400 protein-coding genes, 5 tRNA genes, 19 pseudogenes and 2 riboswitches (2 of these 426 only partly in view) are annotated in these 455,708 nt (G+C 63.0%); of the genes and pseudogenes, 232 read left to right on the forward strand and 192 right to left on the reverse strand.

Annotated elements, in window-relative coordinates; translation table 11 throughout:
• The 3 genes from ACVWZ4_RS17330 to ACVWZ4_RS17340 all read right to left on the reverse strand — a co-directional run.
• A protein-coding gene (locus ACVWZ4_RS17330; protein WP_456699603.1) for a hypothetical protein crosses the window boundary here: on the reverse strand, positions 1-48 show its 5' end (the start). Its footprint begins 183 nt before the window's first position; only the first 48 of its 231 coding nucleotides appear in the window; the start codon lies at positions 46-48; the stop codon falls past the left edge of the window.
• Between the two features lie 42 nt (positions 49-90).
• Positions 91-330, reverse strand: a complete 240-nt coding sequence (locus ACVWZ4_RS17335) for a hypothetical protein (RefSeq protein WP_456740814.1) — start codon at positions 328-330, stop codon at positions 91-93.
• 99 nt (positions 331-429) lie between these two features.
• Positions 430-1,347 (reverse strand): LysR substrate-binding domain-containing protein, encoded by a 918-nt coding sequence (locus tag ACVWZ4_RS17340; RefSeq protein ID WP_456740815.1) that lies wholly within the window; start codon positions 1,345-1,347, stop codon positions 430-432.
• Positions 1,348-1,539: 192 nt separating this feature from the next.
• Between ACVWZ4_RS17340 and ACVWZ4_RS17345 the strand changes: the two genes are divergently transcribed.
• The 3 genes from ACVWZ4_RS17345 (at position 1,540) to ACVWZ4_RS17355 (ending at position 3,376) form a co-directional block, all read left to right on the forward strand.
• Positions 1,540-2,319, forward strand: coding sequence for a TSUP family transporter (locus ACVWZ4_RS17345; protein WP_456699600.1), 780 nt, complete (start codon positions 1,540-1,542; stop codon positions 2,317-2,319).
• Positions 2,316-2,546, forward strand: coding sequence for a hypothetical protein (locus tag ACVWZ4_RS17350; RefSeq protein WP_456699599.1), 231 nt, complete (start codon positions 2,316-2,318; stop codon positions 2,544-2,546). The genes ACVWZ4_RS17345 and ACVWZ4_RS17350 overlap by 4 nt, the downstream gene beginning before the upstream one ends.
• A gap of 131 nt (positions 2,547-2,677) precedes the next feature.
• Entirely contained in the window at positions 2,678-3,376 is a 699-nt protein-coding gene (locus tag ACVWZ4_RS17355; RefSeq protein WP_456740816.1) for a glutathione S-transferase family protein, read from the forward strand.
• 77 nt (positions 3,377-3,453) lie between these two features.
• On the opposite strand, the gene ACVWZ4_RS17360 is transcribed toward ACVWZ4_RS17355, so the two are convergent.
• Positions 3,454-3,657: a cysteine-rich CWC family protein gene (locus ACVWZ4_RS17360; protein WP_456740817.1), complete on the reverse strand. Its 204-nt coding sequence runs from the start codon at positions 3,655-3,657 to the stop codon at positions 3,454-3,456.
• 114 nt (positions 3,658-3,771) lie between these two features.
• Between ACVWZ4_RS17360 and ACVWZ4_RS17365 the strand changes: the two genes are divergently transcribed.
• The 3 genes from ACVWZ4_RS17365 to ACVWZ4_RS17375 all read left to right on the forward strand — a co-directional run bounded on the left by ACVWZ4_RS17365 (position 3,772) and on the right by ACVWZ4_RS17375 (position 6,954).
• Positions 3,772-5,331: a DUF1800 domain-containing protein gene (locus tag ACVWZ4_RS17365; RefSeq protein ID WP_456740818.1), complete on the forward strand. Its 1,560-nt coding sequence runs from the start codon at positions 3,772-3,774 to the stop codon at positions 5,329-5,331.
• 2 nt (positions 5,332-5,333) lie between these two features.
• Complete coding sequence (locus tag ACVWZ4_RS17370; protein ID WP_456738283.1) at positions 5,334-6,551, forward strand: DUF1501 domain-containing protein; 1,218 nt, start codon at positions 5,334-5,336, stop codon at positions 6,549-6,551.
• A gap of 79 nt (positions 6,552-6,630) precedes the next feature.
• On the forward strand, positions 6,631-6,954 hold the full coding sequence (locus ACVWZ4_RS17375) for an antibiotic biosynthesis monooxygenase family protein (protein ID WP_456699594.1): 324 nt from the start codon (positions 6,631-6,633) through the stop codon (positions 6,952-6,954).
• A gap of 16 nt (positions 6,955-6,970) precedes the next feature.
• Here ACVWZ4_RS17375 and ACVWZ4_RS17380 read toward each other — a convergent pair whose 3' ends face one another.
• The 6 genes from ACVWZ4_RS17380 to ACVWZ4_RS17405 all read right to left on the reverse strand — a co-directional run bounded on the left by ACVWZ4_RS17380 (position 6,971) and on the right by ACVWZ4_RS17405 (position 10,842).
• The gene (locus ACVWZ4_RS17380) at positions 6,971-7,912 is read right to left on the reverse strand and encodes an aldo/keto reductase (RefSeq protein WP_456699593.1); all 942 of its coding nucleotides are present in this window, start codon (positions 7,910-7,912) and stop codon (positions 6,971-6,973) included.
• A gap of 258 nt (positions 7,913-8,170) precedes the next feature.
• Complete coding sequence (locus ACVWZ4_RS17385; protein WP_456740819.1) at positions 8,171-8,626, reverse strand: N-acetyltransferase family protein; 456 nt, start codon at positions 8,624-8,626, stop codon at positions 8,171-8,173.
• A gap of 69 nt (positions 8,627-8,695) precedes the next feature.
• Positions 8,696-9,502 (reverse strand): PAS-domain containing protein, encoded by an 807-nt coding sequence (locus ACVWZ4_RS17390; protein ID WP_456699591.1) that lies wholly within the window; start codon positions 9,500-9,502, stop codon positions 8,696-8,698.
• A 126-nt stretch (positions 9,503-9,628) separates the two neighbouring features.
• On the reverse strand, positions 9,629-9,787 hold the full coding sequence (locus tag ACVWZ4_RS17395) for a hypothetical protein (RefSeq protein ID WP_456699590.1): 159 nt from the start codon (positions 9,785-9,787) through the stop codon (positions 9,629-9,631).
• A gap of 72 nt (positions 9,788-9,859) precedes the next feature.
• Positions 9,860-10,036 carry a hypothetical protein gene (locus tag ACVWZ4_RS17400; RefSeq protein ID WP_456699589.1) on the reverse strand — a complete coding sequence of 59 codons (177 nt, stop codon included), beginning with the start codon at positions 10,034-10,036 and terminating at the stop codon, positions 9,860-9,862.
• A gap of 155 nt (positions 10,037-10,191) precedes the next feature.
• Positions 10,192-10,842, reverse strand: coding sequence for a glutathione S-transferase family protein (locus tag ACVWZ4_RS17405; RefSeq protein ID WP_456699588.1), 651 nt, complete (start codon positions 10,840-10,842; stop codon positions 10,192-10,194).
• Positions 10,843-11,446: 604 nt separating this feature from the next.
• On the opposite strand from ACVWZ4_RS17405, the gene ACVWZ4_RS17410 reads away from it, so the two are divergent.
• The 7 genes from ACVWZ4_RS17410 to ACVWZ4_RS17440 all read left to right on the forward strand — a co-directional run bounded on the left by ACVWZ4_RS17410 (position 11,447) and on the right by ACVWZ4_RS17440 (position 19,481).
• Complete coding sequence (locus ACVWZ4_RS17410) at positions 11,447-12,649, forward strand: pyridoxal phosphate-dependent aminotransferase (RefSeq protein WP_456699587.1); 1,203 nt, start codon at positions 11,447-11,449, stop codon at positions 12,647-12,649.
• 163 nt (positions 12,650-12,812) lie between these two features.
• Entirely contained in the window at positions 12,813-13,292 is a 480-nt protein-coding gene (locus tag ACVWZ4_RS17415; protein ID WP_456699586.1) for a DUF992 domain-containing protein, read from the forward strand.
• Between the two features lie 189 nt (positions 13,293-13,481).
• On the forward strand, positions 13,482-15,530 hold the full coding sequence (locus tag ACVWZ4_RS17420) for an elongation factor G (protein ID WP_456699585.1): 2,049 nt from the start codon (positions 13,482-13,484) through the stop codon (positions 15,528-15,530).
• A 243-nt stretch (positions 15,531-15,773) separates the two neighbouring features.
• Positions 15,774-16,046: a helix-turn-helix domain-containing protein gene (locus ACVWZ4_RS17425; RefSeq protein ID WP_018647504.1), complete on the forward strand. Its 273-nt coding sequence runs from the start codon at positions 15,774-15,776 to the stop codon at positions 16,044-16,046.
• A gap of 100 nt (positions 16,047-16,146) precedes the next feature.
• On the forward strand, positions 16,147-17,889 hold the full coding sequence (locus ACVWZ4_RS17430) for a SulP family inorganic anion transporter (RefSeq protein ID WP_456740820.1): 1,743 nt from the start codon (positions 16,147-16,149) through the stop codon (positions 17,887-17,889).
• Positions 17,890-17,957: 68 nt separating this feature from the next.
• Entirely contained in the window at positions 17,958-18,797 is an 840-nt protein-coding gene (locus ACVWZ4_RS17435) for a shikimate dehydrogenase (RefSeq protein ID WP_456740821.1), read from the forward strand.
• A gap of 57 nt (positions 18,798-18,854) precedes the next feature.
• Entirely contained in the window at positions 18,855-19,481 is a 627-nt protein-coding gene (locus ACVWZ4_RS17440; RefSeq protein ID WP_456740822.1) for a hypothetical protein, read from the forward strand.
• A 107-nt stretch (positions 19,482-19,588) separates the two neighbouring features.
• Here the strand turns inward: ACVWZ4_RS17440 and ACVWZ4_RS17445 are convergent, their stop codons facing one another.
• Positions 19,589-20,731: an alpha-hydroxy acid oxidase gene (locus tag ACVWZ4_RS17445; RefSeq protein WP_456705087.1), complete on the reverse strand. Its 1,143-nt coding sequence runs from the start codon at positions 20,729-20,731 to the stop codon at positions 19,589-19,591.
• 103 nt (positions 20,732-20,834) lie between these two features.
• On the opposite strand from ACVWZ4_RS17445, the gene ACVWZ4_RS17450 reads away from it, so the two are divergent.
• From ACVWZ4_RS17450 to ACVWZ4_RS17510, 13 genes are all read left to right on the forward strand, one after another.
• Positions 20,835-21,002, forward strand: coding sequence for a hypothetical protein (locus tag ACVWZ4_RS17450; RefSeq protein WP_456699581.1), 168 nt, complete (start codon positions 20,835-20,837; stop codon positions 21,000-21,002).
• A 222-nt stretch (positions 21,003-21,224) separates the two neighbouring features.
• The gene (gene glmM, locus ACVWZ4_RS17455) at positions 21,225-22,568 is read left to right on the forward strand and encodes a phosphoglucosamine mutase (RefSeq protein WP_456699580.1); all 1,344 of its coding nucleotides are present in this window, start codon (positions 21,225-21,227) and stop codon (positions 22,566-22,568) included.
• Between the two features lie 165 nt (positions 22,569-22,733).
• Positions 22,734-23,984, forward strand: a complete 1,251-nt coding sequence (locus ACVWZ4_RS17460; protein WP_456740823.1) for an MFS transporter — start codon at positions 22,734-22,736, stop codon at positions 23,982-23,984.
• A 228-nt stretch (positions 23,985-24,212) separates the two neighbouring features.
• Positions 24,213-25,085, forward strand: coding sequence for an outer membrane protein (locus tag ACVWZ4_RS17465; RefSeq protein ID WP_456737306.1), 873 nt, complete (start codon positions 24,213-24,215; stop codon positions 25,083-25,085).
• Between the two features lie 169 nt (positions 25,086-25,254).
• Positions 25,255-26,076 carry an outer membrane protein gene (locus ACVWZ4_RS17470; protein ID WP_456737307.1) on the forward strand — a complete coding sequence of 274 codons (822 nt, stop codon included), beginning with the start codon at positions 25,255-25,257 and terminating at the stop codon, positions 26,074-26,076.
• A gap of 74 nt (positions 26,077-26,150) precedes the next feature.
• Positions 26,151-26,741, forward strand: coding sequence for a glutathione S-transferase family protein (locus ACVWZ4_RS17475; RefSeq protein WP_456740824.1), 591 nt, complete (start codon positions 26,151-26,153; stop codon positions 26,739-26,741).
• A 30-nt stretch (positions 26,742-26,771) separates the two neighbouring features.
• Positions 26,772-27,236, forward strand: coding sequence for an N-acetyltransferase family protein (locus ACVWZ4_RS17480; protein ID WP_456699575.1), 465 nt, complete (start codon positions 26,772-26,774; stop codon positions 27,234-27,236).
• A gap of 159 nt (positions 27,237-27,395) precedes the next feature.
• Complete coding sequence (locus ACVWZ4_RS17485) at positions 27,396-27,602, forward strand: hypothetical protein (protein ID WP_456737309.1); 207 nt, start codon at positions 27,396-27,398, stop codon at positions 27,600-27,602.
• Positions 27,603-27,681: 79 nt separating this feature from the next.
• Positions 27,682-28,854, forward strand: a complete 1,173-nt coding sequence (locus ACVWZ4_RS17490) for a phosphoserine transaminase (RefSeq protein ID WP_456740825.1) — start codon at positions 27,682-27,684, stop codon at positions 28,852-28,854.
• A 168-nt stretch (positions 28,855-29,022) separates the two neighbouring features.
• Positions 29,023-30,612 (forward strand): phosphoglycerate dehydrogenase, encoded by a 1,590-nt coding sequence (gene serA / locus ACVWZ4_RS17495; protein WP_092239881.1) that lies wholly within the window; start codon positions 29,023-29,025, stop codon positions 30,610-30,612.
• A 254-nt stretch (positions 30,613-30,866) separates the two neighbouring features.
• Positions 30,867-32,039, forward strand: a complete 1,173-nt coding sequence (locus tag ACVWZ4_RS17500) for a thiolase family protein (protein ID WP_456699572.1) — start codon at positions 30,867-30,869, stop codon at positions 32,037-32,039.
• 70 nt (positions 32,040-32,109) lie between these two features.
• Positions 32,110-32,352, forward strand: coding sequence for an aromatic-ring hydroxylase C-terminal domain-containing protein (locus tag ACVWZ4_RS17505; RefSeq protein WP_456705086.1), 243 nt, complete (start codon positions 32,110-32,112; stop codon positions 32,350-32,352).
• 155 nt (positions 32,353-32,507) lie between these two features.
• Positions 32,508-34,481: a methyl-accepting chemotaxis protein gene (locus tag ACVWZ4_RS17510; protein WP_456740826.1), complete on the forward strand. Its 1,974-nt coding sequence runs from the start codon at positions 32,508-32,510 to the stop codon at positions 34,479-34,481.
• A gap of 115 nt (positions 34,482-34,596) precedes the next feature.
• Here the strand turns inward: ACVWZ4_RS17510 and ACVWZ4_RS17515 are convergent, their stop codons facing one another.
• Entirely contained in the window at positions 34,597-38,088 is a 3,492-nt protein-coding gene (locus ACVWZ4_RS17515) for a PAS domain-containing protein (RefSeq protein ID WP_456790274.1), read from the reverse strand.
• A 480-nt stretch (positions 38,089-38,568) separates the two neighbouring features.
• On the opposite strand from ACVWZ4_RS17515, the gene ACVWZ4_RS17520 reads away from it, so the two are divergent.
• From ACVWZ4_RS17520 to ACVWZ4_RS17530, 3 genes are all read left to right on the forward strand, one after another.
• Positions 38,569-39,003 carry a phasin gene (locus ACVWZ4_RS17520; protein ID WP_456699569.1) on the forward strand — a complete coding sequence of 145 codons (435 nt, stop codon included), beginning with the start codon at positions 38,569-38,571 and terminating at the stop codon, positions 39,001-39,003.
• A 321-nt stretch (positions 39,004-39,324) separates the two neighbouring features.
• Positions 39,325-39,401, forward strand: a tRNA-His gene (locus tag ACVWZ4_RS17525).
• Positions 39,402-39,588: 187 nt separating this feature from the next.
• Positions 39,589-40,863 carry a hypothetical protein gene (locus ACVWZ4_RS17530; RefSeq protein ID WP_456740828.1) on the forward strand — a complete coding sequence of 425 codons (1,275 nt, stop codon included), beginning with the start codon at positions 39,589-39,591 and terminating at the stop codon, positions 40,861-40,863.
• Positions 40,864-40,921: 58 nt separating this feature from the next.
• Here the strand turns inward: ACVWZ4_RS17530 and ACVWZ4_RS17535 are convergent, their stop codons facing one another.
• From ACVWZ4_RS17535 to ACVWZ4_RS17555, 5 genes are all read right to left on the reverse strand, one after another.
• A complete protein-coding gene (locus ACVWZ4_RS17535; RefSeq protein ID WP_456740829.1) occupies positions 40,922-41,662 on the reverse strand; it encodes a hypothetical protein in 741 nt (246 codons plus the stop codon).
• Positions 41,663-41,909: 247 nt separating this feature from the next.
• A complete protein-coding gene (locus tag ACVWZ4_RS17540; protein WP_456740830.1) occupies positions 41,910-44,021 on the reverse strand; it encodes a methyl-accepting chemotaxis protein in 2,112 nt (703 codons plus the stop codon).
• A 314-nt stretch (positions 44,022-44,335) separates the two neighbouring features.
• On the reverse strand, positions 44,336-45,007 hold the full coding sequence (locus ACVWZ4_RS17545; RefSeq protein WP_456740831.1) for a hypothetical protein: 672 nt from the start codon (positions 45,005-45,007) through the stop codon (positions 44,336-44,338).
• 484 nt (positions 45,008-45,491) lie between these two features.
• The gene (locus tag ACVWZ4_RS17550; RefSeq protein ID WP_456740832.1) at positions 45,492-45,875 is read right to left on the reverse strand and encodes a hypothetical protein; all 384 of its coding nucleotides are present in this window, start codon (positions 45,873-45,875) and stop codon (positions 45,492-45,494) included.
• Between the two features lie 87 nt (positions 45,876-45,962).
• Positions 45,963-46,901: an AEC family transporter gene (locus ACVWZ4_RS17555; protein WP_456740833.1), complete on the reverse strand. Its 939-nt coding sequence runs from the start codon at positions 46,899-46,901 to the stop codon at positions 45,963-45,965.
• A gap of 311 nt (positions 46,902-47,212) precedes the next feature.
• Between ACVWZ4_RS17555 and ACVWZ4_RS17560 the strand changes: the two genes are divergently transcribed.
• Positions 47,213-47,563, forward strand: coding sequence for a hypothetical protein (locus ACVWZ4_RS17560; protein ID WP_456740834.1), 351 nt, complete (start codon positions 47,213-47,215; stop codon positions 47,561-47,563).
• 374 nt (positions 47,564-47,937) lie between these two features.
• On the forward strand, positions 47,938-48,615 hold the full coding sequence (locus ACVWZ4_RS17565; RefSeq protein ID WP_456699554.1) for an AAA family ATPase: 678 nt from the start codon (positions 47,938-47,940) through the stop codon (positions 48,613-48,615).
• 73 nt (positions 48,616-48,688) lie between these two features.
• On the opposite strand, the gene ACVWZ4_RS17570 is transcribed toward ACVWZ4_RS17565, so the two are convergent.
• The 5 genes from ACVWZ4_RS17570 to trxB all read right to left on the reverse strand — a co-directional run bounded on the left by ACVWZ4_RS17570 (position 48,689) and on the right by trxB (position 52,572).
• A complete protein-coding gene (locus tag ACVWZ4_RS17570; protein ID WP_456699553.1) occupies positions 48,689-48,889 on the reverse strand; it encodes a hypothetical protein in 201 nt (66 codons plus the stop codon).
• A gap of 96 nt (positions 48,890-48,985) precedes the next feature.
• Complete coding sequence (locus tag ACVWZ4_RS17575; RefSeq protein ID WP_456699552.1) at positions 48,986-49,135, reverse strand: hypothetical protein; 150 nt, start codon at positions 49,133-49,135, stop codon at positions 48,986-48,988.
• 171 nt (positions 49,136-49,306) lie between these two features.
• Positions 49,307-50,215 (reverse strand): 4-hydroxy-tetrahydrodipicolinate synthase family protein, encoded by a 909-nt coding sequence (locus tag ACVWZ4_RS17580; protein WP_456740835.1) that lies wholly within the window; start codon positions 50,213-50,215, stop codon positions 49,307-49,309.
• Positions 50,216-50,677: 462 nt separating this feature from the next.
• Positions 50,678-51,601, reverse strand: coding sequence for a LysR family transcriptional regulator (locus ACVWZ4_RS17585; RefSeq protein ID WP_027534296.1), 924 nt, complete (start codon positions 51,599-51,601; stop codon positions 50,678-50,680).
• A gap of 5 nt (positions 51,602-51,606) precedes the next feature.
• A complete protein-coding gene (gene trxB, locus ACVWZ4_RS17590) occupies positions 51,607-52,572 on the reverse strand; it encodes a thioredoxin-disulfide reductase (protein WP_456699550.1) in 966 nt (321 codons plus the stop codon).
• Between the two features lie 267 nt (positions 52,573-52,839).
• On the opposite strand from trxB, the gene ACVWZ4_RS17595 reads away from it, so the two are divergent.
• Complete coding sequence (locus ACVWZ4_RS17595; protein ID WP_027551801.1) at positions 52,840-53,319, forward strand: Lrp/AsnC family transcriptional regulator; 480 nt, start codon at positions 52,840-52,842, stop codon at positions 53,317-53,319.
• Between the two features lie 10 nt (positions 53,320-53,329).
• On the opposite strand, the gene ACVWZ4_RS17600 is transcribed toward ACVWZ4_RS17595, so the two are convergent.
• The 4 genes from ACVWZ4_RS17600 to ACVWZ4_RS17615 form a co-directional block, all read right to left on the reverse strand.
• Positions 53,330-53,725 (reverse strand): DoxX family protein, encoded by a 396-nt coding sequence (locus ACVWZ4_RS17600; RefSeq protein ID WP_456737318.1) that lies wholly within the window; start codon positions 53,723-53,725, stop codon positions 53,330-53,332.
• A gap of 132 nt (positions 53,726-53,857) precedes the next feature.
• Positions 53,858-54,331 carry a transcription elongation factor GreA gene (greA, locus tag ACVWZ4_RS17605; protein ID WP_018318257.1) on the reverse strand — a complete coding sequence of 158 codons (474 nt, stop codon included), beginning with the start codon at positions 54,329-54,331 and terminating at the stop codon, positions 53,858-53,860.
• Between the two features lie 209 nt (positions 54,332-54,540).
• Complete coding sequence (gene carB / locus ACVWZ4_RS17610) at positions 54,541-58,005, reverse strand: carbamoyl-phosphate synthase large subunit (RefSeq protein WP_456699549.1); 3,465 nt, start codon at positions 58,003-58,005, stop codon at positions 54,541-54,543.
• A gap of 142 nt (positions 58,006-58,147) precedes the next feature.
• Positions 58,148-59,317, reverse strand: coding sequence for an MFS transporter (locus ACVWZ4_RS17615; RefSeq protein ID WP_456740836.1), 1,170 nt, complete (start codon positions 59,315-59,317; stop codon positions 58,148-58,150).
• Positions 59,318-59,430: 113 nt separating this feature from the next.
• Between ACVWZ4_RS17615 and ACVWZ4_RS17620 the strand changes: the two genes are divergently transcribed.
• Positions 59,431-59,802: an ArsR/SmtB family transcription factor gene (locus ACVWZ4_RS17620; RefSeq protein WP_456737320.1), complete on the forward strand. Its 372-nt coding sequence runs from the start codon at positions 59,431-59,433 to the stop codon at positions 59,800-59,802.
• Between the two features lie 113 nt (positions 59,803-59,915).
• Here the strand turns inward: ACVWZ4_RS17620 and ACVWZ4_RS17625 are convergent.
• Both ACVWZ4_RS17625 and ACVWZ4_RS17630 read right to left on the reverse strand, forming a co-directional pair.
• A tRNA-Ala gene (locus tag ACVWZ4_RS17625) sits at positions 59,916-59,991 on the reverse strand.
• A gap of 54 nt (positions 59,992-60,045) precedes the next feature.
• Complete coding sequence (locus ACVWZ4_RS17630) at positions 60,046-60,747, reverse strand: class I SAM-dependent methyltransferase (protein ID WP_456699546.1); 702 nt, start codon at positions 60,745-60,747, stop codon at positions 60,046-60,048.
• A gap of 105 nt (positions 60,748-60,852) precedes the next feature.
• On the opposite strand from ACVWZ4_RS17630, the gene ACVWZ4_RS17635 reads away from it, so the two are divergent.
• Positions 60,853-61,377 carry a Dps family protein gene (locus ACVWZ4_RS17635; protein WP_456699545.1) on the forward strand — a complete coding sequence of 175 codons (525 nt, stop codon included), beginning with the start codon at positions 60,853-60,855 and terminating at the stop codon, positions 61,375-61,377.
• Between the two features lie 142 nt (positions 61,378-61,519).
• On the opposite strand, the gene ACVWZ4_RS17640 is transcribed toward ACVWZ4_RS17635, so the two are convergent.
• Positions 61,520-62,041: a cupin domain-containing protein gene (locus tag ACVWZ4_RS17640; RefSeq protein ID WP_456699544.1), complete on the reverse strand. Its 522-nt coding sequence runs from the start codon at positions 62,039-62,041 to the stop codon at positions 61,520-61,522.
• A gap of 118 nt (positions 62,042-62,159) precedes the next feature.
• The gene (gene carA / locus ACVWZ4_RS17645; RefSeq protein WP_456740837.1) at positions 62,160-63,350 is read right to left on the reverse strand and encodes a glutamine-hydrolyzing carbamoyl-phosphate synthase small subunit; all 1,191 of its coding nucleotides are present in this window, start codon (positions 63,348-63,350) and stop codon (positions 62,160-62,162) included.
• 231 nt (positions 63,351-63,581) lie between these two features.
• Here carA and ACVWZ4_RS17650 point away from each other — a divergent pair, with 231 nt between their 5' ends.
• Both ACVWZ4_RS17650 and ACVWZ4_RS17655 read left to right on the forward strand, forming a co-directional pair.
• Positions 63,582-64,037, forward strand: coding sequence for a GatB/YqeY domain-containing protein (locus tag ACVWZ4_RS17650; RefSeq protein WP_456740838.1), 456 nt, complete (start codon positions 63,582-63,584; stop codon positions 64,035-64,037).
• 254 nt (positions 64,038-64,291) lie between these two features.
• On the forward strand, positions 64,292-65,290 hold the full coding sequence (locus ACVWZ4_RS17655; RefSeq protein ID WP_456740839.1) for an epoxide hydrolase family protein: 999 nt from the start codon (positions 64,292-64,294) through the stop codon (positions 65,288-65,290).
• 18 nt (positions 65,291-65,308) lie between these two features.
• Here the strand turns inward: ACVWZ4_RS17655 and ACVWZ4_RS17660 are convergent, their stop codons facing one another.
• Positions 65,309-65,821 (reverse strand): SRPBCC family protein, encoded by a 513-nt coding sequence (locus ACVWZ4_RS17660; RefSeq protein ID WP_456737322.1) that lies wholly within the window; start codon positions 65,819-65,821, stop codon positions 65,309-65,311.
• Positions 65,822-65,908: 87 nt separating this feature from the next.
• Positions 65,909-66,223, reverse strand: a complete 315-nt coding sequence (locus ACVWZ4_RS17665) for an ArsR/SmtB family transcription factor (RefSeq protein ID WP_456705084.1) — start codon at positions 66,221-66,223, stop codon at positions 65,909-65,911.
• Positions 66,224-66,340: 117 nt separating this feature from the next.
• On the opposite strand from ACVWZ4_RS17665, the gene ACVWZ4_RS17670 reads away from it, so the two are divergent.
• From ACVWZ4_RS17670 to ACVWZ4_RS17680, 3 genes are read left to right on the forward strand one after another with little or no spacing between them, the layout of a single operon-like run.
• Positions 66,341-67,786, forward strand: coding sequence for an LVIVD repeat-containing protein (locus ACVWZ4_RS17670; RefSeq protein ID WP_456740840.1), 1,446 nt, complete (start codon positions 66,341-66,343; stop codon positions 67,784-67,786).
• Between the two features lie 2 nt (positions 67,787-67,788).
• On the forward strand, positions 67,789-68,334 hold the full coding sequence (locus ACVWZ4_RS17675; RefSeq protein ID WP_456740841.1) for a hypothetical protein: 546 nt from the start codon (positions 67,789-67,791) through the stop codon (positions 68,332-68,334).
• Positions 68,335-68,383: 49 nt separating this feature from the next.
• Positions 68,384-69,001: a LysE family translocator gene (locus ACVWZ4_RS17680; protein ID WP_456705083.1), complete on the forward strand. Its 618-nt coding sequence runs from the start codon at positions 68,384-68,386 to the stop codon at positions 68,999-69,001.
• Between the two features lie 43 nt (positions 69,002-69,044).
• On the opposite strand, the gene ACVWZ4_RS17685 is transcribed toward ACVWZ4_RS17680, so the two are convergent.
• On the reverse strand, positions 69,045-69,851 hold the full coding sequence (locus ACVWZ4_RS17685) for an N-formylglutamate amidohydrolase (RefSeq protein WP_456740842.1): 807 nt from the start codon (positions 69,849-69,851) through the stop codon (positions 69,045-69,047).
• Positions 69,852-69,941: 90 nt separating this feature from the next.
• Here ACVWZ4_RS17685 and ACVWZ4_RS17690 point away from each other — a divergent pair, with 90 nt between their 5' ends.
• A complete protein-coding gene (locus ACVWZ4_RS17690; protein ID WP_456740843.1) occupies positions 69,942-70,850 on the forward strand; it encodes a transglutaminase family protein in 909 nt (302 codons plus the stop codon).
• A 46-nt stretch (positions 70,851-70,896) separates the two neighbouring features.
• Positions 70,897-71,295, forward strand: a complete 399-nt coding sequence (locus ACVWZ4_RS17695) for a gamma-glutamylcyclotransferase family protein (RefSeq protein ID WP_456699535.1) — start codon at positions 70,897-70,899, stop codon at positions 71,293-71,295.
• A 70-nt stretch (positions 71,296-71,365) separates the two neighbouring features.
• On the opposite strand, the gene ACVWZ4_RS17700 is transcribed toward ACVWZ4_RS17695, so the two are convergent.
• On the reverse strand, positions 71,366-71,929 hold the full coding sequence (locus ACVWZ4_RS17700) for a chlorite dismutase family protein (RefSeq protein WP_456740844.1): 564 nt from the start codon (positions 71,927-71,929) through the stop codon (positions 71,366-71,368).
• Between the two features lie 162 nt (positions 71,930-72,091).
• On the opposite strand from ACVWZ4_RS17700, the gene dnaG reads away from it, so the two are divergent.
• On the forward strand, positions 72,092-74,104 hold the full coding sequence (gene dnaG / locus ACVWZ4_RS17705; protein ID WP_456742228.1) for a DNA primase: 2,013 nt from the start codon (positions 72,092-72,094) through the stop codon (positions 74,102-74,104).
• Positions 74,105-74,477: 373 nt separating this feature from the next.
• On the forward strand, positions 74,478-76,628 hold the full coding sequence (gene rpoD / locus ACVWZ4_RS17710) for an RNA polymerase sigma factor RpoD (protein ID WP_456737328.1): 2,151 nt from the start codon (positions 74,478-74,480) through the stop codon (positions 76,626-76,628).
• A 597-nt stretch (positions 76,629-77,225) separates the two neighbouring features.
• Here rpoD and ACVWZ4_RS17715 read toward each other — a convergent pair.
• Positions 77,226-77,414: pseudogene (locus ACVWZ4_RS17715) on the reverse strand (hypothetical protein); the annotation flags it as partial.
• A 58-nt stretch (positions 77,415-77,472) separates the two neighbouring features.
• Here ACVWZ4_RS17715 and ACVWZ4_RS17720 point away from each other — a divergent pair.
• Together ACVWZ4_RS17720 and ACVWZ4_RS17725 are read left to right on the forward strand one after the other, a co-directional pair.
• A complete protein-coding gene (locus tag ACVWZ4_RS17720; RefSeq protein WP_456740845.1) occupies positions 77,473-77,850 on the forward strand; it encodes a thiol-disulfide oxidoreductase DCC family protein in 378 nt (125 codons plus the stop codon).
• Positions 77,851-78,265: 415 nt separating this feature from the next.
• Positions 78,266-79,951, forward strand: coding sequence for a methyl-accepting chemotaxis protein (locus ACVWZ4_RS17725; protein WP_456699531.1), 1,686 nt, complete (start codon positions 78,266-78,268; stop codon positions 79,949-79,951).
• Between the two features lie 192 nt (positions 79,952-80,143).
• Here the strand turns inward: ACVWZ4_RS17725 and ACVWZ4_RS17730 are convergent, their stop codons facing one another.
• Together ACVWZ4_RS17730 and ACVWZ4_RS17735 are read right to left on the reverse strand one after the other, a co-directional pair.
• The gene (locus ACVWZ4_RS17730) at positions 80,144-80,380 is read right to left on the reverse strand and encodes a hypothetical protein (RefSeq protein ID WP_456740846.1); all 237 of its coding nucleotides are present in this window, start codon (positions 80,378-80,380) and stop codon (positions 80,144-80,146) included.
• Between the two features lie 30 nt (positions 80,381-80,410).
• Complete coding sequence (locus ACVWZ4_RS17735; RefSeq protein ID WP_456740847.1) at positions 80,411-80,704, reverse strand: hypothetical protein; 294 nt, start codon at positions 80,702-80,704, stop codon at positions 80,411-80,413.
• Between the two features lie 443 nt (positions 80,705-81,147).
• On the opposite strand from ACVWZ4_RS17735, the gene ACVWZ4_RS17740 reads away from it, so the two are divergent.
• From ACVWZ4_RS17740 to ACVWZ4_RS17760, 5 genes are all read left to right on the forward strand, one after another.
• Complete coding sequence (locus ACVWZ4_RS17740; RefSeq protein WP_456740848.1) at positions 81,148-81,954, forward strand: lytic murein transglycosylase; 807 nt, start codon at positions 81,148-81,150, stop codon at positions 81,952-81,954.
• A 164-nt stretch (positions 81,955-82,118) separates the two neighbouring features.
• Positions 82,119-82,493, forward strand: coding sequence for a response regulator (locus ACVWZ4_RS17745; RefSeq protein ID WP_456699528.1), 375 nt, complete (start codon positions 82,119-82,121; stop codon positions 82,491-82,493).
• Between the two features lie 68 nt (positions 82,494-82,561).
• Positions 82,562-83,173 carry a LysE family translocator gene (locus ACVWZ4_RS17750; RefSeq protein WP_456699527.1) on the forward strand — a complete coding sequence of 204 codons (612 nt, stop codon included), beginning with the start codon at positions 82,562-82,564 and terminating at the stop codon, positions 83,171-83,173.
• A gap of 589 nt (positions 83,174-83,762) precedes the next feature.
• Positions 83,763-84,974 carry a GGDEF domain-containing protein gene (locus tag ACVWZ4_RS17755; protein ID WP_456705081.1) on the forward strand — a complete coding sequence of 404 codons (1,212 nt, stop codon included), beginning with the start codon at positions 83,763-83,765 and terminating at the stop codon, positions 84,972-84,974.
• A 37-nt stretch (positions 84,975-85,011) separates the two neighbouring features.
• On the forward strand, positions 85,012-85,635 hold the full coding sequence (locus ACVWZ4_RS17760) for a peptidoglycan recognition protein family protein (protein ID WP_456740849.1): 624 nt from the start codon (positions 85,012-85,014) through the stop codon (positions 85,633-85,635).
• Positions 85,636-85,645: 10 nt separating this feature from the next.
• Here ACVWZ4_RS17760 and ACVWZ4_RS17765 read toward each other — a convergent pair whose 3' ends face one another.
• The 3 genes from ACVWZ4_RS17765 to ACVWZ4_RS17775 form a co-directional block, all read right to left on the reverse strand.
• Complete coding sequence (locus tag ACVWZ4_RS17765) at positions 85,646-85,987, reverse strand: hypothetical protein (protein ID WP_456740850.1); 342 nt, start codon at positions 85,985-85,987, stop codon at positions 85,646-85,648.
• A gap of 182 nt (positions 85,988-86,169) precedes the next feature.
• Entirely contained in the window at positions 86,170-87,069 is a 900-nt protein-coding gene (gene rpoH, locus ACVWZ4_RS17770) for an RNA polymerase sigma factor RpoH (RefSeq protein WP_456699525.1), read from the reverse strand.
• 217 nt (positions 87,070-87,286) lie between these two features.
• Positions 87,287-88,294 (reverse strand): RluA family pseudouridine synthase, encoded by a 1,008-nt coding sequence (locus ACVWZ4_RS17775; protein WP_456740851.1) that lies wholly within the window; start codon positions 88,292-88,294, stop codon positions 87,287-87,289.
• On the opposite strand from ACVWZ4_RS17775, the gene ACVWZ4_RS17780 reads away from it, so the two are divergent.
• The 9 genes and pseudogenes from ACVWZ4_RS17780 (at position 88,293) to ACVWZ4_RS17820 (ending at position 100,072) form a co-directional block, all read left to right on the forward strand.
• Entirely contained in the window at positions 88,293-88,637 is a 345-nt protein-coding gene (locus ACVWZ4_RS17780; RefSeq protein WP_456740852.1) for a hypothetical protein, read from the forward strand. The genes ACVWZ4_RS17775 and ACVWZ4_RS17780 overlap by 2 nt on opposite strands.
• 56 nt (positions 88,638-88,693) lie before the next feature.
• Positions 88,694-88,768: transfer RNA gene (locus tag ACVWZ4_RS17785), tRNA-Glu, on the forward strand.
• Between the two features lie 192 nt (positions 88,769-88,960).
• The gene (locus ACVWZ4_RS17790; protein WP_456763364.1) at positions 88,961-89,470 is read left to right on the forward strand and encodes a hypothetical protein; all 510 of its coding nucleotides are present in this window, start codon (positions 88,961-88,963) and stop codon (positions 89,468-89,470) included.
• 18 nt (positions 89,471-89,488) lie between these two features.
• A pseudogene (locus ACVWZ4_RS17795) lies at positions 89,489-90,977 on the forward strand (amidohydrolase family protein).
• 3 nt (positions 90,978-90,980) lie between these two features.
• Positions 90,981-91,907 (forward strand): CobW family GTP-binding protein, encoded by a 927-nt coding sequence (locus ACVWZ4_RS17800; RefSeq protein ID WP_456740854.1) that lies wholly within the window; start codon positions 90,981-90,983, stop codon positions 91,905-91,907.
• A 74-nt stretch (positions 91,908-91,981) separates the two neighbouring features.
• On the forward strand, positions 91,982-92,854 hold the full coding sequence (locus tag ACVWZ4_RS17805; protein WP_456740855.1) for an urea carboxylase-associated family protein: 873 nt from the start codon (positions 91,982-91,984) through the stop codon (positions 92,852-92,854).
• 236 nt (positions 92,855-93,090) lie between these two features.
• A complete protein-coding gene (locus tag ACVWZ4_RS17810; protein ID WP_456740856.1) occupies positions 93,091-94,812 on the forward strand; it encodes an AMP-binding protein in 1,722 nt (573 codons plus the stop codon).
• Between the two features lie 11 nt (positions 94,813-94,823).
• Positions 94,824-98,129 (forward strand): carboxyl transferase domain-containing protein, encoded by a 3,306-nt coding sequence (locus ACVWZ4_RS17815; protein WP_456740857.1) that lies wholly within the window; start codon positions 94,824-94,826, stop codon positions 98,127-98,129.
• A 95-nt stretch (positions 98,130-98,224) separates the two neighbouring features.
• Positions 98,225-100,072: a sigma-54-dependent Fis family transcriptional regulator gene (locus ACVWZ4_RS17820; protein ID WP_456740858.1), complete on the forward strand. Its 1,848-nt coding sequence runs from the start codon at positions 98,225-98,227 to the stop codon at positions 100,070-100,072.
• Between the two features lie 7 nt (positions 100,073-100,079).
• Here ACVWZ4_RS17820 and ACVWZ4_RS17825 read toward each other — a convergent pair whose 3' ends face one another.
• Together ACVWZ4_RS17825 and ACVWZ4_RS17830 are read right to left on the reverse strand one after the other, a co-directional pair.
• Complete coding sequence (locus ACVWZ4_RS17825; RefSeq protein WP_456740859.1) at positions 100,080-100,634, reverse strand: flavin reductase family protein; 555 nt, start codon at positions 100,632-100,634, stop codon at positions 100,080-100,082.
• Between the two features lie 57 nt (positions 100,635-100,691).
• Positions 100,692-101,789: an LLM class flavin-dependent oxidoreductase gene (locus ACVWZ4_RS17830; RefSeq protein ID WP_456742229.1), complete on the reverse strand. Its 1,098-nt coding sequence runs from the start codon at positions 101,787-101,789 to the stop codon at positions 100,692-100,694.
• 216 nt (positions 101,790-102,005) lie between these two features.
• Here ACVWZ4_RS17830 and ACVWZ4_RS17835 point away from each other — a divergent pair, with 216 nt between their 5' ends.
• Both ACVWZ4_RS17835 and ACVWZ4_RS17840 read left to right on the forward strand, forming a co-directional pair.
• Positions 102,006-102,920: a 2-dehydro-3-deoxygalactonokinase gene (locus ACVWZ4_RS17835; protein WP_456740860.1), complete on the forward strand. Its 915-nt coding sequence runs from the start codon at positions 102,006-102,008 to the stop codon at positions 102,918-102,920.
• A gap of 13 nt (positions 102,921-102,933) precedes the next feature.
• Positions 102,934-103,566: a 2-dehydro-3-deoxy-6-phosphogalactonate aldolase gene (locus ACVWZ4_RS17840; protein ID WP_456740861.1), complete on the forward strand. Its 633-nt coding sequence runs from the start codon at positions 102,934-102,936 to the stop codon at positions 103,564-103,566.
• 90 nt (positions 103,567-103,656) lie between these two features.
• On the opposite strand, the gene ACVWZ4_RS17845 is transcribed toward ACVWZ4_RS17840, so the two are convergent.
• Positions 103,657-104,022, reverse strand: a complete 366-nt coding sequence (locus ACVWZ4_RS17845) for a hypothetical protein (RefSeq protein WP_456699514.1) — start codon at positions 104,020-104,022, stop codon at positions 103,657-103,659.
• 109 nt (positions 104,023-104,131) lie between these two features.
• The gene (locus ACVWZ4_RS17850) at positions 104,132-105,040 is read right to left on the reverse strand and encodes a PaaI family thioesterase (protein ID WP_456740862.1); all 909 of its coding nucleotides are present in this window, start codon (positions 105,038-105,040) and stop codon (positions 104,132-104,134) included.
• Positions 105,041-105,169: 129 nt separating this feature from the next.
• Between ACVWZ4_RS17850 and ACVWZ4_RS17855 the strand changes: the two genes are divergently transcribed.
• The gene (locus ACVWZ4_RS17855) at positions 105,170-105,484 is read left to right on the forward strand and encodes a hypothetical protein (protein ID WP_456699512.1); all 315 of its coding nucleotides are present in this window, start codon (positions 105,170-105,172) and stop codon (positions 105,482-105,484) included.
• Between the two features lie 38 nt (positions 105,485-105,522).
• On the opposite strand, the gene ACVWZ4_RS17860 is transcribed toward ACVWZ4_RS17855, so the two are convergent.
• Together ACVWZ4_RS17860 and atzD are read right to left on the reverse strand one after the other, a co-directional pair.
• Positions 105,523-106,992: an amidase gene (locus ACVWZ4_RS17860; RefSeq protein ID WP_456737349.1), complete on the reverse strand. Its 1,470-nt coding sequence runs from the start codon at positions 106,990-106,992 to the stop codon at positions 105,523-105,525.
• Between the two features lie 110 nt (positions 106,993-107,102).
• Entirely contained in the window at positions 107,103-108,206 is a 1,104-nt protein-coding gene (gene atzD / locus ACVWZ4_RS17865) for a cyanuric acid amidohydrolase (protein ID WP_456740863.1), read from the reverse strand.
• Positions 108,207-109,235: 1,029 nt separating this feature from the next.
• Between atzD and ACVWZ4_RS17870 the strand changes: the two genes are divergently transcribed.
• The 4 genes from ACVWZ4_RS17870 to ACVWZ4_RS17885 all read left to right on the forward strand — a co-directional run bounded on the left by ACVWZ4_RS17870 (position 109,236) and on the right by ACVWZ4_RS17885 (position 114,227).
• On the forward strand, positions 109,236-111,575 hold the full coding sequence (locus ACVWZ4_RS17870; protein ID WP_456737351.1) for a Tex family protein: 2,340 nt from the start codon (positions 109,236-109,238) through the stop codon (positions 111,573-111,575).
• Between the two features lie 283 nt (positions 111,576-111,858).
• Positions 111,859-112,380: a hypothetical protein gene (locus ACVWZ4_RS17875; RefSeq protein ID WP_456699507.1), complete on the forward strand. Its 522-nt coding sequence runs from the start codon at positions 111,859-111,861 to the stop codon at positions 112,378-112,380.
• Between the two features lie 97 nt (positions 112,381-112,477).
• Complete coding sequence (locus ACVWZ4_RS17880; RefSeq protein ID WP_456699506.1) at positions 112,478-113,170, forward strand: response regulator transcription factor; 693 nt, start codon at positions 112,478-112,480, stop codon at positions 113,168-113,170.
• Positions 113,157-114,227: a sensor histidine kinase gene (locus tag ACVWZ4_RS17885; protein WP_456740864.1), complete on the forward strand. Its 1,071-nt coding sequence runs from the start codon at positions 113,157-113,159 to the stop codon at positions 114,225-114,227. Before ACVWZ4_RS17880 ends, ACVWZ4_RS17885 begins: the two co-directional genes overlap by 14 nt.
• Here ACVWZ4_RS17885 and ACVWZ4_RS17890 read toward each other — a convergent pair.
• Together ACVWZ4_RS17890 and ACVWZ4_RS17895 are read right to left on the reverse strand one after the other, a co-directional pair.
• A complete protein-coding gene (locus ACVWZ4_RS17890; RefSeq protein WP_456740865.1) occupies positions 114,222-114,593 on the reverse strand; it encodes a response regulator transcription factor in 372 nt (123 codons plus the stop codon). The two genes, ACVWZ4_RS17885 and ACVWZ4_RS17890, sit on opposite strands and share 6 nt — an antisense overlap.
• A complete protein-coding gene (locus tag ACVWZ4_RS17895; RefSeq protein WP_456740866.1) occupies positions 114,590-115,456 on the reverse strand; it encodes a S1C family serine protease in 867 nt (288 codons plus the stop codon). The genes ACVWZ4_RS17890 and ACVWZ4_RS17895 overlap by 4 nt, the downstream gene beginning before the upstream one ends.
• A 346-nt stretch (positions 115,457-115,802) precedes the next feature.
• Here ACVWZ4_RS17895 and ACVWZ4_RS17900 point away from each other — a divergent pair, with 346 nt between their 5' ends.
• Entirely contained in the window at positions 115,803-116,678 is an 876-nt protein-coding gene (locus tag ACVWZ4_RS17900) for a dihydrodipicolinate synthase family protein (protein ID WP_456699502.1), read from the forward strand.
• 115 nt (positions 116,679-116,793) lie between these two features.
• A complete protein-coding gene (locus ACVWZ4_RS17905; RefSeq protein WP_456740867.1) occupies positions 116,794-119,118 on the forward strand; it encodes a xanthine dehydrogenase family protein molybdopterin-binding subunit in 2,325 nt (774 codons plus the stop codon).
• Between the two features lie 24 nt (positions 119,119-119,142).
• On the opposite strand, the gene ACVWZ4_RS17910 is transcribed toward ACVWZ4_RS17905, so the two are convergent.
• From ACVWZ4_RS17910 to ACVWZ4_RS17920, 3 genes and pseudogenes are all read right to left on the reverse strand, one after another.
• Positions 119,143-120,339, reverse strand: a complete 1,197-nt coding sequence (locus ACVWZ4_RS17910; RefSeq protein WP_456740868.1) for an acyl-CoA dehydrogenase family protein — start codon at positions 120,337-120,339, stop codon at positions 119,143-119,145.
• Positions 120,340-120,353: 14 nt separating this feature from the next.
• A pseudogene (locus ACVWZ4_RS17915) lies at positions 120,354-121,503 on the reverse strand (acyl-CoA dehydrogenase family protein).
• 4 nt (positions 121,504-121,507) lie between these two features.
• On the reverse strand, positions 121,508-122,359 hold the full coding sequence (locus ACVWZ4_RS17920; RefSeq protein ID WP_456699498.1) for an enoyl-CoA hydratase: 852 nt from the start codon (positions 122,357-122,359) through the stop codon (positions 121,508-121,510).
• A gap of 169 nt (positions 122,360-122,528) precedes the next feature.
• Between ACVWZ4_RS17920 and ACVWZ4_RS17925 the strand changes: the two genes are divergently transcribed.
• From ACVWZ4_RS17925 to ACVWZ4_RS17935, 3 genes are all read left to right on the forward strand, one after another.
• Complete coding sequence (locus tag ACVWZ4_RS17925; RefSeq protein ID WP_456790275.1) at positions 122,529-123,137, forward strand: LemA family protein; 609 nt, start codon at positions 122,529-122,531, stop codon at positions 123,135-123,137.
• 132 nt (positions 123,138-123,269) lie between these two features.
• Positions 123,270-124,157 (forward strand): TPM domain-containing protein, encoded by an 888-nt coding sequence (locus ACVWZ4_RS17930; RefSeq protein WP_456740871.1) that lies wholly within the window; start codon positions 123,270-123,272, stop codon positions 124,155-124,157.
• A 2-nt stretch (positions 124,158-124,159) separates the two neighbouring features.
• Complete coding sequence (locus ACVWZ4_RS17935) at positions 124,160-124,657, forward strand: TPM domain-containing protein (protein WP_456699495.1); 498 nt, start codon at positions 124,160-124,162, stop codon at positions 124,655-124,657.
• A 63-nt stretch (positions 124,658-124,720) separates the two neighbouring features.
• On the opposite strand, the gene ACVWZ4_RS17940 is transcribed toward ACVWZ4_RS17935, so the two are convergent.
• Together ACVWZ4_RS17940 and ACVWZ4_RS17945 are read right to left on the reverse strand one after the other, a co-directional pair.
• Positions 124,721-125,533 carry an MBL fold metallo-hydrolase gene (locus tag ACVWZ4_RS17940; RefSeq protein ID WP_456699494.1) on the reverse strand — a complete coding sequence of 271 codons (813 nt, stop codon included), beginning with the start codon at positions 125,531-125,533 and terminating at the stop codon, positions 124,721-124,723.
• Entirely contained in the window at positions 125,530-125,901 is a 372-nt protein-coding gene (locus tag ACVWZ4_RS17945) for a cyclic nucleotide-binding domain-containing protein (protein WP_456699493.1), read from the reverse strand. Before ACVWZ4_RS17945 ends, ACVWZ4_RS17940 begins: the two co-directional genes overlap by 4 nt.
• 280 nt (positions 125,902-126,181) lie before the next feature.
• Between ACVWZ4_RS17945 and ACVWZ4_RS17950 the strand changes: the two genes are divergently transcribed.
• The 3 genes from ACVWZ4_RS17950 (at position 126,182) to ACVWZ4_RS17960 (ending at position 129,020) form a co-directional block, all read left to right on the forward strand.
• The gene (locus tag ACVWZ4_RS17950; RefSeq protein WP_456742230.1) at positions 126,182-127,186 is read left to right on the forward strand and encodes a hypothetical protein; all 1,005 of its coding nucleotides are present in this window, start codon (positions 126,182-126,184) and stop codon (positions 127,184-127,186) included.
• Positions 127,187-127,279: 93 nt separating this feature from the next.
• Complete coding sequence (locus ACVWZ4_RS17955; RefSeq protein WP_456740872.1) at positions 127,280-128,827, forward strand: hypothetical protein; 1,548 nt, start codon at positions 127,280-127,282, stop codon at positions 128,825-128,827.
• Between the two features lie 28 nt (positions 128,828-128,855).
• A complete protein-coding gene (locus tag ACVWZ4_RS17960) occupies positions 128,856-129,020 on the forward strand; it encodes a hypothetical protein (protein ID WP_456699491.1) in 165 nt (54 codons plus the stop codon).
• A gap of 9 nt (positions 129,021-129,029) precedes the next feature.
• On the opposite strand, the gene ACVWZ4_RS17965 is transcribed toward ACVWZ4_RS17960, so the two are convergent.
• The 3 genes from ACVWZ4_RS17965 to putA all read right to left on the reverse strand — a co-directional run bounded on the left by ACVWZ4_RS17965 (position 129,030) and on the right by putA (position 134,150).
• On the reverse strand, positions 129,030-129,677 hold the full coding sequence (locus ACVWZ4_RS17965; protein ID WP_456740873.1) for a glutathione S-transferase family protein: 648 nt from the start codon (positions 129,675-129,677) through the stop codon (positions 129,030-129,032).
• A 154-nt stretch (positions 129,678-129,831) separates the two neighbouring features.
• Entirely contained in the window at positions 129,832-131,037 is a 1,206-nt protein-coding gene (locus tag ACVWZ4_RS17970) for a CaiB/BaiF CoA transferase family protein (protein WP_456740874.1), read from the reverse strand.
• Between the two features lie 113 nt (positions 131,038-131,150).
• Positions 131,151-134,150 carry a bifunctional proline dehydrogenase/L-glutamate gamma-semialdehyde dehydrogenase PutA gene (putA, locus tag ACVWZ4_RS17975; RefSeq protein WP_456790276.1) on the reverse strand — a complete coding sequence of 1,000 codons (3,000 nt, stop codon included), beginning with the start codon at positions 134,148-134,150 and terminating at the stop codon, positions 131,151-131,153.
• A gap of 114 nt (positions 134,151-134,264) precedes the next feature.
• Between putA and ACVWZ4_RS17980 the strand changes: the two genes are divergently transcribed.
• Complete coding sequence (locus ACVWZ4_RS17980) at positions 134,265-134,726, forward strand: Lrp/AsnC ligand binding domain-containing protein (protein ID WP_018643717.1); 462 nt, start codon at positions 134,265-134,267, stop codon at positions 134,724-134,726.
• A gap of 168 nt (positions 134,727-134,894) precedes the next feature.
• On the opposite strand, the gene ACVWZ4_RS17985 is transcribed toward ACVWZ4_RS17980, so the two are convergent.
• From ACVWZ4_RS17985 to ACVWZ4_RS18000, 4 genes are all read right to left on the reverse strand, one after another.
• Positions 134,895-135,095 carry a cold-shock protein gene (locus tag ACVWZ4_RS17985; protein ID WP_008134691.1) on the reverse strand — a complete coding sequence of 67 codons (201 nt, stop codon included), beginning with the start codon at positions 135,093-135,095 and terminating at the stop codon, positions 134,895-134,897.
• A gap of 196 nt (positions 135,096-135,291) precedes the next feature.
• The gene (sorB, locus tag ACVWZ4_RS17990) at positions 135,292-135,600 is read right to left on the reverse strand and encodes a SorB family sulfite dehydrogenase c-type cytochrome subunit (protein WP_456737368.1); all 309 of its coding nucleotides are present in this window, start codon (positions 135,598-135,600) and stop codon (positions 135,292-135,294) included.
• Between the two features lie 11 nt (positions 135,601-135,611).
• A complete protein-coding gene (sorA, locus tag ACVWZ4_RS17995; RefSeq protein WP_456740876.1) occupies positions 135,612-136,811 on the reverse strand; it encodes a SorA family sulfite dehydrogenase catalytic subunit in 1,200 nt (399 codons plus the stop codon).
• Positions 136,812-136,947: 136 nt separating this feature from the next.
• Positions 136,948-138,684: an adenylate/guanylate cyclase domain-containing protein gene (locus ACVWZ4_RS18000; RefSeq protein ID WP_456740877.1), complete on the reverse strand. Its 1,737-nt coding sequence runs from the start codon at positions 138,682-138,684 to the stop codon at positions 136,948-136,950.
• Between the two features lie 226 nt (positions 138,685-138,910).
• Between ACVWZ4_RS18000 and ACVWZ4_RS18005 the strand changes: the two genes are divergently transcribed.
• On the forward strand, positions 138,911-140,476 hold the full coding sequence (locus ACVWZ4_RS18005) for a glycosyltransferase family 39 protein (protein WP_456742231.1): 1,566 nt from the start codon (positions 138,911-138,913) through the stop codon (positions 140,474-140,476).
• A gap of 103 nt (positions 140,477-140,579) precedes the next feature.
• On the opposite strand, the gene ACVWZ4_RS18010 is transcribed toward ACVWZ4_RS18005, so the two are convergent.
• Both ACVWZ4_RS18010 and ACVWZ4_RS18015 read right to left on the reverse strand, forming a co-directional pair.
• Positions 140,580-141,608 (reverse strand): YcjF family protein, encoded by a 1,029-nt coding sequence (locus ACVWZ4_RS18010; protein WP_456699484.1) that lies wholly within the window; start codon positions 141,606-141,608, stop codon positions 140,580-140,582.
• A complete protein-coding gene (locus tag ACVWZ4_RS18015) occupies positions 141,605-143,074 on the reverse strand; it encodes a YcjX family protein (protein WP_456740878.1) in 1,470 nt (489 codons plus the stop codon). Before ACVWZ4_RS18015 ends, ACVWZ4_RS18010 begins: the two co-directional genes overlap by 4 nt.
• Before the next feature lie 181 nt (positions 143,075-143,255).
• Between ACVWZ4_RS18015 and trhA the strand changes: the two genes are divergently transcribed.
• Together trhA and ACVWZ4_RS18025 are read left to right on the forward strand one after the other, a co-directional pair.
• Positions 143,256-143,951, forward strand: coding sequence for a PAQR family membrane homeostasis protein TrhA (trhA, locus tag ACVWZ4_RS18020; protein WP_456740879.1), 696 nt, complete (start codon positions 143,256-143,258; stop codon positions 143,949-143,951).
• Between the two features lie 51 nt (positions 143,952-144,002).
• Positions 144,003-144,797 (forward strand): SDR family oxidoreductase, encoded by a 795-nt coding sequence (locus ACVWZ4_RS18025; RefSeq protein WP_456763362.1) that lies wholly within the window; start codon positions 144,003-144,005, stop codon positions 144,795-144,797.
• 81 nt (positions 144,798-144,878) lie between these two features.
• On the opposite strand, the gene mdlC is transcribed toward ACVWZ4_RS18025, so the two are convergent.
• The 4 genes from mdlC to ACVWZ4_RS18045 all read right to left on the reverse strand — a co-directional run bounded on the left by mdlC (position 144,879) and on the right by ACVWZ4_RS18045 (position 149,782).
• Positions 144,879-146,501: a benzoylformate decarboxylase gene (gene mdlC / locus ACVWZ4_RS18030; protein WP_456740880.1), complete on the reverse strand. Its 1,623-nt coding sequence runs from the start codon at positions 146,499-146,501 to the stop codon at positions 144,879-144,881.
• A 132-nt stretch (positions 146,502-146,633) separates the two neighbouring features.
• Positions 146,634-147,479 (reverse strand): FAS1-like dehydratase domain-containing protein, encoded by an 846-nt coding sequence (locus ACVWZ4_RS18035; protein WP_456737375.1) that lies wholly within the window; start codon positions 147,477-147,479, stop codon positions 146,634-146,636.
• Between the two features lie 15 nt (positions 147,480-147,494).
• On the reverse strand, positions 147,495-148,592 hold the full coding sequence (locus tag ACVWZ4_RS18040) for a CaiB/BaiF CoA transferase family protein (protein ID WP_456699479.1): 1,098 nt from the start codon (positions 148,590-148,592) through the stop codon (positions 147,495-147,497).
• A gap of 8 nt (positions 148,593-148,600) precedes the next feature.
• A complete protein-coding gene (locus ACVWZ4_RS18045) occupies positions 148,601-149,782 on the reverse strand; it encodes an acyl-CoA dehydrogenase family protein (protein ID WP_456699478.1) in 1,182 nt (393 codons plus the stop codon).
• A gap of 125 nt (positions 149,783-149,907) precedes the next feature.
• Here ACVWZ4_RS18045 and ACVWZ4_RS18050 point away from each other — a divergent pair, with 125 nt between their 5' ends.
• On the forward strand, positions 149,908-150,828 hold the full coding sequence (locus ACVWZ4_RS18050; RefSeq protein ID WP_456699477.1) for a LysR substrate-binding domain-containing protein: 921 nt from the start codon (positions 149,908-149,910) through the stop codon (positions 150,826-150,828).
• Positions 150,829-150,998: 170 nt separating this feature from the next.
• Here ACVWZ4_RS18050 and ACVWZ4_RS18055 read toward each other — a convergent pair whose 3' ends face one another.
• Together ACVWZ4_RS18055 and ACVWZ4_RS18060 are read right to left on the reverse strand one after the other, a co-directional pair.
• Positions 150,999-152,273: a cytochrome P450 gene (locus ACVWZ4_RS18055; protein WP_456740881.1), complete on the reverse strand. Its 1,275-nt coding sequence runs from the start codon at positions 152,271-152,273 to the stop codon at positions 150,999-151,001.
• A 94-nt stretch (positions 152,274-152,367) separates the two neighbouring features.
• Entirely contained in the window at positions 152,368-153,633 is a 1,266-nt protein-coding gene (locus ACVWZ4_RS18060; RefSeq protein WP_456737378.1) for a cytochrome P450, read from the reverse strand.
• Between the two features lie 289 nt (positions 153,634-153,922).
• Here ACVWZ4_RS18060 and ACVWZ4_RS18065 point away from each other — a divergent pair.
• A pseudogene (locus ACVWZ4_RS18065) lies at positions 153,923-155,048 on the forward strand (YjgN family protein).
• A pseudogene (locus ACVWZ4_RS18070) lies at positions 155,006-155,698 on the forward strand (M48 family metallopeptidase); the annotation flags it as partial. The pseudogenes ACVWZ4_RS18065 and ACVWZ4_RS18070, both read left to right, overlap by 43 nt.
• Before the next feature lie 123 nt (positions 155,699-155,821).
• Here ACVWZ4_RS18070 and upp read toward each other — a convergent pair.
• The 3 genes from upp to ACVWZ4_RS18085 all read right to left on the reverse strand — a co-directional run bounded on the left by upp (position 155,822) and on the right by ACVWZ4_RS18085 (position 159,122).
• Positions 155,822-156,451 (reverse strand): uracil phosphoribosyltransferase, encoded by a 630-nt coding sequence (gene upp / locus ACVWZ4_RS18075; RefSeq protein WP_027533710.1) that lies wholly within the window; start codon positions 156,449-156,451, stop codon positions 155,822-155,824.
• 168 nt (positions 156,452-156,619) lie between these two features.
• A complete protein-coding gene (locus ACVWZ4_RS18080) occupies positions 156,620-157,858 on the reverse strand; it encodes a URC4/urg3 family protein (RefSeq protein ID WP_456740882.1) in 1,239 nt (412 codons plus the stop codon).
• A 7-nt stretch (positions 157,859-157,865) separates the two neighbouring features.
• Positions 157,866-159,122 carry a GTP cyclohydrolase II gene (locus ACVWZ4_RS18085; RefSeq protein ID WP_456737380.1) on the reverse strand — a complete coding sequence of 419 codons (1,257 nt, stop codon included), beginning with the start codon at positions 159,120-159,122 and terminating at the stop codon, positions 157,866-157,868.
• A gap of 297 nt (positions 159,123-159,419) precedes the next feature.
• On the opposite strand from ACVWZ4_RS18085, the gene ACVWZ4_RS18090 reads away from it, so the two are divergent.
• On the forward strand, positions 159,420-160,553 hold the full coding sequence (locus ACVWZ4_RS18090) for a threonine synthase (RefSeq protein ID WP_456740883.1): 1,134 nt from the start codon (positions 159,420-159,422) through the stop codon (positions 160,551-160,553).
• 135 nt (positions 160,554-160,688) lie between these two features.
• Here ACVWZ4_RS18090 and ACVWZ4_RS18095 read toward each other — a convergent pair whose 3' ends face one another.
• On the reverse strand, positions 160,689-161,504 hold the full coding sequence (locus ACVWZ4_RS18095) for a DUF2927 domain-containing protein (protein WP_456742232.1): 816 nt from the start codon (positions 161,502-161,504) through the stop codon (positions 160,689-160,691).
• Positions 161,505-161,587: 83 nt separating this feature from the next.
• A complete protein-coding gene (locus tag ACVWZ4_RS18100; RefSeq protein WP_456699470.1) occupies positions 161,588-162,163 on the reverse strand; it encodes a L,D-transpeptidase in 576 nt (191 codons plus the stop codon).
• Positions 162,164-162,508: 345 nt separating this feature from the next.
• Here ACVWZ4_RS18100 and ACVWZ4_RS18105 point away from each other — a divergent pair, with 345 nt between their 5' ends.
• The 5 genes from ACVWZ4_RS18105 to greA (ACVWZ4_RS18125) all read left to right on the forward strand — a co-directional run bounded on the left by ACVWZ4_RS18105 (position 162,509) and on the right by greA (ACVWZ4_RS18125) (position 166,785).
• Positions 162,509-164,056, forward strand: a complete 1,548-nt coding sequence (locus tag ACVWZ4_RS18105; protein ID WP_456699469.1) for an acetolactate synthase large subunit — start codon at positions 162,509-162,511, stop codon at positions 164,054-164,056.
• 39 nt (positions 164,057-164,095) lie between these two features.
• The gene (locus tag ACVWZ4_RS18110) at positions 164,096-164,614 is read left to right on the forward strand and encodes a hypothetical protein (protein ID WP_456699468.1); all 519 of its coding nucleotides are present in this window, start codon (positions 164,096-164,098) and stop codon (positions 164,612-164,614) included.
• Between the two features lie 645 nt (positions 164,615-165,259).
• Positions 165,260-165,592, forward strand: coding sequence for a hypothetical protein (locus ACVWZ4_RS18115; protein WP_456740884.1), 333 nt, complete (start codon positions 165,260-165,262; stop codon positions 165,590-165,592).
• Positions 165,593-165,745: 153 nt separating this feature from the next.
• A complete protein-coding gene (locus ACVWZ4_RS18120; protein ID WP_456699466.1) occupies positions 165,746-166,228 on the forward strand; it encodes a hypothetical protein in 483 nt (160 codons plus the stop codon).
• 74 nt (positions 166,229-166,302) lie between these two features.
• The gene (gene greA / locus ACVWZ4_RS18125; protein WP_456740885.1) at positions 166,303-166,785 is read left to right on the forward strand and encodes a transcription elongation factor GreA; all 483 of its coding nucleotides are present in this window, start codon (positions 166,303-166,305) and stop codon (positions 166,783-166,785) included.
• A 563-nt stretch (positions 166,786-167,348) separates the two neighbouring features.
• Here the strand turns inward: greA (ACVWZ4_RS18125) and ACVWZ4_RS18130 are convergent.
• The 5 genes from ACVWZ4_RS18130 to ACVWZ4_RS18150 all read right to left on the reverse strand — a co-directional run bounded on the left by ACVWZ4_RS18130 (position 167,349) and on the right by ACVWZ4_RS18150 (position 171,305).
• Positions 167,349-168,059, reverse strand: coding sequence for a TetR family transcriptional regulator C-terminal domain-containing protein (locus tag ACVWZ4_RS18130; RefSeq protein ID WP_456740886.1), 711 nt, complete (start codon positions 168,057-168,059; stop codon positions 167,349-167,351).
• A 56-nt stretch (positions 168,060-168,115) separates the two neighbouring features.
• Complete coding sequence (locus tag ACVWZ4_RS18135; protein WP_456740887.1) at positions 168,116-168,985, reverse strand: hypothetical protein; 870 nt, start codon at positions 168,983-168,985, stop codon at positions 168,116-168,118.
• Between the two features lie 58 nt (positions 168,986-169,043).
• Positions 169,044-169,118: transfer RNA gene (locus ACVWZ4_RS18140), tRNA-Val, on the reverse strand.
• 160 nt (positions 169,119-169,278) lie between these two features.
• The gene (locus ACVWZ4_RS18145; protein ID WP_456699462.1) at positions 169,279-170,577 is read right to left on the reverse strand and encodes a hypothetical protein; all 1,299 of its coding nucleotides are present in this window, start codon (positions 170,575-170,577) and stop codon (positions 169,279-169,281) included.
• A 119-nt stretch (positions 170,578-170,696) separates the two neighbouring features.
• Complete coding sequence (locus tag ACVWZ4_RS18150; protein ID WP_092231860.1) at positions 170,697-171,305, reverse strand: DUF1134 domain-containing protein; 609 nt, start codon at positions 171,303-171,305, stop codon at positions 170,697-170,699.
• A gap of 141 nt (positions 171,306-171,446) precedes the next feature.
• On the opposite strand from ACVWZ4_RS18150, the gene ACVWZ4_RS18155 reads away from it, so the two are divergent.
• A complete protein-coding gene (locus ACVWZ4_RS18155; RefSeq protein WP_456699461.1) occupies positions 171,447-171,932 on the forward strand; it encodes a YHS domain-containing (seleno)protein in 486 nt (161 codons plus the stop codon).
• On the opposite strand, the gene ACVWZ4_RS18160 is transcribed toward ACVWZ4_RS18155, so the two are convergent.
• Positions 171,926-172,753: a 3'(2'),5'-bisphosphate nucleotidase CysQ family protein gene (locus tag ACVWZ4_RS18160; protein WP_456740888.1), complete on the reverse strand. Its 828-nt coding sequence runs from the start codon at positions 172,751-172,753 to the stop codon at positions 171,926-171,928. The genes ACVWZ4_RS18155 and ACVWZ4_RS18160 overlap by 7 nt on opposite strands.
• A 174-nt stretch (positions 172,754-172,927) precedes the next feature.
• Here ACVWZ4_RS18160 and chpT point away from each other — a divergent pair, with 174 nt between their 5' ends.
• The 6 genes from chpT to ACVWZ4_RS18190 all read left to right on the forward strand — a co-directional run bounded on the left by chpT (position 172,928) and on the right by ACVWZ4_RS18190 (position 179,763).
• The gene (gene chpT / locus ACVWZ4_RS18165) at positions 172,928-173,581 is read left to right on the forward strand and encodes a histidine phosphotransferase ChpT (protein WP_456699459.1); all 654 of its coding nucleotides are present in this window, start codon (positions 172,928-172,930) and stop codon (positions 173,579-173,581) included.
• Between the two features lie 195 nt (positions 173,582-173,776).
• Positions 173,777-176,623: a hybrid sensor histidine kinase/response regulator gene (locus ACVWZ4_RS18170; protein ID WP_456790279.1), complete on the forward strand. Its 2,847-nt coding sequence runs from the start codon at positions 173,777-173,779 to the stop codon at positions 176,621-176,623.
• A gap of 84 nt (positions 176,624-176,707) precedes the next feature.
• Positions 176,708-177,178: a chemotaxis protein CheW gene (locus ACVWZ4_RS18175; RefSeq protein WP_456740890.1), complete on the forward strand. Its 471-nt coding sequence runs from the start codon at positions 176,708-176,710 to the stop codon at positions 177,176-177,178.
• A gap of 67 nt (positions 177,179-177,245) precedes the next feature.
• Positions 177,246-177,611: a response regulator gene (locus tag ACVWZ4_RS18180; RefSeq protein ID WP_007600538.1), complete on the forward strand. Its 366-nt coding sequence runs from the start codon at positions 177,246-177,248 to the stop codon at positions 177,609-177,611.
• A gap of 74 nt (positions 177,612-177,685) precedes the next feature.
• The gene (locus ACVWZ4_RS18185; RefSeq protein ID WP_456699456.1) at positions 177,686-178,894 is read left to right on the forward strand and encodes a protein-glutamate methylesterase/protein-glutamine glutaminase; all 1,209 of its coding nucleotides are present in this window, start codon (positions 177,686-177,688) and stop codon (positions 178,892-178,894) included.
• Entirely contained in the window at positions 178,891-179,763 is an 873-nt protein-coding gene (locus tag ACVWZ4_RS18190; protein WP_456699455.1) for a CheR family methyltransferase, read from the forward strand. The genes ACVWZ4_RS18185 and ACVWZ4_RS18190 overlap by 4 nt, the downstream gene beginning before the upstream one ends.
• Positions 179,764-179,821: 58 nt before the next feature.
• Here ACVWZ4_RS18190 and ACVWZ4_RS18195 read toward each other — a convergent pair whose 3' ends face one another.
• On the reverse strand, positions 179,822-180,982 hold the full coding sequence (locus ACVWZ4_RS18195; protein WP_456740891.1) for a glutathionylspermidine synthase family protein: 1,161 nt from the start codon (positions 180,980-180,982) through the stop codon (positions 179,822-179,824).
• Positions 180,983-180,985: 3 nt separating this feature from the next.
• A complete protein-coding gene (locus ACVWZ4_RS18200) occupies positions 180,986-181,225 on the reverse strand; it encodes a hypothetical protein (RefSeq protein WP_456740892.1) in 240 nt (79 codons plus the stop codon).
• A gap of 171 nt (positions 181,226-181,396) precedes the next feature.
• On the opposite strand from ACVWZ4_RS18200, the gene ACVWZ4_RS18205 reads away from it, so the two are divergent.
• Entirely contained in the window at positions 181,397-181,570 is a 174-nt protein-coding gene (locus ACVWZ4_RS18205) for a hypothetical protein (protein WP_456763360.1), read from the forward strand.
• A gap of 139 nt (positions 181,571-181,709) precedes the next feature.
• Here ACVWZ4_RS18205 and ACVWZ4_RS18210 read toward each other — a convergent pair whose 3' ends face one another.
• Together ACVWZ4_RS18210 and ctrA are read right to left on the reverse strand one after the other, a co-directional pair.
• The gene (locus ACVWZ4_RS18210) at positions 181,710-182,114 is read right to left on the reverse strand and encodes a DUF350 domain-containing protein (RefSeq protein WP_456699451.1); all 405 of its coding nucleotides are present in this window, start codon (positions 182,112-182,114) and stop codon (positions 181,710-181,712) included.
• Positions 182,115-182,518: 404 nt separating this feature from the next.
• Positions 182,519-183,220 carry a response regulator transcription factor CtrA gene (gene ctrA / locus ACVWZ4_RS18215; RefSeq protein ID WP_008138878.1) on the reverse strand — a complete coding sequence of 234 codons (702 nt, stop codon included), beginning with the start codon at positions 183,218-183,220 and terminating at the stop codon, positions 182,519-182,521.
• A 401-nt stretch (positions 183,221-183,621) separates the two neighbouring features.
• Here ctrA and fliI point away from each other — a divergent pair, with 401 nt between their 5' ends.
• The 6 genes from fliI (at position 183,622) to ACVWZ4_RS18245 (ending at position 190,130) form a co-directional block, all read left to right on the forward strand.
• Positions 183,622-184,947 carry a flagellar protein export ATPase FliI gene (fliI, locus tag ACVWZ4_RS18220; RefSeq protein WP_456699450.1) on the forward strand — a complete coding sequence of 442 codons (1,326 nt, stop codon included), beginning with the start codon at positions 183,622-183,624 and terminating at the stop codon, positions 184,945-184,947.
• A gap of 133 nt (positions 184,948-185,080) precedes the next feature.
• Positions 185,081-185,500, forward strand: a complete 420-nt coding sequence (gene fliJ / locus ACVWZ4_RS18225) for a flagellar export protein FliJ (RefSeq protein WP_092233733.1) — start codon at positions 185,081-185,083, stop codon at positions 185,498-185,500.
• Between the two features lie 356 nt (positions 185,501-185,856).
• Positions 185,857-186,402 (forward strand): sigma-70 family RNA polymerase sigma factor, encoded by a 546-nt coding sequence (locus ACVWZ4_RS18230; protein WP_456699449.1) that lies wholly within the window; start codon positions 185,857-185,859, stop codon positions 186,400-186,402.
• Between the two features lie 206 nt (positions 186,403-186,608).
• Positions 186,609-187,661 (forward strand): anti-sigma factor, encoded by a 1,053-nt coding sequence (locus ACVWZ4_RS18235; RefSeq protein ID WP_456740893.1) that lies wholly within the window; start codon positions 186,609-186,611, stop codon positions 187,659-187,661.
• Between the two features lie 167 nt (positions 187,662-187,828).
• Positions 187,829-188,788 (forward strand): AraC family transcriptional regulator, encoded by a 960-nt coding sequence (locus ACVWZ4_RS18240; protein WP_456740894.1) that lies wholly within the window; start codon positions 187,829-187,831, stop codon positions 188,786-188,788.
• A 115-nt stretch (positions 188,789-188,903) separates the two neighbouring features.
• The gene (locus tag ACVWZ4_RS18245; protein ID WP_456699446.1) at positions 188,904-190,130 is read left to right on the forward strand and encodes an NAD(P)/FAD-dependent oxidoreductase; all 1,227 of its coding nucleotides are present in this window, start codon (positions 188,904-188,906) and stop codon (positions 190,128-190,130) included.
• A gap of 298 nt (positions 190,131-190,428) precedes the next feature.
• Here ACVWZ4_RS18245 and ACVWZ4_RS18250 read toward each other — a convergent pair whose 3' ends face one another.
• From ACVWZ4_RS18250 to ACVWZ4_RS18285, 8 genes are all read right to left on the reverse strand, one after another.
• Positions 190,429-190,629, reverse strand: coding sequence for a hypothetical protein (locus ACVWZ4_RS18250; protein ID WP_092233715.1), 201 nt, complete (start codon positions 190,627-190,629; stop codon positions 190,429-190,431).
• 296 nt (positions 190,630-190,925) lie between these two features.
• Positions 190,926-193,067, reverse strand: a complete 2,142-nt coding sequence (gene flhA, locus ACVWZ4_RS18255) for a flagellar biosynthesis protein FlhA (RefSeq protein WP_456699445.1) — start codon at positions 193,065-193,067, stop codon at positions 190,926-190,928.
• Between the two features lie 288 nt (positions 193,068-193,355).
• A complete protein-coding gene (locus ACVWZ4_RS18260) occupies positions 193,356-193,655 on the reverse strand; it encodes a copper-binding protein (RefSeq protein ID WP_456699444.1) in 300 nt (99 codons plus the stop codon).
• 17 nt (positions 193,656-193,672) lie between these two features.
• Positions 193,673-194,119, reverse strand: coding sequence for a cupredoxin domain-containing protein (locus ACVWZ4_RS18265; RefSeq protein ID WP_456737390.1), 447 nt, complete (start codon positions 194,117-194,119; stop codon positions 193,673-193,675).
• Positions 194,120-194,159: 40 nt separating this feature from the next.
• Complete coding sequence (locus ACVWZ4_RS18270; RefSeq protein WP_456740895.1) at positions 194,160-195,482, reverse strand: copper oxidase; 1,323 nt, start codon at positions 195,480-195,482, stop codon at positions 194,160-194,162.
• 13 nt (positions 195,483-195,495) lie between these two features.
• Positions 195,496-196,917, reverse strand: coding sequence for a TolC family protein (locus ACVWZ4_RS18275; RefSeq protein WP_456742233.1), 1,422 nt, complete (start codon positions 196,915-196,917; stop codon positions 195,496-195,498).
• A 21-nt stretch (positions 196,918-196,938) separates the two neighbouring features.
• Complete coding sequence (locus tag ACVWZ4_RS18280; protein ID WP_456740896.1) at positions 196,939-197,223, reverse strand: hypothetical protein; 285 nt, start codon at positions 197,221-197,223, stop codon at positions 196,939-196,941.
• Positions 197,224-197,304: 81 nt separating this feature from the next.
• Positions 197,305-197,712 (reverse strand): hypothetical protein, encoded by a 408-nt coding sequence (locus ACVWZ4_RS18285; RefSeq protein ID WP_456699440.1) that lies wholly within the window; start codon positions 197,710-197,712, stop codon positions 197,305-197,307.
• Positions 197,713-197,887: 175 nt separating this feature from the next.
• On the opposite strand from ACVWZ4_RS18285, the gene ACVWZ4_RS18290 reads away from it, so the two are divergent.
• A complete protein-coding gene (locus ACVWZ4_RS18290) occupies positions 197,888-199,153 on the forward strand; it encodes an MFS transporter (RefSeq protein WP_456740897.1) in 1,266 nt (421 codons plus the stop codon).
• On the opposite strand, the gene ACVWZ4_RS18295 is transcribed toward ACVWZ4_RS18290, so the two are convergent.
• Positions 199,150-199,557, reverse strand: a complete 408-nt coding sequence (locus tag ACVWZ4_RS18295; RefSeq protein WP_456699438.1) for a DUF4864 domain-containing protein — start codon at positions 199,555-199,557, stop codon at positions 199,150-199,152. The two genes, ACVWZ4_RS18290 and ACVWZ4_RS18295, sit on opposite strands and share 4 nt — an antisense overlap.
• A gap of 52 nt (positions 199,558-199,609) precedes the next feature.
• Positions 199,610-200,248: a TetR/AcrR family transcriptional regulator gene (locus ACVWZ4_RS18300; RefSeq protein WP_456699437.1), complete on the reverse strand. Its 639-nt coding sequence runs from the start codon at positions 200,246-200,248 to the stop codon at positions 199,610-199,612.
• A gap of 252 nt (positions 200,249-200,500) precedes the next feature.
• Between ACVWZ4_RS18300 and ACVWZ4_RS18305 the strand changes: the two genes are divergently transcribed.
• The 3 genes from ACVWZ4_RS18305 to ACVWZ4_RS18315 are packed head-to-tail and all read left to right on the forward strand — an operon-like array spanning position 200,501 to position 204,304.
• Positions 200,501-200,998, forward strand: coding sequence for a (2Fe-2S)-binding protein (locus ACVWZ4_RS18305; protein WP_456699436.1), 498 nt, complete (start codon positions 200,501-200,503; stop codon positions 200,996-200,998).
• Positions 200,995-202,050: an FAD binding domain-containing protein gene (locus tag ACVWZ4_RS18310; RefSeq protein ID WP_456737396.1), complete on the forward strand. Its 1,056-nt coding sequence runs from the start codon at positions 200,995-200,997 to the stop codon at positions 202,048-202,050. The genes ACVWZ4_RS18305 and ACVWZ4_RS18310 overlap by 4 nt, the downstream gene beginning before the upstream one ends.
• Positions 202,043-204,304, forward strand: a complete 2,262-nt coding sequence (locus ACVWZ4_RS18315; protein WP_456740898.1) for a xanthine dehydrogenase family protein molybdopterin-binding subunit — start codon at positions 202,043-202,045, stop codon at positions 204,302-204,304. Before ACVWZ4_RS18310 ends, ACVWZ4_RS18315 begins: the two co-directional genes overlap by 8 nt.
• A 39-nt stretch (positions 204,305-204,343) precedes the next feature.
• Here the strand turns inward: ACVWZ4_RS18315 and ACVWZ4_RS18320 are convergent, their stop codons facing one another.
• Positions 204,344-204,892, reverse strand: a complete 549-nt coding sequence (locus tag ACVWZ4_RS18320; protein ID WP_092233681.1) for a cupin domain-containing protein — start codon at positions 204,890-204,892, stop codon at positions 204,344-204,346.
• Between the two features lie 149 nt (positions 204,893-205,041).
• Here ACVWZ4_RS18320 and ACVWZ4_RS18325 point away from each other — a divergent pair, with 149 nt between their 5' ends.
• A complete protein-coding gene (locus ACVWZ4_RS18325) occupies positions 205,042-206,370 on the forward strand; it encodes an aminotransferase class III-fold pyridoxal phosphate-dependent enzyme (protein ID WP_456699433.1) in 1,329 nt (442 codons plus the stop codon).
• A gap of 70 nt (positions 206,371-206,440) precedes the next feature.
• Entirely contained in the window at positions 206,441-207,706 is a 1,266-nt protein-coding gene (locus ACVWZ4_RS18330) for a D-amino acid dehydrogenase (RefSeq protein WP_456699432.1), read from the forward strand.
• A 169-nt stretch (positions 207,707-207,875) separates the two neighbouring features.
• Here the strand turns inward: ACVWZ4_RS18330 and ACVWZ4_RS18335 are convergent, their stop codons facing one another.
• Positions 207,876-208,523: a helix-turn-helix domain-containing protein gene (locus ACVWZ4_RS18335; protein ID WP_456699431.1), complete on the reverse strand. Its 648-nt coding sequence runs from the start codon at positions 208,521-208,523 to the stop codon at positions 207,876-207,878.
• Here ACVWZ4_RS18335 and ACVWZ4_RS18340 point away from each other — a divergent pair.
• The 5 genes from ACVWZ4_RS18340 to ACVWZ4_RS18360 are packed head-to-tail and all read left to right on the forward strand — an operon-like array spanning position 208,441 to position 212,168.
• Positions 208,441-208,653 (forward strand): hypothetical protein, encoded by a 213-nt coding sequence (locus ACVWZ4_RS18340; RefSeq protein ID WP_456742321.1) that lies wholly within the window; start codon positions 208,441-208,443, stop codon positions 208,651-208,653. The two genes, ACVWZ4_RS18335 and ACVWZ4_RS18340, sit on opposite strands and share 83 nt — an antisense overlap.
• 48 nt (positions 208,654-208,701) lie before the next feature.
• A complete protein-coding gene (locus ACVWZ4_RS18345) occupies positions 208,702-209,460 on the forward strand; it encodes an ABC transporter substrate-binding protein (protein ID WP_456699430.1) in 759 nt (252 codons plus the stop codon).
• Between the two features lie 30 nt (positions 209,461-209,490).
• A complete protein-coding gene (locus ACVWZ4_RS18350) occupies positions 209,491-210,144 on the forward strand; it encodes an amino acid ABC transporter permease (protein WP_456699429.1) in 654 nt (217 codons plus the stop codon).
• Positions 210,141-210,872: an amino acid ABC transporter ATP-binding protein gene (locus tag ACVWZ4_RS18355; RefSeq protein ID WP_456740899.1), complete on the forward strand. Its 732-nt coding sequence runs from the start codon at positions 210,141-210,143 to the stop codon at positions 210,870-210,872. Before ACVWZ4_RS18350 ends, ACVWZ4_RS18355 begins: the two co-directional genes overlap by 4 nt.
• Before the next feature lie 12 nt (positions 210,873-210,884).
• Positions 210,885-212,168: an NAD(P)/FAD-dependent oxidoreductase gene (locus tag ACVWZ4_RS18360; RefSeq protein ID WP_456763359.1), complete on the forward strand. Its 1,284-nt coding sequence runs from the start codon at positions 210,885-210,887 to the stop codon at positions 212,166-212,168.
• Positions 212,169-212,221: 53 nt separating this feature from the next.
• On the opposite strand, the gene ACVWZ4_RS18365 is transcribed toward ACVWZ4_RS18360, so the two are convergent.
• The 4 genes from ACVWZ4_RS18365 to ACVWZ4_RS18380 form a co-directional block, all read right to left on the reverse strand.
• The gene (locus tag ACVWZ4_RS18365) at positions 212,222-212,440 is read right to left on the reverse strand and encodes a hypothetical protein (RefSeq protein WP_456699426.1); all 219 of its coding nucleotides are present in this window, start codon (positions 212,438-212,440) and stop codon (positions 212,222-212,224) included.
• A gap of 88 nt (positions 212,441-212,528) precedes the next feature.
• Positions 212,529-214,118: a gamma-glutamyltransferase family protein gene (locus ACVWZ4_RS18370; RefSeq protein ID WP_456740900.1), complete on the reverse strand. Its 1,590-nt coding sequence runs from the start codon at positions 214,116-214,118 to the stop codon at positions 212,529-212,531.
• A 232-nt stretch (positions 214,119-214,350) separates the two neighbouring features.
• Complete coding sequence (locus tag ACVWZ4_RS18375; RefSeq protein ID WP_456699424.1) at positions 214,351-214,527, reverse strand: hypothetical protein; 177 nt, start codon at positions 214,525-214,527, stop codon at positions 214,351-214,353.
• A 91-nt stretch (positions 214,528-214,618) separates the two neighbouring features.
• On the reverse strand, positions 214,619-214,771 hold the full coding sequence (locus ACVWZ4_RS18380) for a DUF6894 family protein (RefSeq protein ID WP_456790282.1): 153 nt from the start codon (positions 214,769-214,771) through the stop codon (positions 214,619-214,621).
• Positions 214,772-214,978: 207 nt separating this feature from the next.
• Here ACVWZ4_RS18380 and ACVWZ4_RS18385 point away from each other — a divergent pair, with 207 nt between their 5' ends.
• From ACVWZ4_RS18385 to ACVWZ4_RS18395, 3 genes are all read left to right on the forward strand, one after another.
• The gene (locus ACVWZ4_RS18385; protein WP_456738815.1) at positions 214,979-217,054 is read left to right on the forward strand and encodes a PQQ-dependent sugar dehydrogenase; all 2,076 of its coding nucleotides are present in this window, start codon (positions 214,979-214,981) and stop codon (positions 217,052-217,054) included.
• Positions 217,011-217,952: an SMP-30/gluconolactonase/LRE family protein gene (locus ACVWZ4_RS18390; RefSeq protein WP_456740901.1), complete on the forward strand. Its 942-nt coding sequence runs from the start codon at positions 217,011-217,013 to the stop codon at positions 217,950-217,952. Before ACVWZ4_RS18385 ends, ACVWZ4_RS18390 begins: the two co-directional genes overlap by 44 nt.
• A gap of 128 nt (positions 217,953-218,080) precedes the next feature.
• Entirely contained in the window at positions 218,081-219,106 is a 1,026-nt protein-coding gene (locus tag ACVWZ4_RS18395) for a histone deacetylase family protein (RefSeq protein WP_456699420.1), read from the forward strand.
• Positions 219,107-219,225: 119 nt separating this feature from the next.
• Here the strand turns inward: ACVWZ4_RS18395 and ACVWZ4_RS18400 are convergent, their stop codons facing one another.
• The 4 genes from ACVWZ4_RS18400 to ACVWZ4_RS18415 all read right to left on the reverse strand — a co-directional run bounded on the left by ACVWZ4_RS18400 (position 219,226) and on the right by ACVWZ4_RS18415 (position 227,893).
• Positions 219,226-220,206 carry an LLM class flavin-dependent oxidoreductase gene (locus ACVWZ4_RS18400; protein WP_456738290.1) on the reverse strand — a complete coding sequence of 327 codons (981 nt, stop codon included), beginning with the start codon at positions 220,204-220,206 and terminating at the stop codon, positions 219,226-219,228.
• Positions 220,203-220,931, reverse strand: a complete 729-nt coding sequence (locus ACVWZ4_RS18405) for a 4'-phosphopantetheinyl transferase family protein (RefSeq protein WP_456699419.1) — start codon at positions 220,929-220,931, stop codon at positions 220,203-220,205. The genes ACVWZ4_RS18400 and ACVWZ4_RS18405 overlap by 4 nt, the downstream gene beginning before the upstream one ends.
• A gap of 224 nt (positions 220,932-221,155) precedes the next feature.
• Positions 221,156-221,323, reverse strand: a complete 168-nt coding sequence (locus ACVWZ4_RS18410; RefSeq protein WP_456699418.1) for a hypothetical protein — start codon at positions 221,321-221,323, stop codon at positions 221,156-221,158.
• A 135-nt stretch (positions 221,324-221,458) separates the two neighbouring features.
• A complete protein-coding gene (locus ACVWZ4_RS18415; RefSeq protein ID WP_456740902.1) occupies positions 221,459-227,893 on the reverse strand; it encodes an amino acid adenylation domain-containing protein in 6,435 nt (2,144 codons plus the stop codon).
• 136 nt (positions 227,894-228,029) lie between these two features.
• Between ACVWZ4_RS18415 and ACVWZ4_RS18420 the strand changes: the two genes are divergently transcribed.
• Both ACVWZ4_RS18420 and ACVWZ4_RS18425 read left to right on the forward strand, forming a co-directional pair.
• Positions 228,030-231,491 carry an ATP-binding protein gene (locus ACVWZ4_RS18420; protein ID WP_456740903.1) on the forward strand — a complete coding sequence of 1,154 codons (3,462 nt, stop codon included), beginning with the start codon at positions 228,030-228,032 and terminating at the stop codon, positions 231,489-231,491.
• Positions 231,488-232,282 carry a protein-L-isoaspartate O-methyltransferase family protein gene (locus ACVWZ4_RS18425; RefSeq protein WP_456699415.1) on the forward strand — a complete coding sequence of 265 codons (795 nt, stop codon included), beginning with the start codon at positions 231,488-231,490 and terminating at the stop codon, positions 232,280-232,282. The genes ACVWZ4_RS18420 and ACVWZ4_RS18425 overlap by 4 nt, the downstream gene beginning before the upstream one ends.
• On the opposite strand, the gene ACVWZ4_RS18430 is transcribed toward ACVWZ4_RS18425, so the two are convergent.
• Together ACVWZ4_RS18430 and ACVWZ4_RS18435 are read right to left on the reverse strand one after the other, a co-directional pair.
• Entirely contained in the window at positions 232,283-233,347 is a 1,065-nt protein-coding gene (locus tag ACVWZ4_RS18430; RefSeq protein ID WP_456740904.1) for an endo-1,4-beta-xylanase, read from the reverse strand. It abuts the gene before it with no gap.
• A gap of 103 nt (positions 233,348-233,450) precedes the next feature.
• Entirely contained in the window at positions 233,451-234,539 is a 1,089-nt protein-coding gene (locus ACVWZ4_RS18435; RefSeq protein ID WP_456740905.1) for a glycosyltransferase, read from the reverse strand.
• A gap of 254 nt (positions 234,540-234,793) precedes the next feature.
• Here ACVWZ4_RS18435 and ACVWZ4_RS18440 point away from each other — a divergent pair, with 254 nt between their 5' ends.
• The 8 genes from ACVWZ4_RS18440 (at position 234,794) to ACVWZ4_RS18475 (ending at position 244,577) form a co-directional block, all read left to right on the forward strand.
• Positions 234,794-236,230 carry a lipopolysaccharide biosynthesis protein gene (locus ACVWZ4_RS18440; RefSeq protein ID WP_456740906.1) on the forward strand — a complete coding sequence of 479 codons (1,437 nt, stop codon included), beginning with the start codon at positions 234,794-234,796 and terminating at the stop codon, positions 236,228-236,230.
• A gap of 110 nt (positions 236,231-236,340) precedes the next feature.
• Positions 236,341-237,465 (forward strand): mandelate racemase/muconate lactonizing enzyme family protein, encoded by a 1,125-nt coding sequence (locus ACVWZ4_RS18445; protein ID WP_456740907.1) that lies wholly within the window; start codon positions 236,341-236,343, stop codon positions 237,463-237,465.
• 216 nt (positions 237,466-237,681) lie between these two features.
• Positions 237,682-238,914 (forward strand): branched-chain amino acid ABC transporter substrate-binding protein, encoded by a 1,233-nt coding sequence (locus ACVWZ4_RS18450; RefSeq protein ID WP_456737414.1) that lies wholly within the window; start codon positions 237,682-237,684, stop codon positions 238,912-238,914.
• Positions 238,915-239,038: 124 nt separating this feature from the next.
• The gene (locus tag ACVWZ4_RS18455) at positions 239,039-239,986 is read left to right on the forward strand and encodes a branched-chain amino acid ABC transporter permease (RefSeq protein ID WP_456740908.1); all 948 of its coding nucleotides are present in this window, start codon (positions 239,039-239,041) and stop codon (positions 239,984-239,986) included.
• A complete protein-coding gene (locus tag ACVWZ4_RS18460; RefSeq protein WP_456740909.1) occupies positions 239,983-241,272 on the forward strand; it encodes a branched-chain amino acid ABC transporter permease in 1,290 nt (429 codons plus the stop codon). The genes ACVWZ4_RS18455 and ACVWZ4_RS18460 overlap by 4 nt, the downstream gene beginning before the upstream one ends.
• 8 nt (positions 241,273-241,280) lie before the next feature.
• The gene (locus tag ACVWZ4_RS18465) at positions 241,281-242,030 is read left to right on the forward strand and encodes an ABC transporter ATP-binding protein (protein WP_456742234.1); all 750 of its coding nucleotides are present in this window, start codon (positions 241,281-241,283) and stop codon (positions 242,028-242,030) included.
• Positions 242,030-242,725, forward strand: a complete 696-nt coding sequence (locus ACVWZ4_RS18470) for an ABC transporter ATP-binding protein (RefSeq protein ID WP_456699407.1) — start codon at positions 242,030-242,032, stop codon at positions 242,723-242,725. Before ACVWZ4_RS18465 ends, ACVWZ4_RS18470 begins: the two co-directional genes overlap by 1 nt.
• Positions 242,726-243,017: 292 nt before the next feature.
• On the forward strand, positions 243,018-244,577 hold the full coding sequence (locus ACVWZ4_RS18475) for a L,D-transpeptidase family protein (RefSeq protein WP_456740910.1): 1,560 nt from the start codon (positions 243,018-243,020) through the stop codon (positions 244,575-244,577).
• Between the two features lie 27 nt (positions 244,578-244,604).
• On the opposite strand, the gene ACVWZ4_RS18480 is transcribed toward ACVWZ4_RS18475, so the two are convergent.
• Both ACVWZ4_RS18480 and ACVWZ4_RS18485 read right to left on the reverse strand, forming a co-directional pair.
• Positions 244,605-245,417, reverse strand: coding sequence for a class I SAM-dependent methyltransferase (locus ACVWZ4_RS18480; protein ID WP_456737418.1), 813 nt, complete (start codon positions 245,415-245,417; stop codon positions 244,605-244,607).
• A gap of 102 nt (positions 245,418-245,519) precedes the next feature.
• Positions 245,520-246,059, reverse strand: a complete 540-nt coding sequence (locus tag ACVWZ4_RS18485; protein ID WP_456737419.1) for a VOC family protein — start codon at positions 246,057-246,059, stop codon at positions 245,520-245,522.
• Positions 246,060-246,173: 114 nt separating this feature from the next.
• Here ACVWZ4_RS18485 and ACVWZ4_RS18490 point away from each other — a divergent pair, with 114 nt between their 5' ends.
• From ACVWZ4_RS18490 to ACVWZ4_RS18505, 4 genes and pseudogenes are all read left to right on the forward strand, one after another.
• Positions 246,174-246,725 (forward strand): carboxymuconolactone decarboxylase family protein, encoded by a 552-nt coding sequence (locus ACVWZ4_RS18490; protein WP_456699403.1) that lies wholly within the window; start codon positions 246,174-246,176, stop codon positions 246,723-246,725.
• Between the two features lie 41 nt (positions 246,726-246,766).
• Entirely contained in the window at positions 246,767-247,351 is a 585-nt protein-coding gene (locus ACVWZ4_RS18495) for a HutD/Ves family protein (protein WP_456763734.1), read from the forward strand.
• 100 nt (positions 247,352-247,451) lie between these two features.
• Positions 247,452-248,658: pseudogene (locus ACVWZ4_RS18500) on the forward strand (adenylate/guanylate cyclase domain-containing protein).
• A 95-nt stretch (positions 248,659-248,753) separates the two neighbouring features.
• The gene (locus tag ACVWZ4_RS18505) at positions 248,754-249,551 is read left to right on the forward strand and encodes an adenylate/guanylate cyclase domain-containing protein (protein WP_456705072.1); all 798 of its coding nucleotides are present in this window, start codon (positions 248,754-248,756) and stop codon (positions 249,549-249,551) included.
• Between the two features lie 100 nt (positions 249,552-249,651).
• On the opposite strand, the gene ACVWZ4_RS18510 is transcribed toward ACVWZ4_RS18505, so the two are convergent.
• From ACVWZ4_RS18510 to ACVWZ4_RS18520, 3 genes are all read right to left on the reverse strand, one after another.
• Complete coding sequence (locus tag ACVWZ4_RS18510; protein WP_456699401.1) at positions 249,652-249,972, reverse strand: hypothetical protein; 321 nt, start codon at positions 249,970-249,972, stop codon at positions 249,652-249,654.
• Between the two features lie 94 nt (positions 249,973-250,066).
• Positions 250,067-251,083, reverse strand: coding sequence for an alpha/beta hydrolase (locus ACVWZ4_RS18515; RefSeq protein ID WP_456740912.1), 1,017 nt, complete (start codon positions 251,081-251,083; stop codon positions 250,067-250,069).
• Between the two features lie 17 nt (positions 251,084-251,100).
• Entirely contained in the window at positions 251,101-252,015 is a 915-nt protein-coding gene (locus tag ACVWZ4_RS18520; RefSeq protein ID WP_456699399.1) for an MBL fold metallo-hydrolase, read from the reverse strand.
• Between the two features lie 250 nt (positions 252,016-252,265).
• On the opposite strand from ACVWZ4_RS18520, the gene ACVWZ4_RS18525 reads away from it, so the two are divergent.
• Complete coding sequence (locus tag ACVWZ4_RS18525; RefSeq protein ID WP_456740913.1) at positions 252,266-253,213, forward strand: LysR family transcriptional regulator; 948 nt, start codon at positions 252,266-252,268, stop codon at positions 253,211-253,213.
• Between the two features lie 35 nt (positions 253,214-253,248).
• On the opposite strand, the gene ACVWZ4_RS18530 is transcribed toward ACVWZ4_RS18525, so the two are convergent.
• Complete coding sequence (locus tag ACVWZ4_RS18530; RefSeq protein WP_456740914.1) at positions 253,249-254,277, reverse strand: glycosyltransferase family 2 protein; 1,029 nt, start codon at positions 254,275-254,277, stop codon at positions 253,249-253,251.
• Positions 254,278-254,538: 261 nt separating this feature from the next.
• On the opposite strand from ACVWZ4_RS18530, the gene ACVWZ4_RS18535 reads away from it, so the two are divergent.
• Positions 254,539-255,858: an O-antigen ligase family protein gene (locus tag ACVWZ4_RS18535; RefSeq protein WP_456740915.1), complete on the forward strand. Its 1,320-nt coding sequence runs from the start codon at positions 254,539-254,541 to the stop codon at positions 255,856-255,858.
• A gap of 277 nt (positions 255,859-256,135) precedes the next feature.
• Here the strand turns inward: ACVWZ4_RS18535 and ACVWZ4_RS18540 are convergent, their stop codons facing one another.
• Positions 256,136-256,984 carry an IclR family transcriptional regulator gene (locus ACVWZ4_RS18540; RefSeq protein ID WP_456740916.1) on the reverse strand — a complete coding sequence of 283 codons (849 nt, stop codon included), beginning with the start codon at positions 256,982-256,984 and terminating at the stop codon, positions 256,136-256,138.
• The gene (locus ACVWZ4_RS18545) at positions 256,981-257,538 is read right to left on the reverse strand and encodes an acyl-CoA thioesterase (protein ID WP_456740917.1); all 558 of its coding nucleotides are present in this window, start codon (positions 257,536-257,538) and stop codon (positions 256,981-256,983) included. The genes ACVWZ4_RS18540 and ACVWZ4_RS18545 overlap by 4 nt, the downstream gene beginning before the upstream one ends.
• Between ACVWZ4_RS18545 and ACVWZ4_RS18550 the strand changes: the two genes are divergently transcribed.
• The 5 genes from ACVWZ4_RS18550 (at position 257,537) to ACVWZ4_RS18570 (ending at position 263,578) form a co-directional block, all read left to right on the forward strand.
• Positions 257,537-258,688: an FAD-dependent monooxygenase gene (locus ACVWZ4_RS18550; protein WP_456790283.1), complete on the forward strand. Its 1,152-nt coding sequence runs from the start codon at positions 257,537-257,539 to the stop codon at positions 258,686-258,688. The genes ACVWZ4_RS18545 and ACVWZ4_RS18550 overlap by 2 nt on opposite strands.
• A 13-nt stretch (positions 258,689-258,701) precedes the next feature.
• Positions 258,702-260,357, forward strand: coding sequence for a benzoate-CoA ligase family protein (locus ACVWZ4_RS18555; protein ID WP_456740919.1), 1,656 nt, complete (start codon positions 258,702-258,704; stop codon positions 260,355-260,357).
• Between the two features lie 71 nt (positions 260,358-260,428).
• Positions 260,429-261,784: an MFS transporter gene (locus ACVWZ4_RS18560; protein WP_456740920.1), complete on the forward strand. Its 1,356-nt coding sequence runs from the start codon at positions 260,429-260,431 to the stop codon at positions 261,782-261,784.
• Between the two features lie 14 nt (positions 261,785-261,798).
• Positions 261,799-262,872 carry a gentisate 1,2-dioxygenase gene (gene gtdA / locus ACVWZ4_RS18565; protein ID WP_456740921.1) on the forward strand — a complete coding sequence of 358 codons (1,074 nt, stop codon included), beginning with the start codon at positions 261,799-261,801 and terminating at the stop codon, positions 262,870-262,872.
• Positions 262,865-263,578, forward strand: coding sequence for a fumarylacetoacetate hydrolase family protein (locus ACVWZ4_RS18570; RefSeq protein WP_456740922.1), 714 nt, complete (start codon positions 262,865-262,867; stop codon positions 263,576-263,578). The genes gtdA and ACVWZ4_RS18570 overlap by 8 nt, the downstream gene beginning before the upstream one ends.
• 191 nt (positions 263,579-263,769) lie before the next feature.
• Here ACVWZ4_RS18570 and ACVWZ4_RS18575 read toward each other — a convergent pair whose 3' ends face one another.
• The 3 genes from ACVWZ4_RS18575 to ACVWZ4_RS18585 all read right to left on the reverse strand — a co-directional run bounded on the left by ACVWZ4_RS18575 (position 263,770) and on the right by ACVWZ4_RS18585 (position 265,706).
• Positions 263,770-264,000, reverse strand: coding sequence for a hypothetical protein (locus ACVWZ4_RS18575; RefSeq protein ID WP_456740923.1), 231 nt, complete (start codon positions 263,998-264,000; stop codon positions 263,770-263,772).
• Between the two features lie 512 nt (positions 264,001-264,512).
• Positions 264,513-264,761, reverse strand: a complete 249-nt coding sequence (locus tag ACVWZ4_RS18580) for a hypothetical protein (protein WP_456699388.1) — start codon at positions 264,759-264,761, stop codon at positions 264,513-264,515.
• Positions 264,762-264,962: 201 nt separating this feature from the next.
• Positions 264,963-265,706: an outer membrane protein gene (locus ACVWZ4_RS18585; protein ID WP_456740924.1), complete on the reverse strand. Its 744-nt coding sequence runs from the start codon at positions 265,704-265,706 to the stop codon at positions 264,963-264,965.
• A gap of 297 nt (positions 265,707-266,003) precedes the next feature.
• Here ACVWZ4_RS18585 and ACVWZ4_RS18590 point away from each other — a divergent pair, with 297 nt between their 5' ends.
• Positions 266,004-266,288 (forward strand): hypothetical protein, encoded by a 285-nt coding sequence (locus ACVWZ4_RS18590; protein WP_456699386.1) that lies wholly within the window; start codon positions 266,004-266,006, stop codon positions 266,286-266,288.
• A gap of 577 nt (positions 266,289-266,865) precedes the next feature.
• On the opposite strand, the gene ACVWZ4_RS18595 is transcribed toward ACVWZ4_RS18590, so the two are convergent.
• The 4 genes from ACVWZ4_RS18595 to ACVWZ4_RS18610 all read right to left on the reverse strand — a co-directional run bounded on the left by ACVWZ4_RS18595 (position 266,866) and on the right by ACVWZ4_RS18610 (position 269,659).
• Positions 266,866-267,099 (reverse strand): hypothetical protein, encoded by a 234-nt coding sequence (locus tag ACVWZ4_RS18595; RefSeq protein ID WP_456740925.1) that lies wholly within the window; start codon positions 267,097-267,099, stop codon positions 266,866-266,868.
• A gap of 473 nt (positions 267,100-267,572) precedes the next feature.
• Entirely contained in the window at positions 267,573-268,652 is a 1,080-nt protein-coding gene (locus ACVWZ4_RS18600) for a tyrosine-type recombinase/integrase (protein WP_456790284.1), read from the reverse strand.
• Between the two features lie 2 nt (positions 268,653-268,654).
• Positions 268,655-269,104, reverse strand: a complete 450-nt coding sequence (locus ACVWZ4_RS18605; protein WP_456790285.1) for a helix-turn-helix transcriptional regulator — start codon at positions 269,102-269,104, stop codon at positions 268,655-268,657.
• A 30-nt stretch (positions 269,105-269,134) separates the two neighbouring features.
• Positions 269,135-269,659 carry a hypothetical protein gene (locus ACVWZ4_RS18610; RefSeq protein WP_456790286.1) on the reverse strand — a complete coding sequence of 175 codons (525 nt, stop codon included), beginning with the start codon at positions 269,657-269,659 and terminating at the stop codon, positions 269,135-269,137.
• Positions 269,660-269,900: 241 nt separating this feature from the next.
• On the opposite strand from ACVWZ4_RS18610, the gene ACVWZ4_RS18615 reads away from it, so the two are divergent.
• The 4 genes from ACVWZ4_RS18615 to ACVWZ4_RS18630 all read left to right on the forward strand — a co-directional run bounded on the left by ACVWZ4_RS18615 (position 269,901) and on the right by ACVWZ4_RS18630 (position 272,588).
• Positions 269,901-270,266, forward strand: a complete 366-nt coding sequence (locus ACVWZ4_RS18615; RefSeq protein ID WP_456790287.1) for a hypothetical protein — start codon at positions 269,901-269,903, stop codon at positions 270,264-270,266.
• A gap of 259 nt (positions 270,267-270,525) precedes the next feature.
• Positions 270,526-271,209: a hypothetical protein gene (locus tag ACVWZ4_RS18620; protein WP_456790288.1), complete on the forward strand. Its 684-nt coding sequence runs from the start codon at positions 270,526-270,528 to the stop codon at positions 271,207-271,209.
• A gap of 370 nt (positions 271,210-271,579) precedes the next feature.
• Positions 271,580-272,101: a hypothetical protein gene (locus ACVWZ4_RS18625; RefSeq protein WP_456790289.1), complete on the forward strand. Its 522-nt coding sequence runs from the start codon at positions 271,580-271,582 to the stop codon at positions 272,099-272,101.
• 100 nt (positions 272,102-272,201) lie between these two features.
• Complete coding sequence (locus tag ACVWZ4_RS18630; protein WP_456790290.1) at positions 272,202-272,588, forward strand: hypothetical protein; 387 nt, start codon at positions 272,202-272,204, stop codon at positions 272,586-272,588.
• A gap of 143 nt (positions 272,589-272,731) precedes the next feature.
• Here ACVWZ4_RS18630 and ACVWZ4_RS18635 read toward each other — a convergent pair whose 3' ends face one another.
• The 5 genes from ACVWZ4_RS18635 to ACVWZ4_RS18655 form a co-directional block, all read right to left on the reverse strand.
• A complete protein-coding gene (locus ACVWZ4_RS18635) occupies positions 272,732-273,049 on the reverse strand; it encodes a hypothetical protein (protein ID WP_456790291.1) in 318 nt (105 codons plus the stop codon).
• Between the two features lie 144 nt (positions 273,050-273,193).
• Positions 273,194-273,913: a hypothetical protein gene (locus tag ACVWZ4_RS18640; protein WP_456790292.1), complete on the reverse strand. Its 720-nt coding sequence runs from the start codon at positions 273,911-273,913 to the stop codon at positions 273,194-273,196.
• The gene (locus ACVWZ4_RS18645; protein ID WP_456790293.1) at positions 273,883-274,608 is read right to left on the reverse strand and encodes a recombinase family protein; all 726 of its coding nucleotides are present in this window, start codon (positions 274,606-274,608) and stop codon (positions 273,883-273,885) included. The genes ACVWZ4_RS18640 and ACVWZ4_RS18645 overlap by 31 nt, the downstream gene beginning before the upstream one ends.
• Before the next feature lie 168 nt (positions 274,609-274,776).
• On the reverse strand, positions 274,777-275,127 hold the full coding sequence (locus ACVWZ4_RS18650; RefSeq protein ID WP_456790294.1) for a hypothetical protein: 351 nt from the start codon (positions 275,125-275,127) through the stop codon (positions 274,777-274,779).
• A gap of 33 nt (positions 275,128-275,160) precedes the next feature.
• On the reverse strand, positions 275,161-275,895 hold the full coding sequence (locus tag ACVWZ4_RS18655) for a hypothetical protein (RefSeq protein WP_456790295.1): 735 nt from the start codon (positions 275,893-275,895) through the stop codon (positions 275,161-275,163).
• A gap of 963 nt (positions 275,896-276,858) precedes the next feature.
• On the opposite strand from ACVWZ4_RS18655, the gene ACVWZ4_RS18660 reads away from it, so the two are divergent.
• Both ACVWZ4_RS18660 and ACVWZ4_RS18665 read left to right on the forward strand, forming a co-directional pair.
• Positions 276,859-277,614, forward strand: a complete 756-nt coding sequence (locus ACVWZ4_RS18660; protein WP_456790296.1) for a DUF2806 domain-containing protein — start codon at positions 276,859-276,861, stop codon at positions 277,612-277,614.
• Positions 277,611-277,931, forward strand: a complete 321-nt coding sequence (locus tag ACVWZ4_RS18665) for a hypothetical protein (protein ID WP_456790297.1) — start codon at positions 277,611-277,613, stop codon at positions 277,929-277,931. The genes ACVWZ4_RS18660 and ACVWZ4_RS18665 overlap by 4 nt, the downstream gene beginning before the upstream one ends.
• A gap of 146 nt (positions 277,932-278,077) precedes the next feature.
• On the opposite strand, the gene ACVWZ4_RS18670 is transcribed toward ACVWZ4_RS18665, so the two are convergent.
• Positions 278,078-278,473, reverse strand: a complete 396-nt coding sequence (locus ACVWZ4_RS18670) for a hypothetical protein (RefSeq protein WP_456790298.1) — start codon at positions 278,471-278,473, stop codon at positions 278,078-278,080.
• Between the two features lie 520 nt (positions 278,474-278,993).
• Here ACVWZ4_RS18670 and ACVWZ4_RS18675 point away from each other — a divergent pair.
• Positions 278,994-280,298 carry an AAA family ATPase gene (locus ACVWZ4_RS18675; RefSeq protein ID WP_456790299.1) on the forward strand — a complete coding sequence of 435 codons (1,305 nt, stop codon included), beginning with the start codon at positions 278,994-278,996 and terminating at the stop codon, positions 280,296-280,298.
• A gap of 215 nt (positions 280,299-280,513) precedes the next feature.
• Here ACVWZ4_RS18675 and ACVWZ4_RS18680 read toward each other — a convergent pair whose 3' ends face one another.
• Positions 280,514-281,866 carry an ApeA N-terminal domain 1-containing protein gene (locus ACVWZ4_RS18680; RefSeq protein WP_456790300.1) on the reverse strand — a complete coding sequence of 451 codons (1,353 nt, stop codon included), beginning with the start codon at positions 281,864-281,866 and terminating at the stop codon, positions 280,514-280,516.
• Positions 281,867-282,140: 274 nt separating this feature from the next.
• Between ACVWZ4_RS18680 and ACVWZ4_RS18685 the strand changes: the two genes are divergently transcribed.
• Together ACVWZ4_RS18685 and ACVWZ4_RS18690 are read left to right on the forward strand one after the other, a co-directional pair.
• Positions 282,141-283,394 (forward strand): hypothetical protein, encoded by a 1,254-nt coding sequence (locus tag ACVWZ4_RS18685; RefSeq protein WP_456737436.1) that lies wholly within the window; start codon positions 282,141-282,143, stop codon positions 283,392-283,394.
• Complete coding sequence (locus ACVWZ4_RS18690) at positions 283,391-283,624, forward strand: hypothetical protein (RefSeq protein ID WP_456699383.1); 234 nt, start codon at positions 283,391-283,393, stop codon at positions 283,622-283,624. The genes ACVWZ4_RS18685 and ACVWZ4_RS18690 overlap by 4 nt, the downstream gene beginning before the upstream one ends.
• A 55-nt stretch (positions 283,625-283,679) precedes the next feature.
• On the opposite strand, the gene ACVWZ4_RS18695 is transcribed toward ACVWZ4_RS18690, so the two are convergent.
• The 9 genes from ACVWZ4_RS18695 to ACVWZ4_RS18735 form a co-directional block, all read right to left on the reverse strand.
• The gene (locus ACVWZ4_RS18695) at positions 283,680-284,873 is read right to left on the reverse strand and encodes a hypothetical protein (RefSeq protein WP_456699382.1); all 1,194 of its coding nucleotides are present in this window, start codon (positions 284,871-284,873) and stop codon (positions 283,680-283,682) included.
• A gap of 53 nt (positions 284,874-284,926) precedes the next feature.
• A complete protein-coding gene (locus ACVWZ4_RS18700) occupies positions 284,927-285,292 on the reverse strand; it encodes a hypothetical protein (RefSeq protein ID WP_456699381.1) in 366 nt (121 codons plus the stop codon).
• Between the two features lie 492 nt (positions 285,293-285,784).
• Complete coding sequence (locus ACVWZ4_RS18705) at positions 285,785-286,780, reverse strand: hypothetical protein (RefSeq protein ID WP_456705357.1); 996 nt, start codon at positions 286,778-286,780, stop codon at positions 285,785-285,787.
• Positions 286,671-287,369 (reverse strand): 7-cyano-7-deazaguanine synthase QueC, encoded by a 699-nt coding sequence (queC, locus tag ACVWZ4_RS18710; protein ID WP_456699380.1) that lies wholly within the window; start codon positions 287,367-287,369, stop codon positions 286,671-286,673. The genes ACVWZ4_RS18705 and queC overlap by 110 nt, the downstream gene beginning before the upstream one ends.
• Positions 287,366-287,815: a nucleoside 2-deoxyribosyltransferase gene (locus ACVWZ4_RS18715; protein WP_456699379.1), complete on the reverse strand. Its 450-nt coding sequence runs from the start codon at positions 287,813-287,815 to the stop codon at positions 287,366-287,368. Before ACVWZ4_RS18715 ends, queC begins: the two co-directional genes overlap by 4 nt.
• Positions 287,812-289,506 carry an SIR2 family protein gene (locus ACVWZ4_RS18720; protein ID WP_456699378.1) on the reverse strand — a complete coding sequence of 565 codons (1,695 nt, stop codon included), beginning with the start codon at positions 289,504-289,506 and terminating at the stop codon, positions 287,812-287,814. The genes ACVWZ4_RS18715 and ACVWZ4_RS18720 overlap by 4 nt, the downstream gene beginning before the upstream one ends.
• 14 nt (positions 289,507-289,520) lie before the next feature.
• Entirely contained in the window at positions 289,521-290,828 is a 1,308-nt protein-coding gene (locus ACVWZ4_RS18725) for a DUF6884 domain-containing protein (protein WP_456737438.1), read from the reverse strand.
• The gene (locus tag ACVWZ4_RS18730; protein ID WP_456699376.1) at positions 290,758-292,818 is read right to left on the reverse strand and encodes an ATP-binding protein; all 2,061 of its coding nucleotides are present in this window, start codon (positions 292,816-292,818) and stop codon (positions 290,758-290,760) included. Before ACVWZ4_RS18730 ends, ACVWZ4_RS18725 begins: the two co-directional genes overlap by 71 nt.
• Positions 292,819-293,039: 221 nt before the next feature.
• The gene (locus tag ACVWZ4_RS18735) at positions 293,040-293,714 is read right to left on the reverse strand and encodes a recombinase family protein (RefSeq protein ID WP_456699375.1); all 675 of its coding nucleotides are present in this window, start codon (positions 293,712-293,714) and stop codon (positions 293,040-293,042) included.
• A 1,233-nt stretch (positions 293,715-294,947) separates the two neighbouring features.
• Between ACVWZ4_RS18735 and ACVWZ4_RS18740 the strand changes: the two genes are divergently transcribed.
• Both ACVWZ4_RS18740 and ACVWZ4_RS18745 read left to right on the forward strand, forming a co-directional pair.
• Complete coding sequence (locus ACVWZ4_RS18740) at positions 294,948-295,808, forward strand: GIY-YIG nuclease family protein (RefSeq protein ID WP_456699374.1); 861 nt, start codon at positions 294,948-294,950, stop codon at positions 295,806-295,808.
• 606 nt (positions 295,809-296,414) lie between these two features.
• Positions 296,415-296,489 (forward strand) — tRNA-Glu (locus ACVWZ4_RS18745).
• Positions 296,490-297,289: 800 nt separating this feature from the next.
• On the opposite strand, the gene ACVWZ4_RS18750 is transcribed toward ACVWZ4_RS18745, so the two are convergent.
• Positions 297,290-298,801 carry an ApeA N-terminal domain 1-containing protein gene (locus tag ACVWZ4_RS18750; protein ID WP_456699373.1) on the reverse strand — a complete coding sequence of 504 codons (1,512 nt, stop codon included), beginning with the start codon at positions 298,799-298,801 and terminating at the stop codon, positions 297,290-297,292.
• Positions 298,802-298,958: 157 nt separating this feature from the next.
• On the opposite strand from ACVWZ4_RS18750, the gene ACVWZ4_RS18755 reads away from it, so the two are divergent.
• The 6 genes from ACVWZ4_RS18755 to ACVWZ4_RS18780 all read left to right on the forward strand — a co-directional run bounded on the left by ACVWZ4_RS18755 (position 298,959) and on the right by ACVWZ4_RS18780 (position 307,514).
• The gene (locus tag ACVWZ4_RS18755; RefSeq protein WP_456699372.1) at positions 298,959-300,149 is read left to right on the forward strand and encodes a hypothetical protein; all 1,191 of its coding nucleotides are present in this window, start codon (positions 298,959-298,961) and stop codon (positions 300,147-300,149) included.
• A gap of 17 nt (positions 300,150-300,166) precedes the next feature.
• Positions 300,167-300,958, forward strand: coding sequence for a Shedu immune nuclease family protein (locus ACVWZ4_RS18760; RefSeq protein WP_456699371.1), 792 nt, complete (start codon positions 300,167-300,169; stop codon positions 300,956-300,958).
• A 297-nt stretch (positions 300,959-301,255) separates the two neighbouring features.
• Positions 301,256-302,029: a Hachiman antiphage defense system protein HamA gene (locus tag ACVWZ4_RS18765; RefSeq protein WP_456699370.1), complete on the forward strand. Its 774-nt coding sequence runs from the start codon at positions 301,256-301,258 to the stop codon at positions 302,027-302,029.
• Entirely contained in the window at positions 302,013-305,144 is a 3,132-nt protein-coding gene (locus tag ACVWZ4_RS18770) for a DEAD/DEAH box helicase (RefSeq protein WP_456790301.1), read from the forward strand. Before ACVWZ4_RS18765 ends, ACVWZ4_RS18770 begins: the two co-directional genes overlap by 17 nt.
• A gap of 397 nt (positions 305,145-305,541) precedes the next feature.
• A complete protein-coding gene (locus ACVWZ4_RS18775; protein WP_456699367.1) occupies positions 305,542-307,116 on the forward strand; it encodes an LA2681 family HEPN domain-containing protein in 1,575 nt (524 codons plus the stop codon).
• Positions 307,104-307,514, forward strand: coding sequence for a GNAT family N-acetyltransferase (locus ACVWZ4_RS18780; RefSeq protein WP_456699366.1), 411 nt, complete (start codon positions 307,104-307,106; stop codon positions 307,512-307,514). The genes ACVWZ4_RS18775 and ACVWZ4_RS18780 overlap by 13 nt, the downstream gene beginning before the upstream one ends.
• Before the next feature lie 61 nt (positions 307,515-307,575).
• Here the strand turns inward: ACVWZ4_RS18780 and ACVWZ4_RS18785 are convergent, their stop codons facing one another.
• On the reverse strand, positions 307,576-308,514 hold the full coding sequence (locus ACVWZ4_RS18785; RefSeq protein WP_456699365.1) for a hypothetical protein: 939 nt from the start codon (positions 308,512-308,514) through the stop codon (positions 307,576-307,578).
• A gap of 187 nt (positions 308,515-308,701) precedes the next feature.
• Between ACVWZ4_RS18785 and ACVWZ4_RS18790 the strand changes: the two genes are divergently transcribed.
• On the forward strand, positions 308,702-309,028 hold the full coding sequence (locus ACVWZ4_RS18790) for a hypothetical protein (RefSeq protein WP_456699364.1): 327 nt from the start codon (positions 308,702-308,704) through the stop codon (positions 309,026-309,028).
• Positions 309,029-309,109: 81 nt separating this feature from the next.
• Here ACVWZ4_RS18790 and ACVWZ4_RS18795 read toward each other — a convergent pair whose 3' ends face one another.
• From ACVWZ4_RS18795 to ACVWZ4_RS18820, 6 genes are all read right to left on the reverse strand, one after another.
• Positions 309,110-310,015, reverse strand: a complete 906-nt coding sequence (locus ACVWZ4_RS18795; protein ID WP_456699363.1) for a DUF4238 domain-containing protein — start codon at positions 310,013-310,015, stop codon at positions 309,110-309,112.
• Positions 310,015-310,833, reverse strand: a complete 819-nt coding sequence (locus tag ACVWZ4_RS18800; protein ID WP_456699362.1) for a hypothetical protein — start codon at positions 310,831-310,833, stop codon at positions 310,015-310,017. The genes ACVWZ4_RS18795 and ACVWZ4_RS18800 overlap by 1 nt, the downstream gene beginning before the upstream one ends.
• Positions 310,834-311,082: 249 nt before the next feature.
• Positions 311,083-312,651 (reverse strand): hypothetical protein, encoded by a 1,569-nt coding sequence (locus ACVWZ4_RS18805; protein ID WP_456790302.1) that lies wholly within the window; start codon positions 312,649-312,651, stop codon positions 311,083-311,085.
• The gene (locus ACVWZ4_RS18810) at positions 312,614-315,931 is read right to left on the reverse strand and encodes a hypothetical protein (RefSeq protein ID WP_456790303.1); all 3,318 of its coding nucleotides are present in this window, start codon (positions 315,929-315,931) and stop codon (positions 312,614-312,616) included. The genes ACVWZ4_RS18805 and ACVWZ4_RS18810 overlap by 38 nt, the downstream gene beginning before the upstream one ends.
• A gap of 73 nt (positions 315,932-316,004) precedes the next feature.
• Positions 316,005-317,117 (reverse strand): ImmA/IrrE family metallo-endopeptidase, encoded by a 1,113-nt coding sequence (locus tag ACVWZ4_RS18815; protein WP_456699360.1) that lies wholly within the window; start codon positions 317,115-317,117, stop codon positions 316,005-316,007.
• 10 nt (positions 317,118-317,127) lie between these two features.
• The gene (locus ACVWZ4_RS18820) at positions 317,128-317,868 is read right to left on the reverse strand and encodes a hypothetical protein (protein ID WP_456740928.1); all 741 of its coding nucleotides are present in this window, start codon (positions 317,866-317,868) and stop codon (positions 317,128-317,130) included.
• 199 nt (positions 317,869-318,067) lie between these two features.
• Here ACVWZ4_RS18820 and ACVWZ4_RS18825 point away from each other — a divergent pair, with 199 nt between their 5' ends.
• Complete coding sequence (locus ACVWZ4_RS18825) at positions 318,068-319,036, forward strand: DUF2971 domain-containing protein (protein ID WP_456699358.1); 969 nt, start codon at positions 318,068-318,070, stop codon at positions 319,034-319,036.
• Positions 319,037-319,082: 46 nt separating this feature from the next.
• Here the strand turns inward: ACVWZ4_RS18825 and dinB are convergent, their stop codons facing one another.
• Genes dinB through ACVWZ4_RS18845 form a run of 4 tightly spaced genes read right to left on the reverse strand, consistent with a single transcriptional unit; the run spans position 319,083 to position 321,803 of the window.
• Complete coding sequence (dinB, locus tag ACVWZ4_RS18830; RefSeq protein WP_456699357.1) at positions 319,083-320,186, reverse strand: DNA polymerase IV; 1,104 nt, start codon at positions 320,184-320,186, stop codon at positions 319,083-319,085.
• The gene (locus ACVWZ4_RS18835) at positions 320,183-320,908 is read right to left on the reverse strand and encodes an SOS response-associated peptidase (protein WP_456699356.1); all 726 of its coding nucleotides are present in this window, start codon (positions 320,906-320,908) and stop codon (positions 320,183-320,185) included. The genes dinB and ACVWZ4_RS18835 overlap by 4 nt, the downstream gene beginning before the upstream one ends.
• A 3-nt stretch (positions 320,909-320,911) precedes the next feature.
• Positions 320,912-321,361: a hypothetical protein gene (locus tag ACVWZ4_RS18840; RefSeq protein WP_442546379.1), complete on the reverse strand. Its 450-nt coding sequence runs from the start codon at positions 321,359-321,361 to the stop codon at positions 320,912-320,914.
• A gap of 46 nt (positions 321,362-321,407) precedes the next feature.
• Entirely contained in the window at positions 321,408-321,803 is a 396-nt protein-coding gene (locus ACVWZ4_RS18845; protein WP_456699355.1) for a hypothetical protein, read from the reverse strand.
• 145 nt (positions 321,804-321,948) lie between these two features.
• On the opposite strand from ACVWZ4_RS18845, the gene ku reads away from it, so the two are divergent.
• Positions 321,949-322,881, forward strand: coding sequence for a non-homologous end joining protein Ku (gene ku, locus ACVWZ4_RS18850; RefSeq protein WP_456699354.1), 933 nt, complete (start codon positions 321,949-321,951; stop codon positions 322,879-322,881).
• Between the two features lie 34 nt (positions 322,882-322,915).
• Here ku and ACVWZ4_RS18855 read toward each other — a convergent pair whose 3' ends face one another.
• The gene (locus ACVWZ4_RS18855; RefSeq protein WP_456699353.1) at positions 322,916-323,194 is read right to left on the reverse strand and encodes a hypothetical protein; all 279 of its coding nucleotides are present in this window, start codon (positions 323,192-323,194) and stop codon (positions 322,916-322,918) included.
• A gap of 292 nt (positions 323,195-323,486) precedes the next feature.
• On the opposite strand from ACVWZ4_RS18855, the gene ACVWZ4_RS18860 reads away from it, so the two are divergent.
• From ACVWZ4_RS18860 to ACVWZ4_RS18900, 9 genes and pseudogenes are all read left to right on the forward strand, one after another.
• Positions 323,487-324,527: an IS110 family RNA-guided transposase gene (locus tag ACVWZ4_RS18860; RefSeq protein WP_456698882.1), complete on the forward strand. Its 1,041-nt coding sequence runs from the start codon at positions 323,487-323,489 to the stop codon at positions 324,525-324,527.
• A 646-nt stretch (positions 324,528-325,173) separates the two neighbouring features.
• Positions 325,174-326,136 carry an ArdC family protein gene (locus ACVWZ4_RS18865; protein ID WP_456699352.1) on the forward strand — a complete coding sequence of 321 codons (963 nt, stop codon included), beginning with the start codon at positions 325,174-325,176 and terminating at the stop codon, positions 326,134-326,136.
• Between the two features lie 103 nt (positions 326,137-326,239).
• Entirely contained in the window at positions 326,240-328,357 is a 2,118-nt protein-coding gene (locus tag ACVWZ4_RS18870) for a ParB/RepB/Spo0J family partition protein (RefSeq protein WP_456699351.1), read from the forward strand.
• Between the two features lie 185 nt (positions 328,358-328,542).
• A pseudogene (locus tag ACVWZ4_RS18875) lies at positions 328,543-329,823 on the forward strand (methylase); the annotation flags it as partial.
• Positions 329,820-330,836, forward strand: a pseudogene (gene trbL, locus ACVWZ4_RS18880) (P-type conjugative transfer protein TrbL); the annotation flags it as partial. The pseudogenes ACVWZ4_RS18875 and trbL, both read left to right, overlap by 4 nt.
• A gap of 100 nt (positions 330,837-330,936) precedes the next feature.
• Positions 330,937-331,620, forward strand: a complete 684-nt coding sequence (gene trbF, locus ACVWZ4_RS18885; RefSeq protein ID WP_456699328.1) for a conjugal transfer protein TrbF — start codon at positions 330,937-330,939, stop codon at positions 331,618-331,620.
• Positions 331,617-332,645 (forward strand): P-type conjugative transfer protein TrbG, encoded by a 1,029-nt coding sequence (gene trbG, locus ACVWZ4_RS18890; RefSeq protein ID WP_456699327.1) that lies wholly within the window; start codon positions 331,617-331,619, stop codon positions 332,643-332,645. Before trbF ends, trbG begins: the two co-directional genes overlap by 4 nt.
• On the forward strand, positions 332,642-333,847 hold the full coding sequence (locus tag ACVWZ4_RS18895) for a TrbI/VirB10 family protein (protein WP_456699326.1): 1,206 nt from the start codon (positions 332,642-332,644) through the stop codon (positions 333,845-333,847). The genes trbG and ACVWZ4_RS18895 overlap by 4 nt, the downstream gene beginning before the upstream one ends.
• Positions 333,848-333,851: 4 nt before the next feature.
• Complete coding sequence (locus ACVWZ4_RS18900; RefSeq protein ID WP_128921289.1) at positions 333,852-334,088, forward strand: DUF2274 domain-containing protein; 237 nt, start codon at positions 333,852-333,854, stop codon at positions 334,086-334,088.
• A gap of 157 nt (positions 334,089-334,245) precedes the next feature.
• On the opposite strand, the gene ACVWZ4_RS18905 is transcribed toward ACVWZ4_RS18900, so the two are convergent.
• Positions 334,246-335,187 (reverse strand): TauD/TfdA dioxygenase family protein, encoded by a 942-nt coding sequence (locus tag ACVWZ4_RS18905; protein ID WP_456699325.1) that lies wholly within the window; start codon positions 335,185-335,187, stop codon positions 334,246-334,248.
• Positions 335,188-336,393: 1,206 nt separating this feature from the next.
• Between ACVWZ4_RS18905 and ACVWZ4_RS18910 the strand changes: the two are divergent.
• The 12 genes and pseudogenes from ACVWZ4_RS18910 to ACVWZ4_RS18965 form a co-directional block, all read left to right on the forward strand.
• Positions 336,394-336,677: pseudogene (locus ACVWZ4_RS18910) on the forward strand (cytochrome P450); the annotation flags it as partial.
• A 5-nt stretch (positions 336,678-336,682) separates the two neighbouring features.
• Positions 336,683-337,963: pseudogene (locus ACVWZ4_RS18915) on the forward strand (cytochrome P450); the annotation flags it as partial.
• Between the two features lie 9 nt (positions 337,964-337,972).
• Positions 337,973-338,281 (forward strand): ferredoxin, encoded by a 309-nt coding sequence (locus ACVWZ4_RS18920; protein ID WP_456705070.1) that lies wholly within the window; start codon positions 337,973-337,975, stop codon positions 338,279-338,281.
• Positions 338,268-339,113 carry an SDR family oxidoreductase gene (locus ACVWZ4_RS18925; RefSeq protein ID WP_456699323.1) on the forward strand — a complete coding sequence of 282 codons (846 nt, stop codon included), beginning with the start codon at positions 338,268-338,270 and terminating at the stop codon, positions 339,111-339,113. The genes ACVWZ4_RS18920 and ACVWZ4_RS18925 overlap by 14 nt, the downstream gene beginning before the upstream one ends.
• Positions 339,113-340,456, forward strand: a complete 1,344-nt coding sequence (locus ACVWZ4_RS18930) for a cytochrome P450 (RefSeq protein ID WP_456699322.1) — start codon at positions 339,113-339,115, stop codon at positions 340,454-340,456. The genes ACVWZ4_RS18925 and ACVWZ4_RS18930 overlap by 1 nt, the downstream gene beginning before the upstream one ends.
• A 132-nt stretch (positions 340,457-340,588) precedes the next feature.
• Entirely contained in the window at positions 340,589-341,587 is a 999-nt protein-coding gene (locus ACVWZ4_RS18935) for a polyprenyl synthetase family protein (RefSeq protein WP_456699321.1), read from the forward strand.
• Complete coding sequence (locus ACVWZ4_RS18940; protein WP_456699320.1) at positions 341,584-343,134, forward strand: hypothetical protein; 1,551 nt, start codon at positions 341,584-341,586, stop codon at positions 343,132-343,134. Before ACVWZ4_RS18935 ends, ACVWZ4_RS18940 begins: the two co-directional genes overlap by 4 nt.
• Positions 343,131-344,033, forward strand: a complete 903-nt coding sequence (locus ACVWZ4_RS18945) for a terpene synthase family protein (RefSeq protein WP_456699319.1) — start codon at positions 343,131-343,133, stop codon at positions 344,031-344,033. Before ACVWZ4_RS18940 ends, ACVWZ4_RS18945 begins: the two co-directional genes overlap by 4 nt.
• A gap of 503 nt (positions 344,034-344,536) precedes the next feature.
• A complete protein-coding gene (locus ACVWZ4_RS18950) occupies positions 344,537-345,118 on the forward strand; it encodes a hypothetical protein (protein ID WP_456699318.1) in 582 nt (193 codons plus the stop codon).
• Complete coding sequence (locus ACVWZ4_RS18955; RefSeq protein ID WP_456699317.1) at positions 345,115-345,402, forward strand: hypothetical protein; 288 nt, start codon at positions 345,115-345,117, stop codon at positions 345,400-345,402. The genes ACVWZ4_RS18950 and ACVWZ4_RS18955 overlap by 4 nt, the downstream gene beginning before the upstream one ends.
• Positions 345,399-345,581: a CbtB domain-containing protein gene (locus ACVWZ4_RS18960; RefSeq protein WP_456699316.1), complete on the forward strand. Its 183-nt coding sequence runs from the start codon at positions 345,399-345,401 to the stop codon at positions 345,579-345,581. Before ACVWZ4_RS18955 ends, ACVWZ4_RS18960 begins: the two co-directional genes overlap by 4 nt.
• Positions 345,582-345,591: 10 nt before the next feature.
• Positions 345,592-346,347, forward strand: coding sequence for a CbtA family protein (locus ACVWZ4_RS18965; protein ID WP_456699315.1), 756 nt, complete (start codon positions 345,592-345,594; stop codon positions 346,345-346,347).
• 91 nt (positions 346,348-346,438) lie between these two features.
• Positions 346,439-346,658: riboswitch (cobalamin riboswitch) on the forward strand.
• Here ACVWZ4_RS18965 and ACVWZ4_RS18970 read toward each other — a convergent pair.
• Positions 346,614-347,345: a DUF3800 domain-containing protein gene (locus tag ACVWZ4_RS18970; RefSeq protein ID WP_456699314.1), complete on the reverse strand. Its 732-nt coding sequence runs from the start codon at positions 347,343-347,345 to the stop codon at positions 346,614-346,616. Its footprint overlaps the riboswitch before it by 45 nt.
• Positions 347,306-348,082, reverse strand: coding sequence for a hypothetical protein (locus ACVWZ4_RS18975; RefSeq protein ID WP_456699313.1), 777 nt, complete (start codon positions 348,080-348,082; stop codon positions 347,306-347,308). Before ACVWZ4_RS18975 ends, ACVWZ4_RS18970 begins: the two co-directional genes overlap by 40 nt.
• Positions 348,083-348,197: 115 nt before the next feature.
• Here ACVWZ4_RS18975 and ACVWZ4_RS18980 point away from each other — a divergent pair, with 115 nt between their 5' ends.
• Together ACVWZ4_RS18980 and ACVWZ4_RS18985 are read left to right on the forward strand one after the other, a co-directional pair.
• A complete protein-coding gene (locus ACVWZ4_RS18980; protein ID WP_456699312.1) occupies positions 348,198-348,629 on the forward strand; it encodes a hypothetical protein in 432 nt (143 codons plus the stop codon).
• A gap of 46 nt (positions 348,630-348,675) precedes the next feature.
• Positions 348,676-349,128 (forward strand): hypothetical protein, encoded by a 453-nt coding sequence (locus ACVWZ4_RS18985; protein WP_456699311.1) that lies wholly within the window; start codon positions 348,676-348,678, stop codon positions 349,126-349,128.
• A gap of 154 nt (positions 349,129-349,282) precedes the next feature.
• Here ACVWZ4_RS18985 and ACVWZ4_RS18990 read toward each other — a convergent pair whose 3' ends face one another.
• The 14 genes and pseudogenes from ACVWZ4_RS18990 to ACVWZ4_RS19055 all read right to left on the reverse strand — a co-directional run bounded on the left by ACVWZ4_RS18990 (position 349,283) and on the right by ACVWZ4_RS19055 (position 368,172).
• Positions 349,283-349,507: a hypothetical protein gene (locus ACVWZ4_RS18990; protein WP_456699310.1), complete on the reverse strand. Its 225-nt coding sequence runs from the start codon at positions 349,505-349,507 to the stop codon at positions 349,283-349,285.
• 285 nt (positions 349,508-349,792) lie between these two features.
• On the reverse strand, positions 349,793-350,002 hold the full coding sequence (locus tag ACVWZ4_RS18995) for a hypothetical protein (RefSeq protein WP_456699309.1): 210 nt from the start codon (positions 350,000-350,002) through the stop codon (positions 349,793-349,795).
• A gap of 149 nt (positions 350,003-350,151) precedes the next feature.
• Positions 350,152-350,514, reverse strand: a pseudogene (locus ACVWZ4_RS19000) (IS110 family transposase); the annotation flags it as partial.
• Between the two features lie 216 nt (positions 350,515-350,730).
• Positions 350,731-351,078, reverse strand: a pseudogene (locus ACVWZ4_RS19005) (IS630 transposase-related protein); the annotation flags it as partial.
• Between the two features lie 342 nt (positions 351,079-351,420).
• A complete protein-coding gene (locus ACVWZ4_RS19010; protein WP_456790304.1) occupies positions 351,421-353,058 on the reverse strand; it encodes an MFS transporter in 1,638 nt (545 codons plus the stop codon).
• A 175-nt stretch (positions 353,059-353,233) separates the two neighbouring features.
• Positions 353,234-354,835, reverse strand: coding sequence for a DUF3300 domain-containing protein (locus tag ACVWZ4_RS19015; protein WP_456742235.1), 1,602 nt, complete (start codon positions 354,833-354,835; stop codon positions 353,234-353,236).
• A gap of 158 nt (positions 354,836-354,993) precedes the next feature.
• On the reverse strand, positions 354,994-355,569 hold the full coding sequence (locus tag ACVWZ4_RS19020; RefSeq protein ID WP_456740930.1) for a Spy/CpxP family protein refolding chaperone: 576 nt from the start codon (positions 355,567-355,569) through the stop codon (positions 354,994-354,996).
• Between the two features lie 175 nt (positions 355,570-355,744).
• Positions 355,745-356,083 carry a hypothetical protein gene (locus ACVWZ4_RS19025; RefSeq protein ID WP_456699305.1) on the reverse strand — a complete coding sequence of 113 codons (339 nt, stop codon included), beginning with the start codon at positions 356,081-356,083 and terminating at the stop codon, positions 355,745-355,747.
• 354 nt (positions 356,084-356,437) lie between these two features.
• Positions 356,438-359,005, reverse strand: a complete 2,568-nt coding sequence (locus ACVWZ4_RS19030; protein WP_456740931.1) for an ATP-binding protein — start codon at positions 359,003-359,005, stop codon at positions 356,438-356,440.
• 244 nt (positions 359,006-359,249) lie between these two features.
• On the reverse strand, positions 359,250-361,781 hold the full coding sequence (locus ACVWZ4_RS19035) for an HWE histidine kinase domain-containing protein (RefSeq protein WP_456699303.1): 2,532 nt from the start codon (positions 361,779-361,781) through the stop codon (positions 359,250-359,252).
• Complete coding sequence (locus ACVWZ4_RS19040) at positions 361,778-362,374, reverse strand: biliverdin-producing heme oxygenase (protein WP_456699302.1); 597 nt, start codon at positions 362,372-362,374, stop codon at positions 361,778-361,780. The genes ACVWZ4_RS19035 and ACVWZ4_RS19040 overlap by 4 nt, the downstream gene beginning before the upstream one ends.
• A 171-nt stretch (positions 362,375-362,545) precedes the next feature.
• Positions 362,546-362,782, reverse strand: a complete 237-nt coding sequence (locus ACVWZ4_RS19045) for a DUF2735 domain-containing protein (RefSeq protein WP_456740933.1) — start codon at positions 362,780-362,782, stop codon at positions 362,546-362,548.
• Between the two features lie 134 nt (positions 362,783-362,916).
• Complete coding sequence (locus tag ACVWZ4_RS19050; protein WP_456740934.1) at positions 362,917-363,927, reverse strand: putative zinc-binding metallopeptidase; 1,011 nt, start codon at positions 363,925-363,927, stop codon at positions 362,917-362,919.
• 87 nt (positions 363,928-364,014) lie between these two features.
• The gene (locus ACVWZ4_RS19055) at positions 364,015-368,172 is read right to left on the reverse strand and encodes an ATP-binding protein (RefSeq protein WP_456790305.1); all 4,158 of its coding nucleotides are present in this window, start codon (positions 368,170-368,172) and stop codon (positions 364,015-364,017) included.
• Between the two features lie 1,222 nt (positions 368,173-369,394).
• Positions 369,395-369,505, forward strand: a riboswitch (guanidine-I (ykkC/yxkD leader).
• Positions 369,506-369,583: 78 nt separating this feature from the next.
• Between ACVWZ4_RS19055 and ACVWZ4_RS19060 the strand changes: the two genes are divergently transcribed.
• From ACVWZ4_RS19060 to uca, 6 genes are read left to right on the forward strand one after another with little or no spacing between them, the layout of a single operon-like run.
• Entirely contained in the window at positions 369,584-370,657 is a 1,074-nt protein-coding gene (locus ACVWZ4_RS19060) for a putative urea ABC transporter substrate-binding protein (protein ID WP_456699300.1), read from the forward strand.
• Positions 370,658-370,689: 32 nt separating this feature from the next.
• Positions 370,690-371,508 carry an ABC transporter permease gene (locus tag ACVWZ4_RS19065; RefSeq protein ID WP_456740935.1) on the forward strand — a complete coding sequence of 273 codons (819 nt, stop codon included), beginning with the start codon at positions 370,690-370,692 and terminating at the stop codon, positions 371,506-371,508.
• A complete protein-coding gene (locus ACVWZ4_RS19070; protein ID WP_456736158.1) occupies positions 371,505-372,338 on the forward strand; it encodes an ABC transporter ATP-binding protein in 834 nt (277 codons plus the stop codon). Before ACVWZ4_RS19065 ends, ACVWZ4_RS19070 begins: the two co-directional genes overlap by 4 nt.
• Positions 372,335-373,180, forward strand: a complete 846-nt coding sequence (locus ACVWZ4_RS19075; protein ID WP_456736157.1) for an urea amidolyase associated protein UAAP1 — start codon at positions 372,335-372,337, stop codon at positions 373,178-373,180. The genes ACVWZ4_RS19070 and ACVWZ4_RS19075 overlap by 4 nt, the downstream gene beginning before the upstream one ends.
• Positions 373,177-373,812, forward strand: coding sequence for an urea amidolyase associated protein UAAP2 (locus tag ACVWZ4_RS19080; protein WP_456699296.1), 636 nt, complete (start codon positions 373,177-373,179; stop codon positions 373,810-373,812). Before ACVWZ4_RS19075 ends, ACVWZ4_RS19080 begins: the two co-directional genes overlap by 4 nt.
• A gap of 3 nt (positions 373,813-373,815) precedes the next feature.
• Positions 373,816-377,358 carry an urea carboxylase gene (gene uca, locus ACVWZ4_RS19085; protein WP_456740936.1) on the forward strand — a complete coding sequence of 1,181 codons (3,543 nt, stop codon included), beginning with the start codon at positions 373,816-373,818 and terminating at the stop codon, positions 377,356-377,358.
• Positions 377,359-377,550: 192 nt separating this feature from the next.
• Here uca and ACVWZ4_RS19090 read toward each other — a convergent pair whose 3' ends face one another.
• From ACVWZ4_RS19090 to ACVWZ4_RS19110, 5 genes and pseudogenes are all read right to left on the reverse strand, one after another.
• Positions 377,551-377,820, reverse strand: coding sequence for a hypothetical protein (locus ACVWZ4_RS19090; RefSeq protein ID WP_456740937.1), 270 nt, complete (start codon positions 377,818-377,820; stop codon positions 377,551-377,553).
• A gap of 124 nt (positions 377,821-377,944) precedes the next feature.
• Positions 377,945-378,667, reverse strand: coding sequence for an SOS response-associated peptidase (locus ACVWZ4_RS19095; protein WP_456740938.1), 723 nt, complete (start codon positions 378,665-378,667; stop codon positions 377,945-377,947).
• A gap of 2 nt (positions 378,668-378,669) precedes the next feature.
• Positions 378,670-378,948, reverse strand: a pseudogene (locus ACVWZ4_RS19100) (hypothetical protein); the annotation flags it as partial.
• Between the two features lie 54 nt (positions 378,949-379,002).
• Positions 379,003-379,734, reverse strand: coding sequence for a DUF3750 domain-containing protein (locus ACVWZ4_RS19105; protein WP_456699292.1), 732 nt, complete (start codon positions 379,732-379,734; stop codon positions 379,003-379,005).
• A gap of 205 nt (positions 379,735-379,939) precedes the next feature.
• Complete coding sequence (locus ACVWZ4_RS19110) at positions 379,940-380,206, reverse strand: DUF2934 domain-containing protein (protein WP_456740939.1); 267 nt, start codon at positions 380,204-380,206, stop codon at positions 379,940-379,942.
• 1,016 nt (positions 380,207-381,222) lie between these two features.
• On the opposite strand from ACVWZ4_RS19110, the gene ACVWZ4_RS19115 reads away from it, so the two are divergent.
• A complete protein-coding gene (locus ACVWZ4_RS19115; RefSeq protein WP_456740940.1) occupies positions 381,223-382,902 on the forward strand; it encodes a PHP domain-containing protein in 1,680 nt (559 codons plus the stop codon).
• A gap of 80 nt (positions 382,903-382,982) precedes the next feature.
• On the opposite strand, the gene ACVWZ4_RS19120 is transcribed toward ACVWZ4_RS19115, so the two are convergent.
• On the reverse strand, positions 382,983-383,108 hold the full coding sequence (locus ACVWZ4_RS19120) for a hypothetical protein (RefSeq protein WP_456699289.1): 126 nt from the start codon (positions 383,106-383,108) through the stop codon (positions 382,983-382,985).
• A gap of 3 nt (positions 383,109-383,111) precedes the next feature.
• On the opposite strand from ACVWZ4_RS19120, the gene ACVWZ4_RS19125 reads away from it, so the two are divergent.
• Together ACVWZ4_RS19125 and ligD are read left to right on the forward strand one after the other, a co-directional pair.
• Positions 383,112-383,465, forward strand: a complete 354-nt coding sequence (locus tag ACVWZ4_RS19125) for an MOSC domain-containing protein (protein WP_456740941.1) — start codon at positions 383,112-383,114, stop codon at positions 383,463-383,465.
• Positions 383,466-383,477: 12 nt separating this feature from the next.
• Positions 383,478-384,426: pseudogene (gene ligD, locus ACVWZ4_RS19130) on the forward strand (non-homologous end-joining DNA ligase).
• Positions 384,427-384,454: 28 nt separating this feature from the next.
• Here the strand turns inward: ligD and ACVWZ4_RS19135 are convergent.
• On the reverse strand, positions 384,455-385,279 hold the full coding sequence (locus ACVWZ4_RS19135; RefSeq protein ID WP_456770230.1) for a ribonuclease HII: 825 nt from the start codon (positions 385,277-385,279) through the stop codon (positions 384,455-384,457).
• Between the two features lie 258 nt (positions 385,280-385,537).
• Here ACVWZ4_RS19135 and ACVWZ4_RS19140 point away from each other — a divergent pair, with 258 nt between their 5' ends.
• Entirely contained in the window at positions 385,538-386,641 is a 1,104-nt protein-coding gene (locus ACVWZ4_RS19140; RefSeq protein ID WP_456763352.1) for a DNA topoisomerase IB, read from the forward strand.
• Between the two features lie 1,078 nt (positions 386,642-387,719).
• A pseudogene (locus ACVWZ4_RS19145) lies at positions 387,720-388,735 on the forward strand (aldo/keto reductase).
• A gap of 230 nt (positions 388,736-388,965) precedes the next feature.
• On the opposite strand, the gene ACVWZ4_RS19150 reads toward ACVWZ4_RS19145, so the two are convergent.
• The 5 genes and pseudogenes from ACVWZ4_RS19150 to glgA form a co-directional block, all read right to left on the reverse strand.
• Positions 388,966-389,313 (reverse strand): response regulator, encoded by a 348-nt coding sequence (locus tag ACVWZ4_RS19150; protein ID WP_456699283.1) that lies wholly within the window; start codon positions 389,311-389,313, stop codon positions 388,966-388,968.
• Positions 389,314-389,622: 309 nt separating this feature from the next.
• Positions 389,623-391,735, reverse strand: a pseudogene (gene glgX, locus ACVWZ4_RS19155) (glycogen debranching protein GlgX).
• A gap of 151 nt (positions 391,736-391,886) precedes the next feature.
• Positions 391,887-392,165 carry a DUF3606 domain-containing protein gene (locus ACVWZ4_RS19160; RefSeq protein ID WP_456699281.1) on the reverse strand — a complete coding sequence of 93 codons (279 nt, stop codon included), beginning with the start codon at positions 392,163-392,165 and terminating at the stop codon, positions 391,887-391,889.
• A 67-nt stretch (positions 392,166-392,232) separates the two neighbouring features.
• Positions 392,233-393,369, reverse strand: coding sequence for a glycosyltransferase family 4 protein (locus tag ACVWZ4_RS19165; RefSeq protein ID WP_456736150.1), 1,137 nt, complete (start codon positions 393,367-393,369; stop codon positions 392,233-392,235).
• Positions 393,370-393,389: 20 nt separating this feature from the next.
• A complete protein-coding gene (gene glgA / locus ACVWZ4_RS19170; protein WP_456736149.1) occupies positions 393,390-394,799 on the reverse strand; it encodes a glycogen synthase GlgA in 1,410 nt (469 codons plus the stop codon).
• 399 nt (positions 394,800-395,198) lie between these two features.
• Here glgA and treZ point away from each other — a divergent pair, with 399 nt between their 5' ends.
• A complete protein-coding gene (gene treZ / locus ACVWZ4_RS19175) occupies positions 395,199-396,974 on the forward strand; it encodes a malto-oligosyltrehalose trehalohydrolase (RefSeq protein ID WP_456738804.1) in 1,776 nt (591 codons plus the stop codon).
• 152 nt (positions 396,975-397,126) lie between these two features.
• Here treZ and ACVWZ4_RS19180 read toward each other — a convergent pair whose 3' ends face one another.
• The 3 genes from ACVWZ4_RS19180 to ACVWZ4_RS19190 form a co-directional block, all read right to left on the reverse strand.
• A complete protein-coding gene (locus ACVWZ4_RS19180; protein ID WP_456738227.1) occupies positions 397,127-397,489 on the reverse strand; it encodes a response regulator in 363 nt (120 codons plus the stop codon).
• A gap of 50 nt (positions 397,490-397,539) precedes the next feature.
• Positions 397,540-399,192 (reverse strand): sensor histidine kinase, encoded by a 1,653-nt coding sequence (locus ACVWZ4_RS19185; protein WP_456699277.1) that lies wholly within the window; start codon positions 399,190-399,192, stop codon positions 397,540-397,542.
• 296 nt (positions 399,193-399,488) lie between these two features.
• Positions 399,489-401,309 (reverse strand): caspase family protein, encoded by a 1,821-nt coding sequence (locus ACVWZ4_RS19190; protein WP_456740944.1) that lies wholly within the window; start codon positions 401,307-401,309, stop codon positions 399,489-399,491.
• A gap of 921 nt (positions 401,310-402,230) precedes the next feature.
• Here ACVWZ4_RS19190 and ACVWZ4_RS19195 point away from each other — a divergent pair.
• Both ACVWZ4_RS19195 and ACVWZ4_RS19200 read left to right on the forward strand, forming a co-directional pair.
• Positions 402,231-402,575, forward strand: coding sequence for a DUF1236 domain-containing protein (locus ACVWZ4_RS19195; RefSeq protein ID WP_456736146.1), 345 nt, complete (start codon positions 402,231-402,233; stop codon positions 402,573-402,575).
• Positions 402,576-402,664: 89 nt separating this feature from the next.
• Complete coding sequence (locus tag ACVWZ4_RS19200; protein ID WP_456740945.1) at positions 402,665-403,087, forward strand: hypothetical protein; 423 nt, start codon at positions 402,665-402,667, stop codon at positions 403,085-403,087.
• Positions 403,088-403,700: 613 nt separating this feature from the next.
• Here the strand turns inward: ACVWZ4_RS19200 and ACVWZ4_RS19205 are convergent.
• Positions 403,701-403,928: a hypothetical protein gene (locus ACVWZ4_RS19205; protein ID WP_456699273.1), complete on the reverse strand. Its 228-nt coding sequence runs from the start codon at positions 403,926-403,928 to the stop codon at positions 403,701-403,703.
• A gap of 333 nt (positions 403,929-404,261) precedes the next feature.
• On the opposite strand from ACVWZ4_RS19205, the gene ACVWZ4_RS19210 reads away from it, so the two are divergent.
• A complete protein-coding gene (locus tag ACVWZ4_RS19210) occupies positions 404,262-407,357 on the forward strand; it encodes an EAL domain-containing protein (RefSeq protein ID WP_456740946.1) in 3,096 nt (1,031 codons plus the stop codon).
• 336 nt (positions 407,358-407,693) lie between these two features.
• Here ACVWZ4_RS19210 and ACVWZ4_RS19215 read toward each other — a convergent pair whose 3' ends face one another.
• Entirely contained in the window at positions 407,694-408,929 is a 1,236-nt protein-coding gene (locus tag ACVWZ4_RS19215; RefSeq protein ID WP_456742236.1) for an MFS transporter, read from the reverse strand.
• A 14-nt stretch (positions 408,930-408,943) separates the two neighbouring features.
• Positions 408,944-410,176 carry a cytochrome P450 gene (locus tag ACVWZ4_RS19220; protein ID WP_456740947.1) on the reverse strand — a complete coding sequence of 411 codons (1,233 nt, stop codon included), beginning with the start codon at positions 410,174-410,176 and terminating at the stop codon, positions 408,944-408,946.
• A 465-nt stretch (positions 410,177-410,641) separates the two neighbouring features.
• Between ACVWZ4_RS19220 and ACVWZ4_RS19225 the strand changes: the two genes are divergently transcribed.
• From ACVWZ4_RS19225 to dhaK, 12 genes are all read left to right on the forward strand, one after another.
• Positions 410,642-411,988 carry an ABC transporter substrate-binding protein gene (locus tag ACVWZ4_RS19225; protein WP_456736142.1) on the forward strand — a complete coding sequence of 449 codons (1,347 nt, stop codon included), beginning with the start codon at positions 410,642-410,644 and terminating at the stop codon, positions 411,986-411,988.
• 101 nt (positions 411,989-412,089) lie between these two features.
• Entirely contained in the window at positions 412,090-413,049 is a 960-nt protein-coding gene (locus ACVWZ4_RS19230; protein WP_456790306.1) for a carbohydrate ABC transporter permease, read from the forward strand.
• Positions 413,046-413,999, forward strand: a complete 954-nt coding sequence (locus ACVWZ4_RS19235) for a carbohydrate ABC transporter permease (protein WP_456740949.1) — start codon at positions 413,046-413,048, stop codon at positions 413,997-413,999. Before ACVWZ4_RS19230 ends, ACVWZ4_RS19235 begins: the two co-directional genes overlap by 4 nt.
• The gene (locus ACVWZ4_RS19240; protein WP_456699266.1) at positions 413,996-414,208 is read left to right on the forward strand and encodes a hypothetical protein; all 213 of its coding nucleotides are present in this window, start codon (positions 413,996-413,998) and stop codon (positions 414,206-414,208) included. The genes ACVWZ4_RS19235 and ACVWZ4_RS19240 overlap by 4 nt, the downstream gene beginning before the upstream one ends.
• Before the next feature lie 6 nt (positions 414,209-414,214).
• Positions 414,215-415,312, forward strand: coding sequence for an ABC transporter ATP-binding protein (locus ACVWZ4_RS19245; protein ID WP_456740950.1), 1,098 nt, complete (start codon positions 414,215-414,217; stop codon positions 415,310-415,312).
• Positions 415,305-416,312, forward strand: a complete 1,008-nt coding sequence (locus ACVWZ4_RS19250; protein WP_456699264.1) for an ABC transporter ATP-binding protein — start codon at positions 415,305-415,307, stop codon at positions 416,310-416,312. Before ACVWZ4_RS19245 ends, ACVWZ4_RS19250 begins: the two co-directional genes overlap by 8 nt.
• The gene (dhaL, locus tag ACVWZ4_RS19255) at positions 416,309-416,923 is read left to right on the forward strand and encodes a dihydroxyacetone kinase subunit DhaL (protein ID WP_456740952.1); all 615 of its coding nucleotides are present in this window, start codon (positions 416,309-416,311) and stop codon (positions 416,921-416,923) included. The genes ACVWZ4_RS19250 and dhaL overlap by 4 nt, the downstream gene beginning before the upstream one ends.
• Positions 416,920-417,306: a dihydroxyacetone kinase phosphoryl donor subunit DhaM gene (gene dhaM / locus ACVWZ4_RS19260; protein WP_456699262.1), complete on the forward strand. Its 387-nt coding sequence runs from the start codon at positions 416,920-416,922 to the stop codon at positions 417,304-417,306. Before dhaL ends, dhaM begins: the two co-directional genes overlap by 4 nt.
• Positions 417,299-417,613, forward strand: coding sequence for an HPr family phosphocarrier protein (locus ACVWZ4_RS19265; protein WP_456699261.1), 315 nt, complete (start codon positions 417,299-417,301; stop codon positions 417,611-417,613). Before dhaM ends, ACVWZ4_RS19265 begins: the two co-directional genes overlap by 8 nt.
• A complete protein-coding gene (gene ptsP / locus ACVWZ4_RS19270; RefSeq protein ID WP_456740953.1) occupies positions 417,591-419,216 on the forward strand; it encodes a phosphoenolpyruvate--protein phosphotransferase in 1,626 nt (541 codons plus the stop codon). Before ACVWZ4_RS19265 ends, ptsP begins: the two co-directional genes overlap by 23 nt.
• A complete protein-coding gene (locus ACVWZ4_RS19275) occupies positions 419,213-419,644 on the forward strand; it encodes a hypothetical protein (RefSeq protein ID WP_456699259.1) in 432 nt (143 codons plus the stop codon). The genes ptsP and ACVWZ4_RS19275 overlap by 4 nt, the downstream gene beginning before the upstream one ends.
• Before the next feature lie 38 nt (positions 419,645-419,682).
• The gene (gene dhaK / locus ACVWZ4_RS19280) at positions 419,683-420,672 is read left to right on the forward strand and encodes a dihydroxyacetone kinase subunit DhaK (RefSeq protein WP_456736139.1); all 990 of its coding nucleotides are present in this window, start codon (positions 419,683-419,685) and stop codon (positions 420,670-420,672) included.
• A gap of 10 nt (positions 420,673-420,682) precedes the next feature.
• On the opposite strand, the gene ACVWZ4_RS19285 is transcribed toward dhaK, so the two are convergent.
• On the reverse strand, positions 420,683-421,474 hold the full coding sequence (locus ACVWZ4_RS19285; RefSeq protein WP_456740954.1) for a carbohydrate ABC transporter permease: 792 nt from the start codon (positions 421,472-421,474) through the stop codon (positions 420,683-420,685).
• Positions 421,471-422,349, reverse strand: a complete 879-nt coding sequence (locus ACVWZ4_RS19290) for a carbohydrate ABC transporter permease (protein WP_456738225.1) — start codon at positions 422,347-422,349, stop codon at positions 421,471-421,473. The genes ACVWZ4_RS19285 and ACVWZ4_RS19290 overlap by 4 nt, the downstream gene beginning before the upstream one ends.
• A gap of 372 nt (positions 422,350-422,721) precedes the next feature.
• Here ACVWZ4_RS19290 and ACVWZ4_RS19295 point away from each other — a divergent pair, with 372 nt between their 5' ends.
• Entirely contained in the window at positions 422,722-422,883 is a 162-nt protein-coding gene (locus ACVWZ4_RS19295; protein WP_092239586.1) for a DUF2934 domain-containing protein, read from the forward strand.
• 860 nt (positions 422,884-423,743) lie between these two features.
• Entirely contained in the window at positions 423,744-426,065 is a 2,322-nt protein-coding gene (locus tag ACVWZ4_RS19300) for a molybdopterin guanine dinucleotide-containing S/N-oxide reductase (protein ID WP_456740955.1), read from the forward strand.
• A gap of 13 nt (positions 426,066-426,078) precedes the next feature.
• On the opposite strand, the gene ACVWZ4_RS19305 is transcribed toward ACVWZ4_RS19300, so the two are convergent.
• Positions 426,079-426,654, reverse strand: coding sequence for a TetR/AcrR family transcriptional regulator (locus ACVWZ4_RS19305; protein ID WP_456740956.1), 576 nt, complete (start codon positions 426,652-426,654; stop codon positions 426,079-426,081).
• 153 nt (positions 426,655-426,807) lie between these two features.
• Between ACVWZ4_RS19305 and ACVWZ4_RS19310 the strand changes: the two genes are divergently transcribed.
• From ACVWZ4_RS19310 to ACVWZ4_RS19365, 12 genes and pseudogenes are all read left to right on the forward strand, one after another.
• Entirely contained in the window at positions 426,808-428,247 is a 1,440-nt protein-coding gene (locus tag ACVWZ4_RS19310) for an MATE family efflux transporter (protein ID WP_456740957.1), read from the forward strand.
• Between the two features lie 161 nt (positions 428,248-428,408).
• The gene (locus ACVWZ4_RS19315) at positions 428,409-429,203 is read left to right on the forward strand and encodes a MetQ/NlpA family ABC transporter substrate-binding protein (protein WP_456740958.1); all 795 of its coding nucleotides are present in this window, start codon (positions 428,409-428,411) and stop codon (positions 429,201-429,203) included.
• 127 nt (positions 429,204-429,330) lie between these two features.
• Positions 429,331-430,365: a putative FMN-dependent luciferase-like monooxygenase gene (locus tag ACVWZ4_RS19320; protein WP_456740959.1), complete on the forward strand. Its 1,035-nt coding sequence runs from the start codon at positions 429,331-429,333 to the stop codon at positions 430,363-430,365.
• A gap of 28 nt (positions 430,366-430,393) precedes the next feature.
• The gene (locus tag ACVWZ4_RS19325; RefSeq protein WP_456740960.1) at positions 430,394-431,002 is read left to right on the forward strand and encodes a CMD domain protein; all 609 of its coding nucleotides are present in this window, start codon (positions 430,394-430,396) and stop codon (positions 431,000-431,002) included.
• 14 nt (positions 431,003-431,016) lie between these two features.
• Positions 431,017-431,595, forward strand: coding sequence for an alkylhydroperoxidase domain protein (locus ACVWZ4_RS19330; protein ID WP_456740961.1), 579 nt, complete (start codon positions 431,017-431,019; stop codon positions 431,593-431,595).
• 33 nt (positions 431,596-431,628) lie between these two features.
• Positions 431,629-432,084: pseudogene (locus tag ACVWZ4_RS19335) on the forward strand (ABC transporter substrate-binding protein); the annotation flags it as partial.
• Positions 432,085-432,151: 67 nt separating this feature from the next.
• Entirely contained in the window at positions 432,152-432,787 is a 636-nt protein-coding gene (locus ACVWZ4_RS19340) for an ABC transporter substrate-binding protein (protein WP_456790307.1), read from the forward strand.
• A gap of 53 nt (positions 432,788-432,840) precedes the next feature.
• Positions 432,841-434,664: an ABC transporter permease gene (locus ACVWZ4_RS19345; RefSeq protein ID WP_456699248.1), complete on the forward strand. Its 1,824-nt coding sequence runs from the start codon at positions 432,841-432,843 to the stop codon at positions 434,662-434,664.
• Positions 434,664-435,512, forward strand: a complete 849-nt coding sequence (locus tag ACVWZ4_RS19350) for an ABC transporter ATP-binding protein (RefSeq protein WP_456699247.1) — start codon at positions 434,664-434,666, stop codon at positions 435,510-435,512. Before ACVWZ4_RS19345 ends, ACVWZ4_RS19350 begins: the two co-directional genes overlap by 1 nt.
• Complete coding sequence (locus tag ACVWZ4_RS19355) at positions 435,509-436,249, forward strand: ABC transporter ATP-binding protein (RefSeq protein WP_456736130.1); 741 nt, start codon at positions 435,509-435,511, stop codon at positions 436,247-436,249. Before ACVWZ4_RS19350 ends, ACVWZ4_RS19355 begins: the two co-directional genes overlap by 4 nt.
• Before the next feature lie 302 nt (positions 436,250-436,551).
• On the forward strand, positions 436,552-437,568 hold the full coding sequence (locus ACVWZ4_RS19360) for a HoxN/HupN/NixA family nickel/cobalt transporter (RefSeq protein ID WP_456742237.1): 1,017 nt from the start codon (positions 436,552-436,554) through the stop codon (positions 437,566-437,568).
• A pseudogene (locus ACVWZ4_RS19365) lies at positions 437,549-438,217 on the forward strand (TonB-dependent receptor plug domain-containing protein); the annotation flags it as partial. The gene ACVWZ4_RS19360 and the pseudogene ACVWZ4_RS19365, both read left to right, overlap by 20 nt.
• A gap of 140 nt (positions 438,218-438,357) precedes the next feature.
• On the opposite strand, the gene ACVWZ4_RS19370 reads toward ACVWZ4_RS19365, so the two are convergent.
• A complete protein-coding gene (locus tag ACVWZ4_RS19370) occupies positions 438,358-439,869 on the reverse strand; it encodes a helicase HerA domain-containing protein (protein ID WP_456740962.1) in 1,512 nt (503 codons plus the stop codon).
• Between the two features lie 357 nt (positions 439,870-440,226).
• Between ACVWZ4_RS19370 and ACVWZ4_RS19375 the strand changes: the two genes are divergently transcribed.
• On the forward strand, positions 440,227-441,291 hold the full coding sequence (locus ACVWZ4_RS19375) for a ketopantoate reductase family protein (RefSeq protein WP_456740963.1): 1,065 nt from the start codon (positions 440,227-440,229) through the stop codon (positions 441,289-441,291).
• Between the two features lie 1,007 nt (positions 441,292-442,298).
• Positions 442,299-442,556 (forward strand): annotated as a pseudogene (locus ACVWZ4_RS19380) (dienelactone hydrolase family protein); the annotation flags it as partial.
• A 41-nt stretch (positions 442,557-442,597) separates the two neighbouring features.
• Here ACVWZ4_RS19380 and ACVWZ4_RS19385 read toward each other — a convergent pair.
• The 3 genes from ACVWZ4_RS19385 to ACVWZ4_RS19395 all read right to left on the reverse strand — a co-directional run bounded on the left by ACVWZ4_RS19385 (position 442,598) and on the right by ACVWZ4_RS19395 (position 445,548).
• The gene (locus ACVWZ4_RS19385) at positions 442,598-443,455 is read right to left on the reverse strand and encodes an SDR family oxidoreductase (RefSeq protein ID WP_456740964.1); all 858 of its coding nucleotides are present in this window, start codon (positions 443,453-443,455) and stop codon (positions 442,598-442,600) included.
• Positions 443,456-443,581: 126 nt separating this feature from the next.
• On the reverse strand, positions 443,582-443,989 hold the full coding sequence (locus ACVWZ4_RS19390) for a nuclear transport factor 2 family protein (RefSeq protein WP_092239955.1): 408 nt from the start codon (positions 443,987-443,989) through the stop codon (positions 443,582-443,584).
• Between the two features lie 89 nt (positions 443,990-444,078).
• Complete coding sequence (locus ACVWZ4_RS19395; protein ID WP_456699243.1) at positions 444,079-445,548, reverse strand: mannitol dehydrogenase family protein; 1,470 nt, start codon at positions 445,546-445,548, stop codon at positions 444,079-444,081.
• Positions 445,549-445,680: 132 nt separating this feature from the next.
• Here ACVWZ4_RS19395 and ACVWZ4_RS19400 point away from each other — a divergent pair, with 132 nt between their 5' ends.
• The 3 genes from ACVWZ4_RS19400 to uxuA all read left to right on the forward strand — a co-directional run bounded on the left by ACVWZ4_RS19400 (position 445,681) and on the right by uxuA (position 448,805).
• A complete protein-coding gene (locus ACVWZ4_RS19400) occupies positions 445,681-446,490 on the forward strand; it encodes a FadR/GntR family transcriptional regulator (protein WP_456740965.1) in 810 nt (269 codons plus the stop codon).
• Positions 446,491-446,551: 61 nt separating this feature from the next.
• On the forward strand, positions 446,552-447,601 hold the full coding sequence (locus ACVWZ4_RS19405; RefSeq protein ID WP_456740966.1) for an L-idonate 5-dehydrogenase: 1,050 nt from the start codon (positions 446,552-446,554) through the stop codon (positions 447,599-447,601).
• A 13-nt stretch (positions 447,602-447,614) separates the two neighbouring features.
• Positions 447,615-448,805 carry a mannonate dehydratase gene (gene uxuA, locus ACVWZ4_RS19410; RefSeq protein ID WP_456740967.1) on the forward strand — a complete coding sequence of 397 codons (1,191 nt, stop codon included), beginning with the start codon at positions 447,615-447,617 and terminating at the stop codon, positions 448,803-448,805.
• A 19-nt stretch (positions 448,806-448,824) separates the two neighbouring features.
• On the opposite strand, the gene ACVWZ4_RS19415 is transcribed toward uxuA, so the two are convergent.
• Positions 448,825-449,763, reverse strand: a complete 939-nt coding sequence (locus ACVWZ4_RS19415) for a LysR family transcriptional regulator (RefSeq protein ID WP_456740968.1) — start codon at positions 449,761-449,763, stop codon at positions 448,825-448,827.
• 211 nt (positions 449,764-449,974) lie between these two features.
• Here ACVWZ4_RS19415 and ACVWZ4_RS19420 point away from each other — a divergent pair, with 211 nt between their 5' ends.
• From ACVWZ4_RS19420 to ACVWZ4_RS19445, 6 genes are all read left to right on the forward strand, one after another.
• Positions 449,975-451,054: an ABC transporter ATP-binding protein gene (locus tag ACVWZ4_RS19420; protein WP_456740969.1), complete on the forward strand. Its 1,080-nt coding sequence runs from the start codon at positions 449,975-449,977 to the stop codon at positions 451,052-451,054.
• 34 nt (positions 451,055-451,088) lie between these two features.
• Positions 451,089-451,808 (forward strand): HAD family hydrolase, encoded by a 720-nt coding sequence (locus tag ACVWZ4_RS19425; RefSeq protein WP_456699237.1) that lies wholly within the window; start codon positions 451,089-451,091, stop codon positions 451,806-451,808.
• A gap of 5 nt (positions 451,809-451,813) precedes the next feature.
• Entirely contained in the window at positions 451,814-453,121 is a 1,308-nt protein-coding gene (locus ACVWZ4_RS19430; RefSeq protein ID WP_456740970.1) for an NAD(P)/FAD-dependent oxidoreductase, read from the forward strand.
• Between the two features lie 21 nt (positions 453,122-453,142).
• Positions 453,143-454,189, forward strand: coding sequence for an ABC transporter substrate-binding protein (locus ACVWZ4_RS19435; protein WP_456736122.1), 1,047 nt, complete (start codon positions 453,143-453,145; stop codon positions 454,187-454,189).
• Between the two features lie 67 nt (positions 454,190-454,256).
• Positions 454,257-455,069 carry an ABC transporter permease gene (locus tag ACVWZ4_RS19440; protein ID WP_456705064.1) on the forward strand — a complete coding sequence of 271 codons (813 nt, stop codon included), beginning with the start codon at positions 454,257-454,259 and terminating at the stop codon, positions 455,067-455,069.
• Positions 455,066-455,708, forward strand: the 5' portion of a protein-coding gene (locus ACVWZ4_RS19445) for an ABC transporter permease (RefSeq protein ID WP_456740971.1). The gene runs 143 nt beyond the window's last position; the window shows 643 of its 786 coding nt (coding positions 1-643); its start codon is at positions 455,066-455,068; its stop codon lies beyond the right edge, outside the window. Before ACVWZ4_RS19440 ends, ACVWZ4_RS19445 begins: the two co-directional genes overlap by 4 nt.

A 455,708-nucleotide genomic window follows, 5' to 3' on the forward strand; every position in this document is an offset into this window, starting at 1 on the left:
CGGATAGATCCTTGACCCTGGATCGTTGTCGTATTCGATGACCGACATGAACCGGTGTCCCCTGTTGCGCTTCAGTCCTGTTGCCGTCGACTATTCGTCGTCGCGGTCGTCGTCGCGGTCGTCGGCGCGGTGGCGGAAGCGGTCGATGTGATGCTTGGCGTCGGCGATCGCGGCGTCGGAATCGGGCCAGGCGAAGCCGACTTCCATGGTCGGAAACAGCACGCCATCGATGGCAACCGGGCTGAAATCGGCGCGCCGGATACGGGCGTGCCACAGCCCCTTGCCAGCTTCGAAGGATTCGATGTCAAAGCCGTCGTAAAGGGTCGTCATTGGTGGTCCCCAAAATGGTCTCGTGCCGGAGGGTTAGAGCACCACGTTTGCGGATTTGGAAATGTGAAGCGGTTCACAAGCGGCCGGCTTTTTTAGGCGTCAGCTCCGCGCCGCGACGCGTCCGGACCGCCGCGGCCTCGCCGCGGGTTCCGCTGCCGCCCGCATGATCCAGCGGCGGAACGCGGCGAAGTCGCGCTGTTCGGTCTGGAAACTGCGGTACAGCAGGTACCAGCGCATGCCCTTGGGCACGGAGAGCTCGAAGAACGGCGCCACCAGGCGTCCGGCGGCGAGATCGTCGTCGATATAGGGCCGGATGCCCATGGCGATGCCGAGCCCGTCGGCCGCGGCTTGCAACGCCTGGCCGTAGAACTGGAACTCGGGCCCGCGTGGATTGATGCGGGTGAGGTTCGCGGCCTTCAGCCAGAGCGGCCAATCCTCCGGCGAATGCTCGACGCGGATCAGGCTCGGGCCTTTGAGGTCGGCCGGCCGCTTCAGGCTGGCGGCGAGGCGGGGCACGCAGACCGGCGTCAGGTCGCCGGCGAACAAGGGCTCGGCGACGAGCCCCGGCCAGTCGCCGGTGCCGAGCTTGATGCCGCAGCTCCAGTCCTCGCCGAACGGCACCGACGCCCCGCCGGTGGTGAAGCGTACCTCGACGTCAGGCTCTTCGTTGCGGAACTCCGACAGCCGCGGAATCAGCCAGCGCATCGCAAACGTATGTCCGACGCCGATGGTGAGCACGCGCACGCTGGACGGCGCCGTCACCTGCGCGGTGAGGCTGGCGAGCGCATCAAAGATCGGCGTCAGCCCGCTCTGATAGGCGCGGCCTGCCTGCGTCAGCACCAGCCTGTTGGCCTTGCGCTCGAACAGCGCGACGCCGAGCCGTTCTTCCAGCAGATGGACCATGCGGCTGACGGCGGCCGCCGACACGCTCAGCTCGATGCCAGCCGCAGCAAAGCTGCCGGTCCGCGCCGCCGCCTCGAATGCCTTGATGCCGTTGAGAAAGAGCAGCCGTCGCAACCGAATCGACCCTCAGGAAAGCTGATGCCAGGCCAAGATAACTCAGTTTGCGAAGGCAGAGCAAGCGAGGCACAAACATCAGCGTAATTCATGCTGATTGTTGAGAGGCGCACGGCCTTTCGCCTCTCCCCGCAAGCGGGGCGAGGCGGAATGGGCAGCCTGCGTCCCGGGCCTGTCGAAAGGAGACCCCACGTGACGCCCATCATGATTGCTGCGCTTGGATTGCTGATGGTCGGCACCGCGTTCCTGTCGGGGCTATTCGGCATGGCGGGCGGGCTGATCCTGATCGGCGTGCTGCTTGCCCTGATGCCGCTGCCGACAGCGATGGTGCTGCATGCGATCACGCAGATGGCCTCGAACGGCTGGCGCGCTTTGCTGTGGCGCAAGCATATCCGCTGGCGGCCGGTCGCAAACTACATGGTCGGCGCTGCCATCGCGCTCGCGGCCTGGTCGCTCACGCGCTACGTGCCCGACAAGCCCATGGCGCTTTTGATGCTGGGTGCCACGCCGTTCATGGCGCGGCTGCTGCCGACCAATATCAAGCCCGACCCTGATCGCCTCTGGCAGGGCACCGTCTATGGCACGATCTGCATGGGCTTGATGCTGATGACCGGCGTCTCCGGCCCATTGCTTGACACCTTTTTCCTCGGCGGCAATTTCGGCCGGCGCGAGAAGGTGGCGACCAAATCGATGTGCCAGATCGTCAGTCATTTCACCAAGCTGATCTATTTCGGCGGTGTCATCGACCAGGCCGCCTCGCTCGATCCCGTGCTGGCCGGCCTTGCGATCGCGGCCTCGATGCTGGGCACCACGCTGGCGCGCCGCCTTCTCGAGGCCATGACCGACCAGCAATTCGTGGCCTGGTCGAACAAGCTGATCACGACCATCGGTTGCTACTACATCGCCTATGGCGGCTGGCTCCTGCTGCGCGTACCGGTGCTTGCCGCGTTGACCAAGGGAGGTTTGCAATGAGCGAGACGGCCGACCCGCTGGTGCTGGATTTCGTCGAATGGATCGCGCGCGAGCCACGCGCCTATGCCGAGGTGATCGCGACCTGGAAGACCTCCTGCCCGCGCCTCACCATCTGGGAGGACGCCGCCGATCGTGGCTTCGTCGCACGCGAAACGCTGCCCGGCCTCGGCCTGGTCATCGCCGTGACGGAAGACGGTGAGAGGCTGCTGCGAAACAACGGGCGGTAGCGTCTCGCCACATCGTCGTTGCGAGCGCAAGCGAAGCAATCCAGAATGCCTCCGCCGCGGTAGACTGACCGTAACATCAGGCGCGGGTCGGCCTTCGGCCGGTGCTAAGCTCGCAATGACGGAACCACACCATGTCGCTCAAACTCTACGAACTCGTCGGCACCGATGCCTCGCGCCCGTTCAGCCCCTATTGCTGGCGCACGCGGATGGCGCTGGCGCATAAGGGGCTGACCGCGGAATCGCTGCCGTGGCGCTTCACCGAGAAAAGCAAGATCGCGCCGCACGGCTCGGACAAAGTCCCGGTGCTGCTGCATCACGACAAGCCGGTGGTCGATTCCTGGGCGATCGCGAACTATCTCGAAGACAATTTTCCGGATCGTCCGTCGCTGTTCGGCGGCGAGGGCGGCCGTGCCATGGCGCGCATGATCAATGCCTGGGGCGATATCGCGATCGTCGGCGGCATCTTTCCGCTCATCATCGCCGACATCCCGAAGAATCTGGCCGAGATCGATGCCGCGTATTTCCGCCAATCGCGCGAGGCGCGGTTCGGCGGCAAGACACTCGAAGAGATCATGGCGAGCCGCGACACCGGCGTCGTCGCGTTCCGCAAGTCGCTGGAACTGATGCGGCAAACCTTCAAGACGCAACCCTATCTCGGCGGCGCTGCGCCGAACTATGCCGACTACATCGTGTTCGGTGGTTTTCAATGGGCACGTGTGGTGAGCCCGTTCAGGCTGATCGAGGCCGATGATCCGATTTACGTTTGGCGCGAAAAGCTGCTCGATGCGTTCGACGGCATGGCGCGGACATCGCCGGGGCATCCAGTGTAGACTTCGCAGGGTCGGCAAAGGCGGATCGCGCCGTGCCCACGCCATGGAAATGGTGGGCACGCTTTCGCTTGCCCATCCTACGGTTCTGCCTCCGCCGCCGCCTTCCGCAAACATTCCCGGCACAAGCAATCCTCGCCCTTGATCGGCATCGGCAGCTTGGCGGTCTCCTCCGCGCACCAGCAATGGCCCGCGAGATCGCAGCCGAACTCGGTGCCGCAGCGGGAACAGGCGAGGCGGCGCGGGACCGGTTGGGTCAGCGTGATTTCTTTCGGATTTGTCATGATTCAGGTCGAAGCTTTGCCGTCATTTTCATGCCGGGTTCATCTGTCGCTGCAGTATATTAGGCGCCGCGTGCAAACCAGGAAAGTGGTTGGCTACGCGCGGAGAACAAATCGATGGCCCGCGATTCGCAAGCCGCTCTCGTCGCGCTGAACCGGTTCGGCTTTGGGCCGCGCGGCGGCGCATCCGGCGATCTCGTCAATGCAGCCTCCGACGCCAGAGGTTTTGTGAAGGCGGAACTGGCGCGTCCCTATGGCGTGCTGCTTGAGGCCCCTGGGCTGCAATCCACGCCGCAACTCGGACAGGCTGCATTCGCGTATCAGGACGAGGTCAAACAGGCGCGCGAAGCCGCGAAGGCGGCCACGCCGGCCGAAGCGCCCGCGCCGCCCGCCGAGCAGAAGGCCGACAACCAATTGCGGCGCAATCTTTCGCTCAACACGGTGACCAGCGAGATCGCGGGCCAGCAGACGGCTGATGCGAAGCAGGCCGGCGCCACGTCGAAGCCCGAAAGCATGCAGCCTGGCGTCTCGGCGCCGGCCGCTGCAAAACCGGCACAGCCGCTCAACGTGATCCAGAAGACCTTTCGCGCCGAGGCGCTGGCGCGGTTGCAGCGCGCGATGCTGGTCGATTGCGGCTTCACCGAGCGCCTGGTCGTGTTCTGGTCGAATCATTTCTGCGTCTCCGCGAGCAAGGGCGAGCTGGCGCGGATGTGGGCCGGCGCCTTCGAGCGCGAGGCGATCCGCCCGCATGTCCTGGGCCGCTTCGCCGACATGCTGAAAGCGGTCGAGCAGCATCCGGCGATGCTGTTCTTCCTCGACAACCAGCAATCGCTCGGACCGGATTCGCGCGCCGGGCAGAACCGCAAGCGCGGGCTGAACGAAAATCTCGCGCGCGAGATCATGGAGCTGCATACGCTCGGCGTCGGCGGCGGCTATACGCAAGCCGACGTCACCTCGCTCGCGCGCATCATCACCGGCTGGACCTTTGCGGGCCGGAAAGGCCAGCTTGGCGCGCCCGGCGCGTTCGTCTTCAACGCCAATGCGCACCAGCCGGGGCCGCAGGTGCTGCTCGGCAAAACCTATGAAGCGAACGGTCTCGCGCAGGGCGAGGCCGCACTTGCCGACATTGCGCGGCATCCGTCGACCGCGAATTTCATCGCGACCAAACTCGTTCGCCACTTCGTCGCCGACGATCCGCCGCCGGCCCTGGTTGCGCGGTTGCGCGACGTCTTCGTCAAGACCGACGGCGATCTCAAGGCACTGGCCACGGCGCTGGTCGATTCCGACGAGGCGTGGAAGGCGCCGCTGACCAAGATGCGCTCGCCCTATGATTTCCTGGTCGCGAGCGGCCGGCTGCTCGCGCGCATGCCGGAGGATCCCGGCTTCTATCTCAATGGTCTGAACCTGCTGGGCCAGCCGTTATGGACCCCGGCCGGGCCGAACGGTTTTCCGGATACCGCCGCGGCCTGGGCCGCGCCCGAGGGCATCAAGCTCAGGCTCGATATCGCTTCGCAGATGGGCGCGCGGCTCGGACCCAACATCGATCCGCTCGACCTCCTGGAATTCGCGGCGGCGGACGCGGCGTCGGTCGAAACCCGCAAAACCATCGAGCGCGCGGAATCGCGCCAGCAGGCGCTGGCGCTGCTGCTGATGTCCCCGGAAATTCAGAGGAGATGATGATGATCGACTGCGTCGAAAACCGGCTCCTCACCTCGCGCCGCGGCCTTCTGCTCGGCGGCGCGTCGTTTGCAGCCTGGGCCTATCTGCCGAAATTCGCGCGCGCAGCCGACGGGCGCGATCCCCGACTGATCGTGGTGATCCTGCGCGGTGCGCTCGATGGGCTCGCGACCGTCGCGCCGATCGGCGACCCCGATTATGCCGGCCTGCACGGCTCGATCGCGCTCACGGCGGATGGCGCGCATCCCGCGCTGATGCTGGACTCCTTCTTCGGGCTGCATCCGTCGATGCCGGAATTCGCGCGCATGTACCGCGCCCAGCATGCCGCGGTGATTCACGCGGTCTCGACGCCTTACCGCGATCGCTCGCATTTCGACGGCCAGGACGTGCTCGAGAGCGGCTACGCCGGCCCCGGTCGCGTGCAGTCGGGCTGGCTCAATCGTGCGCTCGAGGCGCTGCCGCGCGGCGAGCGCGTGTCGAGCGGACTTGCGGTCGGCCCGACCACGCCGCTGGTGCTGCGCGGCAATGCGCCGACCGTCGGCTGGGCGCCGGTCGCGCTGCCGCAGGCCGACGACGACACCGCGATGCGGCTGGTCGATCTCTACCGCCATCGCGATCCGGCGCTGGCCTCGGCGCTGACGCAGGGCCTGCAGTTGGAGAAGGCTGCGAGCGGCGACGACATGAAGCCGAAGCCCGGCAATGCCGTCGCGCAGATGCGCCAGGTCGCACGCGGCGCCGCGAAGCTGATGGCCGCCGATGATGGCCCGCGCATCGCGGCGCTCGCTTTCGACGGCTGGGATACGCATGCCAATGAAGGCGGCCCCGTCGGACGTCTGGCCTTCCTGCTCGGCGGTCTCGACGGCGCGCTCGCCGAATTCGAAAGCGGGCTCGGCGATCGCTGGCGCGACACCGTCGTCGTCGTCGCCACCGAGTTCGGCCGCACCGCGCGCATCAACGGCACTGAGGGCACCGATCATGGCACCGGCACCATCGCGTTGCTCGCCGGTGGGGCCGTGAAGGGCGGTCGCGTCATCTCAGACTGGCCCGGCCTCAAGCCCGGCAATCTCCACGAGGCCCGCGACCTCAAGCCCACCACCGACCTGCGCTCCGTGATCAAGGGCGTGCTGCAAAGCCAGTTCGGCCTGTCGGATCAGGTGCTGGCCCAGACGGTGTTCCCCGACAGCGCAAGCGCAAGGCCGATGAAGGGGCTGGTCGCTTGATTCCATCATTCCGTTGCCTTGCCTTGCGGCGCGTCGCGGAATGACGACATGATCGCCTGAGCATCAGGAGAGGCAAGCCATGTACATCGCCATGAATCGCTTCCGTGTCGTCAAGGGCTCGGAGGCTGCCTTCGAGCAGGTCTGGTTGTCGCGCGACAGCCATCTGGACAAGGTGCCCGGCTTCGTAGAATTCCATCTGCTGCGCGGACCGGAGCTCGAGGACCATACGTTGTATGCGTCGCATACGGTGTGGGCCAATCACGCGGCGTTTGACGCGTGGACCAAGTCGGAAGCCTTTCGTGCTGCCCATCACAGGGCCGGCGACAACAAGCCGCTGTATCTCGGCCACCCCCAGTTCGAAGGTTTCGAGGTGATGCAGACGGTGGCGCGCGGCGCGCAATGACGCCGCGCCGACCCGATCATCCCAGCGTGATCTTGTCGATCTCGGCGCGATCGTCCGCGCTCAGCCGCCAGGCGATCGCCTTGACGTTCTGCTCGACCTGCTCGATGCGGGTGGCGCCTGCGATCACGCTCGAGACCTGCGGACGCGCGGCGAGCCAGGAGAAGGCGAGCTCGAGCATCGAATGGCCGCGCGCCTGCGCAAAGGCCTGCAGCTTCTCGACGATATCCTCGTTGCGCGGCGTGACGTAGCGATCGCGCAGCGCCGGCGCCTTGCCGAAGCGCGTATCGGCGGGCGCTGCCGCGCCGCGCTGATATTTGCCGGTCAACAGACCGCTCGCCAGCGGGAAGAACGGCAGCAGGCCGAGCTTGTATTCCTCGGCGGCGGGCAGCAAATCCTTCTCGATGTCGCGAACGAGGAGACTGTACTCGTCCTGTGCCGAGACGAAACGGCCGACATTCATCGCGCGCGCGGTGAATTCGGCCTCGGCGATGCGCCACGCCGGAAAGTTGGAATGGCCGATGTAGCGGACCTTGCCCTGGCGGACGAGATCGTCGAGCGCGCGCAGCGTCTCCTCCAGCGGCGTCAGCGGATCGAAATCATGCTGCTGGTAGAGATCGATGTAGTCGGTCTTGAGCCGCGTCAGGCTGGCCTCGACAGCGTTCATGATGTAGCGCCGCGAGGCACCCTGCTTGGTGCCGTCGGCCGCCATCGGCTTGGAATATTTCGTGGCGAGTACGATGTCCTTGCGGCGGTCGCCGAGCACGGTGCCGAGCACGGTCTCCGAGCCGCCCTGGCCCGCATAGATATCGGCGGTGTCGAACAGCGTGATGCCAAGATCGATCGCGCGGTGGATCACCTTGCGCGAGGTTTCCAGATCGGTGCGCTGGCCGAAATTGTTGCACCCGAGCCCGACCGCGGACACGCGCAGGCCGGAGCCGCCGAGATTGCGAATTTCCATGACGGGTCCTGTCAAAGGAGAGCCGGCGGCCATTGTGACCGCGCTGCGACGCAGCGGCAAGCACTTGCCTGCGTTGCAGCCATGCCGCCACGGAATTGCAGGCAAAAAAAATGCGGCCCCTGTCAGACGCGGCGACTGACGGGGACCGCCTGAGGCGCTTGATCGGTGACGGGGGGGCCAGATCAGACGCAAATGCAACCTAACCCCGGTGTGTTACGCGCCGGTGACAGCAGGACTTATCCACAGGTGTGGTGAGGATCAGAACAGCTTGCGGTAGACGATGAAGCCGGAGCGTTCCGCGACCTTGTCGTAAAGGCTCTGTGCCGTGGTGTTGGTCTCATGGGTCTGCCAGTAGACGCGCGGCGCGCCCGCGAGCCTGGCGCGCTCGTAGACGCCGTAGATCAGTGCCGAGGCGACGCCCTTGCCGCGCGAAGCCTCGTTCGTGAACAGGTCTTGCAGATAGCACGACGGCTCGATCGCGGTGGTGCTGCGATGGAACAGGTAATGCGTCAGCCCGAGCAGCTTGCCGTCGCTCTCGGCGACCAGCGCATGCACCGGCTCATAGGCATCGAAGAAGCGCTGCCAGGTCATGTGTGTGATTTCGGGCGCCAGCGCGGTCGGGCCGGAGCGGCCGTAGAAGGCATTGTAGCCGTCCCACAGCGGCAGCCATTGATCGTAGTCCTGCCGGGTCACGGAGCGAATGGCGAGCGACATCTGGGAAATCCGTGGATCGATGCTGCGCCTTCATACGTGATGATGGGTCCGCCGATCAATGGCGTCGCATCACTCCGCCGGCCGAAGATAGCGGATCAGCTTGCGCCCCTGGGGATCGCGCAGCGAGCGATAGTAGTCGGCGCGCGCCGGCGCGTCGGTGTGGCGCACGAGGTCGGTGACGGGCGTATAGCTCAGCATGCGGCCGCCGTCGGGCAGCGCGGTGCACACGAAGCGCAGCACCTCGCCATTGCGCAAGGCGATGTTGATCGGCGTGGCATCGCCGATTCGCACCATCTCCATCCGCTGCGCGATGAAGAGACCCAGCTCATCCTCCGGCAGATCGAACGCGTCGGTGTCCCGGCCGTGATACATCAGCGCGATGAAGGGCGGCTTGTCGTCGGCCTTTTCGTCCGGCAGCGCGAAATAGTCACGGAAGGCGCGGTTGATGAATTCGGCGCGGGTCTCGCCGTCGAGCAGCACGATGCCGATATCGACCTGGTCGAGTGCGGCCGACAAGCGTGCCGCACTGGCGTGGTTGTGCCGCTCGGCGGCGAAAGCAGCGAGCAGGCGTTCGCGCATCAGCCCGGTGATTGCGGCGGTGCCGCCGGTCGTGAGCGCGAGCAGCGCGAGCTGAGCGAGATCGGTCGCGGTCATGCCCGGCGTTGAACGATCGCCGAGCGACAGCAACAGCGTGCCGATCACGGCGATGGTGGCGCTGGCAAGCGCCGACGCCAAGCCTGAGAGCGAAGCGGCCAACGCCACGATGCAGACGAACAGCGGTGCGAGCATGAGCGCATGACGATCGAATGGGGTCGCCAGCAGTGCGATCACTACCGTCAGCACGGGACCGCATATGGTACGCCATTCGAACCGCATGGCCTGGCTCGTTCCTCCCTGAACGAGAAGGCGATTACACTGACCCATGGTTGCGCGAGCGCAATCCGGATTCGCTTGTTGCGCTTAACGGGCGCTTGCGAGCGGGCCCAAAGCTTTCGGATGATTTTAGACCAAATGGGCGTGCATGATGCGCTGTTGCGCGGCGGGCGCGTTCCATGTCGACGTTCCCGGGCCCTTGCGGGTGCCGACGAAAATCAACAGCGAGGCCGCGACCAGGATGGCCGCAGTCAGGGTGATTGCAACGATGACCACGGGCGATTTCATCGGTGTCCCATCGGGATGCCATAGGCGGCGGGCCGCGCGGCACCTTGAAGGCGATCCAGAATGAAACCGGGATCAGACCGGCAGGCCCATCGCCATGCTCGCCTTGGTCGACAGCACCGTGAGGGTGACGATCAGGCACAGCGAGAGGGCGGCGACGGCGAGCGATGCCGCGACCGCGCTGGTCAGCCGGGAAGACGCGACGGTATCGGTGTGGCCCTGAAAGCCGACCGTGCCGGACGCCCGCATCATGGGTCCAAATCCTTCAACGTGCGAGCGAATCACCCGCGACGCCTCATAACGTCACAATTTCAACCGGCAATATTGGGGCAGCGATCGCGTCGAAAACGGCAGGATTGGGGCAAAGGTTAACGCAATGCCCGCTATTTCTTAACGCTGCACCGGATTTAAGCCCCCGCCGCGATGCTGGCGGGGTTGTCGATGTCGGCGGGACGCCAGTCCATCGCCACGAAGCCGGGGGCAGCCTCGACGCGCTTCAGCCAGTCCCGGATCGCCGGGAACGGCGCGAGATCGAAGTCGCAACGGTCGGCGAGGTGGGTGTAGCCGTACAGCGCGATGTCGGCGACGGTGAGCTGGCGCGCGGCGAAGTAGGCATTGGCCTTGAGATGGTTCTCCATCACCTGGAGCGCGCCGTAGCCGCGCTCCATCCAGTCCTCCAGAGCGTGGGTCTGGAGGTCGCGCCCACCCTTGACCAGCGACAGCCAGAAATAGGCGGCACCGATATTCGGCTCGAGCGCGTGCTGCTCGAAGAACATCCACTGCAGCGCCTCGGCGCGATCGATGCGGTTCTCCGGTGCGAGCGGCGTGCCGACGGCAACGTACCAGAGGATGGCATTCGACTCGGCAAGGAAGCGGTTGTCGCCGACCTCGAGCAGCGGCACCTGACCGGACGGGTTCTTGGTCAGGAAATCAGGCGTGCGGCTCTCGCCGCGCAGAATGTCCACCTCGACCGCTTCGTAAGGCTGGTTCAACAGCGCCAGCGCAAGGCGGACCTTGTAGCTGTTGCCCGAGCGCTGCATCGAATAGAGCTTGTACATTCTGGGAGTTCGATTCCGGGATCAGGGAGGTGCGGTGCTTGTTGTCCCGCATCGCGGCTAAACAATGATGCCGATGCGAATCCGCCGCAAGGGCCGCTCAATAGAAAAACTGGAAAACCCTACCGCACTGCAACTCCAGGAAAGATCATGTTCGTGCGACGCTGCAAATCAGATCACGCTTGCGTCAACATGCAGGACTCATCGCGTCGCGCGGTCGTGCGTAGAGTACGCTGAAGTCGCCACATCGTCATGGCCGGGCAAAGCCGTCCGAAGGACGGCGTCGCTTCCGCTCGCCTATGGCCCGGCCATCCACGCCTTGCCGCGCGACGCAAAGAACGTGGATGTCCGGGACAAGAGCCCGGGCATGACGGCTCATGGCACACGCACGATTGCTCCGAGGACAAGCCTTGCCGGATATGAGGGGTTTGCCCGGTAAAGTTGCGGAAAATTGCGGGAAATCGAGCTTGAAACGCTGAGGTCCCATAAACTTTTCCGAGATCGGGCCGAAGTTTCTTGCGGTGCTGCGGCACACGTTTTAGGGTGTCTTCATTCCCACAATTGGAGTCGTGAGCAAAGGGTTCACGACGCTTGTCAGGAGATGACGATGTCCTTCCTTGCCGCTGCGCTCGACCGTGTGAAGCCGTCCGCGACCATCGCGGTCACGGATAAAGCACGCGCGCTGAAAGCGGCGGGCCGCAACGTCATCGGCCTCGGTGCCGGCGAGCCCGATTTCGACACGCCGGCCAACATCAAGCTGGCGGCGATCCACGCCATCGAATCAGGCAAGACCAAGTACACCGCGGTGGACGGCATTCCCGAGCTGAAGGACGCGATCATCGCGAAGTTTCAGCGCGAGAACGGTGTCGCCTACAAGCCGAACCAGATCATCGTCGGCACCGGCGGCAAGCAGGTGCTCTACAACGCGCTGATGGCGACCATCAACCCGGGCGACGAGGTGATCATCCCGGCGCCCTATTGGGTCAGCTATCCTGAAATGGTAGCGCTCGCCGGCGGCGAGCCGGTGCCGGTGGTCTGCACCGCCGCTGACGGATTCAAGCTGCAGGCCGCGGCGCTCGATCGCGCGATCACGCCGAAGACCAAATGGGTCATCCTGTGCTCGCCGTCGAACCCGACCGGCGCCGCCTACACCAGGGCCGAGCTGAAGGCGCTCACCGACGTGTTGGTCAAGCATCCGCATGTCTGGGTGATGACCGACGACATGTACGAGCATCTCGTCTACGACGACTTCCAGTTCACCACCGTCGCGCAGGTCGAGCCCAGCCTCTACGACCGCACGCTCACCGTGAACGGCGTGTCGAAGGCCTATTGCATGACCGGCTGGCGTATCGGCTACGCCGGTGGTCCTGCGCATCTGATCAAGGCGATGTCGACCATCCAGTCGCAATCGACCTCGAACCCGTCCTCGATCTCGCAGTGGGCGTCGGTGGAAGCGCTGAACGGTCCGCAGGACTTCATCGCGGCCAACAACAAGGTGTTCAAGGAGCGTCGCGATCTCGTCGTCTCCATGCTCAACCAGGCCAACGGCATCGAGTGCCCGCGTCCCGAAGGTGCGTTCTACGTCTACCCGTCCTGCGCCGGCACGATCGGCAAGAAGGCGCCGTCGGGGAACGTGATCTCGAACGATGAGCAGTTCGTCACCGAGCTCCTGGAAACCGAAGGCGTCGCCGTCGTGCAGGGTTCGGCCTTCGGCCTCGGCCCGGCCTTCCGCATCTCCTACGCGACCAAGACCTCCGACCTCGAAGACGCCTGCAAGCGTATCCAGCGCTTCTGCGGCAATCTGCGCTGAGCCTTGAAGTAACGATCCGATACGGGAGGGCCCGCCTGATGCGGGCCCTTTTTCCTTCACATTCGAGCGATCTGGCACGCTCACGCCACTTGTGGCATAGAACGCCGGTGCGGCCGCCTGCCGTGCCTCTTTGCCTGCATCACATTCATCGCCGGAGACATTCATGCGCCGCTCATTCCTCCTCGCCGGGCTCGCTGCCGCGAGCCTCGTTGCCTCCATCGCGAGCGCCAGCGCTCAGTCGCGCTTGGTGCAGGTCGGGGTGCTCGAATGCCGCGGCGGTGCCAGCATCGGCTTCGTGGTGGGATCGGTGACCAATCTCGGCTGCGTGCTGCGCGCCGACGGCCTGCCTGAAGACCGCTATGTCGCGACGATCCGCAAAGTGGGCCTCGACATCGGCATCACCCAGGAAACCACGCTGGCCTGGGGCGTGTTCGCGCCGGTCAACCGGCTCGGCCCCGGCGATCTCTCCGGCAATTACGCGGGCGCGCAGGGCAGCGCCTCGGTCGGGGTCGGCCTCGGTGGAAACGTGTTGGTCGGCGGCTCCAACAATTCGATCGCGCTCCAGCCGCTCAGCGTGCAGGGCCAGGTCGGCCTCAACGTCGCGGCCGGACTCGAAAGCCTGGAACTGCGTCCGGGTCGCTGAGACGCGTCAAGGGCGGTGCCGCTTTCACGTCTCCCAACTGGGGAAAGGGGGAACGCCAACAGTCAGGACCTAATCGAACTGACGACGCACCGCAGCGACGTTTGATGCTTGCCAAATCTCGGGGAGGGGCAGAGCATCTGCGCTTGCCGACCCAATCATGGGCCGAGCTCCACACCAAGGAGGCGGCGAATGGGACAAGACGTCAGAAGTCCCCGAGGTCCACGGTGCATTGCGCTGGTGGGCCCTTTCCAAGCAGGTAAAACCACACTTCTCGAAGCGATCCTGGCGCGTACGGGCGCAATCCCCCGCGCCGGCAGTGTCGATGCCGGAACGTCCGTCGGCGACGCCACGCCCGAGGCGCGTCAGCACAAGATGACCGTCGGGCTCACTGCCGCCAGCACGAGCTTCATGGGCGACAGCTACACTTTCCTGGATTGTCCCGGGTCCGTTGAGTTCGCCCACGACATGCGCGCCGCTTTGCCCGCGGTCGACGCCGCCATCGTGGTCTGCGAGGCCGACGAGAAGAAGCTGCCGCAGCTGCAGATCATCCTGCGCGAGCTGGAGGAGCTGAAGATTCCGCGTTTCCTGTTCCTGAACAAGATCGACCGCGCCAACGAGCGCATCCGTGAGACGCTCGCGATGCTCCAGCCCGCTTCGCGCGTGCCGCTGGTGCTGCGCCAGATCCCGATCTGGAAAAACGAGCTGATCGAAGGCTTTGTCGATCTCGCACTGGAACGTGCGTTCATTTATCGCGAGCACAGGGCCTCCGAAGTGGTCGCGCTCGACGGAGGCAATCTCGATCGGGAGAAGGAAGCGCGCTTCTCGATGCTGGAGAAGCTCGCCGATCACGACGATGCGCTGATGGAGCAACTGCTCGAGGACATCCAGCCGCCGCGTGATGCGGTGTTCGACGATCTTGCCCGCGAATTGCGCGAAGGGCTGATCTGTCCCGTGCTGCTCGGTGCCGCCGCGCGCGAAAACGGCGTTCTGCGCCTGATGAAGGCGCTGCGCCACGAGGCGCCGGGAATCGCGGAGACCGCAAAACGTCTCGGCGCGCCCGAGACCAAGGACGCGCTCGGCTTCGTGTTCAAGACGCTGCACTCGCAGCACGGAGGAAAGCTGTCGCTGACGCGGCTGCTCTCCGGCCATCTCGACGACGGTGCCACGCTGCAATCCTCCTCCGGAGCAACGAGCCGTATCTCCGGCATCCTCGCGGTGAGCGGCGCTTACGACAGCAAGCGGACCTCGGCCGAAGCCGGTGACACCGTGGCGCTCGCCAAGCTCGATCCCGTCAAGACGGGCGACACCGTGTCGAGCGGCAAGACCGCGCCGGCTGCACTCACGGCGTCGGAGCCGACGCCACCGGTGCTCGCCATGTCGGTTGCGGCCACCGACCGCAAGGACGACGTCAAGCTCGGTCAGTCGTTGATGCGGCTGCACGAAGAGGATCCCTCGCTCATCGTCGTTCAGAATGCCCAGACTCACGACACCGTGCTGTGGGGGCAGGGCGAGATGCACTTGCGCGTCGCCAGCGAGCGGTTGCGCGATCGCTTCGGCGTCAAGATCTCCTCGCATCCGCCCGCGATCGGGTACCAGGAGACCATCCGCAAGTCGATCACCCAGCGCGGCCGCCACAAGAAGCAGTCCGGCGGTCATGGTCAGTTCGGCGACGTCGTGCTCGAGATCAAGCCGCTGCCGCGCGGCGAGGGCTTCAAGTTCGCCGAGACGGTCGTCGGCGGCGCGGTGCCACGCAATTATATCGGTGCGGTGGAAGAGGGTGTGGTCGACGGGCTCGCGCGCGGCCCGCTCGGTTTCCCCGTGACCGATGTGCAGGTGACGCTGACCGACGGCTCCTATCACAGCGTCGATTCCTCCGATCTCGCCTTCCGCACGGCGGCGCGGATCGGGCTCAACGAAGGCCTGCCGCAATGCCAGTCGGTATTGCTGGAGCCGATCCACGTCGTCGAGATCGTCTGTCCGACCGATGCCACCGCCAAGATCAACGCGATCCTGTCGGCGCGACGCGGCCAGATCCTCGGTTTCGACACCCGCGACGGCTGGAGTGGCTGGGATAGCGTCCGTGCCATGATGCCGGAAGCCGAGATCGGCGAGCTCATCGTCGAGCTGCGTTCGGCCACGGCAGGCGCCGGCAGCTTCACCCGTCAGTTCGACCACATGGCCGAGGTGACCGGCCGTGCCGCCGACCAGATCATCGCCGCGCATCAGCACGCGGCGTGATTGGTCAGGAGCCCGTCTCTCTCTCTCTCTCTCTGTTTCACGGGAGAGGGAGAGCGGGGAGCGATGATCTGACCACCCGTCATTGCCAGTGAAGCGAAGCAATCCAGGGTCTTTCCGCGGAGGGATTCCTGGATTGCTTCGCTGGCAATGACGAGAGGCTTGCATTCGCCTTCAACATGATGTATTTTACATCATTGTATACGCTTAAAATATCACTTATAGTAGCTGGTACGTGAGGCTAAGGTGATCACGTCATTCCAGATGCGGGCGGCCCGTGCGCTGCTCGGCATTGATCAGAAAACCCTGGCCGAGCTTGCCGGCGTGTCGTTGCCGACAATCCAGCGGATGGAGGCCTCGACCGGCAATGTGCGCGGCGTGGTCGAGACCCTGATGAGGGTCGTCGAGGCGTTCGACCGGGCCGGCGTCGAGTTGATCGGCGAACAGGCCCGCAGCGACAGCGGCGGACGCGGCGTTCGCCTGAAGGAGCCGGGGCCGCCGCGTCGCGTGGGGGCATGATCGCGATGATCGTGCCCGCGATCAAAATGGACTAACGCATCGTCGCGCGCGCTGCACGATGCGCCGAAGCATTGTGGGGCCAGCGGAGCACTTTGCCGACATGAGCATCACGAGCGATCACGCAGGCGAACTGCGTCAGTTGCGTCGGCCGACTTTCGCCGAACTCTATCTGCCGAAACTCGTCACCGTCTGGCGCGAAGGCTATGGCTTCGCGGATTTCCGCGCCGACGTGTTCGCAGGGCTGACCGTCGCCATCGTCGCGCTGCCGCTGTCGATGGCCATCGCGATCGCATCGGGCGTGACGCCGGATCGCGGCCTTTATACGGCCGTTGTCGGCGGCTTCATCGTGTCGCTGCTCGGCGGCAGCCGGTTTCAGATCGGCGGGCCCGCGGGCGCCTTCATCGTGCTGGTCGCGGTGACAGCGGAGCGCCACGGCGTCGACGGCGTCATCCTCGCCACCCTGATGGCCGGCATGGTCCTGATCGCCGCGGGCCTGTTGCGCATCGGGACCTACATCAAGTTCATTCCCTATCCGGTGACCATCGGCTTCACGGCCGGCATCGCCATCATCATCTTTGCGAGCCAGCTGCGCGATCTCGCTGGCATCACGCTCGCCGGAAAAGAACCCAGCGAGTTCGTGCCAAAGCTCGTCGCGCTCGCGGGTGGTCTGCACACCGTCAATCCATCTGCGCTCGGCGTCGCTGTCGTCAGCATCGCTGTCATCGCCGGCCTGCGGCGCTGGCGGCCGTCCTGGCCCGGAATCCTGATCGCGGTCGTGCTCGCGGCGGTCGCGTCGGCTGTGCTGTCGCTGCCGATCGAAACCATCGGTAGCCGCTTCGGCGGCATTCCCCGCGAATTGCCGTCACCGGCGCTGCCGGCGTTCTCACTCGCGAAGGCGGCGGCGGTGCTGCCGGATGCGATCTCGTTCGCGCTGCTCGCGGCCATCGAATCGCTGTTGTCGGCCGTGGTGGCCGACGGCATGACGGGCCGCCGCCATCGCTCCAATTGCGAGCTGGTGGCGCAAGGTGCCGCCAATATCGGCGCCGCGCTGTTCGGCGGCATCTGCGTCACCGGGCTGATCGCGCGCACCGCGACCAATATCCGCGCCGGCGCTCGCGGCCCGCTCGCGGGCATGCTGCACTCGCTCTTTCTGCTGCTGTTCATGCTGATCGCAGCACCGCTTGCGAGCTATATCCCGCTGGCCGCGCTCGCCGCCGTTCTCGTCGTGGTGTCCTGGACCATGGCGGAGAAGCACGAATTCGCGACGCTGCTGCGTTCCTCCCGGGGCGATGCAATCGTGCTGCTCGCAACCTTCCTGCTGACCATCTTCCGCGACCTGACCGAAGGCATTCTGGTCGGCTTCGCGCTGGGTGCGGTGCTGTTCATCCATCGCATGGCAGAGATGACCGGCATCGAGCAGCGGTCGCCGCTGGTGGTGGCCGACCGCCCCGACGATGGCAATGGTGAGCGCGTGCCTTACGATTCCGCACTCGCGGTCGACCCCGACGTGCTGGTCTACCGCATCACCGGCGCGTTCTTCTTCGGCGCGGCTTCGGCCATCGGAGGCGTGCTCGAGGGCGTCGCGGACAGGCGCAAGGCGCTCGTCGTCGATTTCGCGGCGGTGCCGTTCCTGGACTCCACCGCGGCGAATGTGTTGGGGCGCGTCGCAGCCAAGGCCCAGCGCCAGGGCATCCGGCTGTTCATCACGGGGGCTTCGCCCACGGTCCGCCGCGCATTGCTGACGCACGGAGTGAGCCCGCGACGCGCGCGTTATCGTCAGACCATCGAGCGCGCGGTCGCGGATATCAAGGCAGCCTCGGGCGCGACCGAAGCCACGGCATAGCCCCGCCTGCTTGACAGGGCCGGCCGGACGCGAAATGGATCGCGCTCGAACATGACCCGAGGCAAAGGATGAACGTGACCAAGGCTCCAGCGGCCTGCTTGATCGGATGGCCGGCCGCGCATTCGCGCTCGCCGCTGATCCATCGTTACTGGCTGCGTACGCTCGGCATCGAAGGCGGCTACGTCATCGAGGCTGTTCCGCCCGAGGACCTCAGGGATTTCGTCCTGCGGCTGTCGTTGCGCGGCTTCGTCGGCGCCAATGTCACCATCCCGCACAAGGAAGGCGTGATGGCGCTGTCGAGCCCGGACGGGCGTGCCAGGGCCGTGGGCGCGGCCAACACATTGTGGTTTGCCGATGGTGAGCTGCATTCCACGAACACTGACGTCGAGGGCTTTCTCGGCAATCTCGACGCCAGCGCGCGCCTTTGGGACGAGGCCGACGAGGCACTGGTGCTGGGAGCCGGCGGCGCCTCGCGCGCGGTCGTGTTCGGCTTGCTCGAACGTGGCTTCACGCGCGTTCATCTCGCCAACCGCACGCCGGCGCGGGCCGAGGCGCTGGCCGCGCAGTTCGGGCCGAAGGTGCTTCCGCTGTCGTGGGACGGGATCAACGAGGTCCTGGCGCGCGCAAAACTTCTCGTGAACACGACCTCGCTTGGCATGCACGGCCAGGGCGCGCTCGAGGTCGATGTGGCCCGCCTGCCGTCTGACGCCGTGGTCGCCGACCTCGTCTACGTCCCCCTGGTGACGCCGCTGCTCGCGGCCGCCGGCGCCCGCGGGTTGAGGACCGCCGACGGGCTCGGCATGCTCCTGCACCAGGCCGTGCGCGGCTTCGAACTGTGGTTCGGCCAGCGGCCACTGGTGACAGCCGAGTTGCGCGCGCTGGTCGAGGCCGATCTCACAAAGACTTGAGCGAATAGTGCGCCGTCTCCGGCGTTCTACCTCCGTGGGGACTATCCGGAGACATCAATGACGATCCAACGTGCCAGTTTCACACGCCCGCTCATCGCTGTTGCGATGGTGGCTGCTTCCACCCTTGCCGCCGTCGCGCAAAAGGCGCCGGTGCCGACCCGCGTGCGCGGCACGATCGAGAGCGTCGATGGCGACACGATCCAGGTCAAGTCGCGCTCCGGCGAGGACGTCAAGCTGCGTATCGCTTCCGACGCGCGCATCGCCGGCGTCGCCAAGATTTCGCTCGCCGACATCAAGGTCGGCTCTTTCGTCGGCGCCACCACCGTGCCGGGGCCTGGCGGCAGCAACAACGCCCTCGAGGTTCACGTGTTTCCGGAGAGCATGCGCGGCACCGGCGAGGGCTCGCGGCCCTACGATCTCAAGCCGAACTCGAGCATGACCAATGCCACGGTGTCGGAGAGCGTGGTCGGCAATGACGGCCATACGCTGCTGGTGAAGTACAAGGACGGCGAGAAGAAGGTGTTCGTTTCCGATATGACGCCGGTCGTGACCTTCGTGCCTGGCGACAAGTCCGAGCTGAAGGCCGGCGCCAAGATCATCGCCTTCATGAAGCAGTTGCCCGATGGCTCGTTCGAGACCAACCGCGTCAGCGTCGGCCGTGACGGCCTGACCCCGCCGATGTGATCGACGTACCCTGGACTAGCGGCGGTCGGGCGGGGTTGCCGCGTCTGATCGCCGCAAGTCCCGAGGGGGCGGTGGGCGCGCTGACGCCTTGCGCACCCTCCGACACGTTACGGTGCCTCCGCGATGATGTGCTCGTCGATCTCGTCGATCCTGTTGACGCCGCACAGGCCCATCGTGGTCAGCAGCTCTTTCTGGATGATGTCGATCGCCTTCGCCACGCCGGCCTGGCCGCCGGCACCCAGGCCATAGGCATAGGCGCGGCCGATCATGCAGGACTTTGCGCCGAGCGCGAGCGCGCGCATCACGTCCTGGCCGGAACGGATGCCGCCGTCGAACATGATCTCCATCTTCTCGCCGACGGTGTCGACAATCTCCGGCAGCACCTCGATCGAGGACGGCGCACCGTCGAGCTGGCGGCCGCCATGGTTCGAGACCACCAGCGCCTGGGCGCCGGTCTTGGCCGCTTCCTCGGCGTCCTCGACGTCCAAAATGCCCTTGATGATGAGCTTGCCCGGCCAGATGCTCCGGATCCACTCGACGTCCTTCCAGTTCAAGGAGGTGTCGAACTGAGAGGCGGTCCATTCGGCGAGCCGGTTGAGGTCCTCGGTGTTCTTCACGTGGCCCGCGATATTGCCGAAGGTGCGGCGCTTGCCCTGCAGCACACCGGAGACCCAGGCCGGTTTGGTCGCGAAATCGAAGAACTTCGACAGCGACCATTCCGGGGGAATGGTCATGCCGTTCTTGATGTCGGCGTGGCGCTGGCCGATCACCTGCAAGTCGACCGTCAGCACCAGTGCGCTGCACTTCGCCGCGATCGCGCGCTGGACCAGATCCTTGATGAAGCCGCGGTCCTTCATCACGTAGAGCTGGAACCAGAACGGCTTGTCGACGGCGGCGGCGATATCCTCGATCGAGCAGATCGACATCGTCGATTGGGTGAACGGGATGCCGGCGGCCTGCGCCGCGCGGCAGGCGTGAATCTCGCCATCGCCATGCTGCATGCCGAGCAGGCCGACCGGCGCCAGGATCAGCGGCATCGTCGAAGGCTCGCCGAGGATCGTGGTCGAGGTGTCGCGCTTGGAGACGTCGACCAGGATGCGCTGGCGGAACTTGATCGCCTGCAGGTCCTCGCGGTTGGCGCGCAGCGTTTCCTCGGAATAGGAGCCGCGGTCGCAATAGTCGAAGAACGCCTTCGGCACGCGGCGTTTATGCAGCGCGCGAAGATCGTCGATACAGGTGATGTGCTTCATGAACGTTCCCCAGCCCGTCTTGTCCCAGGCGTCTTGCATCGGAAGATCGAGGGGTCATCTAGCATGGTTGGATGCACAGCCAAATCGTTTGCGAGAGGGCGTCATGACCAAGCCGCACGCCGGACCTTCACCGGAAGAGATCAAGGAAAAGCAGGACCTCGAGGATGCGCTGGAGGAGGGTCTGGAAGAGACCTTTCCGGGCTCCGATCCCGTCAACGTGACCCAGCCGGCGCCGAGCCGCGCGGATGGTCATGTAAAGCGGACGGACTAGGGGCGGTTCCCTCTCGTTCCAGCGTTCCAGCCATGATACATAGTGTTAACAATGGGTTGCAGGGGCGATGGCGGCTCCTGGCCCCGTAATGATTAATCACATTTTTTGAAACCAAATTAGCCCCGATGGCTCTATAACACGCCCAGCAAATCAGGGATGCGGGGCCCGCCAGGGCAGTCGCAGCTTGTCTTGGGGATCCCTGGTTGTTGCGTGGGGGACGATATGAGCCGCAAATATTTCGGGACGGACGGTATCAGGGGCCGCGCCAACGGACTGATCACGCCGGAGCTCGCGCTCAAGGTCGGCCAGGCCGCGGGCCTTGCGTTTCAGCGCGGTGATCACCGCCACCGGGTCGTGATCGGCAAGGACACCCGTTTGTCCGGTTACATGATCGAATACGCGATGGTCGCGGGCTTCACCTCGGTCGGCATGGACGTGCTGCTGGTCGGCCCGATGCCGACGCCGGCGGTGGCGATGCTGACCAAGTCGATGCGCGCCGATCTCGGCGTCATGATCTCGGCCTCGCACAATCTGTTCGAGGATAACGGCATCAAGCTGTTCGGCCCCCAGGGCTTCAAGCTCTCGGACGATGTCGAGAAGCAGATCGAGCAGCTGCTCGACGAGCCGATCGAGAAGCGGCTCGCGCAAAGTGCGAGCCTGGGCCGCGCCCGCCGTATCGACGGCGTGCATGATCGTTACATCGAATTCGCCAAGCGCACGCTGCCGCGCGATCTCTCGCTCGACGGCCTGCGCGTCGTGGTCGATTGCGCGAACGGCGCTGCCTACAGGGTGGTGCCGGAAGCCCTGTGGGAATTGGGCGCCGACGTCGTGCCGATCGGCGTCGAGCCCGACGGCTTCAACATCAACAAGGATTGCGGCTCGACCTCGCCGGAAGCGCTGTCGAAGAAGGTGCGCGAGATGCGCGCCGACATCGGCATCGCGCTCGACGGTGACGCCGACCGCGTCATCCTGGTCGACGAGCGCGGCCATGTCGTCGACGGCGACCAGCTGCTGGCCGTGATCGCGCAGAGCTGGAAGGAAGACGGCCGCCTCTCGCGTCCGGGCATCGTAGCCACCGTGATGTCCAATCTCGGCCTCGAGCGCTTCCTGAAAGGGCAGGGTCTCGATCTCGTGCGCACGCCGGTCGGCGACCGCTACGTGCTCGAGCAGATGCTGAACGGCGGCTACAATCTCGGCGGCGAGCAGTCCGGCCACATCATCCTGTCCGACTACGCCACGACAGGCGACGGCTTCGTTGCCGCGCTTCAGGTGCTCGCGGTCGTGCAGAAGCTGCGCCGGCCGGTGTCGGAGGTCTGCCATCGCTTCGATCCGCTGCCGCAGATCCTCAAGAACGTCCGCCACAAGGGCGGCAAGCCGCTCGATGATTCCGATGTCAAGTCGGCGATCTCGGACGGCGAGAAGCGGCTCAACGGCCATGGCCGTCTGTTGATCCGCTCGTCGGGCACCGAGCCCGTGATCCGCGTCATGGGCGAGGGCGAGGACCGCATCCTGGTCGAGGACGTCGTCGACACCATCGTCTCCGCGCTGGGGCAGGCTGCGGCTTGAGGCGCACCGGTTTCCGCGTACGCGGTTGTTCACCTCTCTCCAGCGGGGAGAGGTGAACGCCGGAGCTCCATCGCGCATCCCAGCCATTTCCGATTGGCGGTGGATCGGCTGCCGCCAGCATCGTACCTGTGAGGTCGCGGCAATCTGCCGCGCCGGGATGCTGCATTGAACAAGCCTGTCGTCGTCTCAGAGGAAACGCTCACCGAGCCCGTCGTCGTCAGCGACGTCGCGCCTGCCGCCAAGGCGGCCGCGGGGCCGGCCTATGTCGTGCTCGCCGGCATCAGCTTCTCGCACTTCCTCAACGATACCATGCAGTCGCTGATCGCCTCGGTGTATCCGATCCTGAAGGACACCTACGCGCTCGACTTCGCGCAGATCGGCATGATCACGCTGGCGTTCCAGTTCACGGCGTCGCTGCTGCAGCCGGTGGTCGGCCACTACACCGACAAGAAGGCGCAGCCTTACTCGCTGTCGATCGGGATGGCCTCGACCTTCTTCGGCCTGCTGCTGCTCAGCGCCGCGCACCAATATCTCATCATCCTGATCGCGGCTGCGCTGGTCGGTCTCGGCTCCGCGGTGTTCCATCCCGAATCCGCCCGTATCGCACGGCTTGCCTCCGGGGGGCGTTACGGCTTCGCGCAATCGGTGTTCCAGCTCGGCGGCAGTTTCGGTACCTCGATGGGGCCGGTGCTCGCAGCCCTCATCGTCGTGCCGTTCGGTCAAGGCAGCATCGCCTGGTTCTCTTCGATCGCGGGCCTTGCCATCATCATCCTCTGGCGCATCGGCCGCTGGTACGAACCGCAGATCAAGGCCAGGAAGACGGCGGCGGTTCAGGCCCATCCCGATGCCCCGAGCTCGCGCCGCGTCGCTGTTGCGCTTCTCGTGCTGGTGGCGCTGCTGTTCTCGAAACAGCTCTACGTCTCGAGCCTGTCGAGCTACTACATCTTCTATCTGATCGACCGCTTCGGCGTGTCGACGCAGGCGGCGCAGATCTACCTCTTCATTTTCCTGGCGGCCAACGCGGTCGGCGCGTTCCTGGGCGGACCGCTCGGCGATCGCTTCGGCCGCAAGATCGTGATCTGGATCTCGATTCTCGGCGCGCTGCCGTTCACGCTGGCGCTGCCCCATGCCGGGCTCTATGCAAGCGCAGTGCTGTCGGTGATCATCCGCCTCATCATCTCCTCGACGACGTCGTCGATCATCGTGTTCGCGCAGGAACTGGTGCCGCATCGCTTCGGCATGATCTCCGGCGTGTTCTTCGGCGTCGCGTTCGGCATCGGCGGCCTGGGGGCGGCCGTGCTCGGCAAGGTCGCCGACCATACGTCGATCGAGTTCGTCTATCAGGTCTGCGCCTACCTGCCGGCGATCGGCCTGCTTGCCGTGTTCCTGCCAAAACTGCCACGGCACGCGCGTTAACAGTTCCTCCCTTGCCGCCACGCGGCTTCACCAATCGTTAGCAATTGCGGCGTGCAAGCGCCGCATTTTTGCAACGCTTGCGCGTCATCCGCGTGCAGGTAGAGAAAAAATCAACCTTAAAAATTAGGGTTAAGTGGCGCTTAAGAGTTTGGTGCCATCGTCCGGCCCGTGAGTTTCCAGAACGTGAGGCGCTCGTATTGAGCCTCACCGGCCATAAGGACGAAGCCAATGCGTAGCGTTAAGTCTCTCCTTGCCGCGGGTGCGGCATCACTGATCTCGTCGATGGCATTCGCCGCCGATATGCCGATCGCGGCTCCGCCCCCCATGTACGCGCCGCCCCCGCCCGCCGACTTCGGCGGCTGGTATCTGCGTGGCGACATCGGCTTCAGCAATCAGAGCGTGAAGAACATCAGGAAGTCCGATCCCGCAGCTTACTCCCAGGTCAGTTCGCTCAACGAGACGACAGGTTTCGACGCGGCGGGAATCTACGGCCTCGGCGTCGGCTATCGGGTCAACAGCTGGTTCCGCACGGATTTTACCGGTCAATACCGCGGCAATTCCAACTTCAAAGGCTCGGATGTCTTCCAGGCTTCCGCCTACGGCGTAGGTTACTCCGGAATCGATAACTACAGCGCCAGCAAATCGGAATTGCTTTTCCTGGCCAACGCCTATGTCGACCTGGGCACGTGGTGGTGTATCACCCCGTTCATCGGTGCTGGCGTCGGCGCAGCGCGCGTCAATATTTCAAACTTCACCGACACCGGTGCCGTTTCGCCGTTTGTCGCAGCGGGCCCGACCGTTACCAACGGAGCATTTCCGAGCTACGCGACCGCAGCGAGCGGGTCCAAGTGGAATTTCGCCTGGGCAGCCCACGCCGGTCTGGCCTACAAGGTTAGCCAGAGCATGACCCTCGAATTGGCCTACAGCTACGTTGATCTCGGAAGCGGCACCACTGGCGCCATTTCAGACTTCACGGGCTTCACCCGGGGCAACACGTTCAAATTCAACGACATCACCTCGCACGATGTGAAGCTCGGCGTGCGCTGGGATCTCAACAGCCCGCCGGTCTACGCGCCGCCGCCGCTCGTCACCAAGGGCTGATCGCAAGCCTCATCGGTTAATCTGTCTTAACGGCGCGGGATCATCCCGCGCCGTTTTGCTTTGCGCATTTTTCATGGCCTGGCGGCGACGAAAGCCCCAGGCGCAACCATTGGTTAAGGTTAACGGGCCATGATCACGGGCAAGAGTTCGAGTTCAATGGAGCGTTGCAATGCGTAGGCTTTTGTTGGCAGCGGCGATTTTGGGATCGGTATCCGTCGCACACGCGGCCGATATGCCGGATCTCCCCGTCCTGCGCGGCGCGCTGACCGACGGACTGAGCAACTCCAACGTCATCTGGCAGGGCTTCTATGCCGGCGCCCAGGGCGGCTATGGAGCCTCGGACGAAAGCTTCAGTGGCACGAACGCCAACATGCTTGCCGCCTTGCTCGACCATAACGTGATCGAGCAGATGCAGGTCTCGCAATGGAATCTCGGACTCGGCAAGCAATCGAGCCGCGCCAGCGGCTATGGTGCCTTCTTCGGGTATAACGAGCAGTGGGAAGACGTCGTCTACGGTCTCGAAATGAGTTATCTGCACGGCTCTTTTGGCGGCTCATCCAATGCGTTCAAGGAGCTCGTCAGCGGAAGCAAGCTTTCCGACGGCTCCTTTCACGACGTTGCGGTAACGTCCTCGGCCGCGATCGCGATCTCGGACATGGCGACGTTCCGTGGACGCGCGGCTTATTCCTGGGGCTGTTTCCTGCCCTACGTATTCGGCGGGCTCGCCCTCGGCAAGGCCGACATCTCGCGGTCGGTTCACGTCACCGATGCGGTCAGCACCGACGGAGTTTTTTTTACGCCGCTGCAGCCGCTGTCGGCGAACGATACCCAGCATAACCACCTGATCTACGGCTACACGGCCGGTCTCGGCATGGACGTCAACCTGGTTGGCGGTCTCTTCATGCGGGCGGAGTGGGAATACATTCGCTTCACCTCCCAGGTCGACACCAGCATCAACACCGTTCGTGCCGGCCTCGGCTACAAGTTCTAGGCGCGGCTTCCCCGCGTCGCGGTTGACAGGCCGGTTACGTCCTGATGCTCTGTCGCCCGGCATGGGGCGGCGCGATGCGGATTTACGGCGACAGCAATTCGGGCAATTGCCTGAAGGTGAAGTGGGTGTGCGATCATCTCGCATTGCCCTATCGCTGGATCGAGATCGACACCCGCAAGGGCGAGACGCGCACGCCGCAGTTCCTGAAGATGAACGGCGCCGGCCAGGTGCCGACCGTGGCTTTCGACGACGGCCGCACGCTGGCGCAGTCCAACGCCATCATCCGCTATCTCGCCCGCGACAGCGCGCTTGTTCCGCGCGACGCCTTTGTCGCTGCCAAAATGGACGAGTGGCTGTTCTGGGAGCAGTACAGCCACGAACCCTATATCGCGGTGTGCCGCTTCCAACTGGTGTATCTCGGCAAGGATGCTTCCGAGCTCGACCCTGACAAGGTCAAGCGCGGTCATGCGGCGCTCGAGCGCATGGAGCAGCATCTCGGAACGAGTCGCTTCTTCATCGGTGATGCGGTTTCGCTCGCCGACGTCTCGCTGCTCGCTTATACGCGCCTGGCGCATGAAGGTGGCTTCGATCTCGGCCGTTACGCCGCCATCCTGCGCTGGATTGCAGAAGCCGAGGCCTGTCTTGGCCTGCCGCCGGCGCGTTGAGCCCCTTGCGTTTAGCCCGGAGTTTTCCGCATGAGCGACAAGTCCGTGTTCATTCGTCCCGCGCGCCGCGAGGATGTTCCGGCGATCGTGGCTATGCTCGCCGACGATCATCTCGGCCGCGCCCGCGAGCGGGTCGAGGATCCCCTGCCTGCCGTCTACTACCAGGCCTTCGAGCGGGTCGAGCGCGATGCCAATCTCACGCTCGTGGTTGCGGAGAGCGAAGGCAGGGTGGTTGGCTGCCTGCAACTCGCGGTGCTCGCAGGCATCAGCTCGCAAGGCGGCATTCGCGGTCTGCTCGAGGATGTCCGCGTTGCCACCGATTGCCGCAGCCGCGGCATCGGCGAGCAATTGGTGCAATGGGCCGTGACGGAAGCGAAAGCACGCGGCTGCAACCTGGTCGAATTGCTGACGCATTCGAGCCGCGTGGATGCGCAGCGCTTCTACAAGCGCCTTGGATTTGCGTTGAGCCACGCCGGCATGACTGTGCGGTTTTGATGCAGCCCGTGGCAGCCGTTGCGCGATCAACGAAATCCGATCGCGCGTTCGTTCATCTTAAGGGCTGATAAACTACCCGTTCGTCGTTCACGTTGATTGGGGAACGAAGGGTGCTACGGCAGCGTCTCACACCGGGCTCGGGTCGGTTCGGGGATTTCGATGACAAGCTATTCCATGATCAAGGTCGGCAACGATTACGTCGTGCAGGCCGATGACAAATGCATTTTGAAAGTCGGCAGCCGCCGCCGCGCCGCGCAATTGATCAGCGAGGCCACGGACTTACTGAACGCGCTCGCGCCCGTCGCGTCCCCCGGTGTCGTGCCGGCGGAGCCATCACGCCAGGGTGAAGCGCCGGAACTTCCTTGACTGCTCTTCCCGATTCCCGTATCAGCCGCGGCGGGACACCTCCCCCCAACGGGAGGCTTACTATCTGGAAGGGTAGACGATGACTGTAGCGAAGCCCGCTTCGCGGCCGAACGTGCCGCATTTCTCCTCCGGCCCCTGCGCCAAGCGCCCCGGCTGGAACGCCCAAAATCTCAAGGACGCAGCGCTCGGCCGTTCGCATCGCGCGAAGGTCGGCAAGACCAAGCTCAAGCTCGCGATCGACCTGACCCGCGAAGTGCTTGAAGTGCCCGCCGATTACCGCATCGGCATCGTGCCGGCGTCCGACACCGGCGCGGTCGAGATGGCGCTGTGGTCGCTGCTCGGTGCGCGGCCCGTCACCACGCTGGCCTGGGAATCCTTCGGCGAAGGCTGGGTCAGCGACATCGTCAAGGAATTGAAGCTCAAGGACGTCACCAAGCTCAACGCTGGATACGGCGAGATCCCTGATCTCTCCAAGGTGGACCCTGCGAGCGACGTCATCTTTACCTGGAACGGTACCACCTCAGGCGTGCGCGTTCCGAACGCCGACTGGATCAGCGCGACCCGCGAAGGTCTCACGATCTGCGACGCGACGTCTGCCGCCTTCGCGCAGCCGCTCGATTTTGCAAAACTCGATGTCGTCACCTTCTCCTGGCAGAAGGCGCTCGGTGGCGAAGCCGCGCACGGCATGCTGATCCTGTCGCCCCGCGCGGTGGAACGCCTCGAGACCTACAAGCCGGCGTGGCCGCTGCCGAAGATCTTCCGCATGACCAAGGGCGGCAAGATCAACGAAGGCATCTTCGTCGGCGAGACCATCAACACGCCCTCGATGCTCTGCGTCGAGGATTATCTCGACGCGCTGAACTGGGCCAAGTCGATCGGTGGCCTCAAGGCGCTGATCGCGCGTGCCGACGCCAACACCAAGGTGCTGGCCGACTGGAAGGCGAAGACGCCCTGGATCGACTTCCTGGCCAAGGATGCCGCGATCCGATCCAACACCTCGGTGTGCCTGAAGTTCACCGACCCCGCGATCACCTCGCTCTCGGACGACGCGCAGGCGGAGTTCTCCAAGAAGCTGGTCGCGCTGGTCGAGAAGGAAGGCGCCGGCTACGACTTCGCATATTATCGCGATGCGCCGGCCGGCCTGCGCATCTGGTGCGGCGCCACCGTCGAGGCCAAGGACGTCGAGCTGCTGACGCAGTGGATCGACTGGGCTTTCGCCGAGACCAAGGCCGCGCTCGCCAAGGCGGCCTAAGTTCTGACCCTCCCCCGGAGGGGGAGGGTCGACGCACCGCCAGGTGCGGCGGGGTGGGGTGATCTCTCCACGCGGCGCACCGGCGATTTTCTTTCCGCGGCTTCACCCCACCCCGGCGCTTCGCGCCGACCCTCCCCCTCCAGGGGAGGGTGTGAAGGACACATCCCCATGACCAAACCCAAAGTTCTCATTTCCGACGCGCTCTCCCCCGCTGCCGTGCAGATATTCAAGGACCGCGGCGTCGAGGTCGATTTCCAGCCCAACCTCGGCAAGGACAAGGACAAGCTCGCCGAGATCATCGGCAATTACGATGGCCTCGCGATCCGCTCGGCGACCAAGGCGACTGCCAAGATCCTGGAGAAGGCGACCAATCTCAAGGTGATCGGCCGCGCCGGCATCGGCGTCGACAACGTCGAGATCCCCGCGGCCACGGCCAAGGGCATCATCGTGATGAACACGCCGTTCGGCAATTCGATCACGACCGCCGAGCACGCCATCACCCTGATGCTGGCGCTCGCCCGCGAGATTCCGCAGGCCGACGCCTCGACCCAGGCCGGCAAGTGGGAAAAGAACCGCTTCATGGGCGTCGAGATCACCGGCAAGGTGCTCGGCGTGGTCGGTTGCGGCAATATCGGCTCGATCGTCGCCGATCGCGCGCTCGGCCTGCGCATGAAGGTGATCGCGTTCGATCCGTTCCTGTCGCCGGAGCGCGCCAAGGATATCGGCGTCGAGAAGGTCGAGCTCGATGACCTCCTGAAGCGCGCCGACTTCATCACGCTGCACACGCCGCTGACCGAGAAGACCAAAAATATCATCGATGCGGCCGCCATCGCCAAGATGAAGAAGGGCGTGCGCCTGATCAACTGCGCCCGCGGCGGTCTCGTCGACGAGCAGGCCGTGGTCGATGCGCTCAATTCCAAGCACATTGCGGGCGCCGCCTTCGACGTGTTCGTCGAGGAGCCCGCGAACACCAACGTGCTGTTCGGCCATCCCAACGTGATCTGCACGCCGCACCTCGGCGCCTCCACCACGGAAGCGCAGGAGAACGTCGCGCTGCAGGTCGCCGAGCAGATGTCGGACTACCTGCTCACGGGCGCGATCTCGAACGCCGTGAACTTCCCCTCGATCACGGCGGAAGAAGCGCCGAAGCTGAAGCCCTTCATCGCGCTCGCCGAGAAGCTCGGCTCGTTCGCCGGCCAGCTGACCGAAAGCGGCATCCTCAAGGTCGAGATCACCTATGAAGGCCACGTCGCCGAAATGAAGATCAAGGCGATCACCTCGGCCGTGCTGTCGGGTCTGCTGCGGCCGATGCTGGGCGAAGTCAACGTGGTGTCCGCGCCTGTTGTCGCCAAGGAGCGCGGCATGGTCGTTGACGAGATCGTGCGCGCCGCCCAGAGCGATTATGAGAGCCTGATCACCGTGACGGTCGCAACCGAACGCCAGGAGCGTTCGGTCTCCGGCACCGTCTATCATGACGGCAAGCCGCGCCTGGTCGACATCAAGGGCATCCGCGTCGACGCCGAGTTCGGCAAGTCGATGATCTACGTCACCAACGAAGACAAGCCCGGGTTCATCGGCAGCTTCGCCGGCCTGCTGGGCGATGCCAGGATCAACATCGCGACCTTCCATCTCGGCCGCGTCGAGCAGGGCGGCGACGCCATCGCACTGGTCGAGGTCGATGGCGCGGTGCCGGCGGACGTGCTCGCCAAGGTGCAGGCGCTGCCGCAGGTCAAGCAGGTCAAGGCGCTGACGTTCTGATCCTGCTCTCGCTGTCGTCATGGCCGGGCTCGTCCCGGCCAATCCACGTCTTGCCGCGCGGCACGAGCAACGTGGATGCCCGGGACAAGCCCGGCATGACGAATGGATGGAGTGACGTACAGATGGATATTCCGACCCGCGGAACAACGTCGCCTCTGTGACCGGAGGCGGCGTTTTTGTTTTCCGCAGGCGGTGATCTCAGTGTACCAATGCCGTCAGAACGCACCAACCAATCGTTCGACAGGGAGAAAACAATGCGTGAAGCCGTCATCGTTTCCTATGCGCGCACCGGCCTCGCCAAGTCAGGCCGCGGCGGGTTCAACATCACGCCGCCGATGTCGCTCGCGGCGCACGCCATCCATCACGCTGTGAGCCGCGCCGGCGTCGAAAAGGACTATGTCGAGGACTGCTATCTCGGCAATTGCGCCCATGGTGCGCCGAACATCGGCCGCCAGGCTGCGCTGCTCGCGGGCCTGCCGAAGTCGACCGGCGGCGTCTCGGTGAACCGCTTCTGCTCCTCGGGCCTGCAGACCATCGCGATGGCCGCCAACTCGATCCGCTCCGACGGCGCCGACTGCATCGTCGCCGGCGGCGTCGAGAGCATCTCGATTCCCGGCGGCGGCACGCCGAAGGAATCGATCGATCCCGATTTGCTCAAGACCGCGCCCGACATCTTCATGGCGATGATCGACACCGCCGACATCGTCGCCGAGCGCTACAAGCTCAGCCGTGAATATCAGGACGAATATTCGCTGGAGTCGCAGCGCCGCATGGCCGCGGCGCAGCAGGCGGGCAAGTTCAAGGACGAGATCGTCCCGATGAAAACCAGGATGAAGGTCGTGGACAAGGCCACCAAGGCCGAGAGCATCGTCGATTACGTCGTCGATCGCGACGAATGCAACCGCCCCGAGACCACGCTTGAGGGCTTGGCAAAGCTCGAGCCGGTGAAGGGCCCGGGCAAGTTCGTCACCGCCGGCAATGCCAGCCAGCTCTCCGACGGCGCCGCTGCCGTGGTGCTGATGGAAGCCAAGGACGCCGAGAAGCGCGGCCTCGAGCCGCTCGGCCGTTTCGTCGCCTGGGCAGCGGCCGGCTGCGAGCCTGACGAGATGGGCATCGGTCCGATCTTCGCCGTGCCGAAGCTGTTGAAGCGCCATGGCCTCAGGATCGACGACATCGATCTCTGGGAGCTCAACGAGGCCTTCGCCAGCCAGTGCCTCTATTCGCGCGACAAGCTCGGCATCGATCCCGCCAAGTACAACGTCAACGGCGGCTCGATCGCGATCGGCCATCCCTTCGGCATGACCGGCGCCCGTCTCACCGGCCATCTGCTGCAGGAAGGCGCCCGCCGCAAGGCCAAGTGGGGCGTCGTCACCATGTGCATCGGCGGTGGCCAGGGCGGCGCCGGCCTGTTCGAGATCTACAGCTGATCTGAACGCAGGACCGTAAAAGGCACGGCGCGCGCGAGCGCCGTGCCTTTTTGTTGCGCATCCCGGCACGCTGATCGGAGAACGTCTCAGAGCCGCGAAAGGCCTGTTGCCGGACTTCGACGCGCGCGCATCCCTTCGAGCGCTCGCAAACCGCGGGGATGATCGCATCATGTATATTGCAGGCGAGCCCAGGGACCGGCTGGGCGTGAGCGCCGTGCTGGTGCGCCCGGACGGATTCGTCGCGTGGGCCGATGACGGCGCAATCGATGAAGAGGAGATCGCCCGAGCCGCAGCGCGATGGTTCGGCGAATGAAGGTCCGGCTGTGCACTCTTGCGTGCATTCTCTATGCACCCTGGCGTGCATTTGGTCACAATGCAAGTAGTCTTACGTGCCCGCAAATTAACGGAAATTTCTACACATAAGCGCTTTCATGAACCGCATCAGTCACAAACGATATTGCGATTACGATGCGGATTTTCCCTCTTCGGCTTACACACAAGATCACGGCCATCGGCGTCATCGGCGTTGTCGGCGTCGTCCTGATCGGCAGCATCCATCTCTATGGCGAGCGGGCGATGGGCGTCTATCGCGACGCGGCCGAGAACGCGCGCACGATTCACGAGCTGAACAGCAGGATCGCCATCGAGCTGCTGGAAGGACGCCGGGCCGAGAAGGATTTCCTGCTGCGCAGCGATGCAAGCAAAGCCCAGCGCCAGATCGAGATCGGCAAAAAGGTTGCCGTCGACATCGAACAGCTTCGCGACAGGATCGCGGCGATCGGCAAGCCCGATCTGGCGCAGGAGATCGAGGCGATGACCGCCTCGCTGAAGACCTATCAGGCGCGTTTCGCCGCGGTCGTCGAGGAGCGGCAACGTCTCGGGCTGGATGAGAATTCCGGCCTCGAAGGCCGCCTGCGCGCCTCCGTCCACGAGATCGAGAGCAAGGTCGATCAGCTCCATGGTTCCGCGCTCAAGGTGATCATGCTGATGATGCGCCGGCACGAGAAGGATTTCATGCTGCGCCGCGACGCCAAATACGGCGACGAGATGAAGAAGCGTACCTCGGAATTTTCGGCCGGCATCGATTCCGCTGCCATTCCCGACGCGGCAAAGACCGAGCTGCGCCAGAAGCTCGCCGACTATCAACGCGACTTCTCCGCCTGGATGGTGTCGGCCCTGAAGCTCGCGACGGAATCGAAGGGCATGTCGGAAGCGTTCGCAGCGGTCGAACCGGTGATCGAGCAGGTCTCGAAATCGGTCGACACCATGCGCGCCGAGGCCGACCGGCTCAACGATGCCGAGCGGAACGCCATCCAGTTCTGGATCGCCATTGCAATCGCGCTGATCGCGTCCGGCGTGCTCGGCCTCGGCATCTTCATCGGGCGCTCGGTCTCGAAACCGCTGTCGGCGATGCGGGTGGCGATGATCGAGCTCGCCAAGGGCAATTTCGCCATCGTGCTGCCCGGGCTCGGCCGCCCCGACGAGATCGGCGAGATCGCGCAAGCGGTCGAGACCTTCAAGATCAATGCCGAACAGAAAGCGCGCGACGAAGCCGAAGAGAAGATCAGGCAGGACAGGCTCGCCGCCGAGCGCCGCCGCGCCGACATGATCCGGATGGCCGACGATTTCGAGGGCGCGATCGGCGAGATCGTCGAGACGGTGTCGTCGGCGGCGACCGAGCTCGAGGCTTCGGCGACGTCGTTGACGACGACCGCGAGCCGCTCGACCGAATTGGCCACGCTGGTCGAGGCCGCCTCGGAAGAGGCCGCGACCAACGTGCAATCGGTGGCGTCCGCGGCCGAACAGTTGGCCGCTTCGGTCAACGAGATCAGCCGCCAGGTGCAGGCGTCCGCACGCATCGCCGGCGAGGCCGTCAGCCAGGCCGGGCAAACCAACGATCGCGTCGGCGAATTGTCGAAGGCAGCCGCGCGCATCGGCGACGTGGTCGAGCTCATCAATGCGATTGCCGGCCAGACCAATCTCTTGGCGCTCAATGCGACCATCGAGGCGGCGCGCGCCGGCGAGGCTGGACGCGGCTTCGCCGTCGTCGCCTCCGAGGTCAAGGCACTGGCCGAGCAAACTGCAAAAGCGACCGGCGAGATCGGTCAGCAGATCGCCAGCATCCAGGGTGCCACCAACGAGTCCGTCGGCGCGATCAGGACCATCGGCGGCACCATCGAGCGCCTGTCCGAGATTTCGTCCACGATCGCGGCCGCGGTCGAAGAGCAGGGCGCCGCGACCGGCGAGATCTCGCGCAATGTGCAGAGTGCGGCGGCCGGCACCTCGCAGGTCAGCGCCAACATCAGCAATGTCAGGCAGGGCGCGGTCGAAACCGGCTCGGCGTCGTCGCAGGTGCTGTCGGCGGCGAGATCGCTGTCGGGCGACAGCAACCGGCTCAAGCTCGAGGTCGGCAGGTTCCTGGATACGGTGCGCGCGGCGTAAACGCCTAGCTCGTCATGACCGGACTTGCCCGGCCATCCACGACCTTTTTTGCGGGACCAAGAACCTAGATGCCCGGGACAAGCCCGGGCATGACGGTGGAGACAGGCTTACGCCCTCACGCCCGCGCCACGACAGGCGCGAAGGTCACTTCGATCAGCGTGCCCGAGCTGCCGGCGCTCTTGATGTTGAACTGGGCGTGGTTGGCTTCGACCAGCGCCTTGGTCAGGGACAGGCTGAGCGCGGACTTGTCGGCGGCATCGCCGGGCGGTGGCGTGCGGAACGGCGCCATGGCGGCGGCGACTTCACTTTCGCTGAGGCCGTGGCCGGTGTCGCGGATGCGCAAGCACACCTCGCCGCGGTCGGACAGCGCGGTCGAGACGATGACCTGGCCGCCGGCGCTCGCAAGCCGGATCGAGTTCGAGATCAGGTTCATCGTGACCTGGCGCAGCGCGCGCGCGTCCGCCGTCACCTGTGGCAGCGCATGCGCGAGCGAGGTGCGGATGATGATGCGCTCGCGATTGGCTTGCGGCTGCATCACGGCGACACAGGCCTCGACGAGATCGTTGAGGTTGAGGTTGGCGAAGGCGAGATCGAGCTTGCCGGTCTCGATCCGCGACAGCTCCAGCAAATCGTCGATGATGGCGATCACACGCTCGCCGGAGGCGCGGATGTCCTTCAGGTATTCGCCATAGCGTTCGTTGCCGAGCGCACCGAAGCGCTCTGATATCATCACCTCGGCAAAGCCGATGATGGCATTGAGCGGCGTGCGGATCTCGTGGCTGATCCGCGCCAGCATGTCGGCTTTGGCGTTGGCGGCGCCCTCGACCAGGCGTCGCGCCTGGGTCAGCTCGCTCTCGCCCTTCTTGCTCTGCGAGAGATCGCGGAACACGGCGAAGAAGTTCGGGCCATCCGGCCGGGTGCGGCCCATGATCATCGCGAGCGGCAGCACGCCGCCGTTCTTCTCGCGGCCCAGCACCTCCCGACCATGGTCGAGCAGGCTCGCGATGTCCTGGCTCTTGAGGCTGTCGAGATAATCGACGACGACCTGCTGGCTCTCGGGCGCGAACAGCGTCACCAGATTTTGCTGCATCAGCGCCTCGCCGTCATAGTCGAACAGCGCCTCGGCGCTGCGGTTGCAGGCGTGGATGTTGCCCTCGGCATCGAACATCACGATGCCCTCGGCCGTGGTGTCGAGGATCGCGGCGAGATCTTCGGCGTCGGCGTCGCCGGCCTCGGGCGCGAGATCGGGCGTGTAGGGGAAGGTTTCCGGGACGATGGTCTCTGTGACGACAGTCGGCGCGACCATGACGGGCGCGGCTTGCGGCGGCGCGCAGATCAGCGCATGCGCGCTGGCGCCGTCCCAGTCGATCGTGTGCAGATGCGCGTCCGTCGTCGCGAGCGGCTGCTCGCCGTTGGCGATGGTGGCGCTGATCGTCACCGGCGTGCCTGATTGCGACCTGCTGCTCGCGGACGAGACGCCCGGCTCGACATAGAGCGCATCGAGCCCGCCGGCATCTTCCAGCGCGGCCAGGCTCGGATAGCCGATGCGGGCGAGGAAGGCGGGGTTGGCGTAGAGCAGGCGATCGAGCCGGTAGATCAGCATGCCCGTCGGCACCAGATCGAGCAATGCACGGTCGCGCGTGCTGTGGCCGTGCGCGGGCGGCGCGGGCTCGGTCAGCCATTCGGCAGCGGCTACGGCCGGCGGTGCTTCTGGCGCGATCGGCGCCTTCGGTTCGGCTGCGGTTTCGTCCGCCGGCGGCTCGACTGCTGCCGATGCAATCTGTTCGCGCTCGCGTTCAAGTCGCTCGGACAATTGCCGCGCAAGCTCGTTGAACGCGCTGTTCTCGACCGGCGTCAGCATCGGCGATCTCGGGTCACCTTGTGACTTCTGGTCACCTTGTGACCTGAGGTCACCCGGTGCGCGGAACGGCACGACGTTCGGAGGCGTTTCCACTGGCGTTTCCGGATCGGTTGGGTGTGAATTCGCTTCGATGAAAAGTGCTGAAGGTTCGGGTTCACTGGCTGTCGGCGGTTCTGGCTCGCCCGGCGGCGATGCCTCGAGCGGCGGCGCCTCCGGTTCCGGATCGGGCTCGACCACATCGGCCGAAACGCCGTGCTGCGCGACCGGCTCGGCCAACAGCTCGTAGCGCCTGAGGGCATCGAGCCGGTTGAGGCCGTCGAGATCGCGGCAAACGCCAAAGCCCTTGAAGCCCGCAAAGTTGCGCGCCTGGTCGTAGACCGGCAGGCCCGCAAGCTCGACCGGCAGGTGCTCGCCGCCATCAGCCGGCCAGTTCACGGTGATGCCGGCCCAGGTATCGTGGCTCGCCAGCGCCTGCGCGACGCGGCCATCGGGATCGAGCGCAAACTCGTCGGCGATCTCGCGCCAGGGCCGGCCGAAGCGGTTCGCGGTGTGCGCGCCGATCAGGCGGGTGAACTCGCTGGCCGCGAGCACAAAGCGTCCCTCCGCATCGATCTGCCAGAGGAAGCGCAGCGGATGCTGGCGCGGTGTCTCCGCATGTTCAGACCGCGGCTGCGCGTGTCCGGACCGCGGCGGCGCGTGTCCGGACCGCGGCTGCGCGTGTCCGGACCGCGGCTGCGCGTGTCCGGATTGCGGCTCGGCCATGTGGCTCGTGATCGACGCGGCTTGCGGCGGCACGATGGCTGCGGGCGGGTTTTCAACCGGGGCCTCCGCTGCATCCGCGATCATGTCCTGGACAGGCTCTGCGGTCGCTTCCTTCACGGCATCGGGGATCGCGACGATCTCTGTCGCCATCTCGCTTGCGGACGGGTCACGCGCGATCATCTCGGCCGGATCAGGCGTTTCGTCCGGCTCCGCGAACGGGTCGAACAACGGGATTCCAGCGTCGGGCTGGTTCGCCGGCGGCATCTCCGTAGCATGCGGCATCCGTTCAGGCACCACCTCCGGCACGGTCTCGCCCGAAGCTGCCGCTTGCGCGCCCGCCGGCTCGATCAGCGCGACGAGACCGACATCGGCCCCGGCGCCGACCCGTTGCAGCACCATCTTGCCGATGCCGACGGGCATCTCGGCGCGGCCTTGCGCCAGCGCATCGCGGCGCGCCTGTTCGAGCCCGGCCTCGCCGAGATCGCGAAAGCCGAGCAGGGCGCGCGCGGCTTCGCTGGCGCCGATGAACAATCCGTCCGGCGCGAACGCTGCCATCGGCACGGCCGCGCCGTCGACGAGACGAAGCAGCCGCTCGACCAGCGGCATGCTGCGCGCGCCTGTCACCATCGCGGTGATGAGCACGCCTTCGCCGCCGTCGGCGAAGGCGAGCCGCGCGCAGGCGCAGGTCATCAGCGAACCGAGCCCGGCACCAAAACCGCGCAGCCGCTCGAGCCTGATCGCGCCGCTCGCCGGCAGCTGGCGGGCGAGCCTGATGACCTGGCGGCGATGGCTGTCGGCCGGTCCGAATCTCTTTTGCGCGAGCGCGGCCGCGTTCGCCGCACCGAAGAATTTGGCGCCGACCGCGTTGGCCCACAGCAGGCGCGAACCGTCTGATGACCAGAGCCACGCCGGCAGCGCTGAGGTCGCATGCACGGACAACCGGGGATCGCCGACGCCTCGCAACTGGAAATCCGAATTCGTCATCCGACCGGCTTGGTTCTCGCTGTCACGCGTCACGTCGGCTTGCCGGAATGGCAGCCTTAAGAAAGGGTTAGTATCGCGCCCGGGCGTGGGCAGGTCCACGGCCGAGCCTAGCCTGAGAGCCCTAATGCCGCGATAACCTTAATGTGGCCGAACCCGCAAGGCGCAGTGCGGCGGCATCCGCAGGATTCGGGCGAAGGGAGTGGAAACGGAAAGAGCGGTGCTCGCCACCGCAACCCTTGGTTCCCAACCCTGGGAACCTCGCCTTCCGGGATTAAATTCTCGCAAGCAGCTCGATGTCGCATTGCGCTGCACAATGTTGACATGTTAGGCAGCGATAGTACTGCCGCTGGAACGATCTATCTCGTTTGTTTTGCGTTTCCAGTCTTCGTTCCCGCCATTCGTAACAAGAAATGGCCCCGGTTGGCCGGCGGGCGCGCCAGAAGGCTCACTCCATTTTTTCATTATCGAGAGGGACCAACCATGACAGGTGCGACTGATCCGTTTTCTGCCTCGATCATTCCGTTCGAGGTTCCCGAGCAGATGCGTGCGTTCGCCGAAAAGGGCGTTTCGCAGGCCCGCGAGAACTACGCCAAGTTCAAGGACGCCGCTGAAACCCACAACGGCACCGTCGAGGCCGTGTTCGCCTCCGCCAGCAAGGGCGCGAGCGAGTACACCGCCAAGCTGATGGAGTTCGCGAAGGCCAACACCACGGCCCATCTCGACTTCACCCAGGAGCTGCTCGGCACCAAGTCGCCGACCGACGCCTTCCAGCTCTGGACCGGCCACGCCCGCCAGCAGCTCGAGACCTTCCAGGCCCAGGCCAAGGAGCTCGTCGAGCTGACCCAGCGCGTCGCCGCCGAGGCCGCCGAGCCGATCAAGGCCAGCGTCGCGAAGTTCTCCCATCCCGCGGCCTGATCAAAACGGCGGATCGAGCAAGTCAGGAAACCCGGGCGCCCAGCGGCCCGGGTTTTTTCTTCACCTCTCCCGCTCGGCTCGCGGGAGAGGCCGGGAGAGGGCTCTCTCCTCCAGGGGAATCTCGCCGCATGCGGTCAAGGTGAGCGCAACACCCTCAGGGGCGCCCCGAAGCCCGATTTGATCGCGCCGAAGGTGCTTTACCCCGGTTTTTCCTCCGTTTGCGGCCTTGCCAAAAACCCCCGTTGCACCTAGTTTCCGCCCCGTCCAGCCCCCCTCGGCACGGCCCTCTCAGGGCGCCCCCAAGGCGCGGCTCGCAAGGATGCAGTTGTAGCTCAGTTGGTTAGAGCGCCTGTCTGTGGAACAGGAGGTCGGTGGTTCGAGCCCACCCAACTGTACCACCGCTGCGGATAAGTCCGTACTCTCAGCAACTTATTGATAGTCCACAGGGATTTGCGTCGCCAAAATACAAAAGGCGATACAAATGGCATTGCGAATGGTTGCGTTGAATACTCGCGGCGCTGAAACCCCGAGGCCCGTTTTGCATGGCTTGCGGGCCCTGTGCCGCAGCGTATCAATGGGTGCGTGATGGTTGAGCGTGAAATCGAAACGCTCGTTGGTGAGCACTTCATAAGCTCAGGCGACTTCAACGGTCTCCTGCTGAAGTACTTGCTCAACAGTTTGCCAGACCTGGATGCGAACGTCACGCGAGAGGCGGTAGTCGAATGCGTCAAACGCAATCGCATTACCTGCGCTTTCGCAAGCGTCTCCATAAACCCGCACATCAAGCGACTGCGTGACCTGCCGGTTGACGATCAAGTCGAACTGCTGGCAAGCGAGCCGCCTGAGGGCGTATGCCTTTATCCCTGCGCAGACTTGGTACGAGAATTAAGGGACGTTGACCAGTTCAGTGATCGGCCATTTACCAAGAAACTGATGCTCGCAGCGGCCCAACTCGATTGGGAAGGGTTCGACCTCGGTGTGTTGGAGCGGTATCAGAACGATCCAAGATACCATTTCAATTTTTACGACCATGCAGGATCGCTTTCCTTAAGTGACAGCGATGGGGCCAATGCCAACATGCCTGAGAGGGACAAGGTCTTCCTGCAATCGTTCGGGGTCGGCTACGCAGAGGACGACACGAGATTGGCTGTGGTGTTTCTACGCTACCTCTCCGACCTCTCACCCGAACATCAGCAGTACTGGAATTCCTTTCGCCATGGCGGCAAGGTCAAGCTTCACCCTGAGTACTATCGCAGTTCTTACCTCGGAGAGTGGCCCGAGTACGTATCGTACATCACTGCAATTCTGACCGAGATGCGACTTCTGAACGAACTCACAACAGGCATCTGGGGTGGAAATCTTTTCCGAGAAGCTTACGAGGGCGAACAAAGTCCCGCCGGCTTCAATCCGTTCTTCAGGCCGACACTCAAGAACTACAACGACTTCATTCTTTCAATGGACAAACTGCTCTCGGAAAATCTCAATCACGAGTTCTTCCGTGGGAAAGTCGAACTGGAAAACGAGCGCGTCCGCGAGGATGGCAAGATAGTGATTGAACGGCGAAGCACTCTTAGCCTGCTCGATGCTTGGTTGCGTCGTGCGGTAAGATGGCACGAGGAAGAGGAGGCAATGGCCGCCATTGTGGGGCCACTGAGGCGCATACGGCGTGAACGCCAGGCACCGGCTCACAAGCTGCAAGAGAATGAGTATTCCAAGGAGTTTGATGAGAAGCAGCACGCCGTTTTCAGAGAGACATACTTGGGCTTGATGAACCTTCGGACAATCTTTGCAAAGCACCCGCGCGCGCCACGGCTTAATGTCCCGAGCTACCTGACTGACGGCAAAATTACCTTCACTTAGGCACCGGGGAGACCGCAAGAAACGCTAGATCACGGTCGAATCACTGGGCGCCGTGTTTCTAAAGAGGCTTTCGCCAATCTGCGCACCCAGAGAGTTCCAAGAACCGTTCTTCCGGAAACATGTGGATTTCGCGAACGTACGCGGCGGACAGCGGCTGAACGATACGGTCTGCGTGATCGTAGGGTTCGTTAGTCTGGTGGCCTCGGTGGATCAGGTAGCGGCGAACGATATTAAAAGCCAAACCCGGGTTCCCCCCGAGGTGTGAAATGGGCACTTCCGCCTCGACAATGCAGGGCGTTCCGATTGCGCCCAGCGCCTTCGAGTTGACCGGGTCGCGCTCGTGGGAATTGTAGAGTGCTTCCCCGCCCCAACACCGAAAGAAACGATTGATGCCTGCCTCTCCCGCTTTGGACGGTGCAAAGAAGCAGAACGAAAGCCTGCCGGCCCGGTATGGTTCGTCTGCTTGATTTTTGGCCTTAAGGCGCGCAGCGACATCAGGGTCCAACTGGCCACTGCTGACAACTCGGTCAATTCGTACGTCCAGCTTTTTGGCGTTGGGGAGCGAGAGCCCGGTCGCGCGAATGATTGCGACTTCTTCGTCGGTTAGACGGGTGCAATGCCACCCAACCAATGAGTGAGGCTGGAGCGCGCTGTTCACGTCTCCAATAGCCCGATCATAAGCGGCACCCGTGGGGCGGTCCTCATCCGCTTCCCACCCGTAGAGAGCATCGTAGTTCGCGCTCAGGCGGGCAAGCAATTCGTGAGGCCAAGCGTCTACCTGCTCGATGTCTATGATCACAGCCTGCGCCCTTGAAGCCGATACAAAACCCCAGTACAAAAGACGACGTGAGCGCGCAAAATACGCTTGATTTATCAACGAGTAAACGATGGTTTGGGGTTCCCACCCAACTGTACCAATCGCGTCAGATCGAGATCATCGTCAGATATTGACACCTCGCCATCGGGCGCGCCGCGCAGATCTGCGCAGACTATCCTTCGCCGAACGCTGATCACAGCGCCGGCGCTCGCCGGCCGACGGAGTGCGGTTACGCCGCGCGCATGTCTTCCAGAAACTTCCCGACCTCGAGCTTGAGACGGCCGGAGTCTGCGGCGAGCAACTGGGCGGTCGCCAACACCTGCGAGGAGGCGGAGCCGGTCTCGCTCGCGCCGTGCCGGACGTCGGTGATGTTTGCGGAGACCTGCTGGGTGCCGTTCGCCGCCTGCTGCACGTTGCGGGCGATTTCCTGCGTGGCCGCGCCTTGCTCTTCGACGGCGGCAGCGATGGTCGAGGAGATCTCCGACAGCTTCTCGATCGTGCCGCTGATCTCCCTGATGGCGCCGACCGATTCCTGTGTCGCGGACTGGACGCTGGTAATCTGTTGACGGATTTCCTCGGTTGCTTTCGCCGTCTGCTGCGCCAGCGCTTTCACCTCGGAGGCGACCACGGCAAAGCCGCGGCCGGTATCGCCGGCGCGCGCCGCCTCGATGGTGGCGTTCAGCGCCAGCAGATTGGTTTGGCTGGCGATCGAGTCGATCAGTTCCACGACGTCACCGATCCGACCCGCGGCCTGCGACAATTCGCTGACGCGTTCATTGGTGCGGCAAGCCTGCTCGACTGCGTCTCCGGCGATGCGTGCGGATTCCTGAACCTGGCGGCTGATCTCGTTGACCGAGGAGGTCAGCTCCTCGGTGGCGGAGGCTACCGACTGCACGTTGGCGGAGGCTTCGTTCGAGGCGTCCGCGACAGCCATCGTCAGCACCTTGGACCGATCGGCCGTGGTGTTCAGTGTGCCGGCGGAAGCCTCGAGTTCGGTCGCTGCGGACGAAACCGTGTCAACGATCTCGCTGACCATGGCCTCGAAATTGCGCGTGATGGTGTCGACGCGGCGACTGCGCGCGATCTGCGCTTCGGCATCACGCGCGGCTGCCTCGTCCGCGAGTTTCTTCGCGATCAACGCATCCTTGAAGATCTGGAGCGCGTTTGCCATGGTCCCGATCTCGTCCCCGCGATGTCCGTCCGGAATTGCAACATCGAGGTCGCGGTCGGCAAGCCGCAGCGTCGCGCCCGTCAGTCGCGTCAGCGGTCGGATGACCTGGCGCATCACCGCGACGACCACTGCGAGCGAGGTGGCGAGCACGACGAAGAGAGCCGCAAGCGCCCAGACGAGCCGCGTCTGCGCCTGCGCGATCGCGGCGTCATTGGCCTTGTGGGCGAAGCTTAAGGCGGCGTCGCGCAGACCCAGCACACTGTTCAGGACGGTCCCCCAGTCGGCCTCGCCGACCGGGGAGGGACGCCCTTCGCGTGCGGCCGCGGCGACGTCACGAAACCGTGGCTCGCCTTCATCCATCAGCGTCGTGCGCACCTGCTTGATGGCGTTCACGAGCTCGGGCGGATCTCCGGCATTGTGCACACCTTGCTCGATCTGCTTCCAGATCAGCGCGACCTGGCCGCTCAGCTCCGTCGCTTCGACGATCTGTGCCGCAGACAGCGGTTGTTTACGGACCAGAAGGCCGAGCACGGCCGCACGGGACCCGTTGATCGCGCGCATGCCTTGCGCTCTTTGCGCGAGTTCTGCCGACGGCAGCAGATTCTCGATGTCGCTTCCGGCGCGCGACAGGCTGATCAAGGCTTCGCTTGTCGCCGCCGTGAGCGCATCGACCGCGCGGGCCAGACCGTCGACGATGGTCGCCTGGCTGTTGGCGGGGCGCTGCGCCTTGGGCTGCATCGCCGCCTGACGCGCGACATTGCGAGTATTCTGCAAGGCTGTTTCGGCGGCTTCGATCGATCCCACCGGCAGCTCAGCCGCGCGAATGGCCTGCTTTGCGGCACCGATCGCGTCATCCGTGGTGGCGACTGCCTTGTCCAGAGCGGACAGGTTCTCGGGCGTGGCAGCGTCGGCCAGACCCATGACCACGAACCAGGCGGAGCGTTCGGCCGGGATCCGGCTGTTGGCCTTCATCACCAGCTCGAATGCGGACAGCGCGCGCGCCGCGGCCTCGCTCTTGCGGAGATCGCCCCATCCGTTCCAGGCGATTGCCGCCGCGAAAGCCACCGCGAGAAGACTCGTGATCAGATTGCCGACCAGCAACCGCCATCGCAGGCTGATGCCCTTCTGTCGACTGACGGATGAGCGTTCCGGAAAGGAAAGATCTGACATCATGGCACCAGGCAAAACCGCGCGATTATCTGCGGTCACGATACTTCGCAATTGCAACCAAACGCTTAAATGTTTGGTAGTAACCTGGCGGATGGCGCGCACTGTTCTGCCGGAGTTTTGTGCAGTCCACCACTGTCACCGCAATTCCGTAATTTCACTGGGATGTTACGGCGTGCTGCCAGCGCAGTTCTAGCTCACCCTCCTTCTCGTCCGCCGAACCAACGACGTTCCTTAATTGAGCTCCCCCTTCAGCCGTCTCGTCGGCAGATCCTCGCCGCTGGCGTCAGCCAATGGCACGCCGCGTTGCTCAACGATCACAACACGCATCCGCAACGGGCCGATTTCGCGTAGGCCAAAAGCCGCGGGTCGGCTCGGGGATGCGCGTCGCAAAAGCGATCGATGATTTGGCCGACCTTCTGATCGTAGTCTCGTTGCCAGTGTCCCAACCCGTGCAGAGCGCTTTCCTGGCACGCAATCGAGTTGAGGCAGAGGGTGCGCTCCATCGTGCGCAGCGCGGTCTCGTGGAGAGTCGGCAGATCGGGTTCGCCGGCAAGCGTCAAGCGCGGAAACGTATCCCACCACATGTAGCAGACACAGTTCAGTGTTCCGGCATCGGCTTCGCTCAGGTGACACAGACTGGGCGTGCAGCGCGGCTCGAACAATTTCGCAAACAGCGTTGCGACGGACTCCACGCAGCGGAGCCGGTCCCTGACCGGCACATCAGTCGAGCAAAGCCATCCGACGTCGCCGCTTGCGCTCGTATTGACGAGGTAGGTCAAGCCCTGCGCAATTTGGCTGTCGGCAAAGCCCGATAACGGCGGCTCGGGATCTTCAAACAGGCGCGTGAGATGGGATACGGCTTCCGCGGGATGCGGGTCCCACCAATCATGTTCGGGATCGAAATACCACGGTGCCTGCTGAAAGCGAACCTCGCGTCCAAATGAGTGCTCCAGCCAGGCATCAAAGCTGAGGTTTTGCACGCGCATCACGATGGCCGCGACCGATCCAGAGCCTCGCGCTCACCCAAACGACAAGCCGCCGCAATGATGCGCATCGCCATCAAAGCCGGCTGGCCCGTGCGGTTCATCTCAGCCTAGTAGAGGCACTGCCGGACCCAGTAGCCACCGCTGACCCGTATCCACTGACATCGGCTTGGAGGCGGCTCTTTGATGATAGGCCACCCGTGAATGTCGATATCGGTGGGCGCTGTAATGCCGCGCCAATAGACCGCCTTCGCTTGCGGGAAGCTGATGAGAAGGGCGGCCGCAAAGCAAATGATGGCAACGCAGACCAGCCGGTAGCGGTGCATTGTGTCATCCTCCGATGAACGCATATCGATGCTACGCCGGGTTCGCCATCAAGCCAAGAGGCGCCATGTTTCGGATCGGACAGGGGGATTGCAGGAGAGCACACCAAACTCTCGATCGCTGCTGAGCGCGTGCCGTCATCCAGCGAGCGCGCGCACCACCGTCAATGATCCCCAACGATCCGCACCAGCTCCAGTTCGAGCTTCAACCCCGGCGCTTGTTTTGCGAAGCCCGTGCAGGGGGTGGATGAGTCGTCTGTCGAGCGGCCCGAGACGACGATGTCGAGCTCATCCAATCCGAAGACACCGGGCGGCCCCGGCTCCACGCGCCGGGCGGAAAGGCTGGCTTCGAAGTGCTCGCCCTGCTGCGACCAGTGCCCCGCATAGGCAAACGTGGAATCGCCGCCGTCGAGCGTCCCGTCAGGGGCGAACTCGACGACGCCGGCGCCTTCGCCGACGGGCGTCTTGAACCAAACGGAATATCTGCCGGGGGTGATCACCGAGGCCACCATATCGACTTTTATCCGGGGTGAGTTGAGCCAGATCAAGATGGCGATCGCGTGGCGGGCGGGTGTTGTTCGGCATGGACAACTTCAGGATGAGGGACATCCGCTGCGCGGTTCTTCCGGCCTGCCTCACCCTGCCACCGCCATCACCACCACCGGCAATGTCACCGCCGCCAGCAGCGTCCCCAGTGCGACCGCGCCGGATACCGGGTTCACCAGCCGCTGATATTGCGCAGCAAAGATATAGGCATTCGCGCCGGTCGGCATCGCCGCGAACAGCACGATGGCGCCGGTGGCCACCGGCGGCAGGTTCAACAGCTTGGCGAGCGCAAAGGCTGTGGCCGGCATCGCCAGCAGCTTGAGCGCGCACATCACGACGACGCTCAGCGTCTCGCCCTTCACCTCGAAGCGAAACAAATTGATGCCGAGCGCGATCAGCGCGGCCGGCGATCCCGCCTGCGCGAGCAGCTCGATCGTCCTGTCGACGACCGGGTTGAGGCCGAGGCCGGTGAAGCGCCAGACCACGCCAAAGCCGATGCCGAGCATCAGCGGATTGCGCGCGAGATCGGCGAGCACGGGCCGGAGCACCGCGAGAAGCGAGCTGCCCTTCTTGCGGCTGACGAACTCCATCTGCAAAATGCCGCAGAGCCACAGCAGCGGCGTGTTGACCGACAGGATCAGCGACATCGGCCCCGCGGCCTCGTTGCCGAGCGCCGAGAGCACCAAGGGGATGCCGAGCATCACGATGTTGCCGTAGACCGAGCCGATCGCGAACACGACGCCGTCCTCCCGGTCCTCGCGACGTTCGCGCAACAGCGCCGAGATCAGAAGCGCCGCGATCCAGGTCAGCGCGAGCGCGCCGTAATAGGCGCCCCACATCCTGTAGGGGCTGACGTCGGGGAAATCAGACACGACGATGGTGCGAAACAGCAGCGCGGGGATCGCGATGCTGAAGGCGAATTCGGAGATGCCCTTGTGCGCGCCCTCGGAGACGAAGCGAAACAGCACCGACGCATAGCCGGCCGCGATCAGCGCAAACACCGGCGCGACGATCAACACGGTGGCCATGCGATCCTCCCCCTCACGGGGAGATCAGGCCCACCACCCCACGCGCTTTCTGGATGATGCCATCATGCCGGTGTTTTGCCCGACGTGTCAAAGGAAATTTCGAAAAATCCGCAAGCGGCGGAGGATCGCGAGGCGGGCCGGCGCCTGGCTACTGTGCATGGGGTTGTTTTCGAGGTTTGGGCCACGCTTGCGGCATACCGGCCCTCCTGTTGCCGAGACCGCACAGCCGCCGACCTTTCGCCTCCGCCCTCGTTGCCAACCAACGCCCGTTCACCCACAATCCCGCCCGACTCGACACTTTGGGGGATCAGATGCCGGCATCTCGCATCACGACATCCATGGTTGCCGCGAGCCTCTCGCTCGTCCTGGCCGTTCTGGTCCGGCCGGGCACCGGCCATGCCTACACGCCCGAGCAGCAGCAGGCCTGCACGCCGGATGCGATGCAGCTGTGCGGCGAGTTCGTGCCTGACGTCGATGCCATCACCGCCTGCATGATCCGGAAGAAGTCGCAGCTGTCGCCGCAATGCGCGGCGTTCTTCCGCCGCGGGCCGGAGTCGGGGGATGCGGCCACGCCGACCAACATCGCGCCCAAGGCAACGTCAAAGGCGAAGAAGACCGGCAAGGCGAAGGCGCCCAGGAAGAAAACGACGGAGGACGGCTAGAGAAGGCCGGGGCCGCTCGCGGTCCGCGTTCCCTCGCTGAAACCTCGTCATGCCTCCCACGTCAAATTTGCGCGAACTCCCCAGGCCGCGACAGCCCGTTCGCGGCACTGGCGCAACCGCTTGCAGCAATCGCCAGCGCGCCCGATGAAAAAGCGCGGTAAGGATTTGCGCGGCCAGGTTGTGATCGGGCTTTTTCCGCGCGAACGGCGGTTCACGACAGTATATTTATCCGTCGTTGCGCAAGGCAGTGTGACTCAAAAGCCAACACGTCTTGTTATTTCGTGGCGCCGAGACGACTGCCGATAAATTTTTCTTTCCCGAATCAGCGTGGTGATTCATTTTCGCGGCCTGGGGTCAATCTGGAGGCCAGAGGTATGAACGTCATTGTTTTTGCATCGCGTAAAGGCGGCTCGGGCAAGAGTACCCTGGCCGCACATCTTGCTGCGCAGATCAAGGCGAGCAAGCAGGTGATGCTCGTGGATGCGGATCCGCAAGGCTCGCTCACGCTGTGGCACAAGCTGCGTGGCACCAACGAGCCGCCGATCAAGCCGGCGGTGAACTCGGTCAGCGGCATCGTCTCCGCTGCCAGGCGCGATGGTTACGAGTGGGTGCTGATCGACACGCCGCCGAACCTGTCGGCCGTCGTCGACGATGCGATCAAGAATGCCACCATGGTGGTCATCCCCGCGCGTCCCGGCGTGTTCGACGTCAACGCGGTGCAGGAAACCATTCAGATGTGCCGCGCGGCGCGCAAGCCCTATGCGGTCGTGCTCAACGGCGCACCGGCCAAGCGCGACGAGGCCGAAAGCCCGATCGTCACCATCGCCCGCGAGGCGCTGGCCAAGTTCCGCGCTCCGGTGTGGGGCGGTCAGATCACCAATCGTTCGGATTTGTTGATGGCACTCAGCCACGGCGAAGGCGCGCGTGAGTATCAGGCCGAGAGCCGTGCGGCCCAGGAAATTGCAAGGTTGTGGGCGGCGATCGAGCGTTCAGTGAAAGCTATTCGCGGCACGGCGTCGGCTTCAGGCGCAATGCACAAGCAGGCGGCTTAATTTCATCATTCATTTCCCCGGACGACAAACGCGCGGACCATCCCGCGCGTTTTGCGTTTGTGGGGACTGACGGTCAGGCGACCATCAGCATGTAGAACACGATGACCGGCGACAACGTCAGGATCACCGACCAGATGCCGACGGCCCAGATGATGTCTGCGGTGGAAAAGCCCTGTTGCTCGGCGTTGTCAAAGCTCTGCGTGGCGTCGTAGCGCGACGCCATATCATTCTGATTGTTCAAGATCGCCCCCGCGATTTCTTCGCTTATGGGCATGAACGATAGGCGAAAGGTTTTAAGATTCCGGCTTGCAGTTCCGCTCGCATTTGAGCGCAATCGCGATGCCCGGGTTAACCATGCACGCCGGCTTGCTCAGCCGGCGAGGCAGACCCGAAACAGCAACACCGGCATCAGGCCGAGCATCACGGCCCAGAAGCCGAACGACGACACCACCAGAATTCCCTGCAAAAAATCGGCAGGCGCGAACATTTCCGCCGCGGTCGGGCGAACGCGATGTCCCATGATCATTCCCCCCTTCTGAAAGACGTTGAAGCCGAACGATAGGCCCCATTGCGTAAACGAGGCGTGGATGCGCTATGCGGCGGTAGCGAAGCCCGTTCGTAACGGGTTAACCACGGCCACGCTCTCTCGCTCCCTCTCCCCGTCGTGACGGGGAGAGGCGAAGGAACGAAGTCATGCCGCGACCATCATCCGTCGTGCAATCTCGCGATCGAGGGTGACTGCGAGCTCGCTGCTCACCTCCACCATCGGCAGGCGCACCTCGGGGCTATCGATCAGGCCGGCTCGCCACAGCCAGTACTTCGCCGGCGCCGGGCTCGGTTCGGTGAACAGCAGCCGGGTCAGCTCCGCGACCTCCAGCCAGCGTGCTGCGGCTGCATCGGCATTGCCGCGCTTCAGCTCGCTATAGACGGCCGCGAAGGTGTCGGTCTCGAGATGCGCGGACAACAGGATTCCGCCATCGGCGCCATCGCTGAGCGCCTCGAAATAATTGGCGTCCTCGCCGGTGAGCACACGAAAATCCTTGGGCCGGTCGCGCAGCAATGCAATGGACTGCTCACGGCTTGCGCCGCAATCCTTCAGGCCGACGACGTTGGGATGTTCGGCCAGCCGCAGCAGTGTCTGGTTGCTGATGCCGACGGCGCAGCGATAGGGAATGTTGTAGAGCGCCAGCGGCCAGGCCGCGTGATCGGCCAGCGCCTCGAAATGCGTTGATATCCCGCGTTGCGACGGCCGCACATAATAGGGGCTCGCGATCAGATAGAAGTCGATCGGCCAGTCCGCGGTCTCATCGAGCCGCTCCTTCAGCCGCGAGGTGTCCGCGCCCGATAGCCCGAGGCCGATCGGAATGGAGCGGCGGCCGGCCGCCATCTCGTCGCGCACGATGGCGACGAGCCGTTCGAGCTCGGCGTCCCGCAGCGTCATGCCTTCGCCCGAGGTCGCTCCCAGGATGAAGCCGTCGATGCTTTGCGCGCCGTAGTGTCGCGTCAGTCGCCGCAGCGACACCTCGTCGAGGCGGCCGTCGCGAAACGGTGTCACCAGCGGCAGCCAGAGCCCGTGCATACGAGTTCGCAAATCGGTCATGTTTTATCTCCTTCTCACAAATGAACCTGAGACGGAGGGCACATGAAAAAACCCCGTCCAGGTGGCGGGGTTTCCGGGATTTGGCAGCGATGACGAAGTTAGCCTAGCGCGCGCAAAAATCCGAGGTCCCCGGATGGGGTCCTTTTTTCGAGGCTGATGCCTTCGACAAGATTGCGCACGACTTCGTGATCATTTGCAAATGATGCGGGGTATGCCCAGCACTGTCAATACACGCGGAGGGCGAAACGACTTTTGGACAGAAAAAAAGCCGGACCCGAAGGGCCCGGCTTAGGTATTGGCCACGTGAGGCCGACACAATCACCTTCCAAGAGGGATTACTGAACTCCCGCGCCACTGGAGGAGGGGGACAAATGCGCAACGCGAAGGCTCAGCGTGCAAACAGTATGGGCTTGGCGAGCGGTATGCAGCAACAGCCGAGGCCGCATGTCAGTCATGCGGAAATCAGGACGGCCAACGCTGCGCCTTGCTCACCACGAAGTCGCGGAACACCTGCACGCGCGCCACGGTCTTCAGTTCTTCCGGATACACGAAATACGTATCGAGCTGGATCGAGTCCGACTCGCCGAACAGTTGTACGAGGCGGCTCTGTTCTTCGATCAGATAATCCGGCAGCGCCGCGATGCCGAGGCCCTGTTGACAGGCGCGCACGAGGCCAAGGATGTTATTGACCCTGAAATAGGCTTCGCGCGGACCCGAGCCGTTGCGGCCGGCTTCGACCAGCCAGTTGCGGTTCTGCAGATGCGGCGCGAAGTTGCCGTCGGAGAGCGTGATGATGCGGTGGGAGTCGAGCTCCTCCAGCGTCCGCGGCGTGCCGAAGCGCTTGATGTAGTCGGGGGAGCAATAGGCGTGAAAGCCCATCGCGAAAAGCTTGCGCTGGATGAGATCCGGCTGCGTCGGCTTGCGGGTGCGGATCGCAACGTCGGCCTCGCGCATCGACAGGTCCAGTTCCTCGTCGGTCACGATGAGCGAGATCCGGATCTCCGGATACAGCGCGGTGAATTCCCCGAGCCGCGGGATCAGCCAGTTGATGCCGACGCCGGGCGTGGTGGTGATCTTGAGATCGCCGCTCGGCCGCTCGCGGCTGTCAGTCAGTTTCGCGCGCGCCGCCTGGAGCTGCATGAACACGTCATGGGCGGTGCGGAACAGGAGGTCGCCTTGTTCAGTGAGGATCAGGCCGCGGGCGTGGCGGTGGAACAGCGAGACCGAGAGCTCCTGCTCCAGCGCCGAGACCTGGCGTGAGACCGCTGATTGCGACAGGCCGAGTTGCTCTCCCGCATGCGTGAAGCTGCCCGCTTCCGCCGCCGCGTGAAACACCTTCAGCTTGTCCCAGTCCATATCCGTAAATCCGTCGCGTGTTCGGGGCATGATCGTTATTCCGCTGCCGCGCGCTCGCTGGCGCGCAGGGCCAAGAAACGTTCGGCCTCGAGCGCTGCCATGCAGCCGAGGCCTGCGGCCGTCACGGCCTGGCGATAGGTTTCGTCGGCGACGTCGCCGGCGGCGAACAGGCCGGGGATGGACGTCGCGGTCGAGTTCGGAGCAACCTCGACATAGCCCGACGGTTTCAGCTTGATCTGGTCTTTCACGAGCTCGGTCGCCGGCGCGTGGCCGATGGCGATGAAGACGCCGTCGGTCTTCAAATCCGTCAGCGTGCCGGTCTTGACGTTCTTCAGCCTGATATGGGTCACCTTGTTCGGGTTCTCGGTGCCGCAGATCTCGTCGACGGCGGAGTCCCACACCACCTTGATCTTCGGGTGCTTGAACAGACGTTCCTGCAGGATGCGCTCGGCGCGGAAATGGTCGCGACGATGCACGATGGTGACCTGCGAGGCATGGTTGGTCAGGTACAGCGCTTCTTCGACCGCGGTATTGCCGCCGCCAACCACCACGACCTCCTTGTTGCGGTAGAAGAAGCCGTCGCAGGTGGCGCAGGCCGACACGCCGCCGCCCTGGAATTTGAGCTCGGACGGCAGCCCGAGCCAGCGCGCTTGCGCGCCGGTGGCCAGGATCACGGTCTCGGCGAGATAGACGTCGCCAGAGTCGCAGGTGAGGCGGAACGGCCGCTGCGAGGTGTCGAGCTTGACCACGAGGTCGGAGACGATCCTGGTGCCGACATGGACCGCCTGCTTCTCCATCTGTTCCATGAGCCAGGGGCCCTGGATCACGTCGGCGAAGCCCGGATAGTTCTCGACGTCGGTGGTGATGGTGAGCTGACCGCCCGCCTGGATGCCCTGGATCAGGATCGGCTCGAGCATCGCGCGCGCGGCGTAGATCGCGGCGGTGTAGCCGGCGGGGCCGGAGCCAATGATGACGACCTTTGCATGAACAGGAGCGGACATTTCGATGGACGCCTTTCACGGGGGATTTGCAGCGCGCGCGCGGAACGGGCCGGGAGGCCTCGCGGAGGCGCTGAAATATCAGGGCTAATCTAAGCCTTCTGGTGAGCTATGCAAGAATTGCATTCCCTGTCGGCGGATTTTTCCAACAAGGAACAAAAGTCGATTGCGCTGCACGCGCAATAAAATTGCTCATTTCTCCTGGACTCGGCTATGAGGATTGCGACAGACCCATTCGATACCGCCGGTAAGGCCAGGAGTTCCAATCACGTGTCGCGGAACCTAGACGAGATCGACCTCAAAATTCTCGCCGAGATTCAGGCCGACGGTCGAATCACCAATGTCGAACTCGCCAAACGGGTCGGTATTTCCCCCCCGCCGTGCTTGCGCCGGGTCCGGGCGCTGGAGGAGGAGGGCTATATCCACGGTTACCGGGGGCTGCTGGATGCGCGAAAGCTCGGTTTCGACGTCACGGTATTTGCCGCAGTGCACCTCTCCAGCCAGGCGGAAGCGGATTTGCGTGCCTTCGAGCAGTTCGTCCGCGCCGAACCCTTGGTGCGCGAATGCTGGATGCTGTCCGGCGAGGTCGATTTCATCCTGAAATGCGTCGCGCCCGACATGGCCACCTTCCAGGACTTCGTGACGCACCTGACCGCCGCGCCCCATGTGCGCAACGTGCGCACGTCGCTGGTGCTGCACAATTCGAAGTATGAAGCGGCCGTGCCGCTGGACGTGAAGGGGCGGCGCTAGAGACGACGAGTCAGCGCCGCAGCGCATCCACGCTGATCGGGCCGCCACCGGCGACGGCGAGGAAGAGACACGCAAAGCACAGCACGATCGCCAGCGCACCGTCGTTGACCACGGGAAAGAAGCTGTGCGGCAGATGTTCGATGAAATAGGCGAAGGCCATCTCACCGGAAAGGATGAAGGCGGCCAGCCGCGTGAAGAGGCCGATCATCAGCAGACCGCCGAGCACGAATTCCAACATGCCGGCAACGCCCCAAAGCGATAACGGCGCGACGTCGGAAAACATCTCCACCGGGGGAAACTTGAACAGCTTGGCGACACCGTAGTGAAAGAACATTAGCCCGGTGACGAAGCGGAAGAGGCTGAGCAGATAAGGCTGACTCTGTGCGGCAATGCGATCGATGTCCATCGTGTCCTCCCATCCCCGGACGGCAGCGGCGAGCATGACGAAGGACGGTGCGGTCCACAATTGCACACCGAGCATATCGCGAAACAGAAAAAGCCGCGCAGAGCGCGGCTTTTCAGGCAGCTTTCGAGTGGATTACCGCCACTCCACCTTGGTGATCTCGTACGCCTTGGCACCGCCGGGCGCGTTGACCTCGACGGTCGAGCCCTTTTTCTTGCCGATCAGCGCGCGCGCCAGCGGCGAGGTGATGGAGATGCGGCCCTTCTTGGCGTCGGCCTCGACCTCGCCGACGATCTGCCACACCGTCTTCTTCTCGGTGTCCTCGTCGACCAGCGTCACGGTGGCGCCGAACTTGATGGTGTCGCCGGAGAGCTTGGAAATGTCGATGATGTCGGCGCGCGCGAGCTTGTCCTCCAGCTCGGCGATGCGGCCCTCATTGTGGGACTGCTCCTCCTTCGCGGCATGGTATTCCGCGTTCTCGGACAGGTCGCCGTGCGAACGCGCCTCCGCAATATGCTCGATGATACGCGGACGGTCCTCGGACTGGCGCTTCTTCAATTCTTCCCCGAGCGCGGCAAAGCCGCTCGCGGTCATCGGAACCTTTTCCATCTCTTCTCTCGTCCTTCGGCTGCGCGCCCGCCCAGCGGAGGGCGCGGCAGCCTTGATTCGTCAGTCTGTCCGGGGGCTGAACACGCCGCCGCCGGAGCGTTATGTGGGTCTGGCGCCGGAACAGAACAACCACATGGCCGGACAGTTCCTCCGGCCATTGTGGCTTCATTGCCAGTCACTTAGCGGAAACTTTGACTTCCCGCTCGCGATCAGGTTTCCGAAAAGTAGCTCTGCAGGGTCCGAACCTCAAGGTCCCCGCCCAGATAGGCGCGGATGCCCTGCGCGGCCGCCACGGCCCCGGAAAGAGTGGTGTAATACGGCACTTTATGCAAGAGGGCCGCACGCCGCAGCGAACGGCTGTCGGCGAGCGCCTGCGGGCCTTCGGTGGTGTTCAGGACGAGCTGGACGTCGCCATTGGTGATGGCGTCGACGATGTGTGGCCGTCCCTCCAGCACCTTGTTCACCTTCTCCGCCGGGATGCCTTGATCGGTCAGGAAGCGCGCGGTCCCCGAGGTCGCCAGCACCTTGAAGCCGAGCGAATGCAGCTGGCGCACGGCTTCGGCGATACGAACCTTGTCGCTCTCGCGCACCGAGACGAATACCGTGCCCTTGCGCGGTACCCGCGTGCCGCCGCCGAGCTGGCTCTTGGCAAAGGCGACGGCGAAGGAGCGGTCGATGCCCATGACTTCGCCGGTCGAGCGCATCTCCGGACCGAGCACCGTGTCGACGCCGGGGAAACGGGCGAACGGAAACACCGATTCCTTCACGCCGACATGCTTGAAGTCGGCCTTCTTCAGCTTGAAGTCGGCGAGCTTCTCGCCGGCCATGATGCGCGCCGCGATCTTGGCGACCGGCGTGCCGATCACCTTGGCGACGAACGGCACCGTGCGCGAGGCGCGCGGATTGACTTCGAGCACGTAGATTTCGGCGTCCTTGATGGCGTATTGCACGTTCATCAGGCCGACGACGTCGAGGCCGAGCGCGAGCTCGCGCGTCTGCCGCTCCAGCTCCGCGATCATCTCGGGCTCGAGCGAGTGCGGCGGCAGCGAGCAGGCGGAGTCGCCGGAATGGATGCCGGCTTCCTCGATGTGCTCCATGATCCCGACGATGAAGGTATCCCTGCCGTCGCAGAGGCAGTCGACGTCGATCTCGGTGGCGTCGGACAAATAGCGGTCGAACAGCAGCGGGTTCTTGCCGAGCACGGTGTTGATCTGCCCGGTCTTGTCGTTCGGATAGCGCGCCTTGACGTCCGCCGGCACCAGCTCCGGCAACGTGCCGAGCAGATAATCGTTGAGCTGGTTCTCCTCGCGGATGATCTGCATCGCGCGGCCGCCGAGCACGTAGGATGGGCGCACCACCAGCGGCAGGCCGAGATCGGCGGAGACGAGGCGAGCCTGCTCGACCGAATAGGCAATGCCGTTCTTCGGCTGCTTCAGGCGGAGCTTGTCGAGCACGCGCTTGAAACGGTCGCGGTCTTCCGCAAGGTCGATCGCATCGGGCGAAGTGCCGAGGATCGGCACTTCGGCGGCTTCCAGGGCGCGCGCGAGCTTGAGCGGGGTCTGGCCGCCGAACTGCACGATGACGCCATGCAGCGCGCCCTTCGTGCGTTCCTTGGCGATGATCTCCAGCACGTCTTCGGCGGTCAGCGGCTCGAAATAGAGCCGGTCGGCGGTGTCGTAGTCGGTCGACACCGTTTCCGGGTTGCAGTTGACCATGATGGATTCGTAGCCGGCGTCATGCAGCGCGAAGCAGGCGTGACAGCAGCAATAGTCGAACTCGATGCCCTGGCCGATACGGTTCGGGCCGCCGCCGAGGATGATGACCTTCTTCTTGTCGGACGGCGTGCTCTCGTCGGCGGCGCTGCCCGCAAACGGCGACTCGTAGGTCGAGTACATATAGGCGGTGGGTGAGGCGAATTCGGCCGCGCAGGTGTCGATGCGCTTGTAGACCGGACGGACGGCGAGGGCGTGACGCTTGGCCGTCACCTCGGCTTCCGTCGTCTGGGCAAGCACGGCGAGCCGCGCATCGGAAAAGCCCATGGCCTTGAGCGTGCGCATGCCGAAGGCATTGCCGGGCAGGCCGTGCTTCCTGACCTTGTCTTCCATGTCGACGATGCCGCGCATCTCGCCGAGGAACCAGGGATCGATCTTGCAGGAGTTGAAGATGTCCTCGTTCGACCAGCCGAGCCGCATGGCTTGCGCGACCTGGAGAATGCGGTTCGGCGTCGGCGTGCCGAGCGCGGCGCGGATCGCGTTCTTGTCGTCGTCGCGGCCCAGGCCCTCGATCTCGATCTCGTCGAGGCCGGTCAGCCCGGTCTCAAGCCCGCGCAGCGCCTTCTGCAGGCTCTCCTGGAAGGTGCGCCCGATCGCCATGACCTCGCCGACCGACTTCATCGAGGTGGTCAGCGTGGAGGAGGCGCCGGGGAATTTCTCGAAGGCGAAGCGCGGGATCTTGGTCACCACGTAGTCGATGGTCGGCTCGAACGAAGCCGGCGTCGCACCGCCGGTGATGTCGTTGGCGATTTCATCGAGCGTGTAGCCGATCGCGAGCTTGGCCGCGACCTTGGCGATCGGGAAGCCGGTGGCCTTCGAGGCCAGCGCGGACGAGCGCGACACGCGCGGATTCATCTCGATCACGACCATGCGGCCGTCTTCTGGATTGACGCCGAACTGCACGTTTGAGCCGCCGGTCTCGACGCCGATCTCGCGCAGCACCGCCAGCGAGGCGTCGCGCATGATCTGGTATTCCTTGTCCGTCAGCGTCAGCGCCGGCGCCACCGTGATGGAGTCGCCGGTGTGCACGCCCATCGGGTCGAAATTCTCGATCGAGCAGACGATGATGCAATTGTCTTTCTTGTCGCGCACCACCTCCATCTCGAACTCTTTCCAGCCGAGAACGGATTCCTCGATCAGGACTTCGTTGGTGGGGGACGCATCAAGACCGCGCTCGATGATGTCGAGGAACTCTTCCTTGTTGTAGGCGATGCCGCCGCCGGTGCCGCCCATGGTGAAGGACGGGCGGATGATCGCCGGCAGGCCGATCTCGGACAGCGCCATCATGGCCTGGCCGAACGCGTATTCCTGGTAGCGCTTGCGGCGATCGCTCTCGCCGAGCGTCCATTGCCGGTCGAGCTCTTCGAGCGCAGCGCCCGACAGCTTCTCGCGTTCGGCGTGGTATTTGTCGCGGAAGGATTTCTTGAGCTCGGAGGCGTTGGCGAGACGCGACTTGGGCGTCTCGAGCCCGATCTTGGTCATGGCCTCGCGGAACAGCTGGCGGTCCTCGGCCTTGTCGATGGCATCGGCCGTCGCGCCGATCATCTCGACGTCGAACTTTTCCAGCGTGCCCTGCCGGCGCAGCGACAGCGCGCAATTCAGCGCGGTCTGGCCGCCCATGGTCGGCAGCAGCGCAAAGCCGCCGGGAACCACGTGACGTTCCTTCTCGATGATCTTGGCGACGATCTCGGGCGTGATCGGCTCGATATAGGTCGCGTCGGCCAATTCCGGGTCCGTCATGATCGTGGCCGGATTGGAGTTGACGAGGACGATGCGATAGCCCTCTTCCTTCAGCGTCTTCACCGCCTGCGTGCCCGAATAGTCGAACTCGCAGGCCTGGCCGATCACGATGGGACCGGCGCCGATGATCAGGATGGTGGTGATGTCAGTACGTTTGGGCATCAACTCTCGCCGAAGTCGGATTTGGGCACAAAAAAAGGGCGCGCTGCTGCGCGTCCCTTTGGCCGAGAGCGCGGTGGTCTCCCTCGCGCGCGGGTGGGTCTTAGACCAGTTTTCGGGGCGGCGAAACCCCGAAAAACGCCCATCAACCGGCAATTTTGACGGGTTTTGGCCGCGCCTGCCAGCCTCGGGCGAGATGCACCAGAAGCGACGCCGCAACGCTTGATCCACCGATCCAGCCGAGGTCGTTTGGCGAGAGGGTCGCCAGCACCGTGCCGCCCAGCGCGCCGCCAATGGCGAAGCCGAGATACATCGCGGAAGCGTTGAGCGAGAGGGCGATCATCGAGGCCTGCGGCTCGATCCGGATCAGGCTCGCGATCTGGGCTGGATAGAACGCCCAGCCCGAAATGCCCCAGAGGAAGATCGCGCCCAGCACCGCATAGTGCGCCTGGGCGGGCATCAGCTTCAGCACCAGCGAGTGCAGGATCAGCGCGCCGGCCATGCCGCAGAGCCCGAGAGCTGCGGTTGCGAGCGTTCCGAGCCGGTCCGCAAGCACACCGCCGAGCATGTTCCCGATCGCGGCCGCGCCGCCGAACACCAGCAGGGCAAGGCTGATTTGCGAGGCATCGAAGCCGAGGCCGCGCAGCGGCACCGCGAAATAGGTGAATACGGTGAAGCCACCGAGCGCCCATAAAATCGTGATGAGCAGAGCGATCAAAACATTGCTGTGACGTGCCAGCGCCAGCCGTTCGCTGAGGGAGGCCGTGTTGCGCGGCAGGCCGCGGGGCAGGCCGAGCAGCAGGCCGGCGAGCGCGGCCGCGCTGATCACGGCGACCATCGCAAAGGTCGCGCGCCAGCCGAACAGGCTGCCAACGAGATTGCCGACGGGGACTCCGACGACGGTAGCGATGGTCAGGCCCGAGGTGACCAGCGCCACCGCCCGGCCACGCCGTTCGGGCGAGGCGACCGCAACCGAGACGGCGAGCGCCGTCGGCATGCACAGTCCGGATCCCAACGCCATCAGCATCCGCGAGGCCAGCAGCAGGGCGTAGTTGGACGCCACCACTGCCGCGACGTTTCCGGCGATGAAGGTCGACAGCGCGAGCGCCAGCACCATTCGGCGGTCGATGTTGTTCAGCGTCACCGCGAGGATCGGCGAGCCCACGGCATAGGTGAGGGCGTATGCGGTGACCAGTTGGCCGGCGGCGGCGACCGAAATCGAGAGATCATTGGCGATCGCCGGCAAAAGCCCAGCAATGACAAAGCCTTCGGTGCCGATCGCAAAGGCCGCGAGGGCCAGCCAGATGACGCTCATCGGAAGCAATCCTTATGTTCAATGATTATTGAACCATCGAACATGGCGATTTAGGAGTCAATTGGTTCAAGAACTATTGAACATCCCGGTGTTATCGCTATGATTCGGAAATCATGAGCCGCACGCTTCCCCACCCCACCCGCGAGCAGATCGAACTGCCGCTGGTTCTGGATTGTCTGAGCGATCCGATCCGATTGGCGATCGTTTATCAGCTCGCCCAGCAGGAACGTGTCAGCAGCGAGCTTCGCTGCGGCGACTTCAATGGGCTCTCCGCCAAGTCGAACCTCACCTATCACTTCGCAAAGCTGCGCGATTGCGGGCTGATGCAGACGCGTGTGGCAGGCACGAACCGCTTCATGCGGCTGCGCCGCGACGATTTGGAGGCGCGCTTTCCGGGCCTGCTCGATGCGGTGCTGAAGTCAGCGGCGAAGGACGCGGAGCGGCTAAAGCTGGTTGCGGAGTGCGATGCGGTTGAGGCGGACTGAGCCGCGGGGAGGGAGTCCGTCTTCGCTTGCGCTGCGCTCCAGCTACGCCGGACACGCTTCGCCCCTTCGGGTCTTGCTGGCTGCGCCACGCGTAGCCCCGAAAGGGCGAAGCGTGGAGACCCGGCCTGGATTTGAACCAGGATGAAGAGCAATGCACTGCTCTCGCGTAGACGCTTCCGCCACCGGGCCGCGGCGATCATGTCCGATCGGGGTGCGACAAGCCACCTCAGGCGGTGGTTATGCTTAACGCACCAGTGGCGGCCTTGCGATGAAGGTCATACGCCAGCGGTTGTGGCCGATATTGGTGTTGGCGCGTTGGCTGGCGAAGCCGGCGGCCTTGAGCTTGGCGGTGATCTCGTCCTCGCTGTAGCGTTGGAGACCGATGCGCGTGCGCAGATGACGGTAGTCTGATAGCGCGGTGCTGACCAACCCGATCAATGCATCCTTCAAAAAGCCGTGACGCAGGCCGAACGAGAGCAGCGCCGTCACGTCCCTGACCATGCCGACCTGGGGCTGGAGGATATCGCCGAGCACGAGCTTGCCCGATGGCTTCAAAATCCGCCTGATATTGAGGAGCGCGGCATCGAGCTCCTCCGCCGTCATGTATTGCGCGACCGAGTTCATCACGACGAGGTCGATGGACTGGTCCTGCATCTTGCGGACGTCGTCGAGCGAGCGGACGCGGATCTTGGTGTTCGGGGCAAAGCGCGCGATCAGCCGGCCGCGCACGCCGGGCGCGGGCTCGGCCAGGATCAGCTGGCCGCAGGCCGACGCCACCTGGCTCGCAGACAGCGCCTCGCCGCAGGCATAGTCCAGCACGGTCGCCTCCGGCGAGGTGATGTAACCGATGATGTCCCGCGCGATGATCTGGAAGTGCAAGTCGCGATGCAGCTTGCTGACATAGATCGTATGCGTCGAGTCGTAGTAGTCGATCCAATCGTCCATAGTGTCCCGCCCAACGGTTCCCCAAGGGGGAACCGCGTTGCCTGCCTTGCGTTAGGGGTGCGACGGCCCGCCGTCAACGTCTGCGTCCTAACAGGAAGGTTTCCCGTGAGCAAAGCCCCCAGCAAGGTCTCGCCCGATCTCGACACCCCCACCGATCTCCCCGCGGCGGCAACCAAGAAGGTTTCGGAAGCGCTCAACGTGCTTCTGGCCGACGCGTTCGCGCTGTATCTGAAGACCAAGAATTTCCACTGGCACATCAGCGGCCGGCATTTCCGCGATTATCACTTGCTGCTCGACGAGCAGTCGGACCAGATCTTCGCCACCACCGACCAGCTGGCCGAGCGCGTCCGCAAGATTGGCGGCACCACGCTGAGGTCGATCGGCCAGGTCGCCAAGCTCCAGACCATCAAGGACAACGACGACGATTACGTCCCGCCGCGCGAAATGCTGCGCGAGTTGATGCAGGACAACAAGCATGTCGCGGCGGCGATGCGCAAGGCGCACGAGGTCTGCGACGACGCCGGCGACGTCGCCAGCGCCAGCATTCTGGAAGTCTTCATTGACGAGACCGAACGCCGGACGTGGTTCTTGTTCGAGGCGACGCGGCAGGAGGGCGGCAACGAGGCATAAGGGCGCGCTGCCGTAGGGTGGGTTTGCCCTGCGATAGCGCAAAGCGCAATCGCAGGGCGTAACCGACCTCTTCTGTTTCCGCGGATAAATACCGTGGTGGGTTACGCCTTCGGCTAACCCACCCTACGGCACCGTCTTTGTCCTATCGCCACAACCGCATCAGCGCGCCATGCTTGCCCGTCACCGGGTCGGCTGGCGGCAGCGCCACCTCTGGAATCGTCTTCAGCGCCTTGGCGTGGTTCTCCGGCGTCGGCCGCGTGATCTCCATCTTGCTGCCCGGCGGATAGGCGCCGATCACGCAGAAATCATCGCTCGCCTTGATGCACTGATGCCCCGTGCCGGCGGGCAGGATCACGACATCACCGGCCTTGATGTCCAGCTCCTGGCCGTGATCGCCGCCGAAGCGAACGCGGGCGTGGCCGCGCGCGACACCGAGCACCTCATGCACCGTCGCGTGATAGTGCAGATAGTCGTAAACGCCATTGCGCCAGGTGCCGCCCCAATCGTTGGTCGCGAACAGGTTTTCGATGGCCTGTTCCGGCTGCTTCGGATCGAGCGCCACCGCGCCCTGGTAGACCAGGAACGGAAGGATGTTGTTCGGCACGCGCCCGTCGTCCTCGAACACGATGGCAAGCGGCTCGGCGTTGTCGCGGACGACGGACATGGCAGGGCTCCCGCGCGAAAGTGACAGGAATTAACGGCGCGGGTGAAACGACGTTCCTTTGACGAAAAAGCCCGGGACATGGCCCGGGCTCGATCTCGTCGTCCTGCTCACGTGCGCCTTACGCGCTCTTCTTCTGCCGCATCAGGTCGGCGAAGCGCTGGAACAAATAGTGCGAGTCGCGCGGACCCGGTGAGGCCTCGGGGTGGTACTGCACGGAGAACACCGGCTTGCCGTCGAGCTGGATGCCGCAATTGGATCCGTCGAACAACGAGATGTGGGTCTGCGTCGCGCCATCAGGCAGCGTCGTCTCGTCCACGGCAAAGCCGTGGTTCATCGAGGTGATCTCCACCTTGCCGGTGGTCTCGTCCTTGACGGGATGATTGGCGCCGTGATGGCCCTGATGCATTTTCTTCGTCTTCGCGCCGACTGCGAGGCCGAGCATCTGGTGGCCGAGACAAATGCCGAAGGTCGGCGTGCCCGACTTGATGACGTCCTTGATCACAGGCACGGCGTACTTGCCTGTGGCGGCCGGATCGCCCGGACCGTTCGACAGGAACACACCATCCGGCTTCATCCCCAGAATGTCTTCGGACGAGGTCGTCGCCGGCACCACCGTCACCTTGCAGCCGACGCCGGCGAGCAGGCGCAGGATGTTGCGCTTGATACCGTAGTCGATCGCGACGACGTTGAACTCGGGCTTCTCCTGGCGGCCAAAGCCCTTGTCCCACAGCCAGGGCGTCTCATCCCAGGTGAAGCGCTGGCCGGAGGTGACCATCGGCACGAGGTCCATGCCCTCGAGGCCCGGCCATTCGCGCGCTTCCTCCTTGAGGCCATGCATGTCGAACTCGCCGTCCTTGGCGTGCGCGATCACGGCGTTGGGCATGCCCTTGGAGCGGATCAGCGCAGTCAGCGCCCGGGTGTCGATGCCGGAGAGGCCGATGATGCCGCGTGCCTTCAGCCACTGGTCGAGATGCTTGGTGGCGCGGTAATTCGAGGGATCGGTGATCGCAGTGCGCAGGATCACGCCGCGCGCACCAGGCGTCGCGGCCATGTTCACGGTCTCGATGTCTTCCTCGTTGGTACCGACATTGCCGACATGCGGGAAGGTGAAGGTGATGAGCTGGCCGGCATAGGAGGGATCGGTGAGGATCTCTTCATAGCCGGTCATCGCGGTGTTGAAGCAGACTTCACCGACCGCGTGGCCTTCGGCGCCGAGACCAAAGCCTTCGAGCACCGTGCCATCGGCAAGCACGAGGAGCGCGGTCGGTTTGTGGTCCGGCCAGGCAGGATCGTTGTCATGTTGTGTCATGAGCCCGCTTCATAAGGCCCCCACGCCCCCCCGTCAAAGCGGGAAACGGCGGATTCACATGCGTTTTTGCATATTTGACGGGCCGCTTCAGGCACTTAGGCTGGCTCGAGAAATTTTGGGCAATTTTGCCCGCCGGCCGGGAAACAATGAACCGCTCGTGCAAGGTTCGGTCTGGCCTCTTTCCGGCGAACGGCCTAGATCAGGCCTCGGATATTCGAAGGGATCACGATCATGCTGCGCGACGACATCAACAATGCGGTCAAGGAGGCCATGAAGGCCAAGGACGAGCGCAAGCTCTCCACGTTGCGCATGGTCAATTCGACCATCAAGAACGCCGACATCGACGCCCGCGGCCAGGGCAAGCCGCCGCTCTCGGACGCCGACCTGCTCGCCGTGCTCCAGAAGATGATCAAGCAGCGCCAGGAGGCGGTCGAGCTCTACGACAAGGGGGGCCGCGCCGAGCTGGCCGCGCAAGAGCGCGAGGAGATCGCAGTGATCTCGGCGTACCTGCCGAAGCAGATGTCGGAGGATGAGGTGCAGAAGGCGATCGCAAACGCCATCACTGAAACCGGGGCCGCCGGCATGAAGGACATGGGCAAGGTGATCGCGGCGTTGCGGGCGAAATACGCCGGACAGATGGATTTCGGCAAGGCATCCGGTCTCGTGAAGGCCGCGCTGTCGGGCTAACCGCTTCCCCTCCCCCGGAGGGGGACGGTCGATCGCGGAAAGCGCGAGCGGGGTGGGGTGATCTCTCCATTCGGGCTCCGCTTCCGGGGAGAGACTCTCACCCCACCTCGGTTCGCATGCCGCTTCGCTCGATGCGAACCGATCCACGAGCGAGCTACGCTCGTCTCGGACCCCTCCAGGGGAGGATGAGTACCTTTGTCGCGGCTCCGATCCGGTCTAGTCTCTTCGACAAGAAGAACAAGAGGAGGCCGCCGATGACCGCCGTCAAACCGTTCCGTATCGCGATCAGCGACGACGTCCTTTCCGACCTCAAGTCACGCCTCGCCCGCACGCGATGGCCCGAGGCCGAGCTGGTCGACGACTGGAGCCAGGGCGTGCCGCTGAAATGGATCCAGGAGATCTGCGCCTATTGGGCCGACGGTTACGACTGGCGGGGGCGCGAGGCAAAACTCAATCGCTTCGATCAGTTCATCAGCGAGATCGACGGGCTCGATATCCACTTCCTGCATGTCCGTTCGAAAGAGGCAAACGCGCTTCCGCTGATCATCACCCATGGCTGGCCCGGCTCGATCGTCGAATTCCAGAAGGTGATTGCGCCGCTGGTCGATCCCGCCGCGCATGGCGGCAATCCCGAAGATGCCTTTCACGTGATCTGTCCCTCGCTGCCGGGCTTTGGCTTCTCCGCAAAACCCAAGAGCACCGGCTGGGGCGTCGACCGCATCGCCGCGACCTGGGCGAAGCTGATGGACCGGCTGGGTTACGCGCGCTACGGCGCCCAAGGTGGCGATTGGGGCTCGGCGGTGACGACCTCGCTCGGCGCACAGGACGCCGAACATTGCGCCGGCATCCACATCACGCTCGCCTTCAACACGGCACCGAAGATCGAGGGTGAGCCGACAGGGGAAGAGAAGCGCGCGCTCGCCGGCCTCAAGCATTATGTCGATCTCGACTCCGGCTATTCCAAGCAGCAAGCGACGCGGCCGCAAACGCTCGGCTATGGCCTGACGGATTCGCCGAGCGGGCAGGCCGCCTGGATCCTGGAGAAATTCTGGGCCTGGACCGACTGTGACGGTCATCCCGAAAACATCTTTGACAAGGACGAGCTGCTCGACAACGTCATGCTCTACTGGACCACGGCGACGGCGACGTCGTCCGCGCGGCTGCTGAAAGGTCCGATGCTCGGGATCTTCGTGATCGACCGAGGCCTGTTCGCGGCCAATCTCGGCGTGGCCCCTCTGCTCGCATTGCGGTGACGGTGGAGATTGCCGCTTCTATGGCGTCTCAATTCCCATCGCCTTGAGCGCATCCAGCATCCGCTGCGGCGGCCCGAGCTTGACGACGAGCGGCTTGCCGGTCTCGAGCAGGCTCTTGAGACTGGACAGGATCGCGGGCCAGCCCGATCGGCCGCCCGACAATATATCGTCGCTGAGCGGACGATCATGGCCTTCGCTCATGGTGAGCCGCACGGCATCGCCCACCTGCTCGATGTCGTAGCTCACGAGGGTTGGCCCCAGTTTCTCGATCAGCTCGGGCCAGTTGACGTTGAAGGTCACTGCGAGCTTGCGCGGCGGATCGTAGGCGAGCACCTCGCCGCTGATATGCAGGGCGCCATCGGGCGTGCGCACGATGAAGGCGCCCCCAGGCCGCGGCTCGACCTCGACGGCGTTGCCGAAGAAGTACTGCTTGCTGAACTCGGCCGAGGTCAGTGCCTCCCACACCTTCTCCGGCGTGGAGGCGATGTAGATGGTGTAGACGGTCAGCGGATTGAACTGATCGAGATTCATTTTGCGTCGAACCCGTCGTTGAGCGCCGTGCGCGGAATGGTGGGCAACTGGCTGTCCTCGATAGAGGTGACATAGACGAATCGCGGCCTACTCATCGCGCTTCTCCAGCTGGCGTTTCAATTCGCCGAGTGCGGCGAGCTTGCCGCGCTCGAATTTCCTGATCCAGCGCTCGCCGATCTGGTGGATCGGCACCGGGTTGAGATAGTGCAGCTTCTCGCGGCCATGCCTGATCGTCGTGACCAGATTGGCCTCTTCGAGGATGACCAGGTGCTTTGCCACCGCCTGGCGCGTCATCTCCAGGCCTTCGCAAAGATCGTTCAACGTCTGGCCGTTCCTGGCGTGAAGCCGGTCCAGCAGCGACCGTCGCGATGCATCGGCGAGCGCTTTGAAGACTTCATCCATGTCAGCCATAAATAAGCAACCAAATGGTTGCATGTCAAGATGATGTCTTTGGCGCGTGCAGATGGCTGTGCTAGCCTCGTATCTCAGCCAACGCAGATTGGTTCCGGGAGGACTTTGATGTTCCGTTGCGTCCTGACTGCTGCCGCCCTCGTCCTTTTCGCCGGCAGCGCCTTGGTCCACGCACAGAAGCAGACGATCGGGGCGCCGCCCGAGGCGTCCAACATGAAACTGGTCGGCACCAACGATCTTCAGGCGCGAAGCGCCTATCAGCCGACCATCCATCATCAGGGCGACCGCTGGATCGCCTATATCGGCCACCACGGCGGCACCGATGACGTGCCTGATCCCGTCAATCCGATGACCGGGCAAGCGGAGCCGAACGGGACCTCGATCGTCGATGTCACCGATCCCGCGCATCCCAGATATCTCAGGCATCTGCCGGGCCAGCCAGGCAAGTACGAATCAGGCGGCGCACAGATGGTGCGGGTGTGCGATGGCAAGGGCTTGCCGAAGGCCGATCCCAACGCGGTCTACATGCTGCGCACCTTCGGCAGCGAGGCGCATGAGATCTGGAATGTCGCCGACCCCGCCAATCCCGTGCTGGTCACGCGCCTCGGTGGCTTGAAGGACACGCACAAGAGCTGGTGGGAATGCGACACCGGCATTGCCTATCTCGTTTCGGGCGCGCCGGACTGGCGCACGAGGCGGATGACGCAGGTCTATGATCTCTCCGATCCCGCCCATCCGCAAAAAATCCGCGACTTCGGCCTGCCCGGCCAGGAGCCCGGCTCGACCGGCGCGGTGCCGACCGAACTGCACGGGCCGATCTCGACCGGGCCCGCAGGCAACCGCGTTTATTTCGGCTACGGCACCGACAAGGCCGGCATCTTGCAGATCGTCGATCGCGAGAAGCTCCTGAATGGGCCGAAGGAGCCGACGCCGGACAATCTGCGCTCTCCCGAGATCTCGCGGCTGCCGATGTCCGCGTTCAACGGCGCGCACACCACGTTTCCGATGCTCGACATGCCCGTCGCCGAATTCGCCGAGGACAAGGACGGCAAGACCCGCGACATCGTCATGATCGTCGACGAGGCGATCTTGAACGAATGCGGCGAAGCGCGGCAGATGGTGTGGTTCGCCGACGTCACCACCGAGATGCGGCCCATGATGATCTCGAGCTACACCGTGCCGGAGGCCAGCGGCCAGTTCTGCCAGCGCGGCGGCCGGTTCGGCTCGCACTCCTCGAACGAGAGCATGGCGCCGGTCTATTACAAGAAGATGGCCTTCATCGCCTTCTTCAATGCCGGCGTGCGGGCGCTCGACATCCGCGATCCCTATCATCCCAGGGAAGTCGGCTATTTCATCCCGGCGATCACGCAGGCGACCGACAAGCGCTGCATTCCGGTCGAGGGCGGCGAACGCTGCAAGGTCGCGATCCAGACCAACAATGTCGAGACCGACGAGCGCGGCTACATCTATATCGTCGATCGCGCCAACACCGGCCTGCACATTCTCGAGCTGACCGGGCCGGCCCGCGCCGTCGCCGGCCTGCCGAAGAACTGACGATGCGGCCCGCGGCGGCATTCGCGCTCGTCCTTGCCGCACTCGGCGCATCGGGCGTCGGCGCCTATCAGCTCGCGTCACCGCAAGCGCAAACCTCGGAGCATTGGCGCGAGCTCGCCTGGCCGTTCCCGCGCGACGGCTGGCCTGCCGGCCGCGCCTTTCGTTGCGGGGGCGGTGCTTGCGACGGTGCCGAGCTCTACGTCCGCGCCAAGCGCGGCTTCTGTAACTGCGAGAGCGGCGTTGCCGATGATGATGAGATCGATCGCGTTGCCGACATCGATCTGATCACGCCGCGCTTTAGCGCCACTGCGCCGGGTGAGGCGGTGCACATGGGCGAGATGCATGGCCGTGCGCGGCACTACGATCTCGCCACCCATGAGGCGGCGAGCCACGCCGCCATCGGCGTCGCGCTCTCACGCCGCTGCGATCTCTTGGTCGTGGCGGTGCAGGGGCGTGGCGAAGCCGGCGCGATGCAGCATGCCGCGCTCGTGTTCCTGCGCACACCGGAGATCAAGGCGTGGGCGACGGCGGCGCTGGACGGAAAGTGAGTGCCATGCATTAATGCAGGCAAATCGCCATCAGCGAGTTCTCCCCATGATGTCCATGCAAGCCTATCTCGCCTTTGTCGCCGCCTGCATTGCGCTCGCGCTGCTGCCGGGGCCGATCGTCACCATCGTCATCGCCAACGGCCTGCGCCACGGCACGCGCGCGGCGCTGACCAACATTCTCGGCGTGCAGATGGGCTTGTTGATCGCGATCGGCGTCCTTGCGGTCGGCCTCACCACGCTGATGGCGACGATGGGCTATTGGTTCAACTGGGTGCGCTTTGCGGGCGCTGCCTACCTGGTCTGGCTCGGCATCAAGCTGATCCGCTCTCCGGTCGAGGGCGTCTCCGTTGATGAGCCGCCGCCGCCGCCTCGAGGTGGCTTTCTCTTGCAGGGCTTTGTCGTGGCGTTGTCGAACCCGAAGCTGCTGGTGTTCTTCGGCGCATTCATTCCGCAGTTCATGGACATGAGCAAGGATCAGCTGTCGCAGGTCCTGGTGCTCGGGATCACCTTCATGGTGCTTGCCGGCATGACGGACGGGATCTATGCGCTGCTCGCCGGTCAAGTCCGCGGCTTTTTCTCGGCCCGCCGTACCCGCATGGTGTCGCGCGTCTCCGGCGGCTTCATGATCGGCGGCGGCATCTGGCTGGCGCTGATCCGGGCCAGATGAGCAAGGGCAAGTAAGCTGTCGCGCCATCAGGACGGCGCGGCGGCTAGCCGGCCAACAGCCCCGGCTTCAGCTCCGTCTCGATCTCCGCAAAAATCCGCGCCAGGCGTTCGGCCCATTGCTGCTGGCCGGATTGATCGGCGATCAGATCCTGGCGGATCTCGATGCCGGTGTTGACGAGACCTCTCGCCTCGCCGTGAACGGGGATCGTGTAGTCGGTGAGATCGCTTGCCGCATAGGGCTCGTTGTCGCCGACGACGAGGTCGCCCTCGCTACGCAGATGTTTCAGCAGGAGTTTGGGCAGCACGGTGTCGCGGTTGTAGAGGGCGCCGATGTGCCAGGGCCGCGCGACGCCGGCATAAACGGGCGTAAAGCTGTGCAGCGACACCAGCATCGTCGGCCGCTTGTCACGCAGGCGGCTGTCGATCACAGCGTCGATGCGCTGATGATAGGGATCGAAGATCTCGCGCCGGCGTGCCGTGCGCTCGCTCTCGGAAATGCCTTCGTTGCGCGGGATCGCCGTCGCCTCCGATATCACGGGAATCGAGCTCGCCACGCCGGGCGGGCGGTTGCAGTCGATCACGAGGCGCGAATAGCGCTGCGCGATCAGATGCGCGTCGAGCATGTTGGCCATCCGTTCGGCGACGCCGGCGATGCCGATGTCCCAGCCGATATGCCGCGATAGCTCGCTTTCCGATATACCGAGATCGCCGAGCGCGCGCGGTAGAATGCGGCCGTAATGGTCCGATGTGAGCAGGAAGGGCGATGTCCCCTCCGCATTCACCTCATGCACTGGCGGAATATCGCCTTCTCCAAGGAGTTGATCCGCAGCCCCGGCTGTGTTGAAAGCCATCCTGATTGCCTATCGATAAAGCAGTCGCCCCGGACATCGGGCATACGATCGACAACTCGGTCTGCCCAACATCACCATGATCTGCCGACGATGCCGCTGCTGACGATTCATCACAAGACCGAATATCGCTACATCAGTCCCGTGGCCTTCGGCGAGCACAGGTTTATGCTGCGTCCAAGCGACGGCCATGATCTGCGCGTGCTCGACTCCAGGCTGAAGATCTCGCCCGAGCCGATGTCGTTGCGCTGGATTCACGACGTATTCGGCAATTCCGTCGCGATCGCCGATTTCGACGCGCGCGCGGATCGTCTGGTTTTCGACTGGCATGTCACCGTCGCGCACAATCCGGTCGAAGACTTCGCGCTGACGCCTGACGATCCCGCCTATTTCTATCCGTTCGTCTATGACGATGCGGAATTGCCCGATCTCGTCCAGTACATCACGCCGCAATACGCCGATCCCGAGGGCAAGATCGCGGCATGGGCGCGTAGCTTCGTCGATGAGGATGTGCCGTCGCCGACGTTCGCGATCCTGAGCCGCATCACCCACGCCATCCGCAAGCAGTTCGAATACCGCAGGCGTCACGAGCCGGGCACGCAAGCCCCGTGCGATACGTTGCGATGGGGCACCGGCACCTGTCGCGATTACGCGCTGTTCATGATCGAGGCGCTGCGCCGGCTCGGCATCGCCGCGCGCTTCGTCTCCGGCTACGTCTTCGTGCCCGATGACATCGCGCAGCGCCATGTCGGCGGCGGCTCGACCCATGCATGGGTGCAGGTCTATTTGCCGAGCGCGGGCTGGATCGAGTTCGATCCGACCAACGGCATCGTCGGCACCCGCGATCTCATCCGCGTCGCGGTGGCGCGCGACCCGCAACAGGCGATCCCGCTGCACGGCGTCTATATCGGCGCCCGGGACGCTTTCGATGTCATGGACGTGAGCGTCCGGGTGGTCTCGGCCGCGGAGCGCAGCGAGGAGCTGGAAGCGGCGGCTCTCTAGATGGAGCTGCTCGCAATGACGGCCTGGAGAGTCTATAGAACCGCCCATGACCTCCGATCGTCTCTTCGTCTACGGCACCCTGATGCGCGGCTTCGATCATCCGATGGCGCGGCTGTTGGCGCAGCATGCGGATTTTCTGGGCGAGGCGAGCTGCCGTGGCCGGCTCGTTCTGGTGAAGCATTATCCGGGACTGCTGCTGTCCGACGCGCCGACCGAGCGCGCGTACGGTGAGCTCTTCCGCCTGCGTGCGGGGGATGAGCTCCTGCGCGAGCTCGACATGTACGAGGCCTGCGGCGAGGGCTTTCCGGAGCCGACGGAATATCTGCGCATGCTGATCGACGTGACCGGCGCCGATGGCGCCACGGAGAAGGCTTGGACCTATGTCTACAACTGGCCGGTGATCGGCCTGCCGCCCATCGCCTCCGGCCGCTTTCTGGAGCACTAACAGCTTCTGTCTTCACCTCGCCCCGCATGCGGGGAGAGGTCGGATTGCATCGAAGATGCAATCTCGATCATCAAGCCGACAACACTTCCTTCACGACGCGCACATCGACCTCGCGTTCGACATAGCTCCATTCCTCGGTCTCCCTGAGCATCCCCACCAGCTCCTCGAACAGCGAGGCGTGCGCGGGCGCGAATTCGAACCAGGTCAGGAAATCGAAGGGCTCGCCGAGATCGCGGCAGTGATAGAGCTGGCGCGCGATGGCGGGCAGGAAGCGAAGGCTGCTCGCGATGTGGTGCGACTTGTCTTCGAATATCTTGCGCCGCTCTTCCTGCGTCAGCCCCCACCACGCCTGCGATTTGCGGATCGGGATCAGTGCCGCGCAGGTCGCCTCCCACCGGCCGAGGCCGGCCTGCACGCTCTCGAGCTGCTGCTGCTCGGGCCGTTCGGTGTAGCGCAAGTTGCTCGGTGCCCCGACCAGGCGCCACGCATTGCGCGAGGGCACCAGCGGCAGCGCGACGGCGTCGCCGTCGATCACCGACAGCGCCGGCATGAAAGGCAGGGGCTCGCCCGCGACAGGCGAGATCGAGGTCACGCGCCAGCCCCCGCTCTGGCCGCCCCGAAAGGTCCTGAACATGACCCATGGAAGCGTGGAACCGGACGGGGTTCAAGCCTTTCCACACCCTGTGCATAGGTCGAATAATCCGGATAACCCGCGCAAACCTGACTTCTGGGCTGGCCGCACCTATATCCCTGATCCCTTCGCCCGACTCACTCTGGATTGCGCTACACCATGGCCGTGCGCTTCACGCCCCAATTCCTCGACGAGCTGCGTGCCCGGCTTTCGGTCTCCGAAGTCGTGGGCAAGCGCGTCAAGCTGAAGAAGGCGGGGCGGGAGTGGAAGGGGCTCTCGCCGTTCCAGCAGGAGAAGACACCGTCCTTCTACGTCAACGACCAGAAGGGTTTTTACCACGACTTCTCCTCCGGCAAGCACGGCGACATCATCAGCTTCGTGATGGAGACCGACGGCCTGCCGTTCGCCGAAGCGGTCGAGCGGCTCGCCGGCATGGCGGGCCTGCCGCTGCCCGCAGGGACGCCGGATGCCGCCCGCCACGAGCAGCGCCGCCGCACCCTGCATGACGTCATGGAGCTCGCCGCCAAGTTCTTTTCGGAGACGCTGGCCTCGCGCGTCGGTGCGAAGGCGCGGGGCTATCTCGCCGATCGCGCCATCTCGCCGGCGACGCAATTGCAGTTTCGTCTCGGCTATGCGCCGCCGCCGCCCGAGCGCTTCGCGCTGAAGGAGCATCTCGGCAAGCTCGGCGTCTCCGTCGAGGACATGGTCGAGACCGGCCTGTTGATCGGCGGCGACGACATTCCCGTGCCCTACGATCGCTTCCGCGATCGCGTGATGTTTCCGATCACGGACATCCGCGGCCGCGTCATCGCCTTCGGCGGACGCGCGCTGGAGAAGGACGTTCCGGCCAAATACCTGAATTCGCCGGAGACGCCGCTCTTCCACAAGGGCGACAATCTCTACAATCACCAGACCGCGCGCAAAGCCACCCATGACGGCAGCGCGCTGATCGTGGTCGAAGGCTATGTCGACGTCATCGCCATGGTCACCGCGGGTTTTCCGGGCGCCGTCGCGCCGCTCGGCACTGCGTTGACGGAAAGCCAGCTCGCGCTGCTCTGGAAGATGGCGGACGAGCCGATCCTCTGCTTCGACGGCGACCGCGCCGGACAGAAGGCGGCCTATCGTGCTGCGGACCTTGCCTTGCCGTTTCTCGCGCCAGGCAAGAGCCTGCGTTTTGCGCTGCTTCCCGAGGGGCAGGACCCCGACGATCTCGCACGCTCCGGCGGTCGCGGCGCGATCGAGGAGGTGATCGCGGCGGCGCGTCCGCTCGCCGACATGCTGTGGTCGCGCGAACTCGAAGGCGGCAATTTCGCAACGCCCGAGCGCCGCGCCGCGCTGGAAGCGCGCATCAGGGACTTGTCCAACGGCATCCGCGACGAGGTTGTCAGGCGCTATTATCGCGACGATTTCGTCGAGCGGCTGCAGCGCACCTTCGCCCCCGATGGCGGCCGCGGCGGCTTTGCCGGCAGGGGCAATTTCCGCCAAAGCGGCGGTCGTCCGTTCCCGCCCCGCGGCGGGGGAGCGAATCGATTCGGCAACCAAGGTTTCGGCGGAGGCCGCCGCGGCGCGCCCGGCCCGATCCCGCTGCCGTCAGGTCCCTACCAGGCGGCAAGCCCCCAGCTCGCGGCCAGCCCGATCATGCGCGGCCAAAGGAGTGCAATCTCCCGCCGGGAGGCCCTGATCCTGCAATCCCTGATCAACCACCCCTGGCTGCTGCACGATCACCTCGAAGAGGTGGCCGCCCTGGAGCTCGCCCATCCCGAGGCCCATAAGCTGCGGGCCGCCATCATCGCCGCTTTTGCCAACGACCATCACCATTCCCCCGACCCCGGCGAGCAGGCCGAGAAAATGCGCGGCGACCTCGAAAGGGGCGGGTTTTCTCAGGTTCTTCAAAGGGTTGAAGGCGGCATCACCACCGCGGCGGTGTGGGGCGCCCGCGAGGGCGCGGCGCGGGATGACGTTCTTGCGACCTGGCACCAGCTGGTTGCCTTGCATCGGCAATACCATTCACTACTTAGGGAGCTGAAGGACGCCGAGCTGGCCTTGGGGGAGGACCCCAGCGAGGCCAATTTGGCGTGGCTGCGTGACGTCAAGGCCCGACTGGCCGAGGTCGACGGTACCGAGGCCCTGATCGAGGGTTTTGGCGAGCTGTCGGGCCGGTTCCAGAAGAGCGTGTGATGAAAGATTCATGCGGACGGCTGGGGTAGGTACCGCTAAAAGACTCGCCAAATCCGAGGTTTGGCGGCAAAAACAGGGTTAATCGAGGCTTAACGGTCTTGTAGCACTTTGGCCACCAGGCGGCCGCAGGCAGAACAGACGCGTCAGGAATGAATCCGCGCAATCGCTGTTGGCACTTCACCTGCATCCGCTGCGACAAAGAGGCTCACGAAGCGTTAGGCAAATCCGGCGAGAGAGAGGTCGGGGTGGCGAGAGATGTGCGCGCCGCCCTTTCCGTGTCGAGATCTGGCGAAGCGAGAGCGTCGAGCAACAGGTTCAAGTGATTTCACGCGGGCGCGCGCACGTCTGCATGAAACGCGTTTAGGAGCAATGGATGGCCATCAAGGCAAAGACGCTGCAGGCGAAGGACAAGGAAAAGGACGACAAGGCAGCGGACGCGCCGGAGAAGGACTCCCAGGACGCGCCCTCGCCCTTGCTCGATCTGTCCGATGCGGCAGTGAAGAAGATGATCAAGCAGGCCAAGAAGCGCGGCTTCGTGACCTTCGATCAGCTCAACGAGGTTTTGCCGTCCGACCAGACCTCGCCCGAGCAGATCGAGGACATCATGTCCATGCTCTCGGACATGGGCATCAACGTCACCGAAGCCGACGATTCTGAAGGCGAGGAAGAGAAGGACGAGGGCGAGGACGAGACCGACAACGAGCTCGTCGAGGTCACGCAGAAGGCCGTCACCGAGGTCAAGAAGAGCGAGCCGGGCGAGCGCACCGACGATCCCGTGCGCATGTATCTGCGCGAGATGGGCACGGTCGAGCTGCTCTCCCGCGAAGGCGAAATCGCCATTGCCAAGCGCATCGAGGCCGGCCGCGAGGCGATGATCGCGGGCCTCTGCGAAAGCCCGCTGACCTTCCAGGCCATCATCATCTGGCGCGACGAATTGAACGAAGGAAAGATCTTCCTTCGCGACATCATCGATCTCGAAGCCACCTATGCCGGTCCCGATGCCAAGGCCGGCATGAACACTGCGATGATCGCGGGTCCGGTCGGTGAGAACGGCGAAGCGCCGGCCGAGGGCGAGGCCGCAGCCGCCGGTGCGCCCGCGCATGTCGCGCCGCCCGCGGCTCCGCCGTCGCCGACCCCGTTCCGCGCCGCGCAGCCCGCCGCCGGCGGTCCCGGCGGCGAGGACAAGGATCCGGGCGAAGCCGCCGCCGAAGCCGACATGGATGAGGACGACGAGTTCGAGAACCAGATGTCGCTCGCGGCGATCGAGGCCGAGCTCAAGCCGAAGGTCGTCGAGATCTTCGACAGGATCGCCGAGAGCTACAAGAAGCTGCGCAAGCTTCAGGAGCAGGACATCCAGAACCAGCTCGAGAGCACCTCGCACGGTCCCTCGCTGTCGCCGCACCAGGAGCGCAAGTACCGCAAGCTCAAGGACGAGATCATCGTCGAGGTGAAGTCGCTGCGCCTCAACCAGGCCCGTATCGACAGCCTCGTCGAGCAGCTCTACGACATCAACAAGCGCCTCGTTTCGCATGAGGGCCGCCTGATGCGCCTCGCCGACAGCCACGGCGTCGCGCGCGAGGACTTCCTGCGCAACTACACCGGCTCGGAGCTCGATCCGCGCTGGCTCAACCGCGTCTCGAAACTCTCGGCCAAGGGCTGGAAGAACTTCGTCCACCACGAGAAGGACCGCATCAAGGATCTCCGTCACGAGGTGCATCAGCTCGCGGCGCTGACGGGCCTCGAGATCGTCGAGTTCCGCAAGATCGTGCACTCCGTGCAGAAGGGCGAGCGCGAGGCACGCCAGGCCAAGAAGGAGATGGTGGAAGCCAACCTCCGTCTCGTGATCTCGATCGCGAAGAAATACACCAACCGCGGCCTGCAATTCCTCGACCTGATCCAGGAAGGCAATATCGGCCTGATGAAGGCGGTCGACAAGTTCGAATACCGCCGCGGCTACAAGTTCTCGACCTACGCCACGTGGTGGATCCGGCAGGCGATCACGCGCTCGATCGCCGACCAGGCCCGTACCATCCGCATCCCCGTGCACATGATCGAGACGATCAACAAGATCGTGCGCACATCCCGCCAGATGCTCAACGAGATCGGCCGCGAGCCGACCCCGGAAGAGCTCGCCGAAAAGCTCGGCATGCCGCTCGAAAAGGTCCGCAAGGTCCTCAAGATCGCCAAGGAGCCGCTCTCGCTCGAAACCCCTGTGGGTGACGAGGAGGATTCACATCTCGGCGACTTCATCGAGGACAAGAACGCGATCCTGCCGATCGACGCCGCGATCCAGTCGAACCTGCGCGAAACCACCACGCGCGTGCTCGCCTCCCTCACCCCGCGCGAAGAGCGCGTGCTCCGCATGCGCTTCGGCATCGGCATGAACACCGACCACACGCTGGAAGAAGTGGGCCAGCAGTTCTCGGTGACGCGCGAACGTATTCGTCAGATCGAAGCGAAGGCGCTGCGGAAGCTGAAGCATCCGTCAAGGTCGCGGAAGCTGCGGAGCTTCTTGGATAATTGATACGAGTTTCAATCAGAACGTAAACGGCGGGCCAACAGCCCGCCGTTTTTCTTTGGCCCGGCTCTCGCTCCGACATTGCGAGGAGCTCGCGACAAAATTGCCAAGCAATTTTGCGCCTCAGGAGCATTGCTTCTGATCGGGCCAGCAAAGCCCCTGCCAAACTGCCAATCATTTTGACCAGCGCGTATGCCGACACACCGTTTGGTCTTGAAAACTGGGCAACGATCCGAGCCATGGCTGATACCCGCGGCACTGCTCTTTGTGATGTCGTGTTGGATTGCTCGATAGAGGAGAACGTGCGCCGGATCGCGTCAACGCAACGTACTGTGCTTCGAAAGCTGGTTGACCCTCAGGCTCTGCCAAGCATGCGAATGGAAGCCAATCTGCTGGACGGTGGCGGAGATTATCGACGTTACGGAACTGTCCGCAGAGAAGAGTGCGATCAGGATCGTGGGATGGCTTGAGCAGAGTGATCTGCTTCGAAGGCAATAGCGGCTTGGGTCAACATGCGAAGAACTTCGGTTGAGAAAATCCGGTCTGCTCTGTCGCGCATCCCGCATTTCTGGATTGCTTCGCTGCGCTCGCAATGACGTGGATCTTCTTCTTCGCCCCAACCCGTTCGATCCGCTCGATCTCCAGCGCCGGCCGCCCGCTCTTCTCCGCGATCTCGCGGTCCTGCTCCCTGATGAAGTTGCGCGCGGGCTCGTCGCCGTCGAGGCCGCCGAACAATTCGGCGGGCCTAGGTCGGGCCGCTCCTTCTTTGTGCCTTCGTATCGACAGCTTCAGCCGAAGACGTTTACCTGGCTTTCTCTCGGACTATACTTCCGACGCGAAAGGCGCATCGATGCCACCCCACCTCACCGTCTGGTACAACACCCGCTGCCCCGTCTGCGACGCCGGCATCGACTGGCAGCGCAACAAGCTGCTGGCGCTGGTGCGCAGCGGGGCCGTCGAGTTCAAGGACATCAACGAGCAGCCCGATGCGCTGGTGCGGTTTGGCGCTTCGCTCGACGACATCAGGCGCCGCCTGCACGCAACCGATGAGGCCGGACGGCTCATCGTCGGCGCGGATGTTGCGATTGCGCTGTGGCGGATGACACCGGGCGAGGGGTGGCTTGCGACGCTGTCAGGCAATCGCGTGGCGCTGCCGGTCACGCGGTTCGTCTACGACCGGTTTGCCGATCTGCTGTTTGCCTGGAACAGATGGTGCGGACGATGGTGAGCGTGCGGCTGGAGCATCGCGGCTTTGGATTGAGTCGATAGGCCGGCCGCGGATCCTGACGCCTCTCCCCAGCGGGGAGAGGTCGATTTGCGCTCGCGATGCGAAGCATCGTCGCGTGCAAATCGGGTGAGGGGGCTAGCCAACGTGAGACCGTAAACTCTCACCCGCCGCGCGGGACGATGCTTCGCATCGCCCGGGACGAGCGGGCAGCCTCGGGGCCAGAACGCGACTTTGATCTCATTGCGGCTCAAGAGGCAGGTGACCAAAGGGGAGCAGGTCGCCTCGCCAGGCGTTCCAACGGTTGCTTAGAAAAACGTCATTTGCTTAAAATTAATGCTAAGATTTACCTGAACTCAAGAAAGAGAGCTTAGGGTGGCTCATAATTGTGCAGATTCAACCCCCGTAGGTCAGTTTCATGCGCCTCTCAGACATTTCGGTCCGAAGCAAGGTTCTCTTGGCATTCTCCATCGTACTGCTCACGGCGCTAGGGCTAGGCGCCTTCGCCATTGATCGACTTGCGTCAGTGAATGATTCCGCTGCCGAAGTTCGCGACAACTGGCTGCCGGCGACGGGATGGCTTGGCTCGCTCTCCAGATCCGCTGAGCAACTGCGGGCCCGCCAGGGGCAGTTGGTCCTCGCGTCAAGTGCAAGCGAGGTGGCTCGCACGGAAGGCCTCATAGGAGAGACGCTCCAGGAATTCGACCAGGTCTGGAAGAAATACGAGCCAACGGTCACGACATCGGCCGAACTGGCTATCGTGGAGCCCCTCAAAAGGGCCTGGGCGACCTATCTGCAAGACAGCAAGCAGCTCGCCGAGCTGGCGAGGAAGAGTCGGGATGAGGCCGCGCAATTCTATCTCGGCAAGCTCAATGAGGATTTCAGGGCCGTCCGCAAGGGATTCTCTGATGATCTCGCCTTCAATGTGGATGCGGGCAAGAAAGAAGCGGACAAGGGCGCCGACGTTTACCGCTCTGCTCGGACGTGGATTTTGGGCGCGTTGGCACTAGCCGCCACGCTTTGCGCTCTGATGGGATACCTGATCATCACCAGCATCTCGAAACCAATCGTGGCGATGACGGACGTCATGAGGCGACTGGCAGGCGGCGACCGGGCCGTTGCAATCGACGGCGCCGACCGCAAGGACGAGATCGGCAAGATGGCCGGTGCGGTTCAGGTTTTCAAGGACAACGCGATTGAGACTGAACGAATGCGGGATGCACAGGCCGAGGCGGAGAAGTCGGCGGCCGAGCAGCGCAAGCGCGACATGCGCAAGTTGGCTGACGCTTTTGAAAGCGCTGTTGGCGAAATCGTCGAGACCGTCTCCACAGCTTCGACCGAGCTTGAAGCTTCCGCCTCAACGTTGACAAGAACTGCCGAGCGATCGCAGAAATTGACGACGATGGTTGCGTCTGCCTCCGAAGAAGCCTCCACAAATGTGCAGTCCGTTGCTTCGGCAAGTGAAGAACTGTCATCCTCAATCAATGAAATAGGCCGACAAGTTCAGGAGTCTGCGCGAGTCGCCAATGAGGCCGTGCAGCAGGCTCGGGCCACCAATGAACGCGTCGGCACGCTGTCGAAAGCCGCATCTCGTATCGGCGACGTCGTGGAATTGATCAACACAATCGCGGGCCAAACGAATCTGCTCGCGCTGAATGCTACCATTGAGGCAGCACGCGCGGGCGATGCCGGACGCGGCTTTGCTGTTGTGGCCTCCGAGGTAAAAGCGCTTGCGGAACAGACTGCAAAGGCGACTGGAGAAATCGGTCAGCAAATTACGTCCATCCAGGGCGCAACTGACGAATCGGTTGCCGCGATCCGGCAAATCAGCGGAACTATCGAGCGGCTTTCCGAAATCTCATCGACTATTGCTGCGGCGGTTGAAGAGCAAGGTGCTGCCACGCAGGAAATTTCGCGGAACGTGCAGCACGCCGCTGAGGGCACGCACAGTGTCTCGACCCACATCACCGACGTGCAGCAAGGGGCGAACGAAACAGGTTCGGCGTCGTCTCAGCTGTTGTCGGCTGCCCAGTCGCTCTCGCATGACAGCAATCGGCTGAAGCTGGAGGTCGGCAGATTCCTAAGTTCAGTTCGGGCGGCTTAGGGACATGAACCCTCGTTACACTCCATAGCGGCCGGCTCCAGAGTCCGGTGTGGGTCAAAAATGCGAAAGAACTCAGGTTGAGCAAATCCGGTCTGCTCGGCCGTCCATCTCTACAAGCGCGTCTATGGATTTCGTTACATCAAGTGCGGATCGGCCTAGCTTAACCCGCAATGACGCGGATAGGGCCGAAGCCTACTTCTTCTTCGCCCCGACCCGCTCGATCCGCTCGATCTCAAGGGCCGGTCGTCCGCTCTTTTCCGCGATCTCGCGGTCCTGCTCCATGATGTAGTTGCGCGCGGGTTCGTCGCCGTCGGGGCCGCCAAGCAGCTCGGAGGGCACGCGGCGGTTGGAGCGTTGGGAGCCGTCTTCGTAGACGACGTTGAAAAAGGCGAACTCGCCCTTCGGATTGGTTCCGGGTTTTTTGGCCATGGCGGCTTGTCGTCGATCAGGGCGCCGCAGTCAAATGACTTCGCGCGGATGTCGGAATCCGCGTTGCGGCAGACGCGCCGGTGGGCTGGCCGTGCAACCGCCTGATTGCGCTTGTTTTTGGGAGCGGCCGAACGTGCCGCGATCGGCCTTCGCCTCGATAAACGGCGGGCCATAAAGCCCGCCGTTTATTTCGGTCGTCGGCGTCGCCCGGGGCTGGCAGGGCAACAACCTGAGATAGAAGAATATCGCTTGCGCTGTGGCATGGCAAGGCAAATCGTTGTGGCCATGATGTCGCAGCGGCGCATCAGATGCGGCAGATGTCATGGTGGGTTCCCGCAATTTCGAAAAGCAGATGTTCGAGATGTCGAAATCGTTTGTTCATCCTGCCGCGCTCTGGAGGCGCAGCGAGAAGGCGCGCGTGGTGGCCGAGTTGCGGGGCCGCGACCTTGCGCAGCGGAATCCCCGTGTCGTCGGCATGATGGTGGATGCACGATGCTGTTCCGGACGCGGCGCGGGCAGGCGCCAACGCCGGAGTCTGCGATGCCAGCACAATACCGCTGTTTTGCCCGACGGGTCAAGCGTGATTCGGAAAAAGCGCAGGCGCTGATCTGTCGTGCTCCTACTGTGCATGGGGTTGTTTTTCGGCTTTGGTTTCGGCGTCGTTGATCGCGGGATCAGATATGATCGGTCCTGTGTCGCTTTGACGCGACTCCCGTTCCCGGGCATGATCACCAGCTGTTCACGCCCGCGCATGAGGAATTTTCGGCATGTTGAGATCGCTTGTCGCCGCCGCCGCCGTCGTTTGTCTCGTCGGCGGGCCGGCCGAGGCCGCACGTTGCGGCGGCGACTTCAACAGCTTCGTCGCCGGCATGGCTGCGGAGGCGCAGGCCGCCGGCGTCTCGGCGGGCGTGACCAGCGCGGCATTCAGCGGCATCACCCAGGATGGCGCCGTGCTCGCCTTCGACCGCCGCCAGCGCTACACCTTCAACAAGAGCTTCGAGCAGTATGTCTCGACCCGCGTCGGCGCCGGCCGCATCAATGGCGGTCGCGCGCTGCTGCAGCGCCATGCCGCGCTGCTCTCGCGCATCGAGCAGCAGTTCGGCGTGCCCCGGCAGATCCTGGTTGCGATCTGGGGGCTGGAGAGCGATTTCGGCAAGGGCGACATGGGCAAGCTGCCGGTGATCCGCACGCTGACGACGCTCGCGCATGATTGCCGCCGCACCGAGCTGTTCCAGGGCGAGCTGCTCGCCGCGCTCAAGATCGTGCAGCGCGGCGACCTGCCGCTGCGCGATCTGATCGGCGCCTATGCCGGCGAGATCGGCCAGACCCAGTTCCTGCCGTCGTCCTACATCAAATACGGCGTCGATTTCGACGGCGACGGCCATGTCGATCTCCGCCACAGCGTCGCCGACGTGCTCGCCTCGACCGCGAACCTGCTGCACACGAACGGCTTCAGGATGGGCCAGCCCTATGGGGAAGGCTCCGCCAATTTCGAAGCGATGCGAGAGTGGAACAGGGCGGTGATCTATCGCAAGACGATCGGGTATTTTGCCGACCGGCTGATGGGGCAGTAACAGATGTCGGCGCACGACCGAGCCGATCATCGTGATTGATGCCTGCCGTCAAGGCCGCGCTGGGAACCAGGATTTACTTTTCTTCGGATTGGAACCGAACCATATCGCACCTTCCGTCCTTAACCCACCACACTTACGAGGATGCGAACATCTGGAGCAGCCCCATGGGACAGGCACAACCATTTCAAGCGACCGCGTTGATCGTTGAGGACGACGCCAAGCAGCGGGAGATGCTGTGTCTCCTCCTCGAGGAAAGCGGGTATCAGGTCATCCAGTGCGAAAGCGCGGAAGCCGCCGAGCTCGTGCTGGACAAGAACGCCGGCGCGCTCTGCCTGATGTTGACCGACGTGCAGCTCGCCGGCCGCATGAGCGGCGTCGAGCTGGCCCACGTCGCCAAGGGGCGCAATCCGAAGCTCGATGTCGTCGTCACCTCGGGCCGTCCTCTGGTCCAGCCATTGCCCGACGGCGCCAAGTTCTGGGCCAAGCCATGGGCGCCGCTCGACGTGCTGCGGGAAGCCGAGATCGCCCAGCTGAACTGAGGCGTGTTCGCGCCTCGCTGACCGCGTCGTGACTTCTCCGTAAGCGCCGTGAATGATAAGGACGAGGCATGTCCTGGTCCTTCCTGCTCACCTCGCTGATCGTCGTCGCATCGCCCGGCACCGGCGTGCTCTACACGCTGGCTGCGGCGTTGACGCGCGGCTCCCGCGCCAGCATGGCCGCAGCGTTCGGCTGCACGCTCGGGATCGTGCCGCACATCTGTGCTGCGATGCTTGGCTTGGCCGCCGTGCTGCACACCAGTGCGCTCGCCTTCGCTGCCCTGAAATGGTGCGGCGTCGCTTATCTGCTCTACATGTCCTGGCAGGCGCTGCGTGAAACCGGTGCGCTTGCGGTCGATGCTGGGATCAAGGAGCGTTCGAGCGGCCGCGTCATCGTCACGGGCTTTCTGATCAACATTCTCAACCCGAAGCTCTCGATCTTCTTCCTCGCCTTCCTGCCGCAGTTCATCGCGGTGGACGAGACGCATGTGCTGGCGCGGATGCTGGAATTGAGCGGCGCCTTCATGGCCATGACCTTCGTGGTGTTCGTCATCTACGGTGTCTGCGCGGCATCCGTGCGCGAGCGCGTCATTTCCCGTCCCGCCGTGATGGCCTGGCTGCGCCGCTCGTTTGCGGCCGGTTTCGCGCTGCTGGGTGCCAAGCTCGCCTTCGCCGAGCGGTAACCAATAAAAAAGCGGGCCTCGCGCCCGCCATGTTCAAATTCTCTCAGCCTTGCCCGACGCCCGGGCGGAGCACGCTCCACCCGGGCAAATAATTGCTGCGCTACTTCTTCTTCGCGGCCTTCTTGGCCTTTTTCTTCGTCGCCTTCTTCGCCTTCTTCGCTTTCTTAGCCATAGTATCCTCTCAAGGGTTCATGGTTAAACGCGACACGAGGAACGCTCGGCGGAGGGCCAGCCTCGCAACATCCTCGATGACAAACTCAGCAGATTCGCGCGGCGCTGCCCCGTGCTGTCACATCTGCGTCATCCGCTTATCCACAGCTCAGATGCATTTTCAGGTGATTTTAGCCGGCGAATCCGCATCGCGAGGCGCGGTGACCCGACCGCGCATCGAGTGATCGGACGTGCCTAACGATCCGATAATCGAGAGGCGGCGTTCATGAATCCAAAACCAAAGGCGCGCTTTCGACGATCGCAGTGAGGTTCCGTTAAGTGCAACCCGCGCATGATCCTCCGCAAGAACACGGGGACGGGTCATGGACGAACTTCTGCCGGTGACGGGGGGCGGGACGATGTGCGCGCCGCGCGCGCCATGCTGAACGTACCAACGCTTTGGATGGTGTTCGTCGTCAACTTCTCGGCGCTCGGCCTGATCTGGGCTTATGTGACGCGCTCCTATCCGAAATTCGAGGCGGCGCGGTACTGGATGGCGTCGGCATTCGTCGGTGCGGCCGGCGCGATGACGGCGCTGATCCGCCTGTTCATCGATTCTCCGCTGCCGCTTCTGTTTGGCGCTGCAGGCATCATCGCGGCGAGTTGCCTCGCCGCCATGGGCATTCAGCGTTTCTATGACCGGCCGGTCCATCTGCGCCTCATGGCCGTGACTGCAATCGCGAGCCTCGCCGGCGTCGCGCTGTTCAAGATCGGCTTCGACCAGCTGCAGCTGCGCATGCTCAGCTACACGGTCGGGCAGGGCTTGCCGCTGGTGCTGTCACTGCGTCTGCTGCTGTCGCCGCCGGAAGGCCGCGCCAGCCCGGGTGCCCGGCTGTCCGGTATCGTCATTCTCACGATCATTGCGATCTTCGTGGCGCGTGCGGTCGGCAATTCGCTAGGCGGCGATTTCTCGGCGGTCGCGGGCAGCCAGGCCCATGCCGTCATGGTGCTGGTGCTGCTGTTCCTGACCATGACGCTCAATTTCGGCTTCCTGCTGATGGCAATGGACCGCTTGCGCAACGAGGTTGCTGACCTCGCTCTGCTCGACGATCTCACCGGCGTCGCCAACCGTCGGCATCTGTTGCAGCGCCTGTCCGAGGAATGCGCCCGTTCGGAGCGCAGCGGCGAGCCGTTTTCGCTGCTGGTGATCGACCTCGACGGCTTCAAGACCATCAACGACACCTATGGCCACGCGGCCGGTGATGCCTGTCTCCAGCATTTCACCCTGATGGCGCAGACGCGCTTGCGGCCCGGCGATATGCTTGCGCGCACCGGTGGCGACGAGTTTTGCGTCGTGCTGCCGTCCTCCTCCTTGCGCGAGGGGGCGCTGATCGCCCGCCGTATCCTCGATGTCTGCCGCCAGGACGCCGCCGGCTGCACCGGCAACGACATCCCGATCGCGATCTCGATCGGCGTTGCGGAATGGGACCGCGGCATCAGCCAATTCCCGGACAGGCTGATCGCTCACGCCGATCATGCGCTCTACGACGCCAAGAAAAACGGCAAGAACGATTTTGCGATCTACGATCCGGCCCCTCCGCTCTCGCCCGAACCGGCCTGTGACGTCGAGGTCTCGCGCAAAATCGCGTAAACCCTGCTAGGTTGGGGTTCGTTGTTGGACCCCTCTGATGATGCCTCGCCTGCTCGCGGCGGTATTCGCCGCCCTCGTTGTGATCGCCCCCGCCGATGCAATTGACGCCGAACTCGCCAGGCTCGCGCGTAGCACCGGCACGCCCGACTTTCCCGGACTGAAGATCGTCTGGCTTTCGCCGTGGGGCGATGTCGCGAGCGCGCATGCCTGGCGCAACATCATCGTTCACCAGACCGAGGGGCCGACGGGCTCGGCGCGTGGCGGCGCCGAGGCGCAGTCGAAGAATCCGACCCGGCGCGGCGTAATGGTCTGGGTCGAGACCGACGGCACGGTCTACTGGTCGGTCGCGGACAATCTGGTGCCGACCCACACCGACGGCGCCAACCGCAACGACAACAAATACATCGACAACAGCGTGACCTATCATCAGGTCGTGCGCGACAATTCGATCGGCGTCGAGTTCGCCGGCAACTATCCGGATGTGACGATCGGCCCGACCGCGGCCCAGGTCGCGGCCTGGAAGATCCTGGTCCAGGTCTTGCGCGCGCGCTACGGCATCCCGCTCGACCACGTCTATGCCCACAACTGGATCGACTACAAGGACGCCCGCTATTGCGAAGGCTGCTGGCTCGCGACGCTGGCGAGGACCTGGGGGGAGTAACGACAGCGCGTCATACCGGCTGCGTCATCCAGCCGAACAAGCGCCGGATCGATCCTGCCTGCCGGGGCAATTCCGGCGGGCCGCCCGAGGCCAGCACGCGATTGAGGAAGTAATCCAGGAACACCATGTCGTTCGGCTCGGTGACGGTGAATTCTTCCTCGCCGAAGGAGACGCAGTAATTAAAGAAGAACGGCTCCATGATGGGAATCGTCGAAGTCGAGGCATGGTCCTTGGAGATCACGAACTCGCCGGGCTCGAGCCCGCGATCGCGCATGGCCTGCTCGAGCAGCGGCAGCTTGCGCATGAACTGGGCGGAAAAGCCGCCGACGGTGGATTGCAGGATGATCGACACGGCGTGTGTCCGTTCTGCGAATATGGCTTGGTCATTGGTCGGCTGCCCCGTCGCTTACGTTCAAGACGCCGGCGTGTCCCGCGAACAAGCCGCAGTTCGTCACACACGACAAAAAAGCCGGCGTTGCCGCCGGCTTTCCTGTCTCGTCGATCCGCCAATATCTGGCGCTCGAAAAGCCACGCTCAATGCGCGGCTTCCAGCGCGGCCTGTTCGGCCTTTGCAATTGTGCCCTTGACTGCGGACTGCACCTTCTCGAAGGCGCGGACCTCGATTTGGCGGACGCGCTCGCGCGACACGCCAAACTCGGCGGCAAGGTCTTCCAGCGTCATCGGCTCATCGGCGAGGCGACGGGCCTCGAAGATGCGGCGTTCGCGCGGGTTGAGCACGCCCATGGCGCCGTTCAGGGCGTCGCGGCGTTCGTCATATTCCTCGTGCTCGGCCAGCATGGCTTCCTGGTTGGGCGAATTGTCGACCAGCCAGTCCTGCCATTCGCCGGCTTCGCCGTCGTCGCGGATCGGTGCGTTGAGCGACGCGTCGCCACCGAGGCGGCGGTTCATGTCGATCACGTCCTGATCCGTGACGCCGAGGCGCTTGGCAATGACCCTCACCTGGTCGGGGCGAAGATCGCCCTCATCCAGCGCGTTGATCTTGCTCTTCGCCTTGCGCAGGTTGAAGAACAGCTTCTTCTGGTTCGCGGTGGTGCCCATTTTTACGAGCGACCAGGAACGCAGGATGTACTCTTGAATCGACGCCTTGATCCACCACATCGCGTAGGTGGCGAGACGAAAGCCCTTCTCGGGCTCGAAACGCTTCACCGCCTGCATCAGGCCGACGTTGCCTTCCGAGACGACCTCGGAGATCGGCAAGCCGTAGCCGCGATAGCCCATGGCGATCTTGGCCACGAGCCGGAGATGGCTGGTGACGAGCTGGTGTGCAGCGTCGCGATCATCGTGTTCACGCCAGCGCTTGGCGAGCATGTATTCCTGCTGGGGTTCCAGCATCGGGAACTTGCGGATTTCGCCGAGGTAGCGAGAAAGGCCGGATTCTCCGTTAAGGACCGGCAAAGCAGCGGTACGGGCCATGTTGAAGCCCTCCAAGGTTCAGGCCCCCGATAGCGGCGGGCCAGGCAGACGACCGCTTGGTTAAAGCCGGTCGTAGCTGCGATGTTCCAGTTGGTCACTTCCAAAGCAGGCGCAATATACTCCATGAGGGGACAAAAAGGGAAGGATTGCTGACGTCACGTCCCCGTGTGGCAGCTATAACTTTTTGTAAGGTAAGGACTTTCTCAAAGTCCCTGCGTCATAGCGCCGCTTTCAGCACGCTTTCCAGGAGAAGCAAATCCTCCGGCAAGCCGGCCTCCCAGTGAAGAAGTTCTCCGGTTCGGGGGTGCTCTAGTACCAGCAAATAAGCATGCAAGGCTTGTCGTCCAAGCGCCGTCAGGGCCCCTTGCGACTCCTGGCCCAGCTGGTTCGCCTTGGTCTTGAAATGCGGGCCATAGACGGCGTCGCCCATCAGGGGATGGCCGATATGGGCGAGGTGGACGCGGATCTGGTGGGTCCTTCCGGTCTCGAGCTCGCATGCGAGCAGCGCCGCGACCGGCTTGCCATCGCGCCCGGTAAAACTCTGCAAAAGCTCCCAATGCGTCACCGCTTCGCGGCCGCCCTGCCGCACCGCCATCTTTTCCCGCGCATGGGGATGGCGGTCGATCGGCGCATCGATGGTGCCGCGATGGCGGCCGGGCAGTCCCCAGGCGAACGCCATATAGCCTCGCCGCATTGGCCCGGTGCGACCATGGTCGGCGAATTGGGCGGTGAGCGAGGCGTGCGCGAGATCGTTCTTGGCGACCACCATCAGCCCGGTCGTGTCTTTGTCGAGCCGGTGCACGATGCCGGGCCGGCGCACACCGCCGATCCCGGACAGCGAGGTACCGCAATGGGCGATCAGCGCGTTCACCAACGTGCCGGTCTCGTGGCCGGCGGCTGGGTGCACCACCAGCCCCTTCGGCTTGTTGATGACGACGATGTCGTCGTCCTCGAACACGATATCGAGGGCGATATCCTCGCCCTTCGGCTCCGGCGGGGCTGCCTCCGGCACGTGGATTATGATCGTATCGCCTGAACTGACGTGATAAGCGGGGTCGCGGACCTCGGCGGCCTTCAGGCTCACGGCGCCCGCCAAAATCAGGGCTTTCAGCCTTGATCGCGACAGGTCGGGAAGGCGCGCCGCCAGCACGCGGTCGAGCCGGGCCGAGCCCTCGTCGCCCTCGACCACGACTTCCAACCTTTGCGCAGAGCCAAAACTTTCCATGACGACGTCTGATACCGCTGTTCCCGAACCGAGCCCCGAGCAGGCCGCGCTGTTTGCGCGGGTGCGGCGGATGATGCTGATCGCGGGGTTGACCTCGGCGCTGGCCATCTGCGCCGTCCTGATCGCGGTGGGCTACCGCCTTTTCAAGTCGGAGGGAAGGGCGCCTGATGCCGGGAGCGACGTCACCGCGACGCTGCCGAAGGGGGCCAAAATCGTCTCCACCGGGATTGCCGGCGATCGCCTGTTGGTCACGCTCGATATCGGCGGCGTCATCGAGATCCGCACCTTCGACGCCCACACCTTGAGGCCGGCCGGAAAGCTGAAATTTGCCAATGAGCCGTAAAACGGCGGTTCGGTCCTTGCAGCGGACAAATTTCGAGGCTATTGGCTAGCCCTCACGCTCCCTTCGTCTAGCGGTTAGGACGCGGCCCTCTCAAGGCTGAAACAGGGGTTCGATTCCCCTAGGGAGCGCCATTTTCGAGAACGCGTCTCGCGCGTGGCTCAGCGGGGCCGACGCCACTGTTCGGCAGTCAGAGCCTCCATCCGGCGAACAAGCCACATTCGGATCCTCGCCGGACATCCTGCCGGGGGTAGCGTCGCCCGCACTGAACTGCTGATCAGTCCTGCATCTGTCCGGAGCACGGAGCCGACCGCGTGAATGGCTTCATGACGATCAATCCCCTCTGCCATCAGTCGCTCCACCGTGCCTCGCACTGGCAACTCGGCATCGGCAATCTGGCTCTCGACGATGGCGTAAAAGTTCGCGTGCGCTTCCGCCCTCGGCAGGCGGATCCCGGCGCGGCGATGGTAATCCATCGCGGCGTCGATGGGTGCCTGCTCGTCCAGCGCAAGCCATTAGTTGGGATCTGGCTTCGGACGCACGAACGTTTCCGGTGGCAGCCTCCGCAGCCACAACGGCAGATCAGCAAGCGCTGTGACTTGCGCGAGCGCGGCACCGTGGACGCGATGGCGTGCGCAGGATCACGCCTGGCTTGCGGAACGGTCAGCGCGAAGAGCAGAGCCGGAGCCCCCGGCCACGACATGCAGCAATCTGCATCGGCTTCAGCGGTGGTGGTGGTCCACCAGAGAATCTGCCTTGATGCGCATCGGACGTGCGCGATGCGCCCGGTCTCCGCCTCCGAAGCTGCTGCCGGGCCTTTGGGGGCATTGGCATGAGCTTGGCGGAGTGACGGTATGAGCGGTTTGGTGATCTCTGGCGGCCGGGTGGTGGATCCCGCGAGCGGAATGGACTCCGTTGGCGATGTGGCGGTGGTGGACGGCAAGATCGCCGCGGTCGGCTCCTCGCTCGGCGGCGCCGAGCGCGTGATCGACGCGACCGGGCTGGTGGTGGCGCCCGGCTTCATCGATTTGCACGCCCATGGCCAGTCGATCCCCGCCGACCGCATGCAGGCGTTCGATGGCGTGACGACGACGCTCGATCTCGAAGCCGGCGTGCTGCCGGTCGGCTCCTGGTACGAGCGCCAGGCGCGGCGAGGCCGGGTACTGAACTACGGCGCCGCCACCAATTGGGCGTTTGCGCGCATCGGCGCGATGACGGGCTCCAACGTGGAAAGTTCGCTCGAGGCATTCGGCAACGCCATGCGCGACCGCCGCTGGATGGACAATATCGCGACGGATGCGGAACTCGCCGGAATCATCGAGCGGCTCGCGCGCGGCCTGAAGGAGGGCGGCATCGGCATCGGCATCTTGAACGCCTATGCGCCGGGCGCCGGTGTGCAGGAGTTGACCGCGGTGTGCCAGCTCGCCGCAAAGCACAACGTGCCGACCTTCACCCACGTCGCCTACATGGCGCGCATCGACCCAGAGAGTGCCGTGGAGGCCTATATCCGCCTGATCGGCTATGCCGGTGCGACCGGCGCGCACATGCACATCTGCCATTTCAATTCGTCGAGCAAGACCGACATCGCGCGCTGCCGCGTGCTGATCGAAAAGGCGCAGGCGCAGGGCCTGCCGATCACGGTGGAGGCCTATCCTTACGGCACCGGCTCGACCGTACTGGGGGCTGCCTTTTTCAGCGATCCCCAATTCGTCGAGCGCAATGGCACGGCTTACGATTCCGTGCAGCGCGTCACCGACGGCCATCGCTTCCACGACCGTGAGGAGCTGCTCAAGGCCCAGGCCGAAGAGCCGTCCTCACTGGTGCTCTGGCACATTCTCGACACCGAGAACAATTCGCACCATCGCGAACTCCTCGACATGTCGGTGCTCTATCCCGGCGGCGCGATCGCATCCGACGCGATGCCGTGGACCCTGTCGGACGGCACCACCTACAAGGGCGACGCCTGGCCGTTGCCCGACGATGCCACCTCGCATCCGCGCTCGGCCGGCTGCTTCACGAAATTCATCCGCGAATGGGTGCGCGAGCGCAAGGCTCTCGCTTTTGGAGGGCCTGCGCAAATGCGCGCTGATCCCGGCGGAGATACTGTCGCAGAGCACGCCCGCGATGCGAGCCAAGGGCCGGCTTGCCAAGGACGCCGATGCCGACATCGTCGTGTTCGACTACGAGAAGCTCTCGGATCGCGCGACCTTCGCCGCGATGAACCGTCCGTCGGAAGGCGTCCGGCATCTCGTCGTCAGCGGCCAGGTGCTGATCGAGGACGGGGTGCTTGATGTCGCGGCGCGGCCGGGCCGGCCGGTGCGCCGTCCTGTCGTCGGAAGCTGATCCATGCCGGTCCCTGTTCTCCTGGTGACGGGCTTTTTGGGGGCGGGCAAGACCACGGTCGTCAATCATCTGCTCGCGAATGCGGACGGGCGGCGGATCGCGGCCATCGTCAACGATTTCGGCGCCATCAACATCGACGCGGAGTTGATCGCAGGCGCGGGTGACGGGGTGGTCAGCCTTGCCAACGGCTGCATCTGCTGCTCGCTCCAGAGCGACCTGTTGCGCACGCTGTCGACGCTGCTGCGGCGTGATCCGAGACCCGAGTACATCGTCATCGAAACCAGCGGGGTTGCCGATCCCGCCGACATCGTCCACAATCTGATGGACCCCGTGATCCTGCGCGAGGCACCGTTGGAAACCGTGCTTTGCGTCATGGACGCGGCGACGCCGCCGGCGGCCCTGGAGGATGCGCTGCAGCGCTCGCAGCTGCGCGTCGCCGATATCGTGGCGTTGAGCAAGCTGGATCTGGCGGACCAAGGCGCAGGCATGCGAATGCGCGAGGTCATCCGCGCGCAGCGCGTCCCGGCCGTGGTTGTCGACGCCAGGCACGGCGAGATCCCATCCGCGCTGCTGTTTCCTGCGAGCGATCGCGCGCCCGTGCCGCGCGAGCCGGGACCGAAGCGCCCGGCGGAAGAACGCTTCGAGACGCTGAGCTGGACCGCGGACCGGCCACTCTCGCTGCGGCGCCTGCAGCAGGCCATCAACGAGCTCGCGCCGAAGCTGGCGCGCGCAAAGGGCCTGTTCGAGGCGATCGAGCAACCCGGGCGTCAGATGGTGTTCCAGTTTGCCGGCGGCCGCGCGACACTGGCGCCGGGTGACGCGCCTGCGGCGGGCGTGCCGCGCGCGCGGATCGTCTTCATCGCCGAGCTCGAGGTGCTCTCGAAGGCCGAGCTGGACGAACTCATGGACGGGTGTGTTGCTTCAGGTTGAAGTGGGGCGATAGAGTCATCGCGCCCAACGTCAGCCGCCGGCTGTCGCGTTGCTGTGTGAATCCGAGGCCAACGATGCCCCTGAATAGCTCACCTGTCCCTGCCGACGCCGCCTTACGCCGCGCTGCCAAGCCGGCCATCGTCTATCCCGCCGGGACAATGCCCGGGCCCGACATGGCCAGGCTCGAATCGGCGCGGCGGACCATGGTCAAGACGCACGAGCTCATCGTGCCGCCACGCGATGCTCGCGCCTTTCGTGTGGCGCGCGGCCGGTTCTTCCGCATCGTCGGCATCGAAGGTCCCCAGGTCGGCGATCTCAATCTCTGGAACGCGGATGATCTCGCCGAGCGCTTCTTCAGCGGCAAGACGCGCGCGCTTCACGGCACCCATGTCGGCCTCGGTGACCGGCTCTGGAGCACGATGCCTTATCTGCGGCCGATCGCGACCATCAGTCACGACACGTTGGGCTGGTACGGTTTCGATGCCGATGGAGCCGGCATTCACGACGTCATCGGTACGCGCTGCGATCCCTACACCAATCTCCTGTTGAATGGCGCGGCCTACGATTTCTGCTGCCACTCCAACCTGTCGCGCGCGCTTGCCGCCGAATTGAACGTCGATCCCGCCGCGGCGGAGCACCATGTCCACGACGTGCTCAACGTCTTCATGTGCACCGGCTTCACTCACGACACGCACCAGTACTTCATGAAGGCCAGTCCGGTCCGGCCCGGCGACTTCATCGAGTTCTTCGCGGAGATCGACCTGCTCGGAGCGTTGTCGGCCTGTCCCGGCGGGGATTGCAGCGCGACCCATTCCAGCGATGTTGCGGCGTGTCATCCGCTCAAGATCGAAATCTTCGAGCCGGATGCAGCGACACTGAAGGGCTGGCCCTGGCCGGCGCCGAGTGCGTATCACCGTCACCACGGCGTGCGCGCGCAGGCGGGATAGCGCCGAACCGGATCGCGGCTGACCCAGAAGCTGCAATCGCTCGAGGTCAGCGCCTTCGTGGCGGGCGTGCGGGCGGCCTGACGCGCAAGCCTGTTCGGCATTTTTCCGCGTCACGGCATCGCCCTCGAGGCGGACGAACTGTTTGTCTTGACATGACGTTCGCCGTGCTCGACGTGTAATGAGGTCGGTCAAAGGCACATCTGTGCCCGAAAAGAAAAGCACGCGGGAAAGACGTCATGAGCGCAGGTCTCGACGAACAGGACTACCTCGCCACCTTGCACGGCTTGTGGGAGAAGGCCTGGCCGAAGGGCCTGCCGCGTTTGCCGAACTATCTGCACGGCGAAGTTCCCTTGACGGAATATCTCCGCGCGTGGGCGAAGCAGAGCCCTGCGCGGCCCGCGGTGATCTTTTACGGGCACGTCACGACTTATGCGGATCTCGATGAGCAGAGCGATCGCTTTGCGGCGCTATTGCAGGCCAAGGGCGTGCGCCAGGGCGATCGCGTCGCCGTCTTCCTGCCGAACTGCCCGCAATTCCACATCGTGTTCTTCGGCATTTTGAAGCTCGGCGCGGTCCATGTTCCCGTCAGCCCGTTGTCTCGCGCATTCGAGCTGTCCTACGAGCTCAACGACACCCAGGCCGAGGTGATCGTGGCGCTTGACCAGCTCATCCCAATCGTCGAGCAGGTCAAGGGCGAGGTGCGGCTGCGCGAGATCATCGTCACAAGCCTTGCCGATGTCATCCCCTCGACGCCCACATTTCCGACGCCGGACTCGATCCGGGCGCCCCGTATCGCGATCTCAGGCGCGACCGATCTGCTGCCTGCGCTCGCAGCACAGCCCGCGCCTGTGCGGCTGCCGCCGCCCGGCCTCGATGAGGTCGCTGCACTCAACTACACCGGCGGCACCACCGGCATGCCGAAGGGATGCGTCCATACCCATCGCGACATGGTCTATACGGCCGCCGCGAATTATGGCGTCTCGATGCAATCAGATGAGAGCAGCGTCTCCCTGTCGTTCTTTCCGGAGTTCTGGATCGCCGGCGAAAACGCCGGCCTGATCTTCCCGCTGTTCGCCGGGGGGACGCTGGTGTTGCTGGCCCGCTGGGACGCCGTCGGCGCGATGGCCGCGATCGACAAGTACAAGGTCACCATCACGGCGATGCCGGTCGATTGCGCTGTGGAGCTGATGGACCATCCTCGCTGGAGCGAGTTCGATCTGTCGTCGCTGAAGCAGGTTCGCGTCGTCTCCTTCGTCAAGAAGCTCAACGCGGACTATCGCAAGCGCTGGAAGGATCTCACCGGCACGATCCTGATGGAAGCGGCCTGGGGAATGACCGAAACCCACACCTCCAACACGTTCACCGCGGGTTTCCAGGACGACGATTTCGATCTCAACAACCAGCCGATCTTCGTCGGCCTGCCGGTCCCCGGCGCCGAGTTCAAGATCACCGATTTCGAGACCGGCGCATTGCTGCCGCTCGGCGCGGAGGGCGAGATCCGGGTGCGCACGCCGTCGCTGCTCAAGAGCTACTGGAACAAGCCGGAGGCAACTGCGGAGTCGCTGATCGATGGCTGGCTGCGCACAGGCGACATCGGCAGCATCGACAAGGACGGTTTCCTGCACTTCCTCGGCCGTCGCAAGGAGATGCTGAAGGTCAAGGGCATGAGCGTATTTCCGCCTGAAATCGAGGCGCTGCTCGGCCAGCATCCGAAGGTGCTCGGCTCCGGTGTGGTCGGGCGTGACGACCCTGATAAAGGGCAGGTGCCTGTGGCCTATATCCAGCTCAAGCCGGAGGCGGTCGGCACGATTACCGCCGAGGACCTGCGCGCCTGGTGTGCCGAGCGCATGGCCGTCTACAAGATTCCGGAGGTGCGCCTCATCGAGGCGCTGCCGTTGACCGCCACCGGCAAGGTGAAGAAGCAGGAGCTCAACCCAAACCAGCCTGCCGCAGTCTGAGCGAGAGAGCGATGTCGTTCAAGAAGCTCCTGATCGCCAATCGCGGCGAGATCGCCATCCGCATCGCCCGCGCCGCGGCCGACGCCGGCATTGCCACGGTTGCGATCCATCCGGCCGATGACGCGCTGTCGTTGCATGTGCGCGTTGCCGACGAGGCGGTCGAAATTCCCGGTCGCGGCGCGCGGGCCTATCTCGATATCGAAGCTGTCGTGCAGGCGGCGAAGAGCGCGGGCTGCGATGCCCTGCATCCCGGCTACGGTTTTCTCAGCGAGAACGCGGCGTTCGCAACAGCCTGTGCGGATGCGGGCGTCGTCTTCGTCGGACCGAAGCCGGCCGCGCTGGAACTGTTCGGCGACAAGGTCGCCGCACGGCAACTGGCAAAGCGTTGCGGTGTGCCGATCATTGCCGGCACCAGCGGGCCGTCGTCGCTCGACGAGATCACGGCGTTCTTCACCTCGCTCGGCAACAGTGCGGCGGTGGTGATCAAGGCGATGGCCGGCGGCGGCGGACGTGGCATGCGCGTGGTCGAGAACGCCGCGGATCTCGCGGAAGCCTATGCGCGCTGCCAATCCGAGGCCAAGGCGGCGTTCGGTTTTGATGGCGTCTATGCCGAGCGGCTGATCCGGCAGGCGCGCCACATCGAGGTGCAGATCATCGGGGATCATCACGGCGCGATCTCTCATCTGTGGGAGCGCGAATGCACCGTCCAGCGCCGGCATCAGAAGCTGATCGAGGTGGCGCCGAGCCCGTCGCTGAGCGACGCCTTGCGCGGCCGTATCATCGAGGCCGCCAAGCAGCTCGCCGCGGCTGCCTCGTATGACAATCTCGGCACGTTCGAGTTCCTGGTCGACGGCACCGCCGAGGACAGCTTTGCTTTCATCGAGGCCAATCCGCGGCTCCAGGTCGAACATACCGTGACGGAAGAGGTGCTCGGCATCGACCTCGTCCGCGCCCAGCTCGCAATTGCCGCGGGCGCATCGCTGGCCTCGCTCGGTCTCGCGCAGGGCGCGATCCCGAAGCCTCGCGGCTATGCCATGCAGCTCCGCGTCAACATGGAGACGCTGGACGCGACGGGTGCGACGCATCCGAGCGGGGGCGTGCTCGCGGTATTCGAGCCACCGTCGGGACCCGGTGTCCGCGTCGACAGTTTTGGCTATGCCGGCTACAAGACCAGCGCGGCGTTTGACTCGCTGCTGGCCAAGGTCATCGTGCATACGCCGGGCGAAGCCTGGCACAACGTGGTCGCCAAAGCTTCGCGAGCCCTGCGCGAATTCCGGATCGATGGCGTCGTCACCAACATCGCCTTCCTTCAGGCCGTGCTGGCGCACCCAGACTTCCGGACCAATCTCATCGCGACCGACTTCATCGATCGCAACATCGCCAGGCTGGTCGAGGCGGCGGATGGCGCGGCCAAGCCGCTGTACTTTGCCGCGGCTGAGCGAGGCGGCGCTCACGGCACGGAGGCCCAAATCGCGCAAGCCGTGCCTGAAGGCGCGGTGATGGTCGCAGCGCCCCTGCAGGGCACCATCGTCACCATTCAGGTCAGGGAAGGCGAGGTCGTGCGCCCGGGCCAGCAACTTGCGGTGATCGAATCCATGAAGATGGAGCATCTGGTCATGGCCGAGCAGGGCGGCCGCGTCATGAAGCTCGCAGCAGGCGACGGCGTCACGCTGCTACATGGCGAACCGATCCTCTATCTGGAGCCGCTCGATGTCGCTGCCGATGCGTCGTCTGTCGAGACCGATATCGATCTCGACCATATCCGCCCCGATCTTGCCGAGTTGATCGCGCGGCAGGCCAACACGCTCGATGCAAACCGTCCGGCCTCTGTCCAGCGCCGGCGCAACACCAACCAGCGTACGGCGCGCGAAAACGTCGCGCAGCTCGTCGATGACGGCTCGTTCATGGAATATGGCAGCCTCGCCATTGCCGCGCAGCGGCGCCGGCGCAAGCTCGACGATCTCATCAAGAATACACCGGCCGACGGCCTCGTCATGGGTGTCGCCACCGTCAACGCCGAAAAATTCGGCGGAGACGCCGCGCGCTGCATCGTGGTGGCCTATGACTACACCGTGCTCGCGGGTACGCAGGGCCATATGAACCACAAGAAGATCGACCGCATGCTCAGGCTGGCGGAAGACTGGCGTTTGCCGCTGGTGTTCTATGCCGAAGGCGGCGGCGGCCGGCCCGGCGACACTGACCGGCTCGGCATGACCGGGCTTGATGGGCCATCCTTCGTGCAGTTCGCAAAGCTCTCCGGCCTCGTGCCTGTCATTGGCGTCGTCTCCGGCTATTGCTTTGCCGGCAATGCCGCGATGCTCGGCTGCTGCGACGTCATCATCGCCACCAAGAATGCTTCGATCGGCATGGGCGGCCCGGCGATGATCGAAGGCGGCGGCCTCGGCGTCTATCATCCGGCAGAAGTCGGCCCCGTCTCGTTCCAGTCGCCGAACGGCGTCATCGATATCCTGGTCGAGGACGAGGAGGAGGCGACATCAGTCGCGCAGAAATACCTGTCCTATTTCCAGGGCGCCGTGAAGGACTGGGAAGCCGCCGATCAGCGCCTGCTCCGGCGCGCCATCCCGGAGAACCGCCTGCGTGTCTACGACATCCGCAACGTGATCGATCTCGTCGCCGACAAGGACAGCGTGCTGGAGCTGCGCCGCGACTATGGTCTCGGCATGATCACCGCGCTGATCCGCATCGAGGGAAAGCCGTTCGGCCTCATCGCCAACAATCCCCGCCATCTTGGCGGCGCCATCGATGCCGACGCCGGCGACAAGGCCGCGCGTTTCCTCCAGCTCTGCGACGCCTACGATCTGCCTGTTGTCTCGCTCTGCGATACGCCCGGTTTCATGGTCGGCCCCGAAGCCGAGAAGACCGCGATCGTGCGCCACGTCTCGCGCATGTTCGTGACGGGCGCGAGCCTTACCGTGCCGCTGTTCGGCATCGTGCTGCGCAAGGGCTACGGGCTCGGGGCGCAGTCGATGATCGGCGGCGGCTTCCACGCCTCGTTCTTCACCGCGGCCTGGCCGACCGGCGAGTTCGGCGGCATGGGCCTCGAAGGCTATGTCCGGCTCGGCTTCCGCAAGGAGATGGAAGCGATCGCCGACGCCGAGGAGCGCGAGGCCTATTATCGCAACAAGGTCGCCGAGCTCTATGCCAACGGCAAGGCGGTCTCGATCGCGTCGGTGTTCGAGATCGACAACGTCATCGACCCCGCGGAGACGCGGCGCTGGATCATGGCGGGCCTGCGATCGGTGCCTAAGCCGGCGCCAAGGACGGACAAGAAGCGGCCGTGCATCGACACGTGGTGAGGGCGGTGCAGCAATAGCTGCGTTCCGGTTCCCGATTGACATCCCCGCCTTTGGTGCCAGACTTTGCACCAGAATACAGGGTGGAGACGTCCGCGATGGCCAGCCTTTCGGCCTCGAACCATGTCGCCCGTGTCTTGTCCGTCGCCAATCATGTGGCCGACGTCGATGCGGAGTCGCGGATCGCGAACTCCTGGCGGCGCTGCCTGATCAGCCACAAGCTCGACCCCGCCCGTCAGGGTCCGCCGCAGACGCTGACTGAGGCCGAGATCCGTCACGTCGCCGAGCCGCTGGAAGAGACCATCCGGTTGCTGACGCCCGAACTCGACGATCTCGCCCGCGTGCTCCGCGACGCCGGCTATTGCGTCAATCTCGCTGACGCGAACGCGACCATGCTGTTCAGCCGCTTGCCCGGCGAGGCCGATACCGAGATCTTCTTGCGCTGGAAGGTCTATACCGGCTCGAATTTTTCGGAAGCTTTTGAAGGCACCAACGGGCTCGGCACGTGCCTTGCGGAACAAAAGCCCATCCTGGTCCATCGCGATGAGCATTTTCGCGAGCAGTGGGGCATCTTCTCCTGCGCGGTGACGCCCCTGTTCGACCAGGCCGGACGTCTCGCCGGCGCGGTCAACATCACGTCCTGCCGCGATGACCTCAGCCGTGCCGCGCATCAGCTGGCGCTTGCGGTGACGACGGAAGCGACGCGGCGGATGGAGCGTGCGATCTTCCGCGATCATTTCCGCAACGCCTGGATCGCGACCGTGCCCGATATCGGCGGCAACGCCCTGCTCGCCTTTGACGAGGACCGCCGCATCGTCGGCGCCTGCCGCTCGGCGCGCGCCTTGCTCGGCCTGACCGACGGATTGATCGCCTCCGGCATCGATCTGTCGCGCTACATCAAGCTCGATCATTCGCGCAACGCAGACGACATCGTCGAGCTGCGCCGCGCCGATGGCCGGCCGCTCGGTCGGAGCCACATTGCCCCGCCGTTGCGCGCGAGATCGTCCACGCTTCGCCGTGATGCTCCGATCGATCGCTTCGACGCGCTGCACCGGCTCGCCGGCCGAGATCCAGGCCTGGTCAAGAGCGTGAAGCGCTTGAGGAGCATCGGCGATCACAATCTGCCGGTGCTGCTGCGTGGCGAGACCGGCGTCGGCAAGGACGCGTTCGCGCGCGCCATCCATGCCGCCAGCAACCGCGCGCGCAACAATTACGTCGCGCTGAACTGCGCGGCGATGCCGGAGAGCCTGATCGATGCCGAGCTGTTCGGCTACGAGGCCGGCGCCTTCACCGGCGCGCGGCGCGACGGGTCGAAAGGCCTGATCGTGCAGGCCGACGGCGGCACGCTGTTCCTCGACGAGATCGGCGACATGCCGATCGCGCTGCAGACGCGGCTGTTGCGCGTGCTGGAGAACCGCGAGGTCTGGCCGCTCGGCGCGCTCAAGCCGGTGCCGGTGGATATCCGCTTGATCAGCGCCACCCATCGCGACCTCGGTCGCATGGCGGAGGAAGGCGCCTTCCGCACCGACCTCTATTTCCGCCTGCGCGGCATGGAGGTGCGGTTGCCTGCGTTACGCGAGCGCGCGGATCGGGATGACATCGTCCGCCAGATCGCGCGCGAGGAAGCGCCGAATTGCCGTATCTCGGGCGAGGCCTGGTCGTTGCTCGCAGCCTATTCTTATCCGGGCAACATGCGGCAGCTCCGCCACGTGCTGCGGCTCGCCGGCTGCACGGCCGAGGATGGCGTGATCATGGAGGCCGATCTCGATCTGCCGCCGTTCGGCGGGAGAGCGACGGAGGCTCTCGAAGCCGCCGAGCGCGCGACGATCGTCGAAGCGCTGCGCAAGCACGGCGGCCGCGTCACCGAAGCTGCGCGGACGCTGAAGCTGAGCCGCGCCACGCTGTATCGCAAGATCAAGCAGCTGAAGATCGAGAGCGCGCAGTAGCTCGCCCTTACGAAAAATCCATCCAGCTCAGATGCCGCGAATCGAGGTCGCCGACTGAAACGGTCTCGCGGATTTCGTGTGGGGTGTGGAAGCTGCTGCGCAAATACACCAGTGGCGCTGCCGCGGCGGAATGCAATACGCCGCGCACCTCGCCGACGAAGATCGAGTGCGTCCTGGTCTCGAATTCCTGCGCCAGCACGCAGTCGAATGCTGCGACCGCGTCGGTCAGCACCGGAGCGCCCGTGACCCCGCGCGTCCATTGCCCGAAGGCAAAACGGTCGTCGCCGTTGACGCCCTTCTGGCCGCTGAAGGTCAGTGCCAGCAGCGCGTGATCCTCGTGCAGGAAGTTGATCGCGAAGGCCGCTTCCTCGCGGATGCGGGTGTGCGCGCTGGCTTTGCGGTTGACGCAGACGATCAGCGAGGGCGGATTGTCCGACAGCGAACAGGCCGACGTCACCGTCAGCCCGGTGCGCTTGCCGTGCTCGGCGCCGACGGTGACCAGCGCGACCGCGCCGGCGCATTGGCGCATCGCCTGCTTGAAATCCTTTGCGTCGACGCTCACGCAGACATCTCCGGAACAGTAGCGGGTGCGGCAGGTTCGCGCCGCACCCGCGAAGCGTCAAGCTGCCTTCTTTGCGGAGCCGAGATGCTTCAGGCGCGGCATCACCTCGTTCATCAGCAGCGAAAGCGAGTGGTGCCAGGCCTCCGGCTTGTGCTTGTAGTCGAAGCCGAACACGCAGAGCACGCCGAAGCCGCCGACCTCGTCATAGATCTTCTCGATCTTCTCGGCGACGGTCGCAGGCGAGCCGACGATCCAGTTCCGCTTGGCGCAATATTCGACGGTGACGTCGCTATCGGGCACATCGGGGGCGTGCTTCAGATAGTCCTTGAAGCCGAAATGGCCGAGCAGCGGCAGGAAGTACTCGCTCATCATCCGGCCCATCATGTCGCCGGTCGAGAGCGTCCACGCCTCTTCGTCGGTGTCGGCGACGAACACCTCGCGCACCAGGCGCCAGTCGGCGCGGTTCGGCTTGCGTCCGGTCTTGGCGGCGCCGATCTCCACCGAGTCCCAATGGCTGCCGACATAGGCCGGGTTGAGGTTGAGGCTCATCGGGATGAAGCCGCGTTCGCCGGCGAGCTTCAGCGTGTCCGAGTTCTTCGACAGTCCGGCCACGCCGATCGGCGGATGTGGCGCCTGCAGCGGCTTGATGTGCGGCTTGAGGAAGTCGAACATCGTGTCGGGCTTGGTCACCGTCCAGAACTTGCCCTTGTACGTGAACGGTGCCGGCTCGCTCCACAGTTTCAGGATGATCTCCAGCGCCTCGCGCGTCATGTCGCGGTTCTGCCCGCTCATGCCGTCGACGTTGAACATCGCCCAGTCGCTCGGCAAGCCTGAGGCCGCGACCCCGAAATTGAGCCGGCCTTCGGAGAGGTGATCCAGCATCGCGACGCGGTTGGCGAGCTCGGCCGGATGATGATAGGGCAGCAGGAAGCCGCCGGGGCCGATGCGCAGGCGCTTGGTCTGCATCAGGGCCTGTGCGATCAGCAGGTCCGGCGTGGGATTGGGTTCCCAGGGCGCGGTGTGATGCTCGCCGATCCAGGCTTCCTGATAGCCGAGTTCGTCGAGCCAGCGCAGGACCTGCAAGTCCCAATCGTGTCCTTCCTTCAGGCCGCACTCCGGCGGATGCGAAGGCATCGTGAAATAGCCGATCTCCATGGGTTTCCTCATCTGATGTTGACGCGTCTTGCTGCGCGTTCCCTTGAACAGAAACAGCTTCAGCAAGCGGTGTGCCAGCGCGCTTTGCGTCTCAGAGCCGTGAGAAAAGGCTGGTTTAGAGCGGTAATAGCCGATATTCCGGGGCAGATTTGCCGAGCGTCCGTCTCATTGTCGCGAGACGGCGTCCCGGCGGTGAGACGAGGGATACGATTCGAAATGACCGAACCCGCATTCGCCGCGGTGGACTGGGGCACCAGCAGCTTTCGCCTCTGGGTTGTCGATCGCACCGGCCAGGTGTTGGCCGAGCGCCGCAGCGATGAGGGCATGCTGGCGGCGGCCAAGGCCGGCTTCCCAGGCGTGCTGCAATCGCACCTGGCGGCCGTCAGCGCGCCGGATCGTCTGCCGGTTTTGATCTGCGGCATGGCGGGGGCCAAGACCGGCTGGGTTGAGGCCGGCTACGTCGACACGCCGGCGCCGTTGTCCGCGGTCCTCGAGCAGGCCGCCCGCGTGCCGGGCGAGGTGCGCGACATCCGCATCCTGCCGGGCATCGCACAGCGCGACGCAGCAGCGCCCGACGTGATGCGCGGCGAGGAGACACAATTGCTCGGCGCGCTCAGTCTCGAGGCTGCGGGCGACGCCCTGGTCTGCATGCCCGGCACCCATTCGAAATGGGTGCGGGTGAAGGATGGCACGGTCACGCATTTCTCGACCTTCATGACCGGCGAGCTCTTCAGCGTCGTCTCGCGCGAGACGATCCTGTCGCTTGCCATCGCCGGCGCTGATGATGCCGAGGACGTCGCGAGCTTCAAGGCCGCCGTGAAAGCCGCGTTCGATGCGCCGGCGTTCACCGCCAATCTCCTGTTTACCGCAAGGTCGCGCCAGTTGCTGTTCGGCGGCACGCCGGCCGCGGCCCGCGAGACGCTGTCGGGCACCTTGATCGGCGCCGAGCTTGCGGCAGGCCTGTCCGGCACGGTGCCGAAAGCCGGCATCACCTTGATTGCGTCGGGTCGGCTGGCGGCGCTGTACCGGCTCGCCTTCGAGGCGCTGACGCTCGACGTGAAGCCGATCGACGCGGATGAAGCGGTTCGCCGAGGCCTCTCGATGGCATCGGCGGCGATCTGGACGAAGTGAGAGGACATTTGTGATGAGCGTTCCCTTTCCACCGATGAAGCGGCCCCTGGTCGCGATCCTGCGCGGCGTCAAGCCGGAGGAGACCGAGGCCATCGTCGGCGTGCTGATCGAGGCCGGCATGACCGCGATCGAGATTCCCCTGAACTCGCCCGATCCGTTCCGCTCGATCGGCATGGCCGCGAAGCTCGTCCCTGCCAACGTGTTGATCGGCGCCGGCACGGTGCTATCAGCGGCGGATGTCGATCGCCTCAACGACGCCGGCGGTAAGCTCATGGTCTCGCCGAACGTCGACACCGAGGTGCTGGCGCGCGCGCATCAGCACGGCATGGTGACGCTGCCCGGCGTGTTCTCGCCGACTGAGGCGCTGCTCGCGGCGCGCTCCGGCGCCTCAGGGTTGAAGTTCTTTCCGGCGAGTGTGTTGGGTGCGTCCGGCATTGCCGCGATCCGCGCGGTGCTGCCCGCAGGCGTCATGATCGCGGCGGTCGGCGGGGTCTCCGACCAGAATTTTGCCGAATACATCAAGGGCGGCGTGACGGCCTTCGGGCTCGGTTCCAGCCTCTACAAATCAGGCATGTCGGCCGCCGACGTCGCTGCGCGCGCGAAAGCGACGATCGAGGCCTATGACCGGGCGATTGCGAAAGACTGACACCCCAACAAACAAGCGTGATGACGTCACGCTCATGCGTTGTCCGAGCACAATCCGACCTCTCCCCGTCGCAGAGAGGTGAACAGGGCGCTAGCCGCGCTTCGTCGACGGCGCGGGCAATTGCTCATGGCGGCGCTGGAAGCGCTGCCAGTGCAGCACGATGCCGATCAGTGCGGCGGGCGCGAAACCGAGCGCGATCAGGAACTGCGGCAGCTCCTTCGGCGACATGAAGGCGATCGCGATGTCGGAGATAAGCCAGAGCGCAGCGAACATCACCGCGAAATCGGTGCGCGGGCAGCGCAGATAGTAGAACACGGCGGTGATGACCACGGCGGGTCCGATCGCGATGGCGATCATGACCGCCGTCAGCTCCTTCGGCGTCACCGCGTCCAGCACCATCGAGGCCAGCAGCCAGATGGCGGCAAACATGGCGATGATGTCGATCGGGTGTCGCAACCGAATACCTTTCGCGAGCTTGCGCTATCGTTGAGTCCCAAGCCTTCGACGTTCAGCGTTCGACATCAAGCCTTCGACGTCAGGGTCCGTTCCGTCAAGTAAAATACGCCTATACCTCGTCGTTTCCGGGCGCCGGACGCAGCATGAAATGGCCGAAGGCGGAGGCGATCGGCTTCCCCGGCTCGTCCTGCCAGGCGCGTGCCTCAAAGGCGACGATACGCCGTCCCTGTTTCACGATCGAGACATTGGCAATGGTATCCAGCGCCCGGCCGGATCGTAGGTAGTTGACGGTCAGCCCAATCGGCTTCGGCAGTGTCGCGATTCCGAGTTCGCGCCGGACGCCGATGATCGCTGTGGTTTCGAGAAAGGCGCCGGTCATGCCACCATGGATGGCGGGCAGGATCGGGTTGCCGATGATCTTTGGCGAGAACGGCATCATCAGCGTGCCGTCCTCATTGACGCGAATGCCGAGGGCGCGCGCGAACGGGCTGTTGGCGAACGGACCGTTGGGATCGTCAGGCGCCTCCAGAGTCGGAATGCTGCGCTCCGCCATCGGGCGGTCCGCGAGCATGTTGGTGCGGTTGGCGCCGATCATGAAGCAGGCGGTGGCGGTCGCCACAGGATCGTCCTCGGACTCCTGGTAGGCCGTGGAGCGGACGAACGCGATCGAGCGCGTGGTGCGATAGCAGACCGAATGCGCCTTGATGGCGAGGCCGGGCGTCGCCGGCTTCTGGTAGTCGATGCGCAGGTCGAGCGTCGCGATCGCGCTGGTGCCGTCGAGCGCGAGCTGCACCGCCATGCCGCAGCTCTCATCCAGCATCGCGGTGACGACGCCGCCATGCAGCACGCCAGTCTCGGTATCGCCGACGAAGACGGGGCGATAGGGCAGGCTCGACCAGGCCTCGCCCGGCGCGAACCGGTCGAGCTGGAGCCCGCTGATATGGCCGTAATCGGAACGGCGGCCCTTGATGGCCTCGGCGAGTTCCTCGAACGGAAGCGTGGGCGATAAGGTAGACATGGTGACGTTCTAGACCAGTGTCGCGCGCCGCGCAAAACCCCGCATGCAGCCTCTGCAAGCCCGGTTTTGCCTCGACAGATCAGGTGGAAGCAACGATGGTGGGCGTACCATTGCCGCGAGGAGTATCCCATGGCTGACCCCGAAACGCCCGCCAACCAGGGACCCGTGATCATTTCCAATTCAAGCTCCGAACGGGCGCCGATCATCTATTTCGACGGCGCATCCTGCTTCGGACACCATAATGGTGCGATCCAGATCGAGCTTGCCGCAAACCTCCTGATGCCTGTTGGTGCCGCCGTCAGGGTGGACGTGGTCCAGACTGCGCATCTGCGCTGCAGCCCGGCCGCGGCGCTCGCCTTGCGCGAAGCAATCGACAAGGCGCTCGCGATGCTCAAGCTCGGACAGCAGGAGCGGGCGGAGACGATCCCGGCGGTGAAGAACTGAGGCTTATCGAATCGGGTCTCGACAAAGTCGTCCAAATCTCAGCCGACATGCACCTTCGGCTTCTTCCCGTCATTCCACTTGCCGTCGAGCGCGCGCTCGATCTGGGCGGCGAGCTGCAGCAGCAGGCCATCATTGGCCTGCTTCGCGATGGCCTGGATGCCGAGCGGCAGGCCGTGGTCCTGGGCTGCCATCGGCATCGAGATTGCGGGCATGCCGCAGAGATTGGCGAGCGGCGTGAAGGCAAAGAAGCGCCAGAGATTGCCGAACCAGTCGAGCACGTCAGGATTGTCGGACGTGGTGAGATATTCTTTGGTGCCGACCTTCGGCGTCGGCAGCGCCGTGATCGGCGTCAGGATCACGTCCCACTGCTCGAAGAAGCTGCCGAAGCCGCGCGAGGTCGTGTTGAACACGGCCTGCATTCTGGCCCGGTCGGCAAAGCTGGTGTGAAGTCCGGCTTCCCAGATCCGGATGTTCATCGGCTCGATCAGATCTTCCGGCGGCCGCTCCAGTCCGCGCGCGGCGAGCATGTTGGAGATCACGACCGAAAAATTCGAGATGTAGCAGGTGGTCTGGGCCGCGAAGGCGGCGCGGAAATCGAGGTTCGGCAGCGCGTAGTCGACGTGATGGCCGAGGCCTTCGAGGAAGCGTCCGGTCTTCTCCAATTCGGCCGCGATCTCCGGTGTCGCGGTGTAGTCGCCCCAGGTGTGGGACAGCGCGATGCGCAGCTTTGAAGGATCGCGCTTGATCATCTCGCAATAAGGCTGTGCCGTGGTCCAGAACGGCATGAACTCGCCGGGTGCGGGCCCGCGCGCATGATCGACGAAAGCCGCGGTGTCGCGCACCGAGCGCGACTGGCATCCTTGGATCGAGACGAGGCCGGTGAGATCGGACATATGCGGCGCCAGCGAGAACACGCCGCGCGAGACTTTCAATCCGATATTGCCGTTGACGCCGGCGGGGATGCGGATCGAGCCGCCGCCGTCCGTCGCGTGCGCGATCGGCACCACGCCAGCCGCGACCATCGCGGCGCTGCCGGCCGACGAGCCGCAGGTGGTGTAGTCGGTATTCCAGGGATTGCGGGTGACATAGACGGCGGGATTGTCGGCCGAAGAGCACACGCCGAATTCCGGCGTCGTCGTGCGCCCGATCAGATTGAGACCTGCCTGGCGGAATTTGCCTGTGAGGAACGTGTCGGCCGCGGCGCGATTGCCGCGCATCAACAGCGAGCCCATCTCCTGGAGCCGGCCTTTCATGGTCGGACCGAGGTCCTTCATCAGGAAGGGAAGGCCGGCGAACGGACCTGAGAGATTGGCGCCGTCCTTGGCGGGATCGGCGATCACGTCGTCGAACAGCTCGACCACGCCCGACAGCGTCGGATCGACCTTGGCGACGGCTGCCGCGGCCTGACGCGCCAATTCCTTCGCCGTCAGCTCGCCCTTGCGGACGCGCGCTGCAAGTCCGACGCCGTCATGCTGCGTCCATTCGTTCCAGCTCATCGGCAAAGTCATGACGTCAGATCCCATTGAGGTGTCGCGTCACCTTTTTCGCAAGGGCCGGCGTGAATCAACTGAGCCGGCGCGAAGGGCAGGGTTGCGCCGGGCGGAGAGGTCGGGGCGCTTTAGAGGAGGCGCGCGATGGCCGCAACCGGGCCGCCGCCGGCGGGCCCTTGATGTTCGGCGCCGCCCGAGACGTAGACCGCGCTGGTGCCGGCAAGGCCCGCGATCAGGCCGCCTACCGCTGCGCGGGCATGGCGTGTCGAGCTGATGTCGGTGTCCTCAAGCATGGTATGGCGAAAGCCGCGCACGCTTCCGTTTGGCGAGGCCTCGGCCTTGGCGAACACGCTGACGAGCTCGCGGCCTGGCTTTGCCTGCGGGCCAAGGCCTACGCTGTTCAGCGCCGACAAGACCGCCGAGGCGTCGATCGCATCGCTCATCACGGCATGCCCGATTTCGAATTCGCTCGCCGACGAATCTGAATTGCCGAGCACGATGACGACGTTGTGCATCAGCTCGATCCCCGATGAGGTCGAGGCCACCTTCGAGAACAGATCATGTCGCCGCAGCACATCGTCGTCGCCGATGTCGATCATGACCTCGCCAAGCGCAACCGCAACGCCGAGCGCAGAGGCGCCGCGTGAATGGGCCATCGAGCTGTAGGCGCTGATCGTCGTCGTCTTGTGGCCGCGCGAGCTTGCTGCTTCGACACGCTCGCTGGTGAGCAGCGGACACTTGATCTGGACGAAATGGACGTCGGCAGCATCGGTGATGTCCGCATCTCCCATCGCGGCCTTCACCGCCTTGGCGGTCTCGGTGATCTGCGCGGAGCGGCCGAGCTCTTCGGGCAGGAAATCGCGGGTCTGCGCCATGCCGATGCTCAGGCGCTTGCCGGAGATGTTTGCGGGCCGCTGTTGAACGTCCTGACGCGTGAACACCGTGATGTGCGGGCTGAGCACGCCTTCGGTGCCGCCGGACATCACGAAGGCAATGCGCTGCTCGACTTCTTCAGGCCTCACGTCGAGCTTCGGCGCCAGCGCCGTGCACAGCGCGGCGACGGCATATTCCCGCGTAAAATCGTTGACGCCGCCATTGCCTTCGGTCTTGCCGAGGATCGCCAGGATGCAAGTCGGATCGATCGCGCGGGAGTCGATCAGGCTCATGAGGCCGGAAACATCGCCGGGACCTTTGGTGGGAATCTTGAAGACGCCAACCGACGTGGTGCGCATGGAGTATCCTCGTGGGAAGTTTGCTGGTCCGGCGGAGGCTAACCAGTCGGGGAAGCGGGGCGGATGTCAAGTGCAAGGTCCGTGGTCCGGATGGAGCGAAGCGCAATCCGGGACGGTGCCTCCGCATTCCGCTCCGTTCCATGCGGGCTGCAGAAGCCACCATCGCTGGCGCAGCCCACTGCGCAAAACACGAGCACTGGGTCAACCAGCCCGCACCTAAATATTCCGCTTTATCGAAATTCGGATTTGTCGTATATGTCGCCGATCCTGATCCGGCGAAAAGGGGCGGTCGTACGTCGTCACGAGCCGCGGATCGGGCTGCGGTGGACGTGGGCGGCGCCGTCGCGGATGTGAGTGGCAGGGCGGGGCAGTGGATTGAGCCGAGCCTCGTGAGCACCTCGCAAGCCGCGTCGGACGAACGGCGCCTGTCCGGCCAAGCCCTTGGGCGAAGCGGGATCTGCCTGCGTACGGCAAAACCGTGTGGTCCTGGCCGTCGTCGCTACGGTCAAGTCTTGCGGATGCGGCATCGGCGCCAACCGGCGCGCTGCCGGTAACTTCCGTAAGGCGAGGGAGGCCAGAAGGAATTCGGCTCCCGGGAGAGCACGGCATAAGCCGTCCGACCACCGCGCAGGGAAGGCCGTGTGTTCGGCCACACCTGTATGCTGCTGTGCGGTCTCCTTGCGCTACGCTTTCGCGCAGCAGACCGTGGGTGCGAGGTCGGCACCCGGCCTTCCCTGCGCCCTTTCTGTCGAGGGCGTGACGAGACGAGCAAAACTCGGGCGGAACGCGCCGCGGGAGCGAGAGCGCATGTCTGGCTTTGGAGCATGTCTGGCGTTGGAGATGATCGAAGCAAGCAAATGCCCCGCGACGCCCTCACGATTGTGGCGAGATCGCATCGGTTCGACAAAAAATCCTCTGTCGACGGCCACCCGCCGCACCTTGATGAATCGACCTTGGTTGGTCCATAAGCGGCGTCCCGCGGCCGGATTTCGGTCTGCGTCGCGTGCTTGGACATAGAGGTATTCTCGCGTGGCAAATATCAACCAGAAAATTGCGCAGGAGCTTGGGGTTCGGGCGGAGCAGGTCGAGGCTGCGGTGACGTTGCTCGACGGCGGCGCTACGGTTCCTTTCATCGCCCGCTACCGCAAGGAAGCGACCGGTGCGCTCGACGACACGCAATTGCGCACCCTTGAGGAGCGCCTGGTCTACCTGCGCGAGCTCGAAGACCGCCGCAAGGCGATCCTCGAATCAGTCCGCGAGCAGGGCAAGCTCGATGCTGCGCTCGAAGCCTCCATTCTCGCCGCCGACAGCAAGGCGCGCCTCGAAGACATCTATCTGCCATTCAAGCCGAAGCGCCGCACCAAGGCCGAGATCGCCAAGGAAGCCGGCCTCGAAGCACTTGCCCTCAAGCTCATCGCGGAGCCCGGCAACGATCCCAAAGTCGTCGCCGAGGGTTTCATCAACGCGGAGAAGGGCGTTGCCGACGCCGCGGCCGCGCTTGACGGCGCCCGCGCCATCCTGGTCGAACGCTTCGACGAAGACGCCGATTTGATCGGCGTGTTGCGCGAGGAGATGTGGACCAATGCGCGCATGGTCTCCAAGGTGCGCGATGGCAAGAAGACCGAGGGCGAAAAATTCGCCGACTATTTTGACTTCTCCGAGCCGCTGACCAAGCTGCCGTCGCACCGCATCCTCGCGATGTTCCGCGGCGAGAAGGAAGAAATCCTCGATCTCCAGATCCAGGCCGAGGCCGAGACGCCGCCCGCCGGCGTGCCCGGTGCCTATGAGCTGAAGATCATGAAGCGGTTCGGCATCGCCGATCTCAAGCGCGCCGGCGACCGCTGGCTGATCGACACCGTGCGCTGGGCCTGGCGCACCAAGATCCAGGTGCATCTCAACATCGATTTGCGCATGCGGCTGTGGAACTCGGCCGAGACCGAGGCCGTGCGCGTGTTCGCTTCGAACCTGCGCGATCTCCTGCTGGCCGCCCCCGCCGGCACCCGCGTCACCATGGGGCTCGATCCCGGCTACCGCACCGGCGTCAAGGTCGCGGTCACTGACGCGACCGGCAAGGTCGTCGATACCGCGGTGATCTATCCGCACGAACCGCAGCGGCAGTGGAATGAGTCACTCGCGATCCTCGGCAAGCTCGCCATCAAGCACCGCGTCGAGTTGATCGCGATCGGCAACGGCACCGCCTCGCGCGAAACCGACAAGCTCGCAGGCGATCTCGTCAAGGGTCTCGCCGAGTTGAAGATGTCCAAGATCGTGGTGTCGGAAGCCGGCGCGTCGGTCTATTCGGCCTCCGCTTTCGCCTCCGAGGAGTTGCCCGACCTCGACGTCACCCTGCGCGGCGCGGTCTCGATCGCCCGCCGTCTTCAGGATCCGCTCGCCGAGCTCGTCAAGATCGAGCCCAAGGCAATCGGCGTCGGCCAGTATCAGCACGACCTCGGTCAGGCCAAGCTCGCCAAATCGCTCGACGCGGTGGTGGAAGACTGTGTGAACGCGGTCGGTGTCGACGTCAACACCGCCTCCGCGCCACTGCTCGCACGCGTATCGGGCGTCGGTTCCGGCCTGGCGCAGAGCATCGTGGCGCATCGGAATGCCAACGGCCCGTTCAAGTCGCGCAGGGCGCTGAAGGAGGTGCCGCGGCTCGGTCCGAAGGCGTTCGAGCAGTGCGCGGGCTTCCTGCGCATCGTCGGCGGCGACGACCCGCTCGATGCCTCCGGCGTGCATCCGGAAGCCTATCCGGTGGTGCGCCGGATTCTCGAGGCCACCAAGAGCGACATCAAGGCGCTGATCGGCAGAAGTGAGATCGTCCGCACGCTGAAGCCGAAGGACTTTGTCGACGAGACCTTTGGCCTGCCGACCGTCACCGACATTCTGCGCGAGCTGGAAAAGCCCGGCCGCGACCCGCGTCCGGCGTTCAAGGCCGCGGTGTTCAAGGAAGGCGTCGAGGAGATCAAGCATCTCCAGAAGGGCATGATCCTCGAGGGCACCGTCACCAACGTCGCCGCCTTCGGCGCCTTCGTCGACATCGGTGTGCACCAGGACGGCCTCGTGCACATCTCCGCGATGTCGAAGACCTTCATCAAGGATCCGCGCGAGGTGGTGAAGCCCGGCGATATCGTCAAGGTGAAGGTGCTCGACTTCGAGGTTGCCCGCAAGCGCATCTCGCTGACCTTGCGCCTCGACGACGAGGTTGGCGCCAAGAAGGACGCGCCCGGCATGCAGCGCGACAACAACTCTCGTAACGCCGCCCGCATGACCTCATCGGCCCCGCGCAAGCAGGAGTCGTCCGGTGGCGGCGGCGCGCTGGCCGAAGCGATGCGCCGGGCCGCGGAGAAGAACAACGGCAAGCGGGCGTGAGGGGTGAGTAGCCGATTTAGGGCGAGCTCTAACCACTCGTCATTGCGAGCGCAGCGAACCAATCCAGTATTCCTCCGCGGAAACAGTCCTGGATTGCTTCGTCGTACCAGTGCAAAATTGCTTCGCAATTTTGTCACGCATCACGGAGGAGAGCGCGGGGCTCCCTCTCCCTAACTTTCGCGTCAGAATCTGGCGCGCTTGTAAGTTGAAGATGCCTGTCCCTTCCTCTCTGATCCCTCCCGGTGCGGCAGCAATATCGCCGCACAGCACGGAGGATGCTTCGATGGACAACAGGCTTCTCAAGGGCCTCACTGCGGTGACGATCGCCGCTGGGGTGGCGCTCGCATCGCCGGTTCTCGCCCGAGGTGGTGGCGGCGGAGGCGGCGGTCACGGCGGCGGCTTTGGTGGCGGCTTTGGTGGCGGCGGGCATTTCAGCGCCGGAGGAATGCATGCCGGCGGCATGGGTGGTGCCATGCACTTTGGCGGCATGGGCGGGGCTCATTTCGGCGGCGCGCGCTTCGCCGGTTCGCCGATGGCCGCGCACGCAGCCTTCGGGCCGCGCTTTGCCGGCGCACCGTTCGCGACCCGCGCGGCCTTCGGCCCGCGATTTGCCGGCACGGGCTGGCACGGCAGGCCTTTCATCGGACGCCATGCCTTCTTCTTCCGCCATCACCGCTTCCACCGGTTCGCCTTCTTCGGCGCACCGTTCTACTACGCCAATTACTACGACGACGGCTGCTGGCGCAGGAGTTGGACGCCCTATGGGTGGCAATGGGTCAATGTGTGCGGGGATGGTTGGTACTAGCATCGCCGGACCGCACCATTGTCGCGATCGCCGCCGGGTGGTTCCGCTCAGCCCCGGAACGGGATAATCTGGTGGCGATCGTCGCGCGGAGTTCGTCATGACCGGAGGCCACCGCCGCATCCTCGTCGTCGAGGACGATCCGGAAACCGCAGGCCAGCTCGTCGAGGAATTGACGGCCTCGGGTTATGACGTCGATCTCGCGGCGACGGGGCGCGAAGCCCTCAGCCATGGCGTGGCGCGCGATTATGCCGTGATCACGATCGACCGCATGCTGCCGGATATCGACGGCATCACCGTGATGCGGCAGATGCGCGATGACGGCGTCGCCTCGCCCGTCCTGATCATCTCCGCGCTCGGCGAGGTCGATGACCGCGTGCGCGGCTTGCGCGCGGGCGGTGACGATTATCTGGTCAAGCCGTTCTCCTTCGTCGAGCTGCTCGCGCGGCTCGAGGCGCTCGGCCGCCGCAGCGAGACCATCGCCAAGGAAACCATCTTGCGCGTCGGCGACCTCGCCGTCGATCTGATCGCGCGCAACGCCAGCCGCCGCGGCCGCAAGATTCCGCTGCTGCCGCGCGAATTCCAGCTGCTCGAATATCTCGTGCGCAACGAGGGACGTGTCGTCTCTCGCGCGATGCTGCTGCAGCACGTCTGGGACCTGCATTTCGATCCCTCCACCAACATTATCGACGTTTATGTCGGGCGCGTCCGCCGCAAGGTCGACGATGCCCAGGCCTATCCATTGATCCACACCATTCGCGGTATCGGATATTGCCTCCGTGCTCCTGGCTAAGACGCTTCGGTCCTCGACCTTCCGCCTGGCGCTGATTGCCATCGCGATCTTCGGCCTGATCGTCGCCGCGATCATGGCTTACGTCTATTTCGGCACGCTGGCTTACGTGCGGAGTCGGGTCGGAGATGAAGGCGATCATTCCGGCTTCGTCGCAATGCTCGAACTCGCGATGATCGCGGTCGCCGTGCTGCTCGTGCTGCTGGCCGGTCTGGCCGCCGTGCTGGTGACGCGGCGCACGGTCGGACGGATCGAGGAGATCAACGCCACCAGCCGCGCTATCATGTTGTCAGGCCTCGACCGGCGCATTCCCTTGCGCGGCAGTCATGACGAATGGGACCGGGCCGCCGAAAACCTCAATCAGATGCTCGATCGCATCGAGACCCTGATGGGTGAGGTCAAGCAGGTCAGCGACAACGTCGCCCACGATCTCCGTACGCCGCTGACGCGGATGCGCGGCCGCCTGGAAAAGGCCTATCACCACGAGCGCAACAGCGAGGCCGATGCCGCACTGATCGGCGACACCATCGCCGATCTCGACGCCGTGCTCGGCATGTTCGCCTCGATCACGCGGATCTCGGAGATCGAAACCCGGGCGCGCCGCAGCGCGTTTCGTGTGCTCAACCTGGCTGAAATTGCCGGCGAGGTCGTCGAGCTCTACGACGCCGCGGCCGAACAGGTCGCGACGCGCCTGAGCCTCGGTGGTGACAGCGAAGTGGCAGTCACAGGCGATCGCGACCTCTTGTTCGATGCCATCGCCAATCTCGTCGACAACGCGATCAAGCACGGCCGTCCGGGCGGAAAGGTCACGGTGACGTGCCGCAATGCCGGCAACAGTGCGACGATCGCCATCGCCGATGATGGTCCGGGCATTGCCGCCGATCAGCATGACCACGTGTTCAAGCGCTTCTATCGGCTCGAGCAGAGCCGCTATACCCCGGGCAACGGCCTGGGCCTGAGCCTGGTCGCGGCGGTGTCGCGCCTGCATGCCGCCGAGATCGCGCTGCACGACAACGCGCCAGGCCTCACGGTGCAGCTCAGCTTCAGGAGCGTGCTATAGCTCGATCACGCCGCGGCGCGCCGCATGCGCCACCGCATCGGTGCGGCCGGTCGCATCCAGCTTGTCGAGCAGCGAGCCGACGTGGAATTTCACGGTGTGCACGGAGATATTGAGCCGGCGCGCGATCATCTTGTTGGAGGCGCCTTCCGCCATCAGCGCGAGCACGTCGAACTCGCGCTGCGTCAGCGCAATATCCTCGGGCATGACGCGCGGATCGCGTGCGACGACGCTCGCATTGGCGGTCTCCCCGGACGCGGCAAGGCGAAGCCCCGCGACACTGCCGAGCAGCGTCGCGAGGCGGTCGGCCAACACGGGATCGTCAATGTCGATCGACAGCACGATGTCGGACGTGGTGTCCTCGCTCACGCCTCGGGCCTCTCGCCAATTGTGACCCTGAAGCTCGCTGGCTCGCCGCCACGCCGGACCGCGACATCGACCACCCGGCCGACACTGGCGGGCCCCAGCGTTCGCAGCAACGCGCGCACGCCGGAAAGCTTCTCGTCGTTGACCGCCACGATCACGTCGCCCTGGCGGATGCCGGCCGTGGCGGCAGGACCGGCCTTGTCGACATTCATCACCATCGCGCCGATGCCATCATCGAGCCGCAGCGGCTGGAGCCCGAGTCCGAGATATCCGCGCGCGATGCGGCCGCGTGTCTCGAGCTGCGCCGCAACCCGCTCGATCGTGGCGGTCGGGATCACCAGCACGCGGCGTGGGCCCAGCACCGCCATGCCGAAGGCCTGGCCCGAGGCATCGAGGGCAAGGCCGCCTTCCTGGCTCGGGCGCAGGCGGACATCGAGCTCGATCCGGGCATCGATCTCGCCGCCACGCAGCGAGCGCCAGCCCTTGCCTGAAGCGGACACCAATCCCAGCGAAGCGCTTGGTGCATCGCGGTTGGTGGAAGCCACGACCGAGAGCGAGCCGAGAGCAGGGATCGTCGCCGCCAGCTTGACCGGGGCGATGGCCGTATCGGCGCGCAGCAGCGCGATATCGGTCGTGTGGTCGCGGCCGACAACTGTCGCGGCAACCGCGCTGCCGTCGGCAACGGAGATCTGGACGTCGCCCTCGTCGGCCAGCGCCTCGTCGGCGGTGACGATCAGGCCGGGCTTCCAGGCGAAGCCGGTCGAGCGGGAACGATGCGAATGCACGGAGACGACGGACGGCGAAATACGCGCCACGAGGTCCGCGAGCGCCGATGACAGCGAGGTGAGAGGGGTAAGGTCGGTCATGGAAGCTCCTGTAAGTTGCCCACAATCTGGGATGTCGCGGCCGATTGCGAAACTGGCCGGGTGGCCAGTCCTCCCCAGGGACACGGCCGACGAACATGTGATTGGGAGCCCCTCGCGCGAACGTGCAGCAATCGCCAGATCAGGCTTGCCGGTGTCGCAATCGATCTCTTGGAGCATGCGGCTGCAGTTGACGCAACGCAACGAAACCCGGCAACGCTGCAGGACAATTCCAAAGACGACAAATCGGCTCGAAGGCCGATCGCTTGCTGGCAATCATACCCCATGGTAGCACGCGATGGATCGCGCGCCCGCCACACTCTCAGCTCCTCCGGATTTTATTCCCGACATGACCGAATTTCGCGGCGTCTTCCCCTACCTCGTCTCTCCCGTCAGTGCCGACGGCACGGTGCGGACCGACGTGCTCGCAAGGCTCTGCGACGATCTGATCGGCGCCGGCGTGCACGGTCTGACGCCGCTCGGCTCGACCGGCGAGTTTGCCTATCTCAACGCCGCGCAGCGCATGGCTGTGGTGCAGACCACGATTGAGGCGGCGAAGGGCCGCGTGCCCGTTGTCGCGGGCGTTGCGTCGGCCTCGACAGCCGATGCAGTGGCGCAGGCGCAGGCCTACCAGAAGCTCGGCGCCGGCGGCATCCTGGCGATCCTCGAGGCCTATTTCCCGCTCTCTGATGCCCAGGTCGAATCCTATTTCCGCGGCATTGCCGACGCCGTGGACATTCCGGTCGTCATCTACACCAATCCGCAATTCCAGCGCTCGGATCTGACCCTCGATGTCATCGCTCGCCTCGCCGAACATCCGCGCATTGGCTACATCAAGGATGCCTCGACCAACACCGGACGGCTGCTCTCGATCATGAACCGCTGCGGCGAAGCCTTGCGCGTGTTTTCGGCCTCCGCCCATATTCCGGCCGCTGTGATGTTGATCGGTGGCGTCGGCTGGATGGCGGGACCGGCCTGCATCATTCCGCGCCAGAGCGTCAGGCTCTACGATCTCAGCCAGGCCGGTCGCTGGGACGAGGCCATGGCGCTCCAGCGCAGGCTGTGGCGCATCAACGAGGCCTTCGCCCGCTTCAATCTCGCCGCCTGCATCAAGGCCGGCCTTTCGGTCCAGGGCTACGACGTCGGCGATCCCGTCCCGCCGCAGGCGGCGCTCAACGCCGATGCGCGCAAGCTCGTGGAAGCCGCGCTCAAAGAGCTGGCTTAAAGTCCCTCCGGTCATGACCAATCCACGGTCCCGCCGCCCAAATCCGCGACTGGTCTGGTCTGCCTCCATCCGCTAAAAGGCGGCCGCACTTTTGAGGCTTAGAGGACCCAGCGGAATGAATATTCTTCCCGGCAATTTGCGTTTCGGAGCGGGCCAGCCCGTCAAGCGTTTGGAAGACCAGCGGCTGCTCACCGGGAAGGGGCAATTCATCGATGACAAGCCGGAGGACGGCGCGCTGTGGTTGCACGTGCTGCGCTCACCGCACGCGCATGCGAAAATCGTCTCGGTCGACACCAGCACTGCGGCATCGATGCCTGGTGTGACCGCGATCTATACCGGCGTCGATCTTGTCAAGGACGACGTCGGCGCCATCCCGACGCTAAGCATCTTCAAGCGCCCTGACGGCAAGCCGATGACGGTGCCGCCGCGCCGCCTGCTCGCCCATGAGGTCGTCCGTTACACCGGCGAGGCCGTTGCGGCGGTGGTCGCCTCGTCGCGTGCGGAGGCACAGAGCGCGGCCGAGGCGATCGTCGTCGAGTATGACGTGCAGCCCGCCGTGGTCGATCCCGTCGAGGCCGTGAAGCCAGGCGCGCCGGTGGTGTGGCCGGACGCTCCCGACAATATTGTCGGCGCGATGAGCTATGGCGATGCCGCCAGGGTCGACGAGGCCTTCGCCAAGGCCGCGCATACGGTCGAGCTCGATCTCGTCAGCCAGCGTCTGGTGCCCTCGGCGATGGAGCCGCGCTCGACTATCGCCGAGATCGACAAGAAGACCGGCCGTCTCCTCCTGCACGTGCAGTCACAGACCCCGGCGTCGACCCGTGACCTCCTCGCGGAATCGATTCTCAAGCGTCCGAAGGACAGCGTGCGCGTGCTGGTCGGCGATATCGGCGGCGGCTTCGGCCAGAAGACCAGCCTTTATCCGGAAGACGGCATCGTCGCCTATGCCGCGACCAAGCTGAACAAGAAGATCCGCTGGCGCGGCGACCGCACCGACGAATTCGTCGGCGGCACTCATGGTCGCGACCTCACTTCGACAGCGTCCTTCGCCTTGGACGAGAAGGGCAAGGTGCTCGCCTATCGGGTCAGGTCGATCGGCTGCACCGGTGCCTACTCCTCCGGCACGGGCAACATCATTCCGCTGGTGCTCGGTCCGTTCGTGCAGACCGGCGTCTACGATCTGCCGCTGGTGCATTTCGAGATCAAGTCAGTGATGACCCACACCGCGCCGGTCGGTGCCTATCGCGGCGCTGGCCGCCCCGAGGCAGTCTTCATCGTCGAGCGCCTGTTCGACGCTGCCGCGCGCAAGATCGGCATGGATCCGCGCGCGATCCGGAAAGCCAATTACATCAAGCCGGCGCAACTGCCTTACACGAATGCAGCAGGCCAAGTGTACGATTCCGGCGCCTTCGCGCACATGCTCGACCGTGCGGTCAAGCTCGCGGACTGGGACGGCTTCGCCGCGCGCAAGAAGGCAGCGAAGAAAAAGGGCCTGCTCTACGGCCGCGGCCTCGCCTCCTACATCGAATGGACCGGCGGCCGCGCGCATACCGAAAAGGTCACGCTGCAAGCTACCTCGCAGGGCCGCGTCGTGCTGCATTCCGGCACCCAGGCGATGGGGCAGGGGCTGCAGACCACCTACACGCAGATGATCTCCGACACGCTCGGCATCGCCATGGACAAGATCGACGTCGTCCAGGGCGATACCGATCTCGCCACGGGCTTTGGCAGCGTCGGCTCGCGCTCGCTGTTCGTCGGCGGCACGGCGGTCGCGGTCTCCTCCAACGATCTGATCCAGAAGGCGCGCGAAAGGGCGGCGAATGTGCTCGAGACCTCGGTCGAGGACATCGAGTATCAGGGCGGCATGCTGACCGTGGTCGGCACCGACCGCCGCATCAGCCTGTTCGACATTGCCGAGAAGGAGGCCGGTGCAAAACTTAGCGTCGATTCCGAGGGCGAGGTTGACGGGCCGAGCTGGCCGAACGGCACGCATATTTGCGAGGTCGAGATCGACCCTGAGACCGGCGTGTCCAAGGTCGTGCGTTATACCACCGTCGACGACGTCGGCGTTGCCGTGAACCCGATGCTGGTCACCGGCCAGATCCATGGTGGGGTCGCGCAGGGCATCGGCCAGGCCCTGTATGAAGGCGTGGCGTATGATGCCGACGGCCAGCTGCTGACCGCGAGCTATCAGGATTACTGTATCCCGCGCGCCGATGATGTGCCGCCGATCGTGGTGACGCTGGATGATTCCGCGCCCTGCCGCACCAATCCGCTCGGCGCCAAGGGCTGCGGCGAATCCGGTGCCATCGGCGGTCCGCCCTGCATCACCAACGGCGTGATGGACGCGCTTGCCGAGTTCGGCATAACCCAGTTGAACACGCCGCTGACGCCGCAGAAGATCTGGCAGGCGATCCGGGATGCGAAGCTGGCGGGCTAGCCCTTTCAAGTGCGGAGGAGAGAGCTAAATCCCCAGCATCATCTTGGCGATGATATCGCGCTGGATCTCCGACGTGCCGCCGAAGATCGTGTAGGCGCGGCCGTTGAGATATTCCGGCACCACCGTCAGCATGTCCTCCGGCAGCGCCGGCTCGTGGTTGAGCTTGTAGAGCGGACGCATCGGCTCGACCGCCAGCGCATCATGGCCGATCACGTCGACGCCGAGCCGCGTCACGGCCTGCCGGATCTCGCTGTTGCGCAGCTTCAGGATCGACGACACCGCGCCGGGATTTTGTCCGGTCTGCAGCGCAGAGAGCACGCGCAGCTCGGTCATTTCAAGCGCATCGATGTCGACCTCGACCTCGGAGATGCGGAACGCGATGTCAGGGCTCTCGATCGCGCGGCCCGTGAGATCGGACTCCGCAAGCTCGGTGATCGCGCGCAGTCCCTCGCGCAGCTTGGCCGATGCAATGCCGGAGCCGCGCTCGAATTCGAGCAGATATTTGCCGTAGGTCCAGCCCTTGCCTTCGTCGCCGACGCGGTTGGCGACGGGTACGCGCACGTCGTCGAAGAACACCTGGTTGACCTCGTGGTCGCCGCCAATGGTGAGGATCGGGCGCGTCGTGATGCCCGGTGCCTTCATGTCGATCAGGATGAAGCTGATGCCGTCCTGCTGCCGCGGTCCCTCGCTGGTGCGCACCAGCGCGAACATGCGGTTGGCATGGTGCGCATGCGTGGTCCAGATCTTGGTGCCGTTGATGATGTAATCCTCGCCGTCGCGCACCGCGCGCGTCTTGAGCGAGGAGAGATCGGAGCCCGAGCCCGGCTCGGAATAGCCCTGGCACCAATAGTCCTCGCCGGAGAGAATCCGCGGCAGGTAGAAATTCTTCTGCTCGGGCGAGCCGAAGCCGATGATGACCGGCCCGACCATCTTCACGCCCATCACATTCACATTCGGCACGCCGGCGCGCGCGCACTCGCTCTCGAAGATCCAGCGCTGCGCCGGCGTCCAGTCCGGGCCGCCATATTCGACCGGCCAGCCCGGCGCACCCCAACCCTGCTTATGCAGCGCACGCTGCCAGGCCATGCCGATGTCCGGATCGGAGAACACCGAGGGCGTCAGCGCGGTGGCACGCTTCATCTCCTCGGAGAGATTTTTGGCGATGAAACTGCGCACCTCGCTCTGGAAGGCGCGCTCCTCGGCATTGAACGACAGGTCCATGATGCGCTCCTGTGTCAGGCGGGTGAAGTCGTGCGGCCGAGCTGGGCATGGCGGGCATAATGGTGCGCGCTGCCGCCGAACAGCGTATCGAAGGCGACGAGCCGCTTGAAATAGGCGCCGACCTCGAGCTCCTCGGTGACGCCCATGCCGCCGTGAAGCTGGATCGACTGCTCGCCGACGAAGCGGGCGCATTTGCCGATCTTCGCCTTCGCAGCCGATGCAGCGCGGGCCCGCTCGACCGGCGCGCTGTCGGCCTTCAGCGCGGCGCGCAGCGCCATCGAGCGCGCCTCGTCGACCTGAATGGCCATGTCGGCGAGGCGATGGCGGATCACCTGGTTGGCGGAGAGCGGCCGGCCGAATTGCTTGCGGATCTTGGTGTAGTCAAGCGTGGTGTCGAGCAGCGTCTGCATGATGCCGACAGCCTCGGCACCAAGCGCAGCCATCGCACGATCGACGGCCCATTCGATCGCCGGCAGTGCGTTTGCGCCACCGCCGAGCAGGGCGTCGTCCGGCAACTGCACGTCGGAGAGTTCGATGTTGCAGGCTCGTCCCCCGCCGAGACGTTGGTAATCGGAAATCGCGAGCCCCGCCGCCGTCGCCGGCACCATAAACAGCCCGATCCGTCCTGATGGTCCCCGATGATCATGCAGATGCGCTGAGACGATGATCTCGTCGGCCGCATGGCCGTCGAGCACGGCGATCTTGCTGCCGGTGAGGTGCCAGCCTTGTGCCGTCTTGGTCGCCGATGTCGCGACCTTGGCAAGATCGAACCGCGCGGCACGCTCGGAATGCGCGAAGGGCGAGCTTCAATGTTCCGTCCGCGATCTTGGGCAGGTTCGCCTGCTTCTGCGCCGTCCCGCCGCATCGCTCGATCAACGCGGCGCCGAGCACGACCGTTGCGATGTACGGCTCGGACACCAGCCCGCGGCCAAACGCGTCCATCAAGATGCCGATCTCGACCGGACCGCCGCCGAGGCCGCCGAACTCTTCCGGGATCGGCAACGCCAGCCAGCCGAGCTCGGCGAACTGCTTCCAGACTTCAGGGCTGAAGCCGAGTGGGTCCTTCGCCGTCTTGCGGCGGTGGTCGGCGTCGTAGCTCGCGGCCACGAAGCGTTCCGCGCTCTCGCGCAGCAGTCGTTGCTCGTCGCTGAGATTGAGATCCATGTCTTTACTCCGCGGCCGCCGGCTTGCGCACGGAGGGATGCAGTCCGGATGGATCGACCACCATGCCGAACTCCTGAAGGTTGTGGGCGTGACAGAGCTGATGCAGAGCGAAGGCCTGATCGATCGCGGCGGGCTGCCCCATCACGTCGACCGAGCGGTTCACCGCCTCCTTGGTCAGCTTCAGCGCAAAGGACGGCTTTGCCGCGATTCGGCGCGCGAGCTCCAGCACGCGCGATGACAGCTCCGCGCGCGGCACGACCTGGTTGACCATGCCGAGCTGGTGAGCCTCCTGCGCACTCCACGAGTCGGCGGTGAACAGAAATTCCTTGGCCTTTCGAGGCCCGAGCTCCCAGGGATGCACGAACCATTCGACGCCGCAGACGCCCATGGTGACGACGGGGTCGCAGAACTGCGCATCGTCGCTGGCGACGATGAGGTCGCAGGCCCAGGCCAGCATCAAGCCACCGGCGATGCACTTGCCGTGCACCTCGGCGATGGTGGGCTTGGCCAGGTTGCGCCAGCGCCGCGTGATCTGGAGATATATCTCCTGTTCGCGCGCGAAGCGGCCGTGGGCGTTGGCTTCCGCAAAGCCGCCCCAATTTCCTACCGGCGGAAAATCTGTGCCTGCGGCATTTCTGGGCCCCGGGCGCAGATCGTGGCCGGAGGAGAAATGCGGCCCGTTGCCAGCCAGGATGATCACCTTGATCGCATCGTCCTGCACCGCCGTGTCGAAGGCGGCGTTGAGGTCGTAGGTCATTTGCAGGTTCTGCGCGTTGCGCGCGTCGGGCCGGTTCATCACGATCCGGGCGATCGCCGGCTCCGGCCGCTCCACGAGGATGGTCTCGAACGAGGACATGGCGCGCTCCCTGCATTTTCGTCTCGTTGGCCGCGAGTTGACTATGTCGCGTGCTGGCAGGCAAGGGGCTTGCGTCAGCCGGCTGCTTTTCGCGCCGCCGGCGCGGGATATCTGGCGTCGGATGCACTCGATCTGGTAGCTTGCGCCCGATTCCACCGGGAGAAATTTGATGAGCAAGATCCTGACCGTGCTGGCGGCGCTGGCCTCGCTCAGCCTCACCAATTGCGGCTACAACGCCATTCAGAGCCAGGACGAGCAGATCAAGGCCAACTGGTCCGAGGTGGTGAACCAGTATCAACGTCGTGCCGATCTCGTGCCCAATCTGGTCAATTCGGTGAAAGGATTTGCGCAGCAGGAAAAGGACGTGCTGCTCGGCGTCACCAACGCCCGCGCCAAGGTCGGCAGTATCCAGGCGACGCCGGAGGTGCTCAACGACCCCGCTGCCTTCCAGAAATTCCAGGCCGCCCAGGGCGAGCTCTCAAGCGCGTTGTCGCGGCTCCTCGTGGTCACGGAGAACTATCCGCAGCTCAAGTCGGACGCGCTGTTCAGGGATTTGATGTCGCAGCTCGAGGGCACCGAAAACCGCATCACGGTCGCGCGTAACCGCTACATCAAGTCGGTCCAGGACTATAACGTCACCATCCGCTCGTTCCCGACCAATCTCACGGCGACGATGTTCAGCTATAAGGAAAAGCCGAACTTCTCGGTTGAGAACGAGAAGGAAATCTCGACCGCGCCGAAGGTCGATTTCAATCCCACGCCTGCGCCCTCGAAGTAAGCGCGTTCGTCCCCGATGCGCGCTTCACCCATTGCTGTCATTCCCCGAGAAAGCGGGGAATCCAGTACGCCGCGGCCTTTCCGGACCGCGCTGGCGTCTCTGGAATACTGGTTCGCCCGGTCAAGGGGGGCGATGACACTGAGTGTGTGGCGCGCAACGATTGTGGCGACGCTTTTCCTTGCCTTCGTCCTCCCCGCCGCGGCCGACGTTGCCATCCCGCAACTGACCGGCCGCGTGGTCGACCGGACCGGCACGTTGTCGAGCGGCGACATCGCCGCATTGTCGCAGAAGCTCAGCGATTTCGAGGCGCGCAAGGGCAGCCAGATCGCCGTGCTGATCGTGCCGACGACGGAGCCGGAGACGATCGAGCAGTTCTCGATCCGTGTCGCTGAAGCCTGGAAGATCGGCCGCAAGAAGGTCGACGACGGCGCGATTCTCGTCGTCGCCAAGAACGACCGGCACTTGCGCATCGAGGTCGGCTACGGCCTCGAAGGGGCGCTCACCGACGTGACCTCGCGGCGGATCATCGATGAGGTCATCACGCCGAAATTCAGGGACGGCGATTTCGCTGGCGGCATCTCGGCCGGCGCGGAGCGGATGATGCGCGTCGTCGACGGCGAGCCATTGCCGGGTCCTTCGCGCAGCGTGAATTTCGCCAATCTGGATGATATCGGGCCGGCTGTTCCGTTTGTCCTGTTTGCCTCGCTCGTCGTCGGCGGATTCTTGCGCGCACTGCTGGGGCGGCTGCTGGGCTCGGTCGCGACGGGCAGCATGATTGGCCTTCTTGCGCTGCTCATCCTCGGATCCGGCGTGCTGGCCTTGCTCGCCGGAATCATCGCCTTCGTGTTGTCCTTCATCGCCGATCTGTTTCCGGCATCGACGGGGTCGTCGCGCGGTGGTTCCTGGTCGAGCGGCTCCTCGTCGGGCGGCTGGAGCAGCGGATCGTCGTCCAGTGACAGCGGCAGCTTCAGCGGGGGCGGCGGCAGCTTTGGTGGCGGCGGCGCCTCGGGGAGCTGGTAGTCATGAGCATCGGACGTATCACCAGGCATCTCCTCCAGCACCACTGGCGTGCGAGGCAAGTGTTTCCGAAAAGTGTGCTCGAGCGCATCGAGCGGGCGATCAAGCAAAGCGAGAGGACGCATTCCGGTCAGGTCCGGTTCGTCGTGGAAGGTGCGCTCGACGGCCGGCCGCTGTTCCGCAATCAGCACGCTCGCGAACGCGCGCTCGATTTGTTCTCGCATCTGCGGATCTGGGACACCGCGCACAACAATGGCGTGCTGATCTATCTGCTGCTCGCCGACCGCGATGTCGAGATCATCGCCGATCGCGGCATCGATGCGAAGGTTGGTGCCGCGGGCTGGGAGGCGATCTGCCGTGCGATGGAGGCCGAGTTCGGCGCGGGCCGATTCGAGCGCGGCGTGGTCTCCGGCATCGAGGCGGTGTCGCGGGAGCTTGCGAAGTACTATCCGCCCGCGGGGCCACATCCGAACGAGCTGCCGGATGCGCCGGTGGTGATGTAATCGCGGCAGTCTGGATTGCTTCGCGGCGCTCGCAATGACGCATTGGCAGATGCGCCTGCGCGTTCAATCATCCAGCTTGTTCAAATCCCGCACCGACTGCATGATCGGCTCGAAGTTCGATCGTGCATCGAGCGCTTCGAACAATTGCGTGGTGTCTTCCAAGAGGCCGTGTGATCGCGCAATCGCGATGCGCACGTCTTCCTGCGGTGTGTCGGACAGCCTTCCGTGCCCGGACAGCAGGATCTTGGTGTTCAGCCCCTTGATGCGCTCCAGCGACTGGATGTAGTCGGAGATGCTGCCGGAGCCGAACACGCCGCCCATCACGCCGCCGGGCATCAAGGTATCAGCGGCAAACAACAAGCCCTTATCCTGCTCGAACAGCGTGATGCAGGCCGAGGTATGGCCCGGCGTGTACATCACATTGAGGCGGAAATTGCCGAGGTCGATCAGGTTGCCCTCCTCGAGCCAGATGTCGATATTGATAGGCACGTTCGGCTCGTTGAACATCTTGCGCAGCATCGAGAAATCGTCGCGCAGCATGATCTTGTTGGCGGCCAGACGATGGGCAGCCACATAGGTGCGGCGCTCGTTGAAGTGCCAGGCCGCGCCGATATGGTCGAGATGCTCGTGGCTCAGCACCACCATGTCGATCTTCTCGGGCGGGCATCCGGCGAAGCTCAGGCACTCGGCCATCGCCGGGTAGTTGGAGGACAGGCCGACATCGATCAGGATGGTGCGCGCCGAGCCGCGCACCAGATAAGCGTTGGCAGCGCGGTTGAAAAAGCGGATCTGGTAGACGTCATCGGCCGCCTGGATCAGCGAGCAGACGTCGTTCTTCATCAGGATCGGGAATGCGGTCGGCTTGCGCTCACTCATGATTGCGCCGCCCGGTAGGTGACGGCGTTGGAAGCGCGCAGGCGTTTCGATAATGCGTCCATCACCATCAGCGCAAACGCCGGCTGCTGGCTGACGAGATAGACGAAGCGCGCGTGGTTGATCCGCATCACCTTCGTATCAGGCGCCGATGCGATCGCGGTCGCCGAGCGGGCCGAGCCGTCGATCACGGCCATCTCGCCGAAGAACTCGCCCTTGCCGAGCTTGATGATGCTGGTTTTGCGGGCGCCGTCGAGTTTGGCGATCTCGACCTCGCCGTCGAGCACGACGAACAATTCGCGGCCGGTCGAGCCCTCCTCGAAGATGACGTCATCGACACCGAACGCGTTGATGCATTTCTCGATTGTCATGGCACCCCCCAAACGCCTTCTGGCTGACGGGACGGCCCATGTTAACCGGGGAACGGTCACGGGCAAACACCGGCCGTTCCGGCCATTGCTCCGCCGTTCATCTTCATCCGGTTACAAATTGTTTCATGCCGGCCACGCGGGTTCCACTTTCCCGACCCAATTCGGCCCCGGACGAGTTCCTAAAATTTCGGTAAGCGGGTCCCGAGGTAAGGAATTCGCAAGCAATGAAAGTTACCAAAAGGTCAACCGAGACTGGAGTATTTGAGCCGTGAGCGAACCCATGCCCGAACTGGCTGGCCAGGACAGCGCCGCAGATGCCGCCGGAGCAGCCGTGCCGCCGGCCGTCGAGGCTGCCGCCGGCATCGATGCCCCTTCGATCGCCCCCGACCATGAGACGCCGCCCAAAGCAGATGCCCCGGCCGTCGAGCCGCCCCGGATCGTGGTCCCGAAGTTCGAGGGTAAGGCCGAACCCAAGGCCGAACTCGAGGCCGAGCCCAAGGGCGCGCCCAAGGCGGAGCCAAAGCCCGGCAAGCTCATCGTCATGGCGCCCCCGGAGCAGTCGTGGGAGCGCGAAGAGTTCGCCCCGCACGTGAAGGCTGACGAGGTGCGGGATACTGCCGGCAAGCGTCGCCTTTCGGCGATGGCCGCGGTCGTCGCGATCGCGGCTTGCGTCGGCGCCGTCAGCGGCGCGCTCGCGACCGCCGGCATGATGCATTTCGCCGGTCCGGCACCGGCGCAGGTCGCCGATACCAGCGCGCTGGATGCGTCCATCTCCCGGATCGACGCCGACATCGTCGCGCTCAAGGCCAATGTCGAGCACAGCTCGAAGAATGGCCTCAGCCAGATCAACCGGGCCAATGATCGTCTCGACAAGCTCGAGAAGGCGCAGGCGGAGCCGATGGCCAGGCTCGCCAAGCTGTCCGAGGCCGTCGACAAGCTCCGTGCCACGCCGCCGTCCGCCCCTGCGCAGGCTGCCGCCGTGGCGCCCGCCAAGGAAACCACCGGCACGATAGCAGCACCGGCCCCGACCCAGGTTGCGACGGCTGCTCCTGCGGCGGCTCCCGTGCCTGCTGCGCCCAAGACCGAAGTCGGCCGCCTGCCGACGATCGAGGGTTGGAGGCTGCGCGACGTCGCCAACGGCGGCGCGCTGATCGAAGGCCGGAGTGGCCTGTACGAGGTCTATGCCGGGGATCCCATCCCCGGAATCGGCCGCGTCGACGCGATCCGCCGTCAGGATGGGCGCTGGGTGGTCGTCACCAGCAAGGGCCTGATCGTCGGCCGCTAAGCGTCCGATATCTCAATTTCGACGAGGCGCTTCACCACCGCGTGAAGCGCCTTTTCACTTGAATAGGCTGTCGTCCGCGGTGTTAGTGGAGGCATGAGCCGCGCGCTGCGAATTCTCCTGGCTGCCGCCATGTTGTCCGGCAGCATCATGTCGCTCTCGGCAGCAGAGAACGCGCCGCTCGCACGCGGCACCGCGATCACTGATCCCGATCTCCTGCGCAGGCTCGACCGGAGCGGTGCGCTGTCGATCTCCCGCCTGTTGCAGCCCGAGCGCAACGCGAATGCTCCGCTGACGAGCGACCTGCTGTTCACATCACTGTCACAGCTCGAGGAGATTCCGCCGGCGATCGATGCGGAGTTCGATCGTTACATCGCCCGGCACAGGCGGGCTTCGCCGAGCGAGACCATCGGCGTCGGCGAGGGTTTCGACGTCCAGCTGTTCGATCGGGCGGCGCTGAGGTCGGCCAATACCCGCTTCGTGCTGGCGGGCATCGTCAACCGCATGGACCGCGCCTATGTGTCGGAAGAGTCCTGCGGCGAGATCCGCCTGATCTATCGTCTGGTGCGGTTCGACACCAAACCGGATGGCGGTAACACCGCGACGCGCCTGCCGATGACGTTCAATCTGGTGATGAAGGCACGCGATGCGCGCCAGCTTGATCAGAGCGGCAAGCCTGTCACCTGTGTCGAAGTCGCGCGGCGCTGGCTCGGCAATGGCGACTGGCAGGGGCTGATCGGCAGCCGCGCCGCGCCTTACGATGCCATGCTCGACCGCGTCGAGACCAACATCCAGATCTCGATCTCACCCAAATCGGCACTGCACGATTTCCGCTCCGACTATCTGCTCAAGGTGTTCAAATACGACGGCGCGACCAAGATCTTCGAGGAATCGACGCTGGAGAACCAGATCGATCGCGACCGCATCCTCGCGGATGACGCGCTCCGGCGCGACTTCAAGGCCTGGCTGCTGTCATCGGCGAATCTTCACGAGTTCGATCGGGGCACCGTGCTGATCCCGGAGAAATATCTCGCCAAAGCTGCCGTGGCACCAACTCCTGGGGGCCTCGACGCCTCCCCGTTGCAGCCGGAGTTCGGCATGATGCAGGGGGAAGAAAAAGGCGAGGGCAACGATCCCATCTTCGCGGACGATGACGTCGTCGGTGCGCTGAAGCAGGCGGCGGCGCGCGGCATCACCATGGAAAACATCCGCTCGGTCGCAGGCTTCCAGCGCCGTCTCAATGACGTTACCTGCTCGGGCTGCCACCAGACCCGCGGCATCGGCGGCTTCCATTTTCCTGGTGTGGACTGGCTGACGGAGGGGGCTTCAAATTCGACCATCGTGCCGGCCTCGCCGCATTTCTTCGGCGACCAGCTCCGCCGCCGCGACATCCTGGCAGCGTTCGCAGCCGGCAAACGCCCTGATTTTTCGCGCGGATTTGCCGGCCGGCCGCAGACCCGCGGCGCCCAGGAACTCGCCGGCACCGAATATTTGGACGGCTGGGGCGCCCATTGTTCCCTGCAAGACGAGGGATCGGGAACGCCGGATCAGAGTTTTACGTCATGGACCTGTGCTAAAGGTCTCACCTGTCAGCCTGCGGCGGCCTCGAGCCGCATTGGCATGTGCTTCATCAAGACGCGTTAGGCCCGCCCCCAACCGGTTCGGATGACCCATGACGGACACCCGCGACGCTAACAAGGAGCGCAATCGCGAGATCGCGCGCAACGAGGAGGCCAAACAGGTCACCGGCAGCATCCGCGTCAGCGCCTGGGCGGTCGCGGTCGTCGTCATCATTGGCGGCATCCTGTTCACGCTCGGCTGGCTGGCGCTGAGGTAAGAGGCGCCTTCACTTCGCATAATTCGTCATCCGCTTCCCCGGAAGCAGCTCATAGGCTGGCTTCCAACCGGGCAGCGCGGCCATGCGGCCGAGCCAGCCGTGGACGGCAGGATGGCTTGCGGCGAAATCAAAGCCGTGCTCGTCGCTCGGGTAGTGCAGATAGGCCATCATCGAGATATCTGCCACAGTTGGCTTGCTGCCGATCGCGAACGCGTTGTTCTGGAGATGTCCGTCGAGAATGCCGAGGAAGTCATCGAGCCGCCGGCGAAAATGCTTCAGCACCTGCGGATCGTTCTTCTGGGTGAAGGCTCGCATGAAGCGGTAAGTCGCCATGTAGCCGGTGAGCTTGTGGTTGTCCCAGAACAGCCAGCGCAGCAGCTCGTATTTTTCGGCTTCCGTCGGGGCGCCGAAGCGGCCATATTGTTCGGCAAGCTTGAGGAGAAGAGGCGCCGTCTGTGTCATCTTCACGCCGTCGACTTCGAGCACGGGAATCTCGCCCATCTCGTTGACGGCCTTGCGCCATTCCGCGGTGCGCGTGACCCCGCCGGCGAAATCGGTCCACACAGGCTCGAACGTCTCGCCGCAAAGCGTCAGCATCAGCGCCAGCTTGTAGCTGTTGCCGGATTCGGGGAAGTAGTGCAGGCGATAGGCGGGCATGGGACCTCACGGAGACGAATTTGCCGTGAGACTATATCGCGATAGTGCGGCATCGTCGTTGCGAGCGCAGCGAAGCAATCCAGCAATGCATTCGCGGTGGGCTTCTGGATTGCTTCGCTGCGCTCGCAACGACGGGGTGAGCGCGATGCGCCCCTTACCCCACAGCTCCCTTCGACCGCAGCTGCTTGATCGCGGCCTCGTCATATCCCGCGCCGCGCAAAATCTCGTCACTGTGCTCGCCGACGCCGGGCGGCTTGCGCGGCTGCACCTTCTTGGTGCCGTCGATCCAGATCGGCGAGTTGATGGTGAGCATGCCGTCGTTCTCGAACGGCACCAGCACCTCGTTGTCGAGCATCTGCTTGTCGTCAGGGATGTCGTCCAAAATGCCCACAATGCCGAACACCAGGCCGTTGCCATCCAGGATCTTGCGCCATTCGGCGAGGTCCTTCGTCGCAAAGGTCTCGTCAAAGATCTTGATCAACTCGATCGAGCGGGCGTGACGGTCGGGCTTGGTGGCGAAACGCGGATCGTTGATCAGGTCCTCCCGCCCCAGGCATGTGGCCAGTGTCGGCCACTGCTTCTCCTCGTTGAGCAGCGACAGTATCAGCCAGCGACCATCCTTGCATTGGTAGTGGTTGGCAACAGCGTTGAGCGCGCGCTCGCGCGGCCGCCGCTCGCTGAACTTGGCGCCGCACAGCTTTGCCTGGGCCAGCACGCTCGCCGCCCACACCCCGTTCGCCATCAGATTGGAGGCGACATGAGAGCCCTTGCCGGTCTTCTCGCGCTGATACAGTGCGGTGACGATCGCGCTGTACAGCGCCATGGCGCAGGGATGGTCGCCCATGCCGGCGATCGAGCGCGCCGGCGTCGTGTCGGTGTCGGCGCGGACGAGGTCCATCAGGCCGGAGCGCGCCCAATAGGCGTTGCTGTCGAAGCCGGGCTTGTTGGCTTCCTCGCCCTTCTCGCCATAGCCGGTGAAGGAGGCGTAGATCAGCCGGTCGTTGAGGTGGGCGAGGTGGTCATAGCTGATGCCGAGCCGGCCGCGTACCGGCGGCGGCATGTTGGTGATGAAGACATCGGCCTCCTCGACCAGTCTGTAGAGCACGGCCTGCGCCTCGGGCTTGGAAAGGTCGAGCGCGAGGCTCTTCTTGTTGCGAGCCTCCAACAGCCACGCATAATTGTGCTCGCCGGTGGGATAGCCGGGCAGGTTGGGCAGATTGCGGTAGGGATCCCCAGTGCCGGGCGGCTCGATCTTGATGACGTCGGCGCCGAAATCGGACAGCACGGTCGCAGCCGCGGGCGCCGCGATGAAGCTCGCGCAGTCGAGAACCCTGAGCCCTGCAAAAATTCCTTTTTCCATCGCGGCGTTGCTCCCTCGCTCTTGTTGTTTCCCGCCGGCTGGAATTTCCGCGGGTCGCTCGTGGAGGCGCATTAGACCGATGTTTCAGCGCGATGCAACGGCCCTCGCGGGCCTCACTCCTCTCCGGCGAGCAGCGCTGCGTTGCCGCCGGCTGCGGCGGTGTTGATGGTCACGGTCTGCTCGGTGGCGAAACGCGGGAGATAGTGCGGGCCGCCGGCCTTGGGGCCGGTTCCGGACAGGCCGTTGCCGCCGAACGGCTGTACGCCCACCACCGCGCCGATCATGTTGCGATTGACGTAGATGTTGCCGACCTGGACGCGGTCGATAATGGCCTCGATCGTGTCGTCGATGCGCGAATGGATTCCGAGCGTGAGTCCGTAGCCGGTATGCTCGATCGACTGCAGCACATGTTCGAGCGTCTCGGCGCGGTAGCGCACCACATGCAGGATCGGGCCAAAGACCTCCTCGGTGAGCTGGCCAGCATCGCGCAGCTCGAAGATATGCGGCGCGACGAAGCAGCCCCCCGGCGCGATGCCGGCAAAGTGCAGCCGCGCCTCCGACTTCATCCGCGCGATATGCGCATCGAGCCGCTGCTTGGCATCAGTGTCGATCACCGGGCCGACATGGGTCGCGACCTCAGAGGGATCGCCGATCTTCAACTCGCGCGCCGCGCCCGCGATCATCTCGATCATGCGGTCGGCGACGTCCTCCTGCACGAACAGCAGCCGCAGCGCCGAGCAGCGCTGGCCGGCGGAACGGAACGCCGAGGTGACGACGTCGTCGGCGACCTGCTCGGGCAGTGCGGTGGCATCCGCGATCATGGCGTTGATGCCGCCGGTCTCCGCGATCAGCGGCACGATCGGTCCGTCCTTGGCGGCGAGCGTCCGATAGATGTGGCGCGCGACCTCGGTCGAGCCGGTGAAGACGATTCCGGCAATATCGGCGTGCGCGGTCAACGCTGCGCCGATGCGGCCGTCGCCGGTGACGAGATGCAGCGCGCTTGCGGGGATGCCGGCCTCGTGCAGCAGGGCGACAGCCTCGCGCGCGATGCGCGGCGTCTGCTCGGCGGGCTTCGCAACGACGCTGTTGCCGGCCATCAAGGCCGCGGTGACCTGGCCGAGGAAAATCGCCAGGGGAAAATTCCATGGCGAGATCGCGACGAACACGCCGCGGCCGCGCATGGCAAGCGCGTTGCTTTCGCCGGTCGGGCCCGGCATCGCGGTCTCGCTGCCGAATAGCTTCCGGCCCTGCGCGGCATAATAGCGGCAGAAATCGGTGGCTTCGCGCAGCTCGGAGAGCGCGTCGTCGAGCGTCTTGCCGCCTTCGGTTTGCAGCAATGCGATGAAATGCGCGCCGCGGCTTTCCAACAGATGTGCGGCCTGCTCCAACGCCGCCGCGCGTACCGCCGCAGGCGTCCGGCTCCATCCAGCAAAGCCCGCACCGGCCGCCGTGATCGCCGCGCTCGCCTGCTCGAGCGTCATATCTGTGACCGGCTTGAGATCGGGCGCCGCGGCCTTGACGTCAGCCAGCAGCCTATCGAGCGCTGCGCGCTCGCCGAACTCGATGCCGGCTGAATTATGCCGCTCCGGCGCGAACAGATCGCCCGGCAGCGGAATCCTGGCGTGGTGCGCGTGATCGGGACGGACGATGAGATCGACCGGACGCTTCAACAGCGCCGGTACCGGCACGCGATAATCGGCCGCCTGCGCCACGAAGGACGAGTTGGCGCCGTTCTCCAGGAGCCGCCGCACCAGGTAGGCGAGCAGGTCGCGATGGCTGCCGACCGGCGCGTAGGTGCGGTAGGCGATCTCAGGATGGTCCTTGGCGAGCTGCTCATAAAGTGCTTCGCCCATGCCGTGCAGGCGCTGGAATTCGAAGCCGGAGCTGTCGCCGGCAAGCTCGAGCACGGTTGCGACGGTGAGCGCGTTGTGGGTCGCAAATTGCGGGAAGATGCGCGGCCGCAGATTCAAAACTTTGGAGGCGCAGGCGACATAGTTCATGTCAGTCATCGCCTTGCGGGTGAATACCGGATAACCGTCGAGCCCACGCTCCTGCGCGCGCTTGATCTCGGTGTCCCAATAGGCACCCTTGACCAGGCGCACCATCAGCTTGCGATCATGGGCGCGCGCGAGTTCGTGGATGTAATCGATCACCGCGCTGGCGCGCTTCTGATAAGCCTGGATCGCAAGCCCGAAGCCGTCCCATCCCCCAAGCGAGGGGTCGGCCAGCGTGGCCGCGATCACGTCGAGCGACAGCTCCAGCCGGTCGGCCTCCTCGGCGTCGACGGTGAAGTTGAGGTCGTGGGCCTTGGCGCGCTGCGCGAGGTCCAGCAGCTGCGGCACGAGCTCGGCCATCACGCGGTCGCGGCTGATCGCCTCGAAGCGCGGATGCAGCGCCGAGAGTTTCACGGAGATGCCCGGCCGGTCGGGCAGGGGATGGTTGCCCGCGGCCTTGCCGATCGTCAGAATCGCGCTCGCATAGGCATCGAAATAGCGCTTGGCATCCGCAGCGGTGCGCGCGCCTTCGCCGAGCATGTCGAAGGAGTAGCGCGGCCTCTCACCGGAGCGCGGCTTGCCTCGCTCCAGCGCCTGCTCGATGGTCTCGCCCAGCACGAAATGATTGCCCATCAGCCGCATCGCCTGGCGTGTGGCGGTGCGCACGGCGGGCGCGCCGAGCCGCTTCACCAGCCGGCCGATGGTGCCGTCAGGTGTCTCGCCGGGCTGGATCACCCGCGCCGAGAGACCGAGCGCCCAGGCCGAGGCGTTGACCAGGAATGCGGTGGACTTGGTCTCGTGATGGATGAAGTCGCCCTCGCCGAGCTTGTCCTCGATGAACTGGTCGGCGGTGCGCGCATCAGGCACGCGCAGCAGCGCCTCCGCCAACACCATCAGCGCGAGGCCTTCCTTGGTGGAGAGCGCAAACTCCCGCAGCATGTCCTCGACCCCTCCGAGCCGGTCGTCGCGCTTGCGGATCGCCTCGATCAGGCGCGTCGCGGTGCGGTCGATCCGCGCTTCCTGCGGGGGGCTGAGATGCGCCGATGGAAACAGCCGTGCAGCGATGTCGGCATCGTCAGGGGCGTACGGAGCGGAGAAGGGCGGCGGGATGGTCGGCATGGCGTGTCCTGTGGCTGAAAACCAGGATAAGGCCCACGTAACCGTAGTTCGATAGACAAAATAGCCATTCTACCTTAGAAAATGAAGGTCAACAGCACATTGGTCGTGTGAAATATGGAACTCGATCGGATCGACCGGAAAATCCTCTCGATTTTGCAGGAAGATGGGCGAATCGCCAATGTCGAACTCGCCGAGCGCATCGGACTGTCGCCGACCTCGATCGGCGAGCGGCTGAAGCGCCTGCAGCGCGAGGGGTTCGTCGAAGGCTATGGCGCGCGGCTCAATCCGCACCGGCTGGGCCTGGGCTTGCTCGTGTTCGTCGAGGTGCTGCTCGACAAGACCACGCCTGACAATTTCGAGCGCTTTGCACGCGCGGTGAAACTCGCGCCGGAAGTGCTGGAGTGTCACATGGTTGCAGGCGGCTTCGACTATCTGGTGAAGGCGCGGCTGGCCGACATGACCGCGTATCGGCGCTTCCTCGGCGAGACCCTGCTGTCGATGCCGGGCGTGCGGGAGACGCGCACCTATGCGGTGATGGAGGAGATCAAGCGCGACGCACCGCTGCCGGTGGGCTGACGAAATGCGGTCGCGATTGTCACTGCTGCGGCGTTGATCTACGATTTCTCCAGGCAAATAGCCTTTCGTGTGCAGTCGCAACGCCTGTCGTCGAATGCACGGATCGTCTTCTGAAATTTTCTTGGCCTCACTCCCGGACTGACCCGGGAGGCAGCAAGAGCTGGCGGCTTATACTTTGAGGTTCTCTGCGGAGGTCTTGCCCCGGTTTGCGATCTCTTCGTATTCCACCGTCTGTCCTTCGTTCAGGGACGACAGACCGGCTTTCTGCACTGCCGAGATATGCACGAACACATCCTTGCCGCCCGACGCAGGCTGGATAAATCCATAACCCTTGGTCGGGTTGAACCACTTGACCGTACCTTTAGCCATAACGACTTCTCCGCGGGTCTTCCTCCGAGATCACGAACCGCCAGTCCCCGCCAACCGGCCGGTTCGGTCCTACAGGATACGCGGAATGAGGCGGGCTTGGTAGATCAAACCACATCAGCATTTCGCCGAAATTCGCTCAACTTCGCAGCGTTTTTGCCTGTTTTGCCCGTTTCGCGGTCAATTGACCCTGACACCGTCAATAAGTCGCGGCCAGATAGTCCACGATCTTGCCGACGTCGGCATCGTCGATCGGTGCGCCATAGACCTTGATCATCTTGGTGACCTCGGCCTGCCAGAAGGCTTTCTTGTCCTTCATCGGCGGCTGCGTCGCGATGTAGTCGGACGAGTGGCAGGCGGTGCAATTGCCTTGAACCACTTCGAGATTGGGCCCAGCCTTGAAGGCCGCGACCTCGTCCGGCGTCTTGTAGTCGATCGGTGCTGCAAGGGCCGAACCCAGCATGGCGGTGACGGCGAGCGTAACGGCGCCGAGAACGGTGCGCTGCATGATCATTCTCCTCAGGCCACGCTGGCGCGGACGGTTTCGACGACATTGCGCAGATAACCCGCCGGGTTCCAGCGCGGCGTGTCGGGCTGCGTCTCACCGGAATTGCTGGTCGCGCGCACCTTGAACTCGACCTGGCCCGCGGCAAGCTTCACCGGCAGCTTCCATTCGCGGAAGGAGTAGTTGCCGAGATCCTTGCCGAGCTTGGCGGAGGCCCACGTCTTGCCGCCATCGGTGGAGACGGACACGTCCTTGATGCCTTTGCCACCATCGAAGGCGATGCCGCGCAACGTCGTGCGGCCGGCCTTCAGCTTGGCGCCATCGGGCACATTGGTGATGAAGGAGCGGATGGTGAAGCGGTTGATCGGGATCGTCGCCTTGGGTGCCGTGCCGGGCGGGACCGAATTGTCCGGCGTATCCGGAATGCGGTAGGCCGACTTCATCCAGAATCCGTCATAGACGGAATCGAGGACGGTGATCTCGTTGAGGTGCTTGACCCAGTAGGTGCCGTAATAGCCCGGCACGATCAGGCGCAGCGGAAAGCCGTTGAGGAACGGCAGGTCCTCGCCATTCATGCCATAGGCCAGCATCACCTCACCGTCGGTGGCGTGATCCAGGTCGAGCGCCTTGGCGAAGTCGGGCGTCTTGTCGCTGACCGGCCCGTCCATGCCGCCGAAGACGACCTGCTTGGCGCCGGTCTGCACGCCCGCCATTTCCAGCACGGTCTTCAGCGGCACGCCGCGCCAGCGCGCATTGCCCATCGCGCCATTGGCGAGCTGGCCGCCGGCGACGCGCGGCTCAAAGAAGCCGCGGCTGTTACCGGAGCACTGGTTGACGGCGACGATCTCGGTCGCCTTCATCTTCCTGATGTCCTTCAGCGACAGCTTCAGCGGCTTGTCGACCTTGCCCTTGACCTCGAGCGTGAACTTGTCAGGGTCGAGATCGTAGGGCAGGCCGGCGAGGTGGTAGCGCACGAAGAACGCGTTATTGGGCGTGATAGGGCCGTCGTTGAACACCGCGAATGGCGTCTCGAGCTGCGGCGGCCGGCTGGTGAGCCCGATCATCGGCCGCTTCTGGGGATATTTCACCAGCGGCCGCTCGCCATTGGCAAACGGCAGGGTGACCGAGTCGAGAGCCAGTGCCCTGGTTGAATTCAGTGTGGCGGTCAGTGCGGCAAGACCCGCTCCTTTGAGCAGGTCGCGTCGGTCGAACATGTCGTCTCCTCCCGGAGCTTTTCGTTGGCCCGCGGTCATCACCGCAACACCCACGTTCATCTGTCTCAACCATCACGTTGAAGTCAATTCGTGCTTTCGCAGCAAGCCCATGCCGCTGCGCCGCAACACACCGGTGCTACGCCGCGACGCGCGCGTCGCCGGCGATGAGGGGGGACAATGTCCTGGTGTCGGCGACGACGCGCACGACCATCGGCTCGTCGCGGCCGCGGATCGCGACCTCCTGCTTCGGCAGTGCCTCCTCGTCAAGGCCGGCGGTGCGGCGGACCTCCTCGGAGACCACAGCCTCGCAGGCGAGCGTCTTGGTCATGTCCTGAAGGCGGGCGGCGACGTTCACGGCATCGCCGAGCGCGGTAAAGACGATGTGGTCGCGATAGCCGATGTCGCCGATAATGACCTCGCCGCCATGGACGCCGATGCCGAAGCGGATCGGCTGGCGCAGGTCGTGGCTCAGCAGCTCGTTGAGCTCGTCGACATGGGTCGCGATGGCGGCCACCGCCTTCAGCGCCTGCCGGCTCGCGGTGTGCGGATCGGTTGTGAGGCCAAACAGCGCCAGCATGCCGTCGCCGACGAACTGGTTCGGCTGGCCCCCGTTCTCGATCACCGCCTGCGACACCGCGCCAAGGAAACGATTGACGATGAAGACGGTGTCGAATGGCAGCCGCTTCTCGGCGAGCTGGGTCGAGCCGCGCATGTCGACGAACAGGCTGACGAGATAGCGCTCCTGACCGATTCGTGCCGGCGAGGACGCTTGCGCGTTACCCGACAGCATCTGTGGCGTGAACAGCTGGAAGAAGGAGAGATCGCAGTTTGGCCGCAGCTGGCAGGCGAGGCGGATCGAGGGATCGGCGGTGCCGACGCGAGCCAGCACGAAGGCCTCGCGCTGCGACGGCTCTGGCAATGTGTCGTGGTCGCCGATGATGCGGATCCGGCAGGTCGAGCAGCGGGCGCGGCCACCGCAGACGCTGGCATGCGGCACGTTGTGGCGCAGGCTCGCTTCCAGCACGGACAGGCCTTTGGGCACGCGCACGGTCTTGCCGTTGCCGTAGGACAGCGCGATCATGCCGCCACGCCGCTCGCGCCAGCCGCGCACGCCGCGCGCGAGCAGCGCCAGCCCGAGCAGCCCGAAGTAACTGATCGTCAGTCCAGCGCTGATGCGGTCGAGCGTGTCGGCCTGTGCGAACGTGCCGACCTCGCGCTGCGTGTAATTCTGCCGGCGCCAGTCGCTCTCCTCGCTGTCGGCGGCGACACTGCGGCCACCCTGGTAGATGCCGAGCAGCGCCAGCGTCGGGATCAGCACGGCGGCCGCCAGCAGATACGGTGCGGCGCGCATGAAGAACGGTTTCAGCCGGAGCCAGAAATAGATGCCGATGCAGCCGTGCACCCAGGCGACGATCAGCAGGATCGTCATCGTCCAGAGCCGGCCGGGCGCCACGACGAAAAACAGATAGAGCTCCTGCGGATAGAGCTTCTCGTGCCCGTACAGCGTCTGGCCGAGCCGGATGCCGATGACATGCGCCATGACCAGCGCCGGAATGCTCAGCCCCAGCACGAGCTGCAGCGGCTCGATCGCCCGCCAGCGGAACTCGCGGCGCTGGTACAGCGCATAGACGCCGAGACCCATATGGGTGAGGGCCGCGCTATAGAACACCATCGCGACGGGCAGGAACTGCCAGAACGCGATGTGGTAGTAGACGCCGACCTGCATGGCGTCGACCGAGATGTTGCCCAGCGCGTGGTTGAGGAAATGGCTGATCACGTATGCAAACAGGATGACGCCGCAGGCCAGCCGCACCTGCCGCGCGCTGGTCGAGCGGACGAGTTCGGGCAATCGTGAAAGCGCGGTGGCGGCCATGATTCGCTTGTACCAGTTCACTGAGGAGAACAGCCAGTAGAGAGTTAAATTCCGCTGATAGACGGCCCTTCCGATCACATGCGCGGCAAGGTTACCTGACGGTAAGCATCGTTCACCCCAACGGTCCTGGCCCGGGACGGCCGACAAGACCGCAACACCCACCACATTGACTCCCCCTCACAAGTCAGGGAAAAGCGCGGCCGTGACGATCGCTACCGATATCACCATGAAGCCCAGCGGCGCGTTGCGCCGGCCTCTGGTCATTGCCGCGTTGGTGATCGCCGCGATGACGGTGCTGCGCATCGTCTATGCCTCCGCGATCGAGCTGCGCACCGACGAGGCCTATTACTGGACCTGGTCGAAGGAGGGAGCGCTCAGCTTCCTCGATCATCCGCCCGGCATCGCCTGGCTGATCCGATTCGGAACCGCGATCTTCGGTGACACCGTGCTCGGCGTTCGCTTCGGCGGCATCGTCGCAATGCTGGTCACGCAGTTGTTGCTCGCCGATATCGTCCGTCGCCTCACCCATGATGTGCGCGCGGTCGTTGTTGTGGTGCTGATGCCCGAGGCCGCGCTCTATTACGGCCTGCTGATGGCCAAGGTTGCGCCCGATGTCGCCATGATCCCGTTCGCGGTGGCAATGATGTGGTCGCTGGTGCGGCTCGCGCAGAGCGGCGACGGGCGGTGGTGGCTCGCAGCCGGCCTGTTCGCGGGCCTGTCGCTGCTGTCGAAATTCACCGCGATCATGTTCGCGCCGGCGGTCGCCGCTTTTCTGCTGGTGCCGGATTGGCGCTGGCGCTGGCTGCGCAGCCCCTATCCCTATCTGGCGCTGCTGATCGCGATCGCTGTGTTCTCGCCGGTGCTGATCTGGAATGCCCAGCACGACTGGGCCTCCTTCCGTTTCCAGGGCGTGCGCGCCACGGCCAATTACGGCATCTCGCTGCGCACCATCGGCGACTACATCGGCCTGCAATTCGGTCTTGTCGGATTCGTCATGTTGCCGGTGGTGCTGTCCGGCCTCGCGATGACGGCATGGCGTGGCTATCGCTCCCGTGAGCCGGTGGCGATCCTGCTGTCGACGGCGGTGCTGGTGCCCTTCGCCTATTTCCTCCTGAAGTCGATGACGCTCAGGGTCGGCGATACCTGGCCGATGTTCATGTGGCCGGTTGGTTTCGCGGCCGCCGCCGTGAACCTCGCGATGCTGTCGAAGGAAGGCCGGTCCGCGCAGACGATCCGGTCGAGCCTGTTCTGGGTCAACACGGCCCTGGTTTCGGGGATCGCCTTCGTCGTGGTCGTGTTCCTCTATTATGTCGCGGCGCCCTGGAATTTCCTCGGCAAGATCGATCCGATCGGTGCCGAAGCCGGCTTCGATCAGGTGGCCGCACGCGCACAGGCCGCGCTGGATGAGACAGGCGCGACCTGGATCGCAACCACCGACTATCGCACCTACGCCATGATGCGCTGGCTGTTCCGCGGCCGGGTCCCCGTGATCGAGATCAACGAGCGTGGCCGCTTCCAGGACTTTCGCGATCCCGGTATGGACCGGATCAGGGGGCATGCGGGACTCTATATCGGTCGCCGGCCCGACGATGACTCGCCGGTGTGGCAGCAGATCCCGGCAAGGCGCGCGCCATTGGCGCAAGTCGAGCGGCGCTGGCGCGGTGTCCTGATCGATACCTACACGCTCGACAAGCTCACCGGCTGGACCCCGGAGCTTTCGCCGCCAAAGGATTCGCCGCTGTTCCGGTGGAGGGTGCTGGCGTGGGAATTCGCGGAGCGCTCGCTCTCCTAAAGCGCGATGAGATTAGGATGAATCGTCATCGCACTTTAGCTTATTGTTTGCGCATGATCTTTTCGGAAAACCGCTGCACACTTTTCCGGATCATGCTCTAGCGCTACGCCTCGTCCTCTTTCCTCCGCAGCAAATCGGTCGCCAGATCCGACAGTTTTGGCGGCGGCAGGGCGGCGAATGGCAGCGGCCTTGTGACGTCTATCGCGGCCAACCCCAGCCGCGCCGTCAGCAATCCGTTGAGCATGCCTTCACCCAGCCGCTGCGACAGTTTTGCCGCGATCCCGTGCCCGAGCATCTGCTGCACCAGGCTGTCGCTCGCGGCGAGGCCGCCGGTGATGGCGAGATGGGCGATCACGTGGCGGAGCAGGCGGATCATGCCGAGCGCGCCGGGTCGGCCGCCATAGAGCCGGGCGAGCTGGCGGATCAGGCGCAGCGAGGCCACGAGCACGAAAAGCACGTCGAACAGCGCGCGCGGCGACACCGCCGTGACGATCGAGACCCGCTGGGCGGCCGACGACACCAGCCGCCGCGCCTCTGTATCCAGCGGCGACATCAATTCGCGTTCGGCGAGCCGGATCATGTCGGCCCCGTCGATGATCTCCCCGGTATGGCTCTCCAGCGTCGCGCGCGCGCGGGCAAGCTGCGGGTTCTGGTGCGCGATGGCGATCAGATCCCGCACGATGGCGCGGCTCTCCTTGCGATCGTCGCTCAAGAGCACTTCGGCGGCACGCCGGTGCAGCTTCTCGATCGTCGCAAGCCGCGCGAGCCCGAGCGCCTCGCGCCCGATCACCACGGCGAGCGCAAGCGTCACGATGAAGGCGAGCGCGAGCCCGACAAAGCCGAGGCTCTCGCTGCGCGCAAACAGGCTCTCGATCAGATTGACGACGCCGAGCCCGGTGCCGAGCAGCGTCAGGCCGGCGAGGCCGGACCAGAACAGCGCGCCCCAGGGAAAGCCGCGCCGCGCCGGCAGCGCGGTTTGGACCGGTACCGGCAGCAATGATGGATCGGGCTCCGGCGTGATCTGGATGCTGGCGCGGCTGAGCCGGCTGATCTCGTCGGCCTCGGTCACGACGACGCCGGGATCGTCAAGCCGGAACGTCGCCGGCCGCCGTGGCTTCGATGGGTCGCTCATGCCAGCTTGTCTCCGATCAGGAACTGCAGGGCACGGTCCAGGCGAATGTGGGCAAGCGCGGGCTCTTCAGTGCCTTCACGTTCGAGCATTGGCGGGCGGAAGCGCAGAAAGCGAAAATCGCTCGTCTCGCCGGCCTGCGTCGACGATCCGCGGAATGCATCCGTGCCATTGAACAGCGGTTCGGGATCCAGTGGGAGGTCGCCCGGAAAAGTCGCAACCTCCGTGTTGCCGTCGAAGAACTCGCCGCCGGCACTTTCGCCCGCCGCCGGCGTGCCCAGGATCGAGGGCAATTTGTCGCGGCCGTTGCTGACCTGAGCTTCGCGGGTGGCGCGGACGGCGGCAAGCGCCACGACATCGATCCGCGCGCCGGTATCTTCCGCGCGCGCCACGGCGCGGGTCACCGCGCGGCGCAGCACGGCTTCGAGCCGGTCGTGGCTGGAATGATGCAGATGATCCGCTTTGGTCGCCGCGAACAGGATGCGGTCGATACGCGGCCTGAACAGGCTGGACAGGAACGTGCTGCGGCCGATGCGGAAGCAATCGAGAATACCTGACAGCGCCGCTTCGAGATCGTGCAGTGCTTCAGGCCCCGCGTTGAATGCGGCGAGCGCATCGGCGAGCACGATCTGTCGATCGAGCCGGGCGAAATGATCCCTGAAGAAGGGCCGCACCACGACGTCCTTGTAGGCCTCGTAGCGGCGCACCATCATCGCCCACAGCGATCCCTCCGGCGCCTGTCCGCCTGTGGGGACGTCGAGCGGAGCGAAGGTCAGCGCGGGCGTGTCCGCAAGATTGCCGGGCATCAGGAAGCGGCCGGGTGGCAACAGGCTCATCGCAAAGCGTTCGTCGCGGCAGGCGCGCAAATAGCTGGTGAAGAGCTTTGCAGCCGCGAGCGTCGCCTGCTCGTCCTCGCGCGCCTCGGGCTTGAGCGTTGAGAGATGCGCGTGCCAGTCCGCGGCCAGATGCGCGCGCGGCGCTTCGCGCGACAACGCCAGGCTTTCGGCGGACCACTGCTCAAAACTTTTCTGCAGCAGCGGCAGGTCGAGCAGCCATTCGCCGGGATAGTCGACGATGTCGAGCGTGAGTGTGCGGTCGGCGCCGTTTGGACGCTGATAGTCAATGACGAGACGCAGCTCGCTGATGTCGACGGTCGAGCTCGGCCAGCGCCGCTCCTCGATCAGCGCACGCAGGTGGTTCTCATAGGAAAAGCGCGGCACGGCGTCATCAGGCTGTGGCGCCAGATGGGCCCGCGCGATCCGGCCGGAGGCATAGGCCTCAAACACCGGAAGCCGGCCGCCGCGGGTCAGGCCGTGGATCAGCGCGGTGATGAATACGGTCTTACCGGCCCGCGACAGGCCCGTGACACCAAGCCGTACCGTGGGATTGAAGAAGTGCTCGCCATAGTCGATCAGCGCCCGGGCCGACAGGCGCGCCTCCTCGACCATATCCTGGAAACTGAATGCCATATGAACGTGATTGGTCTCGGGGCGCGGGCGGAACGGTGAAGCCGTTCACAAAAGTGGCAATTGCGCGGGGAAAATCAAGCTTCATACTTCCACCGCCTTTGTCGGCAAATCAGCCGATCGAACGACGCGCCGGTCCCAAACCACCCACACAAGAGGGCATTGCCCCGCTCAGCGGATTGCCATGACCATCTTCAGATTGAAACAACTTGCATCCACCTCGGTCCACGCAGCAGCCGATGCAATTCGCTGGAACTACGATCGCGCCGAGCTGATCGCAGACGGCGTCATCCATGCGATCGGCGTGCTCGCCGGCATCATCGCGGCGACCGTGCTGGTGGTGTTGGCAGCGGTCTATGCTGACGCGACCAATGTCGTCGGCGTCTCGGTCTATGTCGCCGGCCTGTTGTCGATGCTGGTGCTGTCGGCGACCTATAATCTCTGGCCGGTCTCGCCGGCCAAATGGCTGCTGCGCCGCTTCGATCATTCCGCGATTTATCTCCTGATCGCGGCGACCTATACGCCGTTCATTCTCGAGGTGAGGGACAGCGTGTTCGCTCTGGTGCTGCTCGCCGGCGTCTGGTGCGTGGCCATATCAGGCATCGTGCTGAAACTCTGCTGCCCCGGCCGGTTCGATCGCCTCTCGGTCGGGATCTATCTCGCCATGGGCTGGAGCGGTGTGATGCTCTATGACGCCGTGGTCAGAGCGTTGCCGGCGCTGGCGCTGGGTTTCATCGTGGCCGGCGGACTGCTCTACAGTTTGGGCGTGATCTTCCACGCCTGGCGGCGGCTGCGCTTCCAGAACGCGATCTGGCACGGCTTTGTCTTGGCCGGTGCGGCATGCCATTATACCGCGGTGCTCGACCTCGTGTTGAACTGAGCACGTCCCGCGACGCGGGATGAGACCATCTGAGAAAACAGGAGACGTCGCATGCAGGTGACCGGCAAGGTTGTGGTCGTCACGGGCGGCGCAAACGGCATCGGCAAGGCGCTTTGCGAGGCCTTTCACAAGGCGGGCGCCGCCAAGGTCGTGGTCGCGGATATGGACGCCGCCAATGCGAGGATCGTCGCAGCGACGGTCGATGGCGCGGCTTTCAAATGCGACGTCGCGCAGGAAAAGGATATCTCGCACGTCATCGACGAAACCGAGCGGCAGTTCGGCCCGATCGCATTGTTCTGCTCCAATGCCGGCATCGGCGGCGGCTTCGATCCGATGTCGGTCAACGCCGGCGGCGCCTCGGACGAGCCGTGGCAGCGCAGCTGGGCGATCCACGTCATGGCGCATGTCTATGCGGCGCGACATCTCATTCCCCGCATGAAGGCGCGCGGCGGCGGCTATTTCCTCAACACCATCTCGGCTGCGGGCCTGCTGTCGCAGGTCGGCAGCCCGGCTTACTCGACGACGAAGCACGCCGCGGTGGGCTTTGCCGAGAACCTCGCGATCTCGCACAAGGCCGACAACATCAAGGTCTCGATCCTCTGCCCGCAAGGCGTCGACACCAACATGTTGCGCTCGATCCCCAAGGGCCCGCAATCCGGCGACGGCGACCTCACGCCGGAGCAGGTGGCAAAGGACGTGCTCGCCGGCCTCGAGCAGGAGACCTTCCTGATCCTGCCCCACCCCCAGGTGCTCGGCTACTTGCGCAAGAAGACCGAGAATTACGACCGCTGGATCGGTGGCATGGCCAAGATTCAGGCCAAGATGCGCGAGGAGTTCGGGAAGTAGGGGAGGCCGCTACTCTCTTCCGTCATTGCGGGCGAAGCGAAGCAATCCAGTCTGCCCGCCGCGGTGGATAGACGGCACGCCTCAATGCTTCTGCCCGTACAGCACCGGCACCGCCGAATCCACGATGACCTCCACGAGGCTCGCGCCCTCGAACGCCATTCCGCGCTTGAGCGCGCCGCCGAGCTCTGCCGCCTTGCTCACCCGCACCGCGTGGCAGCCCATGCCCTCGGCGAGCCGGACGAAATCGATCCCCGGCAGCTCCAGCCCTGGCACGTTGCGCACCTGCATCACCTGGCTGAACGAGCGCATCGCGCCGTAGCCGGAATTGTTGATGACGACGATGGTCAGCGGCAGCTTGCGCTGCGCGGCGGTCCATAGCGCCTGGATCGAGTACATCGCGGAGCCGTCGCCGATCAGGCACACCGTGCGGCTGGTGGGCTTGCCGAGTGCCATGCCGACCGCGGCGGGCAGGGAATAGCCGAGGCCGCCGCTCGCCATGGTGTAGAAACTGTCCTGGCCGCGCATCGGCAAGAACGTCTGCATCGCGGGCCGGTGCGAGGGCACTTCCTCGACCAGCGATGCGCCGTCCGGCATCGCTTGCGACAGCGAGTGCAGCAGGAATTCGACCGGCAGCGGATCGGCGGCCTGTGGCGTCGGCGGCAGCGTGCGGCCTTTTGGCATCGCGCGCTTGCTCTCCGGCAACAGCTCGAGCAGCAGGCTCAGCGCCGGCTTCATGGTCGCGATGATGCTGGTGCCCACAGGCGTGACCGCCGCAGCGTCCGGATCGTCTGTGATCTGGAAGATCGCCGCGCCGCCGTCGAAGATCGCGGCATGGCCCTCGACATGGAAGGTGAACACCGGCGCACCGATGACCACAACGAGATCGTGCTCGCGCAGCGCGTCGGACAGCTGCGCAGGTGAAGCATGCAGGAAGCCCGCGAATTGCGGATGCCGCTCGGGGAACGAGCAGCGCGCCGAGAACGGGCTGACCCAGACGCTCGCTTTCGCCTTCTCGGCCACGCGCACCATCAAATCGACCGCGCCGGCGCGGTCCACGCCGGGGCCGACGACGAGAGCAGGGTGCTTTGCGGCATCGAGGGCGGCAACCAGCACTTTCATCGCGTCCGGCTCGGGGCCGATCTCGCGGCTGACCTTGCGTGCTTCGACCGGCGCGCAAGCATGTGCCCAATCGTCGATCGGGATCGAGACGAAGGTCGGTCCGCACGGCGGCTGCATCGCGACGTAATAGGCCCGGGCGATCGCGGCCGGCACGTCTTCGGGCCGGGCCGGCTCGACGCTGTATTTCACATAGGGTCGCGGGAATTCGGACGCGCGCTCCGCATAGAGAAACGCCTGCAATGGCAGGATCGAGCGGGCCTGCTGGCCCGCGGTGATGACGAGCGGCGTCTGGTTGCGATGCGCGGTGTAGATGTTGCCGAGCGCATTGCCGACACCGGCGGCGGAATGCAGATTGACGAAGCCGGCATTGCGCGTCGTCTGCGCGTAGCCATCGGCCATGCCGACGGCGGAGGCCTCCTGCAGCGCCAGCACGTAGTCTAGGTCGTCAGGCCAATCGCTCAGGAACGGCAGCTCGGTCGAACCAGGGTTGCCGAACACCTTGTCGATGCCGAAGGCGCGCAGCAGATCGAGCGTCGCCTGCTTGACGGTGACGGACTTGCTGCCGGTCTTGCCGTTTTTTGTCATCGCTTCCGTCCCTGCTATTCATATCGCGCCATCAGCCCCCGTCATTGCGAGCGCAGCGAACCAATCCTTATCACCGCGGAAGGATTCCGGATTGCTTCGCGGCGCTCGCAATGAGGAAGAGGGAGCTGTGGCCTACCACACCGCCGTGCCCTTCATCGTCGGCTGCCCCTCCGCATTGGCGGTCCACAGCTCCATGCCAGCGTCAGTCTCATTGGCGTTGATCGAAAATTCAGAACCCTCGAACAACGGCTGCAAACCGCGATATGAAAACTTCTTCGGCGCCTTGCCGCCGCGCAGCTTTGCCGCCATCTCCACTATGAGCGCCGCCTGCAGTGGCCCGTGGAAGATCAGGCCCGGATAGCCTTCGACCTCCGTGACATAGTCGCGATCGTAGTGGATGCGGTGGCCGTTGAAGGTCAGCGCGGAGTAGCGAAACAGCAGCACGGGGTCGGAGACATGGGTCTCGCGATGCTTTGCCTTCGGCGGCGGAGACGGGGCTTTGGCGGTCGCGGTGCTCGTCATCTCGCGATAAACGATGTCTTGACGCTCGCGGATGGCAACGCCGCGCGGCGAGGAGATGCTGTGCTCGACCGAGACGAAGCACAGCGTGCCGGTCGAGCCTGGTTTCACCTGCACGTCGGCAATGCGCGAGGTCCGCGTCGATTCATCGCCGACGCGCAAGGGCTGCAGGAATTCGATCTCGCCGCCGGCCCACATCCGGCGCGGCAACGGCACCGGCGGCAGGAAGCCGCCGCGGGTCGGGTGGCCGTCGGGGCCGAGCATCGACATCGGAAACACCGGCTGCGCCAGGCACCAGTGCACCGTGAATGGCGCCGCGTCGCCTGCCTTCGGCTCCCCTACATCCTGGAACAGCGTGGCGCGCAGGCCCTTGACCAGCTGCGCCGTGACGATGTCGGTCGCTTCCTCGCTGCGGCCGATCCATTGCCTGAGATGATCGATGTCGAGCTTCCCGGTCATGACGCCTCGCTCTTCCTACTTCGTCGGTTTCTCGCCGATCGCCGGCACCGCGCCATAGCTGCGGATCTCGCCGACGATGATCGGCGCCGGCGCGGGATAGCTGACGCGGCCATTTGGTGTATCCACCTCGATGCGGCGCAGATGCGGATGGTTGGTGAGGTCGCTCATGGTGTTGACCTCGGCAAAGGCGATGTCGGCATCCGACAGCCGCTTCAACAGCTCGTCGCGTGTCATCTGGCCGAAGATATCCGCGACCGTGGTGTCGGTGAAATCGCGGTTGCGTACGCGCTCCACCATGTTGGCGACGCGGGGATCGGCGGGAAGATCAGGCTGGTCCAGTACCTCGGCGCACAGCGTCTTCCACTCGCGCTCGCTCTGGATCGAGATCAGGATGTCCTTGCCGTCCTTCGAGGTGAACACGCCATAGGGTGCGATCGAGGGATGACGCAGCCCCATGCGCTTCGGCGGATTGCCGGCCTCGGCGTTGAGCAGCGGCACGGTGCACCAGTCCGCCATCACGTCGAACATGGAAATGCGGATGTCGGCACCCTTGCCGGTGCGCCCGCGCGCGATCAGCGCCTCCAAAATCGCCGCATGGGCGGTGGCGCCGGTCGCTACGTCGACGATCGACATCCCGACGCGCGAGGCGCCATCGGGGTTGCCGGTGATCGAGGCGAGGCCGCTCTCGGCCTGGATGAGCAGATCGTAGGCCTTGCGATGCGCGTAGGGGCCGTCGTCGCCATAGCCGGTGATCGTGCAGGAGATCAGCTTTGGGTAATCCTGCAACAGCCGCTCGCGCGAAAAGCCCAGCTTGTCCATCGAGCCGGGCTTGAGGTTCTGCACCAGCACGTCGGCGCTCGCGATCAGCTTCTCCAGTTCGGCGCGCCCGTCCTTGGTGGCGAGATCGACCACGGCGGATTGCTTGCCGCGGTTGAGCCAGACGAAATAGCTGCTCTGCCCCTTGGCAGCCGCGTCATAGCCGCGGGCAAAATCGCCCTCGGGCCGCTCGATCTTGATCACCTCCGCGCCGGCATCTGCCAGACGCGAGGAGCAGAACGGCGCCGCTACCGCCTGCTCGACCGCAATCACCCTGATCCCGTCAAGTGCTCCCATGATTCGCCTCAGTACGAGCGGGGCATGCCGAGCACGTGCTCGGCGACAAAGGACAGCACCAGGTTGGTCGAGATCGGCGCGACCTGATACAGCCGCGTCTCGCGAAATTTGCGTTCGACGTCGTATTCCTCGGCGAAGCCGAAGCCGCCGTGGGTCTGGATGCAAGCATTGGCCGCTTCCCAGGACGCATCGGCCGCCAGCATCTTGGCCATGTTGGCCTCCGCGCCGCAGTCAAGCCCGGCCTCGTATTTGCGCGTGGCTTCCTTCACCATCAACTCAGCCGCGCGCATCGAGGCATAGGCCTTCGCGATCGGGAATTGAATGCCTTGATTTTGGCCGATCGGCCGACCGAAAACGCTGCGCTCCTTGGCGTAGTTCGTCGCCTTCGTGATGAACCACTTCGCATCGCCGACGCATTCCGCCGCGATCAGGATGCGCTCGGCGTTCATGCCGGAGAGGATGTAGCGAAAACCCTTGCCTTCTTCGCCGATCAGGTTCTCCGCCGGCACCTTCATGTCGGTAAAGAACACTTCCGTCGTGGCGTGGTTCATCATGGTGCGGATCGGGCGGATCTCCAGCCCGTTGTTTTTGGCCTCGCGCATATCGACGATGAACACGGAAAGGCCATCGGTGCGCTTTTTCGCCTGCTCCTTCGGCGTGGTGCGCGCCAGCAGCACCATCAGATCCGAATGCTCGGCGCGGCTGGTCCAGATCTTCTGGCCGTTGACGATGTAGCCGGCGTTGCCGTCCTTGCGCGCGAAGGTCTTCAGCGAGGTCGTGTCGGTGCCGCTGGTCGGCTCGGTGACGCCGAACGCCTGCAGCCGCAATTCGCCGCTCGCGATCTTAGGCAGGTACTTTGCCTTCTGCTCGGCGTTGCCGTGCCGCAGCACGGTGCCCATCGTGTACATCTGGGCGTGGCAACCGCCCCCGTTGCAGCCCGCCCGCTGGATCTCTTCGAGGATCGCAGCCGCGGCCGAGAGCTTCAGGCCGGCGCCGCCATATTCCTCGGGGATCAGCACCGAGAGATAGCCGGCCTCAGTCAGCGCGTCGACGAAGGCCTTGGGATAGGCCATCTCGCGGTCGAGCTTGCGCCAGTATTCGCCCGGGAACTGCGCGCAGAGCTTGGCGACGGCATCGCGGATGTCGGCGTAATCTTCGCTTGTGTGTTCGTCCTGCTTGTCTTGGCTCATGGCGTTTTCCGTATCTAGCGGCAGTCAAGATAACGCCGGCCAATCCTCTGGCGTTGTGAAAACATCGCCAGCCCCCTATGCTCATTTGCTATAGCGTATGGAGTAGCCTTCCAGGATTGGCAAGCATGGATTTCCGGCAGCTCAGGACATTCAGTTGCGTCGCGGAGCTCGGCAGCCTCTCCAAGGCGTCCGACACGTTGCGCGTGGCGCAGCCGGCGCTCTCCAGGCAGATCAAGCTCTTGGAGCACGAGCTGCGCACGGAACTGTTCACCCGCAATGGCCGTGGCATGGTGCTGACCGAAGCCGGACGCCTGCTGCTGGCGCGCACCTCCGGCATCGTGCGGCAGATCGACCAGATCCGCGACGACATCCAGTCGGCCAAGGGGCCGCCGTCCGGCCAGGTCGTGCTCGGCCTGGTTCCGACCGTGAGCTGCGTGCTGTCGGCGCGGTTTGCGCGGCGCTGCGTGGAAAAATATCCCGCCATCTCGCTGCGCATCGTCGAGAGCTACAGCGGCCATATCGTCGAATGGCTGCATCGCGGCGAGATGGATCTCGCCATCCTCTACGGCCGTTCGGCTGATCTGCATCTCAATGTGCAGAGCCTGGGGCGCGACAACATCGTCGCGGTCGGTCCGCGCGGCTGTGGCCTGGCGCGCAGAAAGACTGTCGACATCGGTTGGCTGCTGCGGCAGCGGCTGGTGCTGCCCAGTCATTCGCACGGCCTGCGCGCGCTGATCGAGCACGCGGCCGCCCAGCGCAAGCTCAAGCTCAACGTCCAGCTGGAGGCGGATTCATTCCGCGTGTTGACGAGCCTCGTCGAGGAGGGCCTCGGCTTCGCACTGCTGCCGCCCTCGTCGGTCCGCGGCGAGGTGACGGACGGACGGCTGGAAACCGCCGTCGTCTCCAAGCCGATGTCGCGCGAGCTCATTTTCGCCTCTCCGATCGACCGCCCGGCCTCGACGGCCTCGCTGGCCGTCACCGCGCTGCTGCGCGACGAGGTCGCCGCCTGCCGCAGGGACGGCGTGTGGGACATCAAATTGAGTTAGATGCAGCCGTGTCGTAGACCAGCCACGCCCCATCGTGCCTTCGCATCTGGCGCGACCTGTCATGCCGGAATTTTATAGCTGAAGGGACCGCAGCGATCGACGCGTGGCCGCAACACGCATACGTATCCGAGAGCCCGTCGTTGCGAGCTCGCAATGACGGAGCATAGAGCTCAGGCCGGAATCCGCACCGGCAGCGATTCATATCCCTTGATGAAGCTGGAATAGATCCGCCGGGGCTCGCCGACCACCTCGATGCGGTCGAAGCGCTTCAACATTTCCTCCCAGACGATGCGCAGCTGCAATTCCGCGAGCCGCATGCCGACGCAGCGGTGGATGCCGAAGCCGAAGGAGAGATGGGTGCGCGGGCGCGGCCGGTCGATGATGAAGTCGTTTGGCCGCTCGATCATCTCCTCATCGCGGTTGCCGGAGACGTACCACATCACGACGCGGTCGCCCTTCTTGATGTGCTTGCCGCCGATCTCTGTGTCGGCAAGTGCGGTGCGGCGCATATGCGCCAGCGGCGTCTGCCAGCGGATCACTTCGGGCACCATCGTGTCGATCAATGCAGGATTGGCCCGCAGCTTGTCGTACTGGTCGGGATTCTCGTTCAGCGCCAGCACCGAGCCGGTCATGGTGTTGCGGGTGGTGTCGTTGCCGCCGACGATGAGCAGGATGATGTTGCCCATGAGGTTGTCGGGATCCATGAAGCGGGTGGCGTCGTTGTGCGCCATCAGCGACAGCAGATCGTTGCGCGGCGCGGAGTTGACGCGCTCGTTCCACAGCTTGGACATGTAGGCGTAACACTCGTCCATTTCGCGGCGGCGCTCCTCGGCCGAGGCGACAATGCCGCTCTTGGGCAGCGCGGTCGAGACGTCCGACCAGCGCGTCAGCTTGCGCCGCTCCTCCCAGGGAAAGTCGAACAGGGTCGCCAGCATCTGCGTCGTCAGCTCTATCGAGACCCGCTCGACGAAATTGAAGGTCTCGTTGCGGGGCAGATTGTCGAGCACGGTCTGGGAGCGCTGCCGGATCAGCTTGGCGAGCTCGTCCAGATGCGTCGGCGTGAACATCGGCGACACCGTCTTGCGCTGCGACGAGTGCTTGGGCTGGTCCATCGCGATGAAGCTCGGCCAGTCATAGCCGTCAGGCACGTCACGGATCGAAATGCCGCCGAGCGTCGAATCCGAGGAGAAGATGCCATGGTTGGTGTCGACATGCATGATGTCGTTGTATTTCACCACCGACCAGTACGGCTCGATCGGCGCGTTGGTGCAGTAATGCACCGGCTCTTCCTTGCGCAGCCGCTCGAACCACGGCCACAACGTGTCGTCCTGGAACAGCCTGGGGGCACCCGGGTGAAAATTCTTCAGCGGAGTCGCGTAGGCTTCCTCGCGCGCGCGCCGCATGCGTTCGGCCTTGTCGGCCTTGACCGGGGTCTGAATGTTCATGGGCAGTCGCTCCAGGTTCGCGCCTTCTTCGCCTCTTCCCGCCATGTCCAGCCGAAGCCGTGGCAAAGGCGGAAAGTGGGGCGAGGGACTTCACTCATGCCGCAATCTTGACCGGCAAAGTTTCCAAACCCTTCACGAAGCTTGAATAGACCCGCTTGGGTTCGCCGACCACGTCAATATGGTCGAAACGGCTGAGGATCTCCTCCCAAATAATCTTGAGCTGGAGTTCGGCAAGGCGCAATCCGACGCAGCGGTGGATGCCGAAACCGAAGGAGAGATGCGTGCGCGGGCGGGCGCGGTCTATGATGAAGTCGTAGGGCTTCTCGATCGCCTCTTCGTCGCGGTTGCCCGAGACGTACCACATCACGACCTTGTCACCTTTCTTGATCTGCTTGCCGCGGAACTCGAAATCGGCGAGCGCGGTGCGGCGCATATGCGCGAGCGGCGTCTGCCAGCGGATCACCTCCGGCACGAAACTGTCGAGCAGCGCGGGGTTTTCGCGCAGCTTGCGATATTGCTCCGGATGCTGGCTCAGCGCGAGCAGCGAGCCCGACATGGTGTTGCGGGTGGTGTCGTTGCCGCCAACGATCAAAAGAATGAGATTGCCGAGGAAGTTCCTGGCATCCATGTCGCGGGTCGCGGCGCCATGCGCCATCATCGAGAGCAGATCGCTTTTCGGCGGCTGCTCGATGCGCTCCTTCCACAGCCGCGCGAAATATTGCGCGCATTCCGTCAGCTCGACCTGCCGCTCATCCTCGGTCGCGACCAGGCCGTCAGGGCCGGGAATGGTGGTGGCGATATCGGACCAGCGCGTCAGTTTGCGGCGGTCTTCCCAGGGGAAGTCGAACAGCACCGCCAGCATCTGCGTGGTGAGCTCGATCGAAACCTGGTCGACCCAATCGAACACCTCTCCACGCGGCAGACTGTCCAGGCACTCGGCCGAGCGCTTGCGGATGTTGAGCGCGAGATTGTCCAGATGCGTCGGAGTGAACATCGGCGCTACGGTCTTGCGCTGCGCGGCATGCCGCGGCGGGTCCATCGAGATGAAGCTCTCGCGGCGCAGATCGGGATCGATGTCGCGGATGGTGATGCCGCCGAGAGCGGAGGCCGAGGAGAACACCGCATGGTTGGTCTCGATCTCCATGATGTCGTTGTAGCGCGTCACCGACCAATACGGTCCGAACATCGAGTCCTTGCAATAGTGCACGGGATCTTCCCGGCGCAGGCGATCGAAGTACGGCCAGAACGTATCGGTCCTGAACAATTCGGGGTCGCCGGGATCGAATTGCTCCAGCGACAATGACGAAGCGCGCTCGCGCAATGCGTCGAGCTTGGCCGCGCTCTCGATGGTCCCGTGCATGAGCCGCTCTCCCTGGCGTGAACCGCGCGATTTTTGTGAATTCTGCGCTGCGGTATTTGAGGCACAATTACAACGCGTTACGTGCGTCGGAGCAAGCGGCAGTTTTGCCGCACGGGATGTCATCCGGGCTTTGCCACGCGACGAATGTGACCTGCCGCACGCCGTTCGTCCCGAAATCCCGTCGGAAACCGCGCGAAACCGAGGTAAATCGAACCCGCCGATCTTGGGGATCGACCAATCTCTGATCTATAGTTTGATCTGATTAAATCCGCATCCCGGGGTTGCCGCCGTGAACGATAGGCAATGGGCCCCTCTGGGCTCCCCCGAACCGGTCCCGCCGCCGCTGCCCCCCCACTCGGATCGACTTCAGCGGTGATCGCGCCGAGTTCAGGACAATCGTCACCAGAGGGGCCATGCTGGAGCTGGTCACTTTTGGCTTCTACCGGTTCTGGCTCGTCACCGACATCCGCCGTCACCTGTGGTCGAATACGTCGATCGATGGCGATGCCGCCGAATACACCGGACGGGCCAGGGAGCTGCTGATCGGATTCCTCGTCGCGCTAGCGATTCTGGTGCCGATCTACGTGCTCTATTTCCTGATCACGATCGAAGCCGAGCGCTGGAAGGGCTTTGCGTCGACGCCGCTGTTCATCAGCTTCTACGCCTTCGGCCAATTCGCGATTTATCGCGCGCGACGTTACCGCCTGACGCGTACGGTCTGGCGCGGCGTGCGGTTCTGGATGGATGGCTCGGGCTGGGCCTATTCGTTCCGCGCGATGCTGTGGGGCGCTCTGATGTTCCTGACGCTCGGCCTGGCGTTGCCGTGGCGCGAGGCCTCGCTGGAGCGTTACAAGATGCAGCACACGCATTTCGGTGATCTGCAAGGCGATTTCGAGGGTGGCGGCTGGGAGTTCTTCAAGCGCGGCTGGTGGCTGTGGCTTCTCACGCCGGTTGCGCTGCTGTTTTTCCCGGCTGCGCCGTTCCTCTATGCCGAGTTCAAGGCGCGCGAATGGCGCTGGTGGCTCGACGGCATCCGGATCGGCGGCGTCAGCCTGTCCTCGGATCTGCCTCACAACGCCTTCTACGGCCTCTACTGGAAAGTGATCGGCTGGTGGCTGTTGCTGTCGACCATCTACAGCGCCTATCTCGGTGTTGCCATCGCAATCACCACCAAGATGGAGGGCGCGCCGCACGCGCCGGCCGCCGGGCCTGCCGCGAACATCCCGCTGCTGCTGGTGATGGTGATCGGCTATTTGGCCCTCGCGCTCGCTGCCAACGTCATCATGCGCGTCTATCTTCAGCGCGATCTCTGGGCCAAGGTGCTGGAAACCGTCGCAGTGCATGTGCATGACATCGGCGCGGCGGCCGATGTCCGCGCGAGCGGCGGATTGGCGATGCGTCAGAGGTCCAGGTGAAAGCGTTCTTCCGCGGCATCTCCTGCAACGACCCGGCCGGTCAGGCGGCGTTCGGCAAGCTCGTCAACCGCCTGCGCGACGCCGCCGGTCTCGACGACGATTCCATGACATCAGGCGTGCTGCGAACCGCAGTGCCGAATGCGTTCGCGCTGCCCGGCGGCAAGGTCTTCGTGCTCAGCGGCCTGCTCGACAAGGCTGAAAGCCCTGATGAGCTCGCCGGCATCCTTGCTCACGAGCTCGGCCATCTCAAGCATCACGACAACATGCGCGGCCTGATCTACAATGGCGGCACCTCGTTCCTGATCGGCCTGTTGTTCGGCGACGTCACCGGCTCGTCCGCCGTGATCTTCGCCTCGCGCAGCGTGGTCGAGGCGTCCTATTCGCGCGAGGCCGAGACCAATGCCGATACGTTCGCAATCGAGACGATGCATAAGCTCGGCCGCTCGCCGAAGCCGGCAGCCGAGTTGATGTTTCGCATCACCGGCAAGGAGGGCGGCTCGGGCCTGGCAACGATCCTGGCGAGCCATCCGCTCACAGAGGACCGCCTCGCGCGCATGACCAAGGAAGATCGCCCCGTCAGCGGTCCCCCGCTGCTGACGGACAAGGAGTGGCAAGCGCTGAAGGGCATTTGTGGCAGCGGGAAGATTTGAGCGCGATGAGGTGAGACTCGATGAGCGCCTCGACGAAGGTGCGTTCCCTTCCCCGCAAGGGGCGAGGGAGCGGAGAGAGTAGTGCTCTTGGCCCAACTTGATTCAACGACATCCCGCTCTAAACTATCTTGTCCCGTAAGCGCGGTCGCCGGCGTCGCCGAGACCGGGCAGGATAAAGCCGTTCTCGTCGAGACCTTCATCCACCGCAGCGGTCCAGATGTGCACGTCCGGATGCAGGCCGCGCAGGCGCTCCAGTCCTTCCGGCGCGGCGATCAGGCAGGCGAGGCGGATGTCCTTGGCGCCGCGCTCCTTCAGCCGGTCGACTGCGGCCACGGCCGTGTTGGCGGTCGCGACGACCGGCGTCACCACGATCGCCAGGCGCTCGCTGAGATCCGACGGCGATTTGAAGAAGTACTCGACCGCGGCAAAACTCTGGGGCTCGCGGTAGAGGCCGATATGGGCGACGCGGGCGGTCGGCACCAGGTCCATCATGCCATCGACGAAGGTGGTGCCGGCGCGCAGCATCGGCACGAACACCAGCTTCTTGCCGGCGATCTTGGCTGAGTGCATCGTCGCCAGCGGCGTATCGATCACGGTATCGGTGAGCGGCAAATCGCGCGTCACCTCGTAGCACAAGAGCATGCCGATCTCCTTGATCAGTTCGCGGAACGACTTTGTCGAGATTGACTTGTCCCGCACCAGCGTGAGCTTGTGCTGCACCAGCGGATGATCGACGATCGTGACGCCTTCCATGATAGTGCTCTTGCTTCTTCCCTTCTCCCCCTGTGGGAGAAGGTGGCGCGCAGAGCGCGCCGGATGAGGGGTTCTCTCCGCGAACTTCACTGAGAGATATGCCCGCGGAGACATACCCCTCACCCGCCTCGCTTTCGCGAGGCACCCTCTCCCACAAGGGGAGAGGACTCAGAAAACCGTGCCGTCGCTGATCACCTTGAGTGGCGGTGACCCGTCGGGGCGGCGCGCAAACGCGATGACGCGGCCGGCGGCCCAGGTGCCGCCTTCCAGGATGCTGGCGAGCGGCAGCGATTGCGGCGTTCGGCCGAGCTTGGCGCGAACACGTTCGGCAACGCGGTCCAGCAGCGCGACAGTCAGCGCGCGCCACTCGACGACGAGCAGGGAGTCGACCGCATGCGCACGCTCCGCGTCGGCGGCATCGCGCAGACGCAGCACCTCGTGATCGACAAACAGGCCGCCATTGCGATATTCGGCCAGTCCGGTGAGCCCGTCGATATCGGTGACGTCAAATCCGGCGCGCTGGAGCGGCTCGATCAGCGAATAGCTCAACCATTGCGACAGCTTGTGCAGCGGCACGAGGCCGGCGGTCGCATCGTCGGCCCTGATCGCCGGATGACGCCAGCAATCGCCCAGTGGAACGCCCGCGAGCTCAAGCCGTGACGGCCAGATCGGTCCGAGCTGGTTCAGCACCGCCGAAAGTATCGCGGGGGCGGGGATGGCGCGGTCAATAGCCTGCGCGGCGATGTGGTCGAACAGGCCGCCCGGTCGCGGCATGTCCTGCATGCCGAAGACGTCGGCGCGCGCAGCCACCAGTCTGCCCAGACGCTGCAGCAGATCCGTGCGTCCTTCGAGGCCCAGCAGCGGATTGGCCTCGCTCGCCTGGAAGGCCGACGTCAGCGCCGGGAGCGGCAGCTTGGCGAGCACCTCCGCATCGACCCGGAACGGCGCGCGCGCATCGGCGGAAAAGAGGCCGCCGGCAAACATGTCGAGGCTCGCGAGCGCCAGTCCCTCGGAGCGACCAATGCCCTGTCCCGTCACCGCATCGCGATATCGCCAGGTCGCACCCGCGCCGGCATCGAGCAGCACGCTGACGATGGCGAGGTCGAACTCCGCGCGCGCCCGTGCCGCGCGATCGGGCCATGATGCCGTGTCGGCCAATTGCGCCCAACGGTCGACGCCGCCGAACACAAAATGTCGCCACCGCGCGTGGAAGGGAATGTCGAGCGTCGGGTAAGCCCTTCGCGTGACATCAAGCACGGCGTCAGCAACGCCGTCCATGCGATCGAGATCGATGGTGAAATGCGTGAGCCCGCCCTGGAGGCCGATGTCGAGCATTCGTCCGGCGCGCGCGCGAACCGCCTTTGCGGTGAGCAGGGCGCGTGCCTCTCGTTCCAAAACGTCCGCCATCGCCGGATCAGTATTTTTCCAGCGAACGCCCGACCACGCCGTCGACGTCCTTCTCCGGCGCGATGTCGGTCGAGTAATAACCGGCAGCCTTCTTCGCGGCGATCTCGACATAGGCGTCGGCCGGGATCAGCTCCGGCGGAATCGGCACGCGCTCGACGATGTCGATGCCCTGCGAAGTCAGCGCGTCGTACTTCATGTCGCTCATCGACAGGAAACGGTCGATGCGCTTGAGGCCGAGCCAGTGGATGGTGTCAGGCATCAATTGCTGGAAGCGCGCATCCTGCACGCCGGCGACGCATTCGGTGCGCTCGAAATAGGCGGCTGCCGCATCGCCGTCCTCCTGGCGCTTGCGCGCATTGTAGACCAGGAATTTGGTGACCTCGCCGAGCGCGCGGCCTTCCTTGCGGTTGTAGACCACGAGGCCGAGCCCGCCTTCCTGCGCGCCACGGGCGGATTCCTCGATGCCGTGGATCAGATAGGGCCGGCAGGTGCAGATGTCGGAGCCGAACACGTCGGACCCGTTGCATTCGTCATGCACCCGGCAGGTGATCTTGGTGCGATGATCAGGCAGCTTGGTCACATCGCCGAACATGTAGACGGTGGTGCCGCCGATCGGCGGCAGAAACACTTTCAGGTCCGGCCGGGTCACGAGTTCGGGGAACATGCCGGCGGTCTGCTCGAACAGCGTGCGGCGCAGCTCGGTCTCGTTCGTACCGAAGCGCTCGGCAAGGCCCGGCAGATACCAGACCGGATCGATTGCAATCTTCACCACGGAGACGCTGCCATTGGCGTGCACGACCTCGCCGTCGGCGCGCAGGCGCTTGGCCGTCAGCGCCTCGCGGATTTCGGGCAGGTCGAGCCGTGCGCGCGTGATCGCGATGCTCGGGCGGATGTCGACGCCCTCCGCGATGTCCTTGCCGAAATTTTCGGCAACCAGATGACCCCAGGGATCGAGCGCGACGATCTTTGCGGGATCGCGCCATTGCTCGAACGGGCCGATGGTCGCGGCCGGGAAGGTGTTGGTGAGGTCGGGCCTGCGAATCGGATCCAGCGCGCCGGCGGAGACGGCGAGGGCGCGGTACATCGCATAGGAGCCGCCATGGCTGCCGATCACGTTGCGATCCCCGGCGCGGGACACCGTGCCGATGATCGGTCCGCGGGCGCGCGCATCAGCGGCGCCCCAGTGAATCGGAAATGCTGCCTTGCGGCCCGGCTCGGGATGCGAGGTGAGGCGGATATGGTCGGTACGGTTCGCGCGGCTCATGGCCAAACTCCCAAAAAACCAATGGCCCGCCGCTCGGACGGGCCTGGCTTATCAGCGTCGCCGAACCAGAGCCCGGCGACGCAATCCAACATATTGTAGCGGCCAGGCACGACAGACAAGTTAATCGTGGTGTGCCGCCTGCGGGGCCTTCCTCGTCGTCCGGAGCGACGAAGGCTCCTGAAACTTCGCTATATATATATGTAATCGCTCGAGTTTTTGAAGAGGGCGTCAGGCGGCTGGATAAACCCGGCATATTCGGACATATCGACCGGACCGGCTCTGCCTCAGGAGTGCACCATGTCTGCCGCCAGCTACATCGATCCCCGCAATGGAAAGCGCTATCCGCTCAATGAGCCGCGCTGGTGTTCGGATGAGCGCACGCCGCTGCTGGTGACGCCGGGCGCGGGGATCTCGCGCGCAGATATCGACAGCGGCACGCGCTCGCTCTGGCGCTATCGGGCCGCCTTGCCCGTGGAGATCAAGGATCCAATCTCGCTCGGCGCGGGCTGCACGCCGCTGGTGCAGCAGGGCTGGGGCGATTTGCGGCCGTTCTTCAAGCTCGAATGGTTCAATCCGACCGGCAGCTTCAAGGACCGCGGCTCCGTCGTCATGCTGTCCTTCCTGCGCCAAATCGGTGTCGACGCCATCCTCGAGGATTCCTCCGGCAATGGCGGCTCGTCGATGGCAGGCTTGGGCGCCGCCGGCGGCATGCGCGTGAAGATTTTGGCGCCCGCCTCGACCTCGCCGGCCAAGATCGCGCAGGTGCGCGCTTACGGCGCCGAGGTGCAACTCGTCGAAGGCCCGCGCGAGGAGTCGGAGGCTGAGGCCATCAGGCAGTCGAGCCAGACCTTCTATGCCAGCCACAATTGGCAGCCGTTCTTTCTCGAAGGTACAAAATCGTTCGCCTATGAAATCTGGGAAGATCTCGGCTTTCGCGCGCCTGACAACATCATCGTTCCCGTCGGGGCGGGCAGCAGCCTGCTCGGCTGCGCCTTTGGTTTCCGCGAGCTCAAGAAGGCAGGCCAGATCGCGAAACTGCCGCGCCTGTTCGCGGCACAGCCGCTCAACTGCTCCCCGATCGATGCGAGTTTCAAGGCCGGCGTCGATACGCCTGTCGCGCGCGAGGTGAGCAAGACCATCGCCGAGGGCACCGCGATCAAGTCACCGCTGCGGCTGCGCGAAATCATCAGCGCGCTCCGCGAGAGTGGCGGCGCTACCGTTGCGCTCACCGAGGACGAGATCGTCGCTGCGCTGCGTCGTCTGGGGCGGCAGGGCCTGTTCGCCGAGCCCACCAGCGCCAGTGCGGCCGCGGCGCTGGACAAGCTCGCCGCCACCGGCGCCATCAAGGCGAGCGAGACCACGGCAGTAGTCCTCACCGGCACGGGGCTGAAGGCGGCGACCACGGTGGCTGATCTGGTGCAGTCATCGTAGGGTGGGTTAGCCATGCGGATGCGCGAAGCGCAGTCGCATGGCGTAACCCACCAACTCCGTCGACGCGGAAGCCGAAGAGGTGGGTTACGCTGGCGCTGACCCCACCCTACGCGTTCTCGCAATGACGGAGGCGCCTTACTCCTTCAAATCATTCACCCGCCTCACCCACGCTCTGACGTCTGCGAGCACGCCGGGCAGCACCGCTCTGACCTCGAGCACGGTCATGCCGGCCTTGATGCGGGGATCGTAGAGCAGGTTGAGGATGTACTGGTCGTAGACGTCGAAATAGCCCATCGACACATCGTCGTTGAACATGGTCCACGGCACGCTCGCGGTGTCGTTGATGGGCCCGAGCGATTGCAGCACCTCCTCGTAGGCGCAGTCGAGAAAGGTGAAGTCGCCGACGTCGACGGTGAGGATGACGTCGGAATGCTCGATCTCGAAATTGTCGTTCTTGCGGAAGCCGGACAGGCATTGCGGATCGAGCGAGGTTCGGATCTCGCGCGCCTTCTCGGCGCCGTAGAAGCTCGCGATGGTGCGATAGAGGTCGCGGTCGCGCACGAGCTTCACCCGCACATTGGCCGCCTCGGCGGTGTCGGTCATGGCGAGGTCGAGATGCTGCACGCGCTTGCCGATATCGGCGACCACCTTTGCCAGCTGCGCCTTGCGGTCGGCTCGGTCGGTCTCGGCGAACACGCGCACCGGTCCGTCGAACTTGCGGATGCGATCGACGCGGCCGGCGAGGTGGTATTCGGCGCCGAACGCAGTCTTGAAAAAGCCGTCGGCGATTTCCGCGTCGGTAAAGCTCTTCTTCTCGGCGCGCTGGCGCGAGACGATCGCGGGCAGCTCACCGGCGCTCGCCATGCGGGCGGTGTCAGCCACGCATGTGAGCGCCGCAAGCGCCAGCAGCGCGACGCGAAGGGCAGCCGAGGGCGGGTCGAAAGCGCGCATCGTCATGCAACGCTGCCGTATTCGCCGGCAGCGCACAAGTCCGCAATTTCACGCCCGGAGCAGGTTCCTGCCGTTTTCGCCGGTCAGTTGTTCAGCACCACCACGGTGGTGCCGACCCCGACGCGGCCGTAGAGGTCGGTGACGTCGTCATTGGTCATGCGGAAGCAGCCGGAAGACACCGCCTGGCCGATCGTCTCCGGCTCGTTGGAGCCGTGGATGCGGTAGAGCGTCGAGCCCAGATACATCGCGCGCGCGCCGAGCGGGTTCTCGATGCCGCCCTTCATGTGGCGCGGCAAATCGGGCCGGCGGGCGATCATCTGCGCCGGCGGCGTCCACTCCGGCCATTCCTTCTTGGCGGTGATCTTGTGCACCCCGCCCCAGCGGAAGCCGTCGCGGCCGACGCCGATGCCGTAGCGCAGGGCCTGGCCGTTCCCGAGCACGAGGTAGAGCCGGCGCTCGGCGGTGTTCACCACGATCGTGCCGGGGGCATAGTTGCCGTTGTACATGACGGTGGCGCGGGGAATCGGGCTCACGCCGCCACCGAGATAGCTGGAGGTGCTGGTGCCGGTGAAGTCGTACATTCCCGCGGCGGATGCGTCGGCGGCGCCGGCCAGCAGGAGCGCGATTGCGGTAAGGTGCGCGGCAAAAAACCGGATCATTGTTTCCCCCAGCAAAAAATAGTTTCAACGAAAGCCACAGGCCATATTTGCGGGCATTCCGCAAGCCACGGCCCCGTGAGGCAGGCCAACGTTAATGGATGGCGTTGCCTAACCGCACCAATTGGTTGGAAAACATTAGAGCGTATTCAAGCGAAGTGGATACCGGTCGCATTAACAAAACGCGTCAAAACAAGAATCTAATGCGCCGCGGAACGAGGGGCACGGCCAAGCGGGCGCATCGCGGTGCGGGGCAGGGTAGCGATGCCGGCACTTGCTTTGACGGGCCGAGCGAACAATGATTGATCGCAAGACCACTGGAAATGGCCGGTTGCGGGAGCAGACAGAATGAACGGTGCGGAAAGCCTGGTGCGGACGATGGTCAAGGGCGGGGTGGACGTCTGCTTCACCAACCCGGGCACCTCCGAGATGCATTTTGTCGCGGCGCTCGACCGTGTGCCGGGCATGCGCTGCGTGCTCGGCCTGTTCGAAGGCGTGGTCACCGGCGCTGCCGACGGCTATTTCCGCATGAAGGGCACGCCTGCCTCGACCCTGCTGCATCTCGGCCCGGGCCTCGCCAACGGCCTCGCCAACCTGCACAACGCCAAGAAAGCCAATTCCGGTATCGTCAACATCGTCGGCCAGCACGCCGTCTACCACATCGATTACAACGCGCCGCTGACATCCGACATCGAGGGCCTGGCCCGGCCGATGTCGTCCTGGGTCCGCACCTCGCCGAATTCCAGATCGGTCGCCGCTGACGGCGCCGCCGCGATCGCCGCCGCCAAGAGCGCCCCGCCGCAGATCGCGACCCTCATCCTGCCTGCCGACACCGCCTGGAACGAGGCCGACGGCATCGCCGAGGTTCCGGCGGAGCAGCAGCGCGCCAGCTACTCCCCGCAGGCGGTCGAGCAGGCCGCAAAGATCCTGCACGGCGACGGCGAGGGCACGCTGCTGCTGATGACGGGCAGCGCGCTGAGCGAGCAGGGCCTGGCGCTGGCCGAGCGCATCGCCGCCAAGACCGGCTGCACCGTGATGGGCCCGACCTTCCGTCCCCGGATGGCGCGCGGCCGCGGCCGCTTCTCGATCGACCGCATCCATTACGTGATCGAGAACGCGCTGCCGATGCTGGCCAAGTTCCGTCACATCGTGCTGGTCGAGTCCGACGATCCCGTCGCCTTTTTCGCCTATCCGAACAAGCCGAGCATGCTCAAGCCCGAGGGCTGCGATGTCCATCGCATGACCTCCTGGGGCGAGAATTCGGTGGCGGCGCTGGAAGCGCTCGCGGGCGCCGTCAAGGCCAGCGCCAGGGACGTCAAGCCGCAGGCGGTGCAGGAACTCGTCAAGCCGACCGGCGCGCTCACCTTCGCCTCGATCGCGCAGGCGATCGCGTGCGCGATCCCCGAGAACGCGATCATGGTCGATGAATCCCTCACCACCGGCCGCGGCTTCTTCCCGCCGACGGCGGCGGCAGCGCCGCATGACTGGCTCCAGAACATGGGCGGCTCGATCGGCTTCTCCACCCCACTGTCGATCGGCGCCGCGATCGCCTGCCCGGACCGCAAGGTCATCACCATGGTCGGCGACGGCAGCGCGATGTACACGATCCAGTCGCTATGGACCCAGGCGCGCGAGAATCTCAACATCGTCACCATCGTGTTCGCCAACCGCATCTACCAGATCCTGCGCGGCGAGTTCGACAATGTCGGCGCCGGCGAGCCCGGCCAGCGCGCCAACGACATGCTCAGGCTCGATCGCCCGACGCTCGATTTCGTCGCTCTCGCCAAGGGCATGGGCGTGCCGGGCCGCGCCGTCACCAATGCCGACGAGTTCAACAAGGCGCTGGCCGAGGCCGTCGCCGAGCCGGGACCGCGGCTGATCGAAGTGCAGATGTAAGGGGCGCGCGATACGGAGTGCCAAAAGCCCGGAGCCAGAATGCAGACCGAGCTGAACAAGGTGGTCACGGCGCTCCGGGACTTCTATGCCCACGAGGTCTTCCTGTTCGAGAAGGATATCGGCGAACGTGCGATCACGCACCGCTTCGCCGTCTATCTCGAGCGGCAGTTTTCGGGCTGGTCGATCGATTGCAATTACGACCGGCTCGGCGAGCGTACGCTGCATTTGCCGCACGGCACCATCATCTCGACCGACGATCATCTCGGCAAGTCGATCTATCCCGACGTCGTCGTGCACCAGCGCGAGATTCCCAACAATCTGCTCACCGTCGAGATCCGCAAGGCCAGCAATCACACGCCGCTGGAGCACGACCGGCACAAGCTGAAGGCGCTGACAGACCCGCATGTCTGGTTCGCCTATTGGATCGGCGTGCTGCTGGTGCTGGACAAGAACAATGTGACGACGTCGGAGGTCTATGTCAGCGGCACCCTCGATCAACCGGTCTCGCTCTGGTTCGCGGAGCGGCTAAGGGAGAGCGGCCTCGGGGCCGCCCATTAGGGCGTGCACTCACGAGCGTTAGCGCCGGGCGTGGAGCCGGGAGACTGCCTCGGCCTGTTATGGGTTCCCATTGATTCATATCAACGGTGAGACGTAATGTGTCGTGTCACGTCGTGTTTGATCATCGCCTCATAGGGAGAGCAACATGACGGGAAATGCCAGGCTTCTTGGGTTGATTGCGACGGCTGCGGTGCTTGCGGTCGTTCCGTTGTCGCCTCGTTACTCGCCGGTGACGGTGCTATCGGTATCCGTTGACCGTGCCGAAGCGAGAGTTGGGCGACCGCTCACACCGATGAGCGTAGCTGGCGTCAATCGCCGGGTGCATCGGCGAGCTTACTATGGCGCGGCAGCGGCGGGAGCCGCCGCTTATGGAGCATATGGCTATCGCGGGGCCTGTGGCTACTACCCCCATCCGCCCTGCTATTGAGGCACCTTTTCCGTCGGGGTGAGGGATAGCCCGACACCTTGGTCTCATCAGGCTTTGAGCGACAAGGGCCGCCCGCATGGCGCGGACGGCCTCGCATCATCTCTCGTCACCCGCTCGGTGCAGCGGCGCAACCGCCCTCCCGCCTATCCTTGGCGGACGTGCACACGTCGATCCAACTACGCTGCGCCTATTGAGGATCAGACAGTTTGGAGGTCCTGATGCAAAAATCATATTGCCTGGCTGCAGCCGCCGCACTGGCGCTCATCACGCAATCACCGCTCGCGCTGGCGCAGGGTGCGCCGGCCAACGGTGCCACGCTGCCGGCCGCCGCATCCGGCCCGGCGCCTGCTGCGACCACGCCGCCGGCTGCGGCCACCGATGATTCGACCCCACCGGCCAGGTCGAAGAAGAGCGCCGCGAAGAAGCCGGCGAAGAAGATGACGCGGCAGCAGGAGATCGATCATTCGATCGACAACGGCACCGTTCCGGGGCGCTATCGCAGCTCGGTGCCGAAGGAGTACCAGCGATATATTCCGTTCGAGAAGCAGTGACGGATCCTGCCGCGGCGCGAGATCCACCCGCGTTGCGCGGTGGTGGAAACGGTTGGGAGCCATGCAGGAGTGACGGCGTGGTCTGATCGGCAGCCCTTGTGGCGCTCTCCTGTGCCGGTGTTACATTAGGCCAGGGCACCGGGGAACGTTCAGATGAGTGACGATGCGAAGGATGCTGGCCTGGTCGCCATGATCAGCAGCATCCTGGGCGGTAACAAGCGCGCAGAGGCGGCCAGCCCGCCGGCGCTCGCCGAGTTCCTCCCAGTCGCGCCGGTCGCCGACCCGGTCGCTGTGGTGCCTGAGCTCCCGCAAGCCGAGTCACCGAAGCTTCAGGATGCTCCCGATGAAACGTTGGCTGCGGCGAAGCCGGTCGCGCCTCCTAGTCAACCCCTGACCCCGGATGGCAAGCGGCTCCTCCCGGCGGAGGCCATTGCCGATCTCGTGCTCGGCGAGTTGCGCAAGATCGAGAGTTTTCCGGCGTCCGGCGTCTCGGTCACGGTCTACGGTTACAGGCACTGGAATGCGATGATCACCTTCGAGCCGTTCTCGACCAGTTTCCAGAATGCGACCCGGTTCCGCCAGGCGCTGCCCGACCTCGTCTTCAAGCTGCGCCGTTTCGTCGAACTCGAGATATAGTCAGGGATCATCGCCGCAGGCTCGCGGTGTGATGGCCGGCGGTCACTCCGGAACCGTTCGACAGGATCTACGAATTGAGCGTTGCCTTTACCAAGGAAGAAAGCGCGGAGACCGCGTCCGAGACGCTGTTGCCGGATCGGCCGATCTCGCCGCATCCAAACCTCGTGACGGAGACGGGCTTGCAAGCCTTGCAGGCACAGCTCCAGCAAGCGCGCGAGGCCTATGAAGCCGCGCAAACCGTCGATGACGTCAACGAGAAGCGCCGGCAATCCGCGGTACCGTTGCGCGACATGCGCTACTTCGCCGAACGGCTGCGCACGGCGCAACTGGTTCCCAATCCGGCTTCGACCGCGATCGTCGCCTTTGGCAGCACGGTGACGTTCAGTCGCGCCCACGGCCGTGTGCAGACCTACCGCATCGTCGGCGAGGATGAAGCAGACCCGAAGGCCGGCTCGATCTCGTTCGTCTCGCCGGTCGCGAAGTCGCTGATGGGCAAGGCCGCCGGTGACGTCGTCGGTTCCGGTGCGCAGGAGCTCGAGCTCCTCGAGATCGCATAGGGTTCACGGCCTCATCGCCGTCGGTTCGCGACGTCCGCAGTGAAGGGTTCTTCCCTTGCCGTCTCGGTCGTCGCGCTGTTGGCAGGTCCTCGTTCGGCGGAGATCTTGCTCATGACCAGCCGTACGGCATGGACGCGCCTGAAACCGAGTAGATCGGCGTCCAGGGTAGAGCGCCGATGGTCGCTGCTCCAGAATAGATGCGCGGCGAAAGCCAGAGCTCCGAGGATGACGGGGGCGGCGAGATAGGGGAGTAGGCGTCTCATACTCTTCATGTCCTCGTCGACAGCTGCAATGTCTCCCTCCCGGCCCGGCGGGTAGCAACATCTCAGGCTGGCTTAGGTACATAACGATCGTTCAAGAATCTATAACGATCGGTCAAGGGTGAAAAGCGCGGCCGTGAAAAGGGCGAAAGGAGATTGGCGTCGGCGCATGCGTGCGCCGGCGCAGGCACCCGGACGATTGCTCAATTAATAGGCAGGTGACCCGCAAGGCGCCGCTTCGCGATACCCGGACAGGCGCAGATGCTTTGAGACGCCGACAATTGCCGCCGAACGTGGCGGCGATCAGCCGCCCCTGGTGCTCGGCGCCGCCTTGGGATCGGACGTCGAACAACCAAGCCCGCCGAGCACGAGCTGTACGATCGTGGATTTGGCGGCTTCGTAGTCAGCCTGCTCCAGCTGACGCTTGCGCTTCATGATGGTCATCTGGCTGGAAAAATCAGCATAGGCCTGCGTCATTGCCCAGATACAGAAGAACAGATCGGCCGCGCTGATCGGCCGAATGGCTCCGCGCGCGGCCAATGCCTCGATGGCCTTGGTCTTCTCATGCAGCTTCGGCGTCGAGACCTTCTCGATGAAGCTGCCGATGAAAGGTGCACCGCTGATGATCTCGTTCGCGTAGATGCGCGACAGGTGCGGATGTTCGCGGGAGAAATCGACCTTCTTGTGGATGTACCGCACGAGAACGGTCTCGATGTCGGTCGTGGCGTCGAGGGACTCCATGTCTCTCGCCCATTTGTTCATCGCGCGTTCGAGGATCGCGCGATACAGATCCTCCTTGTCCTCGAAATAATAGTAGATGTGGGCCTTCGCCACCGACGCCTTCTTGGCGATCAGCGCGGTCGTTGCTCCGCGGAAGCCGAAATGCCCGAACACGAACTCGGCCGCATCGAGAATCTTCTCCTCGATATCAGGCGCAGCCGCGGCGGCCCTGCGGCCCCCCTTCGCCGCGCGGCGGATGCGAAAGTGCGGTTTGTTGGTTGCTTCCGCTGCCATGCAAGTTCCGGGAATATGGCCGCGTGAGCGGCAGACTGATGCTCACCTCAGGTACATCAGTGATCCACGGCATGCAATTGGCCGCAAGATGGATAGTTGGCGCACAAGGAATCAAACCTTGGACCTTTCCCGCGTGAAGACGAGACCATGTACGTCGATGTCATAGCCGTTGCCACACCAGCCAACCTATCCCGTCGGAAGGGGCTTGGGATTGCGTGCGTTTCGCTCCGCATCGCTGTGGGGGCCCCGAGGGGCAGGGACGGCCCATGAATTTCCAACGCGATTTGCGGCGGCCGTTCGAAGTCCGGCCGCTGTGCCAAGATGGGCTTTTCGACCGCGTGGTACATCAATGCCGCCAACGCGATCAGGATGAGCACGTACGCCGGCAGCGATATCAAAATCGACGCATGTGGAAATGCCGACACCAGCGCATTCAACAAGACCAGGTGGAATATGAGAGGCGGCCCGAGAACAGCCCGAGGGCGGTCAAAGCGCGCGACTTCGCAACCATCGTGTCGAGCCGCAACGCCAGCAATATCGCTGCTGCCCCGACGAATGCTTGATAGAACGGGAATAAATGTGCGGGGAGCGAATACCAGGACGGCGTGATCGCCTCCGTAAGTAGGAAGCCCCCCGCGAATAAGCCAGCGAAAGTCGTGACGAAAGATATCGGCGCGCTGCATCGCTAGATGCAACAAAAACCCGTAGGCGATGGAATCGACAGAACGGGTATCGAAAAAAGTCACCTGACCACACTCGTGAGCCGTGATTGAAACCGCGAGCATGGCGATGACGTAGGCCGGCACGGTGCGCATCCAGCGCCTGACCCAGAATATGGCAATGTTGCGCGTGGACCGCCCTCGACCGATCACCGTGCAAATCTGTGGCGCGAGCACGAAGCCACTCAGCACAAAAAAAGAGCTCAACGCCCAGCACCGATATAGTCTCAAACAGATGCGGACGCTGGACTTACAGGAACATTGATGGTGGGCGCACAAGGGATCGAACCTTGGACCTCTCCCGTGTGAAGGGAACGCTCTCCCGCTGAGCTATGCGCCCGGGACCATCATGCAGACGGCCGGACTGTTCGGCCGGCCGGCGCATCAGAGCCCGCGATTTAGAAGTGGGAGCCCGAGGTGTCAAGTTTTCAGGTGGGTTGAGGCGCTGAAAACCTTGCTTCAATCCATCGAATTCGCGGCGAGGCCTGATTTCGGCCCGCTTACGCGCCCTGCTGGCGGGCGCGGGAGGCGTGGGCTTGGAGGGCGCGGATGCGCTCGGCCAGCGTTCCGCCGCCTTCGGGCAGGGCGGCTGCGGCGGCGCCATTGGTGGCAACGCCGTTGGCCGGCCGCGGGCCCTGCTTCGGCGGCTGGCCGGCTTCGGCCGCCAGCATCGCCTCGATCGGCGAGTTCGGGCCCTCGAGCTGCATCGCGAGCTTTGCCACCTCGGCGGCGATGTCGTTGATGCGCTCGCGCAGCAACGCGTTCTCCATGCGCTCGGTTGCCCAGGAGCTCTCGGCCTGCTGCTGGATCGCGTTGATGTCGCGCTGAAGCTTGGCGCGCTCGTCGCGCGCGGTGCGAAGCTGCTCTTCCAGCGCGGCCTTCTCGGTGCGCAGCGTCTCCATTGCGGCCGACGACTTGCCGCCGCTCAAGGCCGCGATCTCGACGCGCAGCTCCTTGATGATGCGCTCGGAGCCTTCGTTGCTCTGGCGGAGCTGGTTGTTCTCATAGTCGCGCTCGGCGAGCAGCTTGCCTTGCGTGGCAAGACGCCCTTCGAGGTCGGCGACGCGCCCCGAGAGCATCTCGGCTTCCTTGACCTGCACGATCAGCTGGCGATCGAGCTCGGTGACGCGTTGGCTCAGATTCTCGACGCGGCCGCGGGCATCGCCGAGCTCGCGCGAAGCGGTCTCGGATTCGGTGCGCTCCTGCGTCAGGCGGGCCTGCGTCGCGGTGAACTCTTTCTCGGCATCGCCGACGCGATTCTTCAGCTCCTCGATCTGGGCGCGCACCGCGACCAGCTCGACCTGACGGCTCTCCGCCATCATCGAGCGGTCGGACAGTTCGGAATTGATTTTTGCGAGCTCGGCCTGCTTGTCGGCCAGCGCGATCTCGGCGGCGCGCAGCGCTTCTGTCTTGGTGTTGAATTCCTCTTCGGTGGCGCGGAGCTGCTCCTTGACCGCCTTCTCGCGGGCCTCGAGCGCGAAGATCGTGGCGTTCTTCTCGCCGAGCTCGATCTTCATGCGGTTGATGGCGTCGCTCTTCTTGCCGAGCTCGGCAAGCTGGCTCGTGGTCTTGTTCTTGAGCTGGTCGACGCTCATCTCCAGCCGGCGCGCCGACATGGCGAATTCGGCGCGGAGCTGGTCCTTGTCGGCCTGAATCTCCGCCATCGACAGCGGCGTTGCGGCCTCGAGCCGGCGCGTGGTCAGGCGGACCGCGCGGTTATGCACCAGCGGCACGATGGCCAGCCCGCACAGCATCGACAGCAGAAAACCGATCGCCAGGTACATGATCGGTTCGACCATGGGGCAGAACTCCGCGAGCTAAGGAAAAATTTACCAAAGACAATGCATGGCGTGCCGGCAAAAAGCCAGCCCCGCCCTGTTGTTAACGTGAATCCTCAACTGGATCGGAGGAGAGAACCCTAGAACGGGTTCCAGGTCGCGCGCGGCGTGTATTTCAGGTAGCCGATATTGGCGCCGAGGCGTAAGCCGAGGCCGGAGCGGATCGGCACCAGCACGATGTTGTTGGCGGTGAGCGCCGTCATGCCGAAGCCGCCGATGATGTAGGCCGAGCCGTCGATGCCGGCGAAGCGCTGGTAGATCGCGTTGGTGGCGGGCAAATTATAGACCAGCGTCATGGTGCGCGCGCCGTCGCCGCCCCAATCGAAGCCGAGCGATGGACCTTGCCAATAGACGCGCAGATCGCCGGCGTTCTTGGTGTAGAGCGTGCCTTCGCCATAGCGCAGGCCGGCGACGAACGCGCCGGAGCCTTCCTCGCCGAGGATGTAGCCGTTGGGCAGGCCCCATTGGCTGACCGCCTTCTCGATGATCGAGGCAAGCCCGCGGGAGACGTTGCCGAAGAAGTGGTGGCCGGCGGTGACGAGTTCGTCCGGCCCATACGTATTGGGCGACGGGGTCCGCTGTGGCGGCGGCAGATCGGGCGGCGGTGCGGCTGTCTGGGCGGAGGCCGGCACGATCCAGCCGGCCAGCGCGACGAGCGCCACTGCGGCAAGGCGTGATGCGAAAGTCATAAAAGAACCCCTGGTATCGATTCCGGTCCGCTTCCCTTAACCTGATGCCAACAGGCACGGCTCTAGGTTGCGCCGGATGTCCCCTCGACTCGGATGTTATCCGCAGCAACTATGACGGCACAACGGCAGGAAGATAGCCCTTTGCGCCCCGGAATCGCCTTGATCGGCCGTCTGGTCTGCCTGCTGGCGGTCGTTTGGCTGATCTGCGCCGGATCGCCGGCCCACGCGGCCACCACCGAGCGGATTGTCGTCAATCGCTACTCGGGCGTTGCCATCGAAGGCTTCGATCCCGTGGCCTATTTCGTCGATGGCGCGGCCGAGTTGGGAACGGCGGAGTTCGAGGCCAACCTATGGGGCGCTGTCTGGCGCTTCCGGAACGACGGCGACCGGGCGGAATTCCTGGCCCACCCCGAAATCTATGGGCCGCAGTTCGGAGGCTATGATCCGGCCGATATCGCGCGGGGCGTGACCATTGCCGGCAATCCCCGCTTCTTCGTGATTTCGGCGCAGCGGCTCTATCTGTTCAGCCGCGAAGACAACCGCGATGCGTTCGCCAAGGATCCGGAGCGCTTCCTGTATGAAGTCGGCAAGCGCTGGCCGGCGCTCCAGGACAAGCTCAGTCAGTAACGCATGTCCGCGCCGGCATCGCCCCAGGCGATGAACGCCGGGATGATGAAGCCGGTATCGCCGCGCTCGCCGAACCGGAGCGCGCCCCCCTTGCCGTCGGTCACCTTGCCGCCGGCCGCGGTCACGACCGCACAGCCCGCCCCGACGTCCCATTCGCAAGTCGGCCCGAAGCGGGGGTAGATGTCGGCGCTGCCCTCCGCGATCCGGCCGAACTTGACGGCCGAGCCGCAGGTCTTTCTGACGGCGTTGGGCCTGCTATCGATGAACGCTTCGCTGGTGGGGTCGCCGTGCGAGCGGCTCACCGCCGCAACCCAGGGCTCGCCATGCCGGGGCAGCTTGCGGGTCTGGATCGGCTCGGCAGCGCCGATAGTCGTTCCGTCGAACGGCACGCGCTCGGCACCGCGGCCGACGATGCCGCGCCAGAGCAGTCCGAGCGCGGGCGCGCTGACGATGCCGAGCAATGGCGCGCCCTGGGTCACGAGGGCCAGGTTGACGGTGAATTCGTCACGGCCGGCGACAAACTCCTTGGTTCCGTCGAGCGGATCGATCAGGAAGAAGCTGCCGCGAAATGGCGGCGAGGCGAGCTGGCACCGCTCTTCCGACAACGTCGGCACGTCGCCCGCAAGCCTGGCCAGGCCCTCGGCAATGATGCGGTCGGCGGCGAAGTCGGCCTCGGTCACGGGCGAGCCGTCCTGCTTGCCGTCGACCCGCATCGCCGCGCGGTTGACGGCCAGGATCGCCTCGCCGGCCTGGACCACAAGTGCGCTCAGGGGCTCCATGAGCGGGGATGCAGCCTCGCCGTCGATGATCCTCACCGGCATGCCCCATTGATTGGCAAGTCTCGCCTCCCGTCACGTGATTCGTCCGTGCTCCTTACGGCCGCTTCCAGCCTATCGCAAGCTAGCTGGCACGGGCTGGCGAATGATAGAACCCGCAACATCCGTCAAGCATGCGTGATTCGCCGCGTCCGCGCCGTGCAATTCCAGGAACCCTTTATGTCTGACGCTCCGTCTTCAGGTACCGCTTCCACTCCCGATATGCTCGAACTCGCGGCGCTGCTGTGCTCGCGGGTCTGTCATGATCTCATCAGCCCGGTCGGCGCCATCGTCAATGGGCTCGAGGTGCTCGATGACGACCCCAAGCCCGAAGACCGGGAATTCGCGCTCGAGTTGATCCGCAAGAGTGCCAAGACGGCTTCCGCCCGTCTGCAGTTCTGCCGCCTTGCCTTCGGGGCCGCCGGCTCCTCCGGCGCGCAGATCGACCTCGGCGACGCCCAGACCATGGCGCGCGGCCACATCGAGGACGGCAAGTGCACGATCACATGGAATCTGCCGCGGCTGTTGATGCCGAAGAACCGCGTCAAGCTGCTGCTCAATATGCTGGTCGTGTCGCAGCACACGATCCCGCGCGGTGGCATGCTGACGGTCGATCCGATCGGCGAAGGCGAGACGATGAGCTTCCGCATCACCGCAACCGGACACAACGCACGCTTGCCGCAGAACATCTCCGAGCTTCTGAGTGGTGAACGCGGACCGGCGGCGGACGCGCACGCGATCCAGCCTTATTACACGCGGCTGCTGGCGCAGGCCTGCGGACTCACCGTGACGCTCAGGCTGGAGGGCGAAGCCATCATCGTTACCGCTTCGTAAACGCGCGCACCGCTTCCAAGCCTTAATCGAATCTTTACAAGGCGCTTCGGCTTGTCCGGAGCGCCTTATCTCCTTGTTGGTTCCGTTCTTTTGCACATACTCAACCAATATTAAACGCTTTGCGGTGAAGCTGGCCCCATTCTGAATGGCGCATCACGCCTCGTGCGCGCCCTCCCTGTATGAAGGCCTGTTTTCATGGATGATCTGTTGCGGGAGTTTCTGACGGAGACCAGCGAGAGCCTGGACACCGTCGACAATCAGCTGGTGAAGTTCGAGCAGGAGCCGAACAACGCCAAGATCCTGGATAACATCTTCCGCCTGGTCCACACCATCAAGGGTACGTGCGGCTTCTTGGGTCTGCCGCGGCTTGAAGCGCTGGCGCATGCCGGCGAGACCCTGATGAGCAAATTCCGCGACGGCATGCCGGTGACGGGTGCGGCGGTGACGCTGATCCTGTCCTCGATCGACCGCATCAAGGAGATCCTCGCAGGTCTCGAGGCCACCGAAGCCGAGCCCGAAGGCAACGACCGCGATCTCATCGACAAGCTGGAAGCGATGGTCGAGCAGGGCATGGCCGCCATGTCGGCGTCGGCTTCGCCGATCGCGTCAGGCTCGGCGCAGCCGATGCCGGCCGCGGGCGCCGCGGCTTCCGTTGCCGTTGCCGACGCGCCGCCGCTGGTGCCGGAAGCACCAAGCGCTGCGCCGGCCAAGGAGATGACCACGGGCACGCTGATCGAGCAGACGCTGGAGCGCCCCTTGCGTCCGGGCGAAGTCTCGCTCGACGAGCTCGAGCGCGCCTTCCGCGAGACTGCGATCGAAGCGCCTGCGCCGGTTGCCGGGGCTGAAGCGAAGGCCGAGCCCGCTGCTGCAGCCCCGGCTGCCAGGGAAAAGGAAACCAGCAAGGAAATTGCAAAGCCGGTCAGGGAGAAGGCCGCGCCGAAGAAGTCGATGGCCGACGAGGTGGCTTCCGAAGGCGAGCGCATCGCCAACCAGTCGATCCGCGTCAACGTGGATACGCTGGAGCATCTGATGACCATGGTCTCCGAGCTGGTCTTGACCCGCAACCAGCTGCTGGAGATCTCGAGGCGCAACGAGGACACCGAGTTCAAGGTGCCGTTGCAGCGCCTCTCCAACGTCACCGCCGAGCTGCAGGAAGGCGTCATGAAGACGCGCATGCAGCCGATCGGCAATGCCTGGCAGAAGCTGCCCCGCATCGTGCGCGATCTCTCATCCGAACTCGGCAAGCAGATCGAGCTGGAGATGCACGGCGCCGACACCGAGCTCGACCGCCAGGTGCTCGACCTGATCAAGGACCCGCTCACCCACATGGTGCGCAACTCCGCCGATCACGGCCTGGAGACCCCCGCCGAGCGCACCGCGAACGGCAAGGGCGAGCAGGGCACCATCCGCCTCTCCGCCTATCACGAAGGCGGCCACATCATCATCTGCATCGCCGACAACGGCCGCGGCCTCAACACCGAGAAGATCAAGGCCAAGGCGATCTCCTCCGGTCTGGCCACCGAGGCCGAGCTCGAGAAGATGTCGGAAGCCCAGATCCACAAGTTCATCTTCGCGCCCGGCTTCTCCACCGCGGCCGCCATCACCTCGGTATCGGGGCGCGGCGTCGGCATGGACGTGGTCCGCACCAATATCGACCAGATCGGCGGCACCATCGACATCAAGTCGGTCGCCGGCGAGGGCTCGTCCGTCACCATCAAGATCCCGCTGACGCTGGCGATCGTCTCGGCCCTGATCGTGGAGGCCGCCGGTGACCGCTTTGCGATCCCGCAGCTCTCGGTGGTCGAGCTGGTGCGCGCCCGCGCCAACAGCGAGCACCGCATCGAGCGCATCAAGGACACCGCGGTGCTGCGGCTGCGCAACAAGCTGTTGCCGCTGATCCACCTGAAGAAGCTCTTGAAGATCGACGACGGCGCTGCGTCCGATCCCGAGAACGGCTTCATCGTGGTCACCCAGGTCGGCAGCCAGACCTTCGGCATCGTCGTCGACGGCGTGTTCCACACCGAGGAAATCGTGGTCAAGCCGATGTCGACGAAGCTGCGTCACATCGACATGTTCTCGGGCAACACCATCCTGGGCGATGGCGCGGTCATCATGATCATCGACCCCAACGGCATTGCCAAAGCGCTCGGCGCCGCCGGTTCCTCGGCCCACGACATGGGCGATGACAATGGCGCGCACCATATCGGCTCGGGCGAGCAGACCACTTCGCTGCTGGTGTTCCGCGCCGGCTCCAACCAGCCCAAGGCGGTCCCGCTCGGGCTCGTCACCCGCCTCGAAGAGCTCCCCGCCGACAAGATCGAGTTCAGCAACGGCCGCTACATGGTGCAGTACCGCGAGCAGCTGATGCCGCTCGTCTCCATGGACGGCGTCACCATCGCGAGCCAGGGCGCCCAGCCGATCCTGGTGTTCGCCGATGACGGCCGCTCCATGGGCCTCGTCGTCGACGAGATCATCGACATCGTCGAGGAACGCCTCAACATCGAGGTCGGCGGCTCGGCCAGCGGCATCCTCGGCTCGGCCGTGATCAAGGGCCAGGCCACCGAGGTGATCGATGTCGGCCACTTCCTGCCCATGGCGTTCGCCGACTGGTTCACCCGCAAGGAGATGAAGCCGTCGATGCATTCGCAGTCGGTGCTGCTGGTCGACGACAGCGCCTTCTTCCGCAACATGCTGGCGCCGGTGCTCAAGGCCGCCGGCTACCGTGTCCGCACCGCGCCGACCGCGCAGGAGGGCCTGGCCGCCCTGCGTGCGCAGAGCTTCGACGTGGTGCTGACCGACATCGAGATGCCCGACATGAACGGGTTCGAGTTCGCGGAAACGATCCGCTCCGACAGCAATCTGGGTGCGATGCCGATCATCGGCCTGTCCGCCCTGGTGTCGCCGGCGGCGATCGAGCGCGGCCGTCAGGCCGGCTTCCACGACTATGTCGCCAAGTTCGACCGTCCCGGTCTGATCGCGGCGCTGAAGGAGCAGACCGCGGGCGCCGCCGGTGCCTCCGAGCTGAGCCGGGCCGCGGCGTAACAGCATGATCCGGACAAGTGTGAAGCGGTTTTCCGAAATGATCATGCTCAAACCAGAGAGCGGCGAGGGACCAGGGGAGACGGTATGAGCAAGAAGACCCAGATCGGCGAAGGCGCCATGGTCGAATACGTCACCGCGATGATCGGCGGCCAGCTGTTCGGCCTGCCGATCTCGCGCGTCCAGGACGTGTTCATGCCGGAGCGCGTCACCCGCGTTCCCCTGTCCTCGCACGAGATCGCAGGCGTTCTGAACCTGCGCGGCCGCATCGTCACCGTCATCGACATGCGCGCCCGTCTCGGCCTGCCCAGGGACGAGGACGGCAAGACGCCGATGGCGGTCGGTGTCGACCTGCGCGGCGAATCCTATGGCCTCCTGATCGATCAGATCGGCGAGGTGCTGCGCCTGCCCGAGGATGGCAAGGAAGAGAACCCGGTCAACCTCGACCCCCGCATGGCCAAGCTCGCCGGCGGCGTTCACCGGCTCGAGGGACAGCTCATGGTCGTCCTCGACGTCGATCGCGTGCTCGAGCTCGCGCCCGAGATGATGGCGGCCTGATACGGCGGCGTTGCCGCCGACCGCCAAGCAATTGGAAATGCCCCCGCCAAGGGGACAGGAGGTTCACATGCGAACGTGTCTCGTCGTTGATGATTCCAGCGTCATCCGCAAGGTTGCGCGCCGGATCCTGGAAGGCCTCGACTTCCAGATTCTCGAAGCCGAGGATGGTGAGAAGGCGCTGGAGGCCTGCAAGCGCGGGTTGCCCGATGCCGTACTGCTCGACTGGAACATGCCGGTCATGGACGGCTATGAGTTCCTCGGCCATCTGCGTCGGATGCCCGGCGGCGACCAGCCCAAGGTGGTGTTCTGCACCACCGAAAACGACGTCGCGCATATCGCGCGCGCGCTGCATGCGGGTGCCAACGAGTACATCATGAAACCGTTCGACAAGGACATCGTCACGGCGAAGTTCCAGGAAGTCGGCCTTATCTGAGCGAACGCCGGAGGCTGGACGGCTCCTTCGGCGATTGTCTTCAACTGAACCGTTTCAGTCTGAGTTGGTGAGTAATGAGTGTTGCGTTCGCAGGTAATTCGACCACGGGCCCGTCGCGCGAAGCGGGACCGCTGCGGGTGATGGTCGTCGACGACTCCGTCGTCATCCGTGGCCTCATCTCGCGCTGGATCGGCGCCGAGCACGACATGGAGGTCGCGGCCTCGCTGCGCACCGGGCTCGAAGCGGTCAACCAGATCGAACGCATCAATCCTGACGTTGCCGTGCTCGACATCGAAATGCCCGAGCTGGACGGCCTCTCGGCGCTGCCGCAGCTGCTCGCGAAGAAGCGCGATCTCGTCATCATCATGGCCTCGACGCTGACCCGCCGCAACGCGGAGATCAGCTTCAAGGCGCTGTCGCTCGGCGCGGCCGACTATATTCCGAAGCCGGAATCGACCCGCGAGACCTCCGCCGCCGATATCTTCCATCACGACCTGATCCAGAAGATTCGTCACCTCGGCGCACGGCTGCGTCGGAAGCCGGCCGTGGCGAGCCCGCCGCTGGCGCCCGCGAGCTCTGCTGTACCGATTGCACGTCCACCTGCCGTCGCGCGGCCTGCTGCGGCGCCCGCATCGTCTCCGGCCGCCCCGCATGCCCTGTTCTCAGGCACGGTGACAACGCGTCCGTTCTCGACCCAGACGCCGAAGGTGCTGTTGATCGGCTCCTCGACCGGCGGCCCGCAGGCGCTGATGGCGCTAGTCGCCGAGCTCGGCCCGGTGATCGACCGTTACCCGGTGCTGATTACCCAGCACATGCCGCCGACCTTCACCACCATTCTCGCCGAACATCTGGCACGTACGAGCCGTAAGCCTGCAGCCGAGGCTGTTGACGGCGAGCAGGTCAAGCCGGGTCGCATCTATCTCGCGCCTGGTGGCAAGCACATGCGCGTCGTGCGCAGCGGCGCGGACGCCGCGATCGCGCTCGACGACGGTCCCGCCGTCAATTTCTGCAAGCCCGCGGTCGATCCGCTCTTCACGTCCGCCGTCGATGTCTGGCACGGCAACATCCTCTCCGTAATCCTGACGGGCATGGGCTCGGACGGCATGCGCGGCGGCAAGGACATCGTCGCCGCCGGCGGCAACGTGATCGCGCAGGATGAAGCGTCCAGCGTGGTCTGGGGCATGCCGGGTGCGGCTGCCCATGCCGGCATCTGCGCGGCGATCCTGCCGCTCAACCAGATCGGCGCCAAGGTCAACCGCCTGTTCGCGGGAGACCGCTCGTGACGCCCGCTGACTACGATTATCTGCGCAAGTTCCTGAAGGAACGCTCCGGCCTCGATCTCTCGCCCGACAAGCAATATCTGGTCGAGAGCAGGCTGTTGCCGCTGGCCCGCAAGGCGAGCTTGCCCGGAATCTCCGATCTCGTGCTGAAGATCAGGAACGGCGACGGAAGGCTTGCGACCGACGTGGTCGAGGCCATGACCACGAACGAGACGTTCTTCTTCCGTGACAGGATCCCGTTCGATCATCTGCGCGACAGCATCGTGCCTGGCCTGATCAAGGCCCGCGCGGCACGCAAAAGCTTGCGCATCTGGTCGGCGGCGTCGTCGACCGGGCAGGAGCCCTATTCGATCGCGATGTGCCTGAAGGAGATGGGCGCAGCACTCGCCGGCTGGCGCATCGAGATCGTTGCCACCGATTTGTCGCAAGACGTGCTGGAGAAGTGCAAGACTGGCATCTACAGCCAGTTCGAGGTGCAGCGCGGCCTGCCGATCCAGCTCCTGATGAAATACTTCACGCAAAGCAGCGACGTCTGGCAGCTTAATGCCGATGTCCGGTCGATGGTGCAGTTCCGCCAGCTCAATCTGTTGCAGGACTTCTCGCATCTCGGCACGTTCGACGTGATCTTCTGCCGCAACGTGCTGATCTATTTCGATCAGGACACCAAGGCCATGATCTTTGAACGCATGGCGAAGGGCCTGGAAGCCGACGGCACGCTGCTGTTGGGCGCTGCCGAGTCCGTGGTCGGGATCACCGACGCGTTCCGCCCCGCGTCCGACCGCCGTGGTCTCTACCAGCTCAATCCCGCGCGCTCCGGCCGTCCGATGGGTGGGCTGATGCCGCAGCCATTGAAGGTCGCCGCGGCGCGGTAATCATCTCCCCGTCATTCCGGGGCCGCGCCCAAGTGCGAAGCCCGGAATGACGCATCGCTCACAAGATCGCGTGCGGCAGAAAGCGCGAGCCGTTGCCCGTGATCGGGCTCCCGTCTTCGCGGATCGAAAGCCCGCACGGCGCGTGGTTCACGAGCCAGCTTCCGATCACCGGATAGACACCCGAAAAGTTCGGCAGCGGCGACAGCGCCTGGCGCACGAAACCTTCGGCGCCGTAGGGGCCGGCGTGCTCGTCGAGGGACATTCCAGCCGAGACCAGTGTGACGTTGGCGCCCTCGCGCGACAGCAGCGGCTTGCGGACGTAGGAGCTGCCGAGCTCCGCGGCGCGCGGGTCGTCCTCGAAGAAGGACGGCAGCAGATTGGGATGGTTCGGAAACATCTCCCAGAGCAGCGGCAGGATGCCCTTGTTGGAGAGCACCGCCTTCCACGGAGGTTCGATCCAGCGTGTCGGCGCGCCGCTAAGCTTTGCGCCGAAAGCGTCGTGGAACATCCATTCCCAGGGATACAGCTTGAAAACCAGCTTCATGGCGTTGTTATCGAGATCGACGAAGCCGCCGACGTCGTCACGCCAGCCGATCTCTTCGATGTCGAGCAGCGTCGTCGACAGGCCTGCCTGACGCGCGGTGTCTTCGAGGTAAGCAAGCGTGCCGGCGTCTTCCTCGTTGGCGGTGGTGCCGGTGAGGTGCAGATGCGTGGTCGCGGCAACTTCCTTCCACGCAGCGATCAGCCGCTCGTGGATCGAGTTGAACTGGTCGGCGCGCGCAGGGATGATGCGCCGCTCGATCGCCTGCTCGAGCCAGGTCCATTGAAACACCGCGGCCTCGAAGATCGAGGTCGGCGTATCCGCGTTGTATTCGAGCAGCTTTGCCGGAGTTTGACCGTCAAAGCTAAGATCGAGACGGCCATACAGGCTGCGGTCGTCGCGCTCCCAGCTCTTGGAGATGAGATCCCAGAACGCGTCCGGAATCTTCAAGCGCCGCAAGTGCTGCTCGTTGCCGATCACCCGGCCGGCGAGCTCCAGGCACATCGCATCGATCTCGCCGGTCGGGGTTTCGATCGAGCGTTCGATCTCATCGAGCGTGAAGGCGTAATAGGCGCGCTCGTCCCAATAGCGCTCGCCATCGATCGTGTGGAAGGCGAAGCCGCATTGCTCGGCCGTCTGTTGCCAGTCGTCGCGCTCGGGACAAATGATGCGTTGCATGTGTCAGCCGCCACCGTGCCCGCCGTGGCCACCATGACCTTGACCATGATTGCTACCGTGCATGCGGTGCAGCGTGCCGCCGAAGCCGCCATGGCTCCGCCGGCAATACGGCTTGCCGTCGATACCGGGCACGGCTTCGAGCCCGGAGCCGCAGGGACGCTCGCGCCTGGTGAATCCCGTCGACATGGCGCTGACCGCGGCGCTTCCCATCAGCGTGAGCATGACCCTTCGCGAGCGTTTCATGGTGCGTCCTCCCGCGCGTCTTAAACCAGACCGGCGCGCGGTGTTGTTCAAAACCTCGCGTGTCAACTGCCGCCCGAGAAAGCATGCGCGAACGATCCGAAGCCGCCGCGCGTGACGCCGCCGGAACCTCCATCGGACGAGCCGCCGGACGAGGAATGACTCGGGGAGTCGGTGCTGGAGAAGCCGGACCGCGACGACCAGTGCGAGCTTCCCGACGAGCCATGGCCGCTGCTGCTGCAATCGGTCACCGTTGGTGTTGCCGCGGCCGCGCCAGGCGCTGTCACCCCGGGCGGTGTCGTTCCGGCCGGCATGGGATCGCAACTCCGCCGCGGCATCAGCGTGTAGGCGCTGGCGCCGACCGCGATCGTCCCCATCACCAGCAGGGCGACGTGGCCGGAGCGCTTCACCGGCTCCCGCGGTGCCGACGCTAATGCCGCCGGCCTGCGCTTGCCAAAATCCTTGGGAGGAGGCTTCGCGGGCATGGTCAGTAGATCATGCAGGCGGCGTTCAGGAGGCCGGCAGCAAGCGAGGACAGGCCGAGCCAGATGGCGGGCGCGAGCTCACCCGCGGCGATCCGGCCCGACAGGTTCGGCACCGGGATCTTGACGATGTAGAATACGGCGACCTGCACGATCAGGGCGATTGCAGCCCAGACCAGGCAGTCCAGCACGTTGACGGAGTGCGCGATCGCGCTGAACAGCGGCGCCACGAAGCCGAGCAGGCTCAGGCCGAGCGCAATCGCCGCGGCAGGATCGTTGTCGCGGATCAGCTGGAACTCGTTGTGCGGTGTGATCCGCGTGTACACGAACAGATATGCCACTATCGCAATCAGCCCCGTGCAGAAATAGACCAGGAAGGCGGGCAGGCCGGCGAGCGATTGCAGGATCATGGGAGGTCCAAATCTGGCGCCTGCGAATTCTGGCACGATCGCTTGGTCGCTGCACCGGGCCGATAGGTTCGATCCCCAGAAACAACCTGGCTGCCCGGCGCGCGCGGCGCACTGCACAAATTGTCGGGCCACATGAAATGCGTCTCGATATCGTGCGGCGTTTCTGGACGGCGTTTCGTAGTCTCCTTCGTGCTTCCAACCCTCGGTATTCGGATTCATCATCGGCTTTGCGATGATCGGATGACTGCGGGAGGGGCAGCGCGCTGCCCGGTCCGGCCGGCCGCCTCGCCACACCGGTGCTGCCCCGTGCATGACGTGACCAAAAAACAAAACCCCGCCATTTGCGGCGGGGTCCAGGCTGGGAGGAGCGAGCCCGACTGGGGCGCGCGACGTAAACCCGGAGATCAGGCGGGAATGCGCTCTTCGTGCTCGTGCGGCTCGCGCAGCACGTAGCCGCGGCCCCACACGGTCTCGATGAAGTTGCGGCCCTCGGATGCGTTGGCGAGCTTCTTGCGGAGCTTGCAGATGAAGACGTCGATGATCTTCAGCTCGGGCTCGTCCATGCCGCCGTAGAGGTGGTTGAGGAACATTTCCTTCGTGAGGGTGGTGCCCTTGCGGAGCGAAAGCAGCTCCAGCATCTGATATTCCTTGCCGGTCAGATGCACGCGCTGGCCACCGACTTCGACCGTCTTGGTGTCGAGGTTGACCACGAGGTCGCCGGTCTGGATGACCGACTGGGCGTGTCCCTTGGAGCGGCGCACGATCGCGTGGATGCGGGCAACCAGCTCGTCTTTATGGAAGGGCTTCGTCATGTAGTCGTCGGCGCCGACGCCGAGACCCTTGACCTTGTCCTCGATGCCGGCGAGGCCGGAGAGGATCAGGATCGGTGTCTTGATCTTGGAGACCCGAAGCTGCTTGAGCACGTCGTATCCGGACATGTCGGGCAGGTTGAGGTCGAGAAGGATAATGTCGTAATCGTATAATTTACCGAGATCGACGCCTTCTTCCCCCAAATCGGTCGTGTAGACGTTGAAGCTCTCAGACTTCAGCATCAGCTCGATCGACTGCGCGACGGCGCTGTCATCTTCAATCAGCAAAACGCGCATGCCAGTTCCCCATAGTCGCCGCTCCTGGGCGTCAGGTCGGCCGCATTCGCGGCACTCAACAAAACGCCTTTGAACAACTGATTCGGATCCTGACAACAGATGGTTAACAAATCCTGATTCTGGAACGCAAGTCCCCCCGGTGCAATTTTTGTCGAATCGCCCTAAGGTCTTGCGCGTGAAGCAGCTTTCGTTATCCGACTCCGTTCAAGTTCCACTTTAAGAGTCGGGTCTAACCGACTCCCGTGACTCAGCCTTCTTCTGAAGGGGAGCCACGCTCAGTCACAAAGACAGTGACGCAATGATTAATGATGCGGGTAAACACGAAGTTAAGCGCCGTTCAGAAATATGGCGAAATTTAAGGGTTTTGCCGTGAAAGCCCGGATGATGAAAGCGCACGCCCCATGAAGGCTTTGGCCGAACAGATCGGCGATATCGACGGCGTCAACATCTATGGCCGTGTGGTCGGCGTTCGCGGCCTGATGGTCGAGGTGGCCGGACCCATTCACGCGATGTCGGTCGGCGCGCGGCTCGTGATCGAGACCGGCGCCAACCGGTCCATTCCCTGCGAGGTGATCGGCTTCTCCGGCAACAATGCTGTCGTGATGCCCTTCGCCGGCCTCGACGGCGTGCGTCGCGGGTGCAAGGCGGTGATCGCCAACGCCGCCAATCAGGTGCGTCCGTCGTCGGCCTGGCTCGGCCGCGTCGTCAATGCGTTGGGCGAGCCGATCGACGGCAAGGGCCCGTTGCCGCAAGGTGCCTCGCCGATGCCGTATCGGAATGCGCCGCCGCCGGCGCATTCGCGCAAGCGTGTCGGCGCGCCGCTGGATCTCGGCGTGCGCGCCATGAACACCTTTCTCACCTGCTGCCGCGGGCAGCGCATGGGCATCTTCGCAGGCTCCGGCGTCGGCAAGTCGGTGCTGCTCTCGATGCTCGCACGCAACGTCGATGCGGCGGTCAGCGTCATCGGACTGATCGGCGAACGCGGCCGCGAGGTGCAGGAGTTCTTGCAGGACGATTTGGGCGAGGAGGGGCTTGCGCGCTCCGTCGTCGTGGTCGCGACCTCTGACGAGCCGGCCCTGATGCGGCGGCAGGCGGCGTATCTGACGCTCGCGGTGGCCGAATATTTTCGCGACGAGGGCCAGGACGTGCTCTGCCTGATGGACTCGGTGACGCGCTTCGCCATGGCCCAGCGCGAGATCGGGTTGTCCGCCGGCGAGCCGCCGACCGCGAAGGGCTACACGCCGACCGTCTTCACCGAGCTGCCGAAGCTTTTGGAGCGCGCCGGTCCGGGCCTCGGCGAAGGCGCCATCACCGCGATCTTCACGGTGCTGGTCGACGGCGACGATCATAACGAGCCGATCGCGGATGCGGTTCGCGGCATCCTCGACGGCCACATCGTGATGCAGCGCTCGATCGCCGAGCGCGGCCGCTACCCCGCCATCAACATCCTCAAATCCGTGTCGCGCACCATGCCGAAATCGGCGGATCCGCAGTTCTGGCCTGTCATCCAGAAGGCGCGGGCAGTGATGGCGACTTACGCTGACATGGAGGAGCTGATCCGGCTCGGCGCCTACCGCGCCGGCTCCAGCCCCGAGGTCGACGAGGCGATCCGGCTGCACGAGCCGCTCGAAGCCTTCCTGCGCCAGCGCAAGGACGAAAATGCGTCATTGGCCGACGGCTACCGCCAATTGGCGCAAATCCTCGGTAATTTGGAAACGGAACGCTAACTTTGTCCCGTCATCATCCGATCCCACAGAGTAGCAGAACCGGTCTTGGCCATTATGGGGCCTGTGGGCAGACCGGTGCCGTCCCAATGTGTGTGTGTCTTGCAGCCAAGGGACTTCTGGGGAGTACGAGTCGATGAAGTCACGTGATACCCTCATCCGCCTGAAGAAGTTTCAGGTCGACGAGAAGCGCCGCCGGGTCGCCCAGATCGAATCCATGATCGCCGACTTCCAGCGCATGTCGATCGATCTTGATCGCGAGATCCAGACCGAGCAGGACCGCGCCGGGATCAATGACCCCGCGCATTTCGCCTATCCGACCTATGCCAAGGCCGCCATCCAGCGCCGCGAGAACCTGACCCGCTCGGCCGACGAGCTCAGGGGCCAGCTCGAGGAAGCCAAGGCCGCGCTCGGCGAAGCCTTCGAGGAGCTGAAGAAGGTCGAGCTGCTGGACGAACGCGACCAGGCCCGCGAGCGCGCCGAGGAAAATGCCCGCGAGCAGGCGGATCTCGACAGCATCGGTTTGATGCGCTCCCGCATCGGCGCTGTCGCCTAAAGGCAGCCGGCGGTCAAAACCACGAGCGAATTTGCGAGCCCGGACCCGCAAGGTCCGGGTTTTTGCGTGCGCTGTCCACAGCGTGCCGCGCCGCCCCTTGGTGACGGGCTCGGCCGCGCGCTATGGTAGCGGATGGTTCGCCTCGCCCCGCTTGCGGGGAGAGGAGTAGGCCGCCTTCCGGCGGCCGTGTTAGTGGTAAAGGGCGCCGAAGCAAAAGCTTCGGCTATGTCGCATCGCCGGATGCGATCCGGGTGAGTGGGACTCTCCGCGAATCCTCTGCAACCTCCCTTGCGGAGACTCCCCCTCACCCTAGCCCCTCCCCGCAGGCGGGAGAGGGGGCAAGATTAGGGGGCTGAATGCTGACGCCAGCAGAGCTGGTCGAGCTGATTGAGGCGGTGGCGAAGCGCGATCAGGCGGCGTTCGAGCGCCTCTATGGCGCCACGCGCGCGAAACTCTATGGCGTCGTCAACCGTATCTTGCGCCGACAGGATCTCGCAGAGGAGGTCATTCAGGAGACCTACGTCAAGATCTGGAACAGCGCCGGCCAGTTCAACCCGACGCTGTCGTCGCCGATCACGTGGATGGCGTCGATCGCGCGCAACCGCGCCATCGATATCGTGCGCAGGAAGACGGAAGCCTCCATCGAGGAGCAGCCGCAGGCGATGGAAGTTGCCGCCGACAGTCCCGATCCCCTGGCGCGCCGGGAGATGTCCGAGGAATTGAAGCGGCTCCTGGAATGTATCGGCCGGCTCGAGCCGGACCGTCAGCGGCTGGTGCTTCTCGCGTACTATAACGGCTGGAGCCGCGAGCAATTGGCGGAGAAATTCGCAGCGCCAGTCAACACGGTGAAGACGTGGCTGCGCCGCAGCATTTTGGATATCCGGGAGTGCCTCGGACTTTAGAGGATGATGAGAGTGTCTAGGCTGTCGCGGCGTTCTTGCTTCACCTCTCCCGTAGGGAGAAATCGGATTGCATCGCAAGATGCAATCCGGGTGAGGTGTTGCACTCTCTCATCGGACCTGAACCCGTCACCCGATTTGTGCGCGACGATGTTTCGCCTCATCAGGCGCAGATCGACCTCTCCTCACGGGAGAGGTGAAGGAAAGTGATGGCTTACAGCGAGGACCATATCGCGCTCGCCGCGGAATATGCGCTCGGCACACTCGATGCCGACGAGCGCGCGCAGGTCGCCACCATGATGGCGGTGGATCCGGAGTTCGCGGCCGTCGTGCAGAGCTGGGAATACAGGCTCGGCGTCCTCAACCAGATGGTTGGCACGATCGAGCCGCGGCCGATCGTGTGGGAGAACATCAGGCGCGAGATCGCGCTGTCGGTGTCGTCGCAGGATTCGACCGGGACACCGCCGGTGCTGCCTGAGGCGCTGCCGCCACCGCCGGAGCCCGCTTCGCCGCAAGTCTCATCCCCGGAACCTTCCTCGCCGGATGCTCCGCCGCTTGAAATGCAGCCACAGGCGCCACCTGAATCCGGCTCGGACGCCGTTCCGATTTTTCCGCCGCAATTCGTGCCGCAGACCCATGCGCCCGATCCGCATGTTGCGCCGGTAACGCCCGCGCCTGTCGTCGATGACGCTAACGTGGTCTCTCTCCAGCGCCGCGTGAAGCGCTGGCGCACGATCGCCTCCGCCGTGGGCGCGCTCGCGGCCGCGCTGCTGGTGACGCTGTCGCTTCAGATCCTCCAGCCCGATGCGCTTCCCGGCGCGCTGCGCCCCGCGCCACGCATCCAGGCGGTCGAGGTCAAGACGCCGGCCGCGCCGCTGTCCTCGCCCGCGCAATATGTCGCCCTGTTGCAGGGCCAGAGCGGCGGTCCTGCCTTCATCCTCACCATTGACGGCGCGACCAAGAACTTCACGGTGCGCAAGGTCGGTGCGACGCCGGAACCGGGCAAGAGTTTTGAGCTCTGGCTGATCTCCGACAAGCTGCCGCGCCCGCGTTCGCTGGGCGTGATCGGCAACGGCGAGTTCACGGCACGTCCGCTGCTCGCCGGCTATGATGCCGATGTGGTCAACGGCGCCACCTATGCCGTCACCGTCGAGCAGTCCGGCGGCTCGCCCAACGGCCAACCGACCTCGGCGCCGGTATTCTCAGGCAAGCTGATCGAGACCGTGCCGCCGTCCCAGCCGCAGGCGCCCGCGAAGAAGTAGCGGCAAAGGGTGCCGAACTGTCGCCACCGTCCATTCCGCGGTCGCAATCCGACAAGTCCCGCCGAATCCGTCCCTGGTTTGAACCTCGATGCATTTCCCGGCGTCAAATGCCCGGAATTTGCAGTCCGCGCCGCCGATGATGGTGCCGGAGAGGGGCTAGAAATCAGATGGATGCAGCCAAGCCGCCAGGCATTTTTATCCACCAATATACCGGGTTGCCGCAGGGCCCGGCCTTCGAACATTGGCGTGAGCGGGCGCTGGGGGCTTGTGGCCTCGAGATCGGTCCGAGCCATGGCGAGAGCATCGATTGCCGCCTGCAGGTCAGCGTGGTCGACAATATCGCGCTCGCCATTCCCGAAGGCACCTCCGCGCAATATTCGCGCACCCAGAGCGGCCTCGCCGACGGCAGCGACGATCTGGTGCTGATCGCGGCGCATGCGGGTCTCGTCAACGTCAGGCAGAACGGCCACACGGTCGACCTTGCGCCGGCGCAGATGGTGCTCGCCGACATGAGCATCACCGGCAGCGTCGGTCACACCGACGAGAACCGCTTCACCACCATCCGAATGCCGCGCCGCGCGCTGCTCGAGATCAATCCGCGCGCCGAAGGGAAGCTGTCGCAGGTGCTGTCCGACGGCGCCGTCGCCGAGACCATCTTCCGCTATCATGCGCTGGCTGCTCATCACGCGCCGCATCTCGACGCGGTCGGCCAGCGCCTGACCGCGCAACACATGGTCGATCTCGTCGGCCTCTTGCTCGGCACCGACGCCGAACATGCGGCGCTCGCGCGTGGTCGCGGCCATGCGGCGGCCCGTCTCGATCTCATGCGTGCCGACGTGATGGCAGCCCTCGGCCGCAACGATCTCTGCCTGTCCGAGGTCGCGACCCGCTCGGGGCTCAGCCCGCGCCAGGCGCAGCGGCTGTTCGAGCAGGCGGGCACCACCTTCACCGAATTCGTGCTCGAGCAGCGCCTGCTGCAGGCGCGAAAGCTGCTCGGCGATCCCCGCGCGCGAGCGCGCAAGATCAGCGACATCGCGCATTCCTCGGGCTTTTCCGATCTGTCCTATTTCAACCGCGCTTTCCGCAAGCGTTTTGGTGCGACCCCGTCGGAGCTGCGCGAGGCGTGAGCCTCCCGATCTTGTGCTGAGGCGCTGCGGCCGCATTTGGTCGAGCGGGGTGAATGAGCTATACCTGTCCGCGCGAATAGATCGCCGGATTGCAGGGATAGCGAAGTCAACGGACATGGCGCGTATCGTCGTGCTCGGCGCCGGATTTGCTGGCCTGTGGGCGGCCATTGGTGCCGCGCGCATGCGCGATGAGATCGGTAACGCCGGCCGCGACATCGAGATCCGCCTCATTGACCGCAATCCCTACCACAACATCCGGGTGCGTAATTACGAGGTCGATCTCAGCGAGGTCGCGCTGCCGCTGTCACAATTGCTCGATCCTGTTGGCGTCAGGCACGGGATCGGCGAGGTCGAAGCCATCGATCCGGCGCACCGCGAAATTTCGCTGGTCACGAGCAGCGGCGAGGAGACGCTGCGCTACGATCGTCTCGTGCTTGCGCTCGGCAGCGAAGTGATGTGGCCGAATATTCGAGGTCTCGCCGAGCACGCGTTCGACGTCGACACCTACACTGCGGCGCTTCGGCTGGAAGATCATCTCACCTCGCTCGGACGTAGCGCGCCCTCGCCGGGACGGTCGACCATCGTGGTGGTTGGCGCCGGCTTTACCGGCATCGAGGTCGCCGCCGAGATGCCTGAGAGGCTGGTGCGCGCCGGCATCACCGGCAGCCGCCGCATCATCCTGGTCGATTCAAGTCCCGCGGTCGGCGCCACCATCGGCGGCCACGCGCGTCCCGTCATCGAGACGGCGTTGTCGTCGCTCGACGTCGAGACGCGGCTTGGCGTGCGCCTCGCGTCGGTCGAGGCTTCAGGTGTTCGCTTGAGTTCAGGCGAATTCATTCGCACCCAGACGGTGATCTGGTGCGCCGGTCTGCGCGCGAGCCGGCTCGCCGAAAACTTTCCAGGCGCGCGCGATCGCCTCGGGCGCCTGCTGGTCGATCCCTTCATGCGGGTGGCGGACCTGCCCGGCGTCTTCGCCGCCGGCGACGTCGCCTCCAGCGTCGTCGATGGCTTGCATCCGACCGTGATGTCCTGCCAGTTCGCCCGCCCCATGGGCCGCTTCGCCGGCCACAATGTGGTCGCCGATCTCGTCGGCCGGCCGATGCTGCCGCTGCGGATCGACTGGTACGTCACCGTGCTCGATCTCGGCGATTGGGGCGCGCTCTACACGGAGGGCTGGGATCGCCAGGTGCGGACCACGGGCGCCGCCGCCAAGGCGACCAAGCAGACCATCAACCGCAAGCGCATCTATCCGCCGCTGACGGGTAGAAGGGATGAACTGTTTGCTGCCGCGGTGCCGATGGTGCAAGCACCGCCGCCGACTTATGGGGCAAAGCGACGTTGAGCTCGCCCGCGTTGTTTCGGTCCCGACGTGCTTGGACTCCCGGCACAGCGCCGCCAATTTGTTCAAACGCAATCCGGCTCGGAGAAATCTATCCGCGGAGAGATTCTGGATTGCTTCGCGCGGCCTCCTTCAGCACTGCGCTGCGTCCGGGACATGAGTGGCCCCAGACATGAGAAAGCGCCCGTGGGGGGCGGGCGCTTTCCGTAGTCGACTTGGGGTTGGGGTCGTCTACATATCCACGTGGCGACTTTGGGGGGCTGGTAAAGAGCCGCGTGAATTCCTGAAACTCAAAATCTCCTTAGCGAACGAGCGATGCGTTCGAGCTGGTGATCACAACCGGCTTGCCGGCCTTGATGACGCGAGCAGTCTGGGTCAGGCCTTCATCCGAACTCGTCCGCGCAGAGATGCCAAAGCCCGCGAGTGCGATCCCGGCAAAGAGCGCCACGGCCACCACCTTCAGGTGGGTCGAGCGATCTGCGCTGTAGATCGAGTGGTTCATGGAAGCCTCCTGCCGCCATCTACCCGAAGTAGTCGCCAGCCAGTTCGGGCAGGTTCATTGCTTCCGGTGCCCAACAACCTAGTAGTGGGGGGATTCGTTCCCAAGAGGCCATCACAACAGCGTGACAGGACGTGAAGGATCGCGATTAAAAAGTAAGTCGCGATCGTTAAATTGTATAACTATTTCAATGTTGTAAATAGCTTCTGGGGCGGCTTGTCCGCATTTGGTCGACAAGGCGCCCGGAACTCAGAAACCATTTGCCTGTGGCTGAAAAACACACGGCTTCTTAAGGCAAATCAGATGCTTCCGACCGTTTTCAGTCTCGCTCTCGGGTGGATTTCGGCCTGCGACAGCACGGTCGTCTGGGCCCGGAACCGCTCGACCAGGGAGCGGACGAAGGGACGAATTGCCGCAGAGGTGACCAGCACCGGCGCCTCGCCTTCGCGGGCGGCGCGCTCGAAGGCCTCCCGCACCGCGGTCATGAACTCCGACAGCTTGGATGGCTGCATCGCGAGGCTGCGCTCCTCGCCCTGGCCGATGATGGATTCGGCAAAGGCCTGCTCCCACCGCGCCGACAGCGCGATCAGCGGCAGATAGCCGGCATAGGAGGTGTTCTGCGCACAGATCTGTCGCGCGAGCCGGGCGCGGACATGTTCGACCATGGTCGCCGGATTGCGCGAGAAGGCGAGCGAGTCGGCGATGCCTTCGAGGATGGTCGAGAGGTCGCGGATGGAGATGCGCTCGGCGAGCAGCAATTGGAGCACGCGCTGGATGCCGGAGACCGTGACCTGTCCGGGGACGATGTCCTTGACCAGCTCGCTCTGCTCCTTCGGCAGCTCCTTGAGCAGCTTCTGCACTTCGCCATAGGACAGCAGGTCCGACATGTTGGCCTTGAGCAGCTCGGTGAGATGGGTCGAGAGCACGGTCGCGGCGTCGACGACGGTGTAGCCCTTGAGCGAGGCTTCTTCCTTGAGGCTGGCGTCGACCCAGGTCGCGGGCAGGCCGAAGGTCGGCTCGGTGGTATGGATGCCGGGCACCTGCACCTGGCTGCCGCCGGGATCCATGACCATGAACTGGCTCGGCCAGATCTTGCCGGTGCCGGCGTCGACCTCCTTGATCTTGATGATGTAGGTGTTGGCCTCGAGCTGGACGTTGTCGAGGATGCGCACCGCCGGCATCACGAAACCCATCTCGATCGCGAGCGAGCGGCGCAGCGCCTTGATCTGCTCGGTGAGGCGATCGGTGCCGTCGGGGCCGTTGACGAGCGGCAGCAGCGCATAGCCGAGCTCGATCTTGAGGTCGTCGATCTTCAGCGCGGCGGAAATCGGCTCCTCCGCCGCTGCAGCGCCCGGTGCACCCGGTGCGCCGGCCACCGGCGCGGCCTTGGCTGCTGCCTCGGCCGAGGCCGAGGTCTTCTTGTGGTTGCGGGCCTGCCAGGCCAGCGCGCCGGCGCCGGCGCCGAGCGCGAGGAACGGGATGGTCGGAATGCCCGGCAGCGCGGCCAGCACCAGCATGACGGCCGAGGACATCGCCAGCGCCTGCGGATAGCCGGAGAACTGCTTCATCAGCGCCTTGTCGGCGGCGCCGGAGACGCCGGCCTTGGAGACCAGCAGGCCCGCCGCGGTCGAGACGATCAGCGCCGGCACCTGGGTGACGAGGCCGTCACCGACGGTCAGCAGCGTGTAGCTGCGGCCGGCATCGGCAAAGGACAGGCCCTGCTGCGCCACGCCGATGATCATGCCGCCGACCACGTTGATGAAGACGATCAGCAGGCCCGCGATGGCATCGCCGCGCACGAACTTCGAGGCACCGTCCATGGCGCCGAAGAATCCGCTCTCGTCCTCCAGCGCCTTGCGGCGCTCCTTGGCGACCTTCTCGTCGATCAGGCCGGCGCCGAGGTCGGCGTCGATCGCCATCTGCTTGCCCGGCATGGCGTCGAGGTGGAAGCGGGCGGCGACTTCGGCGATGCGGCCCGAACCCTTGGTGATGACGACGAAATTGACGATGATCAGGATGGCGAAGACGATGATGCCGATGACGAAATTGCCGCCCATCACGAAGCTGCCGAAGGCCTCGATGACGTGACCGGCCGCGTCCGTGCCCTCGTGGCCGTGCGACAGGATCAGACGGGTGGAGGCCATGTTGAGCGACAGCCGCAGCATGGTCGAGATCAGCAGGATGGTCGGGAAGGCGGAGAATTCCAGCGGCGCCTGAATGAACAGCGACGTCATCAGGATCAGGATCGAGAGCGTGATCGAGATCGCCAGGAACAGGTCCAGCACGACCGATGGCAGCGGCAGGATCAGCACCACCAGGATGGTCAGGATGCCGAGTGCCAGCGCGATGTCGCCGCGCTTCAGGATGGTGATGATTTCGGAGAGGGAGGGGATCCCGGGCTTCGCTGCGCCTACGCCCTGTCCCGCGGTGACGTCGACCATGGTAGCTGCCTCCCCGCGCGACTGCCGTCCGCGCGCCCCAAACGTCTGCGCGGCGGCCGACGGGCCGCCGTTCCGAAAGTGAGGCACCGCACTGGCGTCCACGGGGTTCCTCCCGTTCTACGCGACCGACGACACTCGACTTCACCCGGCAATTTTTGCCCGGTGTATGGTTAGCAAAGGGTTAACAAAGGGTGCGGGAGGAGGTCAGGCCGGGGTATTTCGGGGCGCTCCGCGGTGTCATTCCGGGGCGGGCTTGCGCCAAGGTGCGCCCCGGATTGACGGAGGGGCCTATTTCGCCTTCTGCAGCTTCGTCACAGTGTATCCCGACGCCTCCTCCTCGGCCTCGAACGACACCTTGTCGCCGACCTTCACTTGCTTCAGCAGGGCCGGGTCCTTGACGCGGTAGACCATGGTCATGGGCTCATCCATGCCGAGGCTCTTGGCGGCGCCGTGCTTGAGCGTGATCTTGCCTGCGTTCTCGTCGATCTTCTTGACCTCGCCGCTGATCGAGGCGGCTTGCGCGAGCGCGCCCATGGTCAGGCCCAGCGTCAGGGCGAGCGCTACGGCGGTGCGGATGATCGGCTTCATTGACGTCTCCATCGTCTTCATTTCACGGTGACGTGGCCGACCATGCCGTAGTCGCGATGGTCGGGAATCAGGCAGGAAAATTCGAAGGTGCCGGGCTTGGTGAACTTCCAGACGATCTCGGCCGTCTTGTTCGGCGCCAGCCGCACCCCGTTCGGATCGTCGTGCTCCATGTGCGGATGCTTCTTCATCACCTCGGCATGCGCGAGATTTTCCTTCGTGGTGGCGAGCAGGAATTCGTGATCCTCCTTGCCGACATTGTGCAGCACGAAGCGGATCTGCTCGCCGCGCTTGACCGTGATGGTCGACGGCTCATAGGCCATCTCGCTCAAGGCGATCGCGATGGTGCGTGCGGGCTTGTTGGGATCACCGGGCTCGCCGGCCGAAAAGGAGCCGTGATGCTCATGGGACAGCGCGGGCGGCGTCGCAAATGCGGTCAGCGCGAGTGCAAGTTTGATCGTCTTCATCTTGTTCTCCGGTTGGGTCTTCATCGAAACACTCACATTTTCATCTGTGCGCCGGCGTGGCCGGTTGCCGTGCCGGCTCCGCCGCGGGCGAGGCGACCTCGTAGGCGACGGTGCCTTGCGGGAATTGATAGGGGCCGGGATCGCGATAATCGTCGCGCGCGAGGTCCTGGCGGATTTTCATCACCGTGAACATGCCGCCCATCTCGATCGGGCCGAACTGGCCGGCGCCCGACATCATCGGCAGCGTGTTGTCGGGCGCGGGCATCTCCATGTTGCCCATCGCCATGCCTGACTGCCCCATCACCATGGCGTCGGGCGCGAGCTTGCCGACGGCCTTGGCGAGATCCTTGCGCGAGACGCCGATCATGTTGCGCATGTCGTGGCCCATCGCATTCATGGTGTGGTGCGATTTGTGGCAGTGAAACGCCCAGTCGCCGGGATTGTCGGCGAGCACATCGAACACGCGCACCGCGCCGACGGGAACGTCGGTGGTCGTCTCAGGATATTGCGCGCCCTCGGGAACCCAGCCGCCGTCGGTGCAGGTCACGGCAAAACTGTGGCCGTGCAGATGAATCGGATGGTTGGTCATGCTGAGATTGCCGATGCGCACGCGCACCTTGTCGCCGAGCCGCACCGGTAGCGGATCGATGCCGGGAAACACCCGCGCATTCCAGGTCCACATGTTGAAATCGGTCATCTCGTTGACGCGCGGCAGATAGGTGCCGGGATCGACGCGATAGGTGCTCATCACGAAGACGAAGTCGCGATCGACGGGCCGGAAATTCGGATCGCGCGGGTGCACGACGACCATGCCCATCATGCCCATCGCCATCTGCACCATCTCGTCGGAATGCGGGTGGTACATGAAGGTCCCGCTCTTCCTCATCTCGAACTCGTAGACGAAGGTCTTGCCGGGTGGAATGTGCGGCTGATTCAGCCCGCCGACACCGTCCATACCGCTCGGAATGATCATGCCGTGCCAATGCACGGTGGTGTATTCTGGCAGGCGGTTGCTGACGAAGATGCGAACCTTGTCGCCTTCGACCGCTTCGATGGTCGGCCCCGGCGACTGGCCGTTATAGCCCCAGAGATTCACCTTCATGCCTTCGGCGAATTCGCGCACCACGGGTTCGGCCACGAGATGGAACTCCTTCCAGTCGCCGTTCATGCGGAACGGCAGCGTCCAGCCGTTGAGTGTGACGACGGGGCGATAGTCCGGACCGCTGGTGGGGTGCAGCGGCGGCTGCATCACCGCCTTGTCCATGTGAACTGCTTCCGGAATCGATGCGGCCTGGACGCGACCGCTGACGGCTGACGCGCTGACGAGCGCGGCGGTGCTCAAAAATGCGCGGCGGGAAAACATGCTGACCTCCATCTCAGTGACCGCCATCGGCAGGGGCGGCGGCGATATTGGTTGGATTGTCGCCGCCGGACGCAGGCGCGCCGCCGCCGTTGACGGCGGTCTGCAACTCGGATTGGGCGAGGAAGAAGTTTTGCCTGGCGTCGATCGCACCGCGCAGTGAGGCGAGGCGCTGCCGCGCCTCTGTCAGCAGCGCGAAGATGTCGACCTGCATGCTGGAGAAGCGCAACTGCATCTCCTCGGTGATGATTTTGCGCAACGGCAATATCTCGCGCTGATAGTGGCCAGCGATGTCGTAAGTCGAGCGATAGATCCGATAGGCATCGCGCGCTTCCGAGCGGACGTTCACGGCGCGCTCGGTCAGGCGGTTGAAGGCGAGCTTGTAGGTCTCCGCGGCTTGCCTCACGCGCACCTCGCCGCCATCGAAGATCGGGACCTGGAACTGGACATCAAAGCCGCGCTCGCGGAACGGCGCGCCCTCCGGGTCCTGGGTCCGGCGGGAGATCCCGGCGAGATCGAGCAAGGTGACGAAGCGGGTTGCTTCAGTCACGTTCAACGACTTCGCCAGGGCCGTCAGCCCCAGCCGCGCGATCTGCAAGTCGATGCGGTGCGCGACAGCGTCGGCCTCGATCGAGGGCAGGGTCTCCGGCCGGCGCGGCAGCGGCGGCAAAGCGTTGGGCAGGCGGAAGTCGAGACGCTCGTCCCACAGCCCCATCAGCCGCGCCAGTTTTTCGCGCGCGCTTGCCGCCGCCTGGCGCGCGGAGGCGAGATCGGCGGTGGTCTCGGCGTAGAACACCTGCTCACGCGCCTGGTCGAGCTTGCTGACCGAGCCGGTCTCGCCGAGTTTCACGGCGAGTTGCGCGGTCGATTCCGCCGTTGCTTTCGCGTCGGTCAGCAGCACAACCATCTCGTTTGCGGCGACCGCGCGGACGTAAGCGCGTCGCACATCGGCGGCGAGCCGCAGCGTCGCCAGCGCCGCGCGCAATTGCGCCTGGCGAAAGCCCTCGCGCGCGATGTCGGAGCGAAATGGCAGCGTAGCCAATGCCAGGATATCGCCGACCACCTGGCGCTCGATCTCGCTGGCGCCATTGCCTGAGATGCGCGAGATCGAGAATACCGGATTGGGCGGCAGGCTCTGCTCGACCAGATCGGTCTCGGCCAGCGCCAGTTCGTTATAGGCGGCCTGCAGCCCCTTGTTGTTGAGCAGTGCGATCTGCACGGCGGTCTCGGCGCTCAGTGTCCGCGACAGCAACCGGCGAACGCGCCCGTCGACCGCACCGGCTCCTTCGGCGGTACGTACGAAGGCGACGTCCTTGTTGATGGTCTGGCTCGTCAGCTCCGAGACACCGGTCATGCCGCTGTCGGGCGAGAACGCGGCGCAGCCGGAGAGGCCAAGCGCAGCGAGAACGAGCAGCCCTCGCGCCAAATGATGTGACATATGATGTGTCATGGCGCGCTCCTAGCGGTCTTGCTTCGGCGCTGGCGCGACGGCGTCGTTGCGGCCGCGCCATGGTGCCGGCGTCGAAGGCCGCAAGGTCACGTAGGGCGCGACTGTCGAGCGATAGCCGACGTGCGCGACCTTTGCCGCGGGATCGGCCGGATCGGCGGCGGCAATCGACGGCGTCGCGGGCATGCAGCCGGACAGCGCCAATGCGGCGAGGGCCAGCAGCGGCCAATGCAATCGCAAATGTCCTCCACGCGCCACAGATGCGGCGGCGGACTTCGCCCCGAGAAGCGTAAGCATGAATAATCCCTGATCTGTCTGGAGACCACAGGTTCGCGCGCGCGGGAACGCGCGTTCGGCCTGACGTCGTCGCGTGTCAGATCAGGTGATGGGAGGGCGGTAGTGCCGGGGTGGCGCCGCACTGTGCAGACTTACCACGATCTCGGGCACACAGGCGGACACCGGCTGCTGCGGCTTGGCGACATCAGGCAGGTCGGCCGGTAGCGCGCTCGCGCACATCATGGCGCAGCACGGGCCGAGATGGCCCTTGCTTTGATGATGGTGCGGGCCGGGCGCGTCCTGCGCCTGCTGATGAGCGTGCATGCCGGCGCGGTCGTGTGTCACGTCGCCATGGATGTGGCTGGCCGACATCTCATGATGCGCTGGCAAGAGCACGGGATCGTCGTCGAAGCACGGCGAGGCGCCGCTGCCCCAGGCGAGGCTCGCGGCCGGCGCGAGCACGCAGAACAGATAAGCGAGGGCGATGATCCGCCCCACCCTGATCCGCATCGATCGCGTCATCCGCAGCAACATTCCGACAGCATGCTCTTCCGCGCGGCATTGTTGCGCCCGCAGATTGCAAAGTAATGGCAAAGCGGCGTTTCGCCAAGCTCCTTCTTACCGCAGCGCACCGCGCATGCCCAATATCGCGGCACGATGCTTGACCAAGAGGCGTTCAGCGAACATGCTCCGCGTCGTGCACGCACCAAATCACCCAGCACAGAAACCGGCCTCTTTCACCCCTGATTCGCGTCAGGCCTGGGTGCGGCTTTTGCTCGCACTGGTGATCGGCTCGATCGGCAGCGTCGGGATGTGGGCTGTGGTCGTGGTGATTCCCCTCGTACAGACCGAATTCGCCGCCACACGAGGCGCGGTGTCGCTCGCCTTCACACTCATGATGTTCGGCTTCGGCCTCGGCGGCGTGATTGCAGGCCGAATCACCGACCGGTTCGGGATCGTGCCGGCGATGGCGATCAGTATCGCCTTCCTGGGCATCGCTAACGTACTGGCCGGGCTGTCGACGCAGCTTTGGCAATTCGTGGCGGCCTACTTTCTCGTTGGTCTCGGCACCTCGGCCACCTTCGCGCCGCTGATGGCTGAGGCCTCGCACTGGTTCGAGCGTTATCGCGGGCTCGCGGTGACCATCGTGGCAAGCGGCAACTATGTCGCGGGCACGATGTGGCCGCCGATCGTGAGCTACGGCATGAATGCCGTGGGCTGGCGCACCACTCACATCGGTATTGGCCTCGTCTGTGCGAGCCTGATGGCTGTGCTGGTGCTGGTCCTGCGCACGCAGATGGGCGACGACAAGGTCCGCAATCACGCCAATGCGCCGCCGCCGCGGGTCGATCTCAAGCTCTCGACCAACACGCTGACGGTGCTGCTCTCGATCGCCAGCATCTCCTGCTGCGTCGCCATGGCGATGCCGCAGGTCCATATCGTCGCCTATTGCGGCGATCTCGGTTATGGCGTGGCGCGTGGCGCCGAGATGCTGTCGCTGATGATGGCCTGCGGCATCGTCAGCCGCATCGGCTCGGGCTATCTCGCCGACAAGATCGGCGGCATCCGCACGCTGCTGCTCGGGTCACTGGCGCAAGGCTTCGCGCTGGTGTTCTATTTGTTCTTCGACAGCCTCACCTCCCTATACCTGATTTCCGCGATGTTCGGCCTGTTCCAGGGCGGCATCGTGCCGAGCTACGCCATCATCGTGCGCGAGGCGATGCCGGCCCGTGAAGCCGCAACCCGCGTCGGCATCGTGATCTTCGCCTCCGTGTTCGGCATGTCCTTCGGCGGCTGGGTCTCCGGCATCATCTTCGATGCCACCGGCTCCTACGCGGCAGCGTTTGCCAACGGCGTGGCATGGAATGCCCTCAATGTCGGCATCGTCTTGACGCTGCTGATCCGCTCACGCATGAGTTCGGTCAAGACAGGACCGAATTTCGCAACTTAGACCGCCTGTCCCGCCTTCAACAGGGAGCAGCCGGTGATCTTGTAGCTGCCGTCCGGCTGCTGCTCGAGCGTGTAGAGCGCTTCCCAGGCTTCGCCATTGGCGTCGATGATGTGAACACGCTGCGCAATCGCGTTGGCTTCGGTCCTGCTGTCGCCGAACTCAAAGCTCTTGTGGCGGTAGACGGGGGCGTAGCCGTTCTGCACCATCGACATGAAGATGTCGGGTGCGGGAAAGAGCTGCTTGATTGCCGGCGCGGCATAGGAATAGGCGGCGGTCGCATCGTCATGGACGAAGGCCTGCTCCTGGGCGCGGATCACCCCTTGCGCTGTCGTGACGTCGTCAGCGCGAGCGGCGAGGGGGCTGAAGGCAACAGCAAGGGCGACGACCACGGCTGCGATGCGCATGACAGGCTCCCGTTGATATGCCGGCGATGCCGACCCTAACACATCGCCGCGCCTACCGCTTCCGCTTCGGCGGCGATTTCGCTGGCGCGGCGGCACGCGCCTTGGGCTTGGACCCTGGCTGCAGGCGCAGGCCGTCGACGAAAACGTCAAGAAGCCGCTTCGCCGTTGACTGCCAGCCGGGCTGGTCATGGATGTAGCACATGCCGAAGAACGCGCGCAGCAAGTCCTCGGGACTGATGTCGGCGCGCATCGCACCGGCCGCGGCTGCGCGATCGAGCAGTGAGCCGATCGCCTTGGTCAGGCGCTCGAAGGAGAAGGCATGCAGCTCGGACCCGCTCTGCACCGCGAGCGCCAGGGCTGCCACCATGCCCTTCTTGGTGGCGACGAATTCGACACCCGAGCGCAACCAGCGCCGGAGCGCATCGACCGGATCCTTGGCGCTCTTCAACTGCTCGGCAAGCTCGCTGAGCTGCTCGACCTCGCGCCGGTAGACTGCCTCGAACAGATCCTCGCGCGTCGGAAAATGCCGGTAGAGCGTTCCGATGCCGACGCCGGCGCGCTTGGCTACGGCCTCGAGGCTTGCTTCCGAGCCGCCTGCGCTGAACACAGCCTTGGCCGCTTCGAGCACACGCTCGCGATTGCGCACGGCATCGGCGCGGGGCTTTCGGGCCTGGTCGGTGTGGTCGTCCATATCAGGCAATGTAGATCACGAATTGGTTAGATTGAACCCTTGTTGAACCCTTTGCCTGCCGCATCGCGTTGTCGGCGCACGAGCTTTCGACGAAGTCCAAATATTTTTCGGCGGCCCTTGTTAAGCGGAGGGTGCCTCCGTATCTTCGCGCAGGTGCCAGTCCGGACCCTGTCCGCGCTGGCGCGATATCGACGGCGGCCACCGCGGTGGCGCGCCGAACGATGAGCCATGTCCTTCTGATCGGAGCCTTGTATGAACCACTCCATCAGCCTCACCGTGAACGGTGCGCGGCGCGACTTCGTCCTCGACGATCCCCGCGTCACGCTGCTCGATCTGCTGCGTGAGCGCCTCCATCTCACCGGAACCAAGAAGGGATGCGACCGCGGACAATGCGGGGCCTGCACCATTCTCGTCGACGGCAAGCGCATCAATTCCTGTCTCGCGCTCGCCATCAGCCATGACGGCGCCGACATCCTCACCATCGAAGGCGTCGCGCGCGGCGACCGGCTTCATCCCGTCCAGGCCGCCTTCATCGCCCATGACGGATTCCAGTGTGGCTTCTGCACGCCCGGCCAGATCATGAGCGCCATCGGCATGATGCAGGAAGCGCAGGCCGGCAACGATCCCGAGCGTATCCGTGAATGCATGAGCGGTAATCTCTGTCGCTGCGGCGCCTATGCCGGCATCGTCGATGCTGTGCTCGAGGCTCAGGCCGGGACCGGGGAAACCAACCAGAGGCGCTCCGCATGAAACAGTTCGATTATGTCAGGCCTGCCACGGTCGCTGAAGCCGTTGCTGCCGCCGCGCAGCCGGGCGCGACCTATCTCGCGGCCGGCACCAATCTGCTCGATCTGATGAAGGGCAACATCAGCCGACCCGATCGGCTGGTGGACGTCACTCATCTTGACGGGCTCGATCGCATCGAGCGCCTCGCGGATGGGGCGTTGCGGATCGGTGCGCTCGTGAGCAATGCCGACCTTGCGCATGATGCAGAGTTCGCGAAATCCTATCCCGCGATTGCCGAAGCGTTGCTCTCCGGCGCGTCCGCGCAACTCCGAAATGCGGCGACCGTGGGCGGCAATCTGCTGCAGCGGACGCGCTGCGCGTATTTCTACGACACCGCCAGCCGCTGCAACAAACGCGAGTCCGGCAGCGGCTGCGATGCCCGCGAGGGCGAGAACCGGACGCATGCGGTGCTCGGCTGGAGCGAGAGCTGCATCGCGACCCATCCGTCCGACTTCTGCGTGCCGCTGGTCGCGCTCGACGCCATCGTCGAGATCGAAGGCAAGAACGGCCGTCGCGAGATCGCGCTCGACGAATTGCATCGCCTGCCCGGCAATATGCCGGAACGTGAATCCGCGCTCGAGCCTGGTGATCTCATCGTCGCAGTGCGTCTGCCGCCCGCGGCGCGAGGATTTGCTGCGCATGCGCGCTATCTCAAGGTGCGCGAGCGCACGTCCTACGCGTTCGCCATCGTCTCGGCCGCGGCGGCGCTGCGGATCGAGAACGGCAAGATCGCGGAGGCGCGGCTTGCGCTTGGCGGTGTCGCCGCAAAGCCCTGGCGTGCCCGCGCCGCGGAGGATATTCTTAAGGGTATTGCGCCCACGGCGGATGTTTTCCAGGAAGCCGCCTGGCGCGCGCTCAGCGACGCAAAACCGTCCGGCGACAACGCCTACAAGATCGAGCTGGCGCGCCGCATCGTCGTGCGTACGCTGACCCTTGCTGCGGCCGGTACGCCCGCGCGTATCCCCGCGCTGCCCGCTTCCCCCTTTGCTTCGACGTCTGGAGCCATTCATGCCTGAGCTCAATCTCACCAGCGCACCCGCGCATCTCCGCCACGGCTCCAGCATCGGCCAGCCGATGGCCCGCCGCGACGGCGTGCTCAAGGTCAGGGGCCAGGCGACCTATGCCGCCGACAATCATCCGCCCGGCATGGTGTTTGCGGTGATGGCGGTGTCCAGCATCGCGCATGGACGCGTGACCTCGCTCGATGTCGCCGCCGCCAAGCGTCATCCCGGCGTCATCGACGTGATGACGCCCGACCACAAGCCGCAGCTCGCGATCGACCCTGAGATCAAGACCAACCCGTTCGTGTTCCGAATGGAGGTGTTGCAGAGCGACGAAGTGCGTTATGCCAACCAGCCCATCGCTGTCGTGATCGCGGAAACGCTCGAGGCGGCGACGGAAGGCGCGGTGCTGCTGGCGCCGCGCTATGAGGCGCTGCCCGCGCTGGTCGGGCTCGATGCGGGTGAGAGTTACGTGCCGCCCGTCGTCGGTGTCGGCAATCCCGCCGAAAATCAGCGCGGCGACGTCGAGGCCGGTCTAGAGGCTGCGGACAAGCAGATCGATGCGACCTATGAGACGCCGCCGCAATATCACAACGCGATGGAGCCGCATGCAATCGTCGCGTACTGGGACGGCGACAAACTGCAGATCGACATGCCGACACAGGGGCTCATGCTGTCGCTCGGACGTGTTGCCGAGCTGTTCGGCATTGCGCCCGACAAGATCCATATCCGCAGCCCGTTCCTCGGCGGCGGATTCGGTTCAAAGGGGCTGATGGCCGGTCCTCCCGTCCTCGGCATCATGGCGGCCAAGCTGGTCGGCAAGCCGGTCAAGCTCGTGCTGCGCCGTGAGCAGATGTACGGCCCGGTCGGCCACCGCGCGCCGACGCGCCAGCGCCTGCGCATCGGTGCCGACGCCGAAGGCCGCCTGACCGCGCTCGATCACCACGCGCGGACCGTGTCGAGCACGTTCGACGATTTCTACGAGCCGGCGGCCGATGCCTCGCACACCCTCTATGCGGCGCCCGCGATCCGCACCTCGCACGACTCCGTGCGCGTCAACACCGGCACGCCCCTGTTCATGCGCGCGCCGGGCGAGGCGACGGGATCGATTGCGCTGGAAAGCGCGGTCGACGAGATGGCCTGGGCCTGCGGCATGGATCCGCTCGCCTTCCGCTTGAAGAACTACGCCGAGGTCGAGCCGATCACCGGAAAACCATTTTCGTCGAAAGCGCTGCGTGCCTGTTACGATCAGGGCGCCGCGCGTTTCGGCTGGGCGAAGCGCTTGCTTCAGCCGCGACAGATGCGCGACGATGCCGGACTGCTGGTCGGCTGGGGGATGGGCACCGCGACGTTCCCCGCGCTGATGTTCCAGGCCGAAGCGCGCGCCGTGATCCGCCGTGACGGTACTGGCGCAATGGAGATCGGCGCGCACGACATGGGGCAGGGCGCCTGGACGGCGCTTGCGCAGATCGCAGCCGACGCCGTCGGCCTCGATATCGACCGCGTCAGGTTCAAGGCGGGCACGTCCGATCTTCCTGATGCGGGCATCGCCGGCGGCTCCGCGCACACCGCGACCGCGGGAGCTGCGATCCACAGCGCCGGCGCGGCCGTGATCGCCAAGCTTGCCGATCTCGCCACCAATGACGAGCGATCGCCGCTGTTCGGCGCGGGCAATGCCGGTGTGATCGCGCGCGACGGCCGGTTGATCCGGCGCGACGACGAGAGCCGCAGCGAGAGCTATACCGAGATTCTCGCGCGTGCCGGCGTCGCCGAAGTCGAGGCGCGCGGCACCGGTGCGCCGAATCCGGCGGCGATGGAAGAGTATGCGATGCACGCCCATGGCGCGGTGTTCGCCGAAGTGAAGGTCGATCCCGAGTTCGGCCAGATCCGCGTCACCCGCATGGTCGGCGCCTTTGCCGCGGGCCGCATCGTCAACCCGCATCTGGTGAAGAGCCAGCTGTTCGGCGGCATGATCTGGGGCATGTCCTTCGCGCTGCACGAGGAGGCCGTCATCGACCGCCGCAGCGGACGGATCATGAATGCCAATCTCGGCGAATACCACATCCCTGTGAATGCCGACGTGCCGCCGCTCGACGTCATCACGGTCGAGGAGCACGACCCCCATGTGAACGCGCTCGGCGTCAAGGGCGTCGGCGAGATCGGCATCACCGGTAGCGCCGGTGCGGTTGCTAATGCCGTCTGGCATGCGACCGGCGTGCGGGTGCGCCGCTTCCCGATCCGGATCGAGGAGCTGCTGACGGGCCTCTGACGGCAGCGGGCGGGCCGCGATCATCTCGCGGCGTCCGCCTCAGAACGTCGGTGGAGTGCAGGCCGAGATCACTTCGCACGGCTTGCCGCCGACACAGCGGAAGCGATGCGGGCGGCGGCTCTCGAAATAGTAGGCGTCACCCGGATTGAGGATGCGGCGTTCGTCCTCGACGGTGACCTCGAGCTTGCCCGAGATCACGATGCCGCCTTCCTCGCCGTCATGGACGAGGTGCACGCGTCCGGTGTCGCTGCCGGGTTCATAGCGCTCTTTCAACATCTGCAGGCTGCGGCCGAACAGATTGTCGCCGATCTGCCGATACGAGATCGGCTTCTTGCCGACCTCTGTGAGCTCCTCCGCCCGGTAGAAGATCTTGCGCCTCGACTCCGGCTCCAGCGCGAAGAACTCGGCGAGCCCCATCGGGATGCCGTCGAGGATGCGCTTGAGCGCGCCGACCGACGGGTTCATCTGGTTGGATTCGATCAGCGAGATGGTCGAATTGGTGACGCCGGCGCGTTTTGCCAGCTCGCGCTGCGACAGCTTGTGGCGCGCCCGGATGAATCGCAGCCGTCCACCGATGTCGACGCTCATGGCTCTGGCCTCTGTTGCAGGTGTTGCGGATCGCGCAAATATGGACCGGCAGGCCCCGTAAAATCAATGGCTTGCAGACCGCCAGAAAAGGACTTGTTGCCCTATCGAAGCCGTGGCTCTGCTAGGCAGTCAGCACAGGAGCGTGGCCCGTGACCCTTCATCAGATTCCGAACACCATCAAGACCGACTCGTTCTGGATGCCGTTCACGGCCAACCGCCAGTTCAAGAAGGCGCCGCGCCTGTTCTCGTCGGCCGAGGGCATGCACTACACCACGGTCGACGGCCGCAAGGTGATCGACGGCTCCGCCGGCCTCTGGTGCGTCAATGCCGGCCACGGCCGCAAGCAGATCGCGGCCGCCGTCGAGCGGCAGCTGATGACGCTGGACTTCGCGCCGACGTTCCAGATGGGTCATCCGCTGGCTTTCGACTTCGCCGAGCGCCTTGCCGAGATTGCGCCGAAGGGCCTCGACCGCGTCTTCTTCACCAACTCCGGCTCTGAATCGGTCGATACCGCGCTGAAGATCGCGCTCGCCTATCACCGTGCCACAGGCCAGTCGAGCCGCACCCGCCTGATCGGCCGCGAGCGCGGCTATCATGGCGTCGGCTTCGGCGGCACCTCCGTCGGCGGCATGGTCGCCAACCGTCGCGCCTTCGCGACCCTGCTGCCCGGCGTCGATCACCTCCGCCACACCCATGATCTCTCGCGTAACGCTTTCGCCAAGGACCAGCCGGATCACGGTGCCGAGCTCGCTGACGATCTCGAGCGTCTGGTCGCCCTGCACGGTGCCGAGACGATCGCCGCCGTCATTGTCGAGCCGGTGCCGGGTTCGACTGCGGTGCTGCCGCCGCCGAAGGGCTATCTGCAGCGCCTGCGCGCGATCTGCGACAAGCACGGCATCCTCCTGATCTTCGACGAAGTCATCACGGGCTTCGGTCGCCTGGGCACGCCGTTCGCCGCCGACTTCTTCGGTGTCACGCCGGACCTGATGACGACCGCCAAGGGCATCACGAACGGCACGATCCCCTGCGGCGCGGTGTTCGCGAGCCGCAAGGTGCACGACGGCATGATGGTCGGCCCGGAGAACCAGATGGAGCTGTTCCACGGCTACACCTATTCTGCGCACCCGACCGCCTGCGCCGCCGGCATCGCCACCCTCGACATCTACAAGGATGAAGGCCTGCTCACGCGCGGTGCGACCATGGCCGAATACTGGCGCGATGCGCTGCATCAGCTGAAGGGCCTGCCCAACGTCGTCGATATCAGAAATTGCGGCCTGATGGGCGCGGTCGAGCTGGCGCCGCGTGACGGCGTCGTCGGCGCGCGCGGCTATGACGTCATGGTCGATTGCTTCAATACCGGCCTTTACCTGCGCATGAGCGGCGACAGTTTCGCGATGTCGCCTCCGCTCATCGTCGAGAAGAGCCACATCGACCAGATCGTCTCGATTCTTGGCGACGCCATCAAGAAGGTGGCCTGACAATTGCTCTCGCCGCTGCAGGGTTCTATCTTGCAGCGGCGAGCGTGATGCCGCGGGAGTTTGACCAAGCGTGAAAGTTCTGATCCTCGGCAGCGGTGTCATCGGTGTCACCTCTGCCTATTACCTCGCCCGTGCCGGTCATGAGGTGACGGTCGTCGACCGTCAGCCCGAACCCGCGCTGGAGACCTCGTTTGCCAATGCCGGCGAAGTGTCGCCCGGCTACTCCTCGCCATGGGCTGGTCCCGGCGTGCCGGTGAAAGCGGTCAAGTGGCTCCTGATGAAGCATGGTCCGCTGGTGATCCGGCCGAAGCTCGATCCCGTGATGTGGGTCTGGCTGCTCAAGATGCTGCGCAACTGCACCAGTGCGCGCTATGCCGTCAACAAGAGCCGGATGATCCCGATCGCGGAATACAGCCGCGATTGCCTGCGCGATTTGCGCCGCGACATCGGCATTCAATATGACGAGCGTTCGCAGGGCACGCTGCAGCTGTTCCGCTACCAGGCCCAGCTCGACGGCACCGGCGAAGATATCGCCGTGCTCAAGCAATACGGCGTGCCCTTCGAAGTGCTGAGCCGCGAGGGCTGCATCGCGGTCGAGCCGGCATTGGCGAGCGTGAAGGAAAAGGTCGCCGGCGGGCTTCGCCTGCCGCAGGACGAAACCGGCGATTGCCATATGTTCACGCAGGCGCTGGGCAAGCATGCCGAGGCGCTCGGCGTGCGCTTCCTGTTCAACACGGGCATCGACCGCATTGTCACGGACGGCACCGGGGTCAGCGGCGTGGCGACCAGCGCCGGCCTGCTGCAGGCAGATAGCTATGTTCTCGCGCTCGGCAGCTATTCGTCACGTATGGCTGCGCCGCTCGGCATCTCCCTGCCGGTCTTTCCGGTGAAAGGCTATTCGATCACCGTGCCGATCAAGGACGCCTCCGGTGCACCGGAATCGACCGTGATGGACGAAAGCTACAAGGTCGCGATCACCCGTCTGGGCAATCGCATCCGCGTCGGCGGCACCGCCGAAATTTCCGGTTTTTCGACCCGGCTTTATGATGCGCGCCGCGCCACGCTCGATCATTCCCTGACCGACCTGTTCCCGCGCGGCGGCGATCTCTCCAAGGCCACGTTCTGGAGTGGCCTGCGTCCGATGACGCCGGACGGTCCGCCCGTGATTGGCCCAACGCAATACGCCAACCTTTACCTCAACACCGGTCACGGCACGCTCGGCTGGACCATGTCCTGCGGTTCGGGGCGGGTGCTCGCCGACATGCTGTCGGGCAAGAAGCCGGAGGTGGACGTCAGTGCGCTGACGGTGGATCGGTACAAGCACCGGTTTGGGTAGGACTCGATCCGCTCGTCATTGCGAGCGCAGCGAAGCAATCCAGTATCCCTCCGCGGAGACAATCCGGATTGCTTCGTCGCATCAGTGCAAAATTGCTTCGCAATTTTGTCGCGAGCTCCTCGTAATGGCGGCGTGGAGGCAGCGCGCCCCTGCGCGGAAGGAGAGAGGCTTACGGTCCCGTCACACAATTCACCCACAGCACCACGGCCTTCGCGTCCTGCGCCGGATTGGAAAACCGGTGCGGCCTTCGGCTGACGAAGCGAAAGCTGTCGCCGCTCTTCAGCGACCAGGTCTCGCTATCCACGGTCAACATCATCTCTCCTTCGAGCACGAGGCCGGCTTCCTCGCCGTCATGGGTGTAGAGCTCATCGCCCGTGGAGCCGCCGGGCTCCAGATGCACCAGGAACAGATTGAGCTTGTTGTCGGCACTGGCCGGGCTGAGCAATTGCTTGGATACACCGGTGCGCCAGAGTTTCAGTTCCGGCCGCTGCAATCCGCGGGTCACCACCTGATCGGACGCGCCATCGGCGCTCGGGCTCGCGCCGAACAGCGCTGCAATGCCGACGCCGAGCACATCGGCGAGCGTCGCCAGCACGCGCAACGATGGCGACGACAGCCCGCGCTCGATCTGGCTGAGGAAGCCGATCGACAGACCCGTGCGCGCTGCCACCGTTTCGAGCGAGAATCGCCTGACTCGGCGAAGATCGCGGATGCGGCGGCCGACCGCGACGTCCATGGCGGGCTCCGCCGGCTTCGCGGACGCCTTCCTGCGGTTGCTGGCCTTCCTGGCCGGCCTCGCGGAGGCTGGTTTGCGCATTCTCTTGCCACCGCTCACGTCAAACCGCATCTTTCATCTGCATGAAAATCGCTTGCATCGTCTGCGAAACTGTGACCAAATTTTCATATCGGTGAAAATAGGCCGAAACGGCTTGGCCCGCAACGTCTGATCACGACATGCGCGAGCGCCGTCATCGGCAAGCCCAAAGGGGGACGCGATGAAGCTTTTTGGTCTGGCCGCAGTTGCGGCGCTCGCGATTGCGGCGGTGACACCCGCTTCGGCGCAGCAGGTGCTGAAGGTCGGTTCGACGCCGACGGGCATTCCCTTCACCTTCCTCGATACCAAGACCAACTCCATTCAGGGGATCATGGTCGATATCGTCACCGAGATCGGCAAGGACGCCGGCTTCAACGTGCAGATCGAGCCGATGCAGTTCTCGGCGCTGATCCCGTCGCTGACCTCGAGCAAGATCGACATCATCGCCGCCGCGATGTTCATCACGGCGCCGCGCAAGGAGGTCGTCGACTTCTCAGACCCGATCTACACCTATGGCGAAGGCCTGGTGGTGCCGAAGAGCGACACCAAGGCCTATGCCACGCAGGAGGATCTCAAGGGCGAGACGGTGGGTGCCCAGGTCGGCACCGCCTTCGTCGATGCGCTGAAGAAGTCCGGCTTGTTCGCCGAGGTGAAGGCCTACGACACCATTCCCGACATCCTGCGCGATGTGAACACCGGCCGCCTCAAGGCCGGCTATGCCGACTATCCGATCCTTGCCTACAATCTGAAGCAGGGCGGCTTCCCCGAGGTGCGCCTCGTCGACGGCTACAAGCCCGTCACGGTCGGCTCCGTCGGCATCGGCGTCCGCAAGGGCGAGAGCGCGCTGCTCGCCAAGATCAACGCCTCGCTCGCCAAGCTGAAAGCCAATGGCACCATCGACAAGATCCTCGATAAATGGGGCCTGAAGGCTCAGGGTTGATCGAGGCCGATCGCGCATCGAAGGCTGCCCATGAAAGGTTTCTGGCACGACGCCGCCGAGTTCTTTCCGATCCTGATGAACGGCGTCGCGCTGACCATCATCGTGACGATCGGCTCGCTGCTGCTATCGACGGCGCTCGGCCTGATCTGGGCCATGATGCGGGTCTCCGGCATCAAGGCGCTGGCGATGCTCAGCGCCAGCATGATCAACGTGATCCGCGGCATTCCGATCATCGTACTGCTGTTCTACCTCTACTTCGTGATGCCAGATCTCGGCGTCACGTTATCGGCCTTGCAGGCCGCAATTCTCGGCCTTGGCATCGCCTATTCGGCCTACCAGGCCGAGAACTTCCGCGCCGGCATCGAGGCGATCGACAAGGGCCAGATCGAGGCCGCGCAGTCGATCGGCATGGGCTGGTGGCTCACCATGCGCCGCGTGGTGCTGCCGCAGGCGGTGCGCATCGTGCTGCCTCCTTACGGCAACGTCATGATCATGATGCTGAAGGATTCGTCGCAGGCCTCGACCATCACGGTCGCCGAGCTCGCCCTGCAAGGCAAGCTGATCGCGTCGTCGACCTTCAAGAACACCAACGTGTTCACGCTCGTAGCCTTGATGTATCTCACCATGAGCATCCCGCTGATCCTGCTGGTGCGTCATTTCGAGAAGCGAGCCGGCAAGAAATGATCGAGCTCAGCGACGTCCACAAGAGCTTTGGCAAGGTGGAGGTGCTCAAGGGCATCACAGCCTCCGTGCAGAAGGGTGAGGTGGTTTGCATCATCGGACCGTCAGGCTCGGGCAAGTCCACCATCCTGCGCTGCATCAACGGGCTCGAAAGCTACGACCGCGGTGAGATCAGCATCGAAGGTTTGAAAGTGGACCGCGATGCGCCGACGATTGTCGATATCCGCACGCAGGTCTCGATGGTGTTCCAGCGCTTCAATCTGTTCCCGCATCGTACCGCGCTCGAAAACGTCGTCGAGGGGCCGCTGTTCGTGAAGAAAGAGCCGCGGGCCCGGGCGTACGAGCGTGGTCGCGCGCTGCTTGCTCGCGTCGGGCTGGCCGAGAAGGCCGATGTGCACCCGCCGCAGCTGTCGGGCGGCCAGCAGCAGCGCGTCGCGATTGCGCGGGCGCTAGCCATGCAGCCGAAGGCAATCCTGTTCGACGAGCCGACCTCGGCGCTTGATCCCGAGCTTGTCGGCGACGTCCTTGGCGTCATGCGCAAGCTCGCCGACGAGGGCATGACCATGGTCGTCGTCACCCACGAGATGGGCTTTGCCCGCGACGTTGCCGATCGCGTGTTGTTCATCGACGGTGGCGTCATCGTCGAGCAGGGGCCGGCCAAGGCGTTGCTCAATCAACCCCAGCATCCGCGTACGCAGGACTTTTTGCGCCGCGTGCTGCATCCGCTTTGACCGGTTCTCGCCATGACGCGTCTGCCTCTGCCACCCTCACTCTATGCCGATACCGCCGTCGCGCCGGTGGCCACGCCGCCGCTCGACATGGACAAACGCGTTTCCGTCGCGATCGTCGGCGGCGGCTACACTGGTCTCTCCACGGCGTTGCATCTGGCGGAGCAGGGCGTCGAGGCGCTGGTGCTGGAGGCGCAGGAGCCGGGCTGGGGCGCGTCCGGTAACAATGGCGGGCACACCAACCCCGGCCTGAAGCATGACCCCGACAAGATCGAAGCGGATTTCGGCACCGAGCTCGGCCGCCGCATGATCGCGTTCTCCTACGGTGCCACCAATTTCACGCATGATCTGATCCGCCGTTACCAGATCCCCTGCGAGGCGCGGCAGAACGGCACGTTGCGCGCGGCCTACAACGAGGCCAGCGCCGCTGCGATCGAGAAGACGGCGCAGCAATGCATCCGCCGCGGCATGCCGGTGACGTATCTGAACCGCGAGCAGTCGCGCGAGATCACCGGTACGGATCGCTACATCGGCGCCATGCTCGATACACGCGGGGGCGACCTACATCCGCTCAGCTACGCCCGCGGCCTTGCGCGCGCCGCGCTCTCTGCCGGCGCGAAGGTACATGGCGGGACGCCGGCGCTATCGCTGCGCCGCGACGGCAGCCGTTGGCGTATCGTGACGCCGCGCGCGGTGGTGCATGCCGAGAAGGTGCTGCTCGCGACCAATGGCTTCACCGACGATCTCTGGCCCGCGCTCCGCCGCACCATCGTGCCGGTGTTTTCCTCGATCGCCGCCACTGCGCCGCTGACGGAAGAGGTCGCGCGCGCGATCATGCCGACGCGGCCCGTGCTCTATGAGAGCGGCCACATCACGGTCTATTACCGCCTCGATCAGCAGAACCGGTTGTTGATGGGCGGCCGCGGCCCGATGCGCTGGATCACGGCGCCCGATGATGTCGCCTATCTCATACGTTACGCCGAGCGGCTCTGGCCGCAGCTCAAGGGCGTCGCCTGGACTCATGGCTGGAACAGCCGGCTTGCGATCACCGCGGATCATTATCCGCATGTGCACGAGCCCGCGGAAAACATCCTGATCTCGCTCGGCTGCAACGGCCGCGGCGTTGCGCTCTCGACCGCCATGGGCGCGCAGCTCGCGCGCCGTCTGATCGGCGGTCCCAAGGCCGAGATCGACATGCCCATCACCGGCATCAAGCCGATCCCGATGCACGCATTCTGGCCGGTCGGCGTGACCACCGCCGTGATCGCAGGCCGGGTACGCGACCGGCTCGGCATTTGAAAAGGCGCCGCTCCACCAGGGAGCGACGCCTTGGATGATTGACCCGTCGAATGTCAGCAGCGGCCCTGCTTCCACAGTCCGGGCGGGCAGCCGTGGCCGCGCCAGCCGACCTTGCGGCCATCCCACCATCCGGGCGGCGTGCCGTGGTGATGATGGCCCATCCCGTGGTCATGACCGTGTCCGTGGCCATGACCGCCCCTGGCGAATGCCGCGCCGGGCATCGTGAAGCCGGCCGCAATGATCAATGCTGCGGCGAGCGCGAGCTTCTTCATCCTGATTATCTCCCCCCAGGGCACGCATCTGTCCGTTCGATGGACATCGATCGTGATCTCGCGTGCAAACATGGAAGAGTCGTGACGCTCAGGCCTCCGCCACGGCGTCGGCCCAGGGCTGGAAGATCTCGACCCCGCCGGAATTGACGTCGCCATCGCGCATCACCACGCTCGGGCAGGCGAATTTCTGCGGCAAGGCCTGCACCTGGCTCTCTTCATAATCGAAGCGAGCGGCCAGGGTTTTACGTATCTCCGCTGGCAGTCTGCTATCGCCGATCACGACCGCGCCCTCGCTGGCGTCGATGCGCGGCTGGTGGATGGCGGCATCGAGATCCATGCCGAAATCCATCGCAAACGATACGAGCTGCATCACGGAGGGCAGGATGCGGCGTCCGCCGGAGGCGCCGACCGCGAGCCGCTTGCCATCCCTCGTCTCGGCGATGACGGGCGTGTAGTTGCAGAGGCAGCGCTTGCCTGGCGCGAGCGAATTGGTGGTGCCGGGCGTCGGATCGAACCACATGATGCCGTTGTTCATGGCAATGCCGCTGTGCGGCGTCACATATTTCGAGCCGAACGACGACAGCAGCGTCTGCGTCACCGCCGCGATGTTGCCGTGACGGTCGACGACCGAGAAGTGGGTGGTGCAGGCGGGGGCGAGATATTCGGCGCCGAGCGAACGCTTGCCGTCGGCATCGCCCATGTCCTTGAGCCGCTCGCGGAAGGCCGCCTGCAGGGCGAGGGCATATTCGACATAGGCGGCTGCATCGGGTTCGCTCGCCGGCTTCAGGCTCTGCTGCAGCAGGCGCAGTGCATGCGCCATGGTCGGTCCGGCCGTGAGTTCCGGCGTCGCGTAGACCCTTCCGCCGCGATAGGGGATCGCCAGCGGCTCGCGCAGATGCGCGCGAAACGCGGCGAGATCCTCCACCGACAGCGAGCCGCCGTCGGACCTGATGTCGGATGCGATGCTTTTGGCGAGATCGCCCTCATAGAAATCAAGCGGACCGGCTTCGGCAAGGTGCGACAGCGTCGCCTTGAGCCTGTCCTGTGGCAGCCGCACCTCGGACTTGATCCCCCATGGCGGGCTCGGCGGCAGGCCGTCCTTCAAAAATGCAGCCGCGCTGGCGGGATAGCGCCGGAGATCGGCCGCCGAGGCCGTGATCGTCAGCGCGGTCCACCAATCGACCAACAGGCCTTCGCCGGCGAGGCCGACCGATGGTGCGAGCAGATCCTTCCACGACATTCTGGCGTAGCGGCGATGGGCCTCCTCCATGCCGGCGACAACGCCCGGCACGGCGATCGCGCCGGGCCCGTGAATGTTGCGGTCGTCCGTCACCCGCGACCAGGGAAACAGGTCCGAAGCTGCGCCTTCGCCGCTGAGCGGATAGTCCGATACGCGCAGGCTCTGCGGCGCGCACATGCCGTAGTCGATCACCTCATGACGATTTTCCTTGGCGCGGTAGAGCACCATCGCGCCACCGCCGCCGATGCCGCTGTTCCAGGGCTCGAGCACGTTCAGCGCAAAAGTGGTCGCGACGATCGCATCGACGCAATCGCCGCCCGCAGCGAGCACCTGCGCGCCCACCTCGGCCGCCCGCCGCGCTTGCGAGGCGACAATGCCGCCCTTGGAGGCGACGGCGGGTTTGCGGACGGTTTGGTTCAAGCTGAACTGATGAGGCATGATGTCGCTTGTGCTTGCTTTGGCTTCGGGCGCGCGAAGAATGGCATATTGCCATCAAGGAGAACATCCAAAGCGAGACGCGACATGGCAGGTGTGAAACAGGCGCGCGATGGCACCGTCGGGATCTTGACGCTCGACGAGCCGCCAAGCCTGAACGCGACGACGTCAGACCTGCTCGTCGCGCTCGCCATCGTCGAGATGACTGAAGATGGAGAAGAGGAAGCGGGCCCGTTCAGAGCCCGCGTTTCAGCCGGCTGGCCTGATATTTGGCGCGCCATTTCGGGCCCGGGCCGCGCATATAGTGCAGCTCGGGACGGTAGGGATTGCCCGCGATTCGCACCAGCTTCTGCAATTTGCCGGCGACGAAGGTGATGGGCTGGCGGAGCAGGGTCAGTGAAGCGAACAGCATGGCATCACCTCAATGCGGCTTGCCGAGCATCGCGGTGAAGGGAAGATCGAAGATCTCCTCGCCGTCGTCGTCGCTGATATGGATCACCCAGTCACGCCAGTCTTCGGCGCCCGGGCGTCTCGATCATCGAGCGCATGATCTGGGCTGCGCGGTCGCGCGCCTCGGCGAGGTTGGCAACTGCCGCGCCGTAGTGATCGATCAGCGTGCCTTCGGTATTGGAGCAGTGAAAATACATCTGAACCATACACGCCTCCTCCGGAAAGCGATTTGGATGGCATATCGATACCACCCGCATAACGCGAAAAATATTCGGGCCGATCCCGGTAAGGGAATCTACGGAGATTGGTCGGCACCACGAGCCCAGCGGGTTTGATCACAGGCGAGTGAAGTTCAACTGGACGGCGCCGGTGCAGCATGGAACAACCCTCGGCCGAAGGTCGGGGAGGCCGCTGTGAATCAGCTCACATTCCAGGATGGACGCCGAAGCCTGTGCGTGGGTGTCGCTGCCGTCGTCGCGATCCTTCTCGGCTTTGCGTCGCCGGCCGCATCCGAACCGGTCAGGAAAAGCGGTTATGCGGTGGGGAGAGAGACCTGCGGCAGCGGCGATCTCGCCTTTCCCAGGGTACAGATCGACATGAAGGCGGGCTTTTGCGCTGGCCTCGTTGCCAGCGAAGAGGAGCATCTCAAGTTTCCGCGGTCGATCATCCAGGTGCCCGGCCGTGATCTGTTCGTGGTCGCCGACATGGGTGGCTGGGGCCGCAACGATGGACGGCTGTTGCTGCTCGATCCCCATGCCGCGGGCGGCCAGCGGCTCAAGGAACTCCTGACCGGGGTGGAATATCCATTCGGCCTCGTGATCGGGCCGGACAAGAAGCTCTATGCCTCGACTGACGAGACGATCTTTCGTTTCGACCCGCTGGCGGACAATCCGCGCAGCACGGTCGAGACCATCATCCGCCACATGCCCGGTCGCCGCATCACGCTGCCCGACGGCACCAGGATCGAGGAAAGCGCGCATCCGCTCAAGCAATTCGTGTTCGATCGTAACGGGCGGCTGTTCGTCAATGTCGGCGCCCACAGCGACGATTGCATCACGCCGGCGCCGATCACGAAACCCTGTGCGCCGGCGGAAGGCCCTTCCGCCATGGCGGCCATCTGGCTGTTCACGCCGCCGTCGGGCGGCGTCTTTGCGGCCCTGAAGGCGAACGATCCCGATCCGCCCCACACGATTTACGCGCGAGGCCTGCGCAATTCCATGGCGCTGGCGCTGCACCCCAGCTTTCCCGATGCCGGCTACGCCTTCCTGCAGGGCGAGAACGGCCGGGACCTGCCCGATATCTTCAAGCCGAACGAGGAGATCAACGCGATCGAGCCGGGCAAACATTATGGCTGGCCTTATTGCTACGACTTGTCGACGCCGAGCCCTGAGTTCAAACCGGTGCTGCTATCCGGCGTCTACAAATCGCTTTGCATCGGAAATGCGCTCTACAAGGCGCCGTTCTCGCTCCTGCCGCCGCACGGCGCGCCGCTTGCGATGCTGTATTATCACGGCACGAAATTTCCGGAGCTGGAGGGCAAGTTGCTGATCACCCTGCACGGTTACCGCCCGACCGGCAGCCGTGTGCTGATCTACGACGTCGACGATCACGGGTTTCCGAAGCTGGCTCCGGCGCCGGTGCGCTATCACGTCAGTTGTGCGGCCGACCCGACCCACAGCTTTCAGACCGACGCCGGTGATGTCGCCGCCGCACCGTTCGATGAGCTGATCGCCGGCTGGCACCGCGTCAACGGTGCGCGGCCGCAGGGCGCGCCGGTCGGCATGACGGTCGCGGAGGATGGCGCGATCTGGCTGGTCGAGGACAAGAACCAGACCATCATCCGCATCGATCGTGCCGCGGGCGATCCCCCGCCGCCGCTGCCCTGCGACACCCGCAGCCAGACGCTGATCGACCAGCTCGCTGGCTTCGTCGCCAAGGACGCACAGAACAGGATCCGGCTCACCACGCTGCGCAAGAACCTCGTCGAGAAGCACTGCGTCGGCTGCCATTCCGATTTCGGCCTGAAGGCAGGACAGTCGGACGCCGACAAGGACGCGACCGTGCTCCGGTTCATGCTGTCGCAGGACGGATGGATCTATCCGGGCGATCCCACCTCCGGCAAGCTGCGCACACGGCTGCGCGGCATCGGTGCGGAAAAGCTGATGCCCCCCGGCGGCGAGGGCCTGGCGACGACTGAGCCCGGTTACGCGGCTTTGCTCACCACCGTTGATCTGCTCGTGGCCAAGATGCTTCCGGGCACGCCGATGCGCATCAAGCTCGGCCTGCCGCAGCGCAGGTTCTTTGGCAAGACCAACAAGGAATGCGGCGAAATACCGGCTGCCAGGGTCGTCGTCGTGACACAAAGGAACGCTGTAGACAAACCGGGCTTCAGCCGTTTCTTCCGGCCGGCCGACCCTTACCTGAACGGCGAGTGCAGCGACGACGATGGCTATTACATCCGGCAGGAATTTCTGGGGCCTGTGCAGTAGCATTCTGCTCGTTGTCGTGACGCCGCTCTTCGCTGCCGAGACGAAGCTGTTCGAAAGCGTGCAGGTGACACCCGCCGACGAATATACACACGGTATCGAAGGGCCCGCCGTCGATCTCGACGGCAACCTCTTCGTCGTCAATTTCGGCAAGCCCGGCACCATCGGCAGATTGCCCGCGGGCGGCGCGGCGTCGGAAGCCTTCACGGCACTCCCCGAAGGCAGCATCGGCAATGCCATCCGCTTCGATCGCAACGGCACGATGTTCATCGCCGACTACAAGAAGCACAACATCTTTGCGATCCCCAAGGGCGCGACCGAGCCGGTTGTCTGGTTTCATTCCGACGAGATGAACCAGCCCAACGACATCACCATTGCCCGCGATGGCACGATCTATGCGAGCGATCCGAATTGGAAGGGCCGCGAAGGCCACATCTGGCGCCTCGCGAAGACTGCAGATGGCGCGGTGCAGGGACAAATCATGACGGCGCCGCGCGCGATGGGCACGACCAACGGCATCGATCTCAGCCCTGACGGCAAGACGCTCTATGTCGGCGAATCCAGCAATGGCCAGGTCTGGTCCTACACCATCCGCGGCAACGACCTCACCGACGCAAAGCTGGTCAAGGCGTTTCAGCCCGATACCATCGACGGCCTTCGCACCGACGTCGCCGGCCGCCTCTACGTCGCGCGCATTCTCAAGGGTACGATCGCGTTGATGAAGCCCAACGGGGCGGTCGAGCATGAGATCGCGCTGAACGGGAAGGAGCCGACCAACCTGGCCTTCGGCGGCAGTGATGGCAAGACCGTCTTCGTCACCCAGCGTCAGGGCGGCTTCATCGAATCCTTCCGCACGGACCAGCAAGGCCGCGAGCACTGTCTCCAGCGCGGCCGCTGTTAGGGACGTCACAGCGCTCTGCTCTCGACGCAGAGCCGCGGCCCTGAGGCGGCATTCTTCTCGCTTGCATCCGTGGGCGACAGGGACCAAGACATCCGTGGCATCGTCAAACGTGACTACGGGAGTGTTGAGTGAAAGCCGTCCATACCGAACTGCATCGTAGCCACGATCCGCAATTCTTTCTGGTTCGCGGTGTCGTCAAGCGCACCACCGAGCAGCCCGAGCGCGCCGATCGCCTGCTCAAGGGTTTGAAGGACGGCAAGCATCAACTGGTCGAGCCGACCACGTTCGGCCAGGGCCCGCGTGCCCGCATTCACAGCCCGGACTATTTGTCGTTCCTGAGTGAAGCCTGGGACGCCTGGACGGCGCTCGGCGATTCCGGTCCCGAGATGATCGGCAACGTCCATCCCGTGCGCCATGCCGCGACGTATCCGACGCACATCGTCGGCAAGCTCGGCTGGCACACTGCTGATACCGCGGCGCCGATCGGTCCCGGCACTTGGGCGGCGGCTTGCGCCGCGACCGACGTTGCGGTGACGGCGGCGCAGATGGTGATGGACGGTGAGGACGCGACCTATGCGCTCTGCCGTCCGCCCGGCCATCACGCCTATCGCGACATGGCCGGCGGCTTCTGCTTTCTCAACAACAGCGCGATCGCCGCGGCGCATCTGCGGCTCAAGCACGAGCGCATCGTGATCCTCGACGTTGACGTCCATCACGGCAACGGCACGCAGGGCATCTTCTACGCGCGGCCTGATGTCTATACGATCTCGATCCACGCCGATCCGATCGCCTATTATCCCTACGTATGGGGCTACGCGCATGAGCGCGGCGAGGGCCCTGGCCTCGGCGCCAATCTCAATATCCCTCTGGCGATCGGCACCGGCGATGACGGCTACCTCAAGGCGATGGACGTCGCGCGCAGGGCGATCGAGTCCTTTGCGCCCGGCGCGCTCGTGATCGCGCTCGGCCTCGATGCGTCCGAGCACGATCCGCTGAAAGGCCTCGCCGTCACCACGCCGGGCTTCCGCCGCATCGGCCAGGCCATCGCGAAGCTGGGCCTGCCGACCGTGTTCGTGCAGGAGGGCGGCTATCTCTCGGACATTTTGGGTGCAAACCTGAGTTCGGTGCTGGCGGGTTTCGAAGAGGCGCGGTGAAGTAGCCTCATTCTCCGTCATTGCGAGCGCAGCGAAGCAATCCAGAATCTTTCCGCGGACGAACTCTGGATTGTCTCACTGCGCCCGCAATGGCGACGTGGATGCAGTGTGATCAAAATCTAAAACAACCCGCTCGCCCTCAGCGCCTTGCAGACGTGCTGCATCTCGGTCTCGTCAGCGATCATGTCGAGCATGACAGTGGTCAGGCCCTTCGCGGCAAACTCCTTCAGCTTCGCGCCGATCTCGGCATAGCTGCCGACGAGATAAGGGCAGTCGGCCTGGAAGGTGAGATAGGGCAGCAGCCAATAGCCATTGTCGGCAAGCTCGCCGCTCTGCCCCTCATAGAGCCGTCGCTTCCAGACGGAATCCGAGTTCTCCACCGTCAGCGCAAGAAGCTCGCGATCGTCAGGGTTGTCGCGGAAGCGGGCCTTGGCGGCCCGTCGTGCCTCCACGCCGCTCTCGCGCGCGAAGATGCCGAAATTCATTCCTGATGCCTTGAGGCCGCGGTCGAGATCGGGCGGCAGCATCTGCATCTTGATGCAACCTGTCTCCTCTGAGACGCGCTGCGCCGCGTCCGATTGCCCCGCGATCAGGAATTCCGGCATCAACTCCGCCGGCGGGCGCGGTCGCAATTGCAGATTCCTGGCGCGATAGAACCGGCCGTCGACATTGACCGGGCGTGGGCTCATGAGCAGTTGGCGCGCCAGCCCAATGAATTCGCCGAGCCTGACATAGCGGTCGGCATGCGATTGTTCGTCACCGAGCCCCTGCAGATCGCTGAGCGCGGTGCCGGTGATCATGTTGAGATAGATCTTGCGGCCGTAGAGCTGCGCAAAGGACGACACGAATTTCGCCGCCGTGAACGGGTGCATATAGACCGGATTGACGGCAATCAGCGGCGAAGATCGCGTCGTCGCCGCGATGACGTGCTGGGCCATGGCCCACGGCTCGACGAAGACGTCATTACCTTCGAACAGCAAAATGCCTTCGAAGCCATTGCGATCGGCGAACCCTGCCACGCGCATCAGCTCGCCGACATAGTCATTGGGATCGCGGTTGCGCGAAATCGCTGGAAAGACCCGCAGCCGCGCCGGCATCAGGCCGCGTCCTGGAGCGGCCAGGCGTTGCGGGTGATGCGAAGGCCACCCGCGGCGCGCGAGCCGTCGGCGATCGCGAGGCGATGCGAAGGCGACGGCGAGCACAGCGAGAAGCGCCAGCCCGTGGGATCGTCCGCGATATCGGGCTTGAAGCTGATCCCGATTGACTCCTGTGAGATCTGCATCGCGAACGAATCGAGCGGCAGATTGAGCCCGAAACCCCTGGCCTTCAGATAGGATTCCTTCAGCGTCCAATAGTCGAAGAAGCGTTCGGTTGCGGCGGGCTCGGGTAGGCCACGCAGTGCCTCGACCTCCTGCGTGGCGAAAAATCGCAGCGCTGTCGACAGCGGCGCGCCACGCCGCGCCACGGTCTCGACGTCGACACCGACGGTCTCATGCTTCGACACGACGCAGGCGACGCAACCGTCGGTATGGGACAGGCTGAAATGCAGTGCTGTCGCGGCCGCGGGTGCCGCGACAAAGGGCCGGCCGTAGCGGCCGGTCGAGAACGACCAGTCGCTGGGCGCAACCTCAGGTGCTGCGCGCGAGAGCGCGAGGCGCAACATCGCGTGCGCGAAGATATATTGCCGTTGATGCCGCTCGAACTTGAAGCGGCCGGCGCGTGCCCGCTCGTCGACCGAGAGCAGCTGCCGAAACGCCTCGACAGCGTCCGCCGTGTCGATGCTCTCGATCAATCCGACAAACAGTTCAATTCCGTCGTCTGCCATCCAAACGGCCCCACAGCGCCGGGCGGAGTCCAGATCCGACCCTGACTGAACAATCAACCGGCCAGACCGACCGAGCAGACCGCTTCTAGTGGTCCACCCGGGCAAATTCTTGTCGATGCTTGTCGGTCTGCAGGCGCAAGCTTATGGAAGACCCAACTCGACAGGCGAGCGGCCCAATCTGGAAAGGAAATCCGAAATTCGTGCGGCGTCCCAGCCGACGAACCTTACTTCTTCTTCTTGGCCTTTTTGCCGCCGCCCAGCACCGAAAGGCTGGCGTCGACTTCCTTCAGAGCGGACTGGAGCTTCTTCTTCTCGTCGGTGAGAAGTTTTTGCAGGGCCTTGCGGTCCTTGTCGCTCAGCGAGGTGCCCTTGGTAAATTTGATGAAACCCATAACACTTCCCCGGTTGAAATCAGTCCAAACGAAACGCGAGAATAATCTTGCGCGCTGGCGCCAAATAATCAAGATGCAACTTGCTCATTCACAGCTCTGGCGAGTGACCCCTTATTCGTCTGCCCTTACCGCAGCTCATGCCGCTCTGCGCGGGAGCAGCCGGTCGAGCGGCGTATTGGGTCGGGCAATGGCGGACGCCAGCAGCGCGACGAGATACTCCATCCACGTGCCGACCATGCCGCCGTCGAGCAAATCGCGCTTGTAATTGCACGTGCCTGTGATCCCGGTCGGGCGCTCCTTGAGCATCAGGGATAACCAGGTCGGGTCGACTGGAAGCACCGGTTGGCCCTCGCGCGCCACGTTTCCAATCGATCGCACCGTGACGGCAGGCAGGTCGAGCGGCTGGCGTAGCGGATTTTGCAGCGTGAAATAGACCTGGAGCAGCGAAGCCGGATCGATGCCTTGCTGCTCCAGATGGTCGGCCAGGATGTTGAACGGCAGCTCCTGGCGCGCATGCGCGTCGAGCACGCTTTGACGCACCCGCGCCAGGGCCTGCGTGAACGACAGATCCGGGGTAATTCGGCTGCGGACGATCACGGTGTTCTCGAATGGGCCGATGATCCGCTCGGTGTCCGGCTGGGCGCGGTTGGCCATGGCTGTGGCGACTGAAATGTCCGTGCGTCCAGTCCGCGCCAGCAGCAGGACCTTCAGGCCGGTGAGCAGAGACATGAAGAGTGTGGCGTTGTGCTGGCGCGCATAGGCTGTGAGCCCGGCGACAAGTTCACGCTCCATGCTGAGCGGATGATGGCCCGTCGATGCGCCCGGATGCGCTGCGCCGTCGAATAGGGGAGCTGCGCCGCGCAGATTTTCGGTCCAGTGCGCGGCCTGCCGGCGCGCCGCCTCGGTGCCGCACCACCAGCGCTGCCAGCGGGCGACGTCGGAGAACGCAAGCGGCGTCCTTGGCGGAGGTTCCGACCGATGCCCCGCGAGCGTAGCATAGCAGTTCGACAATTCCTCGAACAGCACGCCGACCGACCAGCCATCGGCGATGGCATGGTGCAGCGTCAGCAGCAGGATGTGATCCTCGGAGTGAAGGCGCAGCAGCCGTGCGCGCAGGAGCGGCGCTCGCGCCGTGTCGATCCGAGTATAGGTCTCCTGCGTCATCAGGAGCTCGAGCTTCCTGAGCTCGAGTGCCTTGCGCCGCTTATTGTCATGCGGTCGCCCATCGCCGATGGTCTCGACGGTCAGGACCGGCCCGAGCGTGGCGGGCGCGACGACGCGGCTGACCGGCTCGCCGCCATTCCAGCCGAACGCCGTCCGCAGCGATTCGTGTCGGCGCACGATGTCGTCGATGGCCTGCGCCAGCCTGCGCGGATCGATCGGGCCCTCGAGGCGGAATGCGAAGGGCAGATTGAACAGCGGCAGACCGGGCAGGTTCTGCTCGATCCGCATCATCTGGTCCTGCGCAATCGACGGCGTGGGGGGGCCGCTTTCAGCGAGGCGCGGGACGTCCGCCGCGGGCTTGTGCGGTTTCATGGCCACGGCCTCGTCGACCAGCCGCGCGAGTTCCTCGATCGTGGGTGCCTCGAAGATGGTCTTGATCGGCAGCGAGACCCCGAGTGCGCGGGCGACGCGCGCCATCGCCTGGCCCGCCAGCAACGAATGGCCGCCGAGGTCGAAGAAATTGTCGGTGATACCGATGCTCTCGACCTTCAGCAGGTCGATCCAAATATCGGACAGCACCTTTTCGGTGAAGCGGCGGGCCGGCACGGCGGCTTCCGCACCTGCGGCCTCGTGTTGCACGGGTGCCAGCAGCGCGGAGCGATCGAGCTTGCCGTGGGCATTGAGCGGAACGTGGTCCAGGAACAGGAACGCCGAGGGGATCGCATGACTTGGCAACCGGCTTTTGAGGAAGTCGCGCAGCTCGTTGGCGCTGGCCTGGCTGCCGGATCTGGCAACGACATGGGCGATCAGCCTGACATCGCCATCGGCGTCACGTCGCGGCTCGACGATGCCGGCGCGCACGCTTGCGTGGTCGGCGAGTGCTGCCTCGATCTCCTTGAGCTCGATGCGATAGCCGCGGACCTTGACCTGGAGGTCGGCACGGCCGAGGCATTCGATCGTCCTGTCGGCGCGGCGGCGGGCCAGGTCCCCGGTGCGGTACATCCGGCTGCCTTTCTCGCGCGCGAACGGATCGGGGATGAAGCGCTGCCGGCTCTGCGCGGGATCGTTGATATAGCCGCGGCCAACGCCGGCACCGCCGATGCAGAGCTCTCCGACCACCCCGATCGGCTGCGGCTCGAGGTTCTGATCAAGTACGTAGAGCTGCATGTTGGGGAGGGGGGCGCCGATCGGGACATTGGTGGTCGCCGCGTCCGGCGCCCGGGTCAGCCGGTGCAGGGAGACGTCGTCGGAACACTCCGAAGCACCATAGGCATTGATCAGCGGCACCTTCGGGCAGCGGGCGAACCAGGCGCGGCAGACATCGACCGGCAGCGGCTCGCCTGTCGAGATCAGCAGCCGGAGGTTCGCGAAAGCGCGCAGCATCGGCGCCTCGTCGAGGCGTTCGAGGACGACGCGGAGCAGCGAAGGGACGATCTCGAGCACCGTGATGCCCTCGCGTTCGATCTCGCGCGCGAGCAGCATCGGGTCTTGCACGACTGCGTTGCCGCAGACATGGACGCGCGCGCCGGTCATGGGACCGGCGAGGAACTGCCAGACCGAGATCACGAAACTCTGCGGCGCGGTCTGCGCGATGACGTCCTTGGGCGTGAGGCCAAGCTCGGCAATCAGCGACGCCAGATGATTCGTCAGCCCGCGCTGCTCGATCATGACGCCCTTCGGCGTACCGGAAGAGCCGGACGTGTAAATCAGATAGGCAAGGCCCGTGCTTGTCCGTCGCGTCGTGCGGGTCGGCTTGATCGGGTTGAGCGCGATTGCGTCCTCCAGCTCGGCGACCTGGATGCGCTCGACCAGCGGCTCGAGCAGCGCGCCGGCGATGGCGGATTGTGCGCGTCCGGTCAGCAGCACCTTTGCGCAGCTCGATCCGAGGATGATTGCGAGCCTCGCCGGCGGCTGCTCAGGATCGAGGTTCAGGAACGCCGCGCCTGCGCGCTGCACGCCGATCATGGCGGCGAGCAGGTTCGGCCCACGCTCCGCGAGCAGGGCGACCACGCTCTCGGTGCCGACTCCCTCGCGCGTCAGCCAATGCGCGATCGCCTGGCTCCGGCGCACCAGCTCGCGATAGCTCAGGGACGACACTCCATCGGACACAGCAATGGCATTCGGCGTCTTGTTCGCCTGCTGGTCGAAACGTTCGCAGAGATTGCCGCGCGTCGCAAAATTAGCCGAACGGCCTTTCGCAGGCAGTCGCCGGCGTTCGGCGTCGGTGAGCAGAGGCAGGTGCGTGATCCGCTGCTCGGGATTGGCGATAGCCGCCTTGAGCAAGGTCTTGAACTGATCTGCCATGCCTTCGATCGTACCTGCATCGAACAGATCGGTGGCGTATTCGAAGAAACCGGTGAAGCGGCCCTCAGCTTCGACCAGCTCGAGCGTGATGTCGAAGCGTGCGACTTCCGGGTCGATTTCCAGCCGCCGCGTCGTCAGGCCGGGGAAGCGCGCGGCCTCGATCGACGCGTTCTGGAGGATGAACATGATCCGGAACAGCGGATTGCCGTCGCTCCTTCGCGCGACCTGCAACGTGCGCAGGACCTCCTCGATTGGAAGGTCCTGGTTGCGGTAGGCGTCGAGGGTGACCTGCCGCACCCGCCGCAGCAATTCGCCGAAGGTCGGATCGCCCCGGAAATCGTTGCGTAGAATCAGCGTGTTCGCAAACAGCCCGATCAGGCGCTCGCTCTCGATCTGGTTGCGGTTCGCAATCAGCGACCCGGTCGCGACATCCTCATGGCCGGTGTGGCGGAACAGCAGACACTGGAACACCGCGAGCAGCGCCATGAAAGGCGTCACGCCCTGGTCCTGGCTCAGCGCGCGTATGTCGGCCGAAAGGGTCTTGGTGAACTCGAAATAATGACGGGCTCCGTGCCCGCTCCAGAGTTCAGGCCTTGGCCGGTCCGTCCGCAGCGGCAGCGTGGTGACGCCGTCGAGCTGGGTCCGCCAGTACTCGAGCTGCTCTTTCGCCGCCGGTGTCTGCGCCCATCTCTGCTGCCAGAGGGCGAAATCGCGATACTGAAAGCCGGGCGAAGGCAGCCCCGCAGCGCTTCCGTTGCGTGCGGCGGAATATCCGGCGGCAAGCGCCTCCCAGAACAACCGCTGCGACCAGCCATCGGTGACGAGGTGATGCACATTGACGACGAGCGCATGGCTGGACTTGTCGAACGAGAGCAGCGTGACCTTCAGCGGCGGCTCGCGGGCGAGATCAAACTCATGTTGCGCGAGCCGGAGCGCTTCGCGCCTGACGACCGCAGGCCGCCGGTCCGAAGGGCATGGTCTCAACTTGATCCGCTCAAATTGCGGCGGCGCCTGAAGCACGTGCTGCACAGGCTCGCCCTCGCGTTCGACGAAGACCGAGCGCAGCGCCTCGTGGCGCTCGCAAATCGACGCGAGGCTCGCCTGAAGCGCGGCAATGGCGACTTCGCCCCTGAGCAGCGCGACCTCGACCACGTTGTAATTGTACCGCGTCCGGTCGAGCCGCGAGAGCACATACATCCGCTGCTGCTGGAACGACAGCGGCGCATCTGCCTCGGAAGCCGCCTGACGCCATGCCGGCAGCGAGGGATCGCGATGCGCGGTGTTTTCGAGCCGGGCCGCAAGCGCGCCAACCGTAGCACAGTCAAAAATGTCCTCGAAGGAGAAGTCGACATCGAAGTGCTCGCGCAGCCGCGAGCGCATCTGCGTGACCGCGAGCGAATCCGCGCCGAGCGCAAAGACATCCTGATCAACGCCGACCTGCGGGAGCTCGAGCAGGCCGGCCCAGATTTCCGCGAGCTGGGTCTCCAGTTCGCCGCGCGGAAGTTGCGTCTCGTCGTCATCCGACGCTGAAATCAGCTCGGCCAGCGCGTTGCGCTTGACCTTGCCGCTGGCGCCCTTCGGCAGCGCGGCCACGCTGCGGATCAGGCTCGGCACCTTGTAGGCGGCGAGGCGTTTGCGCGCGAATTGCCGTAATTGGTCGGACGTCGCCTCGGAATTGGATCGTAGCACCACGACTGCGGCGACGTTCTCGCCGAGCTTCGCGTGGGGAATAGCGAAGACGCCGGCTTCCAGCACCGCCGGATGGGCGAGCAGCACCTCCTCAACCTCCAGCGGAGAGACTTTCTGGCCACCGCGGTTGATGACATCCTTGATGCGGCCGACGATGAAGAGATAGCCGTCGGCATCGAGATAGCCGAGATCACCGGTCCGGAACCAGCCATTGCGGAAAGCGGCCTGCGTCGCCGCCTCGTCATTATAATAACCGCGGCTCATATTCGGTCCGCGCAGCATGATCTCGCCACGCTCGCCGTGTGCAAGCGTGCGGCCTGCATCATCCATGATCACGATCTCAGGACCTGCGGCGCGGCCGACCGAGCCGATCTTGCGCAGCTCGAACGGATTGGCGGCAATCTGCGAGGCCGCTTCCGTCATGCCATAGGTTTCCAGGACGGGCACGCCGAACGTCGCCTCCAGCCCATTGAGAATGGTCGGCGCCAGCGAGGCCGAGGCCGAGCGGATCACGCGCAACGAGGATGTCCGGGCGCGGTTCGGGTTCGCTTCGGCGGCCGTCAGCAGCGCGCGATGAATGGCCGGTACCGCCGTGTACCAGGTTGGCTGCAGGTCCCGCATCCAGCTGAAGAAGGACGGTGCATCGAAACCGCCGGTCACGATCACGCTGGAGCCCGCGGCCAGCGCTGTCAGCAGGCCGGAGATCAGGCCGTGAGCGTGAAACAGCGGCAGGACGTTGAGCAGGCGATCGTGCCGGGCGAGCGACAATACGCGACCGGCATTCTGTGCGGACAGGCACACATTGCGGTGTGTCAGCGGCACCATTTTCGGCCGTGCCGCCGTGCCCGACGTCAGCAGGATGAACGCATCATCGTCGGCACATGCCGCGCCGCTGGTGCAGGCCGGACCGATCGTCGGGCCGATGAATTCGCAGCCCCCAAGATCCGTCTCCGGTCCCGGCACGAAGTCGATCACTGCGATATCGAGTGCCCTGGCAACGTCGCGACTCGCCGAGTTCATGCCGGCCCGCGTGACGAGCGCCGTCAGCTTCAGCTCGCTGAAATACCGCTGCAGCTCGTCGGCCGTCAGGTCCGGGTTGATGGGGACGCAAGCGCAGGCCGATGCGACGGCAATCAAGGCCAGTGCGCTGTCAGCCCCGCGCGGGAGCGCGACGGCAATCCGGTCGGCAGGCGCAATGCCGACCCCGCGCAGCGTTTGGACGAGGTGCGCGATCCGAGTGCCGAGCGCGCCGTAAGTCAGCGGCGGCCGGCCGGGCGCGAGCAGAGCAGGCGCCTCGCGTATCGTTCGCGCATGGAAGGCGAGACCGCGGCCGAGATCGGCAAAGATCTCGGTTTCGGCGCTCGCGCCGTCCGCTCCGTCTGCTGCGCCGGATGCAATTCCCGACAATGCCATTCCCTTTTGATCCGATTGGGCTATTCTTCCCCGGAGTTAGGGAACGCGTCCAGTCTGAGGTGAAGTTTAGGGCCCAAAATCTGTGGTTGAGGGACCTTTATCCCTTCGGCGGAGGGAGTGTCGGGGTGGAATCACCATGCTGGAGAAAGAGCCGGGGACGGAAGTCGGGTTGAAGAGCTGGCTCGAAGGCGTCGGCCTCGGCCACTACACCGATCTGTTCGCGCAACATCGCCTCGACCTCGACGTCATGACCGACCTGACCGAGGCTGACCTTGCCGAGCTTGGACTGCCACTCGGCGATCGCAAGCGGCTGCAACGGGCAATGGCCGCGCTGGTGCAGGCCGAGACGGCGCAGATGCCGGCCGCAGCCCCACGTCCCCAGACCCGTGCGGAGGTCGGCGCCGAGCGGCGTCAGCTCACCACCATGTTCTGCGACATGGTGGATTCCACCGCGCTGTCCGCCCAGTTCGACCCCGAAGACGTGCGCGACATGATCGCGAGCTTCCGCGAGACCTGCGTGCGCGTGGTCAAGCATTACGAAGGTTTCGCCGCGCGCTTCGTCGGTGACGGCATCCTGGTCTATTTCGGCTACCCAACCGCACATGAGGACGACGCCGAGCGCTCGGTGCGCGCTGGCCTCGAGATCGTACGGGTATTGTCGACAGCTCGTGCGATCGAGCCGCGCGGCGCGCTCAGTCACGCGCCCGCCGTTCGCATCGGAATCGCGACCGGCCTCGTCGTGGTCGGCGATCTCGTGGGTCAGGGCACCGAAGAGCGCGATTCGGCGGTCGGCGAGACGGTGAATCTTGCCGCGCGCCTGCAGGCGCTGGCGCCGCCCAACGGAGTCGTGATCTCGAGCTCGACGCAATCCTTGCTCAAGGGCAAGTTCGATTATCGCAATCTCGGCACTCATTCATTGAAGGGCATCTCGGAAAAGACCCAGGCCTGGCACGTCGTGCGCGCCACGCGGGTGGAGACCCGCTTTGCGGCCGCCATGGGCAAGCGGCTGACCCCGCTGGTCAATCGCGAGGAGGAAATCGCGCTGCTGATGGGGCGCTGGCAGCAGGTCAAGGAGGGCGACGGCCAGGTCGTCGTCAAGTTCGGCGAGCCCGGCATCGGCAAGTCGCGTATCATCCAGGAGATTTTTGAGCGGATCGCAGGCGACCGGCATGGACAGGTCTCGTTCCAGTGCTCGCCCTATTACACGTCAACCGCTTTCTATCCGTTCGTCGAACAGCTGAAATTCTCCCTTGGCCTCGATCGCGAGGACGCGTCCGCACTGTCTCTGACGGGCCTGGAGAATGCGATCACCACTGCGCATGGTGACATCGAGCAAGTCGCGCCGCTGTTTGCCGCGCTCCTGTCGATCCCGACCGGGGAGCGCTATCCACCGCTGAACCTGTCGCCGCAGCAGCAGAAGGACGCGACTGTCGCTGCGCTGGTCAACCACTTCCTGGGGCTCGCGCGCGAGATGCCGCTGGTGATGGCCTTCGAGGATCTGCACTGGATCGATCCGACCTCGCGCGAGGTGGTGGACCTGCTGGTCGACCGGGTGCAGAACCGGCCGATCCTGACCATCATCACCGCGCGCTCGGAATTCCAGCCGAGCTGGAACGCGCATTCGCATGTCACGACGCTGGTGCTGAACCGGTTGAGCCGGCCGCTGCGCACGACGCTGGTCGAGCGCGTTGCAGGCCGCGAGCTTCCCAAGGAGGTCGTCGAGGAGATCATCGTCAAGACCGACGGCGTGCCCTTGTTTCTGGAGGAGCTGACCAAGGCGGTTCTCGAATCCAACCTCCTGACCGAACGCCACGGGCGCTACGTGCTGTCGGGCCCATGGCGGCAGCTCGCGATCCCGGCGACGTTGACGGACTCGCTGATGGCGCGTCTGGACCGGATGGGGCCGTTCAAGCGGATCGCACAGATCGGCGCCACCATCGGTCGCGAATTTTCCTACGAGACCCTGCACGCAGTCGCCAACACGCCGGCAGAGCAGATCGAGGCGGCGCTCGCTCATCTGGAGGAGGCCGGGCTGATCGTGCGCCGCGGCCATCCGCCCGATGCGCTCTACTCCTTCAAGCACGTGATGATCCAGAACGCAGCCCATGCGAGCCTGTTGCACAGCGAGCGGCGCAAGCTGCATGCCAGCATCGCGCATGTTCTCGCCGAAATGTATCCGGAGAAGACCGAGCGCGAGCCGGAGCTGCTCGCTCATCATCTGACCGAGTCCGGCCAGAGCGAAGGCGCCGCGAGCTTCTGGCTCAAGGCCGGCAAGCAGGCGGCCAAGAGCGGCGCCAATCTCGAGGCGATCGGCCATCTCCGCCGCGGCCTCAGCGTCGTGCAGGCCAATCCACGGATGCAGGGCGCCGACGAGATGGAGCTCGAGCTGCGGATCGCGCTCGGCAACGCGCTGATCGCCGCCAAGGGCTACGCCGTGCAGGAGGTCGAGGAGAACTATATCCGCGCGCTCGAGCTCGGCCAGCAGCTCGAAGACGACGAAAAGGCTTTTGCCGCGACCCGCGGGCTCTGGGTCTGCCATTTCATCCGCGCCGATCTGACCCGCGCGCACGACCTCAGCGTCGAGCTGTGGAAATTCGCCAACCGTGAGCGGCTCAACGAGGCGGAACCGGCGCAGCAAACCGGCTATCTGATCGAGGCGCACCGCTCGATCGCGATGACCATGCTCTACCGGGGCCGCTTCGCCGCCGCGCAGCATCACCTGAATCGGTGCATCGATCTCTATAGTCCCGATCTGCACTCCGACCTGATGGAGCGTCACGGCACGGATCCTGGCGTCGTTTCGCTGTCCTATCTCGGCTATCTGCTCTGGTTCCTTGGCCGGCCCGACGCGGCGCGCCAGCACAGCGAGCAGGCGATCCTGCTTGCGGAGAAGATCCGCCATCCCTTCTCGCTCGCCTTCGCGCTGGTGTTCGGCGCCTATCTGTGCCAGCATCTGCGCGATATCGAGGGCACGCGCGACCACGCCAACCGCGCCATGATCATCGCCACCGAGCACAATTTCCTGCACTGGAAGCAGCAGGCCGCGATCCTGCGCGGCTGGGCGCTGACCCACCTCGGCGAAGCCGACGAGGGTATCAGCCAGATGCGCTGCGGCCTCGACGAATATGAGGCGATGGATTCTTGGCTCGCCGGCTGCTGGTTCCGCTGTCTGCTCGCGGAAGCCTATGCCAAGGTCGGCATGCGCGATGCTGCGTTGCGCGCGCTGGACGGTGCGCTTGCGACCGCAAGACGGACCGGTGATCACTCCTACCTCGCCGAGGTCTATCGCCTGCAAGGCGAGATCACCATGTCGGACGGCAATCCGCTCTCGGTGCAGGAGGCTGAAGATCTGTTCTGTCTGTCGCTGGAGACGGCGCGCAAGCAGGGCGCGCTGTCCTGGGAGCTCAGAACTGCCGTGAGCCTCGCGCGGCTGTCGCACGAGTCCGGCAAGCGCGAACATGCCGGCCTTCTGCTGCTGCCGATCGTCGGCAAGTTCAACGAGGGATTCCTGACGCCGGACCTGAAGCTCGCGATGCAGCTCGTGCACGAGCTCGGTGGTGACATGCCGGCTCGCCCGCAGGCAGATCCGGTGAAATGAGCGACCTCTCCGCGGCGCGTGCACGCTATGTCGCGCTGATCGCAAGGCGGGAGCGGCTTGCCTCGCCACGCTTGCTGAATGCTCTTGCGACGGTGCCGCGCGAGGATTTTCTGGCGAAAGGGCCGTGGCGCATCAAGAGCGAGGCAGCGCGCAGCTACCGCCTGACCTCCGACGCGGATCCCATCCATCTCTACGACAACGTGCTGGTCGCGATCGACGCGCGCCGCAAGCTCGACACGGGTTTGCCGAGCCTATGGGCGCACTTCATCGAAGTGCTGGGGATCGGCGAGAAGGACCGCGTGGTCCAGATCGGTTGCGGGCTCGGCTATTTCTCGGCGATCCTCTCGAAGATCGTGGGGCCGAAGGGGAAGGTGCAGGCCATCGAATGCGACGCGCGGCTCGCAGCGCGCGCCGCGGCCTACCTTCGCACCTACCCCAATGTAGAGGTCATCAACGGCGATGGCTGCCGCGACATCGGCGAGCCGGCCGACATCATCATCGTGCATGCCGGCTTCTCGCATCCGCATCCGCTCTGGCTTGCCTCGCTCCGTCCGCGCGGCCGCCTGCTGGTGCCGCTGACGCAGCGGGACCGTGAAGGCACCGCGCTCAAGATCACGCGCAAGGGCAGGGGGTTCGAGGCCGAAGCGGTGCAGCAGATCCGGATTTTCCCCGGCCAGGGCCGCGGGGTGACCGCGCTCGACGATCGCGTCGCCGATTGGTGGCAGCGCGCCTCCGCGCTGGCGCCGCTGCGCTTTCGCGACATCGCGCAGGGACTGCCGTCGGATGGTTGATCACGCGTCCTTCGTGAACTTGCTGATGACGTCCATGAACGGTTTCGGCTTGAACTCGCCATCGAGTGGCAGCGGTCGGCTCGGCTGCTTGTCCGGACGCTTGAACATCGCGTTGATCCAGCAGTAGCGGTCGGAGATGCCCCAGGTCAGGATCGAGCGGACCGGTCCGCTGGTCGAGATCGCGGTCAGGAGATCGTCGACGCGCTTGGCGACGATGGCGTCGCGCTCTGCAGGACTACCCGTCAGCTTCTGGTCGTCGACGTCGAGCTCGGTAACGAAGACCTCGAGGCCCCACGAGCGAACTGCGGTGACGAATTCGGCCAGCCCATGGGTGTCGATCTCGAGCTCGGCATGCAGATGCGATTGCAGCCCGACCGCGTGCAGCGGGACGCCCTGATCCAGCAGATCCATGATGAGGTTGCGATAGGCGGCGCGCTTGGCAATGAACGAGTCCTTCGCTGATTCGATGTCGTATTCGTTGATCGCGAGCTTGACGTAGGGATCAGCTGCCGCGGCCGTGCGGAACGCCAGCGGAATCCAGCGCTCGCCCAGATGCCGGGTCCAGAACGTGTCACGCCGGTCCTTGACGCTCTTGGGATTGTCAGGGATGGGCTCGTTGACGACGTCCCACGAGGTCAGCTTGTCCTTGTAATAGGACACGACGGTGTTGATGTGGTCGACGTAGGTGCGCTCGACGCTCTTCGAATCCTTGATCTGCTTGGTCCAGTCAGGAATGTCGGCATACCAGGCCAGCGTATGGCCGCGCATGGTCATGTCGTTCTTCTGGGCGAAATCATAGATCGCGTCGGCGCGCTCGAAAGCGAAGGTGTGCGCGTCCGGCCGCAGCATCGGCCATTTCAGCTCCTGTACCGGCACCACCTGCGTGCAATAGGTGCTGATGGCTTCGCCGAGGCGCGAATCGGCTTGCAAATCCAACAACGTCGCGGCCGCGCCAAAGCCTGGACGGCGCTGCGCAAGTTTCGGTGCCGGCAGGGCCGATGCCGATGTGCCGGCCGCGAGCGTGGCGGCGCTGCCGAGGAGAAATTCGCGTCTGTCGAGCTTCATGGCGTGGCTGCAGTCCTTCCGGAACCAACGCGCCATCGTACCAAGCGGTGCCTTGCGACGCCGTGGTTTCCCGTTGTTGGGTTAACTTTTACGGATGGCCGTCTCAGCGCGGCTGGCGCTGCATCACCGCTTCAGCGATGCGGTAATAGTGCATCGCGCCCTTTTCGAGCGTGAGATTGTCCATCACGTAATCGCGAGGTGCGAAGTCGCCCGCGCTCACATGCGACCAGAACTCGCTCCAGCCGGAGCCGAAGCCGACCGCGTCGACGAACGTGCGGCCACAGCGTGGGTCGAAATAGGGCACCGAGGACACGCCGCCTTCGTACCTCACGCGGTCCGGGAAGTACTCCGGATCCTGCCATGGGCCGCCGCGATCCCAGGCGAACACGGGCACGCCGCTGGACAACGCCTGCTGGCAGGCGATGCCCTGGCTCTCATGTTCGCAGAGGAAGACCATGCTGCGGCAGCGCGCCAGCGCGGCCCTGTAGTCGTCTTCCTTGTATTGGCCGTAGCGGATCACCTCGACCGAGCGGCCGCCGGCTTCGAGATGCCGGCGGATCGGGTCGATCAGCTCATTCTCATAGCGCTCGTGTTCCCAGCGCACCTTGTCATAGAGCAGCACGTCAACACTCTTTTGTGCGGCTGGCGTTGGCGTCCACAGATCGGTTTCGATGCCGACCGGCCACACCTGGACGTCAGGCCAGTATGGCCGGCACATCTCCGCATACCAGTTGCAGGGCACCAGGATGGTTTGGGTAAGCGGGGCCTCGTGATGGGCGGGTACGTCCACGGGATGGTTGTACATGACGACGCCGAGCAGGAGGGGGTTCTTCCATGCGAACCGATCGAGCACGAACGGGCGTCCGAGAATGCAGGCGAGCTCCTCCGGATGCTTGCGGATGTAGCCGTAGTCGTTGAGGCGATAAGGAATCCCGACCCGGTCGAGCCCGGCGCAGAGATTGAGGAACACGCGCCGTTGACCGCTGATCCAGGATTCGCCGAGCAGCATGCGCCGCAGCAGCGGCCGGACGTGGCGGTCGCCTGGAAACCAGCGGTCGTCCCGCTCCTCAAAGAACAGATTGAGCGTCATCCGCCCGCCCCCGTCCGCAGGGGACCCCGGGACCAGGGACGCGTCCGTCCCGCCATGGGGCAGGGAGGCCGGGTTTGGCGGTAAACGTTCGACAACGTCCATCTTAGTCACGTCCACGCATTAACCAAAGGTCGGGCAACGACCTGAAATCATGGTTTCTTTTCGGTGATCGCTGCGGCCCGTTCAAGGACAGGGCAAATTTAACGCTAACGCGCGAAAGCGGCGGGGCCGCCCCATTCGGTGGCCGATCTGCAGAGTTAAATGACTATCTTGCGAGATGCTGCGGCGCAGTCGAACCACCACGCCACCTCCACCTGATTAACGGCCGATTTCAACGCCGCCAGTCCCGTGCACGCATGCTGAATCGCCATTTCTCCATCTATCTCGTCGCCCATATCCTGCCTGCGGCGGTGGGCTTCTTCGCGGTCACCGCCTACACGCGGCTGCTGACCCCGGCGGAGTACGGCGTCTATGTCGTCGGCATGAGCATCGCCGGCATTCTGGGCGCGATCTTCTTCGTCTGGATCAAGCTGTCGGTGTCGCGCTATCAGGCGATGTCGCAAGAGGTGGATTTTCGCGGCACCGCCATGGTCGCCTTCGCGCTCACGGTGGTCGCCATGTGCGCCGCGACCCCACTGGTGTTCCTGTTCCGCAGCGATGTCAGTGTCGAGCTGGTGCTCGCCAGCATGTTCGTCGCGATCATGTCGAATGCGGTCGATGTCGGCCAGGAGTTCGAGCGCGCCAAGCTGCGGCCCTATCGCTTCGCGGCGATCTCGATCGTGCGCAGCGTGTCGAGCGTGGGTTTCGGCCTGCTCGGAATCTGGGTTGGGTGGGGCGGCATGGGCCTGCTCGCGGCGTTCGGCCTCGGCTCGCTCACCGGCATCGTTCTCAATCTCGTCGGCGATCGCACCAGGATCGCGGGCTTTTCGCGCAGCCAGTTCATGCAGCTCGCACGCTACGGTCTGCCGCTGACGCTGGCAGGGCTCTCGGTTGCGGTCTACTCGGCCAGCGACCGGCTCATCGTCGCCTGGCTGCTCGGCAAGGATGCCGCCGGCATTTTCGGCGTTGCCGCCGACCTGCCGCGCCAGTTCATGGTCATGATCGCCGGCAGCGTTGCCGCGGCCACCGTGCCGCTGGTGTTCCGCTCTCTGTCGGAGAACGACAGTGGCGCGACGCGGGAGCGGCTGACCGAGAGTCTCGAATTGCTGCTCGTCGTCGTTGCGCCCGTCGCGATCTGGCTTGCGCTCGCGGCAGACCAGGTCGCGGGCACGCTTGTCGGCGTCGATTTTCGCGCCGGCGTGTCCGCGCTGCTGCCGATGCTGGTGCTGGCCCGCTTCTTCGGTATCGCCAACCAATTCTACGTCCAGCTCAGCTTCCAGCTCGCCGAGCGGCCCTTCATGCTGGCGGCGCAGTCGTTCCTCACGCTGGTCGTGAGCGCAGCGCTGATGGTCGCGCTCGTCGCAGGCTACGGCATCCATGGTGCGGCGCTGGCGACGCTCGCAACCGAAGTGATCGGCTTTGCCGTCGCCGTCGGGCTGATGCACCGCGCCCATCCCGTGCCGTTCGACGTCGCCAGGCTCGCCGGCGTTGGGGCGTCGGCCGCGGCCATGGCGGGGGCGATCTTCGTCGCGCGCTCGCAGGTCGGCGGCACCGGCATCGCGGCGCTGATCGCCGTGAGCCTTGCCGGCGGTCTTGCTTACGCCATTGCTGCGTGGCTGCTGAACGTCGCGAATGTGCGGACGCTGTCGCTGCGATTCCTGCGGACGTTCAATCGCAAGGCGCTGGGTGCATAGGCACGCCGTGGAGGGCGCGCTTCCGGGTTTCGCAGATGCCGGGCACGAAGGTGACTTCGCGCGCACCAACTGAGATGCTAGCCTGCGCGTGGTCTCGCAGGATCTGCATCATGACTGATAGCTTCACCATCCGTTCGATCGAGGCGTTCTGCTATCGCTATCCGCTGGCGACGCCGGTGGTGACGTCGTTCGGCAAGATGCTCAACCGTCCCGCCGTCTTCGTTCGCGTCGTTGACGAAGACGGGGTCGAGGGATGGGGCGAGGCCTGGTCCAACTTCCCCGCACCGGGCGCGGAACATCGCGCCCGGCTGGTCAATGAAGTGCTTGCGCCGGGCCTCATTGGCCGCGAGTTCAGCGACCCGGCTCGAGCTTTCGAGGCTCTCACCGGAGGTACCGAGGTCCTCGCACTTCAATGCGGGGAGCCCGGCCCGTTTGCGCAAGGAATATCGGGAATCGATCTCGCTTTGTGGGATCTCTCGGCGCGCCGTCAGCGCTTGCCGCTGTGGCGGCTGCTCGGAGGCCGGTCAAGCAGGATCAAGGTCTATGCCAGTGGCATCAATCCCGGCGGCGCCGCGCGGACGGCCGAGGCCGCGCTCGAGCGGGGACATCGCGCGCTGAAGCTGAAGGTCGGTTTCGGTGCCGAGACCGACCTTGCCAATCTCTCCGCGCTGCGCGCCATCGTCGGAGTGGGCATGCTCGCCACCGACGCAAACCAGGGCTGGTCGGTCGATCAGGCGCTGCAGATGCTGCCGCGGCTTGCCGCGTTCGATCTGCGCTGGCTGGAGGAGCCGATCCGCGCCGACCGCCCGCGCGAGGAGTGGCGCAAGCTGCGTATGAAGGCCACGATGCCGATTGCGGCGGGCGAGAACATCTCCAGCGCGGAGGGATTCCGAGAAGTCCTGGCTGAAGACGTGCTCGACGTGGTTCAGCCCGATATCGCGAAATGGGGCGGCCTCAGCGCCTGCGCCGGCCTCGCACGCGGCATTCTGCAATCGGGCAAGACCTTCTGCCCGCACTATCTCGGCGGCGGCATCGGTCTGCTGGCCTCAGCGCATCTGCTCGCCGGCATCGGCGGTGACGGCTGGCTCGAGGTCGATGCCAACGACAATCCGCTGCGCGATCTGTTCTGCGGCGCCGTCACCGATGTGACAGACGGTATGATCGCCCTCGGCGAGGAACCGGGACTTGGTTTCACGCCCGACCTTTCGCCGATCGCGGACTATCGCACCTTGTAGCGCGCGCCGTCTGCCGCTCGCGTTCTATTCCTTGTCGCGGAATGCGGAAGGACGAGACGGATAGCCGCATCACATTTCATGGCGGGTGGCCGCAGCCATGTTCCGTTGCGCTTGAAAAGCACAGTTCGTTCTGCTCATTAGAGCCATGAAATTGCGCTGAAGCATGCGCAAAAAAGCCCAACGACTAAAGTCGATAGCCAGCGAGGAAACGAAAAGATGCGCAAGCTTACTTTGGCCATTGCCGTGATCGCCCCGATGCTCGGTCATGCAGCGTCGGCTGAGGACACGATCAAGATCGGCTATATCGATCCGCTCTCCGGCGGAGGCGCCAGCGTCGGCGAGGGTGGTCTCAAGACGTTCCAGTATCTGGCCGACGAGCTGAACGCCAAGGGCGGTATCCTCGGCCACAAGGTCGAGATCCTGCCGCTGGACAACAAGACCAATCCGCAGGAAAGCCTGGTGCAGGCGCAGAAGGCGATCGACGCCGGCGCCCACTACGTCACGCAGGGCAACGGCTCTTCCGTCGCCGCCGCACTGGAAGACTTCGTCACCAAGCACAACACGCGCAATCCCGGCAAGGAAGTCCTGTATTTCAACTACGCCGCCGTCGATCCGAGCCTGACCAACGAGAAGTGCAGCTTCTGGCATTTCCGTTGGGACGCCAGCTCCGACATCAAGATGGAAGCGCTCACGAACTACATGAAGGACGTTCCGTCGATCAAGAAAGTGTACCTGATCAACCAGGACTATTCGTTCGGCCAGTCGGTACGCTCGGACGCGCGCAAGATGCTGGCCGCAAAGCGGCCCGACATCCAGATCGTCGGCGACGAGTTGCATCCGCTGCTCAAGGTCACGGACTTCTCGCCCTATATCGCCAAGATCAAGGCATCAGGCGCCGACAGCGTCGTCACCGGCAATTGGGGCCAGGACTTCGCGCTGCTGCTCAAGGCTGCGGCCGACGCCGGCCTGAAGGTCAATTGGTATACGTATTACGCCGGCGGCGCCGGCGGTCCCACGGCGATCAAGCAGACCGGTCTCGATCACCAGGTCTTCCAGATCAGCGAAGGCATCCCCAATTCGGGCAACCAGGCCGCGATGGACTTCGAGAAAGCCTTCCGCGCCAAGGTCAATTTGTCGCTCTGGTATCCGCGTGCGGTCAACGAGATGCGCATGTTCAAGGCGGCGGCTGAGAAGGCCAACTCGATCGACCCCGTGAAGGTCGCGGCGGCGCTCGAGGATATGAAGTTCGAGGTCCTCGATGGCGGCCAGGGCATCATGCGCAAGGACGATCACCAGTTCTTCCAGCCGATCTACATTTCCTCCTTCGGCAAGCCCGCCGCAAATGAGCCGTTCGACGAGGAAAATACCGGTTGGGGCTGGCATATCGTCTCCCGCATTGATACGCCGCAGGCCATGGTCTCCACGACCTGCAAGATGACGCGACCCTAATCTCGACGCACGTCATCTTCCCGCGAGCCGTTACGGCCTTGCGGGAAGACGGCGGCCGGAATGCCTTGATCGGTTGGACGATATTCACCGGGGCCCGGCGGCACCGGATAGCCATGAGTGCGCTGTGCTTGAACTCATTGTCATTTCGACCCTGAACGGCGTGCTGTTCGGCATGCTGCTGTTTCTGCTGTCGAGCGGGCTGACCGTGATCTTCAGCATGATGGGCGTGCTCAACTTCGCCCATGCCAGCTTCTACATGCTCGGCGCCTTCTTCGGCTTCCAGCTCACGAAATGGATCGGCTTCTGGCCGGCGCTGGTGCTGGCCCCGCTGCTGGTCGGCGCCATCGGCATGGCGGTGGAGCGCTATGGCCTGCGCAACACCCACAAGCACGGCCATGTCGCCGAGCTCTTGCTGACGTTTGGTCTGGCGTTCGCGATCGAGGAGATCGTCTCGATGATCTGGGGCAAGAGCCCGCTCGACTATCGCGTGCCGGCGCTGCTCGATTTCCCGGCCTTCACGATCTTCTCGACCAACTATCCCGCCTACAAGATCTTCATGCTGGCGGTGTCGGTCATCATCTTCGTGGTGCTGCTGATCGTGCTCAAGCGCACCCGCGTCGGCCTCATCGTGCAGGCGGCGCTGACGCATCCGCACATGGTCGGGCATCTCGGCCACAATGTCGGACGCGTCTTCATGGCGGTGTTCGGGGTCGGTAGCGCGCTGGCCGGCCTTGCCGGCGTCATTGCAGGTCCTGCTTTGGTGACGCAGTCCGACATGGCCGCCTCGCTCGGCCCCATCCTGTTCGTGGTCATCGTGTTCGGCGGGCTCGGCTCGTTGCCTGGGGCCTTCATCGCCTCGCTCGTCATCGGACTGGTCCAGACCTTCGCAGTGGCGCTCGATGGCTCGCTGGCGAGTGCCTTCGGCCCGCTCGATCCGTCCTCGGGTCCCTCCGTTCTCACCGATATCTGGAACGTCACGATCGCGCAGGTCGCACCCATCGTTCCCTATGTCCTGCTGGTGCTCATTCTGATCGTACGCCCCATGGGCCTGATGGGGACGCGTGAAACATGACCACTGCCGCGACCTCGACCTCCAAAATGGCGGCAGAGCCCGCTGCCGGCCTGCGCTTCTACGGCGTCTGGCTGCTCGGCATGCTCGCGCTGATCGTGCTGCCGATGATTTTCCCGTCGGGCGGCTCGCTGACCTCGTTCAGCCTGATCGGCATCGCGATCGTGTTCGCGCTGTCCTACAACATCCTGCTTGGCCAGACCGGCCTGCTCTCGTTCGGCCACGCCGTGCACTATGGGCTCGGCGGTTTCGCCGCGTGCCACATGATGAATGCGGTGGTGTCGCATGGCTGGCCGATCCCGCTGCCGTTCATCCCGTTGTTCGGCGGGCTCGGCGGCCTCGCCTTTGCCGTCATCATCGGCTGGGTCATGACCAAGCGCGCCGGCACGGTGTTTGCGATGATCTCGCTCGGCATCGGTGAACTCGTGGCGTCCTCCTCGCTGATCCTGCGCTCGGTGTTCGGCGGCGAGTCCGGCATCACCACGGACCGCACCGCGCTGCCGAAGATGCTGGGCTGGTCGTTCGGACCGCAGCTTCAGGTCTATTACCTGATCGCGTTCTGGCTCGTGCTGTCGGCGATCGCGATGTACGCGCTGACGCGGACGCCGCTCGGGCGGATCTGCAACGCAGTCCGCGACAATCCGGAGCGCGTCCAGTTCATCGGCTACGATCCGCACGTCGTGCGCTACATCGCCTTCTGCTTTGCCGGGTTCTTCGCCGGCATCGCCGGTGGTCTGGCCGCGATCAACTTCGAGATCGCGAACTCCGCCTATCTCGGCGCGATCCAGTCCGGCCTCGTGCTGTTCTCGACCTTCATCGGCGGTACCGCATTCTTCTTCGGCCCGATCCTGGGCGCCATCCTCGTCACCTATCTGCAACTGGGGCTGACCAATCTCACCACGGCCTGGCAGCTCTATTTCGGCATCATCTTCATCGGCATCGTGATGTACTCGCCGGGCGGCATTGCCGGCCTGGTGATGATGCATCGGCCGCTGATCCGCGCCGGAACGCTGTGGACGGTGATCCCGTCCTATCTCGTCGCTGTGGTCCCGACGGTTGCCCTGGCTTGCGGCGTGATCCTCGCAATCGAGAGCGTCGCGCGTTTCTCCGGCGGCGATCCCATCAACCTGTTCGGCGTCCCCTTTATTGCGACATCGCCGGTGACCTGGCTCGCCGCGGCAATTCTCGTCGGCGGCGGTTTCGTCGTCGCGCGGCTGGCCTGGCGGCGGATCGCGGAGGCATGGGACAAGGCTGCGACGGTGGCGCGTGACCGGGGGTATCTGGCATGAGCGGAGCGATCTCTGCAGCGATCGAAGTCCGTGCCGTCGAAAAGCGCTTCGGCAATGTCGGCATCATCCGCGATCTCAATCTCAGCGTCGCCAAGGGTGAGCGCCATGCCATCATCGGCCCGAACGGCGCAGGCAAGTCGACGACCTTCAACCTGATCAGCGGCCACATCCCGCCGACCTCGGGCGAGGTGAGGCTGAACGGGGATCTGATCTCCGGCCTTCGGCCGTTCGAGATCAACCGCCGCGGCCTGTCGCGCTCGTTCCAGGTCACCAACGTGTTCGCGCGCATGACGGTATGGGAGAACGTCCGTTGCGCCGTGCTGTGGGCGACGGGACAGCGCTACGCGTTCTGGAAGAACGTCGACAGCCTGAGCGAAGTGCGCGAGCGCACGGCCCGGATTCTCGACGATATTCATCTGACGCACCGGCGTGACGTTCCGGCCGGGCTGCTCACCTACGCCGAGCAGCGCGAGCTGGAGATCGGCATCACCATCGCGAGCGGCGCCACCGTCGTCATGCTGGACGAGCCGACCGCGGGCATGAGCCACGCCGAGACCGACCGTGCCGTAGCACTGATCCGCCGGCTGACCGAAGGCAAGACGCTCGTCATCGTCGAGCACGACATGAGCGTCGTGTTCGGTCTCGCCGACCGCATCTCGGTGCTGGTCTACGGCCACATCATCGCCTCGGGCACGCCGGAAGAGATCCGGCGCGATCCCAAGGTCAAGGAAGCCTATCTCGGCGAGGAAGCGCACTGATGCTCGAGGTCAGGGATCTCCACGCCTATTACGGCAAGAGCCACATCCTCCAGGGCGTCGACCTCGACGTCGGCGCCGGGGAGGTCGTGAGCCTGCTGGGTCGCAACGGCGTCGGCCGTTCCACCACGGTCAAGGCGATCATGGGAGAGGTCGCCCCGCAAGGCACGATCCGCTTCAAGGGCAAGGACATCGCGGGCCTGCCGAGCTACAAGATCGCGCGCCTCGGGCTCGGCTATGTGCCTGAACATCGCGATATCTTCCCGAGCCTGACGGTTCGCCAAAATCTCGTGCTCGGTGTCAAGGATACGCGCCGTCCCGGCAAATGGCGCCTCCAGGATATGCTCGACATGTTCCCGAATCTCGCCGCGCGCGCCGATACGGCAGCGGGCGTGCTGTCCGGCGGCGAGAAGCAGATGCTGACGACGTGCCGGACGCTGATGGGCGACCCCGACCTGATCATGATCGACGAGCCCACCGAGGGTCTCGCGCCGCTGATCGTGCAGCAGGTCGGCGATCTCATCGCGCGCATCGCGCAGGCCGGCGTCGCCATTCTCCTGGTCGAGCAGAAGCTGTCGATCGCCATGCGTATCTCCAAGCGCGTCTACATCATGGGCCACGGCCGCGTGGTATTCGAGGGCACGCCTGACGAGCTCAAGGCCAACGCCGCGGTGCGGCAGGAATGGCTCGAGGTTTGACCCGACCAGCACTCCGGCGCGCTGCCGACGCAATTCTCTGTGATTCCGGTCACACCTGTGCCCCCCTCTAAAAGCGGACATTCCGCCGCAGCCCGCCTCTGCCACCGCCGGCTCCGGACAGCTCGGTCGTGAACCGCCTTCCGCCCACGCGGACGCTCGTATAAGAGAGTTTCGTCGCGGAACGGACCGAATATCGCCAAATACGGAACGGATGGTGGCTGCGAATTCTTAATCCAGAGATCGCAATGTGACCGATGATGGACCAAGTGCGGACAGGCAACCGGGGAATGGCATGAAAGACCTGATGACGACGGCGCAGTCCAATCGGGTGATGCGGCGTTGGGGGGGCCCCGGAATTGTGATGTTCGCGGCGGCGGTCGCTCTGGCCGCCCCCAGCCAAATCCTCGCCGCCAAGCAGCCGCGCCAGGCCGCCGAGGCGGTGGCGCCGCGCGAAGCGGGCGAGCCGATCATGGCGATCGTGTCGCTCAAGAGCCAGCAGGTGACCTTCTACGATTCCGAGGGCTGGATCCTGCGTGCGCCGGTCTCGACCGGCACGACCGGACGCGAGACGCCCGCCGGCGTCTTTGCCGTCGTCGAGAAGGACAGGGATCACCACTCGACCATGTATGACGATGCCTGGATGCCGAACATGCAGCGCATTACCTGGAACGGCATCGCGTTGCACGGCGGGCCGCTGCCCGGCTACGCCGCCTCGCACGGCTGCGTGCGCATGCCCTTCGGTTTCGCCGAGAGCCTGTTCGACAAGACCAGCATCGGAATGCGCGTCATCATCTCGCCGAACGACGCCGCTCCGGTCGATTTCTCGCATCCCTCGCTGTTTGTGCCGAGCAAGGAGGCCATCGCTGCGGTTCCGGCGCGTGCCGACAAGCTCTCCGCCGAGGCGGAGGAGGCCATCAGCGCGGCCGATGAAGCCAAGAAGGCCGCCGCAGCGGCAGCGAAGGAGGCGCAATCGCTGCCCGCTTCGCTGCGCAAGCTCGAGCAGCAGAAGGCCCGCGCCGACGCCGAGAACGCCTATGCCGACAAGCTGGTCGCGAACGCCAGGACCGACCAGGCCAAGGCAAAGGCCGACGAGCTGAAGCAGAAGGCTGCGACCAAGGCTACGGATGCCGCAACCCAGCTCGAGGCCGCCAAGGCTGCCGCGCAGCCCAAGCGTGATGCCGTTGCCGCCACCAAGGAGGCCTTCAAGGCCGCCGCGGCCAAGAAGGCCGAGGCCGTGAAGGCCGCGACGGACGCAAAACTCGCGATGGAGCCGGTCTCGGTCTACATCAGCCGTGCAACGCAGAAGCTTTACGTGCGCCGCAACACGCACAAGCCGGCGCCGGATGGCGGTGGCGAGGTGTTCGACAACAGCATCGAGGTTCCCGTCACCATCCGCAATCCCGACGAGCCGCTCGGCACGCACATCTTCACGGCCATGGCGAAGAGCGACAAGGGCCTGCGCTGGAGCGTCGTCTCCATCGACGACGGCGATAGCGCCAAGGACGCGCTCGACCGCATCACCATCCCGCAGGAGGTGTGGGATCGTATCGGGCCGACCGCGTTGCCGCGCTCGTCGATCATCGTCTCGGACGAGCCGCTCAGCGGCGAGACAAACTACCGCACGGAGTTCGTCGCGGTGCTGAGCAACCATCCGCAAGGCGGCTTCATCACCCGCAAGCCGACCGCGCCGCCGGTGGAAATGGCGAGCGACGATGGCTGGGGCGGCGGCTACGGCGGAAACGGCTTCTTCTTCTTTGGGCAGCGCGATCCGCAACCCGTCAGTCCGCGCCGCCGTGCCGGCCAGTACCAGTACTTTCAGCCGCCACAGCCGATGCAGCGGAGCTTCTGGTAAGCGCCTGATGAGGTCCACGGCCTCGCTTCACGGCCGTGCCGTGATCACCAAGGCCTGAATCTTCGCCTCAACCGGCCCCGAGCCGTGGCGTTTTCGGATCGCCTCGGCAACGGCGTCGGTCGCGGCCTCGAGCTTGCTTGCATCCCTGGCCTCGATTTCGCCGCGCAGCGGCGTGCCCTGGCAATACGCGATCGCGACATAGTCAGCGCTCGGCCCGCGGCTCATCGCCGTCAGCGTCTCGATCGAGATAGCCTTGAAGCCCGCGCGTTCGAGATCGGCCTTGATGACGGCCTTGTCGTGATAGCCGTGCGGCGTCCGCGCCAGGAACAGCGGCGGATTGTCGGGAAACATCTTGCCGAGCGCGACGGTCGCATCATCCGCGAACATATTGTCCTCGATGCGGTCCCAGACACTGAACAGGTAGGTACCACCAGGCTTCAACACCCGCTGCGCCTCGGCGTAACCTTTGCTGCGATCCGGAAAGAACATGGCGCCGAACTGGCAGCAGACGACGTCGAACGTGGAATCGTCGAAGGGCAGGGCCAGCGCATCGGCCTGACGCCAGGACATGCGGGGATCTTCCCCCTGACGCTGCTTTGCGACCGCGAGCATCGGCTCGTTGAGGTCAGTCGCGACATAGCGGATATCGGCAGGCAGCCGTGCCGCCACGGCGCGCGTCACCGCCCCGGTGCCTGCTGCGATCTCGAGCAGGTCCGTGGGCGACAGCGCGGCGATGCGTCTGGCAAGGTCGTCGGCATAGACGGAGAAGATCAGCGGAACCAGATATTCGTCGTAGAGTATTGGGACCGAGCCGGCGAAAACCTTGTCAGTCGCAGACATGCTTGCCTCGCCGAATTCTGGGACGGGATGGGGGACACGCTAGCACGGATCGCGCGGCCGGCAACGGCGTGGCTCGTCCTGTCGTTCGGCGAGCGAGGAAGCCTATGACGCCGCGCCACCGACTTCTCGGATCGGCCGCGTGCCGTCCCAGCTCAAAGCCGCCTGCCTTATCTTTTCGAAGAACGGTCCCTTGGTGCCGCTGATGTCGGAGATCTCGATGATCGTGCCCGGATGCGCCTGCGTGTCGAAATAGGCGAAGCGTCCCTTGTCACCGCCGATCTGGCCCTCGTGGCCGATCCTGTAGCCGAGCCCGATCGCCTTGTCGTAGAGCGCCTGGTAGTGGTGGCTCCAGTACGACATGTGCTGGAGGCCTTCATGGCCGGCGTCCAGAAACTCCTTGTAAAGCGAAGGCGCATCGTTGCGCTGCTGGATCAGCTCGATCTGGAGATCGCCGGAATTGGCGAGCGCAATGCTCATCTCGACGAAAGAGTCCTGGCCGCGATGACGGAACCAGTCGGTCTTGACCCGGTCCATGTAATACCAGGGACCGACGCCCATCACGTCGATCCAGTGCGTCATCGCGGCGTGGATGTCCCGCACCACATATCCGTTCTGGCGCACCGCGCCGAAGATGCGGCTCATGCCCGCGCTCCCGGTGTCGACCCGCTCACTTGAGCTCGATCGTCGCGGCGGTTGACTAGCGAAACGATCGGTCGTTAGTCAACAGGCATGGCTGTCCACCCAAGGGAGAAAACCGTGGCAAGGCTGCCCCTGATTGATCCGGAGACGACGAGCGGCGACATCCGTGCCGCCTTCGACCGCATGCCGGTCAAGCTCAACATCTTTCGCATGATGGCCCATGCCGAGGCCAACATGATCCCGGCGATGCGTCTCGGCCATTCGATCCTGCACAAGCAGAAGCTCTCCGCCGTCAACCGCGAGCTTTTGATCTTGCAGGCCGCCCAGCTCGAAGGCGGCGCCTATGAGTGGCGCCAGCATGTGCCGATCGCGCTCGGCGTCGGCTGCACGCAGGCCCAGGTCGATGCGGTGGGACGCGGCGATTACAGTGCCGCAGCGCTGAACGAGGCGGAGCGAGCCTTGCTGACATTCGGCCGCGAGGTGATCGAGAACGTCCGCGTGCCCGACGCGATCTTCGCGGCTGCTCGCGCACATTTCAGCGATCAGGAGATCGTCGAGTCCATCGTCACGCTCGGCTTCTACATGATGATGGCGCGCGTTACGGAGGCGACCGAAACCGATCTCGATCCCGCGGCCGGCATGAAGGTCTATGACAGCGGCAGGAAATAGCCGCTGAGATGACGGAGGCATTCGTTCCCGTGGGCGATCACATGAAAACCACGCTGCTGAAATCCGAAGACTACACCCGCTCGCCATGGAAGAACGGTGGTGGCATCTTGACCGATATCGCGGATGCGCATCGGCCCGGTACGACCGAGAAGGATTGGGACAGCCTGCTGTGGCGCTTTGCTGCCACGCCGATCGTGGCGCCGGGCCCGTTCTCCCACATGCCTGATATCGATCGCCTGCAGATGGTGGTCGGCGGGCGCGGGCTGGTGCTGAAAGCGCCGGGGCAGCAATTCGACGAGCGCGAACCGTTCACCACCGTCCGCTTCGCAGGCGAGATGGAGATCGTGACGGAGCTCGAAGCCGGCCCGGTCGAGGTCGTCAATCTGATGGCGCGGCGCGGTGCGGCGGAGATCGAGCTTTTGGCGCTCCGGGAGCCCTGCGAGCGGCCGCTCACCGCCGGTACCCATCTGGTCTATGCGGTATCAGGCGATTGCGGCATTGGTCTCGATAGCGAGGCATTTGTCATTCCCGGCGGCAGCACACTGAAGCTCGAGCTCACCGCGGCGTCCAGGTTGACGCTCGTTTCGGGGTTGGCTGTGCTGGGGTCGATCCGGCTGGTCGGCTAGGTGACGATCCTTTCGGGTGCGAACAATCCGTGCAACTGGCCAGGTTGACGCGGCCGATCCGGAACACGATATCTGCGGGGATGATGATGAAGGCCAGGATATGAACGCGCCAGACAGGATTCCCGCCGCCACGCATGCCGCCGGCGTCGTCGATTGGCTGACCAACGGCACGCGCGACCAGCGCTTCATCGACAACATCTTTGCCGAAATGTGCATCCGCCTCCAGCAGGCCGGCATTCCCCTCAAGCGGGCGACGCTTCATGTCCAGATCCAGCATCCGCAATGGCTTGGGGGCCCGCATCATGTGGTCCGACGGCATGCGCGAGGCCGAGATCGGGCGGGTCGACTTCGATGTGAGGGAGCGCTCGGAATATATCGGCAGCCCCGCCAACGAGCTGATCGATGGCGCCACTGAAGTGCGCGAGAATCTCGAACGCGATCCGGCACTCGGCCGCAAGCATGCGCTCTATGACGAGATGCGGGCCAAGGGCCTCACCGACTACGTCGCCTGGCCGCTCTACCACACGCTTGGCAAGCGCCATCTCATCACGTTCGCGACCGACAGGCCCGGCGGTTTCGACGATTCGCACCTCGCCGCTCTCAAGAGTGTGCTGCCGGTGCTGGCGCTGGTCAGCGAGATCCGCATCAAGAACCGCCTGGCCCGCACGCTGCTGGAGACCTATGTCGGGTCCCATGCCGGTGAGCTGATTCTCGCCGGTGCCACACGGCGCGGCACCGGCACGACGGTGCGCGCCGCGATCATGATCTGCGACTTGCGCGATTTCACGAAGATCTCCGACAACTGGCCGCGCGACGACGTCATCGATCTGCTCAACGATTATTTCGACGCGATGTCCGAGCCGATCGCGCGGCATGGCGGCGAGATCCTGAAGTTCATCGGCGACGGCCTGCTCGCGATCTTTCCGCTCAGCCAGCCCAAGGCCTGTGCCAATCTCTTGCGCGCCGTCACCGAGGCCCGTCAGGCGATGGCTGCGCTGAACGAGCGCAACCAGGGCACGGGCCGTGCGCCGCTGAACTACGGCATCGGCGTCCATGTCGGGGACGTCATGTACGGCAATATCGGTTCGACCAGCCGGCTCGACTTCACCGTGATCGGTCCCGCCGTCAACATGGCCTCGCGGCTCGAGGCGCTCACCAAGCAGGTCGGCAAGCCGGTGCTGCTGTCGCGCGACTTTGCCGAACTGGTCACGCCGGAGTTTGCGCTCGAGCGTGTCGGCCAGCACGCCGTCCGCGGCTTCAGCGAGCCGATCGAGCTGTTTGCGTTTGAGGCCGGCGCGGGGGCGTAACGGCAGCACTGCTCAGGCGCGCGCTGTTGCCAAGGCGCGAGCGTCCAACTACGCTCCAGGTCCGCAGAATGGTCCAGCGGTTGGCCCGCAAGCTCATGCCCAAATTCCTCCGCATCGGTCTTCATCAGTCGAACGTATCAGGATACACGTCGAAGGCGTGGTGTGTGCGGCGGGTCGGCTCGGCGGTGTTCCTGAAATGGGGCGCTGTTGAGGTTCAGGGCGCAGGCAAGAGCCGCAAGGTTTACTGGACGCATCTGCCGCAGGAGAAGACGATCCGTTGCGGTACCGCGCAGCGCGCCAGGGATTACACCAAGTCCGCGATCGCGCGACGGCGCAGCCATGACTATGAACCGCTAAGCGGTGCCATCGTGGCCCGGCGCAAATCCGCCAATGGCAGCGCCGAGCTCAAGCAGGCGCTCGCCACGATCCTGATCGTCGACATCGTGGGCTCCACGGCAAAGGCCGCCAAGCTCGGCGATGCGCGCTGGACCAAGGTGATGGGCCTCTATTACGCCGCGGTCCGCAAGGAGCTGAAGTCGTCGCGCGGCAAGGAAGTCGTGACGACCGGCGACGGCGTGCTCGCGACCTTCAAGGCGCCGACCGCCGGCATCAATTGCGCGACCGCGATCCGCAAGGCCGTGCGCACGCTCGGCCTCGACATCAGGGTCGGCCTGCACGCCGGCGAATACACGATCAGCGGCGGCGAGATGGTCGGTCTCGCCTTCCACATCGGCACCCGCGTTGCCGCCAAGGCGCGCGCCGGCGAGGTCCTGATCTCGAGCGCGGTGAAGGACCTGCTCGCAGCGCAATCCCAAATCCGCCTCAGGGATCACGGCAGCCACCAGCTCAAGGGCGTGCCGGCGCGGTGGCGGTTGTATCGGGTGGAGGGTTGAAGGGGGCCTCTCCACTCGCCAAGACCCTGGCCCCGTAAGCCCGTTGCGGTCCTCGTCCAACGAAAGAGACCGCCTTGACGGCGGCCTCTCTCCTCTCTTCTCACCAGCGATCGGGACCAACGCCGATCGTGACGCCCGGGCCGTCATATCCATATCCGCGATCGTAGTAGCCGCGGTCATAATAGCCGCGGGCCGGCGCCTGATAATAGCCGTAGCTGTCGCGCCACCTCGCGTGGCGGTGGTGGCGACAATCTCCCACGCCGGCCATCAACTGACCGCCGCTCATGGCGGGACCCTCTGCGCCGACGGCGTAGCTGCCTGAGCTCGTGCAGGGACCAGGGCCTTGCGCGAAGCTCGGGGTTGCCACCGCACTCGCCGCGACGACCGCCGCGATGATGCCAATGCTTGGAACGATCTTCATGTCCATCCTCCAGTTTTGAACACGGACCAACGACGCGCCGCCGTCGACGTTCCTGCAACGGGCTCGGTTCCACCGACGTTCTGGATCCGGTGCATCAACTGGATGACGGAGTTCCCTGGGTGTCGCGCTCGGCCAGGAACTGACTGATGGCGTCGAAGGCCTGCATACGGTTCTTTTCCAGAAGCACCATATGGGTGCCTTCGCCGATCTCCACCCAACGCCGGTATGGCGCCGCTGTGAGCGAGCGGAAGAAATCCTGGGTCGAGGCCGTGGTCACGTCGCGGTCCCATTCGGCGTGAACGAGCAGCACCGGAACGCGAATGTCATGCGCGTCATAGAACGCTTTGCCGGCGCCCCAGTAATCGCGGATATCCTGGATCGGACCGTTCACCGCGCGCATCACGCGAGGGCGCCCGGCGTTGCCTTGTGGATCTGTTGCGAGCGAGGCCTCGGCCCAGCGCTCGAACCAGCCCTCCGGGATCAGGTTCACGCGGGCGGCTTCCGGCGCAGCCGCGAGCCAGCGCTCCCTGAAATCGAGCACGGGGACCTTGCGGTAGGCGCCGAGCGCGCCGCCGGAATCGATCGGAGCGGGGGCGTTCAGCAGCCACAGCGGCGCGATCAGTGCGAGCTTTTGGACCTTCTCGTTATTGTCAGCGGTATAGGCACCGGCGACCGATCCGCCCCAGGACATCGCGACGAGATTCAGGCGCGGGATGCCGCGACGTGCAAGGATATGCTCGACCGCGCTGGCGAGGTCGCGCACCGCGACATCGGTGCGAACAAGGGGCGCCGAGTCCTGCGCTGGCGCGTCCATCTCCGGCGGCCGGGTCGATCCGCCATAGCCGCGCACGTCGAGCGCGAAGACATCGTAGCCCTGGGCGGCGAGATGATCCATGAAGGACCGGCCGCCAAGCGGCACATCGAAAAGGCTTGCCGAGGAATAGGTCGCGCCATGAACCAGCAAGACGGTCCGCTCGGCAGGGAAACTCTTTTGTGCCCTAGCGCGCTTGTTGCGAAGGTGAAGCGAAATGCCGACGGTGTCGCTCGGGATCATGAAATCCTCGACCACGAGGTCGGGTTTGTATCCTTGTGCAAGAACGTTCTGGTCCATCGTCATTCTCCTTTCAGTCAGAGGAATTGCCAGGCGAAGCGCTCGCCGCTGCGGGTGATGCGGCCGGCGGAGGACTGCGCGAAATGGGTGGTGAAGACGGTCGCGCCGCTCTCGGCCGCGTCTTCGAGCACGATGTTGCGCGAGCGGAGCGCCGCTTCCGGGAATTCGCAGAAGCAGGAATTGAGCGACGGCTCGTAGACCTGCAGTGGGTGGTGCATCACGTCGCCCGCGAACAGCGCTCTCTCGCCGCGCGACACGAGACGGATGGAGGCATGGTCGATGCTATGGCCTGGCGTCGCGGTGAACGAAATTCCCTCAAGGACCTCGCTGCCATCGACCGTCACCAGCCGCGCCAGGCCGGCATCGATCACCGGCCGCACGCTGTCGTCATAGACGCGATCGGCGGGCTTTCGCAGGGCAGGGCCCAATGCGGGATCCGCTGCCGGCTCGTCGCCATTAGCCAGGCTCTCGCCATAGGCCTGCTCGATACGAGAGAAGATGTAGCTCGCATTGGGGAACGTCGGCATCCAGCGACCATCGACGAGCCTCGTGTTCCAGCCGACATGATCGGCGTGAACGTGGGTGAGGAGCACGTAGTCGACATCTTCAGGCGTGATGCCCGCAGCTGCGAGCCGCGCGAGGAAAGGTTCGTTGAGCCGGTGCAGCGGCGGTATGTCGGGCCTGTTCTTGTCGTTGCCGGTGGCCGTATCGATCAGGATCGTGTGGTGCGGCGTTTTGACGAGCCAACTATGGATACTCTGGATGAATGTGCCGGTCGCAGGATCGAATGAACCTGCCTCGAGCCGCGCCTGCCGGCGCTGCAGTGCCTCCGGGTCCGCGCCGGGATAGAGCGCGTCGAACTGAAAGGCTGCCAACGCCAATTCGTCGATCCGCGTGATGGCTGCATCGCCGATGTGATAAGTCTTCGTCACTGAGCCGTCCTCCGCTTCGATCGGCGCCCGGCGCGGCGTGATTGCCGACGTCCCGGACCTGCCGCCGTGGCTGTGAGGTACGAGCCGGGCTGCGCTCGCGGGAGGGCGGTCGGCTCGATACGTCTCATCGATGCCGGTGATATCCGGTCTTCCGGCGGTCTGCCTTTTCATGGCCGCGTGAAGGCCTTAAGCCTTTCTCTTCGCGGCTCATTCGGCCGCGCTTGTTCGCCCTCAGACGGAGGATGCATCGATGGCGGATGTCGAACGCAGTCCGGGCCGGCCGGCCGATGATTCCGATCTCGCCGAGATCGACCTCGGCCTGCTGCTCGCTCTGGAGGCGCTGCTGCGCGAGCGCAACGTCACGCGCGCGGCGTCGCGGCTGAACATCGGGCAGCCGGCGCTGTCGGCCCGGCTGAACCGGCTGCGGCAGGTATTCGCCGACCAGCTGTTCGTGCCTGCGGCGGCGGGCCGCGGCGTGGTGCCGACGACGCGGGCCATGGAGCTGCAGACGGAACTTGCCGAGGTGCTCGGCAGGCTGCGCCGGATGGTGGAGGGACCGGCCGCCTTCGATCCCGCAAGAGACCAGCGCACCTTTGTCGTTGCCATTCACGAGAATCCGGCCGTGACGCTGGCGCCAGGTTTCGTTGCGCAGCTAACGGCGATGGCTCCGCGCACGCGGCTCGCGCTCGTCCACCCCACGCCCGACATCGTCGATCGTCTCGAACGTGGCGAGATCGATATTCTGGTCACGGGCACCGACCGGATCAGCGGCGAGCTGATGCAGCGACCGCTGTTCGAGGACAGCTTCCTCACCGCGCAACGGAAGGGCCACCCGCGCGGAACAGGCCCGCTCGGTCTCGACACGTTTTGTGAGCTCGACCATCTGCTGATCTCCGCGGACGGCGGCGGCTTTGCCGGTCTGGTCGACGACGCGCTGAGCGCGCTCGGCCGCTCCAGGCGCGTCGCCGTCTCGATCCAGACCTATGCGCTGGCGCCGGTCATCCTTGCGCACAGCGATTGCATCTGCACCCTGCCGCGGCGATTTCTGATGCGCTTCGCCCACGAGCTCGATCTCATCCCTCCGCCGCTCGATCTGCCGCCCGCACGCATCCTCGCGCTATGGCACCCGCGCAACCAGGAGGACGCAGGTCATGCCTGGTTGCGCGACCGCCTCTATCAGGCGGCTGCCGCCAATTGAGTGCGAGCGCGCGTCGGGCGGTGAGGTGTGGATGCTTAGCTCGACAGCAGCGCACGTGCGGCGCGGGCAAGGCGGCGGCCGACGGTCTTCTGCCGAAGTGCCTCCGTCCAGTCGAACATGCTTGAATTGACATCATAGTCGCCGCGCTGGGCGTCCGGTATGGCGCCGGCCACGATTCGTGCGATCAGATGTGGCAATTCCCGATAGAATCTATCCGTGCGATACGGTGGATGGAGCGAGTAGAGCCCGGCTCCTGAACCGAGAAGGTCTATGCGGGAAAGCCCGTTGCGGATCATGGCGGCGGAGATGATCTCCTCGGCCGGCATCGTCAGTGGCGACTGTCGAAACAATTTTGCGCGGAGCCGGCGCCGGAGATCGGGACGGACCAGGCCCAGTGCGCCGATCGACGCATCGAATTTGTTCTGATCGAGAACGAAGATCCGCGTGCTCACGGTACGGAAGCGGTAGGCCGGGTAGGCGGTGGCCAGCCGCTCGGGCGGTTGGATATCGGTCAGCCCCGGGAACGCTCCATGCAAATCGCCGAGTGTGCCGTCAGCGCGGGGCGGACCTGGAAGTGGTCCGGCGAACAGCGCGTCCGGCGTCGTCTTCAGCCAGCCGATCGCCTCCTCAAGCCAGACCTGGCTGCCGCCGCCGAACAGCATGTCGCTGTCCATATGAACCACATAGTCCGCGTTCGCCTTCAGCAGGCCGTAGAAATAGGCATGGAACGGTCCGCCATCGAAGGCCTTTTCCGGATAGGCACGACTTCCGGAGAAATAACGTTGCCGCACGGACTCCAGCGCCACCCGCGAATAGTCCACCTCGGAAATTTCCGCCTTCGGTGACTTTCGTGCGATGGCCTCCAGCAGTGCAAACAGGCGCCCGCGGCTCTCCTCGTAGGCGTCGCCGGTGTAGCGGCCGCTCCTGCTCTGCCTGGTGTCGACGGTGAAGACGATGCGATCAACCTGATCGCCCCATACTTCGAGTTGATGCGGAAGCGTGTGGACCGCATGGCGCACGTCCAGCGGATGCAAATTGATCTGAAGCGCGGATCTGACCTGCATCTCATCTTTCCTCGCCGCTGAACTGATCGACCAGCTAATTTTACCAAGGAAGGCCTTCTGCAGAAGCCAATTCGCACTGCTTCGTTAACAAACCGCGGCAGATCGCTAACCCGGTCGGAGTTGCTCGACCGCGGCCGGCGGATCGCCGGGGCCGTTCAATCCGCTCAGCGCCGAAAAGATCAAAAATTGACGTTCGGTTAACAAGGCTGCGGTAACCATCGATGTCCTTACCCTGATCGTGACCGAGAGGAACCGCCGCGGATGCAAGGCGCCGAACTGGCTGACGGGCACGATCGAGGCTTCGCTGAAGCCGTGCGGACGGCGCTGGCAAAGCTACAGGTCCTCGATTGCCTCCGCTGCGCCGTGGTCGTGGCAACCTTGCTCTGTGTGCTGGTCACACTCGAGCCGTTCAAGGATTTGACCGTCATCGACGATGCCGCGGGCAAGCTCGCCGCCACCTATCTTTGCTTCGCCGTCCTCGCAGTGATGGGTGTGCTGCTGTCGGTACCGCGAAATGTCGCGGCCTTCAGGACGCTCTGGACGCCCCTGCATCTATGTTTCCTCGCCTGGATGGCACTCAATATCCTTCTTTCCGAAAATCCGGCGATCTCGCTGCAGCGATTTGCCTTGACCGCGAGCGTCATGTCGCTCGCCGTCATGATGCCCCTGCTGCCCCCGAGCCTCAGGTCCTTCAACCTATGCTTCGCGGTGGCGGCAATCGGCCTCCTGCTGCTCTGCTATCTCGGGGTGATGCTGGCGCCCGGTGTTTCAGTCCACAATGCAGCTGATGCGGCAGAGCCGGGGCTCGCGGGCGACTGGCGAGGAACTTTCGAGCACAAGAACGTCGCCTCGCCCGTCATGGCGATCCTGGTTTATTTTGGCGCGTATCTGATCTCGGCGGGAGCGTTTCTATCCGGACCGGCAATCCTTGGTCTTGCCGCCATCTTCCTGTTCTTTACGGGCGGGAAGACGGCGAGCATGCTTTGCCTGGTCGTCTGGGCTGTGGCGTCGGTGGTCGGGGCAACGAAGGGCTTCTGGCAGAAATGCGCGATCTGTTTCGTGCCGCTACTTCTGATGAATCTGCTGACCGTCGGCAGCGTCGCCATCCCGCAACTGACACCGCTCACCAACGCGCTTCCCATCGATACGACCTTTACCGGGCGCACCGAAGTCTGGGAGTTCGCGCTGGGCGCGGTTGCCGCAAGGCCCTTCGCTGGCCACGGCTATGCGGCTTTCTGGGACGGCGTCAAGGACAAGAAGACCGAGCAGGGGTCCGAATGGGTGGCCACTGCGGCCCACAGCCACAACAGCTACCTCGATCTCGCCGTCACCATCGGCTTGCCGGGGTTGATTCTCGTCGTTCTCATATTCGTATGCGCGCCCCTGAAGAATTTCCACGTGGTCCAGAGCCGTGGCACCGGCCAATCCCTCGCCCGGTTTTGCCTGGTGGTGTGGCTCTTCGGACTTTACTACGGGACGACGGAAACGTTCTTGCTCGACCGCCAGAATCCGATGTGGTTCATGTTCGTGGTCGCAGTCGTCGGCTTGCATTTTCTCGCGCGATTTGGCGTGAGATCTTGAACCCCATGCTGTCCTGCCCGCGGCTGCGGCTTCCCAACCTGGTTCGACGGGAACCATGTACCAGGTCGTCAGGACGAGCTTTGAAAACAGCCAGCGGCCGTTCTCTCTGACGTATTCGTCGTCGAAGCGTCCCTGAATCCTTGCCCGCAGGTCCGCAACATCGTCTGGATTGCTCATGGTCCATCCGTTGTCGTCGGCGGCCTCATCATCCTGTTCATGTTCTCCTGCTGGCCGCTCGTGGGTCTGTGGAAGTGAACTGGAGATTGGAGCACTAGGTCTAGCGCGCTCGCGCGTCGCGCGGCTTGCCGAGCTGAACCGGTGGGGCGATCGAATGGCGGGAGGCAAAGTCGATCAAGGCGGCCCGCGCCGGACTGTCCGGCTGCAGTAATTCCCTGTGCGTGCCGAACAGGGTCACGGCGACCTCGATCTCGCCTTGCCAGTTCGTGATCGCGGATGAGATCGCGAGCAGGCCCGGAATGTAACGTCCATCGACATAGGCGATGCGTTCGCGCCGGATCTTCGTCGTCAGGGACTGCACGCTTTCCAGGTTGGGATCGAGATCCGGCCAGCTCAGGCCGACGGACGCGGCACGCTCGAGTTCGTTTTGCAGCCGCGCGGTCAGTTGTGGAGACGGCAGGTAAGACAGGAAAATGCGTCCCGTCGCGGAGTCCAGCAAGGGAAACGTGCTGCCAAGACCGATCGACGTGGTCGTCAGATGGGGACCTCGCTCCATTCGGACCACGGTCGGGCCATTGTGGCTCCAGACGGCCAGCAGTGCGGCTTGGCCCGTCGTCGTCGCCAGCTCCTCGAGTTCGTCGGAAGCGCGGACGACGAAGTTGTTCCGGCTGATGGCGGCAACACCGAGCTCTGCCGCTTCGCGGCCGAGGTCGTAGCGGCCGGAGCGCTCCTTCTGCACGGCAAGGCCCGCATGAATGAAGCTCGCCAGGTAGCGATGCACCTTGCTCGGTGGCATGCCGGCTTCGCGCGCGATGTCCGATAGCGTCGCCGGCCCATCAAGGGACCTGAGGACTCGCAGGACCGACAGCGCGGCGTCGAGAGCCTGGATGCCGCCGGGGGCCGTGCCGCCGCTGTCGTCATCGGTGTCTTTCGCCGGTGTCCGTTTCATCGCAACAAATCCTTGAACTCCTGCGGCACGCTGGCGCCGCGGAGTGCGCCCGTATCCGTGACCGAGGCCCAGGCGCGCTGTTCGAATCCGCCAGCAATCTGCACGTTTCCGCTCCACAGCTTGTAATCGATTCGAAACCGCCGCTCCTGCCACTCGGCCACCTCTGCGCGGATCGTCAACTCGTCGTCGTAGCTCGCGGGCGCCACAAACTTTGCGCCGACATTGATCAAGGGCGTGACGCTGTTGAAGCGGCGCTTGAGCTCCCGCTGGCTCAAGCCAAGCTCCCGCAGCCAGCGCTGCCAGGTGCAGTCAAGCCAGTAGAAGTAGTTGGGATAAAAGACGATTCCGGCTTCGTCGCAATCGCCCCACTCGACCGTGAAAGCTGTCTCAAACATCCGGAAATCCTCCCGCGGCGCATCCCGCCGCGCCGGCTTGATTGCATATAAGAAAATTAATTCCCCAATATGCAAGAAATATATTGCATGAAAAGAAATCTGTTGCATAATACGCAAATAGAAGCGGTCAATAAAGCGCAACAGGGAAGGGAAGGTCATGCGGCTCAGTCGCATCGCGGTGATGGGAGGCGGTCCCGCGGGCCTGTATTTCGCAGCGCTCTGGAAGCGTCGGCATCCCCAGGACCACGTCGACCTCTTCGAGCAGAACCCGGAAGGCGCGACCTGGGGCTTTGGCGTCGTCTTCTCCGACAAGGCGCTGGAGTTCCTTCGCGCCGATGATCCGGAAACGGAGCGGGCCGTGTCGGCGCGCATGGAGGCCTGGCGCGACATCACGCTCGTTCATCGCGGCGAACGTGTCGTGCTCGACGGCGTCGGTTTCTCTGCGATCGGCCGGCTCGATTTCATCACCCAATTGACCGGGCGCGCACGATCCGCCGGCGCAAATCTGCACTTCGGCAAGCTCGTGCGTTCCGTCGACGAACTCGCGGGATACGACTTGATCGTCGCCGCCGACGGCGTGAACTCGCTGGTGCGACGGAGCCATGAAGGCGACTTCGCGACATCAATGTCCTACGACCACAACAAGTTCGCCTGGTATGGCACCACCAGGCGCTTCGAAACCTTGACCCAGACCTTCGTCGAAACCGACTTCGGCTGTTTCAACGCCCATCACTATCGCTACTCGCCGACGATGAGCACGTTCATCGTCGAGTGCGATCGGGCAACCTGGCTCCGCGCAGGCTTTGCGGAGAAGTCAGAGGAAGAGAGCAGGGCGCTTTGCGAGAGGGTGTTCGCCGATACGCTCGAAGGGCATCCCCTGGTCAACAACAAGTCCGTCTGGCGCAATTTTCCATGGCTCTGGAACGATCGCTGGTCACACCGCAATATGGTCCTGGTCGGTGACGCGCTCCACACCGCGCATTTCTCGATCGGCTCCGGCACGCGCCTCGCGCTCGAGGACGTCATCGCCCTCGTCAATGCACTCGACGGTGAGCCCGGCAACCTCCGCCGTGCGCTGGAAAACTATGAGGCCGCGCGCCGCCCTGTGGTGGAGAAGCTGGTCAAGGCCGCAAGGACCAGCGCAGCCTGGTACGAGCGCTTCGCCGACCACATGAAGCTGGCGCCGCTGGATTTCGGCTACAGCTACATCACCCGTTCGGGTCGAATCGACGACGACCAGCTCCGCGCGATGTCGCCGCACTTCATGGCGCGGTACGACGCGAAGTCAATGACCCCCGTTCATTCGTGATGATGAGGACGCCATGCTGACGGAAGGAATGGATCTCGCATTCGTGGAGCCGATCGTGGACCGGGTGCCCGATGATGCGCCCAGCGCAAGGGAAATCGGCTTCGAGATCTCCGAGCGCTACAATGCCAGCGAGATCCTGTTCGACAACCTCAGAGCGGGTCGTGCCGACAAGGTCGCGATCTACACGGCCTCCGGCAACACCAGCTATGGCGAGTTGTGCGCCGATGCCGCCAGATGCGGCAACGCGTTCACCTCGCTCGGGCTCGTCCGGGGCGACCGCATGCTCCTCCTGCTCAACGACACTGCGTCCTATCCCGCCGTGTTCTTCGGCGCGGTCCGCGCCGGCTTCGTGCCGATGTTGATCAACACGCTGTCGCCGAAGGACCTCATCGGTTTCTACCTGCAGGATTCCGCCGCCCAGGTCGCGGTCGTCGACGCCGAGTTTGCTCATCTGTTCGATCGGGAAACCACCGGCGGATCGCGGCTGCACACGCTGATCGTGGTCAACGGCGAGGTTGCGCCCGAATCGCCCGCGGTCGACGTGCTGAACGGCGATCGGTGGTTTGCCGAATTTCCCGTTGAGATCGAAGCCGCCCCCACGCGTCGCGACGACATGGCGTTCTGGATGTACTCCTCGGGCAGCACCGGTCGGCCGAAGGGCATCGTGCATCTCCAGCACGACATGGCCTACACGGCTGACAGCTTCGGGCAGCACATCCTTGGCATGACGGAGAGCGATGTCTGCTTCTCCGTGCCGAAAATCTTCTTCGCCTATGGTTTCGGCAATTCGATCACATTCCCGTTCTCGGTCGGCGCCAGCACGATCCTGCTCGCCGGGCGGCCCGAGCCCGGCGCCGTTCTGGACCTCATCGAACGGTTCAGGCCGACGCTCTTCTTCGGCCTGCCGACGCTCTACAACGCGCTGCTGCATCATCCGCGCATCGAAACGGCCGATCTGTCGAGCGTGCGCCTCAGCCTGTCGGCCGCCGAAGTGCTGTCGCAGGACATCTTCAACGACTGGAAGCGGCGCTTCGGCCTCGAGATCGTCGAAGGACTCGGATCGACCGAGGTGCTGCACATCTATCTCTCGAACACGCGTGCGCAGAAGAAGGCCGGCACTGCCGGCAAGCGCGTTCCCGGCTACGAGATCCGCCTGACCACGCCTGACGGCGAGCCCGCCGCGCAAGGCGAAGCGGGCGTGATGTGGGTCCGCGGTCATTCCAACGCGCCGTGCTACTGGAACAGGCCCGACAAGACCGCGCAGACCATGCGCGAGGCGGGCTGGATCTGGACCGGCGACAGGCTGGTCGAGGATGCCGACGGCTTCTTCACCTTCGTCGGCCGTGTCGACGATCTCATCAAGGTGAGCGGCCAGTGGATCTACCCGGTCGAGATCGAGCTCTGCCTGTCCGAGCATCCCGCCGTCCGCGAATGCGCGGTGCTGGGCCTCGAGCTTCCTGATCGCCGCATGACCACGAAAGCCTTCGTGATCCTGCGCGACGGTCATACCGCGAGCGAGTCGTTGACGCGGGACCTGCAGGATTACGTCAAGGCAAAACTGCTTCCCTACAAATATCCACGCCTGATCGAATATCGGCCCGATCTGCCGAAGACGGGAACGGGCAAGATCGACCGGCAACAGTTGCGCAGCACCCCGTTGCTGGCCTGAACGCGCAGCCGCCTTTTCCAAAACCTGCTGAAAGTCACAGCCCAAGAAACCCACGCCCACTGGAGTTCGTGATGTCCGCTGCGAATATCGTCGACGTTACCGAGGTCATCGAACAGGCGCGGTTCGGGCGCCTCCAGCTGCTGATCCTGGTTCTTTGCGCGTGGATCGCACTGCTCGACGGCTTCGACACCCAGGCGATCGCCTATGTCGCGCCTGTCATTGCCGAGCAATGGGGGATCGCCATGGCCGGCTTCGGCCCGATCTTCGGTGCGGGCCTGGCCGGACTGGCCGTTGGCGCGTTTGTGCTCAGCCCGGCGGCCGACCGGTTCGGCCGCAAGAGCGTCATCCTGCTCTCGGTGCTGCTGTTCGGCATCTTCGCAGCTGTCACGGCGCGCGCGACCACGCTGAACGAGCTTCTGGTCTACCGCTTCCTGACCGGCCTCGGCCTCGGCGGCGCCATGCCCAACATCGTCGCGCTGACCAGCGAATACGCGCCGAAGCGGATGCGCGCGCTGCTCATCGCCATCATGTTCTGCGGTTTTCCGCTGGGCTCGACGATCGGAGGCGTCATCAGCGCGCCCCTGATCGGTGCGTTCGGCTGGCAGGCGGTCTTCGTCGTGGGCGGCGTGCTTCCGCTGCTCACGCTGATCGTGCTGTTCGCGTGGCTGCCCGAGTCGATCCGCTATCTCGTGACACGCGATGTTGCGGACAGCAGGATCGCGGAATTGCTCGCAAGGCTCGATCCCGCCATCTCGCCTGCGGCGGCGGGCCGCTATGTCGTGCCCGGTTCGCGCGCGTCGGGCTTTCCCGTAACCAAACTCCTTGCCGAGGGCCGCGCATCCATGACGGTGCTGCTCTGGGTGGCGTTCTTCATGAACCTGCTGGTCATGTACTTCCTCGTCAACTGGATGCCTTCGCTGCTCAAGGCCAGCGGACTGCCTCTCACCGTCGCGATCCTCTCGACGGCGGTGTTGAACGCCGGTGGCGTGGTCGGCGCGATCGTCCTCGGCCGCTTCGTCGACCGGCTCGATCCCTATCTGGTGCTCGGCGGCGCCTATCTAGCTTCGGCGCTCTTCATCGCGGGGATCGCCTTTGGATCGGGCCATGTCTGGACGTTGATGGTCTCGACGTTCCTCGCCGGGTTCGGCGTCGTCGGTGCGCAGATCGGCATGAACGCGCTTGCCGCCGGCCTCTATCCGACCGAGATCCGCTCCACCGGCGTGGGCTGGGCGCTGGGCGTCGGCCGCATCGGCTCGATCATCGGTCCGGTCGCAGGAGGCGTGCTGCTCGGCTTCGGGTGGACTGCGCAGTCCGTCGTCCTGACCGCGGCGGTCCCGGCGTTGCTGGCGGGCCTCGCGGTGCTCGCGCTTCGTCGACGAGAGCCGTCGCTCGAGCTCGTGCCCTCGACCGCGACGCTCCATCACTAACAGCGAGACAGGCTATGTCCCACGATATCATGACGCCAACCGCCGACACACCGGAACGCCGGGCGTTCTACGACAAGATCGACAAGAAGAACCTCACGGCGCTGTGGCTGTCGCTGGCCGATCTCGTCACGCCCGAGCCGAGAAGCGCATGCCGCCCGGCATCCTGGCGGTTCGACGAGATCCGCGCGCATATGCTCGAGGCCGGAAGCCTCATCACCGCCAAGGAGGCGGAGCGACGCGTTCTGGTCCTGGAAAATCCGGGCTTGCGCGGCCAGTCGAAGATCACGACGGATCTCTACGCCGGCGTGCAGCTGGTCATGCCCGGCGAGGTCGCGCCGGCGCATCGCCATACCCAATCCGCGCTGCGCTTCATCCTCGAAGGCGAGGGTGCCTACACCGCCGTGAACGGCGAGCGCACCATCATGCACGAGGGCGATTTCATCATCACGCCGCCCTGGGCCTGGCACGATCACGGCAACCCCAGCGCCGATCCGGTGTTCTGGCTGGACGGTCTCGACATCCCCGTCATCCAGATGCTCGACGCCTCCTTCGCCGAGCATCTCGACGTCGACGAGCAGCCGATCACACGGCCGGTCGGCGATAGCGACGCCCGCTACGGCCACAATCTGCTTCCGGTCGATCACAAGGGCGGCGGCGGCACCTCGCCGGTGTTCAACTATCCCTATGCACGCACGCGCGAGGCGCTCGAACGGCTGCGGCGCGCCGCCGCCTGGGACGCCTGTCACGGGCTGAAGATGCGCTACACCAACCCGATCACGGGCAATCACGCCATGGCCACCATGGCGACCTTCATCCAGCTCCTGCCAAAGGGCTTTGCGACCGCCTCGTACCGTTCGACCGACGCCGCCGTGTTCGTCCCGATCGAGGGCAGGGGCCGCAGCGTCATCGCGTCCCGGACAGGCGAGGAGATCGTGGTCGAGTGGGGCAAGCGCGACATCTTCGTCGTCCCCTCCTGGCATCGCGTGCGTCACGAGGCGATCGATGGTGATGCCGTGATCTTCTCCTATTCCGATCGACCCATTCAGGAAGCCCTGCATCTTTTCCGAGAGGACCGTGGCAATGCCTGACGCCTTTACGCACTCCGATTTCGTTCTGCCGCCGCCGCCGCAAGCGTCCGTCGCGGTCCACAATTCGGTGGCGCGCTTTCCGCTGCGCCGGCTCATCTGCGTCGGCCGCAACTACGCGGCGCACGCGCGGGAGATGGGGCGCGATCCCGATCGCGAGCCGCCGTTCTTCTTCATGAAGCCCGCCGACACGGTCGTCGACGATGGTGCGAGCGTTCCCTATCCGCCGCAGACCAGCAACTTCCACTACGAGATCGAGCTGATCGTCGCGATCGGGCAGGGCGGCACGGACATTCCCGTCGCGCGCGCGCTCGATCATGTCTGGGGCTACGGCGTCGGCATTGACCTGACCCGGCGCGATCTGCAGCTTCAGGCCCGTGAGCAGGGCCGTCCCTGGGACTGGGGCAAGGGCTTTGACCTCTCCGCGCCGATCGCTCCGCTGCGACCGGTCTCGGAGGTCGGCCATCCCAGCGCGGGCCGCATCTGGCTCGCCGTCGACGGCGTGACCAAGCAGGACTCCGACATCGCAAAGCTGATCTGGGCCGTCGCCGACATCATCTCGATCTGCTCGCAGTCGATGGCACTCAAACCCGGCGACATCATCATGACCGGCACGCCCGAGGGCGTCGGCCCCGTGCAGCGTGGGCAAGTGATGACGGGCGGGATCGAGGGGTTGGGCGAAATCAGGATAGCCGTCGGGCAAGGCTGACGCGGTGAGGCCTGCGGGGACGGCATAGCTCAGTTGAGAGCACCGTCATCGCAGCTCCGCGTCGACCACGGGCGGAGTGGCGCCCGCAAGCGGCGACCAGGCCAGCGATGGCCGCCGCATGCTGTGGCGCCGACTCAGTTGCGCGTGAGGGCGAGATGGATCGTTTGGCCGGTGGTGCGTAAGGTTCCCTGTCAAAAAACGCGCCGGCGCAGCCGGCTGGCCGCACTTAATGAGCCGCGCAGTCGCTGTGCGTCCTGCAAATGAATCGACTGTGTCTCTATCAGAATGTCCCGCACTTTATCAGCGTCCGCGGTGTCGTGGCCGCGCTTTTTGAGGTTCGCGATGAGGTCTTCCTGAGGAGAAATGAGGCGCCTGCCCTCGTCGGCGTGCCGTTCGGCCTGGGCAAGGTGCCTTTGAATCATCGCTGGGTCCATTGTCCCAGAACGCATATGGCGCGTGTTGGTTCGGACCGCGGTAGGACGAAGCCAGGTTCCGCGTGCCCTGAAAAAGGTGGCCCGAACCGAAACCAACTTAACAAATGTGAATTCTTATGGCGGGGCTTCGGGGAGGCTGCGAGGTGAGCCATGCATTTGTCGCTTGTAGAGGCCATCTCCACCGTTGCCGCCCTGAGTGCAGTGTTCCTTGCCGAAGTGCTGGTTTTCGCTGCCCTTGGATTGATCTGAGGTGGCCCCATGGTGACATCGTCGTCGCAGCTGGAGACAGCGCATTCCCGAGCCATCTGCCACGAGATTGGCGAGAGGCTGCGTCTCGCTCTGAACAAGGACCAATCGCCGCTACCGTCCCACTTGCGCGCAACACTTGATCGTCTTGCGGAAATGGACGCCCGGGCGTACCTCCGGTCGATCTCGTCGCTCAAATCGAAGGCATGCGAATAAAAGGAAAGGCCGCCTTTCGGCGGCCCCGACCAATGGGACTACCAGGTTTCCCACTTGTCGCCGTGCCAATATCCACGGCCTTCATGTTCGCGGAACGTGAATTTTTCAGTTGGCCCAGCCTTCCAATTGTCTTCGTGCACGATGACCTTGGATTCGGGTGGGTATGTGTAGGTTTCGTGAGTGTGCCAACACACGTTGCCACTGCATGCGATGGCGGCTGACGCGCTCATGGTCGACGCCGTCAGCATGCCTACGCCGAGCGCCAGTCCGACAACTGCTTTGATCATCACTGCTATTCTCCTTGGTTCTGCGCATTGCCAGCGCACCAACAAGGCCAAGCCGTCGGTCGTTCCTAAAGATCAGCCGAATGGATAGGGGGCATCGATCGTCACGAAATGCGCTGGGATTTGGCCGGAGGCCTTTCGGGCGCACAGTTCAACAAAAAAAGCCCCGCAGAGCGGGGCTTTGAAGTTGATGGCGATGTCGGCTCAGTACCGCGCGACTGCCGGTCCACCGAACCGATAGTTCAGGCGACCGAGCACGAGATCGGTGTCGCCGCCGGTGCTGAAGCCGGCCAGGGCAACGCCGCCCGGAACGTTGAAGGTCGCTCCGTGACGGTTCTCGAAGATGTGGTCGTACTCGACGCCGAGCGACCAGTTCTGCGCGAACGAGAACTCGAGGCCGGCTCCGACCGTTCCGCCGAGCCGCGTGGCGTAGCCGGTTTGGGCCGTCACGACGCCCGCCGTGAGGAACTGATAGTTGCGATCGGTGATTGCCGCACCGCCCTTGACGTAGAGCAGGACGTTGTTCCAGGCGTAACCCACCTGACCGGTGAACAGACCGAAGGCGTCCATCTTCGAGCTGAGCGTGGCGCCCGGCGCCGGCAGCACCAACGCAGCCCGGCTGCCCGAGATGTCTGCCCAGTTGCCTTGCGCTTCGAGGCCGAACACCCAGCCCGCGCTCTGCCAGCGATAACCGATCTGGCCGCCGACGGTACCGCCGTTCGCATCATAGCTTCCGACGAGAGTTCCCGTGGGATCGAACGTGCGGCGATCGTGGGACTGACCCCAGCCGCCGTTGATGCCGATATAGAAGCCGCTCCAGTCGAAGACGGTCGCGATCGCGGCCGGAGGCGCTTTGGTGTAAGGACGCGCGGCGAGATCGGCGGCCGAAGCAGCCGTTGCCCCCAGGAGCAAAGCGCCGAAAGAGGCCGAAGCCAAAAGCTTGTTCATTCAATTCATCCCACGTGATCTTGAGAATCCCTTGCCCGGGAGAAAACGTAACGAGTTTGGCGCCGGCTTGCTGTAACTGGCACGCCACACCGGCGGTGGTGAAAACCAAAATTCGACTTAACCAATGTTAGTCGGTTCCAGATCGGGAAACGGTGGCAGGGGGCAGAGAAATCACAACGAGAAGGCCATCAAAGGCAACTCTCGATCGGAATTTTCATTGGGAAAAATAGGTAAGTTCCCGGAACGTGGCGATGGAGATCGCTGTTCTGCCGTTGGGGCTTACACAAAGGACGAGGCATGAAAATCCAAACGATTGTTCTTTCCGTCGCGCTCGCGCTGACCTTCGGCACTGCCGCTTCCGCTCAATCGGTGAATGGCACGACGAACGCGACGATCGGCTCGAAGGGAGCTGCGACCGGTACGAACGGCAGGCTTCACTCCTCAGCCAATGCCCGCCTGAACGGCGGCCACAAGAGCTTGAACGGGACCGCGAACTCGACGGTTGGTTCGGCGGGTGCGCATGCCGGCATGAACGGCAAGCTTCACTCCTCCACGAACAGGACCTTGAACAGCAGCAAATAAATTCGCGACGAGAGGGACGCCGCAATGAAAGAGGCCGCCGCGACGGCGGCCTCTCTGCTGTTCTCACGAGCGAGCGGGAGCAACGCCGGTCGTAACGCCGCGCTCGTCATAACGCCTGTCGTCCGCTGCGATCACAACAGGTGCGGCCGGCGCCTGAGTGTCGCCGTAGCGATCGGGTTACAGTGACAGTGCCGGGCTGCAAACTCCGGACGCCGCCGCGAGCGGCGACCATGCGGCACGGCGATTGCGCCGGGTGCTAGCCACCCCATCGCTCAAACGGATTATGACCCGGCTCAGGTTGATCATCGTAGTGCGGCATCGGCTGAGGGCGGGCAGGCGCTGCCGGTGAATAGGCCCAGGCCGCAGCGGGCCCTGTCGTCAAAACACGCGCAGACCGAGCCGTTGCATGATGCCGATGCCCCTGCGCTGCCATGGCGGTACTGACCGATGCCGAGAGGACAATCAAAACGCTCAAAACCAGACCCGATCGCATGGCAATTTCTCCGATGGACCTATGGTGAGGATTCAAGTGAGCCTCGGTCGTCATCCTCGCAATCCGCGACAGCCGCACGGGCGGTCACATCCGCGGCATCATGCGCGGGCTGTCGGGGAAATCGTGCGGATCTGCAAAGCGTTGCTGGGAGCCGCTGCCTGTCGGATACCTGAATCGGTGCGTTCTTTCCGCGACTTGCGATTGCCTGTGTCTTTGCAACGTTGGCACTTCACCACCTGCGTCGTCCTTCTTGAGCAATCCTTTACCTTCGCAGTTCTTGTCTCTCTGCTTCTTCTTGATGTTCGGGGCCTTTTTCACTGGCCATGAGAATCTCCTGCTGAGAGAGGGGGAGGCTGGTGGGTTGCATGAGCTTGTGGCGGCAAGAGCGATAGTCCGTCTGCGCTTCCGCTTCGCTCCAGCTACGCCGGACACCACGCTTCGCCCTTCGTTCTCCGCGCTGCTGCGCCACGCGTAGCCAGAAAAGCGAAGCGTGGTGGGCCCGGCAGGACTCGAACCTGCAACCAGACCGTTATGAGCGGCGGGACAGCGGCTAGCTTCGTTGAATATGCTAACTTTTTGTTGGAATCCGATCGAGTTCGTTGCGCCGCGGCCGGGTCGTTTCTGGTGCGAAACTGGTGCAGCGGCGCCTGCTCATGCAGACGAGCGGGGCTGACCTCGGCACGGCCTCCGTCGCAGGACACCATGCGGATCGACTTTACCCTCTCAAGGCTGAAACAGGGGTTCGATTCCCCTAGGGAGCGCCAGCCGGGGTCATCTCGATTTGAGACCGCTCAGCTTTTTGCCGATTTCCCCAAACGGCCAATATGGGTTTGGGGAATTCTGTTCGCCTTGTGATCTTCCAGCTTAGCGATTGCGCGACGGCCACCCCGGCGGCGGTCGGCTTCCCGCGTATAGCGTTCCGCTTCGGCCAGCGTCAGGTGACCGAGCGCCGCCATGATTTCGTGGGCCGTTGCGCCCGCATCGGCGAGCAAGCGACCGAACGTCTTGCGCAGGCCGTGCGGCCTACAATCGTGTGGAAGGCCCGCTCCGGTTATTGCGTCGCGCATCCATCCGCTGAAGCCATCGACCGTGAAGGGCTTCCCATATTCAGTGGTGATGATGCAGACGTGCTTTCGAGGCAGCGCTTCGAGAGCAATCTTTAGCGATTGCGCCATTGCGACCGCGACGGGCACGTTTGTTTTACGTCGCGTGTACTCAAAGCCGTCGTCGTCCGCCTGCGCCCATGTCGTTTGGTGGACATCAGCGCGCGCCGTGCCGACGTTGAGCATCAATTCGTAGGCGGCACGCTGTTTGGTACCGTAAGGCCATCGATTTTCGAATGCCTTCATTTCGGCGTCGGTCCAAGCGCGGATTTCTTTTGACTTTCCGCGCTTAATGCCGTGGGACGGGTCAACCGCAAGCCACTTCAGATCCTCCATTGCATGGCGGATAAGTATACGAAGCTTCTTCAGCGTGTCGATTTTAGCGCCGGGTCGGTTTTGAAGCGGCTTTAGGACTTTCTCTTCGATCCGCTCTTTAGTCATGTTGCGTACGGGACGATCACCATGGTCCCGCCGGATTTGATCCAAGCGGTTGCGATATCCTGCCTTACTTCCCTCGCTGAGCGAAGCAAAGGCATCACTTTGCAGATAAGAGACGATCAGCGCGCCAATGGAGCCAGCCGCAACTCTTGAAGGCGACGTTTTCGTTTCCGTTTTGCCCGCGATCGCATTGGCATAGGCCCTCTTGAATTCCTCGGATGTCGGGTCGCTGGGCAGCTTGGTGCGCGGGCCTTTGCCAACCCGATAGGAAAGGTAGGTGTGTCCTTTGACGACGTTGCGCTCAACGTTCGGGGGGAGCTTGCGACGCATAACTAATCATCCCATCCATCATCGGCGTCGCCCTCGCTCTCTCCTTCTTTCGGGAGGTTGTCGACGGCGACGTCCAATTCGCGAACGTCCCAAGCCTTGCGATGCGCCGTCAACTGCCGTGGCTTCGGCATTCGCCCGTCACTAACAAGTCTATCGAATACGGTCGGCGAAAGATTGACGTAGGCTGCGGCAGCCTCGCGTCCGATCAAGCGCGGCGCGAGCTGAGAGGGGAGTGCTGTTTGCTTAGTCATGTTCCACTCAAAACTTGCGACCGGCAGCCGCCCCAGCGCCGACGCAGAAACTGTTTCGAGAGAACTGAAAATTATAGTTCGGCCGCACGTAGTCGGCCCATTTGCCGAATTATACCTCAAGTTGAAAAACTCTGCAACGGGAATGGAGCCCTGAGGGTTCTGGCCGCCGTGCTGCGCGCGCAGTTCTAAGTACTTTCTCATGAATAGTGGTCGCCGCTGATCCTTCGGTTGTTAGGGCGCAGCAAGTGGAAAGCATTTCTTTATTTCTTCGAAAGTGAGCACGGTGGCAAAATGGGGAACGTGAGCGGCGTACTCGGCAAGCTTTGCTTGGCTGCATAGCAATGCGGTCGTGGCCATTGAGTGTCGCAAAACGTTAGCAGGCGTATGCCCGTCAGTTGCCCAGCATTGTGCTCTAACTGGGTATGCGGCGGCCTGACGCCCGCCTTCCTTAAACCTGTCGCCGGGATGCTTGACTTCGATATGAAGTGCAAAGCGAAAACCGGTCTCGGCTTCGAAAATGGCTAGCAGATCGGTTTCTTGACCGCTGCATCCTTCGCACCGACAGGCTTCGGTGAAGTGGGACCGCCACCAATACCTCGCATTCCGTTGCATTTGCATTTCCCGATGCAACAATCGCGCATCGGCGAAGGCGCAAAACATCGTTTGCTGAAGCACCCACGTCCGGAACGCTGGATCGTCCACCAGCGCGTTCGCAAATGGCTCCGCGAATATCAATTCCTTGGCACCATACCCCATCTAACGACGCTACCATTTGCAGAGCTCGGACAAGTGAGCGACATGAAAAGCAGTATCGCCCGCTGCGATAGGTCAGTCAGTAGCCTTAGCTATCGAAAACTGCTTGGCAAGTCTCTAGGAAGCGCTGACGAAGTATCCCGACGAGGTAGCTCAAAATGGGCTGAGCGCAAAGGCCGGCGCGCGATTGCAAGCCGGATTGGCTTGCGCGATCATCCGTGCAATTTAGGCGCGAGGCAGGCCAATGAGCGTTTCAACGAAGGTAGCTGCGCGAATTTCCTCTCAAGTGAAGAAGTATCGGAAGGTTCTTGAGGCTGCTAAGCAGCGGGGCATCGGCAAGACCGATACGCTCACCATAATCACAGACTTTCTTGCCGATGCGCTCGGTTACGACAAGTACAAAGAGAAATCGAGCGAACACGGCATTAGGGGCACTTACGTTGATCGCTTAGTGACCGTGGATGGTAAGAGGCGCTTTCTAATCGAAGCAAAGGCAGTTGGCGTCGAACTAAAGGACAGCCATGTGAAGCAAGCAATCGCCGAGGTCGCGGGTGCGCTGGAGCCCGCTTCGTCCACTCAAACTGTTGCCGTAAGCGCTCCAAGTTCTTAGGTGCGGATGTCGAAACGTCATCATCGTTCTCGCGCCAAGAACCAAGCTGTTTCTTGGTCATTGCGTCCGTCGCTGCTCTAGCAGCGGCCCGCAGCGCAGAAGTTGAATGCAACGAGCTAGACGCAGGAGTTGAGTGACGTTGCGCTGTTGAGTTCAGGTACGTGCACGGAAGATATCAGTGTCCCGCTCTCCAAATGTTGAGTGTGGCAGCAGAAGATGGCGACTGTTTATCTCGTTGCTGAGCAGAGAGAGAGGAATAATGCCAAGGCGTGAGCGTCCCATAGAAACCAAACGCAGCGAGCATTGGCTCCGGGTTGCTGTGAATGACCGCACAAGCCAAACCAACGAGATGGTCAAAGGTCTGTTTGGGTGGCCGATCTCCGAAGGGATCGAGTGGCGTTCTCCGGTGAAGTCTGACGACTACGCCGAGTATTATGACAGCGAGTTTCTAGCGCGACTTGGCATCGATAACCTCGGAGTTTCACTGAACCAGTTTTGGCCCAATAGCGGACCACGCTGGGACGGGCTCGCTACAACGGACAGTGGAAAGATTATATTGGTGGAGGCAAAGGCTTACGTTGGGGAGATGATCTCCCACGCGCGGGCTAGCCCTAAGTCTCTGCGCAAAATTCGAGCGGCCATTGAGAAAACTAAGGACGCATTTGGCGCTTCAGCCGATTGCGGTTGGGAAAGCCCATTTTACCAGTACGCAAATCGATTGGCGCATCTCTATTTTTTGCGCGAACTCAATAGCGTCGATGCGTACTTGCTGTTTGTATACTTTGCTGATGCGCCAGACGTTCCGGCCGCGGAGGGATGCAGCATTGATCAATGGATGGGTGCAACACGCTTAGTGGAAAAGGCGCTTGGGCTTGGATCTCATCCCTATAGTGGATACGCCAAATCGTTGATCCTGCCAGCGTTCCATGCACAGCCGCCCTAGGCTTCTCGTGCAGGTGTCTGCACGCGGATATGGGAGTGTATGCTCTCCAACATGGTGAGATGTTGCGTGCTTTAAGGGATGCCGCGATTTTGCTTTTTCAAATGACCTTATGTCTTTGAGCAATAAGACTTGTCGGTTTGGTCTTACGTTAGATGTTGGCCGCGATTTCGAGCGTAAGGGTCTTATACACTGCTCGCTAGATATAGGGGTGTGCCGCGGTGTCATGCGGGCAGCCGAACTGCGGGCTGTGTGTTACGGTGTCTTACAGGGTCATTCGAAGATTTTTGTCGTAATTTTTTAGACAGCTACAAACGTGCTTCAATCTATCGGGGGCTATCGGTTTCGGACTAAGGGTGGGGGAGGTGCGCTCGTGCAAGACCGCGATTATTATCTTTCTTTGCGACGGAAGTACGAGCCCGCGAAACTCAAGCTCGTAATAGTAGCAGAGGCACCGCCGGCGTCAGGTTTGTATTTTTATGATCCGCTCGGCAAAGTGAGTGAGCCGCTGTTCTCTGCATTGATGCAACAGATTGGGCGCTCTCCATCAAATAAAGAGGAAGGTCTCGCTGAGTTATGCCAGCGAGGTTGGTTGTTGGTAGACGCGACGTATCAGCATGTCGATAAGAGCAACCGGCGGGGTGAAATGATAATCGGGGACTATCCGCTACTGATTGAGGACCTCACTCGACTGTTGCCGGACAAGGCAACCCCGCTCGTCCTGATCAAAGCCAATGTTTGCCGACTGCTCGCGCCGAGGCTGTTGGCGGACGGGTTCAATGTCGCCAATCAAGGAGGCAGCATCTATTTTCCCAGTCACGGCAATCAGGGCAAGTTTCACCAGCAATTCAGCGCGATACTGCAGTCAGCCGATTTGATGAGCGCAGAGGATTAAGATGACGGCTTTCTTCTGAAGCGATAGCGTCTTCTACAATGACGAATTTGCAGGCTGTACGACGCAGATCATTGTTTGCCGCGTCTGTTGTGAGGGCACCATGAGAGGCGAACCAAAAACCGTTAAAGCCAAGTTCGGGCAACTCGTCCGCTCACCGATGGCGCCGTTTCCGAATGCTGGTGAACGGCTGGATGTCCCAGATCTCCACGGCGTCTACATCATCTACGACCCGAAAGGCCGCGTCGCTCATGTAGGTCGCACAGTCAGGGGTAAGCGCGGATTACACCAGCGGCTCAGCAACCACCTGCAGGGCGCATCGTCGTTTGTAGAAAAGGCATTGGACGGCAAGGCAAGCGTTTTAAGAGCCGGTTACAAGTATCGCTTCATCACGATAGAGGACAATCGCTTGAGGGCTTTTCTAGAGGCTTTTGCGATAGGGCAGTTGTGCCCTGATCACATCGGCGACGGTGCGCTGCTGAGTGAGTAGCTGCCCCCACGTCTTGGAGAAGCGATCCCCGCAGCAATTGGCGCTGTCGTTGTGCCAAATGAAACACAACACAGGCATGACCTGACCGTTGGTCCGCATCTGGTAGACTTTGACGAATTGGCGTTGGCTGTAGAGTGCCATTGTTAGTTTCCTTTCGGGCAGAACTTGCCTAACCGGTGTTGGGCGTCATCCGGCGTCAGTTCGCCATTTGTGACACGCTTGCATAGGCCGAACATTTTTTCGTCGCTGATGTTCGGATGGTGCGCTCTGAAATACTGGAAACTGTGGGCCATCGCACCATTGATGATGGGGCCGTGTTCGTATTCTTTGAGCTTTTCTGGCGTGCAATATTCGTAGAACAGCTTCACGAACTCGCAATGAAAAACGCTATCCGGGGGTTTCCTCTCATAAGCGTTCGCGGGTGACGCAAGCAACAACGCAAGGATCACTAAGTAGCGCATGACTTCCTCCTGAATTCTAATATCCCGCCCCGGTGATCGAAGGGAGGGCGATCCTGAGTGACTAACTGGAAGCCGGTCCCGTGGAGCAAAACGTGACAACTGAATGGTGGCGCGTAAGAATTGCCGCTGGGCGTAGAGCGGCATTCATTTGGTTCTCTTTTTGCAGAACTTGAGTAGCGGATGCAGGTCGGTGCACGACGCATCGCGACCCGGATGGCGATTGCTGAAGACAGCATAGCTGCCGGCCATTGAGGTAGTTGGCAACGCACCTAGAGAATTAGGTGCTTCGCAGCTTTCAATTGCGGCGGACAGAAACTCGCAATCGGCTTCGTTAAAGGATAGTTCCTGCGGATCGAGCACTCGATAAACAGACAGCTTGCCGGCGTGGAAAGTCGCCGTGATCCTTGCGCCGTCCAGCAGTCCAAGATCAAAATTAACTTTGTCTCTCCGATAGTCGCGATCACTAACCCTAATCTGGCTAATGCACTCGAAGCACTCGGAAACATGAACGGCCTTCGCTCGTTCACCTCGCTCTATGATGAGCGATGCCGTTCCCAGGTGACACGCCGTTCCATCGCAAGAATTGTGGATCGGGATCAGATTGTAATTCTTGGTCTGTATTGGTTTCCCGAGGAACAGGTAGTCCGTTGCACCTTGAGGGCAGTAAAGTAATTCTCCGTTCCGGAATATGCATTTGTCTCCGCTAGCGTCCGAGCCGGTGTTTTGTCTATCGCTAACGTAGTAGTCGGAAAATCTGGTCTGAACTTCGCGCGATAAATAGATATCCCGGGCATCTGTGCGTGCGGTGAACAATGCCGAGATGCAGACGACCATCATCCCGGCCAGCATAAAGAATTTTCGCATATTGTTTGGTCCTTTAATCTATCAAGTATTCTCCGAACCTGTGCTGCGGACCAGAGGCCCCCGCGAGCCGCAGCGATCTGGCGCGCATTTAGACCGGTCGCAATCGAGCCAAGCGAAGTGCTTCCCGCCGCCTGCAAGCTCCGGATCGTGGTTACAAGGTCGAGTGCCCGCTGGTTGGCCTTGGCCGTTCTCGCAGCGCGGGCTTTCTCAAGATCGGTGCAGGTGCCTGCACGGCCCCGAAATCCTCCAAGAACCGTTCCCCGTGCCTTGGCGGCGGCCAACGCGGCCCTTGTCCGTTCGGAAATCATACGGGCCTCATGCTCCGCGACCGCCGCGAGTATATGAATTGTGAGCCTATTCGCCGACGGGAAATCGCAGGCTTGGAATTCCACTCCGGCGTCCATGAGGGCCGATACGAAGGCTACGTTCCTCGCTAGCCGGTCCAACTTTGCGATGATCAGAACAGCTCTGTGGAGGCGACAGGCCGAAAGGGCTTCCGCAAGCCTTGGCCGGTCTGTACGTCGCCCGCTTTCGACTTCAGTGTATTCGGCTATCAGTTGGCCGCCGTCGCATAGGCGCTCAGTTACGGCCTTTCGCTGGGCCGCTAAGCCTAGCCCGGACCGGCCCTGACGCTGCGTGCTCACTCGGTAATATGCAACGTAACGGCTCTGCTGCATTGCAATCGCTCGTAACATTGTTTGGAACGTTGGTTCGATAGAACGTAAACAGGCCACCAACGCAAACCACCTGCAAATCCAAATTGGACTGGTGCGCCGCAATTTTTCAATGCGCTTATGCGAAGGTGTGCGACAATTTAGCTTCCGTATGTCGCCGAATGAGAAGTTTGCCGCGCTATGGTCTCGCTATTGGGTGTCATCAAGGCCCGGCAGCTTCCCGGTCCTGAAGAAATGCAAGACACCCGATGCGGCTGCTACCGCCAGAATGAGCAGGATGAAGCCCATCCAAGGGACAACCAGATAGGCAATTACTGTTATCCAGAACCAACAGAAAAGCTCTGCTACTGCGGTACGTACAGGCGGAGCTATCGCAACAACCAACAATCCTGAGAGACCAATGAGAACGGCTATGCGCCTCTTACGGGCCAACAGCCGTTGCGCTTCGGGGTCGTCGAGTTCCCACCCTTCCTCTTGCGGATGAGGATCTCCAATGATGCTGCCAGCACCTTCATCTGGTTTGGTGGGTTGTTCTCCCATACGTCCTTCCGCGTTTTGATTGACGGCAGGTACTCACCTTAGAAACACAGGCGTGCCAGCCTTCCGGATTTTTGTTAGCCGTATCCAGTTGCGTCGGCCGCGTTCGATCTGCCAGAACCACCATCCGTTTGTTGGGCGTTTAACGGCTGCAGACGCTGCAAGCGACAATGACTTATAGGTAATCCCTCTGAAGCGCACGGTACCGTTTGGGCGCACGGTTGCTCGAAAGACCCTTTCCTTAAGCGTCCCTCGCAGGCGCGCGCCCTGCGGAAGCAGCTTAACAAGGTCGCTTTCGGCTCCAGTTTTTTGAGCGATCTTCATCGCTCGCATTGGGGTGAAGAGCGACGATACTTCGCTTCGTTGTTTGCGACGGATGGCTCGGGCAAGTTGTCTGCGCATATCTTTGGATTGTGCAAGCTTGCCGCGCTGTTTTGCCCCGGGAGGGTTCGCGATGCGCAACAATAAAGCTTCAATTTCGCGGAGATGTTGGTCCTTGATCGTGAGGTAAATGGAAAATCTATCCCACGAATTTCCATGTCGGTTTTTTACGTGTGCCTTAAGCCGGCTGCGTAAGGCTGTCGCAAGACCGACGTAGTACAACTTTCCCTTTTTATAGAGAGCGTAAATTCCCGCGTTGCGGCCGATGAACTCTCGAACCAGTTCCGGATGTTGCTCCAACAAATCTCGCGAGACGTTCTCTAGATGCTGATGTACCAGCGGCTCGCGCTTGCGGTGGCGAGCGGTCCGAACCTTGGAATTTGGTGCCACTGCATTCCCCCATACCCTTCGCTGTGGATTGTGACATGACCAAACGGCAAGAGCAAAATCCAAGCAAAAAGGGTAGGAACAAACTGTGTGGATTAAAGAAGCGTGGTGTGCAGGTGCCTGCACAGCGGTGTCTTTCCCTAGACTGTGATACGCTGTCTTACGGCACCCGCCTATTTGGCGAGGCGTATATTGCTGTCACGCCATTTGCCCCTAGTTGCGTGTGCGCGCGCGTTCCTATAGATGCCCGTGCGCGACCGATTTAGGACGGAAGTCCTAAGTTTTCGCTTGTGTAGTACGGTGTATTACAATGGTGGACGTATCGTTGCGAACTCGCCCATTGGACCCGCTAGGGGACAATGGGCGAAGAGCGACGATACGCGCTGGCCTGAACTGAAAAATTCGGAATGCACCAAGTAAGATCGCCATGACGGCGATGTTGCCATTGCCGCTATGGCGGTCCGCTCGCCTTCGGCTCGCGACGGCAGGCTACACCCCTGCTAAAGCAGACAGGTACATGCTTGCACCAAGCTTTAGCCTAGGAACGTACGTTTTCGGAAGGCCGCAATTGCATTCGCAGGCACCGGGCTGCATACGGGGACCGCGATGCACAGTTTGTTGAATTTGACTTGCAGCTTTTCTGCGCCGTTGCCGCATTATTTTTGAGGACGTTTTCGGCGAGCCGCGTTCGCGCTTGGAAGCCCAAGCTTTCCGTGCAGGTATTTGCACAATCTGGTCGCCACCAAAACCAGCATTTCAAGACGGAAATCTCGCGATTTTGGATTGGGGGCTGTTAGGGTGCCCGACAGATCGGAAATCGAATAGAATGTTTGCAGAACGCCTCCACAGGCGTTTCGTCAACCTTCTAGCAGCAGTAGTTTGCAACATTGTGATAGTTACCAATGGTATGGAGGAACATAGGTGAGCAATGCTAGCGAGCCACCGAAAGTAGGTCGGGGAGTGTCCTTGCCTGGGCAGCCGACAGAGGAGGCTGCTGCAGAAGTCGCAAGCGAGGCTGGCAAATCCTTGCTTCGCGGCATCGCAAAATTGGGCGACGCTTACGTAGCAAAATGGACGGCAGCAAAAGAGGCTCAAGCCGAGGCCGCGCGGCTCGCCATCGAAACTGCTTCCCGAATTGAAGCTGATGCAATGCTCGTGAAGGCCCGTCGAGATCAAGAGATGGCGGAGCTTGAGCATCAAGCCGTGCTGGAGCGTAGGCTTCAACGTCTTCGCGGCGAGTTGGCACGCGAACAACAGAATTTGGAAGCGGTTGAGCGTCGAGCTTTGGAGTTCACCGAAGCCGATCCTGCAAACGGAAGCGCCCGCGATATAGACGAAGACTGGCTGTTTAGGTTTGCGGATTTTGCCCAGAAGGTTTCCGACCGTGACGTTCAGAACCTTTGGGCGCGCGCCCTATCATCAGCAGCTATCGATGGCTTGCCGAGGCTGTCCGCTGCCGCCCTCCAAACTCTCGGCCTGTTCGATGGTTACATTGCCGAGGACTTCAAGAAATTCGTTACCGTGATTGTCCGAGTTGGTTTCATGCCCCATCCGCCCAGCGGTCACCCGCTGCCGCAGCCGCTAGACATTGCGGCGCTGACGGATTTGGGACTAATCAAAGAACTCGTGACCGAGGGACCACTTGCTCTAGCCGATTTTTCGTTTCAGCCGCAAGGAACGGCAACCTTAGGCACAAGCTTACGCTGGCCTACCTGGTCTTGACGAAGCGCGGCAGCGACATCGCGAATGCTGTTTTCCGCACTGTGGAAGAATTGCCGCTTGATGATGATGTCGAGCAAGGTTACTTGCGGAACATTTTACAGCAGGTCATGCAGCGTCCACGCCCGACGATTGTTCCAAAGCTCGCGGATGGCACTGAAGTCGCGATACGATTGACGAACCGAGCTCCCGATGCAGACGTTACTGAAAAGGCCTCGTGGAAAAGGACGCGTGCGGCTCCGCTGCTCAGCAATAGACTAAGAGCATTGCTTGAATGGGCGGAGGAGAAATACGATGTTCAGATTTGTGACGAAATCTAATGCGTGCGACGAAGCTCTGGGAGATTACCATCGGGCTGTCCCCGGTTGCGGGCTGACAATGATCCCTTGTAGGCAGTAGATGCGGTTTGGGGCGCCTCGCTGAAACGCATTGCTGCCTACGCTTGGTCGGAAGCGCGGTTTGATTGTCATCGAAATGAAATCGCTGACCAGAGAAACTGAATTAAGAAATAGTAGGCGGTGAGGATGAGAACGATCTTGAGCCAAAAAGCGATCCAGATCGGGCGCTCCCACCATTCGTTGTGGAAAATCTCCTTGTCCTCGGCAAGTTTTAGTTTTTCCTTACCCCGGTAGAATGATCGCCAGAGTACCGAGGCAACGCAATATTGCAGCATATCAACGGCGAGCGATGCGGCTATGAGCAAGCCCGGAAAGACAAGCTCGCGAGGGACGGTTAGTCCGGACATCGGCTCCTTCTTGAAGAGCCATATGATTGCGATCCCGGCGAAGGCAAGCTGACGGTTCATATCGCTTGCCTTGCCAGAGAACGTGTAGAATGTTTCTCGGTAGTCCTGAAGCTTCACTTTCTTACTTGCGCCTTGGCCCGGTGCCCCCAGTGTGTTTTTTTCGAGCTTTCTTCGCAGTCTTCTTTACTGCTGACTTTGCCTTTTTGGCCTTCTTGGCCTTTTTGGCCATAATCGCCCCCAAAACATTACAACAACACGTTGCAATACCATTTCTCATCCGGCATGGGAAGTTAGCCGGTGTGAACCGATGTGCGTGCAGGTGCCTGCACTTCTCGCAATGCTGCTGTATGTGATACCCCCTCTTTCTGCACGTTTGATCGACCGACAAAACCAGCGTTTCAAGACGGAAATTTCGCGATTTTGAACGAGGGCTGTTGGGGTACCTGACTTGCCAGAAATCGAATAACAGTGTCTTGGAGGGCCTGTAGGAGGGGTCTGGGGGACTGTCCAGAACAGACCTGCCGAAGTAGCGAGAAACGCCCGTTCCTTCTCTGTTAACATTTAGCCGCCGCCTCTCGCGCTGCTGCGCGATCTTGTTTAACTTCCTTCAGTTGTATCAGCCGGAGTATATAAACCGATGTTCCAATTGGTTGATCCTGAAATTGGATTTACTTCGAGTGTCATCCGCGACCCGAGGCGGTTCGTAGGGCGCGCCGACCTAATTCAAAGCTGCATGAATGCCCTTAACGCTCGCGAAGGTCTCATCGCGGTGTACGGAAAGCGCGGCGTTGGCAAGTCATCATTGCTTCGGCAAGTCCAGCAGATGGCGAATGGCAACTATGACATCGCCCAAAAGGCCGGACTTGGCCACCTAATCCCTAAGCAGCCGCGCCGGTACTATACGGTCTACTACGCTTGCGACAGCAACATCGGCAACACTGATGACTTGGTCCGGCGACTTTGCAATGACGCCGATCCAGAAGATGGTTTGCTTCGCTTAGTCCCCGACAAGGGAAAGCAATTGACCGAATTCTCCCGTTCGGAGGAAGCGTCAACTGGCATGGACCTTAAGCTCGTCCAGTGGGGCGCAAAAGGATCGGACGCTCAGAAGTACGGGAGCGTCGTACCCAACGATCTTGTCCAGTCGTTTCGTAATTTCGTGACTGGCGCGCTCGATGCCAATAATCGCGTTTGGTCTAAACGCGATGCGCTACTCCTGCTTTTGGATGAGTTTGACGTTATTCGCAATAAAGATGGTCTCGGCTCGCTCATCAAATCGCTCACGTCGCCTACAGTGAAGTTTGGTGCGTGCGGCATCGGGCAGGATTTAGGGGCCTTGATCAGCGACCACAAATCCGTGGCTCGACTGATTGAGCAAGGGGCCATTTACGTGAAGCCAATGAGCCCCGCCGAAACGCGCAAGATTTTCTCCACGGCTGAGGCGCTGTTCAAGGGCAAAATTAGGTTCGACAAGAAGGTTGTGGACCAAATCGTCGATCTCAGTGAGGGATTTCCGTATTTCGCGCAACTAATTGGCAAATCGTCGGTTCAGTACGGGAATGAGATCGGGACCAACGATATCGACGCCAACATTTTTGGTGAGGTCTTGGACAAGATTAGGACAGGTAGGTCGTTTCCAAATCTTGAGGACCAGTATCAACTCGCAGTTGGCAACAGTAAGGAACGTGCAATGTTGCTTGTATTGCTCGCGGAGCAACAGAGCGAGGCCACGCTATACAATGAAGACATCGGCAATGTCGTCCTACAGAAAACGCGGTCTACAGCGCAGGGTCTTGGGATCGAATATGTTGACCAACTCATGCCGCGTCTGGTGGAAGAGCGCTATGGACCTGCGCTCGCGAAGCATGGAGACCGTCGCGGCGTTTATGACTTTGCTGACCCGGTTTTTCGTGCATACGTGAAGCTTCGGAAGCTCGATTGAAAGATTGGCTTTGAACCGTCCGCCCCGAACCATTGTTTGTAGCAGACTGCCCGCCTTCGGACGAAGCAATGAGAAAGGCAAAAGGTCTGTTCGACGCGGTCAAGCCTGTGACGCTCGTAGATATTGAGAGTTCAAGTTTCGCGGATGCGTGGCATGTACCCGGGGTGGCCGCCGGACGTCGAGTATAGTGGCCCATTACGCGGGAGGCGCATGTCCTAAATATGGCTCGCTCTTACTAGGTGGCGATATGCAGAGCTGCGTTCGATAATCTTCTGTACGTCTGCGCGGCTGAGGCCTGTCGCCCGCAAGATGCTAATTTCTAGAAGCAATCTGACCTTCCAAGTGAGGTAGGTGAATTTCACCGTTGCCTTGTATGCTTCAATGCTTTGCTTCCTTTTGCCTTCGTAATGCGTCAAATAGTTCCTTATGTCCTTGATTAAGGCGATATCCCTCTTGGTGTCATGAAATAGCTTGCCGGCCAGATGGTCGTTATCGGCGAACATGTCTCGAAGTCGCGAGGCCAAAGAAATCTCGTTTATAAATGCGAGCTTGTCCACAAGGTCTGACCTCGTCTTCCATTTACTCGGTATTTGAGCCACGAGATTGCGTCTCAAGGCAGAAAATTGCGCCTTAGCCACGATTGTGCGTGCGGGCCGCGTTCGTCGGTGGAGCGCTTCGAGCGCCTGCACGTAAATTAAAAACTCAAACTCCCGAAATTTTGCGGGCTGGGACAGCAGTGCGATCCTGAGTGAAATTACTGGTTCAAGGTTCTCATATTTTGCAAACCAGCCCCGCACGAATTTGGCGTAAGACGCGGCTAGGTCTGGCCGAGTGAATAATGGGCGAATGGCGGCCAAATCGGTTTTGTTCCCAGACCAAGGCGTCACGACGGTAACACGGCCACCTGTAGACCGCTGAAAACTATAGACACGACAAATCGTTGAACATCTAAGAGCGAGAGACACTAGGCGGCAGGTTTTTGTAACCCATCTATCGATGCTCGAAATCGATTGGTGTTGATCGAATACGATACGAACTCCGTGCCGTTCGGCTAAATTAATTCCCGTTTGTAAGTTCCATTCGAAGTTGATGCCCGTGGAAAATTGAAGTGTCGCGTCTCCTACTTCAATAGACCTCGTCTTCTTACTTCGATACTTTACCGTCACTTGCTTTTCGGACGGTTGGTTTGCCTTCAATGCTCGAAGGCCGGTCCATCGTGCAATCTCCGGGGTTGTGAACATCAAGACCGAAGCTTCCGCCGTCTCTAGGTTGTCAATCAGTGCGCCAATGGCGACCGTGTTGACCTGGATACGAGCGTTTTTCTCGAGCAGTATGAATTCTCCGTTATCGACGAAGCAATCGAATAGGCTAATCGCCTCGCCTTCAGCTTCACCATGGATATTAAAGCGCTGATAAGCGTCGAGTGCCCTCAATTCACGAGGATCGCCCCCCAAAGTTAGGCGGGCCGATCCATTTTCATCGATTGCAAGCGAGCCCTCGTACTTTGAGGTTGAATTGTCGGTTTTCCAGAACAACCCCGAAATAGTAGTACCGAGCACTTCGTGCATTCCGCGATGCTCCCCTGTTGGATCGGTGCGAAGTGTGTAATTTATAATCCAGCGCGCGTATTCTGTAGAACAGCGGATAGTTTGGGCGAGCCATCTGAAACGCATTAGAGTTCAATGGGGGGGTGCATCCCCAAACTTCGAGCTAAGTCTTTGACCTTGCCGGCTTTCCTCAGTTCCCTAGGGAGCGCCATTTCTTCCTAACTGCCTGACATCGCTGGCACTATTCGGTGCAGCTTCTCCGTTTGCTACGTCTTCGTGCTACGGGAAGCAATGAATGCCGCGTGTCTCGCACCTAATCAGACGTAACGGAATCTACTGGCTCAAAATCGATCTGCCTGACGACATCGCAGGCCAGCCGTTGCCACCCTCGATTCCCGACAACATCAAGCGGCTCGAAAGCCCCGTTCGACGTGGCCACCTCAAGACCGCTGTGTGGTTGTCTTTGAGAACGACGGTGGAGCGAGAAGCCAAGCAACGTCTCGGTGTTCAAATCGCGCAACATGCAAGCGTGTTCGAGGTCGCGAGGGCCTTCTTGACCAACGGCGAACATGACTCCCCGGCCGCGACACAAGGGAGTTGGCTTGAACTTGGCTCGGTCGGTCTGCTTCATCCGGCATCGGCTCCGAGCCGGATCGTCAGCTCAGGGGCGGTAGCGACCGGGCAAGGATTGACGATAACCCAAGCGTTCGATTCTTGGTCGCGAGGTGGCAGCGCCAAGGGCACAAGGACACCGGCTCCGAATACGATCACCGAGGCTGACACTGCCCGCCGTAGGTTTGTTGAGCTGTTCGAAGACTTGCCCATACACCACATCAACAAGGGACATGGCCGTGAGTATCGGGAGGCGATCTGCCGAATACCCAAAGGTCTTCCCGCAGACATGAAGCAGCTTACGTTGCCGGACCTCCTACAACGCGATCTGAGCGGCTACGAACCGCGATCTGCAACGACCATCAACAAGTCGCTGACCCTGCTTGGCGCAGTGCTTGCCCGTGCTGAACAGGATGGCCATTTCGACGGGACAGGATGGCGCAATCCTTTTGACGTTGCATTCGACATCGATTCCGCCGATGAAGACTATTACGAGCCGTTCACCAAGCATGAGTTGAGATTGCTGGCGGCGAGCCCAATTTTCGCTGCCAGTGTGCGTCCGACGCGGGGGCGCGGCGAGACCGCAATGTGGGCACCGTTGGTAGCTCTGTTTCAAGGTGCCCGCCGAACCGAAGTAATCCAGCTATTGCTTCAAGACATCGCCAGAGACCCGGACACCGATCTGTGGACGTTCCGTTTCGACCGTGAAGGCGATAAGAGAATCAAGACCCTATCGTCAATCCGGCGTGTCCCGATCCATCCTGAACTGGTGCGCCTCGGCTTCCTGTCATTTGTGGAGGAGCGTCGCAGGGCAGTTGGCCCGCTGTCGAGCCTTTGGCCCGGATTTGAAGATAGAAGCAAGTTAGCAAGCCGCGCCAACAAATGGAGCGAGTGGTTCAACGGCTACTTGCACACCATGTCGTTGATGATCCCGTGAAGAAGTTTCATTCGTTCCGGGGCACGTTCAAGCGTTTCGGCCGCGCTGCCGGGGTTGACGAGGTCGTGATCAACCACCTTGTCGGTCATTCAAACAGCAGCGTTGGAGCACGGTACGGTCGGAAGCGCGATGCTGATGGAATTAGAGATACGGGTTATCCGCTTACTCGACTAGCTATTGAGATTGCTAAGGTGTCCTTCGACGGCCTTGATTTTGTCGATCACCGCTGAAGCGCGATTGACCGGAGTCCCTTTGCGAGGGTGCCTCCGGCAATCGTTTTGATTCTTAGAAATCAGTCGCCACCGAGGGCGTACGAATGAAGCAACCTACGCGCCCGCGTCCCGCGCCCGGCATGAAGTCCCAATGCCCTTGTTTGATCGCTTCCTTGACCGCAGGCTTCGCGAAGAAGCGCATCCTGTTGTGTTGCAGATCAACCCCAGTTGCTTCCTTTACCTCCGGCACTGTGATGATGTCAGCCTGTGTCCCGTACAGCAACGCGACGAGTGCCTCTGTCCCCCCGCGTTGAAGTCGCAGACCCGGCTCGTCCATGATCACGGTCGCGCCTGGAAACATTCGGTCTTTGTGGCGAATGAGCCGGTCAAATTCTCCAGTGACGTAGAGGCGCTGCGCACCGCAGACGCCATCTGCGTCAATTTTGCGGGCGTTTCCCCTCATGGCCATTTGCTTCAACCACCGGCATAGGTCACCCTCTTGCAAAGTAAGCAGAGGTCCGTCCTTCCGATTCCAGCATTGGTACGGTGCAAGAGAGCTCTCCGTCGCTTGTTGTTCTCGCCAACCTAATCCGGCCGCGACCATTGTCCTTCTTGGCTTGTGGAACTCGCCAAATAGGAACACGGCAGTTGCGTCTTTCCATCGGTTCGAGCCTATGCCCACTCCCCAATGAATAAAGCAGACCTGCCTGCCTTCGAGGTCGTAAGGTTGCGAGAAGTCGCAATTAGAGGGCAGATACTCATGATCGAGAAGAGCCTTGTGGGTCGTAATAAGGATCTGTTCGCCTGGTCGAGTATGCTGCTTTGCTGTATCCAGGATCCATTGGGCGTAAGGTCGCGCTTGATCGGCTCGTTTAGCAACATCACTGATCTTCAGCTTCTTGCGCTTACCAGCGATGATCAAAGGTTCTGGATCGATGTGAGTAATCGTAAGTTGACGAAAATCGACTTGAGGTACGACAACCGGGCTGCGATGCTTTGCTATTAGCGACAGGCCGTCAATATCCGCCGTTGCATCAAGGATGATTGTTCCGGGAGTGAGCGGCAAGTTCATGTCATAACCGACGAATCTTGCGCCATTGCCATAAGCATCGTAGCGGGCCAGGAAGGCGAACCCGTTTGCCAAGGCCCGAGCGAATCCGAAGACTTGCTTCATGCGCTCATCACGCGATTTTACATATTCGTTGGCTCTTGCGGATGCGAACCAAGCCAAGTCCGTGGCTTCGGTGTGGGGCAGAATATCGAACACGGATTTGCTTGATGCAGATCGCCAAATCGATTCAGCGTAGTCGTGTAGCTCGGTCAGACGAACCACAGGTTCGAAAAACGAGCCGTGCTCCTGTGCAAGCCCGTCTCGAACCGTCTTGATAGCGCCGCTGTCGGTATCGAAGATGCTGACACCTCAAGCCGCTCATCGATGAATGTGAGTTTTCGCGGTTCGCCTTTCGGGAGAGCGAGCCAGATGCGGTAGCACTCGGCTCCCATGGACCGGGCGTCGTCGTTGATGCGCTTTTTTCTACTTCGATCCTTGCACTTCACCGAGCAGTATTTCTTGCGCGTCTTGCCGCCGCCAAAAGCGTCCATAACGTCCCCGCAGATGATGCAGGCCGTCTTACCGCTCCTCAAAAGCTCAAGCCGCTCGGCTTCTGTAAACCCCTTGTCACCCACGGCTAACAGTCCCCACCCCGTGCATTGGGCTGCTTGAAGGTCTGAGGTCTTCCCTTCGCCGATCGGGTGCTGCTGCTGTACTTGGCCATGGCGGTGCTTTCGGGAGAATGATTCGAACAAATCGATGAGTGGCCACCGCGAGAGTCCGCGCCGCCTTGAGAGCAGCAGAACGAACGCATGACGGTTCCTTCGCTGGCCGCACCTTTTGCAGCCATACCGTGAAAAACGGACGAAGATTGCTACGACGTGGCACCGCCGCACGTGGGCGCCAAACGGTTTCTAATCGATTTGGACGCAGGCAAAAGTTAAAATTGCGTAATCAGTTACACTAGCGTAATAGTTGCGCAAGTGGAAGCGGCGGGAACCGGAGCTACGTCGCAGATTCCGCAGAGTCGATCTGTGACTGACCCTGGCGTGTCGTCCCTCTTGTTGGGCCAGTGCGACCCAGCGGCAGGACCTGGGATCGGTGGATTACGAGAAACCGAATGGCGATTAGTTTGGGCTGAGGGTTCCTCGCACTACGTCATCGATAAGCCCTGACGTAGTCCCGGTATCGGTTTCAGATAGTTGCACCTCGTATTTCCCGTTCCAAATGAAACAGCCAGCATGAAACGAAATGCCGCCCTTTTGGGTTCTGTAGTAGGCGACCACGCGAAGGCCCTTCAGGAGAGGATCTTGGTCCACCTGGGTCTGTTGAATAGCTTGTCGTGAGTCGACCAATCCACGGGCGGTGAGATAGTCATCTACAGCAGCTCTACACGACGTTTCGTTGGCGGGATGCGTCAATACGAACGAACTTATGACTCGATAGTTTTTCGACGGCGCAACACCAATCTTTTCTTCCCGATCGCCTTTCACCTCTTTGTATTCGCATTCCCAAGCTGAGCATTTTCCTGCTTGAAACCGAGTGCTCCCAATCGGAAGAAGGTCGCCAAGATTATAGCTCGGCAGAAGCCGCTCTTGATTTGCCGGATGAATACTTTTCTTACGGGCTCTTAGAATGAGTTCAATAGCGTCGGGTTCGAGCGTCACTTCCAACTCACGAGCCAAAATACTTAGTGCAGTCGCAGTGCTGGCGGTATGTCGTTTGGTAGTGGCTTCTAAGATCGTTGTGCGGCAAGCATGTACGATAGCTTTAGCGATCACATCCGCCTGACTAATGCCGTCGTCGAGTTCTGTTTGTTTTTGCGAAAAGCAGGCCCGGACCGCGCCGCCCAGCGCATGGGCGGAGTCACAACTTCCGAAATTGGCGGTCAGAATCAGAAGGAATGAAGCGAATTTTTTGCCCATAGCTGCCTCTTGATGCACCGAGGCAACTGAAATCAGCTCGCCGATGAGGTCTGGGTGCAGATGTCCATGGATGGTACGGCTGATTTTGCTAGGCTGGCGCTGCCATGAATTCCCGCCAGCCCTTCTCTCGAAGCCGGCAAGCGTCGCATTGGGCGCACCCGTATCCCCAGGGGTGCCGCCTTTCCCTGACCCCTTCATAACATGTGTGGGTCTCTTCTCGGATGAGTTCAAGCAACGTGCTGCTGCCAAGATCGCGAGACAACCTCCAGACGCCGGCTTTGTCGAGATCCATGAGGGGGCACTGTATGGACCATGAGAACCCAGTTGACTCGTTGAGCGCTTTTTCTATCGCGCTCATAGCCTGGCGCCGGCAATCCGGGTAGCCTGAATACTCGGTCTCACTGACTCCGCAAGCCAACACATCTATTCCGCGGCGGAAAGCCACGCTTGCGCTCAACGACATCATAATGAGGTTCCGACCGGGAATATATTTCTTCCTCGAAAGCATCTCGCTTCGAGATGCGTCAAACGTCGGTATGTTGCCCGCGATTTGACCCGCTAGATCCAACGCTACTATGTGATCCGGTCCCAGCCGACAAGCCATATCGGGAAATAGGTCGACGAGGCGAGACCGGAAAATGGCACGCTGCTTCATCTCTACGCTGTGTTTTTGGCCGTAATCAAACCCTATCGTTTCAACCCTATCGTAGTTATTGAGCGCCCAAGCTACGACGGTTGCGGAATCTTGTCCGCCCGAAAATAGAACAAGTGCGGCCGATGCACTCATTGCTGTTCCCAACGCCGTTGTCGAATCCAATCACAAGCGGAATCTACATCGCGAAAAATCTTACGAAGCGCACAATCGATCATGGGATTATCGCCGACAGGGAGCAGTGCCCGGACGTCCGTCTTCAAGCCGAGGCAAAGTTTGCCGCGACTGTAGGCATATCCAAGTTCAAAGCACGCTCCTTCGTCGATTACCCGGCCGTCCATAACAAGTAGAAGAATGTCGCATCGATCAATCGCGCGGATGTCGGTCGCAAAGATAGAGCTCTTAGCTTCTTGGACAGACATGCCGCTCGCGATGAGGTCAACGAGAAGAGCGCCGTCCTCTTGAGGCAGATAAACGTCGGCAAAACCCATCAAACTGTCGCGGAGCAGGACGTTCCACTGCCGCTCTTGAGGCGAAAAAAGCGGACCAGCAAGATAAACGTTGGGACGGTTAGAGATCAAAGTGCTCCGTCCCCGTCAATAATCTGTTCGAGGCGCTTTGCGAACGGAAACTCTTGGTAATCATCAAGCAGGATTTTCCTGGCTATCGCCTTGGCGACTTCCCCAGTAGTGAGGTGGCTTGTATCGAGCACTTGCCCATCTTGAATCTGGTAGATTTTCCTAAGAGCCTTATCCTGATTTTTAAGCGTCTCCAACTCGAAGCCGAATTTTCCGTCGGCCTCTTTCGAGGAGCTACGTTGCAACAGGCGCTCTTCGAGAGCGTCGGGCGACGCCCCTAGGAAAAATAGATGCCCATCCTCGAAAGGCTTTTTGTATTGTTCAATCCGGGTCTTTAGTTCAAGGGCCTTTCTCTTGATTTCGACCTTGTCCCCATTCTTCGAGAATGCGAATAAGTCAAGGAAAGCGCGATCCATGATGCGTATGCCCGAGTTGGGGCGCATCATATTTCTATTTTTCTCGATCAGCCTAGGGAAAAGGTAGTCATCGACAATCTTCTGTTCATCTGGGGTTAGACTCGTGTCGTCCTGATACATTTGTTTCGGGACGCGCCCGCTGAACTCTTCGAATGTTGTGAAGCAACGCAACGCATCGATCGTCGAACTCTTTCCCGAGGCGACGGATCCAACGATGTAATACTTTCTATGCATGGTGCTTTTCGCCCCCAGCGCGAGAAGCATCTCATCGAATTGGGCCGCCGACGAAGCGTTCAGGATATCAATGAATTCCTTATGTTGGGCTGTGGTCAAGAATATCGTGATCAGATTGTAAACGTGAAGATTCACTTCGAAGATGTCAGCTCGGACCTCCGGCGATCTAGGGCTGTCATCCAATTCGTGAAGTACAATAAAGTGATGGTTGGCGGGATTTCGTTTCGCGCTGGATCTGAGAATATTCTTTAGCGAGTTGTCGCTCAAAGAGAGGCCAAGCAAAATGAAGGTACGCACTGCGAACTGATTGATGACGTATTCTGCGTTGTGAGAATTTGGAGAAAGCATCACATCAGCAAATGCGTCCTCTGTTAGCACTACGTGCGCACTGCTGCGGCGGGGCTGGTCGCGAGGTAGACTGCCGTTGATATGGTATATGACCGGAGCGTGCTTCCGTGTTTCGACTTTTGGATGATAGATGATCTCGGGATTAGCAATGGGAGTGTCAGGCGCGGCAACTAGAATGTCCTCGACATGCGCAGTCACTGCTTGATCGACGATATCGTCGAAATTCAGGGTCACAGTGAAGCCCGATTTGCACACAAGACTGGCTAGGCCTTTTAGATAGATGTGCTCTTTAGCAATGTCTTCGAACGTTTTGTCGCCGACATCTCTGTACAGGCACTCCCGTATCTTCTGTTTCCACGCGGAATTAACGCGATATTCGTGAAATCGGTCGGCAGGGTTGTCCGCGGCCTTGGAGTGGTCCGCGTGGTGGTGCCGATAGAGGATTTCAGCAAGAAACGTCTCTGGGAAACGCTCCTTCTGGTGCTGCGATAAAATTTTTTCCGAGATTCCTGCTGCCTCCGCTAAACGGCTGACCAGCTTGCCCCATAATGGCACTTTTGCATCGAACGACACGCCGGCACCCAATATCAGACCTAAGCGCCTGTGTTCGGATGCTCGCTGCCAAAGATGCGTAAGCCAAAGCGGCAGCCTGGGCTCTTCTTGGATGGCGATAGCGAGGGGAGTTTCGGTAGGCATGTACTGCTCCGCAGCTAGCGGTGACTATTCTTAACCAGATAGGCCTCAAGCAAGGTCAGGAACTTCAGGTCGTAATGTTCTCCGACATCTCGAACGTTCCATAGGCCTGTTTCTTTGATGCTTGGCTTGTCAGAAAACCGTCCAAGCCAATCCGCGCTCGCAGGCTCGATTGGACAAAAGCCCTCTGTGAACATCGCAATGAATTGGCGTTCTATTGTTGCCCTCATGCTGCTCTTGCCGGCGGTGTCAATCACCGGAATAGCGAGGACTCGAAGACTTCCGATATAACTGGAGACTCTCGCCTCCAGAGCCGCCTCGCGATCGGTAATCTCCCGAGGCGCGGATTGTCCTTTGCCCCAATCTGGAAATTGATCTTGGAGATTCTCTCGCTCGATGATGGCCCGTCCAACGTGAAGGCGAAAAACCGAGGCCCGATGATTGCCTTGTCCAGCTCTCGTGCCAAAATGCGTTCGTAGCCGATTCCGAAGCGTGGCTGTCGATCCTGCGGAAACTCCGTGCGTTCCAACTCGAACAAGTCGTGGGATATTGTTCGAGAACTCGGTGGTCTCTGTCTCGTCAAAGAAGAAATACACACCGTGCGTTGGAAGGTCGGTAGCCAGTAGGTCGCCTAAACGAGGCGGTGTCCGCGATGCTGCCATTCTCTCGAAAAGTTCGTACGCCTGTCTAACCGCCTCACGCCGTCGCTCAATCCTAATAGCCTCATTCAAGAACGAAAGACGCGTCCCTAAAGAAAGAGAGCGCATTGGTGCAAAGTAATTCAACGGCTCGCTGCTGCCCGCCTCGACAAGCGGTGCAAAATAATCGTCTCCGGCGAGAACGATGAACTGCTTGCGCGGCAGCTCGCGTAATTGCCGGTCAACACGCTGGGCCCAATCCTGCTTTTCCTTTTTGGTGGCTGTCTTGAGTGTTTGCTCGTAGGGCTCGATTAACTCATCAGGGTGCAGCAAGCCGTACTTGGCCGACAAAATATAGAAAGGGACTCCCCATAATTCAGCCAGCTGAACAGATTTACGATACAGAGGAGACACATACATGTCCCGGGCAATGTCCCGATGGCCACCCTTGCTTTTACTGCAGGAGATAAGCGCAAAAAAACGCCCTACATCGGGACGAATAGAAGCGGCGCTGGTAAGCGCTAACCGAGCCAGGGACGTTGGTTCGTCGGGTGGTTTCATTGGACGTTGGGCGCGGGATGCAGCTGTGGAAGAGGCGAATGATTTGCCGGGTTCATCAGCGGGTCTGTGGTTGCTGTGCATTGCCGCCAGCAGTCGACACATTGTCGAAGTCAAACGGAAATTCATTCGTTTGATCTTCTTCGACCTTTGCCTGATCGGGAGTCTTCAGCACTGACGCCTTCAGTCGAGAAATTCTCTCCTGAATCTCCTCGGCGGACACTTCGATACGAAGCTTCTCTTGCACAAACCTAAGCCGCGCATCGCATTCTCGAATCAGCTCGGCCCACGACTTAATCCATACTCTGTGATTGGGCTTATCAATGAATAATCCAGCGGGGCGGTTCTCCTGTGTGATGCGCTGCCTGACAACGTCGTCATACTTGGTCGTCACAAGGAAGAAGTGCCATTGAGTGGAGGTGTTTATAAAATCCGGCTGAGCTAGAATCGCATTAACATAGTCCTCAAGCTGATCGACTTCTTTCCTGCCTATCTCCAAAGACGGACGTTTCAATTCGATCAGCAAGTATTCATGATGCTTGGCGTTCTCTCCAGGGACCACTCGTCCCAAGAATGAATCGATTCGGCCGATCCGTCCGTCCGGCTTACGTACCTTAGCGCCCCGCTTTCGTTTCAAAGAAAGTTCCGCCGATACGCGGTCCATAATCTTCGTTAGGCCAGCCTCGGCCATGGTCAGGTGAAATCCCTCACCGAAAATCCATGTATTGTCTCGGACGAGCGCGTCGAGCTCGCCTCGTTCCTTGATGGTGGTGCGGTGCCTAGGCTCAAAAACAATCTCGCGAAGAACCTCTAGCGCGACTATGCGGTTGGCGACCAAGCCGGAAGCTGAAATGATGTTGCCTAGCTCGGTTCTCTCAAGAAGTTGAGAGAATTCATCCTGCCGGACCTTTGGAAGATTAAAAACCGCTCTCAAAATCCTTGTTACGGACTCTGGATTGTTTTTTAGCGCTTCTTTGAGGAGGCCCAGGGCAATCTTTTTTAAGGGATTGTCGGCCTTCTTGAAGTCTTTAGAGTATGAAACTGCGGCGTGAGTGGCTATATCGAAAACTTGCCGTTCGTGCCGCTCGATTTCATCGCGAGGGTCTCCCTCGTAGGGATAGACACCGGCATCCTTCAGCTCCTGAATGAGCTCACCGGATTTCTCTGCTTTCCGAGCACGAAAGTAGTCCCCTAGGGTGTCGCGAATGTACTCAAGTACTTTGGCAAAGGCCGGATCTGTTAGTCCGCCGTCGAACTCAAGAAGATGAGCTTTGGCAATCTCGTTAAAGAATGGTGAGTAAGCGTAGGCCGAGAAGGTGAAGTCGGGTGCCGTGACACTCGCAGGAAGAGAGCCTAGGACAACGCCCGCTTCTCCACCGAAGTAGATTTTTCGTTCGGCAATATGCGACTTCCACTCGATAACACGCAAAGTGAGGTCGCTTACTGTGCGGTCCGGGCATATGATAGGCTGAGTAGGAAACTGATGGGAATGCTCGATCGTCTTTGCTGGATCGACCGGACGTTGATCGTAGGTGATCTTAACGTCAGGGTATTGCAATATATAGGGTGCAAAGATGGAATCAAATTCTGATCGCGCATCTTCGCCGCCGAGCCAGTCGAATGTATTTTTCAGCGGTGAGAGTTCAACGACCGTTCCCGTTGGTTCCTCATTGGAGGTAGGAACGGGCTCTGTCACCGAACTGTTCTGAAGATGGTCGGCGCTGATTTCGATGGTGATCTGAAAGCGGCCTTCGTCGGTCTCGTAGACCGAGGTCCAGCGGGCTTTCTGTGCCAGCGAGTAGAAGCGTAATCGGCCTTGGCCTTCTTTTCCGTGGATCGCCCGGCCACGCTTCGCCGTCCGTGAGGCGTGCAATTTCCAAGACTCCCCAAGACTCTCGAAGTCGTGCTCCGCGCGGCTCTGTGAAATGCCCGAACCATTGTCACGTATCACAATGGCGACGATGCCGCCGAGTGATGTCCGATCGAGATCGACGCTGATCTCAGTGGCGTCGGCATCGAGCGCGTTCCAGACATACTCTGCAATAGCTTTGATGTTGTCGCGGGTGCTCGCGACCCTCTGTAGATGATCGTTTTTTGCCTTGAGAGTTAAGACGACCATTGTGATTTCATGGGTGGCTCGGGGCCATTGTGAACAGCCTGAAAATTGGAATGAGACCGTAGGGCGGGCAAATCGCTGATATATTTCTAGCAACGTAAAGTCGTTTCTTCAAGGAAGACGAACCCTGCACTTTGGCGGCGTCGCATCTCGAAAGGCTGATAGGGAGGCATGGAGATGAAAATGCACAATGACATGCCGCATTGCTCCGGTGCCGCCGGCCGCTATAGCCGCGCCATCGTTCGGGCCACTTGCACAGCCGCCCATACCGCTGAACCGCGAGGAGTGGGGATCCCCCGTTCGGTCAGGGCCCTAGCAATCCCGCTGAGTGACTTAGTCCCGCTGGATTGAAGCTCTCGAATAATGTCGGCAAGGTCCGCTGCCCTTTCATTCGCCCGGGTTATCTGCGCCTCTCTGCCGGCCTTCCTGGCAGCGCGAGAGAGCTGAGCCCCTCTATCACCGCCTAGCTTGACGCCTCGCCTTTTAGCTGCTGCGAGTGCCGCCCGTGTACGCTCTGAGATCACACGGCGCTCCTCGTCCGCGACCATAGCCATGATACCCACGGTGAGCCGGTTAGCGTGGGGCATGTCAGCTGCAACGAAGTCAACTCCGGCTTTCTCCAGTCCGAGCAGAAAGTGCGCATCGCGGGAGAGCCGGTCGAGCTTGGCGATGACGAGCTTGGCGCCGTAGACCCGGCAAGCCTGGAGCGCCTTGGCAAGCTGCGGGCGGTCGTCATCTCGCTTTCCGCTTTCCACCTCCGTAAACGCTGCCGCGAGCGACCATCGACCACCAGCGAGATACAAGCGTACGGCCTCTTTCTGCGCCTCCAAGCCGAGGCCCGATCTGCCTTGTCCCTTCGTTGAGACCCGGTAGTACGCGACAAACACCCCTTCGGTCATGTTATTACATCCCAATCAACGAACGTTGACACCGATGTAAAGGTAGCTTTCGCGGTAGTCAAGTTGGTCATGGACCGGAATGGCCCCGAAGGTATGGATGGTCCTGGGCAGCTTCTCTGCTAGCCCGAGTTGGCCATTGGAGACCGTTTGCATGGGTAGGCTGAGACCGCCGGGATACCGTGATCTGAAGAAGGGGGACCGCCTCGTCCTTATCAATCCAGATAACACCCGCCGGGTTGTTGAGGTGACAAGCGTGGGTGAGGGGCGAGCTTCCGGCCGTGCTATCGGTCCTCAGGGACCGGAGGGCAGAGTGCGTGCGATCTCAAGCGCGACCATCCTTTGTAGGGAAGGCGAGCGGGAAGTCAGATGCGCTGCCAATCTTGTTGCGGGTGATCTGGTCTACACGCCCTCTCACAGGAGTGGAGTTCAGTACGGAAAGGTGGTTGTCGGTAAGAATGGTGGGTTGGGCCTCCTGAGGTGGGATGAAAGCAAGCAGGAATGGCTCAAGCGTCCCCAAGACATCCTCCACGATGCGCAGTGGTTCGCCCACGAGAGCGAGCCTAGCGCCTTGGATCGTTTCTTTCAGCGCATCAAAGAGGACCGGGAGCGATGGGAGGCCAGCAGCGGCCGCTCGGGCTTCCGCCGTGTTGACGGGAGCGATGAGTATCACTGGCGGGAAAAGCAGAGGCGGTGGGACCTGAGCACACCGAATCCCACCTACTTTCGTCCTCTGTCGAAATGGGAACGAGGCGAATTTCACGCCGAAGCTTCCAACTCGCTCATCGGGGTCGAAGTTGCGGCAGACGAGAATGGCGTCATCTTGACGCGCTTTTCGGAGACAACACACTCTACCCGGCCTACCGTCGAAGCCGCATCGGACAACGGCAATACGCCGGGCCAACCTTCGACGACTAAGAGCACAGTTGATGGTACTGCTGTCGATGGCCCACCGGGTCATAGCGCGGCCCCAGTGGGGGGGAACTGGCTCACGCGAGGATGGCGTTACGCGCTCAGATTTTTGCTCAAAATCTAGAGCCCAAACAGCGCAACTGGTCCCAAATTAAGTCCCACTCAACGGAAGAAGGGCGCGGGCTTGGTCCTGTGCATTCTGTTCGGCGTTATAGGGAAAAGATCTTTTATCCAGAAATCTTTAGTTCCACGCGCGAATAAGTCACGCACAGAAGCCTCCTGATGATAGGGAGCTGTGAAGATTCGTTGGGTGGCGAGGGGCCTGTGGACGGCAAAGTCTATCTGATTTCGAACAAGAGGAACTCGAAGGTCTATGTCGGTATAACGAGACGAACCACCGACTACCGTCCCTACAACCACGTCAAAACGGCCGAGGCGGGCAAAGGGTCAGCCGGTTCGTTGCAGCAAGCGATCCGAGACTTCGGAGCAGGCGCGTTCGCAATAAAGTTGTTAGCGACTGCTAAGACCCTTGCCGAGCTTGCGTCCCTGGAGGTGCATTACATCGGCGTTTATAATTCTCTCGCTCCTAATGGCTACAATCTGAACAGGGGAGGGGCCGTTCAGGAGGGCCGTCAACTCAGGATCGTTGAGGGCGAAGAATACTGGAGCTTGGCGGAACTTGCGGATGCGTACGGTATCCTCCCGATCACGCTGCAGAAACGTATGCAGTCTGGCCGCTGGACCATAGAACAGGCCGTGGGAATTGCGCCACCTCCTAATCGGGAGATAGGAGGCAAGGAGGTGACAATCGGCGGGACGCTATTCCCGTCCCTGTTTGCGGCATGTAAGCATTATTCAGTGGACAAGCGTATTGTTGATATGCGCATCAACCGGATGGGCTGGTCGTTAGACGAAGCTTTCGGCCTCAAAAACCGAAACACCAACGCCATCGTTGTCGCTGGTGAGGAATTTGCGAGCAGGCTGGAAGCGTGTCGCGCATACGATCTAAATGACAAGTTGATCGAGAGCCGATTACGAGGAGGGTGGACTATTGATCAGGCATTCAATCTTTCGGCTCACCCTTCTTTGAGAGAAAACAACCCAGCCGAAAACCACGTAATTCGATCGAATACGAAGGGAAGCTGTACCGAAGCTCGGCAGAATTGGCCAAGGCGTTCAACATAAATGCGTTTACGCTTGCATACCGGCTCAGACAGGGGTGGTCGTTGGATGCAGCCCTCGGCAAAGAGGCCGCTCCAGAGCGCAATGAGCGAGTAACCTCGTTCGAAGTCGAAGGAAGGCGCTATCGGGGGGCAGCGGAGCTATGTGCTGCCTATTCCGTGTCCGTCAATTCCTTCCGGTCTCGCCAGAAGGCAGGATGGACGCTGGGCCAAGCCCTCAACCTCGATCCCGCGCCCTCTAGAGCCAAGGTCGCCTATCTTGTCACTCGTCCTAGTGGCGAAACGGTTTTCGTCGAGGACTGGACAGCGTTTGCCGCTCGGGAGGGCCTGCCGCGCAATGGGAGCGCATTGAGAGTCGTGGCTTACCGCGACAAGTTGCATAGCTGGAACGGGTGGGGCTGCCGTAAGATTGACCCAGCTTCCGAAGATCCTGAGACCGATCCTTCTGACTAAGTTGGCGAGATCGGCACGGTCCTCAACGGGTGCTGGCTATCTTACGTTGCTACGTTTCGCTGCTACGTTTTGTCCATTGGTAGACTACGTGGACGAGAAGCTGCGGGGAGCAAAGGGCGAAGGAAGGGCGGTTTCGGCCGCAATCTCGCTAGCAAACGCTCCCTTCGTCTAGCGGTTAGGACGCGGCCCTCTCAAGGCTGAAACAGGGGTTCGATTCCCCTAGGGAGCGCCAGTAATTTCAACACCTTAGAGCTTTCAACGAAAAGTCGTCGAATATCCGTTGAATAAGCGCCGACGAACGCTGGCGAACTCCCGCACACCATTTCCCGATCGGATCACCTAGCTTTCCGTCATAGTCGATACCCAACGCGAAGCGCGAAGCGGATCGCGGTCAGCGCCACCAGAAGGTGCCGGAGTTGGCGCTGCGATCATTCTCAGTGCGAATTTGCCGCTACGTCGCGCCTGGGATGACAATGTATCCCGCTTTCACTAACGTTCTCGGGCGGTGCTTTCGATGCCACGTGAATCACCCCCGGACGCCACTTGGCCGCATTCTCTGATCGGTCGTGGCGAGTTGGGCTTCTACCGCATCATTGGGAAGTGCGGCCCTTCTCGTTGAGGGGTTGACGCGATCGTGCGGAAGCTGTGCGCGCAATGGTCGCTGCTGGTGCCAGCATTGTAGAACATGATCCGCTGCTCCTCAGTGTGTCGTTGGACATCAGTAGGCCGTCGGCCATGGTCGTTGGAAGTCCGGTAGATCGCGGATCAGCCTCGCGCGAGCAGCGCCTCCGGCGTTGGTCTTGTGTGAAGCGCAACCCATGCGCCCCCGCGAAGTTGCGGAACGCTGCCTTGAGCGGCGCCTACCGTAAATTGTCTCGCCATCATTACCGATATATCGGCCCCGATCCCGAGCACGGTACGCATTGGAATATTAATGAGAAAAATTGGCGGCTAAGTATTCGATCGTTGTGCGAAGTGCGTCAATATCATCAGCCGATCGACCTCAGCCAATGTTCTGTCCATCTCGATGTTTCATCCGGGATCACCGGTCACCTCGGTAGAGCCTTGTGTCTGATTTTTCGCTGCCACGATTTTGAGATACTCATTCATGAACTCGATCGAAGTCTCCATCCGCCAGTCCAGGTAAGGCTCGAAGTTGGAGACCAACTCCTGGATTTCGTCATCGGACATGCCCATCGCACCAAGCAGGCAAATCTCAAGGAACAGGTGCGCCTTTTCTTTCAAGATAACTGCGTCTCGCGACCACAGGAAGTCTTTTGTAAGTGTCTTCTTCCCTCCATAGTGCGTGAGGAAGTTTCGAACGTCTTTCAGCAGACCCATGTCGTCGTCGCCGCGACGAAATAACGGCGTGAGACTTCTCGGGTATAGAGAGAACAGCTGCTTTAGCCGATCAAGGAGTGTCACCGCTCCAACGAACTGGATACTGTCGCTCAATTCCTTCTGCAACGAGGGATCGAGCGTCTTTGGAATAGCATCACGCAGCGCCTTAAGCGTTGCCTTTCTTGTTACGTCGTCGGGAAATCGGTCTGCTTTATAGAGCTCACGATGCAGCACCTCCAAGGCTTGCAAGTAGGTCAAGAGGTTCGTGTGCACATACGCGGAATCTTGATAGGCCGCACCGGAAAAAATCAAGATGGCGAGGTCGATCTGATCGTGTTTTTGCCTCCAGCCTCTTAAACGTTCCTCGATCTTGTTACTGAACGTCGATTGACGGAATAGAGTATCTCGCTCTCTGCGGACGCGCGGCTCGGCAATCTTACGCCCAGACAGAAGAAGACCGAAACGATCGTAGCCGCGCGATGTGCGGCGCAGCAGATAGACCTCGTCGGTATACGAGGCTTGCCGAAGGCCAAAGGTTAGAAAGCTCTGCCATATGTGCAGTTCTTGAACTATCGTTTTGATCGACAGCGCGGCCGGAGAGATTAGCTCGATGGTGTTTCGTTCCTTCAAGGTCACTTGCTTGGAGTTCTCGAATTGGCGCGGCCCGGCATACTCCGAAAGAAAGCGCAACGAGCTCCCGTTGCCCAGGTCATATCGTGGCGTCGCCCGTTCTTGAAAGGCAACGGTCAGGCTCCCGGTTGCCAACTCGTTGGGTGTCGTATTCTCGTGGTGGCCGGTAAATCCGGTCGCGTCGCACCATTCATCTAGGCCGGTGAGCTTGAAAATCGTGCCGTCGAACAACACCTCATCCTCACTTGCGATGTGTCCGCCAACAAGCACCGTATGCGTGGCATACTCTGCAATCGTCTCTTTCAATGGGTCTTTGGGATACGAATGGCTTGGCCCCCGTCTCAGCGCCGCGTCGAACACCGTAACGTTATAAGAATAATCCGCCTCCAGACGACCATAGAAAGTGGGTTGCGTCTCGCCGGTAGGAAGCTTGGCAAGATGCTCTTGAGTGCCGTCCAGAACCAGTCGACCGTTGTTGTCGTCGCGGATCGTAAGTCGTCCCTTAAAAATATCTTCGGGCTTCCCAGGAAGCCACCATGCGCCTACCAACGGCTTGTTTCTAAACTCGTCCATAGATCCTCGCAGATGATGCACCATAGAATCGGATATTCTGGCGACAAAAGCTCTTTCAACAAGGGGTTCTTCAAGGCCCATCGTCACGGCCGAAGTGAATTTCGGCTTGGAATAGCATAGACTGTTCGCTTTCGTTCTCCCTCCACAGGCCCCCCGAATGCCTCCTGCTAGCCTCAACGTTGAAAACTGGCGCGTTGCGACACGCAAAGAGGTGGGAGATTTTCTTAGTGCCAAGCGAGACCGAAGGCCGTCCGGGGCGTCTTCCATACTGGTCGTGCGAAAACATCTAAAGCCAGTAGATCTCTATGCCTACCTTCGCGCTCGTTTTGGCGAACCAAACGGCTTTCAGAATTTTCTTCGCCGCGACAGCAGCGACAATCTCGTTCATTGGGATTTCAATATAAAGATCGACGAAGTCGATCTCTATTTTGCTGGTGCATCGCGCGAGATACAGATCATTATCTCCGAACGGCTGACCGATAGCGATTGGAAGGATCTCATTCAGGCGATTAAGAGGGACTTCGCCCGCATTGCCGCCAAAAAATCGGAGATGCTGCACTCGTTCGAGAAGTATTTCGTATTTCAGAACAAGTACGTTAGCTTAGCGGGCCATTGTGCCGATCTGCATGCGGAGATAGTTGAAGCTCCACCTTACGAATGGCCGGCAATTAATCCAGATAAGGACGGCCTTGAAGCGGCCAAATCTTCAATGACCAAAGTGAGGGAGCGGGCTGACAAGCTCTATCGCGCCAGCCTCATGCTTCGACTTCTCACGCCCATCATGGTTGAAGCGTTCATCAACATGGTCATTTTGTTTTTCTGCAAGGATGCCGTCCGGCTGGATAAAGACCGATATCGGGCCTTTATCCGGGCTTCTATACCAGAGCGTCTGAAGCTCCTTAGTGAGCATTGTGATGGGTTCGAACGCCGCGTTGACGTATCCACCGAAGCCTATGCGACGTTTATGCGGGTCGTTAACAAGCGCAACTTCGCGCTACATGGTAACGTCGATCCGGTGGCCGAGCGGATTGAAACGGTATATTTCGAAGGACGGCGCCCGCTCTTTGTGAATCCTGGCAACAACATTCAAACATTCTTTGAAAATCTCGAAGCGTTGCATGCGCCGAACGAGGTTCTTGCCGAATACGAAGGTGTTCACATCTTTCTGACGGAAATAGCCGAGTGCCTCTCGAAACAGCACCGGATATTCTTCGATCAGGTGATTTCCGATGCTTACCCGGGATACTACGTTGCGAAGCATCGCCCGACGCGGATTCTTCCAGACGCCGTCGTACAGGGTATGATGCCCTGCGCTCATTATGATGACGAATTGGACGTTATTTGGTAGCTCCGAATGGAGGCAGGATGGATTGCGAAGCGAAGAAAGCGAGATTCCTTGAGCTACTCAATGAAGGGCACGAGGAGCAAGTTTATCAAACTTTCTTAGAGCAAAATACGCATCTTATTCCGAGAGAGTTCGTGCAGAATCACGGCATCGGATTAGGTCTTGTTCTTCGCAAGATTCCATTCGGGGCCGATTACAAAACAGACTTTTTCTATTTTTCGAAAAGCTCGGACGACTGGAATGCCGTTTTCATCGAACTGGAAAAACCCACGTCTCGGTTTTTCAAAGGCAACACTAACGAATTCCATGGCGATTTTCTGCGTGCGCAGCAGCAGATTAATCAGTGGAAAGCTTGGTTTCTTTCGGATCAGAACAAATCTGGCTTCTTGGCCACAGTGAGCGCCATTCAGGTCCCACAGCATATGGCCCGAAATCCGACCTACAACAAATATGTTCTCGTCTTCGGTCGTCGCGCGGAATACGCGGGCAACGAAAATCGTAGGCGGCTTGTAAAGGCCGCCGAAACTGACGATTTCAAAATCATCACGTTCGACAGTCTTGCTGAGGGTCTCAACCAAAAAAAGGAGCTCACAGTGGGTAGTCGGCACAATCAGTTCATCGATATCCTCTCCGACGAGATCACGGATGCGGGGATGTATGCGTGGATGGAGCCGACGCAGCTTCGCGTGAGCAAAGCGCTTCATGCAAAGCTGAGCAAGGGTGGATCCAATCACTTCGTCCTGGGCGATGACGGCCAGCGGCAAGAAGCGCTCAGCCGGGCCGCATCGCTCGTCCGTGTTAGGCCTAACTGATCTTGGTGTTCTGGACAGCGCCGAATCAGCAGTCCGGCGAGCCGATCATATCCTTCGTCGTAGATGGGGAAGGGTGTCGTTCGAAACGGGCGGGCTCGAAGCACTCGGGCTAGCTCCCTGCAACTTATTGAAGCACAGCAGTTTTTCTATTTGACGCCCCTCGAGCATGGCAAACGCCGAGTGGCCCGCGTTCTCGCCAAAAAATATGCGTGGTCCCCGGAGCGTGGGCTAGAGTTGCGCGCGCGATATGCGTAATCCAGAGTTGAATGCTGGAACCGCTTTGGGTTGGGGGGAAGAGTGCCATTCGCGGATTGGTGTGAAGAACAGGAAGAGGCCGTTGGCAACCACAACCTCACGGTCCTGACGAGCATAGCCGCAAGTCGTGAGGTCGGCCGGGACGCGACTGCGCTTTGTGTACCAACACACTACGCGTCGGAAGAACGCATTGCGGATCTACTTCAGCGCCTCGGCAAACCGGCGTCGGCCGCCTTTATCCAGCAAAAACTTCCAGAAGGCTCGCGTATCCGATCCGGCGACCTCGGGGAAATACTGGCCACGGAATACGTCGCCGAGAAAATGACCTTCACCGTGCCTATCAAGCGTTTGCGATGGAAAGACCATCGCGAGATGGCGATGCGCGGTGACGATTTACTGGCGGTCCGCATTCCGGACGATGGCAGCCCTCTCGATTTTCTAAAGGCAGAATCAAAAAGCCGCGCGCAGCTTCAAACAGATGTCGTCGCTTCAGCCCGAATATCCTTGAATGCCGACGGGGGCCTGCCATCACCCCACGCTCTGGCGTTCGTTGCTGACCGCTTGCGTGAACTAGGGCAAGTCGAGCTTTCCAATAAGATTGACGACGCCCAGCTTGCCGATGGCATTCTTCCCGATCAGGTCTGCCATCTATTGTTCGTATTCACTGGCAATGACCCAACGAATTTTCTTCGCACCGATCTCCAGCAGTACGCCGGTACGATGGAGCAATTTAGCGTGGGCCTGAGAATTACCGGCCACGCGCAATTCATTGAGGACGTTTACGAGAAGGTGATTGCCGATGGCGACAACGGTTGAGGAACTGCAAAACAGTATCCGCCAGGCCGTCGGACCCGGCTTCCGCGCCCGATTGCTCGATCGTGGTGAAGCGAGATCCATGATTTGGCAGGACGGCGTGCTTCCACCTGGCTCTCCTGCATTCACCCCAACGCTCTCATATGACCTGCTGTCCTACGCTTATTCACTGCTCGGAATGGGTTTGCGCTTGAAGGAAGCAGGGGGCGATCAAGTGATCGCGCGCCAAGCATTCGAGTATGCAGGCATGGCTCTTGAAGGCGTACTTTTAAAAGGGGTACGAGCTGATGACACGCGCAGTTTCCACTACATTGTCGCTGCCGGCGCATATCACCTGGGCCGGTTTTCCGCGCGGGCCTACTCGCTTCTGTCCCACGGGCAGCGGGACTCCTCGTTCTCCCCGATAGAGCGCTGCCTTGCCAGCCTAATCCTTCGGGATTTGGCCGCCCTAGAGTCCGAAATCATTGCGTGGCGCATTGATGGTCCCGGCACGGACGAAAACATCGCGCAGTCCCTCCAAGATGGTTGGGACGCCGCGACAGAAGGCGAGCCGCCAGATCCCGAAGATGGCTCTTATGTCATCGATGCCCTTGGTGCAGCGATTATCGACAATTTCCTTGCCGGGATGGGTCTTTTCTTATTCGCGGTGGAACGTGGTGAACAGGAATACATTACCCAGGCGATTGAGCGCCTTCGCGTAGGGCTGCAAATATGCACCGAAGTAAATCTACTACCTCAATGGTGGACGTACCGCCTTGCCATAAACATCATTGATGATCTGTGGTCATCCAGCTTCCATGCACGTCTCCCCTTGCTGCCGAACACACCCGATGAGGCGCGCTGGGCAGATCTGAGAAAACTGTTCATTTCCCTTTTGTATCGGCGACCCCGGTCGGAAATTGATCTCTGGCCGTCCCAAATTGATGCAGCCGCAAAAGCCATAAATGAAAGCAACGATTTGGTCGTCTCCCTTCCGACGAGCGCAGGAAAAACGCGTATTGCCGAACTCTGTATTCTTCGCTGTTTGTCCGCAGAGAAGCGCGTAGTGTTCGTGACACCACTTCGGGCCTTGTCCGCTCAGACTGAGAATACCCTACACCGCACCTTCGGGCCTTTAGGCAAGACAATCTCGACCCTCTACGGAAGCATTGGCACGAGCGATTTTGAGACGGATGCACTCGGCTCGCGAAACATCGTGGTTGCCACACCGGAGAAGCTCGACTTTGCCCTGCGAAACCAGCCGTCGCTCCTCGACGATGTCGGCCTCATCATTCTCGACGAAGGTCATATGATTGGACTAGGCGAGCGCGAAGTGCGCTACGAGGTTCAAATCCAGCGCCTCTTGAAGCGTCCCGATGCTGATAATCGACGCATCATTTGCCTATCCGCCATCTTACCCGAAGGCGACCAACTTGACGATTTCGTTGCTTGGCTCAGCAACGATGACGGGCAGAGCCTCGTCAAGAGCGCATGGCGGCCGACGCGGCTACGATTTGGCGAAATTATATGGTCGGCAAATCGTGCCCGTATGAATATCCATGTTGGAAATGAGAATCCGTTTGTTCCCGGCTTTTTCTCGTCGCGAGCCCCTACAAGGGGGCAACGGCGCAAACTGTTTCCCTCCGATCACCGGGAACTGGTTCTGGCCACGACGTGGCGGCTTACGGATGATGGACAAACCGTCCTGATTTACTGTCCGGAGCGTAGGTCGGTTGAGCCCTATGCGACCGCGATAGTAAAGCTACATGGGTATGGGCTATTGCCGTCGCTGCTCGGCGTGAACGAAAACCATATCGCTGTTGCTCTCGCTATCGGTGCCGAATGGTTGGGCGCTGACCACGATATCTTGAAATGCCTCAAACTTGGCGTGGCAATCCATCACGGCGCACTCCCCACCCCGTTTCGGAAGGAAGTTGAAAAGCTCCTTAGAGACGGCGTTCTCAAGGTTACAGTATCCTCGCCAACCCTCGCCCAGGGTCTTAATCTCTCGGCGACAACAATTGTGATGCACGGCATTATTCGGAACAGAGAGCCCATCGAGGCCTCGGAATTTCGTAATGTCATAGGGCGCGCCGGACGAGCTTTCGTCGATGTGGATGGGCTCGTTCTGCTTCCATTCTTCGAGCCAAATGCACAGCGCTCAGCCCAATGGGAAACCTTAAAAGCGGGCGACCAGGGCCGCGAAATGGAAAGCGGCTTGCTCCGCTTAATCATCTCTCTCGTACAGCGCATGTATTCGAGTTTAGGAGGCGATCTTGCTCAATTGCTCGAATATGTCCTCAACAACGCGCAAGTTTGGGATTTTCCCACGGTTGCTGGCGAGTCGGCAGAGCGCAGAGCCGTAGCCCTACGCGACTGGGAACAGTATTTGACCACGCTTGATACCGCCATCTTGAGCCTCATGGGCGAGAACGAAGTGCCCGACGACGAAGTACCTACCCAACTCGACGCTATCTTAAGCTCATCATTGTGGGAACGACGGCTCACTCGAAGGCGTGAAGAAGTGCAGCATATATATAAGAGCGCCCTCTTAAGCCGCTCCAAATTTCTCTGGCAAAATTCCACGTCGACGCAGCGCCGAGCTTACTTCTTGGCGGGCGTAGGATATGAGACCGGCAAAAAGCTGGATGAAATTGCCCCAAATGCCAACGAGCCGCTGCTGCAAGCGAACGGAGCGGTCCTCACGGGCGACAACGAAGGGGCCATAACAGCTATTACGGCACTGGCCGAACTTCTCTTCGACATTTTGCCATTCAAGCCCAACGTTCAGCCTGCCAACTGGCGCGACATTCTTCGCGCATGGCTCCTGGGGGAGCCTATTGCGGTGCTGGCGGAGAATGATGCGGATGTCCTGCGATTTGTCGAAGAGGCCCTGATTTACCGGCTACCGTGGGGAATGGAGGCTATCCGCGTTCGCGCCCTTGCATGCGGCGACAAGTTTGATGATGGAACGGACCTAGATGATTATGAGCTCAGTCTTGCAGTGCCAGCTATCGAGACAGGCACGCTGAACAGGTCCGCCGCAATCCTCATGCAAGCAGGCTTCACGTCGCGCCTTGCGGCAATAAAAGCGATCACCGATACCAACGCCTACTTCGATACGTCCGAGGGTCCTTAAAGAGTGGCTTCGATCAGACGAAGTAACAGCTCTTTCCCGAGATGCGGCATGGCCGACCGAGACGAGCCATGCCATTTGGGTGGGCTTTCTATCGAGTTACGTTCCGCAAGATCGCACCGAATGGAAATCATGGACCTATTCGGATAGCGCAAACTGGGTGGATAGCAACAATCCCCCTCCAGCCGGCACCGCGGTTCGCATTGTGAATGCCCAGGACGGCGATACATTTCAGATACTGTCCCCGGACCATGAACTACTGGGATCGCTGACAAGCCCTCTTCATACGGAAAGGAGTGGTCTGCTGCGCGCCTCTGTAAATGGAGATCGCACGAGGATTGAAATGTCATATGTCGGTCCGGCCGACCTCGTACCCAGCCAGTTGGAGTAGGACGCTCAGATGTCCACCGGGTCAGACTTCGAGAAAATCTTCCAGCAGCTCATGAAGCTGGACAATCTCGCACGTTACGCCGATGCCAGGGCCATGGAGGCACTCGGTTCTCTCATAGATCTGTCTTCGGATTTGGATCGGGATGACGGGCTTGATAAAGCGTTGGCGTGGTGCGACGAGCTGGAACAGCGGCCGCTGAAAGGCCCGGATATTCCAACGCTCGATTACTTCCGCGCCAATGCATGGCATGCGAGACAACGCACAAAACATCAGGCCCCCAACATCGCCTGGAGTTGGGATCAGCCCGAGGCGCTCGAACAGATACGGTTCCTGCGGAGGGCCACTCGCCATCCCGAGTTCGAAAACCTCGATACAGTACGCAGGGCCCAGATTTTCACGAACCTCGCCAATCTCCTGAACTCGCTTGGGCGATTTGTCGAAGCAGTTCCCACTTGGAGACGCGCCCTTTCGGTTAATCCGCGATTTGGCATGGCCCTTGGCAATCGCGGGCTTGGCCTATCCGAATATGGAAGAGGCCTCTATGATGGCGGCCACGCCGAAGTGTTTCTGCTCTTTGCGCACAAAGACCTCACTGCTGCACTTTCTCCGGACGCAGACTATGCCGGCTATCCCGACGACGACGCCCAGGCCGCCTTTGCGCGAAGACAAAAACACATCGAACACCTTATCGATTGCGCAGCCGTCCAAAAGTCCTTGCAAATGGATGGTTATCCCTTGGGCGACACCTCCGAAGAGCAGGAATATCGCCGATGGGTACTAGCTAATGGACTATTCCTAAATCCGCTCAATGATCTTGGACCGCATTCAATCAGCGCCAGGGACATATTCGGCCTTCCAAGCTTCACAACGAAGATGGACGAGCCACCAACGCTCATCGGCCTCTTCAACCAAATGAAGCAGGAATACATATCCGCCCGCTGGATGCTCTATGAAGGTATGGAGGCTGACACACCGCATTTCGCGGATCGAGGTGTGACGCTTCCAAACACACTTGACTACCCCAGCTACTCTATTGCTGTTGAGAAAGTGAAGGCGGCATTCCGCATCGCTTATTCGCTGTTCGACAAGATCGCGTTCTTTCTCAATGACTACGCGAAGCTAGGTATCAATCCAAAGCAGATCTACTTCAAAACGATTTGGTACAGCAACCAGGATTGGAAGCGAGGCGTCCGCAAAGAGTTCCTGAACTCCCGGAATTGGCCGGTGCGCGGGCTCTACTGGCTTTCCAGGGATCTCTTCGATGCGGAGCTGCAAGCGACCGCCGAACCCGACGCGCAAGAGCTTTACATTATTCGGAACTGCCTCGAACACAGCTACCTCAAAGTCCATGAAATGCTCATTCCGTTAACGAACAGGGAGGATATGTGGCTCGATAGGCTCGCGTTCTCCGTGCAGCGCGAGGACTTTTTCAGAAGGACCCTCAGGGTCCTGCGGCTAGCGCGTGCCGCGCTCATATATCTCTCACTCGGTATGCACCATGAAGAACGACAACGCCCATCATCCCCCAATAGCCTAATGATGCCCATGTTCCTCGACACGTGGGAGGACGAGTGGAAATTCTAACAATCACATTCGTCCCAATCGCGGAAGGCAGCTCGTGCACCGATGCGGAAATTCAAGAGCGTATCGCCACAAGCTCAATAGGAAAACGCACGACGCAATACATCGCCTACCTGGATGAGCGCGAGATCGGTTTCGTCTCGCTTGACGACATGGGGGAGATTGGCTGTCTTGTCCTGTATGAGCTATTCGTTCCCGTCAGACTCCGCGGATCCGGCCTCGGCACCCAGCTACTCGATAAAGTTGAGGCTATTGCGCGCACAGAAGGTTACCAGCGCATCACCCTCTATCCGCGCCCGCTCGAAGCGGGATTCCCGGCCGAGCGCCTCTCGGCCTGGTATTGCCGCTGTGGGTACACAGAGCGCACCGACTGCCCGACTGAACTGGAGAAGACGACATAGACCGATTCAAATCTCACGATGATGATCGGTATGAAGCGACGACCGGAAACATGCTCCCCGTTCAGCTTCCTGCAAATTTCCCGGCGCTGAAATCGAAATTTATTGGAATCCAGCTTTTGTGGTGTTCGTCACCGACTGACAGGTAGACGTCCGACAGCGCCCATGCTGGCACCGATACAATCTGAAAGAACGCTCCCGTTTCCATATCCCCGTTGATGCCAGCCGCGGAGCCGAACTGCGCGGTTATCATGGCAAAGCAGGCGCTCACTGCGGCAAAGCAATGCGCCAGCGTTGCTCTCTCAAAGCTATTTTCTCGATCATGCTTTACCGCGTTGTACGCGTCATACCACCCCAGATCCTGACTGGGCTTACCGGTGCAACCCCAACCAGCGAACGGACTGATAGGCGAAAGCCAGGGGAAGTTGGAGAACGATACCGCATATTCGTCGAGTTTCATCGCCGATCGCAGTTTCACGTAGTCGCGCGTATCATAACGGTCTCTTAGATATCCGTTAGCAGAAAGAACTCCGCGCCAATGCATCTCTACCTCGGTACACGCGAGAATCAGAAGATTCCTGATATCGTGCCCGTATGTTTCCAGCGTTCCCTCGCTTGGGTGAACGGTTTGGCAAATCCGATCAAGCTGACGGGTAAGTGCTTTCAGTTGCCCGCGCGCAGTTGCGATGAAAGCTACATCGCCCTCGGCGCCCGGATTGAAGCCGATAGGAGCGGTTGACCACTCATTAGTTGGCCGCGCCATCCGCGGGAAGAACTCTCCTGGGTTGAAGATGCTTTTGTGAAATGGGCTTTTGCCATCGGTCGCAAACCAACTTGTGGCTTGGCGCCTGACAGCCTCCAATATCAGTTCGCCAGGATCGGCCTTAAAGTATGTTCCAGCCCCGCTCTCGGGATTGATTACGCCCAAACACGTCGCCGATGCATCTTCAATTCTCCAAACCTGGAAAGGCATGGCGTCACTTTCGCGAATGTAATAGCTCATGATGCGCACTCTTCTTATCAAGGCAACCGACACGACTCCTGTCCGCCCGCCGATTTGGCGCTTACTGGCGTGCGGACAATCGTATGAAGGATACGACCGAATATTTTTTCCAAGCAAGTGATTGGTTGCCGATGCGCGTGTGGATGCGCTCTTCTCTTCGGCTCTTGCCCCCAACGGAGGGAAAAACATGTTCCATATCATCACTGTCGGAAAGCGCCTTGTCCCCATCGAGGATATTGCGATTGTTGAAGCCTTTGAAGCCCGCGATGACCCCAGCCTTCGCAGCTCGAAGGAATTTCGCGCCCGCGTCGTTCTCGTTGATCGCGAAAGCCTTCTTATCGAGCAGACACAGGAAGCCTTCGCCAAAGCAATCCTGATGCTCCAGAAGACGAACCAGTCTTCGCCAATGCGAGAGACCGGTCCGGGCGGCTCGAACGTCACGAGCCCGGCCCTGCAAGGGATGAACCTCTCCCTCGCAGCGCTTGCATATAAGCGCCCGGCCGGACGGCGTTGATGCAAAAGAACAGATAACGATGGATCGCACCATCGAGCCAACAGTCGCCTCGGCACAATGGACCGCGCCGCGGCCCCCCATTCAGGTGATATTCTTTCTGCGGAATACTATTTTTCGTGGGCTGTCCTTGAGAGTTTCGAAGTGAGCCCAAGCCATCTCCGCGGACAGGCCGTCCCGGTCTGTAATCAAATGGCGGGTGTGGCTGTTGTGGCCGAATTGACCGACGAAATACCGATTAATCCCCCGGGAGACGTCTAGCTCAACTTCGATGTTAAGGAAGGTATCGTCAAAATCACCCAGGACAAGACTAGCCATTGTCGTCGGCGTCAGAGTCAAGATGTACTGGAAGGGTGTCATTCCGGGGAGCGGCAGCCAAAGCCTCGGGTCTGGTGGCGCGGGCATCACCAATACTGGCGTGCTCGATGAGCGGAGCCGAACCTTCGACCGCATAACGGTGAGCCCTGCTCCACGAAAATTCTGCTCCGTCCAGTCAAGTGATGACGCCATGTAACTGAAGAATTCTCTTGCCAATTCGGGATCGGACCGCATCTCCGAATACTGGATACGTTCTCGATCCGAGAAGGGAATGGCGCTGGCCGGCGATGCCGCTAGTTTCGCGAGCTCCATCTGGGATGCATGATAGTGTGGAGTCCGCGCTTCCAAGTGCCGGATAAGCGCGTAAAGGATCGCTTTGTCAGATCGATCAAGCGCTTCCGTTCGCCCGCTTACAATCTTTGCCCATGTATCGCTTCGAGATATCGGCGTTTCGATGCGGCTGTTGATCCTGCTCTCAACCGATACAGGTGTCTTTCCCTGCATGAAAACGTAGAGGTCGCGCTCAAATCCAAGGCTCTCGATTGAGCGCTCAGCCCATACCGCAAAATCGCCGTTCTTCGCGACAGTCGTTATTTTCTGCTTTTCGGGGTCTGTCGCGAAATTTCGGAGAAAAAACTGCGGAACGTAATGGTGATCGCGCGGCTCATTCATCAGGCTTGTCGTCCTACGGCGACAAAATAAACTGGCGTTTCCAAAAGTGCGAGCAAGCGAATACGAACTGCAACGACGTTCCCCGATGGGCCTTGATGAGGGATCAACGCCAGCTCGTGAAGTCCTTGGCCCGCCGGCTCGGTACCCGGGATCCCTCCGACAAATTGCACACACTCGGACGTTTCTTCTCTCAGAATAATTGGCAGAAGAAATGGCTGAATGGCCCCAACGCCCATCTCGGCGACAACAAACGCGTGCGCGATTTTCGCCAGCATGCGAAAAAACGGTGGCGCGATGAAGTGGGCCTGCGGCTCGATATAGGCAACGCCCAAGTGACGGGCGAGCTTCTCCAGATGAGGCATGATCCCATCCCGAAAGGACGCAGCTCTAATCCAAAGGGTCTTCACCTTGGCGCCACGCTCCCCTTCTGTGACATCACCCGTCAACTCATCCGGCATGGCTAAGTTGGGAAACAGGATGAGAAACGGATAGATCTCCTGCGCCACATCAATAAAGGAAAAGTCGGAATCTGGAGTGAGTTTAACCTTCAGGGGAAGCTTCTCGGGCCTTTGCTTCTTTCGGCGCGTGGGCATCGAATAATACATTCGAAGCGGCCCAAGAATGGTGCGAAGCACAACGCCCTCAAATGCGCCGGTGATGGTCGCGCACGGTCGGCAGCTTGCCTTCGGCAACAGCCAGCGACCACCAAGCCCTGATGGTATAATATGCTCGTCCGTAAGGTCGTCTTTGCAACCACAATAAACGCAACGGTTTACTGGCGGATACTTCCGGTCTGAATGGAGCGGCAATTTAAACATGGGGCCCATCTTAACCGACGGTGCCTGATTCGCACTCTTCTGACATTTGGCTGCACGTCTACGCTCCAAGGGGTCTCCGCTCGCTTGTCGGATGGCGACACAATCTTCACGCAAGCGCAATCGGCCCGAACATGCCTCCTAGCTAGATCGAGCATTGGCTGAAGATGTTGCGTGGCATAACTGCGCGATTTTTGCGGCGGCGGCGCATGCCCAGCGGGCGGCGGACTTCCTGCTGGAAAGGTACCCCGCCTAGCGGCGGGGCTTCCGCTTTGCTTTTTTTGCCTTCTTTGGCGTTGGCCGGGCCGCTCTTTTTGCGCTCTTCGGCTTCACTTTGGCTCCCGGCTTTGCCTTCGCCTTGGGTTTTGACTTGGGCTTGGGCTTCTTCGCTGCTGCCGCGCTCACCGCCGGTGAAACTACGCGCGCCTTCTTCGTCGCGACCTTCCTTTTTCCACGCGATGCAGATGACGGCTTTTTCGCACGAGTTATTGGTGTCGGCTCGCCTGGCTCGTCATAGAATCTCTCAAGCTGCTCCTTTCTTGGATGCTCGCGCTCCACAAAATCCTTGCGGTGAAATTTGCCGCCGGCCAACCAATAGATTGACGTAAAGCTCTTTGAGCCGCCCCAGCCCTCACGGTGCTTTCTTCCGCCATGCGCTTCCTTCTCGCCTGCGATGATCCAGACGGCTTCAAGCTTTTCGCGTGTAAGGAAGGATAGAAACGCGTCCCTGTCGATAAGGGCCGCGCCGGGGCCCGCTTCATGCGTTGACGGGTCGAAAAAGAGCGTTTTATCACCGTCACCCGAATAGGAGAGGTCCCGCCCGTTTGAAAGGCGCATCCCGAGCCCAGCAATCAGTCCTGGCGCGGGCACACTGAAGCTGACCGACTCTTCGATTGAATGGTCATGACCGCTGCGCTCGGCGGAGTAATCCGTAACCGTAGGCTGAATGTCGACGACCAGTCGGTTCCAATCCTCAGGCTTCATCCACGCAGATACATCGCCATACAACGGGTGCCAAGGGTACTCGCCGATATAGCCGTCGGACGACTTGTCCAGTTCAGGCAGATCAAAATGCCTGTTAAACAGTTTACCGGATAGAGCCTTCACAACCTTGCTGCGATCGGCGGCGCGTACCAGAAAGCTGCGGATTTCAAAAGCCGTTTGCCGGTCGAGCATTCGCTCACCTTCCCGCATGACCCAGCAATTCCAGCGCTCGAACTCATCAACGACGAGCCATGTCCGGCCCGTCTTCGGATCCGTAGCGGTTAGCAACGACGCGTCATTCACCATATCTTCCGGCGTATCGAGCCACGCCAGGCGCGAGGCGGGTGACATCCCGCGGAGGTTCACGTCCACCGGCATCCACCATGTCCGGCCGCTTTGCCGCGATTCCTTAGGAGTCTTCAAAACAAAAAGTGAGGGATCGAGATCACGCCGGCTCACTTGCCACGGCCCCTGAAAGACGCTCAGTCCGCTGTCACGGCTCCATCCAACGAAACAAAAATTATCACCTAGACGAGCCAGCAACTCGTGAAACGCTATCCACTGATACTTCTTGCCGATGCGCTCGACCCGATGCTCCGTCCGACTACCATGCGCGTGGTCCCGATCGAATTCGCCGAACAGCTCCGGGGTCCAACCAAGGTCATGCGCACGCTTGCACACCCAGCGGCGCGCGCGCATTCGGTCGAAGGATGGAGGCCAAGAATAGTATCGCTTTGCGCCGCGCAAATCCCTACGCACGATGTGACGCGCCCGGATGTTGTACTCCAGCCATTCGGCCTCACCCAACGCAGCCTCTAACCGCGCCTTCGGCTTCATCGACGGCCTGCTCGAATTGGCTCACATCCTTTTCGTCATCGTCACCTTCGTCTTGGTCATCATCTTCTTCTTGCCCCGAGTCATTAACGGTCAAGAACTTGAATTTGAATGGACCAAGAGGCCCCTGATTGGCCCGCCACCCATCACACGCCGCGATAAGCTCGTTCAGACGGGCTTCCGCTTCTGGAATCCGGCTAACCACATCGCTGACCCAATTGCGATAGATTTGCTCCTGGCTCTGCGCGACGAGAGCAATCGGGAATCCGCTAAATTTCCCGACCGGGGTATCCATGACATAGCGTGCGAAGTCGCCATCATTCACGCTGGAGTTCACAATATCGTCGCGAACGCTCTTTCCTGGGGCATATTCTTGCACATAGGTCTCGATGACGGCGTCAGGCACATCCTCGATGCCGGATGAGCTGCGATAGGGTGGCCGCGCCCGGGTCAAATCAAAGCCCGCGGGCAGGGCACCTCTTATGTGGGCGAGCTCTACGATTCCGCGCGCATGGTCGCGGATGAGGACATGGGCGAGCGCCTCATCGCGGTCAAACACACAATGATACGCAGCTTCCGCCAATTCACGCAGCCCGTCCTTTGCCATGCCCTGCAAGGCGGCTCCGTACGCTGCAGCCATGACACGGTCGAGGATATAAAGATCATCAATACCTTGAAAACGGCGAATAAGGCTTGCGGCCAATGGGAGCCGCGTGGCCAATAATGCCGCGAGCGCTTTGGTGGCCCGGTCCCGGATGAGACGATGGCTTGTCGAGAACAGCCAGCTCAGCGCGATAGCGACGAGCTCGGCACGCTTATCTTCGATGGGCTCAAAGCCGTTTTGAAGAGTCCAGCCAATCAAGGTTTCGATAGGGCTGTCTTCGTCGTCACCCTCCTGTGCAACGTATATGGACCAGGCCCTATCCCGTTGCGGCATCGCCTGCTTGACAAGTCTTCCGTGCAAATACTCCGCGTTAAACGCATTGTCCGGTTCGCTCGCGACCGCGAGCAGCGTGCGCATGGTCTCGTTACGCCCCGATATCTTGGAAGCTTCCTTCAGTAAATCGAGGGTGCGCTGCGTGAAGGCGCGTTGCTCGCGCCACAGGACGCTGCCAACAAACGCGCGCAGGAGCAGCCATCTGTTCCGCGGCTTGGGCATTGCGTCCGGGAATTCGAGTCCACAACGCTCCGGCAATTGAACCGCCATCGCTTCCAACACGCCCGCATGCTCATAAGCCTTAGGGCTTTCAAGGTAAATCTCCAGCGGCGTGCCTGGCAGAAATGAATCCTTCGGTGCCGACACATCGAGATGCTTATCGAACATCTGGCGCGCGATGCGATGGTCGCTATAGCGCTCAAACGAAAAGCGCACGATTTGGACGATGGCGCCGCCGTTTCCCGTCACGGGCTCATCGGCCAGAATTCCCTCGCTAACGAGCCTGGCAAGCAAGCTCTTTTCGAACACACCGTGCGCGGGGACAATCGCCTCCATAAGAGCATCGGCCTTGTCGTATTCGAGATAGCCGCGCTCCCCTTGATCGAAAGCAACCGCAAGCACCTCAAGCGCTTGGGCTACCTTCCCCAGCTTATGATCGAGCCCAAGCTGCCGCTCGACGGACTTTGCAACGGCTTCTGAGTAAAAGCCAAAGATCTCCGTTACCCCGCGCAGGCCGCGCGGGAATTCCTGAAGGTGTTCCTTTTCGAGATAGTCGCAACAGGTCTTGAGAAAGAGCGGATTCTCGAATTCCGGGATGAGGTTCGGCGCGGCCATGCGCACAATGCCGCGCTTATCCAGATAGTAGCGGGCGGCTGCTGCGGCACGACCCGCGAACCCTACATGCTCAACCTGAGACAAATCCGGTCCCGGACCCGCCGGCAAGATGTATGGCAAATAAGTCGAACGACACGACAGGGCGATGGCCACACGCGGGAACGCCTCAATCGTCTTGAGAAACGCTGCCAGCCGGTGGGACCAGATTGCGATTCCATGCCGCTCGTTAATGGCGTCGATGAAAATCACGGCCCGGGTCCCCGCAGCCTGCGCCGCAGCGTCGAGAGCGCCAAGGAATTTCTCGGTGGAAATCGTCAGGTCAAGCTGTTTGACGATCTGCGCCCAGGGGTCGTCGTCAACCAGCGTACCGCCGAGAATAAGGAGTGAGGGATGGCCATTGGCAACCTGATGATCGACCGCGTCTCCGAATAGATGCGATTTACCGATACCGCCCGGGCCCGTAACCAGCGCCCGCCGGCTGTTCACCAGGCGCCAGCTATCACCGGTTACCCCTTCGATGATGGCATTCAACGCCTCTTCGAGCCCGCGCATATCATGGTACAGATACTGCACATCATCGTCGCGCTTCGGAGGCGGCGGATTGCCGTTGCGAACGGCACGCATGGCTTGTGCGGTCGCCACCAGGGCCTCACTTCCCAGCGACTTGGTACGTTCGACAGGGAAAATGTAGGCGGGGTCATCAGGCGTCGCCGATAACAGTGAGCTAAGCGCACTGGTCGTTGCCTCAACCGCCGCGATTTCTGCTGTCAGGCCGCCGCTCACCGTCAACCGCTTAAGGCGATCGATGACGTCGTACCGGGCCTCTTCCAGTTTTTCGCCCCATAGCTGGACTTGATCAAGAACGGACCGGTCGCGGCAAAGGCCAAGGATGGTGCGGCGTATGGGCAACTCAACATTTGTTTCAGGGGTATAGCGCTGGCCGAGCCCGTCGCGTGCCCGCTCAAATCGGCTGGTAAACCACGCTGAGGTGAGAAATGTCTCATCGAACCAGAAAGCCGCCCTGCCCGAATAGAGCGGACTGTCGCGCCCCAACCGCTCGACAAGCTCGGAATGCCCCCACAGCTCGATGACGAGCTTGCGCTTTGCCCTGGTTGCAGCACTCGACCATTTCTTGACCCAGGCCTGCCAGCGCGCAAGCTGGGTTTTCGCCTTGCCGATGCGCTGGTCGAACAGATCGAAGGGTATGCAGACAATGTACCGGGTAAGCCGCGGATGCTTGGCCAGCGCCTGCTTGATGGACTTGTCGAGCTGCGCAACCTGGCTTGCATCAAGCTTAAAGAAATACTTTGTCTGCCAGCCCGTCTCCGAGCCGTCACCATGCCGCATATAACACTCGACACCTGCGTCCGCTCCAACACCCTTGCGGTAGAAAACATCCCCGGATGCCCGAGGCTCTAGCGCCGCGAGTTGCGAGCATAATTCCTCGAAGGCGTAATTTTGAGTCCCTCCGAAGGAACGAATGCGCTGGAAGTCGAGATTGACTGCTGCCACTTGGCGCCTCGATTTTACGTGATCGACCAGTCGTTTGAAGTCCGCCAGCGGCGGATTGGCGATCGGTACGGATCTAAACCTCACGCAACATCGGGAAAGACAGCACTTTGTTCTGCAGGCTGCCGGCTGGCAGCGAGCAGAGCGACTCTACGTCGCTCGCATTGAGAAGCACGTCGTCGGCGATCTCGGTGGGCAGTTTGACTTTGTTATCGATCAACATCCGCGCGGCCGAGCCCAGCACCGTCGGCGTCGACAGTGTGAAAGCGTTGTCGAGCGGTTCTCGCTTGCGGATGCCGCGGGCGTTCATCTGTTTCCACATGTACTTGACCTGATCGGCGTTCAAGATCCCGAGTTCCTTGCACCGGTAGATCATCGCCGCAACCGCCACGCGCCATCGGCCTTTCAGGGATAGGAAGTAGTCGATGGTGGTGTTCGCGATCTCCCGCGCGAACGTACGGCGCGGTAGAAGCAAGGCGCCTGCGAACCGGTTGGCCTGATTTTCAAGCCGGTCCAAGTTTCGACTGTTCACCTCGACGCCGTTGTGCAGGACGAGGTGGCCGAGCTCGTGTGCCAGGTTGAAGAGCTTGCGCGAGTTACTTTCCTGGTCGGCGGCGTAGAGCACGTATGGTCGTCCTCCCTGCCAGCGGGAGACGGCATCCATATCCTCGCAGCGCACGGGCTCCTCGATCACGATGACGCCGTGATATTCGAGCAGCGGAGCCAGATCAGTGATCGGACCGAAGCCGACGTTCCAGAACTCGCGCAGTTGGTCCGCGATCTCCTCGATCCGCTCATTGCTCTCGTGTTCGTAGTCGAACTCGATCGCGGGCAGGTGCACCGGTGGCAGCTCGACGTATTCCGCGAGCGACTCCGTGATATAGAACGCCCACTCCAGCCGGCGGCCGACCCGCAGCCGGTCGGGCCGTTGCATGCGCTTCAAGCTGCGCCACGTCGGCGTCAGGAAGCTCTCGGCGCTGTGTTTGCGCGGCGTTGTGAAAAAAAACGGTGGCTGTCGGGTGACGGCGATGATCTTGCTGAACACGTCGCCGCGCGGAGCGAAGGCGCCGGTCTCATAGGTACCGACGGATTGACGGCTCACGCCGATCGCGTCGGCGAACTGCTCGTCGGTCATGCCGACGGACTCGCGCGCCTCCCGAATCCTCTCGGGAATGATCCTCGCAGACATGGGCACGCCTTCAACGCTTGGTGTCGTCGTTCTTTTTCTTCTTCTCGATCATCGAGACCACGTTGTCCTTGAGCCTCATCTTGGACTTCGGGTCGATCTTGGCCGGCCGTTTCGTGTCCTCCGACTTCTTTTGCACCACTACGGCCATCAGGTTGATACGGGCGAGCCACTCGTCGGCATTCGCCGACGGCGACTGCCAGAGCGCGTGCGAGAGCCGGCCGTCCGGCGCCGCGCGGTACGTCAGCCACGTATAGAGCTTCGGCGGCGCCAAGCGGATGATCCGCTCCTCCTCGGTCTCGAAAAGGTTCGGCATGTTCGACGCCCGCGCGTCCTGGCGATTCGGCGTGTCTTCCGGAAACTTGGTCGGGTCCTCCGTGCGGACGATGTGCCCGTGGCATTCGCCGCTGTAGATGTCCAGCCAATGCCACGTGCCGCGAGGCATCGGCGTCAACGTGCACTTAAATGGGAGATCGCCGGCTTTGCACATCTCCTCGAAACGCATCAGGATGCCGGCTCGGCGGATCAGACCGCGCATGTCGTCGCCAACCTCTGACGAGAACATCGGTGTGCCCTTGATCACGTCGTCGCCGGCGGCGATACCTTCGCGCAGGGCCCGGAGCGTGTTTGCGTAGGTGTCGTAGGGGAACGCTGTGTCTAGACGTTGCTGAAAGGTCTTGGTCTGCATAGCGGTACGATTTCCTCTGCCCCGAGTCGCGCCAAGTAAATCACCCCTTTTGCTGTCCTGTGTCAAGTTTTGCGCCCCTTTTATCGTCATCCTGTCAAGGGTGGGGACGAAAGACCCCTGAAAATCAGGGACTTGGCTGCAGAAGTGCGGAGACCATCATCTTCGCGGGGCTACGCCGAAACCTGCGCAATGGCTCACCGTGTTGTCACCCATCCGATTCGTAACCCAAAACTTCCGGACCGAATTCACTGCTCAAGAGGAAGCAATGGCCGAAAAACGAAAAATTCCGAAGCGGCTCTTCAAGTACCGCGCGTTCAACAATCTCACTCTGGATATGATCGTTGCGGATAACCTCTTTTATGCCGACCCAAGCACATTCAATGATCCGCTCGACACCCGGCCCTCGCTCAACATTGACCTTCCGGCTTCGGATCTGGAACGCGCACTACGGCAGCTCCTCGAGCGACGCGTGAGTGCGGAGATGAAAGCCGCGGCTCAGACAATCGGGTACCAGGGTCCGGAAGCCCTCGGTCACATCGATCGACTTGGCCGACAACGAGCCGATAAAGTCATTTCGGAAATCAGCTTCTATGCTACCGATCCTAGCTACGAAGTAGACGACCCTCTTCAGTTACTGCTTGGCAGCGATCTGGAGAAGGAACTGTTGCTTCAATATGACAAGGGCATTGTATCCTTGGGGCGGCGCGCCACCTGCCCGTTGATGTGGAGCCACTATGGCGATCAGCATCACGGTGTCTGCATCGGCTACTCGGTGCCGTCTGATGTGCTCGACGATCTCCATCAGGTTAAGTACGGCGGCACGCGGCTCGTCGATGCCAGCAAGGTCCTAGCGATGCTCGATGGCGACAAGAACGCTCGTCGTCAGGTCGACGAAGCCGTTCTGTTGCGAAAGGCGGCGAGCTGGCGATACGAGCAAGAATGGCGTTTGATTGGACGGCGCGGGGTGCAGCGTTCTCCACTGGAGCTCGAAGAGGTCATCTTCGGTATGCGCTGCAAGGAAGCTGTAAAGTACGCTATCGTCACAGCGCTGGATGGTAGGCGACGCCCCGTTCGATTCTATGAAATGCGCGAACTCTACGGGACCTTCAATTTGAAGAAATATCCGCTGGAAGACGGAGAAATGAGAGCCTTTTTTCCGCGGCGATCTCGTGACATCCACGAAGCATTCGAATCCGTCGCTGCTGACCACAAGGAGGAGGGGCAATCGTTGTGATGGCTCTGCCGTCGCTTGCCCTTTTCGTCTTTGGCGCCTGTAACCGTCAGATTGGCAGATCGAGTTGCGGTGCCGCATTGTCGTCGCTTTGTAGCGATGAAAGCGAGACTCCCAGAAGCCGGACGGGCTTGGGAAGGGGCATCTCGTTTTGAAGTAAGGTAACCAATAGACGTTCGAGGTCACTGCGGCTCGAAACCGCGACGGGTACGGATCTACTTCGTGTGATGATCTCGAAGTCGTTGAACTTCACTTTCAGCGTCACCGTGCGTCCCAGGTTGCCAGCGCTCTCACAGTATCGCCAGACCTTGTCGATGAGCGGCTTCAGTTCGACAACCATGGCGTCGAAGCCAGTGACGTCGGCGGAGAACGTGTTCTCAGCACCGACGGATTTGCGGATTCGGTCGGCGCGGACCTCGCGGTTATCAACGCCCCGCGATATCCAATAGTAGTAACTTCCGGCCTTTCCAAAGTTGGCCTGCATGAATTCGAGCGACTGATTGCGCATGTCGAGGCCGGTGTAGAGACCCAAGGAATTCATCTTGGCGCCGGTCGCCGGGCCGATGCCGTGGAACTTGCCTACGGGCAAAGCTTCGACGAAGGTCGGACCCATCTCCGGCGTAATGACGTACTGGCCGTTCGGCTTGCGGTGGTCGGAAGCGAGCTTAGCCAGAAACTTGTTGTAGGAGATCCCGGCGGAGGCGTTGAGGCCGGTCTCCAGCTTGATCTTGCCACGGATTGCTAGCGCGACGTCGCGCGCCAACGGAATGCCTTGGAGGTTTTCCGTGACGTCCAGATAGGCTTCGTCCAGCGACAGCGGCTCGATGATCGGGGTGTGCTCGGCGAAGATCTCGCGGATCTGCAGGGAGACCGCCTTGTAGACCTCGAAGCGCGGCTTGACGAAGATCAGGTCTGGGCATTGCCGCTTCGCGGTGACCGACGGCATGGCTGACCTGACGCCGAACTTGCGCGCTTCATAGCTGGCCGCCGCCACAACGCCGCGCTCCCGGGATCCGCCGACGGCCACCGGCTTGCCGCGGAGATCCGGATTGTCCCGCTGCTCGACGGACGCATAGAAGGCGTCCATGTCGACGTGGATGATCTTGCGCTGACGGGGCGAGGGCTCTGCCTGGTCGTCGTCCTCGGCGGTCACGTTGTCTGCCCGGCTGGGTCTTCCTTGACGCCGCGGGCGACGATCTTGAGCGATCCGTCCGGAAGCGGCCGCTGCAGGTTCAAGACTTCGTCCGGAGGAGCCGTCATCCAGGTCTCGACTTCTTCTGGCGTTGTCAGGATGACGGGCATCGCCTTGGGGTGGATGGCGCCGACCTCCGCGTTAGGCTCCGTCGTGAGGAACGCGTAGAGGTCGTTGGTGGCCTCACCCTCCTTGACCTTCCGGACGGACGTCCAGTTGGTCCAGATGCCGGCGAAGCAGGCGAGGGGACGGGTCTCATCGAGCGCGAACCAAATATCCCCGCCCTCGGCCTTGTTGAACTCGCTGAAGGAGTTGAACGGTACCACGCAGCGATTTTCGGTCCCCAGCCATCGCGTCCAGTGCTTGCTCTTTACATTGCGGATGTTGGTCGTGCCGCCGTCCGGCTCCATCCGCAGCAATTCCTTGAAATCGACCGTCTTGCCCTTGGCCTGCAGCTTCTCGGCTCGTTTCTTCGTGGCGTCCATCAGCGCCTTTGATGATGATGGCATCCCCCATCGCGCCGTAGCGAGCTCGCGGCCCTCGGCTCCGTTGCGCACGATCGGCGCCTTGTAGTCGGGAAACACCCCGGGCATCGGCGCCAGGTTGCCAACGTATCGGTTCACGACGCGGAACAGCGCGCTGATCGCGGCTTGGTTGGTCGTGATCGAATAAAGATTGCACATCGGTCAGGATTCGGTTCGAGGGTGGCGCGGCTGCCACGTCAACTGTAACAGAGTCGCGGATGGACGCCGGCCCGCCTTGGCGCATTTGCGGCAGCGCAGCCGGCTGGCGAGATCGTGCACGAAGGTGGTCGGCGGGTGCTTCATCGCCGCGAGGTCGACATCGCTCGGCGTCTTGCAGCGCGCGCACCTGATCTCCAGCCAGGGGAAGCCTCCGTTCACGGCCTGATCGATGGTCGGCGACGGATCGATCGGCTCGCCGTCACTCCACATCCGCTCGTTCCAGCTTTCGCAAAGCAGCCTGTCGGCTTGCTGGATCATCGCCTCGCCTTTGGCCCGCATCTCCGCCGATTGGGTCGCCAGGATGCTAGCCATCGCGCGTGCCTTGCCGAGCTCTTTTGCCAGAGCCTTGCGATCGCCTCCCGACAGGGGCGTAGGGTGATACTTCGGGGCCATCCGGACATCCAGGCGCAGAGAGATCGGATCGGCAAATCCTGAGCGACTACGGCGTCTCGAACGCTGGCCAGCACCCGTCTTCTTCATGCCTGCCGGTGCGCTGCTGGCAGGTGTTGTCGAGCAGCCGTTGCGCGACGTCCTTCCAGACTGCGTTGCGGCCATACAAGCGGACGGCATCGGCGGTCTGGATTTCGACTATTCGCTCGCAGCGGCGGCAGGTCACGCGGAGGACGTGGCGCTGAACGTCGGAAAGACGACGCTGCCGGATCTCGGTTGCGGTCGTGCCGGCGCGAGGATCTTTGAGCACCGAGTCCCAGTATTCGGCCGGAAGCGGTGCATCCGGAGCCGCAGCGGAAGATGTCGGCCTGCGGGCGGCCTCGGCGGCCAGCTTTTCCATTTGCTTCGGGGTCGGCATGCGCCAGCTCGCGGGTCGGTCGGTCATGCCCGAATTAGAACATAACATGAACAATGTCGAGTCCGTCCGAGGGCTACCTGAGAAAAAATCACCCTGGCGGGAGGGATGTGATGTCGGAACCAAGGCTCGTGGATCGTCTTGAATCCGGCATCAGTAATGGAGTTCCCCCGCGATGGCCCCCCGCGCAAACTGGAAAGGCTTCCTACGTCTTTCCCTCGTCACCTGTCCGGTTGCGCTCTATCCGGCCACGTCGGAATCCGAAAAAGTCTCGTTCAACCAGCTGAACCGAAAGACCGGCCATCGGATCAAGTACGCCAAGGTGGATGCCGACACCGGCGAGGAGGTCGACAACGAGGACATCGTCAAGGGCTACAAGGTCGACACGGACACTTTCATCGAGGTGACGAAAGAAGAGTTGGAGAACGTCGCGCTGGAATCAACGCGAACGATCGAAATCGACGAGTTCGTAGACCGGAGTGAGATCGACCCGCGGTATCTGATCCGCCCCTACTATCTGTGCCCGGATGGCAAGGTTGGGCACGACGCCTTCGCAGTCATCCGCGAAACCATCCGCGAGATGAACAAGGTCGCCATCGGACGCGTCGTGCTGACCAATCGCGAGCACATCATTGCGCTCGAGCCTCTGGACAAGGGGTTGATGGGGACGCTGCTGCGCTATCCCTATGAGGTGCGTTCTGCGGATGAGTATTTCGATGACATCCAGGATGTAAAAGTCACCAAGGACATGCTTGATCTCGCCAAGCACATCGTCAATCAGAAGGCGGGCCATTTCGAGCCGGACAAGTTCGAAGACCAGTACGAAACCGCCCTCATCGATCTCATCAATCAGAAGCGCGCGGGCAAACCCATCACCGCGAAAGCGCGTCCTCGAGGTGAGAACGTCGTTGACCTGATGGACGCGCTGCGCAAGAGCCTCGGACGAGACGCGGCGGGCCCGACCGAGGCGCCGAAGAAGACGGCCAAGAAGCCACGCAAGGCGGCCGCTGGGCAGAAGGAAATGCTGATGCCGATCACCGGCAAAAAAGCGGCGAAGGAGGGTGCGGCAAAAAAGCCCGCCACAAGGTCGCAGCGAAAGTCGGCTTAGGTCCCCAAGGTTGGAGACGGGTTAGCCTCAATGCTTAGCGCCGGTCCTCCTCGTCAGGGGAGCATTCTGGACAGGTATCGCCAATCGAGTCCAGCACGTCGCGAACCGCGGCTTCCGCCGCCTGAGGGGATACGTCTGCTGGCGGGTCTCGACGAGCGATATCGAAGGATCGCTCTCGCGCATGCGGATCGGCGCGATCCTGCATCCAACCGTGCTCCTCGCACTCGCGGATGGCGCCTACTTCCTGAAGAACGTGGATCGCCCATCCCCGCAGCGTCCGTGTTGTCGGCCTTCGTTCACTGATCATCAGCATTGCAACAGACTCCGAATACGACGAATCCTGTGGCCCGTCGTTTGTTCCGGCTGTTAGCACAAGGCTGGGATTCCCCGACGGCAGAGGACGAGGTTTTCCCGCATTCTGAGGCCACTGCGGAAATGCCAGGCTGTTCTCGCAGGATTTGCCAGCATCACGTTCGCTCAGGTTTTTAGTGGGTGTGCGCGTGCGGTGGGCCGCACCGGGCTCTCGTGTTGGGGTGGACGGCCCCCTTCCGCCACAGTGCGTGGCAAAAAGAGGTCGTCGCTGACCTCAAACGAAGGAGCCGCCCGTGGAAACGATTGTTCGCATCGGTCTGGATACGTCGAAGAGTGTGTTTCAGCTGCATGGCGTTGACGAGACCGAGCAGCCGGTTCTGCGGCGTAAGTTGAGACGGGGGCAGGTTTTGGAGTTCTTTAGTCGTTTGCCGCCCACATTTGTCGCGATGGAGGCTTGCGGGGCGTCGCACTATTGGGCGCGGGAGCTGCAATCGCGCGGGCACGACGTGGCGATGATTCCGCCTCAATATGTCAAACCGTACGTGCCGCGCGGGAAATCCGACGCTGCGGATGCCGAGGCAATTTGCGAAGCGGCAAGTCGGCCGAAACTGCGCAAGAACTTTGTGCCTATCAAGAGCCCTGAGCAGCAGGGTGCACAGATGCTCGCGCGTGTGCGCAACCAGTTCATAGGCAGGCGTACCCAACTTGCCAATTCGATCCGCGGCTACGCCGCGGAATTCGGCTTTACCGCGCCCAAGGGGCTTTCGCGTCTTCAACAATTGCTGATCGACATTCAGGCCGATGCAACAGTCCCCGACCTGGCTAAAGAGTTGTTGGACGCCTTGGCAGTTGAGCTGGCGCGCGTCGACGACCAGATCGCCAAGCTCGATAAGAAGCTCATGCAACTCCACCGGAGCAACGAGATGAGCCGACGGCTGGCGGCTATCCCGGGCGTCGGTCCGATCGGTGCGACGCTGCTGTCAATCAAAGTCGTGGATGCTCGAGGGTTCAAGTCGGCGAGAAACTTTGCCGCCTGGCTCGGCCTGACCCCAAAGAATCATTCGACGGCTGGAAAGAACAGGCTTGGCGTCATTACCCGCGCCGGCGACGGCATGTTGCGAACCGTTTTGGTGGCTGGGGCGACGGCTGTGATCGCAGATATGCGTCGCCGGGAAACTCGCTCCTGGCCTTGGCTGAAAGACATCATCGCGCGCAAACCGCCGAAACTGGTGGCCATAGCGTTGGCAAACAAGCTGGCGCGGATCGCCTGGAAACTGATGGTCAGCGGCGAGCGGTACCGGCCTGCAAGCAGCGTCATGCCGATGCCGACATAGACTTGAACGAAATGCAGAGCTTGGCGCCAGACCGGCAGGTTTGACGCTGGGGGCGGAACTTGCAGGACAGGAAGAGGTGGTACGTTCGGCGCAAGCCGGTCAGTGAAATGCTCCGCTCGGTTTACCGGCAGAAAATGCCGCTCTCGTGTTTGGATCTCACTGTCCGCGAAGCCCATCTTGGCCGGTGGTCGCAAGACCCGAAAACAGGCCGGACATATGAGCGCAAGCGATCCGAGCATGCTGCCAGAGCCATTTCTTGCAAGTCGGGGGCCGTCCACATATGAACCGAGCCGCGCAGCGTCTCGGCCTTGCGGCTTCGATCCCTCGCGCCAGCGCTATGGTGCTCCTCGCCGGGGGCAATCGGAAAAGGGGCTCGCCTGCGGCGATCGCTATCACTGCCCCGTTCCCGGGTGCCGCTATTGAACCGGTCTCGTCGCTGCACTCGGACCCGCGTGCCCCTTCGGGTCGCTATGCTCACGCTCTCCGGGTGCCATCTCTCGAAGGCGATGCGCCCTGGCGCACGCCTGATCAGGCCTGTGGCCTGGCAGATTGCGAAGAGGCTGAGAGTAAGAGTGCAGGCTGGGTTTTTCCGTGACGGGTTACAAGCTGCGAGAGAGGCTCGCGGTGCCCGTCGCGGAGACCCGCGATGTCGAACCCTAATGCTTGCGCGCGCGCCGGCCAGGACCGGGCGAACCTCTACAACGAAATCACCGACAAGATCATCGCCGAGCTTGAGGCCGGACGCGTTCCCTGGGTTCAGCCTTGGGGTACGGCCGCGGCGAAAGCGCCGCTGGCTATGCCGAAAAACGCGTCGACCAACCGGCAATACAGTGGGGTAAACATCCTCATCCTCTGGGGAGCCGTGATCGAACGCGGATTTGCCGGTCAAAGTTGGCTCACCTTTCGCCAGGCCCTCTCGCTTGGCGGCCACGTTCGCAAGGGAGAGCGCGGCACCACAGTCGTCTACGCTGATCGTTTCGTGCCGAATGACGAAAAACGACGCGCCGCCGAGACCGGCGAAGACGCGCAGGCAATTCCATTCCTCAAACGATTTACCGTCTTCAACACCGATCAGTGTGAGGAACTGCCCGATGGCATCGCCGCCGCTGCGCCGCCCCCGCCGACTGGCCTCATCGAACCCACGGTCGACGCCCTGATCAAGGCCAGCGGAATTCCATTTCGGATTGGTGGAGATCGCGCATTCTATGCAACAGCCGAAGACTTCGTTCAGGTCCCGCCGCCGCAGGCGTATTTCGAACCCATCAATTGGCATCGCACCGCGTTGCATGAACTCGGTCATGCGACTGGGCATCCCTCGCGCCTCAATCGCGACCAGAGCGGATCCTACGGTACGAAGAAATACGCCTTCGAAGAACTGGTTGCCGAGTTGAGTTCCGCGTTCAGCTGCGCGTCGCTCGGGATTGTGCCCACCGTGCGCCATGCAGACTATATCGGCTCCTGGCTTGACGTCCTGCGCGAAGACAATCGGGCCATCGTGCGCGCCGCCTCGCAGGCGAGCAAGGCGGCGGACTATTTGCTCGGCTTCGTTCCCGGGGTCATGGAGTACACGTCGCTGCATTCGGTTGTCGCCGATCACGAGGCGGCATGATGCGTGGCCTCGTGGCCGCGCGAGAGTGAGAGGAGGGAAGGCTGTTCGCGACGGGTTGGAAGCCGAGAGAGAGTCTACCGGCCGCCCGTCGTGGAGAACCAAAATGACGAAAGCCGTACAAAAGATCACGCTGTCGCCTTCCCGGGACATTCCCTTCAACAAGCTCGTGCTCAGCCAGTCGAACGTTCGCCGCGTAAAGGCCGGTGTTTCGATCGAGCAGCTAGCCGAGAGCATCGCGCAGCGTACGCTCCTGCAAAGTCTAAGTGTCCGGGCTGTCGCTGATGCAGATGGCAACGAGACCGGCATGTTCGAGGTGCCGGCGGGCGGCAGGCGCTATCGCGCTCTCGAACTCCTGGTGAAACAAAAGCGCATGTCAAAGACGCAGGCGGTGCCATGTGTCGTTCGTGAGGGGGGCATCGCCGCGGACGACTCGGTGGCGGAGAACGATGAGCGGGTCGGTCTGCATCCGCTCGATCAGTTTCGGGCCTTCCAGACGCTCCGCGATCTCGGTATGACCGAGGAAGACATCGCCGCCCGGCACTTCGTGAACCCGGCTATCGTGAAGCAGCGGCTGCGGCTGGCGTCGGTGTCACCGAAGCTGCACGAGGTCTATGCCGAAGACGGCATGACGCTCGAGCAACTCATGGCGTTCTCGGTCACGGCCGATCACGCCCGGCAGGAGCAAATCTGGGAGAACGTCAGCCGTTCCGGTTATGACGAGCCTTACCAGATCCGCCGGCTGCTCACTGAGAACACCGTGCGCGGGTCCGATCGTCGAGCCCAATTCGTGGGCCTCGATGCCTATCAGCACGCAGGCGGCGGCGTTCTGCGGGATCTGTTCGAGCAAGACGACGGCGGCTGGCTCCAGGACATCGTGTTGCTCGACCGGCTCGTGGCCGAAAAGCTCAAAGCCGAAGCTGAGACGATTGCTACCGAAGGCTGGAAGTGGATCTCAGTCGCCGTGGAGTTCTCCTACGGTCACACTCAAGGCCTACGAGAAATCGAAGGCAAACCTGTCGATCTCTCGCCTGAGGAGCAGGCCACTATCGATGCTCTCAACGCCGAGCAGGCCAAGCTTGAATCCGATTACCAGGATGCCGACGAGTTGCCGGACGAGGTCGATCGGCGTCTCGGGGAAATCGAGTCGGCATTGGCGGCATTCGAAGACCGACCGATGCTTTACGAACGGACGGAGATCGCCCAAGCTGGTGTCTTCATCAGCATCGATTCCGAAGGGCGCCTCTCCGTGGACCGGGGTTACGTCCGGCCAGAGGACGAGATGCCGACAGCCGATCCTGATGCCGAGCAGGGCGCCGATGCGTCGTCGACTGAAGGTCAAGGAGAGGCCCCTTCCGTCCAGCGCACGGTCATCGCGGTCGCAGGTAGTGCTCCTGATGCTGAAGAAGATGATGAGGACGCGGCCAGGCCTCTGCCGGATCGGCTGATTATCGAGCTGACGGCGCATCGTACGCTGGCATTGCGGGATGCGCTGGCAGAAAATCCAGCGGTTGCGTTCCAGGCAGTGCTGCATAACTTCGTGCTGACGGCCTTTTACCGATTCGCGTCGTCGGGGAGCTGTCTTGAGATCAGCCTTCGCACGCCGAACTTTCCCGCCCAAGCTCCGGGGCTGAGGGAAAGCGTCTCGGCCAAAGCAGTCGAGGCGCGGCATGAGGCCTGGAAGGCGCGGTTGCCGAAGAGCGAGAACGATCTCTGGGATGCGCTGACGGCTCTCGATGGTGGTGCACAGGCATCGCTGTTCGCCCACTGTGCATCATTTGCGGCCAACGCCGTCTATGAGCCGGCCAACCGCTACAACCAAGGCCGTGTCTCGGCTCAGGGTGTCCGCACGCGTCTCGGCCAAGCTGATGTGCTGGCGCGGGCGGTCGGGCTCGACATGGTGCAGGCTGGCTGGCGACCGACTGTCGACAACTATCTCGGCCGGGTCACCAAGCCGCGTATTCTGGAAGCGGTGCGGGAAGCCAAGGGCGAGTCGTCGGCGCAACTGATCGACCATCTGAAGAAGGCCGACATGGCCAAGGAGGCCGAGCGTCTTCTGGATGGCTCGGGTTGGTTGCCGGAGCCGCTGCGTCTCGTCGACCCCGATGTGGCGCCAGTGGAGCAGGAGGGGGAAGCGGGCTCGCTGCCCGAATTCCTCGCCGACGAAGAGGATCGGGAGGCCGCCGGCGACGAAGATCCGCAACAGCTCGACGCGGCTGAGTGACATCACAGAGCGGGATGGCTCCGGCCGTCCCGCGGTTGCTTGGGGACCGGTGCTCAGCGCTGGTCCCCATTCTTATTGGCGAGGGCTCAGAGGGAGAGGCAGGCCGGGAAAGGTTTGAGCCGTCGGGATCAGAGGAGAGCGCCTGATGGTTCGACCCGTTCCTTCTCTCCGAAAGAAATCCTGCCATGACCGAATCTCTCGCCGGCGGCGCTGCCGCCGCGCCCCTCTCGATGCGTGCCGCTGCAAGTCTCACCTCCGCTGCTGTCAGGGCCGCGCGACAGCTCTTGACCGATCTCGAACGGGGCCGTCGCATTGATGCCGCTGCCCTGCGTTGCGCCATGGAGGCTGCCTTCGGCGCCTCGGATGCAGCCGGGGTCTGGAACTGGAAGACCGCCTATGACGTCTGCGAGGCGGCAACCGTTCTGTTCCTTCGCAAGTTCGGCCCGGCCATGCGGGCCAAGGCTGGTTCGACGGCCGCCATGCTGCCGATGATCGTGCGAGTAGCTGGCCTTCTGCCGACACATACGCGGCGGTCCGAGGACGGCCAGGCATATCAGCAATTCTCGACGCCGATCCCGCTCGGGCTTGCCGCATGCACCGCAGCCGGAATTACGTCTGCCGATCGCGTTCTGGAGCCATCCGCGGGGACAGGCCTGCTCGCCGTCTTTGCAGAGCTCGCCGGCGGCGCCTTGGCATTGAACGAGTTGGCCGATGCCCGCTCGGAGCTGCTCGGCCATCTCTTCGCCAACGTTCAGGTCACGCGGTTCGACGCCGCGCAGATCGATGACCACCTCGATGCGAGTGTCACACCTAGCGTCGTCCTGATGAACCCGCCGTTCTCCGCGGTAGCGAATGTCGATCGACGGATGGCGGATGCGGCTCTCCGCCACGTCGCTTCGGCGCTCGCGCGTCTTTGCGACGGTGGACGCCTCGTTGCTATTGCCGGCGCAAGCTTCGCGCCGGACAATCCGGCATGGCGAGATGCCTTCGTTCGCCTCCAGGAACGCGGACGGGTGGTGTTTTGTGCGGCGATCGACGGCGCCGTCTACGCCAAGCATGGTACTCAGACGGATACCAGGCTGCTTGTGATCGACAAGCTGCCCGCTGCCGATCCGACCGCTTTTCCCGCCTCGCCAGGCATGGCGGGTGATGTCGCTACCTTGCTTGGCTGGGTGAACCTGCATGTGCCTCCAAGGCTGCCCGTCGCCGCGCCATCAGAGATCGTTGGTATTGGGCGGCCAGCGATGTCGCGATCGGCCAGCGCCATTGCACCACGCATATCGTCCACTTCGAGAGACGCCGCGCCAGTAGGCGCAGAACTGATCTACGAGACGGTCGAATGGTCCCCGCCGGAAGGTGCCCGGCTCACCGATGCGCTCTATGAAGAATACGGATTGCAGTCGATCCGCATTCCCGGATCGTGCGCACATCCGACCAAGCTCGTGCAGTCCGCGGCGATGGTTACCTCATCGGCAACTGGAACGGCCTGGCACGCATTGTCTTCGAGAGCTTTGCCGGCCTTGGGCTGAAAGCGTCTGGTACAAGCCTGTCGGCGGGGGATTTCCTGCGACCGGGGAAGATCGCTCAAGTCGGTCTCGATGCCGGTCGGCCGCTCCTCGATTCGATCTCGAATCTGATGGGCTACATCAGTTTCTTCGAGAATTTCGTCCAGATCGTGATTCTCCTGTTCGCCTGGGTCGTAGTGTTGCTCGCCTTCTTCATTCTGGCGATTCAGCTCTTCGTCACCCTGATCGAGTTCAAGCTCACCACCCTGGCCGGCTTTGTGCTCATTCCCTTCGGCCTGTTTGGCAAGACAGCCTTCGCGGCCGAGCGGGTCTTGGGCAACGTGATATCTTCAGGGATCAAGGTCCTGGTCCTGGCCGTCATCGTCGGCATCGGCTCGACCCTGTTTTCGCAGTTCACCGCAGGCTTCGGCGGCGCCCAGCCGACCATCGAGGACGCGATGACGCTGGTGCTCGCGGCGCTCGCGTTGCTGGGCCTCGGCATCTTCGGTCCTGGAATCGCCAACGGCCTGGTGTCAGGTGGACCTCAGCTCGGTGCCGGTGCCGCGGTTGGAACAGGCCTTGCTGCCGGTGGCATTGTTGCGGCGGGCGCCGGCCTCGCCGCCGGCGGCGCCAGTCTCGCTGGTGGTGCGATTGCAGGTGCAGCGCGCGTTGGCGGCGCCATCATGAGTGGAGCATCAGCGGCCTATCGAAGCGGAGGCATTGCTGGTGTCGCGGAGGCAGGTCACTCGGCTGCTATGAGTCCTTTGCGTCGCGCAGCGGCGGCGTTCGGCGCAACTGAGCAAACGGGAGGGCAGGCCGCGAGCACCTCGGCTGAAGGGCAGCCAGATTGGGCGCGGCGCATGAAGGGGGCCCAGACCATTCGGCACGGTGCGTCGGCGGCCGGCCACGCGGTTCGCTCAGGCGATCATGGCGGCAGCGGCTCGTCCGTCGATTTGTCCGAAGGAGAGCGCTGACGCGCGGCCACCGCGCTTTCGCCACCCGCTGCGCGGCAGCGCCTCAAATCCGTACACCGCACGCTCAAAACCGATCACTTGATCTCAGGGGCAATTATCGATGTTCAAACGACCTTCCGTTCATTACGGGCGCATGCCCGAGCCGACCACGCCTTACCAAAAGGCAGCGCAGGTGTGGGACGAACGAATTGGATCGGCCCGCGTGCAGGCCAAGAACTGGCGCCTGATGGCGTTCGGCTGCTTGATGTTATCAGCCGGTCTCGCAGTTAGCCTAGTTTGGCAGTCGAGCCAGGGCTCGATCACGCCCTGGGTGGTCGAAGTCGACCATCTCGGCCGGGCCCAAAGGGTTGCGCCAGCGAACATCGACTATCAGCCCACCGATGCTCAGATCGCCTACCATCTGGCGCGCTTCATCGAGGATGTCAGGGGCCTGCCGGCCGACAGCATCGTTCTGCGACAAAACTGGCTCAGGGCCTATGATTTTACGACCGATCGCGGCGCCGCTGCGCTTAACGACTACGCGCGCAACAATGACCCCTTTGCCAAGTTGGGCAAGGCCCAAATCTCCGTCGACGTGTCGAGCGTCATTCGCGCCTCTATGGAGAGCTTTCGCGTCGCGTGGACCGAGCGCGTCTACGACAACGGCTCGCTGAGTTCGACTGAGCGCTGGACTGCGATTCTCTCGATCGTGATCGAGACACCCCGCGATGCCGAACGCCTGCGCAAGAATCCACTTGGCGTTTACGTCCGCGCCATCAACTGGTCAAAGGAGTTGAGTCAGTGACCAAGACGCCGTCTGACGTTCATTCGTCTCTCCAGCAAAGCAGGCTCAATTCGGCGGGGCCCGAGTTCGTGACCTCGAAGCGTGCACTTCTGTCCGCTCTTCTGCTTTGTTCGTCTCCGCTCGGTGGGTGCGCGACCTACATTCCGCCGGAGATCAGCTATGACGCTGAAGTGCCTCCGTTACCGGCGACTCCGGTGGCTCTCGACGACAGATCGCGACCGCTTCACGTTCCACCCCTCTGGAAACCGGCTCTCGGCGGCAAGTCGGGAGGGAAGGAAGACGCTGAACCCGTCAGCCGGGTTGAGACCGCAAACAGCGCAGCCCGGGTCGAACCGCGCAAGCGTGGATATTTCAATGCGGCGCAAATCTACGCCTACAGTCCAGGGGCGCTCTATCAGATTTACGCTGCACCGGGGCAGATCACGGATATTGCGCTCGAGGAGGGGGAGCAGCTGACGGGATCGGGGCCGATCGCGGCCGGAGATACCGTGCGGTGGGTCGTGGGCGATACCGAGAGCGGGAGCGGCGATACACGGCGCGTCCATATCCTGGTCAAGCCGACCCGAGCTTCGATCGAGACCAACCTTGTCGTCAATACCGACCGGCGCACCTATCTGATCGAGCTCCGCTCCCGCGAGCGGCCCTACATGCCGTCTGTTGCCTGGTACTATCCGGAAACTGTGCATGAACGGTCCCGTTCAATTGCTCTGAAACCCGTTCTTCCGGATCCGGCGCAACGTATCCCCCGATACGCCATCGAAGGAGACAGCCCGCCCTGGCGGCCGCTCGCCGCATATGACGATGGCCGCAAGGTCTATGTCGAATTCCCGCAAGGCATCGTGCAGGGCGAGATGCCTCCGCTCTTCGTCATCGGTCCAGACGGCAAGACTGAACTCGTCAATTATCGCGCTTACGGCAACGTATTGATCGTCGATCGGCTGTTTGCTGCCGCCGAACTGCGGCTTGGCGGCGAGCACCAGCAGAAGGTCCGTATTGTCCGGACCGACGGGAGGCCTTCGTCATGAATCTCAGGAATGGAAACGATCAGGAGCAAGCGGCTCCGTCTGAGACACAAGAGGATCAGTCCAGGAACTTCCGCTTGAGAGCGGAGCACCCGCGCGTGACACGGTTGTCACGGAAAGTACTGGCGGCGGGGAGCGCGGTAGCCCTGCTTGTCATCAGCGGAGCCGTGCTGTGGTCGCTGCAGAAGAATGGCCCTCGAGACCACGCGGCCGATGAGCTTTACAGTACCGACCACCACAATGTTGCCGACGGGATTACGGCGCTGCCGAAGGACTACGCTGGCATTCCACGCCAGCCAATCCCGCAACTGGGTCCGCCGCTCCCCGGGGACCTCGGTCGACCCATCCTTGCAGCTCAAGGCCAGTTGCCGACAAGCGGAGCTGATTCGGACCAGCAGCGGCGGGACCAGGAGACCGAGGCAGCCCGCGTCAGCCATCTGTTCACTTCGACCAATGGGAGAGAAGTGCGTGAGCCAACGGCAACGAGTGTAGGGGGCGACCGCATCGCATTGCCTGCGAGTGCCAATGACGATGGATTTGCGCAGAACGGTCAAGATCGCAAGCTTGCCTTCGTGAACGCCTCTGTGGACCGCCGCACGGTCAGCCCTGATCGCGTCACCAGGCCCGCTTCACCATATATCGTGCAAGCGGGGACCGTTATTCCGGGCGCTCTGATCACCGGGATTCGATCCGACCTACCAGGCCAAATTACGGCGCAGGTAATCGAAAATATTTTCGACACGCCGACTGGCCGCTTTCTGCTTGTGCCCCAGGGAGCGCGTCTGATCGGGATCTACGATAGTCAGGTCACTTTCGGCCAGTCCCGCGTCCTGCTCGTTTGGACTCGGCTGATCATGCCGAATGGCCGTTCTATCGTTCTCGAGCGACAGCCTGGAGCGGATGCCGCAGGCTATGCAGGTCTCGAAGACCAGGTCGACAATCACTGGGGTGAGCTGTTCAAGGCTGCGGCACTATCGACGTTTCTAGCGGTTGGGACCGAACTCGGAGCAGGCTCGGACACCAACAGCAACGACAGCGCCCTCATCCAGGCATTGCGACACGGCGCCTCGGACTCCCTGAACCAGACCGGTCAACAGGTAGTTCGGCGCGGCCTCAACATCCAGCCCACTCTGACCGTGCGACCCGGTTTCCCGGTTCGTGTTCTTGTTAATCGTGATCTCATACTTACCCCATATCGCGGGTGACAACATGCCAAAACTTAAAATAGGAGAGCTCCCAGACGACAAGCCCGTCAAAGTGACTGTGGAGCTGCCCGCGGCCGTGCGTCGTGATCTCATTGCATATGCAGAAGCGCTTACGCGTCAGGGTGGCCAAGTGGTCGATCCGACTAAACTCATCGCCCCCATGTTGGCGCGCTTTATGGCCACTGATCGCGCGTTTTCTAAACTGAAACGTGGCCACGGGGCGGCCGCCGGCGAAGGATAGTGATGCATCAAGCTTTCGTTGAAGCCGTTGTCGACACAAATGTTTGCCAGCACAGCCAAGCGCTGCCGAAGTTGGCGTTAAGAGCTGAGATGCGGCGTCGGAAAGCGTACTTCCGCGTTTGTCCGAAACGACTGCGGTAACCAATGTTTCCCGGTTTTCAGCCGGCAGAGTCCTGGGTGTCGACGTGCAGTTTTTCGGTCCCGTTCAGGCGCGTTACACTGCTCCTGCCGTCGACGCTGACGGGCACGTCACCCTCGATCGTAGCGCGACGTACGACGCGATGCTGGTCGCCGTAATCGTTGAGGGCGTAATGCTGCGTTGCGCGGTTATCCCATATCGCAATATCCCCCTCTAACCAGTTCCAGCGCACGGTGTTTTCGGGCGCGGTGATGTGAGATTGGAGCAGATCGAACAACTTTTGTCCGTCGTATTTGGGGATCCCAACAAAGTGCTTCACCAACGCGCCGAGCACTAGCGTCCGCTCGCCTGTTTCGGGATGGACGCGTACCACGGGATGCTCGGTCTCCAAAACCGTTCTGGTGAACACCTCGTCAAAGTGTTTTTTATCGATCTCGCGGACACGCGCGATCCCGGCGTAATCGAAGACGTTGCTGTGAACGGCCCATAGGCCATCGGCCAGCCGTTGTAGCGGCGGCGGCAAACCAAGATAAGCGGCAGCTGTGTTCGACCACACCGTGTCGCCTCCAAACATCGGAATTACAACAGCCCGTAGTACCAGAATCTTGGGATAAGCGTCGGCGAAGGTTCCATCCGCATGCCAAACGTCGGCGCGACCGCCGCCGCGAGTGGAGTCCAATTCGAGAAGCGACGCCGTCCCCTTGGTAGCACCGAGCATCGGATGTGGCACCAGCTTTCCAAGACGAGCGGCAAAGCGCTCCTGCTCGGCGTCATTAACATGTCCTTGATTCCGAAAGAAGATCACCTTGTGCTCTAGCAATAGGCTGTTGATCGCGGCGATTGCGTTATCCGGTAGATCGCCTGATAACTTGATATTTTTGACTTCGGCACCAATGCGCGCCGCACGTTTCACAACATCGGTGCGCGGAATGACGCCACCGATCAAAGCGTTCGTGCTCATCTTGCTTTTCCAAGCTCTTGCAGTTCTTCCTCGCCCCGGGAGCAATGAACTTCAGCAAGCATCGTGCCAGCCGAAAGACAAACATGAACTCGACAATGGGCGGTGAACGAATCGTGGGATTTGGCGCGAGTCCTCGAACTAAGCCAGTGGTTGGGCCGACTGACGAAAGAACTCGATGCCAAGCTAACCCAGTCGAAGCGCAAGCCATGAACCTGGGTGCATTACGTGCGGTAATACGTTCGAGACCAGGTTTTAGCTGTTCTATATGTCTAAGCGGTCGCAGTGGATATGTCCGAACAGAGCTGTCAGGGGTGCAGCGCACGTAAACGAGCTGAACGAGCGGACCTTTCTTCCGCAGCGAGATAGAGAGTTTGGAGCGAGAGCATTGCTGCCTTTTAGCCCTGTTTCTCCAGCAATTTGTTTTGAGCAATGGTCATCCCCGGCGGCGCCAGCAAGTCACAAAGCTAAATGGGCTTTCGACAGTACCAACGTTTACTATGCGCGTTGTACTGGACCTGACACGAGATTGTGCCTCTGTCAGAATACCGACACAGTCTACACGAGTTCGGCAATCCCAATTGACTGTTCCTTCGTGAATTTCGGGACGTAATTGATGGACCGACCGCTCGGGTTCTTTGAGAGCTGTAGGTGTAAGATCGCTCTTTGTTGAGCGACGCTGTGGACAGATCATGCACATTATCGTCTTAGTCCTGAACGAGATGAGAGCTGCAACATTCTGATCTCCTGCCAGTTTGCTTACTGCTAGGCCGTTGATGACACCAATGCGACCAGTCGCGGGGCAGCTTTGGCGCGGCGTCATCCTCGAACAAGTGAAGCGGATCAACGCCGGCGCGAGCAGCGCGTCGCGCTGCAAGTCGGTGTTCTGGCGGTCGGAGTCCGGCGACACGCGCATGTAGCCAACCAAAAATAGGCGGATACCGATCGGAAATACGTTCGTATGTTGGCGCGTGGGGATCGACTTTCCATTTTAGCGCCACAGGCGTTCCGAGCTACTACAAGATTCGGTAGGTGGCTAAAGGCAGCTTGAGGCCATAGGATTCAGCCGTCTTCCCCGCCGGTCAACATCGACGAACAGGAGTGAATGCAAGCGCACGCGCAGGCGCTGCCCGCAGCGCCTCGACCATCTTCCGCGTTCCACCGCTTTAAGATTGAAGTGCCGCCGTGTCTCAACAACTCCTGCCGACGAAAGCGAACCTAGCATTCTCCTACGGGCCGCACTCCTGCATCGGCGGGTCGCTGGCCAGGCTGACACTCAAGGTGGTGTTCGGTTCTATCTTCCAGCGCATTCCCGCACTGCGCTTGGCCGTGGCGCCCGAAGAACTGAAGTTGCGCAAGAAGATCGTCACTGACGGTTTGGAGGAGTTCCGGCGCTCTGGTGATGTGCGCACGCCGCCGAGGGATCGCGATCGTCTCCGCGATTTTCCCGCGCGCCTCCCGCGCACAGGTTAGATCAGCCAGCCGACGGATAACCAAGATGGATGTGCAAGAAACCAGGGCAGCATGCCGGGACGCATTCGCCGAACTGGCGTTGCCGGCGCGCATCCACGACCCGTATCCGTTCATGCGATGGTTGCGCGAGCACGATCCGGTGCATCGCGCGGCGTCGGGTCTCTTTCTGTTGAGCCGCCACGCCGACATCTACTGGGTGCTCAATGCCACCGGCGATGCGTTTCGGGGGCCGGCGCCAGGCGAACTGGCGCGCTATTTTCCGCAGGCGGCGAACAGCCTCTCGTTCGATCTGCTGGCCTCCACGATAGCAATGAAAGACCCACCAGCGCATACGCGTCTTCGCCGGCTGATCTCGCGCGATTTCACCATGCGCGAGATTGACAATCTGCGACCGAGCATCGTGCGCATTGTCGCAGCGCGCATGGACAGCATGGCGCCCGCGCTGGAGCGCGGGGAGGCCGTGGACCTGCATCGGGAATTCGCGCTGGCACTGCCCATGCTTGTATTCGCCGAACTATTTGGCATGCCCAAGGACGACATGTTCGAACTCGCTACCGGCATCGGCGCCATTCTGGAAGGCCTGAGCCCGCAGGCCAGCGATCCCCAGCTCGCCGCGGCGGACGCGGCCAGTGCCAGAGTGAAGGCCTACTTCGGCGATCTCATACTACGCAAGCGTACCGATCCCCGCCACGACATCGTGTCGATGCTGGTCGGCGCGCACGACGATGATGCCGACACGCTGTCGGATGCGGAGTTGATCAGCATGTTGTGGGGCATGCTGCTGGGCGGTTTCGCCACCACTGCCGCGACGATTGACCATGCGATCCTGGCGATGCTGGCGTATCCCGAACAGCGGCACTGGCTGCAGGGAGATGCCATGGGGGTGAAGGCGTTCGTCGAAGAAGTCCTGCGCTGCGACGCTCCCATCATGTTCAGCTCCATTCCGCGTATCGCCAAGCACGACATCGAACTAGGCGGTGTGGTGATCCCGAAGAACGCGGATGTTCGCTTGCTGATCGCGTCTGGCAATCGCGACCCGGACGCCTTCGCCGATCCCGACCGCTTCGATCCCGCGCGGTTCTACGACACCAGTCCCGGCATGTCGACCGACGGGAAGATCATGCTGAGCTTCGGCCATGGCATCCACTTCTGCCTTGGTGCGCAATTGGCCCGGGTACAGTTGGCCGAGAGCTTGCCGCGGATTGAGGCGCGCTTCCCCAAGCTAGCATTGACCGAACAGCCGACGCGGGAGCCCTCCGCGTTCCTGAGGACGTTCCGCGCGCTGCCGGTGCGGCTGCGTGCGCAGAGGGCGCAGATGTGCGTCGTGGTCGACCAGGATCTGTGCGGAACCAGCGGGCAGTGCGTGCTGACGCTACCGAGCACCTTTCGCCAGCGCAAATCGGACGGCGTGGCCGAAGTCTGCGGGGCGACAGTCCCGCAGGCACTGCACACCGCCGTGCGGCTCGCAGCCAGACAGTGCCCGGTCGCCGCCATCCGGGTCATCGAAAGCGCAGCTGGCGACGGCGAGTGCGCCAGCGCTGGCAGTGCGCCTTCTCCGGCTGAGGCCGAGCCGCACGCCGCGAGAGACGAACGCAATCGAGGAGGGCACGATGGGACGGTTTGAAGGCAAGGTGGCTGTGGTCACCGGTGCCGGCGCCGGGATCGGCAAGGCATGCGCCCTCGCCATCGCGCGAGAGGGCGGCAGAGTGGTAGTCGGGGACATCGATCGCTCGGCGGCCACGGCGTGTACCGCGCAAATCGCTGCCGAGGCGGGCCACGCGCTGGCTCTGGCCATCGACATCGCCGAGGCGCAGGCTGTGGTAGCGCTGTTCGATGCGGCAGAGCGGCACTTCGGTGGGGTCGACCTGCTGGTGAACAACGCGAGCGCCATGCATCTGACTTCGCGCGACCGCGCGATCCTCGACCTGGACCTGGCTATCTGGGATCAGACCATGGCGACAAATCTGCGCGGCACGTTGCTCTGCTGCCGGCAGGCCATCCCAGCGATGATCGGCCGCGGCGGTGGCGCGATCGTCAACATGTCGTCGTGCCAGGGGCTCAGCGGTGACACCGCGCTGACGTCCTACGCCGCATCGAAGGCGGCGATGAACATGCTATCGGCCTCGCTCGCCACCCAGTACGGTCATGCGCAGATCCGCTGCAACGCGGTTGCGCCGGGTCTTATCATGACCGAGCGTCTCCTGGGCAAGCTGGACGAGTGCATGCAACGGCGTCTGCGCCGGCACCAGCTCCTACCGCGCGTCGGCCGCCCGGAGGACGTGGCCGCGCTGGTGGCGTTCCTGCTCTCCGACGATGCTGCGTTCATAACCGGCCAAGTAGTGTGCATCGACGGCGGCATGCTGGCACATGTGCCGACGTACGCCGACGGTGGGAACAGCCGCGCCGCACGGCCTTCCCTCGAGACCGCCGAAGCGGCTGCGTCGCCGCGCTGCTGATGGACATGCTGCTCAACCCGCTGAACCGTCGAGATCGGCTACGGCACGACATCCCGGTCGTGCCCGGCGCTTTCCCCTTGGTCGGGCATCTTCCCGCCATCGTCTGCGACCTGCCGCGCCTGCTGCGGCGCGCGGAACGGACGCTGGGCAGCCACTTCTGGCTGGATTTCGGCCCTGCCGGACACATGGTGACCTGTCTGGATCCGGACCCGATCGCACTGCTCCGACACAAGGACGTGTCCTCGGCGCTGATCGAAGATATCGCGCCCGAATTGTTTGGTGGAACGTTGGTCGCTCATGACGGCGGCGCGCACCGGCAGGCGCGCGGCGCGATCCAGGCGGCGTTCCTGCCTGCGGGGCTGACCCAGGCCGGCATCGGCGAGCTTTTCGCGCCCGTCATCCGAGCGTGGGTGCAGAGGTGGCGCGACCGGGGCGAGGTAACCATCCTGCGCGAAACCGGCGATCTGATGCTTAAGCTCATCTTCAGCCTCATGGGAATCCCCGCGCATGACCTGCCGGAATGGCGTCGCAAGTACCGGCAACTGCTGCAGTTGATCGTCGCGCCCCCGGTCGACCTGCCCGGACTGCCCTTGCGGCGCGGTCGCGCCGCCCGCGACTGGATCGATGCGCGGTTGCGCGAGTTCGTTCGCGCCGCGCGCGAACATGCCGCGCGCACCGGGTTGATCAACGACATGGTGAGCGCCTTTGATCGCAGCGACGGTGCGCTCTCCGATGAAGTCCTAGTCGGCAATATCCGCTTGCTGCTGCTTGGCGGTCACGAGACCACCGCCTCAACGATGGCCTGGATGGTGATCGAGCTGGCGCGGCAGCCTGGGCTGTGGGAGGCTTTGGTCGAGGAGGCGCAACGCGTGGGCGCAGTGCCGACCCGGCACGCGGACTTGGCGCAGTGTCCCGTCGCCGAGGCGCTGTTCCGCGAGACGCTGCGCATGCATCCGCCGACGCCGCTCCTGGTGCGCCGCGCAGTGCGTAAATTGCGACTCGGCCAACGGCACATTCCCGCGGGTACTGATCTATGCATCCCGCTGCTGCATTTCTCGACCTCGGCGCTGCTGCACGAGGCGCCTCATCAGTTTCGCCTGGCGCGGTGGCTGGAACGCACCGAGCCGATCCGGCCGGTGGACACGCTGCAGTTCGGTACCGGCCCACACGTCTGCATCGGCTACCACCTGGCATGGCTGGAACTGGTGCAGTTCTGCATCACCTTGGCGCTGACCATGCACGAGGGCGGAGCGCGGCCCCGGTTGCTGAGCTGTGTCGAAAAAGGCCGGCGCTATTACCCGACCGCACATCCATCCACGACTATTCGAATCGGATTCTCATGAGCTGGCATCACATGCCCCTGTGGCGAGGCAGCAGCGCCGGCGACGCGCGGCATTGCTGCACTCGGCGCGCGCACGGTGCGACGCAGAGTACACCGCGGCGGCTCGCCCGTCAGGGACAAGGACAAGAACAACATGCAGAGCAATTCTACGCCACAGGCTGACAGAACTGATGATTTCGCGCTTGGTGGATTGGGTGCGCACGCGCGCGGCGCATCCGGCGGGCTGCTGCCCGAGGTCTGGATGCACGAGGGCGCAAACCGGGTCGGACAGGTGCTGGCGCGTCTTCTCTGCGCCGAACATGACGGGGAGACCGAGCTGATGGCGGCAATGCGCTACGCCACCTTGCATGGCGGGAAGCGCACCCGCGCCTTGCTGTGTCTGGCTGCCGGCACACTGGTCGACGCGCCGGAGCACATGCTCGATGACGTCGCGGCCGCCATCGAGATGATGCACGCCTGTACCTTGGTCCACGACGATCTGCCCGCGATGGACGACGACGTGCTTCGCCGCGGCATTCCGACCGTGCACGTCAAGTTCGGCGAAGCTACTGCGATCCTGGTCGGCGATGCGTTGCAGGCGCACGCCTTCCTGACCCTTGCGAGCCTGGATGCGCCGGGCGACAGCCGTATCGCGCTCGTGCGCGAACTGGCGCAGGCGGTGTCAGTCGAGGGTGCCGCAGGCGGGCAGGCCAAGGATCTGTCGCTGGTCGGAAAGCGCGTCGAGTTGGACAGGATCGTGGCGATGCACCAGATGAAGACTGGAACGCTAGTGCGAGCGTCCGTTCGCATGGGCGCGCTATGCGCTGTCGCGGACAATGTCGCGCATGCTGCGCTGTACTGTGTGCTCGATCACTACAGCGCCCGTTTCGGCCTGGCTTTGCAGGTGATCGACGACATTCTCGACGTGACAGCGGATACCGCGAAGCTAGGCAAGACCCCTGGCAAGGACGCGGCGGCGCAGAAGCCGACCTGCGCGTCCATCATGGGCCTACAGGCAGCACGCCAGTTCGCGCTGGATCTATTGCGCGAAGCCGGGGAGGCCATCGCGCCGCTGGGGCCGCGTGCTGAACGGTTGGCGCAACTCCTACACCGGGCCAACGCGTATCTGTTCAAGCACGCGGCCCCAGCGTGAACGCGCTGTCCGAACAGATCCTCTGCGAATTGCGCGGCCTGTTGAGCGAAATGAGCGATGGCGGCAGCGTCGGTCCGTCTGTCTACGACACGGCGCGGGCGCTGCGCTTCCACGGCAATGTCCTTGATCGGCAGGACGCATACGCGTGGCTCATCGCGCAGCAGCAGGCCGATGGCGGTTGGGGAAGCGCGAACTTCCCGCTGTTCCGCTTTGCGCCCACCTGGGCAGCCTTACTGGCATTGCAGCGTGCCGATTCTCTTCCCGGTGGTGCCGACGCAGTCCGGGCGGCAACCCGGTTCCTCCAGCGCCAGCCCGATCCCTACGCACATGCGGTGCCGGAAGACGCGCCGATCGGCGCGGAGCTGATCCTGCCGCAGCTTTACGGTGAGGCCGCATGCTTGTTGGGTGCCTTGGCGTTTCCGCGCCATCCAGCGCTGTTGCCGTTGCGGCAAGCGTGCCTGGACAAGCTGGCGGCGGTGGCGATGTTGCCGAGCGGCCATCCGTTGCTACACTCCTGGGAAGCCTGGGGGACGTCGCCGACCACCGCATGCCCGGATAACGACGGCAGCATCGGCATTAGCCCGGCGGCCACCGCCGCGTGGCGTGCGCACGCCGTGACATGGGGGAGCACGCCGCAGGTCGCGCGCGCCGATGCGTATCTGCAGATGGCATCGAGGGCGACGCGCAGCGGCATCGAAGGTGTCGTTCCCAATGTGTGGCCGATCAACGTGTTCGAGCCATGCTGGTCGCTGTACACCCTGCATCTGGCCGGACTGTTCGCTCATCCCGCACTCGCCGAGGCGGTCCGCGCAATCGTCGCCCAGCTCGAGGCCCGACTGGGCGTGCGCGGTCTAGGGCCGGCCTTGCACTTCGCGGCTGACGCGGACGACACCGCCGTTGCGTTGTGCGTCCTGCACCTTGCAGGCCGCGACCCAGCGGTCGATGCGTTACGCCCTTTCGAAATCGGCGAGCTGTTCGTCACCTTCCCCGGCGAGCGCAACGCCTCGGTGTCGACCAATATCCACGCCCTGCATGCGTTGCGACTGTTGGGAAGGCCCGCCGCCGGCACCACCGCGTACGTCGAGGCCAATCGCAACCCGCACGGTTTATGGGCCAACGAAAAATGGCATGTTTCGTGGCTGTATCCCACTGCGCATGCGGTCACTGCGCTGGCGCAAGGCAAGCCTCAGTGGCGGGACGAGCGCGCGCTGGCCGCGCTGCTGCAGGCGCAGCACGGCGACGGCGGCTGGGGCGCTAGTCGCGCGTCCACATTCGAGGAAACCGCCTATGCGTTGTTCGCGTTACGCGTGGTGGCCGAGAGCGGAAAAGCCACAGAGCGCCGGCGCATCGCCCAGGCGGTGGCGCGTGCGCTAAAGTGGATGCTCGCCCGGCATGCGGCACATGCATTGCCGAAAACGCCATTGTGGATCGGAAAGGAACTGTATTGCCCCACTCGGGTCGTGCGCGTGGCCGAACTCGCGGGCTTGTGGCTGGCGCTTCGTTGGGGACGGCGCGTGCTGACCGAGGGAACAGGGGCGGCACCATGACCCAGCAAGAACGCGCGCTGCATCAGGTGCTGGAGTGGGGGCGTTCCCTGACCGGGTTCGCTGACGAGCATGCCGTGGAAGCGGTCAACGGCGGCCAGTACATTCTGCATCGTATCCGTCCGAGCCTGCGCGACATCAGCGTCCGCACCGGTCGCGATCCGCAGGACGAAACACTGATCGTGGCGTTCTATCGCGAACTGGCGCTGCTGTTCTGGCTCGACGATTGCAACGACCTTGGCCTGATCTTGCCGGAGCAGCTCGTCGCGGTGGAGCAGGCGCTGGGGCACGGCGAGCCGTGCGCGCTCCCCGGATTCGAGGGTTGCGCTGCGCTGCGCGCTTCGTTGGCCGCGCTCGCCTACGATCGTCGCGACTATGCTCAGCTTCTTGACGCTACCCGGCGCTACTGCGCGGCGCTGCGCGCCGGACACGCGCAGGCGGCAGGGCGGGAACGCTGGTCCTACGCCGAGTACCTGCACAACGGCATCGATTCGATAGCCTACGCGAACGTGTTCTGTTGCCTGTCCTTGCTGTGGGGGCTGGACATGGCGAGCTTGCGCGCACGTCCGGCGTTTCGCCAGGTCCTGCGGCTGGTTTCCGCGATAGGACGTCTGCAGAACGATCTGCACGGACGAGACAAGGACGAGTCGGCCGGCGAGGCCGACAACGCGGCGATCCTGATGCTGCAGCGTTATCCAGCTATGCCTGTGGTGGAGTTTCTCAAAGACGACCTCGCCGGCTATACGCGCATGCTGCATCGGGTGATGGCTGAAGAGAGCTTTCCGGCGCCGTGGGGATCGTTGATCGAGGCCATGGTGGCCATCTGCGCGCGGTACTACCAGACCTCGGCCAGCCGTTACCGCAGCGACTCTGCGGGGGGAGGCCATCGTTGCCCGGCCTGAACGCGCGGGATGCGGCGGCGTGCGCGCGCTGCCGCGGTCCAGTCCGACGCAACGCCGTCCCCCTAGGCGACGGACGGAGCGCGTGAGCAACACCGCTCTGAGCCGGCTCAAGGACGACCATCTGGACATCGGTCTGGATCGGCGACACGACTCGAACGCGTGGCCTTTGCCTTCGGAGCAAGACAACGTGCCCATCCGAAAAATGCGATAGGGCACGCTATACTACGATATCCATTTGAAGAAACTGGATATTCGCAAATCACCAAGCGACGTTCCTATCCGAAAAACCGCACCGATTTTCTCCCGCCGGCTTACGTCCTGCTTACGCGAGAGATCGGGTCCGGAACGAAGGAATGTCATGGTCAAGATATTGGTCGAGTGGCTCGTACGATCGGACCGACCTTTTTGAACCCGAAAACCCCATGGAAGCCCCTCATTGACCGCCAAGATGCTGTCCCGCGACGGCAAATGCAGGTAAAATTGCATAAAAGGAGACTTCGCTGATGGTTTTCAAACTTCTGTCGCCTGATGCCGACCGCTTCCGTCTGAATCCGGTTGAGCAGCGTTACGCCACCATGTTTTGTTTTGGATTACTGACGGTGTCGTGCGCACTTGCGAGCTTCGTGTTCGCCTGTGCGACGCCGTTTGCTGCATTTGCCATCATCGCCGCCGCGACGTTGCGACTGGGGCCGGCTCTGCTCGTGCTGACGGGCGCGTGGCTGGTCAATCAGACGATCGGATTTGGCTTGCTGCACTATCCGGTGGACGGAAACACGATGGCCTGGGGCTTTGTCATCGGCGCCGCGGCGCTGGCCGCAACTGCGGCATCGTCGCTGGCTTTCGGCGCACTCCCGCAAGTCCGTACGGCGCTGGTACTGGCGTTTGCATTCATTTGTGCCTACGCCGCGTACGAGATCACCTTGTTCGCCGCTACGCCTGTCCTGGGTGGCCAAGGTGCGTTTACATTGGCAACCGTGGCACGGATCGGGCTGCGCAGCGCCGCATGGCTGGTCGGCCTCGTTGCCGTCTGCGAGATCGTCCGCCTGCTCAACCCGCTCGGGCGTGGGCGTACGATCTCGACATGAAGGACGAGACACACTGGCGCGACGACATCGCGTCTTTGGTCTTTTGCGTCAGGGGACACGGCGCGATTTGCGCCGCTCATCGGGGAGCGTTTCGTACGCTGCTCGGCGCCGATCCGCCGAAGGACTGCGTTGGCTACTTCCTGCGCTTTGAGAATGCGTTCCGAGCGGCCGCTGCCCCAAAGATTGCCCGCAAGGGCATTCCGGCAGGCCTGCATCTTACCAGTCGCGACGTCGCCCGGAAGCTGATAGAAGACGCTCAAATCGGACGTGGAGAATTGCAATGAGCCAATCCCAGGTAACGCATCTGCCGGTCGCAATCGGGCAGGTGGGACGGCTTTCGCAAGCCCTGATGGCTATGGTGCTAGGCGTCTTCATCATCGGCGTCGTGGGCTTCTCCCATATCGACGTCATCCACAATGCCGCGCACGACGTGCGCCATTCGAACGCCTTCCCCTGCCACTGACCGGGACCGCATGAGCACGTTTCGCTCGATCGTGTTTTCGTCGGTCGTCGCCGGCTTCATCGTTGGTCTCATTGTTACGGTCGCCCAGCAATTCGGCACCGTCCCCTTGATCCTGAAGGCCGAGGTCTTCGAGAAGGCCGCGGAGACGCACCAGCATGACGCTGCGACCGCGACGCAGGGGGCTGCGGACGATCATGACCATTCGACGCACAGCCACGCCGACCATGACCACGGCAGGGAAGCCTGGGAGCCGCGCGAAGGGCTTGAGCGCAACGCCTATACGGCCGCGGCCAATGTGCTGACCGCAATCGGCTCCGCGCTGCTCTTGGCCGGCTTCTTCGCCGTCCGTGGCGGCGCGACTGGCGGCGGTGTTTCCTGGCACGAGGGCCTGTTGTGGGGATTGGCGGGCTTTGCCGTCTTCACGATCGCGCCTGGGCTCGGCCTGCCCCCGGAATTGCCTGGCGTACCGGCCGCGCCATTGCTGTCTCGCCAAATCTGGTGGCTCGCAGCCGTGCTGGCGACGGCTGGAGGGCTTGCCCTGATTGCCTTTCGCCGTTCAGTGCCGGCGGCGATCGCCGGTGTGATACTTCTCCTCTTGCCGCATCTGATCGGTGCGCCGGAGTTGGAGCAGGTTGAGACGAACGTGCCGTCCTCGCTGTCGCATCAGTTCATGGTCGCGGTGACGCTGACAAGCCTGGTGTTCTGGAGTCTGTTGGGCGCGCTGACGAGCACGATCTTTGCGCGGCTCGATCGCGGGTCGGCCTAGGTCTGGCCAGAGCGCTGACCGGAACTCCCATATTCCACAGCCAATCTGCGCGGAAGCCTCAAACGAATCGTTGACACTGTCCGCGAATATCACCACATGTGGGCGTCACGGTTCCGCTGGATCGCAAGATTTAGTGGCTAAGAGGGAAGCCGGTGAACTGCGCCAGACCGCGCGGAATTCCGGCGCTGCCCCCGTAACCGTCAGCAGCGAGCTGCTTCCGAACAAGTGTCACTGGTGCCTCGCGCGCCGGGAAGACGGGAAGAAAGCTATGACCTGCGAGCCAGGAGACCTGCCGTGACGATCTGAACGTCCACGGGCGGGGTGTCCCGGCGATCGCTTGCATGCGCCGTCGGCATCGCTTTGCCGGCGATGAGGTTGGGCGATATCTGCAAGGCGCTGTCGTAGTTGCCAACTCCGTAGCTGATTTCATGTGGATTTTCTGCAGCCCATCTGAGCGCCCCCGAAATAACCTCTCGTGATCGAGCATCGGGCAACTTGTCCACACGCGCGAGGAGTTCATGGCAGATCTTGGTGAGCATCTGCGCAGCACGAGCCGTGTTACGTTCCCGGCGGGCCTTCCAGGCATCCTTGGCAAGATTCTCGTCAAATAGATGGGCAACCTTGAAAACGAGAATGTATCGCAGGGGCGTAAAGTAGTGATGCCACGGAACAGCTTTGTTCATACCAGAGTCGAAAACCTGGTCAAAAAAGCAGATGATGGCATGATCGGGCTTGGTGACCTTCAATAACGAAAAACGCAAATCGTTCTTCTTACTGAAGCGGATCAGTTTCTCCGCGATTGTAGAGAGCCGTCCTACGCCGAGCTCGTTCGCATGTATTCGCTTTACGCCTAGACTACGGCGCAGATCCTTCAGCAACGGCTCTGCCACGAGGTCAAGGTTTGCCTGAGCCGTAAGTAGGCCGTAGTACAGGGTTGGCTGGTTCGGATCGAACAGCTCTAAGCCTGTATTTCCGCTTTCATCAATAAAGCAATACATGAAAGTCCCGGTTCACATAGGGTTCTTCGCCAGGACGTCGTCGATTGCCGCCGAAACCCACCGGTTATAAACGCGCGTGCCTCCCATAACTCCATCGGGCGCTTGTGGCGCATCGTTTTCTGGTTGGGATGGTGTCTTTCTCCAACGTTGGCTGTCTGAGTAAATCGCTTGATCTCGCCTTTTAATATGCCGCTATTGGGCAAATCTCGGACGGCCTCGTAAGCTTTGTACAGCTCAAGCCAGCCAGGCTTCCCCTCCAAATAGCGCAGGGCACTGCCGATTTCCGGCTCCAGCGCTGCTGCTCGCATCCACTGCTGAGCCCTAGACGGCGCCTGTGGCGGCTGGATCACATTTCCATGGGCGTCTGTAACCGTCAGCGTGGCGATGCCCCCCCGTATACGCACTGTAGCACCTTCCGCTTCTAGGATGTGGTGTTTACGGGGCAGGCCCTTCGCGACAAACTCGACCACCGAGCCGTTGACAACGGGGTCGGTGTCAGCATTTTTCGACATTGTCACGTTCAGTGTGCTGAACAGCCGCTTTGCCACGTCATGGGGTTGTGGCGCAGTTATAACGCCGTCGAACGCATGGGATCGCAAGACAAGATAGTCGCCTCGTTCGTCCTTAATCTCTTCAACGAACGGATCGAACCGCGGCTTCAGCAGCATCTGCCACACTTTCTTATCTGCTTCAGGTCCGTTTAACTCTATGCCCCACTGGTTACTTGCCTGGCTCAAATCAGTCGCTCCTGGCACTTCGCGTAAAAACTCTCGTTGCTCCTTTCATCGCACCGGACGTAAGCATCTTGCTCTGCGTCGCATAACCGGAATACATAGCCTTTTCGCATCGCGTTTGATACGTGTTTTCTCAAGAAACGTCCAACAAAACGTCCAACATTTCGTCCAACACGTATCGATTAATGCCCGACTTCTTACCCGCCGTCATGGCACCTGGCAGTTCGTTCGCCGCCTACCGATTGAGTTCGCAAAGCTCGATCGTCGCCGTATCATCAAGCATTCAACGCGCATCAAGATCGCCGATGATCGCGCCGGGCGTCGTGCGGTGCGGGTTGCACAGCAGCTCAATGAGCAGCTTGAAATCTTCTGGAAGGGACTCGCGAACGGACATCGGACCGAGCAGCTCCACAGCTATGAGACCGTGCGGCAGCGTACGCGCTCACTGGGGTTCGAGTACATCGAACATGAAGAACTGCTACGCCAGCCGCCGGAGGCTCGCTTACAGCGCCTGGAGGCTCTCGTCGCCAAGGGGGGTGGCTGGCGATAGTGCCGCCCGTGCAGCTTTGTTCGGGGCTGAAAAGAAGCCTGCCTTCATGCTGTCCGATCTCTTTACCGAATACGAAGCCATGACGAGGGACGAAGTGAGGGATCTTTCACCCGATCAGCTCCGCATTTGGCGCAATGGCCGTTCGCGCGCCGTCGAGCGGTTCGTAAAGATTGCCAAAGACAAGCCGGCCAATGAGATCACCGAAGATGACGGCATCAATTACTGCGAATGGTGGCGGGGCCGCATCATTGCGGGAGAGGCCGAGCCCAAGACGGCCAATAAGGATATTGGTCAGCTCAACCGGATGCTGAAGGACGTCAGCATTCGGCGGCGGCTCAACCTGCCTGACATTTTCAAGTGGCTCCGGCTGAAGGGCGAGGTCGAAAGGCCGCGGGTGCCTTATGAAACAGATTTCATCCAAAAGCGTCTGCTTGCGAAGGGCGCCCTGGATCGCTTGAACGAGGATGTTCGACTGCCAGGGTTTCCCGCGCTATCGTGACAAGTCTTCCAACCTTTCCGCGGCGTTGAACAAGTACCTTCAAGAGAATGGACTGCGACCGACCAAGGTACATACGTTTTATTCGCTGCGGCATAGCTTCAAGGACCGGCTGATTGCGGCTGAAGCCGTCGCTTAAGTTGAAGCTCAAATATCTTCAGCGGATCGCCCTCAAGGCGCCCGCTTCGCTGTAGGCCAACAGCCGACACTGAGCGCGTGCCTTGGTATCTTCCCTGGCCTTCAATTCCTGAAACTCGGCTTCGAACTTCTCGTACATGGTGAGCCAGAAATCACCGTCCTGTTCGATGAAGTAGGCGAGCAGCACCAGCGCGCGTTCTATGCGCTCGATCAACGGAAGCTGAGGGGCGGTCTCGCTCGGCATAGGCCGGGTTTACGGGAGAGTGGCGCCGGGAATCCTTGTAATGATTGGGAAGCGGCATCCTCTCCGAACTTTCCCACTCGTTACGTAAGGTTGTTGAATGCGTCACAGCTCGCTAATCTCATTTCGAACAGCGCAGATAACCAAGCTCTTCAGAAACAACTAAAGCGTTTCGGCATTCAACCGGGGGAAGAAACGCCGGGTTACGGCAAAATCCTTGACTAGATCTATGACGCGCTATCTGCGGAACTTGGCGCAGCCACTGCTAAGCTCAACGCGATCGCTTGATTAACGCTCAACGGTAGCCAGATCAACAAGGAAGCCAACGCAATCCTCATCCAAGCAGAAACTCTGGCGAGCCAGGCCCTTTTCTTCTTCCTCAATCATGGGGAAAAATTCAATAACTTGGGCGAGGTCCATAGTTTCCTGGATTTGCCGCTCGATCAGGTAAAGCTCAAGCGCCAGCAGCAGCTCACTGATCTGTTCATCAAGTACCAAAACCGGACGTAAACGACGCTAGTGTGGTGCTTAGTCTAGCCTTGCTGCTCGGTTTTCCTGAGCCGCAATGAAATCCAGCAGCTTTGACTTTCGTGCGCAAAGGGTGGAGCCGAGCCTGAAGAACGGCAGCTTCGAGGTCGCTGCAAGATGGTGTGAAGCCGCTGCAGCCACTGCGCATCACTGACGTCGGTCTTGCGACCGGGCACGTGTTTGGCGTCGCGCGCATTGACAAGGAACACTGCAAAGCCACGAGCGTCGAGGAGCTCAAAGATCGGGATCCAATAGACACTGGTCGACTCCATGACGACCGTGTCGACGCCGCACTCTGCAAACCAGTCAACCAGCCGATGCAGATCGGTTGTGAAAGTACCGAAGCTGCGCACCGGCTCAGGCGTGCGATCTGCATTCACGGCGGCCATGTGCATCGTGGCACCGACGTCGATCGCTGCCGCATTTGGATGAACCGCCGACATCGACTCGCGGCCCTTGCTCTTCGATTTGTATCCACCCATTGCCAATCCTCCCTTGAGAAACGGAAGGGCTGGGCCGCGCTTATGATCAATTTCCTAAACGGGATCGCCTGACGGCGTCACCACTCTCACGTGCGCAACAGCCCGTGGACCATGTTTTTTTGCGGGGTAATTGCCACCAAAAAGCTGTCGGCCGCTCCCTTCCGTCAAGAGCATAGACCTCAGCCGTTTCTATGCCCACAGGCGGACACGGTCCGAGATGGTTTTTTTGAAGCTGAGCTTCTCGGCATGTACGAAGTCCCACACCGAGTGGTAGTCGACCTTCAGGCCACGTCCGGCAAGCTCGGCAACGAGACCGCGTATGGTGAAATCGCCATCCTTGATCCGTTGTGACAGCCAGACCGCGTGCTTGCCCGAAATTGCCTTCGGCTTGTAGCCGCCGATCTGGCTGGGCTCAACGCTGCCGGTCTTCTCGACCCGCTGCATCCAGCCGATGGCCGTGCTGATCGCCACCCCAAACTGCTTGGCGGCTCGATTGCGCGACATCCCGCCCTCGATCGCGGCTACGACACGTTTACGGAGATCCAGAGAGTAAGGCTTGCCCATCCATGCTGGCCTCCTATCCAGCCAGCATGGTGAATCAGAAACAAACTGATTTGGGAATCCCAAATCGATTCAGACTAAAGCCATCCCGCTTTAGGCAAAGGATTGGATAACGTATCGTAAGTTTAGTTGGTGTGTGGAAAGGCGGTAGCGCTCCCCCGCTACCACATTCCCGACAAATCCCTGAAATTTCTCGACTTGCCTGATCTGCGCGACGTTCGAGCGCGCTTGAGACAATCGTGCTAAGCCCTTGTCGCCTGGATCGGCTATTGGTGCTGTCTTGCGGCTCGAAGCTTCGAAGTGTCTGTCTGTCGATCTCGCGCTGGTTTTGTCGCGCCGGTGAGGTCATTCTTGCAGCAAGAGCGTCACACGAGGCGGCTCCGTCCCAAGATGATATGAGCGCGCACGAATGACCGCTTCACTATCTGCCAGATTGAGGCGACCTATTCCCCTTTGCAGTTCATGCCAGTCGCGGATGATAAATGTCTCCACCCAATGCATGGGGTCGCTGACGTCCCGGGACAAGGCCCAGCCGACCGCGCCATCGCGATAGCGAGATAGCCGAACGCCCATCATGGCGGTTCGGAATGCCGGGACGTCAGAGGGGGCGATTTGGTAGCGCACCGCGGCCCGCAGTCGGTGCCGGGAGCTATACAGAAGCGGCGCCATCTCTTCGGCGATCGACAAGGCGGGCGGATTGGTTATGGCAGACGCTGACGGATCGTTGATCTCAGCCGGGAGATGTATCGCGCGTGTTGCAAGCGCAATCGCACAGCCTGCAAGCCCCGCCGTCAGGATCGTTTCTGTCAGGCCGACACGATCGCCCAGCCAACCCCAAAAGATTGCGCCCAGGCCCATGCCACCATTGAAGACCGCCTGGTACAACGCCAGCGCTCGGGCACGCACCCAGGGTGCCGCCGCCAGTTGAACGGTCGCCTGCAGGTTAGAGGCGCCGATAATCCAGCCCAAGCCGAACATGAACAGGGCTGCATATGCGGTCGCAGCACTGGGAACGACGGCAAGAGGCACCAATGCCAGGCCGCAAAGGGTGCCGGCCAGAAGGATCAGATTGTTGCGTAGAAATAACCTGTTCAGTGCCGGCATCATCAGGCCGCCCAACACCGCACCGATCCCGATGACGCCCATCATCAGGCCGAAAGATGCAGATGAGAGCCCAAGCACCTCACGCACATACAATGGCAGCAAGGCCCAGATCGCACTCGCGCAGCCGAAGAATGCCGCCGAGCGGACGAGCGTGCTGCGCACCACCGGCTCAGCTAGGGCATAGGTGAAGCCAATCCGCATTGCCGATCCGAACGGCTCCGGCGGCACGTTGTTCGCCGTCTGCGTTCGCGGGAACGTCAGAAAGACGCCGACCACCAGAGCAACGAACGCGAAGGAGGCCGCGTTCGCTGAGAACGCCGCAGCTGCGCCCCAAATTGCCAATATTAAGCCGCCCAGCGCAGGCCCGATGGCCCGAGCGATATTGAACCCGACGGAGTTCAGAACGAGTGCTTGCGCCAGTGACCGGCGCGGCACAGTCAGAGGTACGGATGCTGCCCATGCCGGGCTATTCAACGCGGCGCCTATGGCGAGCAGGACGGTCAGCACCAACAGCGTTGCGGGATCCACGTGTCCGATGGCCGCGACGATCGCGAGGATAGCAGAGGCTGCCAACATCGAGATGTTCGTAACGATCAGCAGGCGCTTGCGGTCCATCAAATCGGCAATGGCTCCGGCGGGCAGGGCGAGAAGCAGCACAGGCAGTTGCGCCGCCGTCTGCACCAAGCTGACCATCATTCGGCTCGGCGCCAGATCCGTCATGATCCACGCGCTGGCGGCATTCTGGATCCAGGTGCCTAGCGCCGACACCGCGTTGGCGAGCCACAGCCAGACGAAAGCGCGGCTGGCGAATGGCGCCCAGACGGATGAGGACGCCGCGAAGTCAGGAGCGTTCGCGGCGACTTCATTTTGAGAGGACATCCAGAATTCCCGCTACTGGTGGTCGGTGCTTGTGAGCCACAGGGCGCCCGGGGGGTACCTCGGGAGCCAAATGATGATCAATCGGCAGCAGTCCGCCCCGGTCGTGACGTCACCTTCGCTGTTGATCGGCCCGCGATCACAGCGCATGTGCCGGGCCGGTCTCACATCTCGATGCCTACGGATGGCTTCCCCCTCCTGGTGGTGAGCCGTCGGATACCCGTGGTAGAACGCCTCCACCGCGGGCCCAACTCTCATACGACCTGAACGGGAGGCCGAGCCGCTCATAATGGACGCGGAGATAGCCGTCATTGCCGCGCGTCACTGCATCCGGTCTGACTTCCTGCACTTCCTGCGCGATCACTCCGACATAGGCTTTATCGCTGCCGTTGTACGCAAAGCGGTAATAGCCGATACCGTTGTCGAGCCGACCGAGAAGCACGACGTCGTGCTTCAAGTTGATGTCCGACCGGCGCCCGCCGCCACGTCCGCCGCCACCTCGGCCTCCGCCGCCACGGAACCCTCCGCCGCCTCCGTGAAAACTCCGGCCGCCACCGGCACTCCGGAATGCTGCTGCCCGATGTCCGCCTCCCGCGAACCTCGCTGCACCACCCCGGCCGGCGGCCGGCCTGAAATGGCCAGCCCGCGACCCGCCGCGATGCGCAACACGATTCCCGGAGCGCGCGTGTCTGCCGGCGGTGGAGCGATTGCGGGCCTGTCGATTGCCAGCATTTCTGTTGGCTCCCGCCTGCCGGTTTGCCGGACGGCTGCGGTCTGCTCGTTGCGAGCGCTCCCCTCGCTGCGCGCGGTTGCCTGCATTCGGACGATTGGCGGCATTTCCCAATCCTTGCCGACCGCCTTGGGGGCGATTGGCGTTGCCGAATCTCTGCTGAAGGTTGGAGTTGTTGTAGCGTGCACCTTGGCGGTGCCTTGTGTCGTGGCGCCAGTGCTCGACATGCGCCCCGCGGTTGATGTCGATCGCTCCGCCGCCCCAATTGACGCGACTGCCGCCCCACCATCCGCCGCTTCCCCAATAACCGCCCGTTGCCCATCGTCCGAGTGCGTAAGCGGCGCTGAACGCCACGCCGGTTGCGATCAGGCCGGCTCCGATGTAGCCGGGGTAACCCCAATAATAGGGGTATGCCGGATAGTCGGAATAAGGCCAATCGCCGAACACCACCTGGGGTTCGTAGTAGGGCACGTAAATGCTGTCAGGAGCAGCCGGCTCGATATAGATGAACTGCCTGTTCTGGTCCTCTCTGACGGTGACCTTCTGCTCATTCGTCGTCACCAGCTTCTTTCGGTCGTAAGCCTTCGAGCGCAGCCGTTGCACTGCATCCATGACGTCTTGCTGCTGCGCCAAGAACGCCTCGCCGAGCTTCTGCGTCCATTCGAGATGCTCGTTCATCATTTGCAGGACCGAGGGTGTAGCGATCAGAGCCTTGACGCTCGCATCCCATTCCTGCTTCTCAGCCCCAGCCTTCAGGGCATCCCCCTTCAGGTCCTTGTTTTGGTTCAGCCAGCGCGCTGCGTGCACCACCTCAAGCGGATAGGTGGATGCCATGAGCACGTTTGACAGCAGCGTGTCCGGATATAGAGCGATCGGAGCAACCAATCCTTCAAGCTCCGCCGGCTTGAGTGTTCCCTGGTCGGGAACCGGTGCAGGGGACGAACTCGTCGCCTGAGGTGTTTGATCCGCAGTTTGCGCCAATGCGGGCAAGCCGATGCCGAGCGATGCAAGGATCGCTCCCAGGACGACCATCTTCCTTACGAACTGCATGCGCTGGCCTCCCTCGCTACACACGAGATCGCCGAGTGCCGGTTGCGTTTGACGTAGATCAAAGAATGCGCGCGAAGGAGGAGGCGAACGCGCGCGATTCATGAACGCAGGAACTCTGTCGGCGAAGTTCCGATCTGGAGTAGGACCTCAGCCGGCGACTAGTCGTCTTCGTCTTCAGGCTCGAGACTGTGCTGGATGACATCGCGCATTCCGCGCATGACAACGTATGACGCAAAAGACATCCGTCTCTTCTGATCTTCACTCAAGGTTTTGTAGAGAGGCTCCCAGGCAGCAGCGAGCTTCTTGAGATCGTCGCCACGCTGGATGAGGCGCTCCGCTCTGCGTTGCATGAGCTCGACTGGATTGCTGTCCTTGAGGGGGTCGACGGCTTCGTCATGCAGCTCGACGATCCGCTGCAATCGCGCCTGCCGGTTTGTCGCTCTGTTGCGGATTGCGTCCTCGACTGCCGGCCAATATTTTTCCTGATCGGTCGTCAATTGGAGAGCAGCCTTGATGATGCCGACTCGCATATCTGTCAAACTCTTCAAGTCGGCTGCGGAGGGCGCCTGTGTTCCCGCCGTCTGTGACGTCTCTGCGGCGCGGACGAGAGGGGAGGTTGTCATCAACAGGACGAGTGCTGCGATGGCTGTCGTTTTCGTCATTGCAAGCTCCTGAAACTGCGCCCCCGAGCACACTGGCTGCATCGGGGCTGGTTGGCGCTTGATCTGGGTCAACGGGTCTCGTGAGATTGCAGCGGGAGATTGGGATAGCAAAGAGATGGCAAAGCGCTGTGACGCCTTCCACGACCCGCGCCAGCTCCAGATGCCAATGGCCGATCATTTTCGCGTTGCGGCTCTACGACGCGAGGTTGCCTCGGCAAGTCGCGGGAGATCATCGGGAATGTCCAGCTCATTCCAAAGCAGACGGCGGAGTCCGAGCTGTCGCATTGGTTCGGCCGGCAGAGAATGTTTTGACTACAAGCGCCCGGACCGAAACAAACGCTTTCCATATTCTTGCGAACCAAGGAATCATGAGCAGCTTCGGCTTTACCACGACGAAAAGCCGCTCCACGAGCAGAATGCTGACCGCGTAGCACCCCACAACCATGGCGGTGCCGGTGATCCAATGGCCTTCTCCTGCCACGGCTACCGCCACGAGCTTCAAGGGTTCGACGGTCGCGGCGGGCAGCGCGAGCAAGACCAGCGAAGGGTATGGGCCAAGTCTCTCAATCAACCGTTTCACGCTCATCGTATGCTCCTTCCGACGGAGAATTGCAGCCACCCGCCCATTGTTCCTCAAAGCGGAACATCTACCGTCTCACGTGGTTATGTCCGCAGCATCAAAAGGAGAAACACGAGATGCAGTCGGCGACCGACCACGATGGCGAGGGGACCTCTGTGGCCTTGAGCCTGGAAGAGGAGGTGGCTGCCTGGCGCAACAGGCGTGGCCTACGACAAGGGGCCACGACAGGCAGGATCCAAGTCGTTCGCATATCGAAACGTGTGCTCATTCGGTCGCGTGAGCCGTTCCAACGCGTGCTAAGGCCAAGGCCGTAGTCGAGCAGCAAAGATACTTCTCGAAAAGGTGTTTGCGTCTTGGGCGTTATGCGCTGGCGCCGTTGATCGCACTTGGTGCCAGAGCTGCAAGGCAGGTCATCAGTTCGTCTTTTCGAAATGGCTTCGTCAGCCTGGGCAGGTCCGAGGCTATGCCTTCTACCTCTGAATAACCTGAAATAATCAAGACCGGAATGTCAGGAGAGATCGCGCGAATTGTGCGCGCCAACTCAGCGCCGCTCATGCCAGACATGAGATGATCCGTCACGATCAAGTCGATGGGAGTTTTATCTCTCACCACTTCGAGTGCCTGTTCGGCTGACGTCACCTCTATGACGCGATAGCCGAGGTCGACTAGCATATCCGCCGTGCTTAAGCGAACGAACTCCTCATCATCTACCAACAACGCAGTACCGCGGCCTCGCACCGAGTGGGCATCGCGTGAGATATTGGGTAGGTCCGGGACAGCCTCGGTTTGAGGCAGCCAAAGCTCGATGTTGGTACCGAGACCCAGCTTGCTGTTGACTATCAATGCACCGCCGAGCTGGGAAGCTAGACCGTGGACCATGCTGAGGCCCAAGCCAGTGCCCTTCCCTAAGCCCTTGGTAGAGAAGAACGGTTCGACCGCTCGAGCGAGCGTTGCCTCGTCCATTCCGACCCCAGTGTCAGCCACGGAAATTCGAACGTATTCGCCGGGCGGTACCTTCCGGTCTGCCTCCAACTGAGTATCTGCTGACGCGGCTATCCGGAGCGTGCCTCCATTCGGCATAGCGTCGCGAGCATTCACTGCCAGATTTAGAAGAGCCATTTCCAGCTGGTTCTGGTCCGCCTTGGCCGGCGGCAGGTTATCTTTTACGTCGACTACGACTTTGATCTGTGGCCCCGTCGTGCTCGACATGAGCTCAGCCATGTTTTCAACCAGCTTGGAGACGTCAACCGCAACCGGTTGGAGCGGCTGACGCCGAGCAAAGGCGAGCAGCCGCTGGACAAGCACCTTCGCTCGCTCCGCCGATTGCGCGGCCCCGGCGATCAGGCGCTTTTCACGATCACCACCTACCTCGCGGCGCTGCAGCATATCGAGCGCGCCGACGATCGGCGTAAGCAGATTATTAAAATCGTGGGCAACGCCTCCGGTGAGCTGCCCCATCGCCTCCATCTTCTGGCTTTGACGTAATGCTTCTCGGGCAACTTCGAGTTCAGCTTCGCGGGATTTAGTGACGCTGAGATCGCGACCAACTGCGATGAAGTTTTCACCGTCTGCCTCGGGCGCGACAGTCCACTCAATATGCTTCCAGCCGCCTTGCACGGTTGCGATACGATTTTCGAACCGGCTCGGCTGACGCGTCTTAGCCATCCGAGCAATCGCGGCCAGCGTAGATTGCCGGTCATCTGGATGCATGAAAGTCGAGTAGCCACGTGCAAGGAGCTCCGCTTCGCTCCATCCCAGTATTTGCGTCCAAGCAGGGCTCACCGCAGACATCATGCCGGCGTAGTCGGCGCGCGCGAGCATGTCCTGACAGAGATTCCAGAGGCGGTCGCGCTCTGCCGAACGGGCCGCAACCTGAGCTGCCAGTGTTTCGTTCAACTGCCGCAAGCGGCCCTCGCTCAGTCTTAGCTCATGCTCTGCTGCGCGCCTGGCTATCGCGGCGTGCGTGCGCTCTGCAAAGTCGCGAACGAGAGTAACTTCCTCGACGCTCCAAACGCGCGGTACCGGCGAATGGACAAACATTTGGCCGACGGTTCGCTCATTCTCCGTGATGGGTAAATCCAGGTGTGCTCTAATTCCAAGCGCTCGAAATGCACCGGCATTCACGGCAGTGCGCGGATCTTTCTCGACATCAACGTTCGTAACCACGCGGCCCTGCCGTAGGTCGTCGATATAAGACCCGTAATCTGAAAAATGATGAAGTCCGGCAAGATTATCGTATCCAGGGGCGAACCAATTCCTTTCAACAAAAGTAGTTCCGGCCTCGTGATCAATCGCACCATACCCCACTCGCGAAGCCCCTAAGACCTTGCCCAGCAGTTCAGACGCGGTAAACGAGATGTCTGCGGTGTCCGCGACGTTGCGAAGACGCTCATCGAGTTGCAAAAGCGCATCCCGCCGACGCGCTGCCAAGACCTGGCCGGTCGTCTCGGCGACGGCGCAGAACATCCCCGCGACGTGACCTCTCTCATCGCGGACCGGCGAGTAAGAAAAGGTAAACCAGGTGTCCTCGTTGTGACCGTTCCTGTTCATTGTCAGCGGCAGGTTCTCGCGGTATGTCGCCTCACCCGCCATGGCGGCGTCGATTAGGGGCGAAATGTCAGGCCAGATTTCCGACCAGATGTCGAAGAAGCGTTCGCCAAGTGCGCGCGGGTGCTTAGCACCAAGTATTTCCGCATATGCATCATTATAGAGAAAACCAAGCTCTGCGCCCCAAGCTACGAACATGGGAAACTTGGAATTGAGCAAAAGACCGACTACTGACCGCAGGGACTGCGGCCAGCCGCCGGGGTGACCCAGTGGTGAATTCGACCAATCGTGAGCGCGCATAAGCGCCCCCACGGTGCCACCGCCGTTCAGGAAGTTGAATTGACCGGTTAAGTCGGCTCTTCCGGACATGCAGTCAGCCATATGCCCTCAACACTCGGAAAAGAGATGACCGTCGCGGGACATGGTGACGGGAAGAATGCATCCAAATCATCCCCGAGGCGAGTCCTGTTTGACTGCAGCATCGCGACAATTGCTCGAAATTCGCCATTTCTCGTTGCGGCCCTCCAAAACCTGCCGAAGAGGGAAAGAGAGAGGATAGTTCGGTTCATAGAGCAAATCCTCAGCTCAGCACGGCCGCGTTCTTGCCGCTCGGATGACTTTCAGGTCACCGGAGCTTTGCGAGTGAGGCCTCAACGGTCTCCCGCGTGTACGGCTTCTGAATCACCGGAGCATCCGCAAGCTCCTCCGGAACTGGCGCGCGCTCGCCATAGCCGGTGGCAAAGACGAAAGGCACTCGCAGTTCTTTCAGCTTCCTGGCGACCGGCATGCTGCTCTCGCCGCCGAGATTGATATCGAGCAGAGCGAAGCTTGGCCTCGTCCGCCCGATCACCTGCATCGCCTGATTCACGGAAGCGGCCGTCTCGACGTGACGCGCGCCGAGATCGAGCAGGATCACCTCGGCCGCCATCGCGATGATCAGATTGTCCTCGACGACCAGCGCGGTTTCAGAAATCCGTGGCGTGGCCTTTTCCTCCGCTTGCAGGCGCGAGGGTGCGCCTGAGAGCGCCGGGATGAACTGCACGTAGTTGGCGGGAATGACGAAGCGTGCCTGCACGCCAAGTAGGTCGAAACGAATCTCGGCATCGCCCTTGAGGTCGAATGGCACGGAACGCTCGATGATGGTGGTGCCGAAGCCGCGCCGCGATGGCGGTTGCACCGGCGGCCCGCCGCTCTCTTTCCATTCGATTACCAGGCTGGAGCTGCGGTCCAGTGTCCAGACGACCTCGACCTGGCCGGTCGAGTCGGCCAGCGCGCCGTATTTCGCCGAGTTGGTCATCATTTCGTGCACCACCAGCGCCAGTGTGGCGAACGCCTTCGGATCGAGCGCGACGTTGGGGCCGTCAAGCTTGATGCGGTCGGCCCGCGCGCCGAGATAAGCGCCGGCTTCGGACTCCACCAGTGACTTCAGCGCCACCGGAGCCCAGTTGAGGCTGGTGATTTGGTCGTGGGCGCGCGCCAGAGCCTGGATACGACCTCCGAGCACCGTCGCGAATTCCTCGATGGAGGCCGTGTTGTCCTTGCTCTGCGCTACCAGGCTGCGCACCAGACTCAGGATGTTGCGCACGCGATGGTTGAGCTCCGCAATCATAAGCTCCTGGCGCTCCTGCGCGTTACGTCGCTCGCGCGCTGCGAGATCGGAGAGCTGAAGGATGACTTCGAGCAGAGTCACGCGCAGGCTTTCGGCGATGCGGAGGTCGGCCGTGGTCCAGGGTCTGGACTGTCCTGCCACCGTCTCCTGCCACAGCTCGAAGCTCTTGCGCGGGGTCAGCCGATCACCGAGCGGACCCTGCGCATACGATTTGTGGGGATCGCCGGCCCAGTTTACCGAGCGCAGCACCTCGCGCCGGAAGAAGATCAGGCAGTCCCGCGGCGCCCGAGAGATCGGAACAGCAAGAAAGCCGGCGGCCCGGTCGCGGAATGATCGGCCCGCGGCATAGACCTTGCCGATTTCAGCGCTGGCGGTGATACGTCCCGGCGAGGTGCGATTGATGAAGCCGATCAGGTCCTTAACCTCGGCTTCATTCGGCGTATCACCTTGCAGCGTGAGCTGGCCCTCCGACCAAACCGCAATGCCATCGCAGGCAATCATCTTGCGATATTCGGAAACGAATTCGATGATCGCACGCGAGGAGTGAGCCTGCGAAGCGGCAACCTCCATTAGCCGCTCCTGGATCTGGTGCGCGTGAGTTTCGTAGGCCATGTCGTCTTCGCGCTCGCGCCCTTCCAATATCCAGGAAAACATTTGGCCGAACAACTCGGAGGCAGTGCGCTTCTCGAAGGATATGTGGCGGGGTGAATAATGATGGCAGGCGAACAAGCCCCACAGCTTGCCGTCGCGCAGGATCGAGATGGACATCGACGCTGCGACACCCATATTGCGCAGATATTCGATGTGGATTGGGGACACCGACCGCAGCACGCTCATCGAAAGATCGAGCAGCGCGGCGGTGTGTGTTGAGGTCGTCCGGATCGTCGCGGGCCCGGCGTCGACGTCCGCGATAATACGGAGCCAGTTGCGGGTGTAGAGGATTCGGGCCTGCCGCGGGATGTCAGAAGCTGGATAATGAAGCCCGAGGAACGGCTCGAGGCCGGAGGCTGCGGCCTCCGCGATCACCTCGCCCGAGCCGTCGTCGGCAAAGCGATATACCATAACGCGGTCGAAGCCGGTGAGCACCTTGAGCTGGCGCGCCGATTCCTGCGCGAGTTCGGTCAAGCCCCTGGTCTTCCGCAGTCTGCCGAGCATTAGGCGGACGAGATCGGCGGAATTGGCGCCGGGCTCAACCACGCTCGGCTCGGCCTCGACGATAAGGTAAGCGCCTGAGAAATGGATCGCGAGGTCGAACAGTGGCATTCCAGCCTGCAGCTGCAGACTGAAGATGCGCTCGACGGCGTCCGGTCCACTCAGATAGTCGACGCGGCTGCGGATTGCCGCCAACGCCGCTCCGGAGAAGACGTCTTTGATCGAACGCTGTAGCAGCGCGGATGTCTCGGTGCCGAGGAAATGGCCCGCGTTCTCCGATGCCATGCAGATGGTGAAATCCGACGACAGTGTCAGCAGGAATCCGAACGGTTGCACGCTGCCGGGGACGTGGATCGGTTCGCGATCGCAATTGGTGAGATTGACCTGCTCGTTCATGCGCCCCCCGCCGCGCTTGCGAAAGCCGCGAACGCTCGCCGCGCTCCCGATATGATTTCAGCCTCGTCCTGAGGTGTGACCATCTGGCTCTCGAGCTTACCCAGGAACGTCCGCCATAACGGCTGACCGCTGCCGTGCTTCAGGTAATTCGTCGCGGATGCGACCACCGGCTCGCCGCAATCGGCGACGGTGCGCAGCAGATATTTGGCACCGAGCCGCGAGCCTTCGAGCACATACATGGTGCCGAACACCCCGTTGCGGTCTAAAGGCGCGATCGGGGGCGAAGGATGCGCCTCACCGCCAATGCGGTCGAGATCCTCGGCGATGGCGCTCCCGCGCGACCGCCGTGGCCAATCCGGAAAGATGTCCGCGACACCGGCCCGCTCCAGCGCGGTCTCCAGCGGCAGCAACGCCGCGGCGCTGGCTTCGAGGAAGCGGCGATAACCGTCGATACTAGTCAGATCAAAGGCGCCAAAGCGCGCATCGATGTCGCGATGCGCGCCAGCGGTGGCGAACCTGAGCTTTTCCCGCAGGCCGGACGCAGGTAACTCTTGCACGCAAACAGCGTGGTTCGGTGGAGCGACCGCCAGCATCGAAGTCCTAAGGTGAGCGTTGGACCGCAGACGCGCGGCACGGGCTCTGAAAACGTACAAGAGAACCAAAGGTTCCCCTGTAGATGCGATCACCCGTGGCGGCGCGTAGAAAATCGCTTCGGCAAGTTCTTGGCCGAGCCGAGCCGTTTGGGTCTGGCCTCTCATCAGTGCTTAGGGCTCGCTCTTGGACCGGGATGCGCGGATGGCTTCCTCGTGGTACCAGCCGCTGCTGCCCACAACTTCTCTCGTTCTTGGAGCGGCCACCGCCGGTTCGGCTACCCGATAGCGTCCGAGAGCCGTGCGGCCGCCAGCGGGGAATTGATAGATCTTGGCAGATCCCTGATCGCCATTTGCGCTCATGCAACTTCTCTCAATTCTGTGGATCGGCAAAAGTTGTTCAAACGGCATGTAAGCCTCGCGCGATGAGCCAACTTGTTTTTTCGAGCCAATCTCTTGTTATCTCGTGCCTGACAAGGCGAGGGGCCCAATGCACTACTGGAAAGCCGCCGTCCTCTTGACACCTCGTGGCTGCTCTAAAGGCTCTAATGATTTTGACCAAGGACCAAATCCGGCCCTTTGACCGATCCCCTGAAGGCTACGAGTGCCATGTGCACCAAATGCAGCTTTCCCTTGACGGCGGGAAAGATATTGAACGGGTATGCTTCTGCTAGACCCAATGACTGATTGAGAATGTTGATCGAGCGCGCAAGCGGATTCCAGAGATCCAGCAAGGCGTCGAAATCGCTTTCGAGGTACGGGTCTCTCAAGGTCTCCCGTGCACGCGTCTCGAGAGACAACGGAAGCCCTGCCAGGGAGTCGAGTGTCGCCACAATGTGCAGAAAGTGAGCAAAGGTTTCGGCCCAGTCTTCCCACGGGTGCGACGTCGCATAAAGACTAATGTGACTTGCCGGGTCATGCGAGCGATCTTGCCGCGCATAATAAGCGGCTAATGCGTCGTTATAATCATGTGTTTCATCACCGAAAACCAATCGAAATGGTGCGTGAAGCCGTGGTTCATCGATAAGGACGTGCCAGTAAAAGTGTCCGATCTCATGTCGAAAATGACCGAGCAAAGTTCGGTAGGATTCGCGCATGGAAACACGTCGGCTCTCTCGCTCAACGTCATCGGCTTCTGCCAGGTTGAGAGTAATGAGGCCCGCTCGATGTCCCGTCAGCACGGGGCCATGCTCGTCAGATAAGATGTCAAAACCCACTTGCATTCCTAGCCTCGAGGAAAGGGGAAGGCGGAGCCGCAGCAGGTCATAGAGGAGACGTCGTTTCGCTTCTTCGACACGTCTCCAGAGTCGCACGTTGCGCAAATCGCCGATGTCAGGAATGACGTGAGTTAGGGAGCACGCCTCACAGTAGGTTGCGTCCCCAACGGTGCACCAGTTGCACCCGATGATCTGCCGGTTGGAGCATGATCCCGTGTCTTCTAATCTTACCATCGCCATCTTGTCCGGATCGAAGACAGCTGGCTTCCGACATTCGATGCATTCAATTTGCTCGAAGGCCAGTTGCGTTCGGCAGTATGGGCAGTCGAAATCCCTCATGAGGCTCGGGCTCCGATTGAGGCGACCGCGGAAATCTCCGGAAGGGTTTCCATGGACGTCAATGCCTAGCTATCGTCCTCTCAGTGCTCATCGGCGCTGGTCAAGCACGTCTCGCACCCTCACAGCGAGTTGCTCAAAGGTGAATGGCTTCGAGATGAGTTGAACGCCGGCGTCGAGGCGGCCGTGGTGAACGATTGCATTGCGGGAATAGCCGGTCGTGAAAAGGATTCTGAGGCCTGGGCGAAGCTTCGCCGCGGCCTCGGCCAATACCTTGCCACTGGGTCCCGGCAAGACCACATCTGTGAAGAGCAGATCGATACGCCGCCCGGTGCGGAGTATCACAAGTGCAGCGTCGGCGTCTGCAGCCTCGATGACCTCGTAACCCAGTTCTTTCAGCACCATCGTGCTATAGGCACGGACGTCGATGTTGTCCTCCACGACCAAAACGACGTCGCCCTCTGTAGCGGTCGGTATGGTACTTTCTGCTGTGTCCTCGACCGCCCGGGCGTCACCTCGCACGCGAGGGAAATACAGCTTCACGGTCGTGCCATGTCCTTCTTCGCTGTAGATCGTGACGTGGCCACCAGATTGCTTCACGAAGCCATAGACCATCGATAGGCCCAGACCGGTCCCGCGCCCGACTTCCTTGGTGGTGAAGAAGGGCTCGAAGGCACGCCCCAGCGTCTCCTTCGACATGCCGGTGCCCATATCCGTCACGCTGACCATCACGTACTGACCGGGTATCACTTCCGCGTCGACAGCCACGTAGCTCTCGTCGAGCGCGGTATTAGCAGTCTCTATCGTCAGCTTGCCACCGTCTGGCATGGCGTCCCGCGCATTCACCGCCAGGTTCAAGATCGCGCTTTCGAGTTGGTTCTGATCTGCTTCGATCGTCCAAAGTCGCGGCGCCAGCACTCCCTCAAGTTCGATCTGTTCGCCCAGTGTCCGATGCAGAAGGTTCGTCATATCGCGGACGAGATGGTTGAGGTCCAGAGGCTTTGGCTCCAGCGCCTGGCGTCGCGAGAACGCGAGCAGGCGAGTGGTCAGACTGGCCGCGCGCTGCGCCCCCTGCTGCGCCATGTCCAAGGCGCGGCGAATGCGCGCCTCGTCCGCGGGCTTTGCCCGGCGGATAGTGTCGAGGCCGCCGATGATGACGGTCAACAGATTGTTGAAGTCATGAGCGACGCCGCCCGTTAGCTGACCGACGGCCTCCATCTTCTGGGCCTGGCGCAGAGCCTCTTCGGCTCGAATCCTTTGGTTTACCTCTTGGGCAACTCGTTGCTCCAGGTTGGTGTTCAGGATCTGTAGTTCCGCTTCGGCCGTTCGTCGCTGGGCGAGTTCCGTTTCCAAAGCCTGGAAGAGACTGGCATTGTCCATCGCGACCGCGGCTTGCGCTGCAAGTGCGACAACCCTCTGTTCTGAGATCGCGTCGAACACACCTTCCTGCTCGTGGCCAAAGAAGAGACCGCCGAGCACCTTGCCGGATCGAGATTTGACGGGAACAGCCAGGTAGCTGACCACCGGTAAGTGTCCCTTTGGTTGGCCACGGTGTGGCTCCATCGTGCCGTAGCGGGCATCCTTGCGAATATTGTCGGACCGAACGACGCCCGTCCCCTCGAAGGTAGGCGCGAACACCGGCGTGTTTCGCGGCATAGGAAATTTCTCGAACGCCTCGCGCGGTGCCCCCGAAAGGGTGTAGAGCGTGTAACTCTCGCCCGCCTCATTCACGACGTTGTAGAAGAACGCTCCGAACTGAGCGCCAGTGACCTCGACGCAGGCGTCGACGACGACCTGGACCAGCCGCTCCAAATCGAGATTGCCTGATATGGCATCCGCCGCGCGGTTGAGGATCTGCAGCGCGCGGGTCTGCTCCTCCGCCGAGTTTCGGGCCCGGCGCTCCTCCGTGATGTCGATCAGCACGCCGGCAACACTGCGATCACCATTGGGAGCGGTGCGGGGACTGCCACGCGCGACGAGATTGCGTGGCTCGCCATCGGATAGAAGCCGGAATTCGACCTCGTAGGCTTCATCGTGCTCGATAGCCCGCTGAAGGGCGCTGTCGATCTGGGCAAGATCCGCGGGATCGACGGCCTGGCGGAGAGAATCTCGCGGCACGCCTCGCGCGGCGATTTCGGCCGGCACGCCGTATGCTTCGGCCAAAGGTCCAATCATGGTCACGCGTTCACGCGCCAGGTCCCACTCGAACACCGCAACTCGCCCGGTGGATAAGGCAAGCGAGAGACGGTCCTCCGAGATGTGAAACTTCTGCTCGGAAAGGAAAACCCTCCGGTTTGCCTCCCGTCGGACGTCAGCCAACTGGATGTTGGCGTTGACCCGGGCTAAAAGCTCGCGCGCTGCGAAGGGTTTGATGAGGTAATCGTCGGCGCCCGACTCCAGGCCTTCCACCTTGGCCTCTTCGCCGGCGCGCGCGGAAAGCATGATGACCGGCACGTCCTCCAGAGCCGGTTCTGCTCGGATGGCACGGAGCAGGCCGAAACCATCGAGCTTGGGCATCATGACGTCCGACAGGATGAGGTCGGGCCGTAGCTTGCGCGCGAGGGAGAGTGCCATTTCACCATCCCCGGCCTGATCTACCGCGTACCCTTGGGCCTCGAGCAGCCGAAGCACGTACGCGCGCATGTCGGCATTGTCGTCCACCAACAGCACGCGCTTTCCGGCGCCGGCCCGCACAGGGTCTCTGGGGGCGAGCGCCCCGAGGCCCGGCGTACTGAGTTCGCCAACCGCTTCAAGTTGAGGGCTCACATCGGGCAGCCACCTGAGGGCTTCCTCGACGTACTCCTGGGCGCGGCCTCCCGGCGTGGAGGTGATAGGCTGGCCTGTCTCCCTTACCTGGTCGGCCGGCAGGTGACGACGGCCGAACGGGAGATCGATCGTGAAGGTCGTGCCCTTTTCCGGAGCGCTTTCCACCGCGATGCGCCCGCCGTGTAAGCTGATCAGCTCATTGACCAGGGCCAAGCCAATGCCGCTTCCCTCGAAGCTGCGGCCACGTGCGCCCGCAACTCTATGAAAGCGTTCGAACAGGCGTGGGACTTCCGCAGCCGGGATCCCGATCCCGGTGTCGGCTACAGAAATCCGTGCAGTCCTCTCGTCCTCGGAAGGCGCCACGGACACGGTGATCTGACCTTCAAGCGTAAACTTGAAGGCGTTGGAGAGGAGGTTCAGCAGCACCTTCTCCCACATTTCCCGATCCACGTAGACCGGTCGGGCAAGTGGCGCACATTCGATCCGAAGTTTGAGCCCGGCTCGCTCGATCGCCGATCGGAAGCTGGAGGCAATTTCGGCTGACGCTGCGGCCAAATCCGTGGGCTCGAAAACCGCTTGCACGCGTCCGGCTTCGATGCGTGAAAAGTCGAGCAGACTGTTGACGAGGCGCAGCAGGCGCACACCGTTGCGATGGGCAAGTTCGACCTGCTCCAGAAGCTCGGGACCGCCGCGACGGCTGCCGAGGATCTCCTCGAGCGGCCCCAGCATCAGCGTCAACGGCGTGCGAAACTCGTGACTGACGTTAGAGAAGAAGGCGGTCTTGGCGCGGTCCAGTTCCGCGAGGGCCTCGGCGCGGCGACGCTCCTCCTCGTAGGCGTCTGCGTTCGCGACCGCTGCCGCGACCTGCCCCGCCACAAGGCCGAGGAAACCGCTATATTCCGCATCAAAGAGACGAAAAGGGTTTAGCCCAACCAAGAGTACACCCGAACGCCCCGTTTCCCCCGATGGCGGGATAGCAAGGACTGCGGCTTTTGCACTCGGCTGATCCCAAGCTCCGCCGGGCGCCTCGCTCGTCACCCCTTCCAGGTCGATCAGCAACGGCTCGGAGCCGACGAGCGGCCAAATCAGCTGGACGCTCAATCGAAGTGCCTCAGGTGCCTTGCCCACCGAGTTTTCGAACGTCGATGCGCACAGCTTTAGATTTCCGGTCTCCGGATCGGCCATGTAGATGACGGCAAAGGTGAGATCGCGGGAATTGGTCGCCAGCGCTCCGATGCTGCGTTGGCAGGCCTGTTGCCATGAGCGGGCGTGCAACGTTTTGGCAGCGAGTTCGCGCAGTAGTGCAAGCTGGCGTTCGCCGATCACCCTATTGGTGTCATCCGTGTTGGCGCAGATGATCCCGCCGGGCGCGCCTTGATCGTCCGGAATGGGACTGTACGAGAATGTGTAGTACGTCTCTTCGCGGTAGCCGTTGCGCTCCATGATGAGGGAGTTGCTCTTCGACGTAAGTCCCTTCGACACCACCCATCGCTGTCGCCAGCATCGGGCCGATGTCGGACCAGATTTCACTCCACACCTGCGCGGTCGGCCGTCCGAGCGCCCAGGGGTGCTTGCCGCCGATTATCGATTGGTACGGATCGTTATAAAGATAGATCAGATCAGGTCCCCAACCGATCCAGATCGGTTGTCGTGACGTCAGCATGATGCGGACAGCAGTCTTCAGGCTCTGCGGCCAGTGCTCCGGCGGACCAAGCGGAGTGGACTTCCAGTCGTGGGCGCGGATGAGCGTCCCCATTTCGCCACCCCCAGCCAGAAATGAGAGTTCGAGATCGCGCACTCTATGAGAGCTCTCAGCGGAATCGATTTCGGACATAGACCCCCAAGGAGACTGAAAGTCGACCGGCTGTCGGCAGCCTCAGATGTGACTGGGAGAACCAATCCCGGTGGACCATCGTAAACAGCGGCGGACGCGACGAGGGCGCTGGGTCGCCTGTTTTTGATGATTGGATGGCCGAACTGACGAAGACAAATTCTCCCTACAAACAAGCCAGGAGGAAACCCGACACGTCGAGATCGGTTCCGCAATCGCGTGCAAGAAGGCGGCCGATGTCAGTGAAGAAGTGGCGGCGGGGATGCCGCGCCATTGTGCCCCACCTTGCGCAGGCGGGAGCGCATTCGGTCTCTTAGCTACCGACGTCTACGGACAACGTCTGGGCCGATGATGGAGCAAATATGTACCTCGCTGGGTCACAGCCCGCTTTCCTGTCAAGCCGAGCCGCTCCCACAACCTCATTCATCGCCTGGACCAGCGTTTCCGGCGCATACGGTTTGCGGATGAGAGCAAAGCCCTCCTTCACCGCTCGGGCGGCCTTGTCGGGGTCCCGGAACGCTTCATCTTGCGGAGGCTCGGGACTGTCGGCTGACCGGCAAGCGCGGAGCCGGCACGATCTCGCACTAGGGGCTCGGGTCCTTCACGTCCGGCGTTGGAACCAGACCAAACCGGCCGTGCAGTCCGCGCCAGAGGCCCGCGAACAAAACGCTCAGTAGCTTGCGCATCGAACTTACCCCTCCGCGTGAGCCATGACGCGATCCTGTTTGCGTCGATGGCAAAAGGACAGAGCCAATTCTGAGCAGGCTTGCGCAGTTTTTAAGCAGACCGGCCTCGCCGCCGGGCCGCGCGGGTCGAAAAATCTCATGAGATTCAAACGCTGGTGTCGTGGCACGGCTCGTGCATTGACGCCGCCGAGTTGGCCGCTAGGGTTCCGATCTTGCCAGGCAAGATGCTGGTCCGAGAGCAGCCGCTTGCGGGGGAGACATCCCCGCAGGTGCACGGCGGGATAAAAGCCCGGGAGACCTCGTTAGCCAAGGGATTGGCGGAGCGATGGTCTTTTCGCCAGTCCCTTTTTGTGAAATTTCGCAAAAGGGATCGGCAATGAACAAGTTCTCTTTCTTCCTTCGCTCTGTTGTCGCCGGCTGCGCGATCGTGCTCGCGGCGGTGCCTGCGGCCGACGCCGCGCCGAAGAAAAGCTTCAAGGTCGCTTGGTCGATCTATGTCGGTTGGATGCCGTGGGGCTATGCGGCCGACACCGGCATCGTCAGGAAGTGGGCTGACAAATACGGCATCACGATCGAGGTCAAGCAGTTCAACGACTACGTCGAATCGATCAACCAGTACACCGCCGGCGGCTATGACGCCGTCACCATCACCAACATGGACGCGCTGTCGATTCCGGCGGCCGGCGGTGTCGACACCACCGCGGTCGTGATGGGCGACTTCTCCAACGGCAATGATGCCGTGATCCTGAAGAACAATTCCGACCTCGCCGCGATCAAGGGCCAAACCGTCAACCTGGTCGAATTCTCGGTGTCGCATTATCTGCTGGCGCGCGCGCTCGAGAGCAGCAAGCTGAGCGAGAAGGACGTCAAGGTGGTCAACACCTCGGATGCAGATATCGCAGCCGCATACAAGACGCCCGACGTCAATGCGGTCGTGACCTGGAATCCCATCGTGACTGAGATCCTCGGCTCGCCCGACGCGAAGAAGGTGTTCGATTCCTCGCAGATCCCCGGCGAGATCATGGACCTGATGGTGGTGAACACCGCGGTTGCCAAGGACAATCCGGATTTCGCCAAGGCGCTGGTCGGCATCTGGTACGAGACGCTGTCCAAGATGACGGCGAACGATCCCGCCGCCAAGGCCGCCAAGGAAGCAATGGCGAGGGCTTCTGGCACCGACCTCGCCGGCTTCGACAGCCAGCTCTCGACCACCAAACTGTTCGACAAGGCGACCGATGCCGAAGCGTTCACGCGCAGCAAGACCATCGGCGTGACGATGGATCGTGTCCGCAAGTTCCTGTTCGAGAAGGACCTGCTCGGCAAAGGCGCGAAGTCGGCTGACGCCGTCGGCATCGAGCTCGCCGACAAGTCGGTGCTGGGCGACAAGGCGAACGTCAAGCTGCGCTTCGACCCGACCTACATGGACGAAGCCGCCAAAGGCAAGCTCTGATCATGTAGTGCCACCGCAAACAGGAGCTGACGATGCGACTTGTGAACATAAGGCCGGGACGGCAGACGCGATTCTATCTGCTCGCGCTGCCGTTCCTGTTGGTCGCAATCGCCTATTTCGTCGGCTCCAGCGCGCGCCTCGCGCAAAACCCGAACGACAAGCTGCTGCCGGCACTGCCGAGCATGGTTCAGGCGGTCAAGCAGATGGCGTTCGAGGTCGACCCGCGCACCGGCAGCTATCTGATGGCCTCCGACACCGTCGCCAGCCTCGGGCGGCTGGGCTCGGCGCTGGCGATCTCGACGGTGGCGGCGCTGGTGCTCGGCATCTTGATCGGGCTGTTGCCGGGCGCCAACGCGTTGCTCGGGCCGTTCGTGTCGGTAACATCGATGGTGCCGCCGCTGGCGCTGTTGCCGATCCTGTTCATCGTGATGGGGTTAGGCGAGAACTCCAAGATTGCGCTGATCGTGATCGGTACATTGCCCTGTATGATCCGCGATCTCGCCATGAAGGTGCAGGAGTTGCCGCGCGAGCAGATAGTCAAGGCACAGACGCTCGGCGCCTCGACGTGGCAGATCGCGCTGCGCGTCGCGATGCCGCAGACCCTGCCGCGGCTGATCGACGTGCTGCGCCTGCAACTCGGCCCGGCCTGGCTATTCCTGATCGCGGCCGAGGCGATCGCCTCCGATTCCGGGCTCGGCTACCGGATTTTCCTGGTGCGCCGCTATCTCGCGATGGATGTGATCATCCCCTACGTCGTCTGGATCACGCTGCTGGCGTTCCTGATCGATGTCGGCCTGCGTATCCTGCAACGCAAGGCGTTTCCCTGGTTTGCCTCGGTGAGGGCGGAATGAGCGCGATCCGGTTCGACGACGTCTGGAAGGAATATGGCGATCACATCGTGCTGGAGCGCATCACGATGGAGGTCGAGCCGCGCGCGTTCCTCGCGCTGGTCGGACCGTCCGGTTGCGGCAAGACCACGCTGCTCCGCATGCTGCTCGGCGAGGAGCAGCCGAGCCGCGGTCGGATCCTGGTCGACGGCAAGCTGTTGCCTGCCGAACCGGACGCCGACCGCGGCGTGGTGTTCCAGCGCTACTCCGTGTTTCCGCATTTGACGGTGCTGCAGAACGTCATGCTCGGACGCGAGATGCGCGATGCCAAGTTCACGGCCCGGCTGTTCGGCGGCGCGCGGCGCGCCGCCATGGACGACGCGATGAAGCTTTTGGCCGAAGTCGGGCTCGCCGGCCAGGAAACCAGGTATCCGTCTTCGTTGTCCGGCGGCATGCAGCAGCGCCTCGCACTGGCGCAGGCGATCATGGGCGAGCCAAAGATCCTGCTACTCGACGAGCCGTTCGGCGCGCTCGACCCGGGCATCCGCGCCGACATCCATCTGTTGATGAAGCGGCTGTGGAACGAGAGCCATCTGACCATCGTGATGGTGACGCATGATCTCAGTGAGGCCTTCGGGCTCGCGACGCGCGTGATCGCGCTGGAGCGGTCGCGCAACCGTCCCGAGGAGCGAGAGCGCTACGGCGCCACGGTGTCGCGCGACCTGGAGATCTTCCCGCGCCGCAGCGCCGAGCTGCGGTCGTCGGTTCAACCAGCTCCGGCCGGGACGACCCGGTCAGACAAGGAGCATCAGCCGGGACGGCCCGGCGCTCTCGTCTTGAAGGAGCAACCATGATCCTCACAGCGGAACAGAAGGCCGAGATCGAAGCGCATACCCGACGCTACAACGAGCTGAAATCGGCCGGGCAGGATCACGCGCCGCGGGCCCTGCCGGCGTCGACCGCGCGCGATGCCGGGCCGATCGCGGCCGACGCCATCATCCACCGCGAGGTGATTCCGGCCGGCTGGTACTGGACCGCGCGGTTGAACCGCGGCGATACGCTGCGCATCGTCAACACACAGGGGACATCGACCGTCAGCCTGCTCGCCTGGAATGCTGCCGACACCACCGAGCGGCTGAATCACGCCGATACGATCAAGGTGCAGTGGGCGGCTCGCCTGCAGAAGGGACGGGTTCTGCTGTCGGACATGGGGCGGGCGCTGCTCGCCATCACGGAGGACACTAGTGCAGCGCATGATGCGGTGGTCGGCGGTTCGACTGCCGCGACCAACCAGGCGAAATACGGCGACGGGAATTTCCGCAACACGCGCGACAACTTCATCCTGGCAGCGATGAAACTCGGGCTCGATCGTCGTGACGTGCATCCTTGCGTCAGCTTCTTTGCGCCGGTCGCGATCGACGCCGGTGGCAAGTTCGTCTGGTGCGAGGCGCGGCGCGAGAGGGGCGACTTCGTCGAGCTGCGCGCGGAAATGGATCTGCTGATCGCGCTGTCGAATTGCCCGCATCCGCTCGATCCGGCCACGACCCTTCCGCAGGCGAGTGTGGAGATCGTGCGCTATCGCACCCGTGCGCCGGCTGCCGACGATCTGTGCCGCACCGCGACGGCCGAGGCGATCCGCGCCTACGAGAACAATGCGATGTATTTCGGCGAGACCACCGGAGGAGACGTGCGATGACCACGCAATCGGTTCCGACCGGCCGCATCATTCTCGATGTCGAAATTCCCGCGCGCAAGCCATGGTCGGCGATCATCCGCAAAGGCCAAACCCTGCGCATCACCGATAGCCATGGCCAGCAGGCGGTGGATACGCTGTTCTATCGCGCCGATGACTTCGGTGAGCGCTACAGCGGTCAGGATACGCTCCGCGCGCAGGGCTCGGCCTACGTCGGGCTCGGCACCAGGATCATGTCCAATGAAGGCCGCGTGATGCTGCGCGTCACGGCCGACAGTTGCGGCCTGCACGACACCTCGGCGGGCGCCTGTTCCTGCGAGAGCAACACGGTGCGGTTCGGGCACCAGACTCGCTACCAGCACGCCTGCCGCGAAAACTTTGTGATCGAAGCCGCGAAATACGGCATGTCGAAGCGCGACATCGTGCCGAACTTGAACTTCTTCATGAACGTACCGATCGATGCCGCCGGCAATTTCACCGTCGTCGACGGCGTCTCCAAGCCCGGTGACGCGGTCGAGCTGGTCGCCGAGATGGATGTGCTGTGCCTGATCTCGAACTGTCCGCAGATCAATAATCCCTGCAACGGTTTCTTCCCGACGCCGGTGCAGGTCACGATCTTCGAGCCGGAGGCGTGAGGCATGTTCGGCAAGGTCCTGATTGCCAACCGCGGCGAGATTGCCGGGCGGATCGGCAGAACATTGCGTCACATGGGCATCCGCTCGGTCGCGGTCTATTCCGATGCCGACCGCTTCACCCGGCCGGTGCGCGAGGCCGACGAGGCCGTGCGGATCGGCCCGGCACCGGCGGCCGAGAGCTACCTCAACGTCGATGCGATCATGGCGGCGTGCCTTGCCACCGGCGTGCAGGCGGTTCACCCCGGCTACGGCTTCCTGTCGGAGAACCGCCGCTTTGCCGAGCGGCTGTCCGAGCACGGCATCACCTTCATCGGGCCTCGGCCCGAGCATCTTGATGCCTTCGGTCTCAAGCACAGGGCGCGCGAGATCGCCGAAACCAGCGGCGTGCCGCTGTTGCCGGGCTCCGGTCTGCTGGAGTCCATCGATGAGGCGGTGCGCGAGGCCGAGCGTATCGGCTTTCCGGTGATGCTGAAGAGCACCGCGGGTGGCGGCGGCATCGGCATGCAGCTCTGCCGCGACATGGCGGCGCTGCGCGAGCGGTTTGAATCCGTGCAGCGCACGGCCCGGGCGAGCTTCGGAGACGCCCGGGTCTATCTCGAACGCTTCGTGGCCCGGGCGCGCCATATCGAGGTGCAGATCTTCGGCAACGGCAAGGGCGATGTGGTCGCGCTCGGCGAGCGGGATTGCTCGCTGCAGCGGCGCAATCAGAAGGTCTTCGAGGAGACCCCCGCGCCGGGCCTTTCCGCCGACATCAGGCGTCGGCTGCATGCCGCGGCCGTGTCGCTCGGCAAGGCCGTAAGTTACGAATCCGCCGGCACGGTCGAGTTCATCTACGACGTCGAGCGCGAAGACTTCTACTTTCTCGAGGTCAACACCCGGCTTCAGGTCGAGCATCCCGTCACCGAGCAGGTCACGGGCGTCGACCTGGTCGAATGGATGATCCGCCAAGCCGCGGGCGAGGACGTACTGGCCCAGGCCGGCGCGGTCACGCCGAAGGGCGCGGCAATCGAGGTGCGGCTCTACGCCGAGAATCCGGGCGCCGGCTTCCGCCCGAGCGCGGGCCGCTTGACGACGGTCGCCTTCTCGGGCGATGCGCGGATCGACGGCTGGATCGAGACCGGCACCGAGGTGTCGCCGTTCTATGATCCGATGCTGGCCAAGATCATCGTATCGGCGGAGACGCGGGATGCCGCGATCGCCAAGCTGACGCACGCGCTCGATGACACGGTCGTCGCCGGCATCGAGACCAACCTCGATTATCTGCGTGCGATCGCCGCGTCCGACGTGTTCCGCAGCGGGCAGGTCGCGACCAGCGTGCTCGGCGCCTTCGTATATCGGCCGCACACCATCGATGTCGTTGCACCCGGTGCGCAGAGCGGGGTGCAGGAATTGCCGGGCCGCCTGCATCTCTGGCATGTCGGCGTGCCGCCGAGCGGCCCGATGGACGAACGGTCGTTCCGCCTCGCCAATCGCGTGGTCGGCAATCCGGAAACGACGACAGCGCTGGAGCTGACGGTCAATGGGCCGACCCTGCGTTTCAACACCGATGCGATCGTCGCGCTGTCGGGCGCGCGGATGAAGGCATCGCTGGATGGCGCCGAAGTGGCCTATGACGAGCCGGTTGCGGTGCGCGCGGGGCAGACGCTCGCGATCGGCGGCATCAAGGGTCCGGGCCAGCGCAGCTATCTTTCGGTGCGTGGTGGCATCGATGTGCCCGAGATCCTCGGCTCGCGCGCCGTGTTTGCGCTCGGCGCCTTCGGCGGCCATGCGACGGGTTCGCTGAAGGCCGGGGATGTGCTGCATATCGGTGCCGAGTCATCAGGCCTTGCAGCGCCGCGGCGAGCTCAGGACAGTGAACGGCCGCAGCTGACATCGGCGTGGCAGATCGGCGTGGTCTACGGCCCGCATGGCGCGCCGGATTTCTTCCTCGACGACGACATCGCAACGCTGTTCGCGTCGAGCTATGAGGTGCATTTCAACAGCGCCCGCACCGGCGTGCGGCTGATCGGGCCGAAGCCGCGGTGGGCACGGAACGACGGCGGCGAGGCTGGATTGCATCCGTCGAACATCCACGACAACGCCTACGCGGTCGGCTCGATCGACTTCACCGGCGACATGCCGATCATCCTCGGACCGGACGGACCAAGCCTCGGCGGCTTCGTCTGTCCGGCGGTCGTCGCGCGCGATGAGCTCTGGAAGGTCGGCCAGCTCCGGCCCGGCGACACCGTCCGCTTCGTGCCGGTCAAGCGCGACGATCCGATCGCAGGACCGACGGTTCTGAAGGCGCCCGAGCTCGGTTCGGCCATCATCGGCCGCAACGAGGACGGCCCGATCCCGGTAGTCTACCGCCGCGCCGGCGACGACAATCTGTTGGTCGAATACGGTCCGATGGAGCTCGACATCGCGCTGCGGCTGCGTGTGCATGTGCTGGCGCAGGCGCTCGAGGAAGCCCAACTCGGCGGCCTGATCGATCTGACGCCCGGCATCCGCTCGCTCCAGATCCATTATGACGGAACTGCGCTGTCGCGGGGCAAGCTGCTCGACGTGCTGCGGAAGATCGAGCGCGAACTGCCGCGGGTCGATGCTATGCGGGTGCCGAGCCGCACCGTGCATCTGCCGTTGTCCTGGCGCGATCCGCAAGCCGAGCTTGCGATGCGCAAATATCAGGAGCTCGTGCGTGCGGATGCGCCGTGGTGCCCGTCGAATGTCGAGTTCATCCGGCGCATCAACGGGCTCCGCAGCGAGGACGACGTTCGCCGCATCGTGTTCGATGCCGATTACTTCGTGCTCGGCCTTGGCGACGTCTATCTCGGCGCGCCGGTGGCGACCCCGCTCGATCCGCGGCATCGCCTCGTGACCACGAAATACAATCCGGCACGGACCTGGACGCCGGAGAATGCGGTCGGAATCGGCGGCGCCTACATGTGCATCTACGGCATGGAAGGGCCCGGTGGCTATCAGCTGTTCGGCCGCACCATCCAAGTCTGGAACACCTGGCGCACCACGCGGGTGTTCGAGCCGGGCCATCCCTGGCTGCTGCGGTTCTTCGACAAGGTCCGTTTCTTCCCGGTCGATGCAGACGAGCTGCTGGACGCCCGTGCCGCGTTCCCGCACGGCCAATACGACATCAGGATCGAGCAGGGCGAGTTCTCCTACGCCGACTACGCGACGCAGTTGGCTGCGATGCAGCCCTCCATGGCCGCGTTCAAGGTAACCCAGCAGGCCGCATTCGACGCCGAGCGTCAGCGCTGGCGCGAGATGAAGCTCGACGAGACAGCGTTGGAGTCGATCGATCTGAGCGCTGGCGCGGCGGGGATCCCCGATGGCCAGATCGGCGCGTTCTCCGAAGTGCCAGGCAACATCTGGAAGGTCCTGGTTGAGGAGGGCGCCGCTGTCGCGGCCGGCGACGTGATCGCGATCATCGAGTCCATGAAAATGGAAATCTCGGTGCTCTCGCCCGCGGCAGGCCGCATTGCGTCGGTGCCGGTGAAGCCCGGCCAGACGCTACGCGCGGGCGACGTCGTGGCGTTGATCCGGCCGGCGTAAGACATCGAGGCCGCCCATCGATTGATGCGGCCTCGGTCACCACGGTCTGTTCGCGCCTGTGATTCGCCCCCCATGCGATGGGAGCAGACCGCGCCTCCTGTATCGATGTCTTGGGTTAGTTGGGGTCCGTGGTCGGACGTTAGCCATGTTCCCGATTGCTTACGGCGTCACCGGCTGCGACGAAAGGGGCCTTCACCAATCGAGGGACCGACACTCTGGGCAGGTATCGCCAATGGAAGCGAGCACGTCGCGGATTTCGGCCACCGCATCGTCGGGCGAGAGCCCCGCCGGAGGATTGTGGCTCGCAATGTCGATTGCACGGTCGCGCGCGTGCGGGTCGGCACGGTCCTGCATCCAGCCGTGCTCCTCGCATTCGCGAATAGCACCAGCGTCCTGCAGCACCGAGATGGCCCAACCCCGCCGCGTCCGGATTGCAGGTCTTCGTTTCCTGGTCATCAGCATTGAGAGCGTCTCCTACCGGACGAATCCTTCCGCCTTCCTGCTCGTTCCGGGCGGTTAGCACGGGGCAGGGATTCACAAACGGCAGGGCTGAGGCTTGTCCACGTGTTCCGCGGCACCCTGTGGATTAAGTCGTCGGCTTCGCGTCTTCCTTCACGCCGCGCGCGACGATCTGCAGTGTGCCGTCCGGAAGTGGCCGTTGCAGCTTCAATGCTTCGTCGGCAGGAGCCGTCATCCAGATTTCGACCTCTTCGGGCGTGGTCAGTATCACCGGCATCGCCTTGGGGTGGATGGCGAAGACTTCGGCATTCGCCTCCGCCGTCAGGAATGCATAGAGGTCGTTGGTGGTCTCCCCGTCCTTGACCTTCCTGACCGACGTCCAGTTGGCCCAGATGCCCGCGAAGCAGGCGAGGGGGCGGTTCTCGTCGAGCGCAAACCAGATGTCCCCGCCCTCGGCCCTGTTGAACTCGCTGAAGGAGTTGAAGGGCACCACGCAGCGGTTCTCGACGCCCAGCCATCGCGTCCAGTGCTTGCTCTTCACGTTGCGGATGTTGGTCGTGCCGCCGTCTGGCTCCATTCGGAGCAGTTCCTTGAAATCGACGGTCTTGCCTTTGGCTTGCAGCTTCTCGGCCCGCTTCTTGGTGGCCTGCAGGAGAGCTTGCTGTGAAGACGGCATGCCCCAGCGCGCGAGCGCGAGTTCGCGTCCGTCGGCACCGTTCCGTACAATCGGCGCCATGTAATCGGGAAACACGCCGGGCATCGGCGCGAGGTTGCCGACGTAGCGGTTGACCACGCGGAACAGTGCGCTGATGGCGGCTTGGTTCGTGGTGATCGAGTAGAGATTGCACATCGTCACGTCTTCCGAGAAGCAGGGCGAGGATGGTGAGCGAGTTGTAGCAACGTCGCGGCAGGGCGTCCCGCCTTAGCACATTCGTTGCAGCGGAGCCTTCCAGACAGGTCATGGACAAAGGCGGTGGAGGCGTGCGGCAATCCAGCCAGTTCCACATCGCATCGGGTCTTGCAGCGCGAGCACTGGGTCTCAAGCCAAGCGTAGCCACCGTTGATCGCCTGGTCGATGCTCGGCGAGGGATCGATCGGCTCGCCGTTTGCCCACATGCGCTCGTTCCAGCTCACCGGCGGCCGGAGCGCGACGTCGATCGGCGTGAGCCAGGTTGATGGTCCGACTCAGAGCCCCGCAGCAACTCCGAAGCGACCGAGGCCAGGCAGCTTGAGCGCCGGACGCCGCAGATCGAGGCCGAGCACGGCGCCGAAGAAGTTCAGTTCAACCCCTTCGACCCAGCCAATGGTAAGACCAACGTAACCCGCGAGCGTGGCGAAAATCCCGGTTCCCGATGGCGTGATCCCGATCCAACGACCATCATAAGGGAAGTCCTTGCCGATCGCGGTTGGCGGCAAGACTGCCCGCAGCTCCGGTACCGAATCCAAAGCGGCCTGGACGAAAGTGTTTGAGTTGGGACCTGGCCAAGCGCTGTAATCGCCGTAGGATCGGAACTTGTAGTTTTCGATCACGTAGCGGATTTTTGGGATGAGCGCTTCCGCGCGCTCGCCTTCGACAGCCACGATCGTTTCCGGCACGGCGCCAAACCATCGGCCATCTGGCGCAAAGCCGTTGGTTCGGATCGGCTCACCCCATGCCGTGTAGTCGTAACGGGTGTAGGACGTTGCGTCCTTTTCCTTCACAACGATCCAGGTGTGGACGGCGAAGATGCTGCGCCAGCGCACAGTCCGTGCGGCGAAGACCCGGATGACCGCTTCGGGACGCGCCGCCGCTGAAGGCAATAGCCCGGCGGTCGAGCGGTCGGCCGTCTGCCAGTTCCCCCGGCCGTCGCCCAGCCAAAAATAGCGCGCCGCGGATGCTGCAATCGGCGCAAAGACGAGGAATAGAAAGATCAGCAAGGGCTTCTTCAATGGGGAATGCGCCGTGGGACGTACACTCATATATAGTTCGGGCCGGCACCGTAGCCATAGGGTGTCCAACGCTTGGGCGCGGTCGACGACGTTCGGCGGCATGGCCGAACCAGAGAGCACCAGTAAGGCTACCAAGAGACAAGGATCCGTCGCGCGCTTATGGTTTGATGATGGCGACCATGCGCATTGTCCTCTAAGCGGATGCCTCGTCGGACCGCCCTTTGATTTCCCGCTCCGCCTGGAGCCAGAAGTCCAGGTCGCGCCCCACAGGGCGGCCGGCGTGCTCCCAGAGCTCCTGCGCTCGCATCTTGATCTCTCGATCCCGTGCGGACGGGAATAACCTCTGCCTCAGTTCGTCGGCAAACCGTCTCAAGCGGCTGGCGGTGCCCTCGTCACGAATGTAGTCGGCCGCCCTTGTGGCTAACTCGATCTGGTGCGCCAGCTTCGCGCGTTCGTCCATTGAGCCGCTCCGTCCTCCCTTGATGAGACGACTCAACCGGCGCGCCATTGTTTCGCCGGCAGGCTTACTTCTACAAAGGCCCCACTTAGAGTTCACTTTTGTACATAAGGGACGCTTACCCGCCTAGGAGAGTGCTCGCCGCCGGCCGGAACACTCCGACGCCAACATCGTTTTTCGCGTATGGGTACTTACGTTCTGGTTCTGATCGGAGCTTTTTTGATTGTCGCGGTAGCGAGCTTTGCCTCGCTGAACTGGCCGACTTCCTGATCGCGCAAGAGGCCACTCGCGCGAAACACCCTTCCTCATTGGTTCTCTGGCCTGTCACGCCACCGCAGGATCAGCTCCCGAGCGCGTGGTTCGCAGAAAGATTCCAAAGAAAAAGCCCCGCGTTGGCGACGGGGCCTTTTCAAGCTGGCCAGTTGCATCGCGCAACTGCCGGCACCACCATGAATGCTGCGGTCTTCTAATCCGCGACGCCCGAAATGGTTCCTTCGGAGCGGAGACGCGTACACTTACGTTCGGCGTAATGAGCTTCGCCCTGGCGACACAGGCGAGGGAACGGGAGCTTTTCCTTCGTGTTGAATGACAGGTCGCCACAACGCGCCCCTTGTGGGACCGATCCCCATGGGCCTCAGTCTTCCCCCGAGACTGGGGCCTTCGGATTCCGAAGTGCAGCCCTGGGCGGTCGATCTTTGCGTAAGTCTTCGAACTCTCGAGGAGAGGCGGCGTTTACTGACATCATGTCAGACGCATTCGACTACTTCCGAGCCTACGCCGTCCGAGCTCTTTGCAAGGCGCGATCGATGCCGCGGGGCCGGATGAAGCGTCTGCAGTCAGGGGCCGGCCGGATCTACAATCTCCTCAAGAAGGAAGCTGCCTACGGGCCCAATATTCAGCACCTTGACGACTTTCGCGCAGCTCAGCAGCTCGAGAGCTCTCTTGATCGCCGGCGAAGTAACCGTTTGGGTCGCCTTACTCCCGCGGCGCCGCAAGGCGTGGACCGGGAGGCCCGGTGAATGCATTCGCTCGACGCTCGCGGTGTGGCAAGTCTCCTGCGGGAGTACGCGCAGCGCACAGCCTTGCGGGGCGGCAATCCTTACCGCGCGAAAGCCTACTCTCGGGCTGCCGACAGCCTGGCGGCCCTTGCCGTTCCTCTGGCGGTGCTCGTCGCCGAAGACCGACTCACGGAAATCCCGGGCGTCGGCGACGCGATAGCCGACATCATCACCAAACTTCACAGGACGGGCACTCATCCGAGCCTGGAAAAGCTTCGGAAGGAAATACCCGCTGGCGTGCTTGAGCTGTTGGCTGTACCCGGTTTGCGGCCCGAGAAGGTGCTGCGGCTCTACCGGGATCTCGGCATCACCTCGCTCGCGGAATTGGAGGTCGCCGCCAAGGACGATCGCATCAAGAAGGCGAAAGGACTCGGTGCCGCGCTGCAGACCAAGATCCTGCAGAATCTCGCAATCGCCAAAAGCGGTGAAGGCCGCCTTCACCTCCACCGAGCCGCCGCCCTTCTCGCGCACGCGAAGGAATCCATCCGGAAGGCTCGGCCTGAGCTCAAGCGCGTGACGATCGCCGGCGATTTCCGTCGAGGCTGCGAGCTCGTCGGCGACCTCGCCATCGTCGCGGAGGCTGCCAATGCGGGAAAGGCATCGATGCCATCGCCGGACGAACTGAAGGTCCGGTTGGCCGACCGCAAGCACTTCGGTGCGGCCCTTCTCTTCACCACCGGCTCCTCAGCGCATATCGAGCAGCTCCAAGCCTTGGCGGCCGAGAAGGGCATGCGCTTGGACGCTGACGGATTGCACAAGGGCCGAACCGTGGTGGCCGGCGAGGAGGCCGACATCTACCAGGCTCTCGGGCTGCCCTTCATCGACCCCGAGCTCCGGGAGGGCCGTGGCGAGGTCGAGATGGCTCTGAAGGGTAAGTTGCCGAAGCTCGTCACTGACAAGGACCTGCGCGGAATCCTGCACTGCCACACCGACGCTTCCGATGGGACAGAGACCCTGGAGACCATGGCGAAAGCGACCCGCCAGCGCGGCTTCGAGTATTTCGGGGTCGCCGACCACTCCAAGTCTGCGCACTATGCCGGAGGTCTGTCGGTGGAGGAGATTGCGCAGCAGCACCGGGAAGCCGACCGGCTGAACAAGCGCTTCGGCAACGATTTCCGGATCCTGAAAGGCATCGAGTCCGACATTCTGGCGGATGGGTCGCTCGACTATGAGGACGAAGTGCTTGAACGTTTCGACTTCGTGGTCGCCAGCATCCACGGCCGTTTCAAGCTGGACCGCAAGGCGCAGACGCAGCGCCTGCTTCGGGCCATCTCCAATCCTCACACGACCATCATCGGCCACATGACCGGGCGGCAGCTGCAGCGGCGGCCGGGCTACGAAATCGACGTGGAGAAGGTGCTTCGGGCCTGCGCCAAGCATGACGTTGTCGTCGAGATCAACGCCCACCCGTGGCGGCTCGATCTGGATTGGCGCTGGCACCAGGCGTCGCTTGAATTCGGCTGCATGTTGAGCATCAATCCGGACGCACACTCGATTCCAGAGCTTGACCACATGCACTGGGGCGTCGAGATGGCCCGCAAGGGCGGCGTCCCCGCCGACCGGATCCTGAACGCGATGACGTTGCCGGCGATCACACGCTACCTCCGGCAGAGGCGGCGCTCGCTGGCCCGGGCCGCCTGATGCCCTTAGCGGAGGATGTCTCACTGGTGGGAAAAGTGGTGGCTGTGGCATCCGATCGCGGCCACCACTTGAGCAAGCCGTCACGGGATCAGATTGTGCTTGTGGAAGGCCATGGTGTTGAAGGCGACGCCCACGCCGGCGCATTCGTCCGGCACCGCTATCTCGCCCGTCGTCAGCCGCATCTTCCCAATCTGCGGCAGGTTCACCTGATGCCATCCGAGCTATTTGCTACCCTCTCGGATGCCGGCTTCTCAGTTGCAGCGGGAGACCTCGGCGAGAACATCACCACCGCCGGCCTGGACCTCGAACGGATGCCGCTCGGGACGCTGATCGAGCTCGGGCCGGCCGCAGTCGTTGAGCTGACCGGCCTCCGGACGCCCTGCGTCCTCATCGACCGCTTCCGAGCCGGCCTTAAGCGGCAGGTGCTCTCGTCGGCGCAAAGGGGAGCTCCATTCAAATCCGGCGTGCTGGGGGTGGTACGGACCGGCGGGACGGTCGCAGCTGGTGATGCCGCGCGGGTTCGCCTTCCACCCTCCTCGCTTCGGGCCTTGCCAGCTCTGTAGAAAGATACGGCCATGGCCCGAAAATCAACCCTGCCTCGCCGCCTGCAGCCCATGCTGGCCACGCTGATCGATTCGCCGTTCGACGATCCTAATTGGGTTTTCGAGGATAAGTTTGATGGTTTCCGCATGGTCTCGGAAATCCGCAGCGGCCGGGTCGCACTCTATAGCCGCAACGGGGAAAATCATCAGCCACTCGTATGTCGAGGTCGCGAAAGCACTTGAGAGGGTGAAGGTCGACGCCGTCATCGACGGCGAGCTCGTCGCGATCGGCAAGGACGGCGTGTCCCATTTCCAGTTGCTTCAAAACGCCCTGCGCCACGAGGCCAAGCTTCGCTACTGCGCATTTGACCTCATGTTCGCAGATGGCGAGGATCTGCGGGCGCTGCCGCTCCTCGAGCGCAAGAAGCGGCTTAGAGCCATCCTGCCGCGCCACAAGCTGATCGCGTTCAGCAACCATCGCAATAGCAGCGGCACAAAGTTCTTCGCAGAGGCCGAGCGGAGACATCTTGAGGGCATCATGGCCAAGCGCGCCGACAGCCCGTACGCGTCCGGACGCCGGACCGCCGACTGGCTGAAGGTGAAGACCGCTCAGCGGCAGGAGGTTGTGATCGTCGGCTTCACGGCGCCGAGGCGAACCCGGCCCTTCTTCGGCGCCCTTGTGCTGGCGGTACGCGAAAGCGATGCGTGGCGGTACATCGGCCGCGTCGGCACCGGCTTCAGCCACCAAGTTCTCGAAGAGCTTCACGGCAAACTCATGAAGCTCAAGACTGCCAAGTCTCCGTTTCCTCCCAAGGTCAAGGATGAGCAGGTGACGACCTGGGTGCGTCCTGCGCTGGTCGCGGAGGTGAAGTTCGCGGAGTGGACCAGCAAGGGCGAGCTGCGCCAGCCGGTCTATCTCGGGCTGCGGACCGACAAAAACGCGAAGGACGTCGTACGCGAAAAGAAGTGGTCGCGAAAATAGTGCCGCCAAAACGAAGCGTACGACCTGTTCAGCCGGCGTCGCGCTCGGCTGCCGAAGGCCACGGCGGCAGGGGCGGCAGCCCGAGAGCCTTGCGTACGGGTCCGAACGACCGCCGGTGAGCAGCGCATGCGCCAAGCCTGGCGAGCGCATCATAATGAGCCGGCACCGGATAGCCCTTGTGATCCGCGAAGCCGTAGCCGGGGTGTCGCAGGTCGAGCGACCGCATGACGGCGTCGCGCTCGACTTTCGCGAGAATCGAGGCGGCGGCGATGCTGGCGGACTTGGCATCGCCCTTGATGATCGCCTGCTGAGGGATGTCGAGTTGCTTCAACCGCTTCGCATCGATCAGCAAGTGCTGCGGCGTCAGCCCTAGCCCCCGGACCGCGCGCTGCATAGCCTGGATGCCTGCCCAATAGATGTTGATCGCGTCGATCTCCTCGACCTCGACGAACGCCACACACCAACTCTCTGCCTTTTCCTTGATCTCCTTCGCGAGTTCTTCGCGAGCCGCCGCATCAAGCTTTTTCGAGTCGTCGATCCCGAGTATCCGCGTTCCCGGTTTCAGGATCACGGCGCCCGCCGAGACCGGCCCGGCGAGAGGGCTCATTCCGGCCTCGTCCACACCTGCCACGGCTTGATGGCCGCTGTCCCAGAGAGAGGTCTCGAAGCGAAGCATCTTGCGGAGGCGCTGCCCCTCGGACCTGTTTTCAAAGCGCCGTTTATCGATTGCAGCCAGGATGGCCCGCGCTCCGGCGCGGCTGTCGGCCCGCAAGATCTGCTCGACGCTGGCCTCGAGCGGTCTTTTCTCGATGACATAGCGCTGACGCAAGACATCAAGTGAATATAGGGACATCGCGGCCTTGGTGGAGACTGACTGTGTGGGAGCGTGTCAATGAACTTTGTGGCGATTGTCTGAACCTAAGCCAGCTTCATCGGCTGCGCAGCGTCTTGTCGAATGGAACCGGCCGGCTCTCATCCGAGGTCTCGGATATTTGCGCTGCAACCTAGTCTCTGGCGCATCCACCGAGCTCAGAGCGGAACCAACTGGTATCTTCATCCTTTGAGAAAGAGCGGAGCCTCGATCCCCAGGGTGCTTCCGAGGGATAGGCCGATGCTCCGACAGACCAGCAACGAAGAACAGATACTGGACCGCACCGCCGAGGTCGCGGCCACCATCGCGGAAGAAGGCCTTCGCTACGTCAGCGACTCCACGCCTGGGTACACGCGCAAACGGACCGGAACCACCTTCAGCTACTACGACAAGGACGGCAGGCGCATCACCGATGCCACGATCACCCGACGCATCAAATCAATCGGAATCCCGCCGGCCTACGAATCCGTATGGATCTGCCCATCGCCGAACGGCCACATCCAGGCGACCGGGCTCGATGCGCGGGGCCGCAAGCAATACCGCTACCATCCGAAGTGGCGAGAACTCCGCGACCAGAATAAATACGAGCACATCATCCAGTTCGCTGCCGCGCTGCCCGCTCTGCGGGAGCGCGTCGCCGCCGACATGAAGCGAGACGGACTGCCCCGCGAGAAGGTGCTGGCCACAATCGTTAGTCTTCTGGAGAAGACATTGATCCGAGTCGGCAACGCCGAGTACGCCGAGAAGAACAAGTCCTACGGGCTAACAACCATGCGCCGCAAGCACGTCGCGGTCGGCCGCGGCGTGCTTCGGTTCGACTTCACGGGCAAGTCCGGCAAGCAATGGAAGCTCCGAGTGGAGGATAAGCGAATAGCCGCGATAGTGAAGCGCTGCGCGGAGATACCGGGACACGAACTCTTTAAATACCTGGATGACGACGGACAGCCGCGCACCGTCGATTCCGGCGACGTCAACGCCTACATCAAGGACATTACGGGCGAGGACTTCAGCGCGAAGGATTTCCGCACTTGGGCCGGGACGGTTTTGGCAGCGTTGGCCCTCGCCGAATTCAAAAGGTACGATAGCCAGGCCGAGGCGAAGCGCAACGTAGTAGCTGCGATCGAGAGCGTCTCGAAGCAGCTCGGCAACACACCGGCAATCTGTCGCAAGTGCTACGTGCATCCGGAAGTCCTGGACGCCTATATGTCCGGTGACCTCGTGAAGATGATTGAAGCCAAGATCGCGCAGAAGTTCAAGCGCCAGTATGCCAAGCTCACCTCCGACGAGATCATGGTGTTGGCGTTTCTCCGCAAGCGTCTCGATTCTCTGAAGGGCCGCGCCTAGCCTCGTGTGCCATTTCCGGACGCTCTCCTCGATGCTTCCGAGAACACCTCAAATGGCCGGTACTCTCGTTGGGGGCAGTCCTGCATCAATGTTGGGTGCGGGTCGGGGGCGACAGTAGTGGCGTGCGATATCGCGCGGGTGCTGGCCGAGGGCGAGTTCTACCGGTTCCTCATAAGGCCCGAGGATGACAGGAACGAAACGTGCGGAGGTGGCTTGGTCGCAAAAGGAGTGTCGACATGAAGCTCTCCCGACTTGCTCTGCTCGCCGCTGTTCTCGTTCCCGTGGCCGCGTTCGCCCAAGGTGGAGGTGGAGGTGGAGGCGGAGGCGGCGGCGGCGGATCCGCTGGTGGTGGTACGGGCGGCGGCCCCACGTCAGGTGCTGCAGGAACAGGCTCAACATCTGCGGGGGCAGGATCTGCCGGCACGGCTGCCAACGGGACGAACGGAAATGGGTCGTCCGCGACAGGGCCGACCGGGAGCCCGGGAAATGCGGCGATCGGCACCACCAACAACCAGACGACCGGCGACGCGGCAACGGGCCAACTCCCCGATCAACGCGCGGGGAATGGCAACGGGCTCAGCACGGGATCAACACCGGGAACAAATACGGCAGGCACGGCGGCCCCGTCAGGCGCTTCCGGCGCCAACGCGCAGAACACTGCGCCTGCGGGCGGAATCGGAAAACCGACGACTACGAACGAACAGGACAGCGACGCCAAGATCGATCGAGAGAACAACCAGGCCGATAGGACAGTGGGGAAGATTTGCAAAAGTTGCTGAAAGTCTTTGCGTTAGCATCACTTGCCGTCGTAGCCGCGCTGGTTTTTGTTCATTCTGCAGAGGCCAGCAAACGACACAGCCATCGCTCGCCGACGCCAGCGGTCGAGCAACGACCGATGGATAGGTCAGTCGGCGCGCAGTCGCGCGATCCAGCAGACGTTGCCTTGGAGAAAAAGATCAAAAGCATCTGCCGAGGTTGTTAGTTCAGATCGGCAGAGGTCTCGTAGGTCCAATCAAGTAAGCGCACCTTGATGCCCGACACGTCAGGTGATCGCCAATGGCGAAAGGTCAATCCAAACATGCCCAATCGCGCGCAGCAGATTTTTGAGCCCCGCTTTCGCTTCGGGCTCGGCGGGGTTTCGCTCGGCAACGAGTTCAACAAGCACACCGACAAGGACGCCGAAAGCACGCTCGAAGCGGCCTGGGAGGTCGGGGTGCGCTACTTCGACGTTGCGCCATGGTACGGCTTCGGGCTGGCCGAGCGGCGGTTCGGACGGCTTCTCCACACCAAGAAGCGAGATGAATATCTGCTTTCGTCGAAAGTTGGGAAGCTGTTCAAGGCCTCGAAGAACAACCGGCATGCCGAGATTTATCCGCTCTCGGATTCGCCCAATGACGTCGTATTCGACTACACCGCCGACGGCGTGCGTCGCTCGATCGAGGATAGCCTCCAGCGGCTCGGCGTCGATAGCCTCGATGTAGCGTTCGTGCACGACATCTCTCCTGACTTCGCCTTCTTCCCGAACGGCTGGGAGGAGCAGTACGAGAGCGCCCGTAAAGGCGCCTTTCCGGCACTCTCAAAGATGCGCGACGAAGGAATCATTCGTGCATGGGGTATCGGTGTGAATACGCCCCTGCCGATCCTCAAGGTGATGGAAGATGCCGATCCGGACGTGTGCCTGTGCGCCCGGCAGTATTCGCTGATCGATCACGCCAGCGCCGTGCATGAACTCTTCCCGGCGGTTCGCAAGAGGGACATCTCCCTTGTGATCGGCTCCTCGCTTAATGCCGGGTTCATCTCCGGAAGCCCGCGCTACAACTACGGCAAGCAGAACTTCAAAATTCCACCGAGGCGATCGAAAAGCGCGAGAAGCTCCGCACTGTAGCAGCCCGATACGGCGTGGATCTGCGGACGGCGGCCCTGCAGTTTTCTGCAGCGGCGGACGTCGCCGTCGCGCTGGTGGTGGGGGCGCGCAGCGCTCAGCAGATCGAAGAGGACTGGAATTCATTGCAAGCTAAGATCCCGACGCCCTTCTGGGAAGATCTGAAGAGCGCAGGCTTGATCGAAGCGGGCGCCTCTATCCCTTCGCTATAACAACGGCCGCGGGCGAGGAGCGCAAGGCCTTGAAGCGAGCCTATAACGAGATCAAGCTATCGAGCTGGAGCGACTGCTTCGCAGGCATTATTGGGAACGAGGCAATACAGGACGGGTTGGCTCTGTGACCTGTGGGTCCTCTCCTAAAAAACTACGCCTTAGAGGGGGCCTTTTCTTTTGGTTTCAGGCCTTGCACTGGTATCCACTATAGGCAGACAGCACGGGTCCTGCTACTTGCCGGTGAGCGACTTCATCGCCTCAAGAAGGCGTTCCAGTCTGAATGGTTTTTGGAGCATGATGCTCCCTGACACCGGGCGCGGGGCAGCGTGTGTGTAGCCGGTTACGTAGATGATTGGGACGTCCGGATTCGCCTCCCGGCATTTGATAGCGATATCCCAGCCAGACAGATTTCCAGCTAACCTGATGTCGGTGACGAGCAGCTCGGGTGCGGCCTCAGCACATAGCTGAACCGCACGCTCGCCGCTATCGGCTTCCATTACGTCGTGACCGTGCGCCTGCAGGATGTCTACGACCACATCCCGGATCAAGTCTTCGTCTTCGGCTACAAGAATCCGCAAGCTATCCTCCCGTCGCGCTCTTCGTCCACGACGTGAGGACACTGCGCAAGATCGCCGTTCGGCTGGTACAGAAAAGGGCCGCTGTGCCAGCTCGGTCAACAAGGTTGTGCACAGCAAGTCGGAGTTAGTGCCAGGGTTCCAATAATGCTGTCCCAGCTAAAGCGCCCATCATTCATCTTGTGGGCTCGGGATTGCCGTGGGCGGAATCTCGTCTTGGAAAGCGGCGAGGACCGCGGCGCCAACTGCGACAATCAGAGATCCTCCAATCGTCTGCCAATGGTTCGCGAGGCCCTGGAACCGCGGCGTTGATCAAGCCGGCTCGAGGGGCGCCTCGGCAACGTCCAGCAGCGCACCGAGGCCTTGCCGCAAGCGGCGTGTTGCGGTGTTCTCGGTCGCGAGACCAAACACCACAAGTGATCGTCCGGTCACCGCGTAAGCCTGTCCGAAGTCAAATGCGGGCATCTGCGCTTCTGGCTGATTGGTATCCACCAGCCCTAACCAACTTCGTCCCTCGGCGACGGCCGGCAGAGTGAAATTCACGACATCATAATGGGCATTGTAGACGAGCAGCATGGTCGCGTCCGATCCGCGCCGCTTGATCCCGGTCTCCTGTGCGCGTCCGTCGAGTAACATGCCGAAGCATTTGGCGTTGCCGTCCTGCCATTGCTCTGTGGTCATCTCCTCGCCAGACGGCGAGAGCCATGTGACGTCATTGACGTCGAGCTCTTCATTGTGGGTTCCTACCAAGAACCGGCTGCGATAGAGGATCGGGAAGGCCTTGCGGATCGCGATCAGCTTGCGCGCGAATTCACGAAGGTTGCGGCCGTTCCCTGTAATTCCCATCCAGTCGAGCCAGGTGGTTTCGTTGTCCTGAGCGTAAGCATTGTTGTTGCCTCGCTGTGTATGTCCGAACTCGTCTCCCGCGAGCAGCATTGGCGTGCCGTGGGACAGCAGCATCGTCGCGAGCATGTTTCGCTTCTGCCGTTCGCGCAGCGCCGTGATCGCCGGATCGTCCGTGGGTCCTTCGGCGCCGCAATTCCAGGAATGGTTGTTGCTGTGGCCATCGCGATTCTCTTCCCCGTTGGCCTCGTTGTGCTTGTCGTTGTAGGACACGAGATCATTGAGGTTGAAGCCGTCGTGAGCCGTGACAAAGTTGACACTGGCCCACGGCCGGCGCCCGCGCTTGTTGAACAGATCGCCGGACCCTGTGATGCGTTTGGCAAAATCGGCAAGGGTGCCCGGATCACCCTTCCAGAAGGCGCGGACAGTGTCCCTGAACTTGTCATTCCACTCGGCCCATCCCGGCGGAAACTGGCCGACCTGGTAACCGCCGGGGCCGATGTCCCAGGGCTCTGCGATCAGCTTGACGCTGGAGAGCACGGGATCCTGGCGGCAGGCGTCGAGGAAGCCGCCGCCTTCATCGAACCCATAAGGCTCGCGTGCCAGGATGGTGGCGAGATCGAAGCGAAAGCCGTCGACCCGCATCTCGGTGGCCCAATAGCGAAGCGAATCCGCAACCAGCTGCAGCACCCGCGGATGCGACAGATTTACGGTGTTTCCGGTGCCGGTATCGTTGATGTAGTAACGCTTCTGGTCCGGCAGTAGGCGGTAATAGCTGGCATTATCGATGCCCTTGAACGAGAGCGTCGGGCCCTGTTCGTTGCCTTCGGCAGTATGATTGTAGACCACGTCCAGGATGACCTCGATGCCGTGAGCGTGGAACTGGTTGACCATTTCCTTGAATTCGTTCGCGAACGGCGTCTTCAGGTACCGCGGCTCCGGGGCGAAGAACCCGATGGAATTGTAGCCCCAGTAGTTGCGCAGGCCTTTGTCCACCAGGTAGCTGTCATCGACGAAGGCATGGATCGGCAACAGCTCCGCGCTGGTGATTCCAAGCGAGCGCAGGTAACCGGGAATTTCCGAATGCGCGAGCCCTGAGAAGGTGCCGCGGTCTGCTTCGGGCACCAGCGGGTGCAGCTGGGTAAAGCCCTTCACGTGCATCTCGTAGACGATCGTCCGTTCCCAGGGCACTTCGGGCTTACGCGCCGCACCCCAGGTGAACGCGGGGTCGATGACGCGGCACTTTTGCATCAATGGGGCGCTGTCGCGCTCGTCGTAAGACAGATCCTTGTCGGCGTGGCCGAGTTGGTAGCCGAACAGTTCCTGTCCCCAGCGCAGTTGCCCGACCAGCTGCTTGGCATAGGGATCGAGCACGAGCTTGTTGGGATTGAACCGGTGCCCTGCGTCGGGCTCGTAGGGACCGTGGACGCGATAGCCGTAGACCGTGCCCGGACGTGCCGAGGGCAGATAGCCATGCCAGACTTCGTCGTGTGTATTCCGGCAGCTCGATCCGCTCGAGCTCGGTTTCACCCTCGTCGTCGAATAGGCAGAGCTCCACCCTGGTGGCGTGGGCCGAGAACAGTGCGAAGTTGACGCCAAGGCCGTCCCAGGTGGCGCCGAGCGGAAACGGCTTGCCTTCGGTGATGCGAGAGCGGCGCAGGCTCAAGGCCGCTCGCGTCAAGGCGTCGTCCGGACGCGCTTTCTGGTCCATATCTCCCCCTAAAGCAGTGCGGTCAGGACGCTGGCGCAGGCACGGCTACGTCCGAAGTTGCCGGCTCGGCGGCCGCAGCGGCGATAACGGCTGCGGCAGGCACATCCGCCGGCTTACGCGGAGCGCTGGCCCGCTGCTGGGCAGCTTCCTTGCTGATCGCGGCAATCGAGTTTCCGATCCGCCCGACGATGGCGGTGAGCTCGGCATCGGAAAGGCCAAGACGTTTTCTGACAAGCCGCATCTGAACGCGATCGGTCAGGTCGAGCTTGTTGCGGATGGGCTTGGGTGTCGAGCGGCGCATGGCAGCAACTCCTGTGTGTCATCGTAACCACCGCTCGCTGATTCCGTTCCGATGCGGCTCAAGGATGTCAGCCAGCAGTGGCGGCAGCGATGTCCAAACCGGCAGAAGGTATCAGCATCCCGATTTGGCTGTTACTTTCGAGGGCCGGGCGCACGTCCAGTTGCGGTATTTGCCGAAGTGCGGGTAACCGGCGATAGGCGGCCAGATAGTCCCTCGCCATTCGCTCTGCCGTGAACCGTTGTTCGAACCGCTTGCGAATCGCCGCTCGATCCAATGTCTCGACAGCGTTGGCCGCCGCGACCGCCTCCTCGACGGAATTAACGACAAATCCGCTCAGGCCGTGATCGATGATCTCAGGCACAGAGCCGTGGGCAAGGGCAATCACTGGCGTGCCGCACGCCATCGCCTCGATCATGACGAGACCGAAAGGCTCCGGCCAACAGATTGGAAAGAGCAGCGCACGCGCATTGCCAAGGAAATCGGCTTTCCGGAGTTCATTGATCTCGCCGATGAATTCGACATTCGGATGCGCCGCGATCATCGGCGCGATCACCTGCTCCCAATAGTGTTGATCTGCGGCATCGATCTTGGCCGCCATCTTCAGGGGCACGCCGGTCCTCGCGGCGATCTCGATCGCCTTGTCTGGTCCCTTTTCGGGGGAGATGCGCCCAAGGAACGCAAAATAGTCCCCTGACGGCGCTTGCCGATATGGCAGGATGTTCTCGGGCAATCCATGAAGCACGGTCCCGAGCCAGTTGACCGGGGGCATCGGGCGGCGTTGTGCGTCCGAAATCGAGACGAGCGGAGGTTCGGGGAAGGCGGAGTAGAACGGCTTCAAATCGGGCAGATCGAGACGTCCATGCAATGTCGTGACAATCCGTTCCGCATGGTGCCGCATCAAAGGATAGTGCAGATGATCGATGTGGAAGTGCAGGACGTCGAATTCGTTGGCTCGCCTGGCAACTTGATCCAGCATCATGACGTGATACGGCGTCATATCCTTCACCGAGCGATCGAGCCGCAGCGCCATTTTCGAGCAAGGCACCAGCTCCGCAGACGTGACAGAGTCTCCGCTCGCGAACAGCGTGACGTCATGCCCTTGGCGAACCAGCTCTTCGGTCAAATACGAGACAATGCGCTCGGTGCCTCCATAGAGCCGTGGCGGGCAGCTTTCCGCAAGCGGAGCGATTTGCGCGATTTTCATGGTCCGTGCTCGATATCTTTCTAGATCGATGATCGGTAAAGATCTGCGTATGTTTTCGCCGACTGCCTCCAGCTAAAGGCCTGCGCCATCGCAGCTCTGCGCATCTGGTCGAGCCTGTCCTTCATCCCGAAGGTCGAGAAGGCGCGGCAAAGACTGCCGAGAAAGCCTGGAGCCGACGCCCGATCGAACAGAAAGCCCGTCTCGCCATCGACAATCGTCTCCGCAAGACCGCCGGTGCGATGGCCGATCGGCAAAGAGCCGAAGCGTTGGGCATACATCTGGCTCAGGCCGCAAGGCTCGAAGCGCGACGGCATCAGCGTGAAATCGCTGCCGGCGAAAATCTTGCGCGCCTCGGCATCCTCGAAGCCAATCTTGACCGCAATCGATTGCGGGGCTCGCGCCTGCGCCTGCAGCAGGGCTTCCTCGAAGCGGGGTTCGCCCTTGCCGGAGACGACGATCTGGCCGCCCGCGTCGACGATCGCTTGCGCGCTCTCGATGACGAGATCGACGCCCTTCTGATGGACCAGGCGCGCGACGAGGGCGAACAGCGGACCGCGGGACACGGCCAGACCAAACTGGTCCCGGACATCGTCGGCGTTCATCGCGCGTTCCGCCCAATCGCCCGCCCCGAACGGTTGAAACAGCGACGAGCACGTGCGCGGATCCCAGCTCTCGTCGATCCCGTTCAGGATTCCGGACAGCTGATGGCGGTCGGCACGCTGCCGCAACAGTCCTTCGAGCCCGCATCCGAACTCGGCAGTGGTGATTTCGCGGGCATAGGTCTGGCTCACGGTCGTCAGGTGTGAGGCGTAGACGAGGCCGGCCTTGATGAAAGACAGGCGGTTGTAGAATTCCACGCCATCGATATTGAAGCTGGTCTCCGGAATGCCCAGCGGAGCGAGCGAACTCCGGTCAAAGACACCTTGATAGGCGAGATTGTGAATCGTGAAGACCGTCGGAATGTGGGCGTAATGCCATTCCAGATAGCCGGGGATCAGCGCGCATTGCCAATCGTTGGCGTGGACCAGATCGGCCTGCCAATCCTTGTCGACCAGGCCTCTGGCAAGCTGCGCGGCAGCGTAAGAGAAGGTCGCAAAACGAACGTTGTTGTCGGACCAGTCAGCGCCGCACCCATTGGCATAGGGCGTTCCCTCCCGCTCGTACAACTCCCGGCAACGAACGACATAATAGCTCAAGCCATCCGCGCTATGCCCAAGACCGACCTCGAACGCCGGAAGAGCGGCGAATGGCGGGCATCGGCCGATTGGCTGGAGGTCCTTGAGCCCGCGTAGAACCGCGGGATAGCCGGGAATGATGACGCGTACGTCAGCAAAACTGCGAAGGGCGCGTGGGAGAGCCGCCGATACGGCGGCAAGACCGCCTACTTGAACGAAGTCCGATACTTCGGGGGTCGCGAACAGGATACGCATCCCCTACGCCCGCCGGCCGAAGTGGTCTGAGCCAACCATCTTTTTGGATTCCAGATGCGCTATCCCAGTGAAGCGCCATCTGTAAATTCTGCGTCGCAGCAATCGTTCCACAAAGCTGCAATGGAGTACGTTTTTTTGTGCTTGGTGCAAAAGTGTACAGAAGCCTTAGGGCTGAGAGGCGGACGACGTAAGACTAGTCTTCCTGGCGAACGCCGCCGAGGAACGATCGCACCGACGCGAGCTTGTTCGTGCCTCGCATGCTTAAGCATTTGTACAGCGGTTGAGATGCCGCAAGGCCCCGCCAGAGCATGCTGTGGTGAACATCTAGCGTGAAAGGCAAGCATTTTGGGTCAGAGACAAGGAGCAGCCGGCCGGATCCGGCGCCACGGTCCGCAGATCGTGGAACATGGGGTCGTCTTCAATCTCTGGGCGCCATCCGCGCAATCGGTCGAATTGCTCGAGGCCAATCGACCGCCGTGTCGCATGCCACGCGACGGAGATGGTTGGTATCAAGTGTTGAGTCAAACCGCTCATGCAGGCACACGCTATCAGTTCAGAATCAATGAAGACCTGGTCGTCCCGGACTCTGCCTCATTCTTTCAGCCGGACGATGTCGGGGCCCCGAGCGAAGTCGTCGACACGGCGACGCTTCGGGACGCCATCCTCTATCCAGGGCGGTCCTGGGCGGAAACGGTGATCTATGAGCTGCACGTCGGCGCTTTCAGCCAGGAAGGGACCTATGCCGGCGTCGAGAGCAGGTTGCCTTATCTGCGCGATCTCGGCATTACGGCCATCGAGCTAATGCCGCTCAACGACGTTCCTGGCCGGCACAATTGGGGCTATGACGGCGTGCTGCTGAACGCTCCAAACGCGCGCTACGGCCGGCCACAGGATCTCAAGCGCCTTCTGCGGGCCGCTCACGCGCTCGACATCATGGTCTATCTCGACGTTGTTTATAACCATTTCGGACCGCAACTGAATTATCTGCACAGCTATGCGGAGAGTTTTTTCACGAGTCGTCATACGACCGGGTGGGGACCTGCGGTCAACCTGGAGGGGCGCGAGGGCGCGTTCGTCCGCGAGTTTCTGATTGAGAACGCACTGATGTGGCTGCGCGACTACGGCTTCGACGGCCTCCGCCTCGATGCCGTCCACGCGCTCAAGGACGATTCGGATCGGCACTTTCTCGTCGAGCTCGCGGAGACCGTGCGTCACGAATTGCCGGGCCGCCGCGTGCACCTGATGCTGGAGAACGAAGCGAACCAGGCCCGTCTACTTGAACGCCAGCAAGGCCATACGAGGTACTATGACGCGCAGTGGAGTGACGACTTTCACAACGCGCTGCATGTGCTTCTGACAGGAGAGGATGAAGGTTACTATCGTGCCTTTGCCGACAAGCCGCTGGCGCATCTCGCACGATCCTTGAGCGAGGGATTTGCATATCAGGGCGAAGTATTTCCGCTCCACAACGAACCGCGCGGCGAGCCGAGTGCTCATCTTCCGCCTGAAGCGACCATCTTCTTTGCGCAGAATCACGATCAGATCGGCAATCGTGCTCATGGGGAACGATTGTCGAAACTGGTAAGTCCGGAAAAACTCACACAGGCTTTCGCCCTGGTTCTGCTGAGCCCCCACATTCCAATGATGTTCATGGGCGAGGAGGCGGCAGTCGATACCCCGTTTCTGTTCTTCGCAGATTGGTCCGGCGAGGCCGCCGAGCTGACGCGAGAAGGCCGTCGCAAGGAATTTGCGCACTTCAGGGCGTTCTCGACGCCTGAGCTGCGTGCTCAAATTCCTGATCCTTGTGACGAGCAAACTTTTCGCGCCTCGAAGCTGGATTGGTCCCACATCGACGGTTCTCCAACCAGTCTGAAAGTCCGGCGACTGACACAGCAGTTGCTGCAGATCCGTCGCCAAAAGATCGTCCCGCTGCTGCGGAGCGGGATTGTCTCCGCCGACAGCAGACTCCTCGGCAATGACAGTTCCGCTGGTGGGCTGGATGTCCGGTGGCGTACGAGATCTGGCAAAGCATTGCAGATCGTCACCAGTTTCGCCGACCATGAGCTGGACATGCCGGGCTTGGTCCAGGGGGAGACCTTGTGGCGTACGAGCGCTGCTGACAAAAAAGTGCTCCTGCCGAACGAGCTGGTCGTGAGGCTCGGCCACGAAGGCTGATGCCCTAAGCGAGGTTTTTGAGGCGAAACCGATCACGATAAAGGCTGCAACCCGGCTAGTTCGCCGGGAGGTCTGACGTCAGTCACCAGCAGATCCGCGCGCTCGTTCCCACATCAGGCCCTCGCATCCCGAACGCAAGGGAATGTGCGGCATCAGGCGCCGCTTCCTGTAAGCAAGCGAGACAGTTGTGTTGCGAGCCTGTCCTTTGTCAGCGGCTTTTGCAAAACCGCAAGGGGCTTTATGGATTCGGCTCGAGCCAGCGTCGATTGGTCGGTGTTCGCAGTCACGAAGATCGCCTCGATGCCGTAGAGCGATCGGATCTCCAGGGCGGCCGTGATCCCATCGACCGGCCCGACGAGTCGGATGTCCATTAGTACGACATCCGGTTTTTCCTCGCCGGCGATCCGGATGGCCTGCTCGGCGGAGACTGCGGTGCCGACCACCATATGGCCGAGCGACCTGACCTGCTCCTCGGCATCCAGAGCGATGAAGAACTCGTCCTCGACGATCAGCACCTTCAATCTGTTCGCGTCCACATTCACTCCTGCGCAGGCTTGGGCTCGTTTTATTGGACGACATGGTCAGCCGGTATGATAAGCTCCCACCGCACGCCCTGCGGGGTAAAATCCAGTTTTGAGGAGCCGTTCAGCGCCCGCGGAACGAGCTCGGTAATCACGCGATAGCCGAACCCTTCCTGCTCCATGTGCGGCGCCGGGCCTTCGTGTTCGCCCCATGTGAGCCGGGCCGCGCCGTTCTCCAGCGCCTCCCAGACCACGACCAGCCGTCCAGCCTCATTCGATAACGCACCGTATTTCGACGCGTTCGTCGCCAGCTCGTGGAGGGCAAAGCCCACGTTTTGAATCGCCGTCGTGTCCAGGAAGATGTCCGGCCCACTGGTTTGAGCGCGGGGCCCAGCGCCGAACGGTTCGAGGTGAGCATGCACGAGATCGCGCATCCAGGCTCCTCGCCAGTTCTGGCTGAGCAGGAGGTCCTGCGACTGCGCCAGTCCCAGAATCCGGCGGTCAAAACGGCCGATGAATTCGTCCACGGTGGCGCTCTCGCGCGCCGTCTGAAGCGCCATGCCCTTGACGACGGCAAGCTGGTTCTTGGCCCGGTGAACCAGTTCGCGCATGAGGAAATCGGAGTGCCGGGCGCGCTCCTTCAATTCCTTCGAGGCCTTTGCCAACGTCTCGATCAGAACATTCGCTTCGAGCAACGAGGTCGGGTTGACGGATACGTCCTCGCCTCGACCAACAGCTGCTGCCGCGTGAGTCGCTTCGTCGAGCGGCCGTGCCATCAGCCTGGCGAACAGATAGGCAAGAGACCCTCCGAGTATGAGCGCCAGCCCCACCAGCAACACGGCGAAGAAAAGGCTCCGGTCGTAGGGCTCCTGCGTGTGCGAGAGCGGCACGGTCGCGGACACGAACCAGGGTGCCCGCTCAGATTTGACGCTGGCGCGCAAGACGTGCTCTCCGGCAATATTGACGGCTGGATAGACGCGATCGGCGTTTTTCGTCTGTTCGAACAATTCAGCCGGCAGAGGTCTGCCGACATATTCGTCCTGCTGCTGGGACCGGGCAACGACAATGCCGTTGCTACCGGTCACGCCGGCGAGCCAGGCAGGGTCGAGCCTAACCTCCGCTAGGACGTCGGCGACGTATGCAGCTTGGAAGGACATGATCAGTACGTATCGCACGCGCTTCTCGTCGTCGAAGACTGGCACTTCGACGTTGAAGACCGGCAGACCGTTGACCGATCCCTTGAACAAGTTCGATATTTGAGGCTTTCCGGTATCTATGACCCGCTGCGCCGTGACCGGGTCGGACGTTGGCGGCAGCTCGGCTCCGAAGTCCTTGAGTGTGTCGACGAGTTGTCGATACGAAGTGTCGATCAGCACGATCGCGGCCTTCTTCGGCCTCAGCGCGAGGACAGCCTGCTGATGGAATGCGCTCAGATCTCCGCTCCGGAGCTCCGATGACGTCGCCAAGGTTTCGAGGGTCACCAGCGCCCTATCGAGCTCCCTGTCGACGACAAAGCGGATATTCTGAGCGATCTGCATGACGCGGCGCTCGATCTGCGATTGCTCGATGGCCGCCATCCGGTTCAGGCCAACGAAAGAGACGGCGAGCACAGGAAGGATCAGCGCGATGGCGAATAGGGTCAGGTAGGTCCGTACCCGCCGCGGGCGAGCGGTCGAACTCTCCGGCAAATGGTTCATCAGGGAGCCACCAATGCGCGGACCAGGAAAGTCACCCTGCTGCCGTTCCGCTGCGACGCGCCAATTCGAAACCGCTATCTGGCCCATATGTCATTTTGCCCCCGGCGGGAGCCAAACGCCTAGCCGAGTTCCAAGTTCCAATGTCCGGCGCGTGCCCACTGTCGATCGAACGAAGGAGACCAAAGTCGGCTACCGCAAAACTTAGTCGTCAGCTGGTGAAGCGGGGGGCCGGGTTGGGGGGGCAATTCGGCCATTGACGTGGATCCGATCCCAGACCGCCGCGGCCCGCACATTGGTTACCTGCTTCCAGCCATCAATCGCCCAAGGCAGGCGTTGAATGCCTGGGTATTTCCCCCGGCACCATTCCGGCCATACTCCCATTTTCCGGTGGAAGCATCACAGCGCCCGCCGATTTCCAGCGCGCACCGCTGACTAATGCTGGTACAGCGGCCGCGGGCCGAAGAGCGCCGTTCGCCGGGTTTGGAATCAATTGCCTCTGGTCTAGCGGCCAGGGGGCGCTCGGGTTTTCGCGCTGGCGTCTTGTCGCTTTGAATGCACTCGCCCTTCTCACTGAGAGCCAGTCCGCCCCCGCACGTGCGCCTGACGCAGTGATCGCCGATTGGTTCAAAACCGCGCTCGCAAACTTTCGGGCAGACGCGGTCGCGCCGGGCCTTGATGGCGTCGAGCAGGTCCAGGCTGGCAAACTTGGTATCGAATTTCGTCCCTGCAAACTTGTTGAAGTTTGAAACTGATTGCTGCGACGTAGCGCTCCAGTCGTCATCTGATGTTGCGGTCAAGCAGCCGACGCGGCGCAGCTCCTGCTGCACCAAATTCTTGATCTCCTCTGCCGAGCGCTCAGGTTGACTTGTTGACGGTGGAAGAGCGGCCACCTTCTGCTGGTGTTCGGCGGCAAACGGCTGAGTGATAGCCTGCTTCTCGTCGAACTTGGCAACGCTCTGTTCAGCCGCGGCTTCCATCTCCTTCCGCTTTCGTTCGGCTGCTGCCGCCTTCGCTTCCACCGCCAGCTGCAATTTCTCGGCAGCGACGCGGTCGTCCTCGGCGGCCTTAGCTGCGGCCTCCGCTTTGTCTTGCTCGGTCTTCCTGGTTTGGTCGGCCGCGAGCCGAGCCTTCTCCTCTTCAGCAATCCGGGCTCTTTCAGCAGCCGTTGCGCGCGTCTCCTCGGCGGCGACTCGATCCAACTGTCCCTGAGCGAGGCTGGCGTAAAAGCCGTCGGGATATTGAGCGAGAAACGCAGCCCAGACCGCTCGGGTCCCGACCTGGAGCGCCAGCTCATAGTCCCGCCGAGCGGCAGACTGCGGATCGGCCTGCTGCGGTGCACCTGCGGACATTGCTGGCACCAATGAAACATCTTCGCCCCCGAGAGAGCCATAGACGTAGGGCTCCTGCTTGTAGCCGGTTTTCTTAAGGACATCGTCTCGCACAAATCCAAATGCCTTACGCAAGTCGAGACCGGGCGTCGGAAGCCGCTCAACTATGGCCGCTGCAAATGGACTGTTCTTCGAATCGCCGTCCGATGCCGTTGATCCCGCCTTGGCGGCGAAGGCGATCATTGTATTCGGACTCGTTGGCTCGACCTTCGCAAGGCCGCGCCCGATCGCCCGGGAGGCCATGGTCCGCTTCATGGTCTTGGCGAATGGGTTGTCGCGACAGGCGTCAAGGATAATCAGACGTAGCTGTCTGGCAGGCTCGACGGCGAACAGCGCACGATCTAGCGCCACGGTCTCGTCTAAGACATCACTGTCGGTCTCCAGCGCGGCGTCGGTGGGGATCAGATAATTGACTCCGTCGAGCTCGATACCATGACCAGCGTAGTAGACAACCGCGATATCGGCCTCGCGCGCCCGAGCACCAAAATCGCGCAAGGCCTTCCGCATCTCGATAGCGTTGAGATCCGTCCTGATGTCGACGGACTCGAACCCGGCCTTCTTGAGCATGTCGCCGACCAGAGCGGCATCGTTCACGGGATTGACCAGCCGTGGCACGCTCTTGTACGCGGAGTTGCCGAGCACCAGCGCAACTCTATGCGCCTGAGCCGAACCTAAGCTGAGCCAGGACAGGGAAAAAAGAAGGAGATAACACAGCCGAACGGTATGCATATCTGGTCCAAATCGTCGTCCCACCACAATATTCGGAGTGCCACCCAAGACAAGTGCGGCGGCTTGACTTGGTGACTGAAACAAATGTTAGGCGGCCTCCATCGGGCGTGCCTGCTGGGATTGCGGACCAGTCCGGAGAGGACGACGCGAGGGGGCAGCCCGGCGCTCTGCGGCAAGCACCCATTGTAAGTGTAGGCAGGGGCCCGCTTCAGGGAGGCGGTGGGCCTAGAATCGTGAGACAGGGTTGGTGAACGAAAAACGCCGCCAACTGGGGCGGCGTCGAAAATGGGCGTGGTAAGTTACTTACCAGCCGTGATGCCGCCAGCCGTAGTGATGGCCGCGACCTCTACCCCATCCGTAGTGATGACCACGTCCGCCGTGATGGCCCCAGCCGTGTCCGCCGCCATGACCATGGCCTCCTTTGACTTGGATAACACCGCTGTTCGAGGTCCCCAGCGCACTTGGAGACGCTATGGGCATTGCTGACGCTGACAGTATTGAAGATAGAAAGAGAATGCTGACAGCAGACCCGGTGAAAAGTAGTCGGTTCATCGTATTCCCTCCAAGGCGACACCACCCGTCGACCGAAACAGTCAAATGGGAAAGGCTCCTGAAGTTCCGGGACAGAGCGGCATTGATGCCTTTCCAGGCGAATGCCAGCTTTGTTATCTCCCGCAGAATCCCGATCTGCCGTGTGCCATTAACCTCATTCTGCGAGACTGGGCGGTCCAGGATTCCCGTGCTTGCCATTTGGTTGTGAGTCGCCTCCATGAACAGAGACGGCTCCCCGCACTCCGCGCGACAGCGTTCTCATCTCCGCGACTCGGGAAAATCAGGCAGCTGATCGGGCCGTTTTCCGGAACCTTGCCGTCATTCGTAAGTTCTCGCATGCCGCATATGACGGCGAGGAGAACCAACAAAATGAACAAGCTTCTACTGACGACCGCGATGGTCGCGCTGATCTCGACGGGCGCGATGGCGCAGTCCACGGTCGTCACCACGACCGGCACGGGTCACACCGCTGCCGTGCAGATCGAGCCGGAATATCGCACAAAGATCCGCACTTTCGTCACCGAACACAAGGTCCGTCCCGTTGAGACGCGCGAGAAGATCGTCGTCGGTCAACCGGTGCCCCGCGAAGTCGAACTCGAGGCGGTGCCTGCCGACTGGGGTCCCTCGCTGACCAAGTACCGCTATGTTTACTCGGGCGAGCGCGTGATGCTGGTCGATCCGTCGACCCGCACGGTCGTCCAGGAGATCGACTAAGCCCTCCAGTGGCGGGTCGCTGAAAGCAGCCCCCGTCACTCCAATCCTTTCCCGCCCATACCCGATTTCTCCTTTGCGAGCGGCCGTTCATGCCGATCATTCGTTATTTCGTCTTCGTCGGCGGGCTGCTGTTGGCGCTGCTCTTCGCTGCGGATTCGTATCTGCCGGCGCCGGTCGAGCAGGCGGGCCCGTCCGAGCCAGACAGAACCATCATCCGGATCGCCTCAGCGAGAAGCCTCCCGGAGAAGATCGTGTTCGACACCCGCGCTCGCACCGATTTGCCCGCAATCGCCAAGGCCGAACCACCTGCTGAAGAACCTCAGCAGCAAGTGCGCGAAGCCATGGCTGCGGTGCCTGCAACGCCTGCCGCCGAGCCGAAGAAAGAGACGCCTGTGCGCGCGGCCGCAGCGACCCGCGCCCATCCGAAGCGCTCGGCAAAGCTACACAAAAGAACTCCCGACCGGCGTCTCGCCTTGGAGCGGCCCGACCCCTTTGCCAGCGGATGGTGGTGAGGAATGCCGGTGCGAGATGCTGTTTGTCGCGCGTCTGAACGGGGGATGGCGGATCACGGACAAGGGGCGGGCCGTGCTCGAATACGTGGAGGCCAAGTCCGCTGAGATGCAGACGGGCGGCGCTGCGCCCGGGGCGGAATCTTCAGTGTCAACGCAAGCGTCACCGCTTCTTGTGGCCAGACGAACGGGCCGCAGCCGAAGGCTGCAGCGCCGGCGAGCAGCGCGCGAGCGCGGTCGAGACAGGGCGTGCTAAGCTCGTTCTGTCCGCAGGATCATTTGGGCCAGTCGTCGCCGCGACGAAGCCAGTCTTGAGGAGCGCAACAGGAGGAAAGGATCGGCGCGTTCGTCCGCACGAAGCAAACGAAGCTTCTCGGCGCTGGTCGGTTGCCCGCCCCGTGGGCCGCAGTTCGGGCTCCACAAAACAAAACGGCCCGCTCGTGGATCCGAGCTGGCCGTTTGCCGTCGAGATTGCAATCAGTGCGTGTGAATCAGGAAGTATCCGGCGCCGCCGACGAAGATGACGGCGGGAACCGCCCACAGCAAAAGTACGGGCATGATCTTCTCCTCTATATATGCAAGCAGATTTAACGGGCCTTACGGCCGAGCACCCTGATTACTGTTCGGTGCAGACCTTCGTGGTCTTCACGGCGGACTCGGCTTCCGTCTTGGTTTTGTAGATGCCGTCGCCCACGACCGTGGTGGTCGTCGTTGTCGGCTTGCTGTCCACGACGGTGCACTTCTTGGTGCTCGCATCGCGCACGATATAGAACTCGGCCGCGCTCGCCGCCTGGGTACCCAGCGCAAAGGCGGCGAGAGCGCCGCATGCGATCAGTTTCTTCATGATGTCCTCTCCTCCAGTAGCTTCTAAGTAGTCACTGCCAACGGCGCGCGGGGCGCGAAAGTTCCCTTTCTTCCCGATGCAGAGTGCTGTCATGTTTTTGCATGTGCCAGGGCAAGGAAGAAAGCGGCCATCGCCAACTCCTGTTCGGAAGCCCGATGTGCGTCTGCACGTAGGTGCCACCAAGCTTGGTGGTGTTGCGTCCCGAACAGAAACCGTGGCGCGACTAACATATGTTATAAGCTGAGGGATTTGCCGTTAATTCCCGAAACACCAAATGTCTTTACGGGTCCTTCGTCTCTCCGCCCTAACGTGTGGACGGCCGGGACAATCTTGATGGGCTTCTTCGCGCGATTTCGTGAGTCTTTCGCTGTAGGCGATGCGAACGATCGGTTCGGCGCCTCGTTGCTCGTTGAGCAGTTCCGAGTGCTGCGCCAGCAGGTCCCGGTCCTTTACGCCGCGCTCCTGGTCAATAGCATCAGTGTCGGGCTGTTACTTCCGAATACAGTGTCGGCGTGGCTGCGATTTGCCTTGCCAGCCGCTCTCCTTGCTGCCTGTTTCTTTCGGATAGCCCAGTGGCTCCGGTTGAAGAAGACAGATTTCACGGCCGCAGAAGCCTACGGCGAGCTTGAAAAGGTCCGTCTCGCCGCCATAGTGCTCAGCTCCGGCTTCGTGATTTGGATTCTTGCGTTGTTCGTAGTGGTCGAGCCGGCACTGCGAGTGTCAGTGGCTCTTCTCCTGTTCATGGGCTGCGTCGGTACTGCATACTGCCTTGGTAGCTTCCCGCCGGCGTCTCGGCTGGTGATGTTGATTGCCGGCGCACCGATCGCGACCCTCCTGCTGCTCTCGGGCGACGGAGTCTTGGTCTCGGTCGGGATCAATCTGCTGGCGCTGCTCGCCTTGCTCGCCAGGATGATCAACACCAATTTTCGCTCTTTCGTCAAACTGGTCGAGACCCACGGGCGGCTGTCTGCCGAGGGCGAGCGCGCCCGAGCCGCAGAGCAGACCGCAACCGCGTTCGCGGAGCGCTTCGACAGGGCGCTCAACAATATGTCCCAAGGCCTATGCTTCTTCGACGATGATCAGCGCCTGATCGTCTGCAACAGGCAGTACCTCGAGATCTATGATCTGGATCCGAAGGTGGTCCGCCCTGGCATGAAGCTGAACGACATCGTCGATCTCCGCTATTCGGTCGGCAGCGCGCCGAAAATGTCGAAGCAAGATTATCTCGTCTGGCGAAACAGCGCGCCGGTAATCGCCGAAAGCTCGGATACCACCGTGGAGTTGAGCAACGGCCGGATCGTGCGGATACGGCATCGTCCGATGGAGGGAAGGGGCTGGGTCGCGACTCACGAGGACATCACTGAGCGTCATCGGATCGAGACCGCTCTTACGGAAGCCAAGGCCGCGGCCGAGCAGGCCGAAGCAGCCGCGCGGGCCGCTCACACCCACCTGACCGAAGCCCTCGATGTCGTCCCCGAAGGGCTTGCTGTGTTCGACAAGGATGATCGTCTGGTTCTGTGGAATCGTCCGTATGCCGAGCTCTACGCCGCAAGTCGCGACGCACTGGCCGTCGGCACACCTTTCGAGATCATTCTTCGCGCCGGCCTGGCGGCGGGGCAGTACCCGGAGGCCGTGGGGCGAGAAGAACAATGGCTCGCTGACCGCCTGGCCCGCCACGCGTTGCCGCACTACTCGCATGAGCAGCATCTGATTGGTGACCGCTGGATCCGGGTTGAGGAAAGGCGGACCAGCGACGGAGGCAGCATTGGAGTCCGGATCGACATCACCGACCTGAAGCGCCGCGAGGCGTCCTTCCGCCTCCTGTTCGAGGAGAACCCTCTTCCCATGTGGGTGGCGGAGGCGACCACGCGGCGCTTCCTGGCCGTGAACGGCGCGCTGTGCCGGCACTATGGCTATTCTCGCCATGACTTGCTTCTGATGTCCGAGCACGAGCTCGAATACGGCGAGCAAAAGCAAGGACAGAGCGATTTCGAGGTCCACAAGACCGCCGAGGGACGAGAGATCCAGGTCGTGATCGACTCGAGGCCGCTCCTCTACGATGGGCAGCCGGCTGATGTCAGCGTGGCCTTCGACGTAACCGAGCGAAATCGAGCACAGCAGCGGGTGAGCTATCTCGCCTGTCATGATGCTCTGACCGAGCTGCCCAATAGGGCCGCCCTGGACGAGCAACTCGGCGCCGCCATCGAACGCGCGGAGCTCACGGATGCTAGCTTCGTGGTGCTTTGCATCGACCTTGATCATTTCAAGGAGATCAACGATCGTTTTGGTCATGCGGTTGGCGACGCCGTCCTGCGCGAAGCGTCCCGGCGGCTGCAGGAGGCGGCGCAGGGCGCATACGTCGCGCGCGTTGGTGGCGACGAATTCATCGGAATTGTTGATCAGCTGCCGCTGCCTGCAACCGCTGAATTGCTCGCCACGCGGATGCGGGCGCAGTTCGAGCGTTCGATCGAAGTGGAAGGCCATGCGCTGAGGATCGACCTTTGTATCGGCGTCGCGCTGTATCCGAGAGATGCGGACAACGCCGTAGCCCTGCTGGCAAATGCGGACGCCGCGCTTTATCGCGCCAAGCATGAGGGCAGGGGATCCATTCGTCTGTTCACGAGCGCGATGGATCAGCAGCTGCGCGACCGCCGTGCGCTCGAGCACGATCTTCGAGGCGCCGTCGAGCGTGGAGAGCTATATTTGGAGTACCAGCCGCAGCAGGATCGGAAAGCCACTCTCCTGGGCTACGAGGCGCTGGTTCGCTGGCGGCATCCAGTTCGTGGCGTCGTTCTTCCAGGAGAATTTATCCCGATTGCCGAACAGAGCGGCGCTATAGCCGAGATCGACGACTGGGTCCTCATGGAAGCTTGCCTTGAAGCGGCTTCCTGGGATCAGCCGCTTCGAGTGGCGGTCAATGTCTCGGCGGCACAGTTCCGCCGCGAAAACCTCGATCGGCAGGTGCGCAAGGCGCTGCAGCACAGCGGCCTTTCAGCCGCCCGGCTGGAACTTGAAATCACGGAAGGCGTCCTGATCGAGGACGTCCCTCGCGCCAAGGGGACGATGGAGGCGCTCAAGGCACTCGGCGTCCTGATCGCGCTGGATGATTTCGGGACCGGATATTCGTCGCTTTCCTATCTCGAGGCGTTCCCGTTGGACCGGATAAAGGTTGACAGGTCTTTCGTCGCCTCTCTCGGTCAGAGCGAGCGCTCATTGGCAATTGTGCGGGCTGTGATCGGGCTTGCCCACGGGCTTGGTGTCCCGGTTCTCGCAGAAGGGATCGAGACCGAAACCCAGATGGCGCTCCTTCTCAGCGAAGGATGCGACGAGATGCAGGGATATCTGATCGGGCGCCCACGACGTCTAGCCGCAGGGCAAGAGAGGATTGCTTCTGGTCAAACGCCTTGTCGAACGGCCGCCGCTGAGTGAGCTTTGACTGACAAATTCGGCGTTGGCTCATGCGCCTGACGCAGGTGTGCCAACCAGTCTCCATACTCGCAGATACCGGATCGCCCGGAAACGGAATGCGGCCCTTCCTTTTCACTCATCCGCGCTCGTCCCCGCCGAAGGCGGGGGTGCGCCAGCACCAGCCTTGAGCCCGTCCGATCGCCGGTCTACTCCGATCCCAGTTGCTCTCGGATTTGAAGGGCGGAACGACAAGGCAAAGCTCGGACGAAATCACTCGCAAGAGTGCAGGCGCGCGTCTGCTGTTTGAATTCGCTGACGTGTCGTCAAATGCGCTGACGCGATTCCGGCCGCTCCGCGTCAGGAGCTCGGCTCGGTAGCGAGATCGCCGCCAGGCCGCCGGACGAGCAACGCGAAGACGCCAAATACCGGAATGGCAAGCAGCATCGCGACAGCCGCGGTGTCGAAGGTGATGGAAGCCGACCCGGCCGAGCGGGCAAGCAGACCCTGCAGCACAGGGAAACTGAGCATGATGGCGTAGGAAATCGTGTAGAAGACACCCATGCCGACCGCCCGGATCTCCGTGGTCAACACCTGCGCCGGCAATGTCATCATGGCGCCGCCGGGCAAGCCGGAAACGATCCCGATCAGCACGAACAGCCCGATATTGGCGTGCATGTGCGGCACCGCCACCAGCGCTCCCGCGGCGACAGCCAGGGACAGGACGATCAGGCCACCTGGCTTCGACAGTCTGGACACAATGATCCCTCCGGCCGGGATCGAGAGCAGCGACATCCACAACACGATGCTGACATAGGAGCCCGCAACACTGGCCACAAAACCCTTCTCCACGAGCAGCGCCGGACCGAAGCCGAACACGGTGGCAAAGGCCGCATTCGCAATTCCCCAGAGCACGCCGACCACCGAGATCGCCAGGAGGGCGAGCCCTCGCGGCAGTGACACGGACGCGACCGCGCCGGGCCCGGCCGTGTTGGGGATCAGGAGCACGTTCAGAAGCAGCGCGACGACAACGAGACCCAGCAGGAACGCACGGGCCTGAAGCAGCCCGAACGATTGAGCGATCGGTGGCAGGCAGACCAGCGACAATGCGATGCCGCATGGCCATGCATTGACGAACACGGCCATGGCCAGCCCAAGATTCCTGCCGGAGAACCGATCGGCGATCATCTTGGTCGCGGCGACGGTGAGCACGACACCTCCGGCTCCCGCGATCGATCTCGCCGCCAGATAACCCATCCAGCTGCCATGCAGCTCGAGGGCGCCGCCGCAGGCCATGAGGACGAGACAGAAAATGACAGATGCCCGGTCGCCGAGCCGCGAGACGACAATTCCGCCAGGGAGACACAGCAACACACCCGGCGCCAGATAGGCGCCAATGAGAACACCAAGCTGGCCGTAATCGATGTCCTGGGCCTTCAGCAGCGGCGCAAGCGAGCCCACGCTCTGGAACTGCATCCCCATGATGCAGCGCCCAAGGAAAAGCGCTGTGAGAATCAGCCACTTCTTGTCCTTCAAGGATCCCCCGGGCAACGCCAGCCTCAACCCTGCGCTTTTCCCTTGTCCGGACGCGTCCACCAGGAGGCCGTCAACTACCAGCTCGCGGGCAACGTCTTCAGCCCGCGCATGACGAACTTCGGCTTCCAATCGGGATTTTCGGTGTTGTCGATCCGCAATTCAGGAATTCGCCGGAGCAGCGTAACGACGGCTGTCTCTGTTTGCAATCGCGCAAGTTGAGCCCCGAGACAGAAGTGAATGCCGCCGCCAAACGATGAATTTCTTCCGCCATGTCGGGTGATATCGAGCTGTTCCGGCCGATCCGGATAGGCCGCCTCGTCGCGGTTGGCCGACGCCAGAAGACACAACACGTTCGCGCCCTTCGGGATCGTTTTTCCCTGGAGATCCTCGACGTCCTCGAGCGCCACGCGACCCGTGAACTGGATCGACGGCTCGTAGCGAAGAAATTCATCGACTGCGGAGCCGATCAGATCCGGCCTGTCGCGAAGCAACGCGAGTTGCTGCGGGTTTCGATGCAGCGCCAGCAAGCCGTTGCCGATCAGATTGATCGTGGTCTCGTGTCCCGCCACGAACAGCAGCATGATGCTGGCCGTCAGTTCCTCGTTCGTCAACTTGCTGCCGCTCTCCTCGGATTGCATGAGCTGCGTCGTCAGGTCATCGCCGGGACAGCGGCGGCGCTGCTCGTAGAGTCGCTCGAAATAGCTCCGGACGGTTTGAACGCGACCGTTTGCGGTCGCGAGCTCCTCGGGCGTGAATGGGGCCGACTCCAGGATTCTGACGCTGTCTTCCGAGCAGGCGTGGAAGAGCGTCCGGTCTTCCTCGGGAATTCCCAGCATGTCACAGATGATGGCGACCGGAGGATGATGGGCAAAATCCGCAACCAGATCCATTTTCCCGACGTCGAGGACAGCATCGATGGCGTCATCGACGACCTGCTGAATGCGTGGCCGCATAGCCTCGACCCGTCGAGCCGTGAACGCCTTGACGACGAGGCCGCGCAGCCTTTCATGTTGAGGCGGATCGGAGAGCAGCATCGTCCGGGACATGTGATCGAACAGCGTCTCCGCCATGATCTCAGGACCGTAGTGCCGCCGGCTGCGCTCGATGAAGTCCTTGCCGAAACGCCGATCCCTCAGGACAAAGCCGACATCGGCATGCCTGCTGATCACATAAGCGCCAAAGCGAGCCAGATGAACCGGATCGAACGCGCGCAGCCGCGCGTAATGAGAGTATGGGTCCTGGAGGAAGGCTGGCGAGAATGGATTGAAGGTCGGCTCGGTATTCTCAGGTGCTTCCAGGCTTGACATCAACAGCTCCTCACCAAGGCTGCGTGGGCAGCGCTCATGAACGGAAAAAACAAGATCTTTGATATGCACGGTGGTCACGCTGGGCTCGGCAATGTGGGGGCCCGGCATGTCCTTAGGACTGCAGCGACTGATATTGGCGCGACCGTAACACTTCGACAGTGAAGACGCACCTTCACAGCGAAATTCTAAAAATCGTAATCGCAAGCCGGAGCGAGTCCTCCACGGGGCGCGCGATGGCTTCAGACAGATCGTCCCGCAGAAGGCGCCAAAGCCGCTTGCAATGTTTAGTAAATGGTGGTTCACTAAACAAATCGAGCCTGCCGGGCCTATAGAATCCGGGTGGCGCGAGGAAACGTTAGTTTAGTTACTCAGCTCGTCACGGACTGTGTCGCTCTGCTCGAAGCATTCGAGCGGGTAGGAACGCCGCGCCATGTCGATGGCCGGCCCACTCGGAGGGAACGTGCAATGAAACGGACGATGAATACGTTTGTCGTGGCATGCGGGGCTGTTGCCGCCGCGCTCGGTGTCGCAGCGGGGACCACGCCCGCGCAGGCGCAGGGCAAGACCATCACGTTGTGCTGGGCCGCATGGGACCCGGCCAACGCGCTGGTCGAATTGTCGAAGGACTTCACCGCCAAATCGGGTATCGGCATGAAGTTCGAGTTCGTGCCGTGGACCAATTACGCCGATCGCTTCCTGAACGAGCTCAATTCGCGCGGCTCGCTGTGCGACCTCATCATCGGCGATTCGCAATGGATCGGTGGCGCCGCGGAGAACGGCCAATACGTCAAGCTCAACGATTTCTTCAAGAAGGAAGGAATCAGCATGGACGACTACATGCCGGCGACGGTGGTCGGCTATTCCGAGTGGCCGAAGAACTCGCCGAACTACTGGGCGCTGCCGGCGATGGGCGATGCGGTGGGCTGGACCTATCGCAAGGACTGGTTCGCGCGGCCGGACGTGCAGAAGGACTTCAAGGCAAAGTACGGCCGCGAGATCGGCGTGCCGAAGACGCTCGATGAGCTCAAGGACATCGCGCAATTTTTCCAGGGCCGCGACATCGACGGCAAGAAGGTCTATGGCGCCTCGATCTACACCGAGCGTGGCTCGGAAGGCATCACCATGGGTGTCTCGAACTACCTCTACGACTACGGTTTCAAATACGACGATCCTAAGAAGCCCTATGCGATGGACGGGCTCGTGAATTCGCCCGGCGCGGTGAAGGGGCTCGAAGCCTACAAGGAGCTCTACAAGTGCTGCACGCCGCCCGGCGCCTCCAACTCCTACATGTCGGAGGGACTTGATGCCTTCAAGTCCGGCCAGGTCGCGCTGCAGATGAACTTCTTCGCCTTCTTCCCGGGCCTCTACAAGGACCCGAATGTCGGTGGCGACAAGATCGGCTTCTTCGTCAATCCGGCCGGTCCCGCCGGACAGGCGACACAACTCGGCGGCCAGGGCATCTCGGTGGTGTCCTACTCCAAGAACCAGGCCGAAGCGCTGCAATACATCAAGTGGTTCTCCGGGGGGGACGTCCAGAAGAAGTGGTGGGCGCTCGGCGGCTATTCCTGCGCCAAATCGGTGCTGAACGATCCGAGCTTCCCCGGTAGCGCGCCCTTCGCCAAGGAGTTCCTGCAGTCAATGGGCATGGTCGTCGACTTCTGGGCCGAGCCGTCCTACGCCCAGTTGCTGCAGGCGGAGCAGAAGCGCGTGCACGACTATGTGGTGGCCGACAAGGGCACCGCACAGGAAGCGCTCGACGGTCTGGTGAAGGACTGGAAAGCGATCTTCAAGGAAGAAGGCAAGAAGTTCTGAAGCACGCTGGCCGGGGCGCGTGCGCTCGCGCTCCGGCCTTTCCTTCAAGATGACCGGAACAGTCGCATCGTCGACGCCGGGTGCCAGGATCGGTCGCTGCAATGAATGAATTGAGTGCCTCTTCGCGGATCACCTATCGGGCCGTCATGGTCCGGCCAGGCGTCGCGCGCCGTATCCGGGGCCTGTCGGACAGGATGCTCGCCTGGCTCTTCATCACGCCGACGATCGTGCTGCTGCTGGCGATCAACATCTTTCCGCTGCTCTGGACCATCTATCTGTCTTTCACGAATTACCGCGCCAACAGGGCCAACGTGCCGACGATCTGGCTCGGCGCCGACTGGTACCAATCGATCCTGACCGATCCGGACATCTGGGTGGCAATGCAGGTCACCGCGCATTTCGTGATCTGGACGGTGGTGATCGAGACCGTGCTCGGATTTGGCCTGGCCTATCTCATCGACAAGAAGTTCCGCGGCCATGGGATGTGGACCACGATCATCCTGCTGCCGATGATGCTGTCGCCGGCCGTGGTCGGCAATTTCTGGACGTTCCTGTACCAGCCGCAGATCGGCCTGTTCAATTACGTCGTCGCCTTCTTTACCGGCCGCGCCGCCTCGTCCTTCCAGATGCTGGGCGACGTCACGCTGAGCCCCTGGGCCATCGTCATCGTCGATGCCTGGATGTGGACGCCCTATGTGATGCTGATTTGCCTCGCCGGTCTGCGTTCGATCCCTGATTACATCTATGAGGCCGCCGAGGTCGACCGCGCGTCGAAATGGCGGCAGTTCTGGTCGATCACGCTGCCGATGGCGCTGCCGTTCATCATGCTGGCGGTGCTGTTCCGCGGCATCGAGAATTTCAAGATGTTCGACATGGTCAACCTGCTCACCGGCGGCGGGCCGGGATCGACCACCGAAGTCGCCTCGATCACGCTCAAGCGTGCCGCGTTCGAGAGTTGGCGCACCGGCTATTCCTCGGCCTTCGCGATCATCCTGTTCGTGACGGTCTTCGGTCTCGCCAACATCTACGTGAAGGCGCTGAACAAGGTGAAAAGCCGATGACATCAGTCACCACAGCCCATTCGGTCGTCGAGCCGTCGGCCACGACGCGGCGCTTTGCCGGCTCGCTCGTCGTGCTCTACGCCGTCATCACCATGATCCCGCTGGTCTGGATCATGCTCACCGCGTTCAAGTCGCCTGACGATGCGATCTCTTATCCGCCCAAGGTGTTGTTCAAGCCATCGCTCGAAGGCTTCTGCAACCTGTTCACGACGCGCTCGCGCCAGACGCCGGAGTTCATCCGCTCGCTGGGACCGCCGCAGGGGCTGTGCGACAGCATCGTGCGCGACCGCAACATGGTGGTCGCCGGTCGCTCGAATTACGTGCCGCGCTTCGTCAATTCCCTGATCATTGCGTTCGGCTCGACCGTGCTCGCCGTTGCGCTCGGCACCTTGTCGGCCTACGGCTTCTCGCGCTTCCGCGTGCCGCTGAAGGATGACCTGCTGTTCTTCATCCTGTCGACCCGGATGATGCCGCCGATCGCGGTCGCGATCCCGATTTATCTGATGTACCGCACCATCGGTTTGTCGGATACGCGACTCGGGATGATCCTGCTCTACACCTCGGTGAACGTCTCGCTCGCAGTCTGGCTGCTCAAAGGCTTCATCGACGAAATCCCGCGCGAGTACGAGGAGGCGGCGATGATCGACGGCTACACCCGCTTCCAGGCCTTCGTGAAGGTGGTGCTGCCGCAGGCGACCACGGGAATCGCGGCAACCGCGATCTTCTGCCTGATCTTCGCCTGGAACGAATACGCCTTCGCGGTGCTTCTCACCTCGGGCAACGCGCAGACCGCGCCGCCGTTCATTCCGATCATCATCGGCGAGGGCGGGCAGGACTGGCCCGCGGTGGCCGCCGGCACGACGCTGTTTCTGGTGCCGATCGTGGTGTTCACGGTCTTGCTTCGCAAGCACCTGCTGCGCGGCATCACCTTTGGAGCTGTGCGCAAATGAGCATCGATCTCGCCCCCTCCGTCGCGCGTCGTGGTGTTGCGGACCGCATTCTGCGCCGCGGTCCACTCGAAGCCATCGCGACGACGATCATCGCCGCCGGCGTGGTGATGCTGATGCAGCCATTGTCCCTGACACTTTATTCCTGGTCGTTTGCGACGACCCTGTTCGGCACGGTGATGTTCACCATCGTGTCCAAGGTAAGGGAGTAGCGCGCGATGGCACAGATCAAGGTCGAGGCGCTCGACAAATCCTTTGGCAGCTTTCATGCGGTGAAGTCTGCCAGCTTCACGGTGGAGGACGGCCAGTTCCTCTGCCTGCTCGGACCGTCCGGCTGCGGCAAGACCACCACGCTGCGCATGATCGCGGGCCTGGAGCTGCCGACGGCAGGCACCATCCGGCTCGACGGCGAGGACGTGACGATGAATCGCGCCTCGGCACGCGACATCGCCTTCGTGTTCCAGCTGTTCGCGCTCTATCCGCACATGAATGTCCGGCGCAACATCGGCTTTCCCCTGACATGCGAAGGGATCGGCGCGGCCGAACGCGACCGGCGGGTTGTAGAGGCCGCGCGCATCCTGCGGATTTCCCATCTCCTCGACCGCTCGGTGTCGGGCCTCGCCGGCGGCGACCGGCAGCGCGTCGCGCTGGGGCGGGCGATCGTGCGCAAGCCGAAGTGCTTTCTGATGGACGAGCCACTCGGTGCACTCGATACCGAGATGCGCGATGCCATGATTCATGAACTGCGGGCTCTTCATGATCGCCTGGGAGCGACCACCGTCTATGTCACCCATGACCAGCTCGAAGCCATGGCGATGGCTGACAGGATCGCGGTGATGAACAACGGCGTCGTCGAGCAGGTCGCAAGTCCGCGCGACATCTATGACCGGCCGGCTTCGCTGTTCGTTGCCGACTTCATCGGCTCGCCACCGATGAACTTCCTGCCGTTCCGTAGTGGCTTGCAGACCGGCGCAGAGGCGATCCGGCTCGGCGAGCGCGACGTGGCCATTCCGGCGGCCCGCGAGGCGATGAGGGAAAGCGAGCTCGTGCTCGGCGTGCGGCCCGAGCATGTGCGGTTCGCCGATCGCGGCATGGTGCGCGGCGAGGTCTATGGCACGGAATATCTGGGCACGATGCAGATCGTGACCGTGACGACCCATTACGGTGCGCTCAAAGCCCGCTCACCCAGCAGCCGGTCGTTTCGGACCGGCGAGACTGTCGGGCTCGAGTTCCGGCCGGATACGCTGTCGATCTTCGACAAGGCATCGGGCCGGGCGATACGCACTGCACTGCATGACGGAGGTGCGCATGGCTGAGGTCGAGATCAACGCTGTCTCCAAGGCCTTCGGCAGGACGCAGGCTCTCAGCGATCTGTCGCTGACCGTGGCCAACGGCGAATTCGTCGCATTGCTTGGGCCGACCGGCGCCGGCAAGACAACGGCATTGCGCTTGATAGCCGGATTGGAGCAGCCGGATCGCGGCGCGATCCGCATCGACGGACGCGACGTGACCGGCGATGCACCGGCCGATCGTGACGTCGCCTTCGTCTTCCAGCAATATTCACTGTATCCGCATCTCACCGTGTTCGAGAACATGGCTTTCTCGTTGCGAGCGCCGACCCGCCGCGTGGCCGAAGCCGACATTCGCGCCAAGGTGCAGGAGATCGCACGTCTGCTTCACATCGAAACCAAGCTCGACAACAAGGCGACACAGCTGTCGGGCGGGCAGATGCAGCGCGTCGCGATCGGCCGGGCGCTGGTCCGTTCGCCCTCGATCTACCTGATGGACGAGCCGCTCTCCTCGCTGGATGCCAAGCTGCGCGGCGAGTTGCGGCTCGAACTCAAGAGGATCCAGGTCGATCTCGGCGCGACGATCCTCTATGTCACGCACGACCAGACCGAGGCGATGACCATGGCCTCGCGCATCGGCGTGATCGAAGGCGGGCGGCTGATGCAGATCGGCACGCCGCGGGAGATCTACGAGAACCCGATCAACGCGCATGTCGCGGCGCGGCTGGGCCAGCCGGTGATCAATCTGCTGCCCGCGGCGCTGTTCGGCCGCGCGCCTGATGGGGTCGAGACGATTGGCGCGCGGACCGAACATTTGACGATTGCGCGCGGCGGCGGCGACATCTCGGCGACCGTCAAGCGGGTCGAGCACCTCGGCGACCAGAGCCATCTCCATCTCGATCTCGCCGGCCGACCGGTCGTGACGCTAGCGGATCCCGAGGCGGGCTTCGACGCCGGAGACGTCGTGTCGCTCCGTCTGAACAAGCCGCTGTATTTCGATGCGAACGGCGGGAGGGTAGCGGCATGAGCCTCGATCGGGATGCCAGGGAAAAATTGGTGCGAGCGCTGGCAGGCTCAGTGATTGAACACGCGGACGAGCTGACGAGCCTCGATCAGGCGATTGGCGACGGCGATCACGGGCTGAACATGAAGCGCGGTTTCGAGGCGGTGCTCGCGGCGTTGCCCGGCCTTGCCGACAAGTCGCTCCCCGAGATGCTGAAGGCGATCGGAATGACCTTGGTCATGAAGGTCGGCGGTGCGTCGGGGCCACTGGTCGGAACCTTCTTCATGGAACTGGGCAAGGCGCTTCCGGAGCAGCCGAGCCGCGCCGATCTCGTTGCGGCGACGGAGAAGGCGATCGAGGCCGTCAAGGCGCGCGGCCGTTCCGAGGCGGGACAGAAGACGCTGCTCGATGTCCTGGTGCCCGTGCACGCCGTGCTGGCGGGCGGCGGCGATGCCAAGGCGATCGCAGCCGAGGCTGCGGAAGCGGCCGATCGCACCACGCCGATGCAGGCGATTCGCGGCCGCGCGTCGTTTCTGGGCGAACGTTCCATCGGTCATATGGATCCGGGCTCGCGCTCGGCGTCGCTTCTGATCGGCGCAGCAGTCGAGACACTGGAGTTCGAGGTCAACCCATGAGCAACGTCGGAATCGTCATCGTGTCGCATTCGCCGAAGATCGCGGAAGGTGCGGCCGATATGGTGCGCCAGATGGTGGGAGACGCGGTGCCGCTGGCCTGGACCGGCGGCGATGTCGATGGCGGGCTCGGTACGAACGTCGCTGGGATTCTCGAGGCGATCGAGAACGCCTGGTCATCGGCGGGCGTCGCCATCCTCGTCGATCTCGGTGGTGCCGAGACCAATTCGGAGATGGCGGTCGAGATGCTGCCCGAAGACCGGCGCGCGCGCGTGCTGGTCTGTAATGCCCCGGTGGTCGAGGGGGCTGTGATCGCCGCGACCGAATCTTCGGGTGGCTCATCGCTGGCCGCCGTCAAGCGCAGTGCGGAGGAATTCTATGCATGATGCCAACGCCAACCGGGTGGCTCAGACGTTTGCGCCGCTGACCGCCTCGGCGGTCCTCGTCAATCCGGTCGGCCTGCACGCGCGGCCGTCGGTGAAGCTCACGCAATGCGCCAAAGGCTTTGCCGCCAAGATCGAAATTGCGCTTGCCGCCGAGGGGCCCTGGACCGACGCCAAGAGCCCGGTGAAGGTGATGCGCGTGAAGGCGCCGCAGGGCGCGACGCTGCATTTCCGCGTCGCCGGTCCCGATGGCGACGCGGCGCTCGCGGCCATGCTGGCGCTGGTGCATGACGGTTTTGGCGAGGCGTAGAATCGTGGGCGAGATCCATCTCACCGGCCATCCCGCCTCGCCTGGCCTCGCCATCGGCCCGGTCGCGGTGCTGACGAGAGAAGTCGCGAGCAGGGTGACGAAGGGCGATCCGGCTCAGGAAGCCGCAGCGCTGAAGGCGGCCATCGAGGGGGCGGCAGCCGAACTCGCTGAACTGATCGCGACGGTTCACGACGAGGCCGCGGAGATCCTGGAGTTCCAGGTCGCGATGCTGGGTGACGATGCGCTTGCGGAAAGTGCGTATGAAGCTGTGGCCACCGGCACGGCTGCGGACGAGGCCTGGCGCACGGCACTCGACGCGGAGATCGCAGGCTATCGTGCGGCGGACGAGGAGTATTTCCGGGCGCGCGCCGCGGATCTCGTCGACATTCGCGATCGCGTGCTCGCAGGATTGAGTGGTGCGGATGCGATCGCAAGGATATCAGGCGAATCCGTCGTCACCGGTGACGATATCTCGCCCTCGACGTTCCTCGCCGTCGACTGGACCCGTGGCGGTGCCATTGCGCTGGCGAGCGGGTCGCCGTCGTCGCATGTCGCGATGCTCGCGCGCTCGCGCGGTGCCCCGATGGTGGTTGGACTGGGTCCATTGCCGTGGAACGGACAGCCGCCGTCAGTGGCGCTGGTCGACGGTGACGCCGGCACCGTGATCTTCGATCCCAAGCCCGAGACGCGCCGCCTTTTCGAGGACCGCATGGCGGCGGCGAATGCTGCACAGATCGCTGCCGATGCCGGTCGTCTCAAACCGGCGCTGACGGCGGACGGCCGTCGCATCGCCGTCCTCCTCAACGTCGCTGCGCCCGAAGACGTCGAAGGCCTCGATCCCGCAATTTGCGATGGCATCGGTCTCGTGCGGACGGAGTTTCTGTTCGAAGGATCGAGGGGACTTCCCGGCGAGGATGCGCAATATGCGGTCTACCGGCGCATCCTCGAATGGGCCGCTGGACGGCCGGTCACGATCCGCACCCTCGATGCCGGCGGCGACAAGCCAATCCCCGGCGTCACGGTGGATGATGAGCGCAATCCGTTCCTGGGTTTGCGCGGGATCCGGCTGTCGCTGGCGCGGCCGGAGGTGTTTCGCGTGCAGTTGCGGGCGCTTTGCCGTGCGGCTGTCCACGGGACGCTCAAGGTGATGCTTCCGATGATCGCGATCCCTGCGGAGCTCGATCGCGCCAACGCCATGCTGGATGCGGAGTTCGCGGCACTCAAGGCTGCGGGCACCGCCTGCGCCCGTCCGTTGCTCGGCATCATGGTCGAAATCCCGTCGGCGGCGCTATGTGCAGAGGACTTCGGCGCGGCGTTCTATTCCATCGGGTCGAACGACCTGACCCAATACACAATGGCCGCGGCGCGCGACATCGGCGCTGTCGCCGATCTCAACGATGCCGGCCATCCCGCGGTGCTGGCGCTGATCGCGCGAACGGTCGAAGCCGGGCGCAAGCGCGGCGTCGAGGTCTCGCTCTGCGGCGATGCCGCGGCGGATACGCGTCTGACCAAGGCGCTGCTGTCGACAGGCTTGACGACTCTTTCGGTCTCGCCGATTGCGGTGGCCAGGCTCAAGGCCGCCATCGCCGGGGTGACTGCATGACGGATGATAACGACGAAGACACAAGCCGGCCGGGCGACAGCAATGTCGCCGACTACAAGCTGATCCTGCGGCGGGCGCTCGACAACCGGCCATCCGGAACGCGCTTGAAACTCGCGGCGGCGCTGGGCAAGAACCGCTCCTTCGTCAGCCAGATCACCAATCCGGCCTATCTGGTGCCGATTCCGGCCAAGCATGTCGCGATCATCTTCGAGGTCTGCCATCTCTCGGGCGCCGAGCGGACGGCTTTCCTCCAGGCCTATGGGCGCGCGCATCCGGGACGGCTGCGCGGTGCCCATCGCGAGGCGCGCACGCGCACGGTTACCGTGACGGTGCCGGATCTCGGCGATGACAAGAAAAATCGCGCGCTCGAGCAGCTCGTCATCGACTTTGCCGCCCAGCTTGCGCGCTACGCCGAGAGCATCGGCTGACGAATTCGGAACACAAGATAAATAATCGGGAGGACGCCATGAAAAAGCTGATCAACAGCGCCGATACGGTGCTCGAAGAGAGTCTTGACGGGTTGGCGGCAGCCCATGCCGATATCCTGCTGCTCGGTGCCGACAGGAAGTTCGTGCGCCGCCGCAATCTGAAGCCGGGCAAGGTCGCGCTGATCTCGGGCGGGGGCTCCGGCCATGAACCGCTGCATGCGGGCTTCGTCGGCCAGGGCATGCTCGACGCGGCCTGTCCGGGCCAGGTCTTCACCTCGCCGACGCCGGATCAGATGATCGAGGCCGCCGAGGCCGTCGACACCGGTGCGGGCGTGCTCTTCATCGTCAAGAATTACGAAGGCGATGTGATGAACTTCACCATGGCCGCCGAGATGGCCGGCCGCGAGGTCGCGAGCGTAGTGACCAATGACGACGTCGCGGTCGAGAAATCGACCTACACGACGGGCCGTCGCGGTGTGGCGGGCACGCTGATCGTGGAAAAGATGGTCGGCGCCGCGGCCGAAAAGGGCCTGCCGCTCGCCGCGCTCAAGACGCTCGGCGATGACGTCAACAGGCGCACCCGCTCGATGGGCGTGGCGCTGCTGCCATGCACCGTTCCGGCGGCGGGCCGGCCGAACTTCACGCTGGCCGACGACGAAATGGAAATGGGCGTCGGTATTCATGGCGAGCCGGGGCGCCGCAGGGTGCCGCTGGCATCCGCCGATGACATCGCGGCCGAGATGCTCAATGCGATCCTGGGGGATCTCGCACCGAGCAAGGGCAGCGAAGTCCTGCTTCTGGTCAACGGGTTCGGCGCAACGCCGCTGATCGAGCTGTATCTGATGGCCAACAGCGCCAAGCGCATTCTGGACGGGGCGGCGATCACGGCGACGCGATTCCTAACCGGGTCTTACGTGACCTCTCTCGACATGGCCGGAGCATCGATCACCGTCTCCGTGCTCGACGGCGCGTCAAAGGAATTGTGGGACGCCCCGGTGCATACCGCGGCGCTGCGCTGGGGCATCTAGTCGATTCGGCTCAGGTGCGGATCACAAAGCCCTTGGCGAGGTGATTGCGCACGAAATAGATCATCGCTACCCCCGGAACGAGCGCGAGCACGGTCATCGCCATGACGAGGCCGACATCGGTCCGGAAGCCGAACAGCGCGTTGATGGCCATGGTGATCGGCTTGCCGCCTGTTGTCGTCAGGATGCGGGCCAGCACCACCTCCACCCAGGAGAAGATGAAGCAGAAGAACGCGGCCACGCCGATGCCCGGCGCAATGGCGGGAATGAGATGGCGGAAGAAGAAGCTCGGGAGCGAGTGGCCGTCAAGGAACGCCGTCTCGTCGAACTCGCGCGGCACTGCGGCGATAAAACCCTCCAGGATCCAGATCGAGATCGGAATGTTGAAGACGCAATGAACCAGCGCGATGCCGACGGGTGTATTCGCCAGCCCGATCTGCGCGAACAGCACGAAGATCGGCAGCGAGAGCACGACGGTCGGCGTGATGCGGAACACCAGCAGCAGGAAGAACAGCTGGCGATCGCCGGCGAACCCGTAGCGCGCGAATGCGTAGGCGGCCGGCAGGCCGACGCCGAGGCAGAGCGCGACATTCAGCGCGACATAGATGATGGAATTGAGAATCGATTCCTTCAGGACCGGTGACTGGAGGATGTTCTGGTAGTTGACGAGGCTGAAATGTCCGTCCGCGATCCCGGCGCGCGGCAACGTCGAGACGAAGCTTGTGATGATCGTCTGCGCCAGCGGCACCAGCACGAAGGCGGCTATCACGGCGAAGAGGGTGATCCGCCCGATCGATGACTTCACTTGGCCGGCTCCATGGCATCAGGCGCCCGCGTGCTTGTTGCCGCCTTGAACGTCCACGCGACCGTCAGGACGATCAGGAAGTAGACGATGGAGCGGGCTGCGGACGGTCCATAGTTGAAGGACTGGATTTCCTCGCCGAGGTCGAGGCTGAGGAATGCGGTGGCGCTGTCGGGGCCGCCGGCATTGATGCGGAAGGCCTCGATATAGATCATGAAACTGTCCATGAAGCGAAGCAGCACCGCCATCGACAGCACGGTCTTCATCTTCGGCAGTTGGATGTAGCGAAACACCTGCCATTGCGACGCGGAATCGATCGCTGCGGCCTGATAGTGGGCGGGCGGAATGCTGGAGATCCCGGCATAGGCCAGCACGACCACGAGCCCGAGCCAATGCCAGGTGTCCATCACGACAAGTACGATCCAGGTGTGCAGGGCATTGAACTTGTAGTCGAACCCGATACCCATCCAGGCCAGCATCCGCCCGGCGAGGCCGGCATTGGGATTGATGAAGTTGAGCCAGATCACCGGGATCATGTTCCAGGGCACCACCAGCGGCACGGTGATCAGGACGAGAACCGCGCTGACGATGAATTGGCGGGATCGCTGCAGCAACAGGGCGATCCAGATGCCGAGCGGCAGCTGGATCGACAGCACGATGGCCGAGAACAGAAGGCTTCGCCCCAGGCTGGCGTAGAACCGTTCAGAAGTCACGATGTTCCTGTACCAGTCGACACCCACCCAATAGGGGTTGTTCAGGCTGAATAAGTCCTGGAAGGAGTAATTGGTGACGGCGACCAGGGGGAGGATTCCGACGAAGGTCACAATGACCAGCGCGGGAAGCACCAGGAACCAGGCTCTGTTGTCGTAAGGCTTCATGTCGGGCGATTGCAACGGGGGCACGTCCGGGCACGAAAAAGGCCTCGATCGAGACCGAGGCCCTTTCAGCATTCCGGATCGAACCTGAACTAGCCCGCCACACGGGCCGCGGACAAGTCCGGAAGATGGCACCGCAGCTCCGCGCGTCGGTCATTGCTGGTTGCGACAGTGAAGTCGTCGCACGACGTAGCGGGCGCAATCGGCGCAAACTTCACCGCCGGACGTCTATGGTGACGCAGGTACAGGAACTGTTGCGCCAGATCAAAGCTTGAATCGGCGGGCCGGCGTCGTCGCCGATGGCTGGCCTGCGCGGCCCCGCCTTCCAGCCCCAAAAACCCCGGGTGAGGCCGCGCTTCATGACAGGAGACGCAATTGTCCGAGCCGAATGAGCAAGAGATCAGAGAGCGGGCGCACCAATTGTGGGAGCGCGCCGGCAAGCCCGAGGGCCGTGAGGACGAGTTTTGGCACGCGGCCGAGCAGGAGCTGCGCAACGAAGACAGATCGAACACCTTAAGGACGCCGGATACGCTGTGACCAAGCTATGCCCCTTCTGCCGCGGTCTGGGATGGGTCTGTGAAAACCATCCGCTGCGGGTCTGGAGTGAAGAGGCGGGCGGATGCCGTTGCGGCGCAGGCATGCCCTGCACGTGCAACACGGCGGAAGACCCCGAGATCAGGGCCGTGATCGTCGAAGCGGATACGATCTGGCATTGAGTGCATCAGCGCTTCGATGGAACGCACGCACGAGCAAAAAAGAGCCGCCGGGTTCCTCACCGCGACGGCTCCGCAAGTCCGCAGCTGTTGATCGCCTCCCCAGCCTGGTGCGTACCGCCGTTACCTTGTTTGCGGCCATGCTCAGCCGTTCTAGGCAATGGCGCTCGATTCGGCTGTGACCCAAACCACACACGCTGGAGTCATGTCGCGCGCGAGATGTTGCGGCCTGTTTCTGGCCGGATCCGGACATGCCGGCATGTGGGGCGGCACTTCCCTGCGTCGAGCCGGCTACGGCGCCGCCCGGCGATGCGGGCGTGGATTTCGCCGGCGCGCTCGATCCGCCGCCATTGTTGTCAGCCGGCGGGTTCGGGCTCGAACTCGGACCACGCGAAGGCTTTCTGCAACTTCGAACGCCAGCAGAACAGTGTGCTGTTGCACCTTGCTCCGTCATTGCGAGGAGCTCTCTTGCGACGAAGCAATCCAGCACCTCTTTTCGCTTCCTTAGCAATGGAGGTGTGGAGGCCTTTTTTGCCCTGAAGGGCCTGCAACTCGCGGGACGCCGCCATGCGTACGGTTCCAGACATCGGTAATGCGTTGCCCTGCGCGTGCGGCTCTCATTATATTGGCCCGATGCTGACGACCGGAGCCGCCTGTACGGCGCTCCGCGATGAGGGCCACGCGATGGACGATACGATTGGCTTCCCCGATTCCGGCCTCGATTTGTCGGATGGATTCAAGCCGCACACCTCGCATTGGGGCGTTTTTTCCGCGCGCAACAGCGCTGCCGGGCTGGAGGTGAGGGCGTATGGCGGCGATCCCGATCCGAACGGTATCATCGACAATTTTCCCGGCGCGCTGCGCCACCAGGCGCGCGTCGCCCAACCGGCGATCCGCCGTGGCTGGCTCGAGCGCGGGCCTGGTCCCGACGAGCGCCGCGGCCGCGATGAATTCGTTTCCGTCAGCTGGGAGAAGGCGCTTGACCTGCTCGGCGACGAGCTGGCGCGCGTCCGCGATACGCGCGGCCCGGGCGCCGTGTTCGGCGGCTCCTACGGCTGGGCCAGCGCCGGCCGCTTCCATCACGCCCAGAGCCAGGTGCACCGCTTTCTCAACATCGCGATGGGCGGCTATGTCCGCTCGGTGAATTCCTATTCCTCCGGTGCGTCCTCGGTGCTGCTGCCGCAGATCATGGCGGGCTACGAGGACATCACCAAGCGCAACGTCACGTGGCAGCAGATCGCCGACGAGACCGAGATCGTGCTCGCCTTCGGCGGCATGGCGCTGAAGAACTCGATGGTGGCCGGAGGCTCCATCAGCAAACATGTCGAGCGCGGCGCCATGGCGACGGCGCGGGCGCGCGGCTGCGAGTTCATCCTGATGAGTCCGCTGCGCGAGGATTTGCCGGTCGAGGCCGGCGCGGAATGGATGACCTGCATCCCAGGCACCGACACCGCGCTGATGCTCGGCATGGTCCACACGCTGGTTGCCGAAGGTCTGCACGACCAGGCCTTCCTCGACCGCTACACCGAGGGCTGGCCGGTGTTCTTGCGCTACCTCACCGGTGCGAGCGACGGGCAGGCCAAGGATGCCGCGTGGGCGGCCGCGATCTGCGGCGTCGACGCAAATGCGATCCGCATGCTGGCGCGGCGCCTTGCCGGCAAGCGCGCGCTGATCACCGTCTCGCATTCGCTGCAGCGTGCCGAACATGGCGAGCAGCCGGTCTGGATGGGCATGGTGCTGGCGGCAGCGCTGGGCCAAATCGGTCTTCCCGGCGGCGGATATGCCTATTCGCTCGGCGCGATCGGCTATTACGGCCGTCGCGTCAACGACGTGCCGGGGCCAACGCTGGGGCAGGGCCGCAACGGTATCCGCGATTTCATTCCGGTGGCGCGCATCGCCGATATGCTGCTCAACCCCGGCAGCACCTATCGTTACAACGGCGAGACGCGCACCTATCCGGACATTCGCCTGGTCTACTGGGCCGGCGGCAATCCGTTCCATCATCACCAGGACATCAACCGCCTGCGCAAGGCCTTCGCCAAGGTCGATACGCTGGTCGTGCACGAACTCGCCTGGACCGCCACCGCGCGTCACGCCGATATCGTGCTGCCCTCGACCATGACGCTCGAGCGCGAGGACATCGGCTATTCCAGCAACGATCCGCTGATGGTCGCGATGCATCGCATCGCCGAGCCGTTCGGGCTCGCGCGCGACGATTACGAGATCTTTGCCGATCTCGCCGATCGGCTAGGCGCCCGCGAGCCGTTCACGGAAGGGCGTAGCTCGCGGCAATGGCTGGAGCATCTTTACGAGCCGACGCGCGCCTCGCTCGCCAAGCGCGGTTTGGAGGCCCCGAGCTTCGAGGAATTCTGGCAGCGCGGGAGCCTGGTGGTGCCGCAACAGCCCGACGATGGCGGTCGCTTGCGCAGTTTTCGCGAAGACCCCGCCGCGCATCCCCTGCCGACGCCGAGCGGACGCATCGAGATTTACTCCGCGAAGATTGCCGGCCACGGCGATGCGGATTGTCCGGGCCATCCGGTCTGGCTCGAGAAAAGCGACATGCCGAAACCCGGCGCGCCATGCTTCCTGGTCGCCAACCAGCCGGTGACGCGCTTGCACAGCCAGCTCGATTTCGGCGGACATTCGCTCGGCGCCAAGCATCGTGGCCGCGAGGTCGCGCGCATGAATCCGCGCGATGCCGATACGCGCGGCATCGTGGACGGCGATGTCATCCGCCTGTTCAACGAACGCGGCGCGTGCCTGGCCGCGGTGCATGTCACCGAGGACATCGCGGCCGGTGTGGTGCAGCTGCCGACCGGCGCCTGGTATGATCCGATGGACCCGGAAGACGAGGCGCCGCTCTGCGTCCACGGCAATCCGAACGTGCTGACGCGCGACGTCGGCACCTCGTCCTTTGCGCAAGGCTGCACCGGCCAGCTCACCACGATCGAGGTGGAGAAGTTCACCGGCAATCTGCCGCCGATCCGCGCGTTCGATCCGGTGTAGCGGGTCGGACGCCTCAACGCGCGTTCGCCGTCGCAACTGCTGCCTCCACCGCATTCTCCAGGATCTCGTCGGACAGCGGCTTGTCGTTGACGGCGCGAGCCAATTGCAGCGCACCGACCATGGTCGCATAGATCGTGATGGCCTTGCGCCGCCGCTGTTCCGGCGAGCCCTGCCTGATCTGCTCCGCCATCAGCACGATGATGTCGGCGACCTTTCTGGTGAAGGCATCACGCGTTGCCTTCGGATGCCGTGCGATCTCGGCGGCCAGCGCCGCGGTCGGGCAGCCCGTGCCGGCGCGGTCGCGGTGCCGCGTCGAAAGATACTCGCGGATCGTGGTCTCGAGCGCTACGCCGTTCTCCAGATTGTCCCTGTGCCGCTCCTCGCGCCGGGTGAGCGCGTCGATCAGCACCTCCCGCACCAGCTCCTCCTTCGAGGCGAAGTGCGAGTAGAAGGCGCCATTGGTAAGGCCCGCCTCCGCCATGATGCCGGCGAGGCCGACCGCGGCAATGCCACTCTCGCGAAACTGCGTTGAGGCGACATCGAGGATGTGCCGGCGGGTCTCGTCCTTGTGTCCCTTGTCGTAGCGCATGGGCCTCGATCCCCTCCCATGGTCAGCCTCGACGGCGGCCACGGGATCGTGAGCGATTTGCTATTGCATTACGATCATAATAATACATTATGGGCATAATGCAATGGTCGTCAGATCGGCGGCGGCCCCGGAAGCCAAACGAGGAATATGGCAATGTCAGTCGAAGACGCCGCCCCGCCCTTGTCCGCGCTGGAGGCCCCGGCGCGCCAGCTGGCCGCGCCTCGCCCGGCGGCCGCGACCGCCGATCAGCGTCGCACCGCGCTTCTGACCGCGCCCATCCTTCCGACGTTGCTCAAGTTGGCGCTGCCGACGGTGACGGTCCTGGTGGCGCAGACCGCGGTCAATATCGCGGAGGCCTATTATGTCGGCTATCTCGGCACCGATGCGCTGGCCGGCGCCGCGATGGTGTTCCCGATCTTCATGCTGATGACGATGATGTCGAATGGCGGATTAGGCTCCGGCGTCGCCTCGTCCGTGGCGCGTGCGGTCGGCGCCGGCCGCCGCGACGATGCCGACGCCGCTTTGTTCCACGCCATCGTGCTCGCGATCATCGCGGGCGCGCTGTTCACGCTGGGGGCTAACCTCGGGGGCCCGGCGCTCTTTCGCCTGCTCGGCGGCCGCGACGGCGCGCTCGACGCCGCCATTGCCTATTCCGACAATCTCTTCGCCGGAGCCATTCCGGCGTGGATCGTCAATCTCCAGGCGGCGGCGTTGCGCGGCTCGGGCAACGTCAAGGTGCCTGCGCTGGTCACCCTGATCGGCGCGATCGTGACGATTCCCGTCTCGCCGCTGCTGATCTTCGGTTTCGGGCCCATTCCAAGCCTCGGCATTGCCGGCGCCGGCCTCGCCTTCGGCCTCTATTATGGCGCGGCGATGCTGTTCCTGCTGCGCTACATGTCCTCGGGTGCATCCGGCTTGCGGCTGCACATCGTGCCCTTGCGCGCAAAAATTTTCGGCGACATGCTCAAGGTCGGTATCCCGACCGCGTTCAACGCCGTATTGACCAATCTCACCGTCATCCTCGTCACCGGTGCGGTCGGCCTGTTCGGCACCTCGGCACTCGCCGGCTACGGCATCGCCTCGCGGCTCGACTACATCATGATCCCGCTGCTGTTCGGCATCAGCACGGCGACGCTGACCATGGTCGGCGTCAACATGGGCGCAGGCCAGACCGCGCGGGCCCAAAGGATCGGCTGGATCAGCGGCGCCGCCGGCATGATCATGACGGGGTCCATCGGCCTCCTGGTCGCGATTTTTCCAACGGCGTGGCTGCATCTCTTTAGCGGCGACGCCGACGTCGTCAACGAGGGCATGACGTACTTGCGCATCGTGGCACCGGCCTATGCGGCGCTGGGCTTTGGCTTCGTCACCTCGTTCGCCGCGCAGGGTGCGGGTCGGGCGATGGGCCCGCTCGCGTCCGGGGTCGCGCGCATCCTGATCGCGGCCGGCGGCGGCTGGATTGCGGTCGCGTATTTCGGCGCAGGAATGACAGGGCTTGCCGCCATGGTCACGGTGTCGCTCGCGGCTTCCGCCGTGATCTGCGTGCTGATCATGGTTTCGCCGTCGACATGGCGCGCCGAGCCGCGCGCCTAGCAGGGCTTGCGGACGGTCTGCACCTGCCGCAATCTGCGTTCGTTTCCTGTTTGGCGGCGAACGGAGAAGCGTTGCCCGTCCTGGCCGGTCAATATGGATTTTCATTTCATTGATTTCGCCCGGCGGAGAAGCGAATACGGTTCCGCTCAGTCTTTTGAGTCATGGAGACCAAGATGTCGTTTCGTTCCGCCCTGATCATCGCAACCGCGCTTGCCGCATGGTCGGCAGCAAGCTCCGCCGAGACCATCAAGATCGGCGTGACGCCCGGGCCGCATGCGCAGATCTTCGAGGCGGTGAAGCCGATCGCGGCCCAGCAGGGCCTCGACATCCAGCTCATCGAATTCTCCGACTATGTGGTGCCGAACGCCGCGCTCGATGCCGGCGACATCCAGGCCAATTCGTTCCAGAACCAGCCCTATCTCGACAACCAGAAGGCTGATCGCGGCTACCAGATCGAGTCGGTCGGCCTCACCGTGAACTTCCCGATCGGCGTCTATTCGAAGAAGCACAAGGCCTTCGCCGATATTCCCGACGGCGGCAAGATCTCGATCCCCAACGATCCGACCAATGGCGGCCGCGTGCTGCTGTTGCTGCGCGACAACGGCGTGATCAAGCTGAAGGACGGGGTGGGCTTCAAACCGACGGTGCTCGATATCATCGAGAATCCCAGGAAGCTGAAGTTCATCGAGGTCGACGCGGCCCAGGCCCCGCGCGCGCTCGACGACGTCGACGCGGCCGCGATCAACACCAATTATGCAACCCAGGCGGGCCTCGATCCGGTCAAGGACCCGATCCTGCGCGAGGACCCCAAGGGTCCCTATGTCAACCTGATCGCGGTGCGCAGCGCCGACAAGGACAAGCCTTGGGTCAAGATCCTGGTTGACAGCTACCATACGCCCGAGGTGAAGGAGTTCGTCCTCGCCAAGTTCAAGGGCGCGGTGCTGCCGAGCTGGTAGGCAGTTCTGCCCAGCGGGGGTCCGGCGCGGAGGCGCCGTCGCGGCGGGCAGCCCTGCGCATTGCCCGCTTGTCTTACGCCTCAGCAACCGACATCATCGAGGACCATCCTCGCCCGACAGGGGTCGTATGAAACGTTTTGCAAACTTGAAACGCCTGGGATTTTTCACGCGGCTTCTCGATGAAGCCCCCCCGGCGGAACGCTATCGCTTCGCTGCCGAGCAGATCGTCCGCGCCGAGAAGGCCGGCCTCGATTCCGCGTGGATCGCGCAGCACCATTTTCACGAGCGGGAGGGCGGACTGCCGTCGCCTTTCACTTTCCTCGGCTATGTCGCAGCCCAAACCTCGCGCATCCGCCTGGGCACCGGCATCGTCACCTTGCCGCTGGAGAGCGCGGTGCGGGTGGCGGAGGACGCCGCGGTGCTGGATCTGCTCTGCAACGGGCGGTTCGAGCTCGGCGTCGGAACCGGCGGCAATCCGTCGGCCTTTGCCGCGTTCGGCCTCGACGGCACCCAGCGCAACGAGATATTTGCGCGCAATCTGGAGGTCGTCCGCAGGGCGCTGACCGGCAAGCAGCTCGACGGCGGCGACACGCTCTATCCGCAGCGGCCGCAACTGGACAAGCGCATCTGGCAGGCGACATTCTCGGTGGCGGGCGGCGCGCGCGCCGGCAAGGCCGGCGACGGCCTGCTGCTGTCGCGCACCCAGCCGCGGGCCAAGGACGCGCCGACGGCCACGCTCGCCGAGATCCAGAACCCGATCATCGATGCCTATCTCGCCGCGCTGCCAAGGGGCGCCGAGCCGCGCATCATGGCCTCGCGCAGCGTGTTCGTCGCCGATGAGCATCGCGAGGCGATGCGGCTTGCGGATATCGGCCTGCGGCGCGCTTTGCCGCAGTTCATGAAGAGCGGTCACCTTGCTCCCGGCGAGACGCTGGAGGAGATGATCACAGCGTTCGACACCCATGTCGGCGGCGCCGACGAGGTCATTGCCTCGCTGCGCACGGATGCGACGCTGGAGCGGGTGACTGATCTGGTGTTCCAGGTCCATTCGGTCGATGCGCCGCATCCCTACGTCCTGCGCTCGATCGAGCTGGTCGCAGAAAAGGTCGCGCCGGCATTGGGCTGGGCCCGCACCGCGCCCGACGTGGCGCTGGCTGGCTAGCCGGATTGAGGGAATTGCACGAGGCTGAATGATGGTGACGACTGATATCATCGACAAACTGGCCGGCATCCAACCGGGATCGGCGCTGGACGCCATCCGCGCCAAGCGCCTGCAAGCGCGCGAGAACGCGCAGAAGAGCTATCTCTCGCTGTTCGAGCCGATCGATGCCGGCGACTTTTCGCTGCTCGAACGCGCGGCGGTCGCAGCTTTCGTGGCCGGGCTGCATGGCGAATCTCCCGTTGCGACCTTCTATCGCGACAAGCTTGCGACGAGCACGGGGGGAGCGGCCCTGCTCGATGCCGTTGACGCCGAGATCGCGCGGGGCAAGACGTCGGGTCCCTATGGCTCGTATCCGGCCGGCCCGCTGTCGGTCGAGAACACGGCTGGTCTGATTTATCGCGTGAGCGCGGCGGGCAAGTCCGTTCTCGGCAACAGGCTCACCGCGGCGCTCGAGCACGCGCACCTGCTGGTGTTTCGGCCGCGCGACGCGGCCTCTACTGACATGAAGGCGCTGTTGGCCGCCGGCTGGTCGAACACCGGCATCGTCACCTTCTCGCAACTCGTCGCGTTCCTGTCGTTCCAGGTGCGGGTCGTCAGCGGCCTGCGCACGCTCGCGGCCGCGAACGCGAACGCATAAGGGGAGGCTGCATCATGAGCGCCACCGTCAATCCGCCCGTCGTCTTCACCCAGGATGAGCTCGGTTGGGTCTCCTGGATCGAGCCGCTGCCCGAGGCAGATCTCACCGAGCGGCATTATGCTGGCCTGGTCGATCGCGCCCGCGCCAAGTCGGAATATTTCCGCCTGCTGGTGCGGGACCCCGAGGTTCTGGAAGCCCGTACCAAGACCGACAAGGACATTTTCTACAACGTCGCGGACGGCCTGCCGCGCGCCGAGCGCGAGCTCGCAGCGGCTGCGACCTCGCGCTACAACGGCTGCATCTATTGCGCCTCGGTGCATGCGCGCTTCGCCAGCACCTATTCCAAGCGCCGCGATGACGTTCAGAAGCTGCTCGACGAAGGCGTCAATGCCGATCTCGGCGGGCGCTGGAACGCCGTGGTCAAGGCTTCGGTGGCGCTGGCGTCGACGCCGATCGCCTTCGGCCCCGACAATATCGCGGAGCTGCGCAGCGTCGGCCTCGACGACACCGAGATCGTCGACGTCATCAACGGCGCCTCGTTCTTCAACTGGGCCAACCGGCTGATGCTGTCGCTCGGCGAGCCTTCGAAGTAATCTGTTTCAACACCTGAGTGGATGGAGCCGTGCATGAGCAACATCAATCGTCGAACCCTGGTCAAGGGCTCGCTCGCCGCCGCAGTCGCAGGAACAGCGCTCTCGCGCGCTGCCTTCGCCGACAGCACCGATCCCATCCTGCTCGGCGTCAGCGGTCCTCTCACGGGGCCGAACGCGCAATATGGCACGCAATGGAAGCAGGGCTTCGATCTCGCGCTCGACGAGATCCAGGCCGCCGGCGGCATCAACGGCCGCAAGCTCGCCTATCAGTTCGAGGACAGCCAAAGCGATCCGCGCCAGTCGGTGGCGATCGCCCAGAAATTCGTGTCCGATCCCAAGATCGTCATGGAGCTCGGCGACTTCTCCAGCCCCGCTTCCATGGCGGCTTCGCCGATCTATCAGCGCGGCGGTCTCGTGCAGTTCGGCTTCACCAATTCGCATCCTGACTTCACCAAGGGCGGCGATTTCATGTGGAGCACGTCGGTCAGCCAGGCCGACGAGCAGCCGCTGTTGGCGCGCTATGCGGTGAAGAAGCTGGGGCTGAAGAGGACTTGCGGTGCTGCATCTCAACACCGATTGGGGCCGCACCAGCCGCGACTATTTCAACAACGCCGCCAAGGAATATGGCGCGGAGATCGTCATCACCGAGGGCTATATCGCCGAGGAGCGCGACTTCCGCTCCACGCTGGTGCGCGTGCGCGATGCCAACCCGGATGGTCTGATCCTGATCTCCTATTATTCCGATGGTGCCCTGATCGCGCGCCAGGCCCGGCAGGTCGGGCTGAAGCAGGTGATCTGCGCCGCAAGTTCGGTCTACTCGCCGAAATTTTTGGAGCTGGGCGGCGAAGCTGTCGAGGACGTCCATGTCGGCACGCGCTACTTCCCGGAGGACCCCCGGCCCGAGGTGCAGAAATTCATCGCCGGCTTCAAGAAGAAGTACAACGGGCTCGAGCCGGATGCCTTCAACGCCTACGCGTATGACGCCATGAACATGGCAGCCGCCGTGGTGAGGATCGGCGGCACCGACCGCAAGGCGATCCGCGATGCCTTCGCCAAGGTCAAGGACGTCCCGAGCGTGATCTTCGGCAGCGCGACGTTCAACGTCGCGACCCGTCGCATCAACGGCGCGATGAATGCCGAGCTCGTCGTGCGCAAGGGTCAGTTCGCCCTTTGGGACGGCAAGCCGACCTGACATGATGGCCGGGGCGCCGGCCTCGGCCTTTCTCCCTTCATTAGGAACCCTGCGTGTCTTCCTGGCTCGACTACACCATCAACGGGCTGATCGTCGGTAACGTCTACGCCCTCGTTGCGGTCGGGCTCGCGCTGATCTTCGGCGTCAGCCGGCTGATCAACTTCGCCCAGGGCTCGATCTATCTCGTCGGCGCCTATATCGGCTGGGTCGCGGTGGTGCAGCTGCACACCCCACTGCCGCTCACCATCATCTTCGTCGCGCTCGTGGCGGCGCTGGTCGGGCTGATCATCGAGCGGTTTGGTCTACGCCCGCTGCAGAACTCGGTCCGGATCGCGCCGCTGCTGGCGACGATCGGCATCAGCTTCGTGCTCGACCAGCTGGTCATGCTGAGCTTCTCGCCCAATCCGCGCGCGTTGCCGAGCCAGTTGCCGGATGTCCGCTTCCAGGTCGGCGGCGGCACCATCGGCCCCCTTGATCTCCTGATCGCGGGCGTCGGCATCTCCAGCGCGCTGCTGCTGTTCGTGTTTCTGCGCTATACCAAGCTCGGCTGGGCGGTGCGTGCGGCCTCGCAGGACCGCGACGCGGCGATGCAGATGGGCGTCGACGTCAACCGCGTCAACCAGACGGTGTTCGGCATTGCGGCTGCGCTCGGCGGCGTCTCGGGCCTCTTGGTCGGCATGTACTACAACCAGATCGACACCGCGATGAGCCTGCAGGCGACGCTGAAGGGCGTCGTCGCCGAGGTCGTTGGCGGCGCCGGCAACGTGCCGGGCGCGGTGGTCGGAAGCCTGTTGCTGGGACTGGTCGAGAGCTACGGCGTCGCCGTGTTCGGTACCAGTTACCGAAACCTGTTCGCCTTCTTGCTGCTCGTCCTCGTTCTCGTGCTGCGCCCGAACGGCCTGTTCGCCAGCGCGCGACAGGCGCCGCCGGAGCCGCTGACCGGCACCTTCATCGCGCCGAGCCGGCCGGTGCGAATTCCGCGCTGGGGCGTGGCTGTCGCGGTCGCCTTGTTCGCGAGCCTGCCACTGCTGCCGGTGTCCTTCTACGTGCTGCAGACGCTGATCAATGCCTGGCTGCTCGGCATGCTCGCGCTGAGCCTCACGCTCGTCGCCGGCACGATCGGGCAGGTCTCGCTTGGCCACGCCGCGCTGCTTGCGATCGGCGCCTATACGTCTGCGCTGCTGTCGCTGACCTTGAACGTTCCCGTCGGTCTCGCCATCATCGCCGGCGGCCTGATGAGTGCCGCGCTCGGCACGCTGCTGATCTCGCCCTCGTTCCGCCTGCGCGGGCACTACGTCTCGATCGCGACGCTCGCCATCGGCGAGATCGTGTCTCTGGTGATCCTGAACTGGGAGAGCGTCACGCGCGGGCCCATCGGCATTTCCGGTATCCCGCCGCTGTCGCTGTTCGGCTACGATCTGATCAGCCCGGCCTCGGTATACTGGTTCGCCTTTGCGGTGATGGTCGTGCTGGCGCTGCTCCAGGCGCGCCTGCTCGGCTCGCATCTCGGCCGCAGCTTTCGCGCCATCCGCGATGACGACATTGCCGCGCGCGCCTATGGGATCAGCCTGAATCGCTACAAATCGCTGGCCTTCATCTTCGGCGGGTTTGCCGCGGGCGTCAGCGGTGGCATCGCCGCGCATCTCTATTCCTACATCAACCATGAGACCTTCAACACGCAGCAATCGATCCTCGCGCTGACCGTCGTGATCCTCGGCGGCCTCGGCAATGTCGTCGGCGCCATCGTCGGCGCGGTGGCGCTGGTCGGCCTGCCCGAGATCTTCCGGATCGCGGCCGAGTACCGCATCCTGATCTACGGCATCGTCCTCTTGCTGCTCGTGCGGTTCAGGCCGCAGGGCCTGTTGGGGACGATCTGATGGCGGAGGCGACCGAACCACTGTTGTCCCTGCGCGAGCTCACGCGCCGCTTCGGCGGCCTGACGGCGGTCGACAATATCGATCTCGATCTCGCCAAGGGCGGGCTCGTCAGCATCATCGGCCCGAACGGTGCCGGCAAGACGACGCTGTTCAATCTCGTCACCGGGCTCGACCGGCCGGATGCAGGCACTGTCAACTTTGAAGGACAGGACATCACGGGTCTCTCGCCCGAACGGCTCGCCGCGCGGGGCATCGCGCGCACGTTCCAGCTCGGCCGTGTCTTCGGCAATCTCAGCGTCATGGACAATGTCCTGATCGGCGCCCATACGCGCTTGCGTGCGGTGAAGCCCGCGGTGCCTGTCATCGGACCGCTGCTCGAGTTGGGACTGGCGCTGCTGCGGCCAGCCGGCGTCAAGGCAGAGGAAGAGCGGCTACGCGAAGAGGTCAAAGCCATTCTCGCGCGCTTCGGCGAGCGGCTGCTGCCGCGGATCGATCAGCCCGCCTACAGCCTCTCCTACGCCAACCGCCGCCGCGTCGAGATTGCGCGCGCGCTGGCGCTGAAGCCGCGCCTGTTGCTGTTGGACGAGCCGACCGCCGGCATGAACCCGAGCGAGACCGCGGAGATGCAGGCGCTTGTCGCCGAATTGAAAGCGGAAGGGCTGACCATTCTCCTGATCGAGCACAAGCTGGAGATGGTGATGCGCCTGTCCGACCGCGTCATCGTCATGGACGAGGGCCGGAAGATCGCGGAAGGGCCGGGCGAACAGGTGCGTAATGATCCCAAGGTGATCGAAGCCTATCTCGGCCACGGCCTGTCAGGCGGGGCAGAGCAGGAGAGCGCGGCATGACGACGAGCGCACCCGAACCTCTGCTGGTGTTGTCCAACGTCAACACGTTCTATGGCCAGGCGCAGGTGCATTTCGACCTGTCGATCACGGTCGGCCGCGGCCACATCGTGTGCCTGCTCGGCGGCAATGCCAGCGGCAAGTCGACGACGATGAAGATCATTCTGGGCCTGGTGAAGCCGCGCTCGGGCGAGGTGACGTTCGACGGCGCCTCGCTGATCGGGCTGACCACGCCGCAGATCGTCCGCCGCGGCATCGCCTCGGTGCCGGAGGCGCGGCGGCTGTTCGCGGACATGAGCGTGCGCGAAAACATCCTGATGGGCGCTTTCGTGCGCAACGACCGCGATGCGGTGGCGCGGGATCTCGACAGGATGCTGACGCTGTTTCCAAGGCTCGGCCAGCGGCTGTCGCAGCGCGCGGGCTCCTTGTCCGGCGGCGAGCAGCAGATGGTCGCGATGGCGCGGGCACTGATGAGCCGTCCCAGCCTGATCGTGATGGACGAACCGACCATGGGCCTGTCGCCGCTCTATGTCGACCGCGTGCTCGAGCTGATCCGCACCATCAACCAGGAGGGCGTCTCGGTCTTCATGGTCGAGCAGAACGCCAGCCTCGCGCTCGAGATCGCCCACGAGGCCTATGTGCTCCAGACCGGCAAGATCGTGCTCTCGGGCGCAGCGCGGGCGCTGAAGGACGATCCCCGCGTGCGCGATGCCTATCTCGGCGGCTCCGAGGCGGCGTAAAGGGCACTGCTGCCCACATCGCCATGGCCGGGCATAGCCGTCCGAAGGACGGCGTCGCTTCCGCTCGCCTAGGTCCCGGCCACCCACGCCTGTGTTTGCTGCGCCAACGGCGTGGATGCCCGGGACAAGCCCGGGCATGACGGCCTCCCGCAAATCCGCATATGCGGTGATCGCGTGGCAGCCGGGGCTGGTCAGTGTGATAAATTTCTGAAAAGATCATACCATTGGCGGAATGAAGGCGTGCGGCGGGAATACGTGTCGTGACGAGATGGTCTGTGTCTGTGCGGGCGGCCGAGCCCAGAATGGTGCTGCTGTTCGGCGGGCTTGTCGTGGTCAACATCGCCGCATGGGCCTGGGCTTTTGCGGCGTTCGGCGACCGGCCAGCGGTGATGGCGACCGCGCTGCTCGCCTGGGTGTTCGGCCTGCGCCACGCCGTCGATGCCGACCACATCGCGGCGATCGACAATGTCGTGCGCAAGCTGATGCAATCAGGCGATGCGCCGCGCAGCGTCGGCCTCTATTTCGCGCTCGGCCATTCCACTGTCGTGGTGGTTGCAACCATGCTGCTCGCGCTCGGCGTCGTCGGCCTTGGCGGCGACAGCCTGCTGAAGGATATCGGCAGCCTGATCGGCACCTCGGTGTCGGCGCTGTTTTTGCTGGTGATCGCCGCCATCAACCTCGCGATCTTCGCCGGCCTGTGGCGGACGTTTCGCACGGCGCGAAAGCAGGGCGTTCATGACGCTGCGGGGTTGGAGGCGCTGCTCGCCCATCGCGGCCTTCTCGCACGGCTGCTCGGGCCGATGTTCCGCCTGGTGACGAAACCCTGGCACATGTTTCCGCTCGGCCTCTTGTTCGGGCTCGGTTTCGACACCGCGACGGAGATCGGCCTGCTCAGCATCTCCGCTACCGAAGCCGCGCGCGGCGCATCTCTTGCCGATATCCTGGTCTTCCCCGCGCTGTTCACATCAGGCATGGCGTTGATCGATACCGCCGACTCCGCACTGATGGTCAGCGCCTATCGCTGGGCCTTCGTCGATCCCATGCGCAAGCTCTGGTACAACCTCACCATAACAGGCGCCTCCGTGGCGGTCGCGCTGCTCATCGGCGGCATCGAGGCGCTTGGCCTGATCGCCGATCGGCTGGGTCTCTCGGGTGGCGTGTGGGCGCTGGTCAATGGCCTCAACGAATCGCTCGCGAACGTCGGCTTCGCTGTGATCGCGCTGTTCGGAATCGCCTGGCTCGTCTCGAGCGTGCTCTACCGCCGCATGTTTGCGGATGCGCGAGGCGCCGATGGTCTCGATGCGACCGAGGCGGCCTGAGCGCCGCGTCGTTCTCGCGGCGCTCCCGGCTGTCGTTCTTGTCACCTATGCCGGCAACGCCTTCCCGCAGAGCGAGTTGCCGCCGATTGAGGTGATCGGCGGCGAGGCGCCGCATCGAAAGAAGCCGTCGCCTTCGCGACGCACGATGAGGCCGGCTGCGGCGCCGCGCCCTGTCCTCATGCAGCCGCCACCAGCGGCGGTTGGCGTTGCCTCCGGCCCAACGGGCGCGCCGAGCATGGCGAGCGAACTCACAATCTCCGGCGAGGAGCTCAACGCGCGCGCATTTACGCGTCCGGGTGAGGCGCTCGAAGCCGTGCCGGGGCTGATCGCCACCCAGCATTCCGGCGAAGGCAAAGCCAACCAGTATTTTCTGCGCGGCTATAATCTCGATCATGGCACCGATCTCGCCATCACCGTCGACGGCGTCCCCGTCAACATGCGTACCCACGCGCATGGCCAGGGCTATGCCGATCTGAACTGGCTGATCCCGGAAACCATCGGCGCGATGGACGTGCGCAAGGGGCCATACTTCGCTGACGAAGGCGATTTCGCCTCGGTCGGCAGCATCCATATCGGCCTGATCGACCGGACCGAAAGGGGCCTTGCGCAGTTGACGGTCGGCAGCTTTGGCTATCGCCGCCTGCTCGGCAATGGCGTGATGGACTACGTGCTGCACCCGGTCGAGCCACTGACGTTTCGGCTCACCGTGGCTGGGGCGTTCTAGTGCCGCGGTCTCCTTGACTCTCGCGCAAGCGGGAGAGGGAGCGCATCTTCTTCGTGGTTATACGATCAGGCCGACGCAGCGCCCGCCACCTGCTCCGCCGGCTGATCGTCGCCATTGGGATCACCAGGCGCAGTGGCCCAGGCCAATTCCACCAGCGTGACGAACCGGCGCCCGCCGCCGTCGAGTTGGACCACGATCAGGCCCTGCTCCTCCATGTAGCCGAGCAGGCGCTGGGCTCTTCGCAGCGAATGCGAGCCGTAAGCGCGGGCGATCGCGGCATCGCCGGGGCAGGGCCAGCCTTCCTTCGCGGCGCGCGCGATCATCATGAACACGCCCTGCATGTCGTCGGGCAGGATCGAGGCGCGCAGCGTCACTTCCTGCCAGGCATCGTCCTCGGCGATCTCTGCGCCGAGCCCGGCGCGCGCATGCGTCAGCATGCGGCGGAATTCGCTCAAGTCGGGCACGGACGCACCGAGACCTTCGATGCGGCAGCGGACCACGAATTCCTGATAGAGCACGCCGATGGCGCGGAAACCGGCATCGGGCGCGGCCAGCACGGCGCGCAACGTGCGATCCACGCGCTCGCGCCGCTCCGCGAGTTCCTCGGCACTGACGGGGATATCGACCACTTCGGGGCTGGTCTCAGGCGCTGCCGCCTTCGCCGCGCGAAGCTGTTCGAGCAGGTCGGGCGCGGGCCGGCGCTGCGGCCGGCTGGCATCCGGCGGCGGCGCGGCCAGGATCACCGCGCGTGCATCTTCAAGCGTCGCCTCCGGCAGCGGCATCAGCCGCGGCGTCGAATTGCGCGGGCTGGTTTCGGTCGGGCCGATGTTCAGCCGCAGCGGGCGGCGCGACAGCGCAGGTCCCAGCGCCATGAACTGCCCGCGTTCGAGATCGCGAAAGGCTTCCGCCTGCCGCCGTTCCATGCCGAGCAGATCGGCGGCACGCGCCATGTCGATGTCGAGGAAGGTGCGGCCCATCAGGAAGTTCGAGGCCTCGGCCGCGACGTTCTTGGCGAGCTTGGCCAGACGTTGCGTCGCGATGATGCCGGCAAGTCCGCGCTTGCGGCCGCGACACATCAGATTGGTCATGGCGCCGAGCGAGAGCTTGCGCGCCTCGTCTGAGACTTCGCCCGCAACGGCCGGCGCGAACAGCTGCGCCTCGTCGACGACCACCAACATCGGGTACCAATGTTCGCGTTCGACGTCGAACAGGCCGCCGAGGAAGGCTGCCGCGCGCCGCATCTGGTTCTCGGCATCCAGCCCTTCGAGATTGAGCACGGTGGAGACCCGATGCAGCCGGGCGCGCTCGCCGGCAACCTGAAGGCCGCGCTCGGTATGATCCTCGGCGGCGATCACGAGATGCCCAAAGCGATCAGCCAGCGTAACGAAATCACCTTCGGGGTCGATGATGGCCTGCTGCACCCAGGGCGCGCTCTGCTCCAGCAGGCGCCTGAGCAGATGCGACTTGCCGGAGCCGGAATTGCCCTGCACCAGGAGACGGGTCGCCAGGAGTTCCTCGAGGTCCATGGCCGCCCCGGCGCCCGCCGTGGTCAGCCCGATCTCGATCGCAACCGTCATGTCCCCGACTCAAGCCCCATCATCAGCGGCAAGGGGCTTATCAATCGGATCGGGATGCGTCGAGCGAAACACGCAGGAACACCCCGCGTTGCCCACGGCGGAATTTTACCTGGGATTTGAAGGCCGTAGAAGTGCGGACCGGACTGAAGGCGCGGTGCGCGATCGATCTGAATTTCGGTTAAACCGCAGTCAATGCAAGGCCGCTGCGCCGACTCTCCATGTGATGGAATATCGGGCGCGTCTTTGTATGCATTATCCCAGTTGTCATCCTCCCCCCGTCTGCCTTACATGCTGCAACGCACCTGCGGACGATGGCCGGGGCTGAAAAATTTCACACGGATATCGAGGGGGCCGAACATGGCGCGCAACATTCTGATTCTGGGGGCTTCTTACGGCTCCCTGCTGGGCACCAAGCTGCTGATGGCCGGGCATAACGTGACCCTGGTCTGCCGCGCCAGGACCGCGGAGCTGATCAACCGCGACGGCACCGAGGTGCGCATCAAGCTGCGCGACGAGGCGGTGCACCGCGCGATCTTCTCGCGCGACCTGCCCGGCAAGCTCGACGCCGTGACCCCGCAGAATGTCGACCTGGCCCGCTACGACATGGTTGGCCTCGCGATGCAGGAGCCGCAATACACCAACCACACCGTCCGCATGCTGATGGTCAAGATCGCCGCGGCGAAGCTGCCGTGCCTGTCGATCATGAACATGCCGCCGCTGCCTTATCTCAAGCGCATCCCGGCGCTATCAGACATGGATCTCGATGAGGCCTACACCAATGCGCAGGTGTGGGAACGGTTCGAGCCCGGCCTGGTGACGTTGTGCTCGCCTGACCCGCAGGCCTTCCGTCCGCCGGAGGACGCGGCGAACGTGCTGCACGTCGGCCTGCCCACCAACTTCAAGGCCTCGGCCTTCGCCGACGAGACGCACAACAAGGTGCTGCGCGAGCTGGAGGCCGACATCGACGCGGTGACGCTCGACGGCAAGGACGTGCCGGTGAAGCTGAAGGTGTTCTCGTCACTGTTCGTGCCGCTGGCGAAATGGTCGATGCTGCTCACCGGCAATTATCGCTGCATCACGCCGAATGATCCGCAGTCGATCCGCGACGCCGTGCACGGCGATCTCGCACGCTCGCAGACGATCTACGACCATGTCGATGCCATCGCCCGCCGTCTCGGCGCCGATCCCGAAGACCAGGTGCCGTTCGCGAAATACGCCAAGGCTGCGGAAAGCCTGCTGAAGCCGTCGTCGGCGGCGCGCGCGGTTGCGAGCGGCGCGCCGTTCATCGAGCGCGTCGACCTGCTGGTGAAGCTGATCTCGCATCAACTCGGCACGCCCAATGTCGAGATCGACCGTACCGTCGACATCGTCGACCAGAAGCTGAACGAGAAAATCGTGCAGGGCGGATCGGGCGCGCAGTAAAGCCTCCCCGACGGGCAAAACAGCGGCGCGGGCTGTCAAGCCGCGTCGGCGGAAATATTCCCCTTTACCGAAATTCGGAAATAGCGTATGTGTCGCCCATCCCGGGCTCATCCTTGAGGGGCGATCGTACGTCGTCACGAATTGCGGCCGGGGATGCGGTGGACGCGGCAGCGTCGGCACGAGAGGTGCGGGCAGGGCGGGTAGTCCCTGTGAGCCCGAAACCGCGTGCGGACGAACGGCGCTGTGATGTTCGTCTCGCCAACATTCTTGCGGCGCGTGTGCACACTGCCGCGAGACCCTGTGGCATCAGATGAGCGCGCGTACGGCAAAACCGTGTGGTTCCGGCCGTCGTCGCTACGGTCAAGCCTGTCGCGGAGGTGCAAGGAGCCCAACCGGGTGAAGTGCATCGCCAATTCGCGGGGCGAGGGAGGCCAGAAGGAATTCGGCTCCCGGGAGAGCACGGCATAAGCCGTCAACCCATCGCGCAGGGAAGGCCGAGTGATCGGCACCACCTGTATGCTGCTGTGCGGTCTTTTCCTGCGCTACATCTCGCGCAGCGGACCGCGGGTGCGAGGTCGGCACCCGGTCTTCCCTGCACCCTCTTGGACGAAGAGGGTGGAGTGACCAAGCAAAGCTCGGGCGAAATGAGCCGCGAGAGCGCGTAAGCGTGCCTGAGATTCAAGATGCGAACTGGAGGAGCTTGCCGTGACGCCCCCATGGGACGCATTGCGTGCCATGCCTCGGCCCTCAGCGCGCCGGCGGCAACTCGTGGTGAGTTGGCCGCGACATGCGTCGGGCTTCTCGCGATGAGCCTGATGCTGGAGTGGGCGCCGGCCAGGACTCGCAAGGTCTGACCGTGGCGAAAGCTCGCACCCTGGTGATTTGCGTTTCGCTGTCAATTATTGGCGAATGCGTCGCCTGAAGGATCAGGGCAAGACATTGGGCACTCATCAGGAAGGATCGACCATTGAGCATTGAAACCACCGTGACAGCCGACGTCGTCGGGTCCGCTGCAGCTCGCGCCCGAGATGAAGGCACCGGTGCTTGGCCTCTATGGCGGCGCCGACACCGGCATTCCCGTGGCGCAGGTCGAGCAGCTCAAGGCGGCGCTCGAGCAGAACAAGAAAACGGCCGAATTCAAGATCTATCCGGACGCGCCCCACGGCTTCCATGCCGACTATCGCGGCAGCTACCGCAAGGACGCTGCGGAGGATGGCTGGAAGCAGGCGCAAGCCTGGTTCAGGAAATATGGCGTGTTGAGCTGATGCAGAATTCCAAAGGGCGGCCCATCGGCCGCCCTTTTGTCTCAGGGCACAAGCTTTGCCTCGCCATCATGCCACAGTGCATCGAGGCCGTGCCGATAGGTCGGGTAGACGAGCGCGACACCAAGCTCGCGCTTCAATCTCGCATTGGAGACGCGGGCGCTGCTGGCATAGAAGCTGCGCGCCATCGCCGACATCTCCGCGGTTGCAAAGGCCTCTTCAGCGGGCGGCGCGACGCCCATGAGCTGCGCGGCATAGGTGATCACGTCCTGCGGCGGCGCGGGTTCGTCGTCGCAGACGTTCCAGGTGCCGCCGTCCTGATGCCGGATCGCGGCCATGATCGCGCTTGCGATGTCATCGACATGGATGCGGTTGAAGATTTGGCCGGGCTTGATGATGCGTCTCGCCGTCCCGCTGCGCAGCGTTACCAGCGCGTTGCGGCCGGGACCGTAGATGCCGGCAAGACGGAGGATCGCGACATTGCCGTGCGCCGTCGCCATCCAGGCCTGCTCCACTGCGACGCGCATCCGCGCGCGATCGAGGGAAGACTGCGGCGGCGTGCTCTCGTCGACCCAGCCGCCGGCGTGATCGCCGTAGACGCCGATGGTGGAGAGATAGACGATCTTGCGGCGGCTTGTCGCGAGCGCATCGCCGAGCACCGCGACGGCGGGATCGCCGGTGCTGCCGGGCGGGATGGAGGTCAGAAGGACATCTGCCTCGCGGAGACGGTCGACCGTCGCATCAGCCGGACGGCTGCCGGAAAAACCGTGCAGCTCGATGCCGGCCAGGTCGTCTCGCTCGGCGGGATCGCGTACCGTGCCGGCGACATGCGAGAAGCTGCCGCCGAACCTGCGGACGAAATGCCGGGCGCTGTAGCCAAGGCCGAGGATGAAGAGCCGCATGCGTCTCCCGTGCAGGTCGGAGCTCCCGTCCGCGCTGTCAGCGCGTCGCTCGCTCGTCAGAGATTTTTGACAAAAGCTATTGCGATTCGGGCGATGCTCACTCCTGTCAGGAGTCTTCACCGCAGATCAGTGCACCCGGTGGCTCGCTCTATCGTCCTCGGCTTGCTCGACAATCTGCGCGATCGGGCTCGACTGGTGATGCACCAGCCTCCAGCCATCGCCGACACGGCGAAAGTGGTTGGCGGCGGCGAGCGCAGTGCCGTCGACGATCTCGATGCAGAGCACGCGGGCGCTGTCACCGTCGACGATCGCCTGCGGCTCGGCGCAGACGATCTGCGGGCGTTCCGGATTTTGCAGGATGTCGCGCCAGCTGCCGATCACGGTGGCGTGGCCGATGATCGCGGGCCAGCCGGGATGAATGCAGGAAATGGCGTCGTCATCCGCCCACATCTGCTTCATGCCGTCAAAATCGCCCGTCGAGAAGGCGGTGTAAAAAGCCGCGTTCGCGGCGATGACCTTGCTGTCCTTTGCCATGCCTCCCGCGTGAGCCAATGGCCGGCAAAAATCAAGCGCGACTTCTGTACGACTTTGAACGCAATGCAGCATTGCTGCCCACTTTGTGATCACGCCGGAACCAGCGTCTCCACCGCGTGCTGCGCACCTTGCGCATAAAGCCGGCCGAGCGCCGCGATCACGGCCTCGCGCAGCCGCGGCTCAGCCCCGAACGGCCCGAACACCTTTGTGACGCCCAGCAATGCCGGCGCGAGCCGTTCGGCCACCGGACCGGCCTCGCGCGCCAGGCCAGCAAGCTCGGCGGCGAGGGGATCGCGCACGTCGATGGCGCGGCCTTGCTCGTCCGTTGCGGTGACGTAGCGCATCCAGCCGGCCACCGCGAGTGCGTGGGTCGCGATCGGCAGATTCCTGGCGAGGCGATCCTGCATCGCGCCGAGCAGGCGCTGCGGCAGTTTTTGCGAGCCATCCATCGCGATCTGCCAGGTGCGATGACGCAGCGCCGAATTGGCGAAGCGCTCGAGCAGCGAGGTGCGATAGGCGGCGAGATCGGTGCCGGCGGGCATCGTCAGCGTCACTGCGGCATCTTCCATCACCCGCGCAGCGAGGCGCGCGAAATGCGAATTCTGCATCGTATCGGCGATGGTCTCGTAACCGGCGAGATAGCCGAGATAGGCGAGCGCCGAATGGCTGGCATTGAGCAGCCGCAGCTTCATCACTTCGAACGGCTTGACGTCGGCGACGAGCGCGACGCCGGCGGCGGCGAGATCGGGCCGGCCTGCCGCAAAACGATCCTCGACCACCCATTGCGTGAATGGCTCGGTGATGACAGGCCAGGCGTCACGCATCCCGAGAGCCGCGGTGACCGCATCGCGGTCGGTCTCCTGCGTCTCAGGCACGATGCGGTCGACCATGGTGCAGGGGAAGGTGGCCGTATCGGCGATCCACTTGCCGAGATCCTTGGAGCGGAGCGCGGCGAATTGCGTCACGATCCGCTGCACGGTGTGGCCGTTCGCGGCGAGATTGTCGCAGCACAGCACCGTGAACGGTTGAACGCCCAGCGCCCGCCGGCGCGCCAGCGCCGCCACGATGAAGCCAGGTGCCGAGCGCGGCGCATCGAGATTGTTGAGGTCGTGCACGACGTCAGGATGCCGCTCGTCGAGATCGCCGGTCTGCGGCGTGTGGCAATAGCCCTTTTCGGTGACCGTGAGCGAGACGATGCGGATCGCGGGATCGGCCATCCGCCCGACCAGCGCGGCCGGCTTCTCGCGCGCGACCACGCTGTCGAGCAGCGCGCCGACGATGCGGTGCTCGGTGCCTTCGGCGGCACGCACGGCGACCGTATAGAGATGATCCTGCGGGGCGAGAGCATCCCGCGTATCGGGGCTGCGCAGGCTCGCGCCAACGATGCCCCAGGATGTCGTGCCCGCGGCAAGACAATCGTCGATGACGACGGCCTGATGCGCACGATGAAACGCTCCGAGGCCGAGATGCACGATGCCTGGGGTGACGCGCGAACGGTCATAGGCCGGGCGGCGGACGGCCGCCGGCAGCCGGTCGAGATTGGCGCGGTCCAACCGCATGGTCGTCTCTCCCTGTGTTTGGCCGCTGCTTGACATGGCGGCCCTCCTCGGTCAATGCTCCGGTCAATTGGTCAGACCAATTTCCAAAATTGGGGACCCGCCAACCGGTGGGCCCTTTTCGGGGAGGCCAGCGTGCCGCTGGAAGCTGTGGAGGCGAGACGGCTCTATCGCCAGGTCGCCGATCAATTGCGAAGCCTGATCGACAGCGGCGAATACGCGGTCGGCAGCCGCTTGCCGACCGAGCGCGAGCTCGCCGAGCAGCTGAAGATCTCGCGGCCGACAGTGCGCGAAGCCCTGATCGCGCTCGAGGTCGAGGGTCGTGTCCGCATCCGCGTCGGATCCGGCATCTATGTCACGGATTCCGATGACGCTACCCCGGCGCCGTCCGCCGTCATCGAAGGCCCGTTCGAGCTGTTGCGCGCCCGCGAATTCCTCGAGAGCGCGATCGCCGGGCAGGCCGCACGCGTGGCAACGAAGGACGACATCGCACGCATCGACGCAGCGCTCGTCGCGATGGAAAACGTCGTGTACCCCGGTGAAGCGTCGATGGTCCACGACCGCGCCTTCCATGTCGCGATCGCCGGATGCGTCGGCAACGCCGTGTTGGTGCGCGTGGTCGGCGAGCTGTTCGACCAGCGTCTCAATCCCTATTTCGCGCAGCTTGCGCGCTATTTCGAAAATCCGACGACGTGGCGCACGGCCCTCGACGAGCACCGGGCTGTGCGCGATGCCATAGCAGCGGGCCAGCCCAAAGCAGCGCGCGATGCCATGCGCGATCACCTCGCGCATTCGCAGGAGCGCTTTGCGCAGAATTTTGGCGCCGAAACATCAGCAGGAGTGCCGGCGGCGCGCAAGCGGGCGGCACGATCCGGGGCTGAGCCAACGAAGCCAAAACGACCGTCCGACGTGCAGGCCAAGAGCGGCAGCGCGCGGCGGCGATGAGATTAGACCGCTCGTCTCTACGGCGAGTGAACGAAGCTGCAGACGCAATAGGATTTTCCAAATGACCTCGACCTCGCTCGCCGCAACCCTGTTCGGTCCCGAAGATCTGCGCATGATCGAGCACCCGCTCGACAAGCTCGCGGATGGCATGGTGCGCATAAAGTTCGGTGCCGGTGGCATCTGTGGCTCGGACATGCATTACTTCCGCCACGCCCGGACAGGCGATTTCGTGGTGAAGTCGCCGCTGGTGCTCGGTCACGAGATCTCGGGCGAGGTCCTCGAGATCGCCGGTTCGGCGGCCAATTTGAAGGTCGGCGACCGCGTCGCTGTCAACCCGTCGCGCTGGTGCGGGCATTGTGGCGCCTGCCGTGACGGCCGGCAAAATCTCTGCGAAAACATCTACTTCATGGGCTCGGCATCGAAGACGCCGCACATGCAGGGTGGCTTTGCCAATTACTTTGACGCGGTCCCGGCGCAGTGCGTGAGGATTCCGGATCATGTCCCTTATCAGGCCGCAGCCTTGGCCGAACCGCTGGCAGTATGCCTGCACGCGGTCGCGCGCGCCGGCAACATCCAGGGCAAGCGCGGCATCATCTTTGGTGCCGGGCCGATCGGGCTTCTGACGATGCTCGCCGCGCACCGTGCGGGCATGTCCGATATCACGGTGGCCGACATCGCGCCGGCTCCGCTGGCGTTCGCAACCCGGCTCGGCGCTTCCCGCGTAGAGAACGTCTCGGGCGGCGACGAAGGTCTGAAGGCCGAGGCCGCGTCGCGTCCGTATGACGTTGCGTTCGAGGTCTCAGGTACGGCGGCGGGTCTCGCCAGCGCGATCGGCATTGTCAGGCGCGGCGGCGTCGTGGTGCAGATCGGCAATCTGCCGGGCGGCCAGATTCTTACGCCGTCGAATGCGGTGATGGCAAAGGAGATCGACCTGCGCGGCTCGTTCCGCTTCGGGCTCGAATTCATGACGGCGGTGGAACTGATCGGGGCCGGCAGCGTCGATGTGCTGTCGCTGGTCACCGCCGAGCGACCGCTCGCGACGGCGCCGGACGCCCTTCGTCTGGCGCTCGATCGCTCGCAGAGCGTCAAGGTCGTGCTGACCGCCAATTGATTGGAGAGAGCCAATGATGCGCGAAGGCTGGCGCTGGTATGGGCCCGACGATCCGGTCTCGCTCGACGACGTGAGGCAGGCAGGGGCGAGCGATATCGTCTCGGCGCTGCATCAGGTGCCGATTGGCGAGGCCTGGACACGAAAGGCGGTCGAGGAGCGCAAGAACTTCATCGAGAACGGCCAGCCCGGCCGCTCGCAACTGACCTGGTCGGTGGTGGAATCGATTCCGATCCCCGATGACGTCAAGCGGCTCGGCGGGAAGGCGACGAGGTCGATCGATGCTTGGATCGCGAGCCTGGAGGCGGTGGCCGCGTCAGGCATCAAGATCGTCTGCTACAATTTCATGCCTGTGGTCGACTGGTGCCGCACGGATCTCGAATGGGAGCTGCCGAACGGCGCTCGCGCCCTGCGTTTCGACCAGGAGCGGTTTGCGGCGTTCGAGCTGCATATCCTGAAGCGCCCGGCCGCCGTGCAGGACTATTCGCCCGCGCAGCAGGCGCGTGCCAAAAAGCTGTTCGACCGGATGAGCCAGGGCGATATCGACTATCTCATCATGGCCATTGCCAGCGCATTGCCGGGCTCGACCACCGAGCCGATGACCATTCCCGAATTCCGCGACAAGCTGGACGCCTATCGCGACATCACGCCAAGAATCCTGCGGCAGCATCTCGCCGAATTCCTGGCGCGCGTGGCGCCGGTGGCCGAGCAGCTCGGCGTCTCGCTGACGCTGCACCCGGACGATCCGCCGCGTCCGCTGTTCGGCCTGCCGCGCATCGCTTCCACGGCTGAGGACTACCAGGCGCTGTTCGACGCCGTGCCGTCAAAAGCCAACGGCATCTGCCTGTGCACGGGCTCGCTCGGCGTGCGCGCCGAGAACGATCTGCCTGCCATGGCGGAACGCTTCGGTCCCCGTATCGCCTTCGCGCATCTGCGCGCAACCAAGCGCGAGGCGGATGGACTGTCGTTCCATGAGTCCGATCATCTCGACGGCGACGTCGATATGGTCGCGGTATTGAAGGCGCTGTTGAAGGAGAACGCGCGGCGGTCAGCGGATAAAGAAATTGTATTTCGCCCCGATCATGGCCATCGCATGCTCGACGATCTCGTCGCCACCAAGCGCACCAATCCCGGCTACACCGCAATCGGCCGGCTCCGCGGCCTCGCCGAACTGCGAGGCGCGATCCGGGCGATCGAGCATAGCTAGAGCGCGAAGCTCTATTGTCTCAATAACACGCCGCCATCGCGCCGAGCTCCGGATAGAGCCTGTCGATCGCGGCGATCTCGCTTCGCATCTGATCGGTGATCCAGTCGCGGATCGCGGCGGCGATCGGGCGCATCGGGCGGTTGCGCGGTGGCAGGAATTCGCAGACGCGGCGGGTGGTGGTGAGCCGGTCGGAGGCCGGCACCAGCGCGCCGGTGAGCAGCCAATGCGAGGCGACCGTCAGCCAGCCGAGTGCGATGCCCTGGCCGAGCAGCGCGGCCTGCACCACGACGGCATAGTCGGTGAAGCTCAGCGCCTTGGCCGCGCCGCGGCGGCCGGTGAGCAGCGACGCGTAATCCGCGGCCCAGTCGCCAGGCGTCTCGGCGAGGCGAATGATCGTGTTGCCCTCCGCAGGGTCGGTCTCGCCGAGATATCCAGGGCTGCACATCGGCAGCATCACTTCCTTCATCACCAGCGTGCCGCCGGACGATGGCTCCTCGCGATCGCGAAAGCGCATGCCGAGATCGACGTTCTCCACCGGCCCGCGCAGCGCGCCTGAAATGAGCTGGAAGCGCAGGTCGACCTGCGGAAATTGCTTCTGGAGCTTGTCGATGCGCGGCATCAACCAGTGCGTGGTGAAGGCGGAGGAGACCGACAGCGTCACCGTCTCCGTGCCCTTGCGGCGCCGCTCGATCTCGACAAGGCCGGTTTCGATGCTGCGAAAGCCTTCGAGCACGCGGCGATAGAGCAGTTCGCCTTCCTCGGTGAGCACCGCGCGGCCAGCCTTGCGGTCGAACAGGCGGACGCCGAGATGCTCCTCGAATTGTCCGAGCATGCGGCTCACCGCAGGCTGCGTCACGTTCAATTCGGCGGCTGCAGCCGTGAAGCTGCCATTGCGCGCCGCTGCGTCGAAGACGAACAGGGCGTTGCTGGAGGGCAGCATGCGGCGAAGCTCAGGCATAACGTCATGTTATGATGCTCGTGAGAATTTGGCAATTGCCGGATTTTGCCAACTCTGGTGTCATTGACCCGACAGCCTGAAGGCAGGCTTTGCGAGCGAATGTTTGGTGCAGCGCACGCCGCGCCAGCGGGTGCTGCAAAACCCTGTCTATAATGCAAGCTTATGGCGCGCCGCGAGGCACGCCATTGCCAGGGATGGACGAGGTCGATCGTTGGACAAACGAGCGGAAAGCGTCGAGGTCAGATCCGCGAGCAAGGCGTACGGCCCCGTTCGCGCCCTCCATGACGTGTCCCTCAACGTCGGCGCCGGCGAATTCGTCTCGCTGCTCGGCCCCTCCGGCTCCGGCAAGACCACGCTGCTCGGCATTCTGGGCGGCTTCATCCTGCCGACATCAGGCACCATCCTGTTCGGTGGCAGCGACGTCACCTACATGCCGCCGCACAAGCGCGACATCGGCGTCGTCTTCCAGAACTATGCGCTGTTTCCGCATATGAGCGTGGGCGAGAACGTCGCCTTTCCGTTGCGCGCGCGCCGCCTGCCGAAGGCGAACTGGCCCGACAAGGTGCGTGCGGCGCTGTCGATGGTGGGGCTTGCCGGTTACGAGGAGCGGGGCATCGCGCAGCTCTCCGGCGGCCAGCGTCAGCGCGTGGCGCTCGCGCGCGCCATGATCTTCGAGCCACAGCTCATCCTGATGGACGAGCCGCTCTCCGCGCTGGACAAGCAGCTGCGCGAATCAATGCAGATCGAGCTGCGCGCGCTGCACAGGCGGATCGGGGCGACCATCATCTATGTCACCCATGACCAGCGCGAGGCGCTGACCATGAGCGACCGCGTCGCCGTCATGAAGGACGGCCGCCTGATCCAGATCGACGCGCCTGCGCGCCTGCACGACCATCCCGCCGATTCCTTCGTCGCAAGCTTCATCGGTGAGGCGACGATGCTACCGGTTCGCCGCGTCGATGCCTCGAGCGTCGCGCTCGGAAACGCACTGCTGCGCAGTGCTCGCGCCATTCCCGACGGCGACGCGCTGATGCTCGCCGTGCACAGCGAGAAGCTGCTCATCGACGACGGCGCTCAGGATGCCGCCTGCAATCGGCTGACCGGCACGGTCACCGACATCGTCTATCAGGGCGAAAGCCTGCGCATCTTCCTCGCGCTTGCCGACGGCATCGCGCTCAGCCTGCGCCAGCCGAGCTACCATCAGGCCTACAGCCGCATTCCGCCGCTCGGCGGCAGCCTCACCGTCACCCTTCACCCTGAAGACACCATCGTCGTGCCCCGGGTGGACTGAATCCAAGCCCCGTCCAGCCTGAGAGAAAAGCCACATGTCGACCCAAGCAGCGTTCAGCAATTTCAAGGTCCTCACCTTCGACGTCGTCGGCACCTTGATCGATTTCGAGACCGGCGTGCTCGAAGCCGTGCGCAAGATCGGAGGCAAGAAAGCGGCCGAGTTCACCGACGAGCAGATCTTCGAACCCTACAAGCGCGGCCGCGACAAGCATTACGAGCGCTCGAGCGAAGTGATGTTCCACGTCTATCGTCATCTCGCGACCGAGCTCGGACTTCCGGCTGATGATGCGTCCTGTGACGTGTTCCAGCTCTCGGTGCTGCGCTGGGGGCCATTCGCAGATTCGGTCGAGGCGCTCAAGCGCCTGCGCACGAAATTCCGGCTGGTGGCGATGACAAACGCCGATCGCGTCGCACTCTCGTGCTACGCGCACGCGCTCGGCAATCCCTTCGACGATACCGTCTGCGCAGACGACACCGGGGTCGCCAAACCCAATCCGGAGTTCTTTGCCTATAACAAAGGCCGCCAGTCCGCGTTCGGCTACAAGCAGTCCGACATCTTGCACGTCGCGCAGAGCCAATACCACGACATCGGCATCGCGCGAAAACTCGGCTACAAGGTGTGCTGGATCGAGCGTCGCCAGGGCGTCGCCGGCTTCGGCGGCACGCCGGCCGTCGAAACATTGACAAAACCGGACTTCCACTTCCCGACGCTGAAAGCGCTGGCCGACGCCGCGGTTGGCCCCGCACAAGGATGAGCAGCATGACACGGGATTGGCGCGCGCTGCCATCGGCCAACTCGCTGTGGGAAGCCACGGCGGAGCCGGCGCGCGATCTTGCCGTGCTGTCGGGAGAGCAACAGGCGGATGTGGTGATCATCGGTGCGGGCTATACCGGCCTCTCCGCTGCCCACCACATCGCCAAGAGCGGGCTCGCGCCCATCGTGCTCGAAGCCAATCGTCCCGGCTGGGGCGCCAGCGGGCGCAATGGCGGCGTGATCACCGCAAAATTTCGCCTGTCGTTCCGCGAGATCGACGCCGTGCACGGCCGCGCCATGGCCAAGCGCATGTACGAGATCGCGCATGAGTCGACCGACATGGTCGAGGAGCTGGTTTCGGAATTCGGCATCACCAGCGCGAACCTGACGCGCACCGGCCAGGTCAGGGCCGCGCACAACGAAACGACCCTGAAAGCCGCGATTGACGAAGCCAACTGGATGACGCGCGAGATGGGATCTGCCGAGGTCCGCATCCTCGATAAGCGTGGCGTGCGCGACGAGACAGGCTCCGATAACTTCGTCGGCGGCGTGCTCAATCCCGGTTCGGGCGGTATCCATCCGCTGAACTATCTGCGCGGCCTCGCCGACGGCGTCGCACGCCGCGGCGTTCCGATCTTCCAGGAATCGCCTGTGACCAAACTCCGGCGGGACAAGGACGGCATCATCGCCGAGACGCCGCAAGGCGCGGTACGCGCCAGGCAGGCGATCATCGCCACCAACAGCTATTCCGATCTGACCGGCGCGACCGCGAAGATGCAGCGCACGCTGATTCCGTTCCGCAGCGCTCTCATTGCGACCGAAAAGCTGCCGCGCAATCTCGCCGGCAAGCTGATGCCGACGGGGCGGACCTACACCGAGACCAAGCGCATGATGCGCTGGTTCCGCATGGTTGATAACAGGGTCGTTTTTGGCGGCCGCGGCGCCTTCGGCAAGCAGGACTCGCAATCAGCCTTCGACGCGCTACGCAGGGCGATGGTCGGCATTTTCCCGGATCTTGCCGACGTCACGCTTGCCTACAAATGGTCGGGCCTCGTTGCGATGACGCTGGACTCGGTGCCGCATATCGGTCGGCTCGACGAGCGCACGCTGGTCTCGATGGGCTACAACGGCGCCGGAGTTGCGATGTCGAGTCTGATGGGCCGGTATCTCGCCGCATACGTCCGCGGCGAGAGCCCCGACATGGGACTGCTCGACGTCAGCCGCATGAAGGCCATTCCGTTCTATCCGCTGCGCGAGCCCGCGGTGCGCATGGTCGCCGGCTGGTATCAATTTCTCGATGCGATCGGTCGGTGAGATCATTTGGAGGAGGCGAGCATGATGACGAAGCAGAATTTGGGATTGGGTATTGTGCTGCTAGCGGCCGTGGGGTTGACCAATACGGCTGATGCCGCCGAGCAGATCACCTTCGTCTCGCAGGGCGGCGCCTATCAGCAGGCGCAGACGGTGGCGATTCTCGATCCTTCGGCCAAGAAGCTCGGCATCACCATCAATCAGGATTCCATTCCGGACGCCTGGCCCGCGATCAAGACGCAGGTCGGCAGCGGCAAGCCGATCTGGGATGTCGTCGACACCCCTACCGGCTATTGCCTGCGCGGCGGCGAGCAGGGGCTCATCGAGAAGCTGGACTTCTCCAAAATCCCGAACGCGGCGGCCATGCCCGAGGCCTATCGCAGTCCCTATTCAGTGTCCTACGAATTCTATTCCAGTGTTCTCGCCTACAGCCAGAAGGCCTTCCCGAAGGACGCGCCGAACAGTTGGGCCGATTTCTGGGACGTCAAGAAATTCCCCGGCCGCCGGGCGCTGCGCAACCATCCGATCGCAACGCTTGAGGCAGCGCTGATGGCCGACGGCGTCGCGCCTGACAAGCTCTACCCGCTCGATGTCGATCGCGCGTTCAAGAAGCTGGAAGAAATCAAACCGAACATTACGGTCTGGTGGACCTCAGGCGCGCAGTCGGCGCAGCTGCTCAACGACGGCGAGGTCGACATGGAAATGGCCTGGAACGGCCGCGTCAGCGCGGTCGCCAAGGAGGGCGCAAAGGTCACCTTCACCTACAACCAGGGCATTTTGCAGAGCACCTCGCTCTGCATTCTCAAGGGCGCGCCGAACCTCGACACAGCCATAAAGTTCCTCAACGAGGCGGTCGATCCAGTGCACCAAGCCAATCTGCCGCTCAATATCGATTATGGCCCGGGCAATCCCAAGGCGTTCGAGACCAGCGTGATCAAGCCCGAGCGCGCTGCGCAATTGCCGAGCGAACCCGCGAACGCTGCCAAGCAGGCGCTGATGTCCTACGCCTGGTGGTCCTCGCCCGCAGGCGAGGCCGCCGAGAAGCGCTGGGCGTCGTTCATGCAGAAGTGAGCGAGCCGCGTTGACGATGTCAGTGCCAGATTCATCACAAGAGCATCAGCGCCGCGAGCACGGCCTGATGCTGGCGCTGGTCTCGCCGGCACTGCTGGTGATCCTTGCTTTGATCGTGCTGCCGGTCGGCTGGCTGGCTTGGCAGTCGATCTACCATGACGGCTTTACGCTGGAGAATTATCGCCGCCTCTTTACCGAGGACATCTACTGGCGCAGCTTCGCGCTAACTTTCGAGATCAGCCTCGCGGTCACAGCGATCGCGCTGTTGCTCGGCTATCCCGTCGCCTACCTCGCCAATTCGGTGCCGAAGGGGTGGAGCATCCTGATCCTGTCGCTGGTTGTCCTGCCATTCTGGACGTCAGTGCTGGTGCGCGCCTATGCCTGGCTGGCGCTGCTCCAGCGCACCGGGGTGATCAATCAATTCCTGCGTTATCTCGACGTGATCTCCGAGCCGCTGGCACTGGTCCACAACACCTTCGGTACGGTGGTCGCGACCGTGCACATCCTGCTGCCGTTCATGGTGCTGCCGCTCTACGCCACCATGCAGAAGATCCCCGGCGATCTCATGCAGGCCGGCACCAGCCTCGGGGCAAGCCCGTCGCTGACCTTCTTCCGCGTCTTCCTGCCGCTGTCGCTGCCGGGTGTGCTGGCCGGCTGCACCATGGTGTTCGTGCTCTGTCTGGGCTTCTACATCACGCCGGAGCTGCTTGGCGGCGGCCGCACCGTGATGGTATCGATGCTGGTGAGCCGCAATGTCGAACTCTACAACCAGTTCGGCGCGGCGAGCGCGGTCGCGGTGGTGCTGCTGCTCAGCGTGCTCGCGATCTTTTTCGTCGTCAGCCGCTTCATCTCGCTCGATCGCGTGTTGGGGCAGAAATGATGCGACTGTCGCCCGCGCGTATCGCCCTCTATGCGATCAGCACGCTGGTGCTGGTCTATCTGATCCTTCCCGTGCTGATCATCGCACCGATCTCGTTCTCCAGCGCGCGCTTCCTGACCTTCCCGCCGCCGTCCTTCTCGCTGCGCTGGTATCAACAATATCTGGCCAATCCCGCCTGGATGCAGGCGACGCAGGTGACGTTGACGGTCGCTTTCCTCACCGTTCTGATTGCAACGCCATGCGGCGTCGCCGCCGCCTATGCCATCAGCCAGTCGAAGCTGCGCATCATGCGCGTCATCCATATGGCGCTGCTGCTGCCGCTCGTGGTGCCCATCATCATCACCGCGGTCGGCATCTTCTTCGTCTATGCCAAGGTCGGCCTGGTGGCGACCCTGCCGGGCTTGGTACTGGCGAATGTGATGCTGGGATTGCCTTATGTCGTCATCTCGGTGCTGGCGGGCTTGCAGAGCTTCGACCCGGCGCAGGAGATGGTAGCGCGTAGCCTCGGCATGAACCGGCTGCGCAGCTTCTTTGCGGTGACGCTACCGCAGATCAAGTCGAGCGTGATGGCTGGCGGCATCTTCGCCTTCATCTCCGCAATGGACGAGACCATCGTCGCGCTGTTTATTTCCGGCGGCC

Source organism: Bradyrhizobium sp. USDA 4472 (assembly GCF_054058595.1).

Bases quoted from the DNA above. Each gene is read 5' to 3' on its own strand.
- ACVWZ4_RS17335 (WP_456740814.1), bottom strand. From the start codon at position 330: ATGACGACCCTTTACGACGGCTTTGACATCGAATCCTTCGAAGCTGGC.
- ACVWZ4_RS17350 (WP_456699599.1), top strand. From the start codon at position 2,316: ATGAGCGAGACGGCCGACCCGCTGGTGCTGGATTTCGTCGAATGGATC.
- ACVWZ4_RS17355 (WP_456740816.1), top strand. From the start codon at position 2,678: ATGTCGCTCAAACTCTACGAACTCGTCGGCACCGATGCCTCGCGCCCG.
- ACVWZ4_RS17360 (WP_456740817.1), bottom strand. From the start codon at position 3,657: ATGACAAATCCGAAAGAAATCACGCTGACCCAACCGGTCCCGCGCCGC.
- ACVWZ4_RS17365 (WP_456740818.1), top strand. From the start codon at position 3,772: ATGGCCCGCGATTCGCAAGCCGCTCTCGTCGCGCTGAACCGGTTCGGC.
- ACVWZ4_RS17370 (WP_456738283.1), top strand. From the start codon at position 5,334: ATGATCGACTGCGTCGAAAACCGGCTCCTCACCTCGCGCCGCGGCCTT.
- ACVWZ4_RS17375 (WP_456699594.1), top strand. From the start codon at position 6,631: ATGTACATCGCCATGAATCGCTTCCGTGTCGTCAAGGGCTCGGAGGCT.
- ACVWZ4_RS17380 (WP_456699593.1), bottom strand. From the start codon at position 7,912: ATGGAAATTCGCAATCTCGGCGGCTCCGGCCTGCGCGTGTCCGCGGTC.
- ACVWZ4_RS17385 (WP_456740819.1), bottom strand. From the start codon at position 8,626: ATGTCGCTCGCCATTCGCTCCGTGACCCGGCAGGACTACGATCAATGG.
- ACVWZ4_RS17390 (WP_456699591.1), bottom strand. From the start codon at position 9,502: ATGCGGTTCGAATGGCGTACCATATGCGGTCCCGTGCTGACGGTAGTG.
- ACVWZ4_RS17395 (WP_456699590.1), bottom strand. From the start codon at position 9,787: ATGAAATCGCCCGTGGTCATCGTTGCAATCACCCTGACTGCGGCCATC.
- ACVWZ4_RS17400 (WP_456699589.1), bottom strand. From the start codon at position 10,036: ATGATGCGGGCGTCCGGCACGGTCGGCTTTCAGGGCCACACCGATACC.
- ACVWZ4_RS17405 (WP_456699588.1), bottom strand. From the start codon at position 10,842: ATGTACAAGCTCTATTCGATGCAGCGCTCGGGCAACAGCTACAAGGTC.
- ACVWZ4_RS17410 (WP_456699587.1), top strand. From the start codon at position 11,447: ATGTCCTTCCTTGCCGCTGCGCTCGACCGTGTGAAGCCGTCCGCGACC.
- ACVWZ4_RS17415 (WP_456699586.1), top strand. From the start codon at position 12,813: ATGCGCCGCTCATTCCTCCTCGCCGGGCTCGCTGCCGCGAGCCTCGTT.
- ACVWZ4_RS17420 (WP_456699585.1), top strand. From the start codon at position 13,482: ATGGGACAAGACGTCAGAAGTCCCCGAGGTCCACGGTGCATTGCGCTG.
- ACVWZ4_RS17430 (WP_456740820.1), top strand. From the start codon at position 16,147: ATGAGCATCACGAGCGATCACGCAGGCGAACTGCGTCAGTTGCGTCGG.
- ACVWZ4_RS17435 (WP_456740821.1), top strand. From the start codon at position 17,958: ATGAACGTGACCAAGGCTCCAGCGGCCTGCTTGATCGGATGGCCGGCC.
- ACVWZ4_RS17440 (WP_456740822.1), top strand. From the start codon at position 18,855: ATGACGATCCAACGTGCCAGTTTCACACGCCCGCTCATCGCTGTTGCG.
- ACVWZ4_RS17445 (WP_456705087.1), bottom strand. From the start codon at position 20,731: ATGAAGCACATCACCTGTATCGACGATCTTCGCGCGCTGCATAAACGC.
- ACVWZ4_RS17450 (WP_456699581.1), top strand. From the start codon at position 20,835: ATGACCAAGCCGCACGCCGGACCTTCACCGGAAGAGATCAAGGAAAAG.
- glmM (WP_456699580.1), top strand. From the start codon at position 21,225: ATGAGCCGCAAATATTTCGGGACGGACGGTATCAGGGGCCGCGCCAAC.
- ACVWZ4_RS17465 (WP_456737306.1), top strand. From the start codon at position 24,213: ATGCGTAGCGTTAAGTCTCTCCTTGCCGCGGGTGCGGCATCACTGATC.
- ACVWZ4_RS17470 (WP_456737307.1), top strand. From the start codon at position 25,255: ATGCGTAGGCTTTTGTTGGCAGCGGCGATTTTGGGATCGGTATCCGTC.
- ACVWZ4_RS17475 (WP_456740824.1), top strand. From the start codon at position 26,151: ATGCGGATTTACGGCGACAGCAATTCGGGCAATTGCCTGAAGGTGAAG.
- ACVWZ4_RS17480 (WP_456699575.1), top strand. From the start codon at position 26,772: ATGAGCGACAAGTCCGTGTTCATTCGTCCCGCGCGCCGCGAGGATGTT.
- ACVWZ4_RS17485 (WP_456737309.1), top strand. From the start codon at position 27,396: ATGACAAGCTATTCCATGATCAAGGTCGGCAACGATTACGTCGTGCAG.
- ACVWZ4_RS17490 (WP_456740825.1), top strand. From the start codon at position 27,682: ATGACTGTAGCGAAGCCCGCTTCGCGGCCGAACGTGCCGCATTTCTCC.
- serA (WP_092239881.1), top strand. From the start codon at position 29,023: ATGACCAAACCCAAAGTTCTCATTTCCGACGCGCTCTCCCCCGCTGCC.
- ACVWZ4_RS17500 (WP_456699572.1), top strand. From the start codon at position 30,867: ATGCGTGAAGCCGTCATCGTTTCCTATGCGCGCACCGGCCTCGCCAAG.
- ACVWZ4_RS17510 (WP_456740826.1), top strand. From the start codon at position 32,508: ATGCGGATTTTCCCTCTTCGGCTTACACACAAGATCACGGCCATCGGC.
- ACVWZ4_RS17515 (WP_456790274.1), bottom strand. From the start codon at position 38,088: ATGACGAATTCGGATTTCCAGTTGCGAGGCGTCGGCGATCCCCGGTTG.
- ACVWZ4_RS17520 (WP_456699569.1), top strand. From the start codon at position 38,569: ATGACAGGTGCGACTGATCCGTTTTCTGCCTCGATCATTCCGTTCGAG.
- ACVWZ4_RS17530 (WP_456740828.1), top strand. From the start codon at position 39,589: ATGGTTGAGCGTGAAATCGAAACGCTCGTTGGTGAGCACTTCATAAGC.
- ACVWZ4_RS17540 (WP_456740830.1), bottom strand. From the start codon at position 44,021: ATGTCAGATCTTTCCTTTCCGGAACGCTCATCCGTCAGTCGACAGAAG.
- ACVWZ4_RS17545 (WP_456740831.1), bottom strand. From the start codon at position 45,007: ATGCGCGTGCAAAACCTCAGCTTTGATGCCTGGCTGGAGCACTCATTT.
- ACVWZ4_RS17555 (WP_456740833.1), bottom strand. From the start codon at position 46,901: ATGGCCACCGTGTTGATCGTCGCGCCGGTGTTTGCGCTGATCGCGGCC.
- ACVWZ4_RS17560 (WP_456740834.1), top strand. From the start codon at position 47,213: ATGCCGGCATCTCGCATCACGACATCCATGGTTGCCGCGAGCCTCTCG.
- ACVWZ4_RS17565 (WP_456699554.1), top strand. From the start codon at position 47,938: ATGAACGTCATTGTTTTTGCATCGCGTAAAGGCGGCTCGGGCAAGAGT.
- ACVWZ4_RS17570 (WP_456699553.1), bottom strand. From the start codon at position 48,889: ATGCCCATAAGCGAAGAAATCGCGGGGGCGATCTTGAACAATCAGAAT.
- ACVWZ4_RS17575 (WP_456699552.1), bottom strand. From the start codon at position 49,135: ATGGGACATCGCGTTCGCCCGACCGCGGCGGAAATGTTCGCGCCTGCC.
- ACVWZ4_RS17580 (WP_456740835.1), bottom strand. From the start codon at position 50,215: ATGACCGATTTGCGAACTCGTATGCACGGGCTCTGGCTGCCGCTGGTG.
- ACVWZ4_RS17585 (WP_027534296.1), bottom strand. From the start codon at position 51,601: ATGCCCCGAACACGCGACGGATTTACGGATATGGACTGGGACAAGCTG.
- trxB (WP_456699550.1), bottom strand. From the start codon at position 52,572: ATGTCCGCTCCTGTTCATGCAAAGGTCGTCATCATTGGCTCCGGCCCC.
- ACVWZ4_RS17600 (WP_456737318.1), bottom strand. From the start codon at position 53,725: ATGGACATCGATCGCATTGCCGCACAGAGTCAGCCTTATCTGCTCAGC.
- greA (WP_018318257.1), bottom strand. From the start codon at position 54,331: ATGGAAAAGGTTCCGATGACCGCGAGCGGCTTTGCCGCGCTCGGGGAA.
- carB (WP_456699549.1), bottom strand. From the start codon at position 58,005: ATGCCCAAACGTACTGACATCACCACCATCCTGATCATCGGCGCCGGT.
- ACVWZ4_RS17615 (WP_456740836.1), bottom strand. From the start codon at position 59,317: ATGAGCGTCATCTGGCTGGCCCTCGCGGCCTTTGCGATCGGCACCGAA.
- ACVWZ4_RS17620 (WP_456737320.1), top strand. From the start codon at position 59,431: ATGAGCCGCACGCTTCCCCACCCCACCCGCGAGCAGATCGAACTGCCG.
- ACVWZ4_RS17630 (WP_456699546.1), bottom strand. From the start codon at position 60,747: ATGGACGATTGGATCGACTACTACGACTCGACGCATACGATCTATGTC.
- ACVWZ4_RS17640 (WP_456699544.1), bottom strand. From the start codon at position 62,041: ATGTCCGTCGTCCGCGACAACGCCGAGCCGCTTGCCATCGTGTTCGAG.
- carA (WP_456740837.1), bottom strand. From the start codon at position 63,350: ATGACACAACATGACAACGATCCTGCCTGGCCGGACCACAAACCGACC.
- ACVWZ4_RS17650 (WP_456740838.1), top strand. From the start codon at position 63,582: ATGCTGCGCGACGACATCAACAATGCGGTCAAGGAGGCCATGAAGGCC.
- ACVWZ4_RS17655 (WP_456740839.1), top strand. From the start codon at position 64,292: ATGACCGCCGTCAAACCGTTCCGTATCGCGATCAGCGACGACGTCCTT.
- ACVWZ4_RS17660 (WP_456737322.1), bottom strand. From the start codon at position 65,821: ATGAATCTCGATCAGTTCAATCCGCTGACCGTCTACACCATCTACATC.
- ACVWZ4_RS17665 (WP_456705084.1), bottom strand. From the start codon at position 66,223: ATGGATGAAGTCTTCAAAGCGCTCGCCGATGCATCGCGACGGTCGCTG.
- ACVWZ4_RS17670 (WP_456740840.1), top strand. From the start codon at position 66,341: ATGTTCCGTTGCGTCCTGACTGCTGCCGCCCTCGTCCTTTTCGCCGGC.
- ACVWZ4_RS17675 (WP_456740841.1), top strand. From the start codon at position 67,789: ATGCGGCCCGCGGCGGCATTCGCGCTCGTCCTTGCCGCACTCGGCGCA.
- ACVWZ4_RS17680 (WP_456705083.1), top strand. From the start codon at position 68,384: ATGTCCATGCAAGCCTATCTCGCCTTTGTCGCCGCCTGCATTGCGCTC.
- ACVWZ4_RS17685 (WP_456740842.1), bottom strand. From the start codon at position 69,851: ATGGCTTTCAACACAGCCGGGGCTGCGGATCAACTCCTTGGAGAAGGC.
- ACVWZ4_RS17690 (WP_456740843.1), top strand. From the start codon at position 69,942: ATGCCGCTGCTGACGATTCATCACAAGACCGAATATCGCTACATCAGT.
- ACVWZ4_RS17695 (WP_456699535.1), top strand. From the start codon at position 70,897: ATGACCTCCGATCGTCTCTTCGTCTACGGCACCCTGATGCGCGGCTTC.
- ACVWZ4_RS17700 (WP_456740844.1), bottom strand. From the start codon at position 71,929: ATGTTCAGGACCTTTCGGGGCGGCCAGAGCGGGGGCTGGCGCGTGACC.
- rpoD (WP_456737328.1), top strand. From the start codon at position 74,478: ATGGCCATCAAGGCAAAGACGCTGCAGGCGAAGGACAAGGAAAAGGAC.
- ACVWZ4_RS17720 (WP_456740845.1), top strand. From the start codon at position 77,473: ATGCCACCCCACCTCACCGTCTGGTACAACACCCGCTGCCCCGTCTGC.
- ACVWZ4_RS17725 (WP_456699531.1), top strand. From the start codon at position 78,266: ATGCGCCTCTCAGACATTTCGGTCCGAAGCAAGGTTCTCTTGGCATTC.
- ACVWZ4_RS17730 (WP_456740846.1), bottom strand. From the start codon at position 80,380: ATGGCCAAAAAACCCGGAACCAATCCGAAGGGCGAGTTCGCCTTTTTC.
- ACVWZ4_RS17735 (WP_456740847.1), bottom strand. From the start codon at position 80,704: ATGACATCTGCCGCATCTGATGCGCCGCTGCGACATCATGGCCACAAC.
- ACVWZ4_RS17740 (WP_456740848.1), top strand. From the start codon at position 81,148: ATGTTGAGATCGCTTGTCGCCGCCGCCGCCGTCGTTTGTCTCGTCGGC.
- ACVWZ4_RS17745 (WP_456699528.1), top strand. From the start codon at position 82,119: ATGGGACAGGCACAACCATTTCAAGCGACCGCGTTGATCGTTGAGGAC.
- ACVWZ4_RS17750 (WP_456699527.1), top strand. From the start codon at position 82,562: ATGTCCTGGTCCTTCCTGCTCACCTCGCTGATCGTCGTCGCATCGCCC.
- ACVWZ4_RS17755 (WP_456705081.1), top strand. From the start codon at position 83,763: ATGCTGAACGTACCAACGCTTTGGATGGTGTTCGTCGTCAACTTCTCG.
- ACVWZ4_RS17760 (WP_456740849.1), top strand. From the start codon at position 85,012: ATGATGCCTCGCCTGCTCGCGGCGGTATTCGCCGCCCTCGTTGTGATC.
- rpoH (WP_456699525.1), bottom strand. From the start codon at position 87,069: ATGGCCCGTACCGCTGCTTTGCCGGTCCTTAACGGAGAATCCGGCCTT.
- ACVWZ4_RS17780 (WP_456740852.1), top strand. From the start codon at position 88,293: ATGACGACGTCTGATACCGCTGTTCCCGAACCGAGCCCCGAGCAGGCC.
- ACVWZ4_RS17775 (WP_456740851.1), bottom strand. From the start codon at position 88,294: ATGGAAAGTTTTGGCTCTGCGCAAAGGTTGGAAGTCGTGGTCGAGGGC.
- ACVWZ4_RS17790 (WP_456763364.1), top strand. From the start codon at position 88,961: ATGACGATCAATCCCCTCTGCCATCAGTCGCTCCACCGTGCCTCGCAC.
- ACVWZ4_RS17800 (WP_456740854.1), top strand. From the start codon at position 90,981: ATGCCGGTCCCTGTTCTCCTGGTGACGGGCTTTTTGGGGGCGGGCAAG.
- ACVWZ4_RS17805 (WP_456740855.1), top strand. From the start codon at position 91,982: ATGCCCCTGAATAGCTCACCTGTCCCTGCCGACGCCGCCTTACGCCGC.
- ACVWZ4_RS17810 (WP_456740856.1), top strand. From the start codon at position 93,091: ATGAGCGCAGGTCTCGACGAACAGGACTACCTCGCCACCTTGCACGGC.
- ACVWZ4_RS17815 (WP_456740857.1), top strand. From the start codon at position 94,824: ATGTCGTTCAAGAAGCTCCTGATCGCCAATCGCGGCGAGATCGCCATC.
- ACVWZ4_RS17820 (WP_456740858.1), top strand. From the start codon at position 98,225: ATGGCCAGCCTTTCGGCCTCGAACCATGTCGCCCGTGTCTTGTCCGTC.
- ACVWZ4_RS17830 (WP_456742229.1), bottom strand. From the start codon at position 101,789: ATGGAGATCGGCTATTTCACGATGCCTTCGCATCCGCCGGAGTGCGGC.
- ACVWZ4_RS17835 (WP_456740860.1), top strand. From the start codon at position 102,006: ATGACCGAACCCGCATTCGCCGCGGTGGACTGGGGCACCAGCAGCTTT.
- ACVWZ4_RS17840 (WP_456740861.1), top strand. From the start codon at position 102,934: ATGAGCGTTCCCTTTCCACCGATGAAGCGGCCCCTGGTCGCGATCCTG.
- ACVWZ4_RS17850 (WP_456740862.1), bottom strand. From the start codon at position 105,040: ATGTCTACCTTATCGCCCACGCTTCCGTTCGAGGAACTCGCCGAGGCC.
- ACVWZ4_RS17855 (WP_456699512.1), top strand. From the start codon at position 105,170: ATGGCTGACCCCGAAACGCCCGCCAACCAGGGACCCGTGATCATTTCC.
- ACVWZ4_RS17860 (WP_456737349.1), bottom strand. From the start codon at position 106,992: ATGACTTTGCCGATGAGCTGGAACGAATGGACGCAGCATGACGGCGTC.
- atzD (WP_456740863.1), bottom strand. From the start codon at position 108,206: ATGCGCACCACGTCGGTTGGCGTCTTCAAGATTCCCACCAAAGGTCCC.
- ACVWZ4_RS17875 (WP_456699507.1), top strand. From the start codon at position 111,859: ATGGACAACAGGCTTCTCAAGGGCCTCACTGCGGTGACGATCGCCGCT.
- ACVWZ4_RS17880 (WP_456699506.1), top strand. From the start codon at position 112,478: ATGACCGGAGGCCACCGCCGCATCCTCGTCGTCGAGGACGATCCGGAA.
- ACVWZ4_RS17895 (WP_456740866.1), bottom strand. From the start codon at position 115,456: ATGACCGACCTTACCCCTCTCACCTCGCTGTCATCGGCGCTCGCGGAC.
- ACVWZ4_RS17900 (WP_456699502.1), top strand. From the start codon at position 115,803: ATGACCGAATTTCGCGGCGTCTTCCCCTACCTCGTCTCTCCCGTCAGT.
- ACVWZ4_RS17905 (WP_456740867.1), top strand. From the start codon at position 116,794: ATGAATATTCTTCCCGGCAATTTGCGTTTCGGAGCGGGCCAGCCCGTC.
- ACVWZ4_RS17910 (WP_456740868.1), bottom strand. From the start codon at position 120,339: ATGGACCTGTCGTTCAATGCCGAGGAGCGCGCCTTCCAGAGCGAGGTG.
- ACVWZ4_RS17920 (WP_456699498.1), bottom strand. From the start codon at position 122,359: ATGTCCTCGTTCGAGACCATCCTCGTGGAGCGGCCGGAGCCGGCGATC.
- ACVWZ4_RS17925 (WP_456790275.1), top strand. From the start codon at position 122,529: ATGAGCAAGATCCTGACCGTGCTGGCGGCGCTGGCCTCGCTCAGCCTC.
- ACVWZ4_RS17930 (WP_456740871.1), top strand. From the start codon at position 123,270: ATGACACTGAGTGTGTGGCGCGCAACGATTGTGGCGACGCTTTTCCTT.
- ACVWZ4_RS17935 (WP_456699495.1), top strand. From the start codon at position 124,160: ATGAGCATCGGACGTATCACCAGGCATCTCCTCCAGCACCACTGGCGT.
- ACVWZ4_RS17940 (WP_456699494.1), bottom strand. From the start codon at position 125,533: ATGAGTGAGCGCAAGCCGACCGCATTCCCGATCCTGATGAAGAACGAC.
- ACVWZ4_RS17945 (WP_456699493.1), bottom strand. From the start codon at position 125,901: ATGACAATCGAGAAATGCATCAACGCGTTCGGTGTCGATGACGTCATC.
- ACVWZ4_RS17950 (WP_456742230.1), top strand. From the start codon at position 126,182: ATGCCCGAACTGGCTGGCCAGGACAGCGCCGCAGATGCCGCCGGAGCA.
- ACVWZ4_RS17955 (WP_456740872.1), top strand. From the start codon at position 127,280: ATGAGCCGCGCGCTGCGAATTCTCCTGGCTGCCGCCATGTTGTCCGGC.
- ACVWZ4_RS17960 (WP_456699491.1), top strand. From the start codon at position 128,856: ATGACGGACACCCGCGACGCTAACAAGGAGCGCAATCGCGAGATCGCG.
- ACVWZ4_RS17965 (WP_456740873.1), bottom strand. From the start codon at position 129,677: ATGCCCGCCTATCGCCTGCACTACTTCCCCGAATCCGGCAACAGCTAC.
- ACVWZ4_RS17970 (WP_456740874.1), bottom strand. From the start codon at position 131,037: ATGGAAAAAGGAATTTTTGCAGGGCTCAGGGTTCTCGACTGCGCGAGC.
- putA (WP_456790276.1), bottom strand. From the start codon at position 134,150: ATGCCGACCATCCCGCCGCCCTTCTCCGCTCCGTACGCCCCTGACGAT.
- ACVWZ4_RS17980 (WP_018643717.1), top strand. From the start codon at position 134,265: ATGGAACTCGATCGGATCGACCGGAAAATCCTCTCGATTTTGCAGGAA.
- ACVWZ4_RS17985 (WP_008134691.1), bottom strand. From the start codon at position 135,095: ATGGCTAAAGGTACGGTCAAGTGGTTCAACCCGACCAAGGGTTATGGA.
- sorB (WP_456737368.1), bottom strand. From the start codon at position 135,600: ATGCAGCGCACCGTTCTCGGCGCCGTTACGCTCGCCGTCACCGCCATG.
- sorA (WP_456740876.1), bottom strand. From the start codon at position 136,811: ATGTTCGACCGACGCGACCTGCTCAAAGGAGCGGGTCTTGCCGCACTG.
- ACVWZ4_RS18000 (WP_456740877.1), bottom strand. From the start codon at position 138,684: ATGGCCGCCACCGCGCTTTCACGATTGCCCGAACTCGTCCGCTCGACC.
- ACVWZ4_RS18005 (WP_456742231.1), top strand. From the start codon at position 138,911: ATGAAGCCCAGCGGCGCGTTGCGCCGGCCTCTGGTCATTGCCGCGTTG.
- ACVWZ4_RS18010 (WP_456699484.1), bottom strand. From the start codon at position 141,608: ATGAGCGACCCATCGAAGCCACGGCGGCCGGCGACGTTCCGGCTTGAC.
- ACVWZ4_RS18015 (WP_456740878.1), bottom strand. From the start codon at position 143,074: ATGGCATTCAGTTTCCAGGATATGGTCGAGGAGGCGCGCCTGTCGGCC.
- trhA (WP_456740879.1), top strand. From the start codon at position 143,256: ATGACCATCTTCAGATTGAAACAACTTGCATCCACCTCGGTCCACGCA.
- ACVWZ4_RS18025 (WP_456763362.1), top strand. From the start codon at position 144,003: ATGCAGGTGACCGGCAAGGTTGTGGTCGTCACGGGCGGCGCAAACGGC.
- mdlC (WP_456740880.1), bottom strand. From the start codon at position 146,501: ATGACAAAAAACGGCAAGACCGGCAGCAAGTCCGTCACCGTCAAGCAG.
- ACVWZ4_RS18035 (WP_456737375.1), bottom strand. From the start codon at position 147,479: ATGACCGGGAAGCTCGACATCGATCATCTCAGGCAATGGATCGGCCGC.
- ACVWZ4_RS18040 (WP_456699479.1), bottom strand. From the start codon at position 148,592: ATGGGAGCACTTGACGGGATCAGGGTGATTGCGGTCGAGCAGGCGGTA.
- ACVWZ4_RS18045 (WP_456699478.1), bottom strand. From the start codon at position 149,782: ATGAGCCAAGACAAGCAGGACGAACACACAAGCGAAGATTACGCCGAC.
- ACVWZ4_RS18050 (WP_456699477.1), top strand. From the start codon at position 149,908: ATGGATTTCCGGCAGCTCAGGACATTCAGTTGCGTCGCGGAGCTCGGC.
- ACVWZ4_RS18055 (WP_456740881.1), bottom strand. From the start codon at position 152,273: ATGAACATTCAGACCCCGGTCAAGGCCGACAAGGCCGAACGCATGCGG.
- ACVWZ4_RS18060 (WP_456737378.1), bottom strand. From the start codon at position 153,633: ATGCACGGGACCATCGAGAGCGCGGCCAAGCTCGACGCATTGCGCGAG.
- upp (WP_027533710.1), bottom strand. From the start codon at position 156,451: ATGGAAGGCGTCACGATCGTCGATCATCCGCTGGTGCAGCACAAGCTC.
- ACVWZ4_RS18080 (WP_456740882.1), bottom strand. From the start codon at position 157,858: ATGGCGGACGTTTTGGAACGAGAGGCACGCGCCCTGCTCACCGCAAAG.
- ACVWZ4_RS18085 (WP_456737380.1), bottom strand. From the start codon at position 159,122: ATGAGCCGCGCGAACCGTACCGACCATATCCGCCTCACCTCGCATCCC.
- ACVWZ4_RS18090 (WP_456740883.1), top strand. From the start codon at position 159,420: ATGTCTGCCGCCAGCTACATCGATCCCCGCAATGGAAAGCGCTATCCG.
- ACVWZ4_RS18095 (WP_456742232.1), bottom strand. From the start codon at position 161,504: ATGCGCGCTTTCGACCCGCCCTCGGCTGCCCTTCGCGTCGCGCTGCTG.
- ACVWZ4_RS18100 (WP_456699470.1), bottom strand. From the start codon at position 162,163: ATGATCCGGTTTTTTGCCGCGCACCTTACCGCAATCGCGCTCCTGCTG.
- ACVWZ4_RS18105 (WP_456699469.1), top strand. From the start codon at position 162,509: ATGAACGGTGCGGAAAGCCTGGTGCGGACGATGGTCAAGGGCGGGGTG.
- ACVWZ4_RS18110 (WP_456699468.1), top strand. From the start codon at position 164,096: ATGCAGACCGAGCTGAACAAGGTGGTCACGGCGCTCCGGGACTTCTAT.
- ACVWZ4_RS18115 (WP_456740884.1), top strand. From the start codon at position 165,260: ATGCAAAAATCATATTGCCTGGCTGCAGCCGCCGCACTGGCGCTCATC.
- ACVWZ4_RS18120 (WP_456699466.1), top strand. From the start codon at position 165,746: ATGAGTGACGATGCGAAGGATGCTGGCCTGGTCGCCATGATCAGCAGC.
- ACVWZ4_RS18130 (WP_456740886.1), bottom strand. From the start codon at position 168,059: ATGGCAGCGGAAGCAACCAACAAACCGCACTTTCGCATCCGCCGCGCG.
- ACVWZ4_RS18145 (WP_456699462.1), bottom strand. From the start codon at position 170,577: ATGGTCGAACCGATCATGTACCTGGCGATCGGTTTTCTGCTGTCGATG.
- ACVWZ4_RS18150 (WP_092231860.1), bottom strand. From the start codon at position 171,305: ATGACTTTCGCATCACGCCTTGCCGCAGTGGCGCTCGTCGCGCTGGCC.
- ACVWZ4_RS18160 (WP_456740888.1), bottom strand. From the start codon at position 172,753: ATGCCGGTGAGGATCATCGACGGCGAGGCTGCATCCCCGCTCATGGAG.
- chpT (WP_456699459.1), top strand. From the start codon at position 172,928: ATGTCTGACGCTCCGTCTTCAGGTACCGCTTCCACTCCCGATATGCTC.
- ACVWZ4_RS18170 (WP_456790279.1), top strand. From the start codon at position 173,777: ATGGATGATCTGTTGCGGGAGTTTCTGACGGAGACCAGCGAGAGCCTG.
- ACVWZ4_RS18175 (WP_456740890.1), top strand. From the start codon at position 176,708: ATGAGCAAGAAGACCCAGATCGGCGAAGGCGCCATGGTCGAATACGTC.
- ACVWZ4_RS18180 (WP_007600538.1), top strand. From the start codon at position 177,246: ATGCGAACGTGTCTCGTCGTTGATGATTCCAGCGTCATCCGCAAGGTT.
- ACVWZ4_RS18185 (WP_456699456.1), top strand. From the start codon at position 177,686: ATGAGTGTTGCGTTCGCAGGTAATTCGACCACGGGCCCGTCGCGCGAA.
- ACVWZ4_RS18195 (WP_456740891.1), bottom strand. From the start codon at position 180,982: ATGCAACGCATCATTTGTCCCGAGCGCGACGACTGGCAACAGACGGCC.
- ACVWZ4_RS18200 (WP_456740892.1), bottom strand. From the start codon at position 181,225: ATGAAACGCTCGCGAAGGGTCATGCTCACGCTGATGGGAAGCGCCGCG.
- ACVWZ4_RS18210 (WP_456699451.1), bottom strand. From the start codon at position 182,114: ATGATCCTGCAATCGCTCGCCGGCCTGCCCGCCTTCCTGGTCTATTTC.
- ctrA (WP_008138878.1), bottom strand. From the start codon at position 183,220: ATGCGCGTTTTGCTGATTGAAGATGACAGCGCCGTCGCGCAGTCGATC.
- fliI (WP_456699450.1), top strand. From the start codon at position 183,622: ATGAAGGCTTTGGCCGAACAGATCGGCGATATCGACGGCGTCAACATC.
- fliJ (WP_092233733.1), top strand. From the start codon at position 185,081: ATGAAGTCACGTGATACCCTCATCCGCCTGAAGAAGTTTCAGGTCGAC.
- ACVWZ4_RS18230 (WP_456699449.1), top strand. From the start codon at position 185,857: ATGCTGACGCCAGCAGAGCTGGTCGAGCTGATTGAGGCGGTGGCGAAG.
- ACVWZ4_RS18235 (WP_456740893.1), top strand. From the start codon at position 186,609: ATGGCTTACAGCGAGGACCATATCGCGCTCGCCGCGGAATATGCGCTC.
- ACVWZ4_RS18240 (WP_456740894.1), top strand. From the start codon at position 187,829: ATGGATGCAGCCAAGCCGCCAGGCATTTTTATCCACCAATATACCGGG.
- ACVWZ4_RS18245 (WP_456699446.1), top strand. From the start codon at position 188,904: ATGGCGCGTATCGTCGTGCTCGGCGCCGGATTTGCTGGCCTGTGGGCG.
- ACVWZ4_RS18250 (WP_092233715.1), bottom strand. From the start codon at position 190,629: ATGAACCACTCGATCTACAGCGCAGATCGCTCGACCCACCTGAAGGTG.
- flhA (WP_456699445.1), bottom strand. From the start codon at position 193,067: ATGGTCGACGTCACCGCGGGACAGGGCGTAGGCGCAGCGAAGCCCGGG.
- ACVWZ4_RS18260 (WP_456699444.1), bottom strand. From the start codon at position 193,655: ATGAAGCCGATCATCCGCACCGCCGTAGCGCTCGCCCTGACGCTGGGC.
- ACVWZ4_RS18265 (WP_456737390.1), bottom strand. From the start codon at position 194,119: ATGAAGACGATCAAACTTGCACTCGCGCTGACCGCATTTGCGACGCCG.
- ACVWZ4_RS18270 (WP_456740895.1), bottom strand. From the start codon at position 195,482: ATGTTTTCCCGCCGCGCATTTTTGAGCACCGCCGCGCTCGTCAGCGCG.
- ACVWZ4_RS18275 (WP_456742233.1), bottom strand. From the start codon at position 196,917: ATGTCACATCATTTGGCGCGAGGGCTGCTCGTTCTCGCTGCGCTTGGC.
- ACVWZ4_RS18280 (WP_456740896.1), bottom strand. From the start codon at position 197,223: ATGCTTACGCTTCTCGGGGCGAAGTCCGCCGCCGCATCTGTGGCGCGT.
- ACVWZ4_RS18285 (WP_456699440.1), bottom strand. From the start codon at position 197,712: ATGCGGATCAGGGTGGGGCGGATCATCGCCCTCGCTTATCTGTTCTGC.
- ACVWZ4_RS18290 (WP_456740897.1), top strand. From the start codon at position 197,888: ATGCTCCGCGTCGTGCACGCACCAAATCACCCAGCACAGAAACCGGCC.
- ACVWZ4_RS18295 (WP_456699438.1), bottom strand. From the start codon at position 199,557: ATGCGCATCGCAGCCGTGGTCGTCGCCCTTGCTGTTGCCTTCAGCCCC.
- ACVWZ4_RS18300 (WP_456699437.1), bottom strand. From the start codon at position 200,248: ATGGACGACCACACCGACCAGGCCCGAAAGCCCCGCGCCGATGCCGTG.
- ACVWZ4_RS18305 (WP_456699436.1), top strand. From the start codon at position 200,501: ATGAACCACTCCATCAGCCTCACCGTGAACGGTGCGCGGCGCGACTTC.
- ACVWZ4_RS18310 (WP_456737396.1), top strand. From the start codon at position 200,995: ATGAAACAGTTCGATTATGTCAGGCCTGCCACGGTCGCTGAAGCCGTT.
- ACVWZ4_RS18315 (WP_456740898.1), top strand. From the start codon at position 202,043: ATGCCTGAGCTCAATCTCACCAGCGCACCCGCGCATCTCCGCCACGGC.
- ACVWZ4_RS18320 (WP_092233681.1), bottom strand. From the start codon at position 204,892: ATGAGCGTCGACATCGGTGGACGGCTGCGATTCATCCGGGCGCGCCAC.
- ACVWZ4_RS18340 (WP_456742321.1), top strand. From the start codon at position 208,441: ATGGCGGGCTCCGCCGGCTTCGCGGACGCCTTCCTGCGGTTGCTGGCC.
- ACVWZ4_RS18335 (WP_456699431.1), bottom strand. From the start codon at position 208,523: ATGCGCAAACCAGCCTCCGCGAGGCCGGCCAGGAAGGCCAGCAACCGC.
- ACVWZ4_RS18345 (WP_456699430.1), top strand. From the start codon at position 208,702: ATGAAGCTTTTTGGTCTGGCCGCAGTTGCGGCGCTCGCGATTGCGGCG.
- ACVWZ4_RS18350 (WP_456699429.1), top strand. From the start codon at position 209,491: ATGAAAGGTTTCTGGCACGACGCCGCCGAGTTCTTTCCGATCCTGATG.
- ACVWZ4_RS18355 (WP_456740899.1), top strand. From the start codon at position 210,141: ATGATCGAGCTCAGCGACGTCCACAAGAGCTTTGGCAAGGTGGAGGTG.
- ACVWZ4_RS18360 (WP_456763359.1), top strand. From the start codon at position 210,885: ATGACGCGTCTGCCTCTGCCACCCTCACTCTATGCCGATACCGCCGTC.
- ACVWZ4_RS18365 (WP_456699426.1), bottom strand. From the start codon at position 212,440: ATGAAGAAGCTCGCGCTCGCCGCAGCATTGATCATTGCGGCCGGCTTC.
- ACVWZ4_RS18370 (WP_456740900.1), bottom strand. From the start codon at position 214,118: ATGCCTCATCAGTTCAGCTTGAACCAAACCGTCCGCAAACCCGCCGTC.
- ACVWZ4_RS18375 (WP_456699424.1), bottom strand. From the start codon at position 214,527: ATGCTGTTCGCTTCACTGACCCTGCTCCGCCAGCCCATCACCTTCGTC.
- ACVWZ4_RS18380 (WP_456790282.1), bottom strand. From the start codon at position 214,771: ATGGTTCAGATGTATTTTCACTGCTCCAATACCGAAGGCACGCTGATC.
- ACVWZ4_RS18390 (WP_456740901.1), top strand. From the start codon at position 217,011: ATGGCTATTACATCCGGCAGGAATTTCTGGGGCCTGTGCAGTAGCATT.
- ACVWZ4_RS18405 (WP_456699419.1), bottom strand. From the start codon at position 220,931: ATGGCAGACGACGGAATTGAACTGTTTGTCGGATTGATCGAGAGCATC.
- ACVWZ4_RS18410 (WP_456699418.1), bottom strand. From the start codon at position 221,323: ATGGGTTTCATCAAATTTACCAAGGGCACCTCGCTGAGCGACAAGGAC.
- ACVWZ4_RS18415 (WP_456740902.1), bottom strand. From the start codon at position 227,893: ATGGCATTGTCGGGAATTGCATCCGGCGCAGCAGACGGAGCGGACGGC.
- ACVWZ4_RS18420 (WP_456740903.1), top strand. From the start codon at position 228,030: ATGCTGGAGAAAGAGCCGGGGACGGAAGTCGGGTTGAAGAGCTGGCTC.
- ACVWZ4_RS18425 (WP_456699415.1), top strand. From the start codon at position 231,488: ATGAGCGACCTCTCCGCGGCGCGTGCACGCTATGTCGCGCTGATCGCA.
- ACVWZ4_RS18430 (WP_456740904.1), bottom strand. From the start codon at position 233,347: ATGAAGCTCGACAGACGCGAATTTCTCCTCGGCAGCGCCGCCACGCTC.
- ACVWZ4_RS18435 (WP_456740905.1), bottom strand. From the start codon at position 234,539: ATGGACGTTGTCGAACGTTTACCGCCAAACCCGGCCTCCCTGCCCCAT.
- ACVWZ4_RS18440 (WP_456740906.1), top strand. From the start codon at position 234,794: ATGCTGAATCGCCATTTCTCCATCTATCTCGTCGCCCATATCCTGCCT.
- ACVWZ4_RS18445 (WP_456740907.1), top strand. From the start codon at position 236,341: ATGACTGATAGCTTCACCATCCGTTCGATCGAGGCGTTCTGCTATCGC.
- ACVWZ4_RS18450 (WP_456737414.1), top strand. From the start codon at position 237,682: ATGCGCAAGCTTACTTTGGCCATTGCCGTGATCGCCCCGATGCTCGGT.
- ACVWZ4_RS18460 (WP_456740909.1), top strand. From the start codon at position 239,983: ATGACCACTGCCGCGACCTCGACCTCCAAAATGGCGGCAGAGCCCGCT.
- ACVWZ4_RS18470 (WP_456699407.1), top strand. From the start codon at position 242,030: ATGCTCGAGGTCAGGGATCTCCACGCCTATTACGGCAAGAGCCACATC.
- ACVWZ4_RS18475 (WP_456740910.1), top strand. From the start codon at position 243,018: ATGAAAGACCTGATGACGACGGCGCAGTCCAATCGGGTGATGCGGCGT.
- ACVWZ4_RS18480 (WP_456737418.1), bottom strand. From the start codon at position 245,417: ATGTCTGCGACTGACAAGGTTTTCGCCGGCTCGGTCCCAATACTCTAC.
- ACVWZ4_RS18485 (WP_456737419.1), bottom strand. From the start codon at position 246,059: ATGAGCCGCATCTTCGGCGCGGTGCGCCAGAACGGATATGTGGTGCGG.
- ACVWZ4_RS18495 (WP_456763734.1), top strand. From the start codon at position 246,767: ATGAAAACCACGCTGCTGAAATCCGAAGACTACACCCGCTCGCCATGG.
- ACVWZ4_RS18505 (WP_456705072.1), top strand. From the start codon at position 248,754: ATGCCCAAATTCCTCCGCATCGGTCTTCATCAGTCGAACGTATCAGGA.
- ACVWZ4_RS18510 (WP_456699401.1), bottom strand. From the start codon at position 249,972: ATGAAGATCGTTCCAAGCATTGGCATCATCGCGGCGGTCGTCGCGGCG.
- ACVWZ4_RS18515 (WP_456740912.1), bottom strand. From the start codon at position 251,083: ATGGACCAGAACGTTCTTGCACAAGGATACAAACCCGACCTCGTGGTC.
- ACVWZ4_RS18525 (WP_456740913.1), top strand. From the start codon at position 252,266: ATGGCGGATGTCGAACGCAGTCCGGGCCGGCCGGCCGATGATTCCGAT.
- ACVWZ4_RS18530 (WP_456740914.1), bottom strand. From the start codon at position 254,277: ATGCAGGTCAGATCCGCGCTTCAGATCAATTTGCATCCGCTGGACGTG.
- ACVWZ4_RS18535 (WP_456740915.1), top strand. From the start codon at position 254,539: ATGCAAGGCGCCGAACTGGCTGACGGGCACGATCGAGGCTTCGCTGAA.
- ACVWZ4_RS18540 (WP_456740916.1), bottom strand. From the start codon at position 256,984: ATGAAACGGACACCGGCGAAAGACACCGATGACGACAGCGGCGGCACG.
- ACVWZ4_RS18550 (WP_456790283.1), top strand. From the start codon at position 257,537: ATGCGGCTCAGTCGCATCGCGGTGATGGGAGGCGGTCCCGCGGGCCTG.
- ACVWZ4_RS18545 (WP_456740917.1), bottom strand. From the start codon at position 257,538: ATGACCTTCCCTTCCCTGTTGCGCTTTATTGACCGCTTCTATTTGCGT.
- ACVWZ4_RS18555 (WP_456740919.1), top strand. From the start codon at position 258,702: ATGCTGACGGAAGGAATGGATCTCGCATTCGTGGAGCCGATCGTGGAC.
- ACVWZ4_RS18560 (WP_456740920.1), top strand. From the start codon at position 260,429: ATGTCCGCTGCGAATATCGTCGACGTTACCGAGGTCATCGAACAGGCG.
- gtdA (WP_456740921.1), top strand. From the start codon at position 261,799: ATGTCCCACGATATCATGACGCCAACCGCCGACACACCGGAACGCCGG.
- ACVWZ4_RS18570 (WP_456740922.1), top strand. From the start codon at position 262,865: ATGCCTGACGCCTTTACGCACTCCGATTTCGTTCTGCCGCCGCCGCCG.
- ACVWZ4_RS18575 (WP_456740923.1), bottom strand. From the start codon at position 264,000: ATGATTCAAAGGCACCTTGCCCAGGCCGAACGGCACGCCGACGAGGGC.
- ACVWZ4_RS18580 (WP_456699388.1), bottom strand. From the start codon at position 264,761: ATGATCAAAGCAGTTGTCGGACTGGCGCTCGGCGTAGGCATGCTGACG.
- ACVWZ4_RS18585 (WP_456740924.1), bottom strand. From the start codon at position 265,706: ATGAACAAGCTTTTGGCTTCGGCCTCTTTCGGCGCTTTGCTCCTGGGG.
- ACVWZ4_RS18590 (WP_456699386.1), top strand. From the start codon at position 266,004: ATGAAAATCCAAACGATTGTTCTTTCCGTCGCGCTCGCGCTGACCTTC.
- ACVWZ4_RS18600 (WP_456790284.1), bottom strand. From the start codon at position 268,652: ATGCGTCGCAAGCTCCCCCCGAACGTTGAGCGCAACGTCGTCAAAGGA.
- ACVWZ4_RS18605 (WP_456790285.1), bottom strand. From the start codon at position 269,104: ATGAGAAAGTACTTAGAACTGCGCGCGCAGCACGGCGGCCAGAACCCT.
- ACVWZ4_RS18610 (WP_456790286.1), bottom strand. From the start codon at position 269,659: ATGGGGTATGGTGCCAAGGAATTGATATTCGCGGAGCCATTTGCGAAC.
- ACVWZ4_RS18615 (WP_456790287.1), top strand. From the start codon at position 269,901: ATGAGCGTTTCAACGAAGGTAGCTGCGCGAATTTCCTCTCAAGTGAAG.
- ACVWZ4_RS18620 (WP_456790288.1), top strand. From the start codon at position 270,526: ATGCCAAGGCGTGAGCGTCCCATAGAAACCAAACGCAGCGAGCATTGG.
- ACVWZ4_RS18630 (WP_456790290.1), top strand. From the start codon at position 272,202: ATGAGAGGCGAACCAAAAACCGTTAAAGCCAAGTTCGGGCAACTCGTC.
- ACVWZ4_RS18635 (WP_456790291.1), bottom strand. From the start codon at position 273,049: ATGCGCTACTTAGTGATCCTTGCGTTGTTGCTTGCGTCACCCGCGAAC.
- ACVWZ4_RS18640 (WP_456790292.1), bottom strand. From the start codon at position 273,913: ATGCGAAAATTCTTTATGCTGGCCGGGATGATGGTCGTCTGCATCTCG.
- ACVWZ4_RS18645 (WP_456790293.1), bottom strand. From the start codon at position 274,608: ATGTTACGAGCGATTGCAATGCAGCAGAGCCGTTACGTTGCATATTAC.
- ACVWZ4_RS18650 (WP_456790294.1), bottom strand. From the start codon at position 275,127: ATGGGAGAACAACCCACCAAACCAGATGAAGGTGCTGGCAGCATCATT.
- ACVWZ4_RS18675 (WP_456790299.1), top strand. From the start codon at position 278,994: ATGTTCCAATTGGTTGATCCTGAAATTGGATTTACTTCGAGTGTCATC.
- ACVWZ4_RS18680 (WP_456790300.1), bottom strand. From the start codon at position 281,866: ATGCACGAAGTGCTCGGTACTACTATTTCGGGGTTGTTCTGGAAAACC.
- ACVWZ4_RS18685 (WP_456737436.1), top strand. From the start codon at position 282,141: ATGCCGCGTGTCTCGCACCTAATCAGACGTAACGGAATCTACTGGCTC.
- ACVWZ4_RS18705 (WP_456705357.1), bottom strand. From the start codon at position 286,780: ATGAAGGGGTCAGGGAAAGGCGGCACCCCTGGGGATACGGGTGCGCCC.
- queC (WP_456699380.1), bottom strand. From the start codon at position 287,369: ATGAGTGCATCGGCCGCACTTGTTCTATTTTCGGGCGGACAAGATTCC.
- ACVWZ4_RS18720 (WP_456699378.1), bottom strand. From the start codon at position 289,506: ATGCCTACCGAAACTCCCCTCGCTATCGCCATCCAAGAAGAGCCCAGG.
- ACVWZ4_RS18725 (WP_456737438.1), bottom strand. From the start codon at position 290,828: ATGAATTTCCGTTTGACTTCGACAATGTGTCGACTGCTGGCGGCAATG.
- ACVWZ4_RS18730 (WP_456699376.1), bottom strand. From the start codon at position 292,818: ATGGTCGTCTTAACTCTCAAGGCAAAAAACGATCATCTACAGAGGGTC.
- ACVWZ4_RS18735 (WP_456699375.1), bottom strand. From the start codon at position 293,714: ATGACCGAAGGGGTGTTTGTCGCGTACTACCGGGTCTCAACGAAGGGA.
- ACVWZ4_RS18750 (WP_456699373.1), bottom strand. From the start codon at position 298,801: ATGGACGAGTTTAGAAACAAGCCGTTGGTAGGCGCATGGTGGCTTCCT.
- ACVWZ4_RS18755 (WP_456699372.1), top strand. From the start codon at position 298,959: ATGCCTCCTGCTAGCCTCAACGTTGAAAACTGGCGCGTTGCGACACGC.
- ACVWZ4_RS18760 (WP_456699371.1), top strand. From the start codon at position 300,167: ATGGATTGCGAAGCGAAGAAAGCGAGATTCCTTGAGCTACTCAATGAA.
- ACVWZ4_RS18770 (WP_456790301.1), top strand. From the start codon at position 302,013: ATGGCGACAACGGTTGAGGAACTGCAAAACAGTATCCGCCAGGCCGTC.
- ACVWZ4_RS18775 (WP_456699367.1), top strand. From the start codon at position 305,542: ATGTCCACCGGGTCAGACTTCGAGAAAATCTTCCAGCAGCTCATGAAG.
- ACVWZ4_RS18785 (WP_456699365.1), bottom strand. From the start codon at position 308,514: ATGAGCTATTACATTCGCGAAAGTGACGCCATGCCTTTCCAGGTTTGG.
- ACVWZ4_RS18790 (WP_456699364.1), top strand. From the start codon at position 308,702: ATGTTCCATATCATCACTGTCGGAAAGCGCCTTGTCCCCATCGAGGAT.
- ACVWZ4_RS18795 (WP_456699363.1), bottom strand. From the start codon at position 310,015: ATGAATGAGCCGCGCGATCACCATTACGTTCCGCAGTTTTTTCTCCGA.
- ACVWZ4_RS18800 (WP_456699362.1), bottom strand. From the start codon at position 310,833: ATGTTTAAATTGCCGCTCCATTCAGACCGGAAGTATCCGCCAGTAAAC.
- ACVWZ4_RS18805 (WP_456790302.1), bottom strand. From the start codon at position 312,651: ATGAAGCCGAAGGCGCGGTTAGAGGCTGCGTTGGGTGAGGCCGAATGG.
- ACVWZ4_RS18815 (WP_456699360.1), bottom strand. From the start codon at position 317,117: ATGTCTGCGAGGATCATTCCCGAGAGGATTCGGGAGGCGCGCGAGTCC.
- ACVWZ4_RS18825 (WP_456699358.1), top strand. From the start codon at position 318,068: ATGGCCGAAAAACGAAAAATTCCGAAGCGGCTCTTCAAGTACCGCGCG.
- ACVWZ4_RS18835 (WP_456699356.1), bottom strand. From the start codon at position 320,908: ATGTGCAATCTTTATTCGATCACGACCAACCAAGCCGCGATCAGCGCG.
- ACVWZ4_RS18840 (WP_442546379.1), bottom strand. From the start codon at position 321,361: ATGGCCCCGAAGTATCACCCTACGCCCCTGTCGGGAGGCGATCGCAAG.
- ACVWZ4_RS18845 (WP_456699355.1), bottom strand. From the start codon at position 321,803: ATGACCGACCGACCCGCGAGCTGGCGCATGCCGACCCCGAAGCAAATG.
- ku (WP_456699354.1), top strand. From the start codon at position 321,949: ATGGCCCCCCGCGCAAACTGGAAAGGCTTCCTACGTCTTTCCCTCGTC.
- ACVWZ4_RS18855 (WP_456699353.1), bottom strand. From the start codon at position 323,194: ATGCTGATGATCAGTGAACGAAGGCCGACAACACGGACGCTGCGGGGA.
- ACVWZ4_RS18865 (WP_456699352.1), top strand. From the start codon at position 325,174: ATGTCGAACCCTAATGCTTGCGCGCGCGCCGGCCAGGACCGGGCGAAC.
- ACVWZ4_RS18870 (WP_456699351.1), top strand. From the start codon at position 326,240: ATGACGAAAGCCGTACAAAAGATCACGCTGTCGCCTTCCCGGGACATT.
- trbF (WP_456699328.1), top strand. From the start codon at position 330,937: ATGTTCAAACGACCTTCCGTTCATTACGGGCGCATGCCCGAGCCGACC.
- ACVWZ4_RS18895 (WP_456699326.1), top strand. From the start codon at position 332,642: ATGAATCTCAGGAATGGAAACGATCAGGAGCAAGCGGCTCCGTCTGAG.
- ACVWZ4_RS18900 (WP_128921289.1), top strand. From the start codon at position 333,852: ATGCCAAAACTTAAAATAGGAGAGCTCCCAGACGACAAGCCCGTCAAA.
- ACVWZ4_RS18905 (WP_456699325.1), bottom strand. From the start codon at position 335,187: ATGAGCACGAACGCTTTGATCGGTGGCGTCATTCCGCGCACCGATGTT.
- ACVWZ4_RS18920 (WP_456705070.1), top strand. From the start codon at position 337,973: ATGTGCGTCGTGGTCGACCAGGATCTGTGCGGAACCAGCGGGCAGTGC.
- ACVWZ4_RS18925 (WP_456699323.1), top strand. From the start codon at position 338,268: ATGGGACGGTTTGAAGGCAAGGTGGCTGTGGTCACCGGTGCCGGCGCC.
- ACVWZ4_RS18930 (WP_456699322.1), top strand. From the start codon at position 339,113: ATGGACATGCTGCTCAACCCGCTGAACCGTCGAGATCGGCTACGGCAC.
- ACVWZ4_RS18935 (WP_456699321.1), top strand. From the start codon at position 340,589: ATGCAGAGCAATTCTACGCCACAGGCTGACAGAACTGATGATTTCGCG.
- ACVWZ4_RS18945 (WP_456699319.1), top strand. From the start codon at position 343,131: ATGACCCAGCAAGAACGCGCGCTGCATCAGGTGCTGGAGTGGGGGCGT.
- ACVWZ4_RS18950 (WP_456699318.1), top strand. From the start codon at position 344,537: ATGGTTTTCAAACTTCTGTCGCCTGATGCCGACCGCTTCCGTCTGAAT.
- ACVWZ4_RS18955 (WP_456699317.1), top strand. From the start codon at position 345,115: ATGAAGGACGAGACACACTGGCGCGACGACATCGCGTCTTTGGTCTTT.
- ACVWZ4_RS18960 (WP_456699316.1), top strand. From the start codon at position 345,399: ATGAGCCAATCCCAGGTAACGCATCTGCCGGTCGCAATCGGGCAGGTG.
- ACVWZ4_RS18965 (WP_456699315.1), top strand. From the start codon at position 345,592: ATGAGCACGTTTCGCTCGATCGTGTTTTCGTCGGTCGTCGCCGGCTTC.
- ACVWZ4_RS18970 (WP_456699314.1), bottom strand. From the start codon at position 347,345: ATGTATTGCTTTATTGATGAAAGCGGAAATACAGGCTTAGAGCTGTTC.
- ACVWZ4_RS18985 (WP_456699311.1), top strand. From the start codon at position 348,676: ATGCTGTCCGATCTCTTTACCGAATACGAAGCCATGACGAGGGACGAA.
- ACVWZ4_RS18990 (WP_456699310.1), bottom strand. From the start codon at position 349,507: ATGCCGAGCGAGACCGCCCCTCAGCTTCCGTTGATCGAGCGCATAGAA.
- ACVWZ4_RS19010 (WP_456790304.1), bottom strand. From the start codon at position 353,058: ATGTCCTCTCAAAATGAAGTCGCCGCGAACGCTCCTGACTTCGCGGCG.
- ACVWZ4_RS19015 (WP_456742235.1), bottom strand. From the start codon at position 354,835: ATGCAGTTCGTAAGGAAGATGGTCGTCCTGGGAGCGATCCTTGCATCG.
- ACVWZ4_RS19025 (WP_456699305.1), bottom strand. From the start codon at position 356,083: ATGAGCGTGAAACGGTTGATTGAGAGACTTGGCCCATACCCTTCGCTG.
- ACVWZ4_RS19030 (WP_456740931.1), bottom strand. From the start codon at position 359,005: ATGGCTGACTGCATGTCCGGAAGAGCCGACTTAACCGGTCAATTCAAC.
- ACVWZ4_RS19035 (WP_456699303.1), bottom strand. From the start codon at position 361,781: ATGAACGAGCAGGTCAATCTCACCAATTGCGATCGCGAACCGATCCAC.
- ACVWZ4_RS19040 (WP_456699302.1), bottom strand. From the start codon at position 362,374: ATGCTGGCGGTCGCTCCACCGAACCACGCTGTTTGCGTGCAAGAGTTA.
- ACVWZ4_RS19045 (WP_456740933.1), bottom strand. From the start codon at position 362,782: ATGCCGTTTGAACAACTTTTGCCGATCCACAGAATTGAGAGAAGTTGC.
- ACVWZ4_RS19050 (WP_456740934.1), bottom strand. From the start codon at position 363,927: ATGAGGGATTTCGACTGCCCATACTGCCGAACGCAACTGGCCTTCGAG.
- ACVWZ4_RS19060 (WP_456699300.1), top strand. From the start codon at position 369,584: ATGAACAAGTTCTCTTTCTTCCTTCGCTCTGTTGTCGCCGGCTGCGCG.
- ACVWZ4_RS19065 (WP_456740935.1), top strand. From the start codon at position 370,690: ATGCGACTTGTGAACATAAGGCCGGGACGGCAGACGCGATTCTATCTG.
- ACVWZ4_RS19070 (WP_456736158.1), top strand. From the start codon at position 371,505: ATGAGCGCGATCCGGTTCGACGACGTCTGGAAGGAATATGGCGATCAC.
- ACVWZ4_RS19075 (WP_456736157.1), top strand. From the start codon at position 372,335: ATGATCCTCACAGCGGAACAGAAGGCCGAGATCGAAGCGCATACCCGA.
- ACVWZ4_RS19080 (WP_456699296.1), top strand. From the start codon at position 373,177: ATGACCACGCAATCGGTTCCGACCGGCCGCATCATTCTCGATGTCGAA.
- uca (WP_456740936.1), top strand. From the start codon at position 373,816: ATGTTCGGCAAGGTCCTGATTGCCAACCGCGGCGAGATTGCCGGGCGG.
- ACVWZ4_RS19090 (WP_456740937.1), bottom strand. From the start codon at position 377,820: ATGCTGATGACCAGGAAACGAAGACCTGCAATCCGGACGCGGCGGGGT.
- ACVWZ4_RS19095 (WP_456740938.1), bottom strand. From the start codon at position 378,667: ATGTGCAATCTCTACTCGATCACCACGAACCAAGCCGCCATCAGCGCA.
- ACVWZ4_RS19110 (WP_456740939.1), bottom strand. From the start codon at position 380,206: ATGGACGAACGCGCGAAGCTGGCGCACCAGATCGAGTTAGCCACAAGG.
- ACVWZ4_RS19115 (WP_456740940.1), top strand. From the start codon at position 381,223: ATGCATTCGCTCGACGCTCGCGGTGTGGCAAGTCTCCTGCGGGAGTAC.
- ACVWZ4_RS19125 (WP_456740941.1), top strand. From the start codon at position 383,112: ATGCCATCCGAGCTATTTGCTACCCTCTCGGATGCCGGCTTCTCAGTT.
- ACVWZ4_RS19135 (WP_456770230.1), bottom strand. From the start codon at position 385,279: ATGTCCCTATATTCACTTGATGTCTTGCGTCAGCGCTATGTCATCGAG.
- ACVWZ4_RS19140 (WP_456763352.1), top strand. From the start codon at position 385,538: ATGCTCCGACAGACCAGCAACGAAGAACAGATACTGGACCGCACCGCC.
- ACVWZ4_RS19160 (WP_456699281.1), bottom strand. From the start codon at position 392,165: ATGCGCCGCTCGACACCCAAGCCCATCCGCAACAAGCTCGACCTGACC.
- ACVWZ4_RS19165 (WP_456736150.1), bottom strand. From the start codon at position 393,369: ATGAAAATCGCGCAAATCGCTCCGCTTGCGGAAAGCTGCCCGCCACGG.
- glgA (WP_456736149.1), bottom strand. From the start codon at position 394,799: ATGCGTATCCTGTTCGCGACCCCCGAAGTATCGGACTTCGTTCAAGTA.
- ACVWZ4_RS19185 (WP_456699277.1), bottom strand. From the start codon at position 399,192: ATGAACCATTTGCCGGAGAGTTCGACCGCTCGCCCGCGGCGGGTACGG.
- ACVWZ4_RS19190 (WP_456740944.1), bottom strand. From the start codon at position 401,309: ATGCATACCGTTCGGCTGTGTTATCTCCTTCTTTTTTCCCTGTCCTGG.
- ACVWZ4_RS19195 (WP_456736146.1), top strand. From the start codon at position 402,231: ATGAACAAGCTTCTACTGACGACCGCGATGGTCGCGCTGATCTCGACG.
- ACVWZ4_RS19200 (WP_456740945.1), top strand. From the start codon at position 402,665: ATGCCGATCATTCGTTATTTCGTCTTCGTCGGCGGGCTGCTGTTGGCG.
- ACVWZ4_RS19205 (WP_456699273.1), bottom strand. From the start codon at position 403,928: ATGAAGAAACTGATCGCATGCGGCGCTCTCGCCGCCTTTGCGCTGGGT.
- ACVWZ4_RS19210 (WP_456740946.1), top strand. From the start codon at position 404,262: ATGGGCTTCTTCGCGCGATTTCGTGAGTCTTTCGCTGTAGGCGATGCG.
- ACVWZ4_RS19220 (WP_456740947.1), bottom strand. From the start codon at position 410,176: ATGTCAAGCCTGGAAGCACCTGAGAATACCGAGCCGACCTTCAATCCA.
- ACVWZ4_RS19225 (WP_456736142.1), top strand. From the start codon at position 410,642: ATGAAACGGACGATGAATACGTTTGTCGTGGCATGCGGGGCTGTTGCC.
- ACVWZ4_RS19230 (WP_456790306.1), top strand. From the start codon at position 412,090: ATGAATGAATTGAGTGCCTCTTCGCGGATCACCTATCGGGCCGTCATG.
- ACVWZ4_RS19235 (WP_456740949.1), top strand. From the start codon at position 413,046: ATGACATCAGTCACCACAGCCCATTCGGTCGTCGAGCCGTCGGCCACG.
- ACVWZ4_RS19240 (WP_456699266.1), top strand. From the start codon at position 413,996: ATGAGCATCGATCTCGCCCCCTCCGTCGCGCGTCGTGGTGTTGCGGAC.
- ACVWZ4_RS19245 (WP_456740950.1), top strand. From the start codon at position 414,215: ATGGCACAGATCAAGGTCGAGGCGCTCGACAAATCCTTTGGCAGCTTT.
- ACVWZ4_RS19250 (WP_456699264.1), top strand. From the start codon at position 415,305: ATGGCTGAGGTCGAGATCAACGCTGTCTCCAAGGCCTTCGGCAGGACG.
- dhaL (WP_456740952.1), top strand. From the start codon at position 416,309: ATGAGCCTCGATCGGGATGCCAGGGAAAAATTGGTGCGAGCGCTGGCA.
- dhaM (WP_456699262.1), top strand. From the start codon at position 416,920: ATGAGCAACGTCGGAATCGTCATCGTGTCGCATTCGCCGAAGATCGCG.
- ACVWZ4_RS19265 (WP_456699261.1), top strand. From the start codon at position 417,299: ATGCATGATGCCAACGCCAACCGGGTGGCTCAGACGTTTGCGCCGCTG.
- ptsP (WP_456740953.1), top strand. From the start codon at position 417,591: ATGACGGTTTTGGCGAGGCGTAGAATCGTGGGCGAGATCCATCTCACC.
- ACVWZ4_RS19275 (WP_456699259.1), top strand. From the start codon at position 419,213: ATGACGGATGATAACGACGAAGACACAAGCCGGCCGGGCGACAGCAAT.
- dhaK (WP_456736139.1), top strand. From the start codon at position 419,683: ATGAAAAAGCTGATCAACAGCGCCGATACGGTGCTCGAAGAGAGTCTT.
- ACVWZ4_RS19290 (WP_456738225.1), bottom strand. From the start codon at position 422,349: ATGAAGCCTTACGACAACAGAGCCTGGTTCCTGGTGCTTCCCGCGCTG.
- ACVWZ4_RS19300 (WP_456740955.1), top strand. From the start codon at position 423,744: ATGGACGATACGATTGGCTTCCCCGATTCCGGCCTCGATTTGTCGGAT.
- ACVWZ4_RS19305 (WP_456740956.1), bottom strand. From the start codon at position 426,654: ATGCGCTACGACAAGGGACACAAGGACGAGACCCGCCGGCACATCCTC.
- ACVWZ4_RS19310 (WP_456740957.1), top strand. From the start codon at position 426,808: ATGTCAGTCGAAGACGCCGCCCCGCCCTTGTCCGCGCTGGAGGCCCCG.
- ACVWZ4_RS19315 (WP_456740958.1), top strand. From the start codon at position 428,409: ATGGAGACCAAGATGTCGTTTCGTTCCGCCCTGATCATCGCAACCGCG.
- ACVWZ4_RS19320 (WP_456740959.1), top strand. From the start codon at position 429,331: ATGAAACGTTTTGCAAACTTGAAACGCCTGGGATTTTTCACGCGGCTT.
- ACVWZ4_RS19325 (WP_456740960.1), top strand. From the start codon at position 430,394: ATGATGGTGACGACTGATATCATCGACAAACTGGCCGGCATCCAACCG.
- ACVWZ4_RS19330 (WP_456740961.1), top strand. From the start codon at position 431,017: ATGAGCGCCACCGTCAATCCGCCCGTCGTCTTCACCCAGGATGAGCTC.
- ACVWZ4_RS19350 (WP_456699247.1), top strand. From the start codon at position 434,664: ATGGCGGAGGCGACCGAACCACTGTTGTCCCTGCGCGAGCTCACGCGC.
- ACVWZ4_RS19355 (WP_456736130.1), top strand. From the start codon at position 435,509: ATGACGACGAGCGCACCCGAACCTCTGCTGGTGTTGTCCAACGTCAAC.
- ACVWZ4_RS19360 (WP_456742237.1), top strand. From the start codon at position 436,552: ATGGTGCTGCTGTTCGGCGGGCTTGTCGTGGTCAACATCGCCGCATGG.
- ACVWZ4_RS19370 (WP_456740962.1), bottom strand. From the start codon at position 439,869: ATGACGGTTGCGATCGAGATCGGGCTGACCACGGCGGGCGCCGGGGCG.
- ACVWZ4_RS19375 (WP_456740963.1), top strand. From the start codon at position 440,227: ATGGCGCGCAACATTCTGATTCTGGGGGCTTCTTACGGCTCCCTGCTG.
- ACVWZ4_RS19385 (WP_456740964.1), bottom strand. From the start codon at position 443,455: ATGCGGCTCTTCATCCTCGGCCTTGGCTACAGCGCCCGGCATTTCGTC.
- ACVWZ4_RS19390 (WP_092239955.1), bottom strand. From the start codon at position 443,989: ATGGCAAAGGACAGCAAGGTCATCGCCGCGAACGCGGCTTTTTACACC.
- ACVWZ4_RS19395 (WP_456699243.1), bottom strand. From the start codon at position 445,548: ATGCGGTTGGACCGCGCCAATCTCGACCGGCTGCCGGCGGCCGTCCGC.
- ACVWZ4_RS19405 (WP_456740966.1), top strand. From the start codon at position 446,552: ATGACCTCGACCTCGCTCGCCGCAACCCTGTTCGGTCCCGAAGATCTG.
- uxuA (WP_456740967.1), top strand. From the start codon at position 447,615: ATGATGCGCGAAGGCTGGCGCTGGTATGGGCCCGACGATCCGGTCTCG.
- ACVWZ4_RS19415 (WP_456740968.1), bottom strand. From the start codon at position 449,763: ATGCCTGAGCTTCGCCGCATGCTGCCCTCCAGCAACGCCCTGTTCGTC.
- ACVWZ4_RS19425 (WP_456699237.1), top strand. From the start codon at position 451,089: ATGTCGACCCAAGCAGCGTTCAGCAATTTCAAGGTCCTCACCTTCGAC.
- ACVWZ4_RS19430 (WP_456740970.1), top strand. From the start codon at position 451,814: ATGACACGGGATTGGCGCGCGCTGCCATCGGCCAACTCGCTGTGGGAA.
- ACVWZ4_RS19435 (WP_456736122.1), top strand. From the start codon at position 453,143: ATGATGACGAAGCAGAATTTGGGATTGGGTATTGTGCTGCTAGCGGCC.
- ACVWZ4_RS19440 (WP_456705064.1), top strand. From the start codon at position 454,257: ATGCTGGCGCTGGTCTCGCCGGCACTGCTGGTGATCCTTGCTTTGATC.